The 361,483-nt window shown below is 67.0% G+C and carries 324 protein-coding genes, 2 tRNA genes, 1 pseudogene and 1 riboswitch; of the genes and pseudogenes, 127 read left to right on the top strand and 200 right to left on the bottom strand.

The genetic code is table 11. The annotated features are described in order from the left end of the window. Positions 1-146 precede the first annotated feature (146 nt). The 3 genes from ABIC51_RS18020 to ABIC51_RS18010 form a co-directional block, all read right to left on the bottom strand. Positions 147-644, bottom strand: a complete 498-nt coding sequence (locus ABIC51_RS18020) for an SRPBCC family protein (protein WP_175898054.1) — start codon at positions 642-644, stop codon at positions 147-149. 59 nt (positions 645-703) lie between these two features. After that, entirely contained in the window at positions 704-1,504 is an 801-nt protein-coding gene (locus tag ABIC51_RS18015) for a uracil permease (protein WP_146252660.1), read from the bottom strand. A gap of 90 nt (positions 1,505-1,594) precedes the next feature. Next, the gene (locus ABIC51_RS18010; protein WP_060085041.1) at positions 1,595-2,554 is read right to left on the bottom strand and encodes a LysR family transcriptional regulator; all 960 of its coding nucleotides are present in this window, start codon (positions 2,552-2,554) and stop codon (positions 1,595-1,597) included. A 157-nt stretch (positions 2,555-2,711) separates the two neighbouring features. Here ABIC51_RS18010 and ABIC51_RS18005 point away from each other — a divergent pair, with 157 nt between their 5' ends. From ABIC51_RS18005 to mmsB, 3 genes are all read left to right on the top strand, one after another. Next, positions 2,712-4,031 carry an MFS transporter gene (locus tag ABIC51_RS18005; protein WP_027791229.1) on the top strand — a complete coding sequence of 440 codons (1,320 nt, stop codon included), beginning with the start codon at positions 2,712-2,714 and terminating at the stop codon, positions 4,029-4,031. 115 nt (positions 4,032-4,146) lie between these two features. Then, positions 4,147-5,673: a CoA-acylating methylmalonate-semialdehyde dehydrogenase gene (locus tag ABIC51_RS18000; RefSeq protein WP_027791228.1), complete on the top strand. Its 1,527-nt coding sequence runs from the start codon at positions 4,147-4,149 to the stop codon at positions 5,671-5,673. Positions 5,674-5,687: 14 nt separating this feature from the next. After that, on the top strand, positions 5,688-6,578 hold the full coding sequence (mmsB, locus tag ABIC51_RS17995; protein WP_060058680.1) for a 3-hydroxyisobutyrate dehydrogenase: 891 nt from the start codon (positions 5,688-5,690) through the stop codon (positions 6,576-6,578). A gap of 120 nt (positions 6,579-6,698) precedes the next feature. On the opposite strand, the gene ABIC51_RS17990 is transcribed toward mmsB, so the two are convergent. Then, on the bottom strand, positions 6,699-7,031 hold the full coding sequence (locus ABIC51_RS17990; RefSeq protein ID WP_059684256.1) for a hypothetical protein: 333 nt from the start codon (positions 7,029-7,031) through the stop codon (positions 6,699-6,701). 511 nt (positions 7,032-7,542) lie between these two features. Between ABIC51_RS17990 and ABIC51_RS17985 the strand changes: the two genes are divergently transcribed. Further along, positions 7,543-8,307, top strand: coding sequence for a DUF4397 domain-containing protein (locus tag ABIC51_RS17985; protein ID WP_059694242.1), 765 nt, complete (start codon positions 7,543-7,545; stop codon positions 8,305-8,307). An 82-nt stretch (positions 8,308-8,389) separates the two neighbouring features. Here ABIC51_RS17985 and ABIC51_RS17980 read toward each other — a convergent pair whose 3' ends face one another. Then, positions 8,390-8,938, bottom strand: a complete 549-nt coding sequence (locus tag ABIC51_RS17980; protein WP_175898055.1) for a DUF3005 domain-containing protein — start codon at positions 8,936-8,938, stop codon at positions 8,390-8,392. Positions 8,939-9,152: 214 nt separating this feature from the next. Then, positions 9,153-9,392, bottom strand: coding sequence for a hypothetical protein (locus ABIC51_RS17975; RefSeq protein ID WP_060314592.1), 240 nt, complete (start codon positions 9,390-9,392; stop codon positions 9,153-9,155). Positions 9,393-9,610: 218 nt separating this feature from the next. Between ABIC51_RS17975 and ABIC51_RS17970 the strand changes: the two genes are divergently transcribed. The 3 genes from ABIC51_RS17970 (at position 9,611) to ABIC51_RS17960 (ending at position 13,182) form a co-directional block, all read left to right on the top strand. Beyond that, the gene (locus tag ABIC51_RS17970; protein WP_226128832.1) at positions 9,611-11,161 is read left to right on the top strand and encodes an NCS1 family nucleobase:cation symporter-1; all 1,551 of its coding nucleotides are present in this window, start codon (positions 9,611-9,613) and stop codon (positions 11,159-11,161) included. Positions 11,162-11,183: 22 nt separating this feature from the next. Beyond that, the gene (locus tag ABIC51_RS17965; RefSeq protein WP_175861111.1) at positions 11,184-11,912 is read left to right on the top strand and encodes an aspartate/glutamate racemase family protein; all 729 of its coding nucleotides are present in this window, start codon (positions 11,184-11,186) and stop codon (positions 11,910-11,912) included. Positions 11,913-11,973: 61 nt separating this feature from the next. Continuing rightward, the gene (locus ABIC51_RS17960; RefSeq protein WP_354006578.1) at positions 11,974-13,182 is read left to right on the top strand and encodes a LysR family transcriptional regulator; all 1,209 of its coding nucleotides are present in this window, start codon (positions 11,974-11,976) and stop codon (positions 13,180-13,182) included. Between the two features lie 48 nt (positions 13,183-13,230). Here ABIC51_RS17960 and ABIC51_RS17955 read toward each other — a convergent pair whose 3' ends face one another. Then, a complete protein-coding gene (locus ABIC51_RS17955) occupies positions 13,231-14,802 on the bottom strand; it encodes an MFS transporter (RefSeq protein ID WP_354006577.1) in 1,572 nt (523 codons plus the stop codon). 100 nt (positions 14,803-14,902) lie between these two features. Between ABIC51_RS17955 and ABIC51_RS17950 the strand changes: the two genes are divergently transcribed. Then, positions 14,903-15,793 carry a LysR family transcriptional regulator gene (locus ABIC51_RS17950; protein WP_354006576.1) on the top strand — a complete coding sequence of 297 codons (891 nt, stop codon included), beginning with the start codon at positions 14,903-14,905 and terminating at the stop codon, positions 15,791-15,793. Positions 15,794-15,941: 148 nt separating this feature from the next. Beyond that, the gene (locus ABIC51_RS17945) at positions 15,942-16,928 is read left to right on the top strand and encodes an ABC transporter substrate-binding protein (protein WP_354006575.1); all 987 of its coding nucleotides are present in this window, start codon (positions 15,942-15,944) and stop codon (positions 16,926-16,928) included. Positions 16,929-16,957: 29 nt separating this feature from the next. On the opposite strand, the gene ABIC51_RS17940 is transcribed toward ABIC51_RS17945, so the two are convergent. Then, positions 16,958-17,332: a phage protein NinX family protein gene (locus ABIC51_RS17940; RefSeq protein WP_354006574.1), complete on the bottom strand. Its 375-nt coding sequence runs from the start codon at positions 17,330-17,332 to the stop codon at positions 16,958-16,960. Positions 17,333-17,647: 315 nt separating this feature from the next. Here ABIC51_RS17940 and ABIC51_RS17935 point away from each other — a divergent pair, with 315 nt between their 5' ends. From ABIC51_RS17935 to ABIC51_RS17920, 4 genes are all read left to right on the top strand, one after another. Further along, positions 17,648-18,745, top strand: coding sequence for a glycosyltransferase family 2 protein (locus ABIC51_RS17935; protein ID WP_060373036.1), 1,098 nt, complete (start codon positions 17,648-17,650; stop codon positions 18,743-18,745). 6 nt (positions 18,746-18,751) lie between these two features. Beyond that, on the top strand, positions 18,752-20,014 hold the full coding sequence (locus ABIC51_RS17930; protein WP_027791216.1) for a glycosyltransferase family 87 protein: 1,263 nt from the start codon (positions 18,752-18,754) through the stop codon (positions 20,012-20,014). Between the two features lie 262 nt (positions 20,015-20,276). Beyond that, entirely contained in the window at positions 20,277-21,356 is a 1,080-nt protein-coding gene (locus ABIC51_RS17925) for a glycosyltransferase family 2 protein (RefSeq protein WP_146252654.1), read from the top strand. A gap of 15 nt (positions 21,357-21,371) precedes the next feature. Then, positions 21,372-22,625 carry a glycosyltransferase family 87 protein gene (locus ABIC51_RS17920; RefSeq protein WP_146252653.1) on the top strand — a complete coding sequence of 418 codons (1,254 nt, stop codon included), beginning with the start codon at positions 21,372-21,374 and terminating at the stop codon, positions 22,623-22,625. On the opposite strand, the gene ABIC51_RS17915 is transcribed toward ABIC51_RS17920, so the two are convergent. The 13 genes from ABIC51_RS17915 to ABIC51_RS17855 all read right to left on the bottom strand — a co-directional run bounded on the left by ABIC51_RS17915 (position 22,598) and on the right by ABIC51_RS17855 (position 33,880). Beyond that, a complete protein-coding gene (locus tag ABIC51_RS17915) occupies positions 22,598-23,638 on the bottom strand; it encodes a TadG family pilus assembly protein (protein WP_146252652.1) in 1,041 nt (346 codons plus the stop codon). The genes ABIC51_RS17920 and ABIC51_RS17915 overlap by 28 nt on opposite strands. Further along, a complete protein-coding gene (locus ABIC51_RS17910) occupies positions 23,631-24,059 on the bottom strand; it encodes a TadE/TadG family type IV pilus assembly protein (protein ID WP_021162502.1) in 429 nt (142 codons plus the stop codon). The genes ABIC51_RS17915 and ABIC51_RS17910 overlap by 8 nt, the downstream gene beginning before the upstream one ends. Beyond that, entirely contained in the window at positions 24,056-24,925 is an 870-nt protein-coding gene (locus ABIC51_RS17905) for a tetratricopeptide repeat protein (RefSeq protein WP_354006573.1), read from the bottom strand. The genes ABIC51_RS17910 and ABIC51_RS17905 overlap by 4 nt, the downstream gene beginning before the upstream one ends. Beyond that, complete coding sequence (locus ABIC51_RS17900) at positions 24,922-25,866, bottom strand: type II secretion system F family protein (RefSeq protein WP_027791211.1); 945 nt, start codon at positions 25,864-25,866, stop codon at positions 24,922-24,924. Before ABIC51_RS17900 ends, ABIC51_RS17905 begins: the two co-directional genes overlap by 4 nt. Next, the gene (locus ABIC51_RS17895) at positions 25,863-26,840 is read right to left on the bottom strand and encodes a type II secretion system F family protein (protein ID WP_174394376.1); all 978 of its coding nucleotides are present in this window, start codon (positions 26,838-26,840) and stop codon (positions 25,863-25,865) included. The genes ABIC51_RS17900 and ABIC51_RS17895 overlap by 4 nt, the downstream gene beginning before the upstream one ends. Continuing rightward, positions 26,837-28,255: a TadA family conjugal transfer-associated ATPase gene (locus tag ABIC51_RS17890; protein WP_226128843.1), complete on the bottom strand. Its 1,419-nt coding sequence runs from the start codon at positions 28,253-28,255 to the stop codon at positions 26,837-26,839. The genes ABIC51_RS17895 and ABIC51_RS17890 overlap by 4 nt, the downstream gene beginning before the upstream one ends. After that, positions 28,252-29,475 carry a CpaE/TadZ family protein gene (locus tag ABIC51_RS17885; RefSeq protein WP_059694221.1) on the bottom strand — a complete coding sequence of 408 codons (1,224 nt, stop codon included), beginning with the start codon at positions 29,473-29,475 and terminating at the stop codon, positions 28,252-28,254. The genes ABIC51_RS17890 and ABIC51_RS17885 overlap by 4 nt, the downstream gene beginning before the upstream one ends. 21 nt (positions 29,476-29,496) lie before the next feature. Further along, complete coding sequence (locus ABIC51_RS17880; protein WP_021164087.1) at positions 29,497-29,877, bottom strand: CpaD family pilus assembly lipoprotein; 381 nt, start codon at positions 29,875-29,877, stop codon at positions 29,497-29,499. Positions 29,878-29,892: 15 nt separating this feature from the next. Next, on the bottom strand, positions 29,893-31,275 hold the full coding sequence (locus tag ABIC51_RS17875; RefSeq protein WP_021164088.1) for a type II and III secretion system protein family protein: 1,383 nt from the start codon (positions 31,273-31,275) through the stop codon (positions 29,893-29,895). 54 nt (positions 31,276-31,329) lie between these two features. Next, positions 31,330-32,349, bottom strand: a complete 1,020-nt coding sequence (gene cpaB, locus ABIC51_RS17870) for a Flp pilus assembly protein CpaB (RefSeq protein ID WP_136469220.1) — start codon at positions 32,347-32,349, stop codon at positions 31,330-31,332. A 20-nt stretch (positions 32,350-32,369) separates the two neighbouring features. Next, the gene (locus tag ABIC51_RS17865; RefSeq protein ID WP_027791206.1) at positions 32,370-32,843 is read right to left on the bottom strand and encodes an A24 family peptidase; all 474 of its coding nucleotides are present in this window, start codon (positions 32,841-32,843) and stop codon (positions 32,370-32,372) included. A gap of 90 nt (positions 32,844-32,933) precedes the next feature. Then, the gene (locus ABIC51_RS17860; RefSeq protein ID WP_027791205.1) at positions 32,934-33,116 is read right to left on the bottom strand and encodes a Flp family type IVb pilin; all 183 of its coding nucleotides are present in this window, start codon (positions 33,114-33,116) and stop codon (positions 32,934-32,936) included. 374 nt (positions 33,117-33,490) lie between these two features. After that, positions 33,491-33,880 carry a hypothetical protein gene (locus ABIC51_RS17855; RefSeq protein ID WP_226128844.1) on the bottom strand — a complete coding sequence of 130 codons (390 nt, stop codon included), beginning with the start codon at positions 33,878-33,880 and terminating at the stop codon, positions 33,491-33,493. Between the two features lie 99 nt (positions 33,881-33,979). Here ABIC51_RS17855 and ABIC51_RS17850 point away from each other — a divergent pair, with 99 nt between their 5' ends. From ABIC51_RS17850 to ABIC51_RS17825, 6 genes are all read left to right on the top strand, one after another. Next, a complete protein-coding gene (locus ABIC51_RS17850; protein WP_027791204.1) occupies positions 33,980-35,047 on the top strand; it encodes an ABC transporter substrate-binding protein in 1,068 nt (355 codons plus the stop codon). A 14-nt stretch (positions 35,048-35,061) separates the two neighbouring features. Then, positions 35,062-35,913, top strand: coding sequence for an ABC transporter permease (locus ABIC51_RS17845; protein WP_124841015.1), 852 nt, complete (start codon positions 35,062-35,064; stop codon positions 35,911-35,913). A gap of 48 nt (positions 35,914-35,961) precedes the next feature. Continuing rightward, positions 35,962-36,780, top strand: coding sequence for an ABC transporter permease (locus ABIC51_RS17840; protein WP_226128845.1), 819 nt, complete (start codon positions 35,962-35,964; stop codon positions 36,778-36,780). Positions 36,781-36,813: 33 nt separating this feature from the next. Next, positions 36,814-37,659, top strand: a complete 846-nt coding sequence (locus ABIC51_RS17835; RefSeq protein ID WP_021162897.1) for an ABC transporter ATP-binding protein — start codon at positions 36,814-36,816, stop codon at positions 37,657-37,659. A gap of 148 nt (positions 37,660-37,807) precedes the next feature. Continuing rightward, positions 37,808-38,761 (top strand): TauD/TfdA dioxygenase family protein, encoded by a 954-nt coding sequence (locus ABIC51_RS17830; RefSeq protein ID WP_226128846.1) that lies wholly within the window; start codon positions 37,808-37,810, stop codon positions 38,759-38,761. A gap of 156 nt (positions 38,762-38,917) precedes the next feature. Beyond that, positions 38,918-39,865 (top strand): TauD/TfdA dioxygenase family protein, encoded by a 948-nt coding sequence (locus ABIC51_RS17825; protein WP_060085026.1) that lies wholly within the window; start codon positions 38,918-38,920, stop codon positions 39,863-39,865. A 100-nt stretch (positions 39,866-39,965) separates the two neighbouring features. On the opposite strand, the gene ABIC51_RS17820 is transcribed toward ABIC51_RS17825, so the two are convergent. Beyond that, positions 39,966-41,627 carry an ABC transporter substrate-binding protein gene (locus tag ABIC51_RS17820; protein ID WP_059684287.1) on the bottom strand — a complete coding sequence of 554 codons (1,662 nt, stop codon included), beginning with the start codon at positions 41,625-41,627 and terminating at the stop codon, positions 39,966-39,968. Between the two features lie 265 nt (positions 41,628-41,892). Between ABIC51_RS17820 and ABIC51_RS17815 the strand changes: the two genes are divergently transcribed. After that, complete coding sequence (locus ABIC51_RS17815) at positions 41,893-42,300, top strand: DUF427 domain-containing protein (protein ID WP_027791198.1); 408 nt, start codon at positions 41,893-41,895, stop codon at positions 42,298-42,300. A 384-nt stretch (positions 42,301-42,684) separates the two neighbouring features. Continuing rightward, on the top strand, positions 42,685-43,677 hold the full coding sequence (locus ABIC51_RS17810) for a sulfonate ABC transporter substrate-binding protein (RefSeq protein WP_226128847.1): 993 nt from the start codon (positions 42,685-42,687) through the stop codon (positions 43,675-43,677). A 36-nt stretch (positions 43,678-43,713) separates the two neighbouring features. Here the strand turns inward: ABIC51_RS17810 and ABIC51_RS17805 are convergent, their stop codons facing one another. After that, entirely contained in the window at positions 43,714-44,298 is a 585-nt protein-coding gene (locus tag ABIC51_RS17805) for a putative glycolipid-binding domain-containing protein (protein ID WP_226128848.1), read from the bottom strand. Positions 44,299-44,472: 174 nt separating this feature from the next. Between ABIC51_RS17805 and ABIC51_RS17800 the strand changes: the two genes are divergently transcribed. After that, complete coding sequence (locus tag ABIC51_RS17800) at positions 44,473-45,381, top strand: LysR family transcriptional regulator (RefSeq protein ID WP_226128849.1); 909 nt, start codon at positions 44,473-44,475, stop codon at positions 45,379-45,381. Positions 45,382-45,595: 214 nt separating this feature from the next. Here ABIC51_RS17800 and ABIC51_RS17795 read toward each other — a convergent pair whose 3' ends face one another. From ABIC51_RS17795 to ABIC51_RS17760, 8 genes are all read right to left on the bottom strand, one after another. Next, entirely contained in the window at positions 45,596-46,753 is a 1,158-nt protein-coding gene (locus ABIC51_RS17795) for an iron-containing alcohol dehydrogenase (RefSeq protein ID WP_021162885.1), read from the bottom strand. Beyond that, complete coding sequence (locus tag ABIC51_RS17790; protein WP_027791193.1) at positions 46,753-47,085, bottom strand: putative quinol monooxygenase; 333 nt, start codon at positions 47,083-47,085, stop codon at positions 46,753-46,755. The genes ABIC51_RS17795 and ABIC51_RS17790 overlap by 1 nt, the downstream gene beginning before the upstream one ends. Positions 47,086-47,113: 28 nt before the next feature. Next, on the bottom strand, positions 47,114-47,689 hold the full coding sequence (locus tag ABIC51_RS17785; RefSeq protein WP_027791192.1) for a glycerol-3-phosphate responsive antiterminator: 576 nt from the start codon (positions 47,687-47,689) through the stop codon (positions 47,114-47,116). A gap of 5 nt (positions 47,690-47,694) precedes the next feature. Then, positions 47,695-49,257 carry an FAD-binding oxidoreductase gene (locus ABIC51_RS17780; RefSeq protein ID WP_354006572.1) on the bottom strand — a complete coding sequence of 521 codons (1,563 nt, stop codon included), beginning with the start codon at positions 49,255-49,257 and terminating at the stop codon, positions 47,695-47,697. Then, positions 49,254-50,933, bottom strand: a complete 1,680-nt coding sequence (locus ABIC51_RS17775; RefSeq protein WP_027791190.1) for a glycerol-3-phosphate dehydrogenase/oxidase — start codon at positions 50,931-50,933, stop codon at positions 49,254-49,256. Before ABIC51_RS17775 ends, ABIC51_RS17780 begins: the two co-directional genes overlap by 4 nt. An 18-nt stretch (positions 50,934-50,951) precedes the next feature. Continuing rightward, positions 50,952-52,493, bottom strand: coding sequence for an FGGY family carbohydrate kinase (locus ABIC51_RS17770; protein ID WP_175898065.1), 1,542 nt, complete (start codon positions 52,491-52,493; stop codon positions 50,952-50,954). Further along, positions 52,490-53,953 (bottom strand): MFS transporter, encoded by a 1,464-nt coding sequence (locus ABIC51_RS17765; protein WP_175854915.1) that lies wholly within the window; start codon positions 53,951-53,953, stop codon positions 52,490-52,492. Before ABIC51_RS17765 ends, ABIC51_RS17770 begins: the two co-directional genes overlap by 4 nt. A 252-nt stretch (positions 53,954-54,205) precedes the next feature. Next, positions 54,206-54,922 (bottom strand): SDR family oxidoreductase, encoded by a 717-nt coding sequence (locus tag ABIC51_RS17760; protein WP_119338574.1) that lies wholly within the window; start codon positions 54,920-54,922, stop codon positions 54,206-54,208. A 133-nt stretch (positions 54,923-55,055) separates the two neighbouring features. Here ABIC51_RS17760 and ABIC51_RS17755 point away from each other — a divergent pair, with 133 nt between their 5' ends. After that, a complete protein-coding gene (locus ABIC51_RS17755; protein WP_175861129.1) occupies positions 55,056-56,042 on the top strand; it encodes a LysR family transcriptional regulator in 987 nt (328 codons plus the stop codon). An 8-nt stretch (positions 56,043-56,050) separates the two neighbouring features. Here ABIC51_RS17755 and ABIC51_RS17750 read toward each other — a convergent pair whose 3' ends face one another. Further along, positions 56,051-56,788 (bottom strand): SDR family oxidoreductase, encoded by a 738-nt coding sequence (locus ABIC51_RS17750; RefSeq protein WP_060357600.1) that lies wholly within the window; start codon positions 56,786-56,788, stop codon positions 56,051-56,053. Positions 56,789-56,891: 103 nt separating this feature from the next. On the opposite strand from ABIC51_RS17750, the gene ABIC51_RS17745 reads away from it, so the two are divergent. The 3 genes from ABIC51_RS17745 (at position 56,892) to ABIC51_RS17735 (ending at position 60,269) form a co-directional block, all read left to right on the top strand. After that, positions 56,892-57,848 carry a LysR family transcriptional regulator gene (locus ABIC51_RS17745; protein ID WP_060357599.1) on the top strand — a complete coding sequence of 319 codons (957 nt, stop codon included), beginning with the start codon at positions 56,892-56,894 and terminating at the stop codon, positions 57,846-57,848. Between the two features lie 151 nt (positions 57,849-57,999). After that, the gene (locus ABIC51_RS17740; protein ID WP_027791183.1) at positions 58,000-59,388 is read left to right on the top strand and encodes a nucleobase:cation symporter-2 family protein; all 1,389 of its coding nucleotides are present in this window, start codon (positions 58,000-58,002) and stop codon (positions 59,386-59,388) included. 455 nt (positions 59,389-59,843) lie between these two features. Then, a complete protein-coding gene (locus tag ABIC51_RS17735) occupies positions 59,844-60,269 on the top strand; it encodes an NUDIX hydrolase (RefSeq protein ID WP_027791182.1) in 426 nt (141 codons plus the stop codon). Positions 60,270-60,345: 76 nt separating this feature from the next. On the opposite strand, the gene ABIC51_RS17730 is transcribed toward ABIC51_RS17735, so the two are convergent. Next, complete coding sequence (locus tag ABIC51_RS17730; RefSeq protein WP_175898066.1) at positions 60,346-60,558, bottom strand: hypothetical protein; 213 nt, start codon at positions 60,556-60,558, stop codon at positions 60,346-60,348. A gap of 388 nt (positions 60,559-60,946) precedes the next feature. Here ABIC51_RS17730 and ABIC51_RS17725 point away from each other — a divergent pair, with 388 nt between their 5' ends. The 6 genes from ABIC51_RS17725 to ABIC51_RS17700 all read left to right on the top strand — a co-directional run bounded on the left by ABIC51_RS17725 (position 60,947) and on the right by ABIC51_RS17700 (position 66,461). Then, complete coding sequence (locus ABIC51_RS17725) at positions 60,947-61,927, top strand: AraC family transcriptional regulator (RefSeq protein ID WP_226128850.1); 981 nt, start codon at positions 60,947-60,949, stop codon at positions 61,925-61,927. Between the two features lie 91 nt (positions 61,928-62,018). After that, the gene (locus ABIC51_RS17720; protein ID WP_060373058.1) at positions 62,019-62,585 is read left to right on the top strand and encodes a carboxymuconolactone decarboxylase family protein; all 567 of its coding nucleotides are present in this window, start codon (positions 62,019-62,021) and stop codon (positions 62,583-62,585) included. Continuing rightward, entirely contained in the window at positions 62,582-63,661 is a 1,080-nt protein-coding gene (locus ABIC51_RS17715) for an acyl-CoA dehydrogenase family protein (RefSeq protein ID WP_175898067.1), read from the top strand. Before ABIC51_RS17720 ends, ABIC51_RS17715 begins: the two co-directional genes overlap by 4 nt. After that, a complete protein-coding gene (locus tag ABIC51_RS17710; RefSeq protein ID WP_091924734.1) occupies positions 63,658-64,422 on the top strand; it encodes an ABC transporter ATP-binding protein in 765 nt (254 codons plus the stop codon). Before ABIC51_RS17715 ends, ABIC51_RS17710 begins: the two co-directional genes overlap by 4 nt. Before the next feature lie 28 nt (positions 64,423-64,450). Continuing rightward, positions 64,451-65,641 (top strand): ABC transporter substrate-binding protein, encoded by a 1,191-nt coding sequence (locus tag ABIC51_RS17705; protein WP_175898068.1) that lies wholly within the window; start codon positions 64,451-64,453, stop codon positions 65,639-65,641. Next, positions 65,634-66,461: an ABC transporter permease gene (locus ABIC51_RS17700; RefSeq protein WP_370448762.1), complete on the top strand. Its 828-nt coding sequence runs from the start codon at positions 65,634-65,636 to the stop codon at positions 66,459-66,461. The genes ABIC51_RS17705 and ABIC51_RS17700 overlap by 8 nt, the downstream gene beginning before the upstream one ends. Positions 66,462-66,488: 27 nt before the next feature. On the opposite strand, the gene ABIC51_RS17695 is transcribed toward ABIC51_RS17700, so the two are convergent. From ABIC51_RS17695 to fdnG, 7 genes are all read right to left on the bottom strand, one after another. Beyond that, positions 66,489-66,584, bottom strand: a tRNA-Sec gene (locus ABIC51_RS17695). 31 nt (positions 66,585-66,615) lie between these two features. Then, entirely contained in the window at positions 66,616-68,541 is a 1,926-nt protein-coding gene (gene selB / locus ABIC51_RS17690) for a selenocysteine-specific translation elongation factor (RefSeq protein ID WP_175898069.1), read from the bottom strand. After that, the gene (gene selA / locus ABIC51_RS17685; protein WP_027791168.1) at positions 68,538-69,977 is read right to left on the bottom strand and encodes an L-seryl-tRNA(Sec) selenium transferase; all 1,440 of its coding nucleotides are present in this window, start codon (positions 69,975-69,977) and stop codon (positions 68,538-68,540) included. Before selA ends, selB begins: the two co-directional genes overlap by 4 nt. Positions 69,978-70,050: 73 nt before the next feature. Next, entirely contained in the window at positions 70,051-70,986 is a 936-nt protein-coding gene (gene fdhE / locus ABIC51_RS17680) for a formate dehydrogenase accessory protein FdhE (protein WP_027791167.1), read from the bottom strand. A 108-nt stretch (positions 70,987-71,094) separates the two neighbouring features. After that, complete coding sequence (locus tag ABIC51_RS17675; protein WP_021162866.1) at positions 71,095-71,721, bottom strand: formate dehydrogenase subunit gamma; 627 nt, start codon at positions 71,719-71,721, stop codon at positions 71,095-71,097. Then, positions 71,718-72,632, bottom strand: coding sequence for a formate dehydrogenase subunit beta (gene fdxH, locus ABIC51_RS17670; RefSeq protein WP_060286045.1), 915 nt, complete (start codon positions 72,630-72,632; stop codon positions 71,718-71,720). The genes ABIC51_RS17675 and fdxH overlap by 4 nt, the downstream gene beginning before the upstream one ends. A 10-nt stretch (positions 72,633-72,642) precedes the next feature. Then, the gene (gene fdnG, locus ABIC51_RS17665) at positions 72,643-75,714 is read right to left on the bottom strand and encodes a formate dehydrogenase-N subunit alpha (protein ID WP_081078936.1); all 3,072 of its coding nucleotides are present in this window, start codon (positions 75,712-75,714) and stop codon (positions 72,643-72,645) included. 142 nt (positions 75,715-75,856) lie between these two features. Between fdnG and ABIC51_RS17660 the strand changes: the two genes are divergently transcribed. From ABIC51_RS17660 to ABIC51_RS17650, 3 genes are all read left to right on the top strand, one after another. Further along, positions 75,857-76,789, top strand: a complete 933-nt coding sequence (locus tag ABIC51_RS17660) for a YihY/virulence factor BrkB family protein (RefSeq protein WP_027791163.1) — start codon at positions 75,857-75,859, stop codon at positions 76,787-76,789. A gap of 404 nt (positions 76,790-77,193) precedes the next feature. Then, a complete protein-coding gene (locus ABIC51_RS17655; protein ID WP_027791162.1) occupies positions 77,194-78,357 on the top strand; it encodes a porin in 1,164 nt (387 codons plus the stop codon). A 393-nt stretch (positions 78,358-78,750) separates the two neighbouring features. Then, positions 78,751-79,224, top strand: coding sequence for a VOC family protein (locus tag ABIC51_RS17650; RefSeq protein ID WP_027791161.1), 474 nt, complete (start codon positions 78,751-78,753; stop codon positions 79,222-79,224). A 128-nt stretch (positions 79,225-79,352) separates the two neighbouring features. On the opposite strand, the gene ABIC51_RS17645 is transcribed toward ABIC51_RS17650, so the two are convergent. Next, positions 79,353-80,165: an AadA family aminoglycoside 3''-O-nucleotidyltransferase gene (locus ABIC51_RS17645; protein ID WP_027791160.1), complete on the bottom strand. Its 813-nt coding sequence runs from the start codon at positions 80,163-80,165 to the stop codon at positions 79,353-79,355. 281 nt (positions 80,166-80,446) lie between these two features. Continuing rightward, positions 80,447-80,896, bottom strand: coding sequence for an HU family DNA-binding protein (locus ABIC51_RS17640; RefSeq protein WP_011355701.1), 450 nt, complete (start codon positions 80,894-80,896; stop codon positions 80,447-80,449). Positions 80,897-81,153: 257 nt separating this feature from the next. Between ABIC51_RS17640 and ABIC51_RS17635 the strand changes: the two genes are divergently transcribed. Beyond that, the gene (locus ABIC51_RS17635) at positions 81,154-82,272 is read left to right on the top strand and encodes an acyltransferase family protein (RefSeq protein WP_059484268.1); all 1,119 of its coding nucleotides are present in this window, start codon (positions 81,154-81,156) and stop codon (positions 82,270-82,272) included. 399 nt (positions 82,273-82,671) lie between these two features. Here the strand turns inward: ABIC51_RS17635 and galU are convergent, their stop codons facing one another. Together galU and ABIC51_RS17625 are read right to left on the bottom strand one after the other, a co-directional pair. After that, positions 82,672-83,559, bottom strand: coding sequence for a UTP--glucose-1-phosphate uridylyltransferase GalU (gene galU, locus ABIC51_RS17630; protein WP_021162860.1), 888 nt, complete (start codon positions 83,557-83,559; stop codon positions 82,672-82,674). A 230-nt stretch (positions 83,560-83,789) separates the two neighbouring features. After that, entirely contained in the window at positions 83,790-83,933 is a 144-nt protein-coding gene (locus ABIC51_RS17625; protein WP_006479318.1) for a hypothetical protein, read from the bottom strand. 217 nt (positions 83,934-84,150) lie between these two features. Between ABIC51_RS17625 and ABIC51_RS17620 the strand changes: the two genes are divergently transcribed. Next, a complete protein-coding gene (locus ABIC51_RS17620; RefSeq protein WP_059694032.1) occupies positions 84,151-85,326 on the top strand; it encodes an acyltransferase family protein in 1,176 nt (391 codons plus the stop codon). A 432-nt stretch (positions 85,327-85,758) separates the two neighbouring features. Here the strand turns inward: ABIC51_RS17620 and ABIC51_RS17615 are convergent, their stop codons facing one another. Then, on the bottom strand, positions 85,759-88,224 hold the full coding sequence (locus tag ABIC51_RS17615) for a glycosyltransferase family 4 protein (protein WP_060357590.1): 2,466 nt from the start codon (positions 88,222-88,224) through the stop codon (positions 85,759-85,761). A gap of 86 nt (positions 88,225-88,310) precedes the next feature. On the opposite strand from ABIC51_RS17615, the gene ABIC51_RS17610 reads away from it, so the two are divergent. Next, entirely contained in the window at positions 88,311-89,399 is a 1,089-nt protein-coding gene (locus ABIC51_RS17610) for an RNA-guided endonuclease InsQ/TnpB family protein (protein WP_060173232.1), read from the top strand. Here ABIC51_RS17610 and ABIC51_RS17605 read toward each other — a convergent pair. Continuing rightward, the gene (locus tag ABIC51_RS17605; RefSeq protein WP_048022060.1) at positions 89,377-90,843 is read right to left on the bottom strand and encodes a flippase; all 1,467 of its coding nucleotides are present in this window, start codon (positions 90,841-90,843) and stop codon (positions 89,377-89,379) included. The genes ABIC51_RS17610 and ABIC51_RS17605 overlap by 23 nt on opposite strands. A gap of 26 nt (positions 90,844-90,869) precedes the next feature. Next, entirely contained in the window at positions 90,870-93,062 is a 2,193-nt protein-coding gene (locus tag ABIC51_RS17600; protein ID WP_502916216.1) for an NHL repeat-containing protein, read from the bottom strand. A 488-nt stretch (positions 93,063-93,550) separates the two neighbouring features. On the opposite strand from ABIC51_RS17600, the gene ABIC51_RS17595 reads away from it, so the two are divergent. The 3 genes from ABIC51_RS17595 to ABIC51_RS17585 are packed head-to-tail and all read left to right on the top strand — an operon-like array spanning position 93,551 to position 96,655. Beyond that, the gene (locus ABIC51_RS17595; protein WP_027791154.1) at positions 93,551-94,615 is read left to right on the top strand and encodes an acyltransferase family protein; all 1,065 of its coding nucleotides are present in this window, start codon (positions 93,551-93,553) and stop codon (positions 94,613-94,615) included. 35 nt (positions 94,616-94,650) lie between these two features. Beyond that, positions 94,651-95,697 (top strand): GDP-mannose 4,6-dehydratase, encoded by a 1,047-nt coding sequence (gmd, locus tag ABIC51_RS17590; RefSeq protein ID WP_027791153.1) that lies wholly within the window; start codon positions 94,651-94,653, stop codon positions 95,695-95,697. Next, complete coding sequence (locus tag ABIC51_RS17585; protein WP_124672959.1) at positions 95,684-96,655, top strand: NAD-dependent epimerase/dehydratase family protein; 972 nt, start codon at positions 95,684-95,686, stop codon at positions 96,653-96,655. Before gmd ends, ABIC51_RS17585 begins: the two co-directional genes overlap by 14 nt. Before the next feature lie 108 nt (positions 96,656-96,763). Here the strand turns inward: ABIC51_RS17585 and ABIC51_RS17580 are convergent, their stop codons facing one another. The 13 genes from ABIC51_RS17580 to ABIC51_RS17520 form a co-directional block, all read right to left on the bottom strand. Then, complete coding sequence (locus ABIC51_RS17580) at positions 96,764-97,954, bottom strand: O-succinylhomoserine sulfhydrylase (protein WP_027791151.1); 1,191 nt, start codon at positions 97,952-97,954, stop codon at positions 96,764-96,766. Positions 97,955-98,201: 247 nt separating this feature from the next. Continuing rightward, positions 98,202-99,734 (bottom strand): amidophosphoribosyltransferase, encoded by a 1,533-nt coding sequence (gene purF, locus ABIC51_RS17575; protein WP_027791150.1) that lies wholly within the window; start codon positions 99,732-99,734, stop codon positions 98,202-98,204. A gap of 51 nt (positions 99,735-99,785) precedes the next feature. Beyond that, entirely contained in the window at positions 99,786-100,280 is a 495-nt protein-coding gene (locus ABIC51_RS17570) for a CvpA family protein (protein WP_006491262.1), read from the bottom strand. 6 nt (positions 100,281-100,286) lie between these two features. Then, complete coding sequence (locus tag ABIC51_RS17565; RefSeq protein ID WP_354006570.1) at positions 100,287-101,123, bottom strand: SPOR domain-containing protein; 837 nt, start codon at positions 101,121-101,123, stop codon at positions 100,287-100,289. Positions 101,124-101,152: 29 nt separating this feature from the next. Beyond that, entirely contained in the window at positions 101,153-102,463 is a 1,311-nt protein-coding gene (gene folC / locus ABIC51_RS17560; protein WP_027791148.1) for a bifunctional tetrahydrofolate synthase/dihydrofolate synthase, read from the bottom strand. A gap of 100 nt (positions 102,464-102,563) precedes the next feature. Next, entirely contained in the window at positions 102,564-103,436 is an 873-nt protein-coding gene (gene accD, locus ABIC51_RS17555) for an acetyl-CoA carboxylase, carboxyltransferase subunit beta (RefSeq protein WP_021158729.1), read from the bottom strand. Positions 103,437-103,500: 64 nt separating this feature from the next. After that, positions 103,501-104,316 carry a tryptophan synthase subunit alpha gene (gene trpA, locus ABIC51_RS17550; RefSeq protein ID WP_027791147.1) on the bottom strand — a complete coding sequence of 272 codons (816 nt, stop codon included), beginning with the start codon at positions 104,314-104,316 and terminating at the stop codon, positions 103,501-103,503. Between the two features lie 41 nt (positions 104,317-104,357). Further along, the gene (locus ABIC51_RS17545; protein ID WP_027791146.1) at positions 104,358-105,209 is read right to left on the bottom strand and encodes a DNA-methyltransferase; all 852 of its coding nucleotides are present in this window, start codon (positions 105,207-105,209) and stop codon (positions 104,358-104,360) included. A 9-nt stretch (positions 105,210-105,218) separates the two neighbouring features. Next, positions 105,219-106,412, bottom strand: coding sequence for a tryptophan synthase subunit beta (gene trpB / locus ABIC51_RS17540; protein ID WP_027791145.1), 1,194 nt, complete (start codon positions 106,410-106,412; stop codon positions 105,219-105,221). Between the two features lie 55 nt (positions 106,413-106,467). After that, entirely contained in the window at positions 106,468-107,169 is a 702-nt protein-coding gene (locus ABIC51_RS17535) for a phosphoribosylanthranilate isomerase (RefSeq protein WP_027791144.1), read from the bottom strand. Continuing rightward, on the bottom strand, positions 107,166-107,978 hold the full coding sequence (gene truA / locus ABIC51_RS17530; protein ID WP_027791143.1) for a tRNA pseudouridine(38-40) synthase TruA: 813 nt from the start codon (positions 107,976-107,978) through the stop codon (positions 107,166-107,168). The genes ABIC51_RS17535 and truA overlap by 4 nt, the downstream gene beginning before the upstream one ends. Then, entirely contained in the window at positions 107,978-110,122 is a 2,145-nt protein-coding gene (locus ABIC51_RS17525) for a motility hub landmark protein FimV (RefSeq protein WP_354006569.1), read from the bottom strand. Before ABIC51_RS17525 ends, truA begins: the two co-directional genes overlap by 1 nt. A gap of 411 nt (positions 110,123-110,533) precedes the next feature. Then, positions 110,534-110,734 carry a hypothetical protein gene (locus ABIC51_RS17520; RefSeq protein WP_354006568.1) on the bottom strand — a complete coding sequence of 67 codons (201 nt, stop codon included), beginning with the start codon at positions 110,732-110,734 and terminating at the stop codon, positions 110,534-110,536. Between the two features lie 234 nt (positions 110,735-110,968). Here ABIC51_RS17520 and flgE point away from each other — a divergent pair, with 234 nt between their 5' ends. Further along, positions 110,969-112,213: a flagellar hook protein FlgE gene (flgE, locus tag ABIC51_RS17515; RefSeq protein ID WP_048022078.1), complete on the top strand. Its 1,245-nt coding sequence runs from the start codon at positions 110,969-110,971 to the stop codon at positions 112,211-112,213. A gap of 105 nt (positions 112,214-112,318) precedes the next feature. Here flgE and asd read toward each other — a convergent pair whose 3' ends face one another. The 9 genes from asd to ABIC51_RS17470 form a co-directional block, all read right to left on the bottom strand. Then, a complete protein-coding gene (gene asd, locus ABIC51_RS17510) occupies positions 112,319-113,440 on the bottom strand; it encodes an aspartate-semialdehyde dehydrogenase (RefSeq protein WP_027791140.1) in 1,122 nt (373 codons plus the stop codon). Between the two features lie 81 nt (positions 113,441-113,521). Then, a complete protein-coding gene (locus tag ABIC51_RS17505) occupies positions 113,522-113,641 on the bottom strand; it encodes a hypothetical protein (RefSeq protein WP_021158720.1) in 120 nt (39 codons plus the stop codon). Positions 113,642-113,739: 98 nt separating this feature from the next. Further along, on the bottom strand, positions 113,740-114,807 hold the full coding sequence (gene leuB / locus ABIC51_RS17500; protein WP_175898076.1) for a 3-isopropylmalate dehydrogenase: 1,068 nt from the start codon (positions 114,805-114,807) through the stop codon (positions 113,740-113,742). Positions 114,808-114,883: 76 nt separating this feature from the next. Continuing rightward, the gene (gene leuD, locus ABIC51_RS17495; protein ID WP_027791138.1) at positions 114,884-115,534 is read right to left on the bottom strand and encodes a 3-isopropylmalate dehydratase small subunit; all 651 of its coding nucleotides are present in this window, start codon (positions 115,532-115,534) and stop codon (positions 114,884-114,886) included. Between the two features lie 68 nt (positions 115,535-115,602). Beyond that, positions 115,603-115,749, bottom strand: coding sequence for an entericidin A/B family lipoprotein (locus tag ABIC51_RS17490; RefSeq protein ID WP_027791137.1), 147 nt, complete (start codon positions 115,747-115,749; stop codon positions 115,603-115,605). A gap of 3 nt (positions 115,750-115,752) precedes the next feature. Next, positions 115,753-117,162 carry a 3-isopropylmalate dehydratase large subunit gene (leuC, locus tag ABIC51_RS17485; protein ID WP_021158716.1) on the bottom strand — a complete coding sequence of 470 codons (1,410 nt, stop codon included), beginning with the start codon at positions 117,160-117,162 and terminating at the stop codon, positions 115,753-115,755. Positions 117,163-117,365: 203 nt separating this feature from the next. Then, complete coding sequence (locus ABIC51_RS17480) at positions 117,366-117,542, bottom strand: hypothetical protein (RefSeq protein WP_226112630.1); 177 nt, start codon at positions 117,540-117,542, stop codon at positions 117,366-117,368. Positions 117,543-117,598: 56 nt separating this feature from the next. Continuing rightward, complete coding sequence (locus ABIC51_RS17475) at positions 117,599-118,360, bottom strand: Tat pathway signal protein (protein WP_175898130.1); 762 nt, start codon at positions 118,358-118,360, stop codon at positions 117,599-117,601. Positions 118,361-118,390: 30 nt separating this feature from the next. Then, positions 118,391-119,212 carry a hypothetical protein gene (locus tag ABIC51_RS17470; RefSeq protein ID WP_027791134.1) on the bottom strand — a complete coding sequence of 274 codons (822 nt, stop codon included), beginning with the start codon at positions 119,210-119,212 and terminating at the stop codon, positions 118,391-118,393. Positions 119,213-119,594: 382 nt separating this feature from the next. Between ABIC51_RS17470 and ABIC51_RS17465 the strand changes: the two genes are divergently transcribed. Together ABIC51_RS17465 and ABIC51_RS17460 are read left to right on the top strand one after the other, a co-directional pair. Continuing rightward, positions 119,595-119,918, top strand: coding sequence for a cupin domain-containing protein (locus ABIC51_RS17465; RefSeq protein WP_146252694.1), 324 nt, complete (start codon positions 119,595-119,597; stop codon positions 119,916-119,918). Positions 119,919-120,050: 132 nt separating this feature from the next. After that, positions 120,051-120,776: a glutathione S-transferase gene (locus tag ABIC51_RS17460; protein WP_354006567.1), complete on the top strand. Its 726-nt coding sequence runs from the start codon at positions 120,051-120,053 to the stop codon at positions 120,774-120,776. Positions 120,777-120,825: 49 nt separating this feature from the next. Here the strand turns inward: ABIC51_RS17460 and ABIC51_RS17455 are convergent, their stop codons facing one another. Continuing rightward, positions 120,826-121,224 carry a DUF4440 domain-containing protein gene (locus tag ABIC51_RS17455; RefSeq protein ID WP_301759731.1) on the bottom strand — a complete coding sequence of 133 codons (399 nt, stop codon included), beginning with the start codon at positions 121,222-121,224 and terminating at the stop codon, positions 120,826-120,828. Between the two features lie 15 nt (positions 121,225-121,239). Continuing rightward, complete coding sequence (locus ABIC51_RS17450) at positions 121,240-122,625, bottom strand: MFS transporter (RefSeq protein WP_354006566.1); 1,386 nt, start codon at positions 122,623-122,625, stop codon at positions 121,240-121,242. Positions 122,626-122,817: 192 nt separating this feature from the next. Here ABIC51_RS17450 and ABIC51_RS17445 point away from each other — a divergent pair, with 192 nt between their 5' ends. Continuing rightward, positions 122,818-123,732, top strand: a complete 915-nt coding sequence (locus ABIC51_RS17445) for a LysR family transcriptional regulator (RefSeq protein ID WP_301764932.1) — start codon at positions 122,818-122,820, stop codon at positions 123,730-123,732. Positions 123,733-123,842: 110 nt separating this feature from the next. On the opposite strand, the gene ABIC51_RS17440 is transcribed toward ABIC51_RS17445, so the two are convergent. From ABIC51_RS17440 to ABIC51_RS17420, 5 genes are all read right to left on the bottom strand, one after another. Beyond that, positions 123,843-125,375, bottom strand: coding sequence for an amino acid permease (locus tag ABIC51_RS17440; protein WP_027791128.1), 1,533 nt, complete (start codon positions 125,373-125,375; stop codon positions 123,843-123,845). A gap of 102 nt (positions 125,376-125,477) precedes the next feature. Next, on the bottom strand, positions 125,478-125,942 hold the full coding sequence (locus tag ABIC51_RS17435; RefSeq protein ID WP_059684359.1) for an Lrp/AsnC family transcriptional regulator: 465 nt from the start codon (positions 125,940-125,942) through the stop codon (positions 125,478-125,480). Between the two features lie 98 nt (positions 125,943-126,040). After that, a complete protein-coding gene (locus ABIC51_RS17430; protein ID WP_175898080.1) occupies positions 126,041-126,799 on the bottom strand; it encodes a dimethylarginine dimethylaminohydrolase family protein in 759 nt (252 codons plus the stop codon). A 207-nt stretch (positions 126,800-127,006) separates the two neighbouring features. Beyond that, complete coding sequence (locus ABIC51_RS17425; protein WP_175898081.1) at positions 127,007-128,257, bottom strand: DUF1479 domain-containing protein; 1,251 nt, start codon at positions 128,255-128,257, stop codon at positions 127,007-127,009. A gap of 110 nt (positions 128,258-128,367) precedes the next feature. Next, positions 128,368-128,757 carry a VOC family protein gene (locus tag ABIC51_RS17420; protein ID WP_060173155.1) on the bottom strand — a complete coding sequence of 130 codons (390 nt, stop codon included), beginning with the start codon at positions 128,755-128,757 and terminating at the stop codon, positions 128,368-128,370. A 72-nt stretch (positions 128,758-128,829) separates the two neighbouring features. Here ABIC51_RS17420 and ABIC51_RS17415 point away from each other — a divergent pair, with 72 nt between their 5' ends. Next, complete coding sequence (locus ABIC51_RS17415) at positions 128,830-129,795, top strand: helix-turn-helix domain-containing protein (protein ID WP_175898082.1); 966 nt, start codon at positions 128,830-128,832, stop codon at positions 129,793-129,795. A gap of 90 nt (positions 129,796-129,885) precedes the next feature. Here ABIC51_RS17415 and gltA read toward each other — a convergent pair whose 3' ends face one another. The 7 genes from gltA to ABIC51_RS17380 all read right to left on the bottom strand — a co-directional run bounded on the left by gltA (position 129,886) and on the right by ABIC51_RS17380 (position 135,826). Continuing rightward, entirely contained in the window at positions 129,886-131,187 is a 1,302-nt protein-coding gene (gltA, locus tag ABIC51_RS17410) for a citrate synthase (RefSeq protein ID WP_049097329.1), read from the bottom strand. Positions 131,188-131,253: 66 nt separating this feature from the next. After that, complete coding sequence (locus ABIC51_RS17405) at positions 131,254-131,526, bottom strand: FAD assembly factor SdhE (protein ID WP_011548107.1); 273 nt, start codon at positions 131,524-131,526, stop codon at positions 131,254-131,256. A 12-nt stretch (positions 131,527-131,538) separates the two neighbouring features. Next, a complete protein-coding gene (locus ABIC51_RS17400; protein WP_006479352.1) occupies positions 131,539-132,240 on the bottom strand; it encodes a succinate dehydrogenase iron-sulfur subunit in 702 nt (233 codons plus the stop codon). Between the two features lie 21 nt (positions 132,241-132,261). Continuing rightward, positions 132,262-134,037: a succinate dehydrogenase flavoprotein subunit gene (gene sdhA / locus ABIC51_RS17395; protein WP_027791121.1), complete on the bottom strand. Its 1,776-nt coding sequence runs from the start codon at positions 134,035-134,037 to the stop codon at positions 132,262-132,264. Between the two features lie 3 nt (positions 134,038-134,040). Next, the gene (gene sdhD / locus ABIC51_RS17390) at positions 134,041-134,409 is read right to left on the bottom strand and encodes a succinate dehydrogenase, hydrophobic membrane anchor protein (RefSeq protein ID WP_011355745.1); all 369 of its coding nucleotides are present in this window, start codon (positions 134,407-134,409) and stop codon (positions 134,041-134,043) included. A gap of 4 nt (positions 134,410-134,413) precedes the next feature. Then, complete coding sequence (gene sdhC / locus ABIC51_RS17385; RefSeq protein ID WP_021158703.1) at positions 134,414-134,830, bottom strand: succinate dehydrogenase, cytochrome b556 subunit; 417 nt, start codon at positions 134,828-134,830, stop codon at positions 134,414-134,416. 171 nt (positions 134,831-135,001) lie between these two features. Further along, complete coding sequence (locus ABIC51_RS17380; protein ID WP_034196031.1) at positions 135,002-135,826, bottom strand: GntR family transcriptional regulator; 825 nt, start codon at positions 135,824-135,826, stop codon at positions 135,002-135,004. A 288-nt stretch (positions 135,827-136,114) separates the two neighbouring features. Between ABIC51_RS17380 and ABIC51_RS17375 the strand changes: the two genes are divergently transcribed. From ABIC51_RS17375 to acnA, 5 genes are all read left to right on the top strand, one after another. Further along, positions 136,115-137,101, top strand: coding sequence for a malate dehydrogenase (locus ABIC51_RS17375; RefSeq protein ID WP_175898083.1), 987 nt, complete (start codon positions 136,115-136,117; stop codon positions 137,099-137,101). 187 nt (positions 137,102-137,288) lie between these two features. Further along, on the top strand, positions 137,289-138,296 hold the full coding sequence (locus tag ABIC51_RS17370; RefSeq protein ID WP_027791118.1) for an HpcH/HpaI aldolase/citrate lyase family protein: 1,008 nt from the start codon (positions 137,289-137,291) through the stop codon (positions 138,294-138,296). A gap of 229 nt (positions 138,297-138,525) precedes the next feature. Further along, positions 138,526-139,041 carry a hypothetical protein gene (locus ABIC51_RS17365; protein WP_027791117.1) on the top strand — a complete coding sequence of 172 codons (516 nt, stop codon included), beginning with the start codon at positions 138,526-138,528 and terminating at the stop codon, positions 139,039-139,041. A 22-nt stretch (positions 139,042-139,063) separates the two neighbouring features. Further along, a complete protein-coding gene (locus ABIC51_RS17360; protein WP_175898084.1) occupies positions 139,064-140,515 on the top strand; it encodes a bifunctional 2-methylcitrate dehydratase/aconitate hydratase in 1,452 nt (483 codons plus the stop codon). Positions 140,516-140,567: 52 nt separating this feature from the next. Beyond that, the gene (acnA, locus tag ABIC51_RS17355; protein WP_027791115.1) at positions 140,568-143,285 is read left to right on the top strand and encodes an aconitate hydratase AcnA; all 2,718 of its coding nucleotides are present in this window, start codon (positions 140,568-140,570) and stop codon (positions 143,283-143,285) included. 124 nt (positions 143,286-143,409) lie between these two features. On the opposite strand, the gene ABIC51_RS17350 is transcribed toward acnA, so the two are convergent. From ABIC51_RS17350 to ABIC51_RS17335, 4 genes are all read right to left on the bottom strand, one after another. Further along, positions 143,410-143,841 (bottom strand): DUF1801 domain-containing protein, encoded by a 432-nt coding sequence (locus ABIC51_RS17350; protein ID WP_060194856.1) that lies wholly within the window; start codon positions 143,839-143,841, stop codon positions 143,410-143,412. Next, positions 143,838-144,269: an SRPBCC family protein gene (locus ABIC51_RS17345; protein WP_124534059.1), complete on the bottom strand. Its 432-nt coding sequence runs from the start codon at positions 144,267-144,269 to the stop codon at positions 143,838-143,840. Before ABIC51_RS17345 ends, ABIC51_RS17350 begins: the two co-directional genes overlap by 4 nt. Continuing rightward, positions 144,269-144,592, bottom strand: a complete 324-nt coding sequence (locus ABIC51_RS17340) for an ArsR/SmtB family transcription factor (protein ID WP_027791112.1) — start codon at positions 144,590-144,592, stop codon at positions 144,269-144,271. The genes ABIC51_RS17345 and ABIC51_RS17340 overlap by 1 nt, the downstream gene beginning before the upstream one ends. A 61-nt stretch (positions 144,593-144,653) precedes the next feature. Then, positions 144,654-145,058, bottom strand: a complete 405-nt coding sequence (locus ABIC51_RS17335; protein ID WP_226212402.1) for a hypothetical protein — start codon at positions 145,056-145,058, stop codon at positions 144,654-144,656. A gap of 180 nt (positions 145,059-145,238) precedes the next feature. Here ABIC51_RS17335 and ABIC51_RS17330 point away from each other — a divergent pair, with 180 nt between their 5' ends. Then, positions 145,239-146,972 (top strand): S53 family peptidase, encoded by a 1,734-nt coding sequence (locus ABIC51_RS17330; protein ID WP_027791111.1) that lies wholly within the window; start codon positions 145,239-145,241, stop codon positions 146,970-146,972. 64 nt (positions 146,973-147,036) lie between these two features. On the opposite strand, the gene ABIC51_RS17325 is transcribed toward ABIC51_RS17330, so the two are convergent. The 5 genes from ABIC51_RS17325 to ABIC51_RS17305 all read right to left on the bottom strand — a co-directional run bounded on the left by ABIC51_RS17325 (position 147,037) and on the right by ABIC51_RS17305 (position 153,148). Next, positions 147,037-148,455, bottom strand: coding sequence for an MFS transporter (locus ABIC51_RS17325; RefSeq protein ID WP_146252620.1), 1,419 nt, complete (start codon positions 148,453-148,455; stop codon positions 147,037-147,039). Positions 148,456-148,675: 220 nt separating this feature from the next. Continuing rightward, positions 148,676-149,512 carry an ABC transporter permease gene (locus ABIC51_RS17320; protein ID WP_027791109.1) on the bottom strand — a complete coding sequence of 279 codons (837 nt, stop codon included), beginning with the start codon at positions 149,510-149,512 and terminating at the stop codon, positions 148,676-148,678. Between the two features lie 37 nt (positions 149,513-149,549). Then, positions 149,550-150,806 (bottom strand): ABC transporter permease, encoded by a 1,257-nt coding sequence (locus tag ABIC51_RS17315; protein WP_027791108.1) that lies wholly within the window; start codon positions 150,804-150,806, stop codon positions 149,550-149,552. 111 nt (positions 150,807-150,917) lie between these two features. Continuing rightward, positions 150,918-151,964, bottom strand: a complete 1,047-nt coding sequence (locus ABIC51_RS17310; RefSeq protein ID WP_146252619.1) for an ABC transporter substrate-binding protein — start codon at positions 151,962-151,964, stop codon at positions 150,918-150,920. 77 nt (positions 151,965-152,041) lie between these two features. After that, the gene (locus ABIC51_RS17305) at positions 152,042-153,148 is read right to left on the bottom strand and encodes an ABC transporter ATP-binding protein (protein ID WP_027791107.1); all 1,107 of its coding nucleotides are present in this window, start codon (positions 153,146-153,148) and stop codon (positions 152,042-152,044) included. Between the two features lie 108 nt (positions 153,149-153,256). Between ABIC51_RS17305 and pdxR (ABIC51_RS17300) the strand changes: the two genes are divergently transcribed. Then, a complete protein-coding gene (gene pdxR, locus ABIC51_RS17300; RefSeq protein ID WP_175854952.1) occupies positions 153,257-154,780 on the top strand; it encodes a MocR-like pyridoxine biosynthesis transcription factor PdxR in 1,524 nt (507 codons plus the stop codon). A 36-nt stretch (positions 154,781-154,816) separates the two neighbouring features. Here pdxR (ABIC51_RS17300) and ABIC51_RS17295 read toward each other — a convergent pair whose 3' ends face one another. The 5 genes from ABIC51_RS17295 to ABIC51_RS17275 form a co-directional block, all read right to left on the bottom strand. Continuing rightward, positions 154,817-155,851 carry a lipase secretion chaperone gene (locus tag ABIC51_RS17295; protein WP_146252618.1) on the bottom strand — a complete coding sequence of 345 codons (1,035 nt, stop codon included), beginning with the start codon at positions 155,849-155,851 and terminating at the stop codon, positions 154,817-154,819. A 3-nt stretch (positions 155,852-155,854) separates the two neighbouring features. Then, positions 155,855-156,949, bottom strand: coding sequence for a triacylglycerol lipase (locus ABIC51_RS17290; RefSeq protein ID WP_146252617.1), 1,095 nt, complete (start codon positions 156,947-156,949; stop codon positions 155,855-155,857). Positions 156,950-157,177: 228 nt separating this feature from the next. Continuing rightward, positions 157,178-159,310 (bottom strand): TonB-dependent copper receptor, encoded by a 2,133-nt coding sequence (locus tag ABIC51_RS17285; protein WP_175898086.1) that lies wholly within the window; start codon positions 159,308-159,310, stop codon positions 157,178-157,180. Positions 159,311-159,393: 83 nt separating this feature from the next. Next, positions 159,394-159,762: a DUF2946 domain-containing protein gene (locus ABIC51_RS17280; protein ID WP_146252615.1), complete on the bottom strand. Its 369-nt coding sequence runs from the start codon at positions 159,760-159,762 to the stop codon at positions 159,394-159,396. 159 nt (positions 159,763-159,921) lie between these two features. Further along, positions 159,922-160,458, bottom strand: a complete 537-nt coding sequence (locus ABIC51_RS17275) for a cytochrome b (protein ID WP_027791101.1) — start codon at positions 160,456-160,458, stop codon at positions 159,922-159,924. Positions 160,459-160,688: 230 nt separating this feature from the next. On the opposite strand from ABIC51_RS17275, the gene ABIC51_RS17270 reads away from it, so the two are divergent. Continuing rightward, positions 160,689-161,327: a Pr6Pr family membrane protein gene (locus ABIC51_RS17270; RefSeq protein WP_059693981.1), complete on the top strand. Its 639-nt coding sequence runs from the start codon at positions 160,689-160,691 to the stop codon at positions 161,325-161,327. Positions 161,328-161,384: 57 nt separating this feature from the next. On the opposite strand, the gene ABIC51_RS17265 is transcribed toward ABIC51_RS17270, so the two are convergent. Continuing rightward, on the bottom strand, positions 161,385-162,119 hold the full coding sequence (locus ABIC51_RS17265) for a peptidoglycan DD-metalloendopeptidase family protein (RefSeq protein ID WP_027791099.1): 735 nt from the start codon (positions 162,117-162,119) through the stop codon (positions 161,385-161,387). A 412-nt stretch (positions 162,120-162,531) separates the two neighbouring features. On the opposite strand from ABIC51_RS17265, the gene ABIC51_RS17260 reads away from it, so the two are divergent. After that, entirely contained in the window at positions 162,532-162,852 is a 321-nt protein-coding gene (locus ABIC51_RS17260; protein ID WP_021160881.1) for a hypothetical protein, read from the top strand. Between the two features lie 130 nt (positions 162,853-162,982). Here ABIC51_RS17260 and ABIC51_RS17255 read toward each other — a convergent pair whose 3' ends face one another. From ABIC51_RS17255 to ABIC51_RS17240, 4 genes are all read right to left on the bottom strand, one after another. Further along, the gene (locus tag ABIC51_RS17255) at positions 162,983-163,327 is read right to left on the bottom strand and encodes a DUF4148 domain-containing protein (protein ID WP_021160880.1); all 345 of its coding nucleotides are present in this window, start codon (positions 163,325-163,327) and stop codon (positions 162,983-162,985) included. Between the two features lie 201 nt (positions 163,328-163,528). Beyond that, a complete protein-coding gene (gnd, locus tag ABIC51_RS17250) occupies positions 163,529-164,941 on the bottom strand; it encodes an NADP-dependent phosphogluconate dehydrogenase (RefSeq protein ID WP_027791098.1) in 1,413 nt (470 codons plus the stop codon). 97 nt (positions 164,942-165,038) lie between these two features. Beyond that, complete coding sequence (locus ABIC51_RS17245) at positions 165,039-165,680, bottom strand: DUF938 domain-containing protein (protein ID WP_027791097.1); 642 nt, start codon at positions 165,678-165,680, stop codon at positions 165,039-165,041. Beyond that, positions 165,677-166,573: an NAD-dependent protein deacetylase gene (locus ABIC51_RS17240; RefSeq protein ID WP_027791096.1), complete on the bottom strand. Its 897-nt coding sequence runs from the start codon at positions 166,571-166,573 to the stop codon at positions 165,677-165,679. The genes ABIC51_RS17245 and ABIC51_RS17240 overlap by 4 nt, the downstream gene beginning before the upstream one ends. A 1,057-nt stretch (positions 166,574-167,630) precedes the next feature. Here ABIC51_RS17240 and ABIC51_RS17235 point away from each other — a divergent pair. Next, positions 167,631-168,362: a GNAT family N-acetyltransferase gene (locus tag ABIC51_RS17235; protein ID WP_146252613.1), complete on the top strand. Its 732-nt coding sequence runs from the start codon at positions 167,631-167,633 to the stop codon at positions 168,360-168,362. Positions 168,363-168,383: 21 nt separating this feature from the next. On the opposite strand, the gene ABIC51_RS17230 is transcribed toward ABIC51_RS17235, so the two are convergent. After that, the gene (locus ABIC51_RS17230) at positions 168,384-168,782 is read right to left on the bottom strand and encodes a lysozyme inhibitor LprI family protein (RefSeq protein WP_060373344.1); all 399 of its coding nucleotides are present in this window, start codon (positions 168,780-168,782) and stop codon (positions 168,384-168,386) included. A 208-nt stretch (positions 168,783-168,990) separates the two neighbouring features. On the opposite strand from ABIC51_RS17230, the gene ABIC51_RS17225 reads away from it, so the two are divergent. Next, complete coding sequence (locus tag ABIC51_RS17225) at positions 168,991-169,950, top strand: LLM class oxidoreductase (protein WP_175854966.1); 960 nt, start codon at positions 168,991-168,993, stop codon at positions 169,948-169,950. 283 nt (positions 169,951-170,233) lie between these two features. After that, positions 170,234-172,690, top strand: a complete 2,457-nt coding sequence (locus tag ABIC51_RS17220; protein ID WP_175854968.1) for a mechanosensitive ion channel family protein — start codon at positions 170,234-170,236, stop codon at positions 172,688-172,690. Between the two features lie 27 nt (positions 172,691-172,717). On the opposite strand, the gene ABIC51_RS17215 is transcribed toward ABIC51_RS17220, so the two are convergent. Beyond that, positions 172,718-173,557: a CerR family C-terminal domain-containing protein gene (locus ABIC51_RS17215; protein WP_027791092.1), complete on the bottom strand. Its 840-nt coding sequence runs from the start codon at positions 173,555-173,557 to the stop codon at positions 172,718-172,720. A gap of 92 nt (positions 173,558-173,649) precedes the next feature. On the opposite strand from ABIC51_RS17215, the gene ABIC51_RS17210 reads away from it, so the two are divergent. From ABIC51_RS17210 to ABIC51_RS17200, 3 genes are read left to right on the top strand one after another with little or no spacing between them, the layout of a single operon-like run. Continuing rightward, positions 173,650-174,783, top strand: coding sequence for an HlyD family secretion protein (locus ABIC51_RS17210; RefSeq protein ID WP_027791091.1), 1,134 nt, complete (start codon positions 173,650-173,652; stop codon positions 174,781-174,783). Further along, entirely contained in the window at positions 174,776-176,362 is a 1,587-nt protein-coding gene (locus ABIC51_RS17205) for a DHA2 family efflux MFS transporter permease subunit (RefSeq protein WP_175898087.1), read from the top strand. Before ABIC51_RS17210 ends, ABIC51_RS17205 begins: the two co-directional genes overlap by 8 nt. A gap of 13 nt (positions 176,363-176,375) precedes the next feature. Continuing rightward, complete coding sequence (locus tag ABIC51_RS17200; RefSeq protein ID WP_354006565.1) at positions 176,376-177,863, top strand: efflux transporter outer membrane subunit; 1,488 nt, start codon at positions 176,376-176,378, stop codon at positions 177,861-177,863. Between the two features lie 113 nt (positions 177,864-177,976). Here ABIC51_RS17200 and ABIC51_RS17195 read toward each other — a convergent pair. After that, a pseudogene (locus tag ABIC51_RS17195) lies at positions 177,977-178,096 on the bottom strand (APH(3') family aminoglycoside O-phosphotransferase); the annotation flags it as partial. A gap of 666 nt (positions 178,097-178,762) precedes the next feature. Here ABIC51_RS17195 and ABIC51_RS17190 point away from each other — a divergent pair. Next, entirely contained in the window at positions 178,763-180,595 is a 1,833-nt protein-coding gene (locus ABIC51_RS17190) for a S53 family peptidase (RefSeq protein ID WP_354006564.1), read from the top strand. Between the two features lie 364 nt (positions 180,596-180,959). Here ABIC51_RS17190 and ABIC51_RS17185 read toward each other — a convergent pair whose 3' ends face one another. Then, positions 180,960-181,610, bottom strand: coding sequence for a pyridoxamine 5'-phosphate oxidase family protein (locus ABIC51_RS17185; RefSeq protein WP_175898088.1), 651 nt, complete (start codon positions 181,608-181,610; stop codon positions 180,960-180,962). A 314-nt stretch (positions 181,611-181,924) separates the two neighbouring features. Between ABIC51_RS17185 and pdxR (ABIC51_RS17180) the strand changes: the two genes are divergently transcribed. Then, positions 181,925-183,391: a MocR-like pyridoxine biosynthesis transcription factor PdxR gene (gene pdxR / locus ABIC51_RS17180; protein ID WP_175898089.1), complete on the top strand. Its 1,467-nt coding sequence runs from the start codon at positions 181,925-181,927 to the stop codon at positions 183,389-183,391. A gap of 22 nt (positions 183,392-183,413) precedes the next feature. Here pdxR (ABIC51_RS17180) and ABIC51_RS17175 read toward each other — a convergent pair whose 3' ends face one another. The 7 genes from ABIC51_RS17175 to ABIC51_RS17145 form a co-directional block, all read right to left on the bottom strand. After that, entirely contained in the window at positions 183,414-184,964 is a 1,551-nt protein-coding gene (locus tag ABIC51_RS17175; protein ID WP_059693970.1) for a phospholipase D family protein, read from the bottom strand. A gap of 253 nt (positions 184,965-185,217) precedes the next feature. Then, positions 185,218-185,293: transfer RNA gene (locus ABIC51_RS17170), tRNA-Ile, on the bottom strand. 129 nt (positions 185,294-185,422) lie between these two features. Beyond that, a complete protein-coding gene (rpoD, locus tag ABIC51_RS17165) occupies positions 185,423-187,846 on the bottom strand; it encodes an RNA polymerase sigma factor RpoD (RefSeq protein ID WP_081064669.1) in 2,424 nt (807 codons plus the stop codon). A gap of 88 nt (positions 187,847-187,934) precedes the next feature. Further along, positions 187,935-189,806: a DNA primase gene (gene dnaG / locus ABIC51_RS17160; protein WP_134255781.1), complete on the bottom strand. Its 1,872-nt coding sequence runs from the start codon at positions 189,804-189,806 to the stop codon at positions 187,935-187,937. A gap of 70 nt (positions 189,807-189,876) precedes the next feature. Then, a complete protein-coding gene (locus ABIC51_RS17155) occupies positions 189,877-190,323 on the bottom strand; it encodes a GatB/YqeY domain-containing protein (RefSeq protein WP_021160855.1) in 447 nt (148 codons plus the stop codon). Positions 190,324-190,533: 210 nt separating this feature from the next. Further along, positions 190,534-190,746: a 30S ribosomal protein S21 gene (rpsU, locus tag ABIC51_RS17150; RefSeq protein ID WP_006479415.1), complete on the bottom strand. Its 213-nt coding sequence runs from the start codon at positions 190,744-190,746 to the stop codon at positions 190,534-190,536. A 106-nt stretch (positions 190,747-190,852) separates the two neighbouring features. Next, a complete protein-coding gene (locus ABIC51_RS17145) occupies positions 190,853-192,082 on the bottom strand; it encodes a BaiN/RdsA family NAD(P)/FAD-dependent oxidoreductase (protein WP_226153235.1) in 1,230 nt (409 codons plus the stop codon). Between the two features lie 123 nt (positions 192,083-192,205). Between ABIC51_RS17145 and tsaD the strand changes: the two genes are divergently transcribed. Then, the gene (gene tsaD / locus ABIC51_RS17140) at positions 192,206-193,246 is read left to right on the top strand and encodes a tRNA (adenosine(37)-N6)-threonylcarbamoyltransferase complex transferase subunit TsaD (RefSeq protein WP_027791081.1); all 1,041 of its coding nucleotides are present in this window, start codon (positions 192,206-192,208) and stop codon (positions 193,244-193,246) included. 91 nt (positions 193,247-193,337) lie between these two features. Here tsaD and folE2 read toward each other — a convergent pair whose 3' ends face one another. From folE2 to ABIC51_RS17120, 4 genes are all read right to left on the bottom strand, one after another. Beyond that, a complete protein-coding gene (gene folE2, locus ABIC51_RS17135) occupies positions 193,338-194,147 on the bottom strand; it encodes a GTP cyclohydrolase FolE2 (RefSeq protein WP_021160853.1) in 810 nt (269 codons plus the stop codon). 154 nt (positions 194,148-194,301) lie between these two features. Continuing rightward, positions 194,302-196,206, bottom strand: a complete 1,905-nt coding sequence (dxs, locus tag ABIC51_RS17130) for a 1-deoxy-D-xylulose-5-phosphate synthase (protein WP_021160852.1) — start codon at positions 196,204-196,206, stop codon at positions 194,302-194,304. An 81-nt stretch (positions 196,207-196,287) separates the two neighbouring features. Continuing rightward, positions 196,288-197,172, bottom strand: coding sequence for a polyprenyl synthetase family protein (locus ABIC51_RS17125; RefSeq protein WP_175898090.1), 885 nt, complete (start codon positions 197,170-197,172; stop codon positions 196,288-196,290). Continuing rightward, the gene (locus tag ABIC51_RS17120; RefSeq protein WP_027791079.1) at positions 197,169-197,462 is read right to left on the bottom strand and encodes an exodeoxyribonuclease VII small subunit; all 294 of its coding nucleotides are present in this window, start codon (positions 197,460-197,462) and stop codon (positions 197,169-197,171) included. Before ABIC51_RS17120 ends, ABIC51_RS17125 begins: the two co-directional genes overlap by 4 nt. Before the next feature lie 271 nt (positions 197,463-197,733). Between ABIC51_RS17120 and ABIC51_RS17115 the strand changes: the two genes are divergently transcribed. Then, on the top strand, positions 197,734-198,840 hold the full coding sequence (locus ABIC51_RS17115; protein ID WP_027791078.1) for an aromatic ring-hydroxylating oxygenase subunit alpha: 1,107 nt from the start codon (positions 197,734-197,736) through the stop codon (positions 198,838-198,840). Between the two features lie 117 nt (positions 198,841-198,957). Then, a complete protein-coding gene (locus tag ABIC51_RS17110; RefSeq protein WP_059693931.1) occupies positions 198,958-199,827 on the top strand; it encodes a sulfurtransferase in 870 nt (289 codons plus the stop codon). Positions 199,828-199,870: 43 nt separating this feature from the next. Here the strand turns inward: ABIC51_RS17110 and ABIC51_RS17105 are convergent, their stop codons facing one another. From ABIC51_RS17105 to polA, 3 genes are all read right to left on the bottom strand, one after another. Continuing rightward, entirely contained in the window at positions 199,871-200,746 is an 876-nt protein-coding gene (locus tag ABIC51_RS17105) for a dienelactone hydrolase family protein (RefSeq protein ID WP_021160848.1), read from the bottom strand. Positions 200,747-201,158: 412 nt separating this feature from the next. Continuing rightward, positions 201,159-202,493 (bottom strand): NAD(P)/FAD-dependent oxidoreductase, encoded by a 1,335-nt coding sequence (locus ABIC51_RS17100; protein ID WP_042975832.1) that lies wholly within the window; start codon positions 202,491-202,493, stop codon positions 201,159-201,161. 271 nt (positions 202,494-202,764) lie between these two features. Beyond that, positions 202,765-205,518 (bottom strand): DNA polymerase I, encoded by a 2,754-nt coding sequence (polA, locus tag ABIC51_RS17095; protein WP_027791074.1) that lies wholly within the window; start codon positions 205,516-205,518, stop codon positions 202,765-202,767. 1 nt (position 205,519) lies between these two features. Between polA and ABIC51_RS17090 the strand changes: the two genes are divergently transcribed. The 4 genes from ABIC51_RS17090 (at position 205,520) to ABIC51_RS17075 (ending at position 208,916) form a co-directional block, all read left to right on the top strand. Beyond that, positions 205,520-206,278, top strand: a complete 759-nt coding sequence (locus ABIC51_RS17090; RefSeq protein WP_027791073.1) for an LOG family protein — start codon at positions 205,520-205,522, stop codon at positions 206,276-206,278. A gap of 391 nt (positions 206,279-206,669) precedes the next feature. Then, positions 206,670-206,978, top strand: coding sequence for a hypothetical protein (locus ABIC51_RS17085; RefSeq protein ID WP_175898092.1), 309 nt, complete (start codon positions 206,670-206,672; stop codon positions 206,976-206,978). Between the two features lie 232 nt (positions 206,979-207,210). Next, positions 207,211-208,203 (top strand): GlxA family transcriptional regulator, encoded by a 993-nt coding sequence (locus ABIC51_RS17080; RefSeq protein ID WP_354006563.1) that lies wholly within the window; start codon positions 207,211-207,213, stop codon positions 208,201-208,203. Positions 208,204-208,352: 149 nt separating this feature from the next. Then, a complete protein-coding gene (locus tag ABIC51_RS17075) occupies positions 208,353-208,916 on the top strand; it encodes a tautomerase family protein (protein WP_059693927.1) in 564 nt (187 codons plus the stop codon). A 610-nt stretch (positions 208,917-209,526) separates the two neighbouring features. Here the strand turns inward: ABIC51_RS17075 and ABIC51_RS17070 are convergent. Beyond that, positions 209,527-211,053 carry an AMP nucleosidase gene (locus ABIC51_RS17070; protein ID WP_027791069.1) on the bottom strand — a complete coding sequence of 509 codons (1,527 nt, stop codon included), beginning with the start codon at positions 211,051-211,053 and terminating at the stop codon, positions 209,527-209,529. Between the two features lie 129 nt (positions 211,054-211,182). Here ABIC51_RS17070 and ABIC51_RS17065 point away from each other — a divergent pair, with 129 nt between their 5' ends. The 5 genes from ABIC51_RS17065 (at position 211,183) to ABIC51_RS17045 (ending at position 214,695) form a co-directional block, all read left to right on the top strand. Continuing rightward, positions 211,183-211,578 carry a hypothetical protein gene (locus tag ABIC51_RS17065; protein ID WP_021160838.1) on the top strand — a complete coding sequence of 132 codons (396 nt, stop codon included), beginning with the start codon at positions 211,183-211,185 and terminating at the stop codon, positions 211,576-211,578. Between the two features lie 101 nt (positions 211,579-211,679). Further along, complete coding sequence (locus ABIC51_RS17060) at positions 211,680-212,678, top strand: homoserine kinase (RefSeq protein ID WP_060173132.1); 999 nt, start codon at positions 211,680-211,682, stop codon at positions 212,676-212,678. Further along, positions 212,669-213,478, top strand: coding sequence for a BPSS1780 family membrane protein (locus ABIC51_RS17055; protein WP_027791067.1), 810 nt, complete (start codon positions 212,669-212,671; stop codon positions 213,476-213,478). The genes ABIC51_RS17060 and ABIC51_RS17055 overlap by 10 nt, the downstream gene beginning before the upstream one ends. Positions 213,479-213,665: 187 nt before the next feature. After that, positions 213,666-214,118, top strand: a complete 453-nt coding sequence (locus ABIC51_RS17050) for a MarR family winged helix-turn-helix transcriptional regulator (RefSeq protein ID WP_027791066.1) — start codon at positions 213,666-213,668, stop codon at positions 214,116-214,118. Between the two features lie 157 nt (positions 214,119-214,275). After that, entirely contained in the window at positions 214,276-214,695 is a 420-nt protein-coding gene (locus ABIC51_RS17045; RefSeq protein ID WP_027791065.1) for an organic hydroperoxide resistance protein, read from the top strand. 113 nt (positions 214,696-214,808) lie between these two features. Here ABIC51_RS17045 and ABIC51_RS17040 read toward each other — a convergent pair whose 3' ends face one another. Further along, positions 214,809-214,985 (bottom strand): DUF3563 family protein, encoded by a 177-nt coding sequence (locus ABIC51_RS17040; protein ID WP_021156289.1) that lies wholly within the window; start codon positions 214,983-214,985, stop codon positions 214,809-214,811. A gap of 81 nt (positions 214,986-215,066) precedes the next feature. Next, positions 215,067-216,176 carry an extracellular catalytic domain type 1 short-chain-length polyhydroxyalkanoate depolymerase gene (locus ABIC51_RS17035; protein ID WP_060194897.1) on the bottom strand — a complete coding sequence of 370 codons (1,110 nt, stop codon included), beginning with the start codon at positions 216,174-216,176 and terminating at the stop codon, positions 215,067-215,069. A 248-nt stretch (positions 216,177-216,424) separates the two neighbouring features. Between ABIC51_RS17035 and ABIC51_RS17030 the strand changes: the two genes are divergently transcribed. The 4 genes from ABIC51_RS17030 to ABIC51_RS17015 all read left to right on the top strand — a co-directional run bounded on the left by ABIC51_RS17030 (position 216,425) and on the right by ABIC51_RS17015 (position 219,496). Further along, positions 216,425-217,123 carry a phosphatase PAP2 family protein gene (locus ABIC51_RS17030; RefSeq protein ID WP_021156291.1) on the top strand — a complete coding sequence of 233 codons (699 nt, stop codon included), beginning with the start codon at positions 216,425-216,427 and terminating at the stop codon, positions 217,121-217,123. 130 nt (positions 217,124-217,253) lie between these two features. Then, positions 217,254-218,051 (top strand): molybdate ABC transporter substrate-binding protein, encoded by a 798-nt coding sequence (gene modA / locus ABIC51_RS17025; protein ID WP_146252601.1) that lies wholly within the window; start codon positions 217,254-217,256, stop codon positions 218,049-218,051. 10 nt (positions 218,052-218,061) lie between these two features. Beyond that, positions 218,062-218,739, top strand: coding sequence for a molybdate ABC transporter permease subunit (modB, locus tag ABIC51_RS17020; RefSeq protein WP_027791061.1), 678 nt, complete (start codon positions 218,062-218,064; stop codon positions 218,737-218,739). Positions 218,740-218,794: 55 nt separating this feature from the next. Next, positions 218,795-219,496, top strand: coding sequence for a sulfate/molybdate ABC transporter ATP-binding protein (locus ABIC51_RS17015; protein WP_146252600.1), 702 nt, complete (start codon positions 218,795-218,797; stop codon positions 219,494-219,496). Positions 219,497-219,671: 175 nt separating this feature from the next. On the opposite strand, the gene ABIC51_RS17010 is transcribed toward ABIC51_RS17015, so the two are convergent. From ABIC51_RS17010 to ABIC51_RS17000, 3 genes are all read right to left on the bottom strand, one after another. Beyond that, positions 219,672-220,508: a TOBE domain-containing protein gene (locus ABIC51_RS17010; RefSeq protein ID WP_354006562.1), complete on the bottom strand. Its 837-nt coding sequence runs from the start codon at positions 220,506-220,508 to the stop codon at positions 219,672-219,674. Between the two features lie 76 nt (positions 220,509-220,584). After that, positions 220,585-222,192, bottom strand: coding sequence for a CHAD domain-containing protein (locus ABIC51_RS17005; protein WP_175898093.1), 1,608 nt, complete (start codon positions 222,190-222,192; stop codon positions 220,585-220,587). A 130-nt stretch (positions 222,193-222,322) separates the two neighbouring features. After that, a complete protein-coding gene (locus tag ABIC51_RS17000) occupies positions 222,323-222,706 on the bottom strand; it encodes a tautomerase family protein (protein ID WP_175898094.1) in 384 nt (127 codons plus the stop codon). A 115-nt stretch (positions 222,707-222,821) separates the two neighbouring features. Between ABIC51_RS17000 and ABIC51_RS16995 the strand changes: the two genes are divergently transcribed. From ABIC51_RS16995 to ABIC51_RS16975, 5 genes are all read left to right on the top strand, one after another. Then, entirely contained in the window at positions 222,822-223,679 is an 858-nt protein-coding gene (locus ABIC51_RS16995) for a LysR family transcriptional regulator (RefSeq protein WP_027791056.1), read from the top strand. 41 nt (positions 223,680-223,720) lie between these two features. Beyond that, positions 223,721-224,644 (top strand): DMT family transporter, encoded by a 924-nt coding sequence (locus tag ABIC51_RS16990; RefSeq protein WP_059693920.1) that lies wholly within the window; start codon positions 223,721-223,723, stop codon positions 224,642-224,644. A 67-nt stretch (positions 224,645-224,711) separates the two neighbouring features. Beyond that, entirely contained in the window at positions 224,712-225,491 is a 780-nt protein-coding gene (locus ABIC51_RS16985; RefSeq protein ID WP_027791054.1) for a sensor histidine kinase, read from the top strand. 76 nt (positions 225,492-225,567) lie between these two features. Then, the gene (locus ABIC51_RS16980; protein ID WP_027791053.1) at positions 225,568-226,911 is read left to right on the top strand and encodes a hemolysin family protein; all 1,344 of its coding nucleotides are present in this window, start codon (positions 225,568-225,570) and stop codon (positions 226,909-226,911) included. Positions 226,912-226,942: 31 nt separating this feature from the next. Then, a complete protein-coding gene (locus ABIC51_RS16975; protein WP_175898095.1) occupies positions 226,943-227,527 on the top strand; it encodes a thiamine phosphate synthase in 585 nt (194 codons plus the stop codon). Between the two features lie 70 nt (positions 227,528-227,597). Here ABIC51_RS16975 and ABIC51_RS16970 read toward each other — a convergent pair whose 3' ends face one another. After that, positions 227,598-229,250, bottom strand: coding sequence for a DUF3459 domain-containing protein (locus ABIC51_RS16970; protein WP_175757522.1), 1,653 nt, complete (start codon positions 229,248-229,250; stop codon positions 227,598-227,600). Positions 229,251-229,555: 305 nt separating this feature from the next. Here ABIC51_RS16970 and ABIC51_RS16965 point away from each other — a divergent pair, with 305 nt between their 5' ends. Together ABIC51_RS16965 and ABIC51_RS16960 are read left to right on the top strand one after the other, a co-directional pair. After that, the gene (locus ABIC51_RS16965) at positions 229,556-230,263 is read left to right on the top strand and encodes a class I SAM-dependent methyltransferase (RefSeq protein ID WP_060357550.1); all 708 of its coding nucleotides are present in this window, start codon (positions 229,556-229,558) and stop codon (positions 230,261-230,263) included. Positions 230,264-230,402: 139 nt separating this feature from the next. Then, on the top strand, positions 230,403-231,071 hold the full coding sequence (locus ABIC51_RS16960) for a glutathione S-transferase (protein ID WP_175854994.1): 669 nt from the start codon (positions 230,403-230,405) through the stop codon (positions 231,069-231,071). Positions 231,072-231,095: 24 nt separating this feature from the next. Here the strand turns inward: ABIC51_RS16960 and ABIC51_RS16955 are convergent, their stop codons facing one another. Beyond that, entirely contained in the window at positions 231,096-231,749 is a 654-nt protein-coding gene (locus ABIC51_RS16955) for a DUF1345 domain-containing protein (RefSeq protein ID WP_027791048.1), read from the bottom strand. Between the two features lie 137 nt (positions 231,750-231,886). Here ABIC51_RS16955 and ABIC51_RS16950 point away from each other — a divergent pair, with 137 nt between their 5' ends. Continuing rightward, positions 231,887-232,618, top strand: a complete 732-nt coding sequence (locus ABIC51_RS16950) for a metallophosphoesterase (protein WP_060207981.1) — start codon at positions 231,887-231,889, stop codon at positions 232,616-232,618. A gap of 16 nt (positions 232,619-232,634) precedes the next feature. Here the strand turns inward: ABIC51_RS16950 and ABIC51_RS16945 are convergent, their stop codons facing one another. Both ABIC51_RS16945 and ABIC51_RS16940 read right to left on the bottom strand, forming a co-directional pair. Beyond that, positions 232,635-233,330 carry an RES family NAD+ phosphorylase gene (locus tag ABIC51_RS16945; RefSeq protein ID WP_027791046.1) on the bottom strand — a complete coding sequence of 232 codons (696 nt, stop codon included), beginning with the start codon at positions 233,328-233,330 and terminating at the stop codon, positions 232,635-232,637. A 2-nt stretch (positions 233,331-233,332) separates the two neighbouring features. Then, positions 233,333-233,752 carry an MbcA/ParS/Xre antitoxin family protein gene (locus ABIC51_RS16940; RefSeq protein WP_027791045.1) on the bottom strand — a complete coding sequence of 140 codons (420 nt, stop codon included), beginning with the start codon at positions 233,750-233,752 and terminating at the stop codon, positions 233,333-233,335. A gap of 232 nt (positions 233,753-233,984) precedes the next feature. On the opposite strand from ABIC51_RS16940, the gene ABIC51_RS16935 reads away from it, so the two are divergent. Both ABIC51_RS16935 and ABIC51_RS16930 read left to right on the top strand, forming a co-directional pair. After that, complete coding sequence (locus tag ABIC51_RS16935; protein WP_021156310.1) at positions 233,985-234,767, top strand: ABC transporter substrate-binding protein; 783 nt, start codon at positions 233,985-233,987, stop codon at positions 234,765-234,767. 1,132 nt (positions 234,768-235,899) lie between these two features. Next, positions 235,900-236,286, top strand: coding sequence for a GtrA family protein (locus ABIC51_RS16930; RefSeq protein ID WP_146252594.1), 387 nt, complete (start codon positions 235,900-235,902; stop codon positions 236,284-236,286). A gap of 29 nt (positions 236,287-236,315) precedes the next feature. On the opposite strand, the gene ABIC51_RS16925 is transcribed toward ABIC51_RS16930, so the two are convergent. After that, positions 236,316-237,788, bottom strand: a complete 1,473-nt coding sequence (locus ABIC51_RS16925) for a sigma-54 dependent transcriptional regulator (RefSeq protein ID WP_175898096.1) — start codon at positions 237,786-237,788, stop codon at positions 236,316-236,318. A 453-nt stretch (positions 237,789-238,241) separates the two neighbouring features. Continuing rightward, the gene (locus ABIC51_RS16920; protein WP_060173227.1) at positions 238,242-239,159 is read right to left on the bottom strand and encodes a metal-dependent hydrolase; all 918 of its coding nucleotides are present in this window, start codon (positions 239,157-239,159) and stop codon (positions 238,242-238,244) included. A gap of 581 nt (positions 239,160-239,740) precedes the next feature. On the opposite strand from ABIC51_RS16920, the gene ABIC51_RS16915 reads away from it, so the two are divergent. The 3 genes from ABIC51_RS16915 (at position 239,741) to ABIC51_RS16905 (ending at position 242,641) form a co-directional block, all read left to right on the top strand. Further along, positions 239,741-240,082, top strand: a complete 342-nt coding sequence (locus tag ABIC51_RS16915; RefSeq protein ID WP_027791040.1) for an FKBP-type peptidyl-prolyl cis-trans isomerase — start codon at positions 239,741-239,743, stop codon at positions 240,080-240,082. A gap of 35 nt (positions 240,083-240,117) precedes the next feature. After that, the gene (locus ABIC51_RS16910; protein WP_027791039.1) at positions 240,118-240,891 is read left to right on the top strand and encodes an AraC family transcriptional regulator; all 774 of its coding nucleotides are present in this window, start codon (positions 240,118-240,120) and stop codon (positions 240,889-240,891) included. Positions 240,892-241,192: 301 nt separating this feature from the next. Next, positions 241,193-242,641, top strand: a complete 1,449-nt coding sequence (locus ABIC51_RS16905) for an MFS transporter (RefSeq protein ID WP_226128854.1) — start codon at positions 241,193-241,195, stop codon at positions 242,639-242,641. 10 nt (positions 242,642-242,651) lie between these two features. Here ABIC51_RS16905 and ABIC51_RS16900 read toward each other — a convergent pair whose 3' ends face one another. Both ABIC51_RS16900 and ABIC51_RS16895 read right to left on the bottom strand, forming a co-directional pair. After that, the gene (locus ABIC51_RS16900) at positions 242,652-243,587 is read right to left on the bottom strand and encodes a hypothetical protein (RefSeq protein WP_175898098.1); all 936 of its coding nucleotides are present in this window, start codon (positions 243,585-243,587) and stop codon (positions 242,652-242,654) included. 68 nt (positions 243,588-243,655) lie between these two features. Further along, positions 243,656-244,126, bottom strand: a complete 471-nt coding sequence (locus ABIC51_RS16895) for a winged helix-turn-helix transcriptional regulator (RefSeq protein WP_027791036.1) — start codon at positions 244,124-244,126, stop codon at positions 243,656-243,658. A 153-nt stretch (positions 244,127-244,279) separates the two neighbouring features. On the opposite strand from ABIC51_RS16895, the gene ABIC51_RS16890 reads away from it, so the two are divergent. Then, positions 244,280-245,515: an MFS transporter gene (locus ABIC51_RS16890; RefSeq protein ID WP_175898099.1), complete on the top strand. Its 1,236-nt coding sequence runs from the start codon at positions 244,280-244,282 to the stop codon at positions 245,513-245,515. 130 nt (positions 245,516-245,645) lie between these two features. On the opposite strand, the gene ABIC51_RS16885 is transcribed toward ABIC51_RS16890, so the two are convergent. The 10 genes from ABIC51_RS16885 to ABIC51_RS16840 form a co-directional block, all read right to left on the bottom strand. Then, on the bottom strand, positions 245,646-246,812 hold the full coding sequence (locus ABIC51_RS16885; RefSeq protein ID WP_027791034.1) for a glycosyltransferase family 4 protein: 1,167 nt from the start codon (positions 246,810-246,812) through the stop codon (positions 245,646-245,648). Further along, positions 246,812-247,996 carry a glycosyltransferase family 4 protein gene (locus ABIC51_RS16880; protein ID WP_048022243.1) on the bottom strand — a complete coding sequence of 395 codons (1,185 nt, stop codon included), beginning with the start codon at positions 247,994-247,996 and terminating at the stop codon, positions 246,812-246,814. The genes ABIC51_RS16885 and ABIC51_RS16880 overlap by 1 nt, the downstream gene beginning before the upstream one ends. Continuing rightward, positions 247,993-249,459, bottom strand: coding sequence for an O-antigen ligase family protein (locus tag ABIC51_RS16875; protein ID WP_059693905.1), 1,467 nt, complete (start codon positions 249,457-249,459; stop codon positions 247,993-247,995). The genes ABIC51_RS16880 and ABIC51_RS16875 overlap by 4 nt, the downstream gene beginning before the upstream one ends. A gap of 10 nt (positions 249,460-249,469) precedes the next feature. After that, positions 249,470-250,606 (bottom strand): glycosyltransferase family 4 protein, encoded by a 1,137-nt coding sequence (locus ABIC51_RS16870; RefSeq protein ID WP_175898100.1) that lies wholly within the window; start codon positions 250,604-250,606, stop codon positions 249,470-249,472. A gap of 49 nt (positions 250,607-250,655) precedes the next feature. Then, positions 250,656-251,615: a glycosyltransferase family 2 protein gene (locus ABIC51_RS16865; RefSeq protein WP_027791030.1), complete on the bottom strand. Its 960-nt coding sequence runs from the start codon at positions 251,613-251,615 to the stop codon at positions 250,656-250,658. Positions 251,616-251,679: 64 nt separating this feature from the next. Continuing rightward, a complete protein-coding gene (locus tag ABIC51_RS16860) occupies positions 251,680-253,905 on the bottom strand; it encodes a polysaccharide biosynthesis tyrosine autokinase (protein WP_027791029.1) in 2,226 nt (741 codons plus the stop codon). A gap of 50 nt (positions 253,906-253,955) precedes the next feature. After that, on the bottom strand, positions 253,956-255,134 hold the full coding sequence (locus ABIC51_RS16855; RefSeq protein WP_027791028.1) for a polysaccharide biosynthesis/export family protein: 1,179 nt from the start codon (positions 255,132-255,134) through the stop codon (positions 253,956-253,958). Next, positions 255,128-255,571, bottom strand: coding sequence for a low molecular weight protein-tyrosine-phosphatase (locus ABIC51_RS16850; RefSeq protein ID WP_027791027.1), 444 nt, complete (start codon positions 255,569-255,571; stop codon positions 255,128-255,130). The genes ABIC51_RS16855 and ABIC51_RS16850 overlap by 7 nt, the downstream gene beginning before the upstream one ends. Positions 255,572-255,601: 30 nt before the next feature. Next, positions 255,602-257,014, bottom strand: a complete 1,413-nt coding sequence (locus ABIC51_RS16845) for a UDP-glucose dehydrogenase family protein (RefSeq protein WP_027791026.1) — start codon at positions 257,012-257,014, stop codon at positions 255,602-255,604. Positions 257,015-257,087: 73 nt separating this feature from the next. Then, entirely contained in the window at positions 257,088-258,461 is a 1,374-nt protein-coding gene (locus ABIC51_RS16840; RefSeq protein ID WP_027791025.1) for an undecaprenyl-phosphate glucose phosphotransferase, read from the bottom strand. Positions 258,462-258,889: 428 nt separating this feature from the next. Between ABIC51_RS16840 and ABIC51_RS16835 the strand changes: the two genes are divergently transcribed. Further along, a complete protein-coding gene (locus ABIC51_RS16835; RefSeq protein WP_146252585.1) occupies positions 258,890-260,416 on the top strand; it encodes a mannose-1-phosphate guanylyltransferase/mannose-6-phosphate isomerase in 1,527 nt (508 codons plus the stop codon). 126 nt (positions 260,417-260,542) lie between these two features. Here ABIC51_RS16835 and ABIC51_RS16830 read toward each other — a convergent pair whose 3' ends face one another. From ABIC51_RS16830 to ABIC51_RS16795, 8 genes are all read right to left on the bottom strand, one after another. Further along, positions 260,543-261,484: a DUF6566 family protein gene (locus ABIC51_RS16830; protein WP_027791023.1), complete on the bottom strand. Its 942-nt coding sequence runs from the start codon at positions 261,482-261,484 to the stop codon at positions 260,543-260,545. Positions 261,485-262,230: 746 nt separating this feature from the next. Next, the gene (locus tag ABIC51_RS16825) at positions 262,231-262,812 is read right to left on the bottom strand and encodes a DUF3501 family protein (protein WP_175898101.1); all 582 of its coding nucleotides are present in this window, start codon (positions 262,810-262,812) and stop codon (positions 262,231-262,233) included. 31 nt (positions 262,813-262,843) lie between these two features. Next, positions 262,844-264,181: a heterodisulfide reductase-related iron-sulfur binding cluster gene (locus ABIC51_RS16820; protein ID WP_060083714.1), complete on the bottom strand. Its 1,338-nt coding sequence runs from the start codon at positions 264,179-264,181 to the stop codon at positions 262,844-262,846. 119 nt (positions 264,182-264,300) lie between these two features. After that, the gene (locus ABIC51_RS16815) at positions 264,301-264,723 is read right to left on the bottom strand and encodes a rubrerythrin family protein (protein ID WP_027791020.1); all 423 of its coding nucleotides are present in this window, start codon (positions 264,721-264,723) and stop codon (positions 264,301-264,303) included. 321 nt (positions 264,724-265,044) lie between these two features. Next, positions 265,045-266,313, bottom strand: a complete 1,269-nt coding sequence (locus ABIC51_RS16810; RefSeq protein ID WP_027791019.1) for an RNA polymerase sigma factor — start codon at positions 266,311-266,313, stop codon at positions 265,045-265,047. Continuing rightward, a complete protein-coding gene (locus tag ABIC51_RS16805; protein ID WP_027791018.1) occupies positions 266,310-266,726 on the bottom strand; it encodes a VOC family protein in 417 nt (138 codons plus the stop codon). The genes ABIC51_RS16810 and ABIC51_RS16805 overlap by 4 nt, the downstream gene beginning before the upstream one ends. A 35-nt stretch (positions 266,727-266,761) precedes the next feature. Continuing rightward, positions 266,762-267,181 carry a YciI family protein gene (locus tag ABIC51_RS16800; RefSeq protein ID WP_027791017.1) on the bottom strand — a complete coding sequence of 140 codons (420 nt, stop codon included), beginning with the start codon at positions 267,179-267,181 and terminating at the stop codon, positions 266,762-266,764. A 125-nt stretch (positions 267,182-267,306) separates the two neighbouring features. Beyond that, positions 267,307-267,660, bottom strand: coding sequence for a YciI family protein (locus ABIC51_RS16795; protein WP_021164040.1), 354 nt, complete (start codon positions 267,658-267,660; stop codon positions 267,307-267,309). Positions 267,661-267,864: 204 nt separating this feature from the next. Here ABIC51_RS16795 and ABIC51_RS16790 point away from each other — a divergent pair, with 204 nt between their 5' ends. The 4 genes from ABIC51_RS16790 (at position 267,865) to ABIC51_RS16775 (ending at position 272,354) form a co-directional block, all read left to right on the top strand. Further along, complete coding sequence (locus ABIC51_RS16790) at positions 267,865-269,730, top strand: ExeM/NucH family extracellular endonuclease (RefSeq protein WP_175898131.1); 1,866 nt, start codon at positions 267,865-267,867, stop codon at positions 269,728-269,730. A 285-nt stretch (positions 269,731-270,015) separates the two neighbouring features. Beyond that, positions 270,016-270,402, top strand: a complete 387-nt coding sequence (locus ABIC51_RS16785) for an ElaB/YgaM/YqjD family protein (protein ID WP_021157600.1) — start codon at positions 270,016-270,018, stop codon at positions 270,400-270,402. 64 nt (positions 270,403-270,466) lie between these two features. Beyond that, the gene (locus ABIC51_RS16780) at positions 270,467-271,051 is read left to right on the top strand and encodes a BPSL1445 family SYLF domain-containing lipoprotein (protein WP_027791015.1); all 585 of its coding nucleotides are present in this window, start codon (positions 270,467-270,469) and stop codon (positions 271,049-271,051) included. 250 nt (positions 271,052-271,301) lie between these two features. After that, positions 271,302-272,354, top strand: coding sequence for an AI-2E family transporter (locus ABIC51_RS16775; RefSeq protein WP_027791014.1), 1,053 nt, complete (start codon positions 271,302-271,304; stop codon positions 272,352-272,354). Between the two features lie 43 nt (positions 272,355-272,397). Here the strand turns inward: ABIC51_RS16775 and ABIC51_RS16770 are convergent, their stop codons facing one another. The 6 genes from ABIC51_RS16770 to ABIC51_RS16745 form a co-directional block, all read right to left on the bottom strand. Then, positions 272,398-272,913 carry a thioesterase gene (locus ABIC51_RS16770; RefSeq protein WP_124839073.1) on the bottom strand — a complete coding sequence of 172 codons (516 nt, stop codon included), beginning with the start codon at positions 272,911-272,913 and terminating at the stop codon, positions 272,398-272,400. 208 nt (positions 272,914-273,121) lie between these two features. After that, positions 273,122-274,138, bottom strand: a complete 1,017-nt coding sequence (locus ABIC51_RS16765; protein WP_021157603.1) for an NADP-dependent oxidoreductase — start codon at positions 274,136-274,138, stop codon at positions 273,122-273,124. Between the two features lie 37 nt (positions 274,139-274,175). Then, positions 274,176-274,964, bottom strand: a complete 789-nt coding sequence (locus ABIC51_RS16760; RefSeq protein ID WP_027791012.1) for an SDR family oxidoreductase — start codon at positions 274,962-274,964, stop codon at positions 274,176-274,178. A gap of 480 nt (positions 274,965-275,444) precedes the next feature. Beyond that, a complete protein-coding gene (locus ABIC51_RS16755) occupies positions 275,445-276,035 on the bottom strand; it encodes a phosphatase PAP2 family protein (RefSeq protein ID WP_060194934.1) in 591 nt (196 codons plus the stop codon). Between the two features lie 81 nt (positions 276,036-276,116). Beyond that, the gene (locus ABIC51_RS16750; protein ID WP_027791010.1) at positions 276,117-277,433 is read right to left on the bottom strand and encodes an Nramp family divalent metal transporter; all 1,317 of its coding nucleotides are present in this window, start codon (positions 277,431-277,433) and stop codon (positions 276,117-276,119) included. Beyond that, positions 277,382-278,434 carry a helix-turn-helix domain-containing protein gene (locus ABIC51_RS16745; protein WP_027791009.1) on the bottom strand — a complete coding sequence of 351 codons (1,053 nt, stop codon included), beginning with the start codon at positions 278,432-278,434 and terminating at the stop codon, positions 277,382-277,384. The genes ABIC51_RS16750 and ABIC51_RS16745 overlap by 52 nt, the downstream gene beginning before the upstream one ends. A gap of 498 nt (positions 278,435-278,932) precedes the next feature. Between ABIC51_RS16745 and ABIC51_RS16740 the strand changes: the two genes are divergently transcribed. Together ABIC51_RS16740 and ABIC51_RS16735 are read left to right on the top strand one after the other, a co-directional pair. Further along, complete coding sequence (locus tag ABIC51_RS16740; RefSeq protein WP_027791008.1) at positions 278,933-279,856, top strand: LysR family transcriptional regulator; 924 nt, start codon at positions 278,933-278,935, stop codon at positions 279,854-279,856. Positions 279,857-280,034: 178 nt separating this feature from the next. Beyond that, the gene (locus ABIC51_RS16735; RefSeq protein ID WP_027791007.1) at positions 280,035-280,436 is read left to right on the top strand and encodes an OsmC family protein; all 402 of its coding nucleotides are present in this window, start codon (positions 280,035-280,037) and stop codon (positions 280,434-280,436) included. A gap of 105 nt (positions 280,437-280,541) precedes the next feature. Here ABIC51_RS16735 and ABIC51_RS16730 read toward each other — a convergent pair whose 3' ends face one another. Beyond that, the gene (locus ABIC51_RS16730; RefSeq protein WP_146252584.1) at positions 280,542-281,423 is read right to left on the bottom strand and encodes a Dyp-type peroxidase; all 882 of its coding nucleotides are present in this window, start codon (positions 281,421-281,423) and stop codon (positions 280,542-280,544) included. 489 nt (positions 281,424-281,912) lie between these two features. On the opposite strand from ABIC51_RS16730, the gene ABIC51_RS16725 reads away from it, so the two are divergent. Beyond that, positions 281,913-283,775 (top strand): ABC transporter ATP-binding protein, encoded by a 1,863-nt coding sequence (locus ABIC51_RS16725; RefSeq protein ID WP_091920085.1) that lies wholly within the window; start codon positions 281,913-281,915, stop codon positions 283,773-283,775. A 208-nt stretch (positions 283,776-283,983) separates the two neighbouring features. Continuing rightward, entirely contained in the window at positions 283,984-284,697 is a 714-nt protein-coding gene (locus ABIC51_RS16720) for a riboflavin synthase (RefSeq protein ID WP_027791004.1), read from the top strand. A gap of 14 nt (positions 284,698-284,711) precedes the next feature. On the opposite strand, the gene ABIC51_RS16715 is transcribed toward ABIC51_RS16720, so the two are convergent. From ABIC51_RS16715 to ABIC51_RS16655, 13 genes are all read right to left on the bottom strand, one after another. Beyond that, on the bottom strand, positions 284,712-285,290 hold the full coding sequence (locus ABIC51_RS16715) for a hypothetical protein (protein WP_175898102.1): 579 nt from the start codon (positions 285,288-285,290) through the stop codon (positions 284,712-284,714). Next, positions 285,287-286,060 carry a shikimate kinase gene (locus tag ABIC51_RS16710; protein WP_226128855.1) on the bottom strand — a complete coding sequence of 258 codons (774 nt, stop codon included), beginning with the start codon at positions 286,058-286,060 and terminating at the stop codon, positions 285,287-285,289. Before ABIC51_RS16710 ends, ABIC51_RS16715 begins: the two co-directional genes overlap by 4 nt. Continuing rightward, positions 285,969-287,210 carry a voltage-gated chloride channel family protein gene (locus tag ABIC51_RS16705; protein WP_175898103.1) on the bottom strand — a complete coding sequence of 414 codons (1,242 nt, stop codon included), beginning with the start codon at positions 287,208-287,210 and terminating at the stop codon, positions 285,969-285,971. Before ABIC51_RS16705 ends, ABIC51_RS16710 begins: the two co-directional genes overlap by 92 nt. 79 nt (positions 287,211-287,289) lie before the next feature. Beyond that, a riboswitch (Fluoride riboswitch) is annotated at positions 287,290-287,393 on the bottom strand. Positions 287,394-287,475: 82 nt separating this feature from the next. Beyond that, positions 287,476-288,495 (bottom strand): chemotaxis response regulator protein-glutamate methylesterase, encoded by a 1,020-nt coding sequence (locus ABIC51_RS16700; RefSeq protein ID WP_027791001.1) that lies wholly within the window; start codon positions 288,493-288,495, stop codon positions 287,476-287,478. Beyond that, positions 288,492-290,801 (bottom strand): hybrid sensor histidine kinase/response regulator, encoded by a 2,310-nt coding sequence (locus ABIC51_RS16695; protein ID WP_027791000.1) that lies wholly within the window; start codon positions 290,799-290,801, stop codon positions 288,492-288,494. Before ABIC51_RS16695 ends, ABIC51_RS16700 begins: the two co-directional genes overlap by 4 nt. Next, the gene (locus tag ABIC51_RS16690) at positions 290,798-291,505 is read right to left on the bottom strand and encodes a chemotaxis protein CheW (RefSeq protein WP_027790999.1); all 708 of its coding nucleotides are present in this window, start codon (positions 291,503-291,505) and stop codon (positions 290,798-290,800) included. The genes ABIC51_RS16695 and ABIC51_RS16690 overlap by 4 nt, the downstream gene beginning before the upstream one ends. 46 nt (positions 291,506-291,551) lie before the next feature. Further along, positions 291,552-292,973: a CheR family methyltransferase gene (locus ABIC51_RS16685; RefSeq protein WP_175898105.1), complete on the bottom strand. Its 1,422-nt coding sequence runs from the start codon at positions 292,971-292,973 to the stop codon at positions 291,552-291,554. Continuing rightward, the gene (locus ABIC51_RS16680) at positions 292,970-293,485 is read right to left on the bottom strand and encodes a chemotaxis protein CheW (protein WP_175898106.1); all 516 of its coding nucleotides are present in this window, start codon (positions 293,483-293,485) and stop codon (positions 292,970-292,972) included. Before ABIC51_RS16680 ends, ABIC51_RS16685 begins: the two co-directional genes overlap by 4 nt. Further along, on the bottom strand, positions 293,482-295,158 hold the full coding sequence (locus tag ABIC51_RS16675) for a methyl-accepting chemotaxis protein (protein WP_175855019.1): 1,677 nt from the start codon (positions 295,156-295,158) through the stop codon (positions 293,482-293,484). The genes ABIC51_RS16680 and ABIC51_RS16675 overlap by 4 nt, the downstream gene beginning before the upstream one ends. Positions 295,159-295,280: 122 nt before the next feature. Further along, positions 295,281-296,414, bottom strand: coding sequence for a hybrid sensor histidine kinase/response regulator (locus tag ABIC51_RS16670; RefSeq protein WP_175898107.1), 1,134 nt, complete (start codon positions 296,412-296,414; stop codon positions 295,281-295,283). Positions 296,415-296,898: 484 nt separating this feature from the next. Further along, a complete protein-coding gene (locus tag ABIC51_RS16665) occupies positions 296,899-298,482 on the bottom strand; it encodes a Na+/H+ antiporter (RefSeq protein ID WP_027790994.1) in 1,584 nt (527 codons plus the stop codon). A 256-nt stretch (positions 298,483-298,738) separates the two neighbouring features. Then, positions 298,739-300,172: an aldehyde dehydrogenase family protein gene (locus tag ABIC51_RS16660; protein WP_027790993.1), complete on the bottom strand. Its 1,434-nt coding sequence runs from the start codon at positions 300,170-300,172 to the stop codon at positions 298,739-298,741. Between the two features lie 29 nt (positions 300,173-300,201). Next, positions 300,202-301,842 (bottom strand): acetolactate synthase large subunit, encoded by a 1,641-nt coding sequence (locus ABIC51_RS16655; RefSeq protein ID WP_027790992.1) that lies wholly within the window; start codon positions 301,840-301,842, stop codon positions 300,202-300,204. Between the two features lie 360 nt (positions 301,843-302,202). Here ABIC51_RS16655 and ABIC51_RS16650 point away from each other — a divergent pair, with 360 nt between their 5' ends. Next, complete coding sequence (locus ABIC51_RS16650; protein WP_167562614.1) at positions 302,203-302,520, top strand: type II toxin-antitoxin system RelE/ParE family toxin; 318 nt, start codon at positions 302,203-302,205, stop codon at positions 302,518-302,520. 3 nt (positions 302,521-302,523) lie between these two features. Next, entirely contained in the window at positions 302,524-302,823 is a 300-nt protein-coding gene (locus tag ABIC51_RS16645; protein WP_021157290.1) for an addiction module antidote protein, read from the top strand. 56 nt (positions 302,824-302,879) lie between these two features. On the opposite strand, the gene ABIC51_RS16640 is transcribed toward ABIC51_RS16645, so the two are convergent. The 5 genes from ABIC51_RS16640 to andAc all read right to left on the bottom strand — a co-directional run bounded on the left by ABIC51_RS16640 (position 302,880) and on the right by andAc (position 307,709). After that, a complete protein-coding gene (locus ABIC51_RS16640) occupies positions 302,880-304,166 on the bottom strand; it encodes a DUF445 domain-containing protein (RefSeq protein ID WP_146252579.1) in 1,287 nt (428 codons plus the stop codon). Positions 304,167-304,377: 211 nt separating this feature from the next. Beyond that, positions 304,378-305,598, bottom strand: coding sequence for an anthranilate 1,2-dioxygenase system ferredoxin--NAD(+) reductase (gene andAa / locus ABIC51_RS16635; RefSeq protein ID WP_175862730.1), 1,221 nt, complete (start codon positions 305,596-305,598; stop codon positions 304,378-304,380). Next, positions 305,588-305,914, bottom strand: a complete 327-nt coding sequence (andAb, locus tag ABIC51_RS16630; protein WP_006479527.1) for an anthranilate 1,2-dioxygenase ferredoxin subunit AndAb — start codon at positions 305,912-305,914, stop codon at positions 305,588-305,590. Before andAb ends, andAa begins: the two co-directional genes overlap by 11 nt. A gap of 20 nt (positions 305,915-305,934) precedes the next feature. After that, positions 305,935-306,420: an anthranilate 1,2-dioxygenase small subunit AndAd gene (gene andAd / locus ABIC51_RS16625; protein ID WP_175855025.1), complete on the bottom strand. Its 486-nt coding sequence runs from the start codon at positions 306,418-306,420 to the stop codon at positions 305,935-305,937. Positions 306,421-306,437: 17 nt separating this feature from the next. Continuing rightward, positions 306,438-307,709, bottom strand: coding sequence for an anthranilate 1,2-dioxygenase large subunit AndAc (gene andAc, locus ABIC51_RS16620; RefSeq protein ID WP_059694307.1), 1,272 nt, complete (start codon positions 307,707-307,709; stop codon positions 306,438-306,440). Positions 307,710-307,922: 213 nt separating this feature from the next. Here andAc and andR point away from each other — a divergent pair, with 213 nt between their 5' ends. Beyond that, complete coding sequence (andR, locus tag ABIC51_RS16615; RefSeq protein WP_027790986.1) at positions 307,923-308,882, top strand: anthranilate 1,2-dioxygenase regulatory protein AndR; 960 nt, start codon at positions 307,923-307,925, stop codon at positions 308,880-308,882. 195 nt (positions 308,883-309,077) lie between these two features. On the opposite strand, the gene ABIC51_RS16610 is transcribed toward andR, so the two are convergent. Beyond that, a complete protein-coding gene (locus ABIC51_RS16610) occupies positions 309,078-309,968 on the bottom strand; it encodes a LysR family transcriptional regulator (RefSeq protein ID WP_060207907.1) in 891 nt (296 codons plus the stop codon). 91 nt (positions 309,969-310,059) lie between these two features. On the opposite strand from ABIC51_RS16610, the gene ABIC51_RS16605 reads away from it, so the two are divergent. The 3 genes from ABIC51_RS16605 to catC are packed head-to-tail and all read left to right on the top strand — an operon-like array spanning position 310,060 to position 312,462. Then, positions 310,060-311,193: a muconate/chloromuconate family cycloisomerase gene (locus ABIC51_RS16605; RefSeq protein ID WP_175898108.1), complete on the top strand. Its 1,134-nt coding sequence runs from the start codon at positions 310,060-310,062 to the stop codon at positions 311,191-311,193. A gap of 32 nt (positions 311,194-311,225) precedes the next feature. Then, the gene (gene catA / locus ABIC51_RS16600; protein ID WP_146252578.1) at positions 311,226-312,128 is read left to right on the top strand and encodes a catechol 1,2-dioxygenase; all 903 of its coding nucleotides are present in this window, start codon (positions 311,226-311,228) and stop codon (positions 312,126-312,128) included. 43 nt (positions 312,129-312,171) lie between these two features. After that, positions 312,172-312,462, top strand: a complete 291-nt coding sequence (gene catC, locus ABIC51_RS16595; RefSeq protein ID WP_027790983.1) for a muconolactone Delta-isomerase — start codon at positions 312,172-312,174, stop codon at positions 312,460-312,462. 107 nt (positions 312,463-312,569) lie between these two features. On the opposite strand, the gene tssJ is transcribed toward catC, so the two are convergent. The 14 genes from tssJ to tssB all read right to left on the bottom strand — a co-directional run bounded on the left by tssJ (position 312,570) and on the right by tssB (position 332,445). Beyond that, the gene (gene tssJ / locus ABIC51_RS16590; protein WP_111939165.1) at positions 312,570-313,103 is read right to left on the bottom strand and encodes a type VI secretion system lipoprotein TssJ; all 534 of its coding nucleotides are present in this window, start codon (positions 313,101-313,103) and stop codon (positions 312,570-312,572) included. Between the two features lie 13 nt (positions 313,104-313,116). Beyond that, complete coding sequence (gene tssG / locus ABIC51_RS16585; protein WP_111939218.1) at positions 313,117-314,241, bottom strand: type VI secretion system baseplate subunit TssG; 1,125 nt, start codon at positions 314,239-314,241, stop codon at positions 313,117-313,119. Next, positions 314,238-316,052, bottom strand: coding sequence for a type VI secretion system baseplate subunit TssF (tssF, locus tag ABIC51_RS16580; protein WP_175898109.1), 1,815 nt, complete (start codon positions 316,050-316,052; stop codon positions 314,238-314,240). Before tssF ends, tssG begins: the two co-directional genes overlap by 4 nt. 9 nt (positions 316,053-316,061) lie before the next feature. Beyond that, the gene (gene tssA / locus ABIC51_RS16575; protein WP_175898110.1) at positions 316,062-317,645 is read right to left on the bottom strand and encodes a type VI secretion system protein TssA; all 1,584 of its coding nucleotides are present in this window, start codon (positions 317,643-317,645) and stop codon (positions 316,062-316,064) included. An 8-nt stretch (positions 317,646-317,653) separates the two neighbouring features. Then, on the bottom strand, positions 317,654-321,460 hold the full coding sequence (locus ABIC51_RS16570; protein WP_124917986.1) for an ImcF-related family protein: 3,807 nt from the start codon (positions 321,458-321,460) through the stop codon (positions 317,654-317,656). Further along, entirely contained in the window at positions 321,457-322,695 is a 1,239-nt protein-coding gene (locus ABIC51_RS16565; protein ID WP_111939161.1) for a KPHS_23130 family T6SS system protein, read from the bottom strand. Before ABIC51_RS16565 ends, ABIC51_RS16570 begins: the two co-directional genes overlap by 4 nt. A 3-nt stretch (positions 322,696-322,698) precedes the next feature. Then, positions 322,699-322,956, bottom strand: a complete 258-nt coding sequence (locus ABIC51_RS16560; RefSeq protein WP_124917988.1) for a PAAR domain-containing protein — start codon at positions 322,954-322,956, stop codon at positions 322,699-322,701. 68 nt (positions 322,957-323,024) lie between these two features. Further along, entirely contained in the window at positions 323,025-323,567 is a 543-nt protein-coding gene (locus ABIC51_RS16555) for a hypothetical protein (RefSeq protein ID WP_175898112.1), read from the bottom strand. Positions 323,568-323,944: 377 nt separating this feature from the next. Further along, complete coding sequence (locus tag ABIC51_RS16550) at positions 323,945-324,622, bottom strand: hypothetical protein (protein WP_175862722.1); 678 nt, start codon at positions 324,620-324,622, stop codon at positions 323,945-323,947. Between the two features lie 165 nt (positions 324,623-324,787). After that, positions 324,788-325,270, bottom strand: coding sequence for a hypothetical protein (locus ABIC51_RS16545; protein WP_175862721.1), 483 nt, complete (start codon positions 325,268-325,270; stop codon positions 324,788-324,790). A gap of 3 nt (positions 325,271-325,273) precedes the next feature. Beyond that, complete coding sequence (locus tag ABIC51_RS16540; RefSeq protein WP_175898113.1) at positions 325,274-327,880, bottom strand: glycoside hydrolase family 19 protein; 2,607 nt, start codon at positions 327,878-327,880, stop codon at positions 325,274-325,276. Positions 327,881-327,888: 8 nt separating this feature from the next. After that, entirely contained in the window at positions 327,889-330,228 is a 2,340-nt protein-coding gene (locus ABIC51_RS16535; RefSeq protein WP_175898114.1) for a type VI secretion system Vgr family protein, read from the bottom strand. Positions 330,229-330,308: 80 nt separating this feature from the next. Next, positions 330,309-331,859 (bottom strand): type VI secretion system contractile sheath large subunit, encoded by a 1,551-nt coding sequence (gene tssC, locus ABIC51_RS16530; RefSeq protein WP_175898115.1) that lies wholly within the window; start codon positions 331,857-331,859, stop codon positions 330,309-330,311. Between the two features lie 73 nt (positions 331,860-331,932). Next, positions 331,933-332,445: a type VI secretion system contractile sheath small subunit gene (tssB, locus tag ABIC51_RS16525; RefSeq protein ID WP_034185094.1), complete on the bottom strand. Its 513-nt coding sequence runs from the start codon at positions 332,443-332,445 to the stop codon at positions 331,933-331,935. A 574-nt stretch (positions 332,446-333,019) separates the two neighbouring features. Between tssB and tssK the strand changes: the two genes are divergently transcribed. The 6 genes from tssK to tssE all read left to right on the top strand — a co-directional run bounded on the left by tssK (position 333,020) and on the right by tssE (position 340,737). After that, complete coding sequence (tssK, locus tag ABIC51_RS16520) at positions 333,020-334,369, top strand: type VI secretion system baseplate subunit TssK (protein WP_175898116.1); 1,350 nt, start codon at positions 333,020-333,022, stop codon at positions 334,367-334,369. Beyond that, on the top strand, positions 334,369-335,124 hold the full coding sequence (locus tag ABIC51_RS16515; RefSeq protein WP_175829253.1) for a DotU family type IV/VI secretion system protein: 756 nt from the start codon (positions 334,369-334,371) through the stop codon (positions 335,122-335,124). Before tssK ends, ABIC51_RS16515 begins: the two co-directional genes overlap by 1 nt. Further along, on the top strand, positions 335,034-336,884 hold the full coding sequence (locus ABIC51_RS16510; protein ID WP_404841753.1) for an OmpA family protein: 1,851 nt from the start codon (positions 335,034-335,036) through the stop codon (positions 336,882-336,884). Before ABIC51_RS16515 ends, ABIC51_RS16510 begins: the two co-directional genes overlap by 91 nt. A gap of 94 nt (positions 336,885-336,978) precedes the next feature. Beyond that, positions 336,979-337,464 (top strand): Hcp family type VI secretion system effector, encoded by a 486-nt coding sequence (locus ABIC51_RS16505; RefSeq protein ID WP_006479553.1) that lies wholly within the window; start codon positions 336,979-336,981, stop codon positions 337,462-337,464. 139 nt (positions 337,465-337,603) lie between these two features. Then, entirely contained in the window at positions 337,604-340,318 is a 2,715-nt protein-coding gene (tssH, locus tag ABIC51_RS16500) for a type VI secretion system ATPase TssH (RefSeq protein WP_175862717.1), read from the top strand. Continuing rightward, a complete protein-coding gene (gene tssE, locus ABIC51_RS16495; RefSeq protein WP_175862716.1) occupies positions 340,315-340,737 on the top strand; it encodes a type VI secretion system baseplate subunit TssE in 423 nt (140 codons plus the stop codon). The genes tssH and tssE overlap by 4 nt, the downstream gene beginning before the upstream one ends. Positions 340,738-340,747: 10 nt before the next feature. Here the strand turns inward: tssE and ABIC51_RS16490 are convergent, their stop codons facing one another. Then, a complete protein-coding gene (locus ABIC51_RS16490; RefSeq protein ID WP_175898117.1) occupies positions 340,748-341,533 on the bottom strand; it encodes an NAD(P)H-dependent oxidoreductase in 786 nt (261 codons plus the stop codon). 86 nt (positions 341,534-341,619) lie between these two features. Between ABIC51_RS16490 and ABIC51_RS16485 the strand changes: the two genes are divergently transcribed. Continuing rightward, positions 341,620-342,513 (top strand): LysR family transcriptional regulator, encoded by an 894-nt coding sequence (locus ABIC51_RS16485; RefSeq protein ID WP_021157299.1) that lies wholly within the window; start codon positions 341,620-341,622, stop codon positions 342,511-342,513. A 137-nt stretch (positions 342,514-342,650) separates the two neighbouring features. Further along, positions 342,651-343,061: a DUF2471 family protein gene (locus tag ABIC51_RS16480; protein WP_027790981.1), complete on the top strand. Its 411-nt coding sequence runs from the start codon at positions 342,651-342,653 to the stop codon at positions 343,059-343,061. A 24-nt stretch (positions 343,062-343,085) separates the two neighbouring features. Here ABIC51_RS16480 and ABIC51_RS16475 read toward each other — a convergent pair whose 3' ends face one another. Next, positions 343,086-345,119 (bottom strand): NADPH-dependent 2,4-dienoyl-CoA reductase, encoded by a 2,034-nt coding sequence (locus ABIC51_RS16475; protein WP_226128858.1) that lies wholly within the window; start codon positions 345,117-345,119, stop codon positions 343,086-343,088. A 75-nt stretch (positions 345,120-345,194) separates the two neighbouring features. Between ABIC51_RS16475 and ABIC51_RS16470 the strand changes: the two genes are divergently transcribed. The 3 genes from ABIC51_RS16470 (at position 345,195) to ABIC51_RS16460 (ending at position 347,519) form a co-directional block, all read left to right on the top strand. Continuing rightward, a complete protein-coding gene (locus tag ABIC51_RS16470; protein ID WP_226128859.1) occupies positions 345,195-346,277 on the top strand; it encodes an AraC family transcriptional regulator in 1,083 nt (360 codons plus the stop codon). 97 nt (positions 346,278-346,374) lie between these two features. After that, entirely contained in the window at positions 346,375-346,920 is a 546-nt protein-coding gene (locus tag ABIC51_RS16465; RefSeq protein ID WP_226128861.1) for a hypothetical protein, read from the top strand. An 11-nt stretch (positions 346,921-346,931) separates the two neighbouring features. Continuing rightward, positions 346,932-347,519, top strand: a complete 588-nt coding sequence (locus ABIC51_RS16460; RefSeq protein ID WP_226128862.1) for a hypothetical protein — start codon at positions 346,932-346,934, stop codon at positions 347,517-347,519. A gap of 20 nt (positions 347,520-347,539) precedes the next feature. Here ABIC51_RS16460 and ABIC51_RS16455 read toward each other — a convergent pair whose 3' ends face one another. The 3 genes from ABIC51_RS16455 to ABIC51_RS16445 all read right to left on the bottom strand — a co-directional run bounded on the left by ABIC51_RS16455 (position 347,540) and on the right by ABIC51_RS16445 (position 349,843). Then, entirely contained in the window at positions 347,540-347,989 is a 450-nt protein-coding gene (locus ABIC51_RS16455) for an aconitase X swivel domain-containing protein (RefSeq protein WP_027790976.1), read from the bottom strand. Continuing rightward, positions 347,982-349,229, bottom strand: coding sequence for an aconitase X (locus tag ABIC51_RS16450; protein ID WP_060314146.1), 1,248 nt, complete (start codon positions 349,227-349,229; stop codon positions 347,982-347,984). The genes ABIC51_RS16455 and ABIC51_RS16450 overlap by 8 nt, the downstream gene beginning before the upstream one ends. A 185-nt stretch (positions 349,230-349,414) precedes the next feature. Beyond that, positions 349,415-349,843: a MarR family winged helix-turn-helix transcriptional regulator gene (locus ABIC51_RS16445; RefSeq protein ID WP_027790974.1), complete on the bottom strand. Its 429-nt coding sequence runs from the start codon at positions 349,841-349,843 to the stop codon at positions 349,415-349,417. 91 nt (positions 349,844-349,934) lie between these two features. Between ABIC51_RS16445 and ABIC51_RS16440 the strand changes: the two genes are divergently transcribed. From ABIC51_RS16440 to ABIC51_RS16420, 5 genes are all read left to right on the top strand, one after another. Beyond that, the gene (locus tag ABIC51_RS16440) at positions 349,935-350,855 is read left to right on the top strand and encodes a LysR family transcriptional regulator (protein ID WP_060173088.1); all 921 of its coding nucleotides are present in this window, start codon (positions 349,935-349,937) and stop codon (positions 350,853-350,855) included. 81 nt (positions 350,856-350,936) lie between these two features. Continuing rightward, positions 350,937-351,368 carry a MarR family winged helix-turn-helix transcriptional regulator gene (locus ABIC51_RS16435; protein ID WP_027790972.1) on the top strand — a complete coding sequence of 144 codons (432 nt, stop codon included), beginning with the start codon at positions 350,937-350,939 and terminating at the stop codon, positions 351,366-351,368. Positions 351,369-351,436: 68 nt separating this feature from the next. Further along, positions 351,437-352,531, top strand: a complete 1,095-nt coding sequence (locus ABIC51_RS16430; RefSeq protein ID WP_226128863.1) for an HlyD family secretion protein — start codon at positions 351,437-351,439, stop codon at positions 352,529-352,531. Between the two features lie 13 nt (positions 352,532-352,544). After that, positions 352,545-354,119 carry a DHA2 family efflux MFS transporter permease subunit gene (locus ABIC51_RS16425; RefSeq protein ID WP_354006561.1) on the top strand — a complete coding sequence of 525 codons (1,575 nt, stop codon included), beginning with the start codon at positions 352,545-352,547 and terminating at the stop codon, positions 354,117-354,119. Between the two features lie 16 nt (positions 354,120-354,135). Next, positions 354,136-355,572, top strand: coding sequence for an efflux transporter outer membrane subunit (locus ABIC51_RS16420; RefSeq protein WP_111996908.1), 1,437 nt, complete (start codon positions 354,136-354,138; stop codon positions 355,570-355,572). Positions 355,573-355,833: 261 nt separating this feature from the next. Here the strand turns inward: ABIC51_RS16420 and ABIC51_RS16415 are convergent, their stop codons facing one another. The 3 genes from ABIC51_RS16415 to ABIC51_RS16405 form a co-directional block, all read right to left on the bottom strand. Continuing rightward, positions 355,834-356,244, bottom strand: coding sequence for a TIGR02594 family protein (locus ABIC51_RS16415; protein ID WP_027790966.1), 411 nt, complete (start codon positions 356,242-356,244; stop codon positions 355,834-355,836). A 321-nt stretch (positions 356,245-356,565) separates the two neighbouring features. Then, positions 356,566-356,790 carry a hypothetical protein gene (locus ABIC51_RS16410; RefSeq protein WP_021157316.1) on the bottom strand — a complete coding sequence of 75 codons (225 nt, stop codon included), beginning with the start codon at positions 356,788-356,790 and terminating at the stop codon, positions 356,566-356,568. Between the two features lie 280 nt (positions 356,791-357,070). Beyond that, positions 357,071-357,274 (bottom strand): cold-shock protein, encoded by a 204-nt coding sequence (locus ABIC51_RS16405; protein WP_027790965.1) that lies wholly within the window; start codon positions 357,272-357,274, stop codon positions 357,071-357,073. 376 nt (positions 357,275-357,650) lie between these two features. Here ABIC51_RS16405 and ABIC51_RS16400 point away from each other — a divergent pair, with 376 nt between their 5' ends. From ABIC51_RS16400 to ABIC51_RS16390, 3 genes are all read left to right on the top strand, one after another. Then, the gene (locus tag ABIC51_RS16400; RefSeq protein WP_027790964.1) at positions 357,651-358,562 is read left to right on the top strand and encodes a LysR substrate-binding domain-containing protein; all 912 of its coding nucleotides are present in this window, start codon (positions 357,651-357,653) and stop codon (positions 358,560-358,562) included. Between the two features lie 123 nt (positions 358,563-358,685). After that, positions 358,686-360,002: an MFS transporter gene (locus tag ABIC51_RS16395; RefSeq protein ID WP_175862711.1), complete on the top strand. Its 1,317-nt coding sequence runs from the start codon at positions 358,686-358,688 to the stop codon at positions 360,000-360,002. Positions 360,003-360,015: 13 nt separating this feature from the next. Then, on the top strand, positions 360,016-361,257 hold the full coding sequence (locus ABIC51_RS16390) for a metal-dependent hydrolase family protein (RefSeq protein ID WP_175898119.1): 1,242 nt from the start codon (positions 360,016-360,018) through the stop codon (positions 361,255-361,257). Positions 361,258-361,483: the final 226 nt, after the last annotated feature.

The following is a 361,483-nucleotide window of genomic DNA, read 5'->3' as shown; positions in this document are numbered from 1 at the left end:
CGCCATGACGCAGTTCGCACTGCTTTACCCGGAACGATTCAACATTGGAGTCTGAATCTCAACCCCGCCTCACACACGGAATTCCGGATACCTCCCGACACGGATGTCGGGCAAATCTATTACGCGCCCGCGCCCGTGCCCAAGACCTAGCGCACCGCCTCCATCGCACCCGCCCGCCCCTTCGCCGCCATCGCGAGACGCCGCCAGTTGCGGGCCGCATACCGGTGCGCCTGCCGCAACGCGAGCCACAACCCGATCTGCCGAACCGGCCTGAAGAGGCCACGCGCGTTGAACACGGTGCGCCGTTCGACGCGCGTCCTGCCGCCTTCCACCGGTGTCAGCGTGAATTCGTCCTCAAGCAGGCCGACCCAGTCGCGACACCACACCGTCGACGCCACCATCCGGTAACGCAGCCGGCGATGCTCGTCGAGCACGAGGATCCGCTGATCGATGGTGCCGCGATCGGTCGTGCACTGCCGCGTGTTGCCGACGGCCGGCACGCCTTCGAGCACGCGGCAGCTGACCGGCTTCGGCACGCCGAGGCGGAACAGCAACGGCCGCGTGTCGTCCATCCGGGCATGGAGGAAATGCGGCCAGACATGCTCGGGCCGGCAATCGAACGTCCACTGCGAATGAATTTCCACGACCGTCTCCTGGCGGTTGCCGGTGCGGGCATGATGACACAACCGCCCCGCCGCATTCGTCACTTCACGACCGCACGCCACGCGGTTCGCGCGTAGATGAGCAGCAACGGCAGCAGCGCCAGCGCGAACAGCAGGCCAAGCGCCAGCACCCACACCGGCCACTGTTCGGGATTCCCCCACACCCAGTAGCGGTACGGCACGCTCAGGAACGCGATTTCCATCAGCAGCACACCGAGCGGCACGAGCGCGTTCATCACCACGGCCACGCCGAATCGGGCCGCGCCGTCGATGTTCTTCCCCGCACCGTACGCCGCGATCAGGTAGACGAAATACCCGATGATCGCGACCATCAGCGCGCCGCCGGCCAGCAGGCCGACACTGCGCACGCTGCGTTCATGCAACTGGGTAGCCCCGGCCGGCAACACGACATCGATCTTCTCGCCGATCTCCGGCACGCCGCCCGATCGGATGTTGCCCGGCAGCACGACCCGCTCGCCATCCGGCATCACGGCCTCCAGGATCGACGTGTACTTGATGCACCGATATCGTTCGGTGCGCCCGCTGCTATCGCGTCGCTCGCAGGTGTCCCACTCGGACTGGTAGGACACGACGGTCGCCTCGTATTTCGGCGACACCGCCAGTGCGTAGAGTTCGTCGCCGATCCAGTACGCGAACGGGAAACACAGCGACACCAGGCAAAAGCACACGAGCCACCAGAAGGCGACCGCGCCGCCCGCGCCGCCCGCTCCGCGCGCGCCGCCGGTCTGGCGGCGCACCATGCGCGACGCGAGCCAGTACGCGGCCACGCCGAATACCGCCACACAAACCACGAACACCTTGCCCGCCTGCGTCAACGCCATCTGCATTTCCCCCGATAACCGGCCGGATCTTCGTCGGCCATTTTTTCAATTCAGATCAACTCGTTCGTCACCACCCCGCCCGCCATTCCGTCAGGCCGGCTCGCCGACGAATCTCAGCGTCCCCGATTCGCCCGACAGCAGCGCGCGATTCGCGTCCGCCGCCGCGCGCAGGTAATCCCACAGCGCGGTCACGCGCCGCAGCTTGCGCAGGTCCTCGCGGCACGTCAGCCAGAAGCACCGCGTGACGACCACGTCGTCCGGCAGCACGGCCACCAGCGCCGGCTGCGTGGCCGCCATGAAGCACGGCAGGATCGCGAGCCCGCCGCCCTGCAGCGCCGCGAAATACTGCGCGATCACGCTCGTCGTGCGCAGCCCGGCCGTCGCGCCCGGCACCGCCCGGTCGAGGTACAGCAGCTCATTGCTGAACGCGAGATCGTCGACATAGCTGATGAACGCGTGCTCCGCGAGATCGTCGGTACAGGTGATCGGTGGATGGTTCGCGAGATAGTCGCGCGTCGCGTATAGCCGCAACTGGTAATCGCACAGCTTCGTGACCACGTAAGGCCCGCGCTCGGGCCGCTCGAGCGTGATCGCGAGGTCCGCCTCGCGCTTGGGCAGGTTGACGAAATGCGGCACCGGCAGCAGGTCGACCGTCACGTGCGGATGCTCGGCGCGAAACTGCGCGAGCTGCGGCGCGAGGAAAAAGCACCCGAACCCCTCGGTCGACCCGATCCGCACATGGCCCGACAGCGCCTCGCCCGTATTCGCGACCTGGTCGCACGCGGACTGCACGGTCGTCTCCATCGCGTCCGCATACGCGACGAGCCGCTGGCCTTCGGCCGTCAGCGTGAAGCCGCCGGAGCGCGACTTGTCGAACAGCAGCGTGCCCATCGCCGCCTCGAGCGCGCGGATGCGCCGCGCGACGGTCGTGTAGTCGACCCCCAGCCGCTTCGCGGCGCCGCTCGCCCGCTGCGTGCGCGCGACTTCGAGGAAAAAACGCAGGTCGTCCCAGTTCAGGTTGCCGGAAACCGGCTCGGTGGCATGTCGCATCGGCGAGGGAAAAAGGGGCGGGAGTCTCCGGGCCGGCCGTCGATATGCATAAATGCACATCCAACCGGTTTCTTTATCGGTACATGATGAATCTGCGCATAACTATACTCGACCGTGACCTGCGGACCACGAGCCGCGGCACCACCACGGAGACACCATGCAGACGCGATCCACCCTCGATGAGCATGCGACAGTCGCGGCACCTGCGCCCGAGCGCACCGCGAAGCACCACCTGCTGGCCGGCTGGGCCAGCATGGCCGGCACCACGATCGAGTGGTACGACTTCTTCCTCTACGGCACGGCCGCCGCGCTCGTGTTCAACCGCATCTTCTTCCCGTCGCTGGACCCCGTCGTCGGCACGCTCGCCGCGTTCGGCACGTTCGCGGTCGGCTTCATCGGGCGGCCGATGGGCGGCATCGTGTTCGGCCACTTCGGCGACCGCATCGGCCGCAAGTCGATGCTGATGATCACGCTGCTGCTGATGGGCGTGCCGAGCATGATCATCGGGCTGATCCCGTCGTACGACAGCATCGGCTACTGGGCCGCCGCGCTGCTGATCGGGATGCGGTTCCTGCAAGGGATGGCCGTCGGCGGCGAATGGGGCGGCGCGGTGCTGATGGCCGTCGAACACGCGCCGAAGGGCCGCAAGGGGCTGTTCGGCAGCCTGCCGCAGACGGGCGTCGGGCTCGGCCTGATCCTGTCGTCGGTCGCGATGGCCGCGGTGGCCGCGCTGCCGGAAGCCGACATGCTGTCGTGGGGCTGGCGTGTGCCGTTCCTCGCGAGCATCGCGCTCGTCGGCCTCGGCTGGTTCATCCGCGCGAAGGTGCCCGAATCGCCCGACTTCGAGAAAATGCAGCGCCAGGGCAAGGCCGAGAAGTCGCCGGTGACGGCCGCGCTGCGCCGCCATCCGCGCGAGGTGCTGACGATCGTCGGCGCACGCGCCGCCGAGAACACCTGGTTCTACATGGTCGTCACGTTCGCGCTCGCCTACGCGACGCAGCAGCTGCATCTGCCGAAGGCCGAGATGCTGCACGCGATCACGGCCGGCGCCGCGCTGTCGCTCGTCACGATGCCGCTGTGCGGCCATCTCAGCGACCGCATCGGCCAGCGCCGGATGTTCGCGATCGGCCTCGTGCTGATGTGCGCGTTCGCCGCGCCGTTCTTCATGATGCTCGGCACGCAGCAGACGTCGACCGCATGGTGGGCGATCGTGCTCGGCCTCGGCGTCGTGTTCCCGATTCTCTATGCGCCGGAATCGCTGCTGTTCGCGCAGCAGTTCCCGGCGGAGATCCGCTACAGCGGCATCTCGCTGTCGGTGCAGCTGGCCGGCGTGATCGGCGGCGGCTTCGCGCCGATGATCGCGACGTCGCTGCTCAAGGCCGGCGGCGGCCAGCCGCATTACGTGATCGCTTACCTCGTCGGCTTCGGCGTGTTCGCGCTCGTGTGTACCGCGTTGATGCGGCCGGCGCGCGCGTGAGCACGCCGCCGGCATCCGATCGATTTCAGTTCGTCCTGCCGTCCGCCGTGCGTGCATGCGCGGCGGCGGATACGGGCCGCCTTGTTTGTCATCACCTCGTTCCCCGGAGAGTTCCATGAACGCCGCAGTTCCCCAGACCACCCTCGCCCTGCCCACCGCCAAGCTGCTGATCGACGGCGCGTTTGTCGAATCGCAAAGCGCCGAATGGGGCGACATCGTCAACCCCGCGACGCAGGAAGTGATCGGCCGCGTGCCGTATGCGACGCTCGACGAGGTCGACGCCGCGATCGCGTCCGCGCAGCGCGCGTTCCAGACGTGGAAAACGACGCCGATCGGCGCGCGTCTGCGCATCATGCTGAAGTTCCAGGATCTCGTGCGCCGCAATCTCGAACGGATCGCGCACACGCTGACGGCCGAGCAGGGCAAGACGCTGCCCGATGCGCAGGGCGACATCTTCCGCGGCCTCGAAGTGGTCGAGCACGCGTGCTCGATCGGCACGCTGCAGCAAGGCGAATTCGCGGAGAACGTGGCGGGCGGCGTCGATACCTACACGCTGCGCCAGCCGATCGGCGTGTGCGCGGGCATCACACCGTTCAACTTCCCCGGGATGATCCCGCTGTGGATGTTCCCGATGGCGATCGTCTGCGGCAACACGTTCGTGCTGAAGCCGTCCGAGCAGGACCCGCTGTCGACGATGCAGCTCGTCGAGCTCGCGATCGAGGCCGGCGTGCCGCAGGGCGTGCTGAACGTCGTGCACGGCGGCAAGACGGTGGTCGACCGCCTCTGCACGCACCCGGACATCAAGGCGATCTCGTTCGTCGGCTCGACGCGCGTCGGCACGCACGTGTACAACCTCGGCAGCCAGCACGGCAAGCGCGTGCAGTCGATGATGGGCGCGAAGAACCACGCGGTCGTGCTGCCCGACGCGCACCGCGAGCAGACGATCAACGCGCTCGTCGGCGCGGGTTTCGGCGCGGCCGGCCAGCGCTGCATGGCGACGTCGGTCGTCGTGCTGGTCGGCACGGCGCGCGACTGGCTGCCCGAGCTCGTCGAGAAAGCGAAGGCGCTGAAGGTGAACGCGGGCCACGAACCGGGTACCGATGTCGGCCCGGTCGTGTCGAAGGCCGCGCATGCGCGCATCACCGCGCTGATCGACGAAGGCGTGAAGGCCGGCGCGAAGCTCGAACTCGACGGCCGCAACGTGAAGGTGCCCGGTTACGAGCAGGGCAACTTCGTCGGCCCGACGATCTTCTCGGGCGTGACGACCGACATGTCGATCTATACGGAAGAAATCTTCGGGCCGGTGGTGGTCGTGCTCGAGGCCGACACGCTCGACGACGCGATCGCGCTCGTCAACCGCAACCCGATGGGCAACGGCGTGGGGCTGTTCACGCAGAGCGGCGCGGCGGCACGCAAGTTCCAGAGCGAGATCGACATCGGCCAGGTCGGCATCAACATCCCGATTCCGGTGCCGGTGCCCTACTTCAGCTTCACGGGTTCGCGCGGCTCGAAGCTCGGCGACCTCGGCCCGTACGGCAAGCAGGTCGTGCAGTTCTACACGCAGACGAAGACGGTCACCGCGCGCTGGTTCGACGACGACGCGACGGCCGGCGGCGTGAACACGACGATCGCGCTGCGCTGAGCGAGGGCCTGCACATGGACATTGCGTTCATCGGACTCGGCAACATGGGCGGCCCCATGGCCGCCAACCTGCTGAAAGCCGGCCACGCGCTGACGGTGTTCGACCTCGACGCGCACGCGGTCGACGTCGCGGTGCGCGCCGGCGCGACCGCCGCCGGCTCGCCGCGCGAAGCGGCCGCGCGCGGCGCGGTCGTGATCACGATGCTGCCGGCCGCGCAACACGTGCGCGCGGTCTATCTCGGCGACGACGGCGTCCTGGCCGGCGCGCACGCCGGCGCGACGCTGATCGACTGCAGCACGATCGATCCCGGCACCGTGCGCGCAGTGGCCGACGCCGCCGCGCAGCGCGGCTTCCCGCTCGCCGACGCCCCCGTGTCGGGCGGCACCGGCGGCGCGCAGGCCGGCACGCTGACCTTCATGGTCGGCGCGGACGCCGCGCTGTTCGAGCGCATCCGCCCCGTGCTGCTCGACATGGGCAAGAACGTCGTGCATTGCGGCGGCACGGGCACCGGGCAAATCGCGAAGATCTGCAACAACCTGCTGCTCGGGATCTCGATGATGGGTGTCTCGGAAGCGATGGCGCTCGGCGCCGCGCTCGGCATCGATCCGTCCGTGCTGGCCGGCATCATCAATACGTCGACCGGCCGCTGCTGGAGCTCGGACACGTACAACCCGTATCCGGGCGTGAGCGACACCGCACCGGCCGCGCGCGGCTATGCGGGCGGATTCGCGGCGAACCTGATGCTGAAGGATCTCGGGCTCGCGACCGAAGCGGCACGGAGCGCGCACCAGCCGGTGTGGATGGGCGCACTCGCGCAGCAGCTCTATCAGTCGATGAACCAGCAGGGGCTCGGCACGCTCGACTTCTCCGCGTGCGTGAAGCTGTACGAGGCGCAGCCGGCGTAATCGCCGCAGCCGACGCCGGACGTGCGCCGACCCGCGATGTGCCTGAACGGCCTCGCGGGTCGGTTTGCATCGGGGAGAAGGAAAACGCGGACGGCGGCGGCGTGCGACGCCGCCGGTCGCTCAACCGCGCGGATTCGACGCCGTCTCGAAGGTCGGATGGCACTCGAACGCGAGTTCGGAGCGCGCGCCGACACGGCTGCCGCTGGTCAGCGCCTCCTGCTTCAGGCTGGCGCGCATGCCGCGCTGCGTGCAGTAGTTGGTGGCTTCGTCGACGGCCTTCGTATGGGCGTCGGCCCACGTCGTCGATACGCCGACCGTGCGCGTCGTCACGGTAAATACGTTCGGGTTCGACGTCGCGGTCACGTCGGAAGCGGTCGAACACGCGGCGAGCAAGCATACAGCAGCCGCGACGGTCAACCATCGCAGGGTTCGAAAGGAAACTGGAGTGGACATGGGGGGCAAGCGCACGTACTTCGACGTGCATTGAGCAACATAGGCGACAGTATGCCTGCTCGATCGCCGGAGATCATGCCCCTTTCGGTGAACACATTGTTTCGAATGGTTAAACGATGACGGGTGCAGGCAAGATTTACAGCCCTCGCCGGCGGCCGGCTTCGGCCGGCAGGTAGTTTCGCCCTGCCCGCACGCCGTTGCGGGCGCGCCGGGCGGCGCGACGGCCGGGGCGAGCCCCGCCGGCCGGGTCGGCACCGACGCGTCCCCGCGCCCGGCTCCTGCGACACCGCCCTTTTTACAACCCGGGCGCCCCCTCTCACTCACCCCTGACCGGCCCCGCCCCGTGCCCGGCCGACCGGCGCCCCGACGTCAGACAGGCACATCGCTTGCGCCACCCACGCGTCCGCCGATCCGGCGGACAACATCCTTCCCGCAACCGGCGTTGCTCACCACGCGACCTTCGCGTGGCGATCCCGCATCGCAAACAGGTTCCCCTGAACGAGAGGACAACATGAAATCAATACGAACGATAGCGGCCCTGTGCTCCATCATTTCCGTGCTCGCGGCATGTGGCGGCGACGGCAACGACGTCGGCACCGAGCTCGGCATCTCGAAGCCGCAGGCGCGCTTCATCAACGCGGTGCCGGCCGGCCCGAACCTCGACTACTACCTGAACGCCAAAGTCGACCAGTCGGGTGTCGCGTACAAGGGCGTGACGCGCTATCACGACGTCGACTCGGGCACGCAGACCGCGAGCTACGACATCTCGGGCACGACCTCGACCATCGCGTCGCAATCGTTCAGCGCGGCGAACGGCCATCACTACACGACGATCGCGCTGCCGAGCACGACGTCGCTGATCTCCGTGATCGACGATCCGTACGACAAGGGCCTGCTGTCGGACAAGGCGCGCGTGCGCAGCTTCAATGCATCGCCGAACGCGCAGAACATCGACATGTACGTCGTCCCGCCCGGCACCGACATCACGACGCAAAGCCCGACGCTCGCGGGCGCGGCCTACCAGAACGCGGTGCCGGCCTCGACGCAGGATTCGATCTACCTGAACGGCGGCAGCTACCAGGTGATCGTCACGACGGCCGGCAGCAAGACGCCGATCCTCAAGACCGCGCCGGTCACCATCAACAACAACGCCGACTGGCTGCTGCTGACGATTCCGTCGGGCGGGGTCGGCGACGTGACGCCGAACGATATCCACGTGCTGGTTGCGCAAGGCAACGACGCCGATACGTCCGCGCAGGAACTCGGGCCGCAGTAATGGCCGAACACGGCGGCGGCGATCGTGGCGGCCGGTGCGAATGCACCGGCCGCCCCACGCCGGGTAACGGTATCCGGCGGTATCAGTCGATCCGCTCGAGGCAGATCACGTGCTCGGCGCGCGCACCGTCGCCGTGCTCGACGTCGACATCGCCGACATGCCGCACGCGCCAGCCCGGCCGCGTCGCGATCTGCGGCATGTTGCCGCCCGGCCGGCTCTCGATCCCGCCGAGCCCCTCGTCGGGCGTATCGACCGCGTCGTCGTGCGACGCGTTCGAGTAGATCACGTTGTCCTGCAGTTCCGACGCGCCGGTGCGCGCCTCCATGCCCTTGCCGTCGACGTCGACCGTGTTGTCGGTCATCGCCATGTTCGCGTTGTCGAGCGTGACGATCCGGCCGGCCGCGCGACGCACGGGATCGCCGCTGTCGACCGCATGCGCGCCGACGTCGATCGGCGGCAGGCCGGTCGGCGTTTTCGCCGCGACCGCCTCGGGCGTCAGCGGCCGCTTCGCCACCTCGGCGGCCTGGGTCGCCGCGTCGGGCATGTCGCCGGCTGCCGGGGTCTTCACCGGACTCTTCGCGATCTGTTCCTGCTGCTGTTGCGGGGTTGGATTCGATTCCGCGTTCTGCATCGCACCTCCTGTTCCGGACGGCGTGCGCCGGCGTGATGCCGGCGCCGGTCCGGGAATCGCTACAACGGTCCTTGCAAATCTTTCACGCGCAGGGACGCCGCGCACGCGCGTCCTGCGACGCCCATGCGGCATGGGCATGCCGCACGGCAGCGCACGGGTGACGAACCGGCGCACGCCGCGTGCACGTGCACGTGCGCCGCCCGCCTGATGCCGGTCAGCCGCCGCTTGCGCCCGCCGGCGCGGAAGCCGCGCCCGGCATGCTTGCCGCGCCGCCCGGCGTGCCCGACGGCGCGGTGGACGGCGCCGGCGACATGCCGCCCGTGGCGCTGGTGTCCGAGCTCGCACCGGTACCGGTGTCGCTCTTTTTCTGGCAACCCGCACCCGCCGCCAGGCCGGCGATCAGGATGCCGGCGAAGACGGCTCGCGATACGTGACGAAGGGAATATCGCTGCATGACACCTCCGCTGATGTCGGTGGATGGAACCCTTCGGCGCGCAATCCCCGTGCCTCGCCATCGATCCCTCCCATTCATTTTTCAAATGGCGCTCAGCCGAATATTTAATTTCCCATCACCGTGCCGGCCACCCATACTCGCGAACAAATCCGAGACATAACGTCCACGGCGGCCGGGCCGTCGCAGCGTATACGCGCTGCCGGTTTCGCGCCCCGCACATGGAAGGAGACAACGGCGTGCAACTGGAAGCCACCCACCGCCCGGGCATCGTGCCCGGCGCGGTCGACGCATCGCATCGAACCGATTCGGCCGCGCGCGACCCCGCGCTGAGCCCGCGGCTGCACAACCCCGACCTCGCGCCCACCAAGGCCGAGGGGCGGACGTGGGGCCGCTACAGCATCTTTGCGCTGTGGACCAACGACGTGCACAACATCGCGAACTACTCGTTCGCGATCGGGCTGTTCGCGCTCGGCCTGTCGGGCTGGCAGATGCTCGCGTCGCTCGCGATCGGCGCGGTGCTCGTGTACTGCTTCATGAACCTCACCGGCTACATGGGCCAGAAGACCGGCGTGCCGTTCCCGGTGATCAGCCGGATGAGCTTCGGCATCTACGGCGCGCTGCTGCCCGCGATGATCCGCGCGGTGATCGCGATCGCATGGTTCGGCATCCAGACCTATCTCGCGTCCGTCGTGCTGCGCGTGCTGCTCACCGCGATCTGGCCGGGCCTCGCCGCGTTCGACCAGGATGCGATCTTCGGGCTGTCGACGCTCGGCTGGGCCACGTTCGTCGCGATCTGGCTCGTGCAGATCGGCATCCTCACGTACGGGATGGAAATGGTCCGCAAGTACGAAGGGCTCGCCGGCCCGGTGATCCTCGTCACGACGCTGTCGCTCGCCGCGTGGATGTTCAGCCGCACGGGCGGCCATCTCGCGATGTCGATCGGCAAGCCGCTGACCGGCCTGAAGATGTGGACGGAGATCTTCGCGGGCGGCTCGCTGTGGCTTGCGATCTACGGCACGCTGGTGCTCAACTTCTGCGACTTCGCGCGCTCGTCGCCGAGCGCGAAGACGGTGCGGGTCGGCAACTTCTGGGGCTTGCCGGTCAACATCCTCGTGTTCGCGACGATCAGCTTCGTGCTCGCGGGCGCGCAGTTCAAGCTGAACGGCCACATCATCCACAGCCCGACGGAAATCATCGCGACGGTGCCGAACAAGCTGTTCCTCGTGCTCGGCTGCCTCGCGTTCCTGATCGTCACGGTCGCCGTGAACATCATGGCGAACTTCGTCGCGCCGGCCTTCGTGCTGACGAGCCTTGCGCCGCATCGCCTGTCGTTCCGCCGCGCGGGCCTGATCAGCGCGACGGTCGCCGTGCTGATCCTGCCGTGGAACCTGTACAACAGCCCGATCGTGATCGTCTATTTCCTGTCCGGCCTCGGCGCGCTGCTCGGCCCGCTGTACGGGATCATCACGGTCGACTACTGGCTCGTGCGCAAGCAGCGCGTGAACGTGCCCGACCTCTATACCGAAGCGCCGACCGGCGCCTATTTCTACACGCGCGGCGTGAACCGCAAGGCACTTGCGGCGCTCCTGCCGTCCGCGCTGATCTCGATCACGCTCGCCGTCGTGCCGGCCTTCAGCGCGATGACGCCGTTCTCGTGGCTGCTCGGCGCGGCCATCGCGGGCGGCGTGTACTGGCTGCTGGCCGATCGCAAACGGCAATACGAGGAGCGCTCGGGCGAACCCATCGCGGTCGCCTGCGCGCAACACTGAACACACGCATACGGAGTCAGCAATGAGGATCCTGGTAGTCAACGTCAACACGACCGAGTCGATCACCGACGCGATCGCCGCGCAGGCGCAGGCCGCCGCATCGCCGGGCACGGAGATCGTCGGGCTGACGCCGCGCTTCGGCGCGGAGTCGATCGAAGGCAACTTCGAGAGCTACCTCGCGGCGATCGCCGTGATGGATCGCGTGCTGAGCTACGACGAGCCGTACGACGCGGTGATCCAGGCCGGCTACGGCGAACACGGCCGCGAAGGCCTGCAGGAACTGCTGACGGTGCCCGTCGTCGACATCACCGAAGCGGCCGCGAGCGTCGCGATGCTGCTCGGCCATCGCTACTCGGTCGTCACGACGCTCGACCGCACGGTGCCGCTGATCGAGGATCGCCTGAAGCTCGCCGGGCTCGACGCGCGCTGCGCGTCGGTGCGCGCAAGCGGCCTCGCGGTGCTCGAACTCGAGGAGAACCCGGCGCGCGCGATCGAGTCGATCGTCGGCCAGGCGCAGCGCGCGGTGAAGGACGATCACGCGGAAGTGATCTGCCTCGGCTGCGGCGGGATGGCCGGCCTCGACCAGCAGATCGAGGAATGCACGGGCGTGCCGGTCGTCGACGGCGTGTCGGCCGCGGTCGCGCTCGCCGAGTCGCTGGTGCGCCTGAAGCTGAAGACGTCGAAGGTCCGCACGTACGCGCCGCCGCGCCCGAAGCGGATCGTCGGCTGGCCGGGCACCTTCGCAAAATGACGCGCCGCCGGCCGGCTGCTGCGTCGCGCTCGGGCATCGTGTCGCCGGGAGACGTATCGGCATGCGGGACACGCTAGAACCGGACGCACTGCCCCGCGGCGCGTCCGACGCCGCGGGCGCGCTCGACGTGCTCGATGCGCGGCTGATGCGCATCCTGCTCGTGCTGCTCACCGAGCGCACCGTGTCGCGCGCGGCCGTGCGGCTGAACATGTCGCAGCCGGCGACGAGCGCCGCGCTCAAGCGCCTGCGCACGCTGCTCGGCGATCCGTTGCTCGTGCGCAGCCGCTACGGGATGGTGCCGACCGAGTTCGGCGCGCGGCTGATCGAACCGCTGCGCAACGCGCTGCGCGTGATCGACTTCATCCGCATCCAGCAGCCGACGTTCGACGCGCGCACGTCGGTGCGCACCTACCGGATCGGCTGCCCCGACTACCTGAACGTGCTGTTCGTGCCGAAGCTCGTCGCGCTGTTCCGCGAACGCGCGCCGAACGCGCAGCTCGTGTTCCATCCGCTCGGCGACGGCTTCGACGACGAGCGCGCGCTGGCCGACGGCGAACTCGACGTCGTGATCGACAATCGCCCGGCGCGCTCGTCGCGGTTCCGGCAGGACGACCTGTTCGACGATCGCGTCGTATGCCTGATGCGCGCGACGCATCCGCTCGCGCGGCACGGCGCGATGACGGCCGCCGATTTTGCCGACGCGCCGCAGCTGTGCCCGACACCGTCGTGGCTCGAGGCGTCCGGCGCGATCGACCGGCAGCTCGAACGCGTGGGCCTGCGGCGGCGGATCATCGTCACGCTGCCCCACTTCGAACTTGCCGCGCATGCGCTCGTACGCACCGACATGCTCCTGACCACCACGTACCGGCTCGCGCGGCATTATGCGAAGCTGCTGCCGCTCGCCGCCGTCGCGCTGCCGGCGGAGCCGCCCGACATCGTGTACCGGATGACGTGGAACGAATCGGGCGCGTGCGTGGACGGCGTGCGCTGGCTGCGCGGGCTGATCGCGGAAGCGACACGCGCGTGGCTCGACGCCGAGGCGATGCTGCCGGCGGTTGCCGCGGTTCCCGCCGGCGCAGTTGCGGACGCAGGGAACAGCGTGACGGCTGCGGGCGATACGGCCGATGCACCCGATACACCTGCTACGGCCGATACGCCCGAACCGGTTCGACGCACGCGCCGCAGGCAGGCGACGCGTTGCCGTGCATCGCACCCGCCGCGCGTCGCCCATGCGGCACGCATCCACCGTCACGCGACGAAGTCGCATTGACCGGCGCGACAACGCGCCGCTCCGTACGTCACACACTTTCACGCACCGTCACGCACCATCGCGCATCGGTTGCGCAAGCAACTTGCACGCAACGACGGCCACGACGAGCGCGAGCACGCCGCTCACCGTCAGCGCGTCGGCAAACCCGCTCGCGAACGCGACGGGCGCCGCCTTCGCGAGCGCGCCGGCGGCCGACGGCGGCACACGCTCGAGCGCCCGCGCCAGGTCGCCGGCCAGCAGACTCGACATGAACGGCGCATCGGCGAACGCGCGCAGGCCGGGCGCGGCGGACAGCAGCCGGTCGAGCCGCGCCTGCGTGCTCGCCGCCAGCACCGCGCCGAGCACGCCGACGGCCGTCACGATCGCCGAGAAGCGCGTCGTCGTGCTGATGCCCGACGCCATGCCGGTGCGATTCGACGGCACGCACGCCATGATCGCCTTCTGCGTATCGCCGTTCATGATGCCCGCGCCGCAGCCCGTCACGAACATGCCGATCGCGACGAGCCGGTAGTCGCCGGCGGCCGTCAGCGCCGCGGTCGCGAGATTGCCCGCGCCGATCAGCGCGAGCCCGCCCGCCAGCACGCCGCCGGACGACACGCGCGCGGCCAGCGCCGCGCCGAGCGACGGCCCGGCGATCATCGCGAACGCGAACGGCAGCATCCCGAGCCCCGCGTCGATCGCCGACATCCCGAACGCGTTCTGCAGGTACAGCGGCAGGAACGTCATCATCACCTGCGCGCACGCCGCATAACCGAACATCGCGAGCACGGCGCCGACGAAGCGCGGCTGGCTAAACAGCGCGAGATCGATCATCGGCCGCGCCTGCCAGCGCTCCGCGCCGACGAACACCGCGAACAGCGCGGCGGCGAGCGCGAGCCGGCCGAGCGTCGCGGCCGACAGCCAGCCGTGCGACGGTGCGCCGATCAGGGCCGCGATCGCGCACGCGAGCCCCGCGCCGAACAACAGGCTGCCGGCCGCATCCACGCGCTTCGCGTGCGGATCGCGCGACTCGTCGATCGCGACGCGCGCGCCGGCCGCGAGCAGCATGCAGACGGGCAGGTTCAGCAGGAACACCCAGCGCCACCCGATCCATTGCGTGATCGCGCCGCCGACGAGCGGCGCGACGGCCGTCGCGATCCCCATGCACATGCCCCAGATCGCCCACGCGCGCGCCCGCTCGCGCCCCTCCGGAAAACGGTTCGCGATCACGGCGAGCGCGGCCGTCAGCAACAGCGCGGCGCCGCCGCCCTTCACCGCACGCGCGGCGATCAGCCAGCCGGCCGACGGCGCGACGCCGCAGCCGAGCGACGCGAGAAAGAACAGCGCGAGCCCCGCGCCGAGCATCCGCTTGCGTCCGAAGCGGTCGGCGAGCCCGCCGGCCGGCAGCAGGCAGGCGGCGAACGCGGTCATGTACGCGCTCACGACCCATTCGATATCGGCGAAGCTCGCGTGGAAGCTGCGCGCGATGCTCGGCAGCGACACGGCGACGACGTTCGTGTCGAGCACGATCAGCGAGCAGGTCGCGGACGCGACGGCGAGCGTCGCGGCGGCGGGCATGCGGCCGCCCGTGCGCGGGGCGGCAGCCGCGCCCGCGCGCGACGTCGGTGAAGACTGGGACATCGGACACTCCGGAACAGGTTGAACGAACCGTATGCTAGGCTTGCCCGGTATTGCCCGTCATTGACACTCAGACGCTTTTTTATTGACGAAAACTGCAATCATGGATCGGCTCGAATTCCGTCACGTGCGCGCGTTCCTGAGCGTCGCGCAGCACCTGCACTTCGCCCGCGCGGCCGAGGCGCTCGACATGGCGCCGCCCGCGCTCACGCGGCAGATCCAGGAAGCCGAACGCGTGCTCGGCGTGCGTCTCTTTCACCGGTCGCGCCGCGCGGTCACGCTGAGCGCGGCCGGCGAGGCCTATCTCGCCGAAGCGCGCGCCGCGGTCGAGCACCTGCAGCGCGGCCGCGAACTCGCGGCGCTGGCCGAGCGCGGCGAGTTCGGCCGGATCGAGATCGGCTACGTGTCGTCGGCCGTCTATTCGGGCACGCTGCAGCGCACGGTCGGCGCGTTTCGTGACGCGCATCCGCGCATCGAACTGAACCTGCGCGAAGTGCCGATGGACGACGTCGCGAACCAGCTCGACACCGGCCGCCTCGACCTCGCGTACGTCCGCCCACCGCTGCCGCTGCCAGGCGGCCTGCGGATCGTCACGCTGCAGCGCGACGTGTTCGTCGCGGCCGTGCCGGCCGGGTCGCGCTACGCGTCGATGGCCGCCGTTCGCGCGGCCGACCTCGCCGACGCGCGCTTCGCGGTGCCCGAACAGGAGCGCGGCACGCTCGAAGTCGCGCGCCGCGGCCGCTTCGCGCCGCTGGTCGCCGCCCGCCCGGGCGGCTTGCTCGCGGTGCTCGCGTGCGTGTCCGTGAACGGCTGGGTCGCGGTGATTCCCGATGCGCTCGCCGGCTGCGTGTCGCTGCCGGGTGTCGTGTACCGGCCGATCGCCGGCAAGCCGATCACGTCGGAACTCGCACTCGCGCACCGGCGCTTCGAAAAGGCGCCGGCGGTGCGCGCGTTCCTGCGGACGGTTCCGTCGGCCGCGCAAGACGCTGGATGAAACGCCCGCGTGCGGCGACGGCGGCCAGGCCGGCCGCCGCGGCGCGAATATGCATTGCACGATTCGATGTTTGTCGGCTGGAAACCGATTCCGTAACCTGCCCGGCAACCGCGCCACCTGCGCGCGGGTAACCGAGGACACTCCGCCGATGAACCCAACTTCCGCCCCGGCGCGCCGCCGCGTGCTGCAGCGTCTTGTCGCCCTCGCCGCCGCGCCGCTCGCCGGCGGCGTCGCACTGCCCGCCCGTGCGTCGGGCGCCGACCCGTCGGGCGTCACGCTCGTGCTCGGCGACCAGGCCGGCGGCCTGCGCGCGCTCGCCGAAGCCGCGCGCGTGCTCGACGGCACGCCTTACCGGTTCCGCTGGGCCAACTTCCAGGGTGCCGCGCCGCTGTTCGAGGCGCAGCGCGCGGGGGCGATCGATCTCGCGCCGGCCGGCGACCTGCCCGTGCTGACGGCCGCGCTCGGCGATCCGTCGTTGCGGATCGTCGCGACGCGCGTCGGCTCGGCGACATCGCTCGGCATCGTCGTGCAGCCCGATTCGCCGGTCCGCACCGTCGCCGACCTGAAAGGACAGACCGTCGTCGTGTCGTCCGCGCGCGGCAGCATTTCGCAGTACCAGCTGTACGGCGCGCTGCGCGAACACGGCCTCGCGCCGCGTGACGTCGACGTGCGCTTCGTGCTGCCCGTCGACGCGTTCGCCGCGTTCGAGGCGAAGCGGATCGGCATCTGGGCGACGTTCGACCCGTACTACGGGCATGCGGTACGACGCGGTGCGCGCGTCGTCCGTGACGGCAGCGGCATCAATTCCGGGCTGGCGTTCCTCACGTCGCCGGTCGAAACGTTCGACGATCGCGCGAAGCGCGCGGCGCTCGCGGACGTGCTGGCGCGGCTCGCCCGCGCGGGCCAGTGGGCGCTCGCGCATCCCGCCGACTATGCGACCGTCTATGCGTCGCTCACGCGCCTGCCGCCCGACGCGGCCACCGACATCGCGCGCCGGGCCGCGCTCGCGCAGCGCAGCCTCAGCGGTGCCGACATCGACGTGCTGCAGCGTGTCGCCGACCGCGCGGCGGCCGATGCGATCCTGCCGCGGCGCGTCGACGTCGCCTCGATCGCGATCCGCAACGTGTCCGCCTGAACGATGACGCGCGTGGCGGCGTTCAGCGTTCAGCGCGGCCGCGGCATGTCGAGGTCCGGCACGTCGTCGCCGAACGTGGAGGCGACGAGCGTGCGCATGGCGGCGACCAGCAGCGTCGGCCCCGACTGGTTGAACGTGCAGCGCTCGCCCGCGGCCGGCACGGCCCGGTGCAGCACGGCCCACCACGCGCCACGGCCGCCCTCGCGTTCGAAAGCGGCGAACGGCAGCCGCTCGACGATCGGGCCACCGTCCGTCCACGATGTCGACGGCGCGAACGGAGCCGGCGCCGCGCCCGCCGCGCGAATCGACGTACACCCGGACGCATCGGCGTGCGGGGCGTCATGGCCCTGCGCGACCGCGACCCAGTAGTCCAGCGGCGCGCCTGTCAGATCCCGGACTTGCATGCCCGTCTCCGTCACCGTCGTTTTCGAATCGACATGCCGACCGTTGCATCTGCGGCGGTTGCGGTTCCCGATGGCGCCGAAGCGCCCTGCCATATCGCTGAAATCCCTCCCCCGAGCAAACCCGCGCACGTTGTCACGACCGCGTCACTCGTGCGTACAATGATCCGACCGCTTGCCGCCGCCGTTCACGGCAAACGAATCAGGGCATTACAAACAGAAAACACACAAAACTGCGCCGATCCGGAGCTGTTTCCGGGGGTTCGGCGACATCAGGACCAGACAATGCGGCGCAGACCTGATCTCACGGGGGGACATATGTCCAGGCACACCCGAAAGCCGTTGGTATCGCTCGTCGTACCCTTCCATGACGAGGCGGAAGCGATCGACGCATTCTTTGCGACTGCCCTTCCCATCCTCGAATCGATCGACACCACGCGCTTCGAAATCGTTTGCGTGAACGACGGCAGCCGCGACGACACGCTGGACAGGCTCATCGACATCGCCGCCGGCGACCCGCGCGTGCGCATCGTCGATCTCACCCGGCGCTTCGGCAAGGAAGCCGCGCTCACCGCCGGCATCGACGAAGCCGCCGGCACCGCCGTGATCCTGATCGATGCCGACCTGCAGGATCCGCCCGCTCTGATCCCCGCGATGGTCGAACGCTGGCTCGCCGGCGCCGAGGTCGTCGCCGCGAAGCGCACCGACCGCATGTGCGATCCGCTGATGCAGCGCGTGGCCGCCGCGCTCTACTACCGCGTGCACAACCGCCTCTCCGAAGTCGAAATGCCCGAGAACGTCGGCGATTTCCGGCTGATGGACCGCCAGGTCGTCGACGCGCTGCGTGCGCTGCCCGAGCGGCGGCGTTTCATGAAAGGCCTGTTCGCGTGGGTCGGCTATCGCACCGAGATCATCGAATATACGCGTGCCCCACGCAGCGGCGGCCGCTCGAAATTCTCCGGATGGCGGCGCTGGAACTTCGCGCTCGAAGGCATCACGAGCTTCAGCACCGTGCCGCTGCGCGTATGGACCTACATCGGCCTCGCGTTCGCCGCCCTCTCGTTCATCTACGGCGCCTTCATCGTCATGCGCACGCTGCTGTTCGGCAACCCCGTGCACGGCTACGCGTCGCTCATCTCCGTAATGCTGTTCGTCGGCGGCATCCAGCTGATCGGTATCGGCGTCATCGGCGAATACCTCGGCCGCATCTATCACGAGTCGAAGCAGCGCCCCGTCTATCTCGTCCGGCGCCGTTACCGCGCCGCCGCGCTGGTGGGCCAACATCCGGCGCGGCACGTCGCGCAGCCGGACGCCTCGAAGCTGCTGCCGTTTCCGGTTCGGCGCGTCGCCCCTGCCCGACGACGGCAGACGGCCGCCGTGACCGCGGCAGCAGCACGCAACCTGTCGGTCAAGTAGCGCAGCATGGATATTTCCAGCTCATCGATTCAAGCTGACGAACGCCCTGTCCGCGTCTGGCTGACGCCCGGACGCATCGCGCTTTACAGCGCGGTCATGCTCGCGATCGGCGTGCTGTTCGTGTCGATCATGGTCCGGGTCGGCTTCCACTCGACCGACCCGGGCCTGTTCCGCCCCGGCTCGGGGTTCACGGTGTTCTGGTCCGCGTCCCATCTGATGCGCCATGGCTCGCCGTGGCAGGTCTACGATGTCCCCGCGTTTTCGCGGGCGCTCGCCGACCTGTTCCCGATCACGGCCGGCCATGCGTTCCTGCCGTGGCTGTACCCGCCTTCATATCTGCTCGTGGTGGCACCGTTCTCGCTGCTGCCCTATGCGATCGGCTATCCGCTGTTCATCGCGCTCGGCATCGTGCTGCTGGGCGTGTCGACCTGGCGCGTGTCGGGGCTCGCGGCGACGCCCGGCGCGAAACGTGTCGGCTGGCTCGCGCTGCTCGCATGTCCGGGCGTGCTCGTCACCGCGACGTACGGACAGAACGCGATGCTGACTGCGACGTGCGCCGCGCTCGCCGTGCATTTCGTCGATCGACGGCCGATGCTGGCCGGCTTCTTTATCGGACTCCTGTCGGTCAAGCCGCAACTCGCGTTGCTGTTCCCGTTCGTGCTGATCGCAGCGCGTGCGTGGCGCGCATTCGCGTGGGCCGCGGCCTTTGCGACTGCCTTCACCGCGCTGGGCATCGCGACAGGCGGCATCGAATCGCTCCATCTCTTCATGCAGAACGCGGGCGCGCTGCGTTCGCTGATCATCGAGCATGGCGTTCCGTTCTGGTTTGCGTCGCCGACGCCGTTCGCGGCGTTTCGTCTCGCCGGCCTGTCGCCGGCGCTCGCCTATGTTGGGCAGGCCGGCATCGCCGCGGTTGCGATCGCGGCTGCGTGCTTCGTCTGGCATCGCCACCAGGATGCGCGGATGCGCGTCGCGACACTGTTCATCGCGACGCTCGCCGTGAATCCCTATGTCTGGCACTACGAACTGTCCTGGCTGTGCGTCCCGATCGCGTGCATGATCGCCATCGGCTCGCAGGACGGCTGGCTGCGCGGCGAGCAAGGTTTCGTGGCCATCCTGTGGGCGCTGCCGCTTTACGAGTTTCTGAATCCATGGATGCATCTGCCGCAGATCGGGCCGCTCGTGACGTCGATCGCGTTACTCATGCTGCTGCGGCGTGGACGGTTTGCCAGTCGCGGTACGCGCGCCGCGCTCGTTCGCGCCCCGTGAGCCGATAGCCGCGCACCACGCCGGCACCCTGCCCGTGCCGACTGCTGCGCTCGGCAATCGCGCCCCGGGTCGCGCTCGGGCAGCGTCGACGCCGGCATCCGGCAAGTCAGGCTGGCGCCCGCCCCACCACCACGCCCGCATCAATTCGTGTTACGAATCCCCGATTCCTGCCTACAATGATCAGAACGCCTGTCGTCCGGCCTGCAGCGGACGACGACCTGATCCATACGGCGCAGCACGAGCCGGATCTCTCGGGGGACGTATGTCCGCGCACGCCAGAAGGCCGCTGGTATCGCTCGTCGTACCGTTCCACGACGAGGCGGAAACAATCGACGCATTCTTTGCGACTGCCCTTCCCATCCTCGAATCGGTCGATACGATCCGTTTCGAGATCGTCTGCGTCAACGACGGCAGCCGCGACGACACGCTGGACAGGCTCATCGACATCGCCGCCGGCGACCCGCGCGTGCGCATCGTCGATCTCACCCGGCGCTTCGGCAAGGAAGCCGCGCTCACCGCCGGCATCGACGAAGCCGCCGGCACCGCCGTGATCCTGATCGATGCCGACCTGCAGGATCCGCCCGCCCTGATCCCCGCGATGGTCGAACGCTGGCTCGCCGGCGCCGAGGTCGTCGCCGCGAAACGCACCGACCGCATGTGCGATCCGCTGATGCAGCGCGTGGCCGCCGCGCTCTACTACCGCGTGCACAACCGCCTCTCCGAAGTCGAAATGCCCGAGAACGTCGGCGATTTCCGGCTGATGGACCGCCAGGTCGTCGACGCGCTGCGCGCGCTGCCCGAGCGGCGGCGTTTCATGAAAGGCCTGTTCGCGTGGGTCGGCTATCGCACCGAGATCATCGAATATACGCGTGCCCCACGCAGCGGCGGCCGCTCGAAATTCTCCGGATGGCGGCGCTGGAACTTCGCGCTCGAAGGCATCACCAGCTTCAGCACCGTGCCGCTGCGCGTATGGACCTACATCGGCCTCGCGTTCGCCGCCCTCTCGTTCATCTACGGCGCCTTCATCGTCATGCGCACGCTGCTGTTCGGCAACCCCGTGCACGGCTACGCGTCGCTCATCTCCGTGATGCTGTTCGTCGGCGGCATCCAGTTGATCGGCATCGGCGTGATCGGCGAATACCTTGGCCGCATCTATCACGAGTCGAAGCAGCGCCCCGTCTATCTCGTCCGGCGCCGTTACCGCGCGCAGCGGGACGCCGCCGCGCATCCTGCGTCGAAGCTGCTGCAGTTCCCGCTCAAGCGCACGCACGCGGCCCGCCGCCGGACGCCGCTCCCCGCGACTGCCGCCGGCCACGGCGCGCGCAAAGTCTCCGTCAAGTAACCGCGTACACGCCGCATGGATCTCGCCCGGCAAACGATGCGATCGGCGGACCATCCCGTCCGCGCATGGCTGACTCCGCACCGCGTCGTTGCGTACAGCGCGGTCGCGCTCGCGTGCTACGCGCTGTTCGTCGCGATCTGGGTATCCGTCGTCCGTCATGCGCCGGCCACCGCCTTGTCGCGCCCGGGCCCCGACTACGCGGTGTTCTGGACGGCGTCGTACGTGATGCTGCACGGCTCGCCGTGGCAAGCGTACGATGTGCCGACCTTCTCGCGGCTGGCCGCCGAGCTGTTCCCGCAGTTCCGCCGCGACGACCTCGTCGCGTGGCTGTACCCGCCCACCAACCTGCTGCTCGTGACGCCGCTCGCGCTGCTGCCTTTTGCGATCGGCTATCCGCTGTTCGTCGCGTTCGGTGTCGCCGTGTTCGGTTTCGCCGCATCGCGCGTATCGGGCCTCGGCGCGATCCCCGGCGCAGGGCGCGTCGGCGGGTTCGCGCTGATCGCCGCCCCGTGCGTGTTCGTCACCGGGATGTTCGGGCAAAACGCGTTCCTGACCGCGTCGTGCGCGGCGCTGGCCGTCTGCTGGGCTGACCGCCGGCCGATGTGGGCCGGCCTCTGCATCGGCCTGCTGTCGGCCAAGCCGCAACTGGCGCTGCTGTTCCCGTTCGTGCTGATCGCCACGCGCGCATGGCGCACGATCGCGTGGGCCGCGCTCGCCACCACCGCGTTCGCCGCATTGAGCGTCCTCGTCTGCGGCGTCGAGTCGCTCCATCGGTTCGTCGCCGGCACCGCGCTCGCGCGGTCGCTCCTCCTCGAGCAAGGTGTCGTGTTCTGGCTCGCGTCGCCGGCACCGTTCGCCGCCTTCCGGCTCGCGGGCCTGACGCCCGGGCTCGCGTATGCCGCGCAGGCGTGCATCGCGGCGCTGGCGATCGCAGCCGCCTGCATCGTGTGGACGCGTTCGCGCGACCTCCGCCTGCGTGCCGCCGTGCTGGCGGTCGCGACGCTCGCGGCGAACCCGTACGTGTGGCACTACGAACTCGCGTGGCTCGGCATCGCGATCGCGTGCATGCTGGCGACTGGCTGGCAGGACGGCTGGCTGCGCGGCGAGCAGGCCGCGATCGCGCTCATGTGGCTGCTGCCGATCGTCGAATACCTGAACCCGTGGCTGCAATGGCCGCAGATCGGCCCGGCCGTGACGCTGTTCGCGCTCCTCGTGCTGCTGCGCCGCGCCGGCCCGCGCACTCACAACGCGAGCCGCGGCGGCACGTAGACGCCGTAGTACGGCCCGACGCCGCTCCCGACGCCCGTCATCTTCACGCCGGCGACGAAGTGGCCCTGGATGTACTTGTACGTGCCGCCGAGCGACACGTCGATATGGAACGGCGCGAACGCGACGATCGGCACGGTGGTGCTGGTCGCGGTCTGCGTGACGACCGGCAGCACCACCGTCGCGCCGACCGGCACCGACGTATAGAGCGTCGCCTTCACGCCGGTCGCGAGATTGATGCTGTCGCCGATGTTGAGCGCCGTCGGGTTGCCGGTCGCCATCAGGTTGCCCATCGTCGTCGTGTCGGTCGCGGTCGACTGGAACGAGGTCCACTGCCCGCCCATGCAGAGCAGGCCGTAGACCTGGCCGTTCGTGATCGAGAACTCGTACGGCTGGCCGGTCAGCGGATTGATCAGCGGCTGGTTGGTCGCGGCGTTCCAGTACAGGTTGTACACGCACTGGTCGATCGCAACCGGAAACAGCGCGCCGGCCGCCACCCCGCCCGGCGCCGCCAGCACCGCCACCGCGGTCGCGCTGCCGGAGGCGCCGGGAATCCCGAGCAGCCCGCCGAGCAGCAGCGGAATCGAGCCGCCGTTCACGCCGGGCGCGCGCGACACGGTGACCTGCACCGCCGGCACGTCGTAGGTGCCGGGCGTGATGGTCGTCGGCTGCATCGACGCGGGATTGCGCGTCACGTTCCAGTATCCGGTGGTCACCGTGCCGGTCGACAGCGCCGCACCGGCCGCCGAGTTCCGCGCGATCACGCCGTTCGCCGCCGGCGCGGCCTGCGACCAGTTCACCGCGCCGCCGCTCGGCGACATCATCGCATCGGCCCCCGCGAGCGCGGCCGCATCGGCCGCGTTCTGCAACTGGTTGTTCACCGTGACCACCCACGCGATGTCGATCGCCAGCGCGCCGAACGACAGCAGCGGAATCAGGAACATCAGGAAGAACAACGCGACCGAACCGCGCTGCCGCGCGGGGCCGGCGGGTTGCGTTGCGCGAACGTCATTCATAGAGCATCACCGAAGTCGCCGAGACCGTCACCGGGCCGGTGAGCGCGCTGAACGCGGAACCCAGCACGAGCCCCGTATACGTGTAGGTCACGGTCACCGTCAGCGCGGTGCCCGACGTCGTGCCGTTCGCCTGCGTCACGGTCACCGCCGGGGTGGTCGCGGTGCCGCCGGTGATCAGGCTGTTCTGCATCGCGTTCTGCGCGATGCCCGCGATCTGCGTCGTGGTCAGCATCGGCACGCGCAGCACGACGCCGGCCCGCGCGGCCTCGCGGCTCGCGTTCGTGATGACGGCCTTGTCGCACAGGATCAGGCTCGTGTCGATGATGCCGATCAGCACCATCAGCAGGAACGGCAGCATCAGCACGAATTCGAGAGACACGACGCCGCGCGCGCGGCGGGCGCCGGTCGCCCCGCGTGTCATTTTGCGGCCCCCGCATCCGGCGGCGCGACGCCCGGCTCCAGCGCCGCGCCGGACATCGGCGGCGCGGCGCTGGAGCCGCCGGCACCGCCCCCGCGCGACGCGAGCCGCGCGCGCACCGCCTGGTAGAAACGCAGGTTGTCGGCCACCGCCGACGCGGGCAAATCCGCGGACAGCAGCTTCTTCGCCGAATCGGTATTGCCGAGCACGCCGTACGCGAACGCGAGGTTCTGGCGCGCCTGCCACGGCGCGGACGGCAGCCCGGCGACGTCGAGCAGCACGTTCACGCCCTCGCGCGGCCGGTTGCTCAGCACGAGCGACAACCCGAGATCGACGCGCAGCCCCTGCGCGTCCGGGTGCGCGCGCAGCGCGTCGCGATACACGACCTGCGCATCCGCATGACGCCCCTGCAGGTCGAGCACGGTGCCGAGCCCTTCCGCCGCGAGCGGATGGTTCGGCTGCGCGGCCAGCAGGTCGCGATAGCGCTGCGCGGCTTCGTCGAGACGCCGCTGCCGCAACGCGACGCGCGCGAGCCCGAGCCGCGGGCCGAGCTCCGCGGGCGCCTGCCGCTGCGCCTCGTCGTAGAGAATCCGCGCGCGCTCCAGGTCGCCCGCGCGATAGTTGACGTCGCCGAGCCCCAGGCGCGCCGCGAGCGATTCGGGATGCTTCGCGAGCACCTTCTCGTACAGCGTCGATGCGAGATCGACGTTGCCGCCGGCGAGCGCGCTGTCCGCGATGCGCAGCTCGGCCTGCGGGTCGTCGCTCTTGTGCGACAGCACCGGCCGCGTCTGGATGCCCAGCGCGCAGCCGCCGGCCAGCACCGGCAGCACGGCCGCGAGCGCGAACGCACGTACGACGGATCGTGTCATCTGAATACCTCGAGCAGGCGAATCGCCGCCGGGCCCGCCGCGATCAGGCACACCGTCGGCAGGATGAACAGCATCATCGGCAACGTGATCTTCGGCGCCAGCTTCGCGGCCCGTTCCTCGAGCGCGACGATCTGCTCGGTGCGCTCGGTGCGCGACAGGGTGCGCAGCGCCTGCGTGATCGGCGTGCCGAAGCGCTGCGACTGCGTGAGCGTCGTCGCGAGCGAACGCGCCGACGTGAAATCGACGCGCGTCGCGAAATGCGCGAGCGTCGCGGACACGTCGCCGCTCAGCGTGAGCTCGTCCGCGCACACCGTCAGCTCGTCGGCGAGCGGCGGGCAGATGCGCGACAGTTCGTGCGCGACGCGCCGGATGCCCGACGCGAGGCTGTTGCCGGCCATCGTGCAGATCACCAGCAGGTCGAGCGCGTCCGGAAAGCACGCGGCGATGAGCCGCCGCCGCCGCCGGATCATCGCGCCGAGCACGTATTCCGGCACGATCACGCCGACCACGAACGCGGCGACCATCGCCAGCGCCCGGATCACGAAGTATTCGCCGAAGCGCGGAATCAGCGGGCTGAACACGATCGCGCCGCATGCGAACAGCACGCCGCAGCTCAGCTTGATCCCGATCATCGACGACACCGCGCGGCGCTCGCGAAAGCCCGCGCGCGTCAGCTGCAGGCCGAGCTTCACGCGCTGCATCGGGTCGAGCACCGGCAGCCGTTCGCCCAGCTGCGCGAGCCGGCGCGTCAGGTCCTGGCGAACGCCGCCCGGCTGCAGCCACCCCGTCACGGGTACCGGCGGGTGCTGCCCGGCAGCCTGCCGCACACGCGCGGCGATCCGCTGGCGGGTGCCGCCGCCGGGTCTGCCGAGCGCCGCCGCGACACAGGCGAGCAACAGCAGCAATTCGAAGCCGCGGGCGGCCAGCATCGACATCGTCATCGCGCGGTATCCAGTTTCGAGATCTTGCGGATCACCAGCAGGCCGACCGTCAGCAACCCGGCCGCGATCGTCAGCATCGTGTTCCCCGCGTGCGTCGAGAACAGCAGCATCACGTAGTCGCGGTTCACGAGGAACAGCGCGCCGATCATCACGAACGGCACCGCCGAAATGATGTTCGTCGTGATGCGCCCCTCGGCGGTCAGCGCGCGGGTCTTCAGGCGGATGTCGCGGCGCGTGCGGATGATGCTCGACAGCTCGTCGAGCGTTTCGCCGAGGCTGCCGCCGGTCTCGCGCTGCAGCAGCAGGTAGACGGTGAAGAACGAGAAGTCCGCGATCATCAGCCGGTCCGCCGCCTGCGTCAGCACGTCCTTGAGATCCGCGCCGACGCGCAGGCTGTCGCCCATCGAACGGAACGTCGCGCGCACCGGTTCGGCCGCGCCGTCGCCGACCATGCCGATCGCCTGCGTGACCGGAATCCCCGCGCGCACGGCCCGCACGATCACGTCGATCGCGTCCGGGAACGCTTCGAGAAAGCGCACCCGGAACCGGTCGACCAGCGCGCGGTAGCTGGCGCGCATCGCGACCAGCGGCAACCCGGCATAGATCAGCGGACGCAGGAAGTCCGGCGGCCCGATCAGCTTCACCGCGATGATCGCCGCGATCGCACCGGCGATCGTGCTCGCGACGACGATCCTCACCCCACCCTTGCCGCCGACCGCGCGCACCCGCGTCACGCGGCGTTGCAGCCATGCGCGCAGGCGCCCTTGCCGGCGCTCGAGGTTGAACAGCGCGACGCCGGGCGCGGCGGACGCGTGCCCGGCGTGCCCGGCGAGCGACGGCGACAGCTTGCGCATCCGTGCGCGGATGCGCTGCGCCGGATGATGGCTCGCGCGATCGAACAGCGACGACAGCACGAGCCCGATCGCGAGGATCGTCACGAACCCGCCCACCGCGAACAGGTCGGCGGCCCTCATTGCCGGAAGACCTCCGCGAGCGCATCCTCGACGCCGTAATACGCGGCACGCGCCGCGAATCCCGGCCGCAACGGCGATGCCTCGAACACGCCCTTCACCGCATCGCGCGTCGTGTCGCCTTCCTGGCGGAACACGAACAGGTCCTGCGTGATGACCACCTCGCCTTCCATCCCGACGATCTCGGTGATCCGCGTCACGCGCCGCACCCCGTCGCGCATCCGTTCGATCTGCACGAACAGGTGCACGGCGCTCGCGATCTGGCGGCGGATCGACAGCAGTTGCAGGTTCGCGTTCGCCATCATGACCATGCTCTCGAGCCGGCTGATCGCGTCGCGCGGCGAATTCGCGTGAATCGTCGTCATCGAGCCGTCGTGCCCCGTGTTCATCGCCTGGAGCACGTCGAACGCCTCGGGGCCGCGAATCTCGCCGAGGATGATGCGGTCGGGCCGCATCCGCAGCGCGTTGCGCACGAGATCGCGCTGCGAGATCCCGCCGAGCCCCTCGGTATTTTCCGGGCGCGTCTCGAGGCTCACGACGTGCGGCTGCAGCAACTGCAGCTCGGCGGCATCCTCGATCGTCACGATCCGTTCGTGCTGCTCGATATGCTGCGACAGCGCGTTGAGCAGCGTCGTCTTGCCCGAGCCGGTGCCGCCCGAGATCACGATGTTCAGCCGGCACGCGCACGCGACCTTCAGCACCTGCAGCATCGGATGCGAGATGTTGCCCTGCTGCGCCATCCGCGCGAGCGTGATGTCGCGCTTCGCGAACTTGCGGATCGAGATCGACGGGCCGCGCATCGCGATCGGCGGCAGCACGACGTTCACGCGGCTGCCGTCGGCGAGCCGCGCATCGACCATCGGGCTGCTCTCGTCGACGCGCCGCCCCACCGCCGCCGCGATCCGCTGCGCGACGCTCGCCACGTGCGCGTCGTCGCGGAACTTCAGCGACGTGAGCTCGAGCCGGCCCGCGCGCTCCACGTACACCTGGTCGGGCCCGTTGACGAGGATGTCGGTGACCGTGTCGTCGGCCAGCAGCGGCTCGATCGGCCCGACGCCGAACATGTCGTTCAGGATCGCATCGACGATCAGCACCTGCTCGCCGGCCGTGATCTTCAGGCGCTCGCGCTCGACCGTGTGCGCGGCCACCTGCTCGATGCCCGCGCGCACCTCGTCGCGCGTCTTCATCAGCGCCGCCGACATGTTCATCGACGTGAACACCGCGTGGCGGATCGCATCGAACTTGCTCGACCGGATCAGCGCCTCGTGGGTATCGGCCGCCACGGGGGCCCGGGCCGATGCCGACGCGGGCGCAGGTGCTTCCGCCGGAGCCGGAGCCGGTGCCGGCTCGTGCGCCACGGTGGGCGTCGCGGCCGGCACGGGGTTCGCCGGCGGCCGGTTGCGGGTACCGAACGTCACGATCCCTTCCTCCACTTGACGAGCCGCGCATACCACGGCTCGGCGACGGCCATCGGCTCGCCGGTGATGCCGTTCGCGAGCTGCCGGATCTGGTCCACGAAGCCGTGCCGCTTCGCGCCTTCGATCGGCTCGCCGAGATTCTCGGCGACGGCGAGCGTCTGCGGCTCGTGCGGCAGTTCGTGCAGCGGCGCGCCGCCGAACGCCTCCTCGAAATCGACCGGCTCGACCCGGCCCGCGACGGGCGCGAGCGGGTTGTTCAGCACCATCGACAGCAGCCGCTCGCCGGGCAGTTCCCGCACGAAGCGCACGAGCCGCGCGGCCTCGTATGCGGCATGCACCGAGCGGTCGACCACGACATGGACGAGATCGGACGCGACGAGCGCGTCCTCGAGCAGCTTGCCGGCGCCGCTCCCGACGTCGAACAGCACGTAGTGGAAGCGGTCCTTCAGCATGTCGACCAGGCGCGCGACGGCCTCGTCGCCCACCGGGGTGTCGGCGCCATACGCCAGCTCGGCGGACAGCACGTGCAGCCGGTCGCCCTTCGTGACGAACATGCGCTCGAACAACGCGTCGTCGGGGCGCTGCCCCATGTTCAGCAGTTCGATCAGCCCGTTGTTGCTGGACAGCCCGAACATCGAGTTCGCGCCGCCGCCATGCAGGTTCAGGTCGACATAGGCCACGCGGCGGCGCTTCTCGCCCGCCAGGAAGCGCGCGAGGCTCACCGTGATCGTGGTCGCGCCGACGCCGCCGCGGGCGCCGACGAAGCTGACGACCTTGCCGGTACGCGCCTGGACGACCGACTCCGTGGCCGTCAGCGCGCGCCGCATCAACTCGACGGTCAGCGGCTTGACGATGTAGTCCTGCACGCCGATGCCGAGCAGGTTGCGAAACAGCCCGACGTCGTTCTGCGTACCGATCGCGATGACGCGCACCGACGGGTCGCACACGTCGGCGAGCCGCATCAGGTCCGACACCGGCAGCACCGAATCCGACACGTCGATGACGAGCTGGCGCGGCGAACGCTCGTACTGCTGCAGCAGCCGGATCGCATCGTCGCAGGTGCCCGCCTGCAGATGGGTGCGCGTGATCGACAGCTCCTGCGCGACGCGGCGTATCACGTCCTCGCTGCCCGGATCGGCGACGACCGCGACGAGATCGGCCGCCCCCGCGGACGCGGCGCGCCGGGTGTGCTGGCGATCGAGGAGGTTCATGGGCGGCATCGTGATGGCATCCGGGTCGGTTCAATGGCCGGGCGAGCCGGTCGTCAGCGTCTTGCCGGGCGTCGGCTGCTTCACGCGATCCTCGACGTAGCGGCGCACCGCGTCGGCCGCGGCCTGCGCGTCCGCGCCGCCGTACGGCACGGGCGCGACGAGATCCTCCGGCCGCGCGAGCATCGCCGCGAGGTTCGAGTAGGTCGCGCAGCCGAACGGCACGCCGGGCCGCGCGTACCCCGCGTCGACGAGATGCGACGGCTGCATCAGCGTCGCGCAATCGGGCGGCACCGCGCGCGCGCCGTCGAAGCCGATCGTCCGCGCATCGGGCAGGTTGACCGGCGGCGGCGCCGACAGGCAGCCCGCGAGCCCCAGCGGCAGCAGTGCGGCAACGATCGATCGGGTTCGCATGGGCGCGCCTCCGGTTCAGTACACGAAGCCCGCGGCGCCGACGAGGCGCGGCGTATCGCCCGACAGCAGGTCGAGCCCCAGGTTGCGCTGCACCGCGAACTCCAGGTCGCTGCTCGGCCGCGCGACCGTGTCGATCGCCTGCTCGAGCTGGCCGGGCCCGGCCGGCTGCACGATGTACGGCGTGACGATGACGACCACCTCGGTCTTGTTGTCCTGGAAGTTCTTCGACGAAAACAGCCGGCCGATGATCGGCAGCCGGCCGAGCCCCGGGATCTGCGACACGGTGTCGGCCGTCTGGCTCTGCAGGAGCCCGCCGATCGCGAAGCTCTGCCCGCTCGACAGCTCGACGGTCGTCTCGACGCGCCGCACCGTGAGCCCCGGCACCTTGACGCCGCCGGTCGTCACGCTGTTGTTCGCATCGACCTCGCTCACTTCCGGCCGCACCTTCAGGCTGATCCGGTTGTCGGCGAGCACGGTCGGCGTGAAATCGAGCGACACGCCGAACGGCTTGAACTCGACCGTGATCGCGCCGGTCGACGAGCCGGCCTGCGCGACCGGGATCGGAATCTCGCCGCCCGCGAGGAAGCTCGCGGTCTCGCCGGACATCGCGGTGAGGTTCGGTTCGGCGAGCATCGTGATCAGGCCCTCCTGATCGAGTGCGTCGAGCACCACGTCGATCGACCAGCGTCCCGCGCGGAACCCGCCGAGCACCGAGAACGCGCCCGTCGGCGACAGGTTGAACAGGCTGGTTGTCGGATCGAACAGCGTGCGCCCGTTGAACAGCCCGCCGACGAAGTTGCCGGCCCCGCCCAGCGAGCTCCAGTTGATGCCGAGCTGCTGCGTGATGTTGCGGCTCACCTCCGTCACGCGCACGCGCAGGTTCACCTGGATCGGGCGCGACAGCGTGAGCCGGTTGACGATCTTTTCCTTGTCGTGCAGGTACGGCGTGAGCGACTGCATCACGGCGTCGGCGTCGGCCGCGCTCGGCACCTTGCCCGACACCATCAGCGAGCCCGGCGCACCGGACACCGACAGCTTCAGTTGCGGAAAGCGGCTGTCGAGCACGCCCTGCAGCGACGCCGTGTCGACCTGCACGATCACCGTCTTGCGCAGGATCGGACGATGGTTCGCGCCGAGCGCGATCAGCGTGGTCGTGCCCGCCTTCTTGCCGAACACGAATACGGTACGCGGCGACGGCACCTGGATGTCCGCGATGGCCGGATCGGCGACGAACATCGCGGTTGCGGGCTCGGGCAGCGACAGCAGTTCCCCCTTGCCGGTCGCGATCGACAGCGCCGCGCCCGCGTCCGGCGCCCGCGCGACCTGCGCGGCGGCACCCCCGGACGCGATGCCGCAGGCCAGGCCCAGGAAAGCGATCCAACGAACCATGCGCACCATGCGTGTTCCCGTCAAATGCCGGCCGCCGGACGGACGGCCCGAATCGTCAATCCGTCACTGCACCGTCGCTCCCGGCGGCGGCGCACCCGCCTGCGCCGCGACATTGGCACCGCCCGGTGCCGCGGGCATCGCCGGCCACGACGGCAGCCCGGACGGCAGCGGCGGCAGGCCCGGCGTGCCGGTTCCGCCGCCGTGCGATCCGTCGTCGACCGACGAACCGCGATAGATCACGACCGCGTTGTTCCGCCACGCCGGCCGCGCGCCCGCTTCCGGCCCGGCGGACGGCTCGCGTGCGGTCTCGCGCGCCGCGCGCGACACGTCGCCGGCCCATACCGGCTGGGTATCGGCCTCCTGCTCGTCGCCGCCCGCCGGCTGCCGCCGGTCGCTCGTCGCGAAGCTGCGCAGCGCGAGCGACAGCGAGCCGAGGCGGGTCGCCACCAGCACGACCTGCGCGGTGCGCGGCGCGACCTCGAGCGTGACCGTGCGCGCGCGCGCCGTCGCGTCCGGCGCGCTCGCGGGCGCCTTCGCGCGCTGGAATTCGGAACCGACCGCGAGCACGCGCGCACGCCGCACCACCGTCTCCGCTTCGAACGTGCCCGGCGACGTCGCCGAGCCGCCGATCTGCTGCGTCAGCAACACGTCGACGAAGTCGCCCGGCTGGATCAGCCCCGCGTTGCCCGACACGTCGTCGACCGGCACCGAGATCGCGCGCATGCCGGGTTGCAGCGCGGCCGCGAGAAAATCCGGCGCGCCGGCCGGAATCACGTTCTCGACGCGAATCGGCGCACCCGCGCCCACGTGGTTGCGCAGCAGCGCGCCCTTCAGATCCGCGCCCGGCTGCGACTCGACGAACGCGCCGGCCGGCACCTGCGCGCGCGGCATGCGTTTCCACGCGAGATCGTTGTCGCGCAGCAGCAGCCCTTCCGGCAGGTCGGCGGCGGCGACCCGCACGCGCGCCTGATCCGTTTCGGCGGGCACCGACGGCGTCGACGCGGCGACGTACAGTTCGCGCAGGATGAACGCACCGATGCCGGCGGCAACGACGAGCACGGCCATTCTCAGCGGTTTGGGCATGGCGGCGTGCGTCCCCCGGGCTAGGTAAGCGAAACCGTGTGTGGAAACGACGCCCAGACGGCCAGCGTGCCGCCGAGCGCGAGCGCCACGCCGTACGGCACGCCGCGCGCGTCGATCGCGTGCACCGGCGTGGCGCGCCGCGACCGCGATACCAGCAACGCGACGCCGCACAGGGCACCGCCCGCGCCGACACTCGCCAGCACCGGAAACACCAGTGCCGGGCCGGCCCACAGGCATACCGCCGCCGCCAGCTTGACGTCGCCGCCGCCGATCCAGCCCGCGTGACGCATCGCGCCGAACAGCACCAGCGTCGCCGCGCCGATCGCGACATGCCCGGCCAGCGGCGCGAAGCCGTCGCGCGCGAGCGCCGCCGCGACGAAATACAGCGCCGCGAACGCGAGCACCACGCGATTGGACAGCCGCCGGTCGCGCAGATCCTGCGCGGCGAGCGAAGCCAGCAAGACCGTGGCCACCGACTGCACGAGCGTGAGCATGGGAGAGCCGTCCGTCGACACGCACCGGCCGCGGATACGTTCTACCGCTGCGGATCCCGGTGTTCGTCGGTGGCGCGCGGGTTCGGCGGATCAGATCAGGCTCGTCACCTTGTTGATCAGCGTCGTGAATATGCTCGGCAAGCCGCCGGTGTTGCTGCTGAGGATCACGCCGACCGCCGCCAGCGCGACCACGACGATGCCGGCCAGCACTGCGTATTCGAGCGAGCTGACGCCGCGTTCGTCACGCAGCAGGGACTTGACGTATTGCAGCATGGCAACCTCCGTGTAACGGGTCGGTGACCGACCGTTGAACGCAAAGACGCACCCTTGCTCCGGCGGTTGCGCAGGACCTTCGCCCATTGCGATGCGTGCGGGCGACCCTGGCACTGGGTCGTTCGCATCCCCCGGAATACTCTCGATCACGACAACACGCGGCGCGCAACGATGACTTCGACCGTTGCATGCCCGCATCCATGGTGCGGTCTTCCCGCACGATGCAACCACGCTGATTCGTCTAGGGTATAGACAATTTTTCAGGCGAATTCAAATGATTTGGCGTCGGAGTGCATTTATGGATTTCATGCTGCAACGATGAATGCCATATCACTCATTTGCCTTCATTTTTCTCGCGGCATTTCGCATGGTTCTCATATCGGAACAGGCATTGCCACTGTTGCGGCGCATGATTTTCCGGCCGGCCGCCGAACCGTTTCCATTCGATTTATCAGCATGCCGGATCGATCGACAGCGGCTCGCTTCTCCTTATCCGGCCTGACTTCCCGGCAAAATTGACCGGCCCGCATCACATTTCCCCGATTACCGGCCTCCGTCTTTCCGCCCGGATTCGTCCAGCGACCCTTACGCGAATCCATCCACGTCGCCATTGCGATTTTCAAATCGACGATTGCCCGATTCGGCATCCGGCCGCAATCGACATGATGGGAATCCTGAATGAATCTCCAATGCATGTGAATGCGGTTCTCCGCCGCAAAGAACGGAACGCGCGGCGCGGCAACCCGCAAGGCGGCGATAAGCATAGTTCAAATCGTTTCTTGTCCGGCCCCGGCACGTCATCGAGAATGCCCCGACGGGCTGCGGCCCGGCCTTGTTCCTCAACGTTCCGGACCCGTCGATTCATGCTTCCACTGCGCCTGCTGCGATCGCTGTTCATTGCGTCCCTCATTGCGTTGCCGGCCGCCGCCGCGCACGCCGACAAGCCCGCCACCATCCGCATCGGCGTCGCCCAGCAAGGCGCCGGCGATCCGCCGACGTTCGGCGGCTCGAGCGCCGCCACCGCGCAGTTGCAGCAACAGGTCGAAAAGGAGTTCGCGGCAGACGGCATCAAGGTGGAATGGCTGTTCTTCAAGGGCGCGGGGCCTGCCGTCAACGAGGCGATCGCCAACAAGGCGCTCGACTTCGCGTACCAGGGCGACCTGCCCGCCGTGCTCGCGCGTGCGAACGGAATCAAGACGCGCCTGCTGCTCGCCGCGAGCGTGCGCTCGGGCGTCAAGATCGCGGTGCCGCCCGACTCCACGATCCGCTCGATCAAGGACCTGAAGGACCGCCGCGTGTCGATCTTCCGCGGCACCAACCTGCAGCTCGTCGCCGACAACGCACTCGCGAAAAACGGCCTCGGCGAACGCGACCTGCGCGTGATCAACCTCGACGCCGCGAGCTCGCTCGCCGCGCTCGCGTCGAAAGGCATCGACGCGTCGGTGGGCGACTACCAGCTGTACAAGCTGCGCGACGCGGGGCTCGCGAAGATCATCTACGAATCGCAGAACGACGGCCCGCAGTTCACGCGCCAGACGCACCTGCTCGTGCTCGACGATTTCGACCGCGCGCATCCGGACATCGTGCAGCGTGTCGTCACCGCGATCGTGAAGAGCGCGCAATGGTCGTCCGACGAGGCGAACCGCGACGCGCTGTTCAAGCTGTGGGCGAAGAGCGGCGTGCCGGTTTCGTCGTGGCAGGCCGACTACGCGAACCAGCGCCTGAAGGACCGGTTGTCGCCGCTGATCGATCCGTTCTTCGTCGCGCGCTACAAGTCCGTCGCGCAGGATGCGCTCGCATTGAAACTGATTCGCCAGCCGGTCGACGTCGACGGCTGGTTCGAGCCGAAGTATCTCGACAACGCGCTGCGCACGCTGAAGCTCGAAAACTACTGGCAACGATACGACGCGGCCGGCAAGCCCCTTTCCTGACCCGGACTTTCCCGATGAGCGACACCGCGTTTTCCGTCCCGTCATCCGACACTCGCACGCCCGCCGCGCTCACCGCGCAGCCGCACCCGGCGGCACACGTGAAACGGTGGTCGTGGCGGCTCGCGCCGTGGCTGCTGCCCGCGCTGCTGTTCGCGCTGTGGAGCGTCGGCAGCGCGCGCGGCTGGATCGCGCCGCAGATCCTGCCGCCGCCGGAACGCGTGTTCGACGCGCTCGCGGATCTCGCGACGAGCGGCGATCTCGTGCGCCACACGCTGATCAGCCTGCAGCGCGTGCTGGTCGGGTTCGCCGCCGGCACGCTGCTCGGCTTCGCGACCGGCGTCGCGCTCGGCTTGTCGCGCACGCTGGAAGCCTACGTGCTGCCGAGCTTCAACGCGCTCGTGCAGATTCCGGTGCTCGGCTGGCTGCCGTTCCTGCTGCTGCTCGTCGGCGTCGGCGAACCGCTCAAGTACCTGCTGATCGCGCATGCGGCGCTCGTTCCCGTCACGCTGAGCACGCTGCAAGGGTTTCGCCAGACACCGCCCGCGCTCGACGAAGTCGCCCGCGTATTCGGCTACACGCGCCGCCAGCGCATCGTGCACGTCGTGCTGCCCGCCGCGATCCCGACGCTCGCGACCGGCGTGCGGCTCGCGTTCACGAAGTCGTGGCTCGCGCTCGTCGTCGTGGAGCTCGTCGCGTCGTCCGAAGGGCTCGGCTACCTGATCGTGTACGGGCGGCAACTGTTCCAGCTCGATCTCGTGATGGCCGCCGTGATCGTCGTCGGGGCGGTCGGCCTGCTGATCAACCGGCTGCTCGACGCGCTCGAGGCGCGCCTGCGCCGCGGCGTGCCGTCCGCCTTCCGGGGCTGAGCCACACACGATGCCCGCCCCGCCCGCGCAACCGAAGGAGATTCTCCCGTGACGCATTCCGCTTCGCCGGACGCCGCACCGCCGGCCGCCACGGCCACCCGCCGCCTGCGTGCGCCCGACTGGCGCGGCTTCGTCCTGCCGCTCGTCGCGCTCGCGCTGTGGTGGGTCATCGCGTCCGCGCACCTCGTGAACAGCGGCCTGCTCGTCGGCCCGGCCGACGTGCTGCGCACCGCATGGGCGCAAGCCACGAGCGGCGCGCTCGGCCGCGCGCTGTCCGCGTCGCTTGCGCGCGAAGCCTGCGGTTTCGCGATCGGCGCGACCGGCGGGCTGCTGCTCGGCACCGCGCTCGGGTTGTCGCGCATCGCCGCGCGGATGGTCGGCCCGAGCTTCGACACGTTCAAGCAGATCTCGCTGTTCGCGTGGATTCCGCTGATTTCCGTATGGTTCGGCCTCGGCGACGTCGCCAAGGTCGTGTTCCTGTCGCTCGCCGCGCTGCTGCCCGTTGCCGCTCACACCTGCGACGGCATTCATGCGGTGCCGCGCGCGTATGTCGACGTCGCCCGCGCGTTGCGCTACTCGCGGCTCCAGCTCGTGCGCCACGTGATCCTGCCGGCCGCGCTGCCGTCGATCTTCACCGGGCTGTATCTCGGCCTGATCTATTCGTGGCTCGCGACGCTCGGCGCCGAATACCTGCTGGTCGCCGGCAGCGGGATCGGCAACACGCTGATCGACGGCAGCGAGCAGTTCCGGATGGATCTCGTGCTGTTCGGGATCATCGTCGTCGGCGTGACCGGCTGGGCCCTGAACGCGATCGCGCGCGCGATCGAGCGCAAGGTGCTGGCCCGGCGCGGCGACCTGCCGCGCTGATCGCCCCTTCCTTTCCCCCTTCCTCACACCGCCATGACGACCCTCGCCTCCGATTCGCTCGACATCCTCCACGTGAGCAAGCACTACGCGCAACGCGGCGCCGCTCTCGCCGTGCTCGACGACGTGTCGCTGCACGTGCGCGCCGGCGAGTTCGTCACGATCGTCGGCGCGAGCGGCTGCGGCAAGTCGACGCTGCTGCGCCTGATCGCCGGGCTCGACACCGACTACGCGGGCGAGATCCGTGCCGGCGCCGAGCGCGTACGCGACACGTCGCTGCAACGCGGGATCGTGTTCCAGGATCACCGGCTGTTCCCGTGGCTGACCGTCGCGCAGAACATCGAGGCCGCGCTGCGCAACGCGCCGCTCGACGCGGCCGCGAAGCGCCGCGCGGTCGCCGATCACGTCGCGCTCGTCGGGCTGAACGGCTTCGAGCATGCGTATCCGAACCAGTTGTCGGGCGGGATGGCGCAGCGCGTCGCGATCGCACGCGGCCTCGTGAACCGCCCGCGCGTGCTGCTGCTCGACGAGCCGTTCGGCGCGCTCGACGCGCAGACGCGCGCGCGGATGCAGAACGAGCTGCTGCGCATCTGGGAACAGGAGCGCATCACGATGATCCTCGTCACGCACGACGTCGACGAAGCCGTGTATCTCGGCGACCGTGTCGTGACGATGGCGCCGCGCCCGGGCCGCATCGAGCGCATCGTCGACGTCGCGCTGCCGCGCCCGCGCCGGCGCGATTCACCGGAATTCGCGCGGCTGCGCGACACCGTGCTCGCCGGTTTCGACGACGGCGAACCGCCGGGCGACGATCACCCGCGCGGCAAGCGTATCGACCCGCCGCGCCCGCACCGGATCGGCGAATGGCGGCTTGCGTGGTAGCACGCATGGCGCTTCGATTTGCTCAGCACGACGACGCATATCGATCGGCGCCGCACGCACGCTAAGGTTGTGACGATTCATCGGTTCCGGTTGCGCACGGTCCCTGCTTGAATGGAGACTCGACCGACCCGACTCCAGGAGACTCCCGATGTCCGAAGTCCAGCACGCCGCTCACCCGTCTTCGCATGCTTCGCACGCCGCGCCGCGCACGGCCGCCACCCCGCTCCAGCTTCGCCAGGTCGCCGGCCGGATCGGCGCCGAGATCGCCGGCGTGCGGCTGTCGGGCACGCTCGACGACGCGACGTTCGACGCGATCCAGGCCGCGCTGCTGCGCCACAAGGTGCTGTTCTTCCGTGGCCAGCACCACCTCGACGACACCGCGCAGGAAGCGTTCGCACGCCGCTTCGGCGAGACCGTCGCCCACCCGACCGTGCCGTCCGTCGACGGCAGCGCACACCTGCTCGAACTCGATTCCGCACACGGCGCGCGCGCCAATTCGTGGCACACCGACGTGACGTTCGTCGATGCGTACCCGAAGGTCTCGATCCTGCGCGCGGTCGTGATTCCGCCGTTCGGCGGCGATACCGTGTGGGCCAACACGGCCGCCGCCTACTCGAACCTGCCCGACCCGCTGCGCGCGCTCGCCGACACGCTGTGGGCACTGCATACGAACGCGTACGACTACGCGTCGACGCACGTGCATGCCGACGCTGCGCAACTGAAGCGCTACCGCGAAGTGTTCACGTCGACCGTCTACGAAACCGAGCACCCGGTCGTGCGCGTCCATCCGGAAACCGGCGAACGCACGCTCGTGCTCGGGCATTTCGTGCAGCGGCTCAAGGGGCTGTCGGCGCAGGATTCCGCGCACCTGCTGCAGGTATTCCACGAGCATGTGACGCGTCTCGAGAACACCGTGCGCTGGAACTGGCAGGAAGGCGACGTCGCGATCTGGGACAACCGCGCGACGCAGCACTACGCGATCAACGACTACGGCGATGCGCGCCGTGTCGTGCGCCGCGCGACCGTGCACGGCGACGTGCCGGTCGGCATCGACGGCCGCCGGAGCGTCGTGCTGAAGGGGCCGGGCGCGACGCTGCAATAACGCCCGCGTCACGCGGCGGCGCCGTTCCGTGCGCGCCGCCGCACCTGCCTCCTCCGCCACCGGACACCCGACCATGCCCATCCCGCCACCGGACCGACGCACGCACGCGCAACGATGTCGGCCCCGCACCCCGTTCACTTCCGCCAGGAGCGTCGCATGAGCGCCTTACTCGAACCCGCCGCCGAGCCGATCGACGTGATCCCGCTGTCCGCCCATATCGGTGCGGAAATACGCGGCGTCGACCTCACGCAACCGTTGACCACGCCGCAGATCTCGGCGATTCGCGCCGCGCTGCTGAAATGGCGCGTCATCTTCTTCCGCGAGCAGTTCCTCACGCACGAGCAGCACGTCGCGTTCTCCGCGCAGTTCGGCGAGCCGACGGTCGGCCACCCGGTGTTCGGGCACGTCGACGGGCATCCCGCCGTGTATTCGATCGCGAAACACCGCAAGGCCACCCGCTTCGAAGGCGAACCGGTGCGCCGGCCGTGGACCGGCTGGCACACCGACGTGACGGCCGCCGTGAACCCGCCGTGGGCATCGATCCTGCGCGGCGTGACGATCCCGCCTTACGGCGGCGACACGCACTGGACCAACCTCGTGCGCGCGTACGAAACGCTGTCCGCGCCGCTGCGCGGCTTCGTCGACGGCCTGCGCGGCATTCATCGCTTCACGCCGCCGGCCGGCGCGCGCGCAACCGATGCGTTCGACGACGCGGTCGAACGCCGCCCGCTCGTGACCGAGCATCCGCTCGTGCGCGTGCACCCGGAGACCGGCGAACGCGCGCTGTACGTGAGCCCGAGCTTCCTGAAATCGATCGTCGGGCTGACGCCGCGCGAGAGCCAGGCCCTGCTCGAACTGCTGTGGGAACACGTGACGCGGCCTGAATTCACGATCCGCTTCAAGTGGGAGCCGCGCAGCATCGCGTTCTGGGACAACCGCGCGACCGCCCACCTCGCGCCGGTCGACATCTTCGATCTCGACTTCGACCGCCAGCTCTATCGCACGACGCTCACCGGCGACGTGCCGGTCGGCCCCGACGGCCGGCCGTCGGTCGCGCTCGAAGGCTCGCCGGTCGAGGCCGCGGCGGCGGTCGCGCTCAACTGAACCGGCGGCAGCCGGCGTGCCGCGGCGCGCCGGCCTTTCCGTCACTTCCGTCACGTCACGCCGATGAATGCGCGGGCCGCGCGTGTGCGCGGCCCGTCCGTCAATCCAGCCAGACCCCGTCGAAACGGTGCCCGCCGAGCGGCGAGAACGTCAGCCCGTGCACGCGCTTGGACACGGGCAGCGACACGATCGACGTCGCGATCGGCGTGAACGGCACCTGGTCCTTGAACACGACCTGCGCCTGTTCGTACAGCGCCGTGCGTTTCGCGACGTCCGCATTGGAACGCGCGGCGTCCACCAGCCGTTCGAAATCCTGGTTGCACCATTTCGCGAGATTGCTGCCGTGCACCGCGTCGCAACCGAGCAGCGTGCCGAGCCAGTTGTCGGGATCGCCGTTGTCGCCCGACCAGCCGTACAGGATCGCGTCGTGCTGCCCTTCGAGCTTCGCGCGGCGGTTGTATTCGCCCCATTCGTAGCTGACGATCTTCGCGCGCACGCCGATCTTCGCCCAGTCCTGCTGGATCAACTGCGCCATCAGCTGCGCATTCGGGTTGTACGGGCGCTGCACGGGCATCGCCCACAGCGTGAGGTCGAAGCCGTTCGGGAAACCGGCCTGCGCGAGCAGCGCCTTCGCGGCCGCCGGATCGCGCGGCGCATCCTTCAGGCGCGGGTTGTACGACCATTGCGCGGGCGGCATCGGGTTCGTCGCGATCTTCGCGTCGCCGTTGAACACGGTCTTCACGATCGCCGACTTGTCGATCGCGATGTCGAGCGCGCGCCGCACGTCGACGCGATCGAGCGGCGCATGCTGCGTGTTGTACGCGACGAAGCCGACGTTGAAACCCATTCCCGAGAACAACGACAGCTTCGGGTCGCGCCGCACCGTGTCGAGGTCGGCCGGCCGCGGGAACACCGACACCTGGCATTCGCCGGACACCAGCTTCTGCAGGCGCGCGGCCGGATCGGGCGTGATCGCGAACACGAGACGGGCGAGCTTCACGTCGTCCGGCTTCCAGTAGTCCGGATTCGCGTCGTAGCGGATCAGCGCGTCCTTCTGGTACGTGCGCAGCAGGAACGGCCCCGTGCCGACCGGGAACTGGTTGATGTCGGCCTCGCGGTGACGCGCCGCGAGCTGCGACGCGTACTCGGCCGACAGGATCGACGCGAACGCCATCGCGAGATTGCGCACGAACACGACGTCGGGCGTCTTCAGCACGAAGCGCACCGTGTAGTCGTCGACCTTGTCGATGCGCTCGATGTTGCGGTCGAAACCGAGGTCGCTGAAATACGGGAAGCTGACCGGATAGGCCTTGCGGAACGGATCGTCCCGATCGAGCATCCGGCGGAACGTGAACACGACATCGTCGGCCTGGAACGGCCGCGTCGGCTTGAACCACGCGGTCGTCTGGAACTTCACGCCGCGCCGCAAATGGAACGTGATCGTGCGCTGGTCGGGCGACACGTCCCAGCTCGTCGCGAGTGACGGTTCGAGATCGAGCGTGCCGCGCTTGAACTGCACGAGCCCGTTGTAGATCGTGAACGTGCTCGCGTCGAAATCGGTGCTCGTCGTGTGCTGGCCCGGATCGAAGCCGGCCGGGCTGCCTTCGGTGCAATACACGAGCGTCTTGCCGGCGGGCGCGGCCAGCGCCTGCGTGGCCGCGCCGGCGAGCAGCAGCGACGCCGCGATGCAGCGCAGGGCCGTCGCGGCGCGCGGCGGTTTCCGCACGCGAGGCGCGGCGGGCGAAACGAAAGAGGTCTTCATGGTGGCGGAATCGGTGGCTGTCATGCAAATGACGACGGCCGATCTTCGCGCGTCGCCCGCCGATCGCTTACCAATTAATTGCGCGTTGCTTATCGCTGGATCGGCATCCCGCCGCCGCGGCACGGGGATGTCCGTGCGAGCGTCGGGCACGTGGCCCGCGTCGCCTCTTCCGGCCCCGTGCAGGTTCGCCGAAATGGGCGCATCGTATCGGCTGGCCAACGCCGGCGCGTATCCCGTCGCGCCGCCGATTCCAGGAGGACACACCATGCCTGTCAGCCCCGATACGCCTGCTCGCCCGGTGAAGACGCCGGGCCCCGATCACCCGATCACGATCGAATCGCACCCGCGGCGGGTCGTGGTCAAGGCGGCCGGCCGGATCGTCGCGGACACGCGCCGCGCGCTGGCGCTGCGCGAAGCCGCCTACCCGGCCGTGCTCTACATCCCGCGCGAGGACGCCGACCTGACGCTGCTGCTGCGCACCGATCACGCGACCTACTGCCCGTACAAGGGCGACTGCGCGTACTACTCGATCCCGGTCGGCGGCGAACGCTCGGTCAATGCCGTCTGGACCTACGAGGCGCCCTATCCGGCCGTCGACGCGATCCGCGGGCACCTCGCGTTCTATCCGGATCGCGTCGATTCGATCGAGGAAAGCCCGACCGGCTCCGATTGAGCGTCGCGGCAGCGGTTCAGGCAGCGGCTCGTCGCGCGCCGGGCGGCCACGCGTGTGAGGCGGCAATTTTTCCGGGGCGGCCTGCCATGCCGCGCCGTTCCGGCCGCGTTTTGGCCGCGTTTTGGCCGCGCTTTGGTTCGTCGCTGCGGGTTCCGGCTCGTCCCGGCGGGTTTTTGCACCGATCGCCGGAGCGAACGCCCGCAACGCGTCCACCGCTGATTTGCATATGCCCATTCGTTGGTTGGCCGCCAACGCAGGCGGACGTATCGTCACGAGTCCGGCGCGGGCCGGCCCGTGGCGTGCAGCGCCCGCATCCGGCCCCGCCCTGCGCCGACCGCGTCGCCTTTCGCGCGCGGCCCGCTCCTTCGCCCGCAGGACGCCTCGATGAACGACACACCGCACGCAGACGTTGAACCGACACCGGCGAACCCGCAGCGCCGCCAATGGCTGCAAGGCGCGGCCGCCGGGCTGGCCGGGCTCGCGCTCGGCCCGCTCGCCGGCCTGCCCGCGCACGCCCAAGACAGCGGCACGCGGCTGCGCATCGGCTTCCAGAAATACGGCAACTTCGTCGTGCTCAAGGCACGCGGCACGCTGGAAAAACGGCTCGCGAGCCAGGGCGTCACGGTGCAATGGCTCGAATTTCCGGCCGGCCCGCAATTGCTCGAGGGCCTGAACGCCGGCGCGATCGACGTCGGCACGGTCGGCGAGACGCCACCGATCTTCGCGCAGGCGGGCGGCGTCGATTTCGTCTACATCGGCAACGAGCCGCCCGCGCCGCAGGGCGAGGCAATCGTCGTGCTGCCCGATTCGCCGATCCGCAACGTCGCGCAGCTGCGCGGCAAGAAGGTGGCGTTCAACAAAGGCTCGAACGTCCACTACCTGCTCGTGAAGGCGCTCGAACACGCGGGCCTGACGTATGCCGACATCCAGCCGATCTACCTGACGCCCGCCGACGCGCGTGCCGCGTTCGTGCAGCGCAACGTCGATGCGTGGGTGATCTGGGATCCGTACCTGGCCGCCGCCGAGCGGCAGATCGGCGCGCGCGTGATCGCGAACGGTGAAGGGCTCGTGCGCAATACGCAGTACTACCTCGCCGCACGAAAATACGCGGCCGCTCATCCGCAGGTGCTGCGCGCGCTGCTCGACGAAGTCGACGCGGTCGACCGCTGGGCACGCGACCACGTGGCGGAAGTCGCCGCGCAACTGTCGCCGCTCGTCGGCCTCGACGCGCCGACGCTCGAAGTCGCGCTCAAGCGCGCCGGTTATGGCGTGCAGCCGATCAGCGACGCGACGCTCGCGTATCAGCAGAACATCGCCAACGCATTCAGCGCGCTGAAGCTGATTCCCGGCAAGCTGTCGGTGGCCAGCGCACGCTGATGCACTGCCGCCGACGCACGGCGCGGCACGCGTGCGTCAGCGCGCGGGGGCCGCGCCGATGCGCCGCCATTCGTCGTAGTCGGTGACGAGACCCGCTTCGTCGACCGCGATATCGGCCGCATACGTGCCGCTTTCATAGCGGTACACGTGCTCCGCCGTGCGGGTATAACGCTGCTCGCCGCGCACGAACTCGAATTCGGGGAAGCGCAGCCACGCGGTATGGATCACGGCCGCCTCGCCGACGGCCAGCCCGAGCCGCCGGATCGGCAACGTGTTCGTCGACGGGCTGAAACCGAGATCGATATCGGTCGCGCCCGCGAGCGCCGGTACGTCGGCGCCGTCGATCGTCCAGCGCCCTGCGTCGCACGCGACATCCCGCTGCCGTGGCGGCTGCGTGCCGCCCCACTGCGTGATGCGCGCCGCGCGCGTGAGCCAGTCTGCACCGCACGAGACCGCGTAATCGACACGAAACGGCGCGCCGTCGATCGCGCCCGACACCGCCCCCGACAAGCCGATACCCGTTCGCGACTCGACGAGCCTGCACCATTCGGCCGCCTGCCAGGTCTGCACGATCTGCCATGCGACGCAGCGCGTGCGCACCGCTTCATCCTGTCGCGTCATGTCATCGTCTCCAGTCGATCGCACGGAAGCCGATTGTCGCCCATCGCACCGGCGAACACACGCGGCTTGCGCAACCGATGGTCAGTATCGGGGCGCTCCACACCTTCAGTCAGCCGTGCTTTGGTACCATCCGTCGATCGGCATCAACCGGAACCGGACAAGGGGCGCAACTTCATGGATTTGCTGGCGACGATGCGCATCTACGTCAGGGTCGTCGAGCGCGGCACGATGTCCGGCGCGGCGCGCGATCTCGACATGGGCCAGCCGGCCGTCAGCGAGCGCATCGAACGGCTCGAGAAGCATCTCGGCACACGGCTCCTGATGCGCAGTGCGCGCACCCTCGTGTGCACGGAAGAAGGCCGGATCTTCTACGACCGCAGCAAGGCGCTGCTCGAAGCGGCCGACGATGCGGTCGCATCGGTCTCGAAGACGGAAACCGCGCTCGACGGCACGATCCGGCTCGCGGCGCCGCAATGCTTCGGCGAGGTCGTGCTGCCGGGCGTGCTGATGCATGTCCGCACCGCGTATCCGCGCCTGCACATCGATCTGGTCCTGAACGACGACATCGTCGATCCGGTCACGGAAGGCGTCGACATCTCGATCCGCGTCGGACAGCTCGGCGACGGCGGATTCGTCGCGCACCCGGTCGGCGCGGTGGGCCGCCGGCTCGTCGCCGCGCCGTCGTATCTCGACCGGTGCGACCCGATCGACACGGCGGCCGATCTGGCCAACCATCCGTTCATCCGCGTGAAAGGCGTCTTCGCGAGCGAACGGCTGCCCGTGCAGCACGACGGCGGCCCGCTCGAATACGCGCGCATCCGCACGATCATGACGACGAGCCACTGGCGGCCGATGTTCGACACGATCGCGGCGGGCGGCGGCATCGGCGTGGTCCAGCACCCGGCCTGCGCCGACGCGCTCGCGGCCGGCACGCTCGTCGAGCTCCTGCCGCGCTACGCGATTCCCGACTTCGCGCTCAACGTGCTCGTCCACGCGCAGCGGCCGCTGCCGCCGCGCGTGCGGGCCGTCGTCGACGTGCTGAAGCAGGACATCCCGCCGCTGCTGGCCCGCCCTGCCCGCTGACGACGGCAGCCGCCGTCAAGCCTGCCGCGACTTCCCCGGTTCCTTCACGTGAGCGTCGAACGCGACGCATTGCTCGTCACGCCCGCGGGCCGGATGCGGGCTCGTGGCCGTTGTGCTCGCATGCGCATGCGTCGCGGCACGGCCCGCGCGGCGGGCGGCGCACGCATCGCGACGTGAATGCATGGCGGGCGGCGCGACGCGCACGCCCGCTTCGTCACCACGCCTGCCGGTAAATCTCCAGCGCATCGGCCTCCGTCACCTCGCGCGGATTGTTCACGAGCAAGCGCGTCTGCAGCATCGCGTCCGATGCCATCCTCGGCAAGTCTGCCTCGCCGATACCGACCTCGCGCAGCGTGCGCGGAATGCCCGTCGCGGCGATCAGCCGGTCGATCTCGCCGATCAGCGCGTGCGTACGCGCTTCGTCGCTGCCCGTCGCCGACGGCGCGACGATCGCCGCGAGTTCCGCATACAGCGGTGCGGCGGCCGGTGCATTGAAACGCAGCACGTGCGGCAGCACGAGCGCATTCGACAGCCCGTGCGGCACATGGAAGATCCCGCCGACCGGATAGGCCAGCGCATGCACGGCCGCGACCGGCGCATTCGCGAACGCCTGCCCCGCGAACATCGCGCCGACCAGCATCGCCTCACGCGCGTGGCGGTCGTGGCCGTCGTCGCACGCCGCGAGCAGGTTGCGCGACAGCAGCGTCAGCGCGTGCACGGCCAGCATGTCGGACACCGGGTTCTTCAGCCGCGCGGACGTGTAGGCCTCGATCGCATGCACCATCGCGTCGATGCCCGTCGCGGCCGTCGCCGCGCGCGGCAGGCCGAGCGTCAGTTCGGCGTCGAGGATCGCGACATCCGCGAACAGGTGTGGCGACACGACGCCCATCTTGCGCGCCTCGCCGACCGTGACGATCGACACGGCCGTCACTTCGGAGCCCGTGCCGGCCGTCGTCGGCATCTGCACGAGCGGCAGCCGCGCGCTCGTGACCTTGTCGACGCCGTACATGTCGGCCAGCGCCTGCTGCCCGGGCACGAGCACCGCGATCAGCTTCGCGACGTCCATCGACGATCCGCCGCCCAGGCCGAGCACGATCTCCGCATCGGCCGCGACGGCCCGCTCGGTCGCGTCGAGCACCACGTGCTCGGGCGGATCGGCGATCACGTCGTCGATCACGGTGACCTGCCAGCCGTGCGCGGCGAGGCTCTCCAGCGCCGGCGCGAGCACGCCGCTGCGATGCAGGAACGCATCGGTGACGACGCACAGCCGCACAAGCGCCGGAAAGCGTTCACGCAACAACGCGCCGAGCCGGCGCGCGGCGCCGAATTCGACGACCTGCGTCGGCACGGTGCGGAATTGAAACGGGTTCATCAGGCACCTCCCGGCGACGTCGCCGTGCCGGTGTCCGGCTGCACCATGAAGCGCAACACGTCGCGGCGATCGAGCAACGGGAAGATCGCGCCGACACCGATCCGCTGGAAATGCGGCGTATCCCGATGCACGTCGAGGCCGTCCGCATAGCGGTAGCGTTCGAGGATCACGATGTGGTCGGGGTTCTCCGCCGACCGGAAATACGCGTAGTCGAGGTTCTGCGGCTCGGTACGCGTCGCCGGCGCGAGTTCCGCGAGCAGTTCGATCACGCGGTCGCCGTTGCCCGGTTTGGCGAAGAAATGCGCGATGACCTGAAGGTAGGGTTCGTTCATGTTGCGCTCCGTGTTTAACAGGAATCCGTCACGACGACGGGTCGAAATTCCACCACGCGCTGTCGCTCGTCGACACCGCGAGCGCGCCGTGCCGCCTCGCGCTGCGCACGTCGTCCGCATTGCCGACGAAGCCGGATGCAACGATCGGCGGCAGTGCCTGCCGGTCGGCTTCGCTCAGGTGCGCGAGCATCGGCGCGGGCATCAGTTGTACGAGGTTCGGATCGCTCTGCTCGATCGCCTTCATGCTGCGCGGCCATGTCGAACGGTCGGTCACGAACACCTTCTGCATCGTGATCAGCCCCGCGCGGTTCGCGCGCTGGATCGTCGCGACGCGCGTCGACACGAGGCTTGCGACACCGATATCGGCCAGATACTCGACGCCGCCCTTGTCCTGCGACAGCCCATCGCAGCTGTCGATGTTGACGATCACGAACTTGCCGGCCCGGGCGAGCGCCGCGACCACCGCCTGCAGGCGGCGCAGGTCGACGTTCGCGACGATGCCGACCTCGGCCGCGCTGTCGACGAAACTGTCGGCCTGCTCGGCGCCGTACAGCGTCGCGATGACGGGATGACGGGCGAGACGCGCGCCCAGCGACTTGTCCATGACGTTTACCGGTCGACGTGCGGGCCCGTCTCGTCGCCGAGACTAAGCTTGCCGGGGTTGAGGATGTGCTTCGGATCGAGCGCGCGCTTCACCGCCTGCAGCACCGGAAACGCCGTGCCCAGTGAATCACGCATGTACGGCGAACGCAGCAGCCCGACGCCGTGGTGATGACTCAACGTCGCATTGTATTGGATCAGCACCGCGTTCGCTGCGTCCCAGGCGGCACGGTACCACGCGCCCCGTTCGGCCACCGCGACATCGCCGCGCAGCGAGAAATACAGACACGCTCCGTCCGCATACGCATGCGACTGGTGCGCCGAGCCGGCCAGCGTGCCCGGCACGGCCTGCAGCGCGGCCACCACGTCGCGGTAGATCGCCGCGAGATCGCGCCAGCGGCCGCACATCTCCAGCGTATCGGCGACGAAGCCCAGGCTGCGCTTGAAGCCTTCCGCGCTCTTGCCGGTCAGGTAGCGCGTGTCGAGCCACTTCTCGAAGATCGCGTCGCCGTCGAGCTTGCGCCCGCCTTCCTCACCGACGCGTGCGCCGATCGCCATCACCGCGTCGACCATCTCGCGCGCGCCTTCGTCGGCGATCAGCAGCACGTTCGTGTCGGGCAGACCGAACTGCACGCCGCTCTCGAGTTCGTCGTAGAGCCGCAGTGCCGCCGGGTTCGCGCCGCGCTGCAGGATCTCACGGCACGCGTCAAGGCCGGCCGCGAACGTGTCGAAACCGTACGCGATCGCGCGGCCGTAATCGGGCAGCCGGTGCAGCTTAAGGCGCGCGCGCACGATGATGCCGAGCGTCCCTTCGCTGCCGACGAACAACTGCTGCAGATCGGGGCCGACCGCCGCGCGGGAATACCCGCCGAGCGTCACTAGGCTGCCATCCGCGAGCACCACGTCGATCCCGAACACCATGTCCTCGATCTTGCCGTAGCGTGTCGACAGTTGCCCCGCGCCGCGGCAGGCGATCCAGCCACCGACGGTGCTGATCCCGAACGACGACGGCCAGTGCCCCATCGTCAGCCCGTGCTCGCGCTGCAGCGTTTCCTCGAACACGTCGCCGAACATCCCGGCTTCGACGTCGACGATCTGGCTCTCGGTATCGACACCGATCAACCGGTTCAGCCCGCACACGTCGAGCACGATGCCGCCGCGCACGGGCAGCGCCGCGCCCGTCACGTTGCTGCGACCGGCCGACGCCGTCACCGGAATCGTCGCCGCGTGCGCGATGCGCATCACGGCCTGCACCTGCTCGACCGTCGACACGCGCACGATGACCGCATGCGGCGTCGCGGGCCGGCCGCCCGTCTCGGCGACCATCGACGCGGCCCACCAGTCGCGCGTCCAAGCGACGACGTCGGCTGGCTGCGTGAGCACTTCATCGGCCACCGCGCGCAACGCGTCGACTTGCTGCGGCGATACCACGACCGGCGCGCGCTGCATGCCCGCTTCGGCGAACGTGCTGCCCGCCGTCTGCAGGTTCAGCGAATAAGGCGGCGGCGTATGCGCACCGACGACGTAATTGCCGCGGTTGTAGCCGCGCTTGATGGCTTCCTTGCTGATCATCCGTTTTCTCCCATGAGGATGGCTTTTTCGAGTGCGACGGCGGCGACGTAGTCGCTCACCTGGCTGGCGACGGCCGCATCGGACAAGCCGAGCTCCGCCTTGAGAATGGCGCCGACCCGCGGTGCCGCGCGCGCCGATGCGTCGCGCGCCATCAATCGGGCGCGCGTGCGGCGCGACAGCACGTCGTCGACGCTGCGCGCGAATTCGTGACGTACCGCATAGAGCACTTCCGCTTCGCTGTATGGCAGCCCCTCGACGATCGGCGCGAGCAGCGACGGCGTTTCGTCTGCGAGATCGCCGACGAAACGCGCCTCGGTGCCGTAGCGTTCGCCAAGATGCGCGGCGAGTCCGCCCGACGCGACGATCGCCTGCGGGTCGTAGCCGGCCGCGCCGAGCAGGTAAGCCGATTTGGTGCGGCAGCGCGTGCGGCGCCCGAGCAACCTGCCGACCGTATCGATCGTCTGCTCGGCCATGTGCCGCGACGTCGTCAGCTTGCCCCCGACGATCGTCACGAGCCCGTCCGGCGCGACATGGATCTCGTGGTTGCGCTTCATCTCGATCGTCTTGCCGCCCGGCGGCCCGACGAGCGGCCGGCATCCGGCGATGCTGCCGACCACGTCGTCCGCGCTCAGGTCGGCCTTCAGCGCGGAGCGTGCGCCTTCGAGCAGGAAATCGAGCTCCTTGCGCGTGCAGTGCACGTCGTCGAGATCGCCGTCGTAGTCCTCGTCGGTCGTGCCGAGATACGACACGTTGCCCCAGCGCGTGATCGTCGCGCGGCGGTTGCGGCCCGGCACGGGGATCGTCACCGTGCAGTCGTTGCGGATCTTCAGCCACGGGATCGCGACGTGCACCCCCTTCGCGGGCCGCACCTGCAGCGCGGACGTGTCGCCCTTGCGGGCGCCGGTCCAGTCGCGCAGCCATACGCCCGTTGCCATCACGACCACGCGCGCGCGCACGCGCCGCTCGCGGCCGTCGGCATGCACGATCGCGCCATCGACCTTGCCGTGGCCGTCGCGTGTCAGCTCGACCACGCGGGCGTGGTTCGCCACCGCCGCGCCGTGGAACGCGGCCGTGCGCACGAGGTTCAACGTCAGGCGCGCATCGTCGACGCGCGCGTCGAAATACATGAAGCCGCCCGTCAGGTACGTTTCGTTGAAGGTCGGGCAATGCGACAGCACCTCGGCCTTCGTCAGCTTCTGATGCAGGATGCCCTCGCGCCAGCCGCCGGCGATGTCGTAGGTCCACAGCAGGCTTTCGAAAGCTTTCGCGAGACGCTTGTCAAATACGCCTTCGCGCTCCATCACCGGGAACAGGAACGGCAACCGCTGCACCAGATGGCGCGCGTTGCGCCGCAATCGCTGCCGTTCGAGGAGTGAATGGCGCACAAGCCCGAGATTGCCCTGTTCGATATAGCGCAACCCGCCGTGTACCATCTTCGACGATTTCGACGACGTGCCCGACGCGAAATCGCTCTTCTCGACGAGCGCGACGCGCAGCCCGCGCAGGCTCGCATCGAACGCCGCGTACGCGCCCGTCACTCCGCCGCCGACAATCAGCACGTCGAACGCGTCCGTCTCGAGTCGCGCCAGGTGCTCGTCGCGATTCACGCGCAACGGCTCGGTGCCGGTCATGCCGGCACGATCCGTCTTCGGTTTTCTGGATGGCAAAAACATCATGCTGGTCGTTCTCCGTGCTTACGCGTGAGCGAAATCGGTTGCGTGCGCGAGCTCGGACGCGATTCGCGCGTGCCACGCCGCGCGCCGGCGCTGCCGGCGGTCTGCGTCGGTCGAGGGTTCGAATACGGCGTCGGTGACGAGCGTCGCGCAGGCCGCGTCGAGCGATTCCCACAGCAGCCCCGATGCGCCCGCGAGAAACGCCGCGCCGCGCAGGCTCGCGCAATCGCCTTCGCGCATCCGGCGCACCGGCACGCCGCTCACGTCGGCCTGGATCTGGAGCAGCGTGTCGCTGCCTGCCAGCCCGCCGCCGACGATCAGCTCCGATACGTCGGCCCGCGCGACGGCCTGGTTGGCCTCCATGCACGATGCGACCGAATGCGCGATGCCTTCGAGCACCGCGTACGCGACTTCGGCCTGTGTCGTCGCGATCGAGATGCCCGACAGCAACGCGCGTGCATTCGGCTCCATCCTCGGCACGCGCAGGCCCGTGAGCGCCGGGATGAAGGTCACGCCGCGCGACGACTGCACAGTGGCCGCCAGCGCGCTGATCTGCGCGGGATCGTCGAACCAGCGCAGCTTTTCGCAGACCCAGCGCAGTGCCGAACCCGTCGTCGCAACGAAGGTTTCGAGCGAGTAATGCGATACGCCGTCGTGCCGCCGTGCGGTCATCGCAAGCGTGCCGTCGTGCGCGTGACCGGGTTGCACGTGCGAGCCGGTGTCCGGACGCGCCGTGCCGGTCAGCAGGTCGACGAAGCTGCCGGTGCCGTGCACGCACATCGCCTGGCCGCGCTCGACGCAGCCAAGCCCGACCGCGCCCGCGAACTGGTCGCCTGCGCACGCGAGGATCGGCACGTCGATGCCGAGCACGTCCCGGCGCGTGCGGCCGAACGCATCAGCGTCTTCGCGCAACGCGGGCAGCAGTTCACGCGGAAAGCCCAGCGCGTCGAGCCAGGGTTCGAAATAGCGATGCTCGCCGAGCAGATACGCGCTCGCCGAGGTCGCATGGGTCGGTGTCGTCACGCATTCGCGCGCATCGGACAGATGCCACATCAGCCACGTGTCGATCGTGCCGAACGCGAGGCATCCTGCGCGATGGGCGTCGGTGACCGCCTGCGACGTGCGCATCTGGTGCGCGGCCCACAAGTACGGCGAACGCACGCCCGCCGGCCGGCCGACCTGCGGCACGAGCAAGCGGTCCCAGTCGGCGGCGAGACGGTCGAGCTCGGCTGCATGCCGCGTGTCCTGCCAGACCATCGCGGGCACGAGCGCGCGCCCGGTCCGCGTGTCCCACAGCACGGCCGTCGCGCGCTGCGTCGCAAGCGCCAGTGCGACGATGCGTACACGCTCTGCTCGCGCCCGCGCAAGCGTCGCGCGGCAGACCGCGAGCGTCTTGTCGAGGATCGCGTTCGCGTCCTGTTCGACGACGCCCGGCCGCGGGCTCTCGACCGACAGCGGCAGGTATTCGAGGCACGATACGTGCCCGCTCGCGTCGACGATCGCGGCGCGCGTGCCGGAGGTGCCTTCGTCGATGGCAAGAATGGCGTTTCGGGAATCGGTCATCGTTGCGTTTTCTCGATGGCGGGGTTCAGGAAGGCCGACGTTGCGCGTGCGTCGCCGCCGAAGTGCGGCGCGTCGGGTTCGTTGTCGGGATTGATCGTCGTGCGCGTCGGGTCCCAGCGGATCGCGAAGCAGATTACGCTTGCGACGCACGGCACCATCGCGAGGATCAGGAACGTATGTTCGAGGCCGTAGCGCGCGCGAAACAGCGGAAAGACCAGCAGGCCCAACGCCGCGCCGATCGAGCCGAGCGCGCCGACGATGCCGTTTGCGCCTGCGCGCAACTCGCCGCGAAACGACAACGACGACAGGCTCTTTCCGTTCGCGCCGGGGCCGGCCGAGTGGAACAGGATGAACAGCGACGGCACGACGACCGACAGCCACAGCGGCATGCGCGCATGAAACATCCCGAGCACGACCAGCATCGCGCAGACCGCCGCGAACCCGATCGCCGATGCGCGACGCAGGCCGACACGGCGGCCGACCGCCGACGACGAGAAGCCGCCGACGATCCCGAACAGGTTGAACACCAGCGCGCCGAGTGTCGCGTAGACGAAATCGGTACCGAACAATGCGGCGCTGATCAGCGGCAGATACCAGCCGATCGCGAAGTATTCGATCGACTGGCCGATCTGCACGGTCGCGGCAAGGATCGTGCGCGGCAGGTAGACACCGCGAAAGATCAGCAGCACGTTCGCGAAGCCGCGCGTGGCCGGATTCACGACGGGCGTGCGTTCATGCACGGGCGCGGCGGCGAATGCGTGCCCGTAGATGCGCGTCATCGCACGCGCCGCGTCGTCGAGACGCTCCTTGCGCGCGAGCCAGATCGGGCTTTCGACGAGGAATGCGCATTGCAGCGCGAGGATTGCGACGCCGAACACGGCGGTAGCCGCCACCGAGTAGCGCCAGATCGAATCGCCGACCTGCCATGCATGAAACAACAGCGCGAGCAGCAGGTTCAGGCAGACGGCCGTGTACCACATGCCCTGCCAGGTATTGAGCCGGCTCTTCAGGCGGCCCGGCGTGAACTCCGCGAGCATCGCCATCGCGATCGCGAAGTCGATTCCGTATGCCATCCCGACGAAGAAGCGGCCGGCGAGAATCGTATTGAAATCCGGCGCGAATACGACCAGCAGCGCGCCGATCACCGACAGCAGTTTCGCCGCGATCAGCGGCCGCACGCGCCCCCAGCGGTCGGCCATCCAACCGCCGATCGGGTTGAACGCGATCGCGACCCACGACGCGAAGGACGTCATCCACGCGACCTGCGCGGCCGACAGATGCAATTCGCGCGTCATCGGCCCGAGGCCGGCGCTCAATGCCGAGTTGGAAAATGCGTCGAGAAACAGCCCGCCGAGCGACAGCCACCAGACGAGCCCCGCCCTGCCCGCGATGCCGGGGCGAGTGTCGAGAAAGGAGATGACGTCTTCAATGCCATGAAGCTTGACCGCGATCGTTTGCACAATCGGCCTCCGTATATTTGTTCTGTAAGAGGCTCGACATTGCAGATGCGATCGACGCATGGAGAGACCATCTTACAGATAGTCTCTTATCTAGATCTGCCTGCGCAATTTACGGCGGGCTACACGCCTATGTCAAGCGCGACCGGTTGTGCGATGCAGCGAGCGGCGTGTCGTCGCCTTTTCCAAATCGTTGCGAACACAACTTATGCCACGGGCATGACGCCGGGCACGGCGATCCTTTGCAACGCGGCTTCACCACGGCACCGTCCGCCCCAGATAGTCGAGATACTCGAGCCCCGGGCGCGCCCGTTTGGCGACCAGCACGTCGACGAGGCTCGGCACGCTTTCCTCGATCGTCAGGCGCGCATCCGGCCCGCCCAGCTCCGTGCGGACCCAGCCGGGTGCCATCAGCACCATCGCACGCCGCGTATCGGCCTGACGCGCCGCGAAGCTGCGCATGAACTGGTTCAGTGCGGCCTTGCTGCCGCGATAAACCTCGCGCATCCCGCTGACGTTGTTCGCGACGCTGCCCTGCCCCGACGACATCGCACCGATCAGGCCGCCCGCGGTCACGCGATCCTGCAGCGTCTCGATCACGCGCATCGGCGCCAACGCATTCGTGACCATCACGCGCACGAACTCGTCGGTCGTCACTTCGCCGATCGTTTCGGTCGGCTCGTTCGTCGTTCCCGCATTCACGAACAGCATGTCGAAGCGCCGGCCCGACAGCCGCTCGCGCAGCGCCGCCAGTTGCGCCGGCTCGCAGATGTCGAGCGTCTCGATGTCGAGCCGGCCGTCGAACCGGTCGGCGAGGTCGTGCAGCCGCGTGCGCCCCGCTCCTTCCCGCACGGTGCCCGTGACGCTCCAGCCCTTGCTCAGGAATTGCTCCGCCATCGCGAGCCCGAGGCCGCGCGAGGCCGCGACGAGCAGGATCGTCGGTGCGTTTTTACTCGATACAGTCGATTGCATGGTGTCCGCCTTTGCCGGGTTGCGTCATGCAGCCACTATAGGTGCGCGTCCAGACAGGCGCCAGACGCACCCGACTCAAACCATAGTTGCATCGAACGCCATGTCACATCGTGCCGTGGCGTATCCTGTCGCCATGGAAGACATCGACCTGAACCTCGTCACCGCGCTCGACGTGCTGCTGTCGGAAGGCAGCGTGACCGGCGCCGCGCGCCGGCTCGGCCTGAGCACGTCCGCGATGAGCCGCACGCTCACGCGGCTGCGGGTGTCCACCGGCGATCAGCTGCTCGTGCGCGCCGGGCGCAAGCTCGTGCCGACGCCGCACGCAGCCGCGTTGCGCGACCGCGTGCACGCGATCGCAACCGATGCGCGCGCGGTGCTGCGGCCGGCGACGGCCGACGTGGATCTGGCGACGCACGCGTCCACGTTCACCATCCGCGCGGCCGCATCGTTCATGGAAATGCTGTCCGGCCCGGTGGTCGCCGCACTCGGCGAAATCGCGCCGCAGGTGCGCGTCCGCTTCGTCCCGAAGCCCGACCGCGATCCGCAAGCGCTGCGCGACGGCGCCGTCGATCTGGAAATCGGCAAACGCGGCGACGATGCCCCCGAACTGCACACACGCATGCTGTTCCACGACTGGCACGTCGCGGTGGCACGCGCCGGGCATCCGCTGTTCGCATCGGGCAGGATCACGCCCGCGCGTTATGCGGCCTGCCGTCACGTGATCGCGTCGCAGCTCGGCGATTTCGGCGGGCCGGCCGACGACCCGGCCGACAGGGCCGGCCAGGGCGACGCCGTGCGCGTCGTCGTACCGGGCTACCCGGATGCGATGCGTGTCGCGGCCAGCACCGACCTGATCGCGCTCGTGCCGCGCTCGAGCCTCGGGAACGCATTCTCGCCGGGGCTCACGGACGCCCTCGGGCTGCGCAGCTTCGAGATCCCGGTGCGCCTGCCCGGGATCCTCGTTTCCGCGCTGTGGCATCCGCGCATGCACGGCGACCCCGTGCATCGCCGCCTGCGCGATGCGGTCATCGCCGTCTGCCAGCGCGCGTATCCGGATACCCGCACACCGCACACATCGCGCCCGCCGGCGCGGCGCACCGGCCCGCGCGCCGCAGGCTGACACGCGGCTCAGACCAGCCGGCCGCCGCCGTCGATGTGCAGGATCTCGCCGTTCATGAAGCCGTTGCCCAGCAGGAACGCGATCGCCTCCCCCACTTCATCGGCGCGCCCGACCCGGCCGCCGGGCAAAGCCGACGCCGCACCCGCGAGAATCGTGTCGCGCGCTTCCGCGCCGAACGCATCGTACAGCGGTGTCTCGACGAATCCGGGCGCGACGACGTTCACGCGAATCGGCTTCAGTTCCAGCGCGAGCGACTGCGCCAGCGCCTCGACGCCGCGCACGGCGGCGGCTATGACGGACGTGCCGTGCGCGGCCGGACGATCCGACAGTTGCCCGCCGGTCAGCACGATCGAGCCGGTCGCCGGCATCAGCGGCAACGCGGCCCGGATCGCGTAGACCGGCCCGGCGATACGTTCCTGCAGCGCGGCGAGCAGCTGATCGGGATCGGTCTCGTTCAGCTTGCCCGCAATGAACCGGCCGGCCGTGACGACCAGGTGATCGACGCGCGTGAGCGAGTCGAATACGGCCTGCACCGCCTGCCGGTCCGCGATGTCGGCCACTGCGATGCGCGCGCCGCCGATCGCTTGCGCGGCGGCCTCGAGCTTCGCGCGGGTCCGGCCGACCAACGTGACGCCTGCGCCTTTCGCCTTCGCGGCGGCCGCGGCCTCGAGGCCGATTCCGGAGCTTCCGCCGAATACCACGACGTGCGCACCGTCCAGTGCCGAAGATTGCGTTGCCTCGTTCATGTCGACTCCTCGTCAGGGATTGAAGGTTCGCGAACGTTAGGTCATTCTCCATTGCGCAGGAACGTGGGAGACTTGAATAAGGTTCATTCCCCGAAGGAATAAGATGGAATCGCTGCGATCCATGCGCGTGTTCGTCCGCGCCATCGAGCTCGGCAATTTCTCGGCGGTCGCGCGCGAGGAAGGCACCGGCCAGCCGACGATCAGCAAGATCGTCGCCGCGTTCGAAAAGGAACTGGGCGTCCGCCTGCTCGAACGCTCGACCACGAGCCTCGCGCCCACCGACGAAGGCCGCCGGTTCTACGATCGCTGCAAGCGCGTGATCGACGAATACGCGAGCGCGGTGGCCGAGGTCCGCGGGCAAACGGTGCGGCCGGTCGGCAAGCTGGTCGTCAATGCGCCGCTGGGGCTGGGCGAGCTGAGGCTGAATGCGCTCGTGCTCGAATTCCTCGCCGCATGGCCGGAGATCGAGGTCGAGCTGCAATTGACCGACCGTGTGATCGACCTGGTCGAAGAAGGCGTCGATGTCGCCATTCGCCTCGGCCACCTGCTGCCGCCGGATGCCGTGGCGCGCCCCATCGCGTCGTCGCCCCGCCTGCTGGTCGCCACGCCGAAGTACGTCGCGCAGGCACCGAGGCTCCGCCGGCCGGAAGACCTGGCGCGGCACGAGTACGTCGGCTACGCACGCGCGGACATCGGCAACGAACTGGCATTCGCCCGCGGCGACGAGCAGGTCGCCGTTCCGGTGCGCGGCCGGTATCGCGTGAACAGCTCGATGGCGCTGCGGGAATGCTTTCTCGCCGGGAACGCGGTGGGCAGCGGGCCGGCGTGGCTGGTTCAGGACCTGATCGACAGCGGGCAACTCGTCCGGTTGCTGCCGAAGTGGGACATGGTGCCGCCGCATGCGCTGCACCTCGTGTATGCGTCGCGCCGGTATCTGCCGCTCAGGACCCGGACGTTCCTGCAGTTCATGGAGCAGCGGATTCCCGGGCTGCCCGGGTTCCATGCGACGACCGCCGCGACCGCCAACCCGGCCGCGCGCGCATCGCGGCAGCCCCGCTGACCGGCGGGCGTCGCGGTCACGACCGGCCAGGGGCCGATCCGCCACCGTTTTCCCGATCCGCCGAATTCCCGCTATTGCGGCGCCCCCCGGCGGCGGCGGCAGGCCGTTCGGCTAAAATGCCGCACTTTCCACCTTGTCCGGCCCGCTCGCCATGCAACCCGCCTCCTCCGCCCAACCCGCCGCCCATGGCGCCGACGCCGCAGATGCGGCCCGCGACCTCGTCTACGGCCCGAACGACCGGCCGGCGCCGATGGTCGCCTTCGTCGCAGCGCTGCAGCACCTGCTGGCGATCATCGTGCCGATCGTCACGCCCGGCCTGCTGATCTGCCAGGCGCTCGGCGTGTCCAGCCGCGATACGACCCTCATCGTGTCGATGTCGCTGGTGATTTCCGGCATCGCCACCTTCGTCCAGTGCAAGCGCTTCGGCCCGCTGGGCGCCGGCCTGCTGATCGTCCAGGGCACGAGCTTCAACTTCGTCGGCCCGCTGATCGCCGGCGGCAGCCTGATGGTCAAGCAAGGCACGCCGGTCGAAACCGTGATGGCCGCGATCTTCGGCGTCGTGATTGCGGGGTCGTTCGTCGAAATGGGCGTGTCGCGCATCCTGCCGTTCGTGAAGCGCCTGATCACGCCGCTCGTCACCGGCATCGTCGTGCTGCTGATCGGCCTCACGCTGATCAAGGTCGGCCTCATCAGCATGGGCGGCGGCTTCGGCGCGATGGCCAACGGCACCTTCGCGAGCGCGGAGAACCTGACGCTCTCGGGCCTCGTGCTCGGCACGATCATCCTGCTGAACCGCGTGCCGATCGTGTGGGTGCGCAGCACCGCGCTGGTCATCGCGCTCGTCATCGGTTATCTCGCGGCCGCGTTCCTCGGCCGCCTCGACTTCACCGGCATGCACCAGGCCGCGCTGTTCCAGGTCCCGACGCCGCTGCACTTCGGCATCGGCTTCTCGTGGTCGCTGTTCGTGCCGATGCTGATCATCTACCTCGTCACGTCGCTCGAAGCGATCGGCGACGTCACGGCCACCAGCAAGATCTCGAACGAGCCGGTCGAGGGCCCGGTGTGGATGCAGCGGATCAAGGGCGGCGTGCTCGTCAACGGCGCGAACTCGCTGCTGGCCGGTGTGTTCAACACGTTCCCGAGCTCGGTGTTCGCGCAGAACAACGGCGTGATCCAGATCACCGGCGTCGCCAGCCGCCACGTCGGCATCTGGATCGCGGGGATGCTCGTGGTGCTCGGCCTGTTCCCGGTCGTCGCCGGCGTGCTGCAGGCCGTGCCGGAACCCGTGCTCGGCGGCGCGGCGATGGTGATGTTCGGCGCGGTGGCCGCATCGGGCATCAACATCCTCGCGGGCGTCCAGCTCGATCGCCGCGCGCTGCTGATCATCGCGGTGTCGCTCGCGCTCGGCCTCGGCGTGTCGCAGGTGCCGGACATCCTCAACAGCCTGCCGCACGCACTGAAGAACGTGCTGGAATCGGGCGTGGCGACGGGCGGCATCTGCGCGCTCGTGATGAACTGGTTCCTGCCGGAGAAGAAGTAAGCGGATGATCCGCACGATGCGCGGTGCGCCTGACGGGCCGCACCGCGCGTCGTGCCGGCCGGCGCCCGCGGCTCTCGTTGCGGGCGACGCGATCGGCGTATCGCCAACCGGCCGATTCCGCTCGCGCCACCCGTTGCCCCGATTCCACTCGGCGTCGCGTCACACCTGGAACCGCCCGTCCGCTATCGCCGGCATCACCGGTTCCCGTACGAACGCGGCATCGGACAATTGCAGCAGCGTACGCACGACAGCCACCACGTCGTGAACCGGCACCAGCCCGCCATCGCAAGGGCGTCCGGCGCGGCACAAGCCACACGTCACACGCCACGAGACGCGCACGCCGAACTGCGCTTTCGACGTGCCCCGGGGTTATCGACCCCGTGTCGGCGGCGATCAAAGGTCAAACCCGGTCATGCCGCCTTGGCCGATCGATTTGTGCTGGTTAGAATCACGACATGCCCCGAGCTCCCGCCCCCAACAACACCCCCGAGACGCCCGCCGTCCCCGTCAAGGAACGCGCGACCGTCGTCTGCTACCGCGGTGAACGCGTCCTGCTCGTCGCCCGCGCGGCGTCGCGCTGGGCCCTTCCCGGCGGCACGATCAAGCGCGGGGAATCGCCGCTCGAAGCCGCGCATCGCGAGTTGTCCGAAGAAACCGGCATAACCGGCCAGACGCTCGTCTATTCGATGCAGTTCACCGGGCTCGCAAAGATCCATCACGTGTTCTTCGCGGAAGTCGGCCCGGACCAGACGCCGCAAGCGAACAACGAGATCGAGAAATGCAAGTGGTTTCCGATCGACGGCGTCGACGGATTGCGCGCAAGCATTCCGACGAAGCGAATCGTCGAACTCGTCCATCAACACGAAATCCGCAAGGCGTAGCGCGCGACGGACGAGCGCATGCCCCGGCCGGCGGCCGGCTCGCGTCGCTGTTCGTGAACCCGCGACGCGCGACCGCTCAGTGCATGCGCTTCCTGCGCAATTCGCGCGTGGAATAGACGACGAGGAAGATGCCCAGCATCGCGGCACCGGACGCCATGAAGTCGTTTGCGCTACCCGAACCGTGCAGGGACGTCGGGAATATGCCGAGACTCAATCCTACGGCCGCGAGAAGCAATCCTGCAGCCACGCCCCAGATCGGCCCGGCGGTCTTGTCGATGTTATTTTTCATGCAGCACCCGTCTACAGTCATTACCTGAACGGTATCGGCAAAGCACGCCGCGTCTACCTTCAGTGATTCCACTATAGCCCGGAAAAAAATCATTGAAGCTTTAGTGCTTCTACCGATCAAGTTTTATCGATCGCGGCCGCCTAGGCGGGCTGTTGTGAACGATGCCGCTCCGGATTGCAGTCCCGGTGTCCCGGGAACGTGCCCGGTATCGCCGACGTCGGCATGCACACATCCGCGAGTGGCCGGAATGGATCGGCAATCCGGCTCGGCCGAGGCGACGCCGGCCACCGAAGAACGCATATGCCGCACGCCCATATGCATTCCACGATCGCTTGTTTTACCGCGCAACGTCGCGGCGCTAAGCTCGGAATCCGCCGTCGACTTCCCAATGGCTTTCCCGCCTTCGCCCACCATGCCGAACTCCGCCGATCAGGCCGCCGACTGGCTGCTCTCCGGACTCGAACTGCGCAGCACGCTGTTTCACGTGGGCCGGTATTGCGGCGTCTATCGCGCATCGACGGCCGGCCATCAGCGCGCGAGCTTCCACCTCGTGCTCGAAGGCGCATGCTGGTTGCACCTGCCCGCCCGGAACGGCCGTGCCGCGCAAAGCACGCGCCTCGTCGCCGGCGACGCGGTGTTCCTGATGCACGACATGACGCATTGCCTGACGCCCGACGCGATTGCGCCGTCCGACGACGAATACACGGTACGGATCGGCACGATGACGCCGCTTGCCGAGCCTGCGTCGTCACCGGGCGACGTCGCGCTGGCATGCGGTTTCTTCGAGTTTCGTTCCGATCTTGGCGACGCGATCGCCGGCCTGATGCCCGATCACCTCCTGGCGCGCCACGACGACGCGAAGCTGGCGGGCGCGCGCACGCTGTTCGACCTGATCCGCACCGAAGCGGCGCGTGCCCAGGATGCACCGTCGCCGCTCGTCAATCGTCTGACGGATGCATTGTTCTTCTATGCACTGCGTGCCGTCGCGAGCAGCGACGATTTTGCGCCGGGCCTGTGGTCGGTCATGCGGCGCGCCGAATTTACGCCGCTCGTCGGCGCGATCATCGAGAAACCCGGCGACGACTGGACCACGCACACGATGGCCGCGTTTTGCCACATGTCCCGCGCGCGCTTCTGCAAGCAGTTCGCGCAGGCATGCGGACAGCCGCCTGCGCAGTTCCTTGCGCTGCTGCGCATGAAGGTCGCGGCCGAGATGCTGCGGCAGGGGGCATCCACGCTCAGCACGGCCGAGCATGTCGGCTATCAGTCGGAATCCGCCTTTGCGCAGGCATTCAAGCGCGTCACCGGCCTGCCGCCCGGCACCTGCCGCCGCGCCCCGGAGCGCACCGGCGCGACACCCGTGCATTGACGCAAGACAAACGCGCATGAAACAGAGACGGCCGCGCATTGCCGGCTCGACCGGCGCCGCCAACAATGACGGCTTTCCGATCGAGGATGCCATGAGCCGCCTGCCCCTCCAAACCGTCGAAAGCGCGCCCGAAGCCAGCCGCCCGTTTCTCCAGAAGTCGCAAGCCGCCAACGGCTTCCTGCCGAATCTCGTAGCCTCACTCGCCAATGCACCGGTTGCGCTCGAAACGTACCTGACCGTCGGTGAAATCAATTCGCGTAGCGGCCTCACGCTGGCCGAGCGCGAAATCGTGCAGATCACCGCCGCCGCCGTTCATGGCTGCGGTTTCTGCGTGGCCGGCCATACGGCCGTCGCGCTGAAGAAGGCGCAATTGCCCGCCGCGCTCGTCGACGAGGTCCGCGCCCAGCGCCCGCTGTCCGACGCGCGCCTCGATGCGGTCGCCACGTTCACGCGCGACGTGATCGCAACGCGCGGCGCCGTGTCCGACGACGCGCTCGCCGCGTTCAAGGCGGCCGGCTACAGCGATGCCGGCGCGCTTGAAGTGGTACTCGGCGTGAGCCTCGCGACGCTTTGCAACTTCGCGAACAACCTGGCGCGCAACGAACTGAATCCGCAGCTCGAAGCGTATCGCTGGGAGCCGACGGCGCGCGCAGCATGACCGCGCCGGCGAGCTCCGATGCGTTCGACGCATGGCTCGAAGCAAATGCCGACGCGCTCGACGTCGACCCGTCGCGTGCGGCGGACATCCTGCCGCAGTTGGTGCGCTCGCGCACCGTCGCCGTCGGTGTGCCGGAGGTCATGGGCGGCACGGGCGGCACGATCGCGGACGCGATCGACACGGTGGCCGCCGTCGCGCAACGCTCATTGACGGCCGCATTCGTGCTGTGGGGACATCGCACCTTCGTCGAATACGTACTGCAGAGCGACAACGACGCGCTCCGTGCGCGCTGGCTGACGCCGCTGCTCGACGGCGAAGTGGCGGGCGCCACCGGTCTTTCGAACGCGATGAAGTATCTGTCCGACATCGAGCCGTTGCAGATGCACGCGGCCCGCAGCGGCAACGCGTTCGTGCTGAACGGCAGCCTGCCGTGGATCACGAACCTGCGGCGCGAAGGTTTCATCGCCGCGGCCGCATTCGATCACGACGACGGCACGCCGCCGTCCGTCTTCGCGATTCCGCACGACGCGCGGGGCGTCGAGCGCAGCGACGATCTCGACCTGATCGGCCTGCGTGCAAGCAATACGGCTGCGCTGCGCGTGAGCGATACCGTCCTCGACGAATCGTACCGCCTCGCGGCCGACGCACCGGCCTGGCTCGCGCGCGTGCGCCCGGCGTTTCTCGGCTTGCAATGCGGGATGTCGATCGGGCTGGCGCGGCGCGCATTGCTGGCCACGCTGGATGCCAGCGAGCCGTCGCGCGCGTCGATCGGCGCGGAAATTCGCGAACTCGAAACGACGCTCGCCGATCAGGCCGCGCAGTTGAAGCGAGGTGTGCTCGACGGCACCTTCCTCCACGCGCCTGCCGCGATGTTCGAACTGCGCATCGCGCTCGTCGAGACCGTCTCGCAGGCGGTCTCGCTCGAAGTGCAAGCGACCGGAGGGCGCGGCTATCTGCGCGGCCAGAGCGGCAGCGCGCGGCGCGTACGCGAAGCGTCGTTCATCCCGATCGTGACGCCGAGCCTCGTGCAGTTGAAATCGCAGCTCGCGCGGCATCGACGGGCGGCGGCAGCATGACGCAAGGCGCGCACATCGTCGCGAACGGCGTCACGTTGCGGTACGGATCGCGCAGCGTGCTGAACGGCGTCGATCTGTCGGTTGCGCCCGGCGAACTCGTTGCGCTGCTCGGGCCGAGCGGTTGCGGGAAGTCGTCGCTGTTGCGGGCCATCGCCGGCCTGACGCGAACCGCATCCGGCACGATTCGCGTCGATGGCGAGCCCGTCGACGGCCCGCGCCCGGAGGTCGCCCTCGCGTTTCAGGACCCATGCCTGCTGCCGTGGCTCACGGTCGAGCGGAACGTGGGATTCGGGCTGACCTTCGCGCGTCAACCGCACCTGACACGTGCAGACCGCAAGGAACGCGTGACGAACGCATTGGCCGCCGTCGGGCTCGACCATGCACGGCACGCGCTGCCTTCGCAGTTGTCGGGCGGCATGGCACAGCGCGCGGCGCTGGCGCGCTGCCTGGCGCGGGCGCCGCGCGCGCTGCTGCTCGACGAACCGTTCGGCGCGCTCGACGAAGTGACCCGCGCCGACATGCAGCAGCTCCTGATTGCCGCGGTGAGCAACACCGGCGCGTCTGCGCTTCTCGTCACGCACGATATCGACGAAGCGCTGCTCGTCGCCGATCGGATCGTGCTGCTCGGCAAGCACGGCACGCTGGTCGGACGCTGGGCCGTCGAACTGCCGCAGCCGCGGCACACGCAAGTGCGCTCGCTCGGCGAGCTGCGCATCTCCATTCTCCAGGCGCTGCAGAACTCGATTTCAGCAGCCGCCTGAATCCGGCCGATACCCGCGGGGAACCCTCATGTGCAACGTACCGATGTCACGACGCGAATGGCTGAAGCTCGCGTCGCTCTTTACCGTCGCGGGCGCGGCGCCGCTGCTGAAAGCATCCGACGCGCGCGCGGCAGCCGATCCGAATGCGCCCGTGCGCATCGGCTACCTGCCGATCACCGATGCGACGCCGCTGCTCGTCGCACACAACAACGGCTACTTCGACGCGGCCGGCATCCAGGCGGAGAAGCCGACGCTGCTGCGAAGCTGGGCGCAGCTGGTCGAGGCGTTTCTGTCGGGACAGGTCAACGTCGTGCATCTGCTGTCGCCGATGACCGTGTGGGCGCGCTATGGCAGCAAGGCGCCCGCGAAGGTCGTCGCATGGAATCACGTGAACGGCTCTGCGCTGACGGTTGCGCCCGACATCAACACCGTGGCGGACCTCGCCGGCAAGACGGTTGCGGTGCCGTTCTGGTATTCGGTGCATAACGTCGTGCTGCAGGACCTGCTGCGCGCGCAGGGTCTCGCGCCCGTGCTCAAGCAGTCGGGGCAGCCGGGGCCGAAGGAAGTCAACCTGGTCGTGATGGCACCGTCCGACATGCCGCCCGCGCTGGCGTCGAAAAAGATCGCCGGATATATCGTCGCCGAGCCGTTCAACGCGGCCGCCGAGCAGTTGAACGTCGGCAAGATTCTCCGCTTCACCGGCGACGTGTGGCGCAACCACGCGTGCTGCGTGATCTTCATGCACGAGCAGGACCTGACGCAACGCGCGGCGTGGTCGCAGAAGGTCGTCGATGCGATCGTCAACGCCCAGCTGTGGACGCGCGCCCATCCGCAAGAGGCGGCCAGGCTGCTGTCGAAGGAAGGCCCGAACCGCTACACGCCGCATCCTTCGCAACTGCTCGCACGCGTGCTCGCGCCGCAAGCAGCCGATCAGGGGCGCTATCTCGGCGATCGCGCGATCCAGCACGCGAACTGGGGCGTGAAACGCATCGACTTCCAGCCGTATCCGTATCCGAGCTATACGGAAGAACTCGTGCGCCGGCTGAAGACGACCCAGGTGGAAGGCGCGAGCCAGTTCCTCGCGTCGCTCGATCCGAAGCGGGTCGCCGGCGATCTGGTCGACGACCGGTTCGTGAAGAAGAGCATCGAAGCGCTGGGCGGCTTGTCGGCGTTCGGCCAGGATGGCGGCTATGCACGCAAGGAGACGATCGTTGTCTAGCGTGCTCGCTCGGGAAACGTCGGCGGCGGCGCGGCGTCCGGTGCCCGCGTCCGCGCATTGGCGCAGCATCGTGCTGGGCGGTGCGGGACTGGCGGCCGCCTTGGCGCTGTGGTGGCTCGCCGTCACGCTGCTCGCGGGCCACAACGCGATGGCCGCGCAGTTCGCGCCGCAGCGTGCGTTCGAAGCGCTGCCGTCGCTCGTCACCGAGGATCAGCTACTCGTGCATGCGGCGACCAGCCTCAGGCGCATCGCCGTCGGGCTGGCGTGGGCGCTCGTGGTCGGCGTGCCGTTGGGATTCGCGATCGGCCGTCTGCGCTGGCTCGAACGGACGCTGTCGCCGACGCTGCAGTTTCTTCGCATGATCTCGCCGCTTTCGTGGATGCCGCTTGCGGTGATGTCGCTCGGCGTCGGCGATCGCGCGGTGTATTTCCTGCTCGCTTTCGCCGCGGTGTGGCCGCTGGTGATGAGCACCGCATCGGGTGTCGCGCATCTCGACCGGCGCTGGGTCCAGCTTGGCGAAAGCCTTGCCGCCACGCGCGCGGAAATGCTCTGGCATGTCTACGTGCCGGGCATCGCCGCGCATGTGCTCACCGGCGTGCGCCTCGCGATCGGCATCTTGTGGATCGTGCTGGTCCCAGCGGAAATGCTCGGCGTGAGCGCGGGGCTCGGCTACCTGATTCTCGACACGCGCGACCGGCTCGCGTATTCGGAGCTGACGGCCGTGATCCTCGTGATCGGCGTGCTCGGTTTCCTGCTCGATCTGGCCGCGCGTGCGGTCGCGGCCCGGCTGTCGAGCGATATGGCGGGGGGCGATCGGTAGGTTCCGGTGAGTCGGGGATGCGTTGAATGGCGGAAGGCAGCAGGAGTCGAACCTACCCGGGAGTGTCTGACACCCCCAACTGGATTTGAAGTCCAGCCGTACCACCGGATACGAATGCCTTCCGTCGTGGGAAAAAACAAAGAACAACGAGCGCCTACGCCTGAATACCCGCCCAACCGCTGTCAGGCCGCAGGAAGTGAAGATCGCGGTGGAAGCGAGTATACCCAACCCGGTCGAAGAACTCGAGAACCTGGATCGCACGCTTGCGGCCCAGCCCCGTCGCGTCGCGGAACGTCGCGGCATCGAGCCCGCCGTCGCGCGACGGCGCGAGATGCGCAACCAGTTCCGCGAGTTCGCGCACGACGTCCGCGTGATAGAACAGGTCGCGCACGACCTGGTGCACGTCGCCGCGCCGTGCGAGCTTGCGCAGCAAGGTACGCACCGCGTCCTCGGCCGCCCCCGTGTCGCGGGCCAGGTCGCGCACCCATGGCGGATCGAAGCGCCCCGCATGAATCAGCGGCAGCAGTTGCTGCGCCAGCGCTTCCTCGCGCGGCTCGAGGCTCACCGAATGCGACGGCAGGTGCAGCCACGGCCCGCTTCGCGCCACTTCGCCGCCGGTCACCAGCGCATCGACGAGCGCACGCCACAGCGCATCGCCGGCGAGCGGCGCCGCCATCCGCCGCAGCCGCGCGGCGTCGAGCCCCTGCTCGTCGGGCATGCGCTCGTGATACGCGCGCAGCGTATCGATCGCCCGCGTCTGCAGCGCACGCCAGTGCGCATGCGCAATCACCGCGCCGTCATTCGACGCGGCATCGCGCTGCCCGATTGCCAGCGCGTCATCCGGCAAAACCAGCGCGTTCGGCGCAAAACCCGTCAGATGCGTGAGCATCGCGCGCGGGATGCCGAGCGGCGCCTGCGCGAGCAGCGCATCGAGACGTCCTGCGTCGAGCCATTCGGCCAGCGCATCGAGCCACGCGCGGCGCTGGGGCGTACGACGCTTGCGCGCCGGCCCGAACGGGTCGAGCACGCGGCCGCCGCCGACCGTGCGCGTCGCCTGCGGATTGCGGACGATGAATCGGTCGCCCGGCAACGCAAACACCGGCTCGTCGAATACCAGTTGCACGCGCATCCGCTGGCCGGCCGCAAGCGTATCGCCGTCGAGCAGCGCGACATGCGCGACGCGATGCAGCGTGCCGAGATGCACGTGCAGCGGTGCCCAGTGCGTGAGCGTCAGCCCGGCATCCGCGAGCAGCGTCAATTCGACGTCGAGACGCGGCGACGTCGCGACGAGCCGCGCATCGGCCACGGTATCGCCGCGCTCGACATCGGCCTTGTCGACCCCGGCCAGGTTCAGTGCGCAACGCTCGCCCGCGCGGCCGGCCTCGACCGGCCGGTTCTGCGCATGGATGCTGCGCACGCGCGCCGCGCCGCCCGTGCGCACGATCGCGAGCGTATCGCCGGTCGCGACGCGGCCCGCGAACGCGGTGCCCGTCACGACGGTGCCCTGCCCCGTGAGCGTAAACACACGATCGACCGCGAGCCGGAACAGCCCGTCGTCGCGGCGGGCGCGCCACGCGATCGCCGCGTCGGCCAGGTGACGCTTCAATGCGGCGACACCCGGATCGTCCACGGCCGTCGCCCGCGTTTCGAAGATCGGCACGCCGGCCAGCGTCGAATCGTTCAGCCACGCGGCGATCTCGTCGCGCACCTCGGCCACGCGCGCGGCGTCGACGCGATCGCACTTCGTCAGCGCGACGGCGCCATGCGTGACGCCGAGCAGTTGCAGGATCGCGAGATGCTCGCGCGTCTGCGGCATCACGCCGTCGTCGGCGGCAATCACGAGCAGCGCGAAGTCGATCCCGCACGCGCCGGCCGCCATCGTGTGAATCAGCTTCTCGTGGCCCGGCACGTCGATCAGGCCGAGCACGTCGCCGTTGTCGAGCGGCGTATACGCATAACCGAGTTCGATCGAGATGCCGCGCGCCTTCTCTTCCTTCAGGCGGTCGGTATCGACGCCCGTCAGCGCGCGCACCAGCGTCGTCTTGCCGTGGTCGATGTGTCCGGCGGTACCGACGATCATGCAGCGGGCCCCGCGAGCGGTACGCATTGCGCGATGAACGCCGCCTCGTCGGCCGCTTCGAGGCAGCGCAGGTCGAGCCGCAGCGCGTTGTCGGCCACGCGGCCGATCACCGGGCGCGGCCATTCGCGCAGCCGCTTCTCGAGCTGCGCGAGCGCGCGGCCGCCGCGCTTGCCGTCCGCCGTGCGCACGACGAGCCCGGCGCTCGGCAGCTGGTCGACCGGCAGCGCACCGCTGCCGATCTGGCTGAACATCGGCTCGACCGCTACGTCGAAACCGCCGCCGAGCGCGGCCTGCAGCGCCGGACGCACGCGTTCGGCGGCCTCGGCGATCTCGCCGTGCGGGCGCGTCAGCAGGCGCAATGTCGTGAGCCGGTCGCGCAGGAACTCGGGGGACTGGTAGAGGCGCAGCACGGGTTCGAGCGCCGCGAGCGTCAGCTTGCCGACGCGCAGCGCGCGCTTGAGCGGATGTTTCTTGATCTTCGCGATCAGCGCGCGATCGCCGACGATCAGGCCGGCCTGCGGCCCGCCAAGCAGCTTGTCGCCGCTGAACGTGACAACGTTTGCGCCGGCAGCCACGGTTTCCTGCACGGTCGTCTCGTGCGGCAGGCCCCATTGCGTCAGGTCGGCGAGCGTGCCGCTGCCGAGATCGACGGCGACCGGCAGCCCGTGCTCGCGCGCGAGCGGCGCGAGTTCGGCGAGCGACGTCTCCTTCGTGAAGCCGCTGATCGCGTAGTTGCTGCAGTGCACCTTCATCAGCAGCGCGGTGCGCGGGCCGATCGCCTCCGCGTAGTCGCGCAGATGGGTGCGGTTGGTCGTGCCGACTTCGCGCAGCCTGGCGCCGGCGCGGCTCATGATGTCGGGGATGCGGAATGCGCCGCCGATCTCGACCAGCTCGCCGCGCGACACGACGACTTCCCGCTTCGTCGCCAGCGCCGACAGCGCCAGCAGCACGGCCGCCGCGTTGTTGTTGACGACGGTCGCGGCTTCCGCGCCCGTCAGTTCGCACAGCAGATCGTCGATCAGGTCGTCGCGATCGCCGCGGCGGCCCGTGGCGAGGTCGAATTCGAGGTTGACGGGGCGCGTGAGCGCGTCGACCACCGCGCGCACCGCGTCGTCGGGCAACAGCGCGCGCCCGAGGTTCGTGTGCAGCACGGTGCCGGTCAGGTTGAACACGGTGCGCACCGCGCCCGCGCTCTGCGCGGCCAGCGCGCGCGCGACGGCCGCGGCGATGCGCGGTTCGTCGAGCGGTTCGGCCCCCGCCGGATCGTGCTGCGCGGCGGTACGCCAGCGTTCGAGCTCCGCGCGCACCGCGTTCAGCACGCGCGTGCGGCCGTAGTCGGCGAGCAGCGGTTGCAGCGGCGCCGACGACAGCACGCGCTCGACCGACGGCACACGCGCCAGCACGGCATTCAGTTCATTCAAACCGGGTTCGGTCACGTCGTGGTGGCTCCAGTCTCATGCTTCGCAGTCGGCCGGCGCCGGCGCTCGCGCGCCGCCCCGGCCGATGTCGTCAATCCGCTTCCCGCGCGACGTCCGGCCACAGCAGCGGGTTCGGCGAACTGCGCTGGTAACCGGCCTCGTTCATCAGCAGGTCGAGCGTAAGGCTCGCGAGATCGTCCGCCAGCGGCTCGAACTCGTAGTCCTTGTCCTGATAACCGATCTTGCGATAGGTCTTGCACTCGTCGCACGATTCGGCCTTGACGGCTTCGCTGCCGCCCTCGATCCCGTGATACGCGATGCCTTTCGTCGAATCGCAGTGCGAGCACTTCGTGCGCACCATGTGCCACTCGGTCGTGCACAGCCCGCACTGCAGGAAACGGTAGCCCTGGTACTGCCCGCCGACCCGCACGACGCTCGCGACCGGGTGCGTGCCGCACACGGGGCACAGCCCCGGCTGGTCGAGATACGGGACGTCGGCCGGCGCAACGCAGCTTGCGAGATCCGTCCAGACGACCTGCAGCGCGGCCATCAGGAACGGCGCGGTGGCCGGGTCGACTTCGGCGAAGCGCAGCGCGAGGATCGCGTCGGCCTGCGCGTCGAGTTCGGCGGGCGCCATCAGGCGCAGCCGGTCGAGCAGCTTCGCGAGCTGCGGGTTGACGAGCCCGGCGCCTTCGACGCGGTCGAGCAGTTCGTACAGCACGGCACGCCATTGCGGGTTGCGCTCGCCGTCGAGCGCCGGTATGAGCGGCATCGAATGCTGCTGTGCAAGCGCGATCGCTTCCTTCGACGGCAGCGGCAGTTCCAGCGTCTGCAGCGTCGCGTGCTGCGCATCGGCGACGGTGGCCATCAGCCGCAGATAGCCGCTGATCGGGTTCAGGTCGGCCAGCTTGCGCAGCCGCGCGGCGCGCGCCGAAAACGCGGTGGCGCGCTCCGGCAGGCGAAAGCGCGGGATGGCCGAATGATCGAGTGTCGAGATCTCGGTCGGTTCGAGGATGCGTTGTGTCACAAAAATGTCTTCCAAATAAACAAGCGCCGACGCATCGGCGCTTTCGGGCGGCTCCGGCGGTTGGCGGAACGGCCCGCCGCAACTGGCGAGCCGCCCCGCTCCGGTGCGTTATTTCACGCTTTCACGGAACCACTTCGGGTGATGCTTGCGAGCCCAGCCCAACGTGACGGTGCCGCGCACCATCGCGCCGATCGAGCCCTTCACCCACAACGCCGCGTAAATGTGCACGATGATGCTCGCGATCAGCACGAAGGCCGCCACGGCATGCACGACAGCGGCCGCGCGGATCACCCCGATCGGGAAGTAGAACGAGAAGTAACGCCGCCAGATCACGACTCCCGACAGCAGGAGCAGCAACAGGCACGCCACCAGCGTGAAGAATAGCAGCTTCTGCCCGGCGTTATAGCGCCCGACGGGCGGCAGCTTGTCTTCCTGGTTGGTCAGCACGTCGCCGATCTGCTTCAGCCATTGGCGGTCGTCCGCATCGAGCGCGTTGTGGTGCCAGAAGCGCACGACCAGGATCGCGAACGACACGAACATCACGAGGCCGACGAACGGATGCAGGATCCGCGTCCACTGGCCGCCGCCGAACAGCGCGGTCAGCCAGAACATCGACGGATGAAACAGCGCGAGCCCGGACAACGCGAGCAGCACGAACGTGATCGCGGTGATCCAGTGGTTCGTGCGCTCGTTCGGCGTGTAGCGGACGATCAGGTTGGGGTCGTCGTGGTTCATTTCGCGTCCTCCTTGATGCGTCGCGCCTCGTCGCGCGCGGCCGATTCTTCCTCGTCGCTCACCTCGTTCGGACCGACCCGGACGTAGTGGAAGAACCCGGCGAGCGCGGTCAGCGCGATGCCGGCCACCGCGAGCGGTTTCGCGATGCCCTTCCACAGCTTCACCATCGGGCTGATCGACGGGTTGTCGGGCAGCCCGTGGTACAGCGACGGTTTATCGGCATGGTGCAGCACGTACATCACGTGCGTGCCGCCGACGCCCTGCGGGTCGTACAGCCCCGCATGCTCGAAGCCGCGCTCCTTCAGGTCCTCGATCCGCTCGGCCGCGTGCTGCTTCATGTCCTCCTTGGTGCCGAACACGATCGCGCCCGTCGGGCAGGTCTTCACGCAGGCCGGTTCCTGGCCGACCGCGACGCGATCGGAACAGAGCGTGCACTTGTACGCGCGATGATCCTTCTTCGAGATCCGCGGAACGTTGAACGGGCAGCCGGTCACGCAATAGCCGCAACCGATGCAGTTCTCCTCGTGGAAATCGACGATCCCGTTGTTGTACTGCACGATCGCGCCCGGCGACGGGCACGCCTTCAGGCAGCCCGGGTCCTCGCAGTGCATGCAGCCGTCCTTGCGGATCAGCCACTCGAGGTCGCCCGCCGGGTTCTCGTATTCGGCGAACCGCATCACCGTCCACGAGTGCTCGGAGAGATCGGCCGGGTTGTCGTACACGCCGACGTTGGTGCCGACTTCGTCGCGCAGGTCGTTCCACTCCATGCATGCCGTCTGGCATGCCTTGCAGCCGATGCACTTCGATACGTCGATCAGCTTCGCGACGCTCCCGGTCACCGGTTCGCGCACCGTGGGCGGTGGCGTCGTGGTGGCCGAGACGCGCTTGATATCCAGCGATTGCAATGCCATCTCTTTCCCCTTACGCCTTTTCGACCTTCACCAGGAACGACTTGAATTCCGGTGTATAGGAGTTGCCGTCGCCCACGGACGGAGTCAGGGTATTCGCGAGATAGCCGGGCTTCGTCAGACCCTTGAAGCCCCAGTGCAACGGGACACCGACCGTCTGGACCTTCTTGCCGTCGACCATCAGCGGCTTGATCCGCTTCGTGACGAGAGCGACCGCGATGATGTAGCCGCGCTTGGACGACACCTTCACGCGTTCGCCATGCGCGACGCCGACTTCCTTCGCGAGGTCTTCGCCGATCTCGACGAATTGCTCGGGCTGGATGATCGCGTTCAGCCGCGCATGCTTGGTCCAGTAGTGGAAATGCTCGGTCAGCCGGTACGTGGTCGCCGCGTGCGGGAACTCCGGTGCCTGGCCGAACGACGCCCGATCGTCCGGGAACACGCGGGCGGCCGGGTTGTTCAGCGCCAGCGGGTTGTTCGGGTGCAGCGGGTTCGTGCCGATCGGCGTTTCGAACGGCTCGTAGTGCTCGGGGAACGGGCCTTCGTTCATCCCCGCACGCGCGAAGAAGCGCGCGACACCTTCCGGATTCATGATGAACGGCCCCATCCCGTTTTCGGGTGGTTCGTCCGCCTTGAAATCGGGGATGTCGGCGCCCTTCCACGCGCTGCCGTTCCAGCCGATCAGCTTGCGGGTCGGGTCGAACGGCTTGCCGCTCACGTCGCACGATGCGCGGTTGTACAGGATCCGCCGGTTCGCCGGCCAGGCCCACGCCCAGTTCAGCGTCTGGCCGATGCCGGTCGGATCGGAGTTGTCGCGCCGGCCCATCTGGTTGCCGGCCTGCGTCCAGGCTCCGCAGAAGATCCAGCAGCCGCTCGCGGTCGTCCCGTCGTCCTTCAGTTGCGCGAACGCGGCCAGCTGCTCGCCCTTCTTCACGAGCGTCTTGGCCGGATCCTTCGGATCGGGCAGATCGGCGAGCGCACGGCCGTTGAACTCCATCGCGAGCTCTTCGGGCGTCGGGCTTTCCGGGTTCGCGTACGGCCAGGTCAGGTTGACGATCGGGTCCGGATACTTGCCGCCGTCCGTCTGGTACATCTTGCGCATGCGCAGGAACAGCCCCGACATGATCTCGAGGTCGCTACGCGCTTCGCCCGGCGGCTCCGCGCCCTTCCAGTGCCATTGCAGCACGCGGCTCGAACTCACGAGCGAACCGTTTTCCTCCGCAAAACACGTGGTGGGCAGGCGGAACACCTCGGTCTGGATCTTCGACGCGTCGACGTCGTTGTAGTCGCCGTGATGCTTCCAGAACTCGGACGTCTCGGTCGCGAGCGGATCCATGATCACGAGCCACTTGAGCTTCGCGAGCCCTGCCGCCGTCTTCACCTTCGACGGCGCCGCCGCGAGCGGGTTGAAGCCCTGGCAGATGTAGCCGTTCATCTTGCCGGCATTCATCAGCTCGATCGCCTGCAGCAGGTCGTACTGCTTGTCCAGCTTCGGCAGGTAGTCGTAGGCCCAGTTGTTCTCGGCGGTCGCCGCGTCGCCCCACCAGGACTTCATGAAGCTGACGTGGAAGGCCTTGTAGTTCTTCCAGTAGCTCAACTGGTTCGGCCGCAGCGGCTGCTGCACGCGCTTCTTGATGTAGCCGTCGAAATCCTGCTCGGCCTGCATCGGCAGCGTCATGTAGCCCGGCAGCAGGTTCGACATCAGCCCGAGGTCGGTCAACCCCTGGATGTTCGAGTGGCCGCGCAGCGCGTTCATCCCGCCGCCGGCGATGCCGATGTTGCCGAGCAGCAGCTGCACCATCGCGCCGGTGCGGATGATCTGCGCGCCGATCGAGTGGTGCGTCCAGCCGAGCGCGTACAGCACCGTGCCGGCGCGGCCGGGAACGGCGGTGGTCGCGAGCATCTCGCACACCTTCAGGAACTTCTCCTTCGGCGTGCCGCAGACCTGCTGGACCATGTCCTGCGTATAGCGCGCGTAATGCTGCTTCAGCAGGTTGTACACGCAACGCGGGTGCTGCAGCGTCGGGTCGACCTTCACGAAGCCGTCGTCGCCGCGCTCGTAGTCCCAGCTCGATTTGTCCGGGTATGCGTGTTTCTCGGCGTCGTAGCCGGAATAGATGCCGTCGTTGAACGCGAAATCCTCGCGCACGATGAACGAGAAGTCCGTGTAGTTCTTCACGTACTCATGCTGGATCTTGTCGTTCGTCAGCAGATAGTTGATCACACCGCCCAGGAAGACGATGTCGGTGCCGGTGCGGATCGGCGCGTAGTAGTCGGCCACCGAGGCCGTACGCGTAAAGCGCGGGTCGACGACGATCAGCCGCGCCTTGCGGTGCGCCTTCGCCTCCGTTACCCACTTGAAACCGCATGGATGGGCCTCGGCTGCATTGCCGCCCATCACGAGAATCACGTCCGCGTTCTTGATGTCGACCCAATGGTTCGTCATCGCTCCACGGCCAAACGTCGGGGCAAGACCTGCCACCGTCGGGCCATGTCAGACACGCGCCTGATTGTCGAATGCGAGCATCCCGAGACTGCGGACCGTCTTGTGCGTCAGGTAGCCGACCTCGTTGCTGCCCGCCGACGCGGCCAGCATGCCGGTCGTCAGCCAGCGGTTGACCTTCGCACCGTCCTCCGCCGTCTCGACGAAGTTCGCGTCGCGGTCGGCCTTCATCAGCTTCGCGATCCGGTCGAGCGCGTCGTTCCACGAGATCGGTTCCCACTTGTCCGAGCCGGGCGCGCGATACTCGGGGTGCGTCAGGCGGTTCGGGCTGTGGATGAAGTCGATCAGGCTCGCGCCCTTCGGGCACAGCGTGCCGCGATTGACGGGATGGTCGGGATCGCCTTCGATGTGGATGATGCTCGGCTGCGCGTTCTTCGCGCCGTCTCCGAGGCTGTACATCAGGATGCCGCAACCCACTGAACAGTATGGACAGGTGTTGCGCGTTTCGACGGTGCGCGCCAGCTTGTACTGTCGGACTTCGGCGAGCGCTTCGGACGGAGAGAAGCCCATCAGGGCTAGACTCGATCCGGCAAGCGACGTAGCCGTCACCTTCAGGAACTGGCGCCGGGACATTTGGAGCATGGCTGGTCTCGGCGTTATTGTGGGGGTGAGGAAACTGAAAGGAATTATAGACAGTTCGCGCAACTATGTTCGAATCTTCGGATCAATACTGAATTGTCTGATTACCAACGATGACCCGCGTTCCGCGCGCCACCGAACCGTCATGAAACGACAGATCACCTCCGAAGCCACCCGTCTCGCGCAACAACAGGCCAACTGGGCCCTCACGGCGTTCAAGCGCTTCTCGGCCGACCGTTGCTCCGCGATGGCCGCGGGCATTGCATTCTTCTCCGCGTTCTCGCTCGCGCCGATGCTCGTGATGGTGATTGCCGTGGCCGGCTGGTTCTACGGCGACGACGCCGCGCGCGGCCAGGTATTCGAACAGGCGCACCAGCTGATCGGCGACGACGCGGCGGCCAGCATCCAGACGATCGTGCAGAACGCGCACCGCGCGGGCGAGCGCGGCGGCCTCGCAACCCTGATCTCGTTCGCCGCGCTGGCCATCGGCGCGTCGGCCACCTTCGCGTCGCTCAGCGCCGCGCTCAGCGTGATCTGGCCGGCCACCGAGAACCGCTGGTCGAGCATGCTCGGGCTCGTGCGCGTGCGGCTGATCTCGTTCGGGCTCGTGCTCGGCGTCGCGTTCCTGCTGATCGTGTCGCTCGTGCTCGACACCGCGATCACGTTCGTCGGCACCTGGCTGCTGGGCAATTCGCCGTACGTGGTCGTCACGAACCTCGTGCAGTTCTTCGTCGGCATCGCCGTGCTCGCGGCCGCGTTCGCATCGCTGATGAAGTTCCTGCCCGATGCGCGCGTCGCGTGGCGCGACGCCGCGATCGGCGGCATCGTGTCCGCGATCCTGTTCTCGGGCGGCAAGAAACTGTTCGCGCTGTACCTCGCGCACGCGGGCACCGCCAGTGCATTCGGCGCGGCCGGATCGTTCGCGGTCCTGCTGATGTGGCTGTACTTCTCCGCGATCGTGCTGCTGCTCGGCGCGGAATTCGCGGCGGCCCGCGGCAACGCGCATCGTCTCGCCGGTACCGCACCGGCCGCGTCCGCTCAAGCCGACCGGCCCGTCGATCGCATGCGCGACGACTGATTCACGCTGTTAGCAACGTCGCGGCGCGCCCCAGCACACCCGTCTGCCTTCCTGCAACCACCCCAGTCCGCCGCGCATTCGCGCGACGTTGATACGTCCTTTGCATGCCCCGGCTTCGTTGCCGCAACCGCAAACGTTTGCAAGCATCCATTTCTGCCCGCCAACAGGCCAAAACAGGCTGCCGGCCGCAATGTGCGTCGACTTTTGAAACAATCGCGCCGCAGCAAATGTCAACTATTTCAAAAATGGGAACAGTCGTTGATGTGCTTGATATATATGGACTTTTTCGCGCTGTTACCTTTTCGAGACACTTTATTTTTTAGGCTTTCTTGCGTCTATGGCACTGAGCTATTCTCCAATCCGCAACAAATAACGATGAATCACTTGCGTGGAGAAACTCAACGATGAAGAAACTTGCTCTCTCGACCCTCTCGCTCGCGCTGCTGGGCGCCGCCGGCGCTGCTCAGGCACAGTCGAGCGTGACGCTGTACGGCGTGATCGACACGTCGATCACCTATGTTCACGGTAACGCAGGTCAAGGCAACAATTCGTGGTCGATGGGTAGCGGCAACCTGCAAGGCAGCCGTTTCGGCCTGAAGGGTTCCGAGGACCTCGGTGGCGGCCTGAAGGCGATCTTCCAGTTGGAAAACGGCTTCAACTCGGCATCGGGCGCACTGGGCCAGGGTGGCCGCATGTTCGGCCGCCAGGCATTCGTCGGCCTGCAGAGCGACCAGTACGGTACGGTCACGCTGGGCCGCCAATATGACCCGCTCGTCGACCTGGTCCAGGCAGTCACGGCAGACAACTACTTCGGCAGCGTGTTCGCCACGCCGGGCGACGTCGACAACAACGACAACAGCCTGCGCGTCAGCAACGCAGTGAAGTACACGTCGCCGGTCTGGGCAGGCCTGCAAGTCGAAGCGATGTACGCATTCGGCGGTGTTGCAGGTTCGACCGGCAAGGGTCAGACGTGGGCAGCAGCAGCAGCGTACAACAACGGCCCGCTCGGCCTGGCTGCCGGCTACTTCCACGCAAACAACGCATCGGCACTCAGCGCCAGCGGCACGCGTAGCGGCTGGGCCGGCTCGTCGGACGCGATCTTCGACGGCGATTCGGGCACAACCTTCATCAACAACGCGTTCACGTCGTCGACGTCGATCGGCATCGCGCAAGTGGCCGGCCAGTACGCATTCGGCCCGGTGACGGTCGGCGCCGGTTACAGCAACGCGCAATACAAGGCGGACGGCAACTCGGCGTTCGGCACGAACCAGAAGTACAACACGGGTCGCGCGTTCGTCACGTATCAGGCATCGGCACCGCTGCTGCTCGGCCTCGGCTACATCTACACGAAGGGCAACGGCGACAACAACGGCAAGTACCATCAGGTTTCGCTGGGCGCCGATTACTCGCTGTCGAAGCGCACGGACATCTACCTGGTTGGTGCGTATCAACACGCAAGCGGCAAGAATGCGGACGGCACCGATGCGCAAGCGTCGATCGGCTCGTACGGTATCGCCGGCAAGAGCTCGCAAGAGCTGGTCGCACTCGGCCTGCGCCACAAGTTCTAAAAACGAAGTATCCGGCGTGCATGGCGTCTCCGACGCCCTGCCGCCGACCTGGAAAGCCAGCCCCGGTTTCGGCCGCGGCTGGCTTTTTTTTCGTCCGTCGCCGGCTGGCCCGCACGGCCTGCACGGGCCGATGGCCGATGTCCGGGTACCCGACACTCGTCACCCGGCCGGCAGCGGCGCCTGACGGCCGCAATGCGCCGGAAACGCGGTTTCCTGATGCCAGGCTCGCTCGCCACGGGTGCGCCGGACGACTACCATCCGCACTGTCGGTGCCACGTCCCCGGAGCGACGGCCGTTCGCCCCGGCGTGTCGATTTCGACGGCCTTCATCCGTCGTACAGAGGCCGGCACGCGATTTGCGCCCCGGCCAATCCATACAGACAGGAGATTCGTCATGACGATTCAGAAGATCACGCCGTTCCTCTGGTATTCGACGGAAGCCGAAGAAGCAGCGGCCTTCTACGCAGGCATCTTTCCGGATTCGCGCATCGTGCGCGTCACGGCGGTGCCCGGCACCGACGGCACGCGAATGGTCGAGTTCGAGCTGTTCGGGCAGCCGTTCTTCGCGATGAGCCACCCGCGCACCGACACGTTCAACCACGCGATCTCGCTGCTGGTCAGCTGCGCCGACCAGGCGGAACTCGACCGCTACTGGAACGCCCTGCTCGACAACGGCGGCACGGCCGACGCCTGCGGCTGGCTGCGAGACCGCTACGGCGTCTCGTGGCAGATCGTTCCGGAAGCGCTGATCCCGATGATGTCCGACCGCGACACCGTCAAGGCCACGCGCGTGGCCGCCGCGATGATGCAGATGGTCAAGCTCGACGACGCCGTGCTGAAGGCCGCCTTTGCCGGTACGGCCGGCTGACGATGCACATCGCATAAGCGCGTGCGAATGATGCGCCGGGTCGCCGGGCAGGCGTCCGGTTCGACTGCAAACGCGTGCGACAGCGTCGCAAACGCCCATGGCCCTCGTCGGCCCCGCCCGCAAGCCGGCTACGTTCGCGGCATCGGCTGCGACGTCGACAGCATCGATTCGACCGTTCGCCGCGCGTAGCCGATGAATGCGGCGAGGGGTTCGCCCGACAGGATCGCCGTGGCTTCCTCGCCGCCGAGATAGGCGGCGCGCGCCGCCGCTACAACCGGACGGTACGTTGCCGGCAGACGCTCCAGCGCCCATGTCGCGGCGACGTCCTTGGGCGCGATCCTGCCGGTCGCGGCGCTGTACCAGATGCGCGCGAGCGCGAGCACCACGTTGCACTCATCGCCGCGCCAACTCGGTTCGGCATGCCACTGCGCGACGGTCGCCAGCAGCGCGGCCACAAAATCCCCCTCAGGCACCGGCTCGAGCAACGCAGCAGCCGGCGGGCCGGCCAGCGCGACGCTGTGCTGCCGCACCTTCGTCAACAGGATCGCCAGATCGTGATCGACGAGCGCCGGCTCGACGATGCCGGCTTCGAGATCGTGACGCAGCCACTCGCCGAACTGCAGTTCGCGTCGCGCCGGATGACGCCACGGCACGATTTCGTCGTGCGCGACGACGGTCACTTCCAGTGCGCGCATGCCACCTGTGCAGCCGGGCGGCGCCGACACGGCGAGCAGGCCGAGCATCAGCGCACGCCGCGTCGGCTCGTCGGGCCGGGCCGACACCGTCGCCAGCAGGTCGATGTCGCTGCGCGGTTTCAGTCCGCCGTCGAGCGCCGAGCCGAACAGGTGGATCGCGTTCAGCGTCGCGCCGAGATGCCGCTCGATGGTGTCGCATGCGGCGGCGACCTGCGCCGCGATTTCGTCGGGAATGGTTTCAGTCACGATGCGCGTGTCTCGCGATGCGTGCGCAACAGGCGCAACCGGCGCGGCGAGCGCGAGCCCCTGTGAGTGGATTGCCGTTCGTCATGGCGCATGCACGACTCGTCGTCCGGCGTGCATCACACGTCGAACCGGCCTTTCCGCCATTTCGCTTCTGCACTTCTGCACTTCTTCGCGGCCGCGCGCTTTGCGCAGCGCAATAAAAATCCCCGCACGCTTTCGCGTACGGGGATCGTCGGACTTCGCAACGGCTGCCGAATGCATTCGGTAGCCGCCGCGCGGCATTACGCTGCCGCGTCCTTCAGCTTCTTCAGCGCACGTGCCTTCACGCGCACGCTGGCCGGCTTCGCCGGGAACCAACGCTCTTCGCCCGTGAACGGATCCTTGCCGAAGCGCTTCTTCTTCGCCGGCACGACTTGTGCCGTGATCTTCAGCAGACCCGGCAGCGTGAACTCGCCCGCGCCCTTCTTGTGGACCGAGCCGAGCACGACGTTCTCGAGTGCGACGAGCACTGCCTTGACCGCCTTCACTTCGACAGCTGCGCGCTCAGCGATGTGCGTTGCGAGCGATGCCTTCGTGAACTTGTCCTTCAGCGGCGTCGGAGCGGCCGGTGCCGCCTTCGCGACAACCTTCTTTGCCACTACTTTCTTCGCGGGCGCAGCCTTTTTGGCAGCCACTTTCTTGGTGGCGGGTGCGGCAGCCTTCTTGGCCACCTTTTTTGCGGAAGTCGCCATGTTTCTCCTACCAGGTGTGGTCGTTGGATACACGAAGCGTGCAACGCGCGCGCTTCAACGCCGGATTCTACAAGCGCCGTGACGCTTCGTGGAGTACTTTTGTGCGTTTTCGCGGGGTTTCCCGCAGGTTTTTTTGCATGCGGGCGATTTCGTCGACGCTCCAGCATCAGAAAACGCCTTCACGTATGCATCCGAACGCGAATTACGTTCGATATTTGCGCACCTATACTGGGCGCGCTCAATGCCCGGATGCCTCCATGCGCGAAGCCCGATACGTCAAAGGACTCGACGGCCTGCGAGCCCTCGCCGTCATCCTCGTTTTCCTGTCCCACAAAGGCCACGTCCTTGCCGTCGACGTCGGCAAGCTTGGCGTGTGGACGTTTTTCCTCATCAGCGGATTCCTGATCGTCGGCGAGCTGCATCGCAATCGCCAGGCGGTCGAATGCGGCACCATGACGCGCCGCCATGCGCTCGCGCTGTTCCTCGCGAAGCGCGCGCTGCGGATCTTTCCCGTCTATTACCTGCTGCTCGCCGCGCTCGCGATCGCGCACGCGCTGTTCTACCAGCGCGGCGTCAATCTCGGGCTCGCGTGGCACGCGGTGTTCCTGTCGAATTACTGGATCGGCGTCGTGAAGGACGGCTGGCCGGGCTCCACGTCGCACTTCTGGAGCCTCGCGGTTGAACAGCAGTTCTATCTGATCGCGCCGCTCGCGCTGCTCGCGGTACCGGCCGCGCGACACGTCGCGCTCGGCATCGCGGCCGTCGTGCTGTGCGCGCTCGCGCATCTCGCGCTCTACCTGTGCGACGCGTCGCCGGTGCTGATCTACGCATTTTCCCCGTGGAATTTCGCGCTGATCGCACTCGGCGGCGTCGGCGCGATGGCGCTCGCCGGACGCGGCGCGGCCGCCGTGCGCCGCGTGCCGCCCGGTTGGCTCGGCGCGGCTGGCGTCGTGTTCTTCCTCGTGCTGCCCGCATGCACGGCACTCCCCGACGCGATCGCGGGGCTCGCGGATCTCGGCCTGTCCGCGTCGCTCGGCGCGCTGCTGCTGTGGATCGTCAGCGAACCCGAGCATCCGGTCGTGGCGCTGCTCGACTGGGCGCCGCTCGTCTATCTCGGCACGATCAGCTACGGCTTCTACCTGTTCCACAACCTGATTCCGACACGCTTCGGCGTGCTGCCCGCGCACTTCGCGCACGGGGCAATACCGGAAATCGTCCGCGAAACGCTGCCCGAGATGCTGCAGTTCGCGCTCGCCGTGCTGCTCGCGCACCTGTCCTGGCGCTACCTCGAAAAGCGGCTGCTCGACTTCAAGAAGCCGGTCGCCGCGATGCTGGCCCGGCGGTTCGTCGCACAGCCGGGCACGTCGGCACGTTGAACGCCGCACGGATGCGGATACGATCGAACGGGAAAACCGCGATTCGGGCCACACCCGGAAGCTGACACCCGGCCAGCGTGGCGTGGCGCCCCGTCATCGACCGGCACCGGCAGCACCGCTGCGGCACCGAACATCGACGTGCAGCGCGCAATCGAATCGCGACAGAGGCCGCCCGGTCACCCGTCGCGGCACCGGTTTCAGGCGTGACGCCCATGCTTGCCGGGGCGTCCGGCTCCGCACACGGCAACGCTCGCACGGCAAACCCGTCACCGCACTCACCTCGACGGTGCGCACCAGAATCACGCATCCGCTCGCCCGTATACGCAAAAAAGCCCCGGCGCGCGAGCGGCCGGGGCCAACGGAACAACCACCACCTGAAACAACGGAGCGCGAGGCTGCTTAAGCGACAGCAGCCAGCGCGGGCAAGCAGGTACGCAGGTAGGCCTCGAATTCGCGGCTCACTTCCGGATGCTGGAGCGCGAGCTCGACGGTGGCCTTGAGATAGCCGATCTTGCTGCCGCAGTCGAAGCGCGTGCCGTAGTAGCGATACGCGAGCACCTGCTCGTTCGCGAGCAGCGACTGGACCGCGTCGGTCAGTTGCAGCTCGCCGCCGGCGCCCGGCTTGAGCTTGCGCAGGTGATCGAAAATCGTCGGCATGAACACGTAGCGGCCGACCACGCCGAGATTCGACGGCGCATCCTCGGGCGCGGGCTTCTCGATGATGCCCGACAGCTTGATGATGTCCTCTTCCCATTCGCGGCCTTCGACGACGCCGTACGAACGGCTGTCGTCGCGCGCGATCGTCTCGACCCCGATCACCGAGCTGTGATAGTGGTCGAACACGTCGACGAGCTGCTTCAGCACCGGCTGTTCGCCGTGCAGCAGGTCGTCGGCGAGAATCACCGCGAACGGCTCGCCGTGCACCAGCTTCTCCGCGCACAGCACCGCGTGGCCGAGGCCGAGCGCTTCCGGCTGGCGCACGTAGAAGCAGTTGACGTGGCTCGGCTTGATGCCGCGCACGAGCTCGAGCAGCTTTTCCTTGCCGCGCGCCTCGAGCTCGGCCTCGATCTCGTACGATTTGTCGAAGTGATCCTCGATCGCGCGCTTGCTGCGCCCGGTGACGAAGATCATCTCGGTGATACCGGCGTTGATCGCTTCCTCGACCGCGTACTGGATCAGCGGCTTGTCGACGACGGGCAGCATTTCCTTCGGGCTCGCCTTCGTTGCCGGGAGGAACCGCGTGCCGAGACCGGCAACGGGGAACACGGCCTTGGTGACTTTCAACATGTTCGCATCCTGATTGCGTTGACTGCGCCGCGTCGACCAGCGACCCGGCGCGATTGTGTTCCGAACGGCATATCGAGAATCGACGGTACTGCCAATTCGAATCCGCTCATTATCGATATGAACTGATTGCCCAATGATTCCGGAAAAAATATAATCCTTTCAACCCGGTCGATATTGCCGAACCGAGTGCCGAGGCAGAAACAAATTACCGATTTTCCAGATACAAATTCTTACGATTCGAATTCCTCGATATAGGGCACGCCGCCCCGTTCGAGCCCCGGGCGAATCGGTTCGTTCTTCAGCGCCTCGCGGTACGCCGACAGCACGGCCATGACCAGCAGTACTGCAGCGCTCGCGATCCAATGCATGTCCATCTTGCCGCTCCTTGCATCAATCAACTGGAGCTTCAAACTATCAGAAAAAAATCGGTAAATAATTGACCTGCCTCGCGGAACCGCTTTCCGAACGCGATAAAACCATGATGTGGAATACCGATATTTCCCGGTGAGATTTTTTTATTCATTGATCGAATTCTTGCGCATTACGATTGGATGAAACTTCCCGTCAATCCGTCGCAAGGAATCGAATCGCATGCAAGCTTTCAGCGGATCGTCTCTGACCGCGCCGCCCGTCGCCGATCACAAGGAACACGTGATCGACGCGATGCGCGGTTTCGCGGCGCTGCTCGTCGCCTATTTCCACTGCCGGCAGGTCGTCTGGGTCGGCATGCAGAGCTTCCATCACGCTTACGGCCATGCGCTCACCCCGGGCGCGATCGCCGGCTACCTGACCTTTCCGTTCGCGTGGGGCTCTGCCGGCGTGCCGATCTTCTTCGTGATCAGCGGCTACTGCATCCACCGCAACGCGGCGCTCAAGCTCGCGGCCGACCCCGCGTACCGGCTCGACGCGCCGAACTTCTGGATGCGCCGGTTCGCGCGCATCTACCCGGTGCTGCTCGCCGCGCTGCTGTTCACGCTCGCGCTCGACTCGGTCAGCCTGCAGATCGAGCCCGTCAGCCACAAGATCCGCGACGTCGGCCTCGTCGCGTTCCTCGTGAACCTGTTCTCGCTGCAGGGCGTCGCCGGCTACACGTACGGGTCGAACGGCGCGCTGTGGACGCTGTCGCTCGAAGTGCAGTTCTACGCGATCTACCCGCTGCTGTTCGCGGTACGCCGGCGCATCGGCATGCCGGCGGTCGTGGCCGCGGTCGCGCTCGTCAACGTCGCGTCGGCGTGGCTGCTCGAACGGCACGACCTGCAGTTCTTCACGTCGTACTGGCTGTCCTGGACGATCGGCGCGTGGATCGCCGACGTGCGCGCACAGTCGCCGCGCGACGCGGCCGCCGTGCCGTCGCGCGCATGGTACGGCGCGGCCGCCGTGCTGCTGGCCGCCGGCTGCGGCGCGTTCCATTTCGGCCAGTACGGCGCGTTCCAGCTCTGGTCGGCCGGCTTCGCGTGCTTCCTGTACCGCGCGCTCGCCCGCCCGCCGCGCACGACGCCGCCGTTGCGCGTGCTGAGCTGGTTCGGCGACTTCAGCTATTCGCTGTACCTGATTCACCTGCCGCTGTTCGTCTGCCTCGGCTCGGTGCTGTTCCATTCCGAACTGCAGTTGTCGATCTGGCCGTCGTTCGCGTTCATGGCCGCCGCGATCCCGGTCGCGTACCTGTTCTACCGGATGTTCGAACGGCCCGCGATGACGTGGTCGGCCAGCTTCAAGCCGTCCCGCCCCGCCCGCGTCGTCGCGCCGGCGCCCGAACGGGCCGCCTGATCCGGCCGGCCCGGGTTCCCGAGCCCCCGCGCGGCACCCCGCCGCGCGGGGGCTTTATCGTGGGCTGAGCGCGTCGGCACGCCGGGTTGACCGGATGGGCAGGCCTCCGGCGTCGGGCCGCGCCACGACCCGCCTGGGCCGTCCTCGGCCGGCTTTCGCTGCGCGGGGTGCCCTGGGTACCGTCTTTCTCGCGTTGCCTTCTCGCGTTGCCTTCTCGCACCGCCTTCTCGCACCGCCTTCTCACGTCGCCCTATCCCACTGCCGTCTCGCATCGCCCGCCGTCCCCCCAACGGCGATCGTGCAAGCACGCGCCCGCCACGCTACGCAACGACCTGCCCGCCACTCGCCCGACCAGCCCCCGCGCTGAAAAGCAAAGCCCCCACGCAGCGCATTGCCGCATGAGGGCTCGTTCCGGGGGGCGGCTCGCGCCGGCTACTGCCTTTTCGCCTTCGCGGCCTTCGCCGTATCCGCGAGAATCTTCTCGACCCGCTCCACGTAGGTTTCGGTGCCGAACCGGCGCACCGCCGTCGCACGCCCGCTCGCGACGAGCCGCTCGCGCAGCGCACCGTCGCGCTTCAGCGTATCCAGCGCCTCGGCCAGCGCGGCCGCATCGCCCGGCGCGCAGAGCAGCCCGTTGTCGCCGTCCTCGATGATCTCGACGACGCCGCCCGCGCGTGCCGCGACGACCGGCCGGCGCGCGAGCATCCCCTCGACGATCACGCGCCCGAACGGCTCCGGCGTGATCGACGTATGCGCGACGACGTCGACCGCCGTCATGCACGCGGCCACGTCGCGCTGGAACCCGAGGAAATGCACGCGCTCGCCCATCCCGTGCCGGGCGACGAATTCGTGCAGCTGCGCCGCGTAATCGTCCTCGCCGAACAGCGGCGCGCCGACCAGCACCACGTGCATGTCGGGATGCCGCGCGGCGGCCTCCAGCAGCACGTGCTGCCCCTTCCAGTGCGCGAGGCGGCTGAACGAGCCGACGAGCCATGCGTGCTCGGGCAACCCCAGCCGCGCGCGCAGCGCGGCCTGGCTGACGCCTTCCAGCGCATCGAACGGCTCGGCCGAAATGCCGTTGAACACGACGTCGACGTGCTGCGGCGTGAAGCCCGTCAGCGCGCGGAACGCCTGCGCGGACGCGTCGGAGTTCGCGATCACGCGCGTGACGCCGAACCGCGCGCAGTACTTGATCGCCAGCAACTGCTTGCTGCCGAAATGGTCGGTGCTGACGATGTCGCGCAGGTGCCACACCACCGGCTTGCGCGCGAGCCGCCCGGCCAGCGCGGCGACCACCATCGCGCGCTGCGTGTTCGCGTAGATCACCTCGGCGCGGCGCGCGCGCCGCGCCACATCGCGCACGAGCCGCACGAGCTGCTTCACCGCGCCGACCGACACGCCGCCCTGCTTGCGCACGCCCGCGAGCGCGCCCTGATCGACCACGTCGACACGCGCGCCGATCTCGTCGAGCGCCGCACGGAACGGGCCGTCGTCGAACAGCAGCACGTCGGCGTTCGCGCGCATGTGCTTCATGATCTCGAGCAGCGACAGCTCGGCGCCGCCAAGCACGCCGCTCTGGTCGAGCACGAGCGTCGCCGGGCCGCGCGCGGCCGGCAGCGGCGCGACGGCCGTACCGCGCTGCGCGGTCGAGCCGGGCAGCGCGGTTTCCACGTAGTCGAGAAAGCGCCGCCGGAACGTATCGGCGGAAAACCGCTCCGCGTTCGCACGGCATGCGTCCGGCGTGAAGCGCTGCGGTGCGCGCTCGAAATCGTCGACGGCCGCGACGATCGCATGCGGCGTCTGTTCGTCGAAGAAGAGCCCGGTCGGATTCCGGTTCGATTGCGGGTCGAGCACGGTTTCGAGCGCACCGCCCTTGCCGTACGCGATCACGGGCGTGCCGCACGCCTGCGCCTCGACGACCGAGATCCCGAAATCCTCCTCGGCCGCGAACACGAACGCCTTCGCGCGCCGCATCCGGTCGTGCAGCACCGCGAACGGCTGGTAGCCCATGATCTCGACGTTCGGGCCGGCTTTCGCGCGGATCTTCTGCATCTCGGGGCCGTCGCCGATCACGACGAGCTTGCGCTCGGGCGTCTTCGAGAACGCCTCGACGATCAGGTCGATCTTCTTGTAAGGCACCATCCGCGACGCGGTCAGGTAGAAATCGTCCTTCTCCGCGTTCAGCGAAAACGCGTCGACGTCGACCGGCGGGAAGATCACCGCCGCGTCGCGGTGGTAGACCTTCCTGATGCGCCGCGCGATGAACGCGGAGTTCGCGACGAAACCGTCCACCGCGTTCGCGGTGCGCGTATCCCAGTTGCGGATGTAGTGCAGGATCATCCGCGCGAGCAGCGATTTCGGCCCGCGCGTGAGGTTCGACTGTTCCAGGTACTGGTGCTGCAGGTCCCACGCATAGCGGATCGGCGAATGCACGTAGCTGATGTGCATCTGGTCCGGCCCCGTCAGCACGCCCTTCGCGACCGCGTGGCTGCTCGATATCACCAGGTCGTACTCCGACACGTCGAGCTGCTCGATCGCGAGCGGCATCAGCGGCAGGTAGCTGCGGTACTTGGTGCGCGCGAACGGCAGCTTCTGGATGAACGACGTCGTCACCGGCTTGCCGCGCACGAACGCGCGGTCGTCGAGGAAGTCGACGAGGCTGAACAGGTCGGCGTCGGGAAAACACGCGACGATCTGTTCGAGCACGCGCTCGGCGCCCGCGTAGGTGACGAGCCAGTCGTGGACGATCGCCACGCGCAGCGCGCGCGACGGTTGCCGCGCGCTGGCGCGCTCGCCCGGCACGGGCCGGCGCAGTGCGGCGACATCGCCGGCTTCGGCCGCGGCGGCATCGGCCGTGGCGAGATTCAACAAGGCGTGTTCCGCCAGATCGCGATTCATCAGTCGCTCCAAGAAGCCCTGCCATTGTTGGCGGGGAAGAAAGGAGCGCCGTCGACAAACGGCATTCCTAGGTTAGAGTGACCGGCATGATTCTTGTCTATCGCTACCGGGTGAAATCGCTCAGCGGTCTGCTTAACAAGCAGAGCCGAGCGGTGAACTACGTCTGGAACTTCTGCAACGACACGCAGAAGCACGCGCTCAAGTGGAGCAAGAGGTGGCCGACCGGCTTCGACCTGAACGTACTGACAACCGGCAGCAGCAAGGAGCTCGGCATTCACTCCGGCACGGTCAACGCAACGTGTGAGCAATACGCGAAGTCGCGCGACCACCACCGACGCCCGTACCTGCGCTATCGCGGCAGGAAATCGCTCGGCTGGGTGCCGCTGAAGGGGCGTGACCTGAAGCGTGAAGGAGATGCATTTCGCTTCGCCGGCAACACGTTCCGTGTGTTCAACAGTCGCCCGCTTCCCGAAGGCAAGATCAAGGATGGAACCAATTTCGCGCAGGATGCGCGCGGCAACTGGTTCCTGAACGTCGCGATCGAAGTACCCGAAGTTCCCGCGCGCCCGATCCGTTCCGGTGTCGGCATCGATCTCGGTCTGAAAGAATTCGCCACACTTTCGACCGGTGAGAAGCTTCCCAACGACCGGTTCGGTCGACGCGCGGCGGAAAAGCTGGCGAAAGCGCAACGAGCACGCAAGCACAAGCGCCATATCGCGAAGCTGCACGGCAAGGTGGCAAATGCCCGCGCCGATTTCCAGTACAAGCTCGCGCTCGATCTGGTGCGGCGCTTCGACTACATCGCGGTCGGCAACGTGTCCGCCGCCAAACTCGCCAGGACCAGAATGGCAAAGAGCGTCTACGACGCATCCTGGTCGTCCTTCCGCAACAAGCTCCGTTACAAGGCGATGGCGCACGGGGTCACGTTCGAGGAAGTCGACGAAAGCGGTTCTACCCAGTCCTGTTCGTCGTGCGGATCGAAAGACAGCACGACGCGGCCGAAAGGTATCGCGGGACTGCGAATAAGAGAGTGGGCCTGCAGTGGTTGCGGTGTCGTGCATGATCGGGATACCAACGCTGCTCTGAACATTCTCCGATGCGGACGTGCATCGCCAGTTGTGGGAATCCGCTGCTTTCAAGCAACGGAAGACGTCAAGCGGTTCTCCTCGCATTGAGACGGACAAACAGGTCGCGCACGAGCGCGCGCAGCCCCGGCGTCATCGTGAGCGACCACGCGACGTTCAGCAGCAGCACGACCGCGCACATGCCGATCGACTCGACGAGCCCCGGCCATGCCTGCGCCAGAAACAGGCTCGCCAGCAGGAACGCGAGGTGCGCGAGCATGTCGAGCACGATCGCGCGCATCCGGATCGCCGACAGGTACAGCAGCACGCCGTAGTCGACGAACGCGCGCGCCGCGACGACCACCGCCGCGCCGATCAGCCCGAAGTGATGGATACCGAACCACAGGCCGCCGACGAAGAACGGCATCTGGACGAGCCCGGCAAAGGCCGCGCGGGACGGATTGACCTGCGACTGGATCAGGATGCGCGTGACGCTCGCCTGGCCGACGAGCCACACGCTGATCACCAGCACGCGGCCGACCGGCGCCGAATGCGCGGCGAGATCCGCGCCGACCCACAGCGTGAGGAACGGCGCGAGCGCGAAGATCGCGACGATGCCGACCGGCGTGAACACGCCGTTCAGGAATTCGAGCGACTGGCGCGCGAGCGTGTCCGCATGGTCGCGGCCGACCGCCGACAGGCGCGGGAACAGCGTGCGCACGAGCGCGTTCGGCAGCATGTTCAGGCGCGTGACGAGGTTCTGCGGCACCGTGTAGTAAGTGACGAACTTCGCGCCCATGCCGGCGCCGAGCATCACGCGGTCGAGCGTGTCGGCGATCATGCTCGTCGTGCTGGCGATCAGCATCCAGCCGCCGAAATTGAACAGCCCTTTCGCGGTGCCCCACTGCGGCGGATCGATGCGCCGGATCCCGAGCACCTTGATGCTGGCGTGACCGAGCATCACCGCCGCGATCAGGCGCGCGACGACCGCCGCGGCGAGCACCGTCTGCAGGTTCGGCGCGATCCACCACGCGGCGCCGAGCGGCAGCAGCTGGAACAGGAACGTGCCGATCGTCTGGTTCGTGTTGAACACGCCGAAACGTTCGGCGCCGTTGATCGCGCCGGCGAACACCCACGACACGTTCGCCAGCGGAATCGCGAGCGCGAGCCACGGCAGCGCGAGATACACCTCGTGCTGCATCGCCGCCGACACCTTCGTGAAGTAGGCGGTGTAGATGAACGCGCCGAAATAGATCAGCAGCCCGCCCACGATGCCGGTGCCGAGGTTCAGCCAGAACGCGCTCCAGAACACGCGCGCGCTTTCGTCGTCGTTGCCGCTCGCGAGCGCTTTCGAGATGTGGTTCTGCGCGGCCATGCTCATCCCGAGATCGAGGATCCCGAAATAGCCGATCAGCGTCCACACGAGGCTGACGACACCGTAACGTTCGACGCCGAGCGCGTGGATGTACGCGGGCACCGTCACCAGCGACACGAAGGTCGGCAGGATCAGCCCGATGAAGTTGATCGAAACGTTCTTGAGTATGCCTTTGTCCATGCTTCTGCCTTGTGTGACGTCGTCCGTCACGGTTTCCAGCGATACATCAGCACCTTGCCGCGCGCGTCTTCCTCGACGAACACGAGGTACTCGCCGTTCTCGCGCCGGAACGCGCTGATGCCGAACGGCACGTCGACCCAGCCGGATGCCTTGCCGACCTCGGCGCCCGGGCTCATCACGCCCACTTCCTTGCCGGTTTCCTTGTCGTACACGTGGATCTTGCCGACCGGCTCCACCCCGAAGAGGTAGCGGCCCTCGGCCGTGATCCCGATCAGGTCGAAGATCGGCTTCGCGTCGAGCTGCCACGGCAGCGCGACCTGGTAGCGCACGACCGGCGAGCCCGTCGACCACTTGTCGAAGCGGACCAGCACACGGCCCACTTCCTTGTTGATGCCCGGCTGCGGCGGGGCATCGGCCGTGTAACCGGTCACGTACAGCGTGTCCGTTTGCGCGTCGTAGATCGAGCGGCGCAGCTGCGTGAACGGCTGCGGCATCGGATAAGTCGTGACCTTGTCGTACGAGTAGATCGGGTTGCCGGTCTTGTCGACGCCGCCGTACTGGAAGCGGTGGACGCCGCGCACGTCGCTCGTGCGCCAGATGTCGCCCTTCGTGTCGACCCACCAGCCCCAGCCGCCCGCCTTCGCCTTGCCGGTGGTATTGATCTCGAACTCGTCGGCATCGAGCCGGCCGTTGCCGTTCGCGTCGCGCCACAGCCAGTCGCCGCCCGGCGGCTTGTTCGGCACGTTGTCGACCGGCCGCGCGCGGCCCGCGATCAGACCCGACGGAATCGCGACTTCGCCGTCGCGCTTCGCGTCGAAGCGGTAGATCTTCAGGTGATCGGCGTACATGTCCGTCAGGTACAGGAACGTGCGGCCGTCGAGGCGCCGCGCGATCGGCATGCCGGGCCACTGGTCCGTATGGAACACGGGGTCGTCCGGATACTTGAAGCGGTTCGACAGGAAGCCGACGTATTTCCAGTCCTGGCCCGGCGGCTTCGACAGGTCGAGCTCGAAGCGCTTGTTGCCCGTGTACACGCTGTTCGGCCGCGCCGGGTCGAGCCATGCGCCGTCGACGAACAGCAGCCCCTGCACCTGCCAGCGCAGCTTGCCGTCAGGCGTATAGCTTTCGAGCACGGCGCCGAGCCCCGCACCGATCGTGTCGTGACGCGGCCCGATGCCGTTCATCGACACGTAGATGTTGCCCGCCCGGTCGACACCGACCCCTGTCAGCCCGTTGAAACGCTGCGGCCCGGGCCGGCCCGGCACCGGGCCCGCGAAGATGCCGCCGCGCTCGCCGAGCGTGCCCGACTGCGCATAACCCTTGCCGCCTTTCGAGAAGATCAGGATCTGCTGGCGCGGCCCGTTGTCCGCGACGAGCACGCGCCCTTTCGCGTCGACTGCCACGTCCACCGCGTCGGTGCCTTCCGTCAGCGCGGGGGCGTCGTCGAGCTTGCGACCGTCGGCGCGCACGTGCGCGAGGTGCGCGGGCCCCTTGATCGTGTCCGTGAGCAGCCACAACGTGCCGTCGCCCGCGAGCGCGATGCGGCCCGGCTCGTGCACGCTCCACGTGCCCTTCTGCTGCATCGTCTCCGCGTCGTACACGTCCACCGCGTCGCGCGACGGATTCGTCGCGAACAGCGTCTTGTCGTCGGCCGCGAGGCCGCCGACTTCCGCCTTCTGCTCGCCCGTTTCCGAGCGCGCGGGCGCCGCCACCTCGTTCATCATCATGAAGCTCGCGGCCATCCGCGCGCGGCCGGCATCGGCACGCCCGCCAGGAGCCACCTGCGGCGCCGCGCGGAACGGCGCCGGCTGCTTCATGTCGCCGATCGTGCGGCGCGAGATGCCGAACCACTGCTTGCCCTTGTCCGGCCAGATGCCGGGCGACTGCAGGTGGCCGCGCTCGTTGCCGACACCGATCGCGACGTACGCATATTTGCTGTTCACGGCGATCGCGCTGCCGCCGAGGTTGCCCCAGCCGTGCGTGCCGCCGGCGAAGCCGAGCATCTTTCCGTCCTGGTAGACGCTCGCTTCGGCGCCGCTCTCGTCCCATGGCGCATTCGTATACACCTTGCCTTCAGGCGTCACCGCGATCGCGCGGATGTCGATCTGCGTCCAGCTGCCGTCGCCATAGCCGAACGTATTGCCGATCCACGACGTCGTCGCGGGCAACACCGTTTCGGCCGGTACGGCGCTCGTCAGCAGCGTCGCGCATACCGTCATGCCTACCAGAATCAGACGTCGCAATGCGCTTCTCCAGACTTGATGCAAGAGCGACCGGCACCGCTGCCGGCGCACCCTGTCGCTAAATGGGTTTCAAACGTCGCGATGCAGGTTACAAGCAAAAATAATCACAAGAAATTTGGAAATATTTGGGGATGTTTCCGCCTGAAATATCGAACCGGAACAGACGCGCAAAGACACCCGAAAACGGCAATTACGACCGCGTTTCGCTTTCCAGTCTGTAGAAAATGCCGCTTTTCACCGCCTGGCGGGGCCTCCCGGGCGGCGACCGTTCATCGCGCGACCGAAATAACCGGCATTTGAATGTTTGTCGTCGGATAAATGACGCGCGTTTTTTTGCCGATTTCTTTTCCCTAGAATCGATTTCGATTCGATATTTCATTTAATGGCATGCATTACGTTCACGTTTACGCATCGGATGTGCGACTCACCCCGGCTCAGGCCGCGCGTCGCGAAGGAGCGGCGCGATGACGGGCCTCTCGCGACCCGCGGCCCCCACCCCGCCGCAACACGGCCGCATCGTGCAGCTCGACGGGCTGCGCGCGATCGCGGTGGGCGCCGTGTTCCTGCAGCACGCGCTGAAGGCGCCGCTGTGGATGGGCGTCGACCTGTTCTTCGTGCTGAGCGGCCTGCTGATCACCGGCATCCTGCTCGATCGCAAGGCGCGCGGGCAGTCGTACTTCAGCCACTTCTACGCACGCCGCGTGCGCCGCATCCTGCCGCCGTACGTGTTGCTGCTGGTGGTGTCGACAACCCTGTTCGGTGCGGGCTGGCTGCCGCACTGGCCGTGGTTCGCGTTCTTCTCGACCAACATCGGGCTGTCGCTCGGCAGCATCGGCCACGACAGCCTGAACGTGCTGTGGTCGCTCGCGGTCGAGGAGCAGTTCTACATCTTCTGGCCGTTCGTCGTGCTGTGGTGCTCGGAGCGCGCGCTGCTGTGGATCGCCGCCGCGCTGATCGTCGCGGCCCCCGTGCTGCGCGCGATCGCGACGCCGTGGTTCGACTCGTTCTGGCCGATCTACTACCTGACGCCGTTCCGGATGGACCTGCTCGCCGCCGGCGCGCTGCTCGCGATCGTGCTGCGCCGCGACCGGCGCGCGCTGGAACCGTTCTATCCGCTCGCGATCGTCGGCGCGCTCGTGTCGCTCGCGATCCTCGGCTGGCTGCACCTGTCGTTCCCGCGTTTCCGCGCCGCGAACACGCCGCTGTCGAACGCCGCGCTCTACAGCATCTCGCTGCTGCTGTGCACGTCGATCGTCGTGATCGCGCTGCGCGGCCGCGGCCTCGTGCAGCGCGTGCTGACGAACCCGATGCTCGTCTACGTGGGCACCGTCAGCTACACCGTGTACCTGATCCACCTCAGCGTGCTGTACGCGCTGTGGCCGCTGCACCTGAACCGCTTCGTCACGGCCGCGCTGGCGCTCGCGATCACGCTCGCGTACGCGACCCTGAGCTGGTACGGCTTCGAACGGCGCCTGACGCGCGGCCCCGCACGCCGTGCGCTGCCGGCCGCCGCCGGCACGACCGCCTGACTTTCACCCTCCATCGTTTCTACCAGGACAACGTCATGAGCCAAACTCGCAAGAAGGCCATCATCACCGGGATCTCGGGGCAAGACGGCGCCTACCTGACCAAGCTGCTGCTCGACAAGGGCTACGAGGTCACGGGCACCTACCGCCGCACCAGCTCGGTGAATTTCTGGCGCATCGCCGAGCTCGGCGTCGACACGCACCCGAACCTCACGCTCGTCGAACACGACCTGACCGACGCCGGCTCGAGCCTGCGCCTGCTCGAACGCACGCAGCCCGACGAGCTGTACAACCTCGCCGCGCAGAGCTTCGTCGGCGTGTCGTTCGACCAGCCGGCGACGACCGCCGAAGTGACCGGCCTGGGTCCGTTGAACCTGCTCGAGGCGATTCGCGTCGTGAGCCCGAAGACGCGCTTCTACCAGGCGTCGACGTCGGAGATGTTCGGCAAGGTGCAGTCGATCCCGCAGACGGAAGCGACTTCGTTCTATCCGCGCAGCCCGTACGGCGTCGCGAAGCTGTACGCGCACTGGATGACGGTGAACTACCGCGAGTCGTACGGCCTGTTCGGCAGCAGCGGCATCCTGTTCAACCACGAATCGCCGCTGCGCGGCCGCGAGTTCGTCACGCGCAAGATCACCGACACCATCGCGAAGATCAAGCTCGGCAAGGCGACCCGCCTCGAGCTCGGCAACCTCGACGCGAAGCGCGACTGGGGTTTTGCACTTGAATATGTCGAAGGCATGTGGCGCATGCTGCAGGCCGACGAACCCGACACCTACGTGCTCGCGACCAACCGCACCGAGACCGTGCGCGATTTCGTGCGGATGGCGTTCGCGGCGGCCGGCTACCAGATCGAATGGACCGGCAAGGGCGAACAGGAACGCGGCCTCGACGCGTCGAACGGCAACGTGCTCGTGGAAGTGAACCCGAAGTTCTATCGCCCTGCCGAGGTCGACCTGCTGATCGGCTGCGCCGACAAGGCCAGGTCCAAGCTCGGCTGGGAACCGAAGACGACGCTCGAACAACTTTGCCAGATGATGGTCGAAGCCGATTTGACGCGGAATCAACACCATGACACGTTCTGAAGCCGGACGCCCGTCGCGCCGTGCATTTGTCACCGGCCTGACGGGCTTCACGGGCCGCTACATGGCCGAGCGCCTGCAGGCGGCCGGCTATGAGGTCTGGGGCACGGTCGCGCCCGGCGCGGCGCGCCCCGACGATCCGGCCTTCGCGCACTGCACGCTGCTGCCCGTCGACCTGCTCGACGCACAGGCGCTGCGCGCGGCGGCCGCCGACGCCCGGCCCGATGCGGTCGTGCATCTCGCCGCGCGCGCGCATGTCGCGCAGGACGAGCCGTCGGAAACCTACGCGGTCAACATCGTCGGCACCCGCAACCTGCTGGCCGCGCTTGCGGGCCTCGACCGCCGCCCGTCGGCCGTGCTGCTCGCCAGCAGCGCGAACATCTACGGCAATTCGACCGCCGGCGTGCTCGACGAAACCGTCGCCCCCGCCCCGGCGAACGACTATGCGGTCAGCAAGCTCGCGATGGAATACGCGGCGAAACTGTGGGCCGACCGTCTGCCGATCGTGATCGCGCGGCCGTTCAACTACACGGGTGTCGGCCAGAGCGATGCGTACCTGCTGCCGAAGCTCGTCGCGCACTACGCGCGCAACGCCCCGCGGATCTCGCTCGGCAACCTCGACGTGAGCCGCGATTTCTCCGACGTGCGCGACGTGACGGCCGCGTACCTGAAGCTGGTCGAAGCCGCGCCGGCCGGCGAGACGTTCAACGTGTGCTCGGAGCGCGCGTATTCGCTGAAGGAAGTGCTGGCGATGCTGTCGCGTATCGCCGGATACGTGATCGACGTGACGATCGATCCGCGTTTCGTGCGGCACAACGAGGTGAAGAGCCTGTCCGGGTCGCGCGACAAGCTGCGGCGCGCGGTGGGCGAGCTGCCCGTCACGCCGCTCGACGACACGCTGCGGTGGATGGTGGAGGCGATGCGCAACGACACGCACACCAACGAAGATCGCACCGGGTAAGCCGCGCGATTTCATCGGCACCCAAAACGAAGGGCCGCTCGCTTGCGCGAACGGCCCTTCGTCCATCGTCACGTCGGATCACGTCACGACATGCGTGACGTGCCGCGCTCAGCCTTCCAGCCCGCGCGCGAGATCCTTGCGCAGGTCGCCCGCATCCTCGAGGCCCACCGACAGGCGGATCAGCCCTTCGCTGATCCCCGCTGCCGCGCGCGCCTCCGGCGTGATGCGGCCATGCGTGGTGGTCGCCGGATGCGTGATGGTCGTACGCGTGTCGCCGAGGTTGCCGGTGATCGAGATCAGCTTCGTGTTGTCGATCACGCGCCATGCATTCGCGCGCTGCTGTTCGGGCGTGTCGCCCTTCAGCTCGAACGACAGGATCGCCCCGCCCGCCTTTTGCTGACGCTTCGCGAGTTCGTGCTGCGGGTGCGATTCGAGGCCCGGATGAAACACGCGCGCGACGGCCGGATGCGAATCGAGCCAGCGCGCGATCTCCAGCGCGTTCGCCGATTGCTTCTCGACGCGCAGCGACAGCGTCTCCATCCCCTTCAGCAGCACCCACGCGTTGAACGCCGACAGCGTCGGGCCCGCGCTGCGCACGAACGGGAACACCTTGCCCATGATGAATTCCTTCGAGCCGACCAGCGCGCCGCCAAGTACGCGGCCCTGGCCGTCGAGGAATTTCGTCGCCGAGTGCATCACGACATCCGCGCCGAGCTTCAGCGGCTGCTGCAGCACCGGGCTGCAGAAACAGTTGTCGACGACGAACAGCGCGTTCGATGCCTTCGCGATCTTGCCGATCGCCTCGATGTCGGCGAGTTCGGTCAGCGGGTTCGACGGCGTCTCGAGGAAGAACATCTTCGTTTCCGGACGCACGGCTTCCTTCCACGCGTTCAGGTCCGTCGGGTCGACGAAGGTCGTCGTGATCCCGAACTTGCTGAAGATCTGCGAGAACATCCCTAGCGTCGAGCCGAACAGGCTGCGCGAGCTGACCAGGTGGTCGCCGGCCTGCAGCGCGGACATCACGACCGACATGATCGCGGCCATCCCGGATGCCGTCGCGATGCACGCCTCGCCGCCCTCGAGCGCCGCGAGGCGCTCCTGGAACATGGTGACGGTCGGGTTCGTGAAACGCGAATAGGTGAAATAGTCTTCCGAATTCGCGAAGCGCTCGGCCGCGTCGGCCGCGCTCTGGAAGCAGAAGCTCGACGTGAGGAACAGCGCTTCCGAGTGCTCGTTGAAGTCGCTGCGCAGCGTGCCCGCGCGCACGGCAAGCGTGTCGAAGTTGAGGGAGTCGTCCATGTTCCGTTTTCCGTATCCGATGGCCACGCGCATCGCGCAGGCCAGATCAAAACCAGGCCAAAAAACAAAAAGCCCGCTATGCGTCGGCATCAGCGGGCTTCGGTGCGGTACGACAGCGATCGACTCGGGCCGGTTGCCACCGGCCTTCGCTTTAGCTGTTTTGGGAAGTCGCCCCGCGTCCGCAAGCTGATATCAAATCGACGCAAGGCCACATCCTATCACGCCTCGATAAAAGCGTGCGCCGGTGTCACTCGACCGACAGCTGCAGGTTCATCTGCGAACGTTCGGTGTCGCCGGCCGTATCGCGATCGGCCTGCGACGCCGGCGTGAGGCGCGCGCGCTCGATCGCATCGAGATACTCGGGCGTCACGTCGCCGGTGATGTAGTTGCCGTCGAAGCACGACGCCTCGAAGCGTTCGAGCTTCGGGTTGATGTCGCGCACCGCGCGGCGCAGGTCGTCGACGTCCTGGTAGATCAGGTGGTCGGCGCCGATGATCTTGGCGACGTCTTCGTCGGTGCGGCCGTGTGCGACGAGCTCGCCGCGCGTCGGCATGTCGATGCCGTACACGTTCGGGAACTTCACGGGCGGCGCGGCCGACGCGAAGATCACCGACTTCGCGCCCGCATCGCGCGCCATCTGCACGATTTCATGCGAGGTCGTGCCGCGCACGATCGAATCGTCGACGATCAGCACGTTCTTGTCCTTGAACTCGATGCTCATCGCATTGAGCTTCTGGCGCACCGACTTCTTGCGCACGGCCTGGCCCGGCATGATGAAGGTGCGGCCGACGTAGCGGTTCTTGAAGAAGCCTTCGCGGTACTCGACGCCGAGCTTCGCGGCGACCTGCATCGCGGCCGGGCGCGACGAATCGGGAATCGGCATCACGACGTCGATCGGCACGTTCGGCAGTTCGCGCTTGATCTTCTCGGCGAGATAGTCGCCCATGCGCAGGCGCACGTTGTAGACCGGCACGCCGTCGAGGCACGAATCCGGACGCGCGAGGTACACGTATTCGAACATGCACGGGTTCAGCGTCGGGTTCTCCGCGCACTGCTGGCTGTGGAAGTTGCCGGCCTTGTCGATGAAGACCGCTTCGCCCGGCTCCAGGTCGCGCACGAATTCGAAACCGATGCCTTCGACCGCGACCGACTCCGACGCGACCATCCATTCGGTGCCGTGCTCGGTCTCGAGCTTGCCGATGCAGAGCGGGCGGATGCCGAACGGGTCGCGGAACGCGAGCAGGCCGTAGCCGGCGATCAGCGACACGATCGCATACGAACCCTGCAGGCGGCGATGCACGCCCGAGACGGCCTTGAACACCGAAGCCGGATCGAGCTCGAGGCCCGTGGTCGACAGTTGCAGCTCGTGCGCGAACACGTTGAGCAGCACTTCGCTGTCGGAATTGGTGTTGATGTGCCGGCGGTCGATCCGGAACATCTCGTCCTTCAGTTGCTGCCAGTTCGTCAGGTTGCCGTTGTGCGCGAGGATGATCCCGAACGGCGCGTTCACGTAGAACGGCTGCGCCTCGGCTTCGCTCGACGCCGAGCCGGCGGTCGGGTAGCGCACCTGGCCGATGCCGTAGGTGCCGGGCAGGCTGCGCATGTTGCGCGTGCGGAACACGTCGCGCACCATGCCGTTCGCCTTGTACATGTGGAAATTGCTGCCGTCCGCCGTCGCGATGCCCGCCGCGTCCTGACCGCGATGCTGCAGCAGCAGCAGGCTGTCATAGATCAGCTGGTTGACAGGGGATTGGGAGATAACGCCTACGATGCCGCACATGGCATGTCCTTCAGAATGACAAAATCGGTTCCGTCCTGCCCAGCCGCGTCGTCACACGCGTACGTACTGGGCCATGCCGTCGGGCAGGAGCTGCTTCAGCTCGTGCACGCCCTGTTCGGCGAAAGGACGCAATAGCGCATTGCGCCAGAAATCCTGTTTGGGCAGTTCGGTCAGCCCGGCCGCCGCGACCAGCAGCACCACCAGCACGCAGCCGCGGACGAGCCCGAACATCATGCCCAGCGAGCGGTCGACGCCGCCCAGGCCACTGGCCTGCGCGATCCGCGACAGCAGCGCGTTCGCGACGCCGGCGACCAGCACCACGCCGATCACGACCAACGCGAAAGCGATCACCCACTGCGTCAGCGCACCGCCCGGCCAGTTCGCCGGAATATACGGTACGACCAATCCGACGTAGCGGCCCGCGATCACGATCGCCGCGATCCAGCCGATCAGCCCGAAAATCTCGGACACGAAGCCGCGCCACGCACCGCGTAGCGCCGACAACACGATCACCGCCAATACAGCGTAGTCGAAAGCCGTCAGCATCGTGCGTTACTGCGTCAGACCGGCTTCGCGCACCTTCGCGATCGCGGCGGAAGCCGCCGCGCGATCCGCGAACGGGCCTGCACGCAACAGTGTAGCCGTGCTGCCATCCGACTGCTTGCGATGCTCGACATATGCGGGCACGCCCGCCGATTTCAACTTGGTGGCCCACGAACGGGCCGTCGCGTCATCCTTGAACGACCCGAGCTGCACCGCGAAGCGCGCACCGGCCGGCGACGACGGCGACGACACGTCGCCGCTGTCCGGGCTCGCGGCGTCGGCATTCGCGACGGCCGCGGGTGCGGGCTTCGGCGCAGCCGGCTTCGCCGCGGGCGCAGCCGGTTTCGGCGCAGGCTTCTGCGGCGTCACGCTCGCCGTGGTCGTGGTATCGGGTTTCGCGGCCGGCTTGGCGGCATCCTTCGGCGCGGGCGCCGGTGCGGCCGCAACGGCCGTGTCGGATGCCGGCGGTTCGTCATGCGCGACGCCGGCCTGCACGTCGGACACATCGTCGTCGCGCGGCGCGACCGCCTGGTGCGCGGGCCGGTTCGGGATGTCGATCGCGATGTCGTCGGTGACCGGCTTCGGGTGCGAATCGAGCACCATCGGCAGCACGATCACCGCGGCGACGACGAGCGCGATCGCGCCGACGAGGCGACGGCGCGCACGTTGCTTTTCTGGAAGGGTCGGATCGAGGAGCAGTGCGTCCGATTCCGGACGCTCGGTGCGGCGCGAGCGTCGCTCGACGCGTTCAGTGCGCTCCGTGCGCACGTTCCGGGAGGCCCCGGTGCGACCGCCGCGCCGCGGGGGCGCGTCGTCGTCTTTCTTGCCGAACGAGAAAATTCCCATGAATGGCTGAGTCCGAAACTGCCCGTCAGTCAGTGTTGCTGCGATTTACGGTAGGCCAGCACGCCGGCAACCGTATGGAAACTGCCGAAAACCACGATTCTATCATTCTCGGATGCTCTTTTTAGTGCATCGCGAAACGCTTCGGCGGGCGACGTGTAACGCGTGACGCTCGAATCGGGCCCGTCCTCCACGCCGGCCTTGCGCAGCGCGGCTTCGAGCTGCTCGGCGGTGGCCGCACGCGGCAGCGGCAGGTCGGTCACGCACCAGTGGTCGATCTCGCCCTTCAGGTGCTGCAGCACGCCGTCGATGTCCTTGTCGTGCATCGCGCCGAACACCGCGTACGTGTACGGGAAGAAACCCATGTTGCCGAGATTCTGCTCGAGCACGGCCGATGCATGCGGGTTGTGCGCGACGTCGAGCACGATCGCCGGCTTGCCGGGCAGCACCTGGAAGCGCCCGGGAAGCTCGACGTTCGCGAGGCCGAGCCGGATGTCCTGCGCCGACACCGGCAGCAACGGGCGCAGCGCCTCGAGCGCGGCGAGCGCGGCCGATGCATTGATCAGCTGATTCGCGCCGCGCAGCGCCGGGTACGCCAGCGCCGGATAGCGCTTCTCGCGACCGAGGTAGCTCCACTGCTGGCGCTCCGCGCCCGCCTGCGCCTCGTAGCGGAAATCGCGGCCGACGAGCCACAGGTCGGCGCCGATCGCTTCCGCGTGGTCGATCAGCGTTTGCGGCGCGGCCGGATCGCCGCAGATCGCCGGCTTGCCGGCACGGAAGATCCCGGCCTTCTCGAACGCGATCTTCTCGCGCGTGTCGCCGAGGTATTCGGTGTGGTCGATGTCGATGCTCGTGACGATCGCGCAATCGGTATCGATGATGTTGACCGCGTCGAGCCGGCCGCCGAGGCCGACTTCGAGGATCACCGCGTCCAGCCCGCGCGACGCGAACAGGTGCAGGATCGCAAGCGTCGTGAATTCGAAGTACGTGAGCGACACGGGCTCGGGCAACGACGTGCGCGCGGCTTCGACGGCCTCGAAGTGCGGCAGCAGTTCGTCATCGGTGACGTTCTGCCCGTTCACGCGCGCGCGCTCGTTGAATTCGAGCAGGTGCGGCGACGTGTGGCAGCCGACCTTGTAGCCCGCGCGCACGAGGATCGTCTCGAGGAACGCGCAGGTCGACCCCTTGCCGTTCGTGCCGCCGACGGTAATGACGGGGCACGTGAATTCGAGTTGCAGCGCCGCCTTGACCTGCCCGATGCGGGTCAGGCCCATGTCGATGCCGACCGGGTGCGCGCGTTCGAGATGCGAAAGCCACGCGTCGAGAGTGGGAAAAGTGCTCATCGGTTCAAATCTGGATCGGTACCGCCACTACGCCAAAAAACGAAGCGCGTCGCCTGACGCGGAAGCCAGGCGACGCGCAGAGTTCACAACCTTGCGCCGGTCAAGCCAGCGCGTCGGCCGGCTGTCGCTGCAGCAGCGCGAGCAGTTGCGCGATCTCGTCGCGCATCTTGCGACGGTCGACGATCATGTCGATCGCGCCCGTCTTGATCAGGAATTCGGCGCGCTGGAAGCCTTCCGGCAGCTTCTCGCGGACCGTCTGCTCGATCACGCGCGGGCCGGCGAAGCCGATCAGCGCCTTCGGTTCGGCGATCACGACGTCGCCGAGGAATGCAAAGCTCGCCGACACGCCACCCATCGTCGGGTCGGTCAGCACCGAAATGAACGGCAGCTTCGCTTCGGCCAGCTTGGTCAGCATCGCGGTGGTTTTCGCCATCTGCATCAGCGACAGCAGGCTTTCCTGCATCCGTGCACCGCCCGAAGCGGTGAAGCAGATGAACGGCACCTGCTGTTCGAGCGCGTTCTGCGCGCCGCGTGCGAAGCGCTCGCCGACCACCGAGCCCATCGAGCCGCCCATGAACGAGAACTCGAAGCAGGCCGCGACCACCGGCAGCGTGTGGATCGCACCGCCCATCACGACCATCGCGTCGGTCTCGCCCGTGTCGTCCATCGCTTCCTTCAGACGATCGGGGTACTTGCGGCTGTCCTTGAACTTCAGCGTGTCGACCGGCACGACTTCCTGACCGATTTCATAACGGCCTTCCGGATCGAGCAGCCCGTCGAGGCGCTCACGCGCACCGATGCGCATGTGGTGATCGCACTTCGGGCACACGTGCAGGTTCGCATCCACGTCGTTGCGGTACAGCACGGCCTCGCAGGACGGGCACTTGACCCACAGGCCTTCCGGAATGCCCTTGCGGCTTTTCGGGTCGGTCTGCTTGATCTTCGGCGGCAACAGTTTGTCGAGCCAGCTCATCGTATGGTTTCCTATTCCGTGGCGGGCCGGGCCGACCGGCCCGTTCCCGCTTCCTGTGTTGTGTTTATCGCGCCGTCTTGCCCGCGCCGTCCAGGGCGGCGCGCAGCTCGGCAATGAAAGTCTTCAGCGCGGCGGCGGCACCCTCCGGCGCAGCGCTTTCGAGCAGCTGCACGAGGCGGCTGCCGATCACGACCGCGTCCGACACCTCGGCCACCGCGCGCGCCGTTTCGGCGTCGCGGATACCGAAGCCGACGCCGACCGGAACCGGCACGCGCGACTTGATGGCCGGGATTTTACCCGCAATGCTCGAAACATCCAGATTTCCTGCGCCGGTCACGCCCTTGAGCGACACGTAATACACGTAGCCGCTCGCGATCTTGCCGACGTCGGCGATACGTTCGTCGGTCGACGTGGGCGCGAGCAGGAAGATCGGATCGATCTGCGCGGCGCGCATTTTCTCGGCGAACACGCCCGCCTCTTCCGGCGGATAGTCGACGACGAGCACACCGTCGACACCGGCCGCCTGCGCTTCGGCCGCGAACGCATCGACGCCCATCCGCTCGATCGGGTTCGCATAACCCATCAGCACGACGGGCGTTTTGGGGTCGGTTTCGCGAAAGCGCTTCACGTCGGCGAGCACGCTTTTCAGCGTGACGCCGCGCGCGAGCGCGCGTTCCGACGAGCGCTGGATCACGGGGCCGTCGGCCATCGGGTCCGAGAACGGCACGCCGAGTTCGATCACGTCCGCGCCGCCTTCGGCGAGCGCGTGCATGAATTCGACGGTTTTCGCGGGATCGGGATCGCCGGCCGTGATGAACGGGATCAGGCCCTTACGGCCTTGTTCGGCGAGCGCGGCGAAGGTTTGCTGAATACGGGACATGGCAATTTTTCCTCAATGCTTCGGCGAGGCGGCGGCGCGATTCACGCGCACGCCGGCGCAGCGAGCGCGCTCACGCGCTCGTGCGCGATCGCACAATAGCTTTCGTTGATCTCGTAGCCGACGAAGTCGCGCCCCTGCCGTGCGCAGGCCACCGCGGTCGTGCCGCTGCCCATGAACGGATCGAGCACGCGGCCGCCCGGCGGGCAGCTTGCGAGCACCATCCGCTCGATGATTTCCAGCGGCTTCTGGGTCGGATGGTCGACGCGCTCCGCGTGCTGCCGGTGCAGGCGCGAGACCGACCAGACGTCCTTCGGGTTGTAGCCCATCTCCAGCCACTTGCTGCCTTCGAACAGCTTGCGCGAGCGGGCCTTCTTCGTGTCGGCGTCGTACGGGATGCGGACCGGATCGAGATCGAAGTAATACGCCCTGGAAACCGCGAAAAAGCCGATGTTGTCGTGCACCGACGTGAAACGGCGCGTCGTGCCGCCCATGCTCGGCACGCGCCGGTCCCAGATGATCTCGTTGACCATCGTGAGTTGCGTCTTCAGGAAACTGAAGATTTCCGGCGCGTACTGCCACGTGCAGAAGATGTACATCGACCCGCTCGGCTTCAGCTTCGGAATCGCGAGCTCGAGCCACTCGCGCGTCCACGCGAGAAAGTCGTCGCCCGAACGCTTGTCCGAGTCGTTGCCGTAGTCCTTGCCGAGCCCGTACGGCGGATCGGCGACGATCAGGTCGATCGACGCGTCCGGCAGGTGCGCGGCATCGGTCAGGAAATCGCGGTTGTGCAGTTCGATCCCGGACGGCAGCGCGCGCGGCACGGCGGCGGCGGGCTGAACCGCCCCCGCCTCGCTCGCGGCACCGCCGCCCGGTTCTTCGATCAGGTCACGCATCGGTCGGGGTCAGAGCTCGATGCCCGATCGCTCGGCGACCGTGTGCATGTCCTTGTCGCCGCGGCCCGACAGGTTGACGAGCAGGATCTTGTCCTTCGGCAACGTCGGCGCGAGCTTCACGCCATACGCGATCGCGTGGCTCGACTCGAGCGCGGGAATGATCCCCTCGATCCGGCAGCAGTCGTGGAACGCCTTCAGCGCTTCCTCGTCGGTAATACCGACGTACTGTGCGCGGCCGCTGTCCTTCAGCCATGCGTGCTCGGGGCCGACGCCCGGATAGTCGAGGCCCGCCGACACCGAATGCGTCTCGATGATCTGGCCGTTGTCGTCCTGCAGAAGATAGGTACGGTTGCCGTGCAGCACGCCCGGGCTGCCGGCGATCAGCGACGCCGCGTGATGCCCCGTGTCGAGGCCGTCGCCGGCCGCTTCGACGCCGATCAGCTGCACCGACGTGTCGTCGATGTACGGATAGAAGATGCCCATCGCGTTCGAGCCGCCGCCGACGCAGGCGATCACCGCGTCCGGCTGCCGGCCCGCGAGCTCGGGCATCTGCACCTTGCATTCGTCGCCGATCACGCGCTGGAAGTCGCGCACCATCATCGGGTACGGGTGCGGGCCCGCGACCGTGCCGATGATGTAGAACGTGCTTTCGATGTTCGTGACCCAGTCGCGCATCGCTTCGTTCAGCGCGTCCTTCAGCGTGCGCGAACCCGATTCGACCGGCACGACCGTAGCTCCAAGCAGCTTCATCCGGTAGACGTTCGCGGCCTGGCGGCGCACGTCTTCCGAGCCCATGTAGACGACACACTCCATCCCGAAGCGGGCGCAGATCGTCGCGGTCGCGACGCCGTGCTGGCCGGCGCCCGTCTCGGCGATCACGCGCTTCTTGCCCATGCGCTTCGCGAGCAGCGCCTGGCCGATCACGTTGTTGATCTTGTGCGCGCCCGTGTGGTTCAGGTCTTCGCGCTTCAGGTAGATCTGCGCGCCGCCGAGCGTCTCGCTCCAGCGCTGCGCGTGATAGATCGGCGACGGGCGGCCGACGAAATGCTTCAGCTCGCGCTCGAATTCGGCGACGAAATCGGGATCGTTCTGGAATTTTTCATACGCCGCGCGCAGTTCGTCCAGCGCGTGAATCAGCGTCTCGGCGACGAACACGCCGCCATACGGGCCGAAGTGGCCGCGGTCATCAGGAAGGTTGTACATGGTGTCTCTCTCGATCGGTCGGGGCGCCCCGCTTTCGGGGCCGCGCCGGCTTGCATCACCCGGCGTCCGCTTCGCGCACCGCGCGTACGAACGCCGCCATCCGGGCGTGATCCTTCACGCCCTTCGCGCCCTCCACTTCGATGCCACTCGAGACATCGACAGCAAACGGGCGCAACTGGCGAATCGCATCACCGACGTTTTGCGCGCTCAAGCCACCACTCAAAACGGCCCGATGCGCGAGCTCTGCGGGAATAAGAGACCAATCGAAGACCTTGCCGCTACCGCCGTAATCCGGCACCAGGGTGTCGAACAGGAGGCCGCGCGCTTTCGAATAATGAAGTGCCGATTCTACCAAATCGGCCGGCTGCGTCGAGGGGCCGACGCGCACCGCGCGCAACCACGGCAGGCGTGCCGCGCGGCCGAGGGCGTCGCACTGCCCGGGCGTCTCGTCGCCATGGAACTGCAGCAGCGTGAGCGGCACGTCGCGCACGACGGCCTCGATCTCGGCTTCGGTCGCATTCACGAACAGCCCGACCACCGACACGAACGGCGGCGCGAGGCGCGCCAGCTCGGCCGCCTGCGCGATCGTCACCGCGCGCGGGCTTTTCGGGTAGAACACGAGACCGATCGCGTCGGCGCCGAGCGCCGCCGCGTGCAGCACGTCCTCGGGGCGCGACAGGCCGCACAGCTTGATGCGCGTGCGCGGCGGCAGGCCGGCCGCGGCGGGAGTCGAAGGAGACACGGCGTGATCCGTCATGGTTGAGGGTCCAGGTCGGCCCAGACGCTGCTCCACGGCACGCTGCCGAGCTGCGCGGGCGGGACGGCGAATTCCGCCGGGTAGCCGACGTGGGCGAGGTACAGCCCGTCGGCCATGAACGTGGGCGCCGCGAGATTACGGTCGCGCCCGGCCAGCACGTCGGCAAGCCAGTCGGCCGGATAGCGGCCGCGGCCGACCGCGACGAGGCAGCCCATCAGGTTGCGCACCATGTGGTGCAGGAACGCGTTGGCGCGGAACCGGAAATGAATGAAATGGCCCACGCGCCGCACGTCGATCTGGTACAGGTGTTTGACCGGCGTCTTCGACTGGCATTCCGACGACCGGAACGACGAGAAGTCGTGCTCGCCGATCAGGTGCGCGGCGGCGGCGCGCATCGCGTCATCGTCGAGCGGCGTATGGATCCAGCCCGCGCGCCCCGCCAGCATCGGCGAGCGCACGGGATGCACGTACAGCGCGTAGTAATAGGTGCGCTCGAACGCCGAGAAACGCGCGTGAAACGTCTCCGGCATCGGCTTCGCCCATTGCACCGCCACGGTCGGCGGCAGAAACGCGTTGGTCCCGCGCACCCACGAGAACACCTCGCGATCCAGGTCGGTATCGAAATGCACGACCTGCCCGAGCCCGTGCACGCCCGTGTCGGTCCGCCCGGCCACCGTCGTATGCAGCGGCACGCGCGCGAACTCGGCCAGCGCGTGCTCGAGCCGATCCTGCACGGTCTTGCCGTGCGGCTGCGCCTGCCAGCCGCAGAACGCCGCGCCGTCGTACTGAATGCCAAGCGCGATCCGCATCACGCCTCGTCCGCCAGTTTCGCGAGCAGCGCACGCGCATCGTCGCGCGTCGCGGTGTCGTTCGCGTCGACCACTTCCTGCAGCAGCGTCCGTGCGCCGGACAGGTCGCCCAGCTCGACGTATTCGGTCGCGAGGTCGAGCTTGTTGCGCGCGATGCGGGCGAGTTCGTCCGGCGTCAGCGCCGGCAACGCGGCGCCCGGCGTCGACGGCAGGTCCAGATCGAAGTCGAGCTTCAGTGCACCGAACTGCGCGCCGCCGAGCGGCGGCAGCGACGACGTCGCGAACGGGCTGCCCACCTGGCCGGCAGGCGTCGCCGCGTCCGGATCCCAATCGAACTCGTCGTCCTGATCGGCCGGATGTTCGCGGGCCGGAGCGATCGCGCCAATCGGAAGGCGCGGGTCGGCTTGACCGTTAGTTGCGACTTTATCGGTGTCGGACTGCCTTGCCTGCGCGGCAGACTCGTCCGTCGCCAGCGACGGCTCGTCCTGCGTGCGCGGCGGCAGCGGCATGTCGAGGCTGTTGAGCGCGCTGATCGCGTTCTGCATCAGCGCCTCGTGCTGCGTTTCGGTGGCCGCGGGGGCGATCGGCGTCTCGGCAGGCTGTTCCGCGGGCTTTTCGGCAGCGATCTTCTCTACCGGCTCGGTATCGTGCGGAGCCGGAGCCGCCTCGCTCGCGGTCGGCACTACGGCGTGCACGGCCGGCAATTCGGGCTGCTCGTCATGCGGCGGCACCACTTCCAGCGCCGACGGCACATCCGTATCAGGCGTCTCGACCGTCTCCGCCGCTGCGGCAGTGGCCGCGGCAAGGCTCAAATCGGAAGCCGCGTCGCGTGCGACCGGCATCTCGGGCCGGATCGGCAGCTCCGGCTCGACGGACGGCGCGGCTTCGGTTTCTGCCGCCGCAGCCGCGGACCCGCCCGCGACGACCGCAGCAGCCGTCGCGCTCGTACCCGCATCACCCGTTTCTTCCGCGCGCCGGCCCTTCCGGCGCTTGCGCCACGCAAAACCTGCGGCGAGGACGATCACGGCCGCACCGGCCACCGCGGCCGGACGCCAGTCCATCTGCCCGGTACTGCGCGCAGGTGCCGCCACCGGCGCGGCCGGTTGCGCGGGCGCCGATACCGATGCCGGCTGCGCTGCGCTGGCAGCAACGCCGGACGCGGCTTCACTTGCCGCCGGCGCGGCAGCGGATGCGCCCGTATCGTTCGCGGCCGGACGCGGTGCGACAGGTGCCGGCACGGGCGCCGGCGCGACCTCGTTCGTCGTGGCCGGCTTGCCGATGCCGTGCTTCTGCAACTCCATCAGCACGCGGTTCTTCAGCGCCAGCAGTTGCTGCAGGCTCGACGGCCGGGGCTGCGACGCGCCCGTCGCGGGCGCAGCCGCGGCCGGTTCGTTCATGCCCGAAACCTGGCTGCCCGCAACAGGCGGAAGCGCGGCACCGCTCGCGGACGACGGCACCGACTGGATCGCACCGCTCCACACATGCGGACCGCTTGCACCGGCAACGGGCGCCGCCGGCTGCACGCTTTCGACGGCCGATGCGCCGTGTGCCGCCGAAGCGCCGAGCGACGCCGCCGCACCGGCGGCCGTCGCGACGCTCGCGCCGCTCACCGGAGCCGCATGCATGGCCGGCGCCACCGGCGCGGACGGCACGGTCGCCGCCGGGGTCGACCCCGGATGGGGCGCCGACGCACCATGCTGCGCGACCGCCGTGCCGCCGGATGCCGCCGCGGGAGCGGAAGCTGCCGCCGTACCCGATGTACCGGATGCAGCGGATGCAGCGGCCGGTGCGAGTGCCGCGCCTGTCGCATCGAGCGCCGGCACGGTCAGCGTCGCACCGACTTTCAGGCGGCTCGCGTCGTGCTTCATGAACGCCTGCGGATTGGCGTCGAACAGCGCGCGGCCGGCGCGCGCGAGCACACCGGGATCGCGCGACTGCGTGGCCGCTTTCGCGATGTCGTTCAGCGACTGGCCGGGCTGGACCGTCACGGTAAGCGGCACTGCACCACCGGCAGCGGACGCCGGCAGTTCGCCGGTGCCGGCCGCCCAGGCCGATGCGGTTGCGCCGAGCGCCAGGATCGCCAGCGCGCCACGCACGGCGCGCGACAGACGGGACTGACGCGGAAACAAGGAAATTCGGGACATCGTTGGCTCTATCGCCGCGCGTGGGCGCGGCTCGGATTCGCGGTTGAAAGCGTCAATAAAGTTGCCGCAGAAATGCAAAAGCGTCGCGTTGAACGCGACGCTTTCGGCGGGTCTGTGCGTCGTAACCGCGTAGTTTACTTCACGTGATCGGGTTCGGGCCGAATTCGTCGCCGATGGGTGCAACCGGCCGCGTTCGCGCGTCCGCGCGCCCGCCGGCCGGGCCGCTCCGATGCCCGGGTTCACACGGCGCGACCAGCGTTCCCGATTGATCGGAAGCACACCTCCCTCAACTGAAAGATGCCCGGCCGCATCCCGTCCCGAACGAATGGCGCGCCCCTTGCCGCTCACCCGGCGCCCTGCCCACTCCGGGGCTCGATGCTGCGCCACGACCGCGAAATCGGGCACGTTTGCTCAATAAATCGCGCCACCTGCCGTTAATGGATTAGCAATCTCCAATAAAAACAAATCCTGCCGATCACCAAAACAATTCAAATAAATTTCAATTGATCGATAAGAGGCCAATTTCCCTCTCTTATCGTCGAATTTGACATATCCATCCTCAAACCCCCGCCCCACAAGGCTTTCAAGCCTCATCCCAGTTTCATTGCTCATACGAAATCAATCATTTCGACAACAATCCAATTACATTACACAAAATTACACAGATCGAATAATTGCCGTCGCTACGATCGTCTTCAAACAAGAATCGGCGCAGTTCGACCACCGCGTACACACCTGCCGGAAAGGCAGGCACGCGCCTGGCCAGGCTGACGTCGTGAGGTGCCAGGGAGGCATCGCGCAGTCGCACGACTGCATCTACTCACCAGCTCGTTACGGGGATCGAACATGGGCTATCAACAGGGTTTGAGCGGGTTGGCCGGCGCGGCGAACCATCTCGACGTGATCGGCAACAACATCGCGAACGCAAACACGGTCGGCTTCAAGCAGGGGCGCGCGAACTTCGCCGACATGTACGCGAATTCGGTTGCGACGTCGACCAACACGCAGATCGGCATCGGCACGCGGCTCGCGTCGGTGCAGCAGCAATTCGGCCAGGGGACGATCAACACGACGAAGTCGTCGCTCGACATCGCGATCAACGGCAACGGCTTCTTCCAGATGTCGAACAACGGCGTGACGACGTACTCGCGTGACGGCGTATTCCACCGGGACAAGAGCGGCGCCATCGTCGATTCGCAAAACCGCAACCTGATGGGCTATGCGGCAGGCCCGGGCGGCGCGATCAATACCGCGGCGACCGTGCCGCTGCAGGCGCCGACCAACAACATCGCCCCGCAGGCGACGACGAAGATCACCGGCCAGTTCAACCTGAACTCGCAGGACAAGGTGCCGGCCAAGACGCCGTTCAACCCAGGCGACAACACCACGTACAACTACAATTCGTCGATCCAGGTCTACGACACGCTCGGCGGCTCGCAGCAGGTGTCGATGTATTTCACGAAGAACGCGGCCGGCACCTGGCAGGCCTACGCGGGGGTGCAGGGCCAGACGCCGACGAATCTCGGCACCGTCACGTTCGACACATCGGGCCGGATCACCTCGACGACGTCGGCCGCCACCGGCCAGCCGACGCCGAGCCTCGGTCAGTTCGCGTTTTCGATCCCCAACGCGTCGGGCGGCGCCAATCCGCAGAACCTGACGCTCGACCTGGGCGGCACGACGCAGTTCGGCGGAAAAAGCGGCGTGACCAACCTCGCACAAGACGGCTTCGCGAGCGGCACGCTGACGACGTTCTCGATCGGCACCGACGGCAAGCTGACCGGCAATTATTCGAACGGCCAGAGCGCGGTGCTCGGCCTGATCGCGCTCGCGAACTTCAACAACCCGAACGGGCTCGAGAACATTGGCGGCAATCAGTATGTGGAAACCGCCGCGTCGGGCGTGCCGCAAATCTCCGCGCCGGGCAGCACGAACCACGGCACGCTGCAGGGAAGTGCGCTGGAAAACTCGAACGTCGACCTGACGACCGAGCTGGTGAACCTGATCAAGGCGCAGCGCGATTACCAGGCCAATGCGCAGACGATCAAGACCCAGCAGACCGTCGACCAGACGCTGCTGAACATGCGCTGACGCGCACATGAAAAACGCGCCGCGCCGGCCTTGATATCGTCAAGGCCGGCGCGGCGCGCCATCTTGTGCAACGCGGCCCGCGCATCGCGGGCCGGACACACGAGCTTACTTGTCGAGCAGGATGCGCAGCATGCGGCGCAGCGGCTCGGCCGCACCCCACAGCAGCTGGTCGCCGACCGTGAACGCCGACAGGTATTCGCCGCCCATCGCGAGCTTGCGCAGGCGGCCGACCGGCACCGTCAGCGTGCCCGTGACGTTCGCCGGCGACAGGTCGCGCATCGACGCTTCACGCTCGTTCGGCACGACCTTCACCCAGTCGTTCGCCGACGCGAGGATGCCGTTGATCTCGTCGAGCGGCACGTCCTTGTTCAGCTTGATCGTCAGAGCCTGCGAGTGGCAGCGCATTGCGCCGATCCGCACGCACAGGCCGTCGACCGGGATCGAACCCGGCTCGCCCATCGCCGGCTTGCCGAGGATCTTGTTGGTTTCCGCGCCGCCCTTCCACTCTTCCTTCGACATCCCGTTGCCGAGATCCTTGTCGATCCACGGGATCAGCGAGCCGGCGAGCGGCACGCCGAAGTTGCTGGTCGGCATCGCGTCGCTGTTCATCGCGGCCAGCACGCGGCGGTCGATGTCGAGGATCGCGGATGCCGGATCGGCGAGCTGCTCCTTCACCGCGCCGTTCAGCGTGCCCATCTGCGACAGCAGTTCGCGCATGTTCTGCGCGCCCGCGCCCGATGCGGCCTGGTAGGTCATCGCCGTCATCCAGTCGACGAGGTTCTCGCGGAACAAGCCGCCGAGCGCCATCAGCATCAGGCTGACCGTGCAATTGCCGCCGATGAAGTTCTTCGTGCCCTTGACGAGCGCATCCTTGATCACGTCGAGGTTGACCGGATCGAGGATGATGACCGCGTCGTCCTTCATCCGCAGCGACGATGCCGCGTCGATCCAGTAGCCGTTCCAGCCCGCCGCGCGCAGCTTCGGGAACACGTCGTTCGTGTAGTCGCCGCCCTGGCACGTGATGATCACATCGCACTTCTTCAGCTCGTCGACGTTGGTCGCGTCCTTGAGCGTAGTCTCGTTTTTCGCGAACGACGGCGCTTTGCCGCCCGTGTTGCTGGTGCTGAAAAACACCGGTTCGATCAGGTCGAAATCGCCCTCTTCCTGCATGCGCTGCATCAGGACGCTGCCGACCATGCCGCGCCAACCTACGAGACCTACGTTCATGACTAACCCTTTGATGGAGCTTCCCCGCCATTTCCGTCCCCGGTGTGACCGCGCGGGGAAATAGGCGGGCACGACGGACGATCAGCGTTTAATGATCGTTTTCGTGGTAATGGTTTTCGTGATGACGATGGCGCGCGCACCCGCACGGGCAATGTTGCCGTGGAGTTTCAAGACCGGGGAGATCAGGGAAATTTGCGCCATCGTTCGAGTCTACACAAAGCCGGTTGCCCGCACAACGGCCAACCGCGCGCGAACCGGCCGATTTCGCGGCCCGTTCGCGCCCTTTCTACTTGCTTGCGTTACAGCGCCGCGACCACCGCGTCGCCCATCGCCGTCGTGCCGACCTGCTTGCCACCCGGCGTCGCGATATCGCCCGTGCGGTAGCCCTGTTCGAGCACCGTTTTCACCGCGCGCTCGATGCGATCGGCCTGCTCCGCACGATTCAGCGAGTAACGCAGCATCATCGCGGCCGACAGGATCGTCGCGAGCGGGTTCGCGATGCCCTTGCCCGCGATGTCCGGCGCCGAACCGTGCGAAGGTTCGTACAGGCCCTTGTTGTTCTTGTCGAGCGACGCCGACGGCAGCATGCCGATCGAGCCCGTCAGCATCGACGCTTCATCCGACAGGATGTCGCCGAACATGTTGCCGGTGACGATCACGTCGAACTGCTTCGGCGCCTTCGCGAGCTGCATCGCCGCGTTGTCGACGTACATGTGCGACAGCTCGACGTCCGCGTACTCCTTCGACACTTCGATCATGATGTCGCGCCAGAACTGCGACGTTTCGAGCACGTTCGCCTTGTCGACCGACAGCAGCTTCTTCGCGCGCTTGCGGGCCGCCTGGAACGCGACGTGCGCGATGCGGCGCACTTCCGGTTCCGAATAGCGCATCGTGTCGAAGCCTTCGCGTTCGCCCGCGAACAGGCCGTCCGGTGCGGCACGCACGCCGCGCGGCTGGCCGAAGTAGATGTCGCCGTTCAGTTCGCGCACGATCAGGATGTCGAGGCCCGCGACCAGCTCGGGCTTCAGCGGCGACGCATCGACGAGCTGCGGGTAGCAGATCGCCGGGCGGAAGTTCGCGAACAGCTCGAGATGCTTGCGCAGCCCGAGGATCGCCTGCTCGGGGCGCAGCGCGCGCTCGAGCGAGTCGTACTTCCAGTCGCCCACGGCGCCGAACAGGATCGCGTCGGCTTCCTTCGCGAGCTTCAGCGTCGCGTCGGGCAGCGGATGACCGCTTGCCTCGTAGCCCGCGCCGCCAACCGGCGCCTGTTCGAGTTCGAACTTCTCGTCGAGTGCGTTCAGCACCTTCACCGCTTCATTGACGATTTCCGGACCGATGCCGTCGCCGGGCAGCACTGCAATCTTCATGCGAAATTCCTGACTGGATAGGTTTTATGAGGCAGGCCGGCGAGCGCGCCGCCGGCGCGCCCGCCCGAAAGGCACGTCAGCCGACCAGCTTGGTATTGAGCCACGGCTGCTTCACGAGGCGCTCGGCCTCGAACTGGCGAATCTTGTCCGCGTGGCGCAGCGTGAGGCCGATGTCGTCGAAGCCGTTCAGCAGGCAGTACTTGCGGAACGCGGCGATCTCGAACGGATACTCGCGGCCGTCGCCCGAACGCACGACCTGCGCGTCGAGGTCGATCGTCAGTTGAAAACCGTTGAACGCAGCCGTCTCGTTGAACAGGTGATCGACCTGCTGCTCGGTCAGCACGATCGGCAGCAGCCCGTTCTTGTAGCAGTTGTTGAAGAAGATGTCCGCGAAGCTCGGCGCGATGATCGCGCGGAAGCCGTACTGCTGCAGTGCCCACGGCGCGTGCTCGCGCGAGCTGCCGCAGCCGAAGTTCTTGCGCGCGAGCAGCACGGATGCACCCTGGTAGCGCGGCTGGTTCAGCACGAAGTCGGGATTCAGCGGGCGCTTCGAGTTGTCCTGACCCGGCTCGCCGTGATCGAGGTAACGCCATTCGTCGAACGCGTTCGGACCGAAGCCCGTGCGCTTGATCGACTTCAGAAACTGCTTCGGGATGATCGCATCGGTGTCGACGTTCTCGCGATCGAGCGGCGCCACGACGCCGGTATGCACAATGAATTTTTCCATGATCCGTCTATCCGGTTGAAGGGCCGGCGTTCAGCCGGCGCACATCGACAAATTCTCGGCGGGAATCGTCACTCCGCGGCGCGCTTCAGCGCATTGCCGGCGGCGTTGACGTCCTGCCCGAAGCCCTGGACGGTATTGCAGCCCGCAAGGCCGAAGCCCAGCCCCGCAAGCGCCAGCGCGGCAACCAGCCGCGTTATGACCTTCGATGCCGTCACGCGTTACCCCAGCTTGCGAATGTCGACGAAGTGACCTTCGATCGCCGCGGCCGCCGCCATCGCGGGGCTCACGAGGTGCGTGCGACCGCCCGCGCCCTGCCGGCCTTCGAAGTTGCGGTTCGACGTCGACGCGCAGCGCTCGCCCGGATCCAGCCGGTCGGCGTTCATCGCGAGGCACATCGAGCAGCCCGGCTCGCGCCATTCGAAGCCGGCGTCCGTGAACACCTTGTCGAGCCCTTCGCGCTCGGCCTGCGCCTTCACGAGGCCCGAGCCCGGCACGACCATCGCGAGGCGCACGTTCGACGCGACACGACGGTTCAGCTTCTTCACGACGTAAGCGGCTGCGCGGATGTCCTCGATGCGCGCGTTCGTGCACGAACCGATGAAGATCTTGTCGACCTTGATCGACTCGATCGGCGTGTTCGGCTCGAGCGCCATGTAGGCCAGCGCACGCTCCATCGCGTCGCGCTTGACCGGATCCTTCTCGCGTTCGGGATCGGGCACGCGACCGTCGATCGACGTGACCATTTCCGGCGACGTGCCCCACGTGACCTGCGGCACGATCTCGGCCGCGTTCAGCTCGACCACGCGATCGAACTGCGCGCCTTCGTCCGACTTGAACTGACGCCAGTATTCGACGGCCTGATCCCATTCCGCGCCGGTCGGCACGAACGGACGGCCCTTCAGGTAATCGATGGTCGTGTCGTCCACCGCGACCATGCCCGCGCGCGCGCCGGCTTCGATCGCCATGTTGCAGACGGTCATGCGGCCTTCCATCGTCAGCGCGCGGATCGTCGAGCCGCCGAATTCGATCGCGTAGCCCGTGCCGCCGGCCGTGCCGATCTTGCCGATGATCGCGAGCACGATGTCCTTCGCGGTACAGCCGCGCGGCAGCGCACCCTCGACCTTCACGAGCATGTTCTTGCTCTTCTTCTGCAGCAGGGTTTGCGTGGCGAGCACGTGCTCGACTTCCGACGTGCCGATGCCGTGTGCGAGCGCGCCGAACGCGCCGTGCGTCGACGTATGCGAATCGCCGCACACGATCGTCATGCCCGGCAGCGTCGCGCCCTGCTCCGGCCCGATGATGTGGACGATGCCCTGGCGCACGTCGTTCATCTTGAACTGCGTGATGCCGAACGCATCGCAGTTCGCGTCGAGCGTGTCGACCTGCAGCTTCGAGACGGGATCGGCGATGCCGTGGCTGCGATCGGTGGTCGGCACGTTGTGGTCCGACACGGCCAGGTTCGCGCTGATGCGCCACACCGGACGCTGCGCGATCTTCAGCCCTTCGAATGCCTGCGGGCTCGTGACTTCATGCAGCAGCTGACGGTCGATGTAGAGCAAAGTCGTGCCGTCTTCCTCGGTGTGGACCACGTGGGTGTTCCACAGTTTGTCGTAGAGAGTCTGTGCCATGGTATGCGGGGTCGTTGTGACTACAAGCCTTGCGGATGCGGTCGATTATGCCACGCAGAACGCGTCACGGCGCGGGCCGCACGCGAAAAAACCCATTAAAAACAGTGGTTTGGCTGGTAGTGCCAATACCTGTATCGGCATTACCCGGCAAATGCGGGCGCGCACGGCGCGGCGGCGGTTGCAGCCGTCGCGTGGGGTGCGTGTCACGGCGACACGCGACGGCTGGCCGCCTTCGTGGGGTCGGTATCGCGCTGCACGCAGAAGCGCTGCGCGTCCTCCGGCGAGTGGAAGCGGCCGTTGCGGAACAACACCCTTCGCTGCGACGTGTCGTGCAGCGACGGCGTCTTGAACGGCCCGTAGCTCGCGATTGCGCCGCACACCGGGCGCCCGGAACGTGAAGTCGTTCGGCGGTGGATGCCGCGAGTGCCCCGCAGCGTCAGCCGTTCGGGTATTCGCGGTTGATCAGGTCGAGCCGCAGCATCCCGAGTTGCACGCCGACGTTGCTCAGCAGGTAAAGATCGCGGCGCCGCAAGGCCGGCATCTGCGCGGACGCGTCGTAGAGCGACGGCAGCGTCAGGCCCGCCGGCACCGCGGCCTGAATCCCCGCGGTTTTCGACACGCGCACGGCAATCGACGCCTGATCCGAATGCGTGACGACACCGACGTTGCCGAGTGCCGAGGCCGAGCCGGCCTGCCTGACGATCGCGGTTACGACGCCGTCGGGCGTCGGTATCGGGCTGCCGGCGGCCGGCGCCGGTGTCGCGATCGACGTCACGCCGGCCGTCAGCCCGTATTTCGACGCGAGCACGCTCGCGACTTCCTGCTGCGCAAAGATCCGCGCGGCGACCTTCTGGCGCAGCAGGAACACGGCGTCGGCAATCGCCTCGTTCACGGGGCCGGGCACCGGCGCGGCGCCCGACGACGGCGCGGCGCGACTGCCGAAAGCGAATGCGGCAATCGTGTTGATGGCCGTGGCCTGGACGGTCGGCGGCGTCCACGAGAAAAACGTCTCGAACAGGTAACCGGCCTCGTCGGCGGCGGCTGCGCGGTCGTTCAGTTCGTTCGTCAGCTTGCCGAGCATCTGGCGTTGCAGTTCGGTATCTGAAACGGGAGCGTCGCCGGCGAAGCCCGGCGTGCTGGCGGCACCGGTCGCGGCAAGCGCGGCAGCGGAAGCGAGGAAATGGCGGCGGGTCTGCATGGTCATCGGAATCGGGAGAAAGAAAGTGCGTCAGCCCTTCGGGAACGCCTGCATCGTCGCGCCGACCGCGCGGGCGAGCATCTGCGCATACATGTCGTGCACGAGGTACAGGCTGCGGTTGCGCGTCCACGGCTGGCCCGACTGCGGGTCGTAGCGCGTCGGCAACGGCACCTCGGCAACCGCGGCCGCCTTCATGCCCGCCTGCTGCGAGGTCTGGATGCAGCGCTTCGCGTGATCCCGATGGCCGACCACCGCGACGCTGCCCATCGCGGCCGCGCCGCCCGCGCGCGCCGCGGCCTCAGCGGCCACGCCGGCCGTGCTGAGGTACACGATCGTGCCGTCGCTCGCGATCACGGGCTCGATCGACGACAGCACGTCGGCGCCCATCCCGTATTTCGACACGAGAAAGCGGGCGATCTCCCACTGCGCGTAGACCTTGACCGGCTTCAGTTGCCGAATGCGATAGACGGCGTCCGCGAGCGCTTCGTTGACAGGCCCCGGATCGGGCAGCGCGGACTGGTTGCCGCCCGTGCTCGACGTATTGCCGCTTGCCGCGTTCGGGCGATTGCCGAAGCTGTACGCGACGATCGCGCCGGCCTGGGCCGCCGGCATCGTCGGCAGGTCCCACGCAAACCCGACGTCGGTCAGCGCCGGCTGGATCGCGCCGACCGTCGCGGCATCGCCGAGCTGCGCATTCAGCTTCGCGGACATCTGCGCGGCCAGCGCGGCGTCGGTAACGGGCATCGACGTGACGTCGTCGCCGCCGCATGCGCTCAGCAGCGGCACCGCCGCGACGGCCGGCGCGGCGGCCAGGAATTTTCTGCGTGAGGAAGCCAGCGGATTCAGTTTCATGAGAAATACGAAATGATGCGAATGACGTCGACGCGATACCTCGGCGTCGCATTCACGGTCACGGGAAATCGCAATCGGGCGAGTCGCGCAGGTGGCGACGGACGGCAGTACCGCAGCGCGGACCGAATCGCCGCGCTTGCGTCGATTGACGAGCCCGGATCGTAGTCGGCGTTTGTTAAATTGCGGTGAAGCTCGCGAGCCAATACGCGCAATCGCGTCGTCGTTTCGCGGATGGATGCCTGCGTTTCACATAAGGTGAGCGCCTGCGCGATTCGTTCCACAGATGGCGATCATGCGCTCCGCGCGACTTCCCGGCATGACGCGCTACGATCGCGCAACGCACATGGGCAATCCCCACGCCCCGGACCCGGAGTACACCACGATGAAGCTCGGCCTGAACGAATCGCTCACCCGTCTCGACGAAGAAGGCACGCTGTTCACGACGCTGTTTCGCCACGGCACGCTCGACGTCGAGCTGTACCGGCCGCGCATCGAGGACAAGCAGAAGCCGCACGCGCGCGACGAGGTCTACGTGATCGCCACCGGCACGTCGCACTTCGTCGTCGACGGACGCGAATGCGCGGTCGCGGCCGGTGACGTGCTGTTCGTCCCGGCACACGCCGACCACCGCTTCACCGGCTTCTCCGGCGACTTCTCGACCTGGGTGTTCTTCTACGGCCCCGAGGGCGGCGAGCGCGGCGCGTAGCGCGCGATGGCGATGCGCGGCACTTTTCCCGCGATCGCCTAGACTGTCTATTCGCAGCGGGCGGCGCGCGACGCGCGGCCGCCCGATCGTCACGATGCCCGTGGCGGCCGCTTCAACGAACGGGAAAACAGCATGCGATACGAACTGTATTACTGGCCCGAGATCCAGGGCCGAGGCGAATATGTGCGGCTCGCGCTCGAGGCGGCGGAAGCCGACTACGTCGACGTCGCGCGCGAATCGGGGCGCGGCATGGGGGTGCCGGCGATGATGCGCATGATGGACAGCGCGAAGGCGGAATGCGTGCCGTTTGCGCCGCCGTTCCTGAAAGCCGGCGACCTGATGGTCGGGCAGACCGCGAACATCCTGCTGTTTCTCGGCGCGCGGCTCGGGCTCGCGCCGGACGACGAAGCCGGCCGGCTGTGGGTGCACCAGCTTCAGTTGACCGTGGCCGATTTCGTCACCGAGATCCACGACACGCACCATCCGATCGCAAGCGGCCTCTACTACGAGGACCAGCAGGCGGAAGCCGCCGAGCGCGCGGCCGATTTCCTCGAAAACCGGCTGCCGAAATTCCTCGGTTACTTCGAGCGCGTACTCGACCAGAACCCGCACAAGAGCGGCTACATCGCCGGCCGCACACTCAGCTATACGGACCTGTCGATGTTCCAGTTGATCGAGGGGCTGCGTTACGCGTTTCCGAAAGCGATGAAGCGCGCGGAGCGGAAAATCGCGGCGCTGGTCGCGCTGCACGACCGCGTCGCGGAGCATCCGCCGGTGGCGCGCTACCTCGCGTCGGAACGCCGCATCCCGTTCAACGACATGGGCATCTTCCGGCACTATCCGGAGCTGGACAAGTAACGCCGGCACCGCATCCGCGCCGCCTCAGGCAGGGCGGCCGATGCCCCGCTCACGCGACGACCGGCGTCTCGTGCAAATGGCGCCACACGATCAGCCCGTCCGCCTCGCGCCGGAACACGACCGTCGAGCGCCGCACCGTGCGCTGCCCTTGCGCGTCGGTCTGCGTCTCGCGATAGCCGATCGTCGCGCCATCGGACCACACGGCAAGCCCGCGCAACTCGTCGATGTCGATCACCAGCCCGGGGCGCGCGCCGTGCCCGTGTGAAAACAGCGCATCGATGCCCGCGTAATCGAGCACCGTGCCCGACATCGTGATCATCGAAAATCCCGACGAAAAGCGCGCCATCAGCGTCGCGAGCCGCTCGGGGCCAGCACGGCCGGACAACCAGCACGCGATGTCGGCAACGGTGTCGACGACTTCCTTGAAATACGGATTCGGCAAATTCATAAGGCTCTCAGGTTCTCACGAGTGGGATGAAACGGGTTGCGCGACCGGCGCACGGTGTGCGGGAAGCCGTGCAATCAGGCCCAGCGGCAGCAACGTCAGCAGGACCGCCAGCCCGAAGCACCAGCGGTACGGCGCGAGCGACGGACTGCCCGCGTCGAACGCCAGCAACGCATTGAGTGCGCTGCCGAGCACGGCCACGCCGACGCAGAAGCTCAACTGGCGGTTGATGTTCCACAGCGCGCTCGCGTCGCCCATCCGGTCGGCAGGCACATCGACGAACGCCGCGCTTTGCGACGTGCTCGTGCACAGGCTCGCGCCGAACCCCATCGCCGCGAATGCCGCGATGCGCACGGCTTCGACGCCGGTCCAGGGGGTCGCGAGCAGTGCGATGCCGACGCAATCGATCGCGATGCCGCTCGCGAACAAGGGCTTCGCGCCGTGGCGCGCGAAGCAGCGGCGCGTGGTCGCGATCGCGAAGCACGCCGCGATCGCCCACGGCAGCATCAGCGCGCCGGCATGCGCAGCGCTCAACCCGAGCGCGTTCTGCAGATAGAGCGACGCGACGAGGTTGACGCCCGTGAAGATGCCCGGCACGCACAGATAGACCACCACGCAGGTTCGCAGCAGCGGCTGGGCGAGCAGGCGCAGGTCGACGACCGGCGACAGGGCGCGACGCGCATGCGCCGCATAGCCTGCGCCTGCCGCGCTCGCGACGGCCAGCATCGCGAGCGGGAATGCCGCGCCGCCGGGCTGCCCCGCGGCGGTCAGCCCGAGCAGCAGCGCGACGAGCGTGACCGCACTCAGGCCGAGCCCCGGCCAGTCGAGCCGCGGCGGCCGGTCGCGCGCGCCGTCGTGCGGCAGCCATGCGAACGCGAGCGCGCAGGTCGCGGCCGCGATCGGCAACATCGCGAAGAAGATCGCGCGCCACGAACCGCGATCGACGATCGCCCCGCCGATCGCCGGCGACAACGCCGGCACGAGCAGCGCGACCATCATCACGACCGACGTGAGCCGCGCCCGCGCCTGCGGCGGATACGCGCGATAGGCCATCGTCTGCCCGACCGGAATCAGCAGCCCGCCGCCGAGCCCCTGGACCAGCCGCCACGCGAGCAGCGTCTCGATCGACGGCGACGCGCCGACGCCGGCACTGCCGAGCCCGAACAGCAGCAGCGATGCGGCGAACACGCGCCGCTCGCCGCAGCGGCGCGCGAGCCACGTGCCGAACGGAATCACGACGGTCAGGCCGAGCACGTACATGTTGCCGACCCACGCAAGCTGCGCGACCGACGCGTGCAGCTCGCGCTGCAGCGCCGGATACGCGGCGTTCAGCATGAACATGTTCGCGAGGTCGATCGCGAAGCCGAGCAGGTAGACGGCGGCGATTCTGGAACGGTCTGGCATGGCGGCGGGAACATCACGAAACGCCGCAGTGTAGAAGCCGGCACGCGTATCGGTAAGCGGCCGGATGCGACGAGTCCCGTCGAAATCTTTTGACAATCGGATCGCGCCGCCACGACACCGCAACGCCGCGCGGCCGCACATTCGGGTACCCTTCGAGCGATCCAACAGCCAGACAGGACCCACGCCCCAACCATGGTGAGCCTCGATCGTTTCGCCGTTTTCCGTGCCGTGGTCGAAGCCGGTTCGTTCACGGCCGCCGCCACCGCACTGAACCAGGCGCGGGCGGCCGTCAGTTTCAACGTGAAACAGCTCGAAGCCGAGCTCGGCGTCACGCTGCTCACGCGCACGACCCGGCGTGTCGAGCTGACCGATGCCGGCGAGCGCTTCTATCAGCGCTGCCTGCGCGTGCTCGACGAAGCCGAAGGCGCGATCGACGAGGTGCGCGGCGAGCACGGCGGGATGCAGGGCATGCTGCGCGTGACGTCGACGGTCGAGTATGCGGCGCGCGTCCTCGCACCGATGCTGCATGCCTTCACCGCGCAGCATCCCGCGTTACGCGTGCGGCTCGAAACGCATACGTCGCAGGCCGATCTCGTGCGCGACCGCTTCGACGTCGCGATCCGGCTCGGACGCCACGAGCACTTTCGCGACCTGCCCTATCGCGGCGTCTGCCTCGCCACCTACGACGTACTCGCCGTGATGGCGCCCGACCTGCCGGCGAAGGCCGGGCGCCCGAAACCGGCGTCGCCCGACGACCTCGCCCGCCTGCCGCAGCTCGGCCACAGCCGGCTCGAGCGGATCGCCGAATGGACGCTCACCGATCGCGCGGGCAACGAACATGCATTTCGACCGGCCGCGAAGCCTCGCGTCGTCGTCGACAACGCATCGGTGTTGCGTGAACTCGCGCGCCAGGGCAGCGGCGTCGCGCTGCTGCCCGAATGGCTCGTGCGCGACGATCTCGAAAGCGGCACGCTGATCGATGCGCTGCCCGCGTACCGGTTTCCGCAGCAGAACGTCTATGCGCTGTATGTCGCGACGCGGCACGTGCCGCAGAAAGTGCGCGCGTGGGTGGACTTCATGAAGGCGCAGTTGCAGCACGCGCACTGAGCGCGGTTTGCGTGCGCCGCCGCGCGCGGGCCGTCGCAGCGGAGCCGGCCGTCCGATGCGACCGGCTTCCGTTGCCGCGCTTTCGGTACCGCGCGTTCAATACCGACTAGTCAGTGCGGATGCCCGTGCTGCGTGGCCGCCGCATCGACGGCCTCGACCGAGCGCGTCAGCCACGGCCCGATGTCCATCTCCTCGTAGCGCACGAGCCGGCTCTTGCGCGCCCGGCGATATGCCCACCAGATCGCGACGAACAGCGGAATCCACACGTAGATCGACAGCACTTCCATCCAGTCGATGCGGGCCGCGAAGAACGCCTGGTAATCCTGCCCGAGCGAGATCACGATGCAGATCGCGATCGCGAACAGCGGCCCGAACGGGAACCATTTCGCGCGGTACGGCAGCTGATCGAGCCGGTAGCCCTGCTTCAGGAACCCCTTGCGGAACCGGTAATGGCAGACCGCGATGCCGAGCCACGCGATGAAACCCGTGATGCCGACCGTGTTCAGCAGCCACAGATAGATGCTCTGGTTGTTGGTCAGCGACGTGAGAAAGCACAGCCCGCCGACGGCCATCGTCGCGTACAGCGCGTTGCGCGGCACGCCGCCCGGCGACAGCGTCGCGAACATCGCCGGTGCGCGCCCTTCCGCCGCGAGGTTGTACAGCATCCGTGTTGCCGCGTAGGTGCCGGAGTTGCCGGCCGACAGCACGGCCGTCAGGATCACGAGATTCATGGCGCCGGCGGCGAGCCGGAAACCGGCATGGCTGAACACCAGCGTAAACGGGCTCACGCCGATGTCGGTCACGTCGCTCTTCAGCAGGTTCGGGTCCGTGTACGGCACCAGCAGGCCGATCACGAAGATCGCGAACACGTAGAACAGCATGATCCGCCAGAAAATCTGCTTCACCGCGCGCGGGATCGTCTTGCGCGGATTCTCCGATTCGCCGGCGGTGATCCCGACCAGCTCGGTGCCGAGAAACGAGAACCCCGCGATCAGCGCGACGCTCATCATCGCGTGCACGCCGCCGACAAACGGCGCGTCGCCGGTCGTGAAGTTGCGCAAGCCCACCGGATGCCCGTTCCCGATCAGGCCGGCGGCGATCAGCAGCCCGGCCGCGATGAACGCGACCACGGTCACGACCTTGATCAGCGAGAACCAGTATTCCGATTCGCCGAAGCCGCGCACCGACAGCGTATTCAGCAGGAAGATCAGCACGAGGAAGCCCGCGCCCCACCAGATGCCGGGTATGGTCGGAAACCAGTAGCGCATCACGATCTGCGCGGCGACCAGCTCGATCGCGATCGTCACGGCCCAGCTGTACCAGTAGGTCCAGCCGAGCGCGACGCCGAAGCCTTCGTCGACGTACTTCTCGCCGTAGATCGCAAACGACCCCGACACCGGCATCAGTGCGGCCATCTCGCCGAGGCCCGTGACGACGAAGTACACCATCAGCCCGATCGCGATATACGCGGCGATCGCACCGCCCGGCCCCGCCTGCGCGACCGACGCACCCGACGCGACGAACAGCCCCGTGCCGATCGAGCCGCCGATCGCGATCATCGCGATGTGGCGGCCCTGCAGACGGCGCTTCAGCGTCGTTCCCGACGGCGCGGCCGTCTCCACTGCCGCTTGCATAGCATCCATAGTGTTCACCCTGATTGGATTCGGGCCGGACAATTTGATTCGGAATACAAATCGTCAGGCCCGGTCATTCGCGTCGAAACCGGCCATTCCCGGCCGGCCGCCTCACACGACGGTGCGCTTGATCGCCTGCAGTTCGGCCGTCGTCACGATCTTCTCGATCCGGAATCGCGGGCTTTCCAGCCACACGTTCGCGATCCGCCGGTACTCGTCGAGATCCTCGCACGCGAGCCGTACGAGAAAATCGAACGTGCCGCTGACGAGCCAGCAATCGAGCACGGCCGGATTCGCACGCATTTCGTCTTCGAACGGCGCCTGCGAACGCCCGTGGTCGGCCAGCACGATCTGCGCGATCACGACGATCGGCTTGGTCGCCCGCGGCGCCTTGATCACCGCACGGTAGCCCTCGATCACGCCGAGCGCCTCGAGCCGCTCCACGCGCGCCTGGCAGGGCCGCGGCGTGAGGTTCACGAGCTCCGACAGCTTCCGGTAGGAAATGCGCCCGTCGGTGCGCAGGATGTCGAGGATCCGGAGATCGATCTTGTCGAGCTGCATCTTCTTGTCGGTCATCCGCGTTCGCTCCGGTCGGGTCGTGGCTGGTGCGCGGAACGTTTCCTGTTCCGCGCGGGGGCCACATTATCCGGCCGAAGCGGCCGCGCGCCAATCGGCTAGAACCGCAGCGACAGGCAGGTCAGGCCGCCGTCCATCTTGCGGAACTCGCTCGTATCGATCACGTGCAGCGGCAGCCCGAGCGACGCGATCGCGTCGTGCACGCGCGGGTAGCCGGCCGGCGTGATCAGCGTGCCGTTCACGCGCAGCGTGTTGCCCGCGTATTCGTCGGCGGCCGAGATCGCGATCCGGCGATAGTCGGCGAATGCCGGATGCGCGGCCAGCGCTTCGGTCACGAGCAGCGTGTCGTCGCCGAGCGCGTTGACGACCGACTTCAGATGCAGGCCGGCGCCCACCGGCACCGCGACGACCGAATAGCCGTAGCGCGACACGAGCGCTTCGAACGCGGCGATGCCTTCGGCGTCGGTACGGCCCGTCAGGCCGATGTAGAAGCGCTTGCCGACCTGCATCACGTCGCCGCCGTCGAGACGGCCGTCCTGCATCGGCAGCAGGTCGCGATGCGCGGCGAGCGCCGTTTCGATGTGCGCCGTCTCGCCGCGCCGGGCGGGCGCACCGGGGCGCGTGATCACCGCGAATTCCGGTGTCACGACCGCGACGTCCTCGACGAAGTGCGAATCGGGAAACGCGTCCAGCGGCGGCAGTTCGGTCAGCTCGACGCCGAGCGTGCGCAGCGCGTCGCAGTATGCGTGGAACTGCGTGAGCGTCTTGTCGTAGTCGGGCGCGCCGAGCTCGGCAGTGGTCAGGCCCGCGCCGCAGGACGGCGCGGGGCGGCGAACGATCGCTTGCGTGAATTGCATCGACTCCTCCATGGTCAGCGCCACACCCGTGCGGCACACGGGGCGGCTGCGTTGTGTCCGGACCATTATCGGAAGCCAAATTGCGCAATTCGCGTCGATTTCGGCTGCGCAGACAGCCGATTGCGTCGAATTGCGCGCAGCCCGCAGCGGATTCGGCAGACGGCCGTTCACCGCGTGGCGAACGGCCGCTTTCCCGTGCGACGCGGGCTAAGCGCCCGGCCCGAACCCCATCTGCGAACGGCCGAGCGCCGAGAGATCGCCCTCCCCGCCCCGTCCGTCGAATTCGACCTCGAAATGGTCGGCCGGGAAATCGGGCGGGCTCTCGCCGCGCAGGAACGCGGCCCGCTGGCGCAGCAGGTACGCGTCGTTCTTCGCGCAACCGGGCGCGGCCGCGATGTACATCACGTTGCTGTCGCCGCTGCCGCGGTGCGCATCCTCGACCGCGTGCACGACGTCGCCATGCCAGAACACCGCGTCGCCCGGCTCCATGTGCGGGATCGGCACCAGCGCATCGAGCAACAGTGCGTGCCATTCGGGCCGGATCGACAGCGCGCGCCCCGGACGCGCGCCGCACAGGTCGTCGTCGGCGACATCGTCCTGCAGCGCGCGCAGCACGACATAGGCCATCGCGTTCGCAACCGGGATCAACTGCAGCGTGCCGTCTCCCGGCCCCTGCGGCGTGAGCGCGGTCCAGCCCTGGAACGTGCGGAACATCGAGCACACGGCCGGCGACGGAATCTCCTCGACGTCCGGACGGAACGCTGCATCGAACGGGTCGTAATCGCACCAGCGGCCGGCCAGCACGTGACGGTAGACCTGGCGGAAGTTCGCGCCGAGCCAGCGTTCGACGGAACCGCCGTCGACATGCGGCGACAGCCCGAGTGACGTCGAGCCGGGCGGGCGGCGGCGAATCCGGTCCGCATAGGCCGGCACCTGATCGGGATCGAAGTGCGTACGCCCGCCGTCGGCGTGCCGCCACAGGCGGTTCAGGAACACGCGCGCCTGCGTCAGTGCCGGCGACTGGCGCGCAGCCACCTGCGGCTTCGACCAATAAACGCCGTAGATCTGCGGCTTGCCCGACGCAAGGTTGCCGAAATAGCGATCCTCGGCGCGCGCATCGAGCCGCTCGGTGAAGCGGTTCGCGTCCAGGTACGCGCCGATCTCGTCGTTCCAGTCGCGCGCCTGCCGCGCATCGAATACGCGACGAATCACGACCGCGCCATGCGTGCGGATCGCTGTCACCGTGCGCGGATCGACGGTCCCGCCCGCGATGTCCGCGAACGGCACCACCGGAATCACGTCGTGGCCATGCGCATGCGCGCGGCGGATCGCGTCGACCTGCCGCGCGATGTCGCCCTCCAGCTCGCGAAACGTGGCCGCATAACCGGGCAGGTCGGCGCACAGCCCCTTTTTCGCGTCGCGAATCGCGGCAGGCAGGTCGTCAATCGTCAGTTGCATCGTGGTCTCCTCGCTGACAGGTGTCGTGATGTGCCGTCAGCGTACGGCCGGTGCGCAGCCGAGATCACCGTTATCCGGCCAACTATCGATACAATCCTGACAACCCTGGATCACTCGGGACGATGACAGACCACGCAAAGCTTGTTGCCGTCCGGATCGCGGAAATAGGCGCCGTAGTAATCGCGGTGATAGTCCGGCCGCAGGCCCGGCGGCCCTTCGCAGGTGCCGCCGTGGCGCAGCGCGAGCGCGTGGCAGCGATCGACGTGCGCGCGCGTCGGCGCAACGAACGCGATCGTGTGGCCGTTGCCCGGTTCGGGCGCACGGCCGTCGAGCGGCTGGCCGAAGAAGAACAGCGGCCGGTCGGCGTCGGCCGGCATCCAGCCCGTCCAGCCGTCCGGCTCGCGGAATTTGAGGCGCAGCCCGAGTTCCGCGAACAGCGGCGCGTAGAAATCGTAGGCGCGTGAGGTGTCGCTGACGCCCACGCAAACATGTGAAAACATGGCATTGCTCCGTCGTGACGATCGCCCTCGATCATGCCATGGCGCGATGCCCGCCCTCTCCCGGAGGCCGCGATGAAACCGCAGTACGAGCACGTGACGTTCGCCCCCGGCTGTTCGATCCGTGTCTATCACCGCCAGCTCGCGCGCATTCCGTTCGAATGGCATCGCCATCCCGAGTACGAACTGACGCTGACGCTCAACAGCCGCGGCCGGCGCTTCATCGGCGATCACGTCGCGCACTACACAGACGACGACCTGGTGCTCGTGCCGCCCAACCTGCCGCATACCTGGTCGTCGAACGCGCGCATCGATCGCGATGCGCCCGAGGTCGCGGTCGTCATCTGGTTCGACGGCGACTGGGTGCGGCGGCTGGCCGACTGCTGCCCCGAATACGCGCCGCTGCGTTCGCTGCTGCGGCGTGCCGCACCGGGCCTGCGCTTCGACACGGACACAGCCCGCGCGATGCGGGCGCGGCTGCCGCACTTGCTCGATCCGTCGCCGCGCGCCAGGCTCGCGGCCGCGCTCGACACGCTCGCCGATCTCGCGGAAGCCGGCGGCGAGCCGCTCGCCACCGCGCACGCGTACGACCGGAGCGAACGCACGACACCGCACGCCGATTCGGCCGCCCCCGAAGCCGAGCGCCTCGACCGCGTGCTCGACGCGATCGACCGGCACTTCCACGAACCGCTGCGCATCGACGCGCTCGCCGCCGCTGCGCACATGTCCGAACGCACGCTGCAGCGCCTGTTCGTCCGGCATCTCGGCGAAAGCGTCGGGCGCTACGTGCAGCGGCTGCGGCTCGCGCACGCGTGCCGTCATCTCGTCGGCACCGACTGGCCGATCGCGACCGTGGCCGCGCGCTGCGGCATTCCGAATGCCGCGAACTTCAACCGCCAGTTCCTCGCCGCACGCGGGATGACGCCCGGCGCCTACCGGCAGTTCTTCGTGCGGCACGGCCACGCGCCCGATGACGACGCGCCCGCACTCGACACACGCCCGCCGTCGCTGGAGCATCGCGCCGATCCGGCGCGCAAATGAAAACACCCCGACGGGATGACCCGTCGGGGTGTCGTGGCGTTGCGATTGCCCGACGCGAGCGGCCTGCCGGCCGTTCGCGCCACACACGGCTTAACGTGCGTTGAGCGGCTTCGCTTCGCGCGGCGTATCGCCGATGAACAGCTGACGCGGACGGCCGATCTTCTGCTCCGGATCGCCGATCATTTCGTTCCACTGTGCGATCCAGCCGACCGTACGTGCCATCGCGAAGATACACGTGAACATCGACGTCGGGATGCCCAGCGCGCGCTGAACGATGCCCGAGTAGAAGTCGACGTTCGGGTACAGCTTGCGCGACACGAAGTATTCGTCTTCCAGCGCGATCTTCTCGAGCTGCATCGCGAGCTTGAACAGCGGGTCGTCGTGCAGGCCCAGTTCGTTCAGCACTTCGTAGCACGTTTCGCGCATCAGCTTCGCACGCGGGTCGTAGTTCTTGTACACGCGGTGACCGAAGCCCATCAGCTTCACGCCCGAATTCTTGTCCTTCACCTGCTTGATGAATTCGGGGATGTTGTCCGGCGAACCGATCTGCTCGAGCATGTTCAGCGCGGCTTCGTTCGCACCACCGTGCGCCGGGCCCCACAGACACGCGATACCGGCCGCGATACATGCGAACGGGTTCGCGCCCGACGAGCCGGCCAGGCGGACGGTCGACGTCGATGCGTTCTGCTCGTGGTCGGCGTGCAGGATCAGGATACGGTCGAGTGCGCGGACGAGCACGTCGTTGACCTTGTACTCTTCGCACGGGTTCGAGAACATCATGTGCATGAAGTTCGCGCTGTACGACAGCGAGTTCTTCGGATACACGAACGGCTGGCCGATGCTGTACTTGTAGGCCATCGCGACGAGCGTCGGCAGCTTCGCGATCATGCGGATCGCCGACACTTCACGGTGACGCGGATCGTTGATGTCGAGCGAGTCGTGGTAGAACGCCGACAGCGCGCCGACTGCGGCGACCAGGATCGCCATCGGGTGCGCGTCGCGGCGGAAGCCACGGAAGAAGAAGTGCATCTGCTCGTGCACCATCGTGTGCTTCGTGACGGTGTCGACGAATTCCTTCTTCTGCGCTGCGTTCGGCAGCTCACCCTTCAGCAGCAGGTAGCAGCTTTCGAGGAAGTCCGCGTTTTGCGCGAGGTTGTCGATCGGGTAGCCGCGGTACAGCAGCTCGCCCTTGTCGCCGTCGATGTACGTGATCGCCGAATTACAAGCTGCCGTCGACATGAAGCCCGGGTCGTACGTGAACTTGCCGGTCTGGCCGTACAGCTTGCGGATGTCGATCACGTCCGGGCCCATCGTGCCCTTGTAGATCGGCATTTCGACGCTCGGAGAGTTGTCGCTGAACGATAGCGTGGCTTTAACATCAGACGGAGTCATGGCACATCCTCAATCGAAATAAAGAAACGGGATTCGATAACGGGCACAACGTGTCACACCTTGGCGTTACACGTTGCGCAGCATCTCCAACAGCCGGTGAATGTCCGGGCTGTCTAGGTCGCCTTCTGGTTCCTTGCGCGCGAGGAGCAAGTCCATCAGGTCGTTGTCGCTCAGATCGAGCAGGCGCGACAACGCGCCTACGTCTGCATCGGTGAGGTCATGCTCGTATCTGCCGAAGAAACGCTCGAATACGATGTCGTTTTCCAGCAGACCCCGCCGCGCGCGCCAGCGAAGGCGCGCGCGACGGTGCGGGTCGGATTGATGCGAATCGTCGCTCATTGCAGCCCGGCCTTAAACCGCGCGGCGGACCATCAGTTCCTTGATCTTGCCGATCGCCTTCGTCGGGTTCAGGCCCTTCGGGCAAACGTCGACGCAGTTCATGATCGTGTGGCAACGGAACAGACGGTACGGGTCTTCCAGGTTGTCGAGACGCTCGCCGGTAGCGGTGTCGCGGCTGTCCGCGATGAAGCGGTAAGCCTGCAGCAGGCCGGCCGGGCCGACGAACTTGTCCGGGTTCCACCAGAAGCTCGGGCACGACGTCGAGCAGCTCGCGCACAGAATGCACTCGTACACGCCGTCGAGCTCGTCGCGTTCTTCCGGCGACTGGAGGCGTTCCTTCTCCGGCGGCGGCGCGTCGTTGATCAGGTACGGCTTGATCGAGTGGTACTGGTTGAAGAAGTGCGTCATGTCGACGATCAGGTCGCGCACGACGGGCAGGCCCGGCAGCGGACGCAGCACGATCTTCTGCGGCAGGTCGTTCAGGTTCGTCAGGCACGCGAGACCGTTCTTGCCGTTGATGTTCATCGCGTCCGAACCGCACACGCCTTCACGGCACGAACGGCGGAACGACAGCGTCTCGTCCAGTGCCTTCAGCTTCACCAGTGCGTCGAGCAGCATGCGCTCATGCTGGATCTCGAGCTCGTACGTCTGCATGCGCGGCGCTGCGTCCTTGTCCGGATCGTAGCGGTAGACTTCAAAAATGCGTTTTGCCATTTCGGATTCCTTTGACTCGGCTTAGAACGTGCGCGGCTTCGGCGGCACGGAGTCGACCGTCAGCGGCTTCATTTGAACCGGCTTGTAGTCGAGGCGATCGCCTTCGCTGTACCACAGCGTGTGGCGCAGCCAGTTCTCGTCGTCGCGGTGTTCGTAGTCGCTGTGTGCGTGCGCGCCACGGCTTTCCTTGCGCGCTTCCGCCGACACCATCGTGGCGCGAGCCACTTCGATCAGGTTCTCCAGCTCGAGCGCTTCGACGCGCGCGGTGTTGAACACCTTCGACTTGTCCTTCAGGTGGATGTTTTCCACGCGCGCCTTCAGGCCGGCCATCTGGTCGACGCCTTCCTTCAGCAGCTCCGACGTGCGGAACACGCCTGCGTGCTTCTGCATCGTCGAACGGATGTCGTTCGCGACGTCCTGCGTGTATTCGCCCGAGGTCGACTTGTCCAGCTTCGCCAGGCGCGCCAGCGAGAATTCGCCTGCATCGGCCGGCAGCGGCTTGTGTTCCTTCTGGTTCTTCACGTGCTCGACGATGTGGTTGCCGGCCGCACGGCCGAACACCACGAGGTCCAGCAGCGAGTTCGTGCCGAGGCGGTTCGCGCCGTGCACGGACACGCACGAGCATTCGCCCACTGCGTAGAAGCCGTTGACCGGATCCTTGTGACCGCGCGACGTGCCGACGACCTGGCCGTGGATGTTGGTCGGGATGCCGCCCATCTGGTAGTGGATCGTCGGGACGACCGGGATCGGTTCCTTGATCGCGTCGACGTTCGCGAACTTCAGCGCGATTTCGCGGATCGACGGCAGACGCTTCATGATCGTCTCGGCGCCGATGTGCGACAGGTCGAGCAGCACGTGATCCTTGTTCGGACCCACGCCGCGGCCTTCCTTGATTTCCTGGTCCATCGAACGCGACACGAAGTCACGCGGCGCCAGATCCTTCAGCGTCGGTGCATAGCGTTCCATGAAGCGCTCGCCGTTCGCGTTGCGCAGGATACCGCCTTCACCACGCACGCCTTCGGTGATCAGCACGCCCGCGCCGGCCACGCCGGTCGGGTGGAACTGCCAGAACTCCATGTCCTGCAGCGCGATGCCCGAACGCGCAGCCATGCCGAGGCCGTCGCCGGTGTTGATGAACGCGTTGGTCGATGCCGCGAAGATCCGGCCTGCGCCGCCCGTCGCGAACAGCGTCGTCTTGCCTTCCATGATGTAGACGTCGCCCGTCTCCATCTCGAGGGCCGTCACGCCGAGCACGTCGCCGTCCGCGTCGCGGATCAGGTCGAGCGCCATCCATTCGACGAAGAACTGCGTCTTCGCTTCGACGTTCTGCTGGTACAGCGTGTGCAGCAGCGCGTGACCGGTACGGTCGGCGGCCGCGCATGCGCGCTGGACCGGCTTCTCGCCGTAGTTCGCGGTGTGGCCGCCGAACGGGCGCTGGTAGATCGTGCCGTCCGCGTTGCGGTCGAACGGCATGCCGAAGTGCTCGAGTTCGTACACGACGTTCGGCGCTTCACGGCACATGAACTCGATCGCGTCCTGGTCGCCGAGCCAGTCGGAGCCCTTGATCGTGTCGTAGAAGTGGAAGTGCCAGTTGTCTTCGCTCATGTTGCCGAGCGACGCACCGATACCGCCCTGCGCGGCCACCGTGTGCGAACGCGTCGGGAACACCTTCGACAGCACGCCGACCGACAGGCCCGCGCGCGACAGTTGCAGCGCCGCGCGCAAGCCGGAGCCGCCCGCGCCGACGATCACGACGTCAAACTTGCGGCGCGGGAGATTAGTTTTGATTGCAGCCATTCTTTACACTCTCCAGAGAATCTGCGCGGCGTAGCCCGCACATGCGAGCAGCCAGACGATGGTCAGCGATTGCAGCAGCAGGCGCACACCGACGGGCTTCACGTAGTCCATCCAGATGTCGCGCACGCCGACCCATGCGTGGTAGAAGAGGGAAAGCAGCATCACGAAGGTCGCGAGCTTCATCCATTGCGCGGCGAAGATCGATGCCCAGCCTTCGTACGAGAAATCGTGCGCGCCGAAGAACAGGACGAGCAGAATGACCGTGTAGACCGCCATGATCGTGGCGGTGATGCGCTGCGCAAGCCAGTCGCGCAGGCCGTAATGTGCGCCGACGACGAGGCGCTTCGAGCCGATTCGGTTATTGGCTGCCATTTTCTTAGAATGCTCCGAACAGTTTGAGTGCCATGGCGATCGTCAGCGCGATCGAGACGACAAAGACGACGACTGCCGTCCGCTTGCCGCCTTCCTTCGTGACGGCGTCGTGGTTGACGTCCATCAGCAGGTGGCGAATGCCGGCGCAGAAATGGTGGAAGAAGGCCCACGACAGTGCGAGGACGATCAGCTTGACGATGATGTTGGAGAGGAAAGCCTTGAAGACTTCGAAGCTGAGCTCGGACGTGAGGCTCTGGTCGAAGAGGAACAGCAGGAACGGCAGGAACAAGAACAGCAGCGCGCCGCTGACTCGATGGAGAATCGACAATATCGCCGCCAGCGGCATGCGATATTTCATCGTGATATCGGCGAATCCGATGTTCCGGTATTCCGGCCTCGGCTTTCTTACTGCATCAGTCATGCTAGACCCCTACTATGTTGTCACACTAATCCGCGATTTTAGCGCCTTTTTATATCGCGCTGCAGCGAAAGTCTGCTCTGGATAGTTGCGCGAACTAGAACAAAAGGCGGCCCGAAACGTGCTTCGCGAGCGTGGGAAACGCGAACGCACTCGGCTTGAGCCGAAACTCCGTCAACTCAAGTCATTCTGATAGTAGTACCCGGTTGTGACATACCAGCCGCGACGCACCTCCACCGGCCGGTCACCATATGTATAGGACACGCGCTCGACCGACAGCAACGGAAAACCCGCCGGCACGTGCAGCAGGTCGGCCACCGCCGGCTCCGCCGCCACCGCGCGGATCTTCTCCGTCGCGCGAATCATTCGCGTGCCGAACTCCGTCTCGAACATCGCGTAGAGCGGCCCCTTGTACTCGCTCAGCCGCTCGAACGTGAGCCCGCGGAACATCGCGCCCGGCAGCCAGATCTCGTCGAGCACCGTCACTTCGTTCTCGAACTCCAGCAGCCGGCGCACCTGCACGACCGGATCGGCCGGCTTCAGGTCGAGCTGCCGCGCGATCTCGGCCGGCGCGCGCAGGCGCCGGCATTCGAGCAGGCGGCTCACGTGCGGATGCTCGGCACCGTCGTCGGCCAGCAGGCGCAGGAAGCGGAACTGCGCGCGATCTTCATTGTGCGTCGCAACAAAAGTACCCTTGCCCTGCCGCCGGACCACGAGGTTTTCCGCGGCCAGTTCGTCGATCGCCTTGCGGACGGTGCCCTGGCTGACCTTGTAGCGGGCCGCGAGCTCCACCTCGCTCGGGATGATCTCGCCCGGCTTCCATTCACCGGATTCGAGACTTTGCGTGATCAATGACTTAATCTGCTGGTATAACGGGCTGAACGTCGGCGACGGCGGCGCCGCAGGCGAAGGTGCGGGATCGCTCGCGCCCGGCTGCCCTGGGCCGCCTGCGCCGGTCTGATTCGCGGTATTCGCCTGGTTCGATGTCATGGCGCGCATTTCATCACAAACCGCACTTTTTCGTCCACTCAATTTCCGCAAAACATCTGTCTTATATAAGACATATGATACCGTTTGACTTTGCGCGTGACGGCTCCTACACTCCCGGTCGAGCAAGGGTTCGCGGGTGCAAAAGCGCGTCCCCGGCTACGTGCCACGGCCGTCTCCAGGTTCACCGCGTCTGCCATCGCGAGTCCTCCGCCCTGCTTCAATGCAACGCTACGCACAACGCGCATAGAATGGCGTTTTCGCTAGCGTCCAACGCTTCACCCGTCCTGGAGATTTTCAATGGCTAAGCCCGCAAAGCGCGTTGCCGTCACCGGCGCCGCAGGTCAAATCGCTTACTCCCTGCTGTTCCGCATCGCGAACGGCGACCTGCTCGGCAAGGACCAGCCGGTCATCCTGCAACTGCTCGACCTCCCGCAAGCCCAAGCCGCCGTCAAAGGCGTCGTGATGGAACTCGACGATTGCGCGTTCCCGCTGCTGGCGGGCGTCGTGATCACCGACGATCCGAAGGTCGCATTCAAGGATGCCGACGTCGCACTGCTGGTCGGTGCTCGTCCGCGCTCGAAGGGCATGGAGCGCAAGGACCTGCTGTCGGCGAACGCTGAAATCTTCACGGTTCAGGGTGCTGCGCTGAACGAAGTCGCCAGCCGCGACGTGAAGGTCCTGGTCGTCGGCAACCCGGCGAACACGAACGCATACATCGCGATGAAGTCGGCGCCGGATCTGCCGAAGAAGAACTTCACGGCAATGCTGCGCCTCGACCACAACCGCGCGCTGTCGCAGCTCGCAGCGAAGTCGGGCAAGCCGGTCGCATCGATCGAGAAGCTCGCCGTGTGGGGCAACCACTCGCCGACGATGTACCCCGACTTCCGCTTCGCGACCGCCGAAGGCGAATCGCTGCTGAAGCTGATCAACGACGACGTGTGGAACCGCGACACGTTCATCCCGACCGTCGGCAAGCGCGGCGCGGCGATCATCGAAGCGCGCGGCCTGTCGTCGGCGGCGTCGGCAGCCAACGCGGCGATCGACCACGTGCGTGACTGGGTCCTCGGCACGAACGGCAAGTGGGTCACGATGGGCATCCCGTCGGACGGCTCGTACGGCATCCCCGAAGACATCATCTACGGCGTGCCGGTCGTGTGCGAAAACGGCGAGTACAAGCGCATCGAAGGCCTGGAAATCGACGCCTTCTCGCGCGAGAAGATGGACGGCACGCTGGCCGAGCTGCTCGAAGAGCGCGATGGCGTTGCCCACCTGCTGAAGAGCTAAGCATCACGTACCTTTGCCGGGCGGCTCTCGGGCCGCCCGGTTCCGGCCCGGGCCGGCGCCAGCCGCCGGCCCTGCCGAACGATCCGATCCGCGCCCGTTTTGCCGCCCCGCGCCCGCCGCGCACCGGCCCAGAACGCGCCCGAATCCGATTTTCTCCACGTTGACCCGCTTCCCTGACGTAGACGAGATGGCTGCGCTCACTCCTGCACAAGTGCTGTACGACGGGGCGTCCCCGCCCGCGGTCCTGCCCTGTTGCGATCACTACGCGGGCAGCGAAAAGCTGATGCGCAAGTCGCTCGCGCTGCAGGCCGAAACGGGCCCCGTGTTCGACATCACGCTCGACTGCGAAGACGGCGCGGCCGTCGGCCAGGAAGCCGCGCACGCGGCACTCGTCGCCGACATGCTCGGCAGCGACGAAAACCGCTTCGGCCGCGTCGGCGTCCGCATCCACGACTTTTCCCATCCGCACTGGCGCGACGACGTGCGCATCGTGCTGCGCGCGTCGCGCGCACCCGCCTACATCACGCTCCCGAAGATCGCGAGTGCCGCCGACGCAGCCGAAATGACCGCGTTCATCGAAGGCACGCGCCGCGAGCTCGGCATCGCGCAGCCGATCCCGGTCGACGTGCTGGTCGAGACGCACGGCGCGCTCGCGCAGGCGGCCGCCCTCGCCGCGCTGCCGACGGTCGGCACGCTGAGCTTCGGGCTGATGGATTTCGTCTCCGCGCACCATGGCGCGATTCCCGATGCCGCGATGCGCTCGCCCGGCCAGTTCGAGCACCCGCTCGTGCGCCGCGCGAAGCTGGAAATCGCCGCGGCCTGCCACGCGCACGGCAAGACGCCGTCGCACAACGTGACGACCGAGGTGCGCGACATGAGCGTCGTCGCCGCCGATGCACGCCGCGCGCGCGACGAATTCGCCTTCACGCGGATGTGGAGCATCCACCCCGCGCAGATCCGCCCGATCGTCGACGCATTCGCGCCGCGTACCGACGAGGTCGCGCTGGCCGCCGAGATCCTGCTGGCCGCGCAGGCCGCCGACTGGGGGCCGACGCGCCACGGTGATACGCTGCACGATCGCGCGAGCTACCGGTATTACTGGTCAGTGCTGCGCCGCGCGCGGGCCACCGGCCAGCCCGTACCGGCCGAGGCCGCGCCGCTGTTCGGCCCGGCCGCCGCGGGCAGCGCGCCGTAAGCGCGCGGCGCCGGCCGATACACGAGTTTCATGCATTCGACGACACGCGAACCGGATAGAGGTTTGCGAAACGACAAAAAACGTAACGGAGCCCGAAAACCTGATATGTACGCGGCCAAATAGGTGAAAATAGCGGCCGCTGCGCGCTTTCGGGGCGCGTGCAGTTTCAAACCGGCCGGCAATTCGATTGCCGGCCCTTGTCAACTGATTATCGAAAGGTTCTGACTCCATGAAGAAACTCCTGATCGCTACCGCCATCGGCGCCTTGTCCGCCACGATGCTGGTGTCGGCTCCGAGCGCGTTTGCCCAGGGTACGACCACCACGACCGCGAAGAAGGCAACGGCCAAGCGCCCGGCGCCGGCCAAGCGCATCATCCCGCGCAGCAAGAAGGCACAGGCACGCGCCGCAGCCAAGGTCGATCCGGTACCGGACGGCGCGGTCAAGTGGTCCTGCAAGGAAGGTCTGTCGTTCGACCTCGCCGGCGACATGAAGCGCGACCAGGTGGTCACGGTTCACTGGGCGAAGAAGAACTACAAGCTGCCGCGTCAGGCCACGACGACGGGCGCGGACACGTTCTACGATCCGGCAGCAGGCTTCAAGCTGATCGTGATCCCGACCAAGGCGATGCTGTTCTCCGACGCAAACGGCGGCGAGCGCCTCGCGGACGAATGCGTGACGCCGGAAATGGCACAAGGCACGCCGGCACCGACGCAGTCGAACGAGCTGAAGCCGGCAACGAACTAAGCGCGTTCCCATCGGCCCCTCGATGTCCGCCCCGGTCTCCAACGTCCGCCCTGCTCCGGATACGGTACTCGTCGATATCGTCGACTACGTGCTGAATGCCGGCATCGACAGCGCGCTCGCGCTGGAGACGGCGCGTCATTGCCTGATCGACACGCTCGGATGCGGACTCGAGGCGCTGTCCTACCCTGCCTGCACCAAGCTGCTCGGCCCCGTCGTGCCCGGCACGATCGTGCCGAACGGCGCGAAGGTGCCCGGCACGTCCTTCCAGCTCGATCCCGTCCAGGCCGCGTTCGGCATCGGCGCGATGATCCGCTGGCTGGACTTCAACGACACCTGGCTCGCCGCCGAATGGGGCCATCCGTCCGACAATCTCGGCGGCATCCTGGCGACGGCCGACTGGCTCTCCCGCACGGCCGTCGCGGCCGGCAGGAAGCCGCTCACGATGCGCGACGTGCTGGTCGCGATGATCCAGGCCCACGAGATCCAGGGCTGCCTCGCACTCGAGAATTCGTTCAATGCGGTCGGGCTCGACCACGTGCTGCTCGTGAAGGTCGCATCGACGGCCGTCGTCGGCCGGCTGCTCGGGCTCACGCGCGACGAGCTGATCAACGCGGTGTCCAACGCGTTCGTCGACGGTCAGGCGCTGCGCACCTACCGCCACGCGCCGAACACGGGCTCGCGCAAATCATGGGCGGCCGGCGACGCGACCTCCCGCGCGGTGCGCCTCGCGCTGATCGCGAAAACGGGTGAAATGGGCTACCCGTCGGCACTCACCGCAAAGACCTGGGGCTTCTACGACGTGCTGTTCGACGGCAAGCCGTTCCGCTTCCAGCGCCCGTACGGCACGTACGTGATGGAAAACGTGCTGTTCAAGATCGCGTTCCCTGCCGAGTTCCACGCGCAGACGGCCGCCGAGGCCGCGCTGCAGCTGCATGCGCAGCTCGCCGCCGCGGGCCGCACGACCGACGACATCAGCCGGATCACGATCCGCACGCATGCGGCCGCGATCCGCATCATCGACAAGCAGGGCCCGCTCGCCAATCCGGCCGACCGCGACCACTGCATCCAGTACATGGTCGCCGTGCCGCTGCTGTTCGGCCGGCTGACCGCGGCCGATTACGAAGACGCGGCCGCCGCCGATCCCCGCATCGACGCGCTGCGCGCGAAAACGGTGTGCATCGAGGATCCGCAGTTCACGAAGGATTACCACGACCCGGACAAGCGCTCGATCGCGAATGCACTGACGATCGAGTTCACGGACGGGTCGAAACTTGCCGAAGTGGCGGTCGAATACCCGCTCGGCCATCGGCGGCGGCGTGCGGAAGGCATCCCGCTCCTGGTCGAGAAGTTCAGGACCAACCTTGCCCGCCGCTTCCCGGCAAAGCAGCAACAAGCGATTCTCGACGTGTCGCTGGACCAGGCAAAGCTCGAAGCGATGCCGGTCGATGAGTACGTCGACTTGTATGTGATATAGCCGTCAGATACAGGACTATTTGTTTCCTAGCCTTAAACCCAGGAAAATCACCATGGCCCACAATCTCCACAAGACCCTCAAGGAATTCGACAGCGGTTCCGGCAAAGGCAAGTTCTACTCGCTGCCGCAGCTCGGCAAGGAACTGAAGACGAAGATCGAACGCCTGCCGGTGTCGATCCGTATCGTGCTCGAGTCCGTGCTGCGCAACTACGACGGCAAGAAGATCACCGAAGAGCACATCGAGCAGCTCGCGAACTGGAAGCCGACCGCGAAGCGCGTCGACGAGATTCCGTTCGTGGTGTCGCGCGTCGTGCTGCAGGACTTCACGGGTGTGCCGCTGCTCGCCGACATCGCGGCCATGCGCGGCGTCGCGGAGCGTACGGGCAAGAACCCGAAGAAGATCGAGCCGCTGGTTCCGGTCGACCTCGTCGTCGACCACTCGGTCCAGATCGACTACTTCCGCCAGAAGGACGCGCTCGACCTGAACATGAAACTGGAATTCCAGCGCAACAACGAGCGCTACCAGTTCATGAAGTGGGGCATGCAGGCATTCGACACGTTCAAGGTCGTGCCGCCGGGCGTCGGCATCGTCCACCAGGTGAACCTCGAATACCTCGCGCGCGGCGTCCACAAGAAGGCGGACGGCGGCGACACCGTGTACTACCCGGACACCCTCGTCGGCACGGACAGCCACACGACGATGATCAACGGCATCGGCGTGGTCGGCTGGGGCGTGGGCGGCATCGAGGCGGAAGCCGGCATGCTCGGCCAGCCGGTGTACTTCCTGACGCCGGACGTCGTCGGCGTCGAGCTGAAGGGCAAGCTGCGCGAAGGCGTGACGGCCACCGACCTGGTGCTGACGATCACCGAAATGCTGCGCAAGGAGAAGGTCGTCGGCAAGTTCGTCGAGTTCTTCGGCGAAGGCACGAAATCGCTGTCGCTGCCGGATCGCGCGACGATCGGCAACATGGCGCCGGAATACGGCGCGACGATGGGCTTCTTCCCGGTCGACGAAAAGACGATCGACTACTTCGAAGGCACGGGCCGCACGAAGGCGGAAATCGCCGCGTTCGAAAACTACTTCAAGGCGCAGAAGCTGTTCGGCATCCCGAAGGCCGGCGACATCGACTACACGAAGGTCGTGACGCTGGATCTGACGACGGTCGCCCCGTCGCTGGCCGGCCCGAAGCGCCCGCAGGACCGCATCGAGATCGGCAACGTCAAGTCGACGTTCACCGACCTGTTCTCGAAGCCGGTCGCGGAAAACGGTTTCGCGAAGAAGGCGGACGACCTGGGCACGCAGTACACGACGAGCAACGGCGTCGACGTGAAGAACGGCGACATCCTGATCGCCGCGATCACGTCGTGCACGAACACGTCGAACCCGAGCGTGCTGCTGGCCGCCGGCCTGCTCGCGAAGAAGGCGGTCGAGGCCGGCCTCACGGTCGATCCGAAGATCAAGACCTCGCTCGCGCCGGGATCGCGCATCGTCACCGAGTACCTGACGAAGACGGGCCTGCTGCCCTACCTGTCGAAGCTCGGTTTCGAAGTCGCGGCGTATGGCTGCACGACCTGTATCGGCAACGCGGGCGACCTGACGCCGGAGCTGAACGAAGCGATCACGAAGAACGACATCGTCGCGGCAGCCGTGCTGTCGGGCAACCGTAACTTCGAAGCGCGTATCCACCCGAACATCCGCGCGAACTTCCTCGCGTCGCCGCCGCTCGTCGTCGCGTACGCGATCGCCGGCAACATCACGCGCGACCTGATGACCGAGCCGGTCGGCAAGGGCAAGGGCGGCCGCGACATCTACCTCGGCGACATCTGGCCGACGAGCGACGAAATCCACGCGCTGCTCAAGTTCGCGCTCGATCCGAAGAAGTTCGAGGACAACTACTCGAAGCTGACCAAGAAGGGCGACCTCTGGAGCAAGATCGAGGGCGAATCGGGCCAGGTCTACGACTGGCCGAAGTCGACCTACATCGCCGAGCCGCCGTTCTTCGGCAACGACTTCTCGATGGAACCGGCTGCATCGATCCCGACGGTCAAGGGCGCGCGCGCACTGGGCATCTTCGGTGACTCGGTCACGACCGACCACATCAGCCCGGCAGGCTCGATCAAGGAAGACTCGCCGGCGGGCAAGTGGCTGAAGGAAAACGGCGTGCAGAAGGCCGACTTCAACAGCTACGGCTCGCGCCGCGGCAACCACGACGTGATGATGCGCGGTACGTTCGCGAACGTCCGGATCAAGAACCTGATGATCCCGGCGAAGGCGGACGGCACGCGCGTCGAAGGCGGCCTGACGATCCACCAGCCGAGCGGCGAACAGCAGTCGATCTACGACGCGGCGATGCAGTACGTCGCGGCCGACACGCCGACCGTCGTGTTCGCGGGCGAAGAATACGGCACGGGCTCGTCGCGCGACTGGGCCGCGAAGGGCACGCAGCTGCTCGGCGTGAAGGCCGTGATCGCACGCAGCTTCGAGCGTATCCACCGCTCGAACCTGGTCGGCATGGGCGTGCTGCCGCTGCAGTTCAAGGGCTCGGACAGCGTCCAGTCGCTCGGCATCACCGGCGACGAGACGTTCGACATCGAAGGCCTCGGCGACGACTTCAAGCCGCAGCAGGACGTCACGCTCGTGATCAACCGCAAGAACGGCGAAACGCAGCGCGTGCAGGTCCTGCTGCGCATCGATACGCCGATCGAAGTCGACTACTACAAGCACGGCGGTATCCTGCCGTTCGTGCTGCGCTCGCTGCTCGCAGCGTAAGCGCCCTGCCTTTGCAGGTGCCGCAGCCGCCTCGCGGCGGTTGCGGCCGATTTGGATGCCCGACCTCGTGTCGGGCTTTTTTTTGCCTGCGCGCGTTACGCAATGTTGCCGATTGTCAGGCTCGTCACGCCGCCTTGTCGCCGCGCGCCTTCGCGCCCGCTCCTCGTGCGTTCTTCTTCAAGTGCGTGCGGTTGTACTCGATCGCCGCGCGCACGAGATTCTTCAGCGCCCGCTTGTCGAGCCGGTCGCCTTCGAACAGGTCGATCGCGCGTCGCGCATTGCCGTCGAGGCCGTCGTTGAACAGCTTGTCGGGATCGGGCAACTGCGCGCCGTGCATGAAGGTCAGCTTCACCTTGCCCTTGTGCGCGTTCGCCACCGCGATCATCCCGTCGCACGACCATACGGGGCTGCCCATCCACTTCCATTCCTCGACGATGCCCGCTTGCGCGGCGAGGATCGTCTGGCGCAGGTCGGCGAAGGTCTTGCCGCGCCAGTCGGCGATGCCGGCGATCAGCGCGTCGATGCGCTCCGACGGCGTGAGGTCCGTTGCGTTCATGCGCGGGCCTCCGTGCCTTCGTCGGGGCGTGTCAGCACCTGTTCGAGCGCATCGAGGAACCGCACCCAGCCGTGCTGCGCACCGCGGTACGCCTGCTCCTGGTCCGTGCGGAAGCCCACCTGCTCCATCCGCAGGTGCGTGCCGGCCGGCGTCGGCGTGAGCGTCCACGTGACGACGCTTTCGAGGCCGTACGCGGCCCACGTATAGGACAGCGTGCGCGGCGGCTCGATCGTCAGCACCTTGCAGTCGACCGAGCCCCAGTCGGCGCGGAAACTGAAGGCGCGGCCCGCGACGGGTTCGAAGTCGCTCTTCATCAGCCACGCCTCGATCAGGTGCGGTTGCGTGAGCGCGCGCCAGATCTTCTCCGGTGGATGAGGCAGTTCCCGGTCGACGACGACGGAGCGCGTTTCGGTGGTGGCCTGGTTCATTACTGGTCCATCCTTTTCAGAAGATCTTCGAGGGCATCGAACCGGTTCTGCCAGAAGCCGGCCATCTGGCTCGTCCAGTCGATCAGCGGGGCCAGCGCTTGCGGCTGCGCGCTGTAGTGCGTCTGCCGGCCTTCGTGACGGTCGTTCACGAGCCCGGCCTGCTTCAGTACGCCGAGATGCTTCGACACGGCCGGCTGCGAGACGCCCGCATGGGCCGTCAGCGCGGCGACCGTCAGCTCGCCGTCCGCGCACAGCCGCTCGAAGAGCGCGCGGCGGGTGGGATCGGCCAGCGTCCGGAAAAGCATGTCGTGATCGGTCTGCATGTCGTTCAAAATCCATAACCCGTTGGTTATGGATTGAAGAATAGCCGCCGGTCGACGCGCGTCAAGGCGGAATTTCACGAACGGCGTCGTGCAATCCGGTGCGGGCCTGCCGCCCACCCATCGGCGCGCGCCTGCGCCCGGATTCGAGCGTTTCCTCTAATTCGCATGTGCGACACGCGATCCGAAAGCCGCCTGCAAGACTGCCCGACGTGCTGTTCCACAGTTCGGGAAACGTTTGCGTTCGACCGGCCCCTTTCTTGTGCACGTGCGAATCCGTTCCTGCCGCATCGCTTCGTTTGACCACATAGTGCGACGCGGCATGCGGCAACGACCGGTCGCGCGCCATGCGTTCACGCGTCGATCCACTCCGCGATCGCGCATGTTCCGACGCCGTGACGAGCGACTCGTGCGTGCGAACGTCGCGCATTGCCGCGCCGTCGTGCCGCGAACCGGTTCCGTTCGCCACGCCCACGATCGCCTGCGCATACGACGCTGCGCGTGCACGCACACACCCCGATGTCAGAACTGACAGCTATGGAAACTGGCAGCTACCTGAACGGTAGCGACGCCCTACGCTCGTCACCGCTCGCGACCCCACAAGGGTCGAGGGCTCCAGCAACGTCGTCTCTCCTAAAAAGGACTCCCGATGAAAAGGAACGCCTGGTTTGCCCTGCCCCTGCCGTCGCCCCGCCGCCTTGCGTGCGTGGCACCCCTCGTGTTCGCTGCCGCTGCGGCGCATGCGGCGACGGACTGGGTCGATACCCATACGAAGGCCTTTCTGACCGGCCCGCAGTTGATGGCGCGCAGTGCGGCACCGTCGCTCGAACTCGCGGCCGGCGAAACGACCGACGTCGTCGTCAGCCTGAAGCTGCGCAATGCCGCGCAGCTCAAGCAACTGGCGCGCGACGTGAACCGGCCCGGCAGCGCGCATTACCGCCAGTACCTCACGCACGAGCAGTTCCTCGCCAACTACGCGCCGACCGATGCGCAGGTGAAGTCGGTCGTCGACTATCTGCACAAGAGCGGCTTCGTGAATGTCGAGGTCGCACCGAACCGATTGCTGGTGTCCGCACGCGGCACGGCCGGCACCGTGAAGACCGCATTCAACACGTCGCTCGTGCACTTCGACTACGCGGGCCGCTCGGGCTTCGCCAACACGTCGACCGCGCAGGTGCCGCGCGCGCTCGGCGACGTCGTCGGCTCGGTGCTCGGGCTGCAGAGCGTCGCGCGCGCGCGGCCGCTGCTGCGCATCGGCAACGTGTCGAAGCCGCAGGCGCTCGCGGCCGGCACGGCGACCGGTCATTATCCGAAGGAATTCCCGGGCCTCTACAACGCGACCGGCGTGCCGACCGCAGCCGGTGTCACCGTCGGCATCATCACGATCGGCGGCGTGTCGCAGACGCTGCAGGACCTGAAGCAGTTCACGTCGAGCAACGGTTACGGCACGGTCTCGACGCAGACCGTCAAGACCAACGGCTCGGGCGGCAGCTATACCGACGACCAGGACGGCCAGGGCGAATGGGATCTCGACAGCCAGTCGATCGTCGGCTCGGCCGGCGGCCAGGTCGGCAAGCTCGTGTTCTACATGGCGGACCTCAACGCCAGCGGCAACACGGGGCTCACGCAGGCGTTCAACCGCGCGGTGTCGGACAACACCGCGAAGGTGATCAACGTGTCGCTCGGCTGGTGCGAAACCGACGCAAACGCGGACGGCACGCTCGACGCCGAGGAGCAAATCTTCACGACGGCAGCGGCGCAAGGCCAGACCTTCTCGGTGTCGTCGGGCGACGAAGGCGTGTACGAGTGCAACAACCGCGGCTATCCGGACGGCTCGAACTACACGGTATCGTGGCCGGCTTCGTCGCCGCACGTGCTCGCGATCGGCGGCACGACGCTCTACACGACGTCGTCGGGTGCGTTCTCGAACGAGACGGTGTGGAACGAAGGGCTCGACGACAACGGCAAGCTGTGGGCAACGGGCGGCGGCGTCAGCACGATCCTGCCCGCGCCGTCGTGGCAGTCGGGCAGCAACCGCCAGTTGCCGGACGTGTCGTTCGACGCCGCGCAAAGCACCGGCGCGTACATCTACAACTACGGCCAGTTGCAGCAGATCGGCGGCACGAGCCTCGCCGCGCCGATCTTCACGGGCCTCTGGGCACGCCTGCTCGCAGCGAACGGCACGGGCCTCGGCTTCCCGGCCGGCAATTTCTATGCGGACATTCCGTCGCGTCCGTCGCTCGTGCGCTACGACGTGGTGTCGGGGAACAACGGCTATCAGGGGTATGGCTATAACGCCGGCACCGGCTGGGATTACCCGACCGGCTTCGGCAGCCTGAACATCGCGAACCTCAACCAGCTGATCAAGTCGGGCGGGTTCTGAGCGAAGCTTGAAGGCCGGTGCGCGGCGGCAGGTTGCCGCGCACCGGCGCGTGACTTGCCCTTGCCTATTCCGCCGCCCGCTCGCCCACGCGCTCGGACGCCGCCGCCACGCCGGCCCGATGCGACGGCGCAAAGAGCCGCAACCCGCTCGCGACACTCGCCGCCCCGGCGAACCCCGCGCCGAGCATCAGCGCAAGCGTCGGCCCGTGGCGCCCCGCGATCCCGAACGACAGCGCGACGAGCGCAGCACCGGTCGCCTGCCCGATCAGCCGCGCGGTCGCGATGATCCCGCTCGCGCCGCCGCTGCGCTCGGGCGGCGCGCTCGACATCAGCGCCTTCAGGTTCGGCGACTGGAAAAAACCGAAGCCCGCGCCGCAGAGCATCATCCGCCAGCCGATGTCGATCACGCCCGGCGCCGCCGGCAACGCGGCGAGCGACACCATGCCCGCGCTCAGCAACGCAAGACCGATCGCGCCGAGCAGGCCCGGCGGATAACGATCCGACAACCGCCCCGCGATCGGCGCGGCAAGCGCGACGATCGCCGACCACGGCGTCATCAGGAACCCCGTCTCAACCGCGTTGCGATGCAGGACGGTTTCGAAATAGAACGGCAGCGACACGAACGCGAGCCCCTGCGCGGCGAACGCGCACACGGCGGTCAGCGCGGACAGCGTGAACACCGGCCGGCGAAACAGGTCGACCGGCAGCATCGGCGCCGGGTGCCCGGCCTGGCGGCGGATCAGCAGCCAGCCGAATGCAAGCGCGACCGCGGCCGACGCGAATACGATCGAAAGCGGCCCGCGCTGCGCGAATTCGCCGAGCGCGAAGATCAGCGACGCGAACGTAACCACGTTGAACAATGCGGCGACCGGATCGAATACGTGCTTGCCGCGCGCTGTCTGCGGCAGCGACGGAATCGCCACGGCCAGCGCGAACACGCCGAGCGGCACGTTCACCGCGAACAGCCACGGCCACGCGGCGACCGACAGGATCAGCGACGCGATGGTCGGCCCCACCGCGAACGACACGCCGACGACGAGCGCGTTGAAGCCGACGCCGCGCCCGAGCCGGTGCGCGGGGAACAGGCCGCGGATCAGCGCGACGTTGACGCTCATGATCGCGCTCGCGCCGAAGCCCTGCACGATCCGCGCGGCCGTCAGCATCGGCAGCGTCGACGCGAGCGAGCAACCGAGCGACGCGAGCGTGAACACCGCGAGCCCGGCGATATACACGCGCTTGTGGCCGACGATGTCGCCGAGCGACGCGAACGGCAGCAGCGTCGCGACCATCGCGAGCTGGTATGCGTTGATGATCCATACGGACGCGGCCGGCGATGCATGCAGGTCGGCGGCGATCGCGGGCAGCGCGGTGTTCGCGATCGCGGTGTCGAGCGTCGCGAGCGCGACGGCCAGCAGCACGGCGGACATCGCGCGCCAGTTGACGGCCGGCTCATGCGCGCCGGCGGAGGAGGCGAATTCGGACAAGATGAGGCTCGGCTGACGAGCGACGCGTTGCGCCGCGTCGCGGATTGGACTCGCGGCGGCGTTCCGGTCGCACCGCACGGAACGCGCGCCGCCGCGTCCCGTATTGTTGCAGAGCCGCATCGAACGTGCAGGCGGCCGCTTCGTCAGTCAGCGAAATGAAAGCAATGCGCGGCCACGCACGACACGTGGCGACTCAGTTGCCGGGGGCAAGCCCGCCCGCTCAGCTCACCGCGCGCCGCGCATTGCGTCCGCGCAGCCATTCGAGCGCAAGCAGCAGGCTCGTCGAGAAGATGATCAGGATCGTAGCGAGCGCGGCGATCGTCGGGCTGATGTTCTCACGGATGCCCGTGAACATCTGGCGCGGCAGCGTGGTCTGGTCCGCGCCCGCGAGGAACAGCGTGACGACGACTTCGTCGAACGACGTCGCGAACGCGAACAGCGCGCCCGACATCACGCCCGGGGCGATCACCGGCAGCGTCACGCGGAAGAAGGTCGACACCGGATTCGCGCCGAGCGACAGGCTCGCGCGCACGAGGTTCTGGTTGAAGCCCTGCAGCGTCGCCGCGACCGTCGTCACGACGAACGGCACGCCAAGCGCGGCGTGCGCGGCGATCAGCCCCGTGTAGGTGTTCGCGAGCCCGAGCGGCGCGAAGAACAGGTACATGCCGACGCCGACCACGACGACGGGCACGATCATCGGCGACAGCAGCACGGCCATCAGCAGCCCCTTGCCGCGGAAGTCGGCCTTCGTGAGACCGATCGCGGCGAGCGTGCCGAGCACTGTCGCGACGACGGTCGCCGACGGCGCGACGATGAAGCTGTTCTTCGCGGCCATCCGCCACTCGTCCGACGCGATCAGGTTCTCGTACCAGCGCATCGAGAAGCCCGGAATCGGATAGACGAGGAACGTGCTCGACGAAAACGACAGCGGCACGATCGCGAGCACCGGCAGGATCAGGTACAGCAGCGTCAGCACGACGAGCACGCGCAGCGCGACGTACCACGCGCGCTCGACGAACGACATGTGCGGCGCGAACAGCGGCCTGGCGAGTTTCATGGTCGGATTCCCCTTCCCGTTTCGTTGTGCGCGGCGCTCAGCCGAGGCTCACGTTGGTGCGCGTGAAGCGCCCGTACACCGCGTACAGCACCAGCGTCGCCGCGAGCAGCAGCCCACCGAGCGCGCACGCCATGCCCCAGTTGATCGTCACGTTCGTGAAGTACGCGACGTAATAGCTGACCATCTGGTCGTTCGGCCCGCCGAGCAGCGCGGGCGTGATGTAGTAGCCGATCGCGAGGATGAAAACGAGCAGCGCGCCCGCGCCGACGCCCGGATAGGTCTGCGGCACATACACGCGCCAGAACGCGGCGAACGGATGGCTGCCGAGCGATACGGCCGCGCGCTGGTAGGTCGGCGGGATCGACTTCATCACGCTGTAGAGCGGCAGGATCATGAACGGCAGCAGGATGTGCGTCATCGAGATGTACACGCCGACGCGGTTGAACAGCAGCGTCAGCGGATGCGAGATCAGCCCGCTGCCGATCAGCGCCGTGTTGATGAGCCCTTCGCTCTGCAGCAGCACGATCCACGCGGCGACGCGCACGAGCACCGACGTCCAGAACGGAATCAGCACGAGGATCATCACGAGGTTGGCACGCCGCTCCGACAGCGTCGAGATCCAGTACGCGAGCGGATAGCCGAGCAGCAGCGCGAACAGCGTGACGGCGACACCGATCACGAACGTGCGGCCGAAGATCGCCAGATAGATCGACTGGTCCGGATCGGCCTGCACGATGTGGCCGAAGCCGTCCTGCTTGTGGTCGAGCGCGGCGAGCAGGTAGAACGGCGACACGGTGCTGCCGTTCTTCGCGATCGACTGCCAGTACGCGACGTCGCCCCAGCGTGCATCGAGGTCGATCAGTTTCGCGCGCGTCTGCGCGGGCGTCAGTGCCGCGTCGTTGTCGCCTTTCAGCGGCATCGCGCGCGCCGTCTTCGCGACGAGCGAGCGATAGCCGGGAATCTCGGTGTTCAGGCGCCGCGCGAGCGCACCCATCGCCTCGCTGTCGGCCACCTTCGTCATGTCGGCTGCGAGCGCGACATACGCGGCGTCGGCCGGCGGTGCCTTGCGGTCCCAGCCCGACAGCGCGGCGACCGTGCCCGGCAACGCGGTCGCGATCTCCGGGTTCTGCACCGCGCGCGTGAGCAGCGTGCCGATCGGCACGACGAAAATCAGCAGCAGGAAAATCGCGAGCGGGGCGACCAGCAACAGCGCCATCGTGCGCTTGCGGGCTTCGGCGGCCTTCAGCTCGCGCTTGAGCGCGGCGGTCGACGGCGAGGAAGACGCGATCGTCATCGTATTCAACGTTTCTCTCCGGCCGGGGACGATCCGGCGGAAGGCCGCGCGACGCGATCGACGCGCCGCGCGGCAGGTTGCATCAGGACACCTTTGAGGATGCCTGACCGGTTACTTCGTCGCCCATGCGGCGAAACGCTGCTCGAGCTCGTCGCTGTGGTCGGTCCAGAAGCCGATATCTTCCAGCACGGCGTTCTTGCCGTTAGCCGGCGAGTTCGGCAGGTTCGCGAGCGTCTTCGCGTCGAGCGACTTGATCGCCGCGATGTTCGCGGGGCCGTACGCGATGTGCTGCGCATACCCTTGCTGCGGCTTCGGCGTCAGCGTGTACGCGATGTACTGCTCGGCCAGCGCCTTGTTCGGCGAGCCCTTCGGAATCGCCCAGTAGTCGAGGTCGTAGATGCTGCCGTTCCACACGACCTTCAGGTTCTTGCCTTCCTTCTGCGCGGCGTCGATGCGGCCGTTGTACGCGGTCGACATCACGACGTCGCCGGCGACGAGGAACTGCGGCGGCTGCGCGCCCGCTTCCCACCACTGGATATACGGCTTCAGCTCGTCGAGCTTCTTGAACGCGCGATCCTGGCCGGCCTTCGTGCCGAGCACCTTGTAGACGTCCTTCGGCGCGACGCCGTCGGCCATCAGCGCGAATTCGAGGTTGTAGCGCGCCCCCTTGCGCATGCCGCGCTTGCCGGGGAATTTCTTCACGTTCCAGAAATCAGCCCAGCCGGTCGGGGCCGACTTCAGCTTGTCCGCGTTGTACGACAGCGCCGTCGACCACACGAAGAAGCCGACGCCGCACGCCTGCGGCGATTCCGGAATCAGGTCGGACTTCTTCGCGATCTTCGACCAGTCGAGCTTCTCGTACAGCCCTTCGTCGCAGCCGCGATTCAGGTCGCCCGACTCGACTTCGACCACGTCCCAGTTGACGTGCTTCGCCTCGACCATCGCCTTCACTTTCGCCTGCTCGCCGTTGTATTCGACGGCCGTGACCTTGTTGCCGGTCGCCTTCTCGAACGGCTGGTTGAACGCGGCCTTCTGCGCGTCGCCGTTCGCGCCGCCGAAGTTGACGACCGTGAGTTCGGCAGCCGATGCCGATACGCCGACGACGGCGAGCGCGAGTGCCAGCGCGGTACGACGCGCGGTAATGCTTGCTCGGTTCATGGTGGTTCCTCTCCTCTCGTGGTGGAAGTGGGCAGTTGTTGTTGACGACGTACAGCGGAAAATCGGGAAAACCCTGCTCAGGCGAACACGCGCAGGTGTTCGGGTGCGAACGCGAGCGCGACCGGTGCGCCGGGCGAGAACGCATCGAGCGCGCCGGTGCCGAGCGGGACCTTCACGAAGCATTCGTCCTGGCCCGGCAGCGCGCAGCGCATGCGCACGTGATCGCCGAAATAGATGAGGCTGCGCGCCTCGCCGCTCAACCGGTTGGCGGCCGCGCCGTTCGCGTGCCCGTTCGCGCCGTGCGGGGCGAGGCTCATGCGTTCGGGGCGGATGCACGCGACGGCCGGCGCGCCCTCGGCCGCATCGCCGATGCGGCGGCCGACGAGCTGCGTGCCGTCGTCGAGCCGGAATTCGCAGAATTCGCCGTCGACGCGCGCGATGGTGCCGCGCAGCCGGTTGCTGTCGCCGATGAAGTTCGCGACGAATTCGTTGCACGGCGACTCGTACAGGCGGTCGACGGTGTCGAGCTGCTGCACGATGCCCTTGTCGAACACGGCGACGCGATCGGACATCGTCAGCGCCTCGCCCTGGTCGTGCGTCACGTACACGAAGGTCACGCCGAGCTTTTCGTGCAGGGCCTTCAGTTCGTACTGCATGTGCTCGCGCAGCTGCTTGTCGAGCGCGCCGAGCGGCTCGTCCATCAGCACCAGCTTCGGCTCGAACACGAGCGCGCGCGCCAGCGCGATGCGCTGCTGCTGGCCGCCCGACAGTTGCGCCGGGTAACGTTTCGCGAAGCGCTCCATCTGCACCATCTTCAGCGCATGCGCGACGCGTTCCGCACGCTCGGCGGCCGGCAGCTTGCGCACGGTCAGCGGATACGCGACGTTCTGCTCGACCGTCAGGTGCGGAAACAGCGCGTAGTTCTGGAACACCATGCCGATGTTGCGCTTGTGCGGCGGCACGTTGTTCAGCAGTTCGCCGTCGAGGCGGATCTCGCCGCCGGTCGGGAATTCGAAGCCGGCCAGCATCATCAGGCAGGTCGTCTTGCCGGAGCCCGAGGGCCCGAGCAGCGTCAGGAATTCCCCGCGGTGGATATCGAGGTCGAGCGATTTGACGACCAGCGTTTCGCCGTCGTAGGTCTTCCGCACGCCGCGAAAGCTGACGATCACATCATCGGACTTCATCGTGGCTGTCCCCTTGCTTCGCGACAATTGATTTTGAGATGCGAGCCACTATACGGCGCCCACGGTTCTACAATAGGGAACCATTTCAATATTACTAGTAGGACCACTTTGGATACCGTGATCCTCGCCGACTGGCTCTCCGCCCGTCTCGACCGTAGCTCGCCCGAGCCGATGTACCGGCAGTTGCTGCAACTGATGCAGCAGGCCATCCTGACCGGAGAATTGGGGCCAGGAACCAAGCTGCCGAGTTCCCGCACGCTCGCGGCCGACCTGTCGATCGCGCGCAATACCGTGCTGCACGTGTACGACCAGCTGACCGCCGAAGGCTACGTGCTGACGACCACCGGCAGCGGCACCTATGTGGCCGACACGCGGCCGGATGCCGCCGCGATCCACGTGCCGGGCACCGCGCCGCCGCCGTCGAGCGCCGATGCAGTGCCGCAGCCGGACGCGCAGGGCGGCCTGTCGATGCGTGGCCGGCAACTGATCGAGCATGCGGGGGTATCGCGACGCCAATGGGGCGCGTTCATGCCGGGCGTGCCGGACGTGTCGGAGTTCCCGAGCCGGACGTGGAGCCGCCTGCAGGCGCGGCTGTGGAAGGAAGCGAACCCCGAGCTGCTGACCTATGCGCCGGGCGGCGGCTACCGGCCGTTGCGGCGCGCGCTCGCCGATTACCTGCGCGTCGCGCGCTCGGTCAAGTGCTCGCCGGACCAGGTGATCATCACGACGGGCATCCACCAGTCGATCGATCTCGCGGTGCGGCTGCTGTCCGACATCGGCGATCGCGCGTGGGTCGAGGAACCGTGCTACTGGGGTGTGCGAAGCGTATTGCAGGCGGCGGGCCTCACGCTGACGCCGGTGCCGGTCGACCAGGAAGGGCTCGACCCGCGCGCCAGCGACATGCAGCATCCGCCCCGGCTCGTGCTCGTCACGCCGTCGCACCAGTACCCGCTCGGGATGGTGATGAGCCTCGCACGGCGCCGGATGCTGCTCGAATACGCGCGGCAGCACCGCTGCTGGATCATCGAGGACGACTACGACAGCGAGTTCCGCTACGGCAGCCGCCCGCTCGCGTCGCTGCAGGGGCTCGACGACGGCGGCCGCGTGATCTACGTCGGCAGCCTCGGCAAGATGCTGTTTCCGGGGCTGCGGATGGGCTACATGGTCGTGCCCGAGCATCTCGTCGACACGTTCCGCACCGGGTTGTCGGAGCTGTACCGCGAGGGCCAGTTGATGCAGCAGGCCGTGCTCGCCGAATTCATCATGGACGGCCACCTGACTTCGCACGTCAGACGGATGCGCACGCTGTACGGCGAGCGCCGGCAGCTGATGATCGACGCGATCCGCGCGCGCTTCGGCGACGCGCTGCCCGTGATGGGCGACGAGGCCGGCCTGCATCTCGTGCTCGGCCTGCCCGACGCCTGCGACGACCGCGCGGTCACGCAGAGCGCGTTCGATGCGGGCGTGATCGTGCGCCCGCTCACCAGCTACTACAGCAGCCTCGAAACCGCGCGGCGCGGCCTGCTGCTCGGTTATGCATGCGTCGCGCACGAAGGCATCCGGCCGGCATTCGACACGCTCGCGAATACCATCGAGCAACACCTGCCTCGCGATCTCACGCGCGCGGCATAACGACCGTCATGCGCCGGGCCGCCAGCGCCGCCCGTGTTACCGCGCGCTGCCCGCCCCGCGATCGAGCGATGCCGCGCGCACGGCTTCGCCGGGCTTTGTGAACACGCGCTGCCGCAGCGCGGCGATCTGCGCGTCGCGATCCTGCGGCGACAGGCCGGCCGACTCGATCTGCGCACGCTGCGCCGCGTAGTCCGCGTAGCGGCTCTGCCACGATGCGTCGTCCTGCTGCATCTGCGCGACGCGCGCGGCCGCTTCGGGGCCGAGCGTCTGCGTCAGTTGTGCGCGCATCGCATCGGGCGTCGCCCCGTTCTTCTGCAATTGCGCGATCTGGTCGATCGCCGCGCGCTGCCGGTCGACGCGCTGCTGCGCGGCGCGTTCGTCGGCCGGCATCTGCTGTTCGAGCGCCGCGAGCCGTTCGGCCTTCTGCGCATCCGTCAGCGCGGGGTCCTGCGCGATCTTCAGCCGCGCGAGGTCGTAGCGCTGCCGCCATTGCTCCGCACCGAAGAACGGCTGGCTCCAGTCGCCGAGCGTGCGGTACGCGATCGACGCGCGCTGGTCGAGCGCGAGCTGCAATGCACCCAGGTCCGACTTGTCGACCGCGCCGGCATCGCGCAATTTCGCGAGTGCGTCGAGATACGCGCGATACCGATGCCACACGTCGAGCGCCTCGGCCTGCGCAACGGTACCGTCGAGCTGTGCGGCAATCTCGCGCACGACGAACGCATCGAGCCCGGCCGCACTCAGGTCGCTCTGCGCGGTCAGGCAGTAGTCGAAGAAATCCCGCACCGCGCGCGCCTTCGCGAGATGACCGCCGGCATCGAGCGGCAAGCGAGGCGCGCTGGAGCCGGCGAGCGACGGCGGCAGGCTCGTGCTTGCCGGCACGGCGGCCTGCGGCAGTGCGGCAGCCGGTCCGCGTGCCGCCGACGCATCCGGCGGCTCGCCGGATGCGCCCGTCCCGCCATGCCGGCCCGCGCCGCTCCACATCGCCACGCCGGCAACCGCCGCCAGCCCCACGGCACCATAGACCACGGCGCGGCGCGCCAGCGGCGCGCGTCCTCCTCGTGCCGTCATCGATTACACGCCCGCCAGCTTCAGCCGGTTCACATGCGTGCGGATCACCGCGACCGGATCTTCCGCATACGCGCCGCGCACGCCGAGCAGCTGGTTGATCTCGTCGAGGTGGTTCCACTTGTAGTTCGTGCTCAGCACCTTGCCGAACAGCGCACTGCATTTCGACACGAGCCCGTCGTTCTGCCCGGAGCCGCGGTTGATCATCACCGTGCCGGTGCCGAACAGCGCGAGCGTCGACAGGTCGAGCACGTTCGCCGGATCGACGAGCGGAAGGGTGCTCGTGTCCGTCGCGCCCGTGACGCCGAACACGGAGAGCGTCGGCTGGATCGCCGTGCCGGCCCACGAATACAGCAGGTGCGTGTTGCCGCCGACGGTTTCGGTCGGCGCACCGGTCTGGCAACTGCCCGGCGCACCCAGGCCCGCGCTCGGATAGTTCTGGTTGTAGGTGGCGGCCCGTGCGGTGGTCAGCGTCTGCAGTGCGGCGAGCGCGTCCTGGTTGGTGTTGTGGCTGCTGCTCGTCAGGATCCCGAACACATTGACGAACGCGGCGATCACCGATGACGAAAGCCCGGTCGGATCGTACGCGAGCACGTTCTGCACGAAGTCGGCGAATTCGGAGCCGCGATGCGGCGTGCCGATCGTCGTCACCGACGCAACGAGATCGGGCGCGACGGCAGCAACATAGCGCGACGAGAGGCCGCCCTGGCTGTGACCGACGAGATTCACCTTGGTCGCCCCCGTCGCCGCGAGCACCGTCTTCACGTAAGCAAGCAACTGTTCGCCGCGCCCGTTCGGGCCGTCGTCGCTCTGGAAACCCGACAGGTTCGCGACGTAGACGGTCGCACCGTTCTGTTGCAGGTCCTCCTGGATGCCGTACCAATACTCGAGCACGCCGGCGTACTTGTCGGTACCCGAGAGCCCGTGCACGAGGATGATCGGGTAACGCGTCGCCGCGTAGCCAGCGGCGGGCGCGGTGGCCGCCATTGCCGCGTGCGTCGTCGCGAGCGTCATCACCGCGGTCGTCCCCGCGAACGGCGCGATGCTCATCGCGCATGCCACTGCCCCTGCCACCACCCTGGAACGCATCGTCCTGGCCATGCATGTTCTCCTGATTATTGTGCTGCCGGTGCGAATGAAGCCGGATCGACACACACCCTGCATCGCGAACGTCGCGCGCACCGTGTGCGTCGAATGCGGGAGTGAATCACGACTCGCGAACGTTTGCGCCCTGACTAGACACGGTTCTCTAATCGGTTGACGCGCCCCGCCCGTTCAGGCGGGGCCGCGTTCATGCGTGCGCATGCTGCAACGCACACGCGCGACGCGTTACAGCTTCGCGCTCACGCGCACCCAGGCGGTCCGGCCCGGCTCCATCACCGGCGAGTTCGCCGGATAGCCGAAGCCCGCGTTGCCGGCGAGGTTCAGGTGCTCGGTATAGGCCTTGTTCAGCACGTTGTCGACGCCCACCGATACCTGCACGGTCTTGCTCACGTTGTACTGCGTATGCAGCGAGAGCACGCCGAATCCGGCGCTCGGGCCGAAGTCCTTGCCGACCACGTTGCCCTCGTTCAGTGCATAGCGATGCTGCGGCGCAACGATGCGCCACAGGCCCCCTGCCGACCACGCACCACGCGTGTATTCGAGCCCGATGCGTGCCTCGAGCGGCGGCATCTGCGGCAGCGGATCGCCGCTCGCCACGTTGCGCCCCCACGCATACGCGAGCGACGTCTCGACGCGCAGCGGCGCAACCGGCCGCCACGACACGCCCGCCTCGCCGCCCATGATCTGCGCATTGACGTTGGTCGCCTGCGTGGTCGGGCCCATCATGCCGGCCGAATAGTTGAACAGGATGAAGTCCTGCACGTAGCCCGCGTAGGCCGACACCCATGCATCGAGCCGGTCGCTCTTGTATTGCGCGCCGATGTCGAGCTGCGTGGTCTTCTCCGGCTGCACCGCCGAAAACGCGTTGACCGAACCGGCCGGCCCGCGCTTCGCGGAGAACAGCTCCCAGTAATCGGGATTACGCTCCGTATGGCCGATCCCCGCGTACCACGTGACGGGCAGCGACGCGAGATCGCGTTCGTAGCGGATGAAGCCGCTCGGCAGCACGCGCGTGCGATCGTCGTCGAAGGTCGGATTCGGCTTGCTCTTCATCATGCCGCTCGTCGTCGCGCGCTTGTCGCGTGCGCTCGCATAGTCGACGCGCACGCCGCCGATCACGCGCGACACTTCGCTCGCGTACCACGTCAGTTCGCCGAACACGCCCGCGTTCCACATCGTCGCCTGCGCATCCCACGGCTGGTCGCCGTAGTTCTGCCGCCCCATCGCCGAGCGCGAGTCGAGCCGGTTCGATTGCGCATCCACGCCCGTCACGAGCTTGAAGTCGCCGGCAAAACGGAACGTCGCGGCTGCGCGCGCACCGACCGTGCGACGCCGCACTTCCGACGCCATCCGCATCGGCATGCTGCTGGTCGGGTCGGGTTGCCGCAACGTGTAGTTGTCCATCACGTGATCGGCTTCGTTGTAGTACACGCGCGCCTCGATTCGGTCGAGCACGTCGCCGATATGCTTCTTGTCGAACGACAGGCCGAACGTCTCGCGGCGGAAATACGCTCCGTCCATTCCGCGCCCCGCGTAGCGCGCATAGCCGTCGCCGGTGCCGGCGGTCAGCTCGACGCGCGTGTGGTCGTCCGGTGTCCAGCCGAGCGCCGCATCGGCGTTCCATTTGTCCCACTGCGACGGCACGGTGTTGCCGTTGCCGTCCTTGTAGTCCTGCGAATGCGCGTGGTTCGCGGTCACGCGGCCATAGACGTCCGGCGTGCCGGCCGTCACGTCGACGTTCTGGTCGTTGCGGCCGAACGACCCGCCGACCAGGCTGCCCTCGAAGCGCATGCCGGGCTTGTCGAATCGCGGGGTCACGCGCTCGAACAGCACGGTGCCGGCCGATGCGCCGGGGCCGTACAGCACGGTCTGCGGCCCCTTCAGGACGGTGACCTTGTCATAGCTTTCCGGTGCGATATACGACGTCGGCGCATCCATCCGGCCCGGGCATGCGCCGAGCGTCGACATCCCGTTCGCCAGGATATTCAGCCGCGAGCCGAACATCCCGCGCAGCACGAGGTCGCCGTTGGTGCCGCCGCTGCGGATCGACGTGAAGCCGGGGATCGTCTTCAGGTAATCCGCGCCGTCGCTGGCGGGCAGCGGCTGGCGCGGGGTCTTCGGATCCGTGACGACGACGAGCGGCGTCGTCAGCGGCGATGCGACGACTTCGATGGCCGGCAGCGGCGCGGCCGTGTCGTCGGCCGGCGCGCCAGCCACGCGCGCCGTTTCGGCTGCCGCGGCGCTCGCGGCCAGTGCGCCGGCTGCGAGCGCGGGAACGGTGAGTTTCAGCACGCGCGGCATGCGCCGCGCACAGGCATTGCGCGACGCCCGCGGCGCACGCAACTGGAAAATGGTCATGATCGAAAGCCCGAGTGACGCCCTCCGCACGGCCTCGACGGGCCGCACGGATATCGGCGGTGAAAAGAACGGAAAACAGCGCGTCAGGCGCGCTCGGGCGGTGCGCGCGGGTACGCGCGCGGATAGCGGTCGGCGCGCGCCGCGACGGCAGGCGGCGCGACGGCGGAGACGGAAACGACGGGAACGGAAGCGAGTGCCGCGGCGGCAGTCCCGCCGATCGCGGGACTGTGCGCGAAGAAACCGCAGTAGCCGCACGCATCGAGATGCAGCGCGTGATCGTGCATGCGGCCTGCATCGGGTGACCGATGCGCGCCTTGCTCTGCACTGCAGACAATTGCGTCGGGCGTGGCCGCCTGCGCGACGCGCCACTGCGACACCAGCGGCGCCGCGATCGCGAACCAGATCGCGAGCACGCCAAGCCAGGCGGTCAGGTGACGATGTCGGTGCAGCATGCGCGGCGCAGAGTAAGCGGAATGTAAAAACAGCCGAGATGTTACAGAATGTTTAACGCGCTGACCAGCGCAGACGGCAGTAAACGGACCGGGGGCGCATGGTTGTCAACACAACCATGCGCCCCCGCCTGCTGCATGCTTCCGGAACGAACGTGCCGTTCAGGGCGCCATGCGCCGCAGTACGTCGTCGCGCCGGATGAAATGATGGTAAAGCGCGGCCAGCGCGTGCAATCCGATCACGAAATAGAACGCGTTGCCGATCAGCTCGTGCGCTTCCTTGATCGTCGGCCGCAGCGCCTTGTCGGGGCCGAGCAGCGTGAACGACACGCCAAGCCAGTCGAGCGACACCGGCTTTCCGCCCAGGTTGATCGTCATGATCCCGAGCAGCGGCTGCGCGATGATGAACACGTAGAGCGCGAGATGCGCGAGCTTCGAGAGCCAGCGCAGCAGCGCCGTTTGCGGAACGGCCTCGGGCACGCGGCTGACGACTCGCCACAGCACGCGCAGCACCGACAGCACGAGCACGAGCGTGCCCGCGGTGAGGTGCACGTTCATCCAGAACACCCGGCTGTCGCTGCCTTTCGGGCCGCGGATCTCGATGGCCAGGTAGGCCAGCGCCACCAGCGCGAACACGGCCCAGTGGAAGAAGATCGCGGGCGAGCTGTAGCGCGTCTGTTTCGCGAGGATGTTTCTCATGCTTCGTCTCGTGTTGTATGCGGGGATGGGCGCATGCCGCAATCGGCTCGGCAGCCCGGCAAGGCTGCCACGATTGTAGCCGCACGTGCGTCCGGTTTTGTGCGGCGAGGTCAAATATCGGATGAATCGTCAACGCACGCGCCGCGCGGGCCGTCATATGGAAAATCCGCATCGCGCCCGTAAACGGCTGTGGCACGATGAAGCTTTGGTGTCGACGTTGCGCGCGCATCATGAGCAAGGCGTTCTTCGTTGCGGCCTATCGGCTGACCGCCGCGTTGCTCGCGGTGTCGACGACGTTGCACAGCATCGCCGGCTACTGGGGCATGCCTGCATTCGAGCTCGGCAACTTTCTCAGCTACTTCACGCAACTGAGCAGCCTCTACGCGGCCGCGATGCTCGCCGCCGGGCTCTGGCGCATCGCCCGCCCCGGCTCGGCTCGCTACGAATCGATGCGCGGCGCCGCGGTGCTGTACGTCCTGATCACCGCGATCGTCTACGAGCTCCTGCTCGCGCGGCTCGATGCGCTGCGCCACGTCACGCCGGCGTTCAACAATTGGGTGCTGCACCGGATCGTGCCGCTCGTCGTGCTGTGCGACTGGCTGTACGTGGAGCCGCGCCTGCCGATCCCGCGGCGCAGCGCGTTCGCGTGGCTCGCCTTTCCGGTCGTCTATCTCGGCTATACGCTCGTGCGCGGCGCGCTGGAGAACTGGTATCCCTACCCGTTCGTCGATCCGCGGCCGCATGGCTACCTGCCGGTCGCGATCCAGTGTTCGCTGATCGCGGTCGGCGCGGCGGCGCTCGCACTGGGCATTCGCTGGCTCGGCAATCACGCGAGACAGTCGGGTGCGGTGACGCTCGGGAAAGGATGAAGGCGGGAAACGCCGGAACGTGTGCGCCGCCCGGCGCACACGGGGTGAGGCGGGTCGTCAGCCGCCGTTGCGCGGCAGGAAGTTCATCGGATCGACGACCTTGCCGTTCTGGCGCACTTCGAACTCGAACGTCGAACGGCCGCTCGTGTCGGTGCCCATTTCGGCGACCGGCTGGCCCTGGCGCACCGCGTCGCCTTCGTTGACCAGCAGTTTGCCGTTGTGTCCGTAGGCCGTGATGAGCCCGTTCTCATGCTTCAGGATCACGAGCGGGCCGTAGGCCTTGACGCCGGACCCCGCATAAACCACGCGTCCGGCCGCCGCGGCCCGCACCGAATGGTCGGGGCCGGACGCGGCGATCACGATGCCGCGCGTCCTGCCGGCCGTGAACGGCGTCGCCACGACACCGGTGGCCGGCCAGGCGAGCGAGCCCGGCTGCGCGGCCGCCGAGGGCGGCTGCCCGAGCGACGTCGCCGCAGGCGGCGGCGCGACGCGCAGCACCTGCCCGGGATACACGGCATCGGTCGGCGCCATGTGGTTCCAGCTGGCCACGTCCTGCACGCGCTGCCCGTACGCGTTCGCGACACCCGCGAGCGTATCGCCCGGATTCACGCGGTAATAGCCGGCGATCACGCCCGGCGTCGCGGCCGACGTGGGTGCCGACTGGCGCGCCGGCTGCCAGCTGTCGGTCCACGGCGTCATCGTGCAACCCGTCAGCGCGATGGCCGCGGCAACGAGTGCCGCCTGCGGCAGCCAGCGCGTCGGCGCATCGTGGATGGGAATAGTTTCTCTCAAGGGTCCTCCCGGATTTGCGTCGTTGCGCCGCCCACCGCCCCCCGGCGCGCGACGCACGATGTCCGGCCGGACGGCCGGACCAATCAGTATCCGACCGCTCTCGCGGCCGTCAGTTTCCACAGCGGAACATCGGCGCGATGGGCTCACCGGCCCCTTTTTCGCGCCGTTCCGATCGGCAAAGATACCATTTGTGGCGGTCAAGGCCGCGACCGATGCCTGATCCGGCAACAATCTTGCGGTGCCGCAGCAGCGTGCCGGCTGCCTGCGAGCCCCGCCGGGCGGGCCTGCCGCGGATCTTCCGCAGGCCTCGCCACCCGCGCCTGCCGTATCGATCCCGTCACATTCTTCCCTTCGATCGCCACCTATACTCGGTGATGCACTGCGCGACCCAACGACAACGAGGAGCATGACAATGAACAACGCGACGTTTCTTTCCGTGCAGCTCAACGCCGACGATTTCTCCGGTTCCAGCGGCCTGGTCGAATTGCTCAACCGGCACCTGCTGTTCGCAACCGACGTCGCCGAGGCGGCCGATGCGCTCGTCCAGCTGGCGAGCGTCGCGCACATGACCGGCGCCACGCGCCACAGCGTCGAGCTGCCGGTCCTCGCGATCGAGCGGCTGCGCGACGCGCTCGACACGCTGAGCGGCTACGACGAAACGTGGCTGCAGGTGCTGGAACCGGCCGAAGCGCTGTTCCGGGATATCGGGCGCGGCAGGCGCCCGCTGCACTGAACCGACGGTCGGCGCGATACGCGCGCCACCAATGAAAACAGCCCGTCGTTCCGCTATCCGGAACGACGGGCTGTTCGTACTTCAGGGGACGGATCAGGCCGCCAACGCGGCCGCACCGACCGAACCACCATTAACGACCCTTGTAGATCGGCGCGTCGTCAGCGATGCGCTTGACTTGCCAGCCGGTCTTGGCCTTGGCCGGTGCGCCGGATTCTTGCGCGGCAGCCGGTTGTGCGCCATAGCCGGTCGTGTCGGCAGCGGCAACGTTCTGTTGCGGGTTCAGGCGGGCTTCAGCGGCCTGAATGCTTTCCGGGTAGTTCGTACGGTCGCTGCCCAGCTTGTAGCCGGCCTGCTGGACGGCGACCAGATCGGCCTTCACCTGTGCACGGGTGACGGGCGCATTCTGTTGGGCGAACGAGACGGCGGGAACGGCGAGAACGGCAGCTGCGGCGAACGTTGCGATCAGCGATTTCATGATTACCTCCGGGATTTTTTTGCTCCGCCGCACACACCATGTCTGCAGCGATGGAACAGAGTTTAGTCCCGGGAACACCTAGGGAAAACCATGAAAGAACGAAAACACTGTTTCCCCGGAGCCAACAATGTCGGCATCCGGGATAGAAAAACCCTATTCAAAGAATAGATTTTCGCAACAATGCCGCCCCCTGCCAGCCGATCAGGACCAGTTCGCGTGGAAGCTGCCCGGCTTGTCGGTACGCTCGAACGTGTGCGCGCCGAAGAAGTCTCGCTGCGCCTGCACGAGGTTCGCCGGCAGCCGCTCGGAACGATAGCTGTCGAAGTACGCGACGGCCGACGCGAACGCCGGTACCGGCACGCCTGCCTTCACCGCGGCCACCACGACGTCGCGCAGCGCGGTCTGATAGTTCGCGGCGATGTCCTTGAAGTACGGGTCGAGCAGCAGGTTCGCGAGCGCCGGATCCTTCGCATACGCGTCCGTGATCTTCTGCAGGAAGCGCGCGCGGATGATGCAGCCCGCGCGGAAGATCTTCGCGATCGTCCCGAGATCGAGGTTCCAGCCGTACTCTTCGGATGCCGTGCGCAGTTGCGCGAAGCCCTGCGCGTACGAGATCACCTTGCTCAGGTACAGCGCGCGGCGCACCGCTTCGACGAACGCGGCGCGATCGCCGTCGAACGGCGCGGCGGCCGGGCCCGACAGGATCTTGCTGGCCGCGACACGCTCGGTCTTCAGCGACGACAGCACGCGCGCGAACACCGACTCGGTGATGAGCGGCAGCGGCACGCCGAGATCCAGCGCGTTCTGGCTCGTCCACTTGCCGGTGCCCTTCTGCGCGGCGCGATCGAGGATCACGTCGACGAGGTGCTTGCCGGTCTCTTCGTCCTTCTTGCCGAAGATCTTCGACGTGATCTCGATCAGGTAGCTGTCGAGTTCGCCCTGGTTCCATTCGGTGTACACCGCGCCGAGTTCGTCGTTGGTCAGGCCCGCGACGTCCTTCAGCACCGAGTAGCTTTCGGCGATCAGCTGCATGTCGCCGTATTCGATGCCGTTGTGGACCATCTTCACGTAATGGCCCGCACCGTCCGGGCCCATGTAGGCGACGCACGGCTCGCCGTCCGACGGCGCCTTCGCGGCGATCTGCTTGAGGATCGGCTCGACGAGGTCGTACGCGTCACGCTGGCCGCCAGGCATGATCGACGGGCCGCGCAGCGCGCCCTCTTCGCCGCCCGACACGCCGGTGCCGATGAAGTGCAGGCCCGATTGCGCGAGCTCCTGATTACGGCGGATCGTGTCGGTGAAATGCGTGTTGCCGCCGTCGATCAGCACATCGCCCTTCTCGAGCAGCGGCTTGAGCGATGCGATCGTCGCATCGGTCGCTTCGCCGGCCTTCACCATCATCAGGATCCGGCGCGGCGTTTCGAGCGACGCGACGAATTCCTCGAGCGTATAGGTCGGCACCAGGTTGCGGCCGGGGAATTCGGCGATCAGTTCGTCGGTTTTCTCGCGGCTGCGGTTGTACACAGACACCGCGTAACCGCGGCTCTCGATATTGAGTGCGAGATTGCGGCCCATCACCGCGAGCCCGATCACACCGATTGCTTGTTTGCCCATTAGTCAATTCTCCGGAAAAAACGGGGCGCGACCCGAACCGGGTCGCGCGCACAGGCGAAAGGATAGTGGAAACCCGGCGGCGATGCGCGCTTGCGTGTCACTGCTCCGCGTGCGGCAGCCGCCGGAACACGACGCTCAGGTTGTTCGCCGGCATCTCGACCACCTCGATGCAATCGAGCCCGCGATCGAGGCCGAGCGCGACGACGGTTTCGAGATCGCGCACGCCCCACGACGGGTCGCGGCTGCGCAATTGCAGGTCGAATGCCTCGTTCGACGGCGCCGTGTGCCGGCCCTCGCGGCGATATGGCCCGTACAGGAACAGCACGCCGCCCGGCCGCAGCAGGCGCGACGCGCCCGCGAACAGCGCGTCGGTGCAGGCCCAGGGCGAGATATGGATCATGTTGATGCAGACGATCGCGTCGAGCGCGTCGACCGGCCACGACGCGTCGCGCACGTCGAACGCCAGCGGCCCGGCAACGTTCGCGAGGCCCGCATGGGCAACCCACGCGGCGATCGAGCGGCGCGCCTGCGCATCGGGATCGCTCGGTTGCCAGTGCAGGCCCGGCAACGCCTGTGCGAAATGGACGACGTGCTGGCCCGTGCCGCTCGCGATTTCGAGCACGCGGCCGCTCGCCGGCAACACGCGGCGCAAGACGTCGAGGATCGGCCCGCGATTGCGTTCGGCTGCCGGCGCCGACAGCCGCGCGGACGGATCGGGCGAAGCGGTCGGATCGGTCACGATGCGTGCTCCGGTGCGTGGCCCGCGAGGCCCAGCCGCGCGGTGAGCGCGTCGAGCGCGGGTGCGCAGCGCGCCTCGACCTTCAGCGTCAGGATCGGATCGGCGCGCGTATGGCCGAGATTGAGCGCGGCGACCGGCTTGTGCTGCGCCTGCGCCCACACGCAGAAGCGGTAGCCGGAATACACCATCAGCGACGAGCCGACGACGAGCAGCGCATCGGCCGCATCGAGCGCCTGCGACGCGAGCGCCACGCGCTCGCGCGGCACGTTTTCGCCGAAGAACACGACTGCCGGCTTCAGCAGCCCGCCGCACGCGGGGCACGCCGGGATGCGGAACGTGTCGAGCGCCGCCCATTCGAGATGCGCGTCGCCGTCCGCGGCAGGCTCGGCCTGCGCGCCCAGCAGCTCGGGATTGTCGGCCTCGAGCATGACCTGGATCGTCGCGCGCGCATGATGCGCGCCGCAGTCGAGACACGTGACGCCGTCGATGCCGCCGTGCAGCTCGATCACGTCGCCGCTGCCCGCGCGCTGGTGCAAACCGTCGACGTTCTGCGTGACGAGACGCTCGATCCGCCCGGCGCTGCCGAGCCGCGCGAGCGCGACGTGCGACCCGTTCGGCTGGGCGCGGCCGACGACGGGCCAGCCGATCATGCTGCGCGCCCAGTAACGCCGCCGCGCGGCATCGGAGCCGAGGAATTCATGGAGCTGAATCGGCGGCGAGCGCATCCACTGGCCGTTGCGGTCGCGATAGCCGGGAATGCCGGAGTCGGTGCTGATGCCCGCGCCGGTCAGTACCAGCAGGCGCGGATGACGTTCGACGAACGTCTGCAGCGCATCGAGTGCGGCCGGATCGATGCCGGCGGTTGAGGGGTCGTGCAGGGCTGTGTCGTTCATGTTGGCAACGCGTGATCGGGTGCGCCGGCAAGCCGTGCGCCCGCACGGGCAGCCAGGCACGCCAGCACATGATACAGAACGCCGCGCGATCGGGCCGATGGCCCGCGTCGCAAACCGGCGCACAAAAAAAGACGCCCATCCGCCACTCGGCGATGGGCGCTTCAACAATTGATCCATCGGGGTAGTGGATCAACTGACAGCACAATTTCGCGGCGCCCGCCATGCTGCGGCCGGCGAACGCTTCCCCTGGACTGCATGTATTCCGCGGTGCCGGACACATCGATGCACTGCCGGCTTTCCGGTGCGACCCGGTGCGTTCCGGTTCGGGCCCGTCGCGCCGACGCGATACGCGGCGCACGAACACCTGCGCCGCGCGACGACTCGCGTTGCGCGCGCCAGCATGACGATCCGGGTTCCGGGCCGGGCCATCCACGGATATTCGAAGTTCGTCCCCGACGGCCGACCGGCACCAGTCGGCCTCGTGCGTCACACCTGCACGTCGTCGTTCAGAACAAACCCGATTGCTCGGATGGAACGGAAAGCCGCGCGCTCACGTCGCCTCGATCAACGGCGAAGCGAATACCCAGGCAGGTCGGCGATTCATGTTTGCAACACGGCATGTTGCGATTCGGTCTGTTTTCATTCTCTTGTCCCCGTCTCCGATACGTCCGACCCACTGAAGCGATCGCCGGACCGACTGCGTCCGCGACCGCGCTCACGGCACGTACAGATATGCAAGGAGCGCACCATGCTTCATGCCGCAAGGCCGCGCGGGCCGAAGCGGGGCCATCGCGGCGAATCGCGCACCGGCAAGCAGCGCGAACGTTTCGAAACTGAAACGCGTACCGGATCGGCGACCGTCGGCCGGGCATGCCGCGATGTCGTCATGCCGCGCCGGCACGGTCCGCGCCGATGCCGCGTCGTTGCATCCGCGCGCGATTGCCGACCGGCTTACAATCGCCCCACAGTGCCGCATACGCACGAACGGACGCGCGGGCCCGCCCCGGCCCGCTTCGCGCAACCCGCCGCCACCTGACGGGAGCCACCTGCCCGACCTATGCCTGACACACACGACTGGCTGGATATCGACTACCGGACGCTGTTCCGGCTGCATCCGGATCGCCGGATCGAACGCGAGAACGATCCCGACTGCTCGCCCGGGCCCCGCTTGTGGCTCGGCAGAGGCGCGGAACGCAACCTGGCGGGCGTACGCGCCGACGTGCCCTTTCCTGTCGCAGAAGAACTGGCGCGCCTGGCCGACAGCGAAACGCCGTCGGCGGACTTCACGCAGCCCGCGCATCTCGAACGCTATCTGTCGCTGCTCGCCCCCGTTCCGCACTGGAACATCGGTCTCGTCTACGCGCTGCCGCACGCACTCGGTTTCGACACCGACGCACACGTCGAACTGATCGACGGCGACAGCGACGCGGGCCGGCATCTGCTGCACGCGTTGTCGACGCGCGCGATGTCCGAAGGTTTGTTCTCGATGGGGTTTCAAGGCGCCGCCGATCTGTGGGCGCCGTGGTGCGCGGCCGTCGTCGACGGAGAAGTCGCCTCGGTCGCATTCGCCGCGCGGCTATCCGAAGTCGGTGCCGAACTCGGTCTCGCGACGGCCCCTGCATTCCGGGGGCGCGGCCTCGCGGCAGCCGTGACCGCCGCGTGGTCGCGGCTGCCGTCGCTTCGAACCCGCACGCTGTTCTACAGCACCGACAGCGACAACCGCGCGTCACAACGCGTGGCGGCGCGCCTCGGCCTCACGCTGCGCGGCACGACGCTGCGCGTGGCATAGCGCCGGGGCCTGCGCGACACCTCAACGAAAGGCCTCGATGACCTTCACGCGGCGTTCGGTTTCGCCGACGAAGCAACTGTCAACCTCCACGAGCCCGAGCGTACCGCCTGCATCGGGCTGCCGCGATTCGGCGCAGGCAGCATCCCGCGCCTTGAGCCAGCGGCGCTCGTCGTCGCGCAACCTCGCCTTGCCCTGCGCATCCAGGCTCGCCATCTTCGTCTTGTAGACGGCATTCAACCGTCGGTCGGCCTCGTCGTATTTCAGCCGCAGGCAATTGCGGATGTCGGCCGTGTAGCCCGTTTCCTCGGCGGTCTTGCAGATAGCGGTGCGCTGCGCATCGTCCGCGCGCGCGTCGGACGCAACCGTGAAAAGCATCGCGCTCGCCGCCAGACCGATCACCGCGTGTTGAAGCGCATTCATCCGGATTCGCCGTTCTCAATGATCGAAAGCACCGATTATGCCCGGCCCGCTGCCCGCATGGCTCCCGTTACCTCGACGTCACCGGTCACGCCCGATCGGGCGCTGTGCATGCCGTGCCGCGCCGCGCCGCGCAGCCGGCGCGCAAACACGCTAGCATTCGGACACGCAACGTCGCGCGCCCGCTTTGCCCCGCCTCCAAGGACCCGACATGACCACGCCCGCCCCTGCCCGTCCCGACGTCGCGCATCGCATCTTTTCGGCCGGGCAGCTGTCGATCGGCCTCACGTTGCCGCTGCTTCGCACCGGCCATGTCGTTGCCGACTTCGACGAGCAACTCGAACTCGCGGCGCTGGCCGACACGCTCGGCTTTCGCGCGCTGTGGATTCGCGACGTGCCGCTGAACAGCGCCGACTATCCCGACCCGGTCGGCCACCTCGACCCGTGGGTCCTGCTCGGCGCACTGGCGTCACGCACGCGCCGGATTGCACTCGCCAGCGGCGCGATCGTGCTGCCGCTGCGTCATCCGCTGCATATCGCGAAAGGCGCGCTGTCGGTCGCGACGCTGTCGGGCGGACGCTTCATCCTCGGGCTCGGCTCCGGCGACCGGCCGCCCGAATATGCGGCGTTCGGCGTCGACGCGGAAACGCGCCGCGACCGGTACCGCGCGCACTGGGACGTCGTCGCGGCGGCGCTCGGCGTGCCATCGCGCGTGCTGCCCGACGAAGCGCCGCCCGATGCGCCCGACTTCACGCTGCTGCCTCGCGGCGCCGACGCGGTGCCGATGCTGGCGGTCGGCTCGGGCGGGCAAAGCGTCGACTGGATCGCGCGTCACTCGATCGGCTGGATGACGTACCACCGCGATCCGGACACGCAGCGCGCACGGTATTCGATGTGGCGCGCGGCGGTTGAAAGGCTCGCGTCGCCGGCCTTTCGCGCGTTCGGCGTGTCGATGCGACTCGACCTCGTCGCGGATCCCGATGCGCCGGCCACCGCATTGCCGCTCGGCTATGCAACCGGACGCCGCGCATTGATCGACATCCTGCGGAACATGCGCGCGGCAGGCACGCATCACGTCACGCTGAATCCGGGCTCGGACCGGCCCGTGCGCGACGTCATCGAAGAAATCGCGGAACACGTCCTGCCGGTTTTTCACGACGGGGAAGCGTGATTTGGCAGGATTCCGGATGAATTCGGCGCGATGCGTGCGGCGCTCGCCGTTGCCCGCAAGCGGGCATTACGCGAGCCTTACACGCCGGCAATCGAGTCGCCTCACCCTCCCTGCGTCAGCCACAACCGCGGAAACGCGCCGCAAACGGCCGCGCCGCGTCGTGCATGCCCGATTCGAATGATCGTCGACGGAACTATTCGGTTCCGGGCGCGATCATGTTAACTTCCCGTCCATCGTTCAGCCCGGCGGGCCGCGCGCCGATGCGCGCCCGCATGCCCACTCCATGCGACATATCCTCCTCGGCTGGCTGCTTGCCACCGTCGTCACGGCCGCTCACGCGGCCGCTCCCGCCCCGGACGCCGCGTCGGCCGCTTCCGGCACCGCGCCCGCGCTGACGCCGCAACAGGCTCAGCAGGCGCTCAACGTGCTCGAAAATCCCCGCGATCGCGCGCAGGTCGAAACGACGCTGCGTGCGATCGCGGCCGTCGGCGCGCTGAGCGCACCCGCGGTCGTAGCCAGCGATGCGGCGGCGGCCAGCGGCGCTTCGGCGGCCGCGGCCCCGGGCGCGCTCACGTCGAACGGGCTCGCGTCGATGCTCGTCCGGCAGGGATCGCGCTGGGCCACCGAAATCGGCGGCGCGCTGAAGGAGTCGCTGCACTCGCTGCTCGATGTCGGCTCGGTCGGAAGCTGGTGGCACGACAGGCTGGTGCGAGCCGACGAGCGCGCGGATCTCGCGCACGCGTTCTGGATCATCGTCGCCGTGCTCGTGCCCGCGCTCTTCGTCGAATGGTTGGCAAAGCGGTTGTTGCGACGCGCGCTGGCCGCAGTGGCCGCACGGCGTGCCGACACGTCGCCCCGCACCGCGCCGGCCTCCACCTCGCCCGATGACGACGACGCGCCGCCGGACACCCTCGCCAAACCCGACTCCGCCGATTCCGCCGATGCCCCTGACACCGCCCCCGCATCGTCACAAGGCCGAGGCCACGCACGCCGCCACACCACGCTGCTGCACCGGATGCCGCGCGCGCTCGTCAGCCTCGCGTTGCGGGCCGTGCCGCTGCTCGTGTTCGTCGGTGTCGCGAGCCTGACGATGTCCGCGATCGGAGAGACGGGCACCCCGATCGAATCCGCGCTCGAAGCGCTGATCGACATCTACGTGATCTGCCGGCTCGTCACGATCGTCAGCCGGCTGTTCTTCCAGCCCGATGCGCGGCAATTGCGGTTGCTGCACATCAGCGATGCGTGGGCCGATTTCGCGCAACGTTCGATCGCGCGGATCGTGATCGTGGTCGGCGCCTGCACGGCCGCTGTCGAGATCGCCGCGAGCTTCGGGCTCAGCGAGGCCGGTCATGTCGCCCTGCTGAAAGCCGTCGCGCTCGTCGGGCACCTGATGGTATCGGCGCTGATCCTGCGGAGCCGCCAGCCGGTCGCCGCGCGGATCCGCGCGGCCGGCGACGACCGTGCGTCCTTCGAGATGGTCGCGAATGCGCTCGCGGACGCATGGGCCCCCGTGTCGGTATTCATCGTGATGGCGCTGTGGTTCGTCTGGGCGCTCGACGTCCACAACGGCTATCGCGTGCTGATCACGCTCGGCGGCCGCTCGATCGCCGTGATGATCGGCATGCGGATGGTCTCGATCGTCGTGTTCGGCGCGCTCGCGCGGCTGTTCCAGGGCCGCGACGAAGACCGCACGCTCGTCCACCTGCACGCGTACCGCTACTACCCGCTGCTGCGCCAGATCGTGTCGGGCGCGATCGGCATCGTGACCGTCGTGTTGCTGCTGCAGATCTGGGGGGTGCCGATCTTCCGCGCGTTCGAAACCGGCACCATCGGCCACCGGCTCGCGTCGGCGCTGGTGACGATCGCGATCGCGGCCATCGTCGCGCTCCTCGTGTGGGAAGCCGCGAACATCGCGATCGAGCGCCGCCTGCAGCGGTGGACGCGCGAAGGCAATCTCGTGCGCGCGGCGCGACTGCGCACGCTGCTGCCGATGTTGCGCTCGCTGCTGTTCGTGATGATCGCGCTCGTCGTCGTGCTGACGGGCCTCAGCCAGCTCGGCGTGAACGTCGGCCCGCTGCTTGCCGGCGCGAGCATCTTCGGTGTCGCGCTCGGCTTCGGCTCGCAGAAGCTCGTGCAGGATTTCATCACCGGGATCTTCCTGCTGATGGAAAACGCGATGCAGGTCGGCGACTGGGTCACGCTCGCCGGCGTGTCGGGTACGGTCGAGTACCTGTCGATCCGCACCGTGCGACTGCGCGCAGGCGACGGGTCGCTGTACACGATCCCGTTCAGCTCCGTGACGACCGTCAACAACACGAACCGCGGGCTCGGCAACGCCGCCGTCAAGATCAGTATTGCCTACGGCGAGGATATCGATCGCGCGATCGCGACGCTGAAGGAGATCGGCGCGGCGTTGCGCGACGATCCGAAATACCGCGACGGCATCCTGTCGGACTTCAGCTACTGGGGGATCGACCAGGTCGACGGCGCGGCACTCGCGCTGGCCGGGCAGATGCAATGCACGGACGCGACGCGCTGGAGCGTGCAGCGTGAATTCAACCGGCGGATCGCGGAGACGTTCCGCGAACGCGGCATCCGGATCGCCAATCCGCAGCGCAGCGTCGTCGCCTATGCGGACGGATCGCGGCCTGTCGTCGAAGGCGAAAACGGCGGCAATGGCAGCGACGGTGACAACAGCGGCAACGGCCATGCCGCCGAACCGGAGCGCAAGCCGGGTTGACCAGCCGGGGGCGATGCCGCGCCGCGCTCAACGCGCGGCGGGCTTGTTCACGCGCCGCGTGCTTTTCGCGGCGGGCGCCGATGCCCCCGCCTTCGCCTTAACCGCACGTTTCGCCGCCGCGCCCTGCCCGCGCTTCACGCCGGCTTCCGGATCGGCAGCCGATACGTCGCGCTGCGCATGCCATTGCTCGAGCAGCAGGCGTGTCTGGTCGGCGATCGTGTCGACCAGCAATGCCGCACGCTCGCCCTCGAACGCCTCCCATTCGAGCAACTGCAGCGCCGAACGCTGCGCGATGTGGAACACCGTGATCTGCCCGAACAGGCTCAGCGCGCGCAATCGGGTGACGGGATCGTTGGCCGGCCGGCCCGAGATACGGCCGATCAGTTCGGCGCTCACGTCGTTGAGCGGCTTGCGCATGCGCTTCATCAGGATCTCGCTCGCGCTCGCCGGCTCCTGGCCGCCTTGCTCGCGTGCAAAGAACATCCGCTGGTTCATCGTCTTCGGCGCGGTGAACATCCGGTCCGACAGCGCGCGCAGCAGCCCGATGAACGCGTCGATCAGCACGTCGACGTCCGCGTCCGCATCGAGCATCGCCCTCGCATGGCCGACCGACGGTGCGAACACTTCCCTGCCATTCTCCGCGATCGCCTCGACGCACGCGCGGTACACGCCCTCCTTGTTCTCGAAGTAGTACTGGAGCGCCGGCGCGTTCACGCCGGCCATCGCGGCGATCTCGCGTGTCGATGCACCCGCGAACCCGCGCTCGCCGAACAGTTCGATCGCCGCCTCGATGATCCGCTGGCGCGTTTCGTCGCCGCGGGCGTAGCCGCCCGCCGACGTCCGGCGCAGCTTCTTCGCTTCGTTCATGCCTTCCCCGTCATTCGATCGATCGATATTCTACTTGACACAATTTTATCAACTGGAATAATTCTTCCACTTGGAATAAATTGGACACCGGAATGTCGACGCCGCAAGACCCGCCACAGCAAGCAGATCGTCAGGAAAACGGAACAACACCGCGAAACGGAAGCAAATCCGGCAACGGATCGAAACGGCGCATCCTGCTCGTCGTCGCCGTGCTCGCGGCGATCGGCGGCACCGTCTGGCTCGGCCGCTGGTGGACGGTCGGCCGTTTCATCGAAAGTACCAACGACGCGTACCTGCAGGCGGACAGCATGACTGCCGCGCCGAAGGTCGCCGGCTACGTGACCGATGTGTATGTCCGCGACAACCAGGCCGTGAAGGCCGGCGATCCGCTCGTGCGACTCGACGTCCGCCAGTACCAGGTTGCGCTCGCGCAATCGCTTGCGACCGTCGATGCACGCCGCGCGGATATCGCACGCGCCGAGGCCGACATCAGCCAGCAGCGTGCGAATCTCGAACAGGCCGACGCGCAGGCGAAGGTGTCGCGGATCAATGCGCAGCACGCCGGCGACGAATACGCGCGTTATGCGCCGCTCGCGGCGACCGGTGCGGAGACGCACGAACGCGTGGCAGACCTGAAGAGCACGCGCGATCAGGCGGTCGCGACGCTCGCCGCGAACAATGCGTCGATCGCGGCCGCACGCACGCAGATCGCGTCGTTCACCGCCCAGCTCCAGCAGGCACGCGCGCAGCTCGAAGCCGCGCAGGCCAGTGCCGCACAGGCGCAGCTCGACCTCGACAACACGATCGTGCGCAGCACCCTCGCCGGCCGCGTCGGCGATCGCACGGTGCGCGTCGGTCAATACGTGCAGCCCGGCACGCGCCTGCTGACCGTGGTGCCCGTCGATTCGATCTACCTCGTCGCGAACTTCAAGGAAACGCAGATCGGCAACATGCGTATCGGCCAGCCGGTCGAACTGCATGTCGACGCCTTGCCGGACGGTGCGCTGTCCGGCGTCGTCGACAGCTTCGCACCCGGCACCGGCGCGCAGTTCGCCCTCCTGCCGCCCGAGAATGCGACCGGCAACTTCACGAAGATCGTCCAGCGCGTGCCGGTACGCATCCGCCTCGCCGCGAACGCCCGCGCGCAGCGCATGCTGCTGCCGGGGCTGTCGGTGACGGTCGACGTCGATACGCGCTCGGCCCGCGACGAGACGCATCATGGCTGAACCGTCCGCCACGATGCCCGTGCCGCCGCACGAAGGCCGCGCGAGCGTGACCGACTGGATCGCGGTCGCGGCCGGCGCGCTCGGCGCGCTGATGGCGACGCTCGACATCTCGATCACGAATTCCGCGTTGCCGCAGATCCAGGGTGAAATCGGCGCAACCGGCACCGAAGGCACGTGGATCTCGACCGGCTACCTGATGTCGGAGATTGTGATGATCCCACTCGCCGCGTGGCTCACGCGCGTGTTCGGGCTGCGCAATTTCCTGCTGACGAACTCCGCGCTGTTCATCGCGTTCTCGATGATGTGCGGCTGGTCGCATTCGCTGCCGATGATGATCGCCGGCCGGATCGGCCAGGGCTTCACCGGTGGCGCGCTGATCCCGACCGCGCAGACCATCATCCGCACGCGGCTGCCGCTGTCGCAGTTGCCGGTCGGCATGACGCTGTTCGGCCTGATCGTGCTGCTCGGGCCGCTGTTCGGCCCGGTGCTCGGCGGCTGGCTCGCGGAAAACGTGAACTGGAGCTGGTGCTTTTTCCTGAACCTGCCGGTGTGCCTGCTGTTGATGGGGCTGCTATGGTTCGGGCTGCCGTCCGATCGTCCGCAATGGAGCACGTTCTTCAACGCGGACTGGCTCGGGATCGCCGGCCTCGCGATCGGGCTGAGCTCGCTCACCGTCGTGCTCGAGGAAGGCCAGCGCGAACGCTGGTTCGAATCGCAGATGATCGTCGCATTGAGCCTGGTGTCGCTCGCCGGGATGATCCTGATCGCGCTGTCGCAACGCTTCGCGAAGCGGCCGATCGTGCGGCTGTCGCTGATGCGCAATCCGCGCTACGCAAGCGTGATCGTGATCGTGTCCGCGGTCGGTGCCGGCCTGTACGGCGTGTCCTACCTGCTGCCGCAGTTCCTCGCGATCGTCGCCGGCTACAACGCGGAACAGGCGGGCGCAATCATGCTGCTGTCGGGGCTGCCGGCCTTTCTCGTGATGCCGATCCTGCCGCGCCTGCTCGGCAAGGTCGATTTCCGCATCCTCGTGATCTCCGGGCTGCTGCTGTTCTGCCTGAGCTGCATGCTCGACATCAGCCTGACCGCGCAGAGCGTCGGCCACGACTTCGTCTGGTCGCAACTGATTCGCGGCGTCGCGCAGATGCTCGCGATGATGCCGCTCAACCAGGCATCGATGGCGGCCGTCGCACGCGAAGACTCCGGCGATGCAGCCGGGCTCTACAACATGGCACGCAACCTCGGCGGCTCGATCGGGCTCGCGATCATCGGCACCGTGATCGACCGGCGCACGACCTTCCACACGGCCGCGCTGCGCGAATCGGTGACGGCGAACTCGCTGATCGGGCAGGACCGGCTGTCGGCCTACGCGGCCAACTGGTTCGCACACACCGGCGATCTCGCGTATTCGAACATGCGCGCGCTCGGACAGCTGGCGCAGCAGATCCAGGTCCAGGCCGTCGTGATGACCTATTCCGAAACCTTCTATCTGCTGGGCCTTGCACTGCTCGCCTGCGTGCCGCTCGCGCTGCTGCTGAGAACGCCGCGCGGGCCGCAGCCGATGTCGTCCGGCCACTGAACCGTCTTACGCGATGAAACCCTTCTCCCTGCCCCGCCGCCCCGTGCTCACGCTGTGTGCGGCCGCGTGCCTGCTCGCCGGCTGCACGGTCGGCCCCGACTACCGCGGCGCGCCCGCCGCACCGGATGCGCCGGTCTTCGTGCGCGCGCCGGCCTCCGGTGTCGACACCGCCGCACCCGCGCCAAGCGCGTGGTGGCACGCGCTCGACGATCGCCAGCTCGACGACCTGATCACTGCGGCGCTCGCGTACAACCCCGATCTGCACGCTGCGCAGGCACGCTTGCGCGCATCGCGCGCGCAGCTCTCGCAACAGCGCGCGGCGCAGTTGCCGAAATCGTCCGCCACCGTCGCCGCCGTCCGCATGCGCGAGCCGGACGTCAGCGCGCTCGGTTCGCTGCTGCCGTCGAACGGCTCGAACCAGTCGGGCGGTGCATCGCCGTCGCTGGGCGGCTCGGGTCCGCTGCAGCTCTATTCGGCAGGCTTCGACGCAACCTGGGAAATCGACCTGTTCGGCGGCACGCGCCGGGCGGTCGAAGCCGCGTCCGCTCAAGCGGAAGCAGTCGACGCCGATCTCGCCGACACGCAGGTGTCGATCGCGGCAGAAGTCGCGAACGCGTACGTCGACCTCCGCGACCAGCAGCAGCGGCTTGCGCTGTCGCGACGCACCGCCGAGTTGCAGCAGAAGATGCTTGAACTCACGCAGCAGCGCCGCGCGCGCGGCGTCGCGGCCGATGCCGACATCGAACGCCTGACGACACAGGTCGAGAACACGCGAGCCTCGCTGATCCCGCTCGACGCGCAGGTGACGGAATCGCTCGACCGGCTCGCGATCCTGACGGGGCGCGCGCCGGGTGCGCTCGACGCGGCGCTGACGACACCGGCCGCGCCGCTGCCGACGCTGCCCGGCAGCGTCGCGATCGGCGATCCGGCCACGCTGCTGAAACAGCGCCCCGACATTCGCGCGGCCGAGCGCCGGCTCGCATCGAGCAATGCGCAGATCGGCGAGCATGTCGCCGATTACTTCCCGAAGGTGACGCTGCTCGGCGATCTCGGCTTCAGCGCGGCGGACCCGGGCCACCTGCTCCGCAAGCAGAACTTCACGTGGGTCGGCGCGCCGTATCTGCAATGGAACATTCTCGACTTCGGGCGCACGCGTGGCGCGGTGCGCGCGGCCGAAGCATCGCGCGACGAAGCGGAAGCGAACTATCAGAAGGCGGTGCTCGGTGCGTTGCAGGATGCCAACACGGCATTGCAGCGCTACGGACACCAGCGCGAGCACGTCGTTGCGCTCACCAAGGTTCAAACCTCCGCCGTGCATTCGCGATCGCTGATGGATGAACGCTATCGCGCGGGCGTCGCATCGATGATCGACCTGCTCGATACGCAACGCGAAGCACTTTCCGCGCAGCAGAACGTAATCGCCGGGCAGGCCGAACTGATCAAGGACTACGTGTCGGTGCAGAAGAGCCTCGGGCTCGGGTGGCAGGCGGGCGCGGGTTGACGGTGAGTCGAGCGGTGCCGTACGGCCGGGTTTGTCGCGGCTGCAACGCAGCGACAACAGCGATGCGCGGGACAGAAAAACGTTTCGCGCGCCGCCCGTGACCACCCGATAAATCAGAAAAACTCGTCGAGCAGCCGGTAGAAAGCGATCCGGCCCGGATCGGGCTGCCCGACTCCGTACCGGTCGAAGAAAGGCGCGACCCATTCACGGCCGAGATCGGCTTCGATATCTCGCACCGGCGATTCGAGTTGCGCCTCGAACACGATCGAGCAGTCGCGCCAATTACGCATCGAACCGGAAACGATCGGCGAACCGCATTCAGCATTACTTTCTTCGTCGGCGTCGAATATTACAAATTACTGCCAATATTTTCAAAAACATTGCATTTATTCGCTTTAAATTTGTTTCATATAACCAAAAAAAGTTTGACACCCCGCTTTCGTTCTTGATACCGTCCGATGCAAGCAATCTGACAAATTGCTCACTGCGCAATCGCTTCCGCTCCACGTTTTTTTCGCTTCCGCCGCACCGAAGTGCCAGCCGCCGGCCGTATCGTTCGCGCGCCGGCCATGCAACATCCCGATGCATTTCATTGGACGACTGCCATCCGGCAGCGGGCCGAAGGATCGAATCAAATGAGCAGGACAACGAAACTGTTGCTCTAGCAATCCCGCCCGCGCCCAGTCCGCGCGACTGCGCCGTATCGCGACGCAGCCCTCTCGCTACCGCATTTACAGAATTTCGCCCCCGGGAAAAAACACCTGTCCGGATCGGGCGAAAGGCCCTGTCGCGTCCGCGCCATCCGCACGCATGCGACAGAAATCGGCGGTGCACGATCCGCGCCGCTGTCGACCGTTGTTGTTCGTGCCGTTCGATGTTCAACCGGAGGGGTAATTCAAATGAATCAGGTTGCAGACAAGAATCAAAAGCACAATCGCTTCATCAAGCTCGCCTTCGCCGCCGCGGCAGCCGCATCGTTCGGCATCGCGACCGTCCACGCCGCGCCCGCGGCCGGCTGGACGGAAACGCGCACCAAGGGCTTCCTGCCGCTCGTGCAGCAGAACGAAGCCGGTACGGCCGGCGCGCCTGCCGCAAGCACGGCCGCCGCTGCCACGGCAGCCATCGAGATGGCACCCGGCGAATCGGTGGACATCGTGCTCGGGCTGAACCTGCGCAACGAAGCACAGCTCGACCAATACCTGCACGACCTGCATACGCCCGGCTCGCCGCACTACCGGCAGTTCCTCACGCCGGCGCAGTTCGCCGCGCAATATGCGCCGACCGACCAGCAGGTCGCCTCGGTCGTCGCGCACCTGCGCAAGGAAGGCTTCGTGAACATCGTGGTCGCACCGAACCGCCTGCTGGTATCCGCGTCCGGCACCGCGGCGACCATCAAGTCCGCGTTCCGCACGACGCTCAAGCGCTTCACGCGCAACGGCCGCAGCGTCTTTGCGAATACCGACGCCGCGCAAGTGCCGAACGCGATCGGCGGCGTCGTGGGCGCGGTGCTGGGCCTGCAGAACGTCGAACTGATGCACACGGGCGCGGGCAGCAAGCCGCAAGGCAACACCAGCAACCTGACGATTCCGGCCGGCGCATCGGCGGTGCCGCACAACCCGACCGAGTTCTCGTCGATCTACGGCGGCAACGGTACGCCGACGGCCTCGCAGACCACCGTCGGCATCATCTCCGAAGGCGACCTGTCGCAGACGGTGAGCGACCTCAACACGTTCGCCGCAAACAACAGCCTCGGCACGATCAGCAGCAGCATCGTGAAGACAGGGCCGTCCGGCAGCTCGTACACCGACACCGACGGCACCGTCGAATGGAACCTCGACAGCCAGTCGATCGTCGGCGCGGCCGGCGGCAGCGTGAAGCAGGTCGTGTTCTACGTCGCACCGTCGATGACGCTCACGGCGATCACCGCCGCGTACAACAAGGCCGTGACCGACAATGTCGCGAAGGTAATCAACGTGTCGCTCGGCGTGTGCGAATCGTCCGCGAACAGCACCGGCTCGCAGGCAACCGACGACACCATCTTCAAGCAGGCGATCGCGCAGGGGCAAACCTTCTCGGTATCCGCCGGCGACCACGGCGCATACGAATGCGCAGGTGGCACGCCGTCGCGCTCGACCTACACGGTGAGCGAGCCGGCAACGTCGCCGTACGTGATCGCAGTGGGCGGCACGACGCTGTTCACCAATACGTCGACCAATGCGTACAACAGCGAGATCGTCTGGAACGATCCGAGCTGGCAGCCGGGCACCGTGTGGTCGACGGGCGGCGGGTACAGCAAGTACGAAGCCGCGCCGTCGTGGCAATCGTCGAGCCTCACGGGATCGACCAAGCGCGCACTGCCCGACGTCGGCTTCGATGCCGACCTGCGCACCGGCGCGATTCTCGTCGTGAACGGCCAGACGTCCGATACGCTGTGGGGCTCGGGCTACCTGAACAACGAAGGCGGCACGAGCCTCGCCGCGCCGATCTTCACGGGCATCTGGGCGCGGCTGCAGTCCGCTAACAACAATGCGCTCGGGTTCCCCGCGTCGAGCCTCTACAAGTACTTCCCGAGCAACGCGGCGCTGCTGCACGATGTCACGTCCGGCAACAACGGCAGCGGCACCTACGGCTACAAGGCGAAGGCCGGCTGGGACGCGACGACGGGCTTCGGCAGCGTGAACATCTCGAAGCTGAACGCGTTCATCCAGAGCACGCCGGATTTCGCACGCTGATGGACCGATGACTGCCCCGGTTCCGCGTACGCTCCTGAGCGCACGTCTGGAACCGGATGTGGTCGTTCAAATAACCCGCGAGGGCTGCCAGGCCGTCGCGGGTTATTTTGCGTTCTGCGTAGTCTCGCGGGGCAGCATCTGGCACGACGACGCACCAGCAGACCTTTAAATAGTTGCGTGCGCAACTTTCATGTTCATTACCCGAGCATGAGCATCGCACCGAGTGAAACGCACCCCGTCACGGCAGCGCGGTATTCGCGCTGCCTGCCGACGAAACGCGCGTCGTGCCGCCATGCGACGCGAGCACGACTCAAACGCCGTACCCCGCCGTCTTCCACGAAGCCGCACGGCCTTGCCGCACAACTCACTCGGCCCAGTTCCGGACGTAGTCCGGCACCGGCATGTTGCCGTCGGCATGAACCGGTGCGCCGCGCGTCGTCTTCAGCGGCAGGATCCCCGTCCAGACAGCAAGCGCAAGATCTTCATCCTTGTCGGACGGCAGCGAATCGCTGACTTTCACCGCCGCTTCCGCAAGGGCAATCCGCAGCACGCTGGTCGCATTGATTTCCTTCTCGTTGCCGGGCCGCGCGTCATGCTTGCGACCTGGTGCGATCTTGTCCATCAACGCATCCAGCGCCGCCAGCTTGTCGTCACGGCCCTCCACGACGTCGAACCGCCCGTAGATCACCGCGGATCGATAATTCATCGAATGGTTGAAGGCCGACCTGGCCAGCACGAGCCCGTCCAGCAACGTAATCGCGACGGAGGCCGGCGCGCCCGCCGACAGCGCCTTGATCATCCGGCTACCGTTGGACCCGTGAATATAGAGGTCATCGCCCCGTCTCCAGTGCGCGGTCGGGATGCAGTGCGTGTTCTCACCTGCACCGAACGCGATGTGGCAGACGTACGCTTCGTCCACGATGCGATGAAGCATCGTGCGATCGCGATTCGCCAATTCCGGCAGGCGGCGAATGGTGGTGCGGGGTGTGGAAGAGATGACGGTCTGATCTTTCATGTTTCGTTTTCCTGTTCGCGCGCCCTTGCGCACATCGAGCGGCCCGCGTTCCGGCGAGGCTCAACGATCCGCCTGGAATATATTTGCACTGCGAATTTAATCGAATTGAACGCGTGCAGCTTCCAAGCCTGAAAAACCGGTCGATCGGCCCATCGACAGCCGCGCTTCAAATCGATCAAAATACGCGCGTGCCGCAATCGGGGACGATCGCCGGAAGACCCCGCGCACCGGCCGGCACCGCGAGAACGTGAACGATACGATGCGCGCCGAATCTTCAAAAGAACCAGCTCACCGAAAAATTCTGGAACCAGCCCATGGATCTCGCGCTGCTCCTCTCATCGCTTTCCAGACAGGAGGGCACGACGCGCCACAGCCAGCAGGAAGCCCTCTACCGGAGCCTGCGCAACATGCTGCTGGACGGGCACATCCCGTCCGGCACACGGCTCGTGTCGACCCGCGTGCTCGCGGCGGAATTGGGCATCGCGCGCAATTCGGCCGTCTATGCGTACGAGCGACTTGCCGAGGAAGGCTTCGTGGCGGCCACGCGCAACGGTACGATCACGCGCTGGGACGGATGCGGCCGTTCGAGCACCGGGCTCGAGAGCGGGCCGGCCACGGTTCGCTTGTCCGAGCGCGTGCACGGGCTGGAGAACGCCGATCCCGAACCCGAACGCATGCTGCCGTTCGTTCCCGGTCTTCCGTCGCTCGATGAATTCCCCGTTGCCCAATGGCGCCGTTGCATCGAGCGCGCATGGAAAGTCATCAAGCCCGCGCAGCTCGCATACGGTCCGGTCGAAGGGCTGCCCGAATTGCGGCGTGCCGTGGCGGCCTACATCCGCGTCTCGCGAGGCGTGCGCTGCGAAACAGGCCAGGTATTCATCACCGACGGCACGCAAGGCAGCCTCGAACTGTGCGCGCGCATGCTGGCGAATCCCGGCGAACCCGGCTGGCTCGAGAACCCCTGCTACAACGGCGCCCGTACCGCATTCCGCTCGACCGGCCTCGATATCGTGCCGATCGAGGTCGACCGCGAAGGAATGGCGCCCACCGACGAACAGTGGCGCACCCGGCCGCCCCGGCTGATCTATACGACGCCATCGCATCAATACCCGCTCGGCGCGCTGATGAGCCCCCGGCGACGAGCGGCGCTCGTCGAGCACGCACGTGCGTGCGGTGCGTGGATCATCGAGGACGACTACGACAGCGAGTTCCGCCACGACGGCGAGCCGCTGCCCGCGATCCAGGGCCTGCATGCCGACGCACCGGTCTGCTATCTCGGCACCTTCAGCAAGACGATGTTTCCCGCCCTTCGGCTCGGCTTCATGGTGGTTCCGCCGGTTCTGGTCGAACGCTTCACCCGGACGCTGCGCGAACTCGTTCATCGCGGCCACTCGGCCGATCAACTCGCGATGGCCGAGTTCATCGACACCGGCCTCTTTGCGCGGCACCTGCGCAAGATGAGGACGCTGTATGCCGAGCGGCGGAACAACCTGGAAACGGCACTCGCCCGCCACCTCGGCACCGCGCTGAGCGTTCGGGAAAGCCCGGGCGGCATGCATCTGTCGGCGGACCTCGCGCTCCCGCTGCGCGATACCGACGTCGCCCGCGCCGCAGCCGCGCGTGGCCTGCTGCTTCAGCCGCTGAGCAGCTACCGGGTCGGCGACGGCCAGCCGTACAACGGCTTCGTGCTGGGATACTCCGGGCTGAGCGATGCGACGATCGAGACCGCGACGATGCAGCTCGCTGCGGTCATCGACGCGCAGGGCCGCACGCGCGGCTGAGCGTCACACGCGGCATCGTCGCTTACAGTTGCGACTCCAGCGGAAACAGCCCGAGAAACCAGACTTCCATCCGCCGCCCGGCCGACACTTCCGGTTCGTGATCGAGCTCGGTGACCTTCCCGTTCGAATCGGTCTGAATCCACTTGAGCTGCCCCTTGCCCGCCGCATCGGTCCTCGGCTCGACGCGCCACGCGATTAGATCGAGCCGCGCTTCCAGATCGTTCGCCACCTGCGACGCAATCGCCGGGCTCTCGCAGTAAACGCCGATCTCCGTATTGAGGTTCAGCGAACGCGGATCGAGATTCATCGATCCGATGAAAATGCTCTTGTGGTCGAACACATAGGTCTTCGCATGCAGCGACGCACGCGACGATCCGATGATGACCTGCTTCGAGATGCTCTTGTCGCCCGACGGCCGCCGTTCGTAAAGCCGCACGCCGGCTGCCACGAGATCGCTCCGGTAATGCCGGTAGCCCGCATGCACGGCCGCCACGTCGGTCGACGCGAGCGAGTTGGTCAGCACCGTGACGCGCACGCCGCGCGCCGTGAGCGCGCGCAGCCGCTCGACGACATCCTTGCCCGGCACGAAATACGGCGACACGATCAGCAGGTCATGTTCGGGCTGCAACGCGAGCGCCCGCAATTGCGGCATCAAATGCCCGTCGCTGTCCTTCGGCGCGTGCGCGATCTTCGACGGATCGTCGTACAGCACCGTTGCGCGGCCCCACGACAGTTCCGTGCCCTGCCCGTGAACGATCCGGTCGAGTCGCTGCCTGGCCTCGAGCACGTACGGATTGTCCTCCATGGCCCTCAGGTAGTCGCGCAACCGTTCGCGCTCGCGGTCCAGCCCGCCCGGTGCCGCCTCGTGCCCGACCAGCGCGCTGATCGGATACGCGTACGGGGAATTCCAGAACGTGTCGAATTCGGTCGAGATGTCCTTCACCACCGGGCCGTGGACGACGACATCGAGATCGCCGAACTCCAGCATCGACGATGCGCCGAAATACTCGTCGCCGATATTGCGGCCGCCGATGATCGCTGCCTGGTTGTCCGCGATCATCGCCTTGTTGTGCATGCGCCGGTTGACGCGCGCGAACTCGAACACCGTGCCGATCTTCTTGAACCGCCGCGTGGCGACCGGATTGAACAGCCGGATCTCGATGTTCGGGTGCGAACTGATCTCGAGCAGCTTGCGATCGTCCGCGTTCGTGCCGAGATCGTCGAGCAGCGCACGGACGCGGACGCCGCGATCCGCCGCGCGAATGATCGCATCGGCCAGTTCGTGCCCGGTCAGGTCGTCGTGCCAGATGTAGTACTGAAGGTCGAGCGACCGATCCGCGCGATCGGCAAGCAACACACGCGCATCCAGCGCGTCGACCGGATCGGTCAGCAGGTGAAACGCGTCCTGCCCGGGATGGGCGCTGGCTTGCTGCCGGAACGCTACGCCCAGCCGCGTGTTGTCCGTATCGGTGTACGCGTGCGTCGGCGCGCGATCGGCCTGCGGCGGCAGGCTCGCGCATGCGACGAGCGCCAGCAACGAAAGAATCGCACCCCACGAACGCAGCATGGTCATGATTGCCGTCCCGCTCCCGGCCGAAGTCTGTTTGTTCTCGCCGCCGGATGGATCGCGGGGCTGCCTGGTTTTCGTTCGGCCGTACCTGGTGTCGCGTGTGGAACGGCCGCGCTACAGCATACTTCGATTGACAGCGGCGCGGCACCCTCTCGGTACTTTCCTGATCGCGGCACGCGTCCATACAAAGAAAAACCCGCGATGCATGAAGCCATCGCGGGTTTTCGGCATGCGGCGCGAGCGCGCGCATGAAATCTGGTGGGCCCGGCGGGGTTCGAACCCGCGACCAATCGATTATGAGTCGACTGCTCTAACCGCTGAGCTACAAGCCCTGAAAAGAATCGAAGCGTGTCACACGCTGCCCCGGCAAAGAAGCCGGGCCGGCATTGTAACAACAAAGGAGACAAACGCCACCGGCATCACGTGGATACCGGCGGCGTTCGCAGGAGAGACGCTGGAAATCAGTTCCCTTCGAGGAACGACTTCAGCTTGTCGGAACGGCTCGGGTGACGCAGCTTGCGCAGCGCCTTGGCCTCGATCTGACGGATCCGTTCACGCGTGACGTCGAACTGCTTGCCGACTTCCTCGAGCGTGTGATCGGTGCTCATCTCGATACCGAAGCGCATCCGCAGCACCTTCGCCTCGCGCGGCGTCAGCGAATCGAGCACGTCCTTCACGACGTCGCGCATGCTCGCATGCAGCGCGGCATCCGCCGGCGCGACCGTGTTGGTGTCCTCGATGAAGTCGCCGAGATGGGAATCGTCGTCGTCACCGATCGGCGTTTCCATCGAGATCGGCTCCTTCGCGATCTTCATGATCTTGCGGATCTTGTCTTCCGGCATCTCCATCTTCTCGGCGAGCGTTGCCGGATCCGGCTCGAGACCGGTTTCCTGCAGGATCTGCCGCGAGATGCGGTTCATCTTGTTGATCGTCTCGATCATGTGAACCGGAATACGGATCGTGCGCGCCTGGTCCGCGATCGAGCGCGTGATGGCCTGGCGGATCCACCACGTCGCATAGGTCGAGAACTTGTAGCCGCGACGGTATTCGAACTTGTCCACCGCCTTCATCAGGCCGATGTTGCCTTCCTGGATCAGGTCGAGGAACTGCAGGCCGCGGTTCGTGTACTTCTTCGCGATCGAGATCACGAGACGCAGGTTGGCCTCGGTCATTTCACGCTTCGCCTGGCGCGCCTTCAGTTCGCCGGCCGCCATCTGGCGGTTGGTTTCCTTCAGGTCCTTCAGCGGCAGCACGACACGCGCCTGCAGGTCGAGCAGGCGCTGCTGCTGTTCGCGGATGGCCGGAACGTTACGCGACAGCACCGCGCTGTACGAATGGCCTTCGGCCATGATCTTCTCGGCCCAGTCGAGGTCGGTTTCGCTGCCCGGGAAGCGCGCGATGAATTCCGAACGCGGCATGCCGCACTTGTCGACGACGATGTGCAGGATCTGGCGTTCGACCTGGCGCACTTCGTCCACCTGCGCACGCAGCGTGTCGCACAGGCGTTCGACGGTACGCGCGGTGAAGCGGATCGTCATCAGTTCGGTCTGGATCGTTTCCTGCGCCTTCAGGTAGGCCTTCGACTTGTAGCCTTCCTTTTCGAACGCGCGGCGCATCTTGTCGAACCACTCGCTGATCTGCGAGAACTTCTCGAGCGACGCACGCTTGAGGGCTTCGAGCTGGGCGGCGTTGGCCGATGCCTGTGCGGCACCGTCATCTTCCTCCTCTTCCTCTTCTTCCTCTTCCTCTTCGGCTTCCTCGTCCTCGTTCTCGATGGCTTCCGCTTCCTTCGCGGAGAAGCCGTCGGTATCGGCGGAGTCCGAAGCATTCGGATCGAGCAGGCCGTCGACGAGCTCGTCGACGCGAATCTCTTCGTTCGCGACGCGTTCGGCCATCGCGAGGATGTCGGCGATCGTCGTCGGGCACGCGGAGATGGCCATCACCATGTGGCGCAGGCCGTCCTCGATCCGCTTCGCGATCTCGATTTCGCCTTCACGCGTGAGCAGCTCGACCGTGCCCATTTCGCGCATGTACATCCGGACCGGATCGGTCGTGCGGCCGAATTCCGAATCGACGGTGGACAGCGCGACTTCCGCTTCCTCTTCGACTTCATCGTCCGACGACGCGGCGGGCGCGTTGTCGTTCAGGAGCAGCGTTTCCGCGTCCGGCGCCTGCTCGTAGACCGCCACGCCCATGTCGTTGAACGTGCCGATGATGCCTTCGAGGGCTTCGGTCTCGGTGAAGTTGTCCGGCAGGTGGTCGTTGATTTCGGCGTACGTGAGGAAGCCGCGCTCCTTGCCGAGCTTGATCAGCGCGCGCAGCTTCACGCGGCGCTCTTCGAGCTCCTCGGCCGTACCCGGCGTGCTCGTCGCGAACGCTTCCTTCAGCAGCGCCTTTTCCTTGGCGCGACGGTCGCGCACCTTGGATTTGCCCGGTGCAGCCGCTGCTGCTGCTGCGGGCTGCTCGTCGCTCTGATTTGCGTCGTCTTCGACGGATACTTCGTTCAGCTTTTTGGTCATGGAGTTCGCCGTACCGGCTATATCGACTCGCGGCTGCTGGACGACAGCCGGTTGAACCGTGGGTGCATGAGTAGTACGTACTGCCGTTTCGTCCGCGGCGGCAGTCGTGTCCCTTGCGCTTTTCGCACTTGCCCGCTTCGCCGCCGGCTTGGCCGGCCCGGAGTCGGGTCTGGCGGCAGCCCGTGTTCTGGCTGCCGGCGCCGGCGCAGCCTGAGCAGTGCCGGCCGCGGTTTTTTTTCCTGCTGGGGCTGACGTGGCTGAAGACGTTGTCCTGGTGGAAGAAGCAGACTTGGCCGCTGTGACCTTCTTGGTCGGCTCCGTCGAGCCCTTGCCTGTTGCTTTCTTTCCGCCTGTCGTCTTTGCCATCGCGATTCTCGCCTCTGCTTAGAAAACAAACCGCTGGAAACCTTATATTATAGCACGCTGGGGAACCCTCTCTAAGCTCCCCGGCCGCCTACAGCCCGAGCCGACGCTTCATGTCGGTTCGCTGCTGGTTCAATTCCGTCAATTCGGCCAATTCCTCGGGTGTGAAGGTGGATTGCCGCGCCAGCCTGTCAAGCCGGTCGCAGCAAGCGTCGTAACGCATCTTGAGCACCGCGGCCTGCAACTCCTCCCCCGCGATCCGTTCCTGCTCACGCTGCCGCTCGGGCACCGTCTCGTCTTCCGGATTCTGTAACAGCAAATCGCGGACGTTTTCATCATAGTCCAGAATTTCGCGGAAGATTTCCTCGTAAGTCGCTCCATTCGAGGACGTCCGCAGGACATCGGAAAGCAGCCGGAATTCTGCGCCATCGCCCAGCGCGCGGGCATGATCGACGACCTCCGCGAACAGTTCGCCGATGCGCGGCAACGCACGCAGGGTCGCAAGCTGTTCATCGTCGAGCTGCGACGCGATGCGCGGATGCATCACCAGCGTGCGCAACGCACGCTTTTCGCTGTCCGTCACGCGGCGCCGCTCGCTGCGTGCAGGCGCCTGGCGCGGCGGTGCCGCGATCCGCGTATCGACATCGGACAGCCCCGCAACCTCCTCGAACGGGATATCGAGGCGGTCGGCGAACATGTGCATGATCTGCGCGCGCAACGCGTTCGCGGGCAGCGCCTGCAACATCGGCTTCGCATCGAACAGCGCCTTCGCACGGCCTTCCGGCTGATCGAGCGCCTTGCCGGCAATTGCTTCGTTCAGCAGAAATTGCGACAGCGGCATCGCGCGCTCAACCTGTTCGGAGAACGCCTCCGCGCCGAATTCGCGCACGTAGCTGTCCGGATCGTGCTCGGCCGGCAAAAATAGGAACCGGATCGTACGGTTGTCGCCGGCATGCGGCAGGCATGCCTCGAGCGCGCGCCGGGCCGCCCGCCGTCCTGCCGAATCGCCGTCGAAACTGAAAATGACCGTATCGGTCTGGCGCAGCAGCTTCTGCACGTGAATCGGCGTACACGCTGTGCCGAGTGTCGCGACCGCGTTCGGGAACCCGAGCTGCGCGAGCGCGACGACGTCCATGTAGCCTTCGACGACCAGCACGTACTTGCGCTCGCGAATCGCGAGCCGCGCCTCGAACAGGCCGTACAACTCGCTCCCTTTGTTGAACAACGGGGTTTCAGGCGAGTTCAGGTACTTCGGCTCGCCGCTGCCGAGCACGCGGCCGCCGAAGCCGATCACCTGCCCCTTCACATTGCGGATCGGGAACATGATCCGCTCGCGGAACCGGTCGTAGCGGCGCGCGACGCCCTGCGCATCGGTCTTCTCGCTGACGATCACGAGCCCCGACTCGACGAGCGACTCGTCGCGATAGTCGGGGAACGCAGCTTCGAGATTCTGCCAGCCGTCCGGCGCATAGCCGAGCCCGAAGCGCGCGGCGATCTCGCCGGTCAGGCCCCGGTTTTTCAGGTACTGGATCGCGACGGTCGCGCCACGCAACTGCTTGCGGTAGTAGTCGCACGCGGCGGTCATTGCATCGGACAGCGCGGTTGCAACCGATTTCGACACCGGCGCCGGATAGTCGCCGCCCCCCCCACCGCCGCCGCCACGCATCGACGGCTCGTGCGGCACGGTCAGGCCGACCGACTGCGCGAGCTCCTGCACAGCTTCCGGGAACGTGAGACCCGCGTGTTCCATCAGGAAGCCGATCGCCGTGCCGTGCGCGCCGCAGCCGAAGCAGTGATAGAACTGCTTGGTCGGGCTGACCGTAAACGACGGGCTTTTCTCGTTATGGAACGGGCACAGCCCCATGAAGTTGGCGCCGCCCTTCTTGAGCTGCACGTACCGGCCCACCACGTCGACGATATCGACGCGGTTCAGCAAATCCTGCAGGAACGAATGCGGAATCACCGTGGGATCGAGCGAAAAAAGACAATACGACACCCCGGCGCACGCACCGCGCGCGCCGGGGAAACGGGTGTTACTTCGAGAGCGCGGCCTTGACCAGTGCGGAAATGGCCGTCATGTCGGCACGGCCGGCGAGCTTGCCCTTCAGGACGCCCATCACCTTGCCCATGTCCTGCGGGCCCGCGGCGCCCGTCTGCGCGACCGCGGCCTGGACTTCGGCGGCCACCTCGGCCTCCGACAGCTGCTCGGGCATGTAGCCGCTCAGCACGACCAGCTCCGCCTGCTCCTTCGCGACGAGGTCGTCACGGCCGGCGGCCTGGAACTGGCTGATCGAATCCTTGCGCTGCTTGATCATCTTGTCGATCACGGCCGTGATGCCCGCGTCGTCGAGGGTGATCTGATCGTCGACTTCGCGCTGCTTGATCGCGGCCATCAGCAAGCGAATCGTTGCCAGGCGCTCGCTTTCCTTCGCGCGCATCGCGGCCTTCATGTCTTCGCTGATCTGCTCTTTCAAACTCATCTTTCACCCGGGAAGGAAACGTGAATCCGACGCCCGCCATACGGGCGTCAACACAAAAACCCGCTTGGGACTGTGTCTCAAGCGGGTTGCTCGAATCCGGCATCGGCGGCTCGCCTGATCGGTCGCACGATCATGCTCGATCTTCCGCGATCGCCCGATCGCACGGAGTCGCCGGTGCGCCGCTCAGCGAACCGCGCGGCGCCCAATCGTTCAGTACAGCTTCTTCGGCAGCGTCTGGCTGCGGATACGCTTGTAATGACGCTTCACCGCTGCCGCCTTCTTGCGCTTGCGCTCCGCGGTCGGCTTCTCGTAAAACTCGCGCGCGCGAAGTTCGGTCAACAGCCCGTTCTTCTCGATCGTGCGCTTGAAGCGACGCATTGCAACTTCGAACGGCTCGTTCTCTTTAACGCGAATGATCGTCATGATCCGACACGAATAAAGGTTTGCAGGGAAAGACTACCGAGTATAGCAGAGCGATTGCCCAAAGGCACGGGGCCTGGTCCCGCCAAAACGGCGTCGGCCCGGCATGTCAGGCGCCACGCGAATACTCCGCGGCAGCCTGCCCGGCCGCCGTGCCGGACGCCCACGCCCACTGGAAGTTGTAGCCGCCGAGCCAGCCCGTCACGTCCACCGCCTCGCCGACGAAGAACAGCCCCGGCACACGCGTGCTCATCATCGTCGCCGACGACAGGTCGCGCGTATCGACCCCGCCCTTCGTCACTTCGGCTTTCTTGTAGCCCTCGGTGCCATTCGGCGTCAGCGTCCAGCCGGACAGCGCGTCGCCGATCTGGCGCAGTGTCTTGTCGGGCAGGTCCGCGAGCCGCGCGTCGGCCGCGACGCGATGCGTGTCGAGCCACGCATGCGCGAGGCGCGACGGCACCCAGTCCGCGAGCAGCGAACCGATCTGGCGCTTCGACGTGCGCTTCGCGTCGAGCAGGTCGGCCACCGTATCGCGTTGCGGCAACAGGTCGACGCGGATCGGGTCGCCCGGCTGCCAGTAACTCGAAATCTGCAGGATCCCTGGCCCGGACAGGCCACGATGGGTCAGCAACAGGTCCTCGACGAATTCTCCGCCGCGCTTCTTGTCGCCGGTCGATACGCGCACTTCGAGCGATACACCGGACAACGCCGCGAACGGCTCCCAGTCCTGCTGCGCGAACGTCAGCGGCACGAGCGCGGGCCGCGTGTCGATCAGCTTGTGGCCGAACTGCTTGGCGAGCCGGTAACCGAAGTCGGTCGCGCCGATTTTCGGAATCGACAGGCCGCCGGTCGCGATGATCAGTGCACGCGCGCCGATCGTCCCCGCCTGCTGCGTGTCGAGCGCGAAGCCGTCGGCCGGCGCGTGGCGCACCGCGTCGACGACGACGGGCCTGCGCCATGCGATGCCGCCCGCGTCGCACTCGTGCTTCAGCACGTCGATGATCGCGTCGCTGCCGTGGTCGCAAAAGAGCTGGCCCTTGTGCTTTTCGTGCCAGGTCACATGATGGCGCTTGAGCAGCCCGAGGAAGTCGCGCGGCGTATAGCGCGCCAGCGCCGAGCGCGCGAAATGAGGATTCGCCGACAGATAGTTGTCGGGGCCTGCGTAAAGATTCGTGAAGTTGCAGCGGCCGCCGCCCGAGATGCGGATCTTCTCGGCGAGCCGCGGCGCGTGGTCGATCAGCACGACGCGGCGGCCGAGCTGCCCGGCAACCGCGGCGCTCATCATCCCGGCGGCGCCCGCGCCGATCACGGCGATGTCATAAGTTTCCATGGCGCGGATTGTACCCGCCCGGCCTCCGGCCCGGGCTGCCTGCGGCGGCGACCTGCCCCCCCGCCTGCTATAATTTCCGGTTACGTTGACCTTCCCGCGGCGCGCTCGATACGGCGCGCCCTGCCCGCACCCATGCTCGTTCTCGGCATCGAAAGCTCCTGTGACGAAACCGGCCTCGCGCTCTACGACACGCAGCGCGGCCTGCTCGCGCACGCGCTCCATTCGCAGATCGCGATGCACCGCGAGTACGGCGGCGTCGTGCCCGAGCTCGCATCACGCGACCACATCCGCCGTGCGCTGCCGCTACTCGAGGAAGTGATGGCGCAAAGCGGCACGCGCCGCGACGACATCGACGCGATCGCGTTCACCCAGGGCCCCGGCCTCGCCGGCGCGCTGCTGGTCGGTGCGAGCATCGCGAATGCGCTCGCGCTTGCCTGGAACAAGCCGACCGTCGGCATCCATCACCTCGAAGGCCACCTGCTGTCGCCGCTGCTCGTCGACGAGCCGCCGCCGTTCCCGTTCGTCGCACTGCTGGTGTCCGGCGGCCACACGCAACTGATGCGCGTGACCGACGTCGGCGTGTACGAGACGCTCGGCGAAACGCTCGACGACGCGGCCGGCGAAGCATTCGACAAGACAGCCAAGCTGATCGGCCTCGGCTACCCGGGCGGCCCGGAAGTCTCGAAGCTCGCCGAAACCGGCACGCCGGGTGCGGTCGTGCTGCCGCGCCCGATGCTGCATTCGGGCGATCTCGACTTCAGCTTCAGCGGCCTGAAGACGGCCGTGCTCACACAGATGAAGAAATTCGAAGCGGCGAAGCTGGAGGGCGAAGCGCTCGAACGCGCGAAGGCCGACCTCGCGCGCGGCTTCGTCGACGCGGCCGTCGACGTGCTCGTCGCGAAGTCGCTCGCCGCGCTGAAGAAGACGAAGCTCAAGCGCCTCGTGGTCGCGGGCGGCGTCGGCGCGAACCGCCAGTTGCGCGCCGCGCTGTCGGCCGCCGCGACCAAGCGCGGTTTCGACGTGCACTACCCCGACCTCGCGCTCTGCACCGACAACGGCGCAATGATCGCGCTCGCGGGCGCCTTGCGGCTCGGCCGCTGGCCCGAGCAGGCGAATGCCGACTACGCCTTCACGGTGAAGCCGCGCTGGGATCTCGCGTCGCTCGCACGCTGAGCGACGCCCCGCGACACAACGCCACACCGACAAACGAAAAGGCCGCTCATACGAGCGGCCTTTTTCATCGGCGCGGCAAAACGACGCAGCGTTATGCAGCCTGCCGCTTGTCGCGTTCGATCAATGCATACGCGCTGTGATTGTGGATCGACTCGAAGTTCTCGGCTTCGAGCACATACGCGACCACGCGCTCGTCCGCGTCGAGACGCTGCGCGACGTCGCGCACGAGATCCTCGACGAACTTCGGGTTCTCGTATGCGCGCTCGGTGACGAACTTCTCGTCCGGACGCTTCAACAGGCCCCACAGCTCGCACGATGCCTCTTCCTCCGCGATGCGGATCAGCGCCTCGACCGGCAGGTCAGCCGCGAGCTCCGCGTCGATCGTCACGTGCGAGCGCTGGTTGTGCGCGCCGTATTGCGAGATCTTCTTCGAGCACGGGCACAGGCTCGTCACCGGCACGAGCACCTTGAGGAACAGGCGCGTGTCGCCGTTGCGGCTTTCGCCCGCGAGCGTCACTTCATAGTCGAGCAGGCTCTGCACACCCGACACCGGCGCCGTCTTGTTCACGAAGTACGGGAACGTGACCTCGATGCGGCCCGCCTCGGCTTCCAGCTTCTCGAGCATCGACGCGAGCATCGCGCGAAAACGCTCGACCGTCAGCGGCGCGCGGTTCTCTTCGAGCAGCGCGACGAAGCGCGACATGTGCGTACCCTTCTGGTCGGCCGGCAGGCGGACGTCGAGATTCCAGACGCCGACGGTCGGCTGCACGTCGCCGCCTTCGGTACACACCGTCAACGGATGCCGGACCGCCTTCACGCCCACGCGCTGAATCGGAATCTGGCGGGTATCCACCGTGCTCTGCACGTCGGGCATCACGAAGGCGGGATTCATCTGGTTCATCTTGTTCAATCCTTGTAAGCCGCGCGTTCGATGACGCGCACGCCGCGTCATGCGGCAGCCGGAAAAGCAACATGGGCCCGCAGGCCCATGTTTTCCGCATCAATGAAGACCGGTCGCGCCAGTCGCACCGGCACCGCCCGCGGGCGGCGCCAGCTTATGCGACGCGCTTCGCCTGACCGGCGACATCGGCCGCCGGATTCAGAAAGCGTTCGCGAATCGATTTCGCGATACCCGCGCCGTCGAGGCCGCATTGCGACAGCAGCTTCGCGGGGTCGCCGTGATCGATGAACAGGTCAGGGAGGCCCAATTGTAGTACGGGTCGGATAACCCCACTCTCCATCAGGGCTTCCACGCAGGCCGAGCCCGCGCCGCCCATCACGCAACCTTCCTCGACCGTGACGAGGTAGTCGTGCGTCTCGGCGAGTTCACGCACGAGCGCAGCGTCGACCGGCTTCACGAAACGCATGTTCGCGACGGTTGCATCGAGTTCCTCGGCTGCGGCAAGCGACGGTGCGACCATCGTGCCGAACGCGAGGATCGCGACGCGCTTGCCTTCCGGCTGCGACGTGTGGCGACGCACTTCACCCTTGCCGAGCGGGATCTCGGTGAACTCCTTCACCGTCGCCACGCCCGTACCCGCGCCGCGCGGATAACGCACCGCGGTCGGGTTCGGCTGTTGCAGCGCCGTGTGCAGCATCTGGCGGCATTCGTTCTCGTCGGATGCGGCCATGATCGTCATGTTCGGAATGCAGCGCATGAACGCGAGATCGTACGCGCCCGCATGCGTCGCACCGTCCGCGCCGACGAGGCCCGCGCGGTCGATCGCGAACACGACCGGCAGGTTCTGCAGCGCGACGTCGTGGATCAGCTGATCGTACGCACGTTGCAGGAACGTCGAGTAGATCGCGACGACCGGCTTGAGCCCTTCGGTCGCGAGGCCGCCGGCGAACGTCACCGCGTGCTGCTCGGCGATGCCGACGTCGTAGTAGCGATCCTTGAAGCGCTTCTCGAACTCGACCATGCCCGAGCCTTCGCGCATCGCCGGCGTGATGCCGACCACGCGCGTGTCGCGCTCGGCTTCATCGCACAGCCACTCGCCGAACACTTGCGTGTACGTCTTCTTCGCGGGCGTGGCGGACGGCTTGATGCCTTCGGCCGGATTGAACTTGCCCGGGCCGTGGTAGAGCACGGGATCTGCTTCGGCGAGCTTGTAGCCCTGGCCTTTCTTCGTCACCACGTGCAGGAACTGCGGGCCGCGCAGTTCGCGGATGTTCTGCAGCGTCGGGATCAGCGAATCGAGATCGTGACCGTCGATCGGGCCGATGTAGTTGAAGCCGAACTCTTCGAACAGCGTGGCCGGCACGACCATGCCCTTCGCGTGCTCCTCGAGCTTGCGTGCGAGTTCGAGCACCGGCGGTGCAACGCTCAGCACGCGCTCGACGCCCGCGCGCGCAGCCGCATAGAAGCGGCCCGACATCAGGCGTGCGAGATGGCGATTCAGCGCACCGACCGGCGGCGAGATCGACATGTCGTTGTCGTTGAGGATCACGAGCACTTTCGCGTCTTCCGACACGCCCGCGTTGTTCATCGCCTCGAACGCCATGCCGGCCGTCATCGCGCCGTCGCCGATCACGGCGATCGAGAAGCGGTCGTCGCCGTTCAGCTGGCTGCCGATCGCCATGCCGAGCGCGGCCGAGATCGACGTGCTCGAGTGCGCGGTGCCGAACGTGTCGTATTCCGACTCCGAACGGCGCGGGAAACCCGAGATGCCGTCCTGCTGACGCAGCGAATGCATCTGGTCGCGGCGCCCCGTCAGGATCTTGTGCGGGTAGGTCTGGTGCCCCACGTCCCAGACGATGCGATCGTTCGGCGTGTTGAACACGTAGTGCAACGCGATCGTCAGCTCGACCGTCCCGAGATTGGACGACAAATGGCCGCCCGTCTTCGACACACTGTCGAGCACGAACGCGCGCAGTTCATCCGCGAGCGGTTGAAGTTGGCGACGATCGAGGCGGCGCAAGTCCGCCGGGTCGTCGATGGTTTTCAGCAAGTCGTACATCGTCGTTCCATTGTAGGAAATCAAACGCGCCCGCATTCTGTTGCACGCACCGTAGCATGTGCGCGGCGGCGGGCTTTCGCGTCAGCTGACCCGGTTCACTACCAGGTCGGCAAGTTCGGCGAGACGCTGAGCGCGTGCGCCGAACGGTTTCAGCGCGTCGTGCGCTTCGGCGCGCAGTTGTGCTGCGAGCTCGCGCGACGCCTCGAGGCCGAGGATCGATACATAGGTCGGCTTGTCGTTCGCCGCATCCTTGCCGGCCGTCTTGCCGAGCGTCGCCGAATCGGTCGTGACGTCGAGAATGTCGTCGACGACCTGGAAGGCCAGACCCACGGCCCCTGCGTACACATCGAGCGCCGCCATCGTTTCCGCCGACGGCGTCTCGCCGGCCAGCGCGCCCATCCGCACGGCCGCGCGCAACAGTGCGCCCGTCTTCATCCGGTGCATCGTCTCGAGCTGCTCGCGCGTCAGCTTGAGGCCGACGCTCGCCAGGTCGATCGCCTGCCCGCCGGCCATGCCGATCGAGCCGCTCGCCAGCGCCAGCTCGCGCACGAGCGCGGCCTGCTGCACCGGCGACAGCGCAGCGGCGTCGGTCAGCGCAACGAACGCCTGCGACTGCAGCGCGTCGCCGACCAGCAGTGCCGTCGGCTCGTCGTACTGCACGTGCACGGTCGGCTTGCCGCGACGCAGTGCGTCGTCGTCCATGCACGGCATGTCGTCGTGCACGAGCGAGTAGACATGGATCATCTCCAGTGCCGCCGCCGCCGCATTGCGCGCCGCTTCCGTCGCGCCGGTCAGTTCGCCTGCTGCATGGCACAGCAGCGGGCGAACGCGTTTGCCGCCGCCGAGGACCGAGTAGCGCATCGCCTCGTGGAGTTTCGCCGGCACCGCGGTTTCAGCGGGCAAATAGTGGCCGAGTGCGTCCTCGACACGGTCAAGCACGGACCGCATCCATTGTTCGAATGTCATAGATCGTCGTCTTCGCCGTCCGTGGCGGCCGTTCCGGACGAAAGCGGCTTCAGCGTCGCGCCGTCGAGCACGCGAACCTGCTGTTCCACTTTCTCAAGCTGCTGTTGGCAAAACGCAACGAGGGTCGCACCGCGGCGATACGCCGTCAGCGAATCCTCGAGGCTCAACGCGCCGCCTTCCATCCGGGCAACCAGCGTCTCGAGCTCCGCGAGCGCCGTCTCGTAATTGTCCGGCAACGGTTCGGTGCCATTGCCGGGCGGCGTGGCGCCTGGGGATGCGGTTTTCGCCATGGACGAGGGTGTCAAATTTCAAAACAAGTCGGACATTCTACGGCAAAAGAGAATTTTCCGACCTGCCGTCTTGGGCACCCGGCTACATATTCCGGCCCCACCTTCGACGCACATTGTGCGCCTTCCGATTCCCGCCCGACAAAAAATTGACACAAATCAGGCACTTAATCCTGGCCTTGCGAGGCGAACCGGGTATAATTCCGCGTTTCCCTAAATCGATTTTTCGATGGTTGGGTTGTTCACTGCTTTCACGCTAACACCGGGAGTGGGAATGTCCAATCTGAGCGATGCGCTTCAGTTGAAGTCGGCCCACAGCCAGCTTCCAGTCACTGCATACTTCGATGAGGCGCTACTCGAGCGCGAGATCGAAACCCTCTTCAAGAAAGGACCTCGTTACGTCGGGCACGAGTTGATGGTGCCCGAGGCGGGGGATTATTTTGCGCTGCCGTCCGAGAAGGAAGGTCGCGTGCTGGTCCGCAACCCCGCGAACCAGATCGAACTGCTGTCGAACGTCTGCCGTCACCGGCAGGCGATCATGCTCAACGGGCGCGGCCACACGCAGAACATCGTGTGCCCGCTGCACCGCTGGACGTACGACCTGGACGGCCAGTTGCTCGGCGCGCCGCACTTCCCCGACAAGCCGTGCCTGAACCTCGGCAAGAGCCCGCTGCAGAACTGGCAGGGGCTGCTGTTCGAAGCCGAAGGCCGGAACGTCGCGCGCGATCTCGCCCATCTCGGCACAAAGCATCACTTCGACTTCTCCGAGTACCACTTCGATCACGTCGAAGTGCACGAGTGCGATTACAACTGGAAGACGTTCATCGAGGTCTACCTCGAGGATTACCATGTCGTCCCGTTCCATCCGGGCCTCGGCAGCTTCGTGTCGTGCGACGACCTCAAGTGGGAGTTCGGCGACTGGTACAGCGTGCAGACGGTCGGCGTGCACAACGCCCTCGCGAAACCGGGCAGCGCGACTTACCAGAAATGGCACGAGCAGGTGCTCAAGTTCCGCAACGGCGTGCCGCCGGAGTTCGGCGCGATCTGGATGGTCTACTACCCGGGCCTGATGATCGAGTGGTATCCGCACGTGCTCGTCGTGTCGTGGCTGATCCCGCGCGGCCCGCAAAAGACGACCAACATCGTCGAGTTCTATTACCCCGAGGAAATCGCGCTGTTCGAACGCGAATTCGTCGAGGCGGAACGCGCCGCCTATATGGAAACGGCCGTCGAGGACGACGAAATCGCGATGCGGATGGACGCAGGTCGCCGTGCGCTGATGGCACGCGGCGAGTCGCAGGTCGGCCCGTACCAGAGCCCGATGGAAGACGGCATGCAGCACTTCCACGAGTTCCTGCGCCGCCACCTCGGCGACATCTGAAAGCCGGTGCGGCGCTTTGACGCCGCACGGCATCCGGCAGACGAAAAGACGGGCTTCGGCCCGTCTTTTTTTGTTTAGACTTGGAATGTCAGGCCATTCGCACTCCAGGGAGCCGTCATGCCACACACCCACTACACCACACTCATTTCCGCCGCCAATCTCGCCGAGCGCCTGGCGGCGGCGCCCGGCAGCGTCGCACTGTTCGATTGTCGCTTCGATCTCGTCGATCCCGCCGCCGGCGAAGCCGCGTATGCGGCCGGTCATATCCCCGGCGCACAGTATCTTCATCTCGACCGCGACCTGTCCGGCCGCAAGACGGGCACCAACGGCCGCCATCCGCTGCCGACCCGCGACGCACTCGCCACGCTGCTCGCGAGCCGAGGCCTCAAGCAGGGCCAGCAAGTCGTCGCGTACGACGCACAGGGCGGCGCCTATGCGGCGCGCCTGTGGTGGCTGCTGCGCTGGCTCGGCCACGATTCGGTCGCCGTGCTCGACGGCGGCCTGCAGGCCTGGGAAGCAGCCGGCCAGCCTCTGGCGACCGACGTGCCGCACCCGGCCGCCGGCGATTTCCGCGCGGCTGCGCCGCTCGAATCGACGGTCGACGCGGCAGCCGTGCTCGCCAACGTGAGCACACCCACGCGCGTCGTGATCGATGCACGCGCACCCGACCGCTACCGCGGCGAAAACGAAACGATCGATCGTGTGGGCGGCCACATCCCCGGTGCACGCAACCGCTTCTTCAAGGACAACCTCGCCGCGGACGGCCGCTTCAAGACCGGCCATGAACTGCGCGAAGCGTTTTCCGCGGTGCTGGCGGGCACCGAGCCGAACCGCGTGATCCTGCAATGCGGCTCCGGCGTCACCGCCTGCCACAATGCGCTTGCACTGGAGGTGGCGGGCCTGCACGGCGCGTCGCTGTATCCAGGCTCGTGGAGCGAATGGAGCGCCGATCCGTCGCGACCGATCGCAACCGGCCCGACACCGTAAGCGCGGTCGCAACGCAGCGGCGGCATGTGCCGCCGCTTGCCGGTTACATCACGCCGTACTTGTGGAACCACGCGATCGCGCGCTTCCAGCTCTCCTCCGCATCGGCCTTCACATAGCTCGGCCGGTAATCGGCAAAGAACGCGTGGCCGGCATCCGGATACACGACGATCTCCGATTCGCGCGCGAGCTTCGAATCGCTCGCCTGGATCGCCTTGCGCATGTCGGCGAGCGATGCCTGCGTGATGTTCGCGTCCTTCTCGCCGTAGAGCCCGAGCACGGGCACCTTCAGCAACGATGCATGATCGACCGGGTTGAACGGCGTCATCTCGTCGGTCTTGCCTTCGACGAACCCGTACCATGCAACGGCCGCACGCACGTGCGGGTTGTGCTCGGCATACAGCCAGCTCTGACGGCCGCCCCAGCAGAACCCGACCACGCCGAGACGCGACAGGTCGCCGCCGTTCTTGCCGGCCCACGCGACGGTCGCATCGAGATCCTCGGTCACCTGCCGGTCAGGCACCTTGCTGATGATGTGCTCGGACAGATCCTTGATCGTCGGATACTTCGCCGCATTGCCCTGCCGTACGAACAGGTCGGGCGCGATGGCGAGATAACCGAGCTTCGCGAAGCGACGGCAGACGTCGGCGATGTGCGCGTGCACGCCGAAGATCTCGTGAATCACGATGACGACCGGCAGGTTCGTCTTGTCCTTCGGCTGCGCGCGATACGCGGGCACGCTCGCGTCTCCCGAACGGATCTCGACGGTGTCGACGTCCAGCCCTTCGCTGTCGGTCGTGACCGTCTGCGCCGACACGGGCAGCACCGCCGCTGCGAAGGCACCGCCCAGCGCGGCCTGCATGAACTTGCGGCGCGAGAACGGAACGTGGGGAACCAGGCTGTCGACTTCGGGTTTCAACATGAATGCACTCCTCGATTGGGCGCCGCCGTCACGATCGCGAATACGGTATGACGTGGCATCGCGCCGGCATGCGGCGCGGATGTCGCGGCGGTTGGCACCCCGCCGCAAACGGAAACCCGGACAAGATGCCCAATAATCCGTTGTCACGTCAACTGTCGGATATGTAAGACTCGATTACGGCGCGTTGCTTCGACACGCCGATCGCCGCGCAAAAACCGCAGGCGCCCCATCGAATCGCGATGCAACAAGCCGCATGTCGATCGCCGTCGAGCGATCGGATGCTGGCGAATTGAAACGAAAAACACGCGGTCGATGTTGCCCGTCACACGCCGGCACGGCAGCCCGCAAAGAACGACGGGCAGGGACTACGCACGACGTGCGCTCCCCGCCCGCTTCCCGCGCGAACGCGCGCTCAGTGCAACTTGACGCGCGGCAGCGTCGTGCGCCGCAGCCAGTGCGCAACCGTGTCGAGCATCATGCGCGGATAGCCGTGCAGCGCGGCGATGTGCATCCGGTACAGCGACATGTACATGAAGCGCGCGAACAGCCCTTCGATCAGCATGTTGCCGCCGATCAGCCCGCCCATCAGGTTGCCGACCGCACTGAAATGGCCGAGCGACACGAGCGAGCCCAGGTCGCGATAGGTGAATTCGGGCAGCGGGCGCCCGTCGAGCCGACAGCCGATTGCCTTCAGCAGGAAGCTCGCCTGCTGGTGCGCAGCCTGCGCGCGCGGCGGCACGTTGCGCTCGTTGCCGGGCCATGCGCATGCCGCACAATCGCCTAGCGCGAACACGTTGTCGTCGGTAAAGGTCTGCAGCGTGCGGCGCACGTCAAGCTGGCCGAGCTTGTTGACCTGAAGGCCATCGAGATTGGCGAGCACTGACGGCGCCTTGATGCCTGCGGCCCAGACCGTCAGGTCGGCACGCACCGTCTTGCCGCTCGCCGTATGAACGGCCCCGGGCGCCACCTCGGTCACGCGCTCGGCAAGCATCAGCCGCACGCCGATCTTTTCGAGCAGTTCGGCCGTCGCCGACGACACGCGCTCCGGCAACGCCGGGAGAATTCGCGGCCCCGATTCGATCAGCACGATGCCGACGTCGTGCCGCGGGTCGAGCTTGTGCAGCCCGTAGGCCGACAACACCTGCGCGGTGTTGCGCAACTCGGCGGACAACTCGACGCCCGTCGCGCCGCCACCGACGATCACGACCTGGATGCGCGGCTCGGCCGCCTCGCCCGGCGCGGTCGGCGCCGGCGCCTGATGTTCCGCACGCATGCACGCGGCGATCAGCCGCTTGCGGAAACGCTCGGCCTCGCCGACCGTATCGAGCGCGATCGCGTTTTCCGATGCGCCCTGCACGCCGAAGAAGTGGGTCGTGCTGCCGATCGCGATCACGAGCGTGTCGTATTCCAGCTCGCGCGCCGGCAGCAGTTCCTCGCCGTCGCTGTCGTTGATGGGTGACAGCGTCAAGCGTTTCGCCGCACGGTCGAGCCCGGTCAGCTCGCCCTGCTGGAATTCGAAGCCATGCCAGCGCGCCTGCGCCGCATATTCGAGCTCCTGCGTGAACGGATCCATGCTGCCGGCCGCGACCTCATGCAGCAGCGGTTTCCAGATGTGGGTCGGATTGCGGTCGACGAGCGTGACAAGCGCACGCGCGGGACGATTGCCGCGCGCGCCGTAACGGTCGCCGAGCCGCGTCGCCAGTTCCAGGCCGCCCGCGCCTCCGCCTACGATGATGATCCGATGCATCTGTTCCCCCTTTGCGATTCGAAACTGCTGCCGCCGGACAGTGCGAACGCGATGCATTCGCGCCACCCGTTGGATTAACCGGTTCGGACATCATCGATGTGCAGTTCGAAGCACTTCGATGCGACCGCCCCGGGAACGCGGGGCGCGCAAGCCCCCGTGTCCATGACATGCATTGTCCGGGAGCTTGCGCGTTGACCACAAGCAAACCATCTCGATATTCAGCATCCCTGCAACAATATGCCGCAGGAATCGGGAACCGCGTGGCGGTGCGTCAGTGTGCCTCTTCCCAGTTCGCGCCGGCACCCACTTCGGCGACGAGCGGCACCTTGAGCTTCGCCACGCCGCACATCATTTCCGGCAGTTTCTCGCGCACCAGCGACAGCTCGCCGTCGGGCACCTCGAGCACCAGTTCATCGTGCACCTGCATGATCATCCGCGACGCAAGCTTGTCGCGCGTGAGCCAGTCGTCCACCGCGATCATCGACAGCTTGATCAGGTCGGCCGCCGTGCCCTGCATCGGCGCATTGATCGCCGCGCGCTCGGCTGCCTGGCGGCGCGGCCCGTTGCCGCCGTTGATCTCGGGCAGCCACAGGCGGCGACCGAAAACGGTTTCGACGTAGCCCTTCTCCTTCGCCACCGAGCGCGTGTCTTCCATGTACTGCGCGACGCCCGGATAACGGGCGAAATACCGGTCGATGTAGAGCTTCGCCGCATCGCGCGTAATGCCGAGGTTCGACGCGAGCCCGAACGCGCTCATCCCGTAGATGAGCCCGAAGTTGATCACCTTCGCGATCCGGCGCTGGTCGGAATTGACCTCCAGCGGCGTCACGCCGAACACCTCGGCGGCCGTTGCACGGTGAATGTCCTCGCCCTGCGAGAACGCGCGCAGCAGCGACGCATCGCCCGAGATATGCGCCATGATCCGCAGTTCGATCTGCGAATAATCGGCCGACACGATCCGGTGGCCCGGCGAGGCGATGAACGCCTCGCGGATCCGCCGGCCCTCGGCCGTGCGCACCGGAATGTTCTGAAGATTGGGATCGTTCGACGCGAGACGGCCCGTGACCGCGACGGCCTGCGCGTAATTCGTGTGCACGCGGCCCGTGGACGGGTTCACCATGCGCGGCAGCTTGTCGGTATAGGTCGACTTCAGCTTCGACAGCCCGCGATGCTCGAGCAGCAGCTTCGGCAGCGGGTAGTCCTCGGCCAGTTTCTGCAGCACTTCCTCGTCGGTCGACGGCGCGCCGCTCGGCGTCTTTTTCACGACCGGCAGTTGCAGCTTCTCGAAGAAAATCTGCCCGATCTGTTTCGGCGAGCCGAGATTGAATTCGCCGCCGGCCAGTTCGTACGCCTGCCCTTCGAGCTCGATCAGGCGCGTCGCGATTTCGGTGCTCTGCGCCTGCAGGCGCGCATCGTCGATCAGCACGCCCGTGCGTTCCATCTTGCGCAGCACGAGCGACACGGGCATTTCGATCTCGCGATACACGCGCTCGAGGCCCGGTTCGCGTGCAACCTGCGGATACAGCACGTGATGCAGTTGCAGCGTGATGTCCGCATCTTCGGCCGCGTATGCGGCGGCCTCCGCAAGCGCCACTTCGTCGAAACCGATCTGCTTCGCGCCCTTGCCGGCCACGTCTTCGTACTTGATCGTCTTGACGCCCAGATGACGCAGCGCGAGGCTGTCCATGTCGTGCGTGCGGTGCGATTCGACGACGTACGATTCGAGCAGCGTGTCGTGCTCGATGCCGTTCAGTTCGATGTCGTAGTTCGCGAGTACCTGCGCGTCGTATTTCAGGTGCTGGCCGACCTTCTTGCGATCGGCCGATTCGAGCCACGGCTTCAGGCGCGCGAGCACTTCGTCGAGCGGAAGCTGTTCGGGCATGTCGGGCCCGCGGTGCGCAACCGGCAGGTATGCCGCCTTGCCCGGCTCGATCGAGAACGACAGGCCGACGAGCCGCGCGAGCATCGGGTCGAGCGAAGTCGTCTCGGTGTCGAACGCGGTCAGCGCGGCCGTGTCGATCTTGGCGAACCACGCGTCGAACTGCTCCCAGGTCTGGATCGTGTCGTATTCGCGGACGATGTCGGCTGCCACCACCGGCGCCGGCTCGCCTTCCGGCGCATCGGCGCCGCCGCCTTCGGCCGGCGCGCTGTCGACTTCGCGCAGCCAGGTCTTGAAGCCGTAGCGTGCGAAGATGTCGCGCATCATGTCGCGGGCTTCGCCGTCCGTCTTCAACGACGCCTCGATCGATTCGAGGTGCGGTGCGAGATCGCAGGCCGTCTCGACGGTCACGAGCTTGCGGCCGAGCGGCAGGAAGTCGAGCGCGCGGCGCAGGTTGTCGCCGACCACGCCCTTGATGTCGCCCGCATGCTCGATCACGCCGTCGAGGCTGTCGTATTGGGCCAGCCATTTCACGGCCGTCTTCGGCCCGCACTTCTCGACGCCCGGTACGTTGTCGACGGTGTCGCCGATCAGCGCGAGGTAATCGATGATCCGCTCGGGCGGCACGCCGAACTTCGCGATCACGCCATCGCGATCGAGCGTCTCGTTGGTCATCGTGTTGACGAGCGTGACGCGGTCGGTCACGAGCTGTGCGAGATCCTTGTCGCCCGTCGACACGATCACGTTCATCCCGTGCCGCTCGGCTTCGCGCGCGAGCGTGCCGATCACGTCGTCGGCCTCGACGCCTTCGACCATCAGCAGCGGCCAGCCGAGCGCACGCACGGCGCCGTGGATCGGCTCGACCTGCAACGCAAGATCGGGCGGCATCGACGGACGGTTTGCCTTATAGTCGGCATAAAGGTCGTCACGGAACGTCTTGCCCTTTGCATCGAACACGCAAGCGCTATACTCTGCACTGACTTCCTTGCGCATACGGCGCAGCATGTTGATGATTCCGTAGAGCGCTCCGGTCGGCTCCCCGCCAGGGCCACGCAAATCAGGCATCGCATGGTAAGCCCGATACAGATAGCTCGAACCGTCAACCAATAGCAGGGTCTTACCTTCCAGATTTCGTTCTTCAGGCATTATGAACAAGAGAAAAGTGATTCCGAGTCTGCGTTCGCTCGCAGATCAAGAACGCGCGACGGCCAAGAAGGCGCGCGCATCGTGGCAGATGTTCACGATTATGGCAGAGTTTATCGAGGCGACCGAGTACCTGTCGGAGATCCGCCCGGCCGTCAGCATCTACGGTTCTGCCCGCCTCAAGCCCGACACGCCGCACTACAAGCTCGCCGTGCAGATCGCACGCAAGCTTTCCGACGCCGGCTTCGCCGTGATCTCCGGCGGCGGCCCCGGCATCATGGAAGCCGCGAACAAGGGCGCGCACGCCGGCAAGGCGCCGTCGGTCGGCCTGAACATCGAGCTGCCGCACGAACAGGCCGGCAACCACTACCAGGACATCTCGCTGCGCTTCCGCCACTTCTTCACGCGCAAGGTCACGTTCGTGAAGAATTCGGATGCGGTGATCGTGATGCCGGGCGGCTTCGGCACGCTCGACGAGCTGTCGGAAGTGCTCACGCTGATCCAGACGAAGAAGTCGCGCCTCGTGCCGATCATCCTCGTCGGCAGCGAGTTCTGGAAGGGGCTGCTGCAATGGTTCCGCGACCAGTTGATCCCGATGGGCCTCATCAATCCGGAAGACATGAACCTGATGCAGGTGATCGACGATCCCGACCAGGTGCTCGACGCCGTGCTCGCGTTCTACGAGGACAGCGGCGAGGAAGAAGGTTCGGACGACGATGGCCATCCGCCGCGCCCCGAAGAAGACCGGATGTTCTACCTGTAACCGGTCGATGAAGACCGCCGGCCCGAGGGCCGGCTTCCCGCTTTCCGCGCGGCAGGCGTGGCGATCCCGCCACCTGCCGTGTGTCAGTTTGTAACGCGCCATTAATCGCGCCTGGCGTGCCATACGCCGTCGAATGTCAAATTCGCAAGGCCGGTGCCGTGCGACGCGCGCAATCATCCGCAAACGCGGGCCGCCATTGTCAAATGACGCGACCCGGCGCCCGTACCCTGCGCCTGCCGGCCGCCAATCCGCCGTAACAAACCCGCCTCGCGTTTTCCGTCGCGCACCAGCACACTGCATGTGTCGGTGCGGCGTTTCCCCCGGTGGAACGATCCCCCCTCGCTTCCATCGCGTCGCGCCGGCCTTTTACAACGACATCACGGAAAAGAACATGCAACGCTCGCTGATCGCCCTTGCCTTCGCCGGCCTCGGCCTTTCGCTGTCCGGCCTCGCCCACGCCGTCAACGTCGACGTCAACATCGGCACGCCCGCACCGGTCGTCGTCGCGCCCGCGCCCGTCGTGGTCGCCCCGGCGCCCGCGGTCATCGTCGGCTGGCACGGCGACCGCTACTGGGACGGCCACCGCTACTGGGAACGCCGCGAATGGGAAGATCACCAGCGTTATCGCGGCCGCGCACATGGCCCGGATCGCCGCGGCTATCACTGCCCGCCGGGGCACGCGAAGAAGGGCGAGTGCTGAGCGACAGCGCAATCGCCTGACCGGCAAGGCCGCCCGTGCGCTTCAGCGCCGGGCGGCCTTGTCGCTTTCAGCGGCGCGCTCCGCGCCATCCCTGCCCCCCCACCGGCGATGCGAGCGGCAAGCCCGACTGCCGCGCACGCCGCGGGCCGGTGCAGCGCGTGCCTGCAACCGCCCGCACGACCGTGGGAACCAATGGTAGGATCGGCCCTGTCCATGGCCATTCCCGCCACCCATGCCACTCATCCGGATCTGGGCTGTCGACCATGCCCTTGCGTCTGGCATCGCCGCGCCGACCGACATCTTCACGGCAGCCAATCATCTCGCCCCGTCATTACGTATCGGCCGGCCGCAAGCCCCGTTTCGCTGGCGCATCGAATCGATCGACGGCAAGCCGGTACGCACGGCTTCCGGCCAGGCCGCCGCGGTCGACGGCACGATCGACGGTCACGGCACCGCCGATGCGATCTGGCTCACCGCTCCGTTCGTCGCCGATCTCGAGCGGCTGCTCGCCCGGCCGGCGTCACTCGCGCCGCTGTTCGACGCGCTGCGCCGGCAACATGCGCGCGGCACACTGATCGCGACGTACTGCACGGGCGCGTTCCTGCTCGCGGAAGCCGGGCTGCTCGACGGCCGCGTCGCCACGACGCACTGGTCGAAAGCATCGAGCTTCCGCGTACGCTATCCGGACGTGGCATTGCGCGCGTCGGACGTCCTGACCGAACAGGACGGCATATTGTGCGGCGGCGCCGTCACGTCGTATCAGAATCTCGCGTTGCGGGTCGTCGACAAACTGGCGAACGCGCGCCTTGCCGCGGCCGTCGCCAAGGTCATGCCGATCGACGTGAACCGCGTGTCGCAGGATTCATTCATCGATCTCGGCCGGATGGGGCATGACGGGCACGACGATGCGGCCATCGCACGCGCCCAACGCTGGATGGAAAAGCACCTGCGCGAGCCGTTCAGCCTCGCCCGGCTGAGCGATCACGTCGCGATGAGCGAGCGCACGCTCCATCGCCGCTTCAGGGACGCCGTGGGCGCGCCGCCGCTCAGGTATCTGCAGACGCTCAGGATCGAAGTCGCGAAGCGGCTGCTCGCGGAAACGACGCTCGCGATCGACACCGTCTGCGAGCGCGTCGGCTATGCGGACATCAGCGGCTTCCGGCAACTGTTCAAGCGCGAGACCGGCATTTCCCCCGGCGAGTATCGCCGTCGCTTCACGCGATAAGCGCGCGCAACCGTCGTCGGGTGCAGTGTCGGAAATGGCATCGTCGAATGGCAGTTTCGCCACTCCGCGTGGCGGCATGAGGTTCGTACACTGGATTCACGTCGCCCGGCATCGGAGCGACGCCATCCTCACCGAACCAGGACACCATCATGCCGATGATCGACGTCTACATTCCCGAAGGTGCGCTCGCACCGCAGGCCGAAGCCCAACTGATGGAAGAACTGACCGGAACGCTGATCCGTCACGAGGGACTCGATCCCGACGATCCGCGCACGCGGGACGTGACCTGGATCTTCGTCCATCGGCCGGCAGCCGTGTATCGCGCTGGGGCTGTCGCGCCTGCGCCGATCTACCGGATCGTGCCGACCGTGCCGGAAGGTCAGTACACGGATGCCGCGCGTGCCGGGCTGATCGCGGACGTGACCGCTGCCGTCGCGCGCGCGGAGGGCCTGCCGGTCGACGCCGTCGCGACGCGCGTGTGGGTCTTTCCAACGGAAATCGACGACGGCTGCTGGGGCAGCCGCGGCGTCGTGCGCCGCCTGCCGGACATCATGGAATATTTCGGTGGCGCCGAACTGCGGGCGCTCGGGGAATGGCGGCTGGCGATCAAGCGACAGGCGGATGCGGGTCGGGTCGTCGATGCGGTGCGAGATTCGATGTTGGAAACGGCTCGGAGTGGATCGCACGAACCGGCCGCCAAAGCCGCGCGCTGACCCCGGCGCGCAGCTGCTTGTCCGACACGCATAGCAGCGTGCCGGACGGCACGAAAAAGCAATACACGGACGAGATGCGCCCAAGGGCGAGCGCACCTGTTCAATCACTTATTCGGTCAATAGCACGGACACTTTTTGACAGGGCCGGGACCAATCACCGCGACGGGTTTGCAGGGGTTGGACGGACCGATTACTGCGACGGGTGCACAAGGATTGGACGGGCCGATCACCGCGGTTGCGGCCATTGCCGACAGAGATGTGGTGAACATCAGGGAAGCCAGCAAGAGATTGATTTTCATCAGGTATGCCCTCTTTCATTTTGATAGGAATCGATCGGATCGACTGTTCGCCGTCCCTTCGTACGGGCGTCGAATAACGCCGCGCAGGAGAGCATATTCTCGATGACAGAGGCAACCAATAGGACAACTTCCAAATTGCAGAAAATGATCGAGTTCCAGTACTAAGGCCGCGACGCGGCCACCGCGAGTGGCTACGCACGGCCAGATGGAGCGGTACAAGTGCACGCCTGCCGCCTTGAAGCCCGTCATGCCCCGGTTCGCGATTGCGCCTGACATCGCGACGCGCACCGCACCCGGGGCCGCCGCTCACATCACTGAAACGCCACTTCCGCAAAGCTCCGCAGTTTCCGGCTATGCAGCTTGTCGAGCCCGTTCGTGCGCAGGATCTCCATCGCCTTCACGCCGATCTGCAGATGCTGGTCGACCTGCCCGCGATAGAACGTATCGGCCATGCCCGGCAACTTGAGCTCGCCGTGCAGCGGCTTGTCCGACACGCAGAGCAGCGTGCCGTACGGCACGCGGAAGCGGAAGCCGTTCGCGGCGATCGTCGCGCTTTCCATGTCGAGCGCGATCGCGCGGCTCTGCGACAGGCGCTGCACGGGTTCGCGATGATCGCGCAGCTCCCAGTTGCGGTTGTCGACGCTCGCGACGGTGCCCGTGCGCATCACGCGCTTCAGTTCGACGCCATCGAGCCGCGTGACGTCGGCCACCCCGCGCTCGAGCGCGAGCTGCACTTCGGCGAGCGCCGGAATCGGCACCCACAGCGGCAGGTCGGCATCCAGCACGTGATCCTCGCGCACGTAGCCGTGTGCGAGCACGTAGTCGCCGAGACGCTGCGTATTGCGCAGCCCCGCGCAGTGACCGAGCATCACCCACGCGTGCGGACGCAGCACCGCGATGTGATCGGTGATCGTCTTCGCGTTCGACGGACCGACGCCGATGTTGACCATCGTGATCCCGCTGCCGTCCGCGCGCTTCAGGTGATACGCGGGCATCTGCGGCAGGCGCGGCGGCGCGGCGCCCTCGGCCGGCTCGCTGCCGAGGTTCGCGTTGTAGGTCACGACATCGCCCGGCTCGACGAACGAGCTGTACTGGCTGCGATACGCGCGCACCTCGGGATCGTCGCTCTCCGTCATCACCGTGCGGCCCAGCTTCACGAACTCGTCGATGTAGAACTGGTAGTTCGTGTAGAGCACGTAGTTCTGGAAATGCGTGGGCGACGTCGCCGTGTAGTGGCGCAACCGGTGCAGCGAGAAGTCGACGCGCGCGGCCGTGAACAGCGCGAGCGGATGCGGCTCGCCCGGCGCCGGCTCGAACGTGCCGTTGACGATACGATCGTCGAGATACGACAGGTCGGGCGTATCGAAGATGTCGCGCATCGCGAGCAGGCGGTCGCGGTCGAGCTCGCCCTCGAGATGGATGCCTTCGGGAAACGCGAAATGGATCGGAATCGGCTGCGACGACACGCCGATCTCGATCTTTACATGGTGGTTCTTCGCCAGCAGGCGCAGTTGCTCGCGATAGTAGTTCGCGAAGAGGTCGGGGCGCGTGACCGTCGTCTCGAACACGCCGGGGCCCGCGACGAAACCGTACGAGCGGCGCGAATCGACGTGCGTGTTGACATCGGTGCGGATCCGCACGAACGGGTAGCACGCTCGCACGTGCTCGGTGATCGGTTCGTGGCGGCGATAGCGCGCGAATGCGTCACGCAGGAAACCCGTGTTCGTGTCGTAAATGGCGGACAGCCGCGCGACGGCGGCGACCGGATCGTCGAAAGCCTCGACCGACGGGCTCTCGGGCGTCAGCACACGGTGCCGGCGGCTCAAATCGTTCTTCATTTTCATCACCTCGTCTGATCCGACGACATTACCACGGAACCCGGTCGCCCTTGTGGCTGCCCCCACGCACGCGAGGGCCGGATGGTGCGCAGTATTTGCTAAAATCGGTGGGTTCACTGGAGACTCATCATGAAGCCGCTCATTCTCGTCGTCGCTGCCGCCGCGTTTGCCGCCGCCAGCGCCGCTTACGCCGCCGGCGGCACGCCTGACGCCGACGCGCAGGCACGGGCCGAGGCCAACGAGGCCGCCGGCCTGCCCGATCTCCGCAAGATCAACCGGCCGGGCGCCGAAGTCACGTCGAAAGTCGACTTCGCCGACATCCGCCGCACGCCGAGCTTCCACGAAAAGAGCAAGAACGGCACCGAAGTCACCGAGTACCGCGATCGCGGCAAGCCGGTCGAGATCGACGTGAAGTCGAACTTCGGCACGCGCTACCAGATGAGCTCGACGCCCGACACGTCGCCGAAGCCGCACGACGCGGGCATCCCGATCACGCGCCTGCCGTCGCTGAACCTGCGCTACTGATTCCGTGGCGCGCCGCACCGAACGCCGCGCGCCGCTTCCCTTCACCTGCTGTCGCGACGCACGCCGCCCGCGTGCCGACACCCTGACCTGACGCATCCCGCATGGCCGTTTTCACAGCTGTTTCCGACTCCGATCTCGCGCAATGGATGCGCCACTACGAACTGGGCGACGTGCTTGCGTTCCGCGGCATTCCGTCCGGTATCGAAAACAGCAATTTCTTCCTGACGACGACGCGCGGCGAATACGTCCTCACGATCTTCGAAAACCTGACGGCGCAGCAACTGCCGTTCTACCTCGACCTGATGCGCCATCTGGCCGGCCACGGCGTACCGGTGCCGGATCCGATCCCGCGTGACGACGGCGCGCTGTTCGGCGAGCTGCACGGCAAGCCGGCCGCGATCGTCACGAAGCTCGACGGCTCCGCCGAACTCGCGCCGGGGGTCGAACACTGTATCGAGGTCGGGCAGATGCTCGCGCGCATGCACCTCGCCGGCCGCGACTATCCGCGCAACCAGCCGAACCTGCGCAGCCTGCCGTGGTGGCAGGAGAACGCACCGGCGATCTCGCCGTTCATCACCGACGCGCAGCGCGCGCTGCTGGAAAGCGAACTCGCGCATCAGGCCAGCTTCTTCGCGTCGGACGATTACGCGGCGCTGCCGGCCGGACCGTGCCATTGCGACCTGTTCCGCGACAACGTGCTGTTCGCGCACGCGGCGCCCGGCACCGGCCATGACGTGCGGCTCGGCGGCTTCTTCGACTTCTATTTCGCGGGCTGCGACAAGTGGCTGTTCGACGTCGCGGTCACGGTCAACGACTGGTGCGTCGACCTCGCGACCGGCGTGCTCGACGTCGCGCGCGCCGATGCGCTGCTGCGCGCGTACCAGACCGTGCGGCCGTTCACGGCCGAGGAGCGCCGCCACTGGAGCGACATGCTGCGCGCGGGTGCGTACCGCTTCTGGGTGTCGCGCCTGTACGACTTCTACCTGCCGCGCGCGGCCGAGATGCTCAAGCCGCACGACCCCGGCCATTTCGAACGCATCCTGCGCGAGCGTATCGCGCACACGCCCGCGCTTCCCGAGATCCAAACCGCATGCAACTGATCGAAGTGCCCGCGAAAACGGGCTATGTCTGGTTCCGCCAAGGCATCTGGCTGTTCCGCCGGAACCCGCTCGCGTTCATCACGCTGTTCTTCACGTACCTGCTGGCGATCACGCTGGTGTCGCAGGTGCCCGTGATCGGCTCCGCGCTGCCGCTGGTGTTCATTCCCGGCATCGCGGTCGGCTTCATGGCCGCATGCCGCGACACGGTGGCCGGGAAGCCCGTGATGCCGACGATCCTCATCGACGGCTTCCGCTCGTACGGCACCGTCGCGACCCAGCGGCTGCTCGTGCTCGGCGTGATCTACGTCGCGTCGATGGTGCTCGTGTTCGCTGCCTCGTCGTTCGTGGACGGCGGCGCGCTGTTCCACGTGATGATGGGCGCGGCCGACGAAGCGAGCGCGACGCCGGAAACGCTCGCCGCGCAAGGCACGTTCGGCGCGCTGATGTTCGCGACGCTGCTCTACCTGCCGGTCGCGATGCTGTTCTGGTTCGCGCCGGTGCTGGTCGCGTGGCATGACGTGCCGCCCGCCAAGGCGCTGTTCTTCAGCGTCGTCAGCTGCTGGCGCAATCGCGGCGCGTTCGTCGTGTACGGCGCGCTGTGGTTCGGCGTCGCGCTCGGCACGTCGCTCGCCCTGTCGCTGCTGCTGCAGGCGCTCGGCGCCGGCGCCTATGCGCTGACGATCATGATGCCGGTGACGATCGTCATCGTCACGATGCTGTACTGCTCGTTCTACGCGACCTATCGCGGCTGCTTCGGCATCCAGGAGCCGGGCGCGACGACCACCACGTCGGGTCGCTGAAATCTCCCCGGCCGGCGCGTGTCGCCGGCCCGCCGCGCTCGCGCCGGGTTACCGCCCGGCGCCTCCTCCGTTCCCCCGCCTCCGTCGGCCACCGCCCCGCGCCGGCCGCCCCCTGTTCATCCCGATCTTTTGCGCGCAAAATGATTTGCGTACAAATTGTTCGCGCGTTCGACGCGCCGCCCGAATGATGGACCGCCCGCCCCCGTTGCCCCAGACGCTCGACGAGCAACTCTGCTTCGCCCTCTATTCGACTTCGCACGCGATGACGAAGGCGTACAAGCCGCTGCTCGACAAGCTGTCGCTGACCTATCCCCAATATCTCGCGATGCTCGTTCTGTGGGAGCGCGACGACATCGCCGTGAAGGACATCGCCGCGCGGCTAGACCTCGACCCGGCCACGGTCACGCCACTGCTGAAGCGGCTGGAGGCGCTCGGCTACGTCGAGCGCGTGCGCAGCGCAGCCGATGAACGCGTCGTGAACGTGCGCGTGACACAGGAAGGCCGTGCACTGAAGGAGCGCGCGCGCTCGGTACCCGCCGATCTGTTCTGCGCTATGCAGCAGTCCCCCGAGTTCCTGGTCAGGCTGCGCGCCGATCTCCACCAGTTGCGCGACGCGCTGTCGGCCGCCAACGAACGCTGACGGGAAAAGCATCGACGAACCGGCCCGGCACCGTCGGGCCTTTTCTTCAAAATTTCATTTGCACACTAATCATTTGTGTTCTATATTTTCGTCGTGGCCGGCGACACCCCGTTCGACCGGGCCGCTTTTCCTCCCTTTTCCCGACAGGAGCTGCACGATGAACATTCTGTACAAGACCAGCGCCACGAGCACGGGCGGCCGCGACGGCCGCGCGGTATCCGCCGACAACAAGCTGGAAGTGAAGCTGGCCGCGCCGCGCGAACTCGGCGGCACGGGCGCGGAAGGCACGAATCCGGAGCAACTGTTTGCCGCAGGTTACTCGGCCTGTTTCCTGAGCGCGATGAAATTCGTCGCCGGCCAGGACAAGAAGGCGCTGCCGGCGGACACGCAGGTCACGGCGGAAGTGGGCATCGGGCCGAACGACGCAGGCGGCTTCGGGCTCGACATCGAGCTGCGCGTGTCGCTGCCGGGGCTCGACAAGGCCGACGCGCAAGCGCTGGTCGAAAAGGCGCACCACGTGTGCCCGTATTCGAACGCGACGCGCAACAACGTACCGGTGCGCCTGACGGTCATCTGACGCAACGCGACGCCACGCATGCAAAAAGGGCGCGTGCGGCATGTAGCCGCACGCGCCCTTTTCTGCTGCGTGACTCGCCGGAATGGCGGACCGGCCGGCTCGCCCTGCGCTGCTTAGCGCGCGCCGAACGAATACGGGCGGTTCATCGCCGATTCGCGATCGATCTTGCGCATGCGGAATTCGAGATCGTAGATATCGGTGGCTTCGGACAGGTACGCCTCGGCGCGCTCTTTACGGGCCGTTTCAGCGTTCTTGGTCAGCATCAGGAAGAGGTGGCTCAGCAGGTACATGGTCGATCTCGCAATCCAAGGGTTCTTTGACTAGGGTTTTCCCGGATTATAGGGAAAACCCTAGTTCTTGGCCAGCGTCGATCAGACGATGCGTCGTTCGGTCGCCACAGTGCGCCGCTGTGCCTCGAAAAAGGCCCAGATCATCGCGCTCGCATCGGGGCCGACCGCCGCATGAAACGGCACGGCTTCATCGCCGCCGGCCCACGCATGATCGAGCCCTTTCACATGACAGAGCCGCACGACAGGCTCGCCGTCGCGGCAGACATCGGTGATCTGCGCGCCCGCGTCGCGCGTCTCGACCCGCTCGCCGCCGCGCAGTGCGCCGCGGCTGTCGGCAAGCCCGTTCAACCGCATGAACTGAACCGTCAGCTGGTCGGCATTCTTCGGGGCGACCACGTGGTCGCCGTCGCCCTGGACGATCAGCGCGGGCATGCCCGGATACGCGGCGGCATCGACCAGCGCATCGACGGCTGCAGCCGGGTTTTGCCGCACGCCGCGCCGCATCACATCCATCGCGGTAATGCCGGAATTCGCCTCGCCGAGCGCGGGGCCCGAGTGCAGCGCCACCGCCGCGAAGCGGTCGGGATGATGCAGTGCAAGAAGCGACGCAAGGCCCGCGCCGGCCGACAGTCCCGCGACATAAACACGCGATGCGTCGAAACCGTGTTCGTCGACGAGCGCGTCGACGAGCGACGCCACCGCGTTCGCCTCGCCGCGGCCCGCGCGGTCGGTATCTTCATACCAGTGCCAGCAGCCATGTGCATGGGCGCGCAGCGACTGCTCCGGATACAGCACCGCGAAACCATGCTTGTCGGCCAGCAGGTTCATCCGCGTGCCTTGCGCGAATTCGTCGACGGACTGCTGGCAGCCGTGCAGCATCACGACGAGCGGCATCGCGCCACGCCGGCGGCCGGGCGGCACGTAGAGCCCGTAAGCGAGATGCTGGACGAGGCGCCCGAGCGCGGGTGCCATCGGATGTTCGCCACGCGTCCATTCGCCTGCCGCCCATGCGGCCGCGCGCGGGCGCACGCGCGATTCGCGCGGCGGGGACAGATCCGATACGGCGGGAGACGCCGCTGCCTCGAGTGCGTCGCGTGTGATGCGCTGCGCATCGCGCGCCGCGCGTTTGGCGGCCGGAGACAGCATGCGTTTCATGCCGCCCAGCCACACCTTGGTCAGACTTTTGGTCATCGATCGGGCTCGCAGTCAGGAAAAATAGGGGCACCACAGCGGATGCAGCGTTCGACTTTGTGCAATGCACCATAACATTGTTTCCGGGATTTTTCCTGCACGCGGATATTTCCCGGCCGCGCAAAAAACGGGGCTCGGGCGCACGCGGCGCTATACTGGGGCTTCGCCGCTTGTATCCGTTGTAGTCGTTCTTTCCGGCTCGCGCGTTGATTTAAGCATCTTCCCCGCCTTCGTTTGTCCCCTTCCCGATGTTCGACCTGTCGTCTCACCTGTGGATCATGATCACCGCGTTCGGCGGCGCCGGCCTGACCTTGCCGCTCGCGATCACGATCGCCGTCTGGCTCGCGCTCGGCTACTCGTGGCAGCGCGCGGCCGCATGGCTCGGCGTGCTCGCGGCCGCGATCGGCGTGGTCGCGCTGACGAAGATCGCGTTCCTCGGCTGGGGCATCGGCATCCGCAAGTGGGATTTCACCGGGTTCAGCGGCCATGCGATGCTGTCGACGTCGGTTTATCCGGTCGCGATTTTCCTGGCGCTGATCCGCACACGCACGCCGGTGCGGCTCGCCGGCATCGCGCTCGGGCTCGCCGCCGGCGTCGCGGTCGGCGTGTCGCGCGTCGCGCTCGACGCGCATTCGCCGTCCGAATCGATCACCGGCTGTATCGTCGGCGCGATCGCCGCACTCGCGTTCATCGCGGGTTCGTGGCGCGCGGTGCCGCACCGCTGGTCGGTGCCCGCGGTCGTCGCGAGCCTCGCGCTCGTCACCGTGGCGCTGCACGGCATCACGGTGCCGTCGCATCGCTGGGTCACCAAGGTGGCGCTGCAGCTGTCGGGCCACGAGCGCCCGTTCGTCCGCGCGCGCTGGAAGGCCAACCCGAACTACCGCCCCGCATCGCAGCCGTCGTCGCTGCAGCGCACCCAGTCGTCGTCGCAGACGCTCCGTACGTGACCGGCCACCCGGCCGGCCCTCCTTTTCACGTCTGACCATTCCATGCGCGCCGTCGCATGTGCGGTATGTCGAGCGTTATAACCCGCCCTATATTACGATTACGGTTTCCACCCATTCGAACGAACTCGCCATGCGCTCAACCGTCCGTCCGCTTCGCCGCACCCTGCTTCGCCTGCTGCCGATCGCCGCGCTTGCCGCCGGGGTCGCGTTCAGCGCGCCCGCTTCCGCCGCCGATGAACTCGTCGTGTCGGCCGCCGCCAGCCTGACGAACGCGTTCAAGGCCGTCGGCGATGCGTACGAGAAGCAGCATCCGGATACCAAGGTGCTGTTCAACTTCGGCGCGTCGGACGTGCTGATGCAGCAGATCGCCAAGGGCGCGCCGGCCGACGTGTTCGCGTCGGCCGACCAGAAGGCGATGGATCGTGCGGCCGACGAAAAGGTGATCGTGCCCGGCACGCGTCGCGATTTCGCGGCGAACTCACTCGTGCTGATCGTGCCGGCGGACAGCCACGCGGCCGCGCCGACGTCGCTGAACGACCTGACCACCCCCGGCGTGAAGCGCATCGCGTACGGCGACCCGGCGTCGGTGCCGGTCGGCCGCTACACCGAAGGCGCGCTGCGCGCGGCCGGTGTGTGGGACGCCGTCAGCGCGAAGGGCGTACTGGCAGCCAACGTGCGCCAGAGCCTCGATTACGTCGCACGCGGCGAAGTCGACGCAGGCTTCGTGTTCGGCACCGACGCGGCGATCATGCCGGGCCGCGTGAAGGTCGCATTGACGGTGCCGACCAAGACCGCCATCACCTACCCGATCGCCGTGGTCAAGGACAGCCGCCACGCCACGCAGGCGCAGTCGTTCATCGACTTCGTCGCGTCGCCGCAAGGCCAGGCCGTGCTGTCGACGTTCGGCTTCAAGCCCGCGGGCAAGTGAGCGTAACGCGATGCAAGACGCCTGGGTCCCGCTGCTGCTGTCACTGAAGGTTGCCGGCTGGGCGACCGCGCTCGACATCGTGCTCGGCGTCGCGGCCGCGTTCATGCTCGCGCGCTGGCGCTCGCCGCTGCGCGACGTCGTCGATTCCGTGCTGACGCTGCCGCTCGTGCTGCCGCCGACGGTGCTCGGGTATTACCTGCTCGTGCTGCTCGGCCGGCGCGGCGTGTTCGGCGCGTGGCTCGACAGGCTCGGCATCGAGCTCGTCTTCACGTGGCAAGGCGCGGTGATCGCGTCGATGGTCGTCGCGTTTCCGTTGATCCTGAAATCGGCGCGGGCGGCGTTCGAAGGCGTCGATCCGCATCTCGAACGCGCCGCGCGCACGCTCGGGCTCGGCGAAGCGGCGGTGTTCTTCCGCGTGACGCTGCCGCTCGCCACGCGCGGCATTCTCGCGGGCGCGCTGCTCGCGTTCGCACGCGCGCTCGGCGAGTTCGGCGCGACGCTGATGATCGCGGGCAACCTGCCCGGCCGCACGCAGACGCTGTCGGTCGCGATCTACGCGGCTGTGCAGGCCGGCGACGACAACACGGCCAACTTCCTCGTGCTGGTGACGTCGATCACCTGCGTGCTCGTACTGCTCGCGACCGGCTGGCTCGTGCCGTCGCGTGCCCGGCGGAGCCAGCTGACATGACGCGCCTGCCTCGCCCATCGTCGCGCGTGGCCGGCCAGCTTCCGCGGAGGCCCGCATGAGCCTCGTCGTCGACATCCGCAAGACCTACGCGAATGCCGAGCGCCGCTTCACGCTCGACATGTCGTTCACCGCGGCGATGCAGCGCGTCGTGCTGTTCGGGCCGTCCGGCGCGGGCAAGAGCATGACGCTGCAGGCGATCGCCGGCCTGTTGTCGCCCGACGAAGGCACGATCGTGCTGAACGGCGAACCGCTGTTCGACGCCGCGCGCCGCATCGACGTGCCGACCCGCGAACGCCGCGTCGCATACCTGTTCCAGGACTACGCGCTGTTTCCGCATCTGAACGTGCGCCAGAACATCGCGTTCGGGCTCACGCCGGGGCTGCGCAACCCGCGCGCGAAAGCAGTGCCGCCGGAAGTCGCGTACTGGCTCCAAGCGTTCGATCTCGAAGCGCTCGCGGGGCAGTATCCGTCTCAGCTGTCCGGCGGGCAGAAACAGCGCGTCGCCCTCGCGCGCGCACTGGTCGCGCAGCCGCGAATCCTGCTGCTCGACGAACCGTTCGCCGCACTGGACGGCGCGATGCGCCAGCGCATGCGTCACGAGCTCGCCGAGCTGCAGGCGCGGCTCGACATCCCGATGGTGCTGATCTCGCACGATCCCGACGACGTCGCCGCGTTCGGCGACCAGGTCGTGCAGTTGAGCGAAGGACGCGTGCAGGCGGCGACGCCGCACGCCGAGTGGCCGACGCGCGTCGCTTGAGTGCGCGTGGCCGTGGCCGTGGTCGTCGTGGCAAGCACGTTGGAGCCTGAGAGAAGCCGCCAGCAGCGGCACAAGCGGAAAGCGGAAACGAAGCCAGCGCCGTACGGATACAGCGGCGACGCCGGCTTCGCTCCGTCCGTCACACAACGGCTGAAGCGCGTCGGTACGCCGCCGCTCAGCCCGTCACCGCAAGAATCACGCTCGACGCCTTGAACAGCGCGATCGCGCGCCGGCCGGCACCGAGCTGCAGCGCATCGACGCTGTCGTTGGTCACGACGGCCGTCAACGTCCCGCCGCCGTCGAGCGCCAGTGTCACCTCGCTGTTCACCGCGCCCGCTGCGACGGTTTCCACGTGGCCGCGCAGCTGGTTCCGCGCGGACACCGTCAACGCGTGCTCGCCATCGTCGGCCGCGAGCACGACCCAGGACGCCTTCACGAGCGCGCATGCATCCGCGCCAACCTGCAGGCCGAGCGCATCGGCGCTCTCGTGCGTCAGCACGGCAACGACCGGCTGTCCGCCGGGCAGCGTGAGCGTGACCTCGTCGTTGACGGTGCCGCGCACGATCGCCGCGACCTTGCCGAACAACTGGTTGCGCGCGCTGGTCTTCATCCCGATCCGGCCGATCAGCGCCCAGTCGACGTCGAACCCGGCCACGGCCGCGCTCGCGGCCTCGATGAACCGGCGATGCTCGCGCTCGATCGTGCGGAACGCGGCGATCAGCGATGTCGCGCGCGGCGTCAGCGTCGTGCCGCCGCCGCCCTTGCCGCCCGTCGAACGCGCGACGAGCGGTTCGCCCGCGAGATTGTTCATCGTGTCGACGGCATCCCACGCGGCCTTGTAGCTGAGGCCGACGGCCTTCGCCGCGCGCGTGATCGACCCGGTGTCGCCGATCGCCGCGAGCAGCGCGATGCGCGTGGCGCCGCCGAGCGTCTGCTCGCCGGCGCGCAGCCACAGCTCGCCGCCCAGTTCGAGCGGTTCGGCGGACGGGGAAGAATGCGGTGCGTCGGTCATCGGGATACGTGCGGGAATTGGACCGGAGCCGGAATCGGGCCGGAATCAGCGGGCCATTATAGTCGGCGCGTGCCGCTCAACCCGGCTTGCCGTCGAGCTTCGGCGGCCGCAGGCTGGCAAGCAGCGTCTCGGCGTCGCGCGCCGCGCGCTGCTCGAGCGCCGCGCCGTAGCCGCGCACGAAACCGAGCTGGTACGGCGGCGCCGCCAGTTTCTCGAGATGATGCAGCGCGACTATCGTGTCGTTGGCTTCGCCGAGCACGCTCTGCACGCGCGCGAGCGTCTTGACCGTCTCGGTGCGCGTGCGGCGCGATGCCAGCGACGCGAAGAACTCGAGCGCATAGCGCAGCCGCTTCGCATCGATCCGCACCTGGTGGCGCGCAGCCGTGTCGAGCGACGTGAGCGATGGCGACGCGTACAGATGGCCGAACAGCCGCCGCACGCGCTTCGTCGCGTGGCGCCGCAGCGAGGGTGCGTCGCCGTCTTCGGCGTGCGGCAGCGCAAGCGAGCCCAGCCATTCGAGCCAGCCGAGCGTCAGCCGCGCGTAGCGGGCCGAATGCAGCGCCTGCCGCAGCTCGCCCCGTGCCGCGACGCACTGCGCGCGCGCGGCGTCGAGCGTGCCGTTCCATTCGCCGTCGCCGCCGTCGGCTGCGATCAGCGCGGGCAGGCTCTCGGTCGCGAACACGTCCCAGTCGCGCACCGTGCCGAGCAGCGCGGCAAGCCAGTGCATGTCCACGCCGAGCGTGTCCCGCCACTGGCGGTCGGCAAAGCGCGGGAAGAAGCGCATCAGCGTACGCAGGCGGCGCAGCGCGACCCGCATCTGGTGCACGAATTCGGGATCGTCGTACTCGAGCACGCCGCCCTCGTTGCCGAGCCATTGCGCGGTGATGTCGCCAGACAACGCGAACAGCGCGGCGCGCTGCGTGCGCACGCCGATCAGGTCGACGGGCTGCGCCTTGACGGGCCCGCTGGCGGCCGGCTCGTCCGCACATGCGCGATCGATCACGCTCGTCAGCTGGACGAATGCGGGCCACGCGCCGCTCAGTTCGCGCGCCGCGGCAAACAACGCGTGCAGCGCGGCCGTGCGCGCGGCCCGGGTTTCCCAGTCCGGCGCGGCAAGACGCAGTTCGACATAGCGGCGCGGCGGCTCGCCGCCGCGATGCAACGTGACGTCGTCGAGCGTCATCTCGACCACGACGCCGCTGTCGTCGGCCCACCGCCCGCGCCGCCGCTCGCTGACGAGGCGCGGCGCCGACGATTCCGTCTGCATGCCGGCCTCTGCGCGCCCGGTCGTATCCGGCGCGACGCCGTCGACTTCGCCTGCCGCCTCGGGTACAGGCAACGGCATCGCGACGACGATGCCCGCATGCTCCGCGTCGAACAGTTCGCGCGTCGTGACCCCCGGCGCAAACACCTTCGTGCGCGACGCGACGACCCGCCTTCCATGCGCATTCGACTCGACCCACGTCCACCAGCTTGCGCCGGGGCTCGGCTCGGCCTCCTCGATCTGGCACGGCTCGATCGTCACGCGCTCATGGCCGCGGCGCATCCGGACCTGCGGGCAGATCCGCCACGCGCGCACGAGTTCGGCACCGAAATCACGCTGCATGCCGCGGGCACGACCCGCAGCCTTGGCCGGCCACCCTTCCAGCGACAGCGACAACACGATTTCCAGCACACGCGACATGGAGGCTCCTGCACATGAAGAAGCGCCGGCGGGTCTTCCGATCGTGCCGGCGTCGTCCGTGAAGCTGCTTCCATAGTACACGCCGCAAAAACGGGCAGGCAACGATCTGGCCCTGTCGCCCTGTCGCAGGTCAAACGGCGTACTGCGCGAGGCCGTTGCCGAACGACCAGTTCTCCTTCAGCACCTCGACGAGACTGATGAAGACGTCCTGCTGCCGCACGCCGGGCTGCTGCGCGAGGTTGTCCGCGATCGCCCGGTACAGCGCGCGCTTCTGCTCGAGCGTGCGCGTGTTGTTCGCGGTGATCTGGATCATCACGAGATCGTCGCTGCGTTCGATATCGAGGTAGTGGCGGCCGTACACGAAGCTCTCGGCCGCATGCTCGGTGACGACCATGAAGATGTCGTCCTCGGGCACGTTGAACGCGTGCATCAGCGCGCGATGCACGCCATCGACGAGCGCCGCGCGGTACGCGGCCGGTTTGCCTTCGCGGACTGCGATACGGGTGAATGGCATGGTCCTGCTCCTGTCGGTGAAGTTGACGTTGACGAACGGAAACACAGCGTCAGGTTAGGCGCGCCGAACTATAATGAACAGTCATTGATGAATATTTCATCCATTTACATCGAAAATGAAAGTCCTCGACCTCGATGCCGTACGCGCGTTCGTGCTGGTCGCCGATCTCGCCAGCTTCACGCGCGCCGCCGACGCGCTCGGCACCACGCAGTCGGCCGTGAGCCTGAAGCTGAAACGGCTGGAAGCGCACCTCGGCAAACCACTGCTCGCACGCACGCCGCGCGTGGTCAAGCTGGCCGCCGACGGCGAGAATTTCCTGCCGGCCGCCCGCGCGCTGCTCGACGCGCACGACCACGCGCTCGGCGCGATCTCGGCCGGCACGCACCGGCTCGCGCTCGGCGTCAGCGAGCATGTCGCCGTGCCCGACCTGCCGGCCGTGCTCACGAGCCTGCATCGGCAGGACCCGGGGCTGTCGCTCGAAATGCATCTCGGAACGTCGACGAACCTGCTCGCGCAATACGACGAACGCCGGTTCGATGCGGTGATCGTGCGGCACGAGCCGGGCGAGGACCCGCCGCGCGAAGACGGCACGTTGCTGTTTGCAGAGCCGCTGGCCTGGCTCGCCGCGCCGGACTGGGCACCGCGTGCAGGCGAGCCGCTGCCGCTCGCGGTGCTGGCCGGCCCGTGCGGCGTGCGTGCGGCCGCGCTGCGCGCCCTCGATCACGCGGGGCAGCCGTGGCGAGAACGCTTTACGGGAGGGGGGGTCGCGGCCGTCACGGCCGCCGCTGCCGCGGGGCTTGCCGTCTGCCCGCTCGCGCGGCGTGTCGCGCCGCGCACGCTGGTCGACGTCGGTGCGAAATTCGGGCTGCCGCCGCTGCCGCTGTCGCAGGTCGTGCTCTACTCGCGCGTGCGCGACCCACGCGCGGCCGCCGCGCTGCGCAGGTTTGCCGACAGCCTTGCAATCTCGGCGTAAACTGACGGGTTTCGCCGCCAGCAATCTTCAGAAGAATTCCAATGAAGCCCGAAGCCCGCAAGCACCTCCGTGCCAACCTGCTGATGCTCGCCGCCGCCGCGATCTGGGGTTCGGCTTTCGTCGCGCAACGCCTGAGCCTCGACGTGATCGGGCCGTTCCTGTTCACGGGGCTGCGCTTCCTGCTCGGCGCGCTGGTGCTGGTGCCGCTGCTGACGCTGAACACGGCGTCGCGCGCGCAGCTCGCGGCGATCCGCCGTGCGCCGGCGCTGCTGCTGCCGGGCCTCGCGCTCGGCGGGCTGCTGGCGGTATCGATATCGCTGCAGCAGATCGGCCTGCAGTACACGCGCATCGCCAACGCGGGGTTCATCAGCTCGCTGTACGTCGTGATCGTGCCGCTGATGGGTGTGTTCGCCCGTCACCGGATCGGCGCGGGCACGTGGTTCGGCGCGCTGCTCGCGGCGATCGGCCTGTATTTCCTCAGTATCGACGAGCACTTCTCGGTGCTGTACGGCGACTGGTTCCAGCTCGCCGGCGCCGTGATCATCGCCGCGCACGTGATGGCCGTCGGCCATTTCGCCCGGCGCCACGATCCGCTCGTGCTCGCGTTCCTGCAATTCCTCGTGTGCGGCGTGGCGTGTCTCGCGGTCGGTCTCGCCGTCGAGCCGGTCAGCGGCGCCGTGCTGCGCGGCGCACTGCCGACGCTGCTGTACGGCGGCCTGTTGTCGGTGGGCGTCGGCTATACGCTGCAGGTCGTCGCGCAACGCGACGCCGCGCCCGCGCATGCAGCCGTGATCTTCAGCATGGAAGGCGTGTTCGCGGCGATCGCCGGCTGGGCCGCGCTCGGCGAAACGCTGACGCTGCGCGCGCTCGTCGGCTGCGCGCTGATGCTGGCCGGCCTGCTCGCGTGCCAGTTGCTGCCGAACGGCGACGCCCGGAAAAAGGACGAGGACGCACTGCCGGCGTGACACGCACCGTCCCTATAATGGCGGTTCGCGTGATAACCACGCCAACCGCTTCCGACAGGCCCGCTCCGTGACGTCCACTTCCGTCGATCCCGCCGCCGACCTGCTGCGCGAACGCGCAGCGCACTACGCCACCCAGGCGGCGCTGTTCCTGCGCGACCAGGCACTCTCCACCGCATCGCACGACCTGCGCAGCCCGCTGAACGCCATGCATAGCTGGGCATACGTGCTCGAGCGCCAGCTCGCCAACGCCGATCCGAACCTGCAGCGCGCGCTCGCGGGCATCCGCACCGGAATCGACCAGCAGGTCGCGCTGATCGACGACGTGCTCGATGCGCCGCGCGCGGAAACACGCACGCTCGCACTCGCGCCGCAGCCGTTCGCGCTGCGCGCGTTGCTCGACGACACACTCGCACTCGTCCGTTTCGCGCTCGCCGACGCACGACAGGTCACGCTCGACGCGACGCTGCCGGACGGCGAACCGTCGCTGAGCGCCGACCGCGAACGCATCGCGCAGGCGCTCTGGACGATGCTGACGGTCGCGGTCGAAGCCAGCGCCGCCGGCGGCCGCGTGACGTTCGCGTGCGCGCGCGACGGCGTGCAGTTCACCGCGCGCGCCACATGCACCGTCAACGCCGACACGCTCGCCGATCCCGCGCAGCCGCACGCGTTCGAATCGTTCGCACGACGCGAGCTGCTGCGCGAGCGCGACGCGAAGCGCGTCGCGTGGGCGCTTGCGCTTTGCCAGCGCGTCGCGCTCGCACACGGCGGCACGTTCTCGCACGACGCGTTCGCCGATGGCGCAACCGCCACCGTCACGTTCTCCGTCCCCGGCGAGGCGCCGGTGTAAGCCAGCGGCCGCCCGATACATTACGAATTCCTTTCTGGCTCTATACTGACGGGCCTGTCATAACCGGAGTGATTCTTTGTTACAGATCTTCGCGCTCATCGGCGCGTTGTTCCTGGTGGCCCTGAACGGGTTCTTCGTCGCGGCCGAATTCGGCCTGGTCAAACTGCGCGCCACGCGCGTCAAGACACTGGCCCGCAAGCACGGCCTGCGCGGCCGCATCCTCGGCATCGTGCACGGCCGGCTCGACGCGTATCTTTCCGCGTGCCAGCTCGGCATCACGCTCGCGTCGCTCGGCCTCGGCTGGGTCGGCGAACCGGCGTTCGCGCAACTGCTCACCCCGCTGCTCGACCTGATCGGCGTGCAGTCGGAGCGCGTCGTGCACCTGATCTCGCTGGTGTTCGCGTTCTCGCTGATCTCGTTCCTGCACATCGTCGTCGGCGAACTGGCGCCGAAGTCGATGGCGATCCGCCAGTCGGAGAAGGTCGGCCTGTGGGTCGCGCTGCCGCTCTATGCGTTCTACTGGGCGATGTACCCGGCAATCTGGGTGCTCAACAACAGCGCCAACGCGGTGCTGCGGCTCGCCGGGCTGTCGGCCGACCATGGCGGCGACGCGCACTACTCGACCGACGAATTGAAGCTGATCCTGCGCAGCCGCCGCAGCACGGCCGGCAACACCGCGCAGCCGGCGCGCGGCACGTACACCAACGACGAGTGGAACACGCTCGCGCATTCGCTCGATTTTTCGTCGATGACCGTATCGGACCTGATGCGGCCGGCCCATGAAATGATCGGCCTGCGCCGCGACCTGCCGCTGCCCGACAACATGGAGATCGTCGCGCGGCACCGCTTCAGCCGCTATCCGCTGTTCGAGGATGCGTCGCGTGAACAGGTGAGCGGGCTGATCCACCTGAAGGACCTGCTGCTCGCGCGTCACGCGGGCGCCGCGCTCGAGGACCTGTCCGACTACGTGCGCCCCGTGCAGTACGTGAAGCCCGACACGCCGGCCCTCGATCTGTTCCGCCGTTTCCGCAAGGGCGCACCGCACTTCGCGCTGGTCGGCAACAAGGGCGAGAAGCCGATCGGCTTCCTGACGCTCGACAACCTGCTCGGCGCGCTGGTCGGCCAGATCCACGACGAGTTCCGCCAGGGCGACGCCGACTGGAGCCGCCTCGACGACGGCACGCTGATGGGCAAGGGCAGCCTGCCCGTCGTGTCGCTCGAACAGGCGCTCGGCATCGACATCGACGAAGGCCGCGCGGAATCGGTCGGCGGCCTCGTGATCCAGGCGCTCAGCGACCTGCCGACCGAAGGGCAGCGCGTGTCGTTCGACCGCTTCGACGTCGTCGTGAAGAAGATGAACGGGCCGCGCATCGTGCTCGTGCGCGTCTACCCGAAGATCGCGAAAGAGGCCGACGAATGACGGCCGCACGCGGCTGCCGCCGGCGCACGCGATGAACGCGACGCTGCCGCGCTGCTGCGTGATCACGCCCGAGCCGGCGTCCGCGTCGGCCGCCGATTGCGCGGCGTTCCTCGACCGGCTGTCGGCCGTGCTCGCGCGCGGCGAGACACTCGTGCAACTGCGCGTGAAATCGCTCGACGCAGCCGCGTTTGCGCGGCTCGCCGGCGCGGCGCTCGCGCGCTGCGGCGCGGCCGGCGCACACCTGATGCTGAACGGCCCGATCGATGCGGCCGGCGTGATGCGGCTCGACGGCGCCGGCTGGCATCTCGACGGCCCCGCGTTGCGCGCCGCCACGCAGCGGCCGTTGCCGGCCGGAAGATGGGTGTCCGCGGCCTGCCACACGCGTGACGACCTGCTGCTGGCCGCGCGCGCCGGCGCGGATTTCGTCACGCTGTCGCCCGTGTTGCCGACGCTCAGCCATCCCGGTGCGCCGACGCTCGGCTGGACGCAGTTCGGCACGCTGGCCGCCGAGGCCGCGATGCCCGTCTTCGCGCTCGGCGGCATGAAACGCTCCCACCTCGACGACGCACGCCGCCACGGCGCGCACGGCATCGCGGGCATTCGCGGGTTCTGGTAGTCCGGGGATTTCCTGCAACGCAACCGGGCGCAGATGCGCCCGGCCGTTCAGACATTACCGCCTCACGTCGTCATGCGTTCAGGTTCGGGCGCCTTCCGCGCCACGCGCCGTCGTCGATGCGACGCGCATCGTGCGTGAGCGCATACCGGTTGACGTCACCCGTCAGCCACGCGACGAGCGAGTACGGCGGCAACTCCCCTTCATCGACCCGGTCGCGCGCACGCGCCGGCGTCTCGAACACGACCCGCCCTCTCGGCGCATCGAACGGCACCGTCTCGGGCGACAGGTTCAACGCGATCGTCAGCGTCTCGTCGTCGGCGAGCCGCCACGACGCAAGCAGCGCGTCGGCATCGCCGTCGCCGTCCGACTTCAGCGCACGCGCATCCTGCGGCCGGCAATCGGACAGCCTCGGCGCGATCAGCTTCGCGCGCACCGCCAGCGCCGACTGCACGAAATGCGCGCGATCGGCGTCGCGCGCGGTTTCGTCGAAGATCAACGGGATCTGCGGCGTGAGCAGCGACAGCGCAAGCGCGGCCAGACCGGCCTCCTGCCCGTGGTCGCCCTGCCCGCTGTCGCGCCACGCGCCGTCGGACAGCACCAGCGACGTCAACGACAGCCCGCTGTCGGCCGCCATGCCCTCGCCCGATCCGGCCGGCTGGAATGCGGCCCCGGCCGCGGTCAGCGCGCGGGCGAGCGTGTGGATCGACTGGTGCGCGGAAATGCCTTCATGAGCCGACGTGTCGCGGCCCGTCAGCCGGTGCAGCGCGCGTTCGCCGCACCCGTTCCACTGCGCATCGAAATGGGTATCGGCAAGATGCGCGGGATGCCGCTCGCTGCCGAGTACGAGATGGATGAGCCGGTCGGCCGGCACCGCCGCGCGCACGCGGTCCGCGATCTCGCGCAGCCACGACACGCCGATCCGGTCGGCTTCGCGCAGGCGCAGACCGTCGCAACGGTACTCGTCGATCCAGTACAGCGCGTTGTCGCAGAAGAAATCGCAGACTTCCGGATGATCGAGCGCGAGCGGCGACGCCTGCAGCGGATCATCGCGTGTATGGAAGAACGGCGCCGCGTAGTGGCGCAGCGCATCGGTGCCGCTGCCGAAGCGCGCGTAGTCGAGTTCCAGCAGCACCGCGAGACCGTAGCCGTGCGCATCGTCGATCAGCGCTTTCAGCGCGTCGGGGCCGCCTTCGGCCGCGAGCGGCGCGAACGGCAGGCTGTCGTGCGGCGACGCGAGCAGCTCCAGCGCGGTCACGCCCAGGCGAGCGAGTTGCGGCAGGCGCCGGCGCACGCCGCCGAAGCCGCCCACCGCGTGCGGGCGAATCGCATAGAGCGAGATGTCTTCCCATGCGCGCCCGCGCCAGAACGTGTTGCGCCACGTGAACGCGCGCGGATCGACGACCTCGCTCGGGCCGTTGAGCCCCTCGGGTTGCGAGCGCGATGCGGGATCGGGAATCGATACCGTATCGTCGAGGCGATAGCGGTAAAGCGCCCCCGCGCCGCAATCGGCAAAGACTTCGAACCAGTGCGTGCCGGCGGCCGTCATCGGAACGAGCAACGGGCCGAAACCGGTATCGAGTTCGAGCTGGACCTGCGTGCTGCCCGGTGCCCACACGCGAAAATGCGTGCGCGGCGTCGCGCAGAGCGCGCCACAGGGCTGTGCGCCGAACGGCAGGCAGTGAATGTAGTGCTGCGCATACGGGTCGTGCGGACAATCGGACATCATGCGCTCCTCGTGCGTACCGAGCGGCATGGCCGCGCCAGCGGCGCGGCACATCGGGGCCCGGCATGCGACGGCCAGGCGGGGGGAGAAACGAGTATGCGCCGGATTCGTCATCGCGATGCAACGTCCCCGGACATTATTAAATGCGAATCGACCCCTGGAAAACCCGCGGCCCGGCAAGCGCCGGCGAGGCAGGTAGCCCGCATACCGGAATGCCTGCTCGCCTTGTTGCACCGGCCGTGCACGCTTACGCTCTGCGCGATGCTCGTGGACACGCCGTCCGCGCCCGACCCGAGGAACCCGTCATGTCGCTTCCCGCCAGCGCCGCCAAATTCGATCCGGCACGCGCACACGAATACGCCGAGCAATCCCGCATCGCACTCGCCGGCTACGATGCCTGCCATGAACTCACCGCGTGCATGCTCGCGTCGGCAATCGCCGCACCCGATGCACGGATCCTCGTCGCGGGTGCGGGCGGCACGGGGCAGGAAATCTGCGTGGCGGCCGCGCTCGAGCCGGGCTGGCGGTTCACGGCCGTCGACCCGTCCGGGCCGATGCTCGCGCTCGCGCGCTCGAACGTCGAGGCCGCGGGCTGCGGCACGCGCACGGCGTTCGTCGAGGACGGTGTCGATGCGTTGCCCGACACGCCCGCGTTCGACGGCGCGACGCTGATCGGCGTGCTGCATCACGTCCCGGGCGACGAAGCGAAGGCGGCGCTGCTGCAGGCGATCGCGCGGCGCCTGAAACCCGGCGCGCCGCTCGTGCTCGCCGGCAATCATCGCCGCTACGCGGACCACCCTCGCCTGCTCGACGCATGGCAGCAGCGCTGGCGCATGAAAGGCGCGACGCCCGACGCGGTGCGCGCGCAACTCGCGAAGATCCTGCAGGGCGCCGATCCGCCCGCGTCCGAGGAAGCCGTGTTCGCCCTGCTGCGCGATGCAGGCTTCGATGCACCGCTGCGCTTTTTCTCGAGCCTGTTCTGGGGCGCGTGGATCGCCGTCCGGCGCGCGTGATGGATCGGGGCGGTCGGCCAGACGCGGTCGGCTAGACGCGGTCGGCTAGACGCGTCGCGCCACGTCGCGCGACGCGTTTCGCTTGTGCGCCACCCGCGCTGGGTATGATGTCGTTCCCGCCCCCACTTCCGGCGTCGACATGCTCACCGTCCATCACCTGAACAACTCGCGCTCGCAGCGCGTGCTCTGGCTGCTCGAAGAACTGGAGGTGCCGTACGAGATCGTGCGCTACGCGCGCGACCCGAAGACGATGCTCGCACCGCCCGAGTTGCGCGCAATCCATCCGCTCGGCAAGTCGCCGGTCGTCACCGACGAGGGCCGCACGTACGCCGAATCGGGCGCGATCATCGAATACCTGGTCGAACGCTACGGCAACGGGCGCCTGGCGCCGCCGCCCGGCACGCCCGAGCGGCACGACTACACGTACTGGCTGCACTACGCGGAAGGATCGGCGATGCCGCCGCTGCTGCTCAAGCTTGTCGCGCTGCGGATCGCGCATGCGCCGATGCCGTTCTTCGCGCGGCCGATCGCGCGCAAGATCGCCGAGACGCTGCAGTCGGGCTTCGTCGATCCGCAGATCGCGCTGCATCTCGGCCATGTCGACGGTGTGCTGCAGCGCACCGGCTGGTTCGTCGGCGACAGCTTCAGCGCGGCCGACATCCAGATGAGCTTTCCGCTCGAGGCCGCGACCGCGCGCGGCGGAGACGGCCGGCATCCCGCGATCGCGCGCTTTCTCGACGCGATCCATGCGCGGCCGGCATACCGGCGCGCACTGGAGCGCGGCGGCCCATACGAGTTTCTCAAATGACGCGGCGCACGACCTCGGCCCGCGTCAGCTCAGCAGGCCGGCTGCCACGTTGATCGACAGCCCGAGCACGGCCATGTTGAAGTAGAACGACAGGATCGACTGCGCGAGCACCGAGCGCCGCGCGGAGCGGCTTGCCAGCGACACGTCGGCCGTCTGCGACGCGACCGCGAGCGTGAACGCGAAATACAGGAAATCCCAGTAATCGGGTTCGGGATTGCGGTCGGGGAAGCGCAGCGCGCGGTCGTTGGATGGCGAGCCGTAATAGAGGCGCGCATAGTGCAGCGTGAAGATCGTCGGGATCAGGAACCACGCGCCGAACAGCGTCGCGCCCGTAATCGCGTAGTGGCTGAGCCCCGCGCTGAAGCCCACGCTCTTGGCGGTCGCGAGTTCGATCGCGATCGCAGCCACGCTCGCCACGGTCGCGAAGCACACGACGGTCAGCACGGTCGTCGCGTTTTCGTCTTCGCGGATCGCGACTTCGCGCACCTTGTGATGATGCGCGGTGACCATGCGCACCCACATCAGCACGAGATACAGCCAGACCGCGCAATCCCAGCCGATCAGCGCCCGCGCGGCCGGACGCAGCGGAAACGGCAGCAGCACCGCGCACAGCACGCCGGCGATGAACGCCGCGACCATGCGCGGCCGGTTGCGTAATACCTGCGGATAGAACGTCATCGTGTGATTCCGAAAGCAGATGGAAAGGGTTCGGCCGACGCGCGGGACGCCCCGCCGCGCCGCACCGGCGGGTAGCGCCCCGATTATCGTCATTCCGTCGTGACGTGGCGATGGGCGCGAGCGCCTAAGATAATGGGATGACTGCCACCGCCCCCCTCTGCCACCATCCCGCGAATACGGCCGGCCGTGACTTCGTCGTCGGCGACCTGCACGGCTGCGTGGATGTGCTGCGCGCGCTGTTGCACGACATCCGCTTCGATCCGGCTCGCGACCGCCTGTTCTCGGTCGGCGACCTCGTCGACCGCGGCCCTGCATCCGAAACCACGCTCGACCTGCTCGACCGCCCGTGGTGCCACGTCGTGCGCGGCAATCACGAGGAAGTGCTGAGCCTCGTGGCGCGCGGCAAGCTGTCGCCCGACGCGTGGCGCGGAATCGGCGGCGACTGGGGCGCCGACCTGCCGGCGGAACGGCTTCACGCGCACGCGGCGCGCGTCGACGCGCTGCCGCTGGTGCGCGTGATCGGCGACGGCCCCGGGCGCTTCAACGTGCTGCATGCGGAATTCTTCGGCTCGGACGCCGATCTCGACACGGGCAGCTATTCGCACGACGTGCGCGAACGGCTGATCTGGGGCCGCGATCTCGTCCAGGGGCTCGCCGATCCGGGGCGGCAGGCCGGGCTGTCGCTGACCTGCACCGGGCACACGCCGGTGCGCACACCGCAGCGGATCGGCGCGCAGTGGTTCATCGACACCGGTGCGTTCGCACCGGCCGGGCGGCTCACGCTCGTCGAGCCGCGCACCGGGCGCACCTGGTCGATGACGCAGGCCGAGGCGCGCGAACGCCACGCGGGCGACTGGCCGCTGCCCTGATGCCCGCGAGCGCCCACTAGCCGACCTGGTTCAGTTCGAACACCGCATCGACGGCCGAGCCGTTCCAGTTGTATTCGAGGTAGGCCGCGTGATGGCAATCGCGCAGCAGCGCGGTGCGGAACGCCGCCAGGCACTCGCCGCGCGGGTCGCGCACCGACGGATAGACGATCCCCGCACCGCCGGCATTGCGCACCGCGCGGCCGAGCGCCTGCCCGGCGCTGTAATCGAGCGGGTGCAGCAACGCCGGATCGCGTTTCGGCCACATGCGCACGTCAGCCACGTCGCCTTGCGCGATTACCGTATAGAGCCGCATCTGCTGGCGCATCGGCGGCTCCTTCGTCGCCGCCAGGAACAGCGCGCTGTGATAACGCGTTTCGGCGATCGCCGTATCGCGCGAGCGCGCGCAGTAGAACACGCCGTAGCTGCCGTCGGAAAAACGGCTGCCCTGCGGATTCAGGTGCGTGAACGCGGCCATGATCGGCCCCCAGCCCAGCCCGTAGCGACGTTCGGCGGGCGGGACGAGGTCGAGCGTGCCGACTTCGTTGCGAATGCGGTCGTTGGTCAGCGATTCGAGCGCGTAAAGCGCGTCGAAATCGTCCGCCGACGCAACGCGGTCGAACAGGTTGATTGCCGGAAAACGGGTGGGGATCACGCGATAGGCAGGCGCCCAGTCGACCGCGGTCGTGGGCCATTGTTGTGCTTGGATCGGCATCGTCACGCCCAGCCACCTCGCATCGCGTCGAGATATTGGCGGACGGCGACCAGATCGCCGACGTTGCCGGCGAGCATCCGGTCGAGTGCGCGCTTGCCGCCGAACGGCGCCGCGTCGTTGGGCCGCTTGACCCACGCATCGGCCGCGGCCGGCTGCGGCAGCAGGATCTGCAACGCCTTGTAGATGCCGAGCAGCAGCGATAGCCGCTCGAGCGTATCGCGCGGCAGCCGCGCCGATTCCGGCGCGGCCTTCCACTTGAAGAACGTCGAACGGCCGGGCGACCCGAGCAGCACGATCTGTTCGTCGATCGTCAGCTCCCAGTCGCGTGCGATGTTGAAAAACGCACGCAGGCCGGCCGCCGACATCTGCGCGACCGAGGCCTGCGGCGGGGAGGAATGCGATTCGTAGGCGGGCTGTGACATGATCGTTAGTCTCGAAACGAATTTACTAACAAGATTAGTCCATTTTCGTATTTTTGCAAGGGTCGGCACCCGGCGACCGATTCACGCATCCGGAAAACGATATTTTTTGTCCATTCTGGACTCTGATTTTATTTTCTGCGTTAATGGCCGTGCGGACACCGCGCGCAGATGCGGCTCGGGTCCGTGAAACCGTGTCGCACAGAACCGGAAGCACCCCGCCAAGGAACGCACCATGAAGAGACTGATTGCCGCTGTTTCGATCGCCCTGCTCGCGGTATCCGCAGGCCCCGCCGTCGCGAAGGACTGGACCACCATCCGCTTCGGCACCGACGCCAGCTACGCGCCGTTCGAGTCGAAGGCGCCCGACGGCAAGCTCGTCGGCTTCGACATCGACCTCGGCAACGAGATCTGCGCGCGCCTGAAGGCGAAGTGCGTGTGGCTCGAGAACGATTTCGACGGGATGATTCCGGCGCTGAAGGCGAAGAAGTTCGACGCGGTGCTGTCGTCGATGTCGATCACGCCGCAGCGTGCGCAGCAGATCGGCTTCACGACGAAGATCTACAACCAGCCGACGCGGCTCGTCGTGAAGAAGGGCTCGCCGCTGCTGCCGACGGCCGAATCGCTGAAGGGCAAATCGATCGGCGTCGAGCAGGGCACGACGCAGGAAACGTACGCAAAGGCGTACTGGGGCAAGCAAGGCGCGAACGTCGTGTCGTACCAGAACCAGGACGGCGTGTACGCGGACCTGACCTCGGGCCGCCTCGACGCGGCGCTGCAGGATGAAGTACAGGCCGCGATCGGGTTTCTGAAATCGTCGCGCGGCGCGAACTACACGTTCGTCGGCCCGGAGCTCGTCGACGAGAAGGTGCTCGGCATCGGCGCCGGCATCGGGCTGCGCAAGGAAGACACCGACCTGAAGGCGAAGATCGACGGCGCAATCCTCGACATGGTCAAGGACGGCACCTACAAGCGGCTCGCGTCGAAGTACTTCGACTTCGACATCTACGGCGGCTGAAACGGCGTCGCGCGCGTACGGGCGCCACTCCCGTCGCGCGCGTCCGACCGCCCCTCCCCTCACCACCGGACGGCAACGGCGTGACGCCGTTTGCCGTCGCATCGAATGCATCATCCGTCGCGCGCGCGGCAAGACCCTCGCGCCTCATTCGGATTGCAGATCAATCGTTCGCGGCGACGATGCCCGGCGCGAACGGATATCGTGCGGCTTCGGTCAATAGGCGAAGACCGGGCGTCGAGGTACCGGCGCCCGAGCGCACATGCCCTTGCGAATCGGGTTCGCGTGCAGGAAAGTACCGACCCGGCGCGGATGACCGGCAATCAGCCGGATCCGCCTCGCACCGGGCGCGGAGAGATGGCCTGTCGATGCATGCCGGCCGGCCGAGAGAACGACATGCGACCGGCGATGCTCCACATCACTGCGATCGCGGCCTGCCGGCCGCGGCGTGTGGCGATCGATCATTTTTCTACCCCGTATCAGTCTGATGGTTGTTCCGGCAACCGGACGAGGCCGGTGCCCCGACGATCAGGCGACGACGCTCCGTGCTCGCCGGAGCGCGGCTGTTGCGCCGCGCTCCGCCGCCGCATCCCCGCGGACCGTGTCCTGGCCGGTACTGACAGGGTTCGCTGCCGAACCGGACGGACCGTGCATCGTCGACCTTCGCACGCCCACTTTCGCAAGGAGCGGGCCAGCTTCGCGCGAGCCTGTCCGGACAAGCGGCCAGCCGGGCAGCGTGGCGGCCGGAACGGGTGCCGAATGCGGGAAGTTACGAAACTGAAACACGCGGCGCGCGGCACGCGCGGGCCCCGTGGCGGCCCTGGCTTGCCGGATAAGGCTGAACAATGAAGCACGGCATTTTTACCGATGGACGGCCGGCCGTTCACGCCGATTCACCACGCAAATTCGCATGGCCGCCGACGCGAAATGTTTCATGCGCTTTACATGCCGCGGGCAGCACGCGGGCCGCGGGTTGCCCGCGCGCCCCATCCGCCGGTACCGGGCCGGCCGGGTGCACGGCTATACTGCGAAACCGGCGTGCGTCGTGTTCGCATCGGCGCCTCCGGCCGGCGGATGCCGTACCGCACGACGACGCCACACACGCCGCCCCACCGCCCGAACGATCGCCCCGCCGATGATCCGTACCCTCTATATCGCCGAACGCGCCAGACTGATTCGCTTCGGTGTGTCGGGCCTCGGTTCGACCGCGCTGCATGCGTTGATCGCGGCCGCGATGTTCGCGCTGTTCGACGCGACGCCCGTGACCGCGAACGCGGTCGCGTTCGCCTGCTCGACCGCGTTCTCGTATCTCGCCAACACGCTGTGGAGTTTTTCGTCGCCCGTGACGTGGGGCAACTTCATGCGCTTTCTCGCCGTCGCGATGGTCGGCCTCGCCGTGACGATGCTGCTTGCGCACGGCACCGTAACGCTCGGGCTGACACGCGCGTGGAGCGTCGTCGCGGTCGTGCTGTGCGTGCCGCCCGTCACGTTCGTGCTGCACCGGCTCTGGACCTATCGCTGAACCGGCTCACGCGTCGCGCGTGCGCCGGTTCAGCCGACCCGCTGATGCCCCGCGTCGCCGGACGGCGCGCCGTCGTGCCCGCCGTTGTCGCCGTTGTTGTCGTGATCGTTCAGCCCGTGCTCGATCATCATCCGGTAGAGCGTCACGCGCGAAATGCCGAGTTCGGCAGCGGCCTTGTTGATGCGGTGATCGTTGCGCAGCAGCGCATTCTCGATCGCGGTGCGCTCGGCGAGCGCCCGCGCCTGTTCGAGCGTCACGGGTTCGGTTTCGCCCGGCGTATCGAGCCCGAGATCGTGCGGCGTCAGCAGCCGGCTCTCGGCCATCACGATCGCGCGCCGCACGCGGTTGATCAGCTCGCGCACGTTGCCGGGCCACTCGTAGCGCCGCATCGCGTCGAGCGCGGCCGACGTGAAGCCGCTAATCTTGCGGCCGCTATCGGCCTTGTACTTCTGCAGCACGTAGTGCGCGAGGATGTCGATGTCCTTGCCGCGCGCGCGCAGCGGCGGCTCGTGGATGCGCAGCACGCACAGGCGGTGATACAGGTCGGCGCGAAAGCGCCCGGCCTCGACCGCGCCGTCGAGATCCACGTGGGTGGCCGAGATGATCCGTACGTTGACCGGAATCGATTCCTGCCCGCCGAGCCGCTCGATCTTCCCTTCCTGCAGGAAGCGCAGCAGGCTCGCCTGGCTTTCGACCGGCATGTCGCCGATTTCGTCGAGAAACAGCGTGCCGCCGTTCGCCGATTCGATCCGGCCCGCGCGACGCTGGTTCGCGCCGGTGAACGCGCCGCGCTCGTATCCGAACAGTTCCGACTGCAGCAGGTGATGCGGAATCGCGCCGCAATTGATCGCGATGAATGGCCCCTTGCCGCGGCCGGAACGCTCGTGAATCGCGAGCGCCGTCAGCTCCTTGCCGGTGCCCGACTCACCCGAGATGAACACGCTCGCGTCCGTCTTCGCGACCTTGCGGATCGTGCTGAACAGCTGCTGCATCGCCTCGCAGTTGCCGATCATCCCGTGTTCGCCGATCGACGCCGCGTAGGCCGCGCCATCGACGCGATCGAGCGCGGCCATCCCGCGCGCGTGGCCGAGCACGTGCGAAATCCACTCGTACGGCAACGGAAGGGTCACGTAGTCGAAGCAGTAGCTGCGGATCAGCTCGCGCACGGCCGGGCCGATCGTGACACCGGCCTGGGCGATGGAAATCCAGCCGATCGACGGCTGGCTCAGGCACGCCTTCAGCGCGGGATACTCGCGCGACGTGAACCCGGAGAAATCGACCAGCCCGGCCGCGACGCTCACGCCGGACGTCATGTTCTGCGCGGCGCCGGCTGTCTTCGCGACGGAGATTTCCCAGCCCAGCCCGCGCAGTTGCGCAAGCAACGGCTCGTCGGGCGAACGCATGATCACGAACAGCTTGCGTCCATCCTCGGGCGCGGTGACGGACACATGCGTCATCTCGGGCACCGTGTGCCCGTTTGCGTCAGGTGACCTAGCAACCATCGTTGTTCCCCGCTTGGCATTGGTATCGCGCGCCCGGCTCGCCGCCGCGTGCGACGAACCTCGATCGAACCGACATATTGGCCGCATTTCCGTCCGAATAAAATCCCCCCGTGCATGAATCGCGCGTGAGGTGGACAGCGTCATCAACGGTATATCGATGTGGCCGGCGCGCGACTAGATGGGTGTTATCCCGGTGGCGTGCGCGGCGCGGGCGGTCCACGGGTGGCCGCGCGACGCGCAAAGCCGCGCCGGTGCTGGCGCACGGAGTTCGCGGGCGATGCGGCACCGACAGGATCGGCCCGGCCGCGCATGCGTGCGCGGCCGGTCGACCGGCCGCCGGAATGCCCGCCCGGCCGGTTCGAATTGATTTCGGTCAATCGTCAGAGGAAGCCGGCTGATGCGGGAACGCAACATGCTCGGCCCGATGCCGCGCACGCCGGCGCAGCGGAGGGGTCAACGGCCCGATGCGAGCGGCGCAGGCGCGTTCGCACGGCCACGGCCGGCCGGCGTGCCGCCGTGTTCGCCGTAGGCGGCGGCAAGCGCGTCGACGCGCGCGAGATGGTGATGATTGTCGTGATCCCACGGATGGAAGCCCGGCCGGAAGAAGCTCAGCCATTCGCCTGCGATGCGCGGGAACAGCCCGCGGCGCGGCCCGTACAGGAACGCGATCATCCGCAGCATGCCGCGCACGTGATGGCCGGCGCCGCGATCGCGCCACAGCAGCGTCGCGTGCATCAGGAACACGGTCGGCCAGAACGTCAGCGTCGTCAGCAGATACACGCCGATGCGGATCAGGTAACGACGCAGCCCCGGCGCCATCACGGTGTTCCACACGTCGAACGACACGGCCTTGTGCTCGGTTTCCTCGAGCGCGTGCCAGATCCACATCTGACGGTAGCCCTCGACCGAGCCTTCCAGGCGCGTCGGGTCGCGCAGCAGCCAGTCGGCGAGCATCGCCGTGTAGTGCTCCGCCGCGACCGTGTGCGCGAGCTGCACCGAATGCGGCAGCTTGCGCTTCATGTAGCCGAGCACCGCCCACACGCGCTTGTCGAGCTTGCGCGCGGGCAGGTGGTTCGCCTGCATCAGCTCGTTGTACTCGACGTGCTCGCGCGTGTGCATCGCCTCCTGGCCGATGAAGCCGAGCACCTGCTGCTTCAGTACGGGATCGTCGATCCGGTCGCGATAGTTGCGCACCGAATCCATGAAGAAGCGCTCGCCGGCCGGGAACAGCAGCGACAGCGCGTTGAAGAAATGGGTCACGTGCGACCCGAGGCCATGCCAGTCCTTCGCGCGTTCGACCGGCAGGTCGAAGCGCAGGTCGCGGCGCACCGGCATGATCCCGGCTGCGGTGGCGGAAGCGGCTGACTTCATGTTCATCGTTCTCCTGGTTCCGGAGCGGCCCGGCGCGTCGTCCGACGCGGCCGGCGCGGGCCCGGGCGGCGCATCGCGCACCGCCAAAATCTTGACATCGACAGCTGTAAAGATAGGCCGCCCGCGGCGGCGCGAGCAAGCCGCGCGGTAGATGCGCGCTTCCAAACAGGGCATGGTCGAAAAGGCGGAAAAAACGGCGTTCGAACGGCGTCCGGACACGGCGGAATTCGAACGCACGTGACCGCACGCGAGCCATTCGCGGCAGTCGGCACCGCATCGCAGCGGTGGCCCGGAAGCCCCGCGTGGCGGGCATTTCACGGAATCCGGCAACCCGGCGCGGCATGCGGCCGAGCACCCCGGTAGCACCGATTCATACGCGCGTCGCACTCGCGCGGTGCAACCTCGGTCGCGGGGCGGGCCGGAAATTCAAACGCGCGTTCCATTTGCGTTCCGCGCGATCGCGGCCGCGACGGCCCGCCGCCGTCCGCGATACGCGTGCGACCCGCCGAAAGCCATGAGCGGCGGCCCGCAGCGCGCTCGCCTACAATAGCGGTTTTACCCATCCTTTTTCAGGAGAAGTCATGTCTGTCATCACGACCGAATCGGGCCTCAAATACGAAGACCTGACCGAAGGCACCGGCGACGTAGCGCAAGCCGGCCAGACCGTCAGCGTCCACTACACGGGCTGGCTGACCGACGGTCAGAAATTCGATTCGAGCAAGGATCGCAACGACCCGTTCGCGTTCGTGCTCGGCGGCGGCATGGTCATCAAGGGCTGGGACGAAGGCGTGCAGGGCATGAAGGTCGGCGGCGTGCGTCGCCTGACGATCCCGCCGCAACTCGGTTACGGCCCGCGCGGCGCAGGCGGCGTGATTCCGCCGAATGCGACGCTCGTGTTCGAAGTCGAACTGCTCGCCATCTGACACGGCACACGAGCCCCCGGCTGACGCCCCGCCCCATGGCACACCTTCCGTCCCCCACCGTCGAGCTGCAACGCTACGACGCGCTCGAAGCGTCGGACGTGCACGACTTTCACCAGATCGTGCTCGGCATCGACGGCGCGATGGTGATGGCGGTGAACGGCGTCAGCCAGCGTCTCGACCGGCACCGCGCCTGGCTGGTTCCAGCCGGCGCGCGCCACGATTACGCGGGCCTCGGCGAGAATCGCCAGCTCGTGCTCAATCTTCCCCTCGCGTCACTCGCGGTGCCGCAGCGGCTGTTCGACAGCGCGCGCGCCGTGGCAATCGATCCGGCCCTGACGTCACTGGTCGCGCAGATCGCGGCGGCGGCCGCGCAATTCGAAGCGCCTGCCGCCGACGCGCCGCACGCGGCCGCGCACCGTTTCCAGTGGCAGGCCGCCGCCCGGCTGTGCGGCGCACTGCTCGACGAACGCGACATCCCCGCGCCCGCATCGGGCCTCGATTTCGCGCGCATCGACCGCTGGCTGCGCGCGCGGCTCGCCGAGCCGCTGCGCATCGCCGATCTCGCCGCGCACTGCGGCTACGGGATGCGCCGCTTTCATCAACTGTTCGTCGATGCGTTCGGCGAAACGCCGCATCGCTACCTGCAGCGGCTCAGGCTCGACGCGGCCGTGATCCTGCTCGCGGATGGCCGGTATCCGCTCGTCGATATCGCCGGGATGGTCGGCTTCGCGGATCAAAGCACGTTTACGCATGCGTTCACGAAGCGCTTCGGCGTTGCGCCGGGTCGCTGGCGCGGCGAGCGCCATTGAACGCAGCCTGGGTTCCGCGCTGAGCGCGCGTCGACACGGGTCGTAGCGGCACGGTCGGACACACGGCGCTCACGTCGGCCCGCGCGCAACATTCTTCGCTCCTTCTTCGCTCCTTCTTCGCTCCTTCTTCGCTCCTTCTTCGTCCCTGCTTCGTCCCTGCTTCGTTCCTGCTTCGTCCCTGCTTCGTCCCCGCTTCGCCCCTGCTTCGTCCCGCTCGCCGCCCGGCTCCTTCGTCCCCGGCGCTTCGACGCTTCACGTCCCGCTGAAACATCGCCGGCCGGCCGCGCCCTACGATTGGCGCATGGACACGACCATCCCCTCTCCCGCCTTCCCGCCCGCGCTCGCCCGCGTCGTCGCGACCGTCAGCACCGGTTTCGTCGTCACGCAGCTCGACGTGACGATCGTCAACATCGCGCTCGCGCATCTCGCCGGCGACCTGCGCTTGCCCGTCGCCGGCCTGCAGTGGGTCGTCGATGCGTACACGCTCGCGTTCGCGGTACTGATGCTGTCGGGCGGCGCGCTCGGCGACCGCTTCGGCCCGCGCCGCCTGTACATCGCCGGCCTCGTGCTGTTCGCGCTCGCGTCGCTCGCATGCGGCGCCGCGAGCGCGCCCGCGATGCTGATCGCGGCGCGCGCACTGCAAGGCGTCGGCGCCGCGGCGATGCTGCCCAATTCGCTTGCGCTGCTCAACGACGCGTGCCGGCACGACCCGCGCCTGCGCGCGCGGGCCGTCGGCTGGTGGACGGCGGCCGGGTCGATTTCGATCGCGGCCGGCCCGGTCGTCGGTGGCCTGCTGATCGCGGCGTGGGGCTGGCGCGGCATCTTCCTCGTGAACCTGCCGCTGTGTGCAGCCGGGCTGGCGGCCGCCTTTGCATGGATACCTGCGTGCCGTGCGGCGGCAACGCCGGCCGCGCCATCCCGCTCCGTCCGCGCACTCGACCTGCGCGGCCAGTTCATCGCGATCGCGATGCTGACCGCGTTGACCGGCGCCGTGATCGAATGGCGTCCGCTCGGCTTCACGCATCCGGTCGTCGCCGGCGGTTTCGCGCTGGCGGCGCTCGCCGCGCTCGCATTCGTCGCGGTGGAAACGCGGACGGCCACGCCGATGCTGCCGCTGTCGCTGTTCCGCCATCGCACGTTCAGCGCGGCCGTGCTGTTCGGGATCTGCGTGAACCTCACGTACTACGGCACCGTGTTCGTGCTCGCGCTGTACCTGCAGCGCGCACGCGGCGAATCGGCGTTGCAGGCCGGCCTCACGTTCCTGCCGCTGACGGGCGGCTTCCTGCTGTCGAACCTCGCGAGCGGCCGCGTCGTGGCGCGTCACGGCCCGCGCGCGCCGATGCTGGCGGGCGCGCTCGTCGCCGCGCTCGGCTACGGATCGCTGCACTTCATCGACGCGTCGACGCCGCTGGCCATCCTGCTCGTGCCGTTCCTGCTGATTCCGTCGGGCATGGGTTTCGCGGTGCCGGCGATGACGACCGCCGTGCTCGCGTCGGTCGCGCCCGAACGGGCCGGCATCGCGTCGGCCGTGCTGAATACCGCGCGGCAGGCCGGCGGCGCGATGGGCGTGGCCGCGTTCGGCGCACTCGCCAGCGGCGGCGGCGCGGCGCAGGTCGTGGACGGGTTGCGGATCGAAACGGCCGTGTCGGTCGCGCTGCTGGTCGCCGCCGCACTGCTCGCGACGCTGGTGCGGCCCGATGCGCATCGCGGCGCATCGTCAGTGCGTCAGGCCGTGCCGGTGGCCGATTGAACGGCTGCGGTCATGCGTCGCCGGGGTCCCGCTGGATCAGGTGACGCCACGGAAACACGTTGTCCTTGAAGTGACTCACGTAACCGCCGCTGCCGGCCTGGATCACCATGAACGACAGCCGCGGATGCAGCGCCTGCAGCGCTTCGAGCGCCTCCCGGTCGAGACAGGTGTTTCTCAGCATTAGCGTGCGGAGCCGCTGGCCGGCGCGACTCTTCAGCAAGCGCTCGTAGGCGTCGAACGACGTCACGCTGCCGGCGGCGCGCTCGCGTTTCCACGTCGAATGCAAGGCGGTCGACTCGGAGAAATCGAGCCAGCCGAGCGACGGCAGGTTGTCGCAGTCCGCCAGATGGTCGATGAACTGCTGCGTGTCGTCTCCGCCGCCGATGCGCAGCCGCTCGAGATGCGCAAGCGGCACATCGAAGAAGCGCGCATCGGGCGCGTTCGGCACCGTCAGCTCGGCGAGAAACGGCGCCTTCGCGGCAAAGCGGGCAATCTCGCCGCCCTCCTGCATGATCAGGTCGCGACGCACGATCATCGACTGGTTGTGATCGGCCGGCTCGGTCGGCCGCACATACAGCGAGCGCAGCATCGGGAAGCGCGCATCCGAATCGAGCAGCGGCCCGAAATCCCATTCGCGCGTGCCGTTCGCCCCTTCGTCGATGCCGCTGAACGCGAGGTCGGTCACGAGATCCGCGACGTCCCGCAACGCCAGACACTGCAGCGTCCAGTCGAACGGTTCCTCCCAGGCGCCGCCGAAGTACCGGACGTGCAACCCCGCCCGCATCGGCGCGACGGTGACATGGTTGAAATCGGTCTGCCACAGCGGCTCCGCGGGATCGGCATGGTCGCGCCCGTCCTCGGCGCCCTCGCGCTCGCAGAAGTCGTGAATGCGCCGCTGCAGGTCGAGCAACAGCCGATAAGCGGCGGAATCCAGCGGATGGGACATGGCGATGCAGTTCCGGTCGGCGACGATCGCGACAGTCTATCCGACCGTGCAGCCGTCGCGCACGACGCTCATCGCCGCCGTGCGCCCGTTTCGTCGCCGACCTTCTTCACGACCGTCTCGCCCGCCTTCACCGGCCGGCCGTCGTCGTGGCGCAGCGCGAGCTTGCGGATCGCGCGCCCCGTCTGGCGGTCGACCAGCACCGAATGCGGCTCGCCTCGCGCGAACAGGTTCGCCTCGCCCCACTGCCGCAGCATCACGATCACCGGGAACAGCCCTTCGCCCTTCCTGGTCAGCACGTACTCCTGATACGCGCTGCCGTCCGACGCCGGCACGACGTCGAACACGCCCGCATCCACGAGCATCCTGAGCCGGTCGGACAGGATGTTGCTCGCGACGCCGAGGCTCGCGCGGAAATCGCCGAACCGGCGCACCCCGTCGAACGCATCGCGCACGATCAGCAATGCCCAGCGATCGCCGACGATATCGGTCGCCCGTGCCACCGGGCACGGCGAATCCGCAAGACTTTTCTGCCTGGCCATATGCCTCTCCGCAATCGCGCCGGCCGCCTTCGCGGCAACGCCGGCCATCCGTGCACGGACGTCTCGCCCGCCGCACAACAGGTTGCATTTTAAAACCACTTTTCCTACACTCACACCAGTTTCAATTTGCAACTACTTTGCGCGAGGAAATCCATGGCGTCTTCCTGTCGTTCCGGCACCGTTGCATCGAACGCATCCGCGCCTGCCGCGCATCCGGCCGCGGTCGGCACCCTGTCCACGGCGCGCGTGGCATCGCTGGCCGTCTGCTGCGCGGCCAGTGTCGCGAATGTCTACTACGCGCAGCCGCTGCTCGATTCGATCGCGCGGGATTTCGGCGTGTCGCAGGCGGCCGTCGGCGGCGTCATCACCGCGACGCAGCTCGGCTGTGCGCTCGCGCTGCTGTTCGTCGTGCCCCTCGGCGACCTGCTGAACCGCAAGCGCCTGATCGCCGTGCAGCTTCTGCTGCTGACGGCGGCCTGCATCGGCGTCGCCGCATCGTCGACGCGCATCGCGCTGCTGGCAGGGATGGTCGCGGTCGGGCTGCTCGGCACCGCGATGACACAAGGGCTGATCGCCTGCTCGGCCGCGCTCGCGGGCGCCGGCGAACGCGGGCGCGTGGTGGGTGCCGCGCAAGGCGGTGTCGTGGTCGGGTTGCTGGCCGCACGCTCGCTGGCCGGCGTCGTCACCGACATCGCGGGCTGGCGGGCCGTCTATCTGGTATCCGGCGCGCTCGCGATCGCCATGCTCGTCGTGCTGTCGCGACTGTTGCCGGACGAGAACGGGCCGCGCGAGCGCATCGGCTACGCGGCGCTGCTGCGATCGATGGTGTCGCTGCTGCGCGACGAACGCGTGCTGCGCGTGCGCGGCGCGATCGCGCTGCTGATGTTCGCGGCATTCAGCATCTTCTGGAGCGCGCTGGTGCTGCCGCTGAGCGCGCCGCCGCACGCGATGTCGCATACGCAGATCGGCGCCTTCGGCCTCGTCGGCGCACTGGGCGCGGCGGCCGCCGCCCGCGCGGGCCGGCTCGCGGATCGCGGGCGCGGCGAAGCGACGACCGGCGCCGCGCTCGCGCTGCTCGCGTGCTCGTGGCTGCCGCTCGCGTTCGGCGATTCGTCGATTGCATGGCTGGTGGTCGGCATCGTGCTGCTCGACGTCGGCGGGCAGGCCGTCCACGTCGTCAACCAGAGCATGATCCTCGGCACGCGGCCCGATGCGCATGCGCGCCTCGTCGGCTGCTACATGCTGTTCTATTCGGCCGGCAGCGGGCTCGGCGCGATTGCATCGACGATGATGTATGCGCGCGCCGGATGGGCGGGCGTCTGCGTGCTCGGCGCGGTCGTGAGCGTGGCGGCGCTCGGCGTCTGGGCCGCGACGCTCAGGCGCGCGTGACGCGTGCCGGTGTCGCGCATCGGATGGGAGGGATCAGCCGGCCCTGCGCAGGCGGCCGGCACGCGAACCGGCCGCGCACGCGCGCCGGTTCGGCTTCCCGTTCGGCGCGCAGATCGCGCGCCACGGGCGCTCAACCTGCCGCCCGGATCGCCTCTTCGTACACGCCGGCCACGCGCCGCGCGATCACCGCGTTGTCGAAATGATCGCGTGCATAGCGCTTGCACGCGGCCTCGTCGGGCAGCGTGATCGCGCCCGACAGCGCGGCACCGAGCCCTTCCGCGATCGCGTCCGCGCCGGTGGACGGCAGCACGAGATCGTCGGACAGCCCGGCCACCGCCTCCGGCAGCCCGCCGACCGGCGTGACCAGCACGGGCGTGCCGGACGCAAGCGATTCGACGGTGATCAGCCCGAAGCCTTCGAGCGCGACCGTCGGCACGACGCTGACCGTCGCCGCGCGGTACAGCGCGGCGAGATGGTTATCCGGCACGAAGCCGAGCAGCTTCACGTTGTCCTGCAGGCCTGCCGCATCGATGCGCTGCTGCAGTTCCTCGCCGATCTTGCCCTTGCCGGCGATCAGCAGCAGCACGTCCGGGTGACGGTGCTTGAGGAGGCCGATCGCGTCGATCAGGTCCTCCAGCCCCATGCGCCGCACGAGCCGGCGCACGGCCAGCACGATCGGCCGGTCCTGCGGCAGTTGCAGCTTGTGCCGCGCCTCGGCGGGCGTGAGCGGCGTGTCGAACTGCGCGGTGTCGACGCAACCGGGAATCACGCGCACACGCGACGGATCGATCCCGTAGCGGTTCGTCAGGATCTGGCCGAACGCCTGCGACAGCACGATCAGCCGCGACGAACGCGTATAGACGGCCTGCTCGAGATAACGCTTCGCGCGCTGGCCGAGCGACGCGGCGCCCTCGACCTGGCTCTCATCGGCCCACGGCCCCTGGAAGTGCGACACCTGCGGAATCCCGCGCGTGACGTCGAGGCCCGGGAACGTGTACAGCGCGAAGTGCGACGAGATCACGTCCGGCCGCTCGCTGCGGATCTCCTCGCGCAGCGCGCGCCGCGCGGCGAGCATGCGGCGCGCGAGCGGCTCCGATGCGGGGCCGAAGCCCTGGATCGCGCCGCCCGTGTCGTCGGCGACCTTCTGCGAGCCGGCGACGAGCCCGCGCACCTCGACGCCCGCGCCCGGCAGCGCGCCGACGAGCGAGTAGTACATCCGGTCGAGGCCGCCCGCGCGTTCGGGGAACCAGTGCATGCCGATCTGCAACGATTTGATCGGCCGGGAAGAGTGGGACATTACGATTGCTCCTGCGTCACTGCATGCTCGACCCGCTCGAAGGCGGACGGCTGCGTGGGTTGGCCGATGCGCCGGTAGAGCGCGACATACTGGGCGCCCATGTGCGCCCAGCCGAAACGGGTCATCAATTCGCGGGCCGCGTCGCCCATCGCGCGGCACGTGTCGCGCGACGCCGCGAGCGAGCCGATCGCCTGCGCGAGCGCGGCCGGATCGTCGGGGTCCTCCAGCACGATCCCGCATTCGCGCGTGATGATTTCGGCGCCGCCCGCCGTACGCGCGGTGACGACCGGCAGCCCGGCCGCCATCGCCTCCAGCAGCGACAGGCTCATCGCTTCGTAGCGCGACGGGAACACGTAGGCGTCGACCGAGCGCATCAGCGTCGGCATGTTTTTCACGAGGCCGAGGAAATGCACGCGCGCATCGATGCCGAGCGCGCGCGCCTCTTCCGGATACGGGCTGCCGGGCAGATAACCGGCCACCGCCAGGTGCACGTTCGCGGGCAGCTTCGTCAGCGCCTTCAGCACCGTGCCGAGGTTCTTGCGCGGCGTGCGCAGGTCGCCGACGAACAGCAGCAGGAACGCGTCGTCCGGCAGCTTGAACGCCGCGCGGTCGGCCTGCGCACCGGCGAACGCGCTGCCGTCGACGCCGTTGTAGATCACGCTGATCTTGCGGCTGTCGATGCCGAGCCCGGCGATCTCGTCGGCCACCTTCTGCGACACGGCGGTGATCGCGCGCGACCGCTTGTACGCCCAGCGCTCGAGCGTGGTGTTCACGCGCGTATAGACGTACTGATAGGCCGACCACAGCCCCTTCGTCGGCCCGAACGGGTAGTACGGACTCTTGAACCAGCCGCCGTGCACGAAGTGCGCGGTATTCACGTCGGCCTTGATCCACGAGATGAAGCCGTTCACGTGCAGCACGTCGTATTCGCTGCGGTGCGCGCGCAGCCAGGCCGCGCTCTTCAGCGCGAACACCTGCTGCTTGACGAGATTCGACGGCCAGAAGCCGCCGACCTTCACCGGCACCCAGCGCACGCGCGGGTCGGCCAGCAGCTCGGGCGCAACGTGCGACGCGACCAGCGTGACCTCGTAGTTCTCGGCCAGCGCCGCGCGCGCGATTTCGTAATTGACGCGGCCCTGGCCGTCGTTATGTCGCACGACGTGCGTGACGATCGCGATTCTCAATGGTCGCCTCCCCGTGAATGCGCGGCGGCCAGCAGGCGTTGTGCCTTTTGCCAGTGCGCCGCGGCTAGTATCGAAAAAATGGCTGTGAACATCAGCAGGCCGCCCGTGCCGATCAGCGAGTTCGTGAACACGAGCATCGCGAAGGTCGACAGGCACAGGCTCAGGCACGCGCCGACGAACTTGTCATTGCGCAGCTTGAATGCCGCACGCAGCGTGCGGCCGAACAGCATCACGACGCCGGCGAGATACAGCAGCGTGCCGGGCCAGCCGAGCACGAACGGCACGTTCATCACGCCGCTGTCGAAGCTGCCGTACTTGCCGAGCTCGCCGCTGTCGCTCGACAGCTTCGTGGATGCCCCCGTCGCGCCCATCCCCTCGCCGGCGACGTCGGTGAACGCCGTCTGCGCGAAGGTGGCGTAGAACTTGTTGCGGTCGTCGTAGCTGCGGTCGTCCTTCAGGTTCGTGATCGACTGCAGACGCGCGCCGAGACGGTCGGCCACCGGCCCGACGGTCAGGAGCGGCACGCACAGCCCGACCAGCACGACGCCGCTGATCAGGATCCGCATCCGCACGCGGTTGCTCGACTGCACGAGCTGGATCGCGAGCGCGATCACCCAGCCGCCCCAGGTCGAGCGCACGAGACACAGCGCGAACGACACGAAGCCGGCCGCGCCCGCGAACCAGCGGATCTTCTGCGGCGCGGCGAACACGAACACCAGCGCGCCCATGATCGCGAACGCGAACGGCCCGGACGAGTTCATCGTGCTGAACACGCGCACGCCGTACGGCACCGGCTCGCCCTGCGAACCCATGTCGGAGCCGATCATCCACAGCACGTCCCACTGCGGCATCACGAAGTACTGCACGACGCCGTACAGGCCCATCACGAGCATGCCCCACATGAACGTGGACAGCAGCACGTCGCGGTATTCGGGATAGTCGCGGGCGTTGACCATGATGTGAAAGCCGATCAGCACCGGGTACACCCAGTTCGCGAGGTCGTAGGTCGCGGCCATCACGCCGCTCGATACGATCCCGACGAGGTACGCGTACGCGAGCCCGAACAGCATCAGCAGGATCGGGATTCCGCGCCGCTGTGCGAGCACGCGGTAATGCCGGATCAAACCCAGGCCGGCGATCATCGTCACCGCGAGCGGCGCGACCTGGATCAGGCTCGTCGGCGTGAACGCGCCCTTCGACCAGTCGGCGAGACGCCGCACTTCAGGGCTCAGGAACCACACCCACCACATGAAGCCGACGTAGCGCGCCGGACTCTTGAAATACAGCCAGATGCCGACCGCGATGGCCAGCACCGGAAACGCGAGCGTCAGCACCTTGCCCTGGTGAATGGCGATCAGCGCGGCGGTGAAGGACCACAGCCCGGCCTGCCCGACCCAGTGCTTCCGCTCGGGCAGCCAGTTGCGGCGGCGCGACGGTGCGCGTTCGGCGGCAATCGTACTCATCGATCCGCTCTCACCGCGACGACGGGCGCGAATCCGCGAGCGGCATCGCCAGGCCCGCCGCCGCCGGCGTCCGGCGCCGGCGCAGCATGTCGCGCGTGATCCGCACGTGCTGCTCGGCGAACGCCTGCGTGGTCAGGTCGCGCTCGCGCAGGCACGCAGCGGCGGCCTGCGCGCAGCCCAGCGCCGCGACCGGATCGGCCGCGAAGCGATCGGCGGCCTGGCGCATCGCCTGTGCGTCGAAGGCCGGCACATAGGCGGCCGTATCGTGCGGGAAGTAGTCGCTGAGCCCGCCGACGTCGGACACGATCATCGGCTTGCCGACCGCGGCCGCCTCGAGCATCACGGTGATGCCCGACGCGTGGAAATTCGGCCGCAGCGGCACGACGATCACGTCGGCCCATGCGTACAGTTCGTGCTGCTTCGCGAGCCCCGACGCCGAGCCGATCTTCACGTTCGGCGCATGCCACTCGCGCGGCACGCGGCGCCGGGTCGCCAGCCGCACGTCGTAGCGCGCGTCGCCGCCGAACGCGGCGAGGAACGTGCGCCAGTCGCGGTCGCGGTCGTTGCCGATCGCCGCGATCCGCAGCGGCCGGTTCGGTTGCCATTGCTGCGGCTCGACGATCGGGAAATCCTGCGTGTTCAGCCCGTAGTAGACGAACTCGGCTTCGCGGCCGAGATAACGGCGGCACAGGTCGGCGTTGTCGCGGGCCAGCGTGGTCAGCGCGTCGGCGCGCGCGATCAGCTTGCGGTACAGCCAGCGGCGCGGGCCGCCGAAGCTGCCCCACTTGTCGAACAGCCACACGCTCTGCGCGAGCAGCAGCGGACGTTTGCCCTGCTCGCCGGCCAGCTTCAGGATCAGCGACGCCGCAAGGTGCTCCTGCTCCGTGTGCGTCCAGATCACGTCGGTGTTCAGCAGCGCGGCACGGTTGCGCCATGCATGCACGACGTCGAAGCCGAGCGCCGCCTTCAGCGCGCGGCGCACGAGGCTGGCGACGCGGCTCTCGCCGCCGTCCTGCGAATAGGTCAGCCGGAATTCGTCGGATTCGGCGTGGTGATAGCCGTACAGGCAGCCGATGTTCTCGCCTTTCCGGTAGGTACGCGGATCGGCGCCGTGGAACAGATGGACATGGACCTTGGTTGCAGTCATTCGAGCCCTTCTCCGGGTTCGGCCGCGCGGCGTTGCGCGCGCGGCTCGTTCAAGACGTCACCGGCGGCATCGCCGCACGGTGGGGGGCAAGGTTCGCGCGGCGGGCATCGCGCGCGCCGCGGCGCACCGCGCGCCAGTGCTCGCGGATCCGCTCGCGCTTCGCCGTATGCAGCGACAGCAGCACGTGCGCAAGGCCCGGATAGACGCGCGTACCGACCAGCGTCCACCACCACCACGCGATTTCGCGCCGCACGGGCGGCAGGTGCTCGCGCAGGATCAGGTGCAGGTTGTATGCGCCGTTGCTGATCGCATTCAGCGACGCGGCATCGCGCCGGTCGTCGTCGAAGCGTTCCGCCGGAAAATGATCGACCGCGATCGCCGGGTCGTAGACGAGCTTCCAGCCGGCACGCTGCACGTGCATGCTGAAACCCATGTCGTTGTGCACCTGCGCACCGGCGCCGCGCAGCCGCGTGTCGAAGCGCAGCCGCTCGATCGCGGCACGGCGGTAGCTCATGTTCGCGCCTTTCAGCATGTCGACTTCGCGCATGCCGCCGACGCCCAGGTGATGATTGCCGACGATCTTGCCGGACAGCGTGAGCTGGCCGACGAGCTCGCGCGACTCGTCGAGCACGCGGCCCTTCTCGTGCACCCAGTCGCGGCCGCCGACCGCGCCCACGCGCGGGTCGGCCTCGAACGCCGACTCGACGCGGGCGAGCCAGTCGGGATGCGGCGCCGCGTCGTCGTCGGTGATCGCGACGATGTCGCCGTTCGCCGAGTCGAGCCCCTTGTTCAGCGCGGCGACCTGGCCCGGCACATCGACCGGCACGATGCGCAGCGGCAGCGCGCCGCCGACCGCCGGATCGGCGAGCCGTTCGTGCGTGGCATCGTCCTCCGGGCGCGCGACGACGATCACCTCGTCGGGCAGCCGCTGCTGCCGCTGCAGCGCCAGCAGGCAGCGCGCGAGGTCGGCGGGGCGCCGATAGGTCGGAACGAGCACGGAAATTTTCATCGTTGGTTCTCCTGTCGGCCGGGCAGGCGGCACGCGCGGCCCGCCCGGTTACGTGCGATTCGGATCAGGCGCTCAGGTATTCATGCACGGCCGCATAACCGCGGCCGTAGCCGCGCGCCTTCGGCGGCACGCCGTTGAAGATCCCGCCTTCCAGATCGACGCCCGCGGTACGCAGGCGCTTGATCGCGTCGGCGATCTCGCCTTCGGTATGCATGCCCGAGCGCAGCACGAGGAACGTCGAGCCGGCCATGCGGCCGATGATGGTCGCGTCGGTCACCGCCAGCACCGGCGGCGAATCGATCAGCACGACGTCGTAGCGCTTGCCGAGCCCTTCGAGGTATTGCGGCAGGCGCGTCGACATCAGCAGCTCCGACGGGTTCGGCGGGCGCGTGCCGGCCGAGATGAACGACAGGCCCTGCACCGGCGTCTCGCGCACGGCGTCCTCGAGCGCCGACTGGTCGCTCAGCAGCTCGGACAGGCCCGGCTGCGAGGTGAGGCCGAAGTAGCGGTCGAGCAGGCCGCGGCGCATGTCGGCGTCGATCAGCAGCACGCGCTTGCCCGAATGCGCGAGCAGCACCGCGAGGTTGACCGTCAGGAAGCTCTTGCCGATGCCGGGCGTCGGGCCCGTCAGCACGATCACGCGGTTCTTCGCGTCCATCATCGCGAACTGCATCGCGGTGCGCAGGCTGCGCAGGCTCTCGACGCTCAGATCCTTCGGACGCAGGCTCGCGAGGATCGGCCGTGTGCGGCTGCCGCTCTTCTCGGCCGCCGCGTCGAGCTTCACCTGCTCGGCGCTTTGCGGCACCAGCCCGTACAGCGGCAGGTTGAACGCGCGCTCGATGCGGTCGGGGTCCTCGATGCCCTGGAACAGGTTGCGGCGCAGGAACACGACGCCGGTGCCGAGGATCAGCCCGAGGAACACCGCGGCCGACAGGATCAGCACCTTCTTCGGCTTGACCGGGGCGCCCGGACGCAGCGCGGAGTCGACGAGGTGGATGTTGCCGCCCGTGCCGGCCTTCTGCACCGACAGCTCCTGCACGCGGTTCAGCAGCAGCACGTAGATGTCCTCGGCGACCTTCGCGTCGCGCTGCAGCTGGACGGCCTTCACTTCGGTGGCCGGCAGGCTGCGGAAGCGGTTGCTGAACTTGTCCTTCTCGCCCTGCAGCTCGGCGAGCTGCTGCTTCGCGGCGATCACCATCGGGTGCGAATCGGTGAAGCGCTGCGCGAGCGACGCGAGCTGCAGGCGCTGCGCGGCGATCTGCTGCTCGTACTGCACGCTGCCCTCGAGGTAGACCTTCGCCTCGTCGCTCGCGTTGATCGAGCCCGACGTGCGCTGGTACTGCGTCAGCGCGGCTTCCGCCCGTTCGAGGTCGGCCTTCAGGCGCGGTTCCTCGCCCTTCAGGAAGTCGAGCATCTTGGTCGCTTCGGCCTGCTTCGCGACCACGTGCTGGTTCAGGTACGACTGCGCGAGCGCGTTCGCGATCGCGGCGGTCTGGTCCGGGTCCTTGCCTTCGAGCGAGATCTGCACGACGCCCGTCTGCTTGCCCTGCTCGGTCACCTGGATGCCGGCCTGGAAGCCGCTGATCGCGTCGAGATCGTTGTAGCGGACCACCGTGAACTGCGTGCCGGGGCGCGCGACGAGCTTCGACACGAGCAGCGTCACGCCGCCGCCCTGCGTCGATTCGCCGACCTGGCCCGACAGCAGCCGCGTGCCGTTCTGGTCGACGAGCGAATAGGTGCCGTTCGGGCCGGCCGTCAGCGTCAGCTTCTTGCCTTCGAGCGTGGGCACGACGCTGATCGAATCGACGTCGGCGACTTCACCGCCCCATGCATACGATTGCAGGCCGAGCCACGGCCGCGACGGCGTGCCCGGCGTCGCGACACGCGCGGCGAGGCTGCCGATCAGCGGCAGCGTCTTCGGCACGACCGAGAAATTCAGCTTGAACTGGTCGACCACCGGCGCGACGACGCCGCGGCTCTTGATGATCTCGATTTCCGCATCGGTCTGCGCCTGCTGCGGACCGGAGTTGATCGTCGCGCCGGTCTGCGTCTGCGTGAGCGCCTGCGACGTGTTGTCGTTGCTCTCGACCCGCACGTGCACGTCGGCCTGGTACACCGGCTTCGCGACGTAGCAGTAGAGGCCGGCGAGCGCGACGACCGTCACCGCGATGCCGAGCAGCAGCCAGATGTCGTCCATGATCACCTGGAGCAACTGGCCGAGGACGACGTCCTCTTCCTCGGTTTTCACGGACAGATCCGCGTAGGAGTGTTTCGCTTGCGTGTTCACCATTCGTTCCCGCTTGAGTGGTGCCGGGGCGGAGGTACCGCCCCGGCGGGCTATCAGCGCGTGATTTGCCGCATGTAGAAGATCGTCTGGATCGTCGGCAACACCTGCTGCAGCACTCGGTTGAACTGCACCGAGCTGGCCGTGCTGACGTAGACCACATCGAGCGGCTGAAGCGGGAAGCGGCTCGACAGCATCAGCGCATCGGGCTGCGTCATGTCGAGACGGAACACTTCAGGCTTCGTCGGGTTGTCGCGCATGCCGCGCATCACGTAGATCTTGCGCGGGTTCGCGTCGGTATCGAGGATGCCGCCGCCGGCCGTCAACGCGTCGGCGATGGTCAGCTTGCCCTTGAGCATCGGCACCGTGACCGGCGTCTTGACCTCGCCCATGATGAACACGCGGCTGTCGCTGCGGTCCGGCACGTTGATGATGTCGCCCTGCTGCAGCATCACGTTCTGCCGCACCTCGCCGCGGTCGAGCACGCCGTTCGCGTCGAGCGTGTAGAGCTTGCCGTCGCGCGTCAGGCGCACGCGCTGCAGATCGGCGTCGGTGGTCGAGCCGCCCGAACGCGAGATCGCGTCGACCAGCGTCAGCGGCACGTCGCTCATCGCGAGCGGGCCCGGCGTCTTCACTTCGCCGGTCACCTGCACCTTCTGGCTGCGGAACGACAGCACGCGCACGTCGAGCTGCGGATTCTTCACGTAACGCGCGAGTCGCGTGGCCAGCTCGTCACGGGTCTGCGCGATCGTCTTGCCCGCCACGTGGATGCGGCCGACGAACGGGAAGAAGATCGTGCCGTCGGCGGCCACCGTCTGGCCATAAGGATCGGCCTGGCCCGGCAGCGACGACGAATAGGGTTGCTGCAGCGCGCCCGCGATCGTCTGCGTCGTGTTGCCGCCGCTCGAGAACGACTGGCCCTGCGGCGTCGTCAGCTCCGGGTGGTCCCAGACGGTGACGCCGAGGATGTCCTGCGGCCCGATGCGGTACACGTATTGCGACGGATCGGTATAGCGTCCGGGCGGCAGCGGATGGTCGACCTGCGCCTTCTGCAGCTGGTCCATCACCACTTTGGCGTCGATGTAATGAACCGGATAGGTCTCGGCCGCTTGCTGGCGGCCTTCGTCCTTCAGGTTCGACGAGTCGAGGTAGTTGCCGGGCGCGGTTGCACAGGCTGACAGGAAGGTCGTCAGCGCGACGGCAAGCGCCACCGGGCGCATCGGGCGTTTCAGCATAGTTTCTGTAGCCATCCTTGAACCAGACGTTCGATCAGTGAGTAGCTCTCGCGGTAATCGGCCTCGGGGCCGCCGTGCGGGTCGGCAATCTCGGCCCCTTCCCACTTGCCGAGCAGGTGGACCTTGCCGCGCGCGAACGGATCGACCTTTTCGACGGCCGCGATCTGTCCGCGCTCGCTGACGAGAATCAGGTCGGCGTCGCGCACGATCCGGCGCGACAGCCGCCGCGAGCGGTGGGTCGTCGCATCGACGCCCCGCTCGGCGAGCAGCTGCCGCATCACCGGATCGATGCCGTCGCCGTCGTTCGCATGCACGCCGGCCGAATGGAACGTCGGGCGCGGGCCGCCGCGCGACGCGGCGTGCGACTTGAACAGCATTTCCGCTGCCGGGCTGCGGCAGACGTTCGCGTGACAGACGATCAGGATGTTCCGGAACATGGCGTCTCGTAACGAGTGACGGGAAACGGGTTACGCGCTCGCGGGCGCGGTGCCCGGCACACGCGCGGCGACGGCCTGGCGCGAGCCCGGCCGGCCGATCGGGTGGTATTCGATGCCCAGCTCGGTCATCGTCTCCGGCTCGTACAGGTTGCGGCCGTCGAAGATCACCGGCGCTTTCCACAGGCGGCCGAGCGCGACGAAGTCGGGGCTCTTGAAGATCTTCCATTCGGTGACGATCACGAGCGCGTCGGCATCGCGCGCGGCCTGCGCCTCGTCGTCGACGAAGGAGAGGCGCTCGAGCCAGCTCGGGTGATCGGCGAGATCGAGCGCGATCACGCGGCGCGCTTCCTCCTGCGCGACCGGGTCGTACGCGGCGATGCGCGCCCCGCGCGACAGCAGCTCGGCGATCAGCTCGCGGCTCGGCGCTTCGCGCATGTCGTCGGTGTTCGGCTTGAACGCGAGGCCCCAGATCGCGAACGTGCGGCCGGTCAGGTCCTCGCCGAAGCGGGCGACGATCTTCTCGGCGAGCACGCGCTTTTGCGTGGCGTTGACCGACGACACGGCCTTCAGGATCTGCAGTGCCTGCCCGTGCTCGTCGGCCGTGCGGATCAGCGCCTCGACATCCTTCGGGAAGCACGAGCCGCCGTAGCCGCAGCCGGCATACAGGAAGTGATAGCCGATGCGCGGATCGGAGCCGATCCCGCGGCGCACGGCCTCGATGTCCGCGCCGAAACGGTCGGCGAGGTTCGCCAGCTCGTTCATGAACGAGATGCGGGTCGCGAGCATCGCGTTCGCCGCGTATTTCGTGAACTCGGCCGAGCGCACGTCCATGTACAGCGTGCGTTCGTGGTTGCGGTTGAACGGCGCATAGAGCTTCTTCATCAGCTCGCGCGCGCGCTCGCCCGGCACGTCGTCGTCGCAGCCGATCACGATGCGGTCCGGCCGCGTGAAATCGTCGACCGCCGCGCCTTCCTTCAGGAATTCCGGATTCGACACGACCGAGAACATCTGGTCGCCGCCGCGCTTCGCGAGCTCCTCGGCCACCGCCGCGCGCACGCGCTCGGCCGTGCCGACCGGCACCGTCGACTTGTCGACGATCACCTTGAAGCCCGTCATGTAACGGCCGATGTTGCGCGCCGCCGCGAGCACGTATTGCAGGTCGGCCGAGCCGTCCTCGTCGGGCGGCGTGCCGACCGCGATGAACTGCACGTCGCCGTGCGCGACCGCGGCCTCGATATCGGTCGAGAAGCGCAGGCGGCCCGCCGAGCGGTTGCGCGCGATCACTTCCTTCAGGCCCGGCTCGTGGATCGGCACGCCGCCGTTGTTCAGGATGTCGATCTTTGCCTGGTCGACGTCGAGACAGAACACGTCGTGCCCGATGTCGGCGAGACAGGCGCCGGTGACAAGACCTACGTAACCGCTGCCGATGATAGTCAGATTCATGATGTGTCGGACCTCTTGACCAATGATTCGAAATTCGTAAAACCGCGATGCCTGCGTGGCGCGGCCTCGGTACTCAGTACGCGTTGCTGCCGGTGAAGCCTTTCCAGAGCGTCAGCACGACGATCTTGATGTCGAGCCAGAACGACCAGTTCTGCATGTAGTACAGATCGAGCTTCACGCGCCCCATCATCTTCTCGATCTGGTCGGTCTCGCCGCGAAAGCCGTTGATCTGCGCCCAGCCGGTGATGCCCGGCTTGATCCGGTAGCGGAACATGTAGCCCTTGACGAGATCCTTGTAGATGTCGTCGTGCGCGAGCGCATGCGGGCGCGGGCCGACGACCGACATCTCGCCCTTCAATACGTTGATGAACTGCGGCAGCTCGTCGAGGCTCGTGCGGCGCAGGAACCGGCCGACCGGCGTCACGCGCGAGTCGTTCTTGGTCGCCTGCGTGACCTGCCCGGCCACTTCCTGGTGCACCTTCATCGAGCGGAACTTGTAGATCTCGAACTCGTGCCCGTCGATGCCCTTGCGTTTCTGGCGGAAGAACACCGGCCCGCGCGACGTCAGCTTGATCAGGCCGGCAATCAGCACCATCACCGGCGCGAGCGCGGTGAGCGCGGCCAGCGCGAACAGCCGGTCGAACACGAACTTCGGCAGGATCCGCACATCGGTGATCGGCGACGCCGCGAGGTTGATCGCCGGCACGCCGAGCACCTCGACCACTTCCTGGTTGAAGAACGACAGCGTGCGCACGTCCGGGATGAAACGGATGTTGACGAAGTCGTGGCGGAACACGGTCACGATCTGGTGAATCCGGCGTTCCTCCGTGATCGGCAGCGTGAGCCACAGCTCGCTGATCGCGCGGCTGCGCACCAGCCACACCAGCGATTCGAACTGCCGCTCGATGCGCACGTCGTCGAGCGCGACCTCGCCCGGCGCTTCGCTTTCGTCGTATACGCACACCGGGTTGAAACCGGCCTCCGGCCGCGCCCGCATCTGCGCGATCAGCCGCCGCGCCGCCGGCGTCCCGCCGACGATCGCGACCGCCTTCAGGTTGTAGCCGCCTCGGCGCAGCTGCCGCAGCACGACGTGCACGCAGGTTTTCGAGCCGGCGAGCAGCGCCATCGTCACGAGCGCCCAGTAACCCAGCCACAGCCGCGACAGGTCGCCCGACTGGTGGAAGCTGAAGCTCATCAGGATGCCCGCGAGCTCGACCACGAGCCATGCGAACGCAACCCGGCCCACCAGCCCGACGAGACGCTTGCCGCGCCACGACTGGTAAATGCCGATGGCCGGAAAGAACACGACGACGAGCAGGCAGTCGAACAGCACCGTCGTGCGCTGCAGGTCGTTGAGCCAGATGCTGCCGTCGTGCAGTGCGGCGGCGATCAGCGCCCCCGCTACGACCATCGCGATATCGATGACTCTCGCCAGCACGCTCAACATGTCTGCTTCCTCTTTGAACAGGCGTTTGCCGAACAGCTCCTTGTGCGACCCGTGCCGCACATTCGATTCAAACGTTGCATGACGCTATTGAAGCGGTAAGAAAATTCCGCCTCAAGCGCACAAGTATTTCGAAAAATAATCGGAAATTCTTGCTGCGTAGTTTTTGAATTAAATCGGCAGCTTTTCCCGAAATGATCGCGAATCGGGAATTTTTCGGAAGCTTTACGGTTTCCGCTCACCCTTTGCGGACGGTCAACACCAGCCGATTCACCGATTTATTTTTTACTTTTTTATTTGCACCGGATGCTGGCGAGGAAAATTCTTCCCGGTGAATGCCCGGCGAATATCAGGCAATGGGCCCGGTTTTATTGTCGATTTACTTCATGCTACAACGGCAGGCACTGACTTCAACCGTGGAGAGTGTCAACATGAATGCTCCGGCCGTGGCTGCCGAAACGCGCCATTCCCCTTCCGCCGCACCCGCCGCCGGCACGCGCGTCGCCGTGCAACCGGTGATTCTCGCCGGCGGCTCCGGCACGCGCCTGTGGCCGATGTCGCGCGAGCGCTTTCCGAAACAGCTGATCGGCTTGCTCGGCGAACATTCGTTGCTGCAGTCGACCGCGCTGCGCCTCGACGGCCTGGCGGGCGATCATCCGCTGACCGACGACGTGCTGATCGTATGCGGCGAGGATCACCGCTTCACGACCGCCGAACAGCTGCGCCTGACCGGCAAGTCCGCATCGATCATGCTCGAGCCGATCGCCCGCGACACCGCGCCCGCACTGACGCTCGCCGCGCTGCGGCTCGTCGCCGACGGCAACGACGCGATCATGACCGTGATGCCGGCCGACCATGCGGTGGCCGACCTGCCGCGCTTTCACGCCGCGGTCGCGGCCGGCGTGCACTGCGCGAAGCAAGGCCGGATCGCGACGATGGGCATCGTGCCCAAGCACGCGGAAACCGGCTACGGCTACATCCGCGTCGGCGCGCCGCTCGGCGACGCCGCGACGGGCAGCCTCGACGTGCGCCGCCTCGATCGTTTCGTCGAGAAACCGCATCTCGAACTCGCTCGGCAGTACGTCGCATCGGGCGAATACTGGTGGAACAGCGGGATCTTCATCGTGCGCGCATCGGTGTGGCTGAAGGCGATCAACCAGCTCGAACCCGCGATCCACGCGGCCTGCGAACAGGCCGTCGCCCAGGGCAAGGCCGACGGCGATTTCTTCCGCGTCGATCGCGATGCATTCGCCGCGTCGCCGTCGAACTCGATCGACTACGCGGTGATGGAGCCGCTCGCGAGCCTGCCGCAACTGTGCGAGAGCGTCGTCGTGCCGCTCGACGCGGGCTGGTCGGACGTCGGCTCGTGGGATGCGATCTGGCAGATCTCGGAGAAGGACGAAGCCGGCAACGTCGGCCGCGGCCACGTGCTGCTCGAAGACGCGGAATCGACGTTCGCGCATTCGGAAAGCCGGCTCGTCGCCTGCGTCGGCACGCAGAACCTCGTCGTCGTCGAAACCCCCGACGCCGTGCTCGTCGCGGACAAGTCGCGCGTGCAGGACGTGAAGAAAATCGTCGGGCGCATCAAGGCGCAACGCGGCGCGGAAGCGTCCGATCACCGCAAGGTACATCGCCCGTGGGGCCACTACGACTCGGTCGACATGGGCGAACGCTTCCAGGTGAAACGCATCGTCGTGAAACCGGGTGCGCGACTGTCGCTGCAGATGCACCATCACCGCGCCGAACACTGGATCGTCGTGCGCGGCACCGCGCGCATCACGCGCGGCGACGAAACGTTCCTGCTGTCCGAAAACGAATCGACGTACATCCCGCTCGGCGTGTCGCATCGCCTCGAGAACCCGGGCAAGATGCCGCTCGAACTGATCGAAGTGCAGTCGGGCGCGTATCTCGGCGAGGACGACATCGTCCGCTTCGACGATACCTACGGCCGCCAGTAATACACGTGCGCCCGGGGCGCCGCTTCGACGGCGGCGCCCCGGGCGATGCAGGCAGGCATGGAAAGACGAGGCTTCCGCGCGGGCGTCGTGGCACACGACGGCCCGCCCGTTTCACCGGTGCGGCGATCAGCCTACGCGGTACACGTATTCGCGACGCTCCTGCTGCACCGGATCGTTGCGGCTTTCGGACAGCGCGCCCGTGTGACGCTCGGCGATGAAGCGCTTGATGTCCGACTCCGCACGCGCGAGCGCGGACAGGCCGGCCAGCACCTCGCCTTGCGGCGCGCGTGCCGGTTCGTCGCTCGCGCCATGGCGATCGATCCACTGACGTGCCCAGTCGAGCGCGAACTGCTCGGCTTCCTCGGCATCGGTGAAGCGCGGGCCGATCAGGCCCGAACGCTCGACGCGCCGCTCGTCCTGCGAGATCTCGGCCCACGCGCGATACATCAGGTTCTGCACGGGCTGCGCGATGCCGCGGATCGTATAGCCGCGATACTCGTCGACTTGCGGTTCGGCCGCGGCGAAGCTCGCCGACGACGCACGCGCATGGCGCAACTCCACCGATCGCGCGCCCGGCACCACGAACGACGCGTCGGACGGCCGCGCTTCGGCGTCGTCCTGCATGGACGACTGCGACGCGCCTTCGCCATCCCAAACGTTTGCGTGCGCGACCGGCAATTGCCACGACTCGGGGTTTTGCCAGAACACGCCGCGCAAGCGATCGTTGTCGGGCACGGGCTCGGCACGGCGTGCGGGCACGACCGGCACCGGCGGCGGCGGGATATACGCGAACGTGCGCCCGCTGAACTGGGTCAGCACGTCGATCATCTGCAGCAGCGTGCCGGACGCCAGCCATTCCTCGTAACGGCGACGGCACGTCGGCCCGGACGGATAACGACCGGGCAGCTTCGACCAGGCTTCACCGGTCGTCAGGATCCAGAGCACCGCGTTGGCGACGACGCGCGGTTCGGCACGCGGACGCCCACGACGGTTCAGCCGGATGGGTTCATCGGCGATCAGCGTTGAAAGACGAAACCACTCTTCATCGGTAAGCTCATCGAAGAACATAGTAGATCTCTCCACGCAGCCAGGCCGGGGCTGCGATTGGCGGCGCCATCGCGACACATCGCGTCGCGGGGCGGCCAGGTTGCACATTATGCTTATCCGGTGTTGTGCATGCCGGTGCGACACCGCACTTTCACGGTGCCGCCATTCCCGGCAATGGCGCACAAATCACGGTCTCACTCCAATGTGGGAATTTTTGTGCACGAAGCATACCATCCCTAGGGTTTATCTCAATATGACAATGACTTAATGTTACGCACTGAAACAACCTGCCAAGGGTGCGTAATGTATTTACGCTTGAATTTTTTTGCGGGATCTTTATGCCCGACGCTGCAAAGGCCCGTCTGGCGGGGCTCTACAGCGTATGAAGAATGCCCGCGAATGGGCATTTTCGGGTCGCTCCGACCCCTGCCGGCAACAATCCCGCGCATTGCTGCCCAACATCGGTAAATCAGGGAAAAAAGCGTAACAAGATATTCACGAATCGGTAAATCATTCAAATTTCGCCGATTTTAATTATCTCCGTGCACAATCTTTTTATTGTTTCTCTGCGAGTGATGAAAGCCCGGTGACGTGCGATGCACGTCTTTCGCTGCATGCAAGTTCGTGACGCCTGTTACATCTTCGCGGAGACAGGCGAGCGAAACGCGCCGCGCCGCGCGTGGAGATCGCGTTTCGGGTCGGAACGGAAAAAATGGAAACCGGTGCTCGGGACGCACCGGACGTGCGGCTGACGTGCGGCGAATGCGTCAGCGCAGATCGCCGGCCAGCGATGCGGTCACGTCCGCGTCCACGCGCTGCGCCGGCATCGTGTAGGCCGGGTGATCGCAGCCGATCGACAGCGCCGCCCCGCCCTTGAGCGCCGCGCGCATCGGCGCGTCAAGCTCGAAGCGCACGAAGTGCACGGCCGACGTCTTCTCGGCGTTGTCGCGCTCGAGATCCTCGTCGGCGATCGCGTAGATGCGCGCGTGCCCGTCGACCTGCAGGTACACGCGATCCTCGACACCGATCAGCCGCGCGAGCGCCGCGCGCCGTTCGACATCGTGCTCGTACTCGATCTGCATCGTCGCCTTCAGGTTCGTGCCGTCGGGCACGAGCGGCAGATACGCTTCCAGCTCCCCTTCGATGCCGGCCTGGTCGAAGATCTTCTCGATGTGCAGCATCTCCTGGATCTGATAGCGGATCGTCGTCTCGTCCTCGAACAGGAAGCGCAGGTGGTTGCCGAGGGCCACCGCGCGGCGGCGCTTGTACGCGACCAGCCGCGCATGTTCGGCCTTGCGGATCTTCGCGTACGCTTCGAGCGTCAGCAGGGAGTCGCGGGTCAACGTCATGGGATGTCCTCGTGGGTCGGCCGGCGGCGGCTCAGATGCCGTACGCGCGGCGCAGCAGCGTGAGCGGATGCGCGAGCGGCGCGGACGGCAGCCCGTTGTCGTCGATGCCCTGCACGATGTGATGGCCGGCCAGCGCGCAGTCCGACGACACGAAATCCGGCTGCGGCTCGGCCATCGCCTTGAACACGGGCCCGCCGATCCGCATCGCGTCCGCATGAAACTCCTTTTTCACGCCGAACGTGCCCGCGTGGCCCGAGCAGCGCTCGACGACGTTCACGCGCGTATCGGGCACGAGCGACAGCGCGTCGGCCGTCTTGCGACCGATGTTCTGCACGCGCGCATGGCACGGCACGTGATACGACACGGTGCCGAGGCCCGTCTTGAAATCGGTCTTCAGCAACCCGTCGCGATGCCGCGCGATCACGTATTCGAACGGATCCCAGAATGCGTCGGCCACCGCGCGCACCGCGGCGTCGCCGGGGAACATCAGCGGCAGCTCGCTCTTGTACATCAGCACGCAGCTCGGAATCGCGCCGATCAGTGCATAGCCTTCGCGCGCATAACGTTCGAGCACAGGCAGGTTCACGTCCTTCTTCGCGGCCACGCCGGCGAGATTGCCCTGCTCGAGCAGCGGCATTCCGCAGCAGGCTTCTCGCGTGACGAGCTCGTAAGGGATGTCGTTGTGCGCGAGGATCGCGAGCAGGTCGTGGCCGATGCCCGGCTCGTTGAAATTCACGTAGCAGGTCGCGTAGATCGCGACCTTGCCGGGCGTGCGTTCGCCGTCGCGCACGGGCAGGCCGTCCGACGGTTTCGCCGCGCGCCGGAACTTGCGCGGCGCGAATTCCGGCAGCCACGCATGGCGATCGACGCCGAGCGTCGCTTCGAGCGCATGGCGCGCGGGCGGCGTACGGTTCACCGCGTTCACCGCCTGCGTGACGATCGGGATGCCGGCAAAATGACCGAGCGCGTCGGTGTTCGACAGCACCTTGTCGCGCAACGTGGCTTCGCCGCGCTTGTAGCGCGCGGCCTTGCCGCGCAGCATCAGGTGCGGGAAGTCGACGTTCCATGCGTGCGGCGGCACGTACGGGCATTTCGTCATGTAGCAGAGGTCGCACAGGTAGCACTGGTCGACGACCTTGCCGAACGCCGCCTTCGGCACTTCCTCGATATCGCCCATCGGCGTGTCGTCGACCAGGTCGAACAGCGTCGGAAACGCGCCGCACAGCGACACGCAGCGCCGGCATCCGGCACAGATGTCGAACACGCGCGTCATTTCCGCGTCGATCGCGGCCTGGTCGTAGAACGCGTCCGACTGCCAGTCGAGCGGATGCCGGGTCGGGGCTTCGAGACTGCCTTCCTTGTGGGGCATGGGGCGCTCCAGCGTGGCGCGCATGCGCGCCAGCGCCGCCCGCGCGATGCGGGCAGCGATGAACGAACAGCCGGCCGCTTGCCGGTCGCACGGCCTGCCGTGCGGCCCGCGGCGGCCCGTCAGTCGACGAGACTGTCCAGCGCCTTCGTATAGCGGTTCGCGTGGCTGCGTTCGGCCTTCGCCAGCGTCTCGAACCAGTTCGCGATTTCGTCGAAGCCCTCGTCGCGCGCCGTCTTCGCCATGCCCGGATACATGTCCGTGTATTCGTGCGTTTCGCCGGCGATCGCCGATTCGAGATTCTGTCGCGATGAACCGAACGGCAAGCCCGTTGCCGGATCGCCGACGGCTTCCAGGTATTCGAGATGGCCGTGCGCATGGCCGGTTTCGCCTTCGGCGGTCGAGCGGAACAGCGCGGCGACGTCGTTCTGGCCTTCGACGTCAGCCTTCGAAGCGAAATACAGATAACGCCGGTTCGCCTGCGATTCGCCCGCGAATGCGGCCTTCAGGTTCTCTTCGGTTTTGCTGCCCTTGAGTTGAGCCATTTGCGCCTCCGTTCGAGTCGGCGCGGCCGCGTGCGAAGCCGGGCCGATCAGGTATGTGGGGAACGATGCGTGCGCCGCGGCGCGGCGCGCGCATCGTGCTCTTCAATCTAGGCGCTCGCGTTCGCATCCCCCAATAGGCTTTTTCAATCCGGACGATAGTCGGCGCGTTGCGCGGCGGGGTGGTGCGCGGGGTGGTGCGCGGGGTACGCGTGCGCGGGGTACGCGTGTGCGGGGTACGCGTGTGCGGGGTACGCGTTCGCGTTCGCGTGTGCGTGTGCGTACTGCGTGTGAGTGCTGCGTGCTGCGTGCGCGCCGTGCGCCTCACGCGTCGGTCGCGCGCCTGAGCAGCAATTCGCGCTCGCGCTCGTTGCGGGTCAGTTCCGCCGCACGCCGGAACTCGATCTTCGCCTCATCGGCGCGGCCGAGCTTCGCGAGCAGATCGCCGCGCACGCTCGGCAGCCAGTGATAGCGCGCAAGCGCCGGATCGTCGCGCAGCACGTCGACGAGTTCGAGCGCCGCGGCGGGCCCGAACGCCATCCCGACGGCCACCGCGCGATTCAGTTCGACGACCGGCGACGGCGCAACCTCGGCGAGCGCGTCGTACAGCGCGACGATCTGCGCCCAGTCCGTGTCCGCCGCCTGCCGCGCACGCGCATGGCAGGCGGCGAGCGCAGCCTGCAACGCATACGGCCCGCGCACGCCGCCGAGCTTCGCCGCCTGCTCCAGCGCCGCGAGGCCGCGCCGGATCAAGAGCGGATCCCAGCGGCTGCGATCCTGGTCGAGCAGCAGGACGGGCCGGCCCTGCGCGTCGGTGCGCGCGTGCATGCGCGACGCCTGCAGTTCCATCAGCGCGACGAGCCCGAGCACTTCGCTCTCGTCCGGCGCCAGCCCGGCCAGCACGCGGCCGAGCCGCAGCGCCTCGTCGCACAGCGCCGGGCGCGTCCAGTCGTCGCCCGCGGTCGCCGCGTGGCCTTCGTTGAACACGAGATAGATCACTTCGAGCACCGACGCGAGCCGCGCGGGCCGCGCATCGGCGGCCGGCACCTCGAACGGCACGTGCGCGGCCGCGAGCGTGCGCTTGGCGCGCACGATCCGCTGCGCGATCGTAGGCTCGGGCGTCAGGAACGCGCGCGCGATCTCGCCCGTCGTCAGCCCGCCGAGCAGCCGCAGCGTCAGCGCGACGCGCGCATCGGTCGACAGCACCGGGTGGCACGACGTGAAGATCAGCCGCAGCAGATCGTCGCCGATGTCGTCGTCGCTCGCGTCGGCGAGCGCATCCGCGATGTCGGGCACGACATGCGCTTCGAGCGCGTCCATCTCGTGGCCGAGCTGGTCGCGCTTCGCCGCGTGGAGCGACTCCTGCCGGACCCGGTCGAGCGCGCGGCGCTTCACGGCCGTCATCAGCCACGCGGCCGGGTTGTCGGGCACGCCGTCGACGGGCCAGTGCTCGAGCGCCGCGACGAGCGTGTCCTGCGCCAGCTCCTCGGCCACGCCGACGTCGCGCACCACGCGCGCGGCGCGCGCGATGATCTTGGGCGCCTCGATCCGCCAGACCGCTTCGATCGCACGGTGAGTCGCCTCGAGCGTCACGACGCCTGCCCCTGGGCGGACGCATCCAGCGGCATGGCCATCAGCTCCCATGCATGGCCGTCCGGATCGTCGAACCCGTGGCCGTACATGTTCGGATACTCGCGCGGCGCCTGCGGCGCGGACCCGCCGGCCGCGAGCGCCTTCGCGACGATCGCGTCGACCTCCGCGCGGCTGTCGCACGACAGGCACGTCAGCGCCTGCACCTGCGTCGCCGGATCGACGATGGTCTTGGCGGTGAAGGTCTGGAAAAACGGCCGCACGAGCAGCATCGCGAAAATCGTGTCGCTGATCTTGATGCAGGCGGCCTGTTCGTTGGTATAGGCCGGCACGACCTCGAAACCGAGTGCCTGGTAGAACGTCTTCGCGCGCGGCAGGTCGGCCACGGGCAGGTTGATGAAAACCATCTTGTGCATGACGGATGCTCCGGTGAACTTGGATTCGGGTGGATTCAGGCCTGGGTGCGACCGACGTGGAGATCGCGGAACCGCTCGACCGCGTCGCTCGGGGTGAGGTCGTCGAGCTCGAACAGCGGCCGCACCTCGATCTCGCAATCCATTTCGGCGCCGAACGGCGCGGGGAACCGGCGCGTCCATTCGAGCGCCTCGTCGCGCGAACGCACCTGGATCAGCGTATAGCCGGCGATCAGCTCCTTCGTTTCGGCGAACGGGCCGTCGATCACCGTGCCCTTGCCGCCCGTGTAGCGCACGCGCCAGCCGCGCGCGCTCGGCCGCAGCCCGTTCGCGTCGAGCAGCACGCCGGCCTTGGCCAGCTCCTCGTGGTAGACGGTCATGGCTTCGACCAGCCGGTTGTCCGGCAACGCGTCGGATTCGCTGACGGCGTTCGCCCGGATCATGATCATGAATCGCATCGTTTACTCCTTGTCATCGGTGGAAGGCGGCGCCCGTTCGGCGGCGCCTTATCCGGACGACGGCCGGAAGACGCCCGGATCGACACGTTCCGCAACCAATCAGGGTAAATACCGAGTCGCGGCATTCACAGGAAGCACGGGCCGACCGCGCGCACCTCGACCGTGCACCATTGCGCGGCCGGGCACTGGCGCGCGATCTCGATCGCTTCCTCGCGGGTGTCGACGTCGACGAGGAAGAAGCCGCCGACCATCTCCTTCACCTCCGCGAACGGGCCGTCGAGCAGGCGCGTCTCGCCGTCGCGCACCTGCACGCGCGTGCCGCGCTCGGAACGCTCCAGCGACTCGACACCGCGCAGCACACCGCGCGCCTTCAGCGTCTCGGCGAAATCGACCATCCGCGCGTATAGCGCCTGGCCTTCGTCGAGCGTGCGCTCGGCGCGCTGGTCGGTCGGCTCGACAATCAACAGCATGTAAGACATGGATTTCTCCTGTGGGAACGGGGCGCGGCAGCGTGTGCTGCGCGATCGGGATGCGCCGCCGATGCAAAAGCGTAACAGCCGCCGTGCGCCTTGCATCGTCGGCCGATCGGCACACTGGCCGGACGGCCAATTTGGCCGCTTCCTGACATTTTGCCGTCAAGATGCTTTCCCGAATCGTCGGATTTTGTTCCTGTGGACCGCCCCATGTCACGCCTGCTTTCGCCGCCTGCCGTTGCGGCGTTCATCGTCCTCTTCGCCCTCTTCGCCCTCCTCGCCGGGCCCGCCGCGGCCGCGCCGCCGGTCAGCGCCGGCTGCGGCGGCGCAACCACGCCGATTGCCGACCTCCGCGGCGCCAGCGGCCCGTCGCCGCTGGCCGGGCAAACGACCTCGATCGAAGCGGTCGTCACCGCGGCATTCGCCGGTGCCGACGGCCTGGGCGGCTTCTTCGTCCAGCAGGCCGACGCACAGCGACGGCACCGGCCGGGCGTCCCGGAAGGCGTGTTCGTGTACGCACCGAACGCGCGTGCGAAGGCCGGCGATCTCGTGCATCTCACGGGCCGCGTCGACGAGCGATACGGCCGGACGCAATTCACGCTGTCGGGCGGCATGACGGTCTGCGCACGCGGGCAGACCGTCACCCCGGCGACGCTCACGCTGCCGGTCGCCACGCTATCGGTGCTGGCCGCGCATGAAGGCATGCGCGTGCGCCTGCCGCAAACGCTGACGGTCAGCGATACCCACGCACTCGGCCGCTACGGCAGCGTCGTCCTCAGCCACGGCCGGCTGCGCATCCCGACCCACATCGCACCGCCGGCCGAGGCCGCCGCGCTCGCGGCAGCCAACGCACGCAACCGCATCGTGCTCGACGACGGCTCGAACCGCCGCGACCCCGCAACCGTGCGCTATCCGCCCCCCGCGCTCAGCGCCGCCAACACGCTGCGCGCGGGCTACACGGTGCGCGGCGTCGAGGGTGTGCTCGAACTGCGCTACGGCGCATGGCGGCTGCAACCGGTGGCCGGCGCGGCGCTGCTCTTCGATGCCGCCTCGAACCCGCGTACCGATGCGCCGGCCCGTCATCCCGATGCCGACGCGCGCATCGTGTCGTTCAACGTATTCAACTATTTCAATGGTGACGGGCACGGCGGCGGATTCGATGCCCCGGCCGGCCGAGGAGCGAAAACGCCCGCCGCGTTCGCGCGGCAGGAGGCGAAGATCGTTGCGGCATTGCGCGCGCTGCGCGCCGACGTGATCGGGCTGATGGAAATCGCGAACAACGGCCACGGCGACGCGAGCGCCGTGCGGCGTCTCGCCGCGCGGCTTGGCGAAGGCTGGCGCGCGGTCGATCCCGGCACTGCACGGCTCGGCCGCGATGCAATCGCGGTCGCGCTGCTGTACGACAGCCGCACGATCGAGCCGGTCGGCCGCGCCGCGACCGTCTCGCTCGGCGGCCGGCATCGCCCGCCGCTCGCGCAGACATTCCGGCGCATCGGCGGCACGCGCGCGATGACGGTCGCGGTCAATCACCTGAAATCGAAGAACTGCCCGGACGCGACCGGCGCCGATCTCGACCGGTCGGACGGCCAGGGCTGCTGGAACGCGGCGCGCACGCGGGCCGCCGTGCGCATCGCCGACTGGCTCGCCGGATCGCCGACCGGTGCCGCGGCCGATGGCGTACTGCTGGTCGGCGACCTGAACAGCTACGCGAAGGAAGATCCGGTTCGCGCGCTCGAGTCGCGCGGCTACGCGAACCTGGTGGCGCGCTTCGTCGGCGATGCTGCGTACAGCTACGTATTTCGCGGCGAGGCCGGCAGCCTCGATCACGCGCTCGCGACGCCGGCCCTGACCGCGCGCGTCAAAGCCGTGCACGTCTGGCACATCAACGCCGATGAGCCGTTTGCACTGCAACCCGTGCCCGATTACAAAACGGCCGCACTTCGGTCGTCCTATTACGCACCCGACGCGTATCGATCGTCGGACCACGATCCCGTCGTCGTCGACCTCGCACTGGACAACGGCCCGCGAATGCCGGTCGCAGGCACAAACCCTGCTCGCCCGTACGGCGTCGATTAGTGCATTTGCATCAGCCCATCGCCTGCAATGGCACTATTTACCTGGTACCCCGGGCGACGCCATATTTACCGGGCATTCACTTCATATCGCTTCTTGTTGCACGCGTTTCGCCCATTTGAGAATTTTTTTCAATCTTCGCGCGGCCCCGCGTGGCGGGGCTTCCAGGCAATTCCGCCAACGAATTGAAAATTTGTCTCGAAACTCAACCGGGCCAAGCGAATCACATTAGTTGCTGCGATTCGTCTTATCTTCAAATTGGCCTTGAATCGAAGGAGGATAAACACCATGGCGCTCACTGACTCGATCGAACACAAGCTGGACCGCGGCCTGTCCGACATTCGTCGCACGGGCCGGCGCGTGGGACGCACGACGCGCTCGGCCGCCCGCGACCTGCATGCCGACGTCACCGACGATCTGCGCGGGCTGGTCGATGAACTCGAAGATCTGCTGAAAAACGACGGCGACGGCGATATCGCCGCGCTGCGCAAGCGCGTGCAATCCAGGCTCGATGAAGCACGCGGCGCGCTCGACCATGCGTCGGGCAGCGCAGCCGCCCGGCTGCGCGATTCCGCCGAACGCGTGTCGCAGGTCGTGCAAGACAACCCGTGGCAAACCGCCGGCGTCGTTGCCGGCCTCGCGTTCGTTGCGGGCCTGCTCCTTGCCCGCCGTTGAACGGAGCCGGCCGTCCCGCCGCCCGCCCCGTCCGTCATCAATCAGACAAAGAAGGAGAAACGCCATGCAGAAGACCTTTGCCATGAAAGCCGCCGCCGCCGTCCTGCTCGGCAGCCTCGCGCTCGCCGGCTGCACGACCACCCCGGACAAGCCGGAGGGCGCCGCGGCCAGCGCGTCGAAGCGCCAGTCGATCGACGCCAGCGTCAACGCGACGCTCTCGCGTCTCTATTCGACGGTGCCGGGCTCGCGTGAACTCGTCGCGAAATCGCGCGGCGTGCTCGTGTTCCCGAGCGTGCTGCAGGCCGGCTTCATCGTCGGCGGCCAGTCCGGCAACGGCGCGCTGCGCGTCGGCGGCAGCACGGTCGGCTACTACAACACGTCGTCGTTGTCGGTCGGCCTGCAGGCCGGCGCGCAGTCGAAGGCGATCGTGTTCCTGTTCATGACGCAGGATGCGCTCGACTCGTTCCGCAAGTCCGAAGGCTGGTCGGCCGGCGCCGACGCGTCGGTCGCGGTCGTGAAGGTCGGCGCGAACGGCGCGGTCGACTCCAACACGGCCACCGCACCGGTCGAGGTGCTGATCCTGACCAACGCCGGCCTGATGGGCGACCTGTCGGTGAACGGCACGAAGGTCACGAAGCTCAACATCTGACGATGCGGCACGCGGCGTTGCGCCGCGTTTGCTTCCCGGCAGCGCCGCGGCCCCGGCCGCGGCGTTTTCGCATGTGCCGCGCGTAGCCGCTATGATGGCGGCACCTTTGCGGGCATACTCCGGTTCGGGCCGCCCGGCGGATGGCCGCCCGCAGCGCGTTGCGCCGGGAACCCGTGACGATCGCGAACCGATCGCGCACGGGGCAACGAGATTCAATCAAACCACGCATCAATCTGCGCGAATGTCATCCATGGATAGCGGACACGACCACCAAAAATTCTTCTATTTCCTGCTGGCCGCGGTCACCGTCGGACTCTGCTGGATTCTCACGCCGTTCTCCGGCGCCGTGTTCTGGGGCACCATACTCGCGATCCTCTTCCAGCCCGTGCAGCGGTGGCTCGCCGCACGCTTCGGCAAGCGGCGCAACCTGGCCGCGCTCGTGACGCTGTCGCTGATCGTGCTGATCGTGATCCTGCCGCTCGTGTTCGTCGCCGCGACGCTCGTGCAGGAAATCGCGTACGTGTACCAGGAAATCAAGACCGCGCAGCCGAACTATTCGCAGTACTTCCAGGACATCATCCACGCGCTGCCTACGTCGATCCAGCACCTGCTGCAGAAATACGGCCTGAGCAACCTCCCGGGCATCCAGAAGAAACTGACCGATGGCGCCGCGCAGATCAGCCAGCTCGCGGCAACCCAGGCGCTCAGCATCGGCCAGAACACCTTCCAGTTCGTCGTGAGCTTCGGCGTGATGCTGTACATGGTGTTCTTCCTGCTGCGCGACGGCGGCGAGATCGGCCGCCGCGTGCGCCGCGCGCTTCCGCTCGACGACGAGCACAAGAACCTGCTGCTGGCCAAGTTCACGACGGTCGTGCGCGCGACGGTGAAGGGCAACATCGCGGTCGCGCTCGTGCAGGGCGCGCTCGGCGGCCTGATCTTCTGGATCCTCGGGATCGAAGGCGTCGTGCTGTGGGGGGCGCTGATGGCGTTCCTGTCGCTGCTGCCCGCGATCGGCGCGAGCCTCGTATGGGTGCCGGCCGCGCTCTACTTCCTGATGATCGGCGCGGTGTGGAAATGCGCGATCCTCGTCGCGTTCTGCGTGGGCGTGATCGGCCTCGTCGACAACCTGCTGCGCCCGATCCTCGTCGGCAAGGACACGAAGATGCCCGACTGGGTCGTGCTGATCTCGACGCTCGGCGGGATGGCGCTGTTCGGCATCACCGGCTTCGTGATCGGGCCGCTCGTCGCCGCGCTGTTCATGGCGAGCTGGGACATCTACGCACGCGCCGAACAGGGCGAATGACGCAACGCGTGGCCGCGTGCCACGCCCCTGCGGACATTCGCCGTCACGGATGACGAATGCGGATCACGACGGGCGCCACGGCGCCCGTCGCGTCATCCGCCGCGAGCGTCATCACGCCGCCATACGGACCCACGCGATACGGGCGGCCCGATACCAGCGGCACGCTTCGATCGTCGCGCGCATCGCGCCACGTTGCGCGCACCCCCGATGCGGCATCCGGTACGAACGGCGCGCCGTCGGGCCCGACCAGCGCCACATGAGCCCCCGGCAAGCGCCGGCCATGTGCATCGAACCGCAGCGTGGCCACCGCCCCGCCGCTCTCCACCTCGCGCCCCGGGACCGCCACGCCCGACCGCGCGTCGAGCGTCACGTCGTAGAGATCGACGAGCGCGCCGGCGAACCGCACGATACCGCCCGGCGCGGCATGCCCGGCCGCCATTGCGCTCGACATCGCAAGCGCAACACCAAGCCCGATCGCCATCCTCGGCACAGTACCGGCGCGCCGCACCGTTCGATTGCGCGTCGCCGCCGATGCCGCCCGCTTCGCGTCGTTTCGCATGTTTACGCTCCTCTTCCGTGTAACCAGAAAAAAAAAGCGACGTGACGCGTCGGTCACGCCGCCATCTGCTGGCAATCACTTTAGGGAGACACGCCCCGACAATATATGAGACAAGTCCGAAACTTAGGCCCGGTTGATCGAACGCATCACGTTCGACACGCCCTCGCGGCAGCGTGCGAACGACATCGCACGCCGTGCCGCGGGCCGGTCACGCGTCCGGATCGACGCGCAGCACGAGCTTGCCGCGATGGTCGCCGTCGAACAGGCGATTCAGCACGTCGGGCGCGTTTTCGAGACCGTCGGCGACCGTCTCCTCGGCCTTGAGCCGGCCGTCGCGCAGCCAGCCCGAGAGCGTCTGCACGGCCTCGCGGCTCTTGCGATAGTCGAGGATCAGGAAGCCGCGCATCGTCAGCCGCTTCGAGATCAGCACGCCGACGTCGTCCGCCGCGCGGCCGCTGTTGTAGTTCGAGATCACGCCGCACAGCGCGACGCGCCCGCCGATCACCATCCGCGACAGTACCGCGCGCATCACCTCGCCGCCGACGTTCTCGAAATTCACGTGCACGCCGTCCGGCGTCGCGGCCTTCAGCTGCTGACGGAAATCGTCGGCCTTGTAGTCGACGGCCGCATCGAAGCCGAGCGTCTCGGTCAGGTAGCGGCACTTGTCCGCGCCGCCGGCGATACCGACCACGCGCGCGCCGTGGATCTTGCCGATCTGGCCGGCGATCGAGCCGACCGAACCGGCTGCCGCCGATACGACGAGCGTCTCGCCCGGCTGCACCGGCGCGATGTCGGTCAGCCCGTAATACGCGGTCAGTCCGCTCATCCCGCACGCGCCGAGCAGCGTCGGCAGCGGCAGGCCCGACTGCGCGGGCAGCTTCACGAGCTGCGCGGCCTGGTCGGCCGGCACGACCGCGTAGTCCTGCCAGCCGACGAGCCCCTGCACGAGATCGCCTTCCGCGAAACCCGCGTTGCGCGACGCCACCACGCGCCCGATGCCGAGCGCGCGCATCACCTCGCCGATCGCCACCGGCGGCAGGTATTGCGGCACGTCGCTCATCCACACGCGGTTGGTCGGGTCCATCGACAGGTACAGCACGCGCACGAGCACCTCGCCGTCCGCGAGCGCCGGCACGGGCGCTTCGACGAGCGAGAAATGTTCACGGCCGACCCGCCCTTCCGGGCGCGTCTTCAGCAGCAGTTGGCGGTTCACGGGTGTGGACACGATGTTCTCCTCCGGTCGTTGTTGTTCGGGATGCGCGTCAGACCGCGCACATGCCGCCGTCGATCACGAGTTCGGCGGCCGTCACGAAGCGGCTCTCGTCGGACGCAAGATAAACGGCCGCGTGCGCGACGTCGTCCGGCTCGCCGAGCCGGCGCAGTGGAATGCCGCGCGCGAGCTTGCGCGTCGCGTCGCGTTCGCCGAGCGTCTGGAACAGCGGCTCGACGATGCCCGTGCGGATGAACGCCGGGTGAATCGAGTTGCAGCGCACGTCGAGCTCGCGGCGTGCGCAGTCGATCGCGACCGACTTCGTGAGCGACGCGACGGCCGCCTTCGACGCGTTGTACGCGGTGAAATCCGGCTCGACCTTGAACGCGGCGACCGACGAGATGTTGATGATCGATGCGGGATGGCTTTCCGCCAGATACGACAGCGCATGCTTGCAGCCGAGCACGATGCTCTCGACGTTGATCGCCATCACGCGCCGCCATTCGTTCAGCTCGATTTGCGCGGGCGAGCCGATCGAGCCGACGCCCGCGTTGTTGACGAGTACCGACAGCCCGCCCATCGCGTCGACCGCCTGCGCGAGCAGCGCCTGCCAGCGCGCCTCGTCGCGCACGTCCTGCGTCGCGGCGAACGCGACCGGCGTCGCATGGCCTGCATTGAGTTCCTGCGCGAACGCGTCGAGCACCGCCGCGTCGGCGATGTCGGTCACGAACACGCGCGCGCCCTGTTCGACCATCCGGCGCGCGATCGCGCGACCGAGGCCGCCCGCGGCGCCCGTGATGTATGCGCACTTGCCGGCAAGGCGCGAAGAAACGACTGTCATGTGACCATCTCCTATCGTGAATCGTCGTCGCGGAACGCTGCCGCGACGGATGTTCCGTGCCGGTTCCCGCCAGCGCGGGCCGGTTGACCATGCGTCGCCATCACGAGGCGCCGCACGGTTTCCGCGAGTATATCGAGATGAGCGTGACGCGCGCCGGACACGCCGGGCAGCCTGCCCCGGTTGAACGACAGCCAGCGTACGCGAATGCCGCCGATCGATGAAATGAATATTCGTTATGCCCGGTCATAGGCTCGACGCATGACCTTCGCGTGACGTCACGCACGCGCAAGCCGGCGCGGCCGGTCACGCAGACCGGCCGGTTCGTCGAATCGTGTCATGGCGAGGGTCGCGTTCCGCGCTTGCGAGGAAGCAATCGGGAAAACGGGCGGCGAGGAATCGCGCGACCGCCGGGCGAATGCGGAAGGAAATCGGAAGGAAATCGGCAGGAAAGCAGCGCCGGCGCACCGCGGCCGGCGACCGTCAGAAACCGTCGCCCGACGGCGCGCGCACGAACGCGCAGAGTTGCGGCGAATGCGTGTCGATCATCTGCTGGAACGGCGCGCGGTGCCCGTACGCGATGCCTGACACGAGCAGCAGGCAGACGGCCGCGACGCGCGGCGAGAATGCGCGCTGCCGCGCACCGTCGTAGCCGCGCAGGAACACCAGCGCGACCAGCGCGCCGAGCATCCAGCCGACGATCACTTCAGGAACGGTATGCGAATGATCGAACACGCGCGCGACGGCCGTGACCGCGCCGATGGCCAGCCCGGCCGCGATGCCGGGCACCTTGCCCGTCCGGAACGCCTGCCACAGCATCGACAGCGCGACGGTCCACACCGACGTCGACAGCATCGTATGGCCGCTGATCACGCGGAAATCGAATTGCGGAAGCTCGATGCCGCACCCGGCATACAGGATCTTCGTGGCGCCGACGACGCCCATGCCGGCGGCGAGCAGCACGCCCCAGCGGGCGGCGAGGCGCCAGTCGGTCAGCGCGAGCCAGGCCGCGCAGGTCAGCGCGATCGGCAAGGTCAGCGCGGCATCGCCGATGTTGCTGATTTCACTCCACATAACGGACTTCGGACGACGATCGAAAGGCCGCAGTTTACCGCATGCGCGCCGCGCGACTGTGTCAGCCTGTGACAGGCTGTATCAGCCCGCGACACCGGTAATCAGCAGCAGGTTCGTGCCGGTGATGACGACGAACAGCGCCCACGCGGCGGCCTGCATCCCGCGCCCGATCGTGTGCTCGCCCATCGTGTTGCGATCGCTGACCGAGCGGATCAGCGGCCACATCGCGAACGGCAGCTGCAGGCTCAGCAGCACCTGGCTCCATACAAGCAGTTTCCCGACCGAACCGTCGCCGAGCCACAGCACGCCGATCAGCGCGGGCACGAGCGCGAGCCCGCGCGTGATCAGCCGGCGCTGGTAGCACGGAATCTTCGTATGCAGGAAGCCGTCCATGATCACCTGGCCGGCGATCGTGCCGGTGAGCGTCGAACTCTGCCCCGACGCGAGCAGCGCGATGCCGAACAGCAGCGCGGCCGCGCCGCCCGCGATCGGCGTAATCAGGTTGTAGGCCTGCTCGATGTCAGTCACGTTGTGCTGGCCCGTCGCATGGAACGCCGCGCCCGCGACGATCAGGATCGCCGCGTTGACGAGCATCGCGACGAACAGCGACACGCAGGTATCGATGCGCACCAGCGCGAGCGTGTCGCGAATCACCCCGCGCGCGCCGCCGACCACCCGCCGCGTCTGCACGACCGACGAATGCAGGTACAGGTTGTGCGGCATGATCGTCGCGCCGACGATGCCGAGCGCGAGCACGATCGCGTCCTTGCGGTCGTGGCCCGGATCGCCCGGCACCAGCCCGCCGGCCACCGCGTGCCAGTCGGGCGGCGTGATCGCGACCTGCGCGACGAAGCAGAACGCCATCGTCGCGATCAGCGCGAGCACGATCGCCTCGATCTGCCGGAACCCCTTGCCCTGCAGGCCGAGCACGATCACCGTGTCGAGCGCGGTCAGCACGATCCCCCACGCGAGCGGCACGCCGAGCAGCAGCTTGAACGCGAGCGCGCAGCCGAGCACTTCCGCGATGTCGCACGCGATGATCGACACTTCGGCGGTCACCCACTGCACGATGCGGCCGAACCGCCCGTAGCGGTCGTAGCTGGCCTGCGCGAGATCCCTGCCCGCCACGAGGCCGAGCCGCGCCGCGAGCATCTGCAGGAAGATCGCCGCGAGGCTCGAGAACGCGACGACCCACAGCAGCGAATAGCCGAACTGCGAGCCGGCCTGGATGTCGGTCGCCCAGTTGCCGGGATCCATGTAGCCGATCGCGACCAGCAGGCCGGGGCCGAAGAAGCGCTTGAGCTTCTGCCAGCGCGGCGCGCCGGCATCGATCGTGATGCTGCCCTTTACTTCCGACGGGCAGAAAGGGGCGGTGGCAGTGGTGGGGAGGAAGGACATGGAAACCGGGAATCGAAATCGCGACAGGACGATTCTACGGGTATCCGTCCGGTTTTTTCCCGCGCGGCGGCGCACGGGGCGCATTGCCCCCCGGCGCCGTCGCAGGCCTCCCCGTGCGCATCGGCCGGCGGGGCGCCGCGAGTGAGGATCCTTTCACGCTCGGAGACGCGATATTCGGTCGGCGACATCAGCATGCGCTGGCGGAACAGCTTCGCGAGCCGCTCGCCGCTGCCGAACCCGGTGCGGCGCGCGACCTTGTCGGCCGGCAGCGTCGTGTGAACCAGCATGTGGCAGGCGCGCTCGAGCCGCACGTGCTGGACGAATTCGGTCGGCGTCACGCCGATCTCCTTCTTGAAGCGCCGCAGGAAATTGCGCTCGCTCATCGCGGCGGCCTGCGCGGCGTTCGCGATCGAGATGCGGTTCACGCTCTGCGCGCGCAGCCGCTGCGCCGACATCCGGATCGAGGGGCTCGCGCTCAGCTCGCGAAAGGCCCACATCGACTGCGCATAGCGCTGCTCGACCGGCCGCAGCATGTTGCTGGCGATCTCCTGCGCGGCGCCGTCGCCGAGATCGACGCGGAACATGTCGAGCACCGCGGCGAACACGTCGGCTTCCCCGGCCGGCAACTCGACCGTCGTGGCGACCCGGCGGCCGGCCCGGCCCGGCCGCCCTTCGATCGCCGCCGACGGTCGCTGCATGGCCGCGAGCGTCGGCAGGTCCATCGCGTCGACGATCCAGCGCGCATGGCGGCGGATGTCGGTGAGGCGACGCTGCAATGCGTCGTCCCAGTTGACGGCCGCACGGTCGCCGTGAAGATGAAAGAACGCGAGCGCGCGGCGACCGTGCTCGTCGCCGAGCGGATCGGCCGCGATGCTCACGCCGGACGACGACTGCAACAGCCCCCCGCTTTCGGATACGTACTTCAACTGATAGTCGGCACTGTGTGCGTGCAGGCGATTCGCCAGATTGAAAGCCTCGCCGATACGCGCGGCCTGGGCCAACGAAAACCCCGTACTCAAATAGATAACGACCCACCTCTGATCTGCTGCATTCACTGGCCAAGCCCCCGACTTGTTTCGACTTCTTCTAATACCGTCGAACTGTCAGGCTTATATTTGGTTTGAATGCGTGCGACAGGACGGCTATCCCGAAATATGAAGCGACGGCATCTTAGCCGAACGGGTCGCGGCTTTGGCGCGAAATGGCCGACATGGACAGCATGATGGCGGATTACTACAGGCTGCCAGGGGTTGCCGGCGGGCCGGTGCGGAATTGCACGGGCCGATATCGCCAATTGTTACGATTGTGTGCATCGAAATCCGTGCATTTTCACGACGACGAATTGCGTCGGGTATCCGGATAAATGCACAGCCGAATATCGGCGCAAACGATATCCCCATGTATTCAATACCGTCGATCGCCACGCAGGAAAGCCCGCGTATCCGTTGCCTGCGCATCCTTTAGAATCGCTCCACCATTCATCACGCCACCCGCGCCCCGTGCCCGCCGACCATCGTCTCGACCTGAACCTGTTTCGCGTGCTCGACGCCGTCTACGTGCATGGCGGCATCGGCGCGGCCGCCCGCGCGCTGCATCTCACGCAGCCGGCCGTCACGCACGCGCTCAACCGGCTGCGCGCGCATTTCGACGATCCGCTGTTCGTGCGCCAGGGCAACCGTGTTGTCGCAACCGAACGCACGCGCTCGATCATCACGGACGTGCAACTGCACCTGAAGGGCCTGCAAGGCACCGCGCGCGCGCCGTCGGCATTCGATCCCGCGACGCTCGACCTGAGCATCGCGGTGGGCATTCGCGACGTGCTCGAATCGATCGCGCTGCCGCGGATCGTCGCGGCGTTCGCCGACGAAGCGCCGGGCCTGCGGCTCGTGAGCCGTCGCATCGCGGTAGCCGGGATCGAACGCGAACTTGCATCGGGCAATCTCGATCTCGCCGTCGATCGCCGCGTGCCGACCGGCCCGCGCATTGCCACCGAACACCTGCTCGACGATTCGCTCGTCGTCGCACTGCGACGCGATCATCCGCTTACTCGCGAGCCGTTGCGGCGCGGCGACTATTTCGCGGCGCAGCATGTCGCGGTGTCGTCGCTCGGCGAGCCGCAATCGCTCGACGTGCTGCTCGGCAACGACGGCCGCTTTCGCGATATCCGGCTCACCTGTCAGCACTATTTCGCCGCGTGCCAGATCGCCGCGACCGGCAACCTGCTGGTCACGCTGCCGCACACCTATGCGTTGCGGATGGCCGCGATGCTGCCGATCGTCGTGCGACCGCTGCCGTTGCGGCTCAAGCCGTTCCCGCTCCTCGCGTACTGGCACGAATCGCGCGACGCCGATCGCGCGCACCAGTGGGTACGCGAGCGCATCGCCGCGCTCGTGCGCAGCAGTGCCGGCGGCGCGGACGCGTAGCCGCATCGCGCGCGCCATCGCCATCGCCATCGCCATCGCCATCGCCATCGCCATCGCCATCGCCATCGCCATCGCCATCGCCATCGGGGCGGTATGCTGACGGCTGCGCGCCGCCGCGCGGCGTCCACTTTCCGCTTCCCGACTCCCTTTTTCTTTTCCCGCTGACCGGAGACTTGCCATGTCGCTCATCCACGCCGCCGCCGTCCTCGACGCCGATGCGCCCGATTACGTCGTCCAGCTTCAGGCCGGCACCCACGCGCTGACCGGCGACGAAGCCCCACGCGAGGGCGGCCAGGATCGCGGGCCGGCGCCCTATGAATTCGTGCTGGCCGGCCTTGCGCAATGCACGGCCGCGACGCTGCGCATGTACATGCAGCGCAAGGCGTGGCCCGCCGCGCGTATCGGCGTGCGCACCGAGCTGCATGCCGATCGCGAAGGCACGCAGTACGTGCGCCGTGTCGTGACGCTCGACGGCCCGCTCGACGATGCGCAACGCCAGCGCCTCGCCGAAATCTGCGAGAAAACGCCGGTCACGCAGTTCATCAAGCGCGGCACGCGGATCGACACGACGTTGAACTGATACGCAACGCACACGACACACGATCACCGCGCACATCACCGCGCAAAAGGAAACGGGGGGCCGCGCACGATGCGCGGCCCCCCGTTCGTCGATCCCGTCAGGCGCTTACAGTCCGAGCGCGGACAGGTCGAGCTTGCCGTCCTGCATCGGCGGGCACCAGAAATACGCGCCCGTCAGCGGCCGCGTGAAGCGGAACAGGCCGTCGACGATCCCGTCTTCCGCGCCGCTCATCCGGCGCATCTGCACGTCGAACGCGCGGAACGAGCAGCCGAACGCCACGAAGTAGAGGCCCGCGCGGCGCGCGTCCGACCACGGCGACGAACGGCGCAGCATGAACGCTTCGGGCTCGAAGCTTTCCTGCGCGGTGCGCTTCACGTGCGCGAACTCGGGTGCGTCGTCGAGTTCTTCGTTGTCCGAGCGGCGGCGCCCGATGATGTTGTCCATGTCGCCCGACGGAATGCGCTCCATCTGCTCGAAGTCGTGCAGCCATTGCTGGACCGCGACGAAGCTCGCACCGTCGAGCCCCGCGCCCTGCCCGGTCACGATCGCCGCGGCCACGGCTTCGTCGCCTTCGGGGTTCTCGGTGCCGTCCTCGTAGCCGGACAGGTCACGATCGTTCGAATAGCGGAAACCGTCGACCGCATCCTGCAACGCGAACGCCGGCGCCAGCGCGCGTTCGATCGCCCGCGCGCGCAGCACGATCTCGCCGCGATCGTCGCCGCGCAGCCAGACCCACACGTCGGCCGGCGTCGCCGGCAGCGTGCGGTCCTTCACCGCGAACGCCGGGAATCCGGTCAGGCCTGGCACCGGGTGCCCGAGGTGCGCCGCCAGCGCATGTCCGAACCCGACGACCGTGTCGCGTCCGTCGACGATCTCGCGCAGCGCGGCCAGCGCCGCCGCCACATTGCCGTCGTTCGACATCGTGAAAGTGAGGTATCGGGCCGCCGTATCGATCGGGGTCAGGATGCCTTGCTGAACGTCGCTCATCGTTTCCTCAGGAATGTATCGTGGTGAATCTGCGAGGGCCGCGGCGCGGTGCGCCGCAAACGTCGAAGTGTAATCGATGCGTGTGCCGGCCCCTGCGCTGCCGCACTGTGGAAGGCCCGCAAAAGAAGGGCCGAAGCCCTGAATACTAACCGTATCGACGCTGCAACGCCGCATTCGTCAGACGTTGCGGGGCGCGCGGCACTGCTGATAGAATCTTTCCACGTCTTTTCGGCGTCCTTTCAACCGTTCACTTCAGGGGAGGTGCAGATGTTCCGAATGCCAGCAACCTTCCCGAACGTGGTCCCACGGCGCAGCTGATCCAGCCCGCCGTCCGCGCCGGCTCCCGAGTTTTCTACTAACCCGTCAGCCGCGCCGTTTCCCGACAGCCCGTTTCGTTTCGCCGCACGGTTTCCGCGCGGCCCGGCTGTTGCGTTTTCGATGTTCGCCCAACCGGAAAGCCCCGTCGCGCGATGCGCCGGGCAACGATAAATGACCAGAAAAACCACCCTTCTGGGCGGCCAGGCATTCCAGGCCGTCTTCGGCTTCACCTTCCGTTACTGGCGCAAGCAGCCGGCCCGCACCGCCACGGTCGCGAGCCTCGCGCTGCTCGCCGCGCTCGCCGACGTGCTCACGCCGCTGTTCGCCGGCCGCCTCGTCGACGCGCTGTCGACCGGCCTGACCGACCGCGCCGCCGCGTGGCATGCGGCCCTCGTCGCGTTCGGCACGCTCGCCGCGCTCGGCCTCGGCGCGACGGTGCTGCGACAAGGCGTCTACCTGAACATCATCACGCTCACGCTGAAGATGATGAGCGAGATCGCGGCCGCGTCGTTCCATCGCGTGCAGCGCTTCTCGACCGACTGGCACGCGAACAGCTTCGCGGGCTCGACCGTGCGCAAGATCACGCGCGGCATCTGGGCGCTCGACCTGCTGAACGACACGGTCCTGATCGCGCTGTTGCCGTCGGTCACGATGCTCGTCGGCGCGACCGTGCTGCTCGGCACGCACTGGCCCGTGATGGGGCTCGTCGTCGGCGCGGGTTCGCTGCTGTACATCACGGTGACGGTTGCGGTGTCGCTCGGCATCGTCGCGCCGGCCGCCCGCCTCGGCAACCTGTGGGACACGCGCATGGGCGGCGCGCTCGCCGATGCCGTGAGCTGCAACGCGGTCGTGAAGGCGTTCGGCGCGGAAACGCGCGAGGAAGCGCGGCTCGCCCGCGTGATCGGCAAGTGGCGGCAACGCACGCGCCGCACGTGGGTGCGCGGCACGCTCAACGGCGGGTTGCAGGGCGCGATGCTCGTCGCGATGCAGGCCGCGATGATCGGCGTCGCGCTGCGGCTGTGGGCGAACGACGAGGCGAGCGTCGGCGACATCGCGTTCGCGCTGACGATGTTCTTCATGCTGCAGGGCTACCTGCGCGACGTCGGCATGCACATCCGCAACCTGCAGCGCTCGGTCAACGACATGGAAGAACTCGTCGCGCTCGAACGCCAGCCGCTCGGCATCGACGATCGCCCCGGCGCGCCGGCCATCCGGATCGGGCAAGGCGAGATCCGCTTCGAGCACGTGACGTTCCGCTACGGCAACCATCCGGTGCCGCTGTACGACGATTTCTCGATGCGCATCGCGCCGGGCGAGCGGGTGGGCCTCGTCGGCCACTCGGGGTCGGGCAAGACGACGTTCATCAAGCTGATCCAGCGCCTGTACGACGTGTCGGGCGGCCGCATCACGATCGACGGCCAGGACATCGCGCAGGTCCGGCAGGATTCGCTGCGCAGCCAGATCGCGATCGTCCAGCAGGAGCCCGTGCTGTTCCACCGCACGCTCGCCGAGAACATCGCGTATGCACGCCCCGACGCGAGCCGGGCCGACATCGAGCGCGCCGCGCGGCTCGCCAGCGCGCACGACTTCATCGCCGCGCTGCCGGACGGCTATGACACGCTGGTCGGCGAACGCGGGATCAAGCTGTCGGGCGGCGAACGCCAGCGGGTCGCGATCGCGCGCGCGTTCCTCGCCGATGCGCCGATCCTGATCCTCGACGAAGCCACGTCGAGCCTCGACAGCGAAAGCGAGCTGCTGATCCAGCAGGCGATGGAGCGGCTGATGGTCGGTCGCACGACGCTGGTGGTCGCACACCGGCTGTCGACCGTGCGCGCGCTCGACCGGCTGCTGGTGCTCGACCGCGGCAAGGTGATCGAGGAAGGCAGCCACGACGCGCTGATCCGCATCGACGGCGGCATCTATCGCCGGCTGTTCGAGCGGCAGGCGCTGGAACTCGCGAAGGGGCTCGCCGATTCGCCGCGGCGCACGGCGGACAATCATGCCGGGCCGCTCGGCGAGCCGGCTGAGGCGTGATGCAAGAAAGGCGCGACGCGCGCCGGTAGTGCGGTCATCACCGCCGGCGCGCGTCGACAAATGGATCCGGATCGAGGCCGTGCCAGGTGCACGGCCTTTTTTTCGGCCGCGAATTCCGCCCGCCCCTCCGCAAGCCGCGCGCCGCCAGGCCGCCTCTTCCGGTATCCCTTATCATGTGGGCCAGCAAGTTTGCGACAAGGGATCGACCATGTTTACAGGAATTGTCCAGGGCGTTGCCACCATCAAGACCATCGCCGACCACGGGGAACTGAGAACCTTCAGCATCGAATTCCCGGAACGGTTTACCGACGACATCGAGATCGGCGCCAGCGTCTCGGTCGACGGCGTCTGCCTGACGGTGACGACCATCCATTCGCCGGAACTGATCGACTTCGACGTGATGCTGCCGAGCCTGAAAATCACCACGCTGGCCGACCTCACGACAGGCGCGCGGATCAACGTGGAGCGGGCCGCGAAGGACGGCGCGGAGATCGGCGGGCATCCGCTGTCCGGCCATGTCGACTTCACCGGGACCATCCGGCACATCGCATCGTCCGAGCATAACCGGATGGTGCGCATCGGCGTGCCGGACGCATTCAAGCGGTACGTGTTCGCGAAGGGCTATATCGCGATCAACGGCTGCAGCCTGACGGTGTCCGACGTCAACCGCGACGAAGGCTGGTTCGATGTCTGGCTGATTCCCGAAACGCGTCGCGCGACGACCTTCGATGCGAAGGGCGTCAACGACACGGTCAACATCGAGATCGAGCGCAGCACGCAGGTGGTCGTGGACACGATCCGGGAATCGGTCAAGGAAACGCTCGGCGAACTGAACGGTGTCGTCACGGCGTTGCTGGCCGAAAAAGGCATCGATATCGAGGAATTGCTGGCGCGCCATGTCGCGCGCCTGCCGAAGCAGTAACGGTTGCCGGCGCGCTAGGTGATCCGCTGGATCACCGAGTACCGGTCGCCGTCGCAAAACACCTCGACCCACGGCTCCGCTTCCTCGAACGTCCAGAGGACGAGATCGAGATCGACCGGTTCGTCGTCGTCGGGCCAGCGCATGTTCCACCCGCCCGCGACGGCGACCGCCCCGCCCGTGTAGAGCGGGCATTGCGCCATCCACTCACGCTCGTAGTCATGCGCCGCGATGCCCTTGAAGTTGCTGTTGAATCCCCAGTCGCGTTGCCAGCCGTGCGCGTCGAGATAGGCGTCGATCGCGGCTGAGCCGAAGCGGAACACCGCTTCGACCGGCGGGAGCGACGTAGCGTCGGATCGGCACAGCGGGCGGTCCGACCGGACGGGCTGCGCGGCGGTTTCCGCGCGGCCCGATGTCCCGCCCTCATCGAGATACACGTTCAGCCAGGTGCCGTCCCGCTCGACGGAGACGCACGGCGCGCCTGCTTCAACGCCATGCCAGTAGCCGGTGACGGGTTCCCCGCCACTCGCGAAGCGATATTGACGGCATGGCCTGGCGAGGCGCCGCGCTTCGATCAGAAAGTCTTGCAGCGTCATTGAATGTCGTTCTCCCGGTTTCCGGCACCGCGGGTGCCGCCTGGATGCGTCGGGCCGCCGCCCGCGACCGGACACGGATCGTGTTCACTCGACGGCATCGACGCCACGATGAAGCGTTCGATGTCGCCCGCCACGCGGTCGGGCGTGCCGTCACTCGAGAACCGCCTGCAGTTCAGGCGCATGAAGGCGGGAAACCGGTCGCGGATCTTGCGCATCTCGTCGGCTTCGTTCGCGTTCAGATAAGGCCGGGACATTTGCCGGGCCACGACCGTTTTCGCGCAGCGTTCGAGATCGAACGAAGGCAACAGGAGCGCGGTCAAGCCGTCCTCCTCGATGTCACGGCGAAGTGCCGGATAGGCCGGCGCGACATCGTCCGGATACAGCATGAACCCGGACGACACCGCGCAGATCGCAGGCGCCGACAGGTCACGCTTGAGTTGCTCGTACAGCCGGACGTTGTGCGACGCATATTCGGCATAACCGCGCTCCCGGATGAAATCGGCAATGTTCCCGTGCTCCGCCAGGAAACATCGATCCACATCGACGAACCGCCAGTTCAGGCGCTCCGCGACGATCGCGCCGACCGTGGTCTTGCCGGCGCCGCCCGGGCCGATCAGATGTACCAGCAACGACACCTTCCCCCTCCCGCAAGCACCGCGACGCATTGCCTCGCCCGCATCATTCGGCTTCGGCCTGCGCGCCCTTGCCCACCGCCACGCGCTGCGCGCGATAAATCCCCGCGTGCCCCGAGAACAGATACGCAACGACACACGCGACGATCGCATACACGCCGATATCCGCCCCGAACAGTTCGATCGCCATGATCGTCGACGCGATCGGCGTGTTGGCCGCGCCCGCGAACACCGCGACGAAGCCGAGCCCCGCGAGCACGGGCACCGGCAGCGCCAGCACCTGGCCGAGCGCGTTGCCGAGCGTCGCGCCTATGTAGAACAGCGGCGTCACTTCGCCGCCCTTGAACCCCGACGCGAGCGTGACGACGGTGAACGCGAACTTGCCCGCGAAGTCGTAGAGCGGCAACGGGCCGTGAAACGCGGCCTCGATCGTCGGGATGCCGAGGCCGAGATACTGCGGCACGTTCAACGCGATCGCAGCCGCGGCGACCAGCAGGCCGCCGAGCACCGGCTGCAGCGGCGCATAACGGATGACGCGGCGGAACCACGCGGTCAGCGCATGCGTCGCGAACGCGAACAGCCGCCCGACCACGCCGAACGCCACGCCCGCGACGACCGTCACGGCCAGCCCCGTCGCCGACACGGCCGGCACGAACGGAATCGCATAGGCCGTGTGATGCACGCCCCACGCGCGGCAGACGACATCCGCGACGATCGCGGATGCGACACAGGTCAGCAGCGCGTCGTACCGCACGCGCCCGATCGCCAGCACCTCGAGCCCGAACACGGCGCCCGCGAGCGGCGTGCCGAACACCGATGCGAAACCGGCCGCGATGCCGCCCATCAGCAGCACGCGGCGATGTTCGCGATCGAGACGGAACACGTGCGTGACGCGATCGGCGAGCGCGCCGCCCATCTGCACGGCCGTGCCCTCGCGGCCGGCCGAGCCGCCGAACAGGTGCGTGACGACGGTCGCGACGAGCACGAGCGGCGCCATCCGTTTCGGCACGAGCGCCTTCGGGTCGTGGATTTCGTCGATCAGCAGGTTGTTGCCGCGCGCGACGGACTGGCCGAAGCGATGGTAGATCCAGCCGGTCGCGAAACCGGCTGCCGGCAGCCCCCACAGCAGCCACGGATGCGCGACGCGCGTGCCGGTCGCCCAGTCGAGCGCGATCAGGAACAAGGCGGAAGCCGTGCCGGCCAGTGCGCCAAGCAGGGCCGAGAGAGCGAGCCAGCGGCACACGTAGCGCACGGTCGCGAGAAGATCGGCAGAAGTCGTGAAGAACATGATTTCCAGATTCGACGGAACATCAAAACCTGGGCGGCAGAATACCGCATCGACGGCCTGCGACCTCCTGACGACCCAGGAACACGCAGGCATCATCAGCCGGGCTTACCGGCGGTTGAGGGCCGCACCGTGCGCAACGCGCCGCGTACGACCGCAGGGAGGCATGCCATCTCCGCAGGCCGCCATTGTACGCGAGTGCGCGCCGCCCGCAATGCGGCCGACGGCGCAGCGCAACGGGACGGCGTCGCCGGCCCGTCGAGCGCCGTCAGTCGCGCAGCGGACGCGTGATGCGCGAGATCAGCTGGGGCGCGATCCGTTCGAGCGGCAGGATTGCCGACGCCGCCCCGATCGCGGCGGCCGCCTTCGGCATTCCGTACACGGCGCTCGTCGCTTCGTCCTGCGCGATCGTGTGGCAGCCCTTCGCGCGCATCGCCTTCAGGCCGAGCGCGCCGTCGCGCCCCATGCCCGTCAGCAGCACGCCAAACGCTTCGCCCTGCCAGCCGTCGGCGACGCTGTTGAAGAACACGTCGATCGACGGCCGGTACGGCGTCTCGACCGGATGCCGCGTATAGCCGAGCACGCCGCGCGGCGACAGGTAAAGGTGATCGTTGGTCGCCGCGAGCAGCACCTCGCCGGCCTGCGGCACGCTGCCCTGCCGCGCGACGCGCACCGGCAGCCGCGTATAGCCGTCGAGCCACTCGGCCATCCCGAGCGCGAACGCCTGGTCGACATGCTGGACGATCACGATCGCCGCCGGAAAGTCGGCCGGCAGCGCGCGCAGCAGCGCGGTCAGCGCGGTCGGCCCGCCCGCCGACGCGCCGATCGCGACGAGCGTCGGCTGGCCGCGCTCGGGCGCCGGCCCCGGCGGCACGAGCGCCGCGGAACGGCTTTCGAGCAGCCGGCCGATCTGGTCGATCTTCGCGAGCAGCGCCTGCGGCGACGCGTCGGCCGACAGCCCGAGCGCGAGCGTCGGTGTGTCGACCGCATCGAGCGCACCCGCGCCCATCGCCTCGTAGACCGACGACGTGTTCGCGCTGACGCTCGCCGTCACGATCAGGATCGCGCAGGGCGCGCGCGCCATGATCCGGCGCGTCGCCGCGACCCCGTCGACCTTCGGCATCACGAGATCCATCAGCACGAGATCGGGCGGATGCGCGACGCAGAAATCCACCGCCTCGTCGCCGTCGGTCGCGACCCATAGCACGCGATGGTCGGTACGCAGCGCGATCACGCGGCGCAGCGCCTCCACGGCCAGCGGCAAGTCGTTGACGATGCCGATGTTCATCCTCGCGCGTCCCCGATCAGGTCGTGCACGGCGTCGAGCAGCGCCTCGTCGTGGAAGCTGCTCTTCGCAAGGTAGTAGTCGGCGCCCGCGTCGAGCCCGCGACGGCGATCCTCGTCGCGATCCTTGTACGACACGATCATCACCGGCACGCGCTTGAGCATCGGATCGCCCTTGATCAGCGTGACGAGTTCGATGCCGTCCATGCGCGGCATGTCGACGTCGGTGACGACGAGATCGAACGCATCGCTGCGCACCGCGTTCCAGCCCTCCATCCCGTCGACCGCGACCGTCACGTCGTAGCCGCGCTTTTCCAGCAGCTTGCGTTCGAGCTCGCGCACCGTCAGCGAATCGTCGACGACGAGCACGCGGCGGCGCCGGTCGGCCAGCGCCAGTTGCGGGTCGCGCGTGAGCCGCGCGAGCTGCCCGCCGCGCACGAGCTTGTCGACCGAGCGGATCAGGTCCTCGACGTCGACGATCAGCACCGGATCGCCGTTCTCGAGCAGCGCGCCGGCCGCGATGTTCTGGATCTTGTGCAGGCGGCTGTCGAGCGGCTGCACGACGAGCATCCGCTCGCCGAGGAAGCGGTCGACCGCGACGCCGTACAGCTCGGGTTCCCCGCCGACGACCACGACCGCCGTGCTCGTGCGCGCGACGTCGGGCTCACCCGCGTCGAGCAGCTGATGCGCGGCGACGAGGCCCGCGCGCCGGCCGTCGAACGGGAAATGCGGCTGCCCTTCGAGCACGTCGATATCGTCGTGCGAGAGTTCGAGCGTGCGGCGCACGTGCGCGAGCGGGAACGCATACGGCTCGCCACCGACCTCGACGAGCAGGCTGCGGATCACCGACAGCGTGAGCGGCAACTGCAGCACGAAACGCATGCCCGCGCCCGGCTCGTTGAAGATCCGCACCGCGCCGCGCACGCCGCGCACCATCTCCTGCACCGCGTCGAGGCCGACGCCGCGGCCCGACACGTCGGTCACCGCATCGCGCATCGAGAAACCCGGCAGCAGCAGGAATTCGAGCAGTTCGGGATCGGACAGCCGCGCGGCCGTCTCGTCGTCGGTCAGGCGCTGGCGCACGACGGCCGCGCGCAGCGCGTCCATGTCGACGCCCGGGCCGTCGTCGATCACGCTGACCAGCAGCGAGCCGGCACTGTGGCGCGCCTCCAGCGTCACGCTCGCCTCGGCCGGCTTGCCGCGCGCGCGCCGCGCCTCCGGCGAATCGACGCCGTGGTCGATCGCGTTGCGCAGCAGGTGGCCGAGCGGCGCGTCGAGCAGGTCGAGGATGTCGCGGTCGACCTGCGTGCCCTCGCCGACGATCGAGAAACGCACCTGCTTGCCGAGCGAGCGCGCGAGATCGCGGACGATGCGCGGATACGCACGCGTCGCGTCGCCGAACGGCCGCATCCGGCATTGCAGCGCCTCGTCGTACAGCTGCTCGGCGATATGCGTGCTGCGCCGCTCGAAGCGGTCGAATTCGTCCATGCGCTCGGCGAGCGAGCGCTGCAGGTCGTTCAGCATGTGCCGGACTTCGTTCATCGACGCGAGCATGCCCGCGTCGAGATCGTCGGCGAATTGTTCATACATCAAATCGAGCGAGCGGGCTGCGTCGCGCTGGGCGCGCTTCACGCGCAGCATCGATTCGGCGAACGGCTTGAGCCAGCGCGATTCGACCAGCGATTCGCCGGACAGGCTCAGCAGCCGGTTCAGCGTATCCGCGCGCACGCGGCGCATCGCGCCGGCGCCGGCCACGCGGCCGGCCTGGGCCGGATCGGGCACCGCGCTCGAGACCGCAAGCGGCGGCACCGCGGCACTCGCCCCGACAGGCTCGTTCGCGGCACCGTCGTGCTCGCGATACGGCACGACCGTCGGCGGCGCCTGCGGCGGGACGACGCCCGACACCTGCATCGTCTGCGCGCCGTCGGCACCCGTGAGCGCCGCCGCGAACACGTCGATCTCCGTCTGCGTCACGGGCTGCGCCTGCGGATCGCCGACGCGCACCAGCAAATCGACGCCCGCCAGCAGCACGTCGACGTGCGTGGCCGTCAGCGCGATCGTGCCGGCCTGCGCGGCGACGAAGCACTCCTCCATCCGCCCCGCGATGTCGACGCCGAGCGGCACGCCGACGATGCGCGCGGCCCCCTTCAGCGAATGCGCGGCGCGCATGCATGCCTCGAGCGCGACGGAATCGGGCTCGCCCGATTCGAGCGCGAGCAGCCGTTCGGACAGCGCCTGGGTCTGCGTGCGCGTCTCCTCGCGATACAGCTCGAGCAGCGACAGGTGGCTCAGGTCGTCATCGCCGCTCATCGCATGCTCCGTGTGACTGCGTCGAACAGGCGGTCGTCGTCGAGCAGGCCCACCGACTTCCCGCGCCACGACAGCACGCCGCGCGACAGGCCGGCGCTCGCGCGCCCGACCGTGGCCGGCACGGGCACCCAGTCGGATGCGCCGAAGCGCAGCACGCCCTCGACTTCGTCGACCGGAAACACGACCGGCTCGCCCTGGTGCGCGGCGACCAGCAGCCGCGTGAAGCGGCCGTCGTCACCGCCCTTGCCGCCCTTGCCGACATCGAGTCCGAGCAGCGCGCCGATCGAGATCGCGATGCGCAGCGTGCCGCGGATGTTGACCACGCCGCGCACGGCCGAATTGCGGCGATGCGGCAGCGAATGGATCGGGCGCGTGCCGGCGATCTCGCGCAGCACGCCGATCGGCAGCGCGAGCCATTCGTCGGCCACGCGGAACGCCAGCGCCGCATGGCGCGTATCGGCGTCGGCGTCGCGCACGTGCGGCGTGCCGGGCGCGCTCATCCGGCGCGTGGCGTCGGCCATCTCCGCCCCGTCGAGCGGGCGCTCGAGCAGCTTCGCCGCGTGATACGCGTACACCGGGCAGTTCAGGCAGCGCAGGCACTCGTTCAGCCGCTCGCACGTGCGGTCGCCGCGCGTGCCGATCCGGTTCCAGCAATCGTCGACGTCGATCGTCGTCTCGTCAATGGCAGCGGCGGCGCGGTTCATGAATTCCTCTGGTCATCGCGGTGTCGGTCCCCAACCCGTAGTCTTGTCAGCCGGCCGAGCGCCGTGCACGCTCGAGCAGCCATTGCGCGCCCGCGCGATCGCCGCCGACGTCGAGCAGCGTCGCGAGATGGGTCAGCGCTTCGTGATGCGTGGGCCGCAGGTACAGCGCCTTCCTGTAGAAGTCGCCGGCTTCCGATGCGCGCCCGCGCGCATCCGCGATCAGCCCGTTCAGGTAGAACGCATCGGCGTGCGGCCCGACGCGCGCCGAGAACTGCGCGAGCACGCGCTCGGCCTCGTCGAACGCGCCGGCATTCGCCAGCGCCTGTGCGTCTTCCAGCGTCGGCGCGGGGCCTTCGGCCACCGGTGCGACCGTTGCAACGGGCGCAACCGGTTCGGCCGCCGCTGCCGGCAGATCGGCCCGCGCGTCGAACGCGGCCGCGTGCATGGCCGGCGGCGGTGCCGCGAACGGCTCGCGTGCGTCGCCGAGCCAGGCCGGCGGCGCGACCGCCAGCACCGGGCGTGTCGCCGCGGGCGGCGCGACCGTGAAGCGCTCCGCGCGCCGGTACGGCGCCGCCGCCATGGACAGCGGCGCCGCCGGCCGGGCCGCGTAGGTATCGGGCGCCGCGCCGGCGGGCTCGCGATGAAACGCGAATGCGAGCGGCACGCGCGCCGAGCGCATCCCGTGCCGCATCGCGACCCCCGTCTCGGCCGGCCCGACGAACAGCACGCCGTCGTCGGCAAGACGCTCGCCGAGCGCGCGGATCACGCGATCCTGCGCGTCGCGATCGAAGTAGATCAGCACGTTGCGGCAGAACACGAAATCGTAGCGAAGGCCCGTGTCCGCCGCCGGTTCGACGAGGTTCGCCTGACTGAACTGCACACAGGCGCGCACGCGCTCGTCGAGCAGCCAGCCCTCGCGGGTCGGCGTGAAGTGCCGCGCGCGAAACTCCGTCGCGGTGCCGCGAAACGCGTTGCGCCCGTAACAGCCGAGCCGCGCCTGCTCGATCGCGCGCGTGCTGAGGTCGATCGCGTCGATCGTGAAACTGGCCGGGTCGAGCCCCGCGTCGAGCAGCGCCATCGCCGCCGAAAACGGTTCCTCGCCCGTCGAGCACGGCGCGCTCAGCACGCGGATCACGCGGCCGGGCAGCGCCGCGAGCCGGTCGGCCGCGAGCCGCGCGAGCGTCGCGAAGGCCTCGCGGTCGCGGAAGAACCAGGTCTCGGGCACGACGAACAGCTCGATCAGCGCACGCCGTTCGTCGGCCGACGCGTTGAGCTGCTGCCAGTAGGCGTCGAGCGCGTCCTGCGTCACGGGCGGCCGCGCCGCCGACGACAGGCGCTCGCCGTCCGCCTGCAGCGCGTGCACGCGCTCCGTCAGCGCGCGGGTCAGGAAATCGTTGCCGAGCGAATCGGGGTCGATGCCGGTCTCGCGCAGCAGCCAGCCGCGAAATCGCGATTCGGACTCTTTCATGCGGACTCTCCCCCGTGGCCCGGCAGGCCGTCGTCGAACAGATACAGGCGTGCAACGTCGTCGATCAGGTCGGCAACCGATACCTGCTGCACGACGCCGTCGGGCGTATTCGCGACGGGCCCGAGCCAGCGCGTGCGCGCGGTCGAGATGCCGCTCGCGCGAAACGCCGCGCGATCGATCCGCATCGTCTGCGTCGCACGCTCGACGATCAGCCCGATCGTGCGCTCGCCGCCCGCCTCGCGCGCCCGGTAGCGAACCATCACGAGCCGCGTCGAGCGCAGCGCATGCGCGCGGCGCCCGAGCGCCAGCATCGGCACGTCGATCACCGGCACCGGCTGGCCGCCGCGCATCAGCAGCCCGGCAATCCATTCGGGTGCGCCGGGCACGGCCTTCGTGACCGCGAGCGGCAGCACCTCGTCGATGCCGGCCGCGTCGAGCGCATAGCGTTCGCCGTCGAGCTCGAACATCAGGAACAGCGCATGCGCGCCGTTCTGCGTGTCGGCGCGCGTCACGCGTCGACCTTGAAGCGCGACACGCTGGTGCGCAACTGGTTCGCGACGAGCGTCAGGTCGTCGATCGCCTGCGACGACTGGCGCAGCGACTCGGCCGTCTGCTGCGCGGCCTCCGACAGCTGCGACAGCGCCTGCGTGATCTGCTCCGCGCCGTTCGCCTGCGTCTGCATCCCTTCGTTGACCATCTGGAAGCGCGGCGAGAGCGTCTGCACCTCGGCGATGATCTGCGACAGCTGCCCGCCGACCTGCTGCACGTCGAGCATCCCCCGGCGCACTTCCTCGGAGAACTTGTCCATCCCCATCACGCCCGCCGATACCGCCGACTGGATCTCCTTCACCGTCTGCTCGATATCGTAGGTCGCGACCGCCGTCTGGTCGGCGAGGCGGCGGATCTCGGTCGCGACGACCGCGAAGCCGCGGCCGTATTCGCCGGCCTTCTCGGCCTCGATCGCGGCGTTCAGCGACAGCAGGTTGGTCTGGTCGGCCACCTTGGTGATGGTCGCGACCACCTGGTTGATGTTCAGCGCCTTCTCGTTGAGGATCGCGAGCTTCGCGTTCACCGAGCCGGCCGCGTCCATCACGCTGCGCATCGTCTCGCCCATCCGCGTGAGCCCGCTCTGGCTCACGCCCGCGAGTGTGGCCGACTGCTCCGCCACGCCGGCCACTTCGTTCATCGTGCGCACCAGGTCGCGCGACGTCGCGAAGATTTCGCGCGAGGTCGCGCCGATCTCGGTCGTCGTTGCCGCGGTTTCGTTCGCGGTCGCCTGCTGCTCGCGCGACGTCGCCGCGATCTCGGCGACCGACGTCGTCACCTGCAGCGACGACTGCTGCGCACGCGCGACGAGCTCGGTCAGTTCGTCGGCCATCCGGTTGAAGCCCGTCTCGAGCGTGCCGAATTCGTCGCGACGGCGCAGGTCGAGGCGGCGCGTCAGGTTGCCTGTACGCATCACGTCGTGCACCTCGACGAGCCGCGCCATCGGGACGGTGACCGAACGGTACAGCATGTAGCCGAACCCGAGCGCCGACAGCAGCATGATCGCCAGTGCGGTCGCGAGCACCACCTCGGTGTCCTGCACGGATTCACGGATCAGCTTCGCCGACTGATCGGCGAACTTGCGGTTTTCCTGCACGAGAATATTCGCATTGCGCACGACCTCGGCCCATGCGGGCTGCACCTTCACATACCCGGCGACCGCGTCGTCGTGCGATTGACGGTGCCGCTGCACCGCTTCGTTCAGCAGCGGCAGGTAGTGGTCGTAGGTGCCCCGGAAGGTCGCGAAGCGCTGCCGGTCGTCGTCGCGAAATATCGAGTTCTGGTACTCGACCGACAACGAATCGATGTCCTTCGCCGCTTCGGCGATCTTCGCGAGATCGCGCTGGACGCTTTCGGGATCGGTCTCGACGAACGTCGCCTGCTGCAGCAGCATGAATGATTCATTCACTGCGCCGCGCAGCGACGACGCGAGGTAGACGCCGGGCAGCGAATCGTGCTCGATGCTGACGGCTTCGCTGTTGATCGCACGCAATCGCTCGTAGGACACGCCGGCTGTCACCAGCATCAGCACGAACAGCACGCCGAAGCTGAGCAGGATGCGATTGCCGAGCGTCAGCCGGGCAGCGCCGATCGTCGGATGCAGGCTTTCATTGGTCGCGCGGGGCGTCACGGTGGCCATGTTCGTTATGGGCTTTCTATATCAGCGTTGAAAAAATCCGCGCCCGCCTGCGCGCCGGACGGCGCGCCACGAGCGCATCAGGGCTTGCGGGCGGCGCGGCGCCGGCAGGCCGCGCCGCGAAATCACCGCTCCGCTTGCGCCGGCAGCCGAAGCGCGACCATGAAGCCGCGCGCCGTATTGCGCATCAGGATCTGGCCGCGATGCCGCGCCGCCGTCGCGCGGACGAACGCGAGCCCGAGGCCGAAGCCGCCGCGCGCCGCGCCATGCGCGGACTCGAGCTGCACGAACGACTCGGTCGCGGCCGTGCGCTGCTCCGGCGCGATTCCCGCGCCGGTATCCTCGACGCCGATCACCCATGCACCGTCCTCGCCGCTCAGCGTGCAGTGCACGTCCGTGCCGACCGGGCCGTACTTCAGCCCGTTGTCGATCAGGTTCGCGACCGCGCGCGTCAGCATCATGCGGTCGCCCATCGTCACGCACTCGGTATCGGGCACGTGCGCGGTGACCCGGCTGCCGAGCCCGGCCGCCTTCTCCCACAGCTGGTCGACGGCGTCGAGCACGATCTCGTTGAGGCTCACGACCTCGTGCGCGCGGCGCTCGGACCGCGCGCGGGTCAGGTGGATGAAGCCGTCGGCAAGCGCGAGCGCGCGCCGCGCATGGCCGGCAATGCGTTCCATGATCGCCGGCATCTCGCCGTGCTCGGCGCGGTAGACGTCGAGCAGCGCGAGGATCGACGTCTGTGGCGAACGCATGTCGTGCGACAGGAAGTCGAGCGCCTCGTCGCGCTGCCGGGACATCAGGTACGAATTCGAGTGATAGCGGATCCGTGCGGCCAGCTCCATCGCGTCGGGGAGCTTCACCAGATAGTCGTTCGCGCCGGCGATGAACGCCTCGCGCTTGACGATCGGCTCCTCCTTCGCGGACAGCACGATGATCGGCACGCGAGCCGTGCCGGCGTCCGCGCGCCACGCACGGACGAGATCGAGGCCGTCGATCTCCGGCATCACGAGATCCTGCAGGATGACCGTCGGCTTCACGTCGCGCGCGACCGCCATCGCCCGGTGCGCGTCGGTGCACACGTGCAGGTCGATGTCGTGTTCGCTGCGCAGCGCGCGGCGGATCACCTCGCCGACGAACGGTTGATCGTCGACGAGAAGGACCGATAACCCCGATTCAAGACAATCCGAGGCATTATCAACGCTCGATTCTTTCATAAATACAGTTTCAAACGCCGATTCTCCAATCGATTCTTTCATAGGAGTTGTTTATCAGACTTGGGACGCTATCTTAATTCGGCGGTTGAAAAAACCGCCCGATTCCGCCGATTTGGCCTGTCGGCATTGGCCTTGCAGGGCTCCGGACGCCGATTTCTCCCCGTTGGCGGCCGCATTACCTCCGCATCCTTTCTCTCAATAAACATAACCGGCTGATTCTAAATGAAATTAGAACACAGCATCTATCTCCTTCCGGTTTAGTTTTGCCAAATATGCAGAAAGAGACGGAATCAGTTAAATCAGATCATTTCCGGATTCGAAAGACGATAACGTTTGCGAGACCGGCGCCATAAGGTTTGCATGCGCTGCAAGGCTGGTTGTCCGCCTCATTTGGGGCCGGATGGAAATGCGCCGAATCGGCGGGCGCGAGGAAGAAAAAGAGCGCGCCGGGCAACGATCTGCCCATGCGCGCTTCCGGTCGGCCGGCAGCGGCCGCTGGATGACGGCATGACGGTGCCGTGCAGCCTTATCCGCGCGCGTGCTGCGCGGACACTTCCTGCAGGTCGAGGTCGCGTTCGAGCGCGTGCAGCATTTCGTCGTGGATGCGGCCCGAACGGTGCAGGCGCAACAATTCGGCGCGCCCGGCCCTGATCGCGGCCAGCACGACGTCGTAGTGCGCGGTGCGCACTTCCGCCGGGTACGCCGGCTCGTCCTTCGCCCGTTCGGTCAATTCCGCGCGATACGTGTACTGCTCGAGCAGGCGCGGATGGATCACGACCCCGTTCTCGTCGCGCACGAGCGGCTGGATCGCCGCGAGTTGCGCGGCCTCGACGTACGCCCACGTCTGCGGCTCGGTCAGGTGGTGCGCCGCGCGCTCTTCGCGCTGCGGCAGGCGCAGCAGCCGGATCAGCGGCCCGATCGTCGTGCCCTGCAGCAGCACGGTGACGAGGATCACCGCGAACGACGCGACCAGGATCACGTCGCGGCCGGGCATCGCCTCGGGCAGCGACAGCGCGATCGCCAGCGTGACGACGCCGCGCATCCCGGCCCAGCTCATGATCGTCGCGGCCTTCCAGTCCGGCGCCTCGCCGCGCCGCGCGATCCCGCGCACCGGCCATTTCAGCGCCTCGACCGCGTAGATCCACACGAAGCGCGACACGATCACCGCCGCCAGCACCGCGAACATCGGCGGCACCATCGTGGCGAGCACCTGCTCGAAGCCGCCGAGCCGGTGGATCGCGCCGCGCAGCGACAGCCCGATCAACACGAACACCATCGCTTCGAGCAGGAACACGATGACCTGCCAGAACGCGGTGCCGCGCGTGCGCACGGCCGCCGAGAACACCTCGTGCTGATGCCAGCCGACGATCATGCCGGCCGTGACGGTGGCGATCACGCCCGATACCTCGACCATTTCGCCCGCGATATAGGCGATCCAGCCGGTGATCACCGCGACGGTGATCACGAGATAGTCGTCGTCGAGCTGCTTCAGGAACCACACGACGAGCTTGCCGACCACGAAGCCGATCGCCACGCCGCCGAGCCCGAGCTCCGCGAAGCGCACGACCGCGTGCTCGAGGCTGAATGCGCCGGTGAGCGCGGCCGCGACCGCGAAGCGGAACAGCACGAGGCCGGCCGCATCGTTCAGCAGGCTCTCGCCTTCGAGCAGCACCATCAGCCGGCGCGGCAGCGCGACGCGTTCGAGCACGGCCTTCGCCGCAACGGCGTCGGGCGGCGACACGATCGCGCCGAGCGCGAAGCACGCGGCCCACGGCAGCGACGGCGCCACCCAGTGCACGGCGAAGCCGACCGCGAACGTCGTGAACACGACCGCGCCGATCGCCAGCAGCAGGATGCCGCCGACGTTGCGCTTGAACTCCTCCCACACCGAGAAGTACGCGCCGTCCATCAGCAGCGGCGGCAGGAACACCAGCAGCACCAGTTCGGGATCGAGATCGATCGGCGGCAGGCCGGGGATGAACGCGATGCCGATGCCGCCGATCAGCAGCGCGGCCGCGGGCGGCAGCCGCAGCCGCTTGGCGACGCATTCGAGCGCGACGATCGCGAGAAATGACAACAAAACCAGCTTGAATGCCGAGACGGGAGACATGAATCGACCTCGTGAAGAATGAATTCGCGCTTTCCGGCGTCGTACCCCGGTCGGCAGTTTCGCGCGATTACATCACGAGGCGAGTCCCGTAGTCGAGCGCGTTCCGGCAGCCCGCCACGCGACGCCACGCGGGCACGATACGGGCCCGGCGGGGCCCGGCGCCGGCCCGCTGCGCGCGACGCCATGAAAAACGGCACGCGGGCCGGCCTTGTCGCCCACCCGCGTGCCGTCGCGGCACCGCGCATCCCGCCCCGCGTTACCGGCGCCGCACGACCATCAGCCGCGGCTCGGTCATGTCCTCGATCGCGTAGCGGATCCCTTCGCGGCCGAGGCCCGAATCCTTCACGCCCCCGTACGGCATGTTGTCGACGCGGAACGACGGCACGTCGTTGATCACGACGCCGCCGACCTCCAGCTCGTCCCACGCGCGCTGCGCATGCGTGAGCGAATCGGTGAACACGCCGGCCTGCAGCCCGAAGTCGCTGTCGTTCACGCGGGCAAGCGCATCGTCGAACCGGTCGAACTTCTCGAGGATCGCGACGGGGCCGAACGCCTCCTTCCGGTACAGGTCCTGCTCGTGCCCGACGTTTTCCAGCAGCGTCGCTTCGAACATCGCGCCGTCGACCTTGCCGCCCGCAACGATCTTCGCGCCCGCCGCGACGGCCGCGTCCATCCATCCCGACAGCCGGCGCGATTCGGATTCGGAAATCATCGGCCCGACGAACGTCGACGGATCCTTCGGATCGCCCATCTTCAGCGAACGCGTCTTTGCGATCAGCTTCTCGCGCAGCGCGTCGTACAGATCGGCATGGACGAGGATCCGCTGCACGCCGATGCAGCTCTGGCCCGACTGGTAGTACGCGCCGAACGCGAGGCGCTCGACCACGTAGTCGAGCCGGTCGCGTTGATCCGCATCGACGATCGCGGCCGCGTTGCCGCCGAGCTCCAGCACGACTTTCTTCTTGCCGGCCTTCTCCTTCAGCGCCCAGCCGACGGCCGGCGACCCCGTGAACGACAACAGCTTGAAACGCTCGTCGGTCGTGAACAGGTCGGCGCCGTCGCGATGCGCGGGCAGCACCGAGAATGCGCCCTTCGGCAAGTCGGTCTCGGCGAGTACCTCGCCGATGATCAGCGCGCCGATCGGCGTGCGGCTCGCGGGCTTCAGCACGAACGGACAGCCGGCCGCGAGCGCGGGCGCGACCTTGTGCGCGGCGAGGTTCAGCGGGAAGTTGAACGGCGAGATGAACGAGCACGGGCCGACCGGCACACGCTTCGTGTAGCCCGTATAGCCCTGCGCGCGCGCGGAGATCTCGAGGTTGATGATCTCGCCGTCGATGCGCACCGACTCCTCGGACGCCACGCGGAACGTGTCGATCAGCCGCGTCACTTCGCCCTTCGAATCGTTGATCGGCTTGCCGGCCTCGATGCACAGCGCCTCGGCCAGCTCGTCGAAGCGCTCGCGAAAACGCGCGACGCAATGGTCGAGCACGGCCTGCCGCTTGTAGGCCGGCAGCTCGCGCATCGGCTTCGCGGCGTCGACCGCCGCGCCGATCGCCGCGTCGATGGCCTTCGCGTCGGCCAGCGCGACGCGCGTCGCGACCTTGCCGCTGAACTTGTCCGTCACGTCCAGATCGGTGTTCGCGTAGACGGCTTCGTTGGCGAGGTAGTACGGATAGGTTTCCTTCAACATGGAACGACTCCTTCCTGTGGACGGGACATTCAGAGTTGCGCCGACAGGCGCTTGATCTCGCGGTTCAGCACGCGCTCGTTGTCCGAATAGTCGATCGGCACGTCGATCACGTGCACGCCCGGCGTCGAGAAACACTCGCGCAGCAGCGGCTCGAGATCGTCGGCCGATTCGACGCGGTGCCCGTGCGCGCCGTAGCTTTGCGCATACGACACGAAATCGGGGTTCTGCAGCGTCATCGCGAAATCGGGGAAATTCATGTTCTCCTGCTTCCAGCGGATCATCCCGAAGGCGTCGTCGCGCAGGATCATCACGACGAGGTCGAGCTTCAGCCGCACCGCCGTTTCGAGCTCCTGCGAATTCATCATGAAGCCGCCGTCGCCGCACACGGCGATCACCTTGCGCTGCGGGTGCACGATCTTCGTCGCGATCGCCGACGGCAGGCCGGCGCCCATCGACGCGAGTGCGTTGTCGAGCAGCAGGGAATTCGGCTCGTGCGCGCGCCAGTAACGCGCGAACCAGATCTTGTACATCCCGTTGTCGAGACAGACGATGCCGTCGACCGGCAGCGCGTTGTAAAGATCGTTGACGATCCGCACCGGGTACATCGGGAAGCGCGGATCGTGCTGGCCCTTCTCCAGATGGGCGTCGAAATGCGCCTTGATCATCGTGAAGCGCGAGAAATCCCAGTGCGGCTGCGGCGCGAGCGCCTCCTTCATCTGCCACACCGCGTTCGCGATGTCGCCGACCACCTCGATCTGCGGGAAGTAGACGGGATCGACCTGCGCGCCGAGAAAGTTCACGTGGATCACGGTCTTGTCGTCGGTACGCATGAAGAACGGCGGCTTCTCGATCACGTCGTGGCCGACGTTGATGATGCAGTCCGCATGCTCGATCGCGCGGTGGACGAAGTCGCCGTCGGACAGCGTCGCGTTGCCGAGCCACAGCGGGTGCGTCTCGTCGATCACGCCCTTGCCCATCTGCGTCGTGAAGAACGGGATGCCCGTCTTGTCGACGAATTCGAGCAGCATCTTGCAGGTGGTCTTGCGGTTGCCGCCCGCACCGATCATCAGCAGCGGATGGCGCGCGGCCTGGATCGCGTCGACCGCATGCGCGATCGCCTTTTCCTCCGCCACCGGCCGCCGGCTGTAGCTGCGCGGGATCGGCTTGCCGTCGCCCTCCTCGTGCGCGATGTCTTCCGGCAACTCGAGGTGCGCGGCGCCCGGACGCTCCTCCTCCGCGCGGCGGAACGCCTCGCGCACGGCCGACGGGATGTTGCCGATCGACACGATCTGCCGCGTGAACTTCGTGAGCGGCTGCATCATGTCGACCACGTCGACGATCTGGAAGTGGCCCTGCTTGCTGGACTTGATCGGCTTCTGCCCGGTGATCATCAGCATCGGCATGCCGCCGAGCTGCGCATACGCGGCGGCCGTCACGAAGTTCGTCGCGCCGGGCCCGAGCGTGGCGATACACACGCCGGTACGGCCCGTCAGGCGGCCGTAGGTGGCGGCCATGAACCCGGCCGCCTGCTCGTGCCGGGTCAGCACGAGCTTGATCTTCGATCGCCGCAGCGATTCGAGCAGATCGAGGTTTTCTTCGCCGGGAATGCCGAACACGTACTCGACGCCTTCGGCTTCCAGCGCCTTCACGAACAGATCCGATGCTTTCATGGGGGACTCTCGGTTGATGCCGCCTGCCCGGCCTACGGACACGCAGCGTTCAGAACGCGCGCCGGCCTACGGCACGCGGACGCTTTACCTACTGGACACAAACCACGGCACTGCCCGCCGCGCAACGAGCGATGCGCGGCGGCGCCTCCGGATAGCGGAGGACAAACGGATCCGCCCGCGCGCGGCAAGCGCGCACGGGCGGCAAAGACGTGATTGATTGTAGACGGATTCGCAGAACTCCGACTTCGGCCGAACGGCCATTTGGCACGCAAACGAAGCGGGCAGCCCTAATGTAGCGGCTACCGAATAACCCGACCCAGCCCGACCCACCTGTGAACCATGGTTGACATACCGCAATCAATGCCCTACAGTGCGCCTACGTTCAGCATCCGGACCACCGACGTCTTCGACGCATGGTTTGCCGGCCTGCGGGATCGCGTCGCGAAGCGCCGCATCCAGGCACGCATCGACCGCCTGTCGATGGGCAATCCGGGCGACTGGAAATCCGCGGGCTCGCCGGTCGTCGAAATGCGGATCGACCACGGCCCCGGCTATCGCGTCTACTACGTCCGGCGCGGAACGATCTGGGTCATCCTGCTCGGCGGCGGCGATAAATCGACGCAACAGGCCGACATACGCGCCGCGCACGCGATGCTCGCGCACCTCGACATGGAGTAATCGATGGACAAGATCAGCACCCGGCCGTGGGACTCGGCCGACCATCTGAAGACCGAAGACGACATGGCCGACTACTTCGAAGCGTGCCTGCAGGAAGCCGGCGACGATCCGGCCTTCATCGCACACGCGCTCGGCGTGATCGCACGCGCACGCGGCATGTCGCAGGTCGCGCGCGACGCGGGCCTGTCGCGCGAAGGGCTGTACAAGGCGCTGTCGCACGACGGCAACCCCAGCTTCGGCACCATCCTGAAGGTCATCAAGGCGCTCGGCCTGCAACTGCACGGCGCGAAAGCGCATGCATGACGCGCGGGCGCGGCCCGTCGCACCCTCCGCGCCCTCCCGCGATATCCGTGGCCGCGTCAGTGCAGCCAGCCGGCTGCCCAGCGCGGCACCAGCGACACCAGATACAACCCGAGCCCGATCAGCCCGCCGACCAGCGTGCCGTTGATGCGGATGTATTGCAGGTCCTTGCCGATGTTCAGCTCGATCTGCCGCGACATCTCGCGCGCATCCCAGTTGCGCACCGTATCGCGGATATGGCGCATCAGGAAATCCGCGAAATCCGGCGCCATCTCGTGCACGGCCCTCTCGACATGCTCGTTCAGCGATGCACGCAATGCCGGACTCTCCGCCAGCCGCGCACCGAGCCAGCCGCCGAGCGTCGCCGCCTGCCGGTGCAGCGCCGAATCGGGGCGCGCGAGATCGGCCTTCAGCCACGCGCGCAACTGATCCCACAAGTCGCGGACATACTCGTTGAACGCGGCGCCGTCGCGAACGTAACGCTTGATCTCCTCGCCCTTCGCGATGAACGCGGGATCGTGCTTCAACCGCTCGGTCAGCCGCACGACCGTCCGGTCGAAGCGCTGCCGCAGCTCGTGCTCGGGGTCCGCCGCCACGCCTTCCAGCACGCGGCTCACCGCGCTCGCGAGCATCCGCGCGCCGTTCTCGCCGAACCACTGCGTCGGCATGATCTTCTCGACCTTCGGGTACTGCGTCTTCAGCCATTCGACGATGAAGCCCGCGATCACCTCGCGGTTTTCTTCCTTGTCGAGCACGTCGACCACCTGTTCGATCGCGTCGTCGAGCAGCACCTGGTGGCGGCCGTCCTTCGTCAGCGTGTCGAGGATCGCGCCGGCCGATTGCGACAGGTCGACCCGGTCGATCACCGCGCGAAACGCATCGTGGACGAACGACTGGATCCGCGCGTCGTCGGTCATGTCGAGCGCGAAACTCATCAGCTTCGTCACATAGCCGCCGAGCGCGTCAGTGTTTGCCGGCTCGCCGAGCCACGCGCCGAGTTTCTGCGCGGGATCGTGCTGGCGGATCTGCGCGGCGAGCGCGTCGGGGCCGAGGAACTTCTCGCGCACGAACACCGCGAGGTTGTCGGCGATCTTGTCCTTGTTCTTCGGAATGATCTCGGTATGACGCGATACGAACGGGATCGGTACACGGCGGAACAGCGCGACGACCGCGAACCAGTCGGCGAGCGCGCCGACCATCGCGGCTTCGGCCACGGCCTTGAAGCCGTCGACCCACGGGCCACGCGGCAGCAGGATCGTCGTGACGAACACCGCGACGGCGGCCAGCAGCAGCCACAGCGCGCGGCGCTTGCTGCGTTTCAGTTCGAGGGCTTTGTCTGGCGTCATGGCGGCAGGCGAATCGGCGATGCCGCTAATATCCCCGATTTCGCACCGGCCGACAAACGCGCGGCATGAAACGCGACGGCCCCGCGCGATCGCCGCCGAGCATGACGTCACCCGCCACGTCGCGCAATCGTCCGGCAAACGCGCGGCCGGCGACGTCGTCGCCGACGCCATCCGTCCACCGCGCCCGCCATACTCGCCGCGCCTGCCGCCGTTACAGGAACGTCTTCAGATTCACCGTCGGATCGGCGAGCTTCACCGGATCGGGCACCGCCCCCGCCGCGATCAGCCGGCGCGATGCGCCGATGTCGCGCCCCTGGTTCGCCGCGGCCGCCGCGACGATCCTGCCGTCGTCCCCCAGCCCGAACACGGTGAACGGCCCGTTCGCCGGATCGCCGCGCACGACGATCGTGCGTTCGCTGCCGAACAACCCGAGCATCTGCAGGTTGCAGTCGTACTGATCGGACCACAACCATGGCAGCTCGGCATAGGTTTCGTCGGCACCGAGCAGGTTCGCCGCCGCGACAGCCGGCTGGTTTTCGGCCACCTGCCACGATTCGATCCGCACGTGACGCCCGAGCAACGGATTGAAGTGCATCGTCACCTCGCCCGCCGCGAAGATCGCGGGATCGACCGTACGACAGCCCGCGTCGACACGTATCCCGTTGTCGACATCGAGCCCCGCTGCGTGCGCGAGCTCGACATTCGGCACCACCCCGATACCGACCACGACGAGATCGGCCGGCACGTCGCCACGATCGGTCTCGACGATCGCGCCGCCACCCGGCGCGCGACGGATCGCGCGCGGCAGCGTCGCCATCCGGAAGACCACGCCGCGTGCGTCGTGCAGCCGATGCGCATACGCGCCGACGACTTCCGGCAACGCGCGCTGCAGCAGGCGCGGCGCCGGATCGATCACCGTCACGTCGCAACCGAGCTGGCGCGCCGCCGCCGCGACCTCGAGGCCGATGAAACCGCCTCCGAGCACCGCCACGCGGCGCCCCGGCGCGAGCTGCGCGCGCAACGCACGCGCATCGTCGACCGTACGGACGTAATGCGGCGTGACGCCTTCGTCGATCTCACCGGCGAACGTGCGCACCCGCGAGCCCGTCGCCAGCACGAGCCGCGCATAAGGCAGCGTTGCGCCGTCGTCGAGCCGCACGCGCAACGCATCGCGCTCGATCGCCTCGACGCGCGTGCCGAGCCGCAGCTCGATGCGCTGCGCGTCGTACCACGCGGCATCGCGCACGAACGCACGCTGCTCGCCGCCGTCGCTCAGCAGCGCATCCTTCGACAGCGCGGGCCGGTCGTACGGCAGCTCGCGTTCCGCGCCGATCATCACGATGCGCGCCGCGGCGTCGCGCTCGCGCACCGCTTCGGCCGTGCGCCGCGCCGCGTGGCCGGCGCCGACGATCACGAACGGATCAGCCGACATTGACTTCCACCTGCCCGTCGACGATCCGGATCGGATAGGTACGCACCGGCTCCGTGATCGGCGCGCATTTCGGCGCGCCGGTGCGAATGTCGATCAGCCCCTGGTGCAGCGGGCATTCGACGCAGCCGTCCTCCACATACCCCTCGGACAGCCGCGCATGGCCGTGCGTGCAGAGATCGTGCATCGCGAACAGTTCGTCGCCGATCCGGAACACGGCGATCGGCTTCTGGCCGGCGACGCGCGCCGCCGGTTCGTCTTCGGAGAATTCGTCGAAAGCGCCGAGCGGATGCCACTCGGCGAGCGTTGCTTCAGTCATGACTGTTCCTTGCTTCCGTATCAGATCGGGGTCGCGAGCAGCGTCTGCACGCGCGACGTGTCGTAGATCACCCGCTTGGTCTTGTAGCGCAGCCCGTTCGGCGTGCGCACGACCGTGTCGTAGTACTTGCCGGCCTGGTACACGTTCGACTCGCCGTTGCTGCGCGTCTGCACGACGACGTAGTTGCTCTCGGTGTCGATCTCGCCGTCACGTTCCGCGACGATCGTCAGGCCCGACGTCATGTGCCGGTACGTATGCTCTTCGTAGATGTTCGCGTGCCGCAGCGACACCACGCGGTCGCGCAGCATCCGCTGGTTCGTGCAGTGGACGATCCCGACCGGCAGCCCGAGGTCGGCGTTCTCCTTCGGCACGATTTCGTACGTGCAGTCCTCGGTGAACATCGTCGGCCATTCCTCGAGCCGGTTGTTGTCGAGGTGCCCGATATAGCGGTTCTGGAGCATGTAAATCTCGAACCACGTCTTCATGTCTTCCGTCAGGTTTTCCATCGTTCCGCGCTCCCGCTTCAATAGCCCATCAGCTTCTGGTAGCCGACCCAGAACTTGCGGATCAGGCTTTCGGTGATCACCGTGTCCTGCTGGTCCGGATTGCCGCGCGACATCTCGATCACCGACGTCGCGTCGCCGTCGCGCACCGTGCCGCGCTGCACGAGCTCGGTCGCCTCCGTGTCCTCCATCGAGATATAGCCGGCCGGCCCGACGAGGTTCGCCTGCTTGATTCGCAGCGCGCGCAGCTCGGGCGTATCGTCCGCGTAGCCGAAGAAGTGGAAGATCAGCTCGAAGTTGTCGGGGCCCTTCGGCAGGATCTGGCGGGCGACCAGCGTGTTGTGGATCTGCTGGATCACGAGCTGCGGGAAGATCGGCTGGATATGGTTCGTGCAGTCCTCGTCGTATTCCGACACGAGATCGAGAATCGATTCGTCTTCCAGATGGAAACCTTCGTCGAACGAGCGAATGTTCTGCTGCTTGTACGCGGCCGACGTATCGTCGCCCGTCTTCGTCACCGTGATGATGCTGTGCAGCCCGTGGTTCGCATCCGGAATCGAGCGCGCCTTCATCCCGACGCGAAAGATGTTGAAGGTCGTATGGAACAGGTGCAGCATGCTCGCGTGATACGGGTCCTTCACGTTCTCCATGTACAGCTTCCAGTTCGACTTCGAATACTGGCGCGTGCAGCCGAGATACTCGATCGGCTTGTGGAAGATCCGGTCGATCCACGGGCGCATCTGCTCGCCGAGATAGTCGGGCAGCGGCATCACGTCGTCGCTGAAGGTGGCGAACACGAGCCCGCGATAGCTGTCGACACGCAGCTTGCGCAGCCCGTGCTGCTTCGGGTCGAAGTCGGCCGGCATCCCGGACATCCCCTTCTGGCCGCGCCGGAACGGCACGCCGAGCAGGTTGCCCGCGTTGTCGAAGCTCCACTGGTGATACACGCACGTATGCGAGCTCGCGTTGCCGCGCGACTTGCGGCACACCTGCGCGCCGCGGTGCGCGCAGCGGTTCACCCACGCGGAAAGCGCGCCGTCCTCCGTGCGCGTGACGACCACCGGCGTATCGCCGACGAACGTGCTCTTGAAATCGCCGGCGTTCGGGATTTCCGCTTCCAGCGCGACGAAGTTCCACGTCGGGCCGCGAAAGATGCGTTCCTGCTCGCGTTCGTAGACGGCCTGCGAGCTGAACACCTTGTACGGCACGCGCGAGCCGTCGTCGTGCGGAAAGCTCACGTCGGACGCGTCGTCGCGCGAGGCGAACACGACGGGCGATTCTGTCTGCTCCATGTCGGACTCCTTGTGGTTCCGTTTCATTAACAAGATGGAGTCCATTTTTGAAAGGCTAATATTCCCCGTCTATCCGGAAAGTGCGATTGCGGCGGCGCAATATCCACTTTCGGCGGATTTCTGAGCTAGCATGACGGCACACACGACCCTGCGCACGATCGCGACCCATTCATCGGATCGAAGCGCGCGTCGCTCATACAAAGGCTGAGGCCCATGTCCCCAACGTCGTTCGAGCCGCTCGCGCTGCGCGCGCACCGGCTGTTCGAATCCCGCGATCTCGACGAGACGCGCGAGCGGATCTCGCGCGTGATGCAGCCGCATGCGCTGCTGCCGAACGGCCGCACGCATGGCGCGTCGCACATGGATTTCGTCCGGCTCGGCGGGCTCGGGATCGGCACGATCGCATTCGGCGACGCGATGCGCGTGCAGGTCGACGCGGTCGACGGCTACTACCTGCTGATGTTCTGCCTGTCCGGCCAGGCCGAGGTGCGCGCGATGGGGCGGCAGCTCGGCGTCGACGGCCAGACCGGCGTGCTGTGCGCGCCCGGCGAGCGCTTCGACGCGGTGCTGTCGGCCGATTGCGAGCAGTTCGTGCTGCGCATCGACGCGGCCACGGTCGGCTCGCTGACGGGCGACCCGCGCGCGACGCTCGACCCGGTGCTGCATGTCAGCGACGCCGCGCTCACCGCGTGGCGCCAGCAACTGATGCTCGTCGCCCGCTCGCCCGAGCTGCTCGAGCGCGCGAACGCGAACCCGCGCGTCGCGTCGCAGCTCGAGCACCTGCTGATCGACCTGCTGATCGAAGGCCACCCGCCGTCCGTGCTGCACGCCTCGCACCGCGACCCCGCGCCGGGCTTCCTGCGGCGCGCGCAGGAGTTCGTGGACGCGCACTACGCGCAGCCGCTGCAACTCGCCGATATCGTCCAGGCCGCCAACGTGCCGGAACGGACGCTGCGCGACGCGTTCCTGCAGTTCCGGGGCATGAGCCCGATGCAATACCTGCGCGCGACGCGGCTCGACCATGCGCGCGAGCTGCTGCGCGGCGCGGCGTCCGACCGGCGGATCGCCGATGTCGCGCTCGATTGCGGGTTTACGCACCTTGGCCGGTTCGCGATCGCCTATCGGGAAAAATTCGGCGAGTCTCCGTCTGAAACGCTCGACGTGAAGCGATAGCGACGCGCACGCTGGCGCGGCCGGTGGCATGCGGCTTGTGGCTTGTGGCTTGTGGCTTGTGGCTTGTGGCCTGCGACTCGCAAAACCAGCGCGGCACTTGCATCGACGCGCGTGACATTACGACACCCCCTCCGCATCCACCGGCGCCCGCCGAAACAGACCGTTAGTTGCGATACTTGAAAGCGGCGACGCCCGTCAGGCCGACGCCCCGATCATCTCCCGCGCAATCGCGCAGAACGCGGCCGTGGCGGCGCTTTCGCCGTGCAGCCGGCGGCTCATGATGATCGGCGACGTCGCGGCCGGCTCCGGCAACCGCCGGTAGACCACGCCCTTCACGCGCACGCCCTCCACGCTCTCCGGCACCAGCGACACGCCGACCTGCGCGGCCACGAGCCCGAGCGCCGTCTGCAGCTCGCGCACCTCGTGCACGGCCGCCGGCACCAGCGCGCCGTCGCGCAGCGCCGACAGCTGCTGATCGGCGAAGCTCGGCCGCGGCGTGCTCGGATAGACGATCAGCGTCTCGTTCGCGATATCCGCGAGCACGAGAGGCCGATCGGGATCGGCGAGCGGATGCCCGACCGGCAGCGCGGCGATCAGCTTTTCCTCGATCAGCGCCTCGCGCACCAGCTGGTCGTCGTCGAACCGCAGGCGGCCGAACCCGACGTCGATCCGCCCGCCCTTCAGCGCGCCGAGCTGTTCGAGCGTGAACATTTCGATCAGCGACAGTTCGACGTCCGGCTGCGCCTCGCGAAACGCGCGGATCACGTCCGGCAGCGCGCCGTACAGCGTCGACGGCACGAAGCCGATCACGATCCGCTCCGACAGCTGCGCGAGCCGCCGCGTCAGCGGGCCGAGCTCGTCGGCCTGGTCGACGAGGCGCTTCGCCTGCGCGTAGAACACGCGCCCCGCATCCGTCAGCTTCAGCGGCCGCGCGCCGCGCTCGAACAGCGGCAGCCCGATCTCGTCCTCGATCGCCTGGAGCTGGCGGCTCAGCGGCGGCTGCGTCATGTGCAACCGCTCGGCCGCCCGCGTGATGTTCATTTCCTCGGCGACGGCGATGAAGTAGCGGAGCTGGCGCAATTCCATTTCATGCCTCAAAGGTATGGAAGTAGTCGGAAAGAGTGTTGGACGACGCGGGGCGGGAATTCCTACCATGTGCACCAACAGGAGGAATCGCATGATAGCAACTGCCGCCACCATCGAACGCATCGAGACTTTGCTGGTCGACGTGCCGACGATCAGGCCCCACAAATTGTCGGTCGCCACGATGAATTGCCAGACCCTCGTACTGGTTCGCGTTCGATGCACGGACGGTATCGAAGGCGTCGGCGAGGCGACGACCATCGGCGGCCTCGCCTACGGCGAGGAAAGCCCCGAAAGCATCAAGGTCAACATCGACACCTATTTCGCGCCGCTGCTGCAGGGCATGGACGCGACCCGCCCGGGCGCCGCGATGGCGCGCGCCCGCAAGCTGTTCCAGGGCAACCGCTTCGCGAGGTGCGCGATCGAGACCGCGTTGTTCGACGCGCAGGCGCGCCGCCTCGGCGTGCCGCTGTCGGAACTGTTCGGCGGCCGCCGGGCCGACGCGGTGGACGTCGCATGGACGCTCGCGAGCGGCGACACGCAGCGCGACATCGCGGAAGCCGAAGCGATGCTCGACGCGCGCCGCCACCGCGCGTTCAAGCTGAAGATCGGCTCGAACGCGGTCGCCAGCGACGTCGCACACGTCGTCGCGATCAAGCGCGCGCTCGGCGAGCGCGGCGACGTGCGTGTCGACGTGAACCAGGCATGGAGCGAAACCGACGCGATCTGGGCCGGCGCACGGCTCGCGGAAGCGGGCGTGAGCCTCGTCGAGCAGCCGATCGCCGCGACCAACCGCGCGGGGCTGAAACGCCTCACGCAGCTCGCGCAGGTGCCGATCATGGCCGACGAGGCGCTGCACGGCCCCGTCGATGCGTTCGCGCTCGCGCAGGATCGCGCGGCCGACGTGTTCGCGGTGAAGATCGCGCAATCGGGCGGCCTGCAGGGCGCGGCGAGCGTCGCGTCGATCGCGGCGGCGGCCGGCATCGAGTTGTACGGCGGCACGATGCTCGAGGGCGCGGCCGGCACGATGGCGTCCGCGCAACTGTTCAGTACGTTCGACTCGCTGAAATGGGGCACCGAGCTGTTCGGCCCACTGCTGCTCACCGAGGAAATCCTCGTCGAGCCGCTGCGCTACGAGGATTTCAAGCTGCACCTGCCGGCGACGCCCGGCCTCGGCATCACCTTCGACTGGGCCCGCATCGAACGCATGAAGCGCGACGCCCGCTGATCCCCACACGACAACCGAAACCGGAGACACACATGGACAAGCAAGCCATCGACGCCCTGCTGAAGACGTTCGACGACGCCGCGGAGAAGCCCGGCAACCCGCGCGTGCGCGCGATCGTCAACCGGATCATGAAGGACATCTGCTACACGATCGAGGATTTCGACGTGCAGCCGAGCGAATTCTGGACCGCGCTCAACTACCTGAACGAAGCGGGCAAGGAGCTCGGCCTGATCGCCGCGGGCCTCGGCCTCGAGCGCTTCCTCGACGTGCGGATGGACGAAGCCGAAGCGAAGGCCGGCATCGAGGGCGGCACGCCGCGCACGATCGAAGGGCCGCTGTACGTTGCCGGCGCGCCGGAATCGGTCGGCCATGCGCGCCTCGACGACGGCACCGATCCGGGCCAGACGCTCGTGATGCGCGGCAAGGTGCTCGGCCAAGACGGTGCGCCGATCGCGAACGCGCTCGTCGAGGTGTGGCATGCGAACCATCTCGGCAACTACTCGTACTTCGACCAGTCGCAGCCCGCGTTCAACCTGCGCCGTTCGATCCGCACCGACGCGGAAGGCCGCTACAGCTTCCGCAGCGTGGTGCCGGTCGGCTACAGCGTGCCGCCGGGCGGCAAGACCGAGCAACTGCTCGACCAGCTCGGCCGCCACGGCCATCGTCCGGCGCACATTCACTTCTTCGTTTCGGCGGACGGTTATCGTAAGCTGACGACGCAGATCAACATCGAAGGCGATCCGCACCTGTGGGACGACTTCGCATTCGCAACGCGCGACGGGCTGATCCCGGCAGTGAAGCAGGCCGAAGGCGCGGAAGGCAAGCCGTACGGCGTCGACGGGCAGTTCGCGCTGATCGACTTCGATTTCTCGCTGCTCAAGGAAAAGCAGGACGTGCCGGCAAGCGAAGTCGAGCGAGCCCGCGCGCAGGCGTGAGCGGCCTTCCCGTTCGACGAATCGACAACGCAAGGAGTGCAGGATGCTGTTTCATGTGGAAATGACCGTCCGTCTGCCGACGGACATGGATCCGGTCAAGGCGGCCACGCTGAAGGCGGAAGAAAAGGCGATGTGCCAGCGGCTGATGAACGAAGGTGTCTGGCGTCATCTGTGGCGGATCGCGGGGCAGTATGCGAACGTCAGCATCTTCGACGTCGAGAGCGTGCAGCAACTGCATGACCTGCTGAGCCAGTTGCCGCTGTTCCCGTATATGGAGATGGAAGTGCGCGCGCTGTGCCGGCATCCGTCTTCGGTGCGGGAAGACGATCGGTAATTCCCCAGCGGCCCATGCTGCCGGTTACCCGGCACATGGGCCCGCGCGGGGACTGAAACGCCCTGCGTTTGCACGCGATATCAGCTCTCTATCGCCGTCTCCGCAGCTCATCTAGAAGACGCTGACTTCGTGACTTCTCCTGCCACCTGTAGCCCGTTCAGCGACAGATCCATTCGGAGCGGCTTATCCGGATCGAGCTTCTTTTTCTCAATCACCCGCTTCCAATCTCCTGACGCTCCGGGGGCGCGGTACAACGCAACGATCGCCACGTACTTCGTCTCGCGTTGCATGGGCTGCGACAAACTCGACGACGCGCCAGGATTCACAACCGTCGACATATCTGCCTGCAGATCCGGCGCGAGAACAGTCCGATCGCTCTTCAACAGGTCCGCGTACGTTGCTTCATCGAATATCTTGCGATCCTTCAACTGATACACGCGAACGGCCACCGATGTCGCTCGCCCCGCCTCATCCGGATTCAGTGCAGCCCGTGCCGTGAAATCGACATTCAGCACCTTCACCTGCTTGAAAAACACTGCACGATAGGCATTCGACGATGCATCCGAGACGGACTGCCAGGCACCGCAGCCCGACAAAAGCACTGCTGCGGCAACGGTTGCCGCGCTCATTCGATTGAACATGAAGACTCCGGAATCAGATCGTGCGTGGCACGGGATGCGAGTTCGATTGACGTGTCGGAAATGCCTCGTAGACACCGAGCGGGATATCGATCAAGCGCGCGTCCCCGGAGGGCAACACCGTAGTCCAGCCGAGACGCGGCGCAGGATCTGCACGCCCTGCCCCGACAACCGGACTCGGAACGAAGCGGGACGACACTTCCATTCGCAAATGCACATCGGCTTTCACGCCGACATACAACCGAATGAATGCCATCAACTCGCGATGCAACGACGCGCCTGGCAACAGATCATGCGCCTGCTGCACATCGTCAGGCCGCAGCGTCACACGCACCGCACGGCTGCGATACGCGATGCGCCTGCCGAGCACGTAACCCCCGCCGAGACCGACACGCCGGTCGTCCCGTGAAGCTGCAATCGCCGCGCGTGTCGACGTCAGGGGTCTCGGCTGGCCGGCGCTCGTCTTCACAGCCCAGAACTCGTCGACGCGAACGCCGACGCGCGGCGCGGCAAGCGCAATGACGCCGGCCAGCCCTTCGGATGTTCGCGTGCGCTGAATCAGGAGACCGAGCAGCGCCAGCATTCGCGATGCCGGCAAACCGGCGCGCGCGGGCTTGTCGCCCCATCCGAACCCTGCCAGACACAACAGGCTCCGGGAATAATCGTCGACACCGCCGGCCTGAAAACGCTCGGGATAGCGGTATTTCTTCCATGTGCGGTACAGCAGCGTCGCGATGCGATGATTGAACGGGTCGAGAAACGCCTCGACCGCTTCATGCCCCTCTTCGCGAAGCGCGATCTCGTCGATCGTATGCGACGGCATCGCCGCATCGACCCCGTACAGCCCCATGAACGTCGTGCGGATGGTCGGTGGCGCATCGCCATCCTCGTCGTCGATCTCGACCACCGCCATCTCGCCGGCCGGAAAGCCCAAACGAGGACGCGGCCGGAATCGCACCGGCTCGTGTTCCGGCGTATCGCGCGTGCCGAATTCGGGCGCGTCGGGATCACCGGCTTCCAGCAGCCGACAGAACTGCATGAAGCTCATCTTCGGCGCACGCGCCAGCAGGCTCCCGACAATTGCCGGAAGCGCTTGTGCATCGGTCGCTTCGATGCCAACCCGATTGAATGACCGCCTCATAATGCCGCCCTCTGCACCTTGCCGCGCGGCCACTCGGTCCGAAGCTGGGACGGCAGGCTGACGATCGCCAGCTTCGTAAAGAGGTTGATCTCCGCATATGCCTCGAAGAACCGATGCAGCAATTCCCCGAACAGCATCACGTCGCCTTCGCCGGAAAACGCGTGCGAGTCGAGCGTGATCTCGATCAGCACGCCCCGCTCGACCGCACCGCCCGACACCTCTTCGATCAATTCCTGCGACACATGCAGAATGCCCGCGAGCCGTCGACGGTTCAGCTCGTCGTTGGTCCAGTCGTAAAGCGCCAGGGCGCCGCGCAACACTTCCGCGTTCATCATCGACAGGAAGTTCGGCGCCAGATGCGACAACACGCGCCACTGAAAGCGATCCTCCGTCGGCGGATACAGCGGCAACGTCGGCGACACGAGATTACGCACGCCGGCAACACTTTGCGTGCTGACCGCGATCTCGTTGAGACTTGCCTCGCGCAAACCCTTGCGCGGCAACATCCCGTTCGTGCCGGTCACCCGCAAGGACAGGCTCTCCTCCGGAAGCGTATCCATCGTTTCCCATGCATGGCCGCCGAGAATCACCCAGGTTTCGTACAGCCCCGACACGCCGGGACGCACGCGCGTATGGAAATAGCGCTCGGGGGCCTCGTGCCGCAGCATGCCGCCGCGGTGACGGAACGTGACGAACGGCACGTACTCGTATCGTTCGGCCGTATCGTGGTCGAATGTCGCGATCGCATCGACCGAATACGTTTCGACATGCTCGCCCTGATGGCCGGCCGGCACGACGCGATATTCAGTTTCGTGATGATCGATCTCGATCGGCTCGGCATCGAGTTCGAACAGGTTGATGACCGACGTGCAGAACAACCGCACGTTATCCGCGCTGAAACGCTGGTCCGACGGATACGCGTGCTTCAGCACGATTTCGAGTTCGAAGCGGGTCGCACCTTCTGGAAGCTTCGCGACATCAAGCCCGCACAAGTCGACGAACAGGAACTTCTCGCGGAACGTGAAGTACTCGAGCAGGAGCTGATATCCGGAGAACGCAGCATCGGCCTTGGGCCACAGCCGCTCTTCCGTCGAGAAGCCCGCGGGCTCGATCGTGACATCCGCGAGCGGCACTGGTTCACCGTCGCGAATTTCCGGGACGCGCCAGTAGATCGTGTCGACCTGCCTTGTGAGCGCGAGATGCATCGCGAATGCGGTCGGAAGATCCGCGTTCAGATGCACACGCAGGCGCGACAGGTTCGTTTCGTTGCGGAGTGCGGATCCCTCCAATGCGAAGCCGATCCTGATCACCGACCGGCCGTCATGGCGCACGGCCGGACCGGCGTGGGTAATCGTAACCGGCTGAAGCGCGACGGGTTGTGTGGTCCGATACAGACACTGGATCGTTCGCAGCGCCGAACCCTCGACACCGCCGGGCGACGGGATATTGATCGGTGCCGACCTGACGGGTGCGCCGGCCGGCACCACTTCGGTCTTCTGCAGTTTCTCCGCGAACGGCATCAACTCCACGATCGACAGCGACGGAATCATCCGTAGATAGTGCGGCCACAACAGGCTGACGAGCCCTTCGGTCAGTTCGGGCAATTCGTCGTCGAGTTTTTGTCGGAGCCGGCCGGTCAAGAACGCGAAACCCTCGAAGAGCCGCTCAACGTAAGGATCTCGATCACCTACGCGATCGAGATTGAGCAGACGCGCGCGATCGGGATGCGCCTTCGCGAACTCCTTGCCGGATTCGCGTAGATAGCGCATTTCCGCTTCGTAGTAGCGCAGGATGGAATCGTTGTTGTCCATGAGAATCCGTTACGAAAGAGTCAAGGCGCGAGCGGGATCGAGCACGGTGAGTTCGGCCTGCAGTTCAGCAACACGACGCATGAGCGCCGGCTTGTCGGCGTCTTTGCGGCTGCTCATCGTTTTCAATGCCTTGACGAGTTGTTGCTTGACTTCGAACGTCAGTGCCGGCTCCCAGCGCATCAGCGGCAGTGACCGCGACGATGCATCGAGCTCGGCAAGCAGCGCGAGCGCCGCATCGGGACGGCCGCCATGATCCGCCAGCCGTGCCATCACGAGCCGCTGAAGGTAGCGATGCCGATCGGTTTTCATGCCGGGCAGCGCTTCAAGCCAAGCGAAGGCCGTCTCGATACCTTCGCGCGCAGCAAGTTCGCGTGCCTGGGTCTCGATTTCAGGCCAGTCGCCAGCGGCGTCGCCGTCGCTATCCGCGGAGACCGGCAGCGGCGCCACCGTCTCGCCCGCCTCCAGGTCGCGCACGACCGCGTGCCGGGCGATCCATTCGAGCGTCGTGTCGTCGGCGAACGGCGTGCCGTCGCTGAATGCCAGTCGTTCGATGCCCGGAAGTCGTTCGAGAAACAGCGCAAAGTCGGCGCGCAGCAGTTCGCGCCACGCGCTGTACGGCGTGCCGACGTGATCGAGCGCGACATGCTGGAAGTACTGCAGATCGAACCACAGGTGATTCACGCCTTCCATGAATGCGCCCTCGACACGCTCCAGCAACTCGTGCCAGTGCTTCTGCAGCACAAGGCGCTTCATCTGCTGGCGCAACTCGGCGCGCGGCGGCGCCAGACGCGTATGCGATGCGGCATCCGACGGCGGTACGTCATGCAAGGTGTCCCAGCGAACGCTGCGCACGAGGCGCACCGACGGCAAATAGCCGTTTTCCTGATCCCGCAGCCACGTCGACATCGAACGTGCCTGATCGAGCAGGTCGCGCGTCGACGCGATCGCCCCGCTCGACACGGAAACCGAAGCGATCTTTTGTGGCGGGACCACGCCCGGATTCGCACCGCGAGTTGGTTCCTCCTTGCGCTCGAAACGGGTAACCAGCGGCTGCAGATTCGGCCGCGCGGCTTCCGGCCAGTTTCCCGTTTGTTCGACAAGCACGTCGAGCGCAGCAAGCGCACGTTCGAGATCGGCCGGCGCAAAGTCGCCGCGGCTGTCCAGCGTCTCGATCATGCGCGACGTCGCCAGCATTTCCAGCGCCGCCCGCTTCGCCTCGGCCCGCGCGGGCAGCACAGCCTCGCCGAACCGGTCGACTAGCGAAGCAGCCAGTTCGAGTCCGTCGGCAAAGCCGGCCGGACCGTCCTGCCGCAACCTCGCAAACGTGTAGTAGCCGACCAGACGCAGATCCTTCCCGGTTTCCTTGAGCAATTGCTCGCAGGTGCGGATGATCAGGCCATCGTCGATTCCCGACAGCTTGTTTGCCTCGTCCGTCAATTCGAAGAACGCATCCTCGTAGCCGGGATCGCGTCCGCACGCGTGTTCGCCCGGTATCGGGGCCAGCCATGCCGCCCAGGTGGTCTGTCGAGATTCCTGCAGCGAATCAACGCGAGGTCCGCCGACGAGTGTCTTTACGAAATTGGCAAGCGTCATGGCAGGTCTCAGAACGTAAATGCGTCGCCAAGCAAACGGAGGGCGTGTCCGAACGGTTTGGTGGAGGCATCGGAAGATGTGGAATTCGTCGCCAGCGAAGACACCGCCATTCGCGGATCGCCCTTTGGTGGTTTCTCGACGGGCGCGCTCGGACGCGCTTCCGCTATCGCGGTCGTCTCACGGGGCGCCTTCCTGGACTCCACCGGCATCGCTTCATCCGGCCACTTCATCGCACCCGGCAGCCCCGGTGGCAACGGAACGGCAGCGTGCCTGGCTGCGGCAATCGCGGCAGCCGGCAACGGCGGCGGACTGGCCATCGACACCTTCGGCCCGGCGCTTGCCGCCCCGGTCACGAAAATCCGTGCAGGCAGCACGAAGTTGCGCAACTGGAGAACGTCGAGCGGGCCGGCGCCCGCCTCGCTGCGCAGTTGCACCTTCAGCGGGATGCCCTGGCTCGTATCCGGCGTCCAGGTCAGCAGGTAACGTGCGTTGTCCTGTTGCGTGACCTTCGCTCGCTCGAACAGGCGCACCAGTCCGAAGCGCCCCTGCGAATCGAGCGCCGTCCGCAAGCCACCCTGCTCCGTCTGCCATTCGATATGCGACAGGTTTTCGAGCGACTGGCCGGGCCATTCGAACGACGTCCATTCCTGCTTCTGGTTGAAGTAGTGCAATTCGCGGCCGGACAACACGAATCGCATGTCGGTGACGCCCGGCGTCGGCACCGCCTGCAACTCGTAGCGCACGCGTGCATCGCCGGACGGGAACAGCACCGTCGAAATGCGCGTGAGTTTGTTCAATCCGCTCAGGAAGCCCGGATCGATCGTCAGCGCGCCGGAATCGGTGCCCTGTGCGGGCACCCAGCGGTCGCCCTGCCGCTCGATGACGCCGGCGAGCTGCGTCGTCACGAATTGTGTGATCACGCCGCCATCGGGCCGCATGAAGCGCGCCATTTCGGGCAGCGACGCGTCGTTGTCCGAATCCGCGAACGGATAACGACCGCCGAACGACTTGTTCCAGTCGGCCACGATCGCCGCGCGCCAGATCTCGTTCAGGCTCGACGCGGCCGGCTGCACGATGACCTGCCATGCCTGATCGAACGGAGCCCGGAACAGTGCGCCGAAGCCGGACCATTGCTCGCCGAGGCTCGCGGCGACCCGGCTCGCATAGTCGCGGCTGTCGGCGATGTCGGATGTCTTGCCCTGCAACACCGACTGGGCGGCCAGTCGCGCAACCGCATCCGGATCGGCGCTGGAGACGATCTGCGACGTCTTCAGGCGCATGGCCGTGATGCGCTCCAGATAGCGGGCGAGGCTCAGGTCGCCTGTCGCGGCCATTTGCGCGGCGGCGGTTTTGCCGTTGGCCGGCACGCCGGAGACGAGATCGCTGCCGGTCAGACGCAGGATCGGGCCGAACGCAGCCGCCAGCGGCGCGAGTTGCGGTTTGACCTGCTTCGACGGATCCTTTTCGTCGGCGCCGACGAGCTGCTGCGCCTTGCTGATCAGCGTGTCGGACAGCGACTGTGTGTTGGCTCCCGTTCCCGCCTGATAGACGATCGCGTTCATCAGCGCGACGAGCGGCGAACGTTGCGGATCGCCCAGCAAGGTCAATTGATCGGCCGTGGCGGAAAGCGTCGGGGCCGGTTGCCAGCGCACGCTGTTGAGGAACAGTGCCCAGGCGCGTGCATAGTCGTCGAAATAGCGTTGGCGCAGTTCGTCCTTTAGTGTCGACGAAGGCTGGCCTTCGGCCCTGGTGTCGGAAAGCACCCAGTCGCTTGCCACGTCGTGTTGCTCGCCGGCTTCGTCGACGGCCTTGGCGATCCGTTCGTCCCATGCTGCGCGCGTGAATACGCCCGGTATGGTCATGGTCGTGTTGAACAAACCGCGGCTTGTTGCGCCACCGGCCCCGGATTGGGATGCCGCGTCACCCAGCAGCGTGGCGAGCGATACCGGCGGATACTTCGGCGTCGCTTCGTCGAGGATCTGCTGGTAGACCGCGTCCCGCGAATTCTGAATGCCGCGCACACCGATCACCGTCTGGCGAGTCGCTGCGATCAAGGTGCTGTCCGGGACGATTGCCAACGCAGCCGCCGTCGATTTCGCACCGGGTCCCAGATGGTTCGTGAAGAATGTAATGGCTTGCTGCCGCAAGTCCTCCCATCTGCCCGGCGACAACGATGAATTGACAGGGCGCGCCGGCATGGACGTCGCAACGAGCTGGGGTGTCAGGAATGCAGCCACCGCGCGCTCCGGCTTCGCGAGCATCAGATAGGTCTTGAGCGTGTCGTACGCGGCCTGTACTTGCGCATCGCCGCCGCTGGCGATTTCTGCGTCGGATAGCGACGCCAGTTGATGCAATCGCGCCTCGAGCTGCCGGCGAATCGGACCGACGAGAATGCGGTTTGCCGCATCGGCATAGTGCGGCCAGAGGGCATCGAGCAATGCGTGGTCACGATTCAGGCCGAAGCGGGCACTCAGCGGTGCGCGGGTGCGCTGGTAAATTTCAAGTGTGTCGATCTGTCGTTCAAGATGGGTAAGCGTCTGCAGGGACCGTGTCGGATCCTTGGCTTCCTTGAGATTCACGACCGTATCTGCCGCACTCCCGATCGCTGCGCGGTTGACGAATCCGGACAGCATCGTGCCGGCAATCCAGCAGCCGATCACGGCTGTCGCCATCCACGCTGCCGTGGACGACAGCGAAAAGCCGACTCGGCGACCATGAACCTTGCGACAGTGATCGGCGACGGTTTGCCAGATCGTTCGATGTCGAGGATCGAGTGGCGAGTCGTCGTCGCTCGTATCGCTTGATAACGGCAGTTCGAGTTCGCGCTCCTTAAACAACGGGGCGAACAGCAGGCCGTGAACCCCATGTTTCCAGATACGGGATTGGTTAGCTTCCAGCACGAGACCCGTCAACGCAGAGTGCAGATTGCCAATATGCTGAGACAACTCGACGGGATAGCGATCGCGTGCGTCTTTGGTGAGGCGTACAACTCCCGTGCTCGCCAGATCGTAGGTGAGATCTTGCAGCGACGAATCGATACCGTCTGCGTTCAGGTGCGCGTTCGACCAGGTAAAGCCGATTGCTTCATCCGGGCTTGATGTCATGCCGCCGAAATCGGTGGCGTCGAGCAGATATGCGGGCGCCGCCCAGCGCAGGGCACGCGCGTGACGCGCCAGTTGCCGGCAAACGCCATCGACGTCGAACGGCGCGTCCGCCGAACTGCGGTTGCGTGTCACCGTCACGATCGCGTCAATCGGGCGGTAGTGGCGCAGACGGCGGATCTGATCGAGCCATTCCGTCTCGAGCGTGTCGCGGGTTTGCCTGGCGTACAGCAGGATCGTATCGCCGTTGATTACGTACCCCGTGTCGGCAAGTCCCGGTGCCAAGCGCTTCACCAGCGGCAGGTCACCGGCGACTAGCACCCATCGTTCACGATAGCGCCAACGCCAGCCGTGACGGTCACGCAGGAGATTCCGCAGCGCCGTAGCTCTGTCGACCGGCCCCGGTGGACCGCTCTGATCGTTGTGGTTGACGGACGCTGCGCGTTTTCCGGCATCGTAACGAGCAAACCAACGGGATGCTCTCAGCGAGGCAATCGAAAGCAGCACAAACTCGAAGTACTTGATCGACAGGATCACTATCAGCAAACCCACCACCAGCGAAAGCTCGATGATGATCCGGGTATCGCGCGACCATCCGTGACGGGGCCCCTCTATCCATACCGCGCTACTCAGCGCCAGAAAGACGATCAGCGCCGCGATACCTATGAAGAGGCCTGCCGGCCGAGTGTTGTTGTCGTTCTTGTTATCGTTCATGTCTGCTTTCTGCACATGAGGGCGATCAGTTCTTCACCTTCGCCACACAGCACTAGTTGCGGGTCGCCCGTTGTCCAGGCACTTTCTGCAGCAAGGGCGGCAGCCAACCACGACCCTGCGCCGGAACAGTCGCCCACCGACGTCTCGAGCGAGAGCCATCGCGTTTCGTCGGGAAACGATGCGGCTTGCCGAACTGCACCGACTCTCTCGCCGGTCAGGCCATGCGTCCACACTGTGCGCAGACGGTCGCGCGAGGTTTGTCCCCAGCGCGCGGCAAGCTCAAGCGTTCGGGCGGCGGTATCGAGCGAGCCTCTGGCGGGGCGATGCAACCGCAACCCGACTGGCATGGTCGGTGACTCAAGGCGCGGGTGTCCGACGAGCAGCGCGACACCCGCCTCTGCAACGCCATCGGACAGGACAGAACTGATTGCATCGCGAAGCTCAACGGCGACCAGCAGGTGGACCGTATTCACAGCTCGGTTGTCCAGCCAAGCGTCCGTTCGGAAGAGCGAAATCGTGTGCTCACCCGGTGTGACGTCCACCTTCAACGCAGGCACTCGTTCAGTGAGCACTTCCCGTAGCCGGGTCTCGAAAACCTCGGATTTCAGCCTCGATCGATGATGAAGCTCGATCTGAAGCGTCGTTCTCGGTGGAAGCGTATTAAGCTGCGGCAGGAGACGGTCTATCAAGCGTTCGAGCAGCCACGTACACACGGCATGATGCCGAGCATGTTCAGTGAGTTCGTTACCCGGATGAAAATGCATCTCCGGGATGTCGAGCCAACGTGCATTGACTTCACTATCCGCGACTGCGCCGCTCGGCCGAAGCTTCGCCAATTCAGTTCCCGTCAGTATTCCTTCAAGCGAGTTCTCCGAATCGTTCGCGGCGAAGCACCATGCATGGCCCAGTATCGCAAGCGGTCTGCTCGACATCGCGTGACATGCCTGCTCGGCTTCATCACTAACGCGGTTCATCGCGATCGCCTGATTGCGACCGGTGTAGCCATACGCGAGCCACGCGAATAGCAGGAAAGCCCAGACCAGGAAGGGATAACCAACGACACAGAGCCAGAACCACAGCGTATTCGTCGTGCGGTCCGTTGGCCAAAATGTGATCGTCAGTCCTGCCCCGGCCCCCATGACGAGCACCAGCAAGGGCGTCCAGACGATCATCGAGGCTCGGGGCGGAGGCGGCACATCCACACGCGGCGGTACGCGATTGAAATCGACGGGCATTGCTTACTTAACCTGAGCTCCGGTCGACGAGGCAATGAGGGCCGCCCCACACCGCGTGCGATCGCCATCGCGCGATAGCGGCGTGGTGCCATCCTTCATCCTGCCGCTGCCTTCGACGATTTCGTTGTCGCCGTGGATCGGACACGAGACTTTGTCACCCACACGGGCGGCCCGGCGACCCTTTACCTTAACGCGATCCGAGCCGGTCAGGATCTTGCCGCCGTGGCTCGTTGCGTCGCCTTCGTATGCGAGATTTTTCATTTTGCGTTTTCCATTGTTCAATATATGACACTCAATACTGAGACGATCCCGCAGATTTTCCATCGAACTTATCGCAGCCTTCTTCGCCAGTATTTCTTGACATCCGCAGCTGTCCCATATTGGAACCTTGACCCTCTACCTTTGACGTAGCCCTCGATTCCCGCCATCGCCTCATCTTCAGAAATACTCTTATTTTCTACCAGCCCGTCATTTTCATCAAAATAATAGGCGTACACTTGATAAAATCTCCCATAAGTCATCTCACCACGATTATTTATATTCCACGAAACAATTGAAAACACATTAGCTCGACCACGAAAATTCATAAAAAATATAGACTCGACAGTCGGCACGCCCCCATCAAGCGCGTATCGAGCGAATTCCGTCTTTTTACACCCATCTTTTGTAGGTCGATAGAAATTCAGAACCAGTGGATATTCGGCATTGCCGTTTTCGATAGAAATTCTCGAGTTTTTTACTAGCGCCGATGCATCGAAAACGTCGTTCTCCACCTTTTCCTCTGGGCAATTAACGACACGTTCTGCTCCATATCCGCTCAGCGCGAAAACGAACAACACTGCACTTGCCACTAGCAACTTGTAAGCAGACATTTTATGCCGCCCCTCTGAGAAGCCCAAGAATCGGAGCCACATTTTTGTATGCGACGACGCGTTCCGAATAACCAATACCGTCACCAAAACCGCGTGAACACATTCATAATCAGCGACCTCGAAAGCACCCAAAAATTACCAGAATCGATATCCGTTTTTTTACAAAATCACGCAACCATTTAGAGAACATCGAGCATGCTCACCCACAAACATCAAGCCGCCCCAGGCAAATCAGTCGCGTATCAATTTATTTTTGAGCCCCACCTTCCGCTTCAAGCGCGGCACACGTCAACCACATCTTTATTGGCCTTATGCCTCTAGAATAATTAATTTTGCACCACCCAGCCGTAACCTCTTCAACCACCGCCCCATCCCCTTCAATCAGGTATTTTTTTCTTATTTCTAATACTAGACCCGTCAAATAGATATGTCTTCGACTTCACTCTGACAGGAATGCCCTCCCCCTCACTCATCAACGAAGCAAAATGGGAATCAAGCGCTTGCCGAACATCCTTTCTGGATTGGTAAGGAAATTTCCAAACCCGCTTCTGACCGTCGGATAGCCAACTGTAACCAACCCCAAACCATTCAGTAGAGCGTTCGTCTTGATGCAAGATATCCCCGATTGGTTCAAAAACAGAAACCGAGTAAAATCTACCGGACGAATTCGACTCCATAAGCGAGTACCGAACTTCAAAAGAATGGATTACAAAGACTTTTTCTTGACGATCGCGCCCAACTCTCATCGAAAGGGCATCAACAATTTCACCAGGCGTGTCATCATAAAGCAGCCCTCTCCCCTCCGCCTCCACCGGTACATTTCCATTCGCGGCATAATATAACGAAATTCCATCAAGGCCGATTGGCGCCCCAGTTTTATTATCCAACATAGGTTTCCGAACAAAGCAAACTGCCCCAACCTTTGTATTCAATGATGGAGAAATTTGCTCACCCAGAAGATCGGAACACGCACTCTTCGCGAACACTGAGTTACTCATTAGCGCGACCGCCAGAAAAACAAAACCCCAAATCATCATTAAATCCAGATCGAACACTCCCTTAACCCGACACCACTTATTATGTCCACCAAGGGAATCCCGAGTTCATTACATATACCCTATACACATGAAGGACGCTCTTTCGTGCAATCTTGCCTTTCTCGAAAAGACATCCCTCTTATTCAATCCCATACAATTCTTTGTTAAATTTTACCGATTTCATTACCGAACATCGACTGATCGGTACTTCTCTCGAGAAATCGACTGATATGCACTTGCGCGTATTGATGCATTATTACTGCACGCAAGACTGGAGATTTTTTTATTTTCTTTATACACAACAATCCCAGCAAAAAATTCCGGACCATCGTCGACCTTGATGACTTTGTCGTACAAATAATATGTGTAGTCCAGCCGAGAAAATCGAATATGAGTCTCCCCACCCCCTGCATACGGCGTATTTGACAAGAAGAATACATTCCTCTTATTTTTCTTATCCGAAATCTGCAAATTTATCTTCCCATCAACCCCATTTCGATAGATCAGGGCGCCATTCTCAGTTGATTGACAAAGCGATGAAACAGAGGCTTTAAGTTCGCAATTGAAGACTGCTGCCTCTCCCGTGCGGCACAACCCTTCTGCATGCGCAGCCGCCACCGAAACAAGACCCATGATCGAAGCCGTGACTACTTTATAGACATCCATGAGTTACTCCGTCGAAAGACCCAAGAGAGGCGCCACCTTATTGTAGCGGCTGAGCCGATCATCATATCCAGTCTGCCCGCCATTTACGATCTGCGTCACGTCGCGAACCGTCCCATTATCGGAGATCGAGTTTAGATTTTTCTTTGCCCAGAAAGTGAAGGCAGACTCGACCGCATATTCCAATTGAGACGCGACAAGATCGGGATTTTTGACGAAGTCTTGCTGATCATCAGGAGATCGTCGGTTATGCTCGTTTTGAAATGACTCGTAGCCAACCTTGCCGGTAACTTGTATGAACCCGCGCCCACGATATTTATATCCATCACCACTATCCTCGTCGCCATTATCCAATCTGTCCGCGTACACATAATTTGCGAGACGCTCTGGGTTATGAGCGTAATATGCTTCGTCACTCCAAAGCTTTTCTCGCAGACGACCATGCTTACAATCGTCACATTTTTCATCATAATTCTTCTTCCCACCCTTACATCCGAACATTTTTCGCATGCCCGCGGGCTTGTAACTCAACCCTTCTTCGGTGGCTCGCAAATGGCTCTCGTGTGCTGATTGCGAAAGAAAATGCCCAATTCTTTTTGGTTTATTAATTTTATATATCAAGGCATATTTATTCAGGTAAGGCAAAATACTTTGGTGGTATTCGATCGAATTCGATGGCTCGACCGCCATCAGCATAGCGAGCGTGATCAACTGACTTCCAAATTGGAAATTTGCGGCTAATCCAATGGGGTGGATGTGAAAAACATTCGCCCGAGGGAAAACCGGGATGCCGGCCTGCACATCATCCCACCACGCCAACTTCTCAATTCGCTTCTGTTCTTCCTCATGCTGCAGCCTCGGCCCCGTCTGCTTTTCCAACTCGGTGATCAGTTGCTTCCATTTCGACGGATTAGCCCACTCGCTCTCGTGTTTCACGATCAGCCGAGACGCAGCCTGCATCAACCAGGGATGTCCTCCACGCTCGATCCGCGACAGCGCGCATAGCTCATCAGCTGCATGCTTACCAACGCCCTTGGTAAACAGCGCGTCATACACCTTAAGCATCAACGGACTGAGCTTCGAACGCGAAGCAAGGTCGTCAACATTGGCGCCGCTCGCATAATCAACCCACGCCTGCGTTGTCGCAAAGATCGTATGCGCCGGATCATGGGTATCTGCCAGGCACTCGAAATCAATCCACTTCTGTGCGAATTCTCGGGTCACCTGGCCGCCCGCGTGGTTGAAGTCGCACACCCAACCGTCAATCGGTTGACCTTGTGCATTCACACCGTCAACGTGCCACCAGTTCACCGGATAACCCGGATCCGGATTCGGACGCGGCTCGGCAACTCGTCGATCCGGGTCACGCGCCAGTTCGGCAAGCGAATACACCTGAACGGCATCCGTCTTTCTCAACTGTGGGTCAACACCAGGGACAAATTTTTTCTTGTCTTGAGTACGTTGATACAGCACCGTACCCGGCGCGATCCGCAGGATCGTCGGCTCGGATGGCAGGCCCAGTGCAGTCCAGTCCTCCTTGTTCGGACTGTGTTGATTGACCCATGCACGCCCCTTTTCGAGAAACGACTGGACGCTGTCATCGCAGAAGACTTCGATGTGTGCCATTCGGGTTCCCGAACTACACTGGTTCAGCGAGTCGTAGCGCCCCAAATGCCCAATCAGGTCTCCTGCCTTGACTGGAATGCCGGACGCATCACCCGGTGCACCTTGGCCAGTCGTCACGACAACCCGATCAAATATAGAGTCCTCGACAGTCTCTTCGGCGACCGGACCACCGTTTTCCTGGCCGAGAAAGACCCACTTGCCGATCGCACTCGACGGCTCGACATATTCACCTGCTTTCTGTGGATACGGTGATGTCCCACGAAGATCCGTCAACTGCCCCCACGGCTTTCCGTTCTTCGTCTCAATCTTCCCGATGCCGACGTTGGCTCCTTGCGGCAGAATCGCGATGGGGCTACCGCCCGGAGTCTTGCGAACACGTAGCCCCTGCTGTGCCGGATCGGGAGCCTGCCCGCTTCGGCCAGACGCTTGCTTGTCCTGCGCATATTGCGTCACCAGCCATTGCCGCGGCCAATACGACGGCTTTTCCCGCTTTGGGAAGTTTGCGTAGTCTTCCCATGACATCAGGTGCATGTATAGGCTGTAAAACGTCAGCTTCGTGTCCCGTGGGAACTCCATCGTGTGCCGCACCAGCGCAAAGGCCGTGCTATACGGTGCCTCGTACGGCGATCCACCATCTGCCGTTGCAACCTCGCTGACTGGATAGGCCTTATTGGCGCGAAACGCGATCAACACGCCATCGGCGATGCACCGCAATCCTCCGTCGAGGTCCAGCGACTGCCCAGCACCAGCCTCCGTGATATGAATGCCGCCATGCCACATGCCGTTACTGCTCGCGAGATAGGTACCGGACGACTCACGCTCGGCCAGCAACCGATAAATGTCATGCTCGTTGGTGAATCGAGTGGATGCCTCGGACTCCCCCTGCCCTTTGCGCAAAAACGGAAACGCGAACGACAATTGCTGCAAACCGGCTTTGGCAGGCTGCTGCGGCGTCGGTGATTTCTTCGGTGCGGCTTTGGTCGCCATGGTCGGGCTTACTCCGAAAATCCGAAATTCAATGTGTTCTTCACATCGTTGAGCGGCACCGTGGACCAGGTCGGAAATTTGAAACTACCGCCGGCGGCGTCGTTAACGATCAGGTTGCCTTTCAATTCGATCTCGCCCGCAGGACTCCCGAGAATGATCTTTCCGCCTGCCAGCTTGATATAAGCGCCCGCGCCGTCACCAATCGTGACGCCCTTTCGACCCGTTATCGTGACTTCTCCGTCCGACGAGCTCATCAGCATGTCCTGCATCGCCATCAGCTCCATGCCGTCGCCTTGTGCCTGAATCTGTACCTTGCCCTTTGCCGCGAAGAGCCGGATTCCGAACTTTGCTGCGAGGAACGACATCGCTTCGCTGGCCGCCACCGTGATGCGTTTCATCACGCCGATGTCGAGCCCTTCACCGGCCGTAACAAACATCTGTTTGCGCGCAGCGATCTGAACGTGCTGCCCACTGGCGATGCCAACACCTTCTGGAGCACTCGCAACAATGACTGGCTTCTGGAGGCGGCTAAGCTTTTGCTCGATCAGCACACGTTGCTGGTTAGCCTCAGCCTGTAGTGCCTTGGCCGCGTTCGCGGCGTCATTGAGCGAACGCAGAATCTCTTTGGCCTGCGCGAACGTCGCGTCCGCACTCTGCATGGCAAGCTGCTCGCCGGCCGCGCCTGGCTGTGCCTCGGCCGATACGAGCACCCCGTCTGCCGCCCTGATCGACGCGTGTCCATCGGTGGCAAGTTCGGCACCCTTTCCGCGCGCTTTGCGATCGATATCCACCATGAAGCCGAGATTCAGTTGGCTCGCGCGGAACGGCGTGATCAGATGGACGTGTTCGTTGCTTTCCTTATCCTCCATCCGCAACTCATTCTGAGCGGCGGTACGAATCAGGTTCCGCGTATGGTTCAGGTTGTTGACCAGATCCGGATGCACGCTGTCGTGCATCGCCCCGATGATCACCGGCCGATTCGGATCGCCGTCCGTATGGACAATGGCCACTTCCGCGCCATCGATCAGCGGAAAGTGATGTCCATAGTTGTCGCCGCTATACGGCTTCGCAAACCGCACCGGGCGGCTCGTCCCACCCGGGCTCCATTCATCGAGATCGAACGGCAGCTTGATCACGTACCAGCCCTGCTCGGTCAGATACGCATACTTGTAATTGCCCGGCGACGTAATCCGTGCAGGCAAGATCCCGTCGACCACCGGCCGCGAAACCGACGCCATAGGCGTGCGCCATACCCGATCCGACGGAATCCCCTCGAACGCCACCCAATACGCCTCACTGCGCCCGCCGTGCGACTCGACCGACGTCACGAAAATCCCGTGCTTCGCATCGACCGGATTCGGCTCGACCCGCATCACCTCGCCGGCTTCGAGCCAGAACGGATTGCCCGTCCCCTTGAAGATGATCTGTCCGGCCAGATAAGCCTCGTGCCGCAACCGAGCCACGCGCTTGCCTTCCTCCGGCGTCTCGTAGTGCTCGCCCCAGCGATAATCGACTGCGTTCGTCGTCTTGTCGTCACGCGCGACGTTTTCCTCGACCAGTAGCGACACCCCGGCCTGCCGATGGTTGTAGTCATGCAATCGCACCGTTTCCGGCACACGCTGCATTTCACGCCCAAGCGTCTTGATCGCATCGGCCCCGACGCTCTCCAGCCCCGAATCGCGACGATAGGGAACCGTGCGCTGCTTGCGCGAATAGGCATCCAGATCGTCGCCGAACACGACCACCGCGCAATCCTTCTTCTGTTCCCACCGGAACCAAATCCCAGCCTCGGCGCAAATCCGCCGGATGAATGCGAACGTGGTCTCGCGATACTGCGTCACGTACTCGCGACGCTTGTACTCGCGTCGCAACCGGAACTGAAAATCGACGCCCGCGCGATACCCGTAATGCCGCAACGTGTCGGTCACGATCTCTTCGACCGACTGCTTCTGAAACAGCCGGCTGGTCACCCCGCGATCGAGATCGGCCAACGTCGGCTCCAGCACGACCCGATAGCGCGTCTCGTCAGCCGACGTCCCGAGCTCATCGAACCGGGTGATGATCCCGTGAACCGTATATGCCGGCGGCTTCGTGCTGAATTGTCCGGCGTTCTCCCCGAACATCTTCTGCAGATACCCCATGTCCGGATCGACCGGATCGACGATGAACTTTGCCGGACGCCCCAGCACCTGATCCATCGGAATGCCCGCGACCGGGCTCGTGAATTCGATCTCATACCGGTACAGCTGACTGATCCGGTCCAGCCCAGTGAAAGTCAGGATCGAGAACGGCGCCGGTTGCGGCGCCAGTTTCAATTCATAAGCCTGCGAAGGCAGAAGCATCGACATGGAGTCTCTCGGTTGCGCGAACATGCGGCACGCCGGGGCGATTTTCGCCACCCCGGGCGCCTCATGGAACTAACGCCTGATCAGTTCTTGGCCTTCGGCATCTGCGACACGAGCGACAGCCCGATGTCCATCCCTTCGACCTGGAAGTGCGGCACGATGAACAGCTTGATCCGGAAGAAGCCAGGGTTGTCGTCGATATCCTCGACCGTCACCTTCGCGTCGCGCAGCGGGTGCGATGCCTGCAACTCGTCACCCGGATCCTTCATCTCGGTCACGAGCCCCTTGATCCAGCCGTTCAGCTCGAGTTCGAGCAGACGGCGATCCTTGGTCGTGCCGATGTTTTCGCGCTGGATCAGCTTCAGGTGGTGCGCGATGCGCGACAGCAGGAAGATGTACGGCAGCCGCGCGTTGATGCGGCTGTTCGCCGTGGCTTCCTTCGTCTCGTACAGCGCAGGCTTCTGCGTCGAGCTCGCGGAGAAGAAGCATGCGAAGTCGTGGTTCTTGTAGAACGACAACGGAATGAAGCCGAGATTCGCGAACTCGAATTCGCGCGTCTCCGGGATCAGCACTTCCGTCGGAATCTTCGGCTGATAACCGGTGCCGAGGTCGTACAGGTGAACCGGCAGATCCTCGACCTTGCCACCCGCCTGTGGCCCGCGAATCTGCACGCACCAGCCGTTGCTCACGAAGCTGCGCACCATGTTCGCCGCGAACGCAAACGATGCGTTCACCCACAGGTATTTGTTGTGATCGGGGCCCTTGACCGCTTCCTCGTAGTTGAACGCCCGCACCGGCGCCGTATCCTTGCCGTACGGCAGCCGGCCGAGCACGCGCGGCATCGTCAGGCCGACGTAGCGCGCGTCGTCGGTATCGCGGAAGCTCTTCCACTTGATGTATTCGGCGCGATCGAAGTAATTGCCGATGTCCTGGATCGCCGCCACTTCCTCCATCGACTGCTTGCCGAAGAACGCCGGCCCGACCGAGCCGATGAACGGCATGTGCGCGGCGGCGGCGACCTTCGAGATGTTCCGCAGCAGCGCAACATCCATCGGCGAATTTGCAAACTCGAAGTCGCTGATCATCGCGCTGATCGGCTGGCCACCCGGCGTGTCGTATTCCTCGATGTACGTCAGGCGATACAGGCCGCTCTGGATCAGTTCAGGCGTGTCCTCGAAGTCGCGCTGCAGCGCATCCTTCGACACGTCCAGCACCTCGATTCGCGCGTTCTTGCGGAAATCGGTACGGCTCACGAGCATCTTCAGGCCGCGCCAGCGTGCTTCGAGCGCCTGGAATTCCGGCCCATGCATCACCGCGTCGAGCTGGCGGCCGATCTGCCGGTCGATCTGGCCGATATGGAAGTCGAGCAGAGACTTGTCCAGCCGGTCGACCGGCTGGCTCGCCTTCGCGACGAGTTCGAGGAACGCGCCCATCCCGCGCGCGATGCGCTCGTCGGCCGACGCCTCGGACAGCATGTCGTTGTCGCGGAACGCCTCGAGCGGGCGCGCTTCGTTGACGGGCTTCAGGTTGATCTTGCTGCACAGCGATGCATAGACGCTGTCGATATCCCCGTGCGGGGCGTCCAGCACGACGGTCTCGGTCGCGCCGGCGTGCTGCGTTTCAGTGGGTTTCATCTCGAGTCCTGTCTGCGATCGAATCGCTACGATGTTGCGGAATGCGCTGAACGCGCGCTTTGCCCAGCGTCGCTCACGCATGCCCTTCCGGCTGCGTCGCGGCGGTCGCGATCTGCGCGAGTTCGCCACGAAGCTTCGCGGACAGGCGGTCGTCCTTCAGCACCTTCTCGAACTCGCGACGGAACGTGCCGTTGTCGAGCAGGTTCGACTTGAGGTCGCGCAACAGATTGCGCATCGCGAGCAGCGCCTGAAGCTCCGGAATCTGGCGCGCCACCTGCTCGGGCTCGAAATCCTTGATCGACCGGAACGACAGGTTGACGGGCAACTCCGAACCATCGCCGGCCAGCGTGTTGTCCGCAGCGATCTTGAGATCCGGTGCGTAGTCGGCCAGTACGGCATCGAAGTTGTTCTTGTCGATGTTCACTTTCTTCCGCTCGGCCAGCGGCGCCTGCTCGCGGCCGGCGCTGAAGTCGCCCGCCACCAGCAGCTTCAGCGGCAGCTCGACCTTCTTTTGCGCCCCGCCCGTATGCAGATCAAGGGTGATCGACACCCGGCTCTTCGGGATCTCTCGCTGAAAGCTATCCAATTCGTTCTCCTTATCTAAGGAAGCTTGAAGACTCCGCGATGCGCACCCGCAACCGCCGGTGCACTGTCGTGCACGTCACCTTTGCTGAACCCCGCAACACGTATTGACGGACGACCGAATCGGATATTCGCGGCACGACATCCGATTCAGGCGGCAAAAAATATCACGCCCTTTCACATGAAGTAAACCACCAAAATCAAAAAACGATCACTAACCGCGCGCGGAATTTCCGGAATAAGACTAGTCCAAATACGAAATCCAGCCCCCACCCCACCGGGCCGAGACCAGCCCAAACAGGCAACCAGTCTCAAATAATAAAACATGCCACGCAAGCGATTGATGTTTATGAAAAAATACCAACCACACCGATCACATTCATCTCAATAAAACAGCTCACCCATAACCCGCGCGCGCAAAACATTCACCCACCCAAAAAATCTCAAAATTAATCACCCTCTTGTCTCAATATAAACGACACATTCTTTAAAGAATCGCAAAATCACGGGGTATACGAAATCAGGAAATGCTGTATAGAATCGGCGCCTCATAATTCCTAATCGATATAGACCACACCATGCGGATCGAAAAGCCGCTCTGGCATGAAGGGCTGATTCTTACGCAGCAGCATTTCCAGCAGCAGGACCGCTGGAACGGGTTCGCGCTGCAACAACTGGCGTCGGCCATCGCCGTATCGCCATGGGGAACGCTGAACATCGACGTCGACGAAGAAGCACTGGCCTCCGGCCGCCTGAAGCTCACGCGGCTGCAACTGCGCTTCCCGGATGGCACGCCGCTAGACACGACCATCGCAGACGCATTGCCGCCCGCTCGCGACCTCGTCGGCGAAATTCCTGCCGATACCCAGACCGTCGAGGTGCTCGCCGCACTCGCGCTGCCCGATGCGAACGGCAGCAACTGCCGTTTCGACGAAACGGCGCTGGCCCGCCCGCGTCGCGCGTACCGCGAATTCGTGAAGGTGACGGACCTGAACGGCACGGCGGAAACCGAAATCGCCGCCGAGCGCCACGCGGTCCGGTTGCTGTACGGCTATGAATCGCACGCGGACGATACGGCATGCGCGATTGCCCGCCTGACGCGCACGACGAGCGGTCAGTTCCAGATCGATCGCGGCTATGTGCCACCCTGTCTGTCGCTGTCGGGTCATGCACTGCATATCGAGCGCATCCGGCGGCTTGCGGATATCCTCGCCGCCAAAAGCGCGCTCCTCGGCGCGCGTCGCAGCGAGCGGATCGAGCAGGTGGCCGAATACGGCGTCGCCGACGTCCAGCTCTTCTGGCTCCTGCACTGCATTCATCAAGCGTGGCCGCAATTGCGCTTCCTCGCGTCGCATCCGGCGCAGCCCACGGATCGCCTGTACCAGGTACTCGCCCAGTTGGCAGGATCGCTGACCACGTTTTCGACGCGCGTGTCGCTGACCGACATTCCGCCCTACGACCATGCCGGTGCACATGAGGTCTTCGCGACGCTCGAATCGCTGATCCGCGATCTGCTGGACGCGATCATCCCGTCGCGCGTCTTGTCGATCGGGCTTTCGCACACGACACCGACAACCTGGGCCGGCCAGTTCCGTGACGAGCGCATCATCGAAGGCTCAGCGGACTGGTACCTGTCCGTCAACGCCGCGCTGCCGGCATTCGAGCTCGTCGAACAGTTTCCGCGCCTGTGCAAGATCGGCGCGCCGGACGACGTCGAGCACATCGTCAATTCCGCGGTGGCCGGCATTCCGCTCAAGGCGGTGCAGCGAGTGCCGGGCGCCATTCCGGTCCGGCTGGACAACCACTATTTCGCGCTCGATGCGCATGACGCCGCTCATGCGCGGATGCTCGCCGCACGCGCGTGCCAGATCTACCTGCCCGCGTCGATTCCGGACGCGTCGATCGAACTCTATGCGGTGCTGCGCTGATGAATGCCATCGTCTCCACTCGTCACGAATCCGCGCTGCTGGCGCGGGAGCCATCGTCCGGCCGCTCGCCCCGGCCTTCGATGCGGGCGCTGCTGCGCGATACCGCGCTGCTCGTTACCCACCTGTCGAACGGTGGGCAGATCGACAGCCAGGAGAACCTGCGTCAGCAGTGCATCAGGCTCATCGCGCAGTTCGCGACGGCACTCGATGCGCAAGGGATCGCCGCCGATATCCGGGACGACGCCGTCCTCGCCCAATGCGGGCTGATCGATGAAGCGGCATTGCGTTACCTTCCCGCGTCGGACAAGGGGAACTGGGAGTCCCGACCGCTGCAGGTCGAGCGCTTCGGCACTCACGACGCGGGAACCCGCATCTACGAGCGCCTCGATCACCGGATGCGCGAACCCGCCCCGAACGTCGACCTGCTCGAATGCTATGCGGCCGTGCTCGGCCTCGGGTTCCGCGGCCGTTACGCTGCCCGTTCGGGCCTCTCGGCGGAAGCCCACGACGGCGAAGCGAAACGTCAGGCCGTGATCGCTGCGTTGGTCACTCAGATCGATCAGTTGCGACCGGTCGCGCAGCCGGGGTTCGTCACCGACCGCTCGAACGCGCGGCTGATCGATCGGCTCAGACGCCTGTCGCCGTGGGCGATTGCGGGGACGGCATGCGTGATCGCGATATGCGTGTGGTTCGCGTGGGATCGCATCCTCGACGCGGAACTGGCACAACTCGTCCAGAAAGCGAAGCGGCCGTGACTTCCGATACTGTTCTCCCGCCGGCGGCAACACGCGCCGACTCCGATGCCGCCCGCGCGGCCCTGTCGGGCCTCGGCTACCCGCTGCGCACGGTCGTGATGATATCAGCCGCATTGGCCCTTGCCGTCATCGGATGGGTTTTGCCCGTCGACCGCGGCGTCATGTGGGGATGGGGTGCGATCGTCGTCGCGCTTTCTGCGCTGATCGTCTGGTTGCGTTCGCGCAGGTTGACGCATGCTCGCGAACGGAACGTGCACGTGCTTGGGCAACTCGGCGCGGCGACCGCCGACCTGCCCGTCGCGCTGCGCACCAGGATGCCGCTCGCCCTCGTCACCGGGGACAGCCTGCCCGCCCTGTTCGATCGCGACGCAACCCGGTCGCGTTTCGTCCACGTCGGCGACGGCGCCATCTGGTTGCGGGCCGATCGCCCCCAGGATCTTCCCCGTCTCGCCGTCGCCGTCCGCCAGTGGCGGGACGGTCATGCGCCCGATTGCGTCGTGTTGTCGGTCGCGCCGGGACTTCATGCGAACGACGATGTGGTGTCGCAAACGCTGCGCGTCATCCGGCAGGCGGTTGCAGACACGTCGCGCCTGCTTGGCGCATCGCTGCCGGGCTACGTCGCGATCTATCAGCGGCTCTCCGATTCAGCCGTTTCAGCGGGGCCTGCGCCCCAGTGGTATGGCGTATCGGCAGGCTCGCCGATCGCGGACACGCACCGTTTCGACTCCGCGATCGACGCAGCCGAATCCGATGCCCTCCATGCCGACGGAAGCCACTCAGTCGCGGCACGCGCCGCCGGCATCGGAGCAATAATCGGATGGACTCGCCGAATCGTGTTCGACACGCTGACGGACCGACGCCAGCCTGCGACGCCCTGGCCGTTGTTCGGCGCCGGCTGGATCGACCATGGCCCCGCGACGGGCCCCGGCAAGCCATGGGAACGTGAAGTCCGATCTCGCACCGGCATCGCACCAGCCGCGCTACCTGCATCGCCTTCTCCATGGCCGCTGCCGCAGCCGCTGATCGATGCGATGCCGCGCCGGTCGTGGCGATCACCACGCATCACCGCAGTCGCGCATGTCGTTGCGATCGCTGCCTGCGCGGCCATCGCCGCCGTCAGCGGCGCCGCGAAAAACAACGAAACGCTGATGACCCGAATCGGCGAACACGTCGAGCGCTACAACCGCCTCCCCGCTGCGCAAGACGCCGCGAAGTGCGCCGCACTCAAATTCCTTTCGTCGGACCGCGACGAACTCGACCGGTATGCCCGCATCGGCGTTCCACTCCGACTGTCGTTCGGCATGTATCGCGGCGCTCGACTGCTGCCGATGCTCAACGACGCGATCGCCTCCTACGAACCGCCCGCGCCGCCGCCCGCCGTCGTCACGCTGGACACCATGTCGCTGTTCGACAGCGGCAAAGCGCAGCTGAAGCCGGGTACCACGCGCGCGATGGTCGATGCGCTTGAACTGATCAAGGCGCATCCCGGCAAGCGCGTGCTTGTCGCCGGTTATGCGGACGATCAGGGCCGCCCCGACCGCAACCTGAAGCTGTCGATCGACCGCGCGACCGCCGTGCGCGACTGGCTCGTCGATGCATCGGGCTTGCCGACGACGCAATTCGCGATTCAGGGCTATGGCGATACGCGACCGGTGGCGGACAACGCGACACCCGAAGGGCGGGCGAAGAATCGTCGGGTCGAAATCACGCTGGTGCCCGATATCCCGGCGCCGTCCGCTTCGATCCGCACCGCGATGTAACACGCGTTTTGGTTCCCGGGGCATCCGCCCCGGGTTTATCAGCGCCGGGCTCCGGTTCCGGCGATTCGCAGTACGAAGAAGAAGGAGTGAACAAATGGCAATTCCGGCCTACATGTGGCTCAAGGACGACGGCGGTGCGGACATCAAGGGTTCGGTGACCGTCCAGGATCGCGAAGGCAGCGTCGAACTGGTCGCGTTCGATCACGGCGTGCACATTCCGACCGACGGCAACACGGGCAAGCTCACCGGCACGCGCGTGCACAAGCCGATCACGCTGACGAAAGAGACGGACGCGTCGACGCCCTATCTGTACAAGGCCGTGACGAGCGGCCAGACGCTGAAGTCGGTCGAGATCAAGTGGTACAAGATCGACGACGCGGGCAAGGAGAAGGAGTACTTCAACACGAAGCTCGACAACGTGAAGATCGTCGCCGTGAAGCCGAAGATGCTCGACATCAAGAACCCCGACTACGAGAAACACAATCATCTCGAAGACGTCGAACTGCGCTACGAGACGATCACGTGGTCGTACAAGGACGGCAACATTATCCACAAGGACACGTGGAACGAACGTTCCTGATGCGTTGACCGACTGGCGGAATCCGGCACGCCCGCGCGCCGGGTTCCGCTCTGCCGATCGCCCATTCTCAGTCGCACCCTTCGGTTCGCATTGGCACCGCCCGATGCACGCCTTCCTCCCTTCCTGATCCGCTATCGACATGACGCCGCCTATCCGGGACGCCTCCCATCTCATTCGCCGACTCAATCCCCATTGCACGCGCGCGCTCGAAGCCGCCGCGAGCCTGTGCCAGACCCGGCTCGCGGACGAAATCGCGGTCGAGCACTGGGTGCTCAAACTGATCGAAGCGGAAGACGGCGACATTCCGGCGATCCTGCGCCACTACGATCTCGATATCGATGCGGTGTGGGATGCGTTGATCGACGTGATCGACCGCATGCCACGCACGTTGCGCGGCATGCCGGCGCTGTCACGGCAACTCGCCACGGTGATCGAGGATGCGTGGACGCATGCGGTGTCGGACGAATCCGACGGCACCATTCGCTCGGGCCACCTGCTGCAGGCGATCGTCGACGCGCCACACGTCTTGCGCACGCAACGTGCGTGGCCGCTGTTGTCGGTTTCAAGCGCGCAGATCCGGCGCGTGCTGCCCCGGATCGGGCGACGTTCATCCGAGAACGCGTCCGATGAAATGACGTTGCAGCCGAAAACGTCGCCAACCGTCGATCGTGCCAGCCATGCAGAGTCGGAAACCTCCATCGATCGTCACGATCGGCACGCACCATCTCGCGCCGCCGACGACAACGCCCTCGCGCGCTTTGCGCTCGACCTGACCGAAAAGGCCCGCCGTGGCGAGATCGACCCCGTCTTCGGCCGAGACCGGGAGATCCGGCAGATGATCGACGTGCTGTCGCGCCGCCGCAAGAACAACCCGATCCTCGTTGGCGAGCCTGGCGTCGGCAAGACCGCGCTGGTCGAAGGGCTCGCGTTGCGCGTGATCGAAGGCAGCGTTCCGGAAACGATCCGCGACACGCGCATCCTGACGCTCGACCTCAGCTTGCTGCAGGCCGGCGCAGGCGTGAAGGGCGAATTCGAGCAACGGCTGAAGAACGTGATCGACGAGGTGCGGACATCGACGACACCCATCCTGCTGTTCATCGACGAAGCACATACGCTGATCGGCGCGGGCAACGCGGCGGGTGGCGCCGACGCCGCCAACCTGCTCAAGCCGGCGCTGGCGCGCGGCGAGTTGCGCACGGTCGCGGCAACCACGTGGGCCGAGTACAAGGAATATTTCGAACGCGATGCCGCGCTCGAACGGCGCTTCCAGGTCATCAAGGTCGACGAGCCGAACGACCACACGGCCTGCCTGATGCTGCGCGGGCTCGCAAGCCGCTATGCGAAGCATCACGACGTCCACATTCGCGACGAGGCGATCGTCGCGGCCGTGCGGCTGTCACGCCGCTACATTCCGGCCCGGCAACTACCGGACAAGGCCGTCGATCTGATCGACACGGCGGCCGCGCGCGTGCGCATGGCGCTCGACGTGCCGCCAGTGGAGCTGCAGCAGGCACGCGCGACACTGACGGCACTCGAACTGGAACGCGCCGCGCTCGATGCGGATTCCCGTGCCGGGATCGGTGACATCGCCGAGCAGCGCACCACGATCGACGCGGAACACGACGCCGTGCGCGACACCGCAGACACGCTGCTCGGCCAGTACACGCGAGAACGCGAACTCGTCGACGTCTTGCGCACCCTTCGCGGCGCGACCGGCCCCGCGCCTGATCCAGCGGCCATTTCCAATGCCATCGATGCGCTGTCGACCGTTCAGGGCAAGTCGCCGATGATCGCCGCCGACGTTGACGCGCAATCCATCGCGCGCGTTGTCGCTGAATGGACCGGTGTGCCGGTCGGCAATCTCGTCGACGACGAACTGCGAAGCCTGCTCACGCTCGAAGCGACGCTCGCTGCGCGCGTGGTTGCGCAGGACGATGCGATCGGCGCGCTGGCGGAGAGCCTGCGCACCGCCAAGGCCGGCCTGAAGAACGAGCACGCACCGCTCGGCGTGTTCCTGCTCACCGGGCCGTCCGGCGTCGGCAAGACCGAAACCGCGCTGGCACTCGCCGACCTGTTGTTCGGCGGCGAAGCCGCACTGACGACGATCAATTTGTCCGAGTACCAGGAGGCGCATACGGTATCGCAGCTCAAGGGCTCGCCGCCCGGCTACGTCGGTTACGGACGCGGCGGTGTCCTGACCGAAGCCGTGCGTCAGCGTCCGTACAGCGTCGTGCTGCTGGACGAAGTGGAGAAAGCGCATCGCGACGTGCTCGACATTTTCTATCAGGTGTTCGACCGCGGCACGATGCGCGACGGCGAGGGACGCGAGATCGATTTCCGCAATTGCGTGATCGTGATGACGTCCAATCTCGGCAGCGCGCAAATCGACGATGCAACGGCCGAGGATCCAGCAATCACGCGCGAAGCGCTGCGCGAAGCCGTTCATCCTCAGCTGGTCGCTCATTTCCAGCCTGCACTGCTCGCACGCTTTCAGACACTCGTCTATCGGCCGCTCGGCGCGGCGGCACTCGCGCCGATCGTGCGGATCAAGCTGGACAGGATCGCCGAGCGCCTCCATCGGCATCACGCGGTGACACTGACATGTGCGGACGATCTGATCGAATCGATCGCACAGCATTGCGTGTCGCGCGAATCCGGCGCACGCAGCGTCGACGCGTTCCTGAACCAGCGCGTGCTGCCGGTCGTGTCCCGCGAACTGCTCGGACGGATGGAATCCGGCACTGCGCCACGGCAAATCCTGTTGTCGGCCACCGCCGAAGGATCGTTGACGATCGACTTCATCGACGCGCCGGCGGCCGGCGATACCGGCACTACACGATGGAGCGACCGATGACCGCCGGCCCCTCGCTCTACGACATGCTGCTCGGCCAGATCGGCGGCGCACCGATCGGCGCCTACGACGACCGGACGCTCGAATGCCTGAGCGTGCAGCAGAACGTACGTCGCATTCTCAATACGCGGGCCGGTGCGCTCAAGCACCTGCCCGACTACGGGCTACCCGACCTCACGAACATCTACAAGGCACTGCCCGCATCCGCGCACTTGCTCAAGCAGCAGATGGAAGCGAAGCTGCTGAAATACGAGCCGCGCATTCGCTCGATCGACGTCGGGATCGTCGACAATCACGATCCCGGGATCCTGGTCAGCTTCGAGATGACGTGCCACCTGAAGAACGCCGGGCTCGTGCGTTTCGGCACCTACTTCGAGCCGCCGGGCCGCCTGCGCGTCGAACGACGTATCGACCGGTCATGATCGCGCGCAATCAGTGCCCGTGCGCAAGATGCGCCCCAAACCCCGCCTTCCCCGGCGCGACCTTCTCCTTCAGCGTCAACGCCGGAATCTCGTAATCGCCCGCGTTCTGTCGCCGGAACGGAATCGGCTGCGCGGTCCACAACGCATCGAGACGCTTGCCGAGCGCCGCACGCGTTTCGTCGAAGCGCGCGTCGTTCATCTTGCCCGTCCGGTAGATCACGAACGGCGGCAGCACGTCGAATCCCGGGTAATACAAGATCCCGTGCTGGATCGGAAACAGCACGTCGTCGATCGGCCCGTTGATGCCGCGCGGGCTGTAGTGCGATTCCCACCCGCCTGCCGTGACGATCAGCATCGCCCGCTTGCCGGCCAGCGCCCCTTCGCCGTAGCGGTTGCCCCAGCGCGTCTCCGAATGCTCGCCGACGCCGTAAGCAAAACCGTACGCATACACACGCTCGACCCAGCCCTTCATGATCGCCGGCATCGAGAACCACCACAGCGGAAACTGCAGGATCACCGCGTCGGCCCACTTCAGCTTCTCCTGCTCGCGCGCGATATCTTCGCTTTGCGTGCCGGCCGCGAATGCGTGCTTCGAGTCGAGCGACGGATCGAACCGCGCGTCGGGTGCGCGACCGGTCACGTCGTTCGCGTCGAACGCCGCCTTCCAGTTCATCGCATACAGATCCGTCACCTGCACCGCGTGGCCGGCCGCTTCGAGATGCTCGACGGCAAAGTCGCGCAGCGCGCCGTTCAGCGAACGCGGTTCGGGATGGGCATAAACGATCAGCACATTCATGTTCGTCACTCCTTTGATTGAATGACTACAGGATGCCGCCGTCGAAGGTATATTTGAAATGAATTCCTGATATTCCAGGTATAGCCATGAATAATCTCAGACGACTCGACCTGAACCTGCTCGTCACGCTGGACGTGCTGCTCGCCGAGCACAACGTCACGCGCGCGGCCGAGAAACTGAACATGTCGCAGCCGTCGGTGAGCGTGCAGTTGCAAAAACTGCGCGACCTGTTCGGCGATCCGCTGCTGTTGCCGGGGCCGCGCGGGATGCGGCCGACCGCGCGTGCGGAAACGCTGCGCGAGCCGTTGCGCGATGCGCTCGAAGCCGTCGAGCGCGCGGTGGTTCCGGCCACACCGTTCGATCCGGCGACCGCGACGAACACGTGGCGCGTGGCCGCGACCGACTACGGCGAATCGACGATCGTGCTGCCCGCGCTGCACACGCTGCGCTCGGCCGCGCCCGGCACGCGGCTCGCCGTCGTCGAACTCGCGCCGCCGCGCATCGAGCAGGACGCCGAACGAAACGGCATCGACCTCGCCTTTCATACGACGGAAGGGTCGCCGGCCGGCATGCGGCGCCTGCCGCTGTTCGTCGAGCGTTATGTGCTCATCGGCCGCGCTGGGCATCCGAAGCTGAAGCGGCGCCCGACGCTCGCGCAGTTCGGCACGCTCGAACACGTGATCGTGTCGCCCGATGGCGGCGGCTTCTTCGGCGTGACGGACGAAGCGCTCGCAAAGGTCGGTGCCGTGCGGCGCGTCGTGCTGTCCGTGCCGCATTTTCTGTTCGTGATGTCGGCCGTCGCGAGCACCGATCTCGTCGCGATGCTGCCCGAGCGACTGGTGCGCGACGTGCCTGCGTTGCGTGTGGTGGACGCACCGGTCGAGGTGCCCGGCTATGAAATGTCGATGCTGTGGCACGAGCGCGTGCATCGCGATCCGGCACACCGGTGGCTGCGGGAGACCATCGCGGCGGCGGTCTGACACGGCCCGGTTGCCGGACGGCTGCCATCTGCTGTCATCGGGGGCTTGAAAGTGCGCCGATCACTGTATATATTTACAGTGTTTCTGCGTCATTTGACCCGAATTCCGTCCCCGAGGCGGTCTTTAGTGAGGCGACCATGTTTCAGTCATCCGCATTCGATCCCGAGCAACCCGGCTTCAATCCCGTCCACTTCGAGCGCGCCGCGCGGCAGGCGGTCGTCGATCTTCAGCGTGTCGTCGGCGGCCCCGCGCAGCGGGCGCTCGGCTTGCGGCGCCGCAGCCACCCGGCCGCCGTCCGCACGATGAGCTGGCAGGCGCTGCTGAATGTCGAGGAGCTGGCGTTCTCGAACTCCGGCTTCCTGAACCGCAACGATCCGACGGTCGTCGACGCCTTCATCCGGCTGCGCGACAGCCGGATGGTCGCCGCGGACGTCGAGGAAGCCGTCGACTGGAAGCGCGACGACGACGATTTGCCCGCCGTTTATCTGATCGTCAAGGCGATGCTGGAAGCGGAAGAGCGCGAGACGCAACACGCCGAGATGGAGTGACGGCGGCGACGCGCGGCCGTCCCGTTACAGCCGTGCCGCGAGGCGCGCACCCTGATCGATCGCGCGCTTCGCGTCGAGTTCGGCGGCCAGTTCCGCTCCGCCGATCAGGTGCACGGAACGCCCGGCCGCCTGCAACGGCGCGAGCAACGCGCGCTGCGGCTCCTGCCCCGTGCAGAGCACGATCGTGTCGGCTTCGATCAGCTCGTGATCGGTGCGCTGCTCGCCGTACGACACGTGCAGCCCGCGCGCATCGATCAATTCGTAGTTCACGCCGCCGATCATCTTCACCTGCTTCATCTTCAGCGTCGCGCGATGAATCCAGCCGGTCGTCTTGCCGAGCCCCTTGCCGAGCGGCGCGGCCTTGCGCTGCAGCAGCGTCACTTCACGCGCCGGCGCCGTGACCTGCGCACGCGTCACGCCGCCACGCGTCGCGGCCGGGTCGGTCACGCCCCACTCGGCCTTCCACTCGTCCAGATCGAGCGCCGGCGATTCGCCGTCCTGCACCAGATACTCGGCGACATCAAAGCCGATCCCGCCCGCCCCGACCACCGCGACACGCCGACCGACCGGCTGCCTGCCCGCGAGCACGTCGATGTAGCTGAGCACATTCGGCCCGTCCTGCCCCGGAATCTTCGGGTCGCGGGGCGCGACGCCCGTTGCGAGCACGATTTCGTCGTAGCCGCCCGCGATCAGGTCGCTTGCGTCGACGCGGCGGTTCAGGTGCAGGTTCACGCCGGTCAGCTCGACCTGGCGGCCGAAGTAGCTCAGCGCTTCGTGAAACTCCTCCTTGCCCGGAATCCGCTTGGCCATGTTGAACTGGCCGCCGATCTCGGCCGCGCCGTCGAACAGGTCGACCCGATGGCCGCGCTGCGCGAGCACGGTCGAGCACGCGAGCCCGGCCGGCCCCGCGCCCACCACCGCGATGCGCTTCGGCTGCGGCGCGGGCGTGTATTTCAGCTCCGTCTCGTGGCATGCACGCGGATTCAGCAGGCACGACGCGATCTTGTTCTTGAACGCGTGATCGAGACACGCCTGGTTGCAGCCGATACAGGTGTTGATCTCGTCGGCGCGGCCCTGTGCGGCCTTGATCACGAACTCGGCATCCGCGAGCAGCGGGCGCGCCATCGACACCATGTCCGCGCAGCCGTCCGCGAGGATCTGCTCGGCCACTTCGGGGCGATTGATCCGGTTGGTGGTCACGAGCGGAATGCCGACCTCGCCCTTCATCTTCTTCGTCACCCACGCGAACGCGCCGCGCGGCACCGACGTCGCGATCGTCGGCACGCGCGCCTCGTGCCAGCCGATCCCCGTGTTGATGATGGTCGCGCCCGCGCGCTCGACGGCCTTCGCGAGCTGCACGGTTTCGCTCCAGTCGCTGCCGTCCGGAATCAGGTCGAGCATCGACAGCCGGTAGATCAGGATGAAATCGCGGCCGACCGCTTCGCGCGTGCGTTCGATGATCTCGATCGGCAGCCGGACGCGGTTCTCGTACGACCCGCCCCACTGGTCGGTGCGCTTGTTCGTATGCATCGAGATGAACTGGTTGATCAGGTAGCCTTCGGAGCCCATGATCTCGACGCCGTCGTAACCGGCTTCACGCGCGAGCTTCGCGCAACGGACGAACGCGCGGATCTGCCGCTCGACCCCGCGCGCGCTCAGTTCGTGCGGCGCGAACGGCGAAATCGGCGACTTGATCTTCGACGGCGCGACCGCGAACGGGTGATAACCGTAGCGGCCCGTATGGAGGATCTGCAGCGCGATCTTGCCATCCTCTGCGTGCACGGCGCCGGTGATCTCGCGATGGCGCCGCGCGGCGGCCGACGTCATCAGCGTGCCGCCGAACGGCTTGGTCCAGCCGGCCACGTTCGGCGCGAAGCCGCCCGTCACGATCAGGCCCACGCCGCCGCGCGCGCGTTCGGCGAAATATTCGGCGAGCCGCGGCAGCGTCTTGCGGCTGTCCTCGAGGCCCGTGTGCATCGAGCCCATCAAGACGCGGTTCTTCAGCGTCGTGAAGCCGAGATCGAGCGGCGCGAGCAGGTGGGGAAAGGGTGTCGTCATGATGATCGTGCCAGTAAGCGATGCGTGACATCGTAGGCGCGCGCCGCCTTGAACGTGAGGGGGCAAACAGCCATAATGCTTGTCATTTCCGGCCAAAACGACATGACTTCCCCTCTCGCCAAGGACCGCCTCGGGCTGCGCCGGCCGACGATTCCGGTCGCCTACACGCGCCTGCTGCTGCAGGCGCTTGCCGCGCGCGGTGTCGACCTGGCCGCCGTGCGCGCCGGCACGGGCCTGCGCGATGCGGTGCTGGCCGAACCGGACGCGCGCGTCGCGCCGTCGCAATGGGGGCGGCTCGTGCTCAATGCGATCGAGATCGGCGGCGATCCGGGCATCGGGCTCGCGTTCGGGCTGCTGCTGAAGCCGACCGTGCACGGCTTTCTCGGCTACGCGACCCTGACCGCGCGGGACATCCGCGAGGCGCTATCCGTCACGCAGCGCTACTTCCGGATGCGCAACCGCCAATATCGCCTGACCTATGAAGAGGACGAACGCGGCGCGACGCTCGAACTGCACGGCGTGCAGGCGAGCCCCGTGCTGCAGCATCACGTGATGTTCGAATTCGTGCTGACCGGGCTCGCGCAGAACATCTCGCAATGGGCCGGGCGCGCGTCGCCGTCGATCGCGCTGCAATTCACGTGGCCGGAGCCGCCCTATTTCGCACGCTATCGCGACCAGTTGCCGCCGGTCGAATTCGGCTGCGCGGCCAACGCGCTGTGGATCGCGCGCGACGTGCTCGACTGGCCGCTGCCGCTCGCCGACGAAGTCGCGCACCGGCAGGCGCTCGTGCAGGTGGAGCGTGAGTATGCGCAGGTGCGCCAGGAGGAAGGCGATCTGGTCGAACGCGCGCGTGCGGAGCTGGCACGCGGGGCCGGCGATTACCCGGGGCCGGGGACGCTCGCCGATGCGCTGCTCGTGTCGACACGCACGCTGCGGCGCCGGCTCGAGGAAGCCGGGTCGAGCTATCGGCAGTTGCTCGACGAAGCGCGGTTTCGCGACGCGAAGCAGTTGCTCGCCGCGTCGGATCTCGACCTGAAGACGATCGCCGAGCGGCTGCAATTCACCGACCCGGCGAATTTCACGCGTGCGTTCCGGCGCTGGGCCGGGCAGACGCCGAGCGCCTACCGGGAGGCGGCTGCGGGCACGGCACGCGACTGACGCAGGGCCGCGACCGGCACGAGGTGCCGGCCCGCGATTTCATCGGTATGATCAATCCCACGCCCAAGCGGCGCCGACCGGCGCACTCTCCCGCCCCATGCCCAATCACACCACGCTGATCGAGTCGACGATCGACCGTATCGATACGAACCTCGTCCGGATCGCGGCCGACATCAGGAAGGCGCCGCTTTATCGCCTGACGATGCAGAACGCCTGCTACTTCATCGCCGCCGACGATTTCGACGCAGAGGCGTTCAAGCAGATCGATCGATTGAAGCCCGGGATGGCCGTGCGCGCGTGCATCTTCAACGATCGCGGCCGTCACCGGATCGCGTGGATCAGAAGCAGCGACCTGGCGATCGCGCCTTACGATGCGCTCGGACAAAGGGACGGCAACCTGACGCTGCTCACATGGGCATCGATCGTCTTCGTGCTGAGCCTGCTGATCGGTGCCGCCGTGTTCAGATCGGGCTGGGCGTTCGTCGGCGCCCTGGCCTTGCTCGCGAGCATCATCAGCCTGCTGGGCATCCTGCTCGCGATCGCGGGGCTGTCCGATCTGGTGTTCCGGCCTCAGCGTCGCGAGGCGCAGGAAAAGTGGCGGTACGAACCCACCGGGTTCACGATGGAACGGAGCAACGGATGACCGGTCGCACCATGCAAATCGCATCCGGCCGCGTGACGTCCGTCAGCCAGAAGACGATCACTACGCAGGTCTGGAGCAACAATCTCGGCTGGACGACGCAAGGCATCGAGGAGATCGCGCTGCAGCTCGACACGTTCGACGCGCCGCTCACGCTCGTGACCAGCGCCACGCGCAGCCTGTTCCTCGTCGCGGGCGATCGGCTGGAGGTGGCGTACGCCGAAGGCCCGGATCGCCCGGCCATCTACGGCGTCCACAACGCGACCGACGCCTCGGTGTATCTGGTTCGACCCGCGAAAGTCGCCGCGGCCCGCATCGATGTGTTCGCGACGCTATTCCTGCTGGTCGCCTCCGTCTTCATTCTCGGCATCATGTCCGCGGTGTCGCGCAGCCTCGACGGGATGCTCGACACGTTCGCGTGGTTCGCCGGGGGCGCGATCGGGTTCTTCCTGCTGAGCACGATCCTGCGCACCGTGTTCGGCGTGATCGTGTGGCCCGAGATCCGGCGGCTCAGGCAGCCCGGCGGCAAGCGCGAGATGAACGCCGCAAGGCAGGCGCTGTCGCTCGCGAACGACGATACGCCGAACATCCGTTTTCTCTGACGCGATACGCCCGCGACGCGTCAGCAGCCGACGACGATCCGCGCCCCACCGTCCCCCTCGCCCGCCTCGATCCGCACCTCGCCCGTCGCGGCGACGATCGCGTCGTACACGTCATCGGTCACGCACACCACCGGCACCGCGATCGCATACAGCTCGGCCGCCACGATCGCGCCGATCGAGATGATCAGGTCGCGCTCCTTCAGCACGATCCCGACCGGCCCCGTGCCGTTGCGCACGGCTTCCGCGAGCACGCTGCTGCTCGAACTCGAGCCCTTCGCGTGCGGCATCACCATCACCTTGCCGGCGAGGCTCGCACCGGCCTGCGGATGCCCGCGATCGACGATCTTTCCCGCGCCCGAATCGTAGCCGCCCCAGAAACTGAGCGGCTTGTCGAGCACGAACGCGCGCGCGCATGCGCTGCCCGGCACGAGCGTGTCGCCCGTCAAGCCCTTGCCCGTCGTTTCAGTCATCGAATCGCACCTTTCCTTCGAACGCCGACCGCACGCATTCGCGCATGCTGCCGTACGCGACCGTCACGCCGATGTTCGCGGGCGCATACGACGCCCATTTCCCCGAATTGGTCATCACCAGCCCTGACAGTTGCTTCATCACCGGCGTGATGTACGTGCAGGTGTCGACGACGATCTGAATGCCGCGCGCGGCGAATTTTTCCGCGAGGCCGGCTTCCTCCAGCTCCCACAAGATGAAGCGGCTCGTGTTCACGTAGAAATCGCAGGCCGGCTTGCCGTCGAACGCGTCGAGCAAGGTGCCGAGCGTGCGGAATTCGGCCAGCGAGAAATGCGGCGTGCCGAGCGCCACCGCGACGAGTGCGTCGCCGGCCGCGCCGTGGTTCAGCGTGCGGCGAATCTCGTCGAGGTCGGCCATCGCGACGTCGACCGTGCGTTGCGCCGCCTGCCCGTGCAACGCGGCGTCGAGCGTCGGCGCCTCGGGTGTGATGCCCACCGCATGGAACAGCGCGACGGCGCCGCTCGAGGCGGCCGCCGCGCCCAGCGCCTTGAGTTCGTCTTCGGTGGTATCCGCCGGCAGCCCGACGATCGCGGGCACGATCGCGCCCGCGATCCTGCCGATCAGCAGCCCGAGCGCGGCGAAATAAATGTCGCGCGACGGCAGGCGGCTGAAGTCCGGCGCGTTGAACACGATCCGCGCGGCGCGGTTCGCTTCGACATGCAGCCCCGCATACGGCGCGCGCCCGGTGATCGCGGCAGCCAGGTCGAGAAAATCGCCATACCGGCTGGTGCGCGCGCCGAGCACCGAGTTCGCGAACACGATCGCGTTCGATTCGGCCCACGCGATCTGCTCGCCTTTCGCGGGACGGTTCTTCAGTTGATACGGCGCGCATGTGAAGCTCGATTCGCAGCCGAGTTGCAGATGCGCGTCCATCAGGCGCTGCGCGTCGCGCTGGATCGTGCGGTCGCCGTGGTACAGCTCGGGATGGATCAGGTCGAGCGACCCGACGTTCAGCGTGGTCGGCACCGCGACCTTCGCGCCGGTGTCGACGAAATATTCGACGAAGTCGAGGCTCGTCTGGCCGTGGTACAGGCAGCCGTCGATATGCGCGGACGTGATGTCGATCAGGTGCGGCGCGGACATCACCTGCGCCGTGCGTGCGACGATCCGCATCGCGCGCGCGACGCCATCGCCGTAATCCCCGCGCAGCATGGCGCTGTCGCGGTCACTCAACTGCAGCATCGGTTGCTCCTCTGACGCGTGCCGGCGGCGCCGGCCCGTGAAATCCGTCAGGGGACTCTACAACTGGGAATAAAAACTGTCCAGATCCGCGTCGATCCGGACAGTTTAAAAAACCAATTTCAGCCATATAGCGTCACCGAAGTGGGCAATGGCTCGAATTCCGCTCCAGTTTGCCGCCGGTTCGTCTAGCGTTCCGCGGTCACGCTGAACAGCTCGTCGCGCAGCGCCTTCGCGCGGTCGCGTCCGAACTGCGTCTCGAATTCGTCCTGCGCGGCCTGCCACGCAACCAGCGCCCGCGCGAACGTGCGCTCGCCCGGCTTCGTGAGGCTCAACGCATGCGCACGCGCATCGTGCTCGGACGCGGCCGTCGCGACGAAGCCGTCGCGCTGCAGCGGCTTCAGCGCGCGCAGCAGCGTCGTGCGATCCATCACGAGGCTATCGGCGAGTTCGCTCATCAGCAGGCCGGGCCTGCGCGTCAGGTTCGACATGATCGAGAACTGGGCGGGCGTGACGCCAACCGGGGCCAGATGGCGTTCGTACAGTTGCGTGACGAAGCGCGCTGCCTGACGCAGCGCGAGACAGTTGCACGCCTGGGCAATCGAGGTGTCGTTCATGCCTCGCAATTTATATGTGCATATGCATAAAGTCAATGTACACTCCGCCGTAACCAGGCCGGCGGCCGGCCCTCGCGTCAAGGAGACGGACATGGACTACATCGACAAGCTGAGGATCTTCCGGTCGGTGGTGGAGCTGCGCAGCTTCACGCGCGCAGCCGACATGCTCGGCCTCGCCCGGCCTGTCGTGTCGCGCGCGGTCGCGGATCTCGAAGCGCGCTTCGGCAGCCGGCTGCTGCACCGGACCACGCGCCAGGTGTCGCTGACCGAAACCGCCGAGCGCATCTACGAGCGCTGCGCGGCCGTGCTGGACGAGCTCGACTCGCTCGAAGCGGAAGCGCAGTCGCCGACGCGCGAGCCCGAAGGCCTGTTGCGGCTCGTCGCGCACACGACGGCCGCGCTGAACCGGCTGGTGCCGCTGATCGCCGGCTTCAAGGCCGCGCACCCGAAGGTGCGCCTCGACGTGACGCTGACCGAGCGCCCGGTCGATCTCGTCGGCGAAGGCTACGACATCGGCATCGTCGTGCCGTACATGCTGACGAGCGAAACGACCGTCGTGCGGCTGGTCGAACGCATTCCGGTCGTGATCGTCGCGACACCCGCGTACCTGCGCGCGCATTCGCATCCCCAAACGCCGGCCGATCTGGCCGACCATCCGTTCGTGCCGATGTCGCCGTCGCTGCGGCGACCCGCCTTGTCGTTCCGCATCGACGGCGACACGCTGACCGTGCCGTTCCGCTTCGACATCTCGTCGAACAGCCCCGTCTTCAACCGCGAAATGGTGATGCACGACTTCGGCATCGGCGTCGTGCCGAAAACGCTCGTCGGGGACGAACTCGCGTCGGGCGCGCTCGTGCAGCTGCTGCCGGACGCCGATCTCGTCGATGCCTTCGTCGAGATCAAGCTCGCGTACGCGAACCGCGCGCTGCTGCCCGCGAAGGTCAAGGCGTTCATCGACTACACGGCCGCCTACTGCGACCGCGAAGGCTGGATCGTTCCGGCGGCGGCCTGACGCCGATTGGTACAGCCGTGACAACAATCTGATCCCGCTCCTCCGCTCGCTTCACGCCGTATTGCCACCTAACATGTGCACATGCACAAGACAACGCTCACCGATGACGATTGCTTCGCGGTCCGGCAAGCCGCCCGGCGAATCTCGCAGTTCTACGAGCGCTATCTGTCGCGCGCGGGCGTCACGCCATCGCAATACAGCATTCTCGCGCTGCTGCGCGACCGGCCCGGCCTGACGATGGCGACCTTGTCGAGCGTGCTGGTGATCGAACGCACCGCGCTGCTGCGCGCGCTCAAGCCGCTCGTCGGCGCGGCGCTGGTGGCGGGCCGGATCGAGCCGCCGTGCCGCGGCCAGACGTTCGCACTCACCGAGCACGGCGAAACCAAGGTCGCCGATGCGCACGTGCACTGGCTCGCCGCGCAGGAGGCATTCGAGCGGTGTTTCGGGTCGGCGCAGGCGGCCCGCCTCAGAGACGAATTGTTCCGGATCACGCACAACCTGCCGGAACGCTGATTGACGACTTCCCCGACGGACGGCACGCCGTCTTTCGTTTTGATACGTGCATATACATAGGTGAATCGATGGAAACGACCCAAGCCGCTGCCGCGTCACGCGAAGCAGCCACAACCGACCAACCCGCGAAGCAACAGCGCCGCGTGCCGTGGATGCGCATCGCGGTGGGTGCCGTCGTCGTCGTCGTGGCCGCCGCCGCGCTCGACTGGCTGTTCGTGCTGCGCTTCCAGGAAAGCACCGACGATGCCTATGTCGGCGGCGACGTGACGGTGCTCGCGCCGAAGGTCAACGGCTTCGTCGACAAGATCCTCGTGACCGACAACCAGCGCGTGAAGGCCGGCGACGTGCTCGTGCAGCTCGATGCACGCGACTACGACGCGAAGCTCGCGCAGGCCAGCGCCGAAGTCGACAGCGCGCGCTCCGCCGTGACCGAACTCGAGGCGAAGCAGCAACTGCAATATGCGGTGATCGGACAGCACGCAGCGGACAAGAACGCTTCGTCGGCCGAGCTGACGCGCGCCGCATCGGATCGTGTGCGCTACCGCGAGCTCGTGAAATCCGACGCGGTGTCGAACCAGATCGTCGAACGCGCGGACGCCGATTACTCGAAGGCCGGCGCCGCCGTCGAACGCAGCGACGCCGCGCTGCTCGCGTCGAAGCGGCAGCTCGACGTGCTCGGCGCGCAGCTCGCCGACGCTCGGGCGCGCGTGAACACCGCGCTCGCCGCGCAGCGCGTCGCCGCGCTCAACGTCGAATACACGACGATCCGCTCGCCGGTCGACGGTTACGTCGGCAATCGCACGGGCCGCGTCGGGATGCTCGCGAACGTCGGCGTGCCGCTGCTGACGATCGTGCCGGCTTCCGGACTGTGGATCGACGCGAACTTCAAGGAAGACCAGCTTCGCAAGATGCACGCGGGCGATCGCGTCGACGTGTCGCTCGATGCGTCGAGCACGCGCCTGCACGGCCGCATCGACAGCCTCGCGCCCGCGACCGGCGCGACCTTCAGCGTGCTGCCGCCCGAGAACGCGACCGGCAACTTCACGAAGATCGTCCAGCGCGTGCCCGTGCGCGTGCATCTCGATCCGCAGCCGGGCCTCGAGCACGTGCTGCGCCCGGGCCTGTCCGCGGTCGTGACCGTGCATACCGGCCGCGCGAACTGAACGGGAGACGACGATGACCACCGCGTTTTCCGGCGACCCGGCGTCGCAACCGACGAAGCAGCGCGTCTTCGCCTTCGCGCTGATGTGCGTCGGCTTCTTCATGGCGACGCTCGACATCCAGATCGTCGCGTCGTCGCTGCGCGACATCGGCGGCGGCCTGTCCGCCAGCCAGGACGAACTGTCGTGGGTGCAGACGGCCTACCTGATCGCCGAGATCATCGTGATCCCGATGTCGGGCTGGCTGTCGAAGGTGATGTCGACGCGCTGGCTGTTCGTCGCGTCGGCCGTCGGCTTCACGATCACGAGCATGCTGTGCGGGCTCGCGTGGGACATCAACTCGATGATCCTGTTTCGCGGGCTGCAGGGCGCGCTCGGCGCCGCGATGATCCCGACCGTGTTCACCACCGCGTTCGTGCTGTTCCCGGGCCGGCAGCGGCTGATCGCGTCGACGACCATCGGCGCGCTCGCGTCGCTCGCCCCGGCCATCGGCCCCGTGATCGGCGGCTGGATCACCGATCAATGGTCGTGGCACTGGCTGTTCTACCTGAACCTCGTACCGGGCATCGCGGTGGCCGCACTCGTGCCGCGCTACGTGCATATCGACGAACCCGACCTGAGCCTCATCAAGCGCGGCGACTACCTCGGCATCGTGCTGATGTCGGGTTTCCTCGGCTGCCTCGAATACGTGCTGGAGGAAGGCCCGCGCAAGAACTGGTTCGGCGACGACGCGATCGTGATCTGCGCGTGGATCTCCGGCATCTGCGGCTTCCTGTTCCTCGTGCATGCGCTGACCGCGAAAGATCCGATCGTCGACCTGCGCGCGCTCGCCGTGCGCAACTTCGGGATCGGCAGCCTGCTGTCGTTCGTGACCGGCATCGGGATCTTCGTGACCGTGTTCCTGACGCCGCTGTTTCTCGCGCAGGTGCGCGCATTCAGCTCGCTGCAGATCGGCATCGCGCTGCTGTCGGTCGGTGCGTTCCAGTTGGTCGCGCTCTGCGCCTATGCGTTCGCCGCGCGTTTCTTCAGCCTGCGTGCGCTGCTCGTGTTCGGGCTGATCTGTTTCGGCCTCGGCTGCTACCTGTACACGCCGATCACGCACGACTGGGGCTGGCGCGAATTGCTGCTGCCGCAGGCACTGCGCGGCATCGGCCAGCAGTTCAGCGTGCCGCCGATCGTCACGATGGCGCTCGGCTCGCTGCCGCAGTCGCAGCTGAAATCGGCGAGCGGCCTGTTCAACCTGATGCGCAATCTCGGCGGGGCGATCGGCATCGCGGTGAGCGCGACGATGCTCAACGACCGGCTGAATTTTCACTACCTGCGGCTGAACGAGCACGTGAGCGCCGGCGAGCCGCAAATCGCGTCGCTGCTCGATCGACAGGCCGCGTACTGGGGCTCCGTCGCAGGCAATACGCTGAATACCGCGCAGGCCGGGCTGGCGAACCTGCATCGGCTGATCTATCGCGAAGCGCTGACGCTCACTTATGCGGATGCGTATTACGTGCTGTCGCTGTGTTTCGTCGTCGCGCTGTTTGCCGTCGTGTTTTCCAAACCCATTACGTTGAACGCGCCGCCGCCGGACGCGCACTGAGGCCAGGGTCATCATCATGAAAAAGCTACTCGTCGCGCTGGCTGTCAGCGCATTCGCCGCCGGGTGCGCGGTGCAGCCCGCGCAGCATCCGGCGCTGTCCGAATCCGTCCAGACGCTCGCACCCGTCGCATGGGATACCGACGTGCCGCGCGCGGACATCGACGCCGCCGCCTGGTGGGCGCAATTCCACGATCCCGTGCTCGACCGGCTGATCGCGGTCGTGCTCGACGGCAACCTCGATCTGCAGGCCGCCGCCGAACGCGTGAAGCAGGCGCAGGCGCTGACCGTGCAGAAGCGCGCGGTGCTGCTGCCCGAACTCGACGCGACCGCGCATGCGGCCGACGCACGCCAGAACACGCCACCGCCGCTCGGCTATGTGCGGCAGGCCGGCGCGGGGCTCGCACTGAGCTGGTCGCCCGACGTGTTCGGCGGTGAACGGCTCGACCTGCTCGCCGCGCAGGCGGAACTCGTCGGCCAGAAGCATGCGGAAGATGCGATGCGGCTCGCGCTCGCAGCGGATGCGGCGTCCGCGTATGTCGATCTGCGCTGGGCACAGCAGGAACTGAAGATCCTTCAGGACAACGCGAAGATCCGGCAGCATGCGCTCGAACTCACGCGCAAGCGACAGGCGTTCGGGCTGTCGACGGAACTCGACGTCACGCGTGCGCAGAACCAGCTCGACGCGCTCGAAGCGCGGATTCCGCCGACGCAGGCGCAGATCTCGCATCAGCTCAACCTGATTGCCGTGTATTCGGGGCGCACGCCTGAATCGGTCGATCGGCTCGTGCTCGCGCAGGCCGGCGACATTCCCGCACCGCCCGCTGGCGCACCCGGTACGTTGCCTTCGCAGGCGTTGCTGCGGCGGCCCGATGTGCTGACTGCGTATGCGCAGGTCGAGCGACGGGCGGCGCAAGTTGGCGTGGCGAAGGCCGAGCGGTATCCGAAGTTTTCGTTGAACCTGACGGACGGGATTCTCGCGGCTTCCTATCTCGGGTTGCCGACGTTGACCGACAACCTGTTCAGCGCGGCGTTGAGCGCGACGAGCCCGATCTTCAATGCGGGGCGGATTACGGCGGATATCTCGCAGAGCGAAAGCCGGATGCGCGAGTCGGAACTCGGGTTGCGGCAGACGATGCTGCAGGCGTTGCGGGAAGTCGAGGATGCACGTGCGAATCTCGTCAGCGCCGATGAGGCGACGCGGCGGCTCGATAGTGCGCTCGCTGCGTCGGACAAGGCGCTCGGGCTGGCGAATCAGCTCTACAAGGGTGGCGCGACGGATTTTCTGGACGTGCTGTCGGCGCAGGAGGTGTATCTGCGGGACTCGGATTCGCTCAATCAGGTCAGGCGCGAGCATGCGCTGGCGGCGGTCGCGCTTTATCGGTCGCTTGGGGGCGGGTGGAGCAGGAACGACGCGACGGGTGGGCCGACGGTGGAGGCGGTGGCGAAGAACTGAACGTGATCACGATCCGACGCCGGCCTCAACACTTGCCGGCTTACTCTAGCACGCCGATTCTGGTTGCATGCGGGACGATCTGAAACGCGGCGCGCCGGCAGCCGCATACTTTCCCTCGTGCCGCCGCCGCGGGCCTTGCAACCGCGTATTACAGGGGCGGGCGCGTCGGCAGGCTCCGCGTGGATCGATACGGTGTGTGCGACAAATTAGCCGCCGCTTGAAAGGCGATGTTCGACGTTTTGTCTGCGCTGCGGCGGTTGGTCAGACGGCGTCGGGCCAGCGGTAGCCGATCACTTCGTTCAACGGGTACGCGAGTTCGCGCACCTCTTCCAGTTGATTGCCGCCGAACAGATGTACGTGCTCGTCGTCGTGACGCAGGTAGAAGCCGACATGCCCTTTCCAGCTCGCGGGATCGTCGCGCGTCAGGATCGCGATGCAGCCGTACACAGGGCGCTCCAGCGGCCGGCCCCATTCGAGCCACGAACGCGCGAGCGCGGAGCCCGTCCCGCGAATGCCGGCGTGCGTCATGCACCAGTTGACGAACGACGAGCACCAGGAAATCTTGTCGTCGTAGCCGACCAGGTTCGTCTGGTTGTTGTATTCGACGATGCGCGGATTGATGCTGCCGGGCGGATGGCGGCGGATGCCGAGTTCCGCCATCGCGACGGGCATCCAGGGCGGGTGGGCGGCGTCCGGTTTGCTCTCGGGGTTGAATGGGGTCACGTCGTTCTCGGGCGAGTGTGATGTGCGGCCAATCTTCGCACGAATGATGCGAGGCGACGAGCACCTGTACGCGTGGCCTCGCGTTGTACGAGCGCGTTCAAGTGCCTGACGACCATGCTCGGCGACAGGCCAGCTTCGGAACCGGGAGAGCGTGGCGCGCCGATCGAATCGAAGCGTAACGAATCGATCGCGCGCGAGGGTTGGACGCGCGTTGTCGTGCGCGCCCGGGTGACTCATCTGCGTTGGGTGTCGGGTACCGCGGCGCTACCTTTAACCGCGTGTGTCGATCCAGCGACGTGCCCAGCGGGCCGAGTGCCGCAGTGCCTGCGCTTCGCTCGCGAAGTAGTCGAGCGAATAGAACTGGTAGCGGCCTTCCGCGGGTGTGCTGTCGGTACGTTCGAGCACCAGGTTGGATGAAAAACTACCGTCGGGCAAACGATGCGCCGAGGGTTGGACGGCATAGCCGTTGTATTGTTGAATTCGTTTGTTTTGCATTTTTAATTTTAATCATGTTCGAGTGCGCGCATGCCGTGCGCAATATGCACGGACGCGTCGATTCAAAGCTATTGCAAGCTGAATCTGAAGCTTTCGGAAAACGAAAGTGAGGCGTTGCTGCCGGAGGGGGGAATGAAGTGCAACGAGGCGTGTGGCGCTTGGCGAGCTGCTGAATGAACAGATGCAGCTAAGAGCAATCGCGCCAACTTCAGGAGACGAAGCTCCGTGGGGGTGTCGCTGCGACCCGGCGTCCGTCGTGGGAGGCCGGGCCCTTCAAACTTTACAGCGGCGTGATGTTGGCCGCTTGCAGACCCTTCGGGCCCTGCTTCGTTTCGAAGCTCACTTTCTGGTTTTCAGCCAGCGTCTTGAAGCCGTCGGCACGAATTTCGGAGAAGTGGGCGAACAGGTCGTCACCGCCGTTATCCGGCGTGATGAAGCCAAAACCCTTGCTGTCGTTGAACCACTTGACGATACCGGTATCCATGAAGATTCCTTGAGAAAAAAATAGAGAGATTTGCGCCGTTGAAGAGCGCGTGAAGCGTCAAGGAGGGAGAGGACAACGAATACCGCTGTGGAAAGCGAGCAATTGATGAACAGCAATCGGACTTCTTGGACTTCGATGCGTACACTAACCGCCGGGCTGGCGCGCGTCAACTGCTAACTTGTAACTGTTTTACCGCGCGATCCGCTTTTCGGGCGAATCGATGTGGCCCCAACCGGCTGCGCGCCTTACCCGGCCGGGCGCGCGTTGCGCACAATCTCCGGACGAATACGCTGATCGGCAACGCCCTTCTCTCCTTGTGATTTCCGTTCGCTCAGTCCGTATCATGTCGGCAGCCCCCTCCGACTACCCGCCTGCCATGCGCATCACGCCTCTTCCGCCTCTACAGTGCCTGGTCGCGTTCGAAGCCGCCGTGCGACATGCGAGCTTCACGAAAGCCGCCGCCGAACTGCACCTGACCCAAAGCGCGATCAGCCGTCAGATTCAACAACTGGAAGAATTCCTCGGCCGCTCGCTGTTCGTCCGCGAGCATCGCTCGCTGCGGCTGACGATCGCCGGCGAGCAATACGCGGCGCAGGTCCACCATCTGCTCACCCAATGCGCGGAAGCCACGCACGACGTGATGAAACCGTACGGCGATCTCGAGCTGACGATCGCGTGCTCGTCCGGCGTTGCGGTGCTTTGGCTGACGCCGCGGCTGCCAGACTTTCGCGCCGCGTATCCGAACGTCAAGCTGCGCCTGATCGTGCGCGACGGCCTTGCGTCGATGTCGCCGGCGGAATTCGACGTCGGCGTCTACTACGTGCGCCAGCAGGCACCGGCCGAATACACCGCGCGCAAGCTCTTCGACGAGGAAGTGTTTCCCGTCTGCGCGCCGGGTTATCTGGCCGGCCGCACGCTGAACGCGGCCGACCTCGCGAACGAAACGCTGCTGCGCCTCGAAGACGGGCAGCGTCAATGGATGTCGTGGTCCGAATGGTTCGACATGAACGACGTCGACCGGCAAAAGGCGCAGCCGCAGGACATCACAATCAATTCGTATCCGCAGATCGTGCAGATGACGATACTCAGCCAGGGCGTGTCGCTCGGCTGGCGCTACATGATCGACGCATGCATCGAAGCCGGGCTGCTCGTGCGCGTGACGGACGCGTCCGCAAGCCACGGCGGCGGCTATTACGTGATCTCGCCCAACGACCGCGCGCAGAACCACGCCGCCCGCCTGTTCACGCGTTGGCTGTTCGAACAGGCGGAGAAGCAGACCGCGTCCTGAGCGCAATGCATGCGTACAGCGCATGCGTGCATGCGAATCTTTCGTTTCAGAAAAAAATCCGGCTGTCCTTAGCATGAGATTCACGCGGGGCAGCCGTCCCGGCTTCTGACAAAGGAAGAGACCATGCAAGGAACGCTTTCCCCGCGCGCCGCGCCTGCCGTTGATGCGGCCGTGCAGCAACGCCGCCGCGCCATCGTCGCGACCGTGATCGGCAACGGCCTCGAATGGTTCGACTTCACCGTCTACAGCTTCTTCGCGGTGATCATCGCGAAGCTGTTCTTCCCGACCGGCAACGAACTGACGTCCGTGCTGCTGACCGTCGCGACGTTCGGCGTCGGCTTCTTCATGCGGCCGGTGGGCGGAATCGTGCTCGGCGTGTATGCGGACAAGGTCGGACGCAAGGCCGCGCTGTCGCTCACGATCCTGCTGATGGCGGCCGGCACCGCGCTCATCGGGATCGCGCCGACCTACGAACAGGCCGGCATCGCCGCGCCGATCCTGATCGTCGTCGCGCGGCTGCTGCAAGGTTTTTCGGCCGGCGGCGAGATGGGCGGTGCCACCGCGTTCCTCACCGAATACGCGCCGCCGGAGAAGCGCGCGTATTACTCCAGCTGGATCCAGTCGAGCATCGGCTTCGCGGTGCTGCTCGGCGCGGCGACCGGTACGTTCGTTACCACGTCGCTTGATACGCAGGCGCTGCACAGTTGGGGCTGGCGGCTGCCGTTCCTGCTCGGGATCGTCGTCGGGCCGGTCGGTTACTTCATCCGCAGTCATATCGACGAGACGCCCGCGTTCAGCGCCGTCGAATCGCAGGCGAAGGAAAGCTCGCCGCTGAAGGAGGTGCTGTCGACCTACCCGCGCGAAACCTTCGCAAGTTTTTCAATGGTCATTCTGTGGACGGTCTGTACCTACGTGCTGCTGTTCTACATGCCGACGTATTCCGTGCGCACGCTGCATCTGCCGCAATCGACCGGCTTCGCGGCCGGCATGGTCGGCGGACTGATGATCATGTGCTGCTCGCCGATCGTCGGTCGGCTCGCCGACGTGTGGGGACGGCGCGTGTTCCTGTCCGGCTCAGCGCTCGCGATCCTCGTGCTGGCGTGGCCGATGTTCGCGTGGATCAACCATGCGCCCGGGTTCACGTCGCTGATCGTGTTCCAGGCCGTGTTCGGCGTACTGATTGCGACTTATACCGGGCCGATCCTCGCTGCGTTCGCGGAGCTGTTCCCGACCAAGGTGCTGTCGACCGGGCTTTCCGTTGCGTACAACTTCGCGGTGACGATCTTCGGCGGGTTCGCGCCGTTTCTGATCACATGGCTGATCGCCCGCACCGGCAGCAACATGGCGCCCGCGTTCTACGTGATGCTCGCGGCGGCCGTCAGTTTCGTCGGCACGCGCTTCGTGAAGGATGCGAAGCGTGCGGCCTCAACGACTCGATAAGGACATTTCTCCCATGACCATTACCGTGCTTCAAGGCGGCAACGTGCTCGACCTCGAACGAGGCGTGTTGCTCGAACATCATCATGTCGTGATCGAAGGCGAGCGGATCGTCGAAGTCACCGATCGGCCGGTGGATTTCCCGAATGCGCAGGTGATCGACGTGCGCGGCAAGACCGTGATGCCGGGGTTCATCGATTGCCATGTGCATGTGCTGGCTTCGAACGCAAACCTTGGCGCGAATGCGACGCAGCCGAATATTCTCGCGGCGATCCGGTCGCTGCCGATTCTCGATGCGATGTTGTCGCGTGGGTTTACCAGCGTGCGGGATGCGGGGGGCGCGGATTGGAGTTTGATGCAGGCGGTCGAGACGGGACTGATTCCGGGGCCGCGGATTTTTCCGTCGGGGAAGGCGTTGTCGCAAACCGGCGGGCATGGGGATTTTCGTCCTCGGGGAGATTTGCTGGAGCCCTGTTCTTGCTGTTTCAGGACGGGGGCGATTGCGCGGGTTGTCGATGGGGTCGAAGGGGTACGGCTCGCCGTGCGTGAGGAGATTCAGAAAGGCGCGACGCAGATCAAGATCATGGCGTCAGGTGGCGTGGCTTCGCCGACTGATCCGATTGCGAACACGCAGTATTCGGAGGATGAGATTCGAGCCATCGTCGATGAGGCTGAGGCTGCGAATACCTACGTGATGGCGCACGCATATACGGGGCGGGCGATTGCGCGGGCGGTGCGATGCGGTGTGCGGACGATCGAGCATGGGAATCTCGTGGATGAAGCGGCCGCGAAGATCATGCATGAGCATGGGGCGTTTGTGGTGCCTACGCTCGTGACTTATGACGCGCTGGCCAAGCATGGCGCGGAGTTCGGGATGCCCGCCGACTCCGTCGCGAAGGTGGCTTCCGTGCAGCAGAAAGGACGCGAGTCGCTGGAGATCTATGCGAAGGCCGGCGTGAAGATGGGGTTCGGGTCGGATCTGCTCGGCGAGATGCACGCGTTTCAGTCCGGTGAGTTCCGGATTCGGGCGGAGGTGCTCGGGAATCTGGAAGCGCTCAGGTCAGCGACTACGGTGGCGGCGGAGATTGTGAATATGCGCGGGCTGCTCGGGGTGGTTGCGGCGGGAGCGATTGCCGACCTTGTCGTGCTGGATGGCAATCCGCTTGAGGATATCGGGGTCGTGGCCGATGAAAGAGCACGGGTCGAGTATGTATTGCAGCGGGGAACGATCGTGAAGCAGCGTGACAGCGGGCGTTGATGTGGCGCCGTGCGGCTATTTCGGCAAGCGCAGTGCAGCCTCGCGGGCCGTGCGACCGTGACAGTTGTTGAAGGTGGCAGTGGGTGTGAGGCGCGGCGTTCACGGCTTGGCTTCGCCCCTCTCGTAGCCCAAGGAGCCTATCCGATCTTTTGTGTGTGAGGCATAAACTGGCGACCAAGGAGCCACTTTATGCCACGCAAACGCAAGGAAGAAATGACGATTGAAC

Source organism: Burkholderia sp. 572 (assembly GCF_040545135.1).
Classification (GTDB): Bacteria; Pseudomonadota; Gammaproteobacteria; order Burkholderiales; family Burkholderiaceae; genus Burkholderia; species Burkholderia cepacia.
Note: the sequence above shows the minus strand (reverse complement) of the source record. Positions and strands in the feature narration are given on the sequence as shown.

Bases quoted from the DNA above. Each gene is read 5' to 3' on its own strand.
- ABIC51_RS17365 (WP_027791117.1), top strand. From the start codon at position 138,526: ATGAAGAAACTCCTGATCGCTACCGCCATCGGCGCCTTGTCCGCCACG.
- ABIC51_RS17885 (WP_059694221.1), bottom strand. From the start codon at position 29,475: ATGCCGCCCATGAACCTCCTCGATCGCCAGCACACCCGGCGCGCCGCG.
- ABIC51_RS16940 (WP_027791045.1), bottom strand. From the start codon at position 233,752: ATGTCACAGCCCGCCTACGAATCGCATTCCTCCCCGCCGCAGGCCTCG.
- ABIC51_RS17175 (WP_059693970.1), bottom strand. From the start codon at position 184,964: ATGACCATGCTGCGTTCGTGGGGTGCGATTCTTTCGTTGCTGGCGCTC.
- ABIC51_RS17330 (WP_027791111.1), top strand. From the start codon at position 145,239: ATGAAAAGGAACGCCTGGTTTGCCCTGCCCCTGCCGTCGCCCCGCCGC.
- ABIC51_RS17305 (WP_027791107.1), bottom strand. From the start codon at position 153,148: ATGAAGTCCGATGATGTGATCGTCAGCTTTCGCGGCGTGCGGAAGACC.
- ABIC51_RS17415 (WP_175898082.1), top strand. From the start codon at position 128,830: ATGAAACCGCAGTACGAGCACGTGACGTTCGCCCCCGGCTGTTCGATC.
- ABIC51_RS16415 (WP_027790966.1), bottom strand. From the start codon at position 356,244: ATGCCCGTCGCGATGGCGGAACTCGGCATCCGCCGCCATCCGCCCGGC.
- ABIC51_RS17065 (WP_021160838.1), top strand. From the start codon at position 211,183: ATGAAGCCGCTCATTCTCGTCGTCGCTGCCGCCGCGTTTGCCGCCGCC.
- ABIC51_RS17715 (WP_175898067.1), top strand. From the start codon at position 62,582: ATGACCGCGCCGGCGAGCTCCGATGCGTTCGACGCATGGCTCGAAGCA.
- ABIC51_RS17730 (WP_175898066.1), bottom strand. From the start codon at position 60,558: ATGAAAAATAACATCGACAAGACCGCCGGGCCGATCTGGGGCGTGGCT.
- leuD (WP_027791138.1), bottom strand. From the start codon at position 115,534: ATGGAAAAATTCATTGTGCATACCGGCGTCGTGGCGCCGCTCGATCGC.
- ABIC51_RS16645 (WP_021157290.1), top strand. From the start codon at position 302,524: ATGGACAAGATCAGCACCCGGCCGTGGGACTCGGCCGACCATCTGAAG.
- tssE (WP_175862716.1), top strand. From the start codon at position 340,315: ATGACCGCCGGCCCCTCGCTCTACGACATGCTGCTCGGCCAGATCGGC.
- ABIC51_RS17735 (WP_027791182.1), top strand. From the start codon at position 59,844: ATGCCCCGAGCTCCCGCCCCCAACAACACCCCCGAGACGCCCGCCGTC.
- ABIC51_RS17635 (WP_059484268.1), top strand. From the start codon at position 81,154: ATGCGCGAAGCCCGATACGTCAAAGGACTCGACGGCCTGCGAGCCCTC.
- ABIC51_RS16885 (WP_027791034.1), bottom strand. From the start codon at position 246,812: ATGTCCCACTCTTCCCGGCCGATCAAATCGTTGCAGATCGGCATGCAC.
- ABIC51_RS17230 (WP_060373344.1), bottom strand. From the start codon at position 168,782: ATGAATGCGCTTCAACACGCGGTGATCGGTCTGGCGGCGAGCGCGATG.
- ABIC51_RS16950 (WP_060207981.1), top strand. From the start codon at position 231,887: ATGACTGCCACCGCCCCCCTCTGCCACCATCCCGCGAATACGGCCGGC.
- ABIC51_RS17800 (WP_226128849.1), top strand. From the start codon at position 44,473: ATGGATTTGCTGGCGACGATGCGCATCTACGTCAGGGTCGTCGAGCGC.
- ABIC51_RS17000 (WP_175898094.1), bottom strand. From the start codon at position 222,706: ATGCCATTCACCCGTATCGCAGTCCGCGAAGGCAAACCGGCCGCGTAC.
- ABIC51_RS18010 (WP_060085041.1), bottom strand. From the start codon at position 2,554: ATGCGACATGCCACCGAGCCGGTTTCCGGCAACCTGAACTGGGACGAC.
- ABIC51_RS17200 (WP_354006565.1), top strand. From the start codon at position 176,376: ATGAAACCCTTCTCCCTGCCCCGCCGCCCCGTGCTCACGCTGTGTGCG.
- cpaB (WP_136469220.1), bottom strand. From the start codon at position 32,349: ATGCCCAAACCGCTGAGAATGGCCGTGCTCGTCGTTGCCGCCGGCATC.
- tssF (WP_175898109.1), bottom strand. From the start codon at position 316,052: ATGGACAACAACGATTCCATCCTGCGCTACTACGAAGCGGAAATGCGC.
- ABIC51_RS17060 (WP_060173132.1), top strand. From the start codon at position 211,680: ATGGCCGTTTTCACAGCTGTTTCCGACTCCGATCTCGCGCAATGGATG.
- ABIC51_RS17320 (WP_027791109.1), bottom strand. From the start codon at position 149,512: ATGAAACTCGCCAGGCCGCTGTTCGCGCCGCACATGTCGTTCGTCGAG.
- ABIC51_RS17835 (WP_021162897.1), top strand. From the start codon at position 36,814: ATGACGACCCTCGCCTCCGATTCGCTCGACATCCTCCACGTGAGCAAG.
- ABIC51_RS16820 (WP_060083714.1), bottom strand. From the start codon at position 264,181: ATGCCCCACAAGGAAGGCAGTCTCGAAGCCCCGACCCGGCATCCGCTC.
- ABIC51_RS17115 (WP_027791078.1), top strand. From the start codon at position 197,734: ATGTCCAATCTGAGCGATGCGCTTCAGTTGAAGTCGGCCCACAGCCAG.
- ABIC51_RS16440 (WP_060173088.1), top strand. From the start codon at position 349,935: ATGGACTACATCGACAAGCTGAGGATCTTCCGGTCGGTGGTGGAGCTG.
- modA (WP_146252601.1), top strand. From the start codon at position 217,254: ATGCGCTCAACCGTCCGTCCGCTTCGCCGCACCCTGCTTCGCCTGCTG.
- ABIC51_RS17790 (WP_027791193.1), bottom strand. From the start codon at position 47,085: ATGAACGAACCCTACCTTCAGGTCATCGCGCATTTCTTCGCCAAACCG.
- ABIC51_RS17240 (WP_027791096.1), bottom strand. From the start codon at position 166,573: ATGAACGACACAGCCCTGCACGACCCCTCAACCGCCGGCATCGATCCG.
- ABIC51_RS17780 (WP_354006572.1), bottom strand. From the start codon at position 49,257: ATGATCAGCAAGGAAGCCATCAAGCGCGGCTACAACCGCGGCAATTAC.
- ABIC51_RS17075 (WP_059693927.1), top strand. From the start codon at position 208,353: ATGCCGATGATCGACGTCTACATTCCCGAAGGTGCGCTCGCACCGCAG.
- ABIC51_RS16785 (WP_021157600.1), top strand. From the start codon at position 270,016: ATGGCGCTCACTGACTCGATCGAACACAAGCTGGACCGCGGCCTGTCC.
- ABIC51_RS17370 (WP_027791118.1), top strand. From the start codon at position 137,289: ATGGCTGCGCTCACTCCTGCACAAGTGCTGTACGACGGGGCGTCCCCG.
- ABIC51_RS17290 (WP_146252617.1), bottom strand. From the start codon at position 156,949: ATGGCCAGGACGATGCGTTCCAGGGTGGTGGCAGGGGCAGTGGCATGC.
- ABIC51_RS17545 (WP_027791146.1), bottom strand. From the start codon at position 105,209: ATGCGTGACCTGATCGAAGAACCGGGCGGCGGTGCCGCGAGCGAGGCG.
- ABIC51_RS17345 (WP_124534059.1), bottom strand. From the start codon at position 144,269: ATGAACCAGGCCACCACCGAAACGCGCTCCGTCGTCGTCGACCGGGAA.
- leuB (WP_175898076.1), bottom strand. From the start codon at position 114,807: ATGAAGATTGCAGTGCTGCCCGGCGACGGCATCGGTCCGGAAATCGTC.
- ABIC51_RS17615 (WP_060357590.1), bottom strand. From the start codon at position 88,224: ATGAATCGCGATCTGGCGGAACACGCCTTGTTGAATCTCGCCACGGCC.
- ABIC51_RS17785 (WP_027791192.1), bottom strand. From the start codon at position 47,689: ATGGACAAGTCGCTGGGCGCGCGTCTCGCCCGTCATCCCGTCATCGCG.
- ABIC51_RS17570 (WP_006491262.1), bottom strand. From the start codon at position 100,280: ATGCTGACGGCTTTCGACTACGCTGTATTGGCGGTGATCGTGTTGTCG.
- ABIC51_RS17950 (WP_354006576.1), top strand. From the start codon at position 14,903: ATGGATCGGCTCGAATTCCGTCACGTGCGCGCGTTCCTGAGCGTCGCG.
- ABIC51_RS17465 (WP_146252694.1), top strand. From the start codon at position 119,595: ATGAAGCTCGGCCTGAACGAATCGCTCACCCGTCTCGACGAAGAAGGC.
- ABIC51_RS17625 (WP_006479318.1), bottom strand. From the start codon at position 83,933: ATGGACATGCATTGGATCGCGAGCGCTGCAGTACTGCTGGTCATGGCC.
- ABIC51_RS16775 (WP_027791014.1), top strand. From the start codon at position 271,302: ATGGATAGCGGACACGACCACCAAAAATTCTTCTATTTCCTGCTGGCC.
- ABIC51_RS16400 (WP_027790964.1), top strand. From the start codon at position 357,651: ATGCGCATCACGCCTCTTCCGCCTCTACAGTGCCTGGTCGCGTTCGAA.
- ABIC51_RS17880 (WP_021164087.1), bottom strand. From the start codon at position 29,877: ATGCGAACCCGATCGATCGTTGCCGCACTGCTGCCGCTGGGGCTCGCG.
- ABIC51_RS17940 (WP_354006574.1), bottom strand. From the start codon at position 17,332: ATGCAAGTCCGGGATCTGACAGGCGCGCCGCTGGACTACTGGGTCGCG.
- ABIC51_RS17255 (WP_021160880.1), bottom strand. From the start codon at position 163,327: ATGAAATCGCTGATCGCAACGTTCGCCGCAGCTGCCGTTCTCGCCGTT.
- pdxR (WP_175898089.1), top strand. From the start codon at position 181,925: ATGGATCTCGCGCTGCTCCTCTCATCGCTTTCCAGACAGGAGGGCACG.
- ABIC51_RS17810 (WP_226128847.1), top strand. From the start codon at position 42,685: ATGAACGACACACCGCACGCAGACGTTGAACCGACACCGGCGAACCCG.
- ABIC51_RS17900 (WP_027791211.1), bottom strand. From the start codon at position 25,866: ATGACGATGTCGATGCTGGCCGCCCGCGGCTTCGAATTGCTGCTGTTG.
- gltA (WP_049097329.1), bottom strand. From the start codon at position 131,187: ATGACTCCGTCTGATGTTAAAGCCACGCTATCGTTCAGCGACAACTCT.
- ABIC51_RS17405 (WP_011548107.1), bottom strand. From the start codon at position 131,526: ATGAGCGACGATTCGCATCAATCCGACCCGCACCGTCGCGCGCGCCTT.
- ABIC51_RS17310 (WP_146252619.1), bottom strand. From the start codon at position 151,964: ATGAACCGAGCAAGCATTACCGCGCGTCGTACCGCGCTGGCACTCGCG.
- trpA (WP_027791147.1), bottom strand. From the start codon at position 104,316: ATGTCCCGTATTCAGCAAACCTTCGCCGCGCTCGCCGAACAAGGCCGT.
- ABIC51_RS17640 (WP_011355701.1), bottom strand. From the start codon at position 80,896: ATGGCGACTTCCGCAAAAAAGGTGGCCAAGAAGGCTGCCGCACCCGCC.
- ABIC51_RS17450 (WP_354006566.1), bottom strand. From the start codon at position 122,625: ATGCCAGACCGTTCCAGAATCGCCGCCGTCTACCTGCTCGGCTTCGCG.
- ABIC51_RS16475 (WP_226128858.1), bottom strand. From the start codon at position 345,119: ATGACGACACCCTTTCCCCACCTGCTCGCGCCGCTCGATCTCGGCTTC.
- ABIC51_RS17655 (WP_027791162.1), top strand. From the start codon at position 77,194: ATGAAGAAACTTGCTCTCTCGACCCTCTCGCTCGCGCTGCTGGGCGCC.
- ABIC51_RS16815 (WP_027791020.1), bottom strand. From the start codon at position 264,723: ATGGCTCAACTCAAGGGCAGCAAAACCGAAGAGAACCTGAAGGCCGCA.
- ABIC51_RS17620 (WP_059694032.1), top strand. From the start codon at position 84,151: ATGCAAGCTTTCAGCGGATCGTCTCTGACCGCGCCGCCCGTCGCCGAT.
- ABIC51_RS16895 (WP_027791036.1), bottom strand. From the start codon at position 244,126: ATGGCCAGGCAGAAAAGTCTTGCGGATTCGCCGTGCCCGGTGGCACGG.
- ABIC51_RS17705 (WP_175898068.1), top strand. From the start codon at position 64,451: ATGTGCAACGTACCGATGTCACGACGCGAATGGCTGAAGCTCGCGTCG.
- ABIC51_RS16485 (WP_021157299.1), top strand. From the start codon at position 341,620: ATGAATAATCTCAGACGACTCGACCTGAACCTGCTCGTCACGCTGGAC.
- acnA (WP_027791115.1), top strand. From the start codon at position 140,568: ATGGCCCACAATCTCCACAAGACCCTCAAGGAATTCGACAGCGGTTCC.
- ABIC51_RS17120 (WP_027791079.1), bottom strand. From the start codon at position 197,462: ATGGCGAAAACCGCATCCCCAGGCGCCACGCCGCCCGGCAATGGCACC.
- ABIC51_RS16640 (WP_146252579.1), bottom strand. From the start codon at position 304,166: ATGACGCCAGACAAAGCCCTCGAACTGAAACGCAGCAAGCGCCGCGCG.
- ABIC51_RS16730 (WP_146252584.1), bottom strand. From the start codon at position 281,423: ATGAGCGACGTTCAGCAAGGCATCCTGACCCCGATCGATACGGCGGCC.
- ABIC51_RS17535 (WP_027791144.1), bottom strand. From the start codon at position 107,169: ATGACGGATCACGCCGTGTCTCCTTCGACTCCCGCCGCGGCCGGCCTG.
- ABIC51_RS16395 (WP_175862711.1), top strand. From the start codon at position 358,686: ATGCAAGGAACGCTTTCCCCGCGCGCCGCGCCTGCCGTTGATGCGGCC.
- ABIC51_RS17085 (WP_175898092.1), top strand. From the start codon at position 206,670: ATGCAACGCTCGCTGATCGCCCTTGCCTTCGCCGGCCTCGGCCTTTCG.
- ABIC51_RS16845 (WP_027791026.1), bottom strand. From the start codon at position 257,014: ATGAATCTGACTATCATCGGCAGCGGTTACGTAGGTCTTGTCACCGGC.
- ABIC51_RS16650 (WP_167562614.1), top strand. From the start codon at position 302,203: ATGCCCTACAGTGCGCCTACGTTCAGCATCCGGACCACCGACGTCTTC.
- fdxH (WP_060286045.1), bottom strand. From the start codon at position 72,632: ATGGCATTGCAATCGCTGGATATCAAGCGCGTCTCGGCCACCACGACG.
- catA (WP_146252578.1), top strand. From the start codon at position 311,226: ATGGACAAGCAAGCCATCGACGCCCTGCTGAAGACGTTCGACGACGCC.
- ABIC51_RS17210 (WP_027791091.1), top strand. From the start codon at position 173,650: ATGTCGACGCCGCAAGACCCGCCACAGCAAGCAGATCGTCAGGAAAAC.
- polA (WP_027791074.1), bottom strand. From the start codon at position 205,518: ATGCCTGAAGAACGAAATCTGGAAGGTAAGACCCTGCTATTGGTTGAC.
- ABIC51_RS16735 (WP_027791007.1), top strand. From the start codon at position 280,035: ATGTCGCTCATCCACGCCGCCGCCGTCCTCGACGCCGATGCGCCCGAT.
- trpB (WP_027791145.1), bottom strand. From the start codon at position 106,412: ATGTACAACCTTCCTGATGACCGCGGCCACTTCGGCCCGTATGGCGGC.
- ABIC51_RS17040 (WP_021156289.1), bottom strand. From the start codon at position 214,985: ATGTACCTGCTGAGCCACCTCTTCCTGATGCTGACCAAGAACGCTGAA.
- ABIC51_RS17285 (WP_175898086.1), bottom strand. From the start codon at position 159,310: ATGACCATTTTCCAGTTGCGTGCGCCGCGGGCGTCGCGCAATGCCTGT.
- ABIC51_RS17225 (WP_175854966.1), top strand. From the start codon at position 168,991: ATGACCACGCCCGCCCCTGCCCGTCCCGACGTCGCGCATCGCATCTTT.
- ABIC51_RS16965 (WP_060357550.1), top strand. From the start codon at position 229,556: ATGTCGCTTCCCGCCAGCGCCGCCAAATTCGATCCGGCACGCGCACAC.
- ABIC51_RS16930 (WP_146252594.1), top strand. From the start codon at position 235,900: ATGATCCGTACCCTCTATATCGCCGAACGCGCCAGACTGATTCGCTTC.
- andR (WP_027790986.1), top strand. From the start codon at position 307,923: ATGTCCCCAACGTCGTTCGAGCCGCTCGCGCTGCGCGCGCACCGGCTG.
- ABIC51_RS17760 (WP_119338574.1), bottom strand. From the start codon at position 54,922: ATGCAATCGACTGTATCGAGTAAAAACGCACCGACGATCCTGCTCGTC.
- ABIC51_RS16850 (WP_027791027.1), bottom strand. From the start codon at position 255,571: ATGTTCCGGAACATCCTGATCGTCTGTCACGCGAACGTCTGCCGCAGC.
- ABIC51_RS16670 (WP_175898107.1), bottom strand. From the start codon at position 296,414: ATGAAAGAATCGATTGGAGAATCGGCGTTTGAAACTGTATTTATGAAA.
- ABIC51_RS16510 (WP_404841753.1), top strand. From the start codon at position 335,034: ATGCGTGATCGCGATATGCGTGTGGTTCGCGTGGGATCGCATCCTCGA.
- sdhD (WP_011355745.1), bottom strand. From the start codon at position 134,409: ATGGCAGCCAATAACCGAATCGGCTCGAAGCGCCTCGTCGTCGGCGCA.
- ABIC51_RS16760 (WP_027791012.1), bottom strand. From the start codon at position 274,964: ATGACAGTCGTTTCTTCGCGCCTTGCCGGCAAGTGCGCATACATCACG.
- ABIC51_RS16690 (WP_027790999.1), bottom strand. From the start codon at position 291,505: ATGAACCGCGCCGCCGCTGCCATTGACGAGACGACGATCGACGTCGAC.
- tssG (WP_111939218.1), bottom strand. From the start codon at position 314,241: ATGAGGCGGTCATTCAATCGGGTTGGCATCGAAGCGACCGATGCACAA.
- ABIC51_RS17100 (WP_042975832.1), bottom strand. From the start codon at position 202,493: ATGCATCGGATCATCATCGTAGGCGGAGGCGCGGGCGGCCTGGAACTG.
- ABIC51_RS16770 (WP_124839073.1), bottom strand. From the start codon at position 272,913: ATGCGAAACGACGCGAAGCGGGCGGCATCGGCGGCGACGCGCAATCGA.
- ABIC51_RS16910 (WP_027791039.1), top strand. From the start codon at position 240,118: ATGGCACACCTTCCGTCCCCCACCGTCGAGCTGCAACGCTACGACGCG.
- ABIC51_RS16825 (WP_175898101.1), bottom strand. From the start codon at position 262,812: ATGACGTTGACCCGCGACTCCCTGCTGACGCTCGAAGCGTACGCGAAG.
- ABIC51_RS17975 (WP_060314592.1), bottom strand. From the start codon at position 9,392: ATGCAGCGATATTCCCTTCGTCACGTATCGCGAGCCGTCTTCGCCGGC.
- ABIC51_RS17110 (WP_059693931.1), top strand. From the start codon at position 198,958: ATGCCACACACCCACTACACCACACTCATTTCCGCCGCCAATCTCGCC.
- ABIC51_RS17045 (WP_027791065.1), top strand. From the start codon at position 214,276: ATGAACATTCTGTACAAGACCAGCGCCACGAGCACGGGCGGCCGCGAC.
- ABIC51_RS17260 (WP_021160881.1), top strand. From the start codon at position 162,532: ATGAACAACGCGACGTTTCTTTCCGTGCAGCTCAACGCCGACGATTTC.
- ABIC51_RS17375 (WP_175898083.1), top strand. From the start codon at position 136,115: ATGGCTAAGCCCGCAAAGCGCGTTGCCGTCACCGGCGCCGCAGGTCAA.
- truA (WP_027791143.1), bottom strand. From the start codon at position 107,978: ATGCGGATCGCGCTTGGCATTCAGTACGACGGCGCGGCGTTCTGCGGC.
- ABIC51_RS17805 (WP_226128848.1), bottom strand. From the start codon at position 44,298: ATGACGCGACAGGATGAAGCGGTGCGCACGCGCTGCGTCGCATGGCAG.
- ABIC51_RS16435 (WP_027790972.1), top strand. From the start codon at position 350,937: ATGCACAAGACAACGCTCACCGATGACGATTGCTTCGCGGTCCGGCAA.
- ABIC51_RS16405 (WP_027790965.1), bottom strand. From the start codon at position 357,274: ATGGATACCGGTATCGTCAAGTGGTTCAACGACAGCAAGGGTTTTGGC.
- ABIC51_RS17930 (WP_027791216.1), top strand. From the start codon at position 18,752: ATGGATATTTCCAGCTCATCGATTCAAGCTGACGAACGCCCTGTCCGC.
- ABIC51_RS17725 (WP_226128850.1), top strand. From the start codon at position 60,947: ATGGCTTTCCCGCCTTCGCCCACCATGCCGAACTCCGCCGATCAGGCC.
- ABIC51_RS17755 (WP_175861129.1), top strand. From the start codon at position 55,056: ATGGAAGACATCGACCTGAACCTCGTCACCGCGCTCGACGTGCTGCTG.
- ABIC51_RS16860 (WP_027791029.1), bottom strand. From the start codon at position 253,905: ATGGTGAACACGCAAGCGAAACACTCCTACGCGGATCTGTCCGTGAAA.
- ABIC51_RS16780 (WP_027791015.1), top strand. From the start codon at position 270,467: ATGCAGAAGACCTTTGCCATGAAAGCCGCCGCCGCCGTCCTGCTCGGC.
- ABIC51_RS17425 (WP_175898081.1), bottom strand. From the start codon at position 128,257: ATGCAACTGACGATTGACGACCTGCCTGCCGCGATTCGCGACGCGAAA.
- ABIC51_RS17470 (WP_027791134.1), bottom strand. From the start codon at position 119,212: ATGAAACTGAATCCGCTGGCTTCCTCACGCAGAAAATTCCTGGCCGCC.
- ABIC51_RS17985 (WP_059694242.1), top strand. From the start codon at position 7,543: ATGAAATCAATACGAACGATAGCGGCCCTGTGCTCCATCATTTCCGTG.
- rpsU (WP_006479415.1), bottom strand. From the start codon at position 190,746: ATGACGATCATTCGCGTTAAAGAGAACGAGCCGTTCGAAGTTGCAATG.
- ABIC51_RS17600 (WP_502916216.1), bottom strand. From the start codon at position 93,062: ATGACGGTATGCGCGACGCTGCTGACGAGCGCCGTACCGGCCGAAACG.
- ABIC51_RS16450 (WP_060314146.1), bottom strand. From the start codon at position 349,229: ATGCTGCAGTTGAGTGACCGCGACAGCGCCATGCTGCGCGGGGATTAC.
- ABIC51_RS17980 (WP_175898055.1), bottom strand. From the start codon at position 8,938: ATGCAGAACGCGGAATCGAATCCAACCCCGCAACAGCAGCAGGAACAG.
- ABIC51_RS16465 (WP_226128861.1), top strand. From the start codon at position 346,375: ATGCCCAATCACACCACGCTGATCGAGTCGACGATCGACCGTATCGAT.
- ABIC51_RS17905 (WP_354006573.1), bottom strand. From the start codon at position 24,925: ATGACACGATCCGTCGTACGTGCGTTCGCGCTCGCGGCCGTGCTGCCG.
- ABIC51_RS17430 (WP_175898080.1), bottom strand. From the start codon at position 126,799: ATGCAATTCACGCAAGCGATCGTTCGCCGCCCCGCGCCGTCCTGCGGC.
- ABIC51_RS17955 (WP_354006577.1), bottom strand. From the start codon at position 14,802: ATGTCCCAGTCTTCACCGACGTCGCGCGCGGGCGCGGCTGCCGCCCCG.
- ABIC51_RS17815 (WP_027791198.1), top strand. From the start codon at position 41,893: ATGCCTGTCAGCCCCGATACGCCTGCTCGCCCGGTGAAGACGCCGGGC.
- ABIC51_RS17340 (WP_027791112.1), bottom strand. From the start codon at position 144,592: ATGCAGACCGATCACGACATGCTTTTCCGGACGCTGGCCGATCCCACC.
- ABIC51_RS17750 (WP_060357600.1), bottom strand. From the start codon at position 56,788: ATGAACGAGGCAACGCAATCTTCGGCACTGGACGGTGCGCACGTCGTG.
- ABIC51_RS16560 (WP_124917988.1), bottom strand. From the start codon at position 322,956: ATGAAAAATCTCGCATACGAAGGCGACGCAACGAGCCACGGCGGCAAG.
- ABIC51_RS16890 (WP_175898099.1), top strand. From the start codon at position 244,280: ATGGCGTCTTCCTGTCGTTCCGGCACCGTTGCATCGAACGCATCCGCG.
- ABIC51_RS17350 (WP_060194856.1), bottom strand. From the start codon at position 143,841: ATGAACGCAACGGACCTCACGCCGTCGGAGCGCATCGACGCGCTGATC.
- ABIC51_RS17235 (WP_146252613.1), top strand. From the start codon at position 167,631: ATGCCTGACACACACGACTGGCTGGATATCGACTACCGGACGCTGTTC.
- ABIC51_RS17740 (WP_027791183.1), top strand. From the start codon at position 58,000: ATGCAACCCGCCTCCTCCGCCCAACCCGCCGCCCATGGCGCCGACGCC.
- tsaD (WP_027791081.1), top strand. From the start codon at position 192,206: ATGCTCGTTCTCGGCATCGAAAGCTCCTGTGACGAAACCGGCCTCGCG.
- ABIC51_RS16790 (WP_175898131.1), top strand. From the start codon at position 267,865: ATGTCACGCCTGCTTTCGCCGCCTGCCGTTGCGGCGTTCATCGTCCTC.
- ABIC51_RS17845 (WP_124841015.1), top strand. From the start codon at position 35,062: ATGAGCGACACCGCGTTTTCCGTCCCGTCATCCGACACTCGCACGCCC.
- ABIC51_RS17605 (WP_048022060.1), bottom strand. From the start codon at position 90,843: ATGGACAAAGGCATACTCAAGAACGTTTCGATCAACTTCATCGGGCTG.
- ABIC51_RS17795 (WP_021162885.1), bottom strand. From the start codon at position 46,753: ATGAACCCGTTTCAATTCCGCACCGTGCCGACGCAGGTCGTCGAATTC.
- leuC (WP_021158716.1), bottom strand. From the start codon at position 117,162: ATGGCACAGACTCTCTACGACAAACTGTGGAACACCCACGTGGTCCAC.
- ABIC51_RS17080 (WP_354006563.1), top strand. From the start codon at position 207,211: ATGCCACTCATCCGGATCTGGGCTGTCGACCATGCCCTTGCGTCTGGC.
- ABIC51_RS17855 (WP_226128844.1), bottom strand. From the start codon at position 33,880: ATGCTTATCGCCGCCTTGCGGGTTGCCGCGCCGCGCGTTCCGTTCTTT.
- ABIC51_RS16660 (WP_027790993.1), bottom strand. From the start codon at position 300,172: ATGTTGAAGGAAACCTATCCGTACTACCTCGCCAACGAAGCCGTCTAC.
- ABIC51_RS17580 (WP_027791151.1), bottom strand. From the start codon at position 97,954: ATGGACGACTCCCTCAACTTCGACACGCTTGCCGTGCGCGCGGGCACG.
- mmsB (WP_060058680.1), top strand. From the start codon at position 5,688: ATGGACATTGCGTTCATCGGACTCGGCAACATGGGCGGCCCCATGGCC.
- andAc (WP_059694307.1), bottom strand. From the start codon at position 307,709: ATGGAGCAGACAGAATCGCCCGTCGTGTTCGCCTCGCGCGACGACGCG.
- ABIC51_RS16455 (WP_027790976.1), bottom strand. From the start codon at position 347,989: ATGACTGAAACGACGGGCAAGGGCTTGACGGGCGACACGCTCGTGCCG.
- ABIC51_RS17520 (WP_354006568.1), bottom strand. From the start codon at position 110,734: ATGAGCAATGAAACTGGGATGAGGCTTGAAAGCCTTGTGGGGCGGGGG.
- tssJ (WP_111939165.1), bottom strand. From the start codon at position 313,103: ATGTTCAATCGAATGAGCGCGGCAACCGTTGCCGCAGCAGTGCTTTTG.
- ABIC51_RS17775 (WP_027791190.1), bottom strand. From the start codon at position 50,933: ATGATGTTTTTGCCATCCAGAAAACCGAAGACGGATCGTGCCGGCATG.
- galU (WP_021162860.1), bottom strand. From the start codon at position 83,559: ATGTTGAAAGTCACCAAGGCCGTGTTCCCCGTTGCCGGTCTCGGCACG.
- ABIC51_RS17460 (WP_354006567.1), top strand. From the start codon at position 120,051: ATGCGATACGAACTGTATTACTGGCCCGAGATCCAGGGCCGAGGCGAA.
- ABIC51_RS17745 (WP_060357599.1), top strand. From the start codon at position 56,892: ATGGAATCGCTGCGATCCATGCGCGTGTTCGTCCGCGCCATCGAGCTC.
- ABIC51_RS17440 (WP_027791128.1), bottom strand. From the start codon at position 125,375: ATGGATGCTATGCAAGCGGCAGTGGAGACGGCCGCGCCGTCGGGAACG.
- ABIC51_RS16970 (WP_175757522.1), bottom strand. From the start codon at position 229,250: ATGTCCGATTGTCCGCACGACCCGTATGCGCAGCACTACATTCACTGC.
- andAb (WP_006479527.1), bottom strand. From the start codon at position 305,914: ATGACTGAAGCAACGCTCGCCGAGTGGCATCCGCTCGGCGCTTTCGAC.
- ABIC51_RS17525 (WP_354006569.1), bottom strand. From the start codon at position 110,122: ATGTCCCGAATTTCCTTGTTTCCGCGTCAGTCCCGTCTGTCGCGCGCC.
- ABIC51_RS16490 (WP_175898117.1), bottom strand. From the start codon at position 341,533: ATGAATGTGCTGATCGTTTATGCCCATCCCGAACCGCGTTCGCTGAAC.
- ABIC51_RS16715 (WP_175898102.1), bottom strand. From the start codon at position 285,290: ATGACGCTGCAAGACTTTCTGATCGAAGCGCGGCGCCTCGCCAGGCCA.
- ABIC51_RS17015 (WP_146252600.1), top strand. From the start codon at position 218,795: ATGAGCCTCGTCGTCGACATCCGCAAGACCTACGCGAATGCCGAGCGC.
- ABIC51_RS17990 (WP_059684256.1), bottom strand. From the start codon at position 7,031: ATGTCCACTCCAGTTTCCTTTCGAACCCTGCGATGGTTGACCGTCGCG.
- ABIC51_RS17875 (WP_021164088.1), bottom strand. From the start codon at position 31,275: ATGGTGCGCATGGTTCGTTGGATCGCTTTCCTGGGCCTGGCCTGCGGC.
- ABIC51_RS17010 (WP_354006562.1), bottom strand. From the start codon at position 220,508: ATGACCGACGCACCGCATTCTTCCCCGTCCGCCGAACCGCTCGAACTG.
- ABIC51_RS17915 (WP_146252652.1), bottom strand. From the start codon at position 23,638: ATGAATGACGTTCGCGCAACGCAACCCGCCGGCCCCGCGCGGCAGCGC.
- ABIC51_RS17035 (WP_060194897.1), bottom strand. From the start codon at position 216,176: ATGACCAAAAGTCTGACCAAGGTGTGGCTGGGCGGCATGAAACGCATG.
- ABIC51_RS17610 (WP_060173232.1), top strand. From the start codon at position 88,311: ATGATTCTTGTCTATCGCTACCGGGTGAAATCGCTCAGCGGTCTGCTT.
- ABIC51_RS16960 (WP_175854994.1), top strand. From the start codon at position 230,403: ATGCTCACCGTCCATCACCTGAACAACTCGCGCTCGCAGCGCGTGCTC.
- ABIC51_RS16900 (WP_175898098.1), bottom strand. From the start codon at position 243,587: ATGTCCCATCCGCTGGATTCCGCCGCTTATCGGCTGTTGCTCGACCTG.
- ABIC51_RS17945 (WP_354006575.1), top strand. From the start codon at position 15,942: ATGAACCCAACTTCCGCCCCGGCGCGCCGCCGCGTGCTGCAGCGTCTT.
- ABIC51_RS17315 (WP_027791108.1), bottom strand. From the start codon at position 150,806: ATGACGATCGCGTCTTCCTCGCCGTCGACCGCCGCGCTCAAGCGCGAG.
- ABIC51_RS16535 (WP_175898114.1), bottom strand. From the start codon at position 330,228: ATGTCGATGCTTCTGCCTTCGCAGGCTTATGAATTGAAACTGGCGCCG.
- ABIC51_RS17660 (WP_027791163.1), top strand. From the start codon at position 75,857: ATGAAACGACAGATCACCTCCGAAGCCACCCGTCTCGCGCAACAACAG.
- ABIC51_RS17455 (WP_301759731.1), bottom strand. From the start codon at position 121,224: ATGAATTTGCCGAATCCGTATTTCAAGGAAGTCGTCGACACCGTTGCC.
- modB (WP_027791061.1), top strand. From the start codon at position 218,062: ATGCAAGACGCCTGGGTCCCGCTGCTGCTGTCACTGAAGGTTGCCGGC.
- ABIC51_RS16555 (WP_175898112.1), bottom strand. From the start codon at position 323,567: ATGTCTGCTTACAAGTTGCTAGTGGCAAGTGCAGTGTTGTTCGTTTTC.
- ABIC51_RS16470 (WP_226128859.1), top strand. From the start codon at position 345,195: ATGCTTGTCATTTCCGGCCAAAACGACATGACTTCCCCTCTCGCCAAG.
- andAd (WP_175855025.1), bottom strand. From the start codon at position 306,420: ATGGAAAACCTGACGGAAGACATGAAGACGTGGTTCGAGATTTACATG.
- flgE (WP_048022078.1), top strand. From the start codon at position 110,969: ATGGGCTATCAACAGGGTTTGAGCGGGTTGGCCGGCGCGGCGAACCAT.
- folE2 (WP_021160853.1), bottom strand. From the start codon at position 194,147: ATGAACCAGATGAATCCCGCCTTCGTGATGCCCGACGTGCAGAGCACG.
- ABIC51_RS16445 (WP_027790974.1), bottom strand. From the start codon at position 349,843: ATGAACGACACCTCGATTGCCCAGGCGTGCAACTGTCTCGCGCTGCGT.
- ABIC51_RS16945 (WP_027791046.1), bottom strand. From the start codon at position 233,330: ATGCCGATCCAAGCACAACAATGGCCCACGACCGCGGTCGACTGGGCG.
- ABIC51_RS17005 (WP_175898093.1), bottom strand. From the start codon at position 222,192: ATGTCGCGTGTGCTGGAAATCGTGTTGTCGCTGTCGCTGGAAGGGTGG.
- tssC (WP_175898115.1), bottom strand. From the start codon at position 331,859: ATGAAACCCACTGAAACGCAGCACGCCGGCGCGACCGAGACCGTCGTG.
- ABIC51_RS16915 (WP_027791040.1), top strand. From the start codon at position 239,741: ATGTCTGTCATCACGACCGAATCGGGCCTCAAATACGAAGACCTGACC.
- ABIC51_RS16990 (WP_059693920.1), top strand. From the start codon at position 223,721: ATGAAGCCCGAAGCCCGCAAGCACCTCCGTGCCAACCTGCTGATGCTC.
- rpoD (WP_081064669.1), bottom strand. From the start codon at position 187,846: ATGGCAAAGACGACAGGCGGAAAGAAAGCAACAGGCAAGGGCTCGACG.
- ABIC51_RS17270 (WP_059693981.1), top strand. From the start codon at position 160,689: ATGAGCAAGGCGTTCTTCGTTGCGGCCTATCGGCTGACCGCCGCGTTG.
- ABIC51_RS16505 (WP_006479553.1), top strand. From the start codon at position 336,979: ATGGCAATTCCGGCCTACATGTGGCTCAAGGACGACGGCGGTGCGGAC.
- ABIC51_RS17420 (WP_060173155.1), bottom strand. From the start codon at position 128,757: ATGTTTTCACATGTTTGCGTGGGCGTCAGCGACACCTCACGCGCCTAC.
- ABIC51_RS17505 (WP_021158720.1), bottom strand. From the start codon at position 113,641: ATGGCGCAAATTTCCCTGATCTCCCCGGTCTTGAAACTCCACGGCAAC.
- folC (WP_027791148.1), bottom strand. From the start codon at position 102,463: ATGAGCACTTTTCCCACTCTCGACGCGTGGCTTTCGCATCTCGAACGC.
- ABIC51_RS17970 (WP_226128832.1), top strand. From the start codon at position 9,611: ATGGAAGGAGACAACGGCGTGCAACTGGAAGCCACCCACCGCCCGGGC.
- ABIC51_RS16480 (WP_027790981.1), top strand. From the start codon at position 342,651: ATGTTTCAGTCATCCGCATTCGATCCCGAGCAACCCGGCTTCAATCCC.
- ABIC51_RS16725 (WP_091920085.1), top strand. From the start codon at position 281,913: ATGACCAGAAAAACCACCCTTCTGGGCGGCCAGGCATTCCAGGCCGTC.
- ABIC51_RS16995 (WP_027791056.1), top strand. From the start codon at position 222,822: ATGAAAGTCCTCGACCTCGATGCCGTACGCGCGTTCGTGCTGGTCGCC.
- ABIC51_RS17910 (WP_021162502.1), bottom strand. From the start codon at position 24,059: ATGACACGCGGGGCGACCGGCGCCCGCCGCGCGCGCGGCGTCGTGTCT.
- ABIC51_RS17865 (WP_027791206.1), bottom strand. From the start codon at position 32,843: ATGCTCACGCTCGTGCAGTCGGTGGCCACGGTCTTGCTGGCTTCGCTC.
- ABIC51_RS17475 (WP_175898130.1), bottom strand. From the start codon at position 118,360: ATGCAGACCCGCCGCCATTTCCTCGCTTCCGCTGCCGCGCTTGCCGCG.
- ABIC51_RS17825 (WP_060085026.1), top strand. From the start codon at position 38,918: ATGAGCGCCTTACTCGAACCCGCCGCCGAGCCGATCGACGTGATCCCG.
- ABIC51_RS16925 (WP_175898096.1), bottom strand. From the start codon at position 237,788: ATGGTTGCTAGGTCACCTGACGCAAACGGGCACACGGTGCCCGAGATG.
- ABIC51_RS17850 (WP_027791204.1), top strand. From the start codon at position 33,980: ATGCTTCCACTGCGCCTGCTGCGATCGCTGTTCATTGCGTCCCTCATT.
- ABIC51_RS17055 (WP_027791067.1), top strand. From the start codon at position 212,669: ATGCAACTGATCGAAGTGCCCGCGAAAACGGGCTATGTCTGGTTCCGC.
- ABIC51_RS18000 (WP_027791228.1), top strand. From the start codon at position 4,147: ATGAACGCCGCAGTTCCCCAGACCACCCTCGCCCTGCCCACCGCCAAG.
- ABIC51_RS17380 (WP_034196031.1), bottom strand. From the start codon at position 135,826: ATGCGCGCCATGACATCGAACCAGGCGAATACCGCGAATCAGACCGGC.
- ABIC51_RS16410 (WP_021157316.1), bottom strand. From the start codon at position 356,790: ATGCAAAACAAACGAATTCAACAATACAACGGCTATGCCGTCCAACCC.
- andAa (WP_175862730.1), bottom strand. From the start codon at position 305,598: ATGTCGGCTGATCCGTTCGTGATCGTCGGCGCCGGCCACGCGGCGCGG.
- ABIC51_RS17215 (WP_027791092.1), bottom strand. From the start codon at position 173,557: ATGAACGAAGCGAAGAAGCTGCGCCGGACGTCGGCGGGCGGCTACGCC.
- ABIC51_RS17205 (WP_175898087.1), top strand. From the start codon at position 174,776: ATGGCTGAACCGTCCGCCACGATGCCCGTGCCGCCGCACGAAGGCCGC.
- ABIC51_RS17675 (WP_021162866.1), bottom strand. From the start codon at position 71,721: ATGAACCACGACGACCCCAACCTGATCGTCCGCTACACGCCGAACGAG.
- ABIC51_RS17220 (WP_175854968.1), top strand. From the start codon at position 170,234: ATGCGACATATCCTCCTCGGCTGGCTGCTTGCCACCGTCGTCACGGCC.
- ABIC51_RS16610 (WP_060207907.1), bottom strand. From the start codon at position 309,968: ATGGAATTGCGCCAGCTCCGCTACTTCATCGCCGTCGCCGAGGAAATG.
- purF (WP_027791150.1), bottom strand. From the start codon at position 99,734: ATGTGCGGCATCGTAGGCGTTATCTCCCAATCCCCTGTCAACCAGCTG.
- ABIC51_RS17595 (WP_027791154.1), top strand. From the start codon at position 93,551: ATGACGGGCCTCTCGCGACCCGCGGCCCCCACCCCGCCGCAACACGGC.
- ABIC51_RS16795 (WP_021164040.1), bottom strand. From the start codon at position 267,660: ATGTCTTACATGCTGTTGATTGTCGAGCCGACCGACCAGCGCGCCGAG.
- sdhC (WP_021158703.1), bottom strand. From the start codon at position 134,830: ATGACTGATGCAGTAAGAAAGCCGAGGCCGGAATACCGGAACATCGGA.
- ABIC51_RS16655 (WP_027790992.1), bottom strand. From the start codon at position 301,842: ATGAAAGCATCGGATCTGTTCGTGAAGGCGCTGGAAGCCGAAGGCGTC.
- dxs (WP_021160852.1), bottom strand. From the start codon at position 196,206: ATGTACGACTTGCTGAAAACCATCGACGACCCGGCGGACTTGCGCCGC.
- ABIC51_RS16665 (WP_027790994.1), bottom strand. From the start codon at position 298,482: ATGTCTCCCGTCTCGGCATTCAAGCTGGTTTTGTTGTCATTTCTCGCG.
- ABIC51_RS17155 (WP_021160855.1), bottom strand. From the start codon at position 190,323: ATGAGTTTGAAAGAGCAGATCAGCGAAGACATGAAGGCCGCGATGCGC.
- ABIC51_RS16830 (WP_027791023.1), bottom strand. From the start codon at position 261,484: ATGTTCTTCGATGAGCTTACCGATGAAGAGTGGTTTCGTCTTTCAACG.
- ABIC51_RS16805 (WP_027791018.1), bottom strand. From the start codon at position 266,726: ATGCACAAGATGGTTTTCATCAACCTGCCCGTGGCCGACCTGCCGCGC.
- ABIC51_RS17585 (WP_124672959.1), top strand. From the start codon at position 95,684: ATGACACGTTCTGAAGCCGGACGCCCGTCGCGCCGTGCATTTGTCACC.
- ABIC51_RS16570 (WP_124917986.1), bottom strand. From the start codon at position 321,460: ATGAACGATAACAAGAACGACAACAACACTCGGCCGGCAGGCCTCTTC.
- ABIC51_RS17445 (WP_301764932.1), top strand. From the start codon at position 122,818: ATGGTGAGCCTCGATCGTTTCGCCGTTTTCCGTGCCGTGGTCGAAGCC.
- selB (WP_175898069.1), bottom strand. From the start codon at position 68,541: ATGATCGTCGGTACCGCCGGACACATCGACCACGGCAAGACGACGCTG.
- ABIC51_RS17280 (WP_146252615.1), bottom strand. From the start codon at position 159,762: ATGCTGCACCGACATCGTCACCTGACCGCCTGGCTTGGCGTGCTCGCG.
- ABIC51_RS17090 (WP_027791073.1), top strand. From the start codon at position 205,520: ATGAACAAGAGAAAAGTGATTCCGAGTCTGCGTTCGCTCGCAGATCAA.
- ABIC51_RS17105 (WP_021160848.1), bottom strand. From the start codon at position 200,746: ATGTTGAAACCCGAAGTCGACAGCCTGGTTCCCCACGTTCCGTTCTCG.
- ABIC51_RS16870 (WP_175898100.1), bottom strand. From the start codon at position 250,606: ATGACTGCAACCAAGGTCCATGTCCATCTGTTCCACGGCGCCGATCCG.
- ABIC51_RS17275 (WP_027791101.1), bottom strand. From the start codon at position 160,458: ATGAGAAACATCCTCGCGAAACAGACGCGCTACAGCTCGCCCGCGATC.
- ABIC51_RS17650 (WP_027791161.1), top strand. From the start codon at position 78,751: ATGACGATTCAGAAGATCACGCCGTTCCTCTGGTATTCGACGGAAGCC.
- ABIC51_RS16695 (WP_027791000.1), bottom strand. From the start codon at position 290,801: ATGAGCGGCGATGACGACCTGAGCCACCTGTCGCTGCTCGAGCTGTAT.
- ABIC51_RS16545 (WP_175862721.1), bottom strand. From the start codon at position 325,270: ATGGATGTCTATAAAGTAGTCACGGCTTCGATCATGGGTCTTGTTTCG.
- ABIC51_RS17565 (WP_354006570.1), bottom strand. From the start codon at position 101,123: ATGGGAATTTTCTCGTTCGGCAAGAAAGACGACGACGCGCCCCCGCGG.
- ABIC51_RS16430 (WP_226128863.1), top strand. From the start codon at position 351,437: ATGGAAACGACCCAAGCCGCTGCCGCGTCACGCGAAGCAGCCACAACC.
- ABIC51_RS17050 (WP_027791066.1), top strand. From the start codon at position 213,666: ATGGACCGCCCGCCCCCGTTGCCCCAGACGCTCGACGAGCAACTCTGC.
- ABIC51_RS16460 (WP_226128862.1), top strand. From the start codon at position 346,932: ATGCAAATCGCATCCGGCCGCGTGACGTCCGTCAGCCAGAAGACGATC.
- ABIC51_RS17960 (WP_354006578.1), top strand. From the start codon at position 11,974: ATGCGGGACACGCTAGAACCGGACGCACTGCCCCGCGGCGCGTCCGAC.
- ABIC51_RS16800 (WP_027791017.1), bottom strand. From the start codon at position 267,181: ATGCGATTCATGATCATGATCCGGGCGAACGCCGTCAGCGAATCCGAC.
- ABIC51_RS16685 (WP_175898105.1), bottom strand. From the start codon at position 292,973: ATGAAAGAGTCCGAATCGCGATTTCGCGGCTGGCTGCTGCGCGAGACC.
- gmd (WP_027791153.1), top strand. From the start codon at position 94,651: ATGAGCCAAACTCGCAAGAAGGCCATCATCACCGGGATCTCGGGGCAA.
- sdhA (WP_027791121.1), bottom strand. From the start codon at position 134,037: ATGGCTGCAATCAAAACTAATCTCCCGCGCCGCAAGTTTGACGTCGTG.
- ABIC51_RS17435 (WP_059684359.1), bottom strand. From the start codon at position 125,942: ATGACCGACAAGAAGATGCAGCTCGACAAGATCGATCTCCGGATCCTC.
- ABIC51_RS17920 (WP_146252653.1), top strand. From the start codon at position 21,372: ATGGATCTCGCCCGGCAAACGATGCGATCGGCGGACCATCCCGTCCGC.
- tssK (WP_175898116.1), top strand. From the start codon at position 333,020: ATGCGGATCGAAAAGCCGCTCTGGCATGAAGGGCTGATTCTTACGCAG.
- ABIC51_RS16390 (WP_175898119.1), top strand. From the start codon at position 360,016: ATGACCATTACCGTGCTTCAAGGCGGCAACGTGCTCGACCTCGAACGA.
- ABIC51_RS17720 (WP_060373058.1), top strand. From the start codon at position 62,019: ATGAGCCGCCTGCCCCTCCAAACCGTCGAAAGCGCGCCCGAAGCCAGC.
- ABIC51_RS16420 (WP_111996908.1), top strand. From the start codon at position 354,136: ATGAAAAAGCTACTCGTCGCGCTGGCTGTCAGCGCATTCGCCGCCGGG.
- ABIC51_RS16675 (WP_175855019.1), bottom strand. From the start codon at position 295,158: ATGGCCACCGTGACGCCCCGCGCGACCAATGAAAGCCTGCATCCGACG.
- ABIC51_RS17125 (WP_175898090.1), bottom strand. From the start codon at position 197,172: ATGACATTCGAACAATGGATGCGGTCCGTGCTTGACCGTGTCGAGGAC.
- ABIC51_RS17070 (WP_027791069.1), bottom strand. From the start codon at position 211,053: ATGAAGAACGATTTGAGCCGCCGGCACCGTGTGCTGACGCCCGAGAGC.
- ABIC51_RS16920 (WP_060173227.1), bottom strand. From the start codon at position 239,159: ATGAAGTCAGCCGCTTCCGCCACCGCAGCCGGGATCATGCCGGTGCGC.
- ABIC51_RS16865 (WP_027791030.1), bottom strand. From the start codon at position 251,615: ATGAAAATTTCCGTGCTCGTTCCGACCTATCGGCGCCCCGCCGACCTC.
- ABIC51_RS16975 (WP_175898095.1), top strand. From the start codon at position 226,943: ATGAACGCGACGCTGCCGCGCTGCTGCGTGATCACGCCCGAGCCGGCG.
- ABIC51_RS16425 (WP_354006561.1), top strand. From the start codon at position 352,545: ATGACCACCGCGTTTTCCGGCGACCCGGCGTCGCAACCGACGAAGCAG.
- ABIC51_RS16905 (WP_226128854.1), top strand. From the start codon at position 241,193: ATGGACACGACCATCCCCTCTCCCGCCTTCCCGCCCGCGCTCGCCCGC.
- ABIC51_RS16835 (WP_146252585.1), top strand. From the start codon at position 258,890: ATGAATGCTCCGGCCGTGGCTGCCGAAACGCGCCATTCCCCTTCCGCC.
- ABIC51_RS16755 (WP_060194934.1), bottom strand. From the start codon at position 276,035: ATGTGGAGTGAAATCAGCAACATCGGCGATGCCGCGCTGACCTTGCCG.
- ABIC51_RS17185 (WP_175898088.1), bottom strand. From the start codon at position 181,610: ATGAAAGATCAGACCGTCATCTCTTCCACACCCCGCACCACCATTCGC.
- ABIC51_RS17895 (WP_174394376.1), bottom strand. From the start codon at position 26,840: ATGAGGGCCGCCGACCTGTTCGCGGTGGGCGGGTTCGTGACGATCCTC.
- ABIC51_RS17820 (WP_059684287.1), bottom strand. From the start codon at position 41,627: ATGAAGACCTCTTTCGTTTCGCCCGCCGCGCCTCGCGTGCGGAAACCG.
- ABIC51_RS17925 (WP_146252654.1), top strand. From the start codon at position 20,277: ATGTCCGCGCACGCCAGAAGGCCGCTGGTATCGCTCGTCGTACCGTTC.
- ABIC51_RS16700 (WP_027791001.1), bottom strand. From the start codon at position 288,495: ATGAACATCGGCATCGTCAACGACTTGCCGCTGGCCGTGGAGGCGCTG.
- accD (WP_021158729.1), bottom strand. From the start codon at position 103,436: ATGAGCTGGCTCGACAAACTGTTGCCGCCGAAGATCAAGCAGACCGAC.
- catC (WP_027790983.1), top strand. From the start codon at position 312,172: ATGCTGTTTCATGTGGAAATGACCGTCCGTCTGCCGACGGACATGGAT.
- ABIC51_RS16705 (WP_175898103.1), bottom strand. From the start codon at position 287,210: ATGTTCTTCACGACTTCTGCCGATCTTCTCGCGACCGTGCGCTACGTG.
- ABIC51_RS16875 (WP_059693905.1), bottom strand. From the start codon at position 249,459: ATGAGTACGATTGCCGCCGAACGCGCACCGTCGCGCCGCCGCAACTGG.
- asd (WP_027791140.1), bottom strand. From the start codon at position 113,440: ATGAACGTAGGTCTCGTAGGTTGGCGCGGCATGGTCGGCAGCGTCCTG.
- ABIC51_RS17360 (WP_175898084.1), top strand. From the start codon at position 139,064: ATGTCCGCCCCGGTCTCCAACGTCCGCCCTGCTCCGGATACGGTACTC.
- ABIC51_RS16540 (WP_175898113.1), bottom strand. From the start codon at position 327,880: ATGGCGACCAAAGCCGCACCGAAGAAATCACCGACGCCGCAGCAGCCT.
- ABIC51_RS17935 (WP_060373036.1), top strand. From the start codon at position 17,648: ATGTCCAGGCACACCCGAAAGCCGTTGGTATCGCTCGTCGTACCCTTC.
- ABIC51_RS16720 (WP_027791004.1), top strand. From the start codon at position 283,984: ATGTTTACAGGAATTGTCCAGGGCGTTGCCACCATCAAGACCATCGCC.
- tssH (WP_175862717.1), top strand. From the start codon at position 337,604: ATGACGCCGCCTATCCGGGACGCCTCCCATCTCATTCGCCGACTCAAT.
- ABIC51_RS16840 (WP_027791025.1), bottom strand. From the start codon at position 258,461: ATGTTGAGCGTGCTGGCGAGAGTCATCGATATCGCGATGGTCGTAGCG.
- ABIC51_RS17965 (WP_175861111.1), top strand. From the start codon at position 11,184: ATGAGGATCCTGGTAGTCAACGTCAACACGACCGAGTCGATCACCGAC.
- ABIC51_RS16935 (WP_021156310.1), top strand. From the start codon at position 233,985: ATGAAGAGACTGATTGCCGCTGTTTCGATCGCCCTGCTCGCGGTATCC.
- ABIC51_RS16955 (WP_027791048.1), bottom strand. From the start codon at position 231,749: ATGACGTTCTATCCGCAGGTATTACGCAACCGGCCGCGCATGGTCGCG.
- gnd (WP_027791098.1), bottom strand. From the start codon at position 164,941: ATGGGCAAACAAGCAATCGGTGTGATCGGGCTCGCGGTGATGGGCCGC.
- ABIC51_RS16855 (WP_027791028.1), bottom strand. From the start codon at position 255,134: ATGCTGAAACGCCCGATGCGCCCGGTGGCGCTTGCCGTCGCGCTGACG.
- ABIC51_RS17710 (WP_091924734.1), top strand. From the start codon at position 63,658: ATGACGCAAGGCGCGCACATCGTCGCGAACGGCGTCACGTTGCGGTAC.
- ABIC51_RS18005 (WP_027791229.1), top strand. From the start codon at position 2,712: ATGCAGACGCGATCCACCCTCGATGAGCATGCGACAGTCGCGGCACCT.
- ABIC51_RS18015 (WP_146252660.1), bottom strand. From the start codon at position 1,504: ATGGCGTTGACGCAGGCGGGCAAGGTGTTCGTGGTTTGTGTGGCGGTA.
- ABIC51_RS17860 (WP_027791205.1), bottom strand. From the start codon at position 33,116: ATGCTGCAATACGTCAAGTCCCTGCTGCGTGACGAACGCGGCGTCAGC.
- ABIC51_RS17770 (WP_175898065.1), bottom strand. From the start codon at position 52,493: ATGACCGATTCCCGAAACGCCATTCTTGCCATCGACGAAGGCACCTCC.
- ABIC51_RS16515 (WP_175829253.1), top strand. From the start codon at position 334,369: ATGAATGCCATCGTCTCCACTCGTCACGAATCCGCGCTGCTGGCGCGG.
- ABIC51_RS16750 (WP_027791010.1), bottom strand. From the start codon at position 277,433: ATGTCCTTCCTCCCCACCACTGCCACCGCCCCTTTCTGCCCGTCGGAA.
- tssA (WP_175898110.1), bottom strand. From the start codon at position 317,645: ATGACGCTTGCCAATTTCGTAAAGACACTCGTCGGCGGACCTCGCGTT.
- ABIC51_RS17830 (WP_226128846.1), top strand. From the start codon at position 37,808: ATGTCCGAAGTCCAGCACGCCGCTCACCCGTCTTCGCATGCTTCGCAC.
- ABIC51_RS17030 (WP_021156291.1), top strand. From the start codon at position 216,425: ATGTTCGACCTGTCGTCTCACCTGTGGATCATGATCACCGCGTTCGGC.
- ABIC51_RS17295 (WP_146252618.1), bottom strand. From the start codon at position 155,851: ATGACGGCACGAGGAGGACGCGCGCCGCTGGCGCGCCGCGCCGTGGTC.
- ABIC51_RS17400 (WP_006479352.1), bottom strand. From the start codon at position 132,240: ATGGCAAAACGCATTTTTGAAGTCTACCGCTACGATCCGGACAAGGAC.
- ABIC51_RS17190 (WP_354006564.1), top strand. From the start codon at position 178,763: ATGAATCAGGTTGCAGACAAGAATCAAAAGCACAATCGCTTCATCAAG.
- ABIC51_RS16565 (WP_111939161.1), bottom strand. From the start codon at position 322,695: ATGCCCGTCGATTTCAATCGCGTACCGCCGCGTGTGGATGTGCCGCCT.
- ABIC51_RS16605 (WP_175898108.1), top strand. From the start codon at position 310,060: ATGATAGCAACTGCCGCCACCATCGAACGCATCGAGACTTTGCTGGTC.